The sequence below is a fragment of the Paraphotobacterium marinum genome, assembly GCF_002216855.1.
In the GTDB taxonomy this organism is placed as follows: Bacteria; Pseudomonadota; Gammaproteobacteria; order Enterobacterales; family Vibrionaceae; genus Paraphotobacterium; species Paraphotobacterium marinum.
The window spans coordinates 57,672-519,044 of the sequence record NZ_CP022356.1; the positions used below are offsets into that span (position 1 = coordinate 57,672).

Annotated in this window: 394 protein-coding genes and 12 pseudogenes (2 of these 406 running past the window's edge); 207 read left to right on the top strand and 199 right to left on the bottom strand. The window is 30.1% G+C overall.

Features of this window, described 5'->3' with window-relative positions; translation table 11 throughout:
- Positions 1–251, top strand: the 3' end of a protein-coding gene (locus CF386_RS07460; RefSeq protein WP_089073805.1) for an acyltransferase family protein. The gene continues 817 nt to the left of window position 1, outside the view; 251 of the gene's 1,068 nt are visible here — the last part of the coding sequence; the start codon falls outside the window, past its left edge; the stop codon is at positions 249–251.
- Between the two features lie 872 nt (positions 252–1,123).
- Complete coding sequence (locus tag CF386_RS07465) at positions 1,124–2,191, top strand: acyltransferase family protein (protein ID WP_089073806.1); 1,068 nt, start codon at positions 1,124–1,126, stop codon at positions 2,189–2,191.
- Positions 2,192–2,326: 135 nt separating this feature from the next.
- Here CF386_RS07465 and CF386_RS13680 read toward each other — a convergent pair.
- A pseudogene (locus CF386_RS13680) lies at positions 2,327–3,859 on the bottom strand (APC family permease); the annotation flags it as partial.
- Positions 3,860–4,327: 468 nt separating this feature from the next.
- Positions 4,328–5,899 (bottom strand): APC family permease, encoded by a 1,572-nt coding sequence (locus CF386_RS07480; protein ID WP_089073809.1) that lies wholly within the window; start codon positions 5,897–5,899, stop codon positions 4,328–4,330.
- A 243-nt stretch (positions 5,900–6,142) separates the two neighbouring features.
- On the opposite strand from CF386_RS07480, the gene CF386_RS07485 reads away from it, so the two are divergent.
- Positions 6,143–6,607, top strand: a complete 465-nt coding sequence (locus CF386_RS07485) for an Lrp/AsnC family transcriptional regulator (RefSeq protein ID WP_225971778.1) — start codon at positions 6,143–6,145, stop codon at positions 6,605–6,607.
- Between the two features lie 38 nt (positions 6,608–6,645).
- Here CF386_RS07485 and CF386_RS07490 read toward each other — a convergent pair whose 3' ends face one another.
- Entirely contained in the window at positions 6,646–7,524 is an 879-nt protein-coding gene (locus tag CF386_RS07490) for a LysR family transcriptional regulator (protein WP_089073811.1), read from the bottom strand.
- Positions 7,525–7,679: 155 nt separating this feature from the next.
- On the opposite strand from CF386_RS07490, the gene CF386_RS07495 reads away from it, so the two are divergent.
- Both CF386_RS07495 and CF386_RS07500 read left to right on the top strand, forming a co-directional pair.
- On the top strand, positions 7,680–8,849 hold the full coding sequence (locus tag CF386_RS07495; protein WP_089073812.1) for an MFS transporter: 1,170 nt from the start codon (positions 7,680–7,682) through the stop codon (positions 8,847–8,849).
- Between the two features lie 23 nt (positions 8,850–8,872).
- The gene (locus CF386_RS07500; RefSeq protein WP_089073813.1) at positions 8,873–9,151 is read left to right on the top strand and encodes an autotransporter outer membrane beta-barrel domain-containing protein; all 279 of its coding nucleotides are present in this window, start codon (positions 8,873–8,875) and stop codon (positions 9,149–9,151) included.
- A 289-nt stretch (positions 9,152–9,440) separates the two neighbouring features.
- Here the strand turns inward: CF386_RS07500 and CF386_RS07505 are convergent, their stop codons facing one another.
- Entirely contained in the window at positions 9,441–10,826 is a 1,386-nt protein-coding gene (locus CF386_RS07505) for an MFS transporter (protein ID WP_158522336.1), read from the bottom strand.
- 101 nt (positions 10,827–10,927) lie between these two features.
- Positions 10,928–12,109, bottom strand: coding sequence for a NupC/NupG family nucleoside CNT transporter (locus CF386_RS07510; protein WP_089073815.1), 1,182 nt, complete (start codon positions 12,107–12,109; stop codon positions 10,928–10,930).
- 163 nt (positions 12,110–12,272) lie between these two features.
- Here CF386_RS07510 and CF386_RS07515 point away from each other — a divergent pair.
- Positions 12,273–14,378: pseudogene (locus CF386_RS07515) on the top strand (YgiQ family radical SAM protein); the annotation flags it as partial.
- 204 nt (positions 14,379–14,582) lie between these two features.
- On the opposite strand, the gene CF386_RS07520 reads toward CF386_RS07515, so the two are convergent.
- The 3 genes from CF386_RS07520 to CF386_RS07530 are packed head-to-tail and all read right to left on the bottom strand — an operon-like array spanning position 14,583 to position 17,109.
- Complete coding sequence (locus CF386_RS07520) at positions 14,583–15,197, bottom strand: DUF333 domain-containing protein (RefSeq protein ID WP_089073817.1); 615 nt, start codon at positions 15,195–15,197, stop codon at positions 14,583–14,585.
- Positions 15,194–15,988 carry a nitrilase-related carbon-nitrogen hydrolase gene (locus CF386_RS07525; protein WP_089073818.1) on the bottom strand — a complete coding sequence of 265 codons (795 nt, stop codon included), beginning with the start codon at positions 15,986–15,988 and terminating at the stop codon, positions 15,194–15,196. Before CF386_RS07525 ends, CF386_RS07520 begins: the two co-directional genes overlap by 4 nt.
- On the bottom strand, positions 15,976–17,109 hold the full coding sequence (locus CF386_RS07530; protein WP_089073819.1) for an aminotransferase class I/II-fold pyridoxal phosphate-dependent enzyme: 1,134 nt from the start codon (positions 17,107–17,109) through the stop codon (positions 15,976–15,978). The genes CF386_RS07525 and CF386_RS07530 overlap by 13 nt, the downstream gene beginning before the upstream one ends.
- A 192-nt stretch (positions 17,110–17,301) precedes the next feature.
- On the opposite strand from CF386_RS07530, the gene grxB reads away from it, so the two are divergent.
- Together grxB and CF386_RS07540 are read left to right on the top strand one after the other, a co-directional pair.
- Positions 17,302–17,958: a glutaredoxin 2 gene (grxB, locus tag CF386_RS07535; RefSeq protein WP_089073820.1), complete on the top strand. Its 657-nt coding sequence runs from the start codon at positions 17,302–17,304 to the stop codon at positions 17,956–17,958.
- A gap of 58 nt (positions 17,959–18,016) precedes the next feature.
- Complete coding sequence (locus CF386_RS07540) at positions 18,017–18,583, top strand: FUSC family protein (protein ID WP_089073821.1); 567 nt, start codon at positions 18,017–18,019, stop codon at positions 18,581–18,583.
- A 587-nt stretch (positions 18,584–19,170) separates the two neighbouring features.
- Here the strand turns inward: CF386_RS07540 and CF386_RS13685 are convergent.
- The 3 genes from CF386_RS13685 to CF386_RS07550 all read right to left on the bottom strand — a co-directional run bounded on the left by CF386_RS13685 (position 19,171) and on the right by CF386_RS07550 (position 21,096).
- On the bottom strand, positions 19,171–19,476 hold the full coding sequence (locus CF386_RS13685) for an alpha/beta fold hydrolase (protein ID WP_404824983.1): 306 nt from the start codon (positions 19,474–19,476) through the stop codon (positions 19,171–19,173).
- Entirely contained in the window at positions 19,398–20,033 is a 636-nt protein-coding gene (locus CF386_RS07545; protein WP_225971780.1) for an alpha/beta fold hydrolase, read from the bottom strand. Before CF386_RS07545 ends, CF386_RS13685 begins: the two co-directional genes overlap by 79 nt.
- A gap of 388 nt (positions 20,034–20,421) precedes the next feature.
- Complete coding sequence (locus CF386_RS07550) at positions 20,422–21,096, bottom strand: hypothetical protein (RefSeq protein ID WP_145955025.1); 675 nt, start codon at positions 21,094–21,096, stop codon at positions 20,422–20,424.
- Between the two features lie 154 nt (positions 21,097–21,250).
- Between CF386_RS07550 and CF386_RS13690 the strand changes: the two are divergent.
- From CF386_RS13690 to CF386_RS07595, 8 genes and pseudogenes are all read left to right on the top strand, one after another.
- Positions 21,251–21,828 (top strand): annotated as a pseudogene (locus tag CF386_RS13690) (SOUL family heme-binding protein).
- 251 nt (positions 21,829–22,079) lie between these two features.
- Positions 22,080–22,379, top strand: a complete 300-nt coding sequence (locus CF386_RS13400) for an MFS transporter (protein ID WP_089073825.1) — start codon at positions 22,080–22,082, stop codon at positions 22,377–22,379.
- A 41-nt stretch (positions 22,380–22,420) separates the two neighbouring features.
- Positions 22,421–22,870, top strand: a complete 450-nt coding sequence (locus CF386_RS13405; RefSeq protein ID WP_264080496.1) for an MFS transporter — start codon at positions 22,421–22,423, stop codon at positions 22,868–22,870.
- Entirely contained in the window at positions 22,870–23,280 is a 411-nt protein-coding gene (locus CF386_RS07575) for an MFS transporter (RefSeq protein WP_089073827.1), read from the top strand. The genes CF386_RS13405 and CF386_RS07575 overlap by 1 nt, the downstream gene beginning before the upstream one ends.
- A gap of 234 nt (positions 23,281–23,514) precedes the next feature.
- On the top strand, positions 23,515–24,705 hold the full coding sequence (locus CF386_RS07580) for a multidrug effflux MFS transporter (protein ID WP_089073828.1): 1,191 nt from the start codon (positions 23,515–23,517) through the stop codon (positions 24,703–24,705).
- A gap of 108 nt (positions 24,706–24,813) precedes the next feature.
- The gene (locus CF386_RS07585; RefSeq protein WP_089073829.1) at positions 24,814–25,371 is read left to right on the top strand and encodes an NAD(P)H nitroreductase; all 558 of its coding nucleotides are present in this window, start codon (positions 24,814–24,816) and stop codon (positions 25,369–25,371) included.
- Between the two features lie 78 nt (positions 25,372–25,449).
- A complete protein-coding gene (locus tag CF386_RS07590) occupies positions 25,450–26,619 on the top strand; it encodes an MFS transporter (protein ID WP_089073830.1) in 1,170 nt (389 codons plus the stop codon).
- A 10-nt stretch (positions 26,620–26,629) separates the two neighbouring features.
- Positions 26,630–26,977 carry a hypothetical protein gene (locus CF386_RS07595; RefSeq protein WP_089073831.1) on the top strand — a complete coding sequence of 116 codons (348 nt, stop codon included), beginning with the start codon at positions 26,630–26,632 and terminating at the stop codon, positions 26,975–26,977.
- A 42-nt stretch (positions 26,978–27,019) separates the two neighbouring features.
- Here CF386_RS07595 and CF386_RS07600 read toward each other — a convergent pair whose 3' ends face one another.
- Both CF386_RS07600 and CF386_RS07605 read right to left on the bottom strand, forming a co-directional pair.
- Positions 27,020–27,937: an alpha/beta hydrolase gene (locus CF386_RS07600; protein ID WP_089073832.1), complete on the bottom strand. Its 918-nt coding sequence runs from the start codon at positions 27,935–27,937 to the stop codon at positions 27,020–27,022.
- 19 nt (positions 27,938–27,956) lie between these two features.
- Positions 27,957–29,228 carry an MFS transporter gene (locus CF386_RS07605; protein WP_089073833.1) on the bottom strand — a complete coding sequence of 424 codons (1,272 nt, stop codon included), beginning with the start codon at positions 29,226–29,228 and terminating at the stop codon, positions 27,957–27,959.
- 415 nt (positions 29,229–29,643) lie between these two features.
- Between CF386_RS07605 and CF386_RS07610 the strand changes: the two genes are divergently transcribed.
- On the top strand, positions 29,644–30,309 hold the full coding sequence (locus tag CF386_RS07610) for a DUF7424 family protein (protein ID WP_145955028.1): 666 nt from the start codon (positions 29,644–29,646) through the stop codon (positions 30,307–30,309).
- Between the two features lie 374 nt (positions 30,310–30,683).
- On the opposite strand, the gene CF386_RS07615 is transcribed toward CF386_RS07610, so the two are convergent.
- Both CF386_RS07615 and CF386_RS07620 read right to left on the bottom strand, forming a co-directional pair.
- Positions 30,684–31,181 (bottom strand): GNAT family N-acetyltransferase, encoded by a 498-nt coding sequence (locus CF386_RS07615; protein ID WP_089073835.1) that lies wholly within the window; start codon positions 31,179–31,181, stop codon positions 30,684–30,686.
- Positions 31,182–31,760: 579 nt separating this feature from the next.
- A complete protein-coding gene (locus CF386_RS07620) occupies positions 31,761–32,741 on the bottom strand; it encodes a TDT family transporter (RefSeq protein WP_089073836.1) in 981 nt (326 codons plus the stop codon).
- A 288-nt stretch (positions 32,742–33,029) separates the two neighbouring features.
- On the opposite strand from CF386_RS07620, the gene uilS reads away from it, so the two are divergent.
- On the top strand, positions 33,030–33,899 hold the full coding sequence (uilS, locus tag CF386_RS07625; protein WP_089073837.1) for a UilS family quorum-quenching N-acyl-homoserine lactonase: 870 nt from the start codon (positions 33,030–33,032) through the stop codon (positions 33,897–33,899).
- Between the two features lie 146 nt (positions 33,900–34,045).
- Here the strand turns inward: uilS and CF386_RS07630 are convergent, their stop codons facing one another.
- Positions 34,046–34,474, bottom strand: coding sequence for a GNAT family N-acetyltransferase (locus CF386_RS07630; protein WP_089073838.1), 429 nt, complete (start codon positions 34,472–34,474; stop codon positions 34,046–34,048).
- A 71-nt stretch (positions 34,475–34,545) separates the two neighbouring features.
- Between CF386_RS07630 and CF386_RS07635 the strand changes: the two genes are divergently transcribed.
- The 4 genes from CF386_RS07635 (at position 34,546) to CF386_RS07645 (ending at position 39,925) form a co-directional block, all read left to right on the top strand.
- Complete coding sequence (locus CF386_RS07635) at positions 34,546–37,395, top strand: FAD-binding and (Fe-S)-binding domain-containing protein (RefSeq protein ID WP_089073839.1); 2,850 nt, start codon at positions 34,546–34,548, stop codon at positions 37,393–37,395.
- Positions 37,396–37,712: 317 nt separating this feature from the next.
- Positions 37,713–37,865 (top strand): hypothetical protein, encoded by a 153-nt coding sequence (locus CF386_RS12820; RefSeq protein ID WP_158522338.1) that lies wholly within the window; start codon positions 37,713–37,715, stop codon positions 37,863–37,865.
- Between the two features lie 33 nt (positions 37,866–37,898).
- Positions 37,899–38,735, top strand: a complete 837-nt coding sequence (locus tag CF386_RS07640) for a hypothetical protein (RefSeq protein ID WP_089073840.1) — start codon at positions 37,899–37,901, stop codon at positions 38,733–38,735.
- Between the two features lie 308 nt (positions 38,736–39,043).
- Positions 39,044–39,925, top strand: coding sequence for an exonuclease/endonuclease/phosphatase family protein (locus CF386_RS07645; protein ID WP_089073841.1), 882 nt, complete (start codon positions 39,044–39,046; stop codon positions 39,923–39,925).
- A gap of 296 nt (positions 39,926–40,221) precedes the next feature.
- Here CF386_RS07645 and CF386_RS07650 read toward each other — a convergent pair whose 3' ends face one another.
- From CF386_RS07650 to CF386_RS07660, 3 genes are all read right to left on the bottom strand, one after another.
- Entirely contained in the window at positions 40,222–40,956 is a 735-nt protein-coding gene (locus tag CF386_RS07650; protein WP_089073842.1) for a 3-oxoacyl-ACP reductase family protein, read from the bottom strand.
- A gap of 8 nt (positions 40,957–40,964) precedes the next feature.
- Complete coding sequence (locus CF386_RS07655; protein ID WP_089073843.1) at positions 40,965–41,384, bottom strand: acyl-CoA thioesterase; 420 nt, start codon at positions 41,382–41,384, stop codon at positions 40,965–40,967.
- A gap of 162 nt (positions 41,385–41,546) precedes the next feature.
- Positions 41,547–42,029 carry a GNAT family N-acetyltransferase gene (locus CF386_RS07660; protein WP_089073844.1) on the bottom strand — a complete coding sequence of 161 codons (483 nt, stop codon included), beginning with the start codon at positions 42,027–42,029 and terminating at the stop codon, positions 41,547–41,549.
- A gap of 625 nt (positions 42,030–42,654) precedes the next feature.
- Between CF386_RS07660 and CF386_RS07665 the strand changes: the two genes are divergently transcribed.
- Positions 42,655–43,386 carry a complement resistance protein TraT gene (locus CF386_RS07665; RefSeq protein WP_089073845.1) on the top strand — a complete coding sequence of 244 codons (732 nt, stop codon included), beginning with the start codon at positions 42,655–42,657 and terminating at the stop codon, positions 43,384–43,386.
- Between the two features lie 1,205 nt (positions 43,387–44,591).
- Here the strand turns inward: CF386_RS07665 and CF386_RS07670 are convergent.
- Positions 44,592–45,908, bottom strand: coding sequence for a pentapeptide repeat-containing protein (locus CF386_RS07670; protein ID WP_089073846.1), 1,317 nt, complete (start codon positions 45,906–45,908; stop codon positions 44,592–44,594).
- Positions 45,909–46,249: 341 nt separating this feature from the next.
- Positions 46,250–46,624: a hypothetical protein gene (locus CF386_RS07675; RefSeq protein WP_089073847.1), complete on the bottom strand. Its 375-nt coding sequence runs from the start codon at positions 46,622–46,624 to the stop codon at positions 46,250–46,252.
- A 149-nt stretch (positions 46,625–46,773) separates the two neighbouring features.
- Between CF386_RS07675 and CF386_RS07680 the strand changes: the two genes are divergently transcribed.
- The gene (locus CF386_RS07680) at positions 46,774–47,304 is read left to right on the top strand and encodes a GNAT family N-acetyltransferase (RefSeq protein WP_089073848.1); all 531 of its coding nucleotides are present in this window, start codon (positions 46,774–46,776) and stop codon (positions 47,302–47,304) included.
- An 801-nt stretch (positions 47,305–48,105) separates the two neighbouring features.
- Here CF386_RS07680 and CF386_RS07685 read toward each other — a convergent pair.
- Genes CF386_RS07685 through CF386_RS07695 form a run of 3 tightly spaced genes read right to left on the bottom strand, consistent with a single transcriptional unit; the run spans position 48,106 to position 49,324 of the window.
- Positions 48,106–48,597 (bottom strand): DUF4865 family protein, encoded by a 492-nt coding sequence (locus CF386_RS07685; protein ID WP_089073849.1) that lies wholly within the window; start codon positions 48,595–48,597, stop codon positions 48,106–48,108.
- Positions 48,594–48,998, bottom strand: coding sequence for a tautomerase family protein (locus CF386_RS07690; RefSeq protein ID WP_089073850.1), 405 nt, complete (start codon positions 48,996–48,998; stop codon positions 48,594–48,596). The genes CF386_RS07685 and CF386_RS07690 overlap by 4 nt, the downstream gene beginning before the upstream one ends.
- Complete coding sequence (locus CF386_RS07695; protein ID WP_089073851.1) at positions 48,998–49,324, bottom strand: carboxymuconolactone decarboxylase family protein; 327 nt, start codon at positions 49,322–49,324, stop codon at positions 48,998–49,000. Before CF386_RS07695 ends, CF386_RS07690 begins: the two co-directional genes overlap by 1 nt.
- Positions 49,325–49,430: 106 nt before the next feature.
- Between CF386_RS07695 and CF386_RS07700 the strand changes: the two genes are divergently transcribed.
- The 4 genes from CF386_RS07700 to CF386_RS07720 all read left to right on the top strand — a co-directional run bounded on the left by CF386_RS07700 (position 49,431) and on the right by CF386_RS07720 (position 53,089).
- The gene (locus CF386_RS07700) at positions 49,431–50,300 is read left to right on the top strand and encodes a LysR substrate-binding domain-containing protein (RefSeq protein WP_089073852.1); all 870 of its coding nucleotides are present in this window, start codon (positions 49,431–49,433) and stop codon (positions 50,298–50,300) included.
- A 557-nt stretch (positions 50,301–50,857) separates the two neighbouring features.
- Entirely contained in the window at positions 50,858–51,418 is a 561-nt protein-coding gene (locus CF386_RS07710; RefSeq protein ID WP_404824987.1) for a KdsC family phosphatase, read from the top strand.
- A complete protein-coding gene (gene kdsB, locus CF386_RS07715) occupies positions 51,418–52,158 on the top strand; it encodes a 3-deoxy-manno-octulosonate cytidylyltransferase (protein WP_089073854.1) in 741 nt (246 codons plus the stop codon). Before CF386_RS07710 ends, kdsB begins: the two co-directional genes overlap by 1 nt.
- Before the next feature lies 1 nt (position 52,159).
- Positions 52,160–53,089: a KpsF/GutQ family sugar-phosphate isomerase gene (locus tag CF386_RS07720; protein ID WP_089073855.1), complete on the top strand. Its 930-nt coding sequence runs from the start codon at positions 52,160–52,162 to the stop codon at positions 53,087–53,089.
- A gap of 79 nt (positions 53,090–53,168) precedes the next feature.
- Here the strand turns inward: CF386_RS07720 and CF386_RS07725 are convergent, their stop codons facing one another.
- The gene (locus tag CF386_RS07725; protein ID WP_089073856.1) at positions 53,169–54,065 is read right to left on the bottom strand and encodes a LysR family transcriptional regulator; all 897 of its coding nucleotides are present in this window, start codon (positions 54,063–54,065) and stop codon (positions 53,169–53,171) included.
- A gap of 151 nt (positions 54,066–54,216) precedes the next feature.
- Between CF386_RS07725 and murQ the strand changes: the two genes are divergently transcribed.
- Positions 54,217–55,137, top strand: coding sequence for an N-acetylmuramic acid 6-phosphate etherase (gene murQ / locus CF386_RS07730; RefSeq protein WP_089073857.1), 921 nt, complete (start codon positions 54,217–54,219; stop codon positions 55,135–55,137).
- A gap of 19 nt (positions 55,138–55,156) precedes the next feature.
- Here murQ and CF386_RS07735 read toward each other — a convergent pair whose 3' ends face one another.
- Complete coding sequence (locus CF386_RS07735) at positions 55,157–56,386, bottom strand: ArsB/NhaD family transporter (RefSeq protein ID WP_089073858.1); 1,230 nt, start codon at positions 56,384–56,386, stop codon at positions 55,157–55,159.
- 159 nt (positions 56,387–56,545) lie between these two features.
- Here CF386_RS07735 and trpB point away from each other — a divergent pair, with 159 nt between their 5' ends.
- Positions 56,546–57,724: a tryptophan synthase subunit beta gene (gene trpB, locus CF386_RS07740; protein WP_089073859.1), complete on the top strand. Its 1,179-nt coding sequence runs from the start codon at positions 56,546–56,548 to the stop codon at positions 57,722–57,724.
- 4 nt (positions 57,725–57,728) lie between these two features.
- Positions 57,729–58,517, top strand: a complete 789-nt coding sequence (gene trpA, locus CF386_RS07745) for a tryptophan synthase subunit alpha (protein ID WP_089073860.1) — start codon at positions 57,729–57,731, stop codon at positions 58,515–58,517.
- Positions 58,518–58,731: 214 nt separating this feature from the next.
- Here trpA and CF386_RS07750 read toward each other — a convergent pair whose 3' ends face one another.
- On the bottom strand, positions 58,732–60,573 hold the full coding sequence (locus tag CF386_RS07750; RefSeq protein ID WP_089073861.1) for a hypothetical protein: 1,842 nt from the start codon (positions 60,571–60,573) through the stop codon (positions 58,732–58,734).
- Positions 60,570–63,107 carry an AAA family ATPase gene (locus CF386_RS07755; RefSeq protein ID WP_145955029.1) on the bottom strand — a complete coding sequence of 846 codons (2,538 nt, stop codon included), beginning with the start codon at positions 63,105–63,107 and terminating at the stop codon, positions 60,570–60,572. Before CF386_RS07755 ends, CF386_RS07750 begins: the two co-directional genes overlap by 4 nt.
- A gap of 731 nt (positions 63,108–63,838) precedes the next feature.
- Here CF386_RS07755 and CF386_RS07760 point away from each other — a divergent pair.
- A complete protein-coding gene (locus CF386_RS07760) occupies positions 63,839–65,029 on the top strand; it encodes an MFS transporter (protein ID WP_089073862.1) in 1,191 nt (396 codons plus the stop codon).
- Between the two features lie 111 nt (positions 65,030–65,140).
- Here CF386_RS07760 and gcvP read toward each other — a convergent pair whose 3' ends face one another.
- The 3 genes from gcvP to glyA all read right to left on the bottom strand — a co-directional run bounded on the left by gcvP (position 65,141) and on the right by glyA (position 69,763).
- Complete coding sequence (gene gcvP, locus CF386_RS07765) at positions 65,141–67,999, bottom strand: aminomethyl-transferring glycine dehydrogenase (RefSeq protein WP_089073863.1); 2,859 nt, start codon at positions 67,997–67,999, stop codon at positions 65,141–65,143.
- Positions 68,000–68,063: 64 nt separating this feature from the next.
- Positions 68,064–68,447: a glycine cleavage system protein GcvH gene (gene gcvH, locus CF386_RS07770; protein ID WP_089073864.1), complete on the bottom strand. Its 384-nt coding sequence runs from the start codon at positions 68,445–68,447 to the stop codon at positions 68,064–68,066.
- 20 nt (positions 68,448–68,467) lie between these two features.
- A complete protein-coding gene (gene glyA, locus CF386_RS07775; protein ID WP_089073865.1) occupies positions 68,468–69,763 on the bottom strand; it encodes a serine hydroxymethyltransferase in 1,296 nt (431 codons plus the stop codon).
- A 428-nt stretch (positions 69,764–70,191) separates the two neighbouring features.
- Here glyA and gcvT point away from each other — a divergent pair, with 428 nt between their 5' ends.
- Complete coding sequence (gcvT, locus tag CF386_RS07780) at positions 70,192–71,310, top strand: glycine cleavage system aminomethyltransferase GcvT (protein ID WP_089073866.1); 1,119 nt, start codon at positions 70,192–70,194, stop codon at positions 71,308–71,310.
- Between the two features lie 60 nt (positions 71,311–71,370).
- The gene (locus CF386_RS07785; protein ID WP_089073867.1) at positions 71,371–71,673 is read left to right on the top strand and encodes a DUF3081 family protein; all 303 of its coding nucleotides are present in this window, start codon (positions 71,371–71,373) and stop codon (positions 71,671–71,673) included.
- Positions 71,674–71,846: 173 nt separating this feature from the next.
- On the opposite strand, the gene CF386_RS07790 is transcribed toward CF386_RS07785, so the two are convergent.
- Entirely contained in the window at positions 71,847–72,791 is a 945-nt protein-coding gene (locus tag CF386_RS07790; RefSeq protein ID WP_089073868.1) for a hypothetical protein, read from the bottom strand.
- A gap of 297 nt (positions 72,792–73,088) precedes the next feature.
- Between CF386_RS07790 and CF386_RS07795 the strand changes: the two genes are divergently transcribed.
- The 3 genes from CF386_RS07795 to CF386_RS07805 all read left to right on the top strand — a co-directional run bounded on the left by CF386_RS07795 (position 73,089) and on the right by CF386_RS07805 (position 75,886).
- Complete coding sequence (locus CF386_RS07795) at positions 73,089–73,712, top strand: ABC transporter ATP-binding protein (protein ID WP_089073869.1); 624 nt, start codon at positions 73,089–73,091, stop codon at positions 73,710–73,712.
- A 15-nt stretch (positions 73,713–73,727) separates the two neighbouring features.
- Positions 73,728–74,495, top strand: coding sequence for an ABC transporter permease (locus CF386_RS07800; protein WP_089073870.1), 768 nt, complete (start codon positions 73,728–73,730; stop codon positions 74,493–74,495).
- A gap of 68 nt (positions 74,496–74,563) precedes the next feature.
- Positions 74,564–75,886, top strand: a complete 1,323-nt coding sequence (locus CF386_RS07805) for a DEAD/DEAH box helicase (protein ID WP_089073871.1) — start codon at positions 74,564–74,566, stop codon at positions 75,884–75,886.
- Between the two features lie 7 nt (positions 75,887–75,893).
- Here CF386_RS07805 and pstB read toward each other — a convergent pair whose 3' ends face one another.
- The 8 genes and pseudogenes from pstB to CF386_RS07850 all read right to left on the bottom strand — a co-directional run bounded on the left by pstB (position 75,894) and on the right by CF386_RS07850 (position 85,291).
- Positions 75,894–76,655, bottom strand: a complete 762-nt coding sequence (pstB, locus tag CF386_RS07810; RefSeq protein ID WP_455430258.1) for a phosphate ABC transporter ATP-binding protein PstB — start codon at positions 76,653–76,655, stop codon at positions 75,894–75,896.
- Between the two features lie 47 nt (positions 76,656–76,702).
- Positions 76,703–77,998: a phosphate ABC transporter permease PstA gene (pstA, locus tag CF386_RS07815; RefSeq protein ID WP_089073873.1), complete on the bottom strand. Its 1,296-nt coding sequence runs from the start codon at positions 77,996–77,998 to the stop codon at positions 76,703–76,705.
- On the bottom strand, positions 77,991–78,878 hold the full coding sequence (gene pstC / locus CF386_RS07820; protein WP_264080497.1) for a phosphate ABC transporter permease subunit PstC: 888 nt from the start codon (positions 78,876–78,878) through the stop codon (positions 77,991–77,993). Before pstC ends, pstA begins: the two co-directional genes overlap by 8 nt.
- A 500-nt stretch (positions 78,879–79,378) precedes the next feature.
- Positions 79,379–80,386, bottom strand: coding sequence for a PstS family phosphate ABC transporter substrate-binding protein (locus CF386_RS07825; RefSeq protein WP_089073875.1), 1,008 nt, complete (start codon positions 80,384–80,386; stop codon positions 79,379–79,381).
- Positions 80,387–80,540: 154 nt separating this feature from the next.
- Positions 80,541–82,339 (bottom strand): annotated as a pseudogene (locus CF386_RS07830) (copper-translocating P-type ATPase).
- A 23-nt stretch (positions 82,340–82,362) separates the two neighbouring features.
- Positions 82,363–82,704: a heavy-metal-associated domain-containing protein gene (locus CF386_RS07840; protein ID WP_089073878.1), complete on the bottom strand. Its 342-nt coding sequence runs from the start codon at positions 82,702–82,704 to the stop codon at positions 82,363–82,365.
- Between the two features lie 74 nt (positions 82,705–82,778).
- Entirely contained in the window at positions 82,779–84,089 is a 1,311-nt protein-coding gene (gene fucP, locus CF386_RS07845; protein WP_089073879.1) for an L-fucose:H+ symporter permease, read from the bottom strand.
- Between the two features lie 248 nt (positions 84,090–84,337).
- On the bottom strand, positions 84,338–85,291 hold the full coding sequence (locus CF386_RS07850) for a LysR family transcriptional regulator (protein ID WP_089073880.1): 954 nt from the start codon (positions 85,289–85,291) through the stop codon (positions 84,338–84,340).
- Between the two features lie 162 nt (positions 85,292–85,453).
- Between CF386_RS07850 and CF386_RS07855 the strand changes: the two genes are divergently transcribed.
- The 3 genes and pseudogenes from CF386_RS07855 to pnuC all read left to right on the top strand — a co-directional run.
- Positions 85,454–86,485 (top strand): MATE family efflux transporter, encoded by a 1,032-nt coding sequence (locus CF386_RS07855; RefSeq protein ID WP_089073881.1) that lies wholly within the window; start codon positions 85,454–85,456, stop codon positions 86,483–86,485.
- Positions 86,455–86,811: an MATE family efflux transporter gene (locus CF386_RS13415; protein ID WP_089073882.1), complete on the top strand. Its 357-nt coding sequence runs from the start codon at positions 86,455–86,457 to the stop codon at positions 86,809–86,811. Before CF386_RS07855 ends, CF386_RS13415 begins: the two co-directional genes overlap by 31 nt.
- A 178-nt stretch (positions 86,812–86,989) precedes the next feature.
- A pseudogene (gene pnuC / locus CF386_RS07870) lies at positions 86,990–87,604 on the top strand (nicotinamide riboside transporter PnuC); the annotation flags it as partial.
- On the opposite strand, the gene CF386_RS07875 reads toward pnuC, so the two are convergent.
- A complete protein-coding gene (locus CF386_RS07875) occupies positions 87,588–87,902 on the bottom strand; it encodes an NGG1p interacting factor NIF3 (RefSeq protein WP_089073885.1) in 315 nt (104 codons plus the stop codon). The pseudogene pnuC and the gene CF386_RS07875 sit on opposite strands and share 17 nt — an antisense overlap.
- Positions 87,903–88,035: 133 nt before the next feature.
- Between CF386_RS07875 and CF386_RS07880 the strand changes: the two genes are divergently transcribed.
- Positions 88,036–89,361, top strand: coding sequence for an amidohydrolase family protein (locus CF386_RS07880; RefSeq protein ID WP_089073886.1), 1,326 nt, complete (start codon positions 88,036–88,038; stop codon positions 89,359–89,361).
- A gap of 60 nt (positions 89,362–89,421) precedes the next feature.
- Here the strand turns inward: CF386_RS07880 and CF386_RS07885 are convergent, their stop codons facing one another.
- Positions 89,422–89,931, bottom strand: a complete 510-nt coding sequence (locus tag CF386_RS07885; RefSeq protein ID WP_089073887.1) for a lipopolysaccharide biosynthesis protein — start codon at positions 89,929–89,931, stop codon at positions 89,422–89,424.
- Between the two features lie 23 nt (positions 89,932–89,954).
- Positions 89,955–90,686 (bottom strand): polysaccharide biosynthesis protein, encoded by a 732-nt coding sequence (locus CF386_RS07890; RefSeq protein ID WP_145955030.1) that lies wholly within the window; start codon positions 90,684–90,686, stop codon positions 89,955–89,957.
- A 279-nt stretch (positions 90,687–90,965) separates the two neighbouring features.
- On the opposite strand from CF386_RS07890, the gene CF386_RS07895 reads away from it, so the two are divergent.
- The 9 genes from CF386_RS07895 (at position 90,966) to CF386_RS07930 (ending at position 98,210) form a co-directional block, all read left to right on the top strand.
- Positions 90,966–91,655, top strand: a complete 690-nt coding sequence (locus CF386_RS07895; protein ID WP_089073889.1) for a bacteriorhodopsin-like — start codon at positions 90,966–90,968, stop codon at positions 91,653–91,655.
- Between the two features lie 18 nt (positions 91,656–91,673).
- A complete protein-coding gene (locus CF386_RS07900; protein WP_089073890.1) occupies positions 91,674–92,585 on the top strand; it encodes a polyprenyl synthetase family protein in 912 nt (303 codons plus the stop codon).
- Positions 92,578–92,994 carry a phytoene desaturase family protein gene (locus tag CF386_RS13110; protein ID WP_225971782.1) on the top strand — a complete coding sequence of 139 codons (417 nt, stop codon included), beginning with the start codon at positions 92,578–92,580 and terminating at the stop codon, positions 92,992–92,994. The genes CF386_RS07900 and CF386_RS13110 overlap by 8 nt, the downstream gene beginning before the upstream one ends.
- On the top strand, positions 92,967–94,043 hold the full coding sequence (gene crtI / locus CF386_RS07905) for a phytoene desaturase family protein (RefSeq protein ID WP_225971812.1): 1,077 nt from the start codon (positions 92,967–92,969) through the stop codon (positions 94,041–94,043). Before CF386_RS13110 ends, crtI begins: the two co-directional genes overlap by 28 nt.
- A 3-nt stretch (positions 94,044–94,046) precedes the next feature.
- Positions 94,047–94,910 (top strand): phytoene/squalene synthase family protein, encoded by an 864-nt coding sequence (locus tag CF386_RS07910; RefSeq protein WP_089073891.1) that lies wholly within the window; start codon positions 94,047–94,049, stop codon positions 94,908–94,910.
- Positions 94,911–95,032: 122 nt separating this feature from the next.
- Positions 95,033–95,998: a lycopene cyclase family protein gene (locus tag CF386_RS07915; RefSeq protein ID WP_089073892.1), complete on the top strand. Its 966-nt coding sequence runs from the start codon at positions 95,033–95,035 to the stop codon at positions 95,996–95,998.
- A gap of 4 nt (positions 95,999–96,002) precedes the next feature.
- Positions 96,003–96,866, top strand: coding sequence for a Brp/Blh family beta-carotene 15,15'-dioxygenase (locus tag CF386_RS07920; protein ID WP_158522341.1), 864 nt, complete (start codon positions 96,003–96,005; stop codon positions 96,864–96,866).
- Between the two features lie 390 nt (positions 96,867–97,256).
- Positions 97,257–97,682, top strand: coding sequence for an Hsp20 family protein (locus CF386_RS07925; RefSeq protein ID WP_089073894.1), 426 nt, complete (start codon positions 97,257–97,259; stop codon positions 97,680–97,682).
- 102 nt (positions 97,683–97,784) lie between these two features.
- On the top strand, positions 97,785–98,210 hold the full coding sequence (locus CF386_RS07930; protein WP_089073895.1) for an Hsp20 family protein: 426 nt from the start codon (positions 97,785–97,787) through the stop codon (positions 98,208–98,210).
- Between the two features lie 558 nt (positions 98,211–98,768).
- Here CF386_RS07930 and CF386_RS07935 read toward each other — a convergent pair.
- Positions 98,769–99,359 carry a porin family protein gene (locus CF386_RS07935; RefSeq protein WP_089073896.1) on the bottom strand — a complete coding sequence of 197 codons (591 nt, stop codon included), beginning with the start codon at positions 99,357–99,359 and terminating at the stop codon, positions 98,769–98,771.
- Between the two features lie 682 nt (positions 99,360–100,041).
- Here CF386_RS07935 and rarD (CF386_RS07940) point away from each other — a divergent pair.
- The 4 genes from rarD (CF386_RS07940) (at position 100,042) to CF386_RS07955 (ending at position 106,145) form a co-directional block, all read left to right on the top strand.
- On the top strand, positions 100,042–100,968 hold the full coding sequence (rarD, locus tag CF386_RS07940; RefSeq protein ID WP_089073897.1) for an EamA family transporter RarD: 927 nt from the start codon (positions 100,042–100,044) through the stop codon (positions 100,966–100,968).
- A 258-nt stretch (positions 100,969–101,226) separates the two neighbouring features.
- The gene (locus tag CF386_RS07945; protein WP_158522342.1) at positions 101,227–102,648 is read left to right on the top strand and encodes an efflux RND transporter periplasmic adaptor subunit; all 1,422 of its coding nucleotides are present in this window, start codon (positions 101,227–101,229) and stop codon (positions 102,646–102,648) included.
- A gap of 10 nt (positions 102,649–102,658) precedes the next feature.
- The gene (locus CF386_RS07950; RefSeq protein ID WP_089073899.1) at positions 102,659–103,006 is read left to right on the top strand and encodes a copper-binding protein; all 348 of its coding nucleotides are present in this window, start codon (positions 102,659–102,661) and stop codon (positions 103,004–103,006) included.
- Position 103,007: 1 nt separating this feature from the next.
- Positions 103,008–106,145 carry an efflux RND transporter permease subunit gene (locus CF386_RS07955; protein ID WP_089073900.1) on the top strand — a complete coding sequence of 1,046 codons (3,138 nt, stop codon included), beginning with the start codon at positions 103,008–103,010 and terminating at the stop codon, positions 106,143–106,145.
- Between the two features lie 72 nt (positions 106,146–106,217).
- Here CF386_RS07955 and yghU read toward each other — a convergent pair whose 3' ends face one another.
- Positions 106,218–107,078: a glutathione-dependent disulfide-bond oxidoreductase gene (gene yghU / locus CF386_RS07960; RefSeq protein ID WP_089073901.1), complete on the bottom strand. Its 861-nt coding sequence runs from the start codon at positions 107,076–107,078 to the stop codon at positions 106,218–106,220.
- A 229-nt stretch (positions 107,079–107,307) separates the two neighbouring features.
- On the opposite strand from yghU, the gene CF386_RS07965 reads away from it, so the two are divergent.
- From CF386_RS07965 to CF386_RS07995, 7 genes are all read left to right on the top strand, one after another.
- On the top strand, positions 107,308–107,928 hold the full coding sequence (locus CF386_RS07965; protein ID WP_089073902.1) for a LysE family translocator: 621 nt from the start codon (positions 107,308–107,310) through the stop codon (positions 107,926–107,928).
- 12 nt (positions 107,929–107,940) lie between these two features.
- On the top strand, positions 107,941–108,717 hold the full coding sequence (rarD, locus tag CF386_RS07970; RefSeq protein ID WP_089073903.1) for an EamA family transporter RarD: 777 nt from the start codon (positions 107,941–107,943) through the stop codon (positions 108,715–108,717).
- A 68-nt stretch (positions 108,718–108,785) separates the two neighbouring features.
- Complete coding sequence (locus CF386_RS07975; RefSeq protein WP_089073904.1) at positions 108,786–110,096, top strand: tyrosine-type recombinase/integrase; 1,311 nt, start codon at positions 108,786–108,788, stop codon at positions 110,094–110,096.
- Positions 110,089–111,885, top strand: coding sequence for a hypothetical protein (locus CF386_RS07980; protein WP_089073905.1), 1,797 nt, complete (start codon positions 110,089–110,091; stop codon positions 111,883–111,885). The genes CF386_RS07975 and CF386_RS07980 overlap by 8 nt, the downstream gene beginning before the upstream one ends.
- Entirely contained in the window at positions 111,863–113,938 is a 2,076-nt protein-coding gene (locus tag CF386_RS07985) for a hypothetical protein (RefSeq protein WP_089073906.1), read from the top strand. Before CF386_RS07980 ends, CF386_RS07985 begins: the two co-directional genes overlap by 23 nt.
- Positions 113,935–114,393: a hypothetical protein gene (locus CF386_RS07990; RefSeq protein ID WP_089073907.1), complete on the top strand. Its 459-nt coding sequence runs from the start codon at positions 113,935–113,937 to the stop codon at positions 114,391–114,393. The genes CF386_RS07985 and CF386_RS07990 overlap by 4 nt, the downstream gene beginning before the upstream one ends.
- Before the next feature lie 87 nt (positions 114,394–114,480).
- Positions 114,481–114,681, top strand: a complete 201-nt coding sequence (locus CF386_RS07995; protein ID WP_089073908.1) for a hypothetical protein — start codon at positions 114,481–114,483, stop codon at positions 114,679–114,681.
- Between the two features lie 552 nt (positions 114,682–115,233).
- Here CF386_RS07995 and CF386_RS08000 read toward each other — a convergent pair.
- Positions 115,234–116,676 carry a protein adenylyltransferase SelO gene (locus CF386_RS08000; RefSeq protein WP_089073909.1) on the bottom strand — a complete coding sequence of 481 codons (1,443 nt, stop codon included), beginning with the start codon at positions 116,674–116,676 and terminating at the stop codon, positions 115,234–115,236.
- 2 nt (positions 116,677–116,678) lie between these two features.
- Positions 116,679–117,665, bottom strand: coding sequence for an oxygen-dependent tRNA uridine(34) hydroxylase TrhO (gene trhO, locus CF386_RS08005; protein WP_089073910.1), 987 nt, complete (start codon positions 117,663–117,665; stop codon positions 116,679–116,681).
- A gap of 199 nt (positions 117,666–117,864) precedes the next feature.
- Between trhO and CF386_RS13420 the strand changes: the two genes are divergently transcribed.
- From CF386_RS13420 to CF386_RS08015, 3 genes are all read left to right on the top strand, one after another.
- Positions 117,865–117,993 (top strand): hypothetical protein, encoded by a 129-nt coding sequence (locus CF386_RS13420; protein ID WP_264080499.1) that lies wholly within the window; start codon positions 117,865–117,867, stop codon positions 117,991–117,993.
- A 181-nt stretch (positions 117,994–118,174) separates the two neighbouring features.
- Positions 118,175–118,867: an SDR family NAD(P)-dependent oxidoreductase gene (locus CF386_RS08010; RefSeq protein WP_089073911.1), complete on the top strand. Its 693-nt coding sequence runs from the start codon at positions 118,175–118,177 to the stop codon at positions 118,865–118,867.
- Between the two features lie 43 nt (positions 118,868–118,910).
- Positions 118,911–119,441, top strand: a complete 531-nt coding sequence (locus CF386_RS08015) for a cytochrome b (RefSeq protein WP_225971813.1) — start codon at positions 118,911–118,913, stop codon at positions 119,439–119,441.
- Between the two features lie 110 nt (positions 119,442–119,551).
- Here the strand turns inward: CF386_RS08015 and CF386_RS08020 are convergent, their stop codons facing one another.
- The 3 genes from CF386_RS08020 to CF386_RS08030 form a co-directional block, all read right to left on the bottom strand.
- Positions 119,552–121,150, bottom strand: a complete 1,599-nt coding sequence (locus CF386_RS08020) for a peptide ABC transporter substrate-binding protein (RefSeq protein ID WP_089073913.1) — start codon at positions 121,148–121,150, stop codon at positions 119,552–119,554.
- A gap of 160 nt (positions 121,151–121,310) precedes the next feature.
- The gene (locus tag CF386_RS08025) at positions 121,311–121,622 is read right to left on the bottom strand and encodes an MFS transporter (RefSeq protein ID WP_145955032.1); all 312 of its coding nucleotides are present in this window, start codon (positions 121,620–121,622) and stop codon (positions 121,311–121,313) included.
- A 32-nt stretch (positions 121,623–121,654) separates the two neighbouring features.
- Positions 121,655–122,494, bottom strand: coding sequence for an MFS transporter (locus CF386_RS08030; RefSeq protein ID WP_089073915.1), 840 nt, complete (start codon positions 122,492–122,494; stop codon positions 121,655–121,657).
- Between the two features lie 764 nt (positions 122,495–123,258).
- On the opposite strand from CF386_RS08030, the gene CF386_RS08040 reads away from it, so the two are divergent.
- Positions 123,259–123,618 (top strand): LytR/AlgR family response regulator transcription factor, encoded by a 360-nt coding sequence (locus CF386_RS08040; protein WP_089073917.1) that lies wholly within the window; start codon positions 123,259–123,261, stop codon positions 123,616–123,618.
- Here the strand turns inward: CF386_RS08040 and CF386_RS08045 are convergent.
- The 5 genes from CF386_RS08045 to CF386_RS08065 form a co-directional block, all read right to left on the bottom strand.
- Positions 123,602–123,832 (bottom strand): hypothetical protein, encoded by a 231-nt coding sequence (locus CF386_RS08045; protein WP_089073918.1) that lies wholly within the window; start codon positions 123,830–123,832, stop codon positions 123,602–123,604. The two genes, CF386_RS08040 and CF386_RS08045, sit on opposite strands and share 17 nt — an antisense overlap.
- Positions 123,833–123,879: 47 nt before the next feature.
- Positions 123,880–125,202, bottom strand: a complete 1,323-nt coding sequence (locus CF386_RS08050; RefSeq protein WP_089073919.1) for an ATP-binding protein — start codon at positions 125,200–125,202, stop codon at positions 123,880–123,882.
- A 17-nt stretch (positions 125,203–125,219) separates the two neighbouring features.
- A complete protein-coding gene (locus CF386_RS08055) occupies positions 125,220–126,473 on the bottom strand; it encodes a hybrid sensor histidine kinase/response regulator (RefSeq protein WP_089073920.1) in 1,254 nt (417 codons plus the stop codon).
- Positions 126,474–127,097: a two component system response regulator gene (locus tag CF386_RS08060; RefSeq protein ID WP_089073921.1), complete on the bottom strand. Its 624-nt coding sequence runs from the start codon at positions 127,095–127,097 to the stop codon at positions 126,474–126,476. It abuts the gene before it with no gap.
- Positions 127,098–127,230: 133 nt separating this feature from the next.
- On the bottom strand, positions 127,231–128,439 hold the full coding sequence (locus tag CF386_RS08065) for a porin (protein ID WP_089073922.1): 1,209 nt from the start codon (positions 128,437–128,439) through the stop codon (positions 127,231–127,233).
- 215 nt (positions 128,440–128,654) lie between these two features.
- Here CF386_RS08065 and CF386_RS08070 point away from each other — a divergent pair, with 215 nt between their 5' ends.
- From CF386_RS08070 to CF386_RS08085, 4 genes are all read left to right on the top strand, one after another.
- Positions 128,655–129,941 carry an MFS transporter gene (locus CF386_RS08070; RefSeq protein WP_089073923.1) on the top strand — a complete coding sequence of 429 codons (1,287 nt, stop codon included), beginning with the start codon at positions 128,655–128,657 and terminating at the stop codon, positions 129,939–129,941.
- A gap of 78 nt (positions 129,942–130,019) precedes the next feature.
- Positions 130,020–130,571, top strand: a complete 552-nt coding sequence (locus CF386_RS08075; protein WP_089073924.1) for a GNAT family N-acetyltransferase — start codon at positions 130,020–130,022, stop codon at positions 130,569–130,571.
- Positions 130,572–130,625: 54 nt separating this feature from the next.
- Positions 130,626–130,892, top strand: a complete 267-nt coding sequence (locus tag CF386_RS08080; RefSeq protein ID WP_145955033.1) for an EexN family lipoprotein — start codon at positions 130,626–130,628, stop codon at positions 130,890–130,892.
- Positions 130,893–131,049: 157 nt separating this feature from the next.
- Positions 131,050–131,859, top strand: coding sequence for a GIY-YIG nuclease family protein (locus tag CF386_RS08085; protein ID WP_089073926.1), 810 nt, complete (start codon positions 131,050–131,052; stop codon positions 131,857–131,859).
- Here the strand turns inward: CF386_RS08085 and CF386_RS08090 are convergent.
- Positions 131,846–132,208, bottom strand: coding sequence for a hypothetical protein (locus tag CF386_RS08090; RefSeq protein WP_089073927.1), 363 nt, complete (start codon positions 132,206–132,208; stop codon positions 131,846–131,848). The two genes, CF386_RS08085 and CF386_RS08090, sit on opposite strands and share 14 nt — an antisense overlap.
- A gap of 193 nt (positions 132,209–132,401) precedes the next feature.
- Here CF386_RS08090 and CF386_RS08095 point away from each other — a divergent pair, with 193 nt between their 5' ends.
- The 3 genes and pseudogenes from CF386_RS08095 (at position 132,402) to CF386_RS08110 (ending at position 136,151) form a co-directional block, all read left to right on the top strand.
- Complete coding sequence (locus CF386_RS08095) at positions 132,402–133,919, top strand: DUF1254 domain-containing protein (protein WP_089073928.1); 1,518 nt, start codon at positions 132,402–132,404, stop codon at positions 133,917–133,919.
- A gap of 186 nt (positions 133,920–134,105) precedes the next feature.
- Positions 134,106–134,713, top strand: a pseudogene (locus CF386_RS13695) (TVP38/TMEM64 family protein).
- Positions 134,714–134,732: 19 nt separating this feature from the next.
- Positions 134,733–136,151, top strand: coding sequence for a dihydrolipoyl dehydrogenase family protein (locus tag CF386_RS08110; protein WP_089073930.1), 1,419 nt, complete (start codon positions 134,733–134,735; stop codon positions 136,149–136,151).
- Positions 136,152–136,218: 67 nt separating this feature from the next.
- On the opposite strand, the gene CF386_RS08115 is transcribed toward CF386_RS08110, so the two are convergent.
- Genes CF386_RS08115 through CF386_RS08125 form a run of 3 tightly spaced genes read right to left on the bottom strand, consistent with a single transcriptional unit; the run spans position 136,219 to position 140,257 of the window.
- A complete protein-coding gene (locus CF386_RS08115; RefSeq protein ID WP_089073931.1) occupies positions 136,219–137,112 on the bottom strand; it encodes a LytR/AlgR family response regulator transcription factor in 894 nt (297 codons plus the stop codon).
- 56 nt (positions 137,113–137,168) lie between these two features.
- Positions 137,169–139,565, bottom strand: coding sequence for an ABC transporter permease (locus CF386_RS08120; RefSeq protein WP_089073932.1), 2,397 nt, complete (start codon positions 139,563–139,565; stop codon positions 137,169–137,171).
- 2 nt (positions 139,566–139,567) lie between these two features.
- Positions 139,568–140,257 (bottom strand): ABC transporter ATP-binding protein, encoded by a 690-nt coding sequence (locus CF386_RS08125; protein ID WP_089073933.1) that lies wholly within the window; start codon positions 140,255–140,257, stop codon positions 139,568–139,570.
- A gap of 55 nt (positions 140,258–140,312) precedes the next feature.
- Between CF386_RS08125 and CF386_RS08130 the strand changes: the two genes are divergently transcribed.
- Positions 140,313–140,843 (top strand): arylesterase, encoded by a 531-nt coding sequence (locus tag CF386_RS08130; RefSeq protein WP_158522343.1) that lies wholly within the window; start codon positions 140,313–140,315, stop codon positions 140,841–140,843.
- A gap of 84 nt (positions 140,844–140,927) precedes the next feature.
- Here CF386_RS08130 and CF386_RS08135 read toward each other — a convergent pair whose 3' ends face one another.
- Entirely contained in the window at positions 140,928–141,113 is a 186-nt protein-coding gene (locus tag CF386_RS08135) for a hypothetical protein (RefSeq protein ID WP_089073935.1), read from the bottom strand.
- 326 nt (positions 141,114–141,439) lie between these two features.
- On the opposite strand from CF386_RS08135, the gene CF386_RS08140 reads away from it, so the two are divergent.
- The 3 genes from CF386_RS08140 to CF386_RS08150 all read left to right on the top strand — a co-directional run bounded on the left by CF386_RS08140 (position 141,440) and on the right by CF386_RS08150 (position 143,497).
- Complete coding sequence (locus CF386_RS08140) at positions 141,440–141,895, top strand: lipid-binding SYLF domain-containing protein (protein WP_089073936.1); 456 nt, start codon at positions 141,440–141,442, stop codon at positions 141,893–141,895.
- A 170-nt stretch (positions 141,896–142,065) separates the two neighbouring features.
- Positions 142,066–143,019: a LytR/AlgR family response regulator transcription factor gene (locus CF386_RS08145; protein WP_089073937.1), complete on the top strand. Its 954-nt coding sequence runs from the start codon at positions 142,066–142,068 to the stop codon at positions 143,017–143,019.
- A gap of 124 nt (positions 143,020–143,143) precedes the next feature.
- Positions 143,144–143,497 (top strand): hypothetical protein, encoded by a 354-nt coding sequence (locus CF386_RS08150; protein WP_089073938.1) that lies wholly within the window; start codon positions 143,144–143,146, stop codon positions 143,495–143,497.
- Positions 143,498–143,511: 14 nt separating this feature from the next.
- On the opposite strand, the gene CF386_RS08155 is transcribed toward CF386_RS08150, so the two are convergent.
- Positions 143,512–144,132 carry a helix-turn-helix transcriptional regulator gene (locus CF386_RS08155; RefSeq protein WP_145955034.1) on the bottom strand — a complete coding sequence of 207 codons (621 nt, stop codon included), beginning with the start codon at positions 144,130–144,132 and terminating at the stop codon, positions 143,512–143,514.
- Positions 144,133–145,532: 1,400 nt separating this feature from the next.
- Here CF386_RS08155 and CF386_RS08165 point away from each other — a divergent pair.
- From CF386_RS08165 to CF386_RS08205, 8 genes are all read left to right on the top strand, one after another.
- Positions 145,533–145,967: a hypothetical protein gene (locus CF386_RS08165; RefSeq protein WP_145955035.1), complete on the top strand. Its 435-nt coding sequence runs from the start codon at positions 145,533–145,535 to the stop codon at positions 145,965–145,967.
- Positions 145,968–146,157: 190 nt separating this feature from the next.
- On the top strand, positions 146,158–146,829 hold the full coding sequence (locus CF386_RS08170; RefSeq protein ID WP_089073942.1) for an outer membrane protein: 672 nt from the start codon (positions 146,158–146,160) through the stop codon (positions 146,827–146,829).
- A gap of 229 nt (positions 146,830–147,058) precedes the next feature.
- Positions 147,059–157,237, top strand: a complete 10,179-nt coding sequence (locus CF386_RS08175; protein ID WP_089073943.1) for a COG1470 family protein — start codon at positions 147,059–147,061, stop codon at positions 157,235–157,237.
- A 558-nt stretch (positions 157,238–157,795) separates the two neighbouring features.
- Entirely contained in the window at positions 157,796–158,113 is a 318-nt protein-coding gene (locus CF386_RS08180; RefSeq protein WP_089073944.1) for a hypothetical protein, read from the top strand.
- A gap of 213 nt (positions 158,114–158,326) precedes the next feature.
- Entirely contained in the window at positions 158,327–159,232 is a 906-nt protein-coding gene (locus CF386_RS08185; protein WP_158522344.1) for an EamA family transporter, read from the top strand.
- A gap of 254 nt (positions 159,233–159,486) precedes the next feature.
- On the top strand, positions 159,487–160,857 hold the full coding sequence (locus CF386_RS08190; RefSeq protein ID WP_089073946.1) for an MATE family efflux transporter: 1,371 nt from the start codon (positions 159,487–159,489) through the stop codon (positions 160,855–160,857).
- A gap of 362 nt (positions 160,858–161,219) precedes the next feature.
- Positions 161,220–162,686: a sodium/proline symporter PutP gene (gene putP / locus CF386_RS08200; RefSeq protein ID WP_089073948.1), complete on the top strand. Its 1,467-nt coding sequence runs from the start codon at positions 161,220–161,222 to the stop codon at positions 162,684–162,686.
- A 58-nt stretch (positions 162,687–162,744) separates the two neighbouring features.
- Positions 162,745–163,197 carry a GNAT family N-acetyltransferase gene (locus tag CF386_RS08205; RefSeq protein ID WP_089073949.1) on the top strand — a complete coding sequence of 151 codons (453 nt, stop codon included), beginning with the start codon at positions 162,745–162,747 and terminating at the stop codon, positions 163,195–163,197.
- Positions 163,198–163,262: 65 nt separating this feature from the next.
- Here the strand turns inward: CF386_RS08205 and CF386_RS08210 are convergent, their stop codons facing one another.
- On the bottom strand, positions 163,263–164,468 hold the full coding sequence (locus tag CF386_RS08210; RefSeq protein ID WP_089073950.1) for an MFS transporter: 1,206 nt from the start codon (positions 164,466–164,468) through the stop codon (positions 163,263–163,265).
- Positions 164,469–164,931: 463 nt separating this feature from the next.
- Between CF386_RS08210 and CF386_RS08215 the strand changes: the two genes are divergently transcribed.
- The 3 genes from CF386_RS08215 (at position 164,932) to CF386_RS08225 (ending at position 165,835) form a co-directional block, all read left to right on the top strand.
- Positions 164,932–165,114: a helix-turn-helix domain-containing protein gene (locus tag CF386_RS08215; protein ID WP_089073951.1), complete on the top strand. Its 183-nt coding sequence runs from the start codon at positions 164,932–164,934 to the stop codon at positions 165,112–165,114.
- Positions 165,115–165,263: 149 nt separating this feature from the next.
- Complete coding sequence (locus tag CF386_RS12825) at positions 165,264–165,440, top strand: hypothetical protein (protein WP_158522345.1); 177 nt, start codon at positions 165,264–165,266, stop codon at positions 165,438–165,440.
- Positions 165,437–165,835: a LysR substrate-binding domain-containing protein gene (locus tag CF386_RS08225; protein WP_089073953.1), complete on the top strand. Its 399-nt coding sequence runs from the start codon at positions 165,437–165,439 to the stop codon at positions 165,833–165,835. Before CF386_RS12825 ends, CF386_RS08225 begins: the two co-directional genes overlap by 4 nt.
- A gap of 44 nt (positions 165,836–165,879) precedes the next feature.
- Here the strand turns inward: CF386_RS08225 and mglB are convergent, their stop codons facing one another.
- Positions 165,880–166,872 (bottom strand): galactose/glucose ABC transporter substrate-binding protein MglB, encoded by a 993-nt coding sequence (gene mglB / locus CF386_RS08230; protein WP_089073954.1) that lies wholly within the window; start codon positions 166,870–166,872, stop codon positions 165,880–165,882.
- Positions 166,873–167,409: 537 nt separating this feature from the next.
- On the opposite strand from mglB, the gene CF386_RS08235 reads away from it, so the two are divergent.
- Complete coding sequence (locus CF386_RS08235; protein ID WP_089073955.1) at positions 167,410–168,897, top strand: APC family permease; 1,488 nt, start codon at positions 167,410–167,412, stop codon at positions 168,895–168,897.
- A gap of 77 nt (positions 168,898–168,974) precedes the next feature.
- Here the strand turns inward: CF386_RS08235 and CF386_RS08240 are convergent, their stop codons facing one another.
- The gene (locus CF386_RS08240) at positions 168,975–169,226 is read right to left on the bottom strand and encodes a TIGR03643 family protein (RefSeq protein WP_089073956.1); all 252 of its coding nucleotides are present in this window, start codon (positions 169,224–169,226) and stop codon (positions 168,975–168,977) included.
- A gap of 141 nt (positions 169,227–169,367) precedes the next feature.
- On the opposite strand from CF386_RS08240, the gene CF386_RS08245 reads away from it, so the two are divergent.
- Entirely contained in the window at positions 169,368–171,521 is a 2,154-nt protein-coding gene (locus CF386_RS08245) for a heavy metal translocating P-type ATPase (RefSeq protein WP_089073957.1), read from the top strand.
- A gap of 15 nt (positions 171,522–171,536) precedes the next feature.
- Here the strand turns inward: CF386_RS08245 and CF386_RS08250 are convergent, their stop codons facing one another.
- The 3 genes from CF386_RS08250 to CF386_RS13700 all read right to left on the bottom strand — a co-directional run bounded on the left by CF386_RS08250 (position 171,537) and on the right by CF386_RS13700 (position 173,538).
- Positions 171,537–171,737 carry a hypothetical protein gene (locus CF386_RS08250; protein ID WP_089073958.1) on the bottom strand — a complete coding sequence of 67 codons (201 nt, stop codon included), beginning with the start codon at positions 171,735–171,737 and terminating at the stop codon, positions 171,537–171,539.
- Between the two features lie 65 nt (positions 171,738–171,802).
- The gene (locus CF386_RS08255) at positions 171,803–172,984 is read right to left on the bottom strand and encodes a multidrug effflux MFS transporter (RefSeq protein WP_089073959.1); all 1,182 of its coding nucleotides are present in this window, start codon (positions 172,982–172,984) and stop codon (positions 171,803–171,805) included.
- 161 nt (positions 172,985–173,145) lie between these two features.
- Positions 173,146–173,538, bottom strand: coding sequence for a GtrA family protein (locus tag CF386_RS13700; RefSeq protein ID WP_089073960.1), 393 nt, complete (start codon positions 173,536–173,538; stop codon positions 173,146–173,148).
- A 1,514-nt stretch (positions 173,539–175,052) separates the two neighbouring features.
- Here CF386_RS13700 and CF386_RS08270 point away from each other — a divergent pair.
- A complete protein-coding gene (locus CF386_RS08270; RefSeq protein WP_089073962.1) occupies positions 175,053–175,823 on the top strand; it encodes an HAD hydrolase family protein in 771 nt (256 codons plus the stop codon).
- 53 nt (positions 175,824–175,876) lie between these two features.
- Here the strand turns inward: CF386_RS08270 and CF386_RS08275 are convergent, their stop codons facing one another.
- The 3 genes from CF386_RS08275 to CF386_RS08285 all read right to left on the bottom strand — a co-directional run bounded on the left by CF386_RS08275 (position 175,877) and on the right by CF386_RS08285 (position 179,361).
- Positions 175,877–176,785 (bottom strand): Dyp-type peroxidase, encoded by a 909-nt coding sequence (locus CF386_RS08275; protein WP_089073963.1) that lies wholly within the window; start codon positions 176,783–176,785, stop codon positions 175,877–175,879.
- A 74-nt stretch (positions 176,786–176,859) separates the two neighbouring features.
- A complete protein-coding gene (gene fumC, locus CF386_RS08280) occupies positions 176,860–178,266 on the bottom strand; it encodes a class II fumarate hydratase (RefSeq protein WP_089073964.1) in 1,407 nt (468 codons plus the stop codon).
- A gap of 45 nt (positions 178,267–178,311) precedes the next feature.
- On the bottom strand, positions 178,312–179,361 hold the full coding sequence (locus CF386_RS08285) for an L-rhamnose-proton symporter family protein (protein ID WP_089073965.1): 1,050 nt from the start codon (positions 179,359–179,361) through the stop codon (positions 178,312–178,314).
- A 493-nt stretch (positions 179,362–179,854) separates the two neighbouring features.
- On the opposite strand from CF386_RS08285, the gene CF386_RS12830 reads away from it, so the two are divergent.
- From CF386_RS12830 to CF386_RS08295, 3 genes are all read left to right on the top strand, one after another.
- Complete coding sequence (locus CF386_RS12830) at positions 179,855–179,995, top strand: hypothetical protein (RefSeq protein ID WP_158522346.1); 141 nt, start codon at positions 179,855–179,857, stop codon at positions 179,993–179,995.
- Positions 179,996–180,080: 85 nt separating this feature from the next.
- The gene (locus CF386_RS08290) at positions 180,081–181,031 is read left to right on the top strand and encodes a GlxA family transcriptional regulator (protein ID WP_158522347.1); all 951 of its coding nucleotides are present in this window, start codon (positions 180,081–180,083) and stop codon (positions 181,029–181,031) included.
- A gap of 122 nt (positions 181,032–181,153) precedes the next feature.
- Positions 181,154–182,122 (top strand): GlxA family transcriptional regulator, encoded by a 969-nt coding sequence (locus tag CF386_RS08295; RefSeq protein WP_089073967.1) that lies wholly within the window; start codon positions 181,154–181,156, stop codon positions 182,120–182,122.
- Between the two features lie 221 nt (positions 182,123–182,343).
- Here the strand turns inward: CF386_RS08295 and CF386_RS08300 are convergent, their stop codons facing one another.
- The 3 genes from CF386_RS08300 to argE all read right to left on the bottom strand — a co-directional run bounded on the left by CF386_RS08300 (position 182,344) and on the right by argE (position 186,498).
- A complete protein-coding gene (locus CF386_RS08300; protein ID WP_089073968.1) occupies positions 182,344–182,922 on the bottom strand; it encodes a hypothetical protein in 579 nt (192 codons plus the stop codon).
- A 93-nt stretch (positions 182,923–183,015) separates the two neighbouring features.
- Positions 183,016–184,929, bottom strand: coding sequence for a pyrroloquinoline quinone-dependent dehydrogenase (locus tag CF386_RS08305; protein ID WP_089073969.1), 1,914 nt, complete (start codon positions 184,927–184,929; stop codon positions 183,016–183,018).
- Between the two features lie 420 nt (positions 184,930–185,349).
- A complete protein-coding gene (gene argE, locus CF386_RS08310) occupies positions 185,350–186,498 on the bottom strand; it encodes an acetylornithine deacetylase (protein WP_089073970.1) in 1,149 nt (382 codons plus the stop codon).
- Between the two features lie 96 nt (positions 186,499–186,594).
- On the opposite strand from argE, the gene argC reads away from it, so the two are divergent.
- The 10 genes from argC (at position 186,595) to CF386_RS08360 (ending at position 198,066) form a co-directional block, all read left to right on the top strand.
- The gene (gene argC, locus CF386_RS08315; RefSeq protein WP_089073971.1) at positions 186,595–187,602 is read left to right on the top strand and encodes an N-acetyl-gamma-glutamyl-phosphate reductase; all 1,008 of its coding nucleotides are present in this window, start codon (positions 186,595–186,597) and stop codon (positions 187,600–187,602) included.
- Between the two features lie 15 nt (positions 187,603–187,617).
- Complete coding sequence (gene argB / locus CF386_RS08320) at positions 187,618–188,406, top strand: acetylglutamate kinase (RefSeq protein ID WP_089073972.1); 789 nt, start codon at positions 187,618–187,620, stop codon at positions 188,404–188,406.
- 7 nt (positions 188,407–188,413) lie between these two features.
- Positions 188,414–189,325, top strand: a complete 912-nt coding sequence (locus CF386_RS08325; protein ID WP_089073973.1) for an ornithine carbamoyltransferase — start codon at positions 188,414–188,416, stop codon at positions 189,323–189,325.
- A 31-nt stretch (positions 189,326–189,356) separates the two neighbouring features.
- Positions 189,357–190,571: an argininosuccinate synthase gene (locus CF386_RS08330; RefSeq protein ID WP_225971816.1), complete on the top strand. Its 1,215-nt coding sequence runs from the start codon at positions 189,357–189,359 to the stop codon at positions 190,569–190,571.
- A gap of 40 nt (positions 190,572–190,611) precedes the next feature.
- Positions 190,612–192,474 carry an argininosuccinate lyase gene (argH, locus tag CF386_RS08335; RefSeq protein WP_089073975.1) on the top strand — a complete coding sequence of 621 codons (1,863 nt, stop codon included), beginning with the start codon at positions 190,612–190,614 and terminating at the stop codon, positions 192,472–192,474.
- A 73-nt stretch (positions 192,475–192,547) separates the two neighbouring features.
- A complete protein-coding gene (locus tag CF386_RS08340; protein ID WP_089073976.1) occupies positions 192,548–192,835 on the top strand; it encodes a hypothetical protein in 288 nt (95 codons plus the stop codon).
- Between the two features lie 94 nt (positions 192,836–192,929).
- A complete protein-coding gene (locus CF386_RS08345; protein WP_158522348.1) occupies positions 192,930–193,973 on the top strand; it encodes a tetratricopeptide repeat protein in 1,044 nt (347 codons plus the stop codon).
- A 72-nt stretch (positions 193,974–194,045) separates the two neighbouring features.
- Positions 194,046–194,267 carry a hypothetical protein gene (locus CF386_RS08350; protein ID WP_089073978.1) on the top strand — a complete coding sequence of 74 codons (222 nt, stop codon included), beginning with the start codon at positions 194,046–194,048 and terminating at the stop codon, positions 194,265–194,267.
- A 526-nt stretch (positions 194,268–194,793) separates the two neighbouring features.
- On the top strand, positions 194,794–196,407 hold the full coding sequence (locus tag CF386_RS08355; RefSeq protein WP_089073979.1) for an ABC transporter substrate-binding protein: 1,614 nt from the start codon (positions 194,794–194,796) through the stop codon (positions 196,405–196,407).
- 105 nt (positions 196,408–196,512) lie between these two features.
- Positions 196,513–198,066 (top strand): hypothetical protein, encoded by a 1,554-nt coding sequence (locus CF386_RS08360; RefSeq protein ID WP_089073980.1) that lies wholly within the window; start codon positions 196,513–196,515, stop codon positions 198,064–198,066.
- A gap of 847 nt (positions 198,067–198,913) precedes the next feature.
- Here CF386_RS08360 and CF386_RS08365 read toward each other — a convergent pair.
- Positions 198,914–199,504: an alpha-ketoglutarate-dependent dioxygenase AlkB family protein gene (locus CF386_RS08365; protein WP_089073981.1), complete on the bottom strand. Its 591-nt coding sequence runs from the start codon at positions 199,502–199,504 to the stop codon at positions 198,914–198,916.
- A 222-nt stretch (positions 199,505–199,726) separates the two neighbouring features.
- Here CF386_RS08365 and CF386_RS08370 point away from each other — a divergent pair, with 222 nt between their 5' ends.
- Both CF386_RS08370 and CF386_RS08375 read left to right on the top strand, forming a co-directional pair.
- The gene (locus CF386_RS08370) at positions 199,727–200,119 is read left to right on the top strand and encodes a hypothetical protein (RefSeq protein WP_089073982.1); all 393 of its coding nucleotides are present in this window, start codon (positions 199,727–199,729) and stop codon (positions 200,117–200,119) included.
- Between the two features lie 720 nt (positions 200,120–200,839).
- A complete protein-coding gene (locus CF386_RS08375) occupies positions 200,840–201,079 on the top strand; it encodes a hypothetical protein (RefSeq protein WP_089073983.1) in 240 nt (79 codons plus the stop codon).
- A gap of 218 nt (positions 201,080–201,297) precedes the next feature.
- Here the strand turns inward: CF386_RS08375 and CF386_RS08380 are convergent, their stop codons facing one another.
- Entirely contained in the window at positions 201,298–201,735 is a 438-nt protein-coding gene (locus CF386_RS08380; protein WP_089073984.1) for a hypothetical protein, read from the bottom strand.
- Positions 201,736–201,976: 241 nt separating this feature from the next.
- On the opposite strand from CF386_RS08380, the gene CF386_RS08385 reads away from it, so the two are divergent.
- Positions 201,977–202,186 carry a hypothetical protein gene (locus tag CF386_RS08385; protein WP_089073985.1) on the top strand — a complete coding sequence of 70 codons (210 nt, stop codon included), beginning with the start codon at positions 201,977–201,979 and terminating at the stop codon, positions 202,184–202,186.
- Between the two features lie 122 nt (positions 202,187–202,308).
- Entirely contained in the window at positions 202,309–202,836 is a 528-nt protein-coding gene (locus CF386_RS08390) for a hypothetical protein (RefSeq protein WP_089073986.1), read from the top strand.
- A 53-nt stretch (positions 202,837–202,889) separates the two neighbouring features.
- On the opposite strand, the gene rarD (CF386_RS08395) is transcribed toward CF386_RS08390, so the two are convergent.
- The 3 genes from rarD (CF386_RS08395) to CF386_RS08405 all read right to left on the bottom strand — a co-directional run bounded on the left by rarD (CF386_RS08395) (position 202,890) and on the right by CF386_RS08405 (position 205,958).
- On the bottom strand, positions 202,890–203,795 hold the full coding sequence (rarD, locus tag CF386_RS08395) for an EamA family transporter RarD (protein WP_089073987.1): 906 nt from the start codon (positions 203,793–203,795) through the stop codon (positions 202,890–202,892).
- Between the two features lie 310 nt (positions 203,796–204,105).
- A complete protein-coding gene (locus tag CF386_RS08400; RefSeq protein WP_089073988.1) occupies positions 204,106–204,930 on the bottom strand; it encodes a LytR/AlgR family response regulator transcription factor in 825 nt (274 codons plus the stop codon).
- Between the two features lie 95 nt (positions 204,931–205,025).
- Complete coding sequence (locus CF386_RS08405) at positions 205,026–205,958, bottom strand: AEC family transporter (RefSeq protein ID WP_089073989.1); 933 nt, start codon at positions 205,956–205,958, stop codon at positions 205,026–205,028.
- 101 nt (positions 205,959–206,059) lie between these two features.
- Between CF386_RS08405 and CF386_RS08410 the strand changes: the two genes are divergently transcribed.
- The gene (locus tag CF386_RS08410; RefSeq protein ID WP_089073990.1) at positions 206,060–206,950 is read left to right on the top strand and encodes a LysR family transcriptional regulator; all 891 of its coding nucleotides are present in this window, start codon (positions 206,060–206,062) and stop codon (positions 206,948–206,950) included.
- Positions 206,951–206,956: 6 nt separating this feature from the next.
- Here CF386_RS08410 and umuC read toward each other — a convergent pair whose 3' ends face one another.
- Together umuC and umuD are read right to left on the bottom strand one after the other, a co-directional pair.
- Complete coding sequence (gene umuC / locus CF386_RS08415; protein WP_089073991.1) at positions 206,957–208,216, bottom strand: translesion error-prone DNA polymerase V subunit UmuC; 1,260 nt, start codon at positions 208,214–208,216, stop codon at positions 206,957–206,959.
- Complete coding sequence (umuD, locus tag CF386_RS08420; protein ID WP_089073992.1) at positions 208,216–208,653, bottom strand: translesion error-prone DNA polymerase V autoproteolytic subunit; 438 nt, start codon at positions 208,651–208,653, stop codon at positions 208,216–208,218. Before umuD ends, umuC begins: the two co-directional genes overlap by 1 nt.
- A gap of 229 nt (positions 208,654–208,882) precedes the next feature.
- Between umuD and CF386_RS08425 the strand changes: the two genes are divergently transcribed.
- From CF386_RS08425 to CF386_RS08495, 13 genes are all read left to right on the top strand, one after another.
- Positions 208,883–209,536 carry a hypothetical protein gene (locus CF386_RS08425; protein ID WP_145955036.1) on the top strand — a complete coding sequence of 218 codons (654 nt, stop codon included), beginning with the start codon at positions 208,883–208,885 and terminating at the stop codon, positions 209,534–209,536.
- Positions 209,533–209,886 carry a LytR/AlgR family response regulator transcription factor gene (locus CF386_RS08430; RefSeq protein ID WP_089073994.1) on the top strand — a complete coding sequence of 118 codons (354 nt, stop codon included), beginning with the start codon at positions 209,533–209,535 and terminating at the stop codon, positions 209,884–209,886. The genes CF386_RS08425 and CF386_RS08430 overlap by 4 nt, the downstream gene beginning before the upstream one ends.
- Positions 209,887–210,047: 161 nt before the next feature.
- Entirely contained in the window at positions 210,048–211,232 is a 1,185-nt protein-coding gene (purT, locus tag CF386_RS08435) for a formate-dependent phosphoribosylglycinamide formyltransferase (RefSeq protein ID WP_089073995.1), read from the top strand.
- A gap of 220 nt (positions 211,233–211,452) precedes the next feature.
- Complete coding sequence (locus tag CF386_RS08440; protein ID WP_089073996.1) at positions 211,453–212,433, top strand: NAD(P)/FAD-dependent oxidoreductase; 981 nt, start codon at positions 211,453–211,455, stop codon at positions 212,431–212,433.
- A complete protein-coding gene (locus tag CF386_RS08445; protein WP_089073997.1) occupies positions 212,433–213,863 on the top strand; it encodes a cryptochrome/photolyase family protein in 1,431 nt (476 codons plus the stop codon). The genes CF386_RS08440 and CF386_RS08445 overlap by 1 nt, the downstream gene beginning before the upstream one ends.
- Before the next feature lies 1 nt (position 213,864).
- Positions 213,865–215,391, top strand: coding sequence for a cryptochrome/photolyase family protein (locus tag CF386_RS08450; RefSeq protein WP_089073998.1), 1,527 nt, complete (start codon positions 213,865–213,867; stop codon positions 215,389–215,391).
- A gap of 19 nt (positions 215,392–215,410) precedes the next feature.
- Positions 215,411–215,548: a DUF2256 domain-containing protein gene (locus CF386_RS08455; RefSeq protein ID WP_089073999.1), complete on the top strand. Its 138-nt coding sequence runs from the start codon at positions 215,411–215,413 to the stop codon at positions 215,546–215,548.
- 860 nt (positions 215,549–216,408) lie between these two features.
- Positions 216,409–217,014 (top strand): LytR/AlgR family response regulator transcription factor, encoded by a 606-nt coding sequence (locus CF386_RS08465; RefSeq protein ID WP_089074001.1) that lies wholly within the window; start codon positions 216,409–216,411, stop codon positions 217,012–217,014.
- Positions 217,015–217,164: 150 nt separating this feature from the next.
- Positions 217,165–217,872, top strand: a complete 708-nt coding sequence (locus CF386_RS08470) for a hypothetical protein (RefSeq protein WP_089074002.1) — start codon at positions 217,165–217,167, stop codon at positions 217,870–217,872.
- A complete protein-coding gene (locus tag CF386_RS08475; RefSeq protein WP_089074003.1) occupies positions 217,869–218,201 on the top strand; it encodes a LytTR family DNA-binding domain-containing protein in 333 nt (110 codons plus the stop codon). Before CF386_RS08470 ends, CF386_RS08475 begins: the two co-directional genes overlap by 4 nt.
- Before the next feature lie 348 nt (positions 218,202–218,549).
- Positions 218,550–219,290, top strand: a complete 741-nt coding sequence (locus tag CF386_RS08485) for a LytTR family DNA-binding domain-containing protein (RefSeq protein WP_089074005.1) — start codon at positions 218,550–218,552, stop codon at positions 219,288–219,290.
- Positions 219,291–220,018: 728 nt separating this feature from the next.
- Positions 220,019–221,014 carry a surface lipoprotein assembly modifier gene (locus CF386_RS08490; RefSeq protein ID WP_089074006.1) on the top strand — a complete coding sequence of 332 codons (996 nt, stop codon included), beginning with the start codon at positions 220,019–220,021 and terminating at the stop codon, positions 221,012–221,014.
- Positions 221,015–221,393: 379 nt separating this feature from the next.
- The gene (locus CF386_RS08495; protein WP_089074007.1) at positions 221,394–222,170 is read left to right on the top strand and encodes a hypothetical protein; all 777 of its coding nucleotides are present in this window, start codon (positions 221,394–221,396) and stop codon (positions 222,168–222,170) included.
- On the opposite strand, the gene CF386_RS08500 is transcribed toward CF386_RS08495, so the two are convergent.
- The 4 genes and pseudogenes from CF386_RS08500 to CF386_RS13705 all read right to left on the bottom strand — a co-directional run bounded on the left by CF386_RS08500 (position 222,167) and on the right by CF386_RS13705 (position 227,561).
- Positions 222,167–223,708, bottom strand: coding sequence for a cryptochrome/deoxyribodipyrimidine photo-lyase family protein (locus CF386_RS08500; protein ID WP_089074008.1), 1,542 nt, complete (start codon positions 223,706–223,708; stop codon positions 222,167–222,169). The two genes, CF386_RS08495 and CF386_RS08500, sit on opposite strands and share 4 nt — an antisense overlap.
- A 44-nt stretch (positions 223,709–223,752) precedes the next feature.
- Positions 223,753–224,577, bottom strand: a complete 825-nt coding sequence (gene proC, locus CF386_RS08505; protein WP_089074009.1) for a pyrroline-5-carboxylate reductase — start codon at positions 224,575–224,577, stop codon at positions 223,753–223,755.
- A 187-nt stretch (positions 224,578–224,764) separates the two neighbouring features.
- Positions 224,765–225,982 carry an amino acid permease gene (locus CF386_RS08510; protein ID WP_158522349.1) on the bottom strand — a complete coding sequence of 406 codons (1,218 nt, stop codon included), beginning with the start codon at positions 225,980–225,982 and terminating at the stop codon, positions 224,765–224,767.
- Positions 225,983–226,344: 362 nt separating this feature from the next.
- A pseudogene (locus tag CF386_RS13705) lies at positions 226,345–227,561 on the bottom strand (amino acid permease).
- 374 nt (positions 227,562–227,935) lie between these two features.
- Between CF386_RS13705 and CF386_RS08525 the strand changes: the two are divergent.
- The gene (locus CF386_RS08525) at positions 227,936–228,697 is read left to right on the top strand and encodes a tetratricopeptide repeat protein (RefSeq protein ID WP_089074013.1); all 762 of its coding nucleotides are present in this window, start codon (positions 227,936–227,938) and stop codon (positions 228,695–228,697) included.
- 29 nt (positions 228,698–228,726) lie between these two features.
- Here the strand turns inward: CF386_RS08525 and CF386_RS08530 are convergent, their stop codons facing one another.
- Both CF386_RS08530 and CF386_RS08535 read right to left on the bottom strand, forming a co-directional pair.
- Positions 228,727–229,509, bottom strand: a complete 783-nt coding sequence (locus CF386_RS08530; RefSeq protein ID WP_089074014.1) for a sulfite exporter TauE/SafE family protein — start codon at positions 229,507–229,509, stop codon at positions 228,727–228,729.
- A 61-nt stretch (positions 229,510–229,570) separates the two neighbouring features.
- Positions 229,571–230,512 carry an aspartyl/asparaginyl beta-hydroxylase domain-containing protein gene (locus tag CF386_RS08535; protein WP_089074015.1) on the bottom strand — a complete coding sequence of 314 codons (942 nt, stop codon included), beginning with the start codon at positions 230,510–230,512 and terminating at the stop codon, positions 229,571–229,573.
- A gap of 151 nt (positions 230,513–230,663) precedes the next feature.
- On the opposite strand from CF386_RS08535, the gene CF386_RS08540 reads away from it, so the two are divergent.
- Positions 230,664–231,023: an STAS/SEC14 domain-containing protein gene (locus CF386_RS08540; RefSeq protein ID WP_089074016.1), complete on the top strand. Its 360-nt coding sequence runs from the start codon at positions 230,664–230,666 to the stop codon at positions 231,021–231,023.
- Positions 231,024–231,103: 80 nt separating this feature from the next.
- Positions 231,104–231,733, top strand: coding sequence for a riboflavin synthase subunit alpha (locus CF386_RS08545; RefSeq protein ID WP_158522350.1), 630 nt, complete (start codon positions 231,104–231,106; stop codon positions 231,731–231,733).
- Here the strand turns inward: CF386_RS08545 and CF386_RS08550 are convergent.
- Positions 231,726–232,400: an NAD(P)H-dependent oxidoreductase gene (locus CF386_RS08550; RefSeq protein WP_089074018.1), complete on the bottom strand. Its 675-nt coding sequence runs from the start codon at positions 232,398–232,400 to the stop codon at positions 231,726–231,728. The two genes, CF386_RS08545 and CF386_RS08550, sit on opposite strands and share 8 nt — an antisense overlap.
- 570 nt (positions 232,401–232,970) lie before the next feature.
- Between CF386_RS08550 and CF386_RS08555 the strand changes: the two genes are divergently transcribed.
- The 4 genes from CF386_RS08555 to CF386_RS08570 all read left to right on the top strand — a co-directional run bounded on the left by CF386_RS08555 (position 232,971) and on the right by CF386_RS08570 (position 236,616).
- Entirely contained in the window at positions 232,971–234,608 is a 1,638-nt protein-coding gene (locus CF386_RS08555; RefSeq protein ID WP_089074019.1) for a peptide ABC transporter substrate-binding protein, read from the top strand.
- A 221-nt stretch (positions 234,609–234,829) separates the two neighbouring features.
- Positions 234,830–235,066: a hypothetical protein gene (locus CF386_RS08560; RefSeq protein ID WP_089074020.1), complete on the top strand. Its 237-nt coding sequence runs from the start codon at positions 234,830–234,832 to the stop codon at positions 235,064–235,066.
- On the top strand, positions 235,066–235,326 hold the full coding sequence (locus CF386_RS08565; RefSeq protein ID WP_089074021.1) for a hypothetical protein: 261 nt from the start codon (positions 235,066–235,068) through the stop codon (positions 235,324–235,326). Before CF386_RS08560 ends, CF386_RS08565 begins: the two co-directional genes overlap by 1 nt.
- A gap of 327 nt (positions 235,327–235,653) precedes the next feature.
- Positions 235,654–236,616 carry a hypothetical protein gene (locus tag CF386_RS08570; RefSeq protein ID WP_089074022.1) on the top strand — a complete coding sequence of 321 codons (963 nt, stop codon included), beginning with the start codon at positions 235,654–235,656 and terminating at the stop codon, positions 236,614–236,616.
- Positions 236,617–236,798: 182 nt separating this feature from the next.
- On the opposite strand, the gene CF386_RS08575 is transcribed toward CF386_RS08570, so the two are convergent.
- Positions 236,799–237,038: a hypothetical protein gene (locus tag CF386_RS08575; RefSeq protein ID WP_089074023.1), complete on the bottom strand. Its 240-nt coding sequence runs from the start codon at positions 237,036–237,038 to the stop codon at positions 236,799–236,801.
- Between the two features lie 534 nt (positions 237,039–237,572).
- Here CF386_RS08575 and CF386_RS08585 point away from each other — a divergent pair.
- The 7 genes from CF386_RS08585 to CF386_RS13130 all read left to right on the top strand — a co-directional run bounded on the left by CF386_RS08585 (position 237,573) and on the right by CF386_RS13130 (position 241,420).
- A complete protein-coding gene (locus CF386_RS08585; RefSeq protein WP_089074025.1) occupies positions 237,573–238,091 on the top strand; it encodes a GNAT family N-acetyltransferase in 519 nt (172 codons plus the stop codon).
- Positions 238,092–238,571, top strand: a complete 480-nt coding sequence (gene greB, locus CF386_RS08590; RefSeq protein ID WP_089074026.1) for a transcription elongation factor GreB — start codon at positions 238,092–238,094, stop codon at positions 238,569–238,571.
- 10 nt (positions 238,572–238,581) lie between these two features.
- Positions 238,582–239,691, top strand: a complete 1,110-nt coding sequence (locus CF386_RS08595; protein WP_089074027.1) for a S41 family peptidase — start codon at positions 238,582–238,584, stop codon at positions 239,689–239,691.
- A gap of 125 nt (positions 239,692–239,816) precedes the next feature.
- On the top strand, positions 239,817–240,311 hold the full coding sequence (locus tag CF386_RS08600; RefSeq protein ID WP_089074028.1) for a hypothetical protein: 495 nt from the start codon (positions 239,817–239,819) through the stop codon (positions 240,309–240,311).
- 217 nt (positions 240,312–240,528) lie between these two features.
- Positions 240,529–240,954 carry a GNAT family N-acetyltransferase gene (locus CF386_RS08605; RefSeq protein WP_089074029.1) on the top strand — a complete coding sequence of 142 codons (426 nt, stop codon included), beginning with the start codon at positions 240,529–240,531 and terminating at the stop codon, positions 240,952–240,954.
- A gap of 34 nt (positions 240,955–240,988) precedes the next feature.
- The gene (locus CF386_RS13125) at positions 240,989–241,159 is read left to right on the top strand and encodes a hypothetical protein (protein WP_225971783.1); all 171 of its coding nucleotides are present in this window, start codon (positions 240,989–240,991) and stop codon (positions 241,157–241,159) included.
- 30 nt (positions 241,160–241,189) lie between these two features.
- On the top strand, positions 241,190–241,420 hold the full coding sequence (locus CF386_RS13130; RefSeq protein ID WP_225971784.1) for a hypothetical protein: 231 nt from the start codon (positions 241,190–241,192) through the stop codon (positions 241,418–241,420).
- Positions 241,421–241,528: 108 nt separating this feature from the next.
- On the opposite strand, the gene CF386_RS08615 is transcribed toward CF386_RS13130, so the two are convergent.
- The 18 genes from CF386_RS08615 to CF386_RS08705 form a co-directional block, all read right to left on the bottom strand.
- The gene (locus tag CF386_RS08615; RefSeq protein ID WP_089074030.1) at positions 241,529–242,281 is read right to left on the bottom strand and encodes a complement resistance protein TraT; all 753 of its coding nucleotides are present in this window, start codon (positions 242,279–242,281) and stop codon (positions 241,529–241,531) included.
- A gap of 1,172 nt (positions 242,282–243,453) precedes the next feature.
- A complete protein-coding gene (locus CF386_RS08625) occupies positions 243,454–244,170 on the bottom strand; it encodes a class I SAM-dependent methyltransferase (protein WP_089074781.1) in 717 nt (238 codons plus the stop codon).
- Between the two features lie 250 nt (positions 244,171–244,420).
- Positions 244,421–245,569 (bottom strand): glycoside hydrolase family 16 protein, encoded by a 1,149-nt coding sequence (locus tag CF386_RS08630; protein WP_158522351.1) that lies wholly within the window; start codon positions 245,567–245,569, stop codon positions 244,421–244,423.
- A gap of 268 nt (positions 245,570–245,837) precedes the next feature.
- Positions 245,838–249,002, bottom strand: coding sequence for a type III restriction-modification system endonuclease (locus CF386_RS08635; protein WP_089074033.1), 3,165 nt, complete (start codon positions 249,000–249,002; stop codon positions 245,838–245,840).
- A 9-nt stretch (positions 249,003–249,011) separates the two neighbouring features.
- A complete protein-coding gene (locus CF386_RS08640; RefSeq protein ID WP_089074034.1) occupies positions 249,012–250,844 on the bottom strand; it encodes a site-specific DNA-methyltransferase in 1,833 nt (610 codons plus the stop codon).
- 57 nt (positions 250,845–250,901) lie between these two features.
- Entirely contained in the window at positions 250,902–251,819 is a 918-nt protein-coding gene (locus tag CF386_RS08645; protein ID WP_225971785.1) for a DUF4391 domain-containing protein, read from the bottom strand.
- Entirely contained in the window at positions 251,809–255,153 is a 3,345-nt protein-coding gene (locus CF386_RS08650; protein ID WP_089074036.1) for a helicase-related protein, read from the bottom strand. The genes CF386_RS08645 and CF386_RS08650 overlap by 11 nt, the downstream gene beginning before the upstream one ends.
- 67 nt (positions 255,154–255,220) lie before the next feature.
- Positions 255,221–256,345: a DUF4268 domain-containing protein gene (locus CF386_RS08655; RefSeq protein ID WP_158522352.1), complete on the bottom strand. Its 1,125-nt coding sequence runs from the start codon at positions 256,343–256,345 to the stop codon at positions 255,221–255,223.
- Positions 256,346–257,616: 1,271 nt separating this feature from the next.
- On the bottom strand, positions 257,617–260,649 hold the full coding sequence (locus tag CF386_RS08660; protein WP_089074038.1) for a type I restriction endonuclease subunit R: 3,033 nt from the start codon (positions 260,647–260,649) through the stop codon (positions 257,617–257,619).
- A gap of 10 nt (positions 260,650–260,659) precedes the next feature.
- On the bottom strand, positions 260,660–261,307 hold the full coding sequence (locus tag CF386_RS08665) for a hypothetical protein (RefSeq protein ID WP_089074039.1): 648 nt from the start codon (positions 261,305–261,307) through the stop codon (positions 260,660–260,662).
- On the bottom strand, positions 261,307–262,638 hold the full coding sequence (locus CF386_RS08670) for a restriction endonuclease subunit S (protein WP_089074040.1): 1,332 nt from the start codon (positions 262,636–262,638) through the stop codon (positions 261,307–261,309). Before CF386_RS08670 ends, CF386_RS08665 begins: the two co-directional genes overlap by 1 nt.
- Complete coding sequence (locus CF386_RS08675) at positions 262,638–264,962, bottom strand: type I restriction-modification system subunit M (RefSeq protein WP_089074041.1); 2,325 nt, start codon at positions 264,960–264,962, stop codon at positions 262,638–262,640. The genes CF386_RS08670 and CF386_RS08675 overlap by 1 nt, the downstream gene beginning before the upstream one ends.
- A gap of 40 nt (positions 264,963–265,002) precedes the next feature.
- The gene (locus CF386_RS08680; RefSeq protein WP_089074042.1) at positions 265,003–265,920 is read right to left on the bottom strand and encodes a restriction endonuclease; all 918 of its coding nucleotides are present in this window, start codon (positions 265,918–265,920) and stop codon (positions 265,003–265,005) included.
- Positions 265,921–266,343: 423 nt separating this feature from the next.
- Complete coding sequence (locus CF386_RS08685; RefSeq protein WP_318778976.1) at positions 266,344–266,496, bottom strand: type II toxin -antitoxin system TacA 1-like antitoxin; 153 nt, start codon at positions 266,494–266,496, stop codon at positions 266,344–266,346.
- 228 nt (positions 266,497–266,724) lie between these two features.
- The gene (locus tag CF386_RS08690) at positions 266,725–267,123 is read right to left on the bottom strand and encodes a hypothetical protein (protein WP_089074044.1); all 399 of its coding nucleotides are present in this window, start codon (positions 267,121–267,123) and stop codon (positions 266,725–266,727) included.
- A 770-nt stretch (positions 267,124–267,893) separates the two neighbouring features.
- Complete coding sequence (locus CF386_RS08695) at positions 267,894–268,688, bottom strand: phospholipase D-like domain-containing protein (protein ID WP_089074045.1); 795 nt, start codon at positions 268,686–268,688, stop codon at positions 267,894–267,896.
- Positions 268,689–268,890: 202 nt separating this feature from the next.
- A complete protein-coding gene (locus CF386_RS08700; RefSeq protein WP_089074046.1) occupies positions 268,891–269,583 on the bottom strand; it encodes an aspartate/glutamate racemase family protein in 693 nt (230 codons plus the stop codon).
- A 1,424-nt stretch (positions 269,584–271,007) separates the two neighbouring features.
- The gene (locus CF386_RS08705) at positions 271,008–271,682 is read right to left on the bottom strand and encodes an SET domain-containing protein-lysine N-methyltransferase (protein WP_089074047.1); all 675 of its coding nucleotides are present in this window, start codon (positions 271,680–271,682) and stop codon (positions 271,008–271,010) included.
- 531 nt (positions 271,683–272,213) lie between these two features.
- Between CF386_RS08705 and CF386_RS08710 the strand changes: the two genes are divergently transcribed.
- Positions 272,214–272,432 (top strand): hypothetical protein, encoded by a 219-nt coding sequence (locus tag CF386_RS08710; protein WP_145955038.1) that lies wholly within the window; start codon positions 272,214–272,216, stop codon positions 272,430–272,432.
- Positions 272,433–272,933: 501 nt separating this feature from the next.
- Here CF386_RS08710 and CF386_RS08715 read toward each other — a convergent pair.
- The 7 genes from CF386_RS08715 to CF386_RS08745 all read right to left on the bottom strand — a co-directional run bounded on the left by CF386_RS08715 (position 272,934) and on the right by CF386_RS08745 (position 278,727).
- On the bottom strand, positions 272,934–273,209 hold the full coding sequence (locus tag CF386_RS08715) for a hypothetical protein (RefSeq protein ID WP_089074049.1): 276 nt from the start codon (positions 273,207–273,209) through the stop codon (positions 272,934–272,936).
- 1 nt (position 273,210) lies between these two features.
- Complete coding sequence (locus CF386_RS08720) at positions 273,211–273,723, bottom strand: thermonuclease family protein (RefSeq protein ID WP_089074050.1); 513 nt, start codon at positions 273,721–273,723, stop codon at positions 273,211–273,213.
- Between the two features lie 3 nt (positions 273,724–273,726).
- A complete protein-coding gene (locus CF386_RS08725; protein ID WP_158522353.1) occupies positions 273,727–274,419 on the bottom strand; it encodes an LPP20 family lipoprotein in 693 nt (230 codons plus the stop codon).
- Positions 274,420–274,696: 277 nt separating this feature from the next.
- Positions 274,697–275,056 (bottom strand): hypothetical protein, encoded by a 360-nt coding sequence (locus CF386_RS08730; protein ID WP_089074052.1) that lies wholly within the window; start codon positions 275,054–275,056, stop codon positions 274,697–274,699.
- 15 nt (positions 275,057–275,071) lie between these two features.
- Entirely contained in the window at positions 275,072–276,466 is a 1,395-nt protein-coding gene (locus CF386_RS08735; RefSeq protein ID WP_089074053.1) for a hypothetical protein, read from the bottom strand.
- Positions 276,467–276,759: 293 nt separating this feature from the next.
- The gene (locus CF386_RS08740) at positions 276,760–278,145 is read right to left on the bottom strand and encodes a hypothetical protein (RefSeq protein ID WP_089074054.1); all 1,386 of its coding nucleotides are present in this window, start codon (positions 278,143–278,145) and stop codon (positions 276,760–276,762) included.
- Positions 278,146–278,394: 249 nt separating this feature from the next.
- Positions 278,395–278,727, bottom strand: a complete 333-nt coding sequence (locus CF386_RS08745; RefSeq protein ID WP_089074055.1) for a hypothetical protein — start codon at positions 278,725–278,727, stop codon at positions 278,395–278,397.
- Between the two features lie 266 nt (positions 278,728–278,993).
- Between CF386_RS08745 and CF386_RS08750 the strand changes: the two genes are divergently transcribed.
- Positions 278,994–280,370: a hypothetical protein gene (locus CF386_RS08750; RefSeq protein ID WP_089074056.1), complete on the top strand. Its 1,377-nt coding sequence runs from the start codon at positions 278,994–278,996 to the stop codon at positions 280,368–280,370.
- Between the two features lie 414 nt (positions 280,371–280,784).
- Here the strand turns inward: CF386_RS08750 and CF386_RS08755 are convergent, their stop codons facing one another.
- Positions 280,785–281,636, bottom strand: a complete 852-nt coding sequence (locus CF386_RS08755; protein WP_089074057.1) for a LysR family transcriptional regulator — start codon at positions 281,634–281,636, stop codon at positions 280,785–280,787.
- Positions 281,637–281,787: 151 nt separating this feature from the next.
- On the opposite strand from CF386_RS08755, the pseudogene CF386_RS13710 reads away from it, so the two are divergent.
- A pseudogene (locus CF386_RS13710) lies at positions 281,788–282,036 on the top strand (YciI family protein); the annotation flags it as partial.
- 967 nt (positions 282,037–283,003) lie between these two features.
- Here CF386_RS13710 and CF386_RS08765 read toward each other — a convergent pair.
- Both CF386_RS08765 and CF386_RS08770 read right to left on the bottom strand, forming a co-directional pair.
- Entirely contained in the window at positions 283,004–283,660 is a 657-nt protein-coding gene (locus tag CF386_RS08765) for a hypothetical protein (RefSeq protein ID WP_089074059.1), read from the bottom strand.
- 528 nt (positions 283,661–284,188) lie between these two features.
- The gene (locus CF386_RS08770) at positions 284,189–284,668 is read right to left on the bottom strand and encodes a GNAT family N-acetyltransferase (protein ID WP_089074060.1); all 480 of its coding nucleotides are present in this window, start codon (positions 284,666–284,668) and stop codon (positions 284,189–284,191) included.
- 1,260 nt (positions 284,669–285,928) lie between these two features.
- On the opposite strand from CF386_RS08770, the gene CF386_RS08775 reads away from it, so the two are divergent.
- Together CF386_RS08775 and CF386_RS08780 are read left to right on the top strand one after the other, a co-directional pair.
- The gene (locus tag CF386_RS08775) at positions 285,929–288,730 is read left to right on the top strand and encodes a hypothetical protein (RefSeq protein ID WP_089074061.1); all 2,802 of its coding nucleotides are present in this window, start codon (positions 285,929–285,931) and stop codon (positions 288,728–288,730) included.
- Between the two features lie 915 nt (positions 288,731–289,645).
- The gene (locus CF386_RS08780) at positions 289,646–290,416 is read left to right on the top strand and encodes an acetolactate decarboxylase (protein WP_089074062.1); all 771 of its coding nucleotides are present in this window, start codon (positions 289,646–289,648) and stop codon (positions 290,414–290,416) included.
- A gap of 630 nt (positions 290,417–291,046) precedes the next feature.
- Here CF386_RS08780 and CF386_RS08785 read toward each other — a convergent pair.
- The 3 genes from CF386_RS08785 to CF386_RS08800 form a co-directional block, all read right to left on the bottom strand.
- On the bottom strand, positions 291,047–293,884 hold the full coding sequence (locus CF386_RS08785) for an RHS repeat domain-containing protein (protein WP_089074063.1): 2,838 nt from the start codon (positions 293,882–293,884) through the stop codon (positions 291,047–291,049).
- Between the two features lie 761 nt (positions 293,885–294,645).
- The gene (locus CF386_RS08795) at positions 294,646–297,954 is read right to left on the bottom strand and encodes a hypothetical protein (protein WP_089074065.1); all 3,309 of its coding nucleotides are present in this window, start codon (positions 297,952–297,954) and stop codon (positions 294,646–294,648) included.
- Positions 297,955–298,046: 92 nt separating this feature from the next.
- Positions 298,047–301,181 carry a hypothetical protein gene (locus tag CF386_RS08800; protein ID WP_089074066.1) on the bottom strand — a complete coding sequence of 1,045 codons (3,135 nt, stop codon included), beginning with the start codon at positions 301,179–301,181 and terminating at the stop codon, positions 298,047–298,049.
- A gap of 557 nt (positions 301,182–301,738) precedes the next feature.
- On the opposite strand from CF386_RS08800, the gene CF386_RS08805 reads away from it, so the two are divergent.
- Positions 301,739–302,425, top strand: a complete 687-nt coding sequence (locus tag CF386_RS08805) for a cyclase family protein (protein WP_145955039.1) — start codon at positions 301,739–301,741, stop codon at positions 302,423–302,425.
- Positions 302,426–303,008: 583 nt separating this feature from the next.
- On the opposite strand, the gene CF386_RS08810 is transcribed toward CF386_RS08805, so the two are convergent.
- From CF386_RS08810 to parS, 3 genes are all read right to left on the bottom strand, one after another.
- Positions 303,009–305,549: a hypothetical protein gene (locus CF386_RS08810; protein ID WP_089074068.1), complete on the bottom strand. Its 2,541-nt coding sequence runs from the start codon at positions 305,547–305,549 to the stop codon at positions 303,009–303,011.
- Positions 305,550–306,295: 746 nt separating this feature from the next.
- Positions 306,296–306,766 carry an RES family NAD+ phosphorylase gene (locus CF386_RS08815; RefSeq protein ID WP_089074069.1) on the bottom strand — a complete coding sequence of 157 codons (471 nt, stop codon included), beginning with the start codon at positions 306,764–306,766 and terminating at the stop codon, positions 306,296–306,298.
- Positions 306,766–307,227 (bottom strand): type II RES/Xre toxin-antitoxin system antitoxin, encoded by a 462-nt coding sequence (gene parS, locus CF386_RS08820; protein ID WP_089074070.1) that lies wholly within the window; start codon positions 307,225–307,227, stop codon positions 306,766–306,768. Before parS ends, CF386_RS08815 begins: the two co-directional genes overlap by 1 nt.
- A 450-nt stretch (positions 307,228–307,677) precedes the next feature.
- Between parS and CF386_RS08825 the strand changes: the two genes are divergently transcribed.
- Positions 307,678–308,286, top strand: coding sequence for a LysE family translocator (locus tag CF386_RS08825; RefSeq protein WP_089074071.1), 609 nt, complete (start codon positions 307,678–307,680; stop codon positions 308,284–308,286).
- Between the two features lie 597 nt (positions 308,287–308,883).
- Here the strand turns inward: CF386_RS08825 and CF386_RS08830 are convergent.
- Entirely contained in the window at positions 308,884–309,858 is a 975-nt protein-coding gene (locus tag CF386_RS08830; RefSeq protein ID WP_089074072.1) for a Gfo/Idh/MocA family protein, read from the bottom strand.
- Between the two features lie 177 nt (positions 309,859–310,035).
- On the opposite strand from CF386_RS08830, the gene CF386_RS08835 reads away from it, so the two are divergent.
- The gene (locus CF386_RS08835; RefSeq protein WP_158522354.1) at positions 310,036–310,692 is read left to right on the top strand and encodes a DMT family transporter; all 657 of its coding nucleotides are present in this window, start codon (positions 310,036–310,038) and stop codon (positions 310,690–310,692) included.
- 428 nt (positions 310,693–311,120) lie between these two features.
- Here CF386_RS08835 and CF386_RS08840 read toward each other — a convergent pair whose 3' ends face one another.
- The 4 genes from CF386_RS08840 to CF386_RS08855 form a co-directional block, all read right to left on the bottom strand.
- Entirely contained in the window at positions 311,121–311,519 is a 399-nt protein-coding gene (locus CF386_RS08840; protein ID WP_089074074.1) for a hypothetical protein, read from the bottom strand.
- A gap of 351 nt (positions 311,520–311,870) precedes the next feature.
- Positions 311,871–313,058: an MFS transporter gene (locus tag CF386_RS08845; protein ID WP_089074075.1), complete on the bottom strand. Its 1,188-nt coding sequence runs from the start codon at positions 313,056–313,058 to the stop codon at positions 311,871–311,873.
- Positions 313,059–313,209: 151 nt separating this feature from the next.
- Positions 313,210–313,482, bottom strand: a complete 273-nt coding sequence (locus tag CF386_RS08850) for a putative periplasmic lipoprotein (protein ID WP_089074076.1) — start codon at positions 313,480–313,482, stop codon at positions 313,210–313,212.
- A 626-nt stretch (positions 313,483–314,108) separates the two neighbouring features.
- Positions 314,109–314,627, bottom strand: a complete 519-nt coding sequence (locus tag CF386_RS08855; protein WP_089074077.1) for a DUF1643 domain-containing protein — start codon at positions 314,625–314,627, stop codon at positions 314,109–314,111.
- A gap of 209 nt (positions 314,628–314,836) precedes the next feature.
- Here CF386_RS08855 and CF386_RS08860 point away from each other — a divergent pair, with 209 nt between their 5' ends.
- Positions 314,837–315,910 carry an acyltransferase family protein gene (locus tag CF386_RS08860; protein WP_089074078.1) on the top strand — a complete coding sequence of 358 codons (1,074 nt, stop codon included), beginning with the start codon at positions 314,837–314,839 and terminating at the stop codon, positions 315,908–315,910.
- Positions 315,911–316,095: 185 nt separating this feature from the next.
- Here the strand turns inward: CF386_RS08860 and CF386_RS08865 are convergent, their stop codons facing one another.
- The gene (locus CF386_RS08865) at positions 316,096–316,995 is read right to left on the bottom strand and encodes a LysR family transcriptional regulator (protein ID WP_089074079.1); all 900 of its coding nucleotides are present in this window, start codon (positions 316,993–316,995) and stop codon (positions 316,096–316,098) included.
- A gap of 118 nt (positions 316,996–317,113) precedes the next feature.
- Between CF386_RS08865 and CF386_RS08870 the strand changes: the two genes are divergently transcribed.
- A complete protein-coding gene (locus tag CF386_RS08870; protein WP_089074080.1) occupies positions 317,114–318,265 on the top strand; it encodes an MFS transporter in 1,152 nt (383 codons plus the stop codon).
- 308 nt (positions 318,266–318,573) lie between these two features.
- Here CF386_RS08870 and CF386_RS08875 read toward each other — a convergent pair whose 3' ends face one another.
- Entirely contained in the window at positions 318,574–319,836 is a 1,263-nt protein-coding gene (locus CF386_RS08875) for an MFS transporter (RefSeq protein ID WP_089074081.1), read from the bottom strand.
- A gap of 142 nt (positions 319,837–319,978) precedes the next feature.
- Here CF386_RS08875 and CF386_RS08880 point away from each other — a divergent pair, with 142 nt between their 5' ends.
- Together CF386_RS08880 and CF386_RS08885 are read left to right on the top strand one after the other, a co-directional pair.
- On the top strand, positions 319,979–320,869 hold the full coding sequence (locus CF386_RS08880) for a LysR family transcriptional regulator (RefSeq protein WP_089074082.1): 891 nt from the start codon (positions 319,979–319,981) through the stop codon (positions 320,867–320,869).
- A gap of 1,100 nt (positions 320,870–321,969) precedes the next feature.
- Positions 321,970–324,798 (top strand): hypothetical protein, encoded by a 2,829-nt coding sequence (locus CF386_RS08885; RefSeq protein ID WP_145955041.1) that lies wholly within the window; start codon positions 321,970–321,972, stop codon positions 324,796–324,798.
- Positions 324,799–325,216: 418 nt separating this feature from the next.
- Here CF386_RS08885 and CF386_RS08890 read toward each other — a convergent pair whose 3' ends face one another.
- Positions 325,217–326,428: a multidrug effflux MFS transporter gene (locus tag CF386_RS08890; RefSeq protein WP_158522356.1), complete on the bottom strand. Its 1,212-nt coding sequence runs from the start codon at positions 326,426–326,428 to the stop codon at positions 325,217–325,219.
- 127 nt (positions 326,429–326,555) lie between these two features.
- On the opposite strand from CF386_RS08890, the gene CF386_RS08895 reads away from it, so the two are divergent.
- Together CF386_RS08895 and CF386_RS08900 are read left to right on the top strand one after the other, a co-directional pair.
- Positions 326,556–327,347: an AraC family transcriptional regulator gene (locus CF386_RS08895; protein ID WP_158522357.1), complete on the top strand. Its 792-nt coding sequence runs from the start codon at positions 326,556–326,558 to the stop codon at positions 327,345–327,347.
- 532 nt (positions 327,348–327,879) lie between these two features.
- Positions 327,880–328,428, top strand: coding sequence for a hypothetical protein (locus CF386_RS08900; protein ID WP_089074086.1), 549 nt, complete (start codon positions 327,880–327,882; stop codon positions 328,426–328,428).
- Between the two features lie 49 nt (positions 328,429–328,477).
- Here CF386_RS08900 and CF386_RS13440 read toward each other — a convergent pair whose 3' ends face one another.
- The 5 genes from CF386_RS13440 to CF386_RS08920 all read right to left on the bottom strand — a co-directional run bounded on the left by CF386_RS13440 (position 328,478) and on the right by CF386_RS08920 (position 332,438).
- Positions 328,478–328,804 carry a TSUP family transporter gene (locus CF386_RS13440; RefSeq protein WP_089074087.1) on the bottom strand — a complete coding sequence of 109 codons (327 nt, stop codon included), beginning with the start codon at positions 328,802–328,804 and terminating at the stop codon, positions 328,478–328,480.
- Positions 328,805–328,818: 14 nt separating this feature from the next.
- Positions 328,819–329,268: a sulfite exporter TauE/SafE family protein gene (locus tag CF386_RS13445; RefSeq protein ID WP_089074088.1), complete on the bottom strand. Its 450-nt coding sequence runs from the start codon at positions 329,266–329,268 to the stop codon at positions 328,819–328,821.
- A gap of 221 nt (positions 329,269–329,489) precedes the next feature.
- On the bottom strand, positions 329,490–329,666 hold the full coding sequence (locus tag CF386_RS12835; RefSeq protein WP_158522358.1) for a hypothetical protein: 177 nt from the start codon (positions 329,664–329,666) through the stop codon (positions 329,490–329,492).
- A gap of 902 nt (positions 329,667–330,568) precedes the next feature.
- On the bottom strand, positions 330,569–331,615 hold the full coding sequence (locus CF386_RS08915; protein WP_089074089.1) for an FUSC family protein: 1,047 nt from the start codon (positions 331,613–331,615) through the stop codon (positions 330,569–330,571).
- Complete coding sequence (locus CF386_RS08920) at positions 331,596–332,438, bottom strand: HlyD family secretion protein (protein WP_089074090.1); 843 nt, start codon at positions 332,436–332,438, stop codon at positions 331,596–331,598. The genes CF386_RS08915 and CF386_RS08920 overlap by 20 nt, the downstream gene beginning before the upstream one ends.
- Before the next feature lie 167 nt (positions 332,439–332,605).
- Between CF386_RS08920 and CF386_RS08925 the strand changes: the two genes are divergently transcribed.
- A complete protein-coding gene (locus CF386_RS08925) occupies positions 332,606–333,538 on the top strand; it encodes a LysR family transcriptional regulator (protein ID WP_089074091.1) in 933 nt (310 codons plus the stop codon).
- A gap of 99 nt (positions 333,539–333,637) precedes the next feature.
- Here CF386_RS08925 and CF386_RS08930 read toward each other — a convergent pair whose 3' ends face one another.
- Complete coding sequence (locus CF386_RS08930) at positions 333,638–334,717, bottom strand: PrpF domain-containing protein (protein WP_089074092.1); 1,080 nt, start codon at positions 334,715–334,717, stop codon at positions 333,638–333,640.
- A gap of 110 nt (positions 334,718–334,827) precedes the next feature.
- Here CF386_RS08930 and CF386_RS08935 point away from each other — a divergent pair, with 110 nt between their 5' ends.
- From CF386_RS08935 to CF386_RS08950, 4 genes are all read left to right on the top strand, one after another.
- Entirely contained in the window at positions 334,828–335,121 is a 294-nt protein-coding gene (locus CF386_RS08935) for a LysR family transcriptional regulator (protein ID WP_089074093.1), read from the top strand.
- Complete coding sequence (locus CF386_RS13450) at positions 335,115–335,315, top strand: type 2 periplasmic-binding domain-containing protein (protein ID WP_158522359.1); 201 nt, start codon at positions 335,115–335,117, stop codon at positions 335,313–335,315. Before CF386_RS08935 ends, CF386_RS13450 begins: the two co-directional genes overlap by 7 nt.
- Complete coding sequence (locus CF386_RS13455) at positions 335,315–335,725, top strand: hypothetical protein (RefSeq protein ID WP_089074095.1); 411 nt, start codon at positions 335,315–335,317, stop codon at positions 335,723–335,725. The genes CF386_RS13450 and CF386_RS13455 overlap by 1 nt, the downstream gene beginning before the upstream one ends.
- Before the next feature lie 143 nt (positions 335,726–335,868).
- Positions 335,869–336,633, top strand: coding sequence for a glycosyltransferase family 2 protein (locus tag CF386_RS08950; RefSeq protein WP_089074096.1), 765 nt, complete (start codon positions 335,869–335,871; stop codon positions 336,631–336,633).
- Between the two features lie 61 nt (positions 336,634–336,694).
- Here CF386_RS08950 and CF386_RS08955 read toward each other — a convergent pair whose 3' ends face one another.
- On the bottom strand, positions 336,695–337,798 hold the full coding sequence (locus CF386_RS08955; RefSeq protein WP_089074097.1) for a hypothetical protein: 1,104 nt from the start codon (positions 337,796–337,798) through the stop codon (positions 336,695–336,697).
- A 758-nt stretch (positions 337,799–338,556) separates the two neighbouring features.
- Here CF386_RS08955 and CF386_RS12840 point away from each other — a divergent pair.
- Both CF386_RS12840 and CF386_RS13460 read left to right on the top strand, forming a co-directional pair.
- Positions 338,557–338,694, top strand: coding sequence for a hypothetical protein (locus CF386_RS12840; RefSeq protein ID WP_158522360.1), 138 nt, complete (start codon positions 338,557–338,559; stop codon positions 338,692–338,694).
- 31 nt (positions 338,695–338,725) lie between these two features.
- A complete protein-coding gene (locus CF386_RS13460) occupies positions 338,726–338,854 on the top strand; it encodes a hypothetical protein (protein ID WP_264080500.1) in 129 nt (42 codons plus the stop codon).
- 953 nt (positions 338,855–339,807) lie between these two features.
- Here CF386_RS13460 and CF386_RS08965 read toward each other — a convergent pair.
- From CF386_RS08965 to CF386_RS09015, 9 genes are all read right to left on the bottom strand, one after another.
- Positions 339,808–340,839, bottom strand: coding sequence for a LytR/AlgR family response regulator transcription factor (locus tag CF386_RS08965; RefSeq protein WP_089074099.1), 1,032 nt, complete (start codon positions 340,837–340,839; stop codon positions 339,808–339,810).
- A 90-nt stretch (positions 340,840–340,929) separates the two neighbouring features.
- The gene (locus CF386_RS08970) at positions 340,930–341,976 is read right to left on the bottom strand and encodes a LytTR family DNA-binding domain-containing protein (protein WP_158522361.1); all 1,047 of its coding nucleotides are present in this window, start codon (positions 341,974–341,976) and stop codon (positions 340,930–340,932) included.
- A gap of 1,302 nt (positions 341,977–343,278) precedes the next feature.
- Positions 343,279–345,489: a hypothetical protein gene (locus CF386_RS08980; protein ID WP_089074102.1), complete on the bottom strand. Its 2,211-nt coding sequence runs from the start codon at positions 345,487–345,489 to the stop codon at positions 343,279–343,281.
- 738 nt (positions 345,490–346,227) lie between these two features.
- Positions 346,228–346,434, bottom strand: a complete 207-nt coding sequence (locus CF386_RS13715) for a LytTR family transcriptional regulator DNA-binding domain-containing protein (protein ID WP_089074103.1) — start codon at positions 346,432–346,434, stop codon at positions 346,228–346,230.
- A complete protein-coding gene (locus CF386_RS08990; RefSeq protein WP_145955042.1) occupies positions 346,362–346,646 on the bottom strand; it encodes a hypothetical protein in 285 nt (94 codons plus the stop codon). Before CF386_RS08990 ends, CF386_RS13715 begins: the two co-directional genes overlap by 73 nt.
- A gap of 387 nt (positions 346,647–347,033) precedes the next feature.
- Positions 347,034–347,267 (bottom strand): hypothetical protein, encoded by a 234-nt coding sequence (locus CF386_RS09000; RefSeq protein ID WP_089074106.1) that lies wholly within the window; start codon positions 347,265–347,267, stop codon positions 347,034–347,036.
- 150 nt (positions 347,268–347,417) lie between these two features.
- The gene (locus CF386_RS09005) at positions 347,418–348,368 is read right to left on the bottom strand and encodes a LytR/AlgR family response regulator transcription factor (protein ID WP_158522362.1); all 951 of its coding nucleotides are present in this window, start codon (positions 348,366–348,368) and stop codon (positions 347,418–347,420) included.
- Between the two features lie 455 nt (positions 348,369–348,823).
- Positions 348,824–349,264: a chorismate mutase family protein gene (locus CF386_RS09010; RefSeq protein ID WP_225971786.1), complete on the bottom strand. Its 441-nt coding sequence runs from the start codon at positions 349,262–349,264 to the stop codon at positions 348,824–348,826.
- A gap of 573 nt (positions 349,265–349,837) precedes the next feature.
- Positions 349,838–351,790: a beta-1,3-glucanase family protein gene (locus CF386_RS09015; RefSeq protein WP_089074109.1), complete on the bottom strand. Its 1,953-nt coding sequence runs from the start codon at positions 351,788–351,790 to the stop codon at positions 349,838–349,840.
- Between the two features lie 431 nt (positions 351,791–352,221).
- Between CF386_RS09015 and CF386_RS09020 the strand changes: the two genes are divergently transcribed.
- Positions 352,222–353,298 (top strand): helix-turn-helix transcriptional regulator, encoded by a 1,077-nt coding sequence (locus tag CF386_RS09020; RefSeq protein WP_089074110.1) that lies wholly within the window; start codon positions 352,222–352,224, stop codon positions 353,296–353,298.
- 180 nt (positions 353,299–353,478) lie between these two features.
- Here CF386_RS09020 and CF386_RS09025 read toward each other — a convergent pair whose 3' ends face one another.
- On the bottom strand, positions 353,479–354,318 hold the full coding sequence (locus CF386_RS09025) for a helix-turn-helix domain-containing protein (RefSeq protein WP_158522364.1): 840 nt from the start codon (positions 354,316–354,318) through the stop codon (positions 353,479–353,481).
- 262 nt (positions 354,319–354,580) lie between these two features.
- Here CF386_RS09025 and CF386_RS12845 point away from each other — a divergent pair, with 262 nt between their 5' ends.
- Positions 354,581–354,730 carry a hypothetical protein gene (locus CF386_RS12845; protein WP_158522365.1) on the top strand — a complete coding sequence of 50 codons (150 nt, stop codon included), beginning with the start codon at positions 354,581–354,583 and terminating at the stop codon, positions 354,728–354,730.
- Between the two features lie 494 nt (positions 354,731–355,224).
- On the opposite strand, the gene CF386_RS09035 is transcribed toward CF386_RS12845, so the two are convergent.
- The 6 genes from CF386_RS09035 to CF386_RS09055 all read right to left on the bottom strand — a co-directional run bounded on the left by CF386_RS09035 (position 355,225) and on the right by CF386_RS09055 (position 360,010).
- Entirely contained in the window at positions 355,225–356,220 is a 996-nt protein-coding gene (locus CF386_RS09035) for an MATE family efflux transporter (protein WP_089074113.1), read from the bottom strand.
- Between the two features lie 275 nt (positions 356,221–356,495).
- Complete coding sequence (locus CF386_RS09040; RefSeq protein WP_089074114.1) at positions 356,496–357,419, bottom strand: bile acid:sodium symporter family protein; 924 nt, start codon at positions 357,417–357,419, stop codon at positions 356,496–356,498.
- A gap of 331 nt (positions 357,420–357,750) precedes the next feature.
- Positions 357,751–358,038 carry a 4a-hydroxytetrahydrobiopterin dehydratase gene (locus CF386_RS09045; RefSeq protein WP_089074115.1) on the bottom strand — a complete coding sequence of 96 codons (288 nt, stop codon included), beginning with the start codon at positions 358,036–358,038 and terminating at the stop codon, positions 357,751–357,753.
- A 140-nt stretch (positions 358,039–358,178) separates the two neighbouring features.
- A complete protein-coding gene (locus tag CF386_RS12850) occupies positions 358,179–358,349 on the bottom strand; it encodes a hypothetical protein (protein WP_158522366.1) in 171 nt (56 codons plus the stop codon).
- Between the two features lie 145 nt (positions 358,350–358,494).
- Complete coding sequence (locus tag CF386_RS09050) at positions 358,495–358,812, bottom strand: antibiotic biosynthesis monooxygenase family protein (RefSeq protein WP_089074116.1); 318 nt, start codon at positions 358,810–358,812, stop codon at positions 358,495–358,497.
- Between the two features lie 130 nt (positions 358,813–358,942).
- Complete coding sequence (locus CF386_RS09055) at positions 358,943–360,010, bottom strand: hypothetical protein (RefSeq protein WP_089074117.1); 1,068 nt, start codon at positions 360,008–360,010, stop codon at positions 358,943–358,945.
- Positions 360,011–360,448: 438 nt separating this feature from the next.
- Here CF386_RS09055 and trpS point away from each other — a divergent pair, with 438 nt between their 5' ends.
- Entirely contained in the window at positions 360,449–361,456 is a 1,008-nt protein-coding gene (gene trpS / locus CF386_RS09060) for a tryptophan--tRNA ligase (RefSeq protein ID WP_089074118.1), read from the top strand.
- A 56-nt stretch (positions 361,457–361,512) separates the two neighbouring features.
- Positions 361,513–361,884, top strand: a complete 372-nt coding sequence (locus tag CF386_RS09065) for a VOC family protein (protein WP_089074119.1) — start codon at positions 361,513–361,515, stop codon at positions 361,882–361,884.
- A gap of 80 nt (positions 361,885–361,964) precedes the next feature.
- Here the strand turns inward: CF386_RS09065 and CF386_RS09070 are convergent, their stop codons facing one another.
- On the bottom strand, positions 361,965–363,596 hold the full coding sequence (locus CF386_RS09070; protein ID WP_089074120.1) for a peptide ABC transporter substrate-binding protein: 1,632 nt from the start codon (positions 363,594–363,596) through the stop codon (positions 361,965–361,967).
- A gap of 347 nt (positions 363,597–363,943) precedes the next feature.
- Here CF386_RS09070 and CF386_RS09075 point away from each other — a divergent pair, with 347 nt between their 5' ends.
- Complete coding sequence (locus CF386_RS09075) at positions 363,944–364,279, top strand: hypothetical protein (RefSeq protein ID WP_089074121.1); 336 nt, start codon at positions 363,944–363,946, stop codon at positions 364,277–364,279.
- A 9-nt stretch (positions 364,280–364,288) separates the two neighbouring features.
- Here CF386_RS09075 and CF386_RS09080 read toward each other — a convergent pair whose 3' ends face one another.
- Together CF386_RS09080 and nsrR are read right to left on the bottom strand one after the other, a co-directional pair.
- On the bottom strand, positions 364,289–364,984 hold the full coding sequence (locus CF386_RS09080) for an SDR family NAD(P)-dependent oxidoreductase (protein WP_089074122.1): 696 nt from the start codon (positions 364,982–364,984) through the stop codon (positions 364,289–364,291).
- 261 nt (positions 364,985–365,245) lie between these two features.
- Positions 365,246–365,674, bottom strand: a complete 429-nt coding sequence (nsrR, locus tag CF386_RS09085) for a nitric oxide-sensing transcriptional repressor NsrR (RefSeq protein ID WP_089074123.1) — start codon at positions 365,672–365,674, stop codon at positions 365,246–365,248.
- 104 nt (positions 365,675–365,778) lie between these two features.
- Between nsrR and hmpA the strand changes: the two genes are divergently transcribed.
- Both hmpA and CF386_RS09095 read left to right on the top strand, forming a co-directional pair.
- Complete coding sequence (hmpA, locus tag CF386_RS09090; RefSeq protein ID WP_089074124.1) at positions 365,779–366,981, top strand: NO-inducible flavohemoprotein; 1,203 nt, start codon at positions 365,779–365,781, stop codon at positions 366,979–366,981.
- 521 nt (positions 366,982–367,502) lie between these two features.
- Positions 367,503–367,688, top strand: a complete 186-nt coding sequence (locus CF386_RS09095) for a hypothetical protein (RefSeq protein ID WP_089074125.1) — start codon at positions 367,503–367,505, stop codon at positions 367,686–367,688.
- Between the two features lie 351 nt (positions 367,689–368,039).
- On the opposite strand, the gene CF386_RS09100 is transcribed toward CF386_RS09095, so the two are convergent.
- Together CF386_RS09100 and CF386_RS09105 are read right to left on the bottom strand one after the other, a co-directional pair.
- Complete coding sequence (locus tag CF386_RS09100; RefSeq protein ID WP_089074126.1) at positions 368,040–368,639, bottom strand: glutathione S-transferase family protein; 600 nt, start codon at positions 368,637–368,639, stop codon at positions 368,040–368,042.
- A 635-nt stretch (positions 368,640–369,274) separates the two neighbouring features.
- Positions 369,275–370,051 carry a 3-hydroxybutyrate dehydrogenase gene (locus CF386_RS09105; protein ID WP_089074127.1) on the bottom strand — a complete coding sequence of 259 codons (777 nt, stop codon included), beginning with the start codon at positions 370,049–370,051 and terminating at the stop codon, positions 369,275–369,277.
- A gap of 206 nt (positions 370,052–370,257) precedes the next feature.
- On the opposite strand from CF386_RS09105, the pseudogene CF386_RS09110 reads away from it, so the two are divergent.
- Positions 370,258–370,737: pseudogene (locus CF386_RS09110) on the top strand (GrpB family protein).
- A gap of 45 nt (positions 370,738–370,782) precedes the next feature.
- On the opposite strand, the gene CF386_RS09115 reads toward CF386_RS09110, so the two are convergent.
- The 3 genes from CF386_RS09115 to CF386_RS09125 all read right to left on the bottom strand — a co-directional run bounded on the left by CF386_RS09115 (position 370,783) and on the right by CF386_RS09125 (position 373,031).
- Positions 370,783–371,346 (bottom strand): TetR/AcrR family transcriptional regulator, encoded by a 564-nt coding sequence (locus CF386_RS09115; RefSeq protein ID WP_158522367.1) that lies wholly within the window; start codon positions 371,344–371,346, stop codon positions 370,783–370,785.
- A 402-nt stretch (positions 371,347–371,748) separates the two neighbouring features.
- Entirely contained in the window at positions 371,749–372,171 is a 423-nt protein-coding gene (locus CF386_RS09120; protein WP_089074129.1) for a bleomycin resistance protein, read from the bottom strand.
- Between the two features lie 239 nt (positions 372,172–372,410).
- On the bottom strand, positions 372,411–373,031 hold the full coding sequence (locus CF386_RS09125) for a phosphatase PAP2 family protein (RefSeq protein ID WP_089074130.1): 621 nt from the start codon (positions 373,029–373,031) through the stop codon (positions 372,411–372,413).
- 372 nt (positions 373,032–373,403) lie between these two features.
- On the opposite strand from CF386_RS09125, the gene CF386_RS09130 reads away from it, so the two are divergent.
- On the top strand, positions 373,404–374,498 hold the full coding sequence (locus tag CF386_RS09130) for an acyltransferase family protein (RefSeq protein WP_089074131.1): 1,095 nt from the start codon (positions 373,404–373,406) through the stop codon (positions 374,496–374,498).
- A 52-nt stretch (positions 374,499–374,550) separates the two neighbouring features.
- Positions 374,551–375,609, top strand: coding sequence for an acyltransferase family protein (locus CF386_RS09135; protein WP_089074132.1), 1,059 nt, complete (start codon positions 374,551–374,553; stop codon positions 375,607–375,609).
- Between the two features lie 157 nt (positions 375,610–375,766).
- Here the strand turns inward: CF386_RS09135 and CF386_RS09140 are convergent, their stop codons facing one another.
- The 6 genes from CF386_RS09140 to CF386_RS09165 form a co-directional block, all read right to left on the bottom strand.
- Entirely contained in the window at positions 375,767–377,032 is a 1,266-nt protein-coding gene (locus CF386_RS09140) for an MFS transporter (RefSeq protein ID WP_089074133.1), read from the bottom strand.
- Positions 377,033–377,176: 144 nt separating this feature from the next.
- On the bottom strand, positions 377,177–378,073 hold the full coding sequence (gene rarD, locus CF386_RS09145) for an EamA family transporter RarD (protein ID WP_089074134.1): 897 nt from the start codon (positions 378,071–378,073) through the stop codon (positions 377,177–377,179).
- Between the two features lie 323 nt (positions 378,074–378,396).
- A complete protein-coding gene (locus CF386_RS09150; RefSeq protein WP_089074135.1) occupies positions 378,397–378,792 on the bottom strand; it encodes a carboxymuconolactone decarboxylase family protein in 396 nt (131 codons plus the stop codon).
- 139 nt (positions 378,793–378,931) lie between these two features.
- Positions 378,932–379,861, bottom strand: a complete 930-nt coding sequence (locus CF386_RS09155; RefSeq protein ID WP_089074136.1) for a LysR family transcriptional regulator — start codon at positions 379,859–379,861, stop codon at positions 378,932–378,934.
- 139 nt (positions 379,862–380,000) lie between these two features.
- Positions 380,001–381,710: a thiamine pyrophosphate-dependent enzyme gene (locus CF386_RS09160; RefSeq protein WP_089074137.1), complete on the bottom strand. Its 1,710-nt coding sequence runs from the start codon at positions 381,708–381,710 to the stop codon at positions 380,001–380,003.
- A 576-nt stretch (positions 381,711–382,286) separates the two neighbouring features.
- The gene (locus CF386_RS09165) at positions 382,287–382,712 is read right to left on the bottom strand and encodes a hypothetical protein (protein ID WP_089074138.1); all 426 of its coding nucleotides are present in this window, start codon (positions 382,710–382,712) and stop codon (positions 382,287–382,289) included.
- A gap of 430 nt (positions 382,713–383,142) precedes the next feature.
- Between CF386_RS09165 and CF386_RS12855 the strand changes: the two genes are divergently transcribed.
- Entirely contained in the window at positions 383,143–383,313 is a 171-nt protein-coding gene (locus CF386_RS12855) for a hypothetical protein (protein ID WP_158522368.1), read from the top strand.
- A 93-nt stretch (positions 383,314–383,406) separates the two neighbouring features.
- On the opposite strand, the gene CF386_RS09170 is transcribed toward CF386_RS12855, so the two are convergent.
- Positions 383,407–384,333 carry a DUF3658 domain-containing protein gene (locus tag CF386_RS09170; protein WP_089074139.1) on the bottom strand — a complete coding sequence of 309 codons (927 nt, stop codon included), beginning with the start codon at positions 384,331–384,333 and terminating at the stop codon, positions 383,407–383,409.
- Between the two features lie 336 nt (positions 384,334–384,669).
- On the opposite strand from CF386_RS09170, the gene CF386_RS09175 reads away from it, so the two are divergent.
- Complete coding sequence (locus CF386_RS09175; RefSeq protein ID WP_089074140.1) at positions 384,670–385,578, top strand: hypothetical protein; 909 nt, start codon at positions 384,670–384,672, stop codon at positions 385,576–385,578.
- Between the two features lie 256 nt (positions 385,579–385,834).
- On the opposite strand, the gene CF386_RS09180 is transcribed toward CF386_RS09175, so the two are convergent.
- Positions 385,835–386,683 (bottom strand): hypothetical protein, encoded by an 849-nt coding sequence (locus CF386_RS09180; RefSeq protein WP_089074141.1) that lies wholly within the window; start codon positions 386,681–386,683, stop codon positions 385,835–385,837.
- A 661-nt stretch (positions 386,684–387,344) separates the two neighbouring features.
- On the opposite strand from CF386_RS09180, the gene def reads away from it, so the two are divergent.
- Entirely contained in the window at positions 387,345–387,878 is a 534-nt protein-coding gene (gene def / locus CF386_RS09190) for a peptide deformylase (RefSeq protein ID WP_089074143.1), read from the top strand.
- Positions 387,879–387,964: 86 nt separating this feature from the next.
- Here def and hpf read toward each other — a convergent pair whose 3' ends face one another.
- Positions 387,965–388,357 (bottom strand): ribosome hibernation-promoting factor, HPF/YfiA family, encoded by a 393-nt coding sequence (gene hpf / locus CF386_RS09195; protein ID WP_089074144.1) that lies wholly within the window; start codon positions 388,355–388,357, stop codon positions 387,965–387,967.
- A gap of 543 nt (positions 388,358–388,900) precedes the next feature.
- On the opposite strand from hpf, the gene CF386_RS09200 reads away from it, so the two are divergent.
- From CF386_RS09200 to CF386_RS09215, 4 genes are all read left to right on the top strand, one after another.
- Positions 388,901–389,095 (top strand): hypothetical protein, encoded by a 195-nt coding sequence (locus tag CF386_RS09200; RefSeq protein WP_089074145.1) that lies wholly within the window; start codon positions 388,901–388,903, stop codon positions 389,093–389,095.
- Complete coding sequence (locus tag CF386_RS09205) at positions 389,095–389,670, top strand: thioredoxin domain-containing protein (protein ID WP_089074146.1); 576 nt, start codon at positions 389,095–389,097, stop codon at positions 389,668–389,670. The genes CF386_RS09200 and CF386_RS09205 overlap by 1 nt, the downstream gene beginning before the upstream one ends.
- Before the next feature lie 44 nt (positions 389,671–389,714).
- Entirely contained in the window at positions 389,715–389,909 is a 195-nt protein-coding gene (locus CF386_RS12860; protein ID WP_089074147.1) for a DsbA family protein, read from the top strand.
- Positions 389,910–390,278: 369 nt separating this feature from the next.
- A complete protein-coding gene (locus CF386_RS09215) occupies positions 390,279–391,451 on the top strand; it encodes an MFS transporter (protein ID WP_089074148.1) in 1,173 nt (390 codons plus the stop codon).
- Positions 391,452–391,485: 34 nt separating this feature from the next.
- On the opposite strand, the gene CF386_RS09220 is transcribed toward CF386_RS09215, so the two are convergent.
- The 6 genes from CF386_RS09220 to CF386_RS09245 all read right to left on the bottom strand — a co-directional run bounded on the left by CF386_RS09220 (position 391,486) and on the right by CF386_RS09245 (position 399,638).
- Positions 391,486–392,454: a CobW family GTP-binding protein gene (locus CF386_RS09220; RefSeq protein ID WP_089074149.1), complete on the bottom strand. Its 969-nt coding sequence runs from the start codon at positions 392,452–392,454 to the stop codon at positions 391,486–391,488.
- A 109-nt stretch (positions 392,455–392,563) separates the two neighbouring features.
- Complete coding sequence (locus CF386_RS09225) at positions 392,564–393,622, bottom strand: hypothetical protein (RefSeq protein ID WP_089074150.1); 1,059 nt, start codon at positions 393,620–393,622, stop codon at positions 392,564–392,566.
- Positions 393,623–393,760: 138 nt separating this feature from the next.
- Positions 393,761–393,949, bottom strand: coding sequence for a hypothetical protein (locus CF386_RS09230; protein WP_089074151.1), 189 nt, complete (start codon positions 393,947–393,949; stop codon positions 393,761–393,763).
- Positions 393,950–394,420: 471 nt separating this feature from the next.
- Positions 394,421–397,045, bottom strand: coding sequence for a hypothetical protein (locus CF386_RS09235; RefSeq protein WP_089074152.1), 2,625 nt, complete (start codon positions 397,043–397,045; stop codon positions 394,421–394,423).
- Between the two features lie 920 nt (positions 397,046–397,965).
- Entirely contained in the window at positions 397,966–398,850 is an 885-nt protein-coding gene (locus CF386_RS09240; RefSeq protein WP_089074153.1) for a LysR family transcriptional regulator, read from the bottom strand.
- A 266-nt stretch (positions 398,851–399,116) separates the two neighbouring features.
- Positions 399,117–399,638 carry a lipocalin family protein gene (locus CF386_RS09245; protein ID WP_089074154.1) on the bottom strand — a complete coding sequence of 174 codons (522 nt, stop codon included), beginning with the start codon at positions 399,636–399,638 and terminating at the stop codon, positions 399,117–399,119.
- Between the two features lie 177 nt (positions 399,639–399,815).
- On the opposite strand from CF386_RS09245, the gene CF386_RS09250 reads away from it, so the two are divergent.
- The 3 genes from CF386_RS09250 to CF386_RS09260 all read left to right on the top strand — a co-directional run bounded on the left by CF386_RS09250 (position 399,816) and on the right by CF386_RS09260 (position 401,448).
- Positions 399,816–400,088: a hypothetical protein gene (locus tag CF386_RS09250; RefSeq protein ID WP_089074155.1), complete on the top strand. Its 273-nt coding sequence runs from the start codon at positions 399,816–399,818 to the stop codon at positions 400,086–400,088.
- A gap of 37 nt (positions 400,089–400,125) precedes the next feature.
- Positions 400,126–401,133, top strand: coding sequence for a LytR/AlgR family response regulator transcription factor (locus tag CF386_RS09255; RefSeq protein ID WP_089074156.1), 1,008 nt, complete (start codon positions 400,126–400,128; stop codon positions 401,131–401,133).
- A gap of 129 nt (positions 401,134–401,262) precedes the next feature.
- Positions 401,263–401,448 carry a hypothetical protein gene (locus CF386_RS09260; protein ID WP_089074157.1) on the top strand — a complete coding sequence of 62 codons (186 nt, stop codon included), beginning with the start codon at positions 401,263–401,265 and terminating at the stop codon, positions 401,446–401,448.
- A 63-nt stretch (positions 401,449–401,511) separates the two neighbouring features.
- Here the strand turns inward: CF386_RS09260 and CF386_RS09265 are convergent, their stop codons facing one another.
- The 5 genes and pseudogenes from CF386_RS09265 to CF386_RS09285 form a co-directional block, all read right to left on the bottom strand.
- Positions 401,512–401,706 carry a hypothetical protein gene (locus CF386_RS09265; protein WP_089074158.1) on the bottom strand — a complete coding sequence of 65 codons (195 nt, stop codon included), beginning with the start codon at positions 401,704–401,706 and terminating at the stop codon, positions 401,512–401,514.
- Between the two features lie 460 nt (positions 401,707–402,166).
- Entirely contained in the window at positions 402,167–403,252 is a 1,086-nt protein-coding gene (locus CF386_RS09270) for a hypothetical protein (RefSeq protein ID WP_089074159.1), read from the bottom strand.
- Between the two features lie 259 nt (positions 403,253–403,511).
- Positions 403,512–404,075 carry a KUP/HAK/KT family potassium transporter gene (locus CF386_RS13720; RefSeq protein WP_404825011.1) on the bottom strand — a complete coding sequence of 188 codons (564 nt, stop codon included), beginning with the start codon at positions 404,073–404,075 and terminating at the stop codon, positions 403,512–403,514.
- Positions 404,064–405,379, bottom strand: a pseudogene (locus CF386_RS13725) (KUP/HAK/KT family potassium transporter); the annotation flags it as partial. The gene CF386_RS13720 and the pseudogene CF386_RS13725, both read right to left, overlap by 12 nt.
- Before the next feature lie 22 nt (positions 405,380–405,401).
- The gene (locus CF386_RS09285; protein WP_158522371.1) at positions 405,402–406,664 is read right to left on the bottom strand and encodes an RCC1 domain-containing protein; all 1,263 of its coding nucleotides are present in this window, start codon (positions 406,662–406,664) and stop codon (positions 405,402–405,404) included.
- Between the two features lie 259 nt (positions 406,665–406,923).
- Between CF386_RS09285 and CF386_RS09290 the strand changes: the two genes are divergently transcribed.
- Positions 406,924–407,766 carry an AAA family ATPase gene (locus CF386_RS09290; protein ID WP_089074163.1) on the top strand — a complete coding sequence of 281 codons (843 nt, stop codon included), beginning with the start codon at positions 406,924–406,926 and terminating at the stop codon, positions 407,764–407,766.
- Positions 407,763–408,227, top strand: coding sequence for an AAA family ATPase (locus tag CF386_RS09295; RefSeq protein WP_089074164.1), 465 nt, complete (start codon positions 407,763–407,765; stop codon positions 408,225–408,227). Before CF386_RS09290 ends, CF386_RS09295 begins: the two co-directional genes overlap by 4 nt.
- 140 nt (positions 408,228–408,367) lie before the next feature.
- Here the strand turns inward: CF386_RS09295 and dctA are convergent, their stop codons facing one another.
- Together dctA and CF386_RS13730 are read right to left on the bottom strand one after the other, a co-directional pair.
- Positions 408,368–409,660, bottom strand: coding sequence for a C4-dicarboxylate transporter DctA (gene dctA, locus CF386_RS09300; RefSeq protein ID WP_089074165.1), 1,293 nt, complete (start codon positions 409,658–409,660; stop codon positions 408,368–408,370).
- A 193-nt stretch (positions 409,661–409,853) separates the two neighbouring features.
- Positions 409,854–411,835 (bottom strand): annotated as a pseudogene (locus tag CF386_RS13730) (BCCT family transporter).
- 225 nt (positions 411,836–412,060) lie between these two features.
- Between CF386_RS13730 and CF386_RS09310 the strand changes: the two are divergent.
- On the top strand, positions 412,061–412,321 hold the full coding sequence (locus tag CF386_RS09310) for a hypothetical protein (RefSeq protein WP_089074166.1): 261 nt from the start codon (positions 412,061–412,063) through the stop codon (positions 412,319–412,321).
- A gap of 142 nt (positions 412,322–412,463) precedes the next feature.
- On the opposite strand, the gene CF386_RS09315 is transcribed toward CF386_RS09310, so the two are convergent.
- Both CF386_RS09315 and CF386_RS09320 read right to left on the bottom strand, forming a co-directional pair.
- Positions 412,464–413,357 (bottom strand): NAD(P)H-dependent flavin oxidoreductase, encoded by an 894-nt coding sequence (locus CF386_RS09315; protein WP_089074167.1) that lies wholly within the window; start codon positions 413,355–413,357, stop codon positions 412,464–412,466.
- Between the two features lie 437 nt (positions 413,358–413,794).
- Positions 413,795–414,775: an NAD(P)H-dependent flavin oxidoreductase gene (locus tag CF386_RS09320; RefSeq protein ID WP_089074168.1), complete on the bottom strand. Its 981-nt coding sequence runs from the start codon at positions 414,773–414,775 to the stop codon at positions 413,795–413,797.
- Positions 414,776–415,388: 613 nt separating this feature from the next.
- Between CF386_RS09320 and CF386_RS09325 the strand changes: the two genes are divergently transcribed.
- The 4 genes from CF386_RS09325 to CF386_RS09340 all read left to right on the top strand — a co-directional run bounded on the left by CF386_RS09325 (position 415,389) and on the right by CF386_RS09340 (position 419,725).
- On the top strand, positions 415,389–416,189 hold the full coding sequence (locus CF386_RS09325; protein ID WP_089074169.1) for a COG4705 family protein: 801 nt from the start codon (positions 415,389–415,391) through the stop codon (positions 416,187–416,189).
- Complete coding sequence (locus CF386_RS09330; RefSeq protein ID WP_089074170.1) at positions 416,189–416,827, top strand: VTT domain-containing protein; 639 nt, start codon at positions 416,189–416,191, stop codon at positions 416,825–416,827. Before CF386_RS09325 ends, CF386_RS09330 begins: the two co-directional genes overlap by 1 nt.
- Positions 416,828–417,196: 369 nt before the next feature.
- Entirely contained in the window at positions 417,197–418,564 is a 1,368-nt protein-coding gene (locus CF386_RS09335; RefSeq protein WP_089074171.1) for an MATE family efflux transporter, read from the top strand.
- Positions 418,565–418,747: 183 nt separating this feature from the next.
- On the top strand, positions 418,748–419,725 hold the full coding sequence (locus tag CF386_RS09340) for a LacI family DNA-binding transcriptional regulator (RefSeq protein ID WP_089074172.1): 978 nt from the start codon (positions 418,748–418,750) through the stop codon (positions 419,723–419,725).
- A gap of 146 nt (positions 419,726–419,871) precedes the next feature.
- On the opposite strand, the gene CF386_RS09345 is transcribed toward CF386_RS09340, so the two are convergent.
- Complete coding sequence (locus tag CF386_RS09345) at positions 419,872–420,450, bottom strand: TetR/AcrR family transcriptional regulator (protein WP_089074173.1); 579 nt, start codon at positions 420,448–420,450, stop codon at positions 419,872–419,874.
- 182 nt (positions 420,451–420,632) lie between these two features.
- Between CF386_RS09345 and CF386_RS09350 the strand changes: the two genes are divergently transcribed.
- Positions 420,633–421,103: a nuclear transport factor 2 family protein gene (locus CF386_RS09350; RefSeq protein ID WP_089074174.1), complete on the top strand. Its 471-nt coding sequence runs from the start codon at positions 420,633–420,635 to the stop codon at positions 421,101–421,103.
- Between the two features lie 551 nt (positions 421,104–421,654).
- Here CF386_RS09350 and CF386_RS09360 read toward each other — a convergent pair.
- Complete coding sequence (locus CF386_RS09360) at positions 421,655–423,019, bottom strand: MATE family efflux transporter (RefSeq protein ID WP_089074176.1); 1,365 nt, start codon at positions 423,017–423,019, stop codon at positions 421,655–421,657.
- 411 nt (positions 423,020–423,430) lie between these two features.
- Positions 423,431–423,907, bottom strand: a complete 477-nt coding sequence (locus tag CF386_RS09365) for a GNAT family N-acetyltransferase (RefSeq protein ID WP_089074177.1) — start codon at positions 423,905–423,907, stop codon at positions 423,431–423,433.
- Between the two features lie 351 nt (positions 423,908–424,258).
- Here CF386_RS09365 and CF386_RS09370 point away from each other — a divergent pair, with 351 nt between their 5' ends.
- From CF386_RS09370 to CF386_RS09390, 6 genes are all read left to right on the top strand, one after another.
- On the top strand, positions 424,259–425,776 hold the full coding sequence (locus CF386_RS09370; protein ID WP_089074178.1) for an SGNH/GDSL hydrolase family protein: 1,518 nt from the start codon (positions 424,259–424,261) through the stop codon (positions 425,774–425,776).
- 107 nt (positions 425,777–425,883) lie between these two features.
- Positions 425,884–426,312 (top strand): hypothetical protein, encoded by a 429-nt coding sequence (locus tag CF386_RS09375; RefSeq protein WP_089074179.1) that lies wholly within the window; start codon positions 425,884–425,886, stop codon positions 426,310–426,312.
- 161 nt (positions 426,313–426,473) lie between these two features.
- A complete protein-coding gene (locus CF386_RS09380; protein WP_158522372.1) occupies positions 426,474–427,106 on the top strand; it encodes an HAD-IA family hydrolase in 633 nt (210 codons plus the stop codon).
- A gap of 360 nt (positions 427,107–427,466) precedes the next feature.
- Positions 427,467–427,766 carry a hypothetical protein gene (locus CF386_RS12700; protein ID WP_145955044.1) on the top strand — a complete coding sequence of 100 codons (300 nt, stop codon included), beginning with the start codon at positions 427,467–427,469 and terminating at the stop codon, positions 427,764–427,766.
- Between the two features lie 182 nt (positions 427,767–427,948).
- Positions 427,949–430,852 carry a hypothetical protein gene (locus CF386_RS09385; RefSeq protein ID WP_089074181.1) on the top strand — a complete coding sequence of 968 codons (2,904 nt, stop codon included), beginning with the start codon at positions 427,949–427,951 and terminating at the stop codon, positions 430,850–430,852.
- Between the two features lie 525 nt (positions 430,853–431,377).
- Positions 431,378–431,680, top strand: coding sequence for a hypothetical protein (locus tag CF386_RS09390; RefSeq protein ID WP_089074182.1), 303 nt, complete (start codon positions 431,378–431,380; stop codon positions 431,678–431,680).
- 484 nt (positions 431,681–432,164) lie between these two features.
- On the opposite strand, the gene CF386_RS09395 is transcribed toward CF386_RS09390, so the two are convergent.
- Entirely contained in the window at positions 432,165–433,379 is a 1,215-nt protein-coding gene (locus CF386_RS09395) for an MFS transporter (RefSeq protein ID WP_089074183.1), read from the bottom strand.
- Positions 433,380–433,967: 588 nt separating this feature from the next.
- Between CF386_RS09395 and CF386_RS09400 the strand changes: the two genes are divergently transcribed.
- Both CF386_RS09400 and cfa read left to right on the top strand, forming a co-directional pair.
- On the top strand, positions 433,968–434,243 hold the full coding sequence (locus CF386_RS09400) for a hypothetical protein (protein ID WP_089074184.1): 276 nt from the start codon (positions 433,968–433,970) through the stop codon (positions 434,241–434,243).
- A gap of 374 nt (positions 434,244–434,617) precedes the next feature.
- Positions 434,618–435,742 (top strand): cyclopropane fatty acyl phospholipid synthase, encoded by a 1,125-nt coding sequence (cfa, locus tag CF386_RS09405; RefSeq protein ID WP_089074185.1) that lies wholly within the window; start codon positions 434,618–434,620, stop codon positions 435,740–435,742.
- 530 nt (positions 435,743–436,272) lie between these two features.
- Here cfa and CF386_RS09410 read toward each other — a convergent pair.
- Positions 436,273–437,058 (bottom strand): IclR family transcriptional regulator, encoded by a 786-nt coding sequence (locus CF386_RS09410; protein WP_145955045.1) that lies wholly within the window; start codon positions 437,056–437,058, stop codon positions 436,273–436,275.
- A gap of 218 nt (positions 437,059–437,276) precedes the next feature.
- On the opposite strand from CF386_RS09410, the gene CF386_RS09415 reads away from it, so the two are divergent.
- From CF386_RS09415 to CF386_RS09440, 6 genes are all read left to right on the top strand, one after another.
- Positions 437,277–438,584 (top strand): L-fuconate dehydratase, encoded by a 1,308-nt coding sequence (locus CF386_RS09415; protein ID WP_089074187.1) that lies wholly within the window; start codon positions 437,277–437,279, stop codon positions 438,582–438,584.
- 8 nt (positions 438,585–438,592) lie between these two features.
- Positions 438,593–439,744, top strand: a complete 1,152-nt coding sequence (locus CF386_RS09420; protein ID WP_089074782.1) for an alpha-hydroxy acid oxidase — start codon at positions 438,593–438,595, stop codon at positions 439,742–439,744.
- A 13-nt stretch (positions 439,745–439,757) separates the two neighbouring features.
- Positions 439,758–440,816, top strand: coding sequence for an aldo/keto reductase (locus CF386_RS09425; RefSeq protein WP_089074188.1), 1,059 nt, complete (start codon positions 439,758–439,760; stop codon positions 440,814–440,816).
- 22 nt (positions 440,817–440,838) lie between these two features.
- On the top strand, positions 440,839–441,597 hold the full coding sequence (locus CF386_RS09430; RefSeq protein WP_089074189.1) for an SDR family NAD(P)-dependent oxidoreductase: 759 nt from the start codon (positions 440,839–440,841) through the stop codon (positions 441,595–441,597).
- A 9-nt stretch (positions 441,598–441,606) separates the two neighbouring features.
- On the top strand, positions 441,607–442,500 hold the full coding sequence (locus tag CF386_RS09435) for a fumarylacetoacetate hydrolase family protein (RefSeq protein ID WP_089074190.1): 894 nt from the start codon (positions 441,607–441,609) through the stop codon (positions 442,498–442,500).
- A 213-nt stretch (positions 442,501–442,713) separates the two neighbouring features.
- On the top strand, positions 442,714–443,673 hold the full coding sequence (locus CF386_RS09440) for a hypothetical protein (RefSeq protein ID WP_089074191.1): 960 nt from the start codon (positions 442,714–442,716) through the stop codon (positions 443,671–443,673).
- Between the two features lie 80 nt (positions 443,674–443,753).
- On the opposite strand, the gene CF386_RS09445 is transcribed toward CF386_RS09440, so the two are convergent.
- The 4 genes from CF386_RS09445 to CF386_RS12705 all read right to left on the bottom strand — a co-directional run bounded on the left by CF386_RS09445 (position 443,754) and on the right by CF386_RS12705 (position 446,901).
- Positions 443,754–444,125, bottom strand: coding sequence for a LytR/AlgR family response regulator transcription factor (locus CF386_RS09445; protein ID WP_158522373.1), 372 nt, complete (start codon positions 444,123–444,125; stop codon positions 443,754–443,756).
- Positions 444,126–444,661: 536 nt separating this feature from the next.
- The gene (locus tag CF386_RS09455) at positions 444,662–445,018 is read right to left on the bottom strand and encodes a LytR/AlgR family response regulator transcription factor (protein ID WP_089074194.1); all 357 of its coding nucleotides are present in this window, start codon (positions 445,016–445,018) and stop codon (positions 444,662–444,664) included.
- Between the two features lie 650 nt (positions 445,019–445,668).
- Positions 445,669–446,685, bottom strand: a complete 1,017-nt coding sequence (locus tag CF386_RS09460) for a LytR/AlgR family response regulator transcription factor (protein WP_089074195.1) — start codon at positions 446,683–446,685, stop codon at positions 445,669–445,671.
- 72 nt (positions 446,686–446,757) lie between these two features.
- Positions 446,758–446,901, bottom strand: a complete 144-nt coding sequence (locus tag CF386_RS12705) for an outer membrane protein assembly factor BamE (protein WP_145955046.1) — start codon at positions 446,899–446,901, stop codon at positions 446,758–446,760.
- Between the two features lie 181 nt (positions 446,902–447,082).
- Between CF386_RS12705 and CF386_RS12710 the strand changes: the two genes are divergently transcribed.
- A complete protein-coding gene (locus CF386_RS12710) occupies positions 447,083–447,883 on the top strand; it encodes a hypothetical protein (protein ID WP_145955047.1) in 801 nt (266 codons plus the stop codon).
- Between the two features lie 57 nt (positions 447,884–447,940).
- On the opposite strand, the gene CF386_RS09475 is transcribed toward CF386_RS12710, so the two are convergent.
- Positions 447,941–449,086, bottom strand: coding sequence for an ABC transporter substrate-binding protein (locus CF386_RS09475; RefSeq protein ID WP_089074197.1), 1,146 nt, complete (start codon positions 449,084–449,086; stop codon positions 447,941–447,943).
- 369 nt (positions 449,087–449,455) lie between these two features.
- Between CF386_RS09475 and CF386_RS09480 the strand changes: the two genes are divergently transcribed.
- The 7 genes and pseudogenes from CF386_RS09480 (at position 449,456) to CF386_RS09510 (ending at position 457,654) form a co-directional block, all read left to right on the top strand.
- On the top strand, positions 449,456–450,232 hold the full coding sequence (locus CF386_RS09480; RefSeq protein WP_089074198.1) for a glycosyltransferase family 2 protein: 777 nt from the start codon (positions 449,456–449,458) through the stop codon (positions 450,230–450,232).
- 403 nt (positions 450,233–450,635) lie between these two features.
- Complete coding sequence (gene kdpA / locus CF386_RS09485) at positions 450,636–452,354, top strand: potassium-transporting ATPase subunit KdpA (protein ID WP_089074783.1); 1,719 nt, start codon at positions 450,636–450,638, stop codon at positions 452,352–452,354.
- 11 nt (positions 452,355–452,365) lie between these two features.
- Positions 452,366–454,095: pseudogene (gene kdpB, locus CF386_RS09490) on the top strand (potassium-transporting ATPase subunit KdpB); the annotation flags it as partial.
- A 321-nt stretch (positions 454,096–454,416) separates the two neighbouring features.
- Positions 454,417–454,977, top strand: a complete 561-nt coding sequence (locus tag CF386_RS09495) for a potassium-transporting ATPase subunit C (protein ID WP_089074199.1) — start codon at positions 454,417–454,419, stop codon at positions 454,975–454,977.
- Positions 454,978–455,062: 85 nt separating this feature from the next.
- The gene (locus tag CF386_RS09500; RefSeq protein ID WP_089074200.1) at positions 455,063–455,857 is read left to right on the top strand and encodes a DUF4118 domain-containing protein; all 795 of its coding nucleotides are present in this window, start codon (positions 455,063–455,065) and stop codon (positions 455,855–455,857) included.
- Between the two features lie 68 nt (positions 455,858–455,925).
- Positions 455,926–456,987 carry a sensor histidine kinase gene (locus CF386_RS09505; protein WP_089074201.1) on the top strand — a complete coding sequence of 354 codons (1,062 nt, stop codon included), beginning with the start codon at positions 455,926–455,928 and terminating at the stop codon, positions 456,985–456,987.
- A complete protein-coding gene (locus CF386_RS09510; protein WP_225971789.1) occupies positions 456,965–457,654 on the top strand; it encodes a response regulator transcription factor in 690 nt (229 codons plus the stop codon). The genes CF386_RS09505 and CF386_RS09510 overlap by 23 nt, the downstream gene beginning before the upstream one ends.
- A gap of 74 nt (positions 457,655–457,728) precedes the next feature.
- Here CF386_RS09510 and CF386_RS09515 read toward each other — a convergent pair whose 3' ends face one another.
- The 3 genes from CF386_RS09515 to CF386_RS09525 all read right to left on the bottom strand — a co-directional run bounded on the left by CF386_RS09515 (position 457,729) and on the right by CF386_RS09525 (position 459,391).
- Entirely contained in the window at positions 457,729–458,286 is a 558-nt protein-coding gene (locus tag CF386_RS09515) for a lipid-binding SYLF domain-containing protein (protein WP_089074203.1), read from the bottom strand.
- A gap of 213 nt (positions 458,287–458,499) precedes the next feature.
- Positions 458,500–458,727, bottom strand: a complete 228-nt coding sequence (locus CF386_RS13485; protein WP_089074204.1) for a LysR substrate-binding domain-containing protein — start codon at positions 458,725–458,727, stop codon at positions 458,500–458,502.
- A gap of 28 nt (positions 458,728–458,755) precedes the next feature.
- Positions 458,756–459,391 carry a LysR family transcriptional regulator gene (locus CF386_RS09525; protein WP_089074205.1) on the bottom strand — a complete coding sequence of 212 codons (636 nt, stop codon included), beginning with the start codon at positions 459,389–459,391 and terminating at the stop codon, positions 458,756–458,758.
- Positions 459,392–459,590: 199 nt separating this feature from the next.
- On the opposite strand from CF386_RS09525, the gene CF386_RS09530 reads away from it, so the two are divergent.
- Positions 459,591–460,787: an MFS transporter gene (locus CF386_RS09530; protein ID WP_089074206.1), complete on the top strand. Its 1,197-nt coding sequence runs from the start codon at positions 459,591–459,593 to the stop codon at positions 460,785–460,787.
- 211 nt (positions 460,788–460,998) lie between these two features.
- Here CF386_RS09530 and udp read toward each other — a convergent pair whose 3' ends face one another.
- Positions 460,999–461,373: the end of a uridine phosphorylase gene (gene udp, locus CF386_RS09535; protein WP_089074207.1), read on the bottom strand. 408 nt of this gene lie beyond the right edge of the window; 375 of the gene's 783 nt are visible here — the last part of the coding sequence; the start codon falls outside the window, past its right edge; it ends in the stop codon at positions 460,999–461,001.

The window sequence follows — 461,373 nt, forward strand, 5'->3', positions numbered from 1 at the left end:
TTTTTCTTCTTTATATTTTTAAAACGTTTTTTAATCACTCAAATAAAGTGACTAAAGTATTAGCTCGTGCTTCATTTCCTGCATATGTTGTACAATTTATTTTTTTAGGACTGATGTTTAAGTTCGTACTTCCTCATCTATCTTGGAACCCGTGGTGGATAGCAATATTTATTGGAGCTGTAGCAACAATAGCTTCATTTATCCTGGGTATCATTTTATATTGTTTACCAATTTTCAGAAGAATTTTTTAATTACACCATTTTTGATACATTGATAGTACCCTAAAGTTATTAAGATAGCTAAAGCTGGCGTAATGACTTTAGGAAATTTTTTTATTATCACTTTAGAAGCTTAAACTTTAAGGGGTTTTTTTAAAATATTTTAAATTGTACGTAGTTGTGCTTTTGATACCTTTGCAGATAATTTATTTTGGACAATTTTAAACTTAATAGATAAACACCCACAGAGAAAAAGCTAATATAAATAACATCTATTCCAAATGGGATAATTGCCATTCCACCAAAAGTCCTACCAAACTTTTCCAACTTGAGAAGGTGAATAGATAAATTATTGCAATAATTGTATTAAAGACAATACTTTTGACGGGGGTTCCTTTTTGATTAAAGTGACTCAACTTTTAGGAATATAACCATTTTTACTCATAGCACAAGTCATGCGACTTGTAGTTGCTCCAATGACAAGACCAGTTCCAAAAGGGGTTATCACGGATTCCAAGTAAAGCACTTTAACAAAAAAAGTTACGCCTAAAAGAGTTAGAAGCCCTTGAATAGGAGCCGTGACACCGCTAAATGTAAGGTGGCTCTACCCATTAGCATAACTATTGTTGGGTAAGGCATAAATAAAAGCTGCTTGTAAATGGTGTACAATAAAGTTGTAAATAATAGAGAAAGAAGTAAAGATTTAGGTACTGTCTTCATATACAAAATTATCTATTTTAAAACCTCAACTTTAATAGTTATCTTTTATCAAATATCTATTTTTATATAAAATTTTATCCCTAAAAGGGATATCTATCCCCCAAACAGGCTCTTTGTCCCTTTTTTGTTTTCTCAAATATTTTTACCATTAATATAAAAAACCTATCAACCCATAGGAAAAAAAAATGAAAAAACCACCCCAAAATCGTATGTATTATTTAGATAACATTAAATGGCTTCTAGCTGTAGTAGTAATCTTTCATCATTCATTTGATGATATGGGAACTCAATTTCCCAGTTATCATGATGTATTTAATAAAATTACCGGTATAAATCAAAGTTTTTTTATGGACTTATTCTTTTTTATTTCTGCTTTTTTTATCATTCCCTCTTTTTTAAAAAAAGGAAAAGCTGAATTTAATAAAGATAAAATCATACGGTTGGGCGGTGCAGTCTTGATTACAATTTTGCTTGAAATGCCGATTGAATTTACTTTAATGAAGGAATTTGTTGGAATTAAATCATCATACTTATCTTGGTTATATACACAAACTATTTCTTTTCAATGGGGCACTTTCATGGGTGTAACCTGGTTCTGCTGGACGTTGCTTATTTTTACTTTACTTTGGAGCCAGTTTGCAGATAAAAAAAATATTCAAAAAAAATTTGACAATCCCTTACCATCTTTAATTAAAATCTTTGTTTTTTGTATGGTCATGATTCCAATAAATTATATTGCAGTCGTTTTAAATAACAAGCTTGGCGATGCTTTTCTAGGTTTTTTAGATATAAAGTTTTTTCCAACTTATATCACAGCTTTTATTTTGGGTATAAAAGCTTACCAAAATAATTGGCTTGAAAAAATTGACTTTAAATATGGTATATTTGGCTTAATTATCTTTATGTTTTTTATATCGGGGACCAAAGGTTTAATAGGGTATTCTTTTAATATAAGCAACTCATTTGAGATTTTAAGAACACCTTGTGCCGTAGGTATGATTCTTTTTCTTCTTTATATTTTTAAAACGTTTTTTAATCACTCAAATAAAGTAACTAAAGTATTAGCTCGCGCTTCATTTCCTGCATACGTCGTACAATTTATTTTTTTAGGACTAATGATAAAGTTCGTACTTCCCCAATTATCTTGGAATCCGTGGTGGATAGCAATATTTATTGGAGCTGTAGCAACAATAGCTTCATTTATCCTAGGTATCATTTTATATCGTTTACCCATTTTCAGAAGAATTTTTTAATTTATAATTATGCCATTTTAGATACATCGATAGCATCCTAAAGTCATTACGATAGCTAAAGCTGGCGTAATGACTTTAGGAAATTTTTTTATTATCACTTTATAAGCTTAAACTTTAAATAGTATTTTTAATAATTTAAATTGTCTGTAGTTGTGCTTTTGATACTTTTTCAGATAATTTTATTTTGGACAATTTTAAACTTAATAGATAAATACCTATAGAGAAAAAGCTAATATAAACAACATCTATTCCAAATGGGATAATTGCCATACCACCAAAAGTTCCCAAATAACTGAATATACATAAACCTAAAAAGTAAACTAAAATCCAAGAACCCTTAATGATGTTTAAATTTCCCATTTTTTTTCTATTTAAAAGGCACATGATACCTAAAATTAAATAACCTGAAATAATTAAGAGCCCAATTTTTTGAACAACATTCCATCCAGCCCAGTAAACAATTAAAGTGCATATTGTTAAGGCTATGGTACACAGAGCATGTATGTATTTTTTGTGGTGTACTTTAAACAAAATTTTGTTTTGCGCTGTTAAAAGACCAAGTGCAAGAGGACCTACGATGTAACCCAGTGTCAGGCAGGCCACCAAAAGGCCTACCAAACTTTTCCAACTAGAGAAGGTGAATAGATAAATTATTGCAATAATTGTATTAAAGACAATGCTTTTGACGGGTGTTCCTTTTTGATTAAAGTGACTCAACTTTTTAGGAATATAACCATTTTCACTCATAGCACAAGTCATGCGACTTGTAGTTGCCCCAATGACAAGACCTGTTCCAAAAGGGGTTATCACGGATTCCAAGTAAAGCACTTTAACAAAAAAAGTGACGCCTAAAAGAGTTAGAAGTCCTTGAATAGGAGCAGTGACACCGCTAAATGTAAGGTGACTCCATCCATTAGCATAACTATTATTGGGTAAGGCATAAATAAAAGCTGCTTGTAAAATGGTGTACAATAAAGTTGTAAATAATAGAGAAAGAAGTAAAGCTTTAGGTACTGCCTTCATAGGATCTTTTACTTCTTTTGAAAGTTCAATTGCTGGGTTGAAGCCTAAAAAGAATAAATAATGCCAGCTAAAGGTAGAGCACTGAAAACGGCTTGCCAGCCATTAGGCGTAAATTCTGTAAAATTTGAAGTTAAATTATATTCATTATGACTAAAAAAAAGAAAAAATATTGTTCCAACTGGAATAACGAATTTCAGAATTAAAATTATATAGTTTGTTTTATTAAAAATTTTGTTTCCAGCAATGTTAATCATAGCCATGGAAATAACTATACATATTCCAAACATAATACCAAATTCAGTTAAATGAGGAGATGCTCCCTTTGTCCACAAATGAGGTATGAAACTGCTACTACATTGAAGTACGGCAAAAGCTTCTATTGTAGGAACAGCTGCCCATGCCACCCATGTAATCCATGAGATACAAAACCCAGCAAAATGGCCATGACTAATTTGAAAAAAACGAACTGTGCCGCCTGTTGTGGGTAAATTTTTTGCTAATAAAGCGAAACAAAATGCAACCACTGAAATGAGTGCGCCGCCAATTATCCATGTGAGAATAGAGGCGGGGCCAGCAACTTGAGAGGCTGATAAAGGTCCTAATAACCAACCAGAACCTATCATTCCTGATACCGAAGCAGCAAATATAGCAAAAGAACTTAAATTTTTCCTTGTTGTCATTTCATTAATCTTTAGTCTTGTTTTATAGGTTTTTTATTCTAACAAAAAACAAATAAGATTAAATTGCGTAATTGCGAAAAATAAGCTTTTGTTTGATATTTTATTTCAATACAGTCATTAATTTTAGCATTAGTAACTTGATTTAATTTTATTCATGATATTTATTTTCTTTAGGATATTTTTTTTAAAAATATAATAATTTGAATATTGAAGTAAGTTGGTTGTTTATTCTGATAAAGTTGTTTTTTGCGATATATAAAATGTTAATTAATTGTAGGATTACATTAATAAATATATTTCTATGTATTTCTGTAAACTTCAAAAGTAAATAAAAGACGCAAACATAATATGTTTGCGTCTTTAAAGTATGTGGATTTGTATTAAATACTTTATGATTTAGATTGCTAACAATCACTTCATAGAAAATATACTTTTAACTCATAGAAAACTCCGGAGCATCTTGGGTACTATCTGATACTTGGTAATTAGATATTTTAATACTCATATAGTAAATAGCAGTTGCAAATATACTTAAATATACGATATCAATGCCAAATGGTATGACATTGGTTCCGCCGAATGTCCCGAAATAACTAAATATACATAGACCTAAAATGTAGAGGAAAACCCATGATCCTTTTACAAGATTTATGTTTTCAAAGTTGTTTTTATTAATAAAGTACATACAACCTAGAATGACGTAACCAACAGTAAATATGACACCAATTTTTTTGATAACGTCCCAACCAGCCCAATAAACAATTAATGTACAGATAATTAGTGCTGTGATACATAAAGCATGAATGTATTTCTTGTGGTGTTCCTTAAAGTTTATTTTATTTTGTGTTGTTAAAAGACCCAATGCAAGGGGACCCACTATGTATCCAAGTGTTAATGAAGCAACTAATAAACCAACTAAACTCTTCCAACTTGTAAATGTAAATAAGTAGCATATTGCAATAATTGAGTTAAAAATAATACTATTTACAGGCGTTCCTTTAGGACAAAACTTACTCAAATACTTTGGTAAATACTTGTTATCACTCATAGCACACGTCATTCTGCTTGTTGTGGCACTTATGACTAAACCCGTTCCGAAGGGTGCAATAATTGCATCTAAATATAGGATTTTAACAAAAACTGCAACACCAAATAAAGTAAGAAGACCAGCAATAGGAGCACTGCTTCCAGTAAAAGATAGATGATCCCATCCATTCGCATAACTAGAATTAGGTAATGCATATATAAATGCAATTTGTAATAAAGAATAAACAACAGTTGTAAATAATAATGAGAAGAATAGAGCTCTTGGAACTGAACGTTTTGGATCTTTTGTTTCACGGGACATTTCAATAGCAGGATTAAATCCTAAAAATGAATAAAAAACACCAGCTAAAGGAAGTGCACTTAAAACTGCCTTCCATCCATTGGGAGCAAAATTTGAAAAATTTTCAACATGATTGACACTATTACTACTAAAGAAAAGATAAAAAATAGCACCAATGGGTATAAATAATTTCATTGCAAGAATGATATAGTTCGTTTTATTAAATGCTTTAACACCTGCAATATTAATTAATGCTATAACTACAATTAAAGCTATACCTGCCAATATTCCAATATGCGTTAATTCTGGTGACGGTCCTTTAGTCATCAATCCTGGAATATAATTCCCACTGTATTGAAGGACCGCAAGCGCTTCAATTGCCGGAACTGATGCCCACGCAATCCAAGTAATCCAAGAAATACTAAAACCTGCAAAATGACCATGACTGATTTGAAAAAAACGAACTGAACCACCTGTTGTTGGGATGTTTTTTGATAAAAATGAAAAGCAGGCGGCAATAATTGCCATTAAAACACCACCCATAATCCATGATATAATTGAAGCAGGACCCGCAATTTGTGCTGTTGTTAGAGGTCCGAGCAACCATCCAGAGCCAATCATTCCTGAAACAGATGCAGCAAATAGTGAGAAAGTGGTTAAATTTTTTTTCGTTGACATATCATGCCCTAAGTTAAATTAACAATTTGTTTATCTTATCAAACTAGATTCAGTCAATGATTGCTTAGTTCAAATATAAAAGCAAAATATTGAAATTTTATTTCAGTTATGATAGTTTTATTGGAATAATATGGCGCCTTTAATTTTTCTCCATATTATTCAATGATACAGACACAAAAGAATATAGTTAAAAAAAAATAAAGAGACTTATTTAAGAAATAAGCAATTATGGGGAGTAATATTTTGGATAGAATAGACCGACGCATTTTAGAGATTCTTCAGGAAAATAGTGCAATAAGTAATCAGGAATTGGCAGATATGATTTCATTATCACCATCACCTTGTCTTAGAAGAGTCAAACAACTTGAAAAAGAGGGATATATAAAAAAATATGCTGCAATATTAAATCCTAAAAAATTAGGGTTGAATATGAAAGTTTTTGTTATGGTAACTTTAGATGGTCATAGCGAAGCAAAAATGGAACAGTTTGAAAAAATGGTCTTAGGATATCCTGAAATTATTCAATGCCACCTCCTTACGGGACAATCGGCGCAGTATATGCTAGAGATTGTTGTTCGTGATTTAGATCATTATCAAGATGTTTTGTTTAAAAAACTTTCTTCTAGTATGATCAAAAATATTGAGTCGACTTTTGTTTTGAGAAGTTCTTCAGAAAAGCAAGTTCTTCCCTTAGAGAACGCAATCTAGCTTAATTAAACATTAATACATATGATTGAAATAATTTTTTATGTATTAAATGATTTTTTCATATAATTAACAAAAAGTTCAGTTTTAGCGTGCTTGAACTCTAATTTTGGATAAAATATAGAAACGACATCTTCTTTAAGATGATGGTTTTTTAAAATCTTAATTAAAGAGCCTTCATCTAAGCTATCTTGAACACCTAAATTAGATGAGCACAAAATCCCCATGCTTTTTTTTGCCAAATATACTATGAGCTCTTTGTCGGTTGTAGTGATATTGCTGGAAACTTTTACGGTTTCTCCTTTGTCATTTGTAAGACTTGTAATTGGCTTTTCTGATAACATTAAAATATTGTGTGATTCTAACTGTTGAAATGTTTCAGGAATTAGGTAGTTATCAGAATAATTGGGCGATACGAAATATTGTAGCTTTCTTTTAAATAACGGTACTCTAATATAACTTAAGTTATCAAATTGATTATATATATCAGGCGTAATAAATAAATCAAAAGATAGACTGGGTGATTGACCATAATCAATTGGAACTAAATTAAGTCTTAAGTCCGGATATTTATCAAGAAAATTGGTAAGGTGAGATTTAATAAACTTTGATCCTAGAGACCTTTGAACTCCAATTTTAAGCGGTCCTTTGTAAGAGTTATTTATAAAACGAGTTTCATCTAACATTTTCTGCCAAGCACTGACTTGAATAAGTGCTTTTTGATAAAAAAACTGACCCGATTCTGTAAATTCTAAAGCTCTGGTTGTTCTCTTTATAAGTTGTGATCCAATTTGTTCCTCTAACCAAGTGACACGTTTACTCACTACTGAACTATTAGTATGAAGTTTAACTGCTGCCCGACTAAAGCTTTTTTCCTCAAAAACCCTAATATAACTATTAACGCACTGAAACCAATTCAATTGATGCCCTGTTATTTATGAAAAACATCATTATACAGAAAAAAAAACAATTTATTTACAATTATTAAGAAAAGGAGATTTTCTAAATTAGTATATTATAAAAATCATAATTAGTGTTTATCCTAATTTTAAATTTTTGTTTATGGATTAATACAATGAAAGATAGAAAGTTATTTATTTCTATGATGGTTTTGTCTACAGCTCAAATAGGAATGACTATTTATATTCCATCTTTACCATTCATGAGTAAAGACTTGAATGTTTCTAGTAATAATATAAGTTTAATTATTTCAATTTATTTATTATCTTTGGGGTTTTCAGAAATGATTTGCGGACCTCTCTCGGACTATTTTGGTAGAAGACCAATATTTTTTATATCTCAGTTTTTATATTTGGTTGGGACCTTAATATGTATATGTTTTTCATCTAATTTTATTGGTATAGAAATTGGTCGCTTTATACAAGGTTTGGGAGCTGGTGGCGGCGCTGTATTATGTTATGCGATTTTAAGAGATAGTTACACTGGTTCTAAACTTGCAAAATCAATTTCATATTTGACCATTATCGGAACTATTCTTCCAATTCTTTCTCCTTCATTAGGTTCATGGATAGTAAATAGTTATAATTGGCATGCTATCTTTATTTTTGTGTTTATATGCATAGCATTTATTTTTATAATTAGTTTAATCTTTCTTCAGGAAACATTAACCAGCAAACAAACTAAGATTAATATAATAACCTTAATTCATGACTATAGGTTTCTGTTTACTAATAAAAATTTTTTACTATGTAGCTTTTATACTAGCTTTGGGTATCTGTTAAACATTATCTCTGTACTTTTATCTCCTTTTATTCTGGAAGAGAAATTAAATATTAGTCTATTAAATTATGGTTACATCATAATGATCCCTGTAGTTGCAAGGGCATTTGGTTCTTTCGTTTTAATTTCCATACAAAATATATTTTCGAATACTAAGATTATTTACGTCAGTTTTTTGATGACCTTATCTAGTGGGTTATTACTCATTTATTTGAAGTTATCAATACTAAACTTTATATTTTCATTGTCTTTATTTAACTTCGGTCGAGGTTTATCCCAGCCAATTTTTATGACTGAATTATTAAATCCTTTCGCTAGTAAATCAGGAATGGCTACAGCGGTCAATGGTTTTTTCTCTCTATGGCTGGTTGCTTTGGCAGCACCATTCTTGATGAAACATTGGATATTTGAAAGCTCACAATTAGGTACATTTTTTTCTGAAATTTCAATTGTCTTTATATTAATTTATTCTGTAGACCGATGGACTAACAGAGCGAAAACCTAATCTAGCATAGGGTAAAACAAATTATGAAAAAAATATTATTATCAACTATCATAATTATAGGTTTTATAAGCTCAGCATATGCTAATACATATGGTGCTTATTTGGATGGACAAGTTAGTTATTCAGTAGCCTCAACTTCTGAATTAGGATTTCCACTAGATGATGTATCCACTTTAAAAAATAAAGGCGGACTCGTTGGAGAGTTACATGTTGGTTATTTATTTTCTGTTACGGAATCTTTATCCTTAGGTCCAGAAATTGGATTAAGTTTTTTTAATATCAACATTGAAATAAAATATTAACTTCATTTTTTTAAAAATCTGAAGATAAACTCTAATTATGTATGTTTTTTTTAATATTTCGTCTCTAAAGAGTTTAAAATCGTCACTTCTTATTTCATTTCTGTATCAATAACAACCTACTTTAAAGATATAAGGTTGAGACTGTATTTTCTCGACCACAAAGCATGTTTCAAGTCTAACAAACTTTCTTAAATAAAATAAATTTAATCTAGTTTAAAGAATCTAACAACCAGTGCTTTGGATAATTATTTTAGCAATTATTTCTTCAATCTTAATTTAAAAGTGTCTTCTAATTTTTAGTTGATTTGGATGAGACTACGCCAATATTTGTTTCAGTTTGAAACATTTTTAAAATTGAAATTAAAATCAACGAAATTGATATCAACATAAATATTTCTATTGATAGGGTATGAGAGTGATTGGAATTTACAAAAGCATTTGTGATGGTCATTGTCAGGGCAACAATAGTTCCACTAAATGCAAAACTATATTTTTGAAAAAGAGCCATAAGTACATTAACGTTATTAATTTCTTCTCCTTTAAAACCATAAAAAGTTAAACAATTACAACCAGTAAAAACTATAGATTGACAGAAGCCTATGATTAATAAAATGATAGCAATTTCAAAGAAAGATATGGCTTTACTAGCTAATAGAATTGTTAAAATACATGCTATCGATAAGATACATCCAATTAAAATAGATTTCATATAACCAACTTTTGCATATAATTTTGTCGATAAAAATCTTCCACATAATAAACCTATGGGTTGAAAAATCATAACAGAGCCTGCTTCTATATATGTATAACTATATTTGTAGTGTAAAAAAACTGGGAGTGACATGGTTAAACCACCTAACGCCATTCTAAATAGAGAGCCTGAAATAATAGAGGATTTGAATGTATCAACTGAAAAGGGATAAGTTTGGATGAGTAATTGTGACTTCTTTAGATGTTTAATAGCTAGAAATACAAAAAAAACTGCAAAAATAATCATTGAACTTGGTAAAAAAAGATTTGATATGTTTTCTGATAGTAAATTAGCTCCTAAAATTCCTGTAAAACTGGCTGTAGCCAAAAAGAAAAAGCCGTAAAAATCAAAAGGTTTTTTTAGTGATGGGGTATTCTTTTTAGGAAAATGAATTTGAGTCAAAATAAACAGGAATATCAAAAAGGGAATATTAACTAAATAAATAAAGTGCCAACTTAAAGCCTCAGTTATAAATGCACCAAGAGTAGGTCCGATCATACCAGCTAGATTTCCACAGAGGGGAAGCATGTTAAGTATTTTTGGATGTTGACTTTGATGTGAGACCTTAAGCAAAAGGTTTCTACCTGTTGGCACCATCAAAGCACCACCTAAACCCTCTATTGCTTGACCTAATATGAAAATATGAATTGATTGTGATGTTGCTATAGTTAATGAACCGACCGTGAAAAACAAAATTGCACAAGAAAAAATTTTTTTACTACCGAACTTGGGAATTAGCCAAGAACCTAAGGGAATAAATATAGCATTTGATATGAGATAAGCTGATAATGCTAAATAAATTAGTGCATTACTTGTATTAAGTGATGATGATATATCCGGTATAACAGCCCAAGCTATGGTTGTGTCCAAAAGCTCTAAGCCGAAGGCTACTATTACAATACCTAAAATTATATTTAGTCTCATAATACCTTTAAAAGAAAAACACTTCATGGGAAATGAAGTGCTTTAATATCCAAAATACAATTAGCGTTACTATATCAAAATTTATTTGTTTTTGATAGTGGCTATATTACTAATCCCGCAATCGTGGCAGATAATAAGTTAACTAGTGTTGCACCAAATATCAACTTGAAACCATATTTAGCAACAACATTACCTTGTTTATTGGACAGAGCTTTAATTGAACCCGTAATAATACCGATTGAACCGAAGTTTGCAAAAGATATTAGGAAAATAGTGACAATTGCTTTGGAGTGCTCAGAAAGTTGACCAGAGAGTTGTTTTAATAAATCAATAGCAGGAAACTCATTTGCCGCAACTTTAGTACCCATAATCATTCCAGCATGTAAAGCTTCATCAGATGGTATTCCAATGATCCAAGCAATAGGATAGAAAATATAACCTAATATTTCTCTGAAGCTTACGCCTAGTATTGAGGCAAAAACATGATCTAAAAGTGCCAAAAGTGCCAAAAATCCGATCATCATCGCAGCAACAATCATCGCAACTTTAAAACCCGTTATAATATAATCCGTTAACATTTGAAAAAAAGAACTTTCTGTTTTTTCAGTTTGCAGCTTGTTATATTCTAACTCTTCTTTATGATCATATGGATTGACTAAGGAGAGAACAATAAAAGTACTAAAAATATTTAAAATAATAGCTGTAAGCACATACTTAGGATCTAGCATGCTTATGTAAGCCCCTAAAATAGACAGAGACACTGTTGACATGGACATTGCTGCTAGAGTGTATAGTCTTCGCTCAGAAATTTTATCAATAACATCTTTGTAAACAACGAAATTTTCTTCTTGTCCGAAAAAAAGAGCACTGATTGCATTAAAGGACTCTAATTTACCCATTCCATTGACTTTTGATAAAACATATCCTAATGCGTTAATGATATAGTTCATGATTTTAAAGTATTTTAAGATGCCTATCAAAGCTGACATGAAAATAATTGGCATTAGAACTTGTGCAAAGAAAAAATTGTCTTTAAGAAATTGTTCACTAAAAACAAACTTTGTTCCAATATTTGAAAATTCCAAAAACAAATCAAATAATTTGGATATTTCGTTAATAATAATTAATCCGTAATCTGAAGCAAGTAAAAACCAAGCTAAAATAACTTCTATAATCAGTAGTTGAATGATTGGTCTTATCTTTATAGCTTTTCGGTCTTTACTTACCAATAACGCCAATGCCAAGACAAACAAAACTCCTAAAATGGAATGTAAAATATTCATTTATGTACTCTCGTTGTGTGTGTTTTTTGCGGGACGTATATTACAATATTTAGCTTTGATTTTATACTCTTATATTGATATTTTTTTGTATTGTTAAAATTAATTTATATAAATATGTTTTTAAGTTATAATGCTAAGTTAATTAAATAAAAGTGATATTATTATGATTCAAGCAAAAACTAAAATATATGACTACCCCAAATACTGGGCTGAATGTTATGGTTCATCGCCTTTTTTACCAACTTCTAAACAAGAGATGGATCAACTTGGATGGGATAGTTGTGATATTATTTTAGTAACTGGTGATGCTTATGTTGATCATCCAAGCTTTGGGATGGCTGTTATCGGTAGGTTGCTTGAATCACAAGGTTTTAGAGTTGGTATTATTGATCAGCCAAACTGGAATAGTAAAGATGATTTCATGAAATTAGGTAAGCCTAATTTATATTTTGGAATTACTGCAGGTAATATGGATTCAATGATCAATCGATATACTGCTGATAAAAAAATACGTCATGATGACGCATATTCACCAGACAATAAAGGTGGAAAAAGACCTGATAGAGCTGTAATTGTTTATTCTCAAAAATGTAGAGAAGCCTTCAAAGATGTTCCTATTGTAATTGGTGGTATTGAAGCTAGTTTACGCCGTATTGTTCATTATGATTACTGGTCAGAGAGCGTTAGGCGATCAATCATCTTTGATTCCAAGGCAGATATTTTATTGTTTGGTAACGCTGAAAGAGCTTTAGTTGAAGTCTCTCATCGTATTGCTCGAGGTGAACAGGTCCAAAATATGTTAGATGTAAGAGGGTGTGCATTTAATCTCCAAAAATATCCTTCTCATTATAATGAAATTGATTCATCTAGAATAGAAAAACCATTTAAAGAGTTTGTTCCACAAAATCCTTATGAGTATGATAAACCCTGCGCAGGAGATAAGGAACAAAGTACTACGAGTGAAGTGAGTGTTATTCAAATAAAACCATCCAAACATGAGGTTGAAAATACAGTTGTTAGACTGCCTTCTTATGAGAAGTTACTTAATGATAAAATTTTGTATGCACATGCTAGTAGGATAATGCATTTGGAAACAAATCCTTATTCTGGGAGAGCGTTGGTTCAAAAGCATGGGGCTAGGGAACTTTTTGTTACACAATCTCCTATTCCGTTGACAACCGAAGAAATGGACTTTGTTTTTGGGTTACCTTATGCAAGAGTGCCACACCCAAAGTATACGAATAAAAAAATTCCAGCTTATGAAATGATTAAAACATCTGTAAATATAATGAGAGGGTGTTTTGGTGGTTGCTCTTTTTGCAGTATCACGGAGCACGAGGGAAGAATTATTCAAAATCGTTCTAAAGAATCTATTTTAAACGAAATAAAGGATATTAAAGAAAAAGTTCCAGGGTTCACAGGTATGATTTCTGATTTGGGTGGACCAACTGCTAATATGTATCGATTGGGGTGTAAAGATCCTAAAGCAGAAGCAAATTGTAGAAGACCTTCATGTGTTTTTCCTTCCATTTGTAAAAAATTAAATACAGATCATCAATATACCATTGATTTATATAAGAGTGCTCGGAAGATTGATGGTGTCAAAAAAATAATGATTGCTTCGGGAGTAAGATATGACTTGGCTGTTGAGTCTCCTGAATATGTGAAGGAATTAGTTACACATCATGTTGGTGGTTATTTAAAAATTGCGCCAGAACATACAGAAAAAAGACCGCTTGATTTAATGATGAAACCAGGTATTGGTACTTATGATCGATTTAAGCAAATGTTTGAGCAATACAGTAAAGAGGCAGGTAAAAAACAATATTTGATACCCTATTTTATCGCAGCACATCCAGGTACAGAAGACGAAGATATGTTAAATTTAGCGCTTTGGTTGAAAAAGAATAATTTTCGATGTGATCAGGTGCAGAACTTCTACCCATCACCAATGTGTAATGCAACTACAATGTATTATTCAGAAACCAACTCACTTAAAAAAGTGAAATATAAAAAAAGGAATATAATTAATACGGCAAAATCAGAAAAGAAAAGAAAGTTACACAAAGCATTTTTAAGGTATCATGATGAAAATAATTGGGATGTTTTAAGAGAGGCAGTAAAGGATATGGGTAAAAGTCATCTTATTGGTGATAAAGAAGGTTGTTTAATCCCATCAGTTGACTCAGTTAAGAAGAATAATTTTTATCAAAGAAAATCTGGTCGCCATGCATCTAAACGTTTTGCAACAAAACATACAAAAAACCAATTTAAAAGTTAATAATTTTTTAATTAATTCATCAGTGAATTAAGTAATTCTTTGTAAGGTATCCTTAATTCACTAACTTTTAAACTTTTATACACTTTTAACTAGAAAGGGTAACAATTTAGACTTTGGGTAACGTATACCTTTTTGATTAGCTTTAGCCCTTCTTTTTAATAAAAAACCAAAATTAGGTTTTTTATTAAAATATTAATTGAGTTTAATCTTTCCTGGAATACATTTATTCTGATACAAATCATATAGTCCACAGATTTGTTTATTTTTTAATACACAGACTTGTAATGGTAAATTATCATAACTCATTGTTTGAACTTCTCCACCTTTATCAGAACAGTTTTCCTTTAATTGTTGTATAAATGAACTTGACATTCTTGATTGTGTAAGATTTTTGTTATTCTGATTATTGTCCAAACATTTACCTGCAACTAAATCATTAATATCACAATAAACATCTTTAAATGTACAAATATGATATACTTTATTATTTTCAATAAAAACCTTATTTGTTCCAAAATTTTGTATACATATTTGGTTTTTTACTGGCATTGAGATTACAGGACTTTTGTTTTCGCCTGGTTTACAAGAGCCATTATAGTAACCCCATTTATTACAATAAGAGTTATCTTTAAAGACACAAAAATCAGTGGATTGATTATTTATAAACTCAGTTTTGATTTGGTTGCCGTTATCAACGCAATATCGATAGGCTTGATCTTTATGTACTAAATAGTTTGCACATGATGTTAAAAAAGAAAGCATTGATGTACATAACAAGATAAATAAAAATGTTTTACTTCGTTTCATTTAGGGTCTTCCTCATATTTAATAGAGTAATGAGATTTTGATTTTTGTAGGTTAAACTTCTTTTTATATTTCAACATGTCGTTTTTATTTATTGTTACATATATAATCCCACTTTCATCTTTTGGTAGCTCTGCTAAAATCTTGCCTTCATAATTATAAACCATACTATCACCTTGATAGTCAATGTTATTTCCATCGACTCCGACTCTATTGCATCCTACAACATAGGCTTGGTTTTCGATAGCTCTGGCTTTGAGAAGTGTTATCCAATGATCGGATCGCACCTTGGGCCAGCTTGCAACATTTATGAGTAAGTCATATTCATTCTGATTCGAATGCCACTCCGGAAATCTCAAATCAAAGCATATGGTCGGCATAATTTTCCAGTCATTTAAAATAAAGATTGGCCTTATTTTACCTGGTTTTAAATCTTGAAATTCTGATGATAATACAAAAAGATGGACTTTATCATAAAATTGTATGTTATCTTTATTTGCAAGAACACAACGATTGACTCGTTCATGGTTTTCATTTAGTACTAGTGAACTCCCTATAATTGCAAAATTATTTTTATTTGACTGTTCGATAAGCCAATTTTCTATTTCATGATAGGGTAAGGCTTCATTGATGTCAGTTGTAAATCCTGTATTAAACATTTCTGGTAATACAACTAAATCTGGATTTTTATCTTTTTTAATTTTTAAAAAAAGTTCATTAAAATGGTCTTTATTCTTGTTACTTTGATGCCAAAAGATGTGAGATTGTATGATACAAATATTTAAATCTGACATAGTTTTAGGGCCCCTTCTATCAGATCTTTTTCTTGTTTTGCAAAACAAACTCTTAAGTATCTGTGTATTGGTTTTTCGTAAAGTGAAGATACGGGAACAGTACCAACACCATGATTTGTAATTAACTCTTTTGCAAAGCACTCATCATTTTTAGAAGTAATATTTGAATAATCTAACATCAAAAATGGTGAACCATGCCATGGTAGTACTTTAAATCTTGATTTTCTTAATAAATTAGTTATGACATCATGGCTTTTTTGATATAGCTGAGGTAATGTCTCATAGTATTCTGGGTGATCGTTAATTCCGTCAGCTACGGCTAGTTGAAGAGGTGTTGGTGCGGAAAAAGTTGTAAATTGTTTCACACCTAATAAATAGGGTAATATTTTTTCTGGCGCAATACAAACTCCTAACCTCCAACCTGTTATATTGTATGTCTTACCAAGTGATTGGACCACAATACTTTGATTTTTTAATTCAGGGATACTTAATACGCTTTGATATTGTTCACCGGCATAAATATGCTCATACACTTCATCACTAAGTAATAAGATATCTTTGTTTTTGATTATTTTAGCTATTTCCAAATATTCATTTTTACTAATAACAGCGCCTAATGGATTATGAGGCGAGTTTAATATAATTAATTTTGTTCGATGGGTAATAGACTTTCTAATTGCTTCAATATCAATTCGTCCATTAGATAGAAATTGTAAGCGAATACTTTTACCATTCATCATTTTAGTAACATAAGGGTAGGCATCAAAAGCAGGATCAAAGTATATTACCTCATCACCATCTGAAATAAATGCCGCTATAATAGAATAGATGGCCTCAGACGCACCACATGAAATCATTATTTCTTTGTCTGGATTTATTGAGCAGCCATATAAATGTTTAACTTTATTTGCACAGGCTTCTTTTAGCTCTGGCATCCCAGGTATAGGAGAGTATTGATTCTTTCCACGTGAACTATAGTATTCTAGTTTTTCTAGAATCCAAGAAGGTGTTTCAAAATCTGGTGCACCTTGGGTAAAATTGATTGCATTATGTTGTTTTGCAAGGGCGGACATTAATCCAAAAATAGATGGCTTTATGTTGATATTACTTTTTCCAATCATATACTTAAATTTTTTCTTCATTGAATAAGTAATAAGAATACATAATTAAATGAAATATTCAATTAAACCCCGTTTATTTTATTTAATTTAATTAAAAAACCTTTCATTTTATATCCAAAGTATAACTCTAAACCCTTCCAATATAATAATATTTATGGCATGTTAATTATTTTAACAAAGTATTAAATTTTTATGATCAAATTATATGAATACCAACACTGTCCTTACTGTGTGCGAGTTAAATTTTTTTTTAAACTTTTTGATATTCCATTTGATGTTGAGTATCTTGATTATTCTGATAAAGAGACGCCACGCCAATTAACTGGAAATAAGTCACTTCCCATTATTGAAGTAGATGATTCAACTTATATGGACGAAAGTTTAGATATTATAAAGTGTATCAGTAAAAAATTTTCAATTGATCAAGTCAACAATTTCGATCATATCGATGATCTGCTGTTAATTGTTAAACAATTTAGGAGCTCGATTTATGGTTTACAATGTCCTAGATTTTTATTTGAGCAAGATTTACCTGAATTTAAATCTGAAAGCGCAAAAGAATACTATAAAAATAAGTTTGAAAGTTCTTTAAACCTAACTTTTAGAGAAATGTTATTAAATACCGATTTTTATAAGAAAAATCTTGAAAAATTTTTTAATAAATTGATTGAGTTATATGGGGAAAGCTTCTTTTCATCTAAAATTATTAATGAAAAGGTTATCATCTTATTTCCAACACTTTATAATTTATCTGTCGTCGAAAATATACTGTACCCACCAGTGATTAGAGAATTTTTAGATTTTTGGTCATCAAAGTCTAGTTTGCCTTTATATTCTCCAAAACAATAAGATATAATTAAACAAGAAGATGATTAAAAATAAAATGTGATAAGGAGAAATATTAATAATGAAATGGGATATTTTAAGGAATAATGCTTTTGGTAAACAGGGCCTAAAAGAATCATGTGTTACTTCGATTGAGTTTGCAGTTGTTGTATTTTGTAGTTTTTATGTAGGAAAGCTATTAATACCTAATCAGGAAACCTTATCTTTAATAAGTGGTTTATGGTGTGCAATATCAGCAATTGTTGTTTTACACGACAATAGAAAGGCAACACTTCATGCAGCGATTATCAGAGGGCTAGGGTCATTGATTGGTGCAGTAATTTCTGGCTTATTTTTAAGCTATTTTGTAGCATCATTTTGGTTATTAATTCCGATGATTATTATTACGGCTTTTCTTTGTAGTCTTTTCAAATTTGAAGAAGGATTAAGATTGGCCTTAATTACTGTAACAGTTGTTTTTGCTGTTAGTTTAGTCAGCCCCGATGTGAGTGGTTATGAAAATGCGATTTATCGCTTTATAGAATCTTTAATAGGTATCGCTTTTGCTTTATCTGCTAGATGGTTCACGTTGAAATTTATTTTAAAACGATTTCGTTTTTCTTTTCTAAAAAATAGAGTATTTAAATAAGATAATCTATTTGCAATAAATATCATAAAGGTGTCATTTTAGTTTTGTCAAAATTCAAATAATGACATCAAATACTTAATTATATAATTTTAAATAAATAAAACTTCTCAATAGCCTAATAATCATTAAGAAGAATGATTCCTTCAATTAGTTTGTATCTTGCGAGTACAACTATAATGCTGGATAGCACCAGTTTATCTCATGGACGTTTTGAGCGACGAAACATATCAATAAGCTTTGCAGGCTTATGGTTTTTGTTTCGGATCTTTTCTAATAAGCGTCAACAAATTCTATTTTTTACGATAATACCTGATAACACATAATCCAGCATGAAATCTGGGTTTTGGACAATCCAACTCCTTTATTTAGAAGTTTAAGTTACTCACTCAGTAATTTTCCATAGGTTTAAATAAAATATAGCGTATTAAACAGAGGTAACACCTATAGTAACTCCTTGAAAATGAGAGCTAAATATATCATATGGGAATTAGCAATAAAATTATAAAATGTTAGGGCTCGAGTATAAAATCATTTTGTCTAATTGAAAAAATGGCCATATTTTAAATATATTTAACAAAACATTTATGTTAAGCAATATTTTTTTTCATAAAACTTCTTATTTTTGAAATAATAAAGTCTCCTTCTTCCTCAAGAGGAAAGTGTCCAGTATCCAATATATTATAATCTATCTCTTTAAGATCTTTTTTATATGCAATTGCCCCTGATTCTGGAAAAAAAAGATCATTTTTTCCCCAGACAACTAACATTGGAGGTTGATTATCTCTTAAATACTTTTGCCATTGAGGATATTCTTTTACATTATTTTGATAATCAAAATACAGGCTCGTACAAATATTTGACTGCCATTTACGTGTGTGATTATATAAATCCAACTTCCAGGTATCAGGCGAAATAGATTCTGGATTACGTGTCCCATGTACCCAACGCCACTTAATGAGCTCAACGGATCTATCATAAATTTTTTATCTAACTCGGATGAACGTCCTTTCCAATAGTCTCTAAGCGATGCCCAAGTTTTCTCATGCAAACCTTCTTCATAAGCGTTACCATTCATCGTAATAAATCCATCTATCTTTTCAGGGTTTTTAATTGCAATTTTAAACCCAATAGGTGCGCCAAAGTCGTGGATCATTAATGTGTACTTATTAATACTTTTTTTTATGAGTAACTTTTCAATAGTATCGGCAATATTGTCGAAAGTATAATCGTATTGTTCAGGATCCGGTGAGTCACTTTCTCCAAAACCCGGATAGTCTGGAGCAACTAAATAATATTCATCACCCAATTCAGATAGAATATCTCTATACATATAAGATGAACTTGGATTTCCATGTAATAGGACTATAGTTTTATTTGCTGGCTTACCTGACTCACGGTAAAAAATATTACAACCATCAATTATTTCTGATTTATAGCGGACATTATTCATAAATTTACCCTTTTTACATATTAATACATTTACATATAATCATATTTATTTAAGGTAAATAAATAGTATTTTATAAAAATATGTTTGCAATAAAAAAACTTCCATCTATAAATCATTCACATTATTTTATATAACTATATGTTTTGTTGTAATTATTAAGCTACACAAAAAAATAGAAGATTTTGTCCTGCATTAATGGCTGGGTAATATAGTTAGTATTGAGAAATTTGGTTGTCAAGTTATCCTTCCTTCAAGGCTTGCCAATGGAGGTAATCCAGTACTAGAGCTTTTGAATAATATTGGGTTCCAAATGGACAAATATGTTGATATTTTTTCAGCTGCCATTAAAAATTATGCAGGTAATGTAGTTAGCCAGAGAACTCTGGCTTTATTTTAGATGCCTTAAATCAATTTTAAAAATCTTATTGGGCAACTGAGGATTATTCGGAAAATTATTCTTATTATATTGCGTTACTTCAAGGTAATCATTTCTTATTTTAAGACTTTTAAAACCACCAGTTGCTCGGTCACCTCCAGGTATGAACAATATCTTTTTTAGAAACATATTTTGTTGAGAATTTAAGTTATTGGCTTTATTATTAAAACCATACTCTATTCGAAGATCTTTTTTAACAATCATTATTCCATCAAAGTTACCAGTCCCTCCGCCTGAATCAAAGGTATGAAAAATTAAATATTGCTTGTAAGGACCAACTAACTGATAACTAAAATATCCTTCCGTTAGTTGATTTGAATCATTTCTGGGAAAAGTGATTTGATATGTTGTTTGGTTGTTTCTCGTAAAGATCTTAAAATTTTTGTTGGCAGATGAGCATTCTGTCAAATTAATCTCAGAAATTATATCTTTTTGAGTATTAGAGTTATTTTTTAGAGGTTTTAGTCGATAGCTGTATCCAGAATATGAATGATTATTTAACAATGTCCAAACACAATAGGGCGGTATGATGTCAAATGTTTTAGTTTGTTTTGCTAATACATTTGAAGAGAAAAGGAACATGCTACTATATGCTATTGATGAGATTAGGCAAATGATGTATTTCATATGGGTTAACTTGTAAAAAAAATTTGATGTAGTTAGTAAAATTATAAACCATAGCTTTAAAAATAAGAAATGATTGAATAAGATATTTAAAACAATGTTTTTTATTGGTGAAATCATGTATAGTTTTAAAAAAATTATTTTTCTTGGAGGCATTATGATTACTTCCGGATGTTCACTTTTTGGTATTCAAACAGAGGAACAACCTCAATACAAGGTTTTAAAAAAAGATTCCAACAAGGAGTTAAGACTTTATGACTCTTATCTTGTCATACAGACTCAAACGAAAGGAACATACAAGGATGCACAAAACAAGGATTTTCGTATTCTTGCTGGTTATATTTTTGGCGATAATAAAACTGGTGAAAAGATCTCAATGACATCCCCTGTCCGACAATATCAAAAAGGTGATAATTGGGAAATGACTTTTATGATTCCAAAAAATATGATCTAAAAGACTTACCCGAACCAAAGTCAGATAACATAGAATTTAAAGTTTTAAAAAAGAAAACTTATGGTGTCATTACTTTTTCTGGTTCAGATAATGAGGAGAAGAATAAAAGATATGCTGAAGAATTAAAGAGCTGGATTTTAACAAATGAAAAAGATTATAAAATAGTTTCGGTTCCTATTTATGCAGGATATAACCCACCATGGACCATTCCTTTTTTTAGAAAAAATGAAATTATGTTTGAGTTGAATAAAAAGGAAGAGGATATCTTAGTTAATAAATAATTACTGTATATTCATTTAAAATAAGATGTGAGTTCATGTAAGTAATGTTATTAAATTATATTTAATCCCTAATATAAATTTATTTAATCCCATGTTCTCAAATAATTTGTTAGGGTACTTGTTTGGGAGCAATTTAAAATCAAATTAAAATATTTAAAATCAAATCTTAAGATTTAAAACCAATTATGAAGTCTTTAATTTTTTTATGTTAGATTTTAAAAATCATTTAAAATAAAAAAGAGATAGATTATATGTGGTCTTATAGTCCAATTAAAACAGCAATTATTCTCGGGCCTTTAATTTTTTGTTCGGCCTTAGCTCTTGATGTTTACATGCCAGTCCTTCCTGAAATGAAAAATTTATTCCATACCTCTCAAGGGGCAATTCAGTTATCAGTCTCAATTTTTTTTCTAATTTGTGGATTAGGTCAGCTTATATTGGGACCAGTATCTGATCAAATTGGAAGAATAAAAGTGGTCTGGACATCTATTATGTTATGTCTTTTAGGAGCTATTGGTTGTGCAGTGAGTGAGTCGATAGGTATTTTTTAACTTTTAGGACAATAGAAGCCCTCGGAGCCGCGGGTTTATCTATGAGTGCTTTTGCAATTGTTCGTGATGTTTTTGATGGAGAAAACAGCGCTAAAATATATGGTATTATAAACGGTATGCTAGCATTATCGCCAATTTTAGGACCCATAATTGGAGTAGCTTTAATAACAAGATACCCATGGTATTCAACATTTTACTTCTTAGCATGTTTATCAATTCTGACTGGATTAGTTTTTAAAGTCTGGGGTAAAGAGAGTTTAGATAAAGCGAATCGAACTGGTTTCAGCTGGTCAATTTTTTCAAGGTACATGATCATTATAAAATCAATTCATTTTTGGTCTTTTACGTTGCCTGCAGTTGCAGGAATGTCTTCATTTTTTGCACTATTTTCCATAACTCCCTATATTATTGAATCGTTAGGATTACCTAAAGTAACTATCGTTTATAGCTTTGGTACAGTTGGTTTATCATTTATGTTAGGCTCTTTTTAATGGGAAAAATTGTTCAAAATATTGGACTATTCAAGACAACTATTTTAGGCGTATTATTAATATTTGTATCTGGTGTTGCACTTATTATCTTTTACCAGTTATGGGGTCTAAATTTATATGTTTTTTTTGGACCATGTACTGTTGCAACTTTTGGATGTGCTTTGGCAGTGGGCGCTGGTGCGGGTGGTGCCTTGGAACCTTTTGGGCAATATCCTGGAGTGGCTTCAGCCATGTTTGGTTGTATGCAATTAGGTGGTAGTTCAGTTATTGGTACAATTTCGGGGTTATTTGCAGTAAACACTTCTTATCCTCTAGCCATAACAATGATTTTTACATCTTTGATTGCTTTAATTGTAATCTTTTTAAAAATTAATTCTGAAAAGATTTTATATCAAACTCAATTACTTTAGCTTTATTCATTAAATAAGAGCCTAATGTTAATTATGTATACAGTCATGATTTTTATTTAATAATCTTAATATGTCTTAATTTGACATATGTTTTTTCTATATTTCAATTATTAATGATTGTATACAATCTTTTTTTTCTTTAGAATTGCCTTTTTATTAAGTAAATTAACTTTTTAATTAAGCGTTAAGATTGGCTATATTTTAAAAAGATTTACAACATTTGAGAGTTTTAGCATGTGGCCTTATAAACCAAAAACAACAGTTATTATTTTAGCTCCTTTGATATTTAGTTTTGCATTAGCATTAGATGTTTATATGCCGGTCTTACCTGAAATGAGAAGAATGTTCCATACTTCTCAATCCGCGATTCAATTGACTATATCGGTTTTTTTCTTAATTTGTGGCTTTGGGCAATTAATTCTTGGACCTTTATCAGACCAATATGGGCGACTGAAAGTTGTATGGGCATCTGCGTTTTTATTTATCATAGGCTCTGCTTTGTGCTCAATGAGTAAGACTATTGATATCTTTTTAATTTTTAGAGCTCTTGAAGCTTTGGGAGCAGCAGGTTTGTCTGTCAGTGCATTTGCAATTGTAAGAGATACATATGATGGAAAAGACAGTGCTTTAATTTATAGTTATTTAAATGGTATGCTTGCTTTTTCTCCGATATTAGGTCCATTAATTGGTGTTGCATTAATTACACATTATCCTTGGTACTCTGCATTCTACTTCTTAACTGTGTTAGCAATATCAACAGCTTTAATTATTTTGGTTTGGGGCAAAGAAAGTTTAAGTATTGCTAATAGAAAAGCATTCAACTGGTCAGTTTTTTATCGATATTTTTTAATCGGTAAATCTTTAACATTTTGGTCGTTTACGCTTCCTGCTATTGCCGGTATATCTTCTTTTTTTGCACTATTTTCAATGACACCTTACATAGTTGAAGAGCTTGGTTTACCAAAAACAACAATTATGTACGCTTTTGGAGCTGCTGGATTATCCTTTATGATTGGCTCTTTTGTATCAGGTAGTCTCACCCAAAAACTTGGAGTTTTTAAAACAACAGTCGTTGGAACATTTTTGATTTTGCTGTCAGGTATTATACTGATTATTGTCTATCAATTAACGGGACTAACCTTAGTTGGCTTTTTTGGTCCGTGTGTTATTGCAACTTTTGGTTGTGCATTAACATCAGGTGCTGGTGCAAGTGGTGCTTTAGAACCTTTTGGAGAATTCCCTGGAGCTGCTTCAGCTATGTTTGGTGCTCTTCAATTAGGAGGTAGTTCTATAATAGGCTCGATATCAAGTTTATTTGTGCTTAATAGTTCTTATCCACTAGCTTTTACTATGATTATAATGTCTTTGTTTTCTTTACTCATTATTTTTTTTAAAAGTAGGGCAAATATTAAAACCATTTCATAATCAAATATGCTAAATTAAAAAAACTCTGGTAATAACGCCAAATAAAATTATAATGATAATTATTATCATTAAGGTGATTTACAAAAATTTTACTATGAAGGAAATAAGATGCAAGCATTAGATTTATTGTTAAATAGATACTCATCATCAAGATTACAAGCTCCAGCCCCAAAGGCAGATGAATTAGAAACTATTTTAAAGGCAGGTTTAAGAGCTCCAGATCATGGGAACTTAACACCATGGAAATTTATCATAAGCCAGGATGTTGGTATTGAAAAATTGAGTCAAATTTTTGAAGCAGCTGCTCAAGATGCAAATGAATCGGAAGAAGATCAGCAAAGAGCAAAATTAGCACCATTTAGAGCGCCTTTAATTATAACAGTTGTAAGTACTGCAGACGCAAACGCTAAAATTCCAGTGATTGAGCAAAATATTTCAACGGGTTGTACTGTTCATGCGATGGAGATGGCTGCTTATTCCTTGGGTTATGGTTCTATGTGGAGGACTGGTAAATGGGCATATAACAGTTTCATTAATTCTGCTTTAAATTTAAAAGAAAGTGATCAGATCATAGGGTTTTTATACATAGGGTCTCGATTACCTCGAGAAAGAAAACCAGACTTACCGCATCGTCCTCTTGAAAATTATGTTGAGTATCTAGATTAATAAGTTTGTATTTGGTTCTGCTTTCAAAAAAATTCTTTTTATATATAATAAAGAGAGTTTTTTTTTGTGGAATGATTTGTGAATAAAAAAAATACAATCCTTTTTATTTTCCTAGTGAATCTCACCGTTCCCATGGCTGGTATGAGCACAGACATTTATCTTCCTTCCTTACCATTTATGTCTGAATATTTTAACAGCTCGAATAATGTGATTCAGTTATCTATTACGTTATTTGCGATTAGTTTTGGTTTGACTCAATGGATAGCAGGTCCAATATCAGATGCAATAGGGCGTCATAGACCTATTTTATTGGCTTTATTAATACAAATTTTAAGCCTTATTATGATTATTTGTACAGATAACATATATGTTCTTAATTGCGCAAGATTTGTTCAGGGATTTGGTGTTGGATTAATGATTGTCCCAACTAGGGCTATATTGAGTGATATTCTCTCAGGTGAGCAGTTAAAAAAACACCTTACATATATTACAACCTCTTTTTCAATAGGCCCAATTGTAGCGCCTTTTTTAGGGGGGTATTTGCAACATTACTTCTCATGGCAGGCAAACTTTAGTTTTATTTTAATTTATTTAAGTATCTTATTTTTATTCTATTTTTTTCTTTTTAAAGAAACCTTAATAGAAAAAAAGAAATTTTCTTTTAATTTACTTTTTCATAACACAAAAACTGTTTTTAAATCTTTTAGTTTTGTGAAATCAATCTTACTAGCTGGTTCAGTTTATTCTTACGTAGCTATTTTTAGTGTGGTTGGACCTTTTTATATACAAAACATATTAAATAAATCAGCCATATTTAATGGTTATGTTGCTTTATCAATTGGTGTGTTTTGGTTTATAGGTAATCTATTCTCGAGGATTTTATTTCATATTGAACGTGAAAAAAAGGAAATTATTGCCTTAATTGGTACGGTGATATTTGCAGTCGTTTTTTTAATGATTGAATTATTATCTAATAACTTTTATTTTATACTCCTACCTTTATTATTGATGGTTGGTTTTTCTGGTTTTGTGTTTCCAATTGCTGTAAGTGAAGGACTGAGTATTTTTAAAAATATGTCAGGGACAGCTAATGGTATATTGTTTTCATTTTGTTGGGTTTCTTATGGAGTTTTTACCGGTATAGGTAGTTTATTAAAAGCACATTCACTTTTCCCTTTAACTGTATTATATTTAATCTTAAGTATATTAATTTTGTTATTATTTTTTAAAATAAGACATAAGAAATAAGATCAGTTTTATGATACAAAAAAGTGAAATCAAAGCAGCACATAACCTTCTTGTTTTATGGGATTGCTCAGATCTTGTAATATCAGATTTATTAGATTTGAGCCTTGAGGACAAAAAAAAATTTTTTTCTCATAAGTATGAATCCATTCAATTTACTGAAGATCAAGTGGAGTTATTTAGATTGATTCACAAAATTCATAGACTGTTGAAAAAAAAATTTATTATTGGTCCTGAAATTTATGGAATGATGCAAAAAAAACATGAATTTTTTGACAATTTAACTCCATTATCTTGGTTAATTAAAAACAAAGCTCAACCTCAATTATTTCTTGATAAGTTAGATAACTGTCCAAGGTAAGAATTGAAAAGCATCCACTTTTCAATTCCCCTTTTATTTGAATTAAGACTCTTTGAGAAATAAACCTATATCATTATATAACTTATCGCACTGATTTTTCACTAAGTTTTCCAAATTCAAAAATGCATGAATCATCCCAGGAAAATGAATGTGCTTTACATCAATTTTTGCTTTTTCAAGCTTTTCAAAATATTTAATACCTTCGGATTTTAAAGGGTCAAATCCTGCAGTGATAATTAATGTATCTGGATAATTTTCTGGAATGTTTCGAAATAACGGCGATTCATCATATCTATTTTCATTATTCTGAAAATAGTTATCAAATAACCACTTTATGTAGTGAGTTTCGAGAAGATAGTTTTTACCTAGATCTTTAATTGAATCACAACTGAGTGTGTAATCTAAAGATGGATAAATAAGAACTAACTTATCGACGAGTTCAACTAATTCTGTGTGACAAATGGTTGAAGATAATGCACCTCCTGCTGAATCTCCCCCTAAAGTCAAACTTTTCTCAAAATTAATTCCTTCTTGATTTAATATATTCCACATATTTTTTAGAATAAGCTTGCAATCGTTTAACCCTGATGGAAATGGATGTTCAGGTGCTAACTTATAATCAACAGCTACGACAATATTTCCAGTATGAAAAGCCAGTTTAGTTAGAATTTTATCATAGACATCAATACTGCCTGACATATGCCCCCCACCATGGAGATATAAAAAAACAGGAAGATTTTTCTCATGCTCAGGATGATAAATTTTTAAAGGAATATCCTTGTAACTAATTTTTTTTGTCAGATCTAGTGAAGGTGCTGTCGTAACATATGTTTGTGTCAGTAACTCTAAAGATGCCCTGTTTGCAATTGGATCTGGTTGATAACCAGCTAAGGCTAATTGTTTAATAAGTTCGTTTTGCGCCTTTAAAAACGTTTTTAAACTATCAGTGATATGTTCCAAAATTAAGACTCCTATTGATTTATGACTTATCCGTTAAAATTTGAGTATTTAACTTCTTATTTGTGTTTTTTTGAGATGTTAGACGTATTGATACGTAACCCATTAATGCACAACAGATACAAACAATGCTTGGTCCAGCGATATTATTGATTGATTTTATCATAAGCTCAATGGCTAAGGGACCAACACCTCCCACAAAAGCAAATGCTAGATTATAACTCATTGCTACGCCTGTCAGTCTAACATTAGTTTCAAAAGAGTCACACAGAATTTTCATAAATAATCCTGTACCTATACCACAGAGTATCGTCAACATGAACCAGCCCATAAAAATAGAAGAAATTTGGCCCAGTGACATTAAATAAAAGGCAGGAAAACTCATTAAAGCTAGTAAAATAGTGGTTAATTTATACATTTTCTTAACATTTACAAAATCAGATAGAAAACTAGCTAGAAAAATGATTATTACGTTCAAGATTGAAATAGCATACGCTATATTTTGAAATTTAAAATAAGGAATATTCAAGTGGTTTTGTAGGTATTTACTTATATATAAAGATACAACTACCCCGTTGCATGCAACCAACATTGCATTGAAAATACCTCCTAATTGCAGTGAAAAATTATTTTTTAAAATGTGAAACAAAGGAAATTTTTGCTTGTTCTCCAAAGCCATAAACATCGGTGTTTCATGAAGCTTAGATCTTATAAAATAACCTACTAAAGCAATTGCTGATCCGGAAATGAATCCAACACGCCAAGCATATGCTCCAAAATAGTGTTTAAGAAGGTCACCCATAATATCACCAAGAAGGAACCCTAAAAACACCATTCCAAACAAAATACCTAAGGCAATTCCTCTGTTTTTATGAACTGATTCATACACAAATACAATAGCACCCGGCAACTCTCCGCCTAAAGCTAGTCCTTGAATAACCCTCAGCATAATAAAAAGGATAGGGGCAATGACTCCAATTTGATCATAAGATGGCATTACTCCCATTAGAAAAATACAAACGGACATAATAAGTATGGTTAGAGAGAAAGATTTTTTTCTTCCAATATTGTCACCTAACCAACCAGTAAGTAAGCCTCCTATTGGTCTCACGATATAAGCAACCGAAAAAATACATACTGTAATAAGATTTTTGACGATTTCTGATTGTACATTTTGCAAAAAAGTTGCACTTATTTGAGATGAAAAGATTATATACAAAATAAAATCATAAAATTCAAGCATACCTCCGAAGCCTGAAAGGATCGATACTTTATAAACATTATTATTATTCATTTTTAAACCTGTTATTATTTGTTGTGTTTGTTTTATGTTTTGAAAATATTAATATTTATTGCTTTATGAAAAAATATGATTTAACCATCAACATGATTTTGATCGCAAATAATTACATTACAGCAGATGAAAGGTGGGAATAAATCACAAATAAGTAATGAGTTATAAATTATATAAAATAATATGTTCAATTTTTTTATCTATTTTAATAGGCCTCTATTTACTAATCAGTCCAAACTTCGACAATATATATTATGATTTTAAGATTAATACGTGATCTAATATTTAAAAATACATGAGATATCAATCATTAGTTATTTATTTAAATATATTTAAATAAATAACGTTATTAGGGAAATATCTAATTAAAACATGTAGGTTAAATATTCTTAATTTTAAAGCGAGATATGATTTTATGTTTAGATTAATGATAAATTGTTTTTTGTGTTTAATAATAGCCTTATTAACAGGGTGTAAAACAGAAGCAGAAATTCCAGTACGCTTTAGTGATTTTAATGCTAAAAGCACTCATAAAATCCAAGGAAAATTGATTGTGGAAATTCCTGCCTGCAAAGATTATAACTCCGATATGCCAAGTGATTCACTCTTTAAAATCAAACAAAAATTACCATATGTTTTTAATGGTGCAAAATTTGAAAATTGTTTTGAAAAAAATTTTAGTTCATATGCACTTTTTAGCTTTCCTGTCAGTATCGTAAAAAGTAAAACCAATCTAAACATGACACAAGATACTATTAATATTTCTTTTGACAAAAATAAATCTGGTTTTAAATCATTGTCTGTATTTATTCCGGACAAATTAAGATCGTCTATAAATAAAATGATTAAATCTGAAATATTTATAAAAAAGAGTGACTTAAAGATTACTTTGGCTTTAGATCCTGAAGGTAAAAAAGGTTCATTTCAAATTTTAGGCGGATACTTAAATAATAAACCTGTTCAATTTGGAATTTTTAATAACAATGGAGAGAAGTTTAAAGTAACTATACCAAGTTATGGTATCGATCTCCTTTTATCTGGAGATTATAAGTATATTGCGATGTACAATGCCAAATTTTAACTCTAAATCTAATTCATTTTTTTAAAAAATATATAGATGCAACAAGGAGCTTAATTTAGAGCATGTTACAGCATATAAAATAATATCAATGGGCGATATCAAGAGAGGACCGTGTGATGTAATTTAAATTTATGTATTCTGAAAAGTAAGAGCGACAGAAGAAATAAATGTTGCATAATAATATCTAATATCCAAAATGTTAGACCTTATATGAAAGAATATTAAGCCCATGCTTAACTGAAAAAAAACAGGAAAGGTCAATTTGAGGGAATTTTGTGACCTTTCCCAGAAAAAAAATTTAACTATTTCCACTGTATAAAGAGCATTTTGCTTACCTTTTTCGGATTTTTTTAATCTTTTGAAGACTTTTTTAACTAGAAAGACGAATTTTTTAAGTCTTTAATCATCCAAATATCACATTTATTGTGAATAGTACCATCCAAAGGTTTTGTTAAATGTTTAAAACCCAAATGACTATATAAAGATATTGCACTCTCCATATTAGATAAAGTATCTAAATAACATCGTGTAAAACCTTTCGCCTTTGCATAATTTAAACAACGAATTATACATTCTTTACCAACACCAAAGCCTCGAGATTCCGGTAATAAAAATAATTTTTTTAATTCGCACACTTCTTTTGAGGAATTAAAAGGAGCGATACCACACCCGCCTACCACAGAATTATTGACTAGAGCTACAATATAAAAACTGTTTAAATCATCACTATAAAATTGACTCATTTGATTAACTTCAAGATCGCTCGGACCATACCCTTCACCAACAGCACCGAACTCTATCCCAACCTGCGTTATGACTTGCTTTACTTCTAGATTATGTTTCTCTTCAATTTCTTTATATACGATATCCATAGTCTAAACCCCTTATTATTCACATGTGTTATTAACTCTGATGATATTTAGCAAGAATGACGCAATTCATCTGCTATGTCTTTTATTGATGTTGATAAAAATATTTTTATAATTACCAATCACAAACATTATAATTGAAGTAATATCAACCATAGTTTGATGGTTAAACTTCATATAAAACACATTTTTTGTTTAACATAAAATTCATAATATTTAAAATGAATGCTCTTATCAATAAACTAATATTTAATATATTATTAACTAAAAAGTTAATAATGTTAGTTTATATGATACTTTACTTTAAAAAAGTAATGTGATTTGAATTTCAAGAAACTCCCTTAACTATTGGATATATCCAATAGTTAAGGGAGTAAAAGAAGTGATTTCTTTGATTAAATAGATGTTAACTTTTAATTAAAGTTGATACTAAATTTTCTCTTTATAGAAACTTTAATAATAATGGTGTGGAATTTATTGTAACTATACCAAGTTATAGCATCTTTATCCTTTTATCTAGAGGTTATTGATATATTGTGCCTCGTAATGCCAAATTTTAACACTAATTATAATTCAATTTTTTTAAAGATATTTAGAGGACATTTCTATACTTAAAAAGTTATTAATGAGTAATTTAATATAATTGATTAATACATAAAAAACAGCAAAAAGTGCTACAATTCCTTCAAACTCAGCAACTATGTGAGCTTTATTTTCATAATGAGTTAGGAAGTTCATTGAGTGTATCCAATCTGAAAGTTTAAACATTGCTACTGAGCTAATAACCAAAGGAAAGGTAAAAGCAGCATAACTTGGATGAAATGAACGAAACAATGATTTTAAAAAAAACAAGTAAACTAAAGCTGTCATAAAAATTGAAACACTACTCAGAATAGAAATAACAACAATATCAGGTTGAGAAGAAATTGTGAGATAACCAGCCAAACTTATACTTGGCGGAGCTGCAAAAATTGCAAGTGTAGGCTCAGTATTTTTAGGTATTACTGTTTCAAAAATAATTCTATATAACATTAAAGGAAGAATAGTTAAATAAGTTGTTATACCAAATAACATTAAAAAATATGTCAGAGGCAACAAGGAGTTTAAGTTAGGAAATGTTACAGCAGATACAATAATACCAACAGGTGGTACGAACCATGAGGGGATCATGTGATGTAATTTAAATTCACGTATTCTGAAAAATAAAAATGTCAAAAGAAAACAAAGGTGAATAATTATTCCTAATACCCAAAATGTTAAACCTAACATGAAAGAATATTTATTGATAGTGGTAGAAATAACCATTATGGTCATTGAAATAGTAGGTAAAATACTACCAGTCACTGGATGAGATAAATCATCAAAAAAATAACGTGGAAAACATATAAATTTTAGCGTTAATATAAGTAGCAATAATAAAGAAAAAATAGCGAAAGTTAGTTGCGCATAATTATTGAAATCATACATGTTTTCTAAACAAATCCCCAGACTAGATACCCCAAGAGATAAACCAGCAATTGGAGTCGGGACTTTCGAAAAATATTTTTTAAATAATTTTATCACTAAATTTCCTCAATATGATTAGATTTAATCTTTGGGAACATATAATTTTTGTATGTCTTTAACTATCAAAAAATTTAATAAATTACATTTTTTAAATTTAAATAATTTCGAAGAAAGGTTAACAATAGCATTAACTCATTGTAATTTATTCATAATAAATAATAAGTTCTGTTTATTTTTATAAGTATTGATGATAAAAAATATGTTATCTTGTGATATTAAATTTTACTAAACAACTGATTTTTCGAAAGAATAAATTTATTGTTTAATATAACTTCGGAGTAAAAAATGAAAAAAATATCTTTTACATCCCAAAATGAAACTATTATTGGATGTTTATACGAGCCCCAACAAATGAATAAAGATCAGTGTTATCCAGCAATTATATTATGTAATGGTTTTGCAGGTGTAAAAGAGCTTCTTTTACCATCCTTTGCAGAAGCTTTTGCAGATGCTGGCTACATCGTATTAACGTTTGACTATAGAGGATTCGGAGAGAGTGAAGGAGAAAAGGGTAGATTAGTACCAAAATTACAAATCGAAGATATTCATGCAGCAATAGATTTTTTAAGTAGTTTAGATAATATCGATTGTCATCGTATTGGACTATGGGGAACTTCATACGGTGGAGCAAATGCCATAATTGCAACAGATGAAAACTCTAAAATTAAATGTTTAGCTGTACAATTAACATTTGCGAATGGTGAGCGTGTGGTGACTGGAGAAATGAATTCTGAAGAAAAAGAAAAGTTTTTCGCTATGATTTCACGTTTAGTTGAGAAAAAAGAAAAAACTGGCAAAGAAATGATGACGCCTTTGATTAAGGTTTTATCCGATCCACAATCACAGTCTTTCTATAATAAGTATTGTAATGACTTTCCGGATTTAAAAATAAAAATACCGTTCTTAACTGTAAACGAAACTTTATCTCACAAACCTGAGAATCATATTGGTAACATTCATATTCCAATTTTAATTGTTGGCTCTCAAACAGATAGTGTTAACCCAGCTCAAGAATCTCATATACTTTACGAAAAAGCCAATTCACCAAAAGAAATATTTATGGTAGAAAAAGCAGATCATTATGATTGTTATGAGGGAGAGGCTTTTAAATCAATTGTTGCAAAACAGATAGATTGGTTTAATAAATATTTATAGAATTTTTTATTAATTTTATGTATTTTTATAATTAGAAGTTAAATCTTTATATAGATTTTATTACTATAAATTAAAGATTTTAACTTCTCAAAAAATAGTTAGTGATTTCAACCATACTTTATGCACCAACAATGAAGTATTTATGTTTAAAGGGATTTATTTAAACATTTATGTGTATCTTCGAAGTTTTGATTGAAATAAAAGCGATGTGCGTCCTCTCTTTTATTATTGGTAGTTATTTCAATTTTTTTGCAATTTAAAGATTTAAAGTATAACTCAGCAATTTGAATTAATTTCTCACCTATATTTTGATTTCTTTCGCATGAAGATACCACTAGAGATACTATTCTTCCTGTATTGTAATTATGATGAAACATCCTCAAAACAGAACAACTAATTAATCCTATAATGTTTTTTTCTTTTTCTGCAATGTAATTCACTTCATAAGAGTTTTTGTTTTGAAGTTCTATTGTTTGCTTTAATTCATCAGGAGATAAATCATATCCTAGCTCTTTAATTAGGGGAATTAATTGTTTAATGTCACTTATTTGCGCTTGTCTAATTTTTATTTCCATTATAATTTTTTAGAATATGAACTAATGAAAATGATTCTACTTATGAATTATTACAATTGAGTGAAATTTGTATGGAATATAATTATTTAAGTTTATTAAAAAAGATTAAAACTTACATTCCGAAAGATAATATTATAACGGATCCAACTCTATGTTATGCATATGGGACTGATGCAAGTTTATATCGAATTACGCCTAAAATAGTACTTAAAGTTAGACATGCCGAAGAAATGTCAAAGTTTATAAAAGATGCGCTATTTTATAAAACGCCTATTACTTTTAGAGCAGCTGGAACTAGTTTGTCAGGTCAAGCATTATCTGATTCCATTTTAGTGGTTTTACATGAAAATTACTGGAAAAAAATAACGATAATAGACAATGGTAAAGAAGTTTCTCTTGAGCCAGGTTTAATTGGTGGAGATGTCAATCTTATTTTGAAGCCTTATGGGTATAAAATTGGACCAGATCCTAGCTCTATAAACTCATGTAAAATTGGTGGAATAGCTGCCAACAATTCATCTGGAATGTGCTGTGGAGTTAAATTGAATGCTTATCATACGCTAAAAGGTATGAAAATTATTTTTTGTGACGGCACAGTCCTTGATACTTTAAATAAAAATAGTGTTGATACTTTCAAACAAAAACATTTTGATCTACTAGACAGTATTTATGAATTAAGATTGCAGTTACTTGAAAACAAACCACTTAGAGAGAAAGTCCAAACTAAATATAGAATTAAAAACACGACCGGTTATGGTATTAATGCATTACTTGATTATGAAAACCCAATTGATATTTTACAACACTTATTAATTGGCTCGGAAGGGACATTAGGTTTTATTGCAAATATTAATTTAGAAACGATTCCTTTAAAAAATAATCAAATGACGGGTTTTTTTGTTTTTGAAAATATTGAAAATGCATGTGAAGCTGTTGTTGAAATTACAAAATTAAATCCTGATGCAATAGAGCTAATGGATTTCTTATCGTTAAAATCACTTGTACCCATCTCGGAAATTGGGTTTTATGACTCGCATTTAAGTAAAGGAAGTAAACCAGCTGCATTATTAATTCAAATTCAAGGTGATTCATCAGATTCATTAATAGATAAAGCTGCATCAATTAACAAAGAGTCACTCAGGCACAACCTTCTGTTTAAATATGACTTTACAAAAGATGAAAATCAAACAAAGAACTTATGGGATTTAAGAAAGGCTTTGCTTCCTAAAGTAGGTGCTCACAGGGAAAGGGGCTCTACATTAATTGTTGAAGATGTCACAGTACCACTAACATGTTTAGCTCAAGCGACTATTCAAATTCAAAATCTTCTAAAAAAATATGATTATACAGATGGTGTCATTTTTGGACATGCAATGGATGGAAGTTTACATATAGTTTTTTCTCAGCAATTTAATCACCAAGAAGGACATAAAAAATACCAAAATTTTATAGATGAGTTAGTAAGGATTATTGTCAATGATTTTAATGGATCACTAAAAGGGGAACATGGAACAGGAAGAAACATGGCTCCTTTTGTCGAGCAAGAGTGGGGCAAGGATGCCTATTCAATCATGCAAAAAGTAAAGACTTTGTTTGATAAAACTTTTCTTTTAAATCCGGGCGTTATAATTAATGATGACCCTGAGGCACATTTAAAAAATATAAAACAAAAAGAAATTCACCATTCTGATTTGGATAAGTGTATGGATTGCGGCTTTTGTGAAAAAGTTTGTCCTTCAGAAGGGTATACTTTTACGCCAAGGCAAAGAAATACTATTTTAGATAAAATCAAGTCTCTGGACAATCAATCAAATCATTACAATACAAAAAAAACCCATAAGATATTTCAACATTATGGAGTTGATACTTGTGCAACTACAGGCGCTTGTGAATTAAGTTGTCCAGTAGGCATCAATGTAGGACAATTGATATTAACAGAAAAGTCGAAATCAGATGTTTTAGTTAAATCTAAATTTGTTGATCTTATTGCAAAGAATTTTGAAATAACCACTGATATAATGCGATTTAATTTGTCTAGTCTATCTTTTTTGAAAAAGTTGTTAGGAAAAGAATTTGTAGAAAGAAAATCCATGCAAATCAATCAGAAAATATCTTCTATACCTTATGTTGGATCAAACTTCCCAAATGCTTTAAAAAAAAATCAACTCCAAAAGATTGCTCAATCTGACAATCAATTAAAGCAAGTTGTTTATATACCTAGTTGTATTAATAGACTTATGGGAAATAATGATTCAAATAAACAAGAATCCCCACTGATTGAGATTGTAGTAAAAGTATTAAGTTATTTTGGCTATAATGTGCTGATACCTCAAAATATAAATGAATTATGTTGCGGTCTTGCATTTAAAAGTAAAGGATTTTTAAAGTCATACCATTTTAAAAATGACGAGATGCTATCATCAATAACAGAAATGAAATTGACTTCAGATAATACGCCCATCTTAATGGACCATAGCTCATGTTTTGATTGTTTGATTGAAAAGAATAAAAATATGAACATATATGAGCCGTTTCGCTTTATTGACGAATATATTTTAGATAGATTTGCATCTTCTCCTTCAAAAGATAAAGTTTTGGTGCATATACCATGCTCGTCCATTAAGAATAAGCTTCATCAATCTTTTTATAATGTAATGAATAAAATTTCAGAAAATATTGAATATACAGAATTAGAATGTTGTGGGTTTTCGGGTGATAAGGGATTTTTTTATCCCAAACTAAATGAGAATGCTTTAAGAAAGATGAGCCGTGATAAAATTAGTTGTGATTATGGCGTATCAAATAGTAGAACTTGTGAAATTGGTCTTGCAGATCATACTGGTCTAGAGTTTAATTCAATTTTTCATCTTTTCAATCAATTAATTGAGTCTCAAAGTTTAAAGTTAGAACAGGTGGAGTAGTGTCAATGTATCCAAAGTACTACAATAAATACTTACTGTGGTTTAGGTTCTATTTTCACTGACTCCCTTTGCTTGGATAAGTTGACCCATATAGTAAAAGTGTAAATGGGCTAATAACAAGGATAAAATCATGAGTATTAATCCTTATTATAATAATTACAAAACGATAAGAGACTGATAAATTTTAGAAGATGTTTAAAGTGGTTTATAATATTAAGGTATTTATTAAATCGTATGTGGCTTTGCAAGTTTATTATTTGATCATTTTATAATGATGTTTCTTCTAAAATTAAGAATGTGCATTAATGGAGATGAGAATGAGCATAAAAAAAGAATTCATTGAATTTGATTATGAGCATGATAAAGAAGGCAAGAGAGTAATTTTCAAATCTAAGCCTTTAGATTATGAATCACTACAAAATGATTATGAAGCATTAAAAGAAATACTCGATGAAGTACATAACATTTAAAGTAGATTAATTAGAGTAAGGTAGGAGCATTATTTGTTTGCAATTCTTCTTCTCATTCCAATTCTTGTGGCTGGATATACACATAATATATTCTCCTTAAGTGCATCTTTTAAAAAGTATCAAAACTCCCAAGAATATTATTTAAGTATAATAAATGCTGGTGCTTTGTATGTTAGTATTACAGCGATATTATATGTGGTTTATCAGGGATTAGTTTGCACCTATGTTGTTTACAAAGAGATAGACTTTGTAAATTATGGACATTGGACTCATTTTTTTAAGATCATAATTATTACCCTTGGATATGAGCTGACAAAATATAATGAGCTTTTTTATAGTCTTACAAGTGACACTATAGTATTTATTGTAAAAGCGATATTATTTACAATTATTTCTGCCTATATATTCCCCGTTTTGTGGTGTAAGTTTTTAAATTATAAACTAGAAAACAATGAAAAAAATCTAACCAACCTTTATATAAATTCCTTAGATGAAATGACTTATACAACCTATACATTAATGAAAAAACATAAAAGTATCCTCATTACGCTTAAAAATAATAAGGTTTATCTAGTACACTCTATTGAAATAGACATAGATTATTATCATAAATTTAATCATGATTCTCTTGTATTAAAATGTTATCCTCAAGCCTCTGGGTATAGAGATAATAATACTCACACGCTAAAATTTACAACTTTATATCCTCCGCAAAAATCAAATGATGAGAGTTCTTTATTGTTTGTTTTTATATTGCGCAGTCAAATACAAATGGTCCAACCCTTTGATCCATTAAAATATAATAAAGAAAAAAAGAAGATGTCGAATAAAAACGAAATCTTTAATAAATATTGGCACATACCTCATTAAAAGAATATTCAAGAGTACACGGTATACATCATAATTTGATTTTTTATTTTTGGATGTAATCGCAAATTTATTTTAAATATTAAGTCTCGTTTTTCATTTCAAAAACAGTTATTTTTTAATGACAAGTTGCAAGTAATTGATAGTTTTGTCTTTTTTTGAAATATTAACATAGACTGCATCTTGTAAAGTATATAAGTACAACTTAAAGAAGGTAAATATGTCTCTATGTTGTATGAATGGAAATAGGAACGAAATATAGCCCTAAATTAGTAAGGCTATTTTTATAAAAATAATCGAGGGATCTTTGTATGAAAAAGTTTATAGTAAATAAAATTGCAGTTGTTTTAATTAATTTTATTTTTATTTCATTTAATGTTTTAGCAAATACTGATATTGGAGTAATTCAATATAATGTAAAAGGAGATACAAGAAGTAGTCATAGTGGCGGTGTGTGGACAAAACCTAATTTGAGGGATAAACAGAGACAGTTAATTCAAGATAAAGTAGACAGCAATGATGTTGACTTTATAGCATTGGAGCAAGCTGTTACAGATACGACATCTGGAGCTAATCCACTATTGAATACTTTATTACTTGGAAAGAAATGGATTACTATTTCTAATAGCGAACATTTTAGCAATGATTTTGATGAAGCTCAACTCACTTATGACTCAGATAAATGGACATTAATTTCTAGTCATAGTGATTTTTGGATCAAATCAGATGCAGAAGTTCGTCCATATACCATGGGTTATTTTCACTTAAAATCAGATGCATCGGTCAAAGTATTAGTCGTAGCCTTACACTTCCCACATTTATCAACTCCTGCTTGGAATTTGGAAAGTTTTAGAGACAACGTGTCAAAACTTGTTGGTTCGAGCGATTTAAGTAATGTAAATGTAATTTTAATCGGTGACATGAATGAAGCTAGTACTGAAGATAATATTAATAACTTAGCTGGCTTTTCAGAAATGTTTGGTAAGTTTAGTATAACCAAAATTGCAAAGACATGTTGTTCAAATTCTGATTATGTTTATAACTTTGACCAAGTTGCAGTAAATAATGGTGGAGATTTTATGTCTAGCGAAATAATCAATTCTTCTGATCCGGATATTTATATACCAAAGGGAGCACCGACAGAAAGTGCTGAATCTCACAAAGCTATTTATGTGCAACTTACAGTGAATTAATCAGGCTAGTTTCAAGCTAAAACTAGGCGTCGATATATGGACGTTGATCATATATTACTGATAGGGCAAGTTCGTACTTGCCCTTTTTATATTTCGTAATTAGGAATAAACTTATGTTTTAACATTTCAATTATATTTTTTATGAAATTTGGATTTAGAATTAGCGCATTTTCTTTTTCATTGAATGAAGAGTCTAGTAACAAAGATTAAATACACAAGATAATTTTCTAACCTCTAAAAAATTCTGATTGATGATAATAAATAGTGCAAATATTGGGCTAAACATTAGTAATAATTTAACTAAAATATGTGCCACCATTAATGTGTATGGTCTCTCCTGTGATATAAGAACTTGCTTTAGATGATAAAAATGCTGTAATTTCTGCAACATCGTCAGGTACTCCTACTCTTTCAACTGGTATTTTATTTTTGAAATCCATTCCTTGTTTTCTTAGATCTGCAATCATATCTGTTTCAATAAATCCAGGGGCAATACAATTAGCTGTAATACCTTTTTGTGCATATTCTAGAGCTAGACTTTTTGTAAAACCTTCTAAACCTGACTTTGATGCACTATAATGAGCTAGTCCAACTTGCGGAGAGCGTGCCAAAACACTAGAAATATTTATAATTCTACCAAATCCTTTTTTGGACATATGAGGAATAAATGCTTTTGCCAACTCAAATGCCGCTGTTAGGTTTGTTTCTATAGTTTGATCCCAAAGATTTCTCTTGAGTCTCATACTCAAAGATACGGTTCCTAAGCCAGCATTGCTTACTAAAATATCAGGCATTAAGCTGTCTAATTTTAAAGTTTTCTTCAGCTTTATGATTGAGTCTACTTCAGTAACATCTAAATAATGACTAATAAAACCCATAGCCTCAAGCATTTGACTGTCTTCTTTTTTTCTAGCAGTGGCTATTACCTTAGCTCCTCTTAGTTTTAAAAGTTTAGCTATTGATAGGCCAATTCCTCTGTTTGCTCCTGTAATGAGGACGACATTATTATCTAGTTTTAAATTATCGAACATATCTTTTCCTATAACCTTCTGTAGCAATCAATAATATTATTAGTATCCATAAGACTATGGTTTTCTCTATCTAAATAAACACAATCAATCAAAGCTTTTTGGCATACTTCATTGTTTTGATTACGATTTTCAAAATAAAGAGACACTCTATATTTTGATATATTGTAAACACCAATGTGAATGTGTAATGTGTCTTTATACATAACTTCTTTTTTGTATTCTAAGTTCACATTCTTCACCATTAAAATACAACCATTTACATCTTCAAATGATGCATTTCTCTCTAATAATAAATCATTATGTGCCTCTGTAATAAGCGACAAAACTTTATCATTTCCCAAATGAGCACCTAATAACAAATCATTTAGTCTTATAGTAAATTGTGATTGATGAATGAAATCACCATTAAATTTTTGTATTTTCGACATATATACTCTTTTTAAGTTGTTTTTTATTTAATTATTTTTAGTATTTTAGATAAAAATCTTATTTAGTTAATAAAATTTTTTATAGTTAATATAACTAATAAAGCCAAAACTACTATTTCCAATAAATCATTATTTTTATTTAAGTAATTTTTTTAATGGATATTAAAGTTTTAATAACATTTGATGTTTAATTATATGCTTTCTCGGGTAGGGCAATGTGCTTTTTACGCCAGTAAAAATAAACCCTTTTCTTTTATAAAGCTCGATTGCGGAAGTGTTTTGATCGTAGACATCAAGGATAATTTCAGAAAATTTTTTTTTAATTGCATATTCAATTACGGCGTGAATTAGTTCAGACGCTATACCTCTTCCTCTAAAAGTAGGATTGACATACATTGCAAAAATACCAACTTGTTCCTTGAAGGGTTTCAGTATAATAAGACCTATGGGTTTAAAATTGTCTGATAAAGCAACTAAGTGGAGATTCTTGGTATTTCTTAATTTGTTAACCCAATCATTTTGAGTAAAAAAAAACTCAACTTCAAAAGTTGAACCAAATGAATTTGGTGAATTTCTGAGGGCTTCTAGACGAATTTCTTTAAAGATCTTCCATTGTTCAGGATTTAATAATTGAATGGAGTGCATGTTTTAACTTCCGTTAAAAAATTGTTATTAGATGGCTATAGAAAAATATTATCTACTTATAATTTTTACAAGTCCATACTTAACTGAAAAAACTCGGAAGCATTATTGAAAAAGGCTTAATAGTGCCTTTTTCAATTATATCCTATTACCTTTTGATAATATCATAGAAATCTAAATAACAAATAGGAAGATTGCTCTTTATACAATATATTTTAGAATCTAGGTGAAATGTTCATGCCCATGCTTAATTGAAAAAGAAACTGGAAAGATAAATTTGAAAAAATTTTAAGATATTTTCCAGAAAGTTAGATATTTTTATTAAAATCAATAATTTAAAAAAAATTAAATTTAACGATGTAAATTAAATATTAATGTATTTATAAAAAATGATTTGACTGATTAATTTAAAAGCTATTTTCAGTTTTCATTTTTAGCATATTATAGATTTTTTTAATAAATATTTTTGATTTAATTAAATTATAAACATTCATGATTTTTCTACTAAAAGATATAATTTTTTCGTATGCGAGAATCTATAAATTTATTAAGAAAAATGAATTTACAACTCTTAAAAAAAATACTATTATCTTTTCGATTTTAATATATGTTTAAATAAGGAAAAAACATGAAAAAAATAATAATAAAATCGGCTGTAATTTCTCTACTATCTTTAAATCTTGTCGGATGTTCGGCTATTTCAACTGCAATTAACCATCATGACTTAGAAGTTGACTCTAAACTATCTGATACAGTTTGGCTTCAACCAACAAATCAAAAAACGGTTTATATCCAATCTCAAGATACAACAGGAAAAAGTATAAACATAAGTCATGAACTAAAAGATAAAATTGAAGAAAAAGGTTATAGAATAGTAAATAATCCAGACAAAGCGCAGTTTATCCTTCAGGTTAATACAAAGAAAATCGCCAAAATGTCAGATGAACAAATGAATGGATTTTTATCTCAAGGATTTCAAGATAGTGCGGGTGGTGTAGCTCTTGGGGCAAGTACTATTGCATTAGCTGGTGGCGATGCTAATTCTATTGTAGCAGGAGGCTTAGTTGGTGGTGTTGCAAGTACAGTTGCCGATGATTTGGTAACAGATGAAAAGTATGTTTTAGTCACAGATGTCCGTATACAAGAAAAAACAAAAGGTCTTGTTCATAACCAAACTGGCTCTCATTTGAAAAATGGAAGCAGCTCATATAATAATTCAACTTCTTTTTCAACTTCTCATAGACAAATTTACCAAACAAGAATAGTTACATTTGCAGATCAAGTTAACTTGAAATTAAGCGAAGCTAAAAAACCAATTGAAAATAATTTGACAAATTCTTTAGCCGGTTTTTTCGCTTAAAAAGTTACCATCAACATTTAGATAGTAAAAAAAATTAAGTATAACTTTTATTTAGCCGAAGAAATTCGGCTATATTTTTGCCTATGCTAAAAATGTTATTTTTTTTTAGTTTGTTTGATATGCTTAAGAAATGTTTTTTATAACATGTTAGAGTTAGGTCAACGATAGAAAATAAAAATATTGTAATTAAAAGACAACCAGTTGTGTCATTAACCCTTTACATGTAGCGATAATTTTGGAACAAAGACTGAATTATTTAGTATAGCACCGCATAAACTAGAATGATGATTTCGGCTACATCGAGTACAAAATGAACAATAAATCTATTCTAAAGGCACTAACTAATGCATATCTTCATATTATCATTCACCTTACTTTAATGAATATTCTGACCCTAAAAAACCTTAAAAATGTGAGGCCTTCAAAAAAATGAATATAAATAAACAAGGAAAAATGAAAAAATTTCTACCACTTATATAGAGCCATACTCCTTAAAATAGTTAAAATTAATTTTAAATGAAATTAATTTAATTGAAGACAAAGAAAATATGAATAGAAGTTTGAAGAAAAGGGAATGCTCAATAGACTTTGAGAGTAAAATAAACCCGCAACGTATAAACATTGCGGGTATAATTTTTTTTCTACACATCCATGTGCAACTGTTCCTAGATTTTTAGGAAATCCTTTCCTCTTATAGACCTTTCCTTGGTCAGCTACTAGTCCTCAGTACTATCACTCATCCTAAGTGATGTGTTTATATTAGCAAACAGATATCAACAAAGTAGGGTGGTTTTCATAAAAAAAATGAGTATCAGGCAATTGATACGAGGTTATCTTATTGATTTATAATTATTTATAGTAAATTTGTGAAGTTGGATTCTGTATATTTCTCATCAATGAATGGTTAATGTCTTACAAACAAAACGTCCATTATCCATATTCTTAATTTAAAGACATAAAAAAACCCTCAAAATGAGGGCTTCAAAAAAATGAATATAAATAAACAAGGAAAAATGAAAAAAATTCTAACACTTATATAGAGTCGTACTTTTTAAAATAGTTCAAAATACTTTAAAAAAATTAGGTGAAATAAAATTCAATTACTTAAAAAATGAAAGATGTATATCTTGTCCTTAACATTTAAGCATCTAATAAAACTAAACTGAACCCCCAAATATATCCTAGAAAATGTCATTTTTTTGATATTATTTATTTTCCTGAACATTTTTATTAAAGTCTGACCAATCTTGAATGTTGTCTTGATTGTTATTTTCTTGCTTATAACAAAAATTTGATGGTTGGCAATTAACATTAACAAATTTGCCATCAGGTAATGTGACTTGACATAAGGATTTAGCTAATTTCAAGGATTGATTGAATGCTTTTAAGTTTTTTATACTTGCATTTTTAAAGTTAACTTTACATAAATCAGCATCCTTAAAATTAAAATTTCCATCAAACGTGGTGTTATCAAAATTACCTCCATTTAAATGAGCCTTATTTATGTTAAAGTCTTTAATTTGGCTATTTGAAAAGTTATTGTCATTTAAACTTCCAGAAGTAATGGAGAATTGAAATAACTTAGATTTTGAAAAATTCACTTTATTAAAAATTGTATTGTTCGCGCTAATTTTTTTTACAATAGAACTTGAAAACGTCGCCCCATTAATAGTTGAGTTATTAATGTTTCCATCAAAGGTGCTGTTATGAAAACTGCCACCGTTTATAAAAGTCTTATTGATATTAAAATCTTTAATTTCGCTATTTGAAAAATTATTTTGATTTAAGGTATTAGAAGTACTAGCCAACTTAAATATTTTGGAATTTGAAAAATCTACCTGATTCAACGTTGATTTATTGATAATTACATTTTTTAAGGTAGATTTTGAAAACTTACCTTGATTAATTGTTGAATCATTAAGCTGCATATTTTCAAATTGAGAATGAGAGTAATCTCCACTAAATGTTCCAAGAAGAGAGACATTAAGCCATTTCGAGTGAATAAAATTTACTTTGTTGAGACTTCCTTTTATTTTTGAGTTTATAATTGAAGCACCTTCAAAATCTGATTGTTCAATATTTGTGTTGCTCAAAGTTGAGTCCTGTATTTGGCTTTCTATGTAGCTCCCTTTAAGCAAGGATACATCAATGAAACGAGACGATTGAAAAGAAGGCTTGATAAATTTTGTGTCATCCAAACGCAACTTATTGAATGTAACTTTTAATAATTGAGGAGAATTAAATGTACTTTTTTTGATATATGAATTAGAAATATTCGTATTCTTCCAATTGATTCCATCTATGGAAGAATTATCCATTTTAATTTGAATAGCATTAAGATTATTCATCTTTAAGATAGGCAGTAAATTTGCTTTTTCTTGTTTAACTGTAGAAGAGGAGTGTGTAATTGTAGTATTTGTGCAATTTTTCATAACGACTTCATTATGATTCGCTTTAATATAACATGAAGCATAAGAACATGTTGTAAGAAAAATACTTGAAATAATGATAACGAGTCTCATGGGATTCCTTATTAATGAACTTTACAAGAAATTTTAAAATAACATATTTAAACCATATATAAAATTGGGATTTATTACTAAATATAAGGGATAAAATGATTAAAAGATTTCAAATAATATTATGTTTGGAATTAAAAGGATAAAAGGTAAGAAATTATCTATTCTTTATTTTTGATGTAACAAAAGTCTTGGCAATGTTGTTAGTAACTCTGGAAAATGATAGTTTAGAAAATAGTTTTAAAAGAAAATTAGTGAGATTTTGCTATTTTTCTAGAAAAGATCCCAAAGCCTTTTCCAATTTGCCTTTCCAGTTTTTATTCTAGTGTGTCTTGTAAACGTGTTTATAGTCCTGAAGCCAGTAATATAGGGTGTTTAGCGTCTAAATCATTATTTAAAAATTTTTTTATAAATGCATTATTAAATTTTTTAATATTTTCAAGCTGTATTTCATCTAAATTTGATACTTCATAAGGTGTTATATGATTTAATATGAGTTGATAATTTGGTAACAAAGCACGACTAATTTTATTTTTTGAATTTTGTAAACATTGATATTCTTCATTAGATATGTAGTTACAAGCTTCCTTTAAAGTTTTGTTCTCAAGTATTAAGTGATACTTCATTAAAATATCTAGATGGAAAATACGAGTGCTTTTAACTTCACTCATGTATTCTTGAATGAAATTAAAGCAGATTTGTTGAATAAATTCTTTCATATTTTAATGACTCAAATAGTTTGTTATTAATTTAAAAAATAAAAAGCATAAACTAAATGTAACTAAACCATAATTAAATAATATTATACTTTGTAATTTATACCTGTTATAACTTTTACCATTGTAGTTTAACAAAAGTTTTTAAGTATATGTTTGAAAAAAAAATAGACAATGAATTAAGCCTTGTTCTTCTTCATTCTTCGCATGCTGAGGAACACTTAAAAGTAAGAAATGATAATTTGAATTTTTTTTCAAAAAGAATGCCTTTTTTTAAAACTTATAACAGTAAAGAAATGTTTTCTAAATGGATTGAAAACTCTTTAATCAACTTCGCAAAAGAAAAGTCTTTGTTTTTTAGTATTATGTTTAATAATAAAATAATAGGTTGTATTGGTTTTTCGCAAATAAATTTAAATACAGAAAAAGTTGAACTCGGTTTTTGGCTATGTCAGAAATATCAAAAAAGAGGAATTATCCATAAATCTTGTCTTTTTTTAATTAACTATGCTTTTAGAGAGTACGATGCTACTAAAATAGAAATTAGAACTGATGAAACAAATGCAGAATGTAGAGCTGTTTGTGCAAAATTGAATATGAAATTAGAGGGCATTATAACTAACGCTTACAAAGTGGACGATCAACTAGTTTCTGAAGCAATCTATGCACTCCATAAGAATTAAATTTTATATGATTGTTATTTGTTCGAGCTTTATTTAATGTTCGTGAAGCTTTAATCCAATTAAGCTTACAAAAAATTATAGAAATAGGTTAAAGTTTAATTTTTCTTTAAACATTAGTTGTAAACTAATTTTGCATATCATGAGAAGTATGTTTCAAGAACTAATCCTTTAATGATTAATTAAAAAATCTAAAATGTATATTGCTATTACATATATTTTTTTAAATTAATATCAATTCTTTTCTGTGCATACCTTTTCTTAATATTGGTGTTAAAATAAAATCGACAAATACCATCAGATGATTTTTTCTTATTATTAGTTAGTAATCTGTTTTATTTTAACTATTTGGTTAGCTACTTTTTGCTTTGCTTTTATCACTAAAATTGTTAAAAAAAGTATATACCCTTTGTTTTATAGGGTTAAACCCACTCACACAACGATAGGAAATAAAAACCTCTCTTAATAAGTGATTTAAATCATACTTACTTTTAAAAAATATTCTATAAGGTCAAATACCCATTTGCGACAAAACCATTTTTCTTGATGTTGCGGATAACAATCAATCAGCAATTATGCTCTATAAAAGAAAAGGTTTTATTCCTACTGGACTGAAGGGGGCCTTACCACCCCCTAGAGATAGTATTACTGAAAGCCAAATGATACTTAATCTATAAATAAGATGACTTAAAACAACCGGATTTTTCTTTTGTTATTTTAGCCAATTTAATGAAGTTCTTACCAATGAGCCAGTTAACCCTAAATCTGGCTCAACTAAAAACAAGTACTATTTTAAATTGTTCATTAAATTCTATTCAAACCGTAAGCTACATAACCGATAGAATAGATATCGCCACTTACTTTATCTGCTAACTCTGGTCGACAGAACCACGAGACACTGACAGTTTCCCAAGAGGTAAAGTTTAGACCGTGAATATCTGCATCCTTGATGATCTGATTGCCTATATATGCAAGCGGACATTTTGAATTTGGTATTATTGGTTCATCCTCTATAAACCACATTCTTACTTCCGGTCGACCAAACTGCTCGCAGAGCCCTTTAAATCCTTCACTTCCCAGAAAAGCCACCATAGAGTGATGATCTTTCCATACGTAAAAAGGAGCATAACTGTTGCTGCTTGTATAATATTCCGCATCTTTTCTTGAATAAAGGTAGGCCTTAAAGACCAAGCCTGGATATCCATCTAACAAGTGTCCTTTTTCCTTGATACGAGTTTCTATTTTTTCCATAGGATAATCAGATGGGAGAACGATTTTATATTGCATTGCTATCATTGTATTATCTCCATTTCATCTTTCCATGACTGACCAGAGGAAAAAGACCAGTCTTCTGGGCCATTGAATTGAACAATGATCATAATATCTTCTTTACGAATGGGGGTTTGGGCCTGAAGTTGCTCACACAACGCTTTGTATAAGGCTCGCTTTTGTTTATGGTCACGTGATTTTCCAGCGAATATGTGAAACAAAATTCCAGATTCACTGCGACTTTGAACCAGATTTGGATAATTCGAATTAAAAACCTTTTGCTGTGGGGCATGAATGTCGAATATTTGAAAACAGTCTCCATTCGGTACTGCAAAATAAGCTTCTAAACATTGCTGGAGAATATATGAGATTTGATGCTTATAGTTTTCAAATAACTCATTACCTATAGAAATTCGTGTCATTGGCATTAGTCATTCCTCTCGTGGTCCATCTCATCTAACCGCTCAAGCGCAGAGACCGTTACAGGCCAACCGGCATAAAAAGCAAGATGAGTCATTGTTGCACTCAATTCTTTTACTGTCAGTCCGTTGCTGAATGCCCGAGCTAAATGACCCGGTAGTTGTTCCACACGATTTAAGACCACTAACGCTGTGATGGTTATCAGACTTCTATCACGAGTGCTCAGACTCTCATCACTCCATATCTGTCCAAATAAGATATCTTCCGTAACTTTATGAAATTGTGGAGCAATTTCAGCAAACAGTTTCATTAAGTATTGTTCTTTTGTATCCATATATTTCCCCTGTTTTTTTGTCTACTGGAAAATAATAAGTTGATTTTTTAATATAAAAAAGCAAAACTATTTTGATATATAGTTTTGATTTTCAGGATGATTGAACATGCGGAGTCTGGATTTAGATGCCTTACGATGTTTTGTTTTAGGAATTGAGTTAGGCAGCTTTGCAGCTGCAGCTGAACGACTTCATCGTTCACCCTCTGCGGCCAGTGCCCAGTTAAAAAAGCTCGAACAGCAGTGCAACACGTCATTAGTGACCAAAATCGGCCGCCATCTAGAGCCGACTGAAGCAGGTGAAATTATTCTGGCTTATGCCCGCCGCATGCTTCAGTTAAATGACGAAGCTCTAAACCAGTTAGTGGAAAATTCATTGACGGGGAAAGTGGTTTTTGGCTTACAAGAAGATTTTAGTGACGTACTATTGCCTCAGTTGCTAGGTGTATTCTCTCGCTCACATCCAAATTTACAATTGCAATCCATTGTTGGGCGCCATCAGGAGTTGATGGATGGCATTCAATCTGGTGAGTTAGACTTTTCATTGGGCTGGAGAGGTGAAAAATCGGCGCCATATAGTGAACTTCTGGCAGAATTACCACTATATTGGTATGGGCCAGCAAATAAATACCTTGAAGAATCCATTAATATTTCTAAACCTGTACCACTAGTCATGCTTGATGGTTCCTGCATTATCAGGCAACAAGCCATAGCAGCATTAGATCGCAAGGGGATTCCATGGAAAATTACCTTTGTTGGCCGAAGTCTGAGTAACTTATGGAGCGCTGTTGATGCCGGCTTAGGAGTTACGGTTCGCTCTTCTTTCAGTCACCCGGATACTATTAGTAAGTTGGATGGTTTGCCGGTCCTTGGAAAACTTAGGTTGTGCCTCGATCGTAATCAATATAAGTTAGAAAAAGTACAGGAACAGTTGTATAACGAATTAAAACAACAGCTTACACTCTATATCAAAAAGTAAAGTGATTGAATTGCTGCAAGAATTTTGGACATAAAAGTCCACAATATGAGCAAGCCTGAGTCAGATTGAACCATTAGGTAAATTTTGATTTCCACTCAAAAGAAGAAAAGAGCCTTACTTTTAAATTGAATTGTTTTTTTACACACCCCACGCCCATAAATGGGAATGTCCTCAAACCCTTGTACTATAAGAGTTTGTCGATGATTTACTGAAACCTTAAAAATTTCAAAAAAAATTGCATTAAAGCTGGGTTCTGTTGGGTTCTGACGAGAACCCACGAGAACACCTATGTTTTTCAATAGGTTACAAAGATTTGACGATAACTCTTATATGAGCATTGAGAAAACTCTTATATGATTTTGTGATAACTCCTATATGATTTAAGACTCCCTGATATTACTGGCTTTGAAACAGTGACGAATTGATTTAAGGTATGTTTGTGTATTATGTATACTATAATCAATAGACAAATTTTATGTGTTTAAAATTTTTAGCATTCTGGTTCAGAAATATGTTAAGTTTACAGTTAGTTTTTTGACTTGTGGGATTGAGTGGTTTTGAATATAAAAAATTTAAATAATATAAAAATGGTAGTTTTAGATGTTGATGGGGTACTAACGGATGGAAGTATTTATGTTGATGGCAAGGGAGAAATCTTCAAACAATTTGACGCGAAAGATGGCTTAGGAATTCAAGTATTAAAAACTCATGATATTTTAACGGGCATCATCTCAGGAAAATCGAGCCAAGCACTTGACTATCGTTGTAACCAGCTGGGTTTTGATGAAATTATTACAGGTTGTAAAAATAAACTTCCAGAACTAGAAAGAATTTGCATAAAACATCAAATAGAGTTATCTGATGTTGCTTATTGTGGAGATGATATTATTGATGTAGCTATAATGAAAAAGGTCGGTTTAGCTGTATGTCCTGTTGATGGGCACCCACTTGCTCAAAAAGAAGCTGATTGGATTATAGATAAGCCTGGTGGACATGGTATGGTAAGAACTTTTATTGATAAACTTATTATGGAACAAAAAGGATGTAGCCTGGAAGAAGTCTATGAGCCTATTTTTAAATTAATTGAATCAGACAATCTATCCAAGGTAAAACAATAATGAATACTAAAATAATAATTCCTTGTCGTTATCAATCAACGCGATTGCCTCAAAAGCTAATGCTTGAGATATTAAACAAACCTATTTTCTGGCATGTGGTTCAAAGATGTAGAGAAGCTGGGTTTTCCAATGAGGATATTTATATCGCAACAGATCATGATGAAATATACAAAAAAGCCACAAACTTTGGAATTCAGTCTGTTATGACTTCTTCCTCTCACCAAAGTGGAACAGACAGAGTTTTTGAGGCAACTCAGAAACTCGAGTTAAGTGATGAAGATTATATTATTAATGTTCAAGGTGATGAGCCACTAATAAACCCTCAGCTTATAAAAGAAGTGAGTAAGAGTTTTCATCAGTTACCGGATTTTAAATTGTATACTGCTGTTACGAAATTTCATTGTTATGATGACTTTATAAATCCAAATATGGTTAAAGCTGTCGTTGAAAATAATCAAGCAATCTATTTTTCTCGCTCTCCCGTTCCAATGAATAGAGAAAATCCTGAAGATTATTCGCTATCTTTCAAGCATATCGGGATTTATGGATACAAGGTCACTCATTTAAAAGAGTTTTGCCAACATGATGAGTCTGTATTAGAAAGATGTGAAAAGTTAGAGCAGCTTAGAGCTATAAGCAATAACATGAGTATTCATCCAGTGATATTTGAAGGTAATGTCCTTCATGGCGTTGATACCGAAACTGATTTTAATAAAATAAAAAAAGAAATGGAAGGTTAAAATGACAGCAAAAACACATGCTTTAGAAGTCATTGATATTGAAATTGCATCTTTGCAACATATGAAGAAAAATTTGGATGATAATTTTAATGATGCGATAGATTCTATCTTAGAATCAAAAGGTCGTTTGATTATTTGTGGAATGGGTAAGTCAGGAATTATTGGAAGAAAAATTTCCGCGTCTCTTTCCAGTACAGGTACTTTTAGTTTTTTTATGCATCCAGGCGAAGCTTTTCATGGTGATTTAGGCATGGTTAAGTCAGAGGATACCATGCTATTAATTTCGAACTCTGGTGAAACAGAAGAAGTTTTAAAGATACTTCCTTTTTTAAAGGATAATAAAAACTTAATTATTTCAATGACTGGAAATGCAAAGTCTTCGCTGGCTGTTGCATCTGATTATCATCTTGATGTTTCTGTGTTAGAAGAGGCATGCCCGTTAAACCTGGCTCCGACTACGTCTACGACTGCAACTTTAGTGATGGGGGATGCTATAACCGTTGCCTTAATGAAAAAAAGGAACTTTAAACCTGAACATTATGCTCGCTACCACCCTGGAGGAAGTTTAGGAAAAAAACTTTTAAGTAAAGTAAAGCATGAAATGTTTACAAAAGATTTACCGTTTGTATCGCTTAATGCGACTTTAGTTGAGATGATAGATGTCATTACGCGAGGTAATCTTGGACTATGCATTGTTGAAGATGCCGAGGAAACAAAAGGCTTAGTTACTGATGGAGATCTAAGGCGAGCACTTAAAGAAAAAGGCAAAAATGCTTTTGAGCTTATAGCAAAAGATATTTTGACAGCTAATCCACTTGATATTTCTGCAGATGCTAGTATGGAGCAAGCTTTCAATTTAATGGAATGTAAAAAAATTACGTCTCTATTAGTTAAAGAAAAACAAAGAGTAGTTGGTGTGATTAAAAAATAATATCAAATCCCATAAAAAGTAAAAGATTCATGCTTTATATAGTTTCAATAAGCATGAATCTCAGTTTTTATGTGTTTATTTATAAATAATTATTTAACTTGCTTTTTTGCTCTCTCACAAAATCAATAAAAGATTTTGACTTTTTAGATAGGTTGCTTTTTTCAGAATAAAGTAGGCGAAGTGGGAGCTTTGTTGATTTCCAATCTGGTAAGATTTGAATCAGTTCACCTGAAATGAGATGTTTTCTCACAAATGTACATGGTAAATATGCAATTCCTCGTCCCATTAAAACTAATGAAAGTGTTAAATTAAAGTCATCACTGTAAATTTGTCCATCCATGTTTAATTTCAAGATTTCTTTATTATGGGAAAGCTCCCATTCCTGTACTTTATCTTCATTAAGGTAAATAATCTTATCAAATTGACTGAGCTGACTGGGATGAGAAACATTGATGTTTGTTGCATAATTAGGTGAAGAAACAAGGATGTATGAAATTTCAGTCAATGCCATACTAATTAAATTTGAATCTGGGATATGACCAAATCTAAAAGCAAAATCTAATTTGTGATCAATAAAATTTAGATAACGCGGGGATGTATTAATTCTCAAGGTGATTTTTGAGAAAGCTCTTTTAAAGTCAGTGAAAAGAGGTAACAACAATGTTTGAGCAATTGCACGTGGACACGATATTTTTAATTCTCCAGCAGGTATATTACTAGCATCATCAACCTCTTTTTTAAGTTCATCAATCGTTTCTAATATTTTAGTTGCTTTGATATAAACTTTTTGACCAAGATCTGTTAATCGAAGAGATCGAGTAGTTCTTTCGAGTAACTTTCCTCCAACATGAGTTTCAAGCGCCTTAATTTTTCGGCTGAGAGTTGTATTTGGGACATTTAGCTCTCTAGATGCATTGACAAAACTCATGTGCTTACATACGACGGCAAATAATAATAATCCATCCAACTCTTTCATATATTCAATAAATTTAAAATTATATTGGTAATTAAATATTAGCTGTTAAACTTTATTTTGTAATTAATCATTACAATAAAACATTTTCTAATGTGCCATTTTATATTAAATTATAAAAAACATAATTAGAAGAAGATATAAGGAGTATGCTTTGGATTCAAAGGATATTAAATTGGGTTCTTTTTTAACTGAGCGCCAAAATAAATTAAGTGAAAATATTGATCAGGTTTCAACTAGTGAAATGTTGAGGATCATGAACTTAGAAGATCAGAAAGTTGCTTTAGCTGTCGAAAAAGAAATTCCTATGATTACAAAGGTAGTTAATGTAACGGTTGAATCATTTCATGAAGGTGGAAGGTTAATCTATATAGGAGCTGGAACCTCTGGTCGGTTGGGGATATTAGATGCTAGTGAGTGTCCGCCTACTTTTGGCACACCCAAAGAGCAGGTAATGGGTCTGATAGCCGGAGGAGAAAAAGCAATTTTATCGGCAGTTGAGAATGCTGAAGATGAAAAAGATAGAGGTAGAAAAGACTTAGAAAAGATTTTTTTTAGTCAAAAGGATGTTTTAGTCGGTATTGCTGCTAGTGGGAGAACACCTTACGTTATTGGTGCCATGGAATATGCCAAAAGTTGTGGTGCAAAAGTAGCATCTATTTGTTGTAATCCAGAGGGGAAAATGAATGAAATTGCGGATTACCCTATCTGTGCGGTTGTCGGACCAGAAGTTATAACAGGCTCTTCAAGGTTGAAAGCAGGAACAGCTCAAAAGTTAATCTTAAATATGATCTCAACCGGCTCAATGATTCGCTCTGGTAAAGTTTACGGAAATTTAATGGTAGATGTTGAACCCACAAATTCAAAATTAATCGAACGTCAAAAAAGAATCGTCATGAGCGCGACAAATTGTTCTTATGAGGAAGCAAAAGATATGCTTAATTTGTGTGAAGGCAATTGTAAATTAGCTATTGTTAAAATTTTGACAGGTCTTGATTTATCAGAGGTGGAGGATTTATTGAAACAACAAAAAGGTTTTATAAGAAAATCTTTGGATAGTTTAAAAAAAAAATGAATGCATTAACTCCCTTGAACTAAATGAGCAAATATAGGCAAATAGATGAAAAAATAGTGATGGGTAAGTTTACGAAAAAAAAGGACCAAAATGTGAAGGCTTGACGCCCTGTGTATTTTTCTGCCTGTTGAAGTACAATTACATTACTTGCTGCACTGATTAAAAATAAATTTCCCGCAATTGTTGACATTGCAGCTAACAACATTAAGGCGTGTTGGCTTTTCTGTTCTAACAAATTTAAGTAAATATCCACCATGGGCACATTTGAAAAAATTTGACTTCCGATAAAACTAAATGCAGCAACAATATTGGATTGACCTAACTGATTAACATTGTTTCCCAAAAGGCTAGATAAAACATTCGATTTTAGTACTGCTCCTGTCACTATAAACATAGATATAAAAAAGATAATGGTTTCCCAATCAAGTTTTTGGAACATAGTTTTATGAGATTCTTTTTGTAAGAATAAAGGTATTGCGGCAAACATACTAATGAAACCATAACTTAAAAATATATTCTGAGAATGGGAATAGGATATTTTTATTACAATAAATACTACAAAGATGGAACAAGATATTAAAATATTTGGTAAATATTTTCTTTTATACTGAGTTTTTTCAAGTGTTTGATGGTTTGATTTTATAGATTGGCTCGTTCGATCCATAAGAAAGTAAAACCAAAAAAAAGAAAAAATGAGACATAAAAGTGTTGGCATAAATAGTGAATGAAAAAATGAACTCCAGGCATTATTTAAAAAAGGATCTGTTGCAACTAAGATATTTTGGGGATTACCAATTGGAGAGGTAACACTTGAAATAGTTATAGTAGCACATAACGAAAGCAAAATAAGGTTTAAAGATTTATCATATTTTCGGGAAATAGCAATCGCTAATGGTACGCCTATAATTGCGGAAGCATCGTTTGTGAATAAAAGCGTCGTGCAAAATAAAAAGACCATGTAGCAAAGTAAAGCGATTGGAAAAGAGTTAAATCGCGTAATAAAGTTAGATAAACTTTGAGAGCAACCAGACTCGTAGATAGATGCTGTAATAAAAAAAATACCGGTTAAATAAAAGATAATATTCCAATCAATATAATGAAGAGCCTCTGAAATAGAAAGCTGACCAGTAATAAGATTAATAGCAGCTCCAAAAGCCATAATATTCCATATTTTAATTTTTTTTGGAAGCCATTGTTTTACGGCGATAAGAAGAAAGATGATTAATGATATTATTAAACTAAAATACATGAGAAAGTTATTGAGCCATTTGGTTGAAGGTATAATAAAACATAACCAAAAAAAAATATATTTAATTTTAACTTTGATTAGAATTTTTATAAATATCTCTTTATTAAATAAAGACAATAATGTACTATTAAACTAGTTCACTGAATCGGAGCCTTAAACATGCAACTTAATACAAGATATGGAAAGTTTGGTGGGTGCTATGCACCAGAAAATTTGTTAAATATTCTGACAGAGATAGAAGATGGTTTCATAAGGTTTATTAAAGATGAAGAACAATTAAATGGATATCATCAGTTATTAAAAGATTTTGCAGGAAGAGAAACCCCTCTTACATATGCAACTAACTTATCACGAAAATACGATTGTGAGTTTTATTTAAAAAGAGAAGATTTGCTACATGGTGGAGCTCATAAGACTAATAATACCATAGGGCAACTTTTATTGGCTAAATTTTTAGGAAAAAAGAGAATAATTGCTGAAACAGGTGCTGGTCAACATGGTGTTGCAACAGCAATGACGGCTGCAAAACTTGGCCTAGATGCGGAAATTTATATGGGTGCTGTAGATATCGAAAGACAAAAAACAAATGTACAAAGGATGAAGATTTTTGGCGCCACTGTTCATCCAGTCACATCAGGTGGCGCGACACTTAAAGATGCCATTAATGATGCAATGCGCGATTGGATTAAAAATTCGGAAGACACTTACTATTGTTTTGGAACTGCAGCTGGTCCACACCCATTTCCAAGCTTAGTGAGATTTTTTCAAAAAGTTATTGGTGAAGAAACTAAACGTCAACTCAATGCTCTTAAAATAGATAGTCCGGATGCATTGTTTGCTTGCGTGGGGGGAGGAAGCAATGCAATTGGGTTTTATGCGCCATTTCTTGAGGATGAGGATGTTAAAATATTTGGCGCTGAGCCTGGAGGATTAAGTATAGAAAGTGGAGAACATGCTGCTACACTCACACAGGGAACAGAAGGCGTCTTTCATGGTATGCATTCACTATTTTTGCAAAATGAAGAAGGACAAATCAAAGAGCCTTATTCAATTTCAGCAGGGTTAGATTACCCAGGCATTGGTCCTGAGCATGCCTTTTTAAAAGATAGTGGTAGAGTAGATTATTGTAGCGTGACCGACCGAGAAGCTATTCTTGCCTTTGAGGAACTTTCCTTAGAAGAAGGAATAATTCCCGCAATCGAATCAGCTCATGCAGTCTCATTAGCAATAAAATATGCAAAAGATTCTAAACAAAAAAAAATAATTGTCATAAATATTTCTGGAAGAGGTGATAAAGATATAGACAGTTATATAAAATACAAACAAGGAGTGAACTAGAAATATGAATCGTTTCAATAAAATATTTAATGAAAAGAGAAAAATTTTCGTGCCTTACTTTACTCTAGGTGATCCTAATTTAGATGATAATTTAAACATCATAAAATCAGCTGTTGAATCCGGTGCAGATGCTTTGGAATTAGGATTTCCGTTCTCAGATCCTATTGCTGATGGCCCAACTCACCAAAAGTCTATGGAACGTTCGTTACAGTCAGGTGTAGACTTCAAAAAATGCGTAAATCAAATTCATAAAATTAGAGAAAAATATCCAGACATACCGATAAGTTTACTATTGTATTATAATATTTTATTTCGTATTGGAGAGGAAAGTTACAGACAACTATCAGATGCTAAAGTCGATGGAATTGTTTGTGTTGATTTGCCATTTGAGGAATCTCATGAACACCGTAAATTAATGGATAAGTATAAGCTTGGTAAAGTTCAATTAATCGGACCTAATACTTCATTAGAACGAGCTAGATTTCTTTTTAATGAATCGAATGCCTATACATATGTAATCAGTGATTACGGAACAACAGGTGCAAAAAAATCATTAAGCCAATTTACTCTTGAACGTATTAGTGAATTAAAACAAGTCTCGGATAAACCCATGATTGTCGGTTTTGGTCTCTCAACACCTGAACAAGTTGCAGAGGTTTTATCGCAAGGTGCAGATGGTGCAATTGTTGGTAGTTATCTAACTCAAAAAATTGAAAAATATCATGATCAACCAATGAAAGCACAACAAGAAATCTCTTCTTTTATTCAAGACACTAAAAAATTAATAAATTAACTTTTTAACTACTTTTGTTTGCTCTTGAGTTAAATCTATCTTTGTTTTTTGAATGTGACCCTAAATAAATAAAAGGGTCATTTTACTTATATCATTAACGAAAATGACATAAATTTTATATTTCTCATGAAAGCCCTACACCAACTTCTGCTAATAAAAGATCGAGTACAAGTTATATAAACTCTTTGGCTAATGCTAGTCAAAGAGTTTGATTTTACATGTCAGTCGGGACTATTTTTGCCTCTTCATTCATAACCTTAATGAAAGCAGATAGATGAGTATCTAATAGCTCAACCTCTGTTGGTTTAACAAGTATGGCACTAGACTGGGGTAATAAGGGATACTCTCCATCAAGGCAATGCTTAGGAGCGACAGTCCTTACAGCTTTAAGACTTCGAGCGTGGGGAAACAATAAAAGTAATAAACTTACTGGTGAAACACCTAGTCGACCACTTGAGTTTACTTGATGAATATTCAATAGGTATTTTCGGGTTAGAGCATCGATATCATATTGCTTTATTTTTGATTCATCTTTGTATTTGCAGTCCAAAATTACCGTAGCAGGTTTTGCCCATTGTTGAGATTGAATTTTTAGAACAAAGTCAGGGCAAAAATGATGCAAACCATATTCATTTCTTCTGGAATTACTCGTATCAACAAGATCACCTATGGAGCTATTATGTGAGAATGGGTAAATTTTAGGTTCATAAAATAGCTCCACTAAAAACAGGCTACTCTTAAACCTGAAATAGTTGTTCACTTCGCCTTGAGGACGTTCTTTTTGAACCCCTCCAAATGGATGATACTCAGCATGTTCTCTATAAGCCTGCTCTGTTAATTCAACGTCAAAACACTTCTTAATAGACTCATGAAGCAGTATCAATGTAGACATTTCATATACGATAGATAAGTTTTTTAAACCCAAGAGTAAACTTGTACCTTCAAAACTGGGAGATGGCGCTTTATAACACTTCTCTATTAGTTCGAAGGTGTTTCTGTAGTGTGGGTGTCTAGCGACATATGATGTAACTCTCGGCTGTATTCCTGGGATTAAACTTGCAGGAAGCTTAGATTTAAAAACTCTTTTGAGCTGTTCAATATCCATCATTAGAGAATCTATTTGATTGACCTTATGAGTTAGAGCCATTTGGGCGAAATTTCTCATAGTATGATCAAATCTGACATACTCCAGGTCAACAATGCCATCACCATGACTCAGCGTTTCAACGTTATACTGCTCTTTAATGTCGATGAGAAAAAGCATCATGTTATACAAGAAAGTATGGAGCACCTGATTTTCAAAAACATCCCATTCCTTTACGATACTTTCCTTTGGCAATGCATCAAGGCGATAACCTCGATTGTTATATACTAAATTTGCTTCATCAACGCTCGCAGGTGTGAGTTTATCTAGATTATTCAATACCCAATGAACAGAGTCTGGACCAGTAGGTTGTCCTCGCTCTGTCATCTCCATCTCTGGCTTCCAGTTATACTTATGCTCCCGCATAAAAGTAGGTAATGACTTTGAAAGGTACGTAATAGCGTTTTGAATTATATCTAAGCGACTAAAGTTAAATTTCTGGGAATCATCAAAACCCACGGATAATTTACTTCTAGAGAAGCAGATAGATATCGCATCATCTAACTTTGACGTTATATGATTTAACATCTCATTTGCTAGCTTTGCATTAGCCCGTCTTGCTAAGATATTAACTGTATGACTTGAGTGTGTGTTAGATGTATGCTCAAAAAATAAACTAATCTCACTCTCCCCAAAAAAGTTATAAAAATAACGAGAAGAATGTGATTCTAAAGAATCAATGGACTCAAATACTCGATACCCGCCATTATAGTGACTGAATTTAAACTCAACAGGTATATCCGAAATCACAACATAAGGCTTGCCAAACTTGTGAAACTCTGTATCCTTAACCGATACAGAAAATCTGATATTACTGGTTTCTCGTATACTTATTCGACTCTCCTGATCTAAAGCAAGGTCATACCGTTCTTTACTTTCCTCGTAAAAAACATCGAGATACCACTCACTCATAGGTTAAAGCCATATGTGAACATATTCTGGTCTCCATTCCTTATTATTTTATGCAGCATTTTATGTGAAATTTCCATCTCATCAGGAATACAGGACTTAAGTTGCTCTAATCGTGTACCAAAATTTTTGCCATAGCCGTTTAAAAGGGGAATTATATGTTGACTCACCGCGTAATCCAAAGCCACAAACCTATTATCAATGTACATTGATGAGGTAACGTTGTGATATGCTCGAATAGCTTTAACCTTACGGAACGAAACATTTACTGCGGAGCCAAATTCTGCCTTATCATCTCTAAGAGTATCTACAATCTCTTTTAGAGTAAGCTCAATCTCCTGAGGTAGAACAAGTGATTTAGGAGCAAAAGCTTCTATAAATGCTTTACCTGAAATTGGAATAATATCTGAGTCATCTAAACTTACTGGCGTACCTAATGACAAATCATAGTCAGGTTCAATCTCATCGAAGCTAATAATCGCTGCTCGATCTAACATTCTTGGAGTTAAAGGTTGTACAGACTCATCATTATTAATAGTGCCCAAAAAACGCAAATAATGCGGGACTTCCAGATATGGTGCCTCTTGATCTCCTGTCGCGATAGTTCGTTTAGACTCTGGATCAGACATTTCTAAGAATGGACTGAAATAGTGTTCTGGTTGACTTAGATTGAACTCATCAAGTAGGCAAATTGCTGGTGCACCATTTATACTGTCTTTAGATTCTTTGTGAAGCTGCGTCAAAAGCTCATAAAGTCCAGTTGCAGCAGGGTTAAATGAACAAGAAAGTGCATTGTAAAAACCTAAAATATCTTTAGAGCTAGTCCATCCTCTTGCTACAGGAATATTCAGTAATCGGTTTTGCAAGCCCAAACTCGTTCCTAACATTTTAGCTAAAGACGTTTTACCCGTTCCTGGGCGACCAGAGAATAACGTAAATTGAGATTGTGCAAGAGTCGTAAGTATATTGGTAACAGTGTTGTAATCTGTTTTACGACCTAACTTATTTAATCTATCTAGTGTACGGTCAATAAGTTCTTCTCGAAAATCATCTAAATTATCTAACTTAGTCGATAGGGTTTGTATGTTATAGCTAACGGACTCTCGTTTTTTTCTCGGAGCGATACCCGATAATGCATCAACATCGGGCTTTAATTTTAACAACCTTGCCGTTAAGCTTTCATTGGATTCTTTCAACTTTTTTTGGACTTCAACAACCTGCTCTTCCATGTCCTTTAAACGTTCTTTCGCACGGTCTTTATCGCGGTCTAAACCTTTTATTTCGTCCTCGATAGCTTCCATTTTAGTAAACTTTCTATATTTACTTTTAAGACCAGCTATCTCAGATTGCAGATCATCTAATTCTTTCTTTTTATCTTGAATCTCTGTATCAAACTGAGCTTTATGTTTCTGAGTAAGAACTTCTAAAGCTTCATTTGAATCGCTGTTTTGAACTGCATTTAGTTCAACTTGTTCTCGCTCTCTTTGAAGTTTTCGAATCTCTGACTCTATCTCTTCTTTCCTCGATCTTAAATTTTCGATTTCATTATGCTTGTCCTCATACTCTTTATCTAACTGTTCAAGATAAGACTGCCTCTCTCCTTTAAATAAGTCATCAGGGTTCAAATGAATGTAGTTGTCTACAATTTGTTTTCCTGAATCTGTTTTTAAAAAGCTATCTATCAGTTCTTTACGGTTTCCTTCCCAAGAATTTGATTTCTCTAGTGCCTCAAATAAACGTTGGAAACGTTGAGGGAACCTTCTTTGCTCGATACTGGACGCAAAAGATTTTCTAATTTGTGTAATAGTCCCTTTGTTGAAACTACGAATTTCAGAGTTTTTAGCTATCTTAGTGCCATATGTGGATATGATTTGATCATCAGATATAAAGTCAATCAACTCAGCCGAATCAAAACATCTTTTTATATTTCCGAGTAATACAGGTTGATGGATTTTATCATAAAGTGAGCTTATGTACTGTGGAGAAGATACTTTTCCAATGTGAAATGAAGGTGTTGTAGTATTAATAGGAGTGGTAATCGCTTTTACTTGATAGCGCTTATTTCCTTCGGAAGTTTCGGTGTTGTTGGTATACTCAAATGGACCATAAATGAAATCTTTATCTCTAAATAGTATTGATTTGGTTTGTGGCTCAGAAGTGAGCACAACTTCTGGTTCTGTAACACTAGGTAGAGGGTGATCGAAGACTTGGCAACAAGATAGTCCCTTGATATCAGAGCAGGATCCTAATCGTGTGACATATCGGCAGTCACCATCGCGGTGTTCAAAGGAAGGAATACAATAAACTTCAAAGAGCTTATTTCCAAACTTTTCTTTAAGCTCTGAGAATTTTCCTGTGACAAAAACCTGTTCAGTTTCACAGAACATCTTGGTGCTGTTGATTGGAGTCACTTCGTTTGGGGAGCTAACTTCAAAAAAGGCTCTTAACTTACCAACATCACTATCCGAGTTACCATAACCTCTCTCAATTGCACAAATAACCCGTCTTTCATTCTGCTGCTGTCTTTGTATATCCATATCCATCTCTATGTATTTGTATTGGTGTCAGTTTATATAGTTAATAATTCTATTCAATACAATAAGATATGTATATAGCTAACGTCAAAAATATGAGTATTTGGTCATATTGAAATCACTAAAAGTTGAGAAATTACCTCCAAATGTAGCTAATTTGTATAGCTTTGTTGCGTAACTTGATGAAACCATACGTTATGGAAGGGTGCTATGAAAGTTTCCATTAATTAAAAAGTAAGTTCAATCCATACACCTGTGTCATAATACTCAAGAAGATATACGAAATAAAAGACTTCTAGTATCAAGTTTTAAATGCGATTCGCAACACATAGCATTTTTAATATACGTTGAGCTGATTAAAGTGATATGCGAGGCATCGGTATTGTATTGCTCGCACGTTAAAAGGGCGTTATGTGGCAAAGAGGAAATATAGAAATTTCATTATTGGCAGAACATCTTCTTGAGGCGTGAAAATAACGGGTTGGTATTTCCTATATTCAAGACACTAAAAATTAATAAATTAATTTTTTAATTACTTCTTTTGCTCTTGAGTTAAATCTATCATTATTTGTTGAATGTGACCCTAAATAAATAAAAGGGTCATTTTACTCATAACATCAACAAAAAATGATATAAAGTGACTATTTCTAATAGAAAATAAATACAAAAAAATATTTGAAAAAAATATTATTTTATATACCATACGGGGTATAGTATATAAAGGAGAGTGTTTTATGTTTTCAAATAAGAATTTTCGCAGTTTATTTTTTTCTCAAGCTTTCTCATTATTTGGGAGTAGTCTTTCAACCATTGCAATAACTCAACTTTTTTTTAATCTTTCAGAGAATAATGTCTCTCAAAATTTGGGGATCGTTTTAGTACTTAAAATGTGCGTTTATATTATAGGAGCCCCTTTGGTACATCATTTTTTGAAAGTTTTTAAACAAAAAAAACTCATGTTAACTTTTGATTTGGTGAGGTTTTTTTTATTTTTGATTATGGTGTTTGTCGCTAAGTCCTGGGAAGTTTACATATTGATGATGTTTATTAATATTTGCTCTGCTGGTTTTACTCCTATTTACCAATTTCAATTATCAGAAATTTTTGACGACAAAACATATACCAAAGCAGTTTTCATTTCAAAAATTACTAATAATATTCTTACCGTATTAGCACCTGTTGTTGCTTCAATCTTATTATTGTTTATGAGCTCAAAATTATTATTTGTTATAAATAGCTTTACGTTTTTAATTTCATTTATTTTTATAAAAAATTTAGATGATAGATCAACAATCAAAAAGTCTAGAAGTGTTAGTAATGTCTTCCAGAGCATTAATATTTTTCTAAAAAATAAAAGTCTCTTAAAAGTTACAACCCTTGTTTTGATATCATCTATGTTAGGGAGTATTGTTTATATTAAAACAATTTCATTTATTGAGAATGATTTTCATCTTTCAAAGTCATATATGTCTTTAGCAATGGCATCATATGCGTTAGGAATAGGCATCGTTTCATTTTTGGTTACGTTAATCATCAAAGAAATAAACCCCAGAAGAGCAATGATTTTAGGTAGCGTTATATCCTTATGTGTGGTGTTATTAGATACTGTGTATTTCAATGTTTATATTTTATTTTTTAGTTGGTTTCTTTTTGGTTTAAGCTCAGGTTTAATTGAAGGATTTATGCAGGTCATTTTAAAAAAAGAAATTAGTGCTATAGATAGGCATGCATATCTAGTTGGTTACTTTTCAATTTCTCATTTAGGGTGGCTAATTTCATATTTTACAGTGGGTATTCTTTTAGGTTCTATGAATCAAGAGACTTTTTTCATTACTATGTCTTTTGTTGTTTTTTCAATCTTTATTTTTTATGGAGTTATTAGTCAAAAATCATGGTTGCGTCGATATTTGATTAGTTCACTTTAAACAAAATATTAAAATTATATTTTTAATAAAATTTAAAAGAAAAAAGACCTATTATCTAGGTCTTTTTTATATATTTATTGACTATTAAAGTTTAAAAACAAATTGCTTTATTTACTCATAGGTAGAGATATCAGGACATGTACAATAGAGATTTCTATCTCCGTAAACATTATCAACTCTATTCACTGAAGGCCAATACTTTAATAATTGTTTGCTTGGGAAACATGCTTGTTCACGAGAATAAGGATAGTTCCAGTTTTCAGTCATTAAATCTACTTGAGTATGAGGCGCATTAACTAATGGATTGTTTTCTAAAGTGAACTTTCCACTAATAACATCCTGTATCTCATTTCTTATTTGAATCATGGCATCACAAAAACGGTCTAATTCAACTTTATCTTCTGATTCGGTCGGCTCTACCATCAATGTGCCAGCTACTGGGAATGACATCGTAGGGGCATGGAAGCCAAAATCCATGAGTCGTTTTGCTATATCTTCTTCAGAAATACCAGATTCAGATTTAATAGGTCTAATATCGATAATACACTCATGAGCTACTCGGTCATTATTACCTGTATATAAAATAGTGTAATGGTCTTTGAGTCTTTCTTTCATGTAATTAGCATTCAAAATTGCCAGCTCTGTTGCTTTTGTTAAACCAGTGTCTCCCATCATTGCAATATAAGCATATGAAATAGGTAGTATGGAAGCACTTCCAAAATTTGCTGCTGAAACCGAATAGTTTATATCATCAGATTCTTCAATACTGTTTCCAGGAAGAAAAGGAGCTAGGTGAGATTTTACGCCAATTGGACCGACACCTGGGCCACCACCTCCATGAGGAATACAAAATGTTTTGTGAAGATTCAAGTGAGAAACATCAGAGCCAATAAAACCAGGGCTAGTTAGACCGACCTGAGCATTCATGTTCGCGCCATCTAAATATACTTGGCCACCAACGGAATGAACAAGCTCACAAACCTCTGTCACAGTCTCTTCATAAACACCATGTGTGGAAGGATAAGTAATCATGATACAAGATATGTTTTGTTGATGCTTAGCTATTTTTTCTTTCAAATCAGCAAGATCAATATTTCCATCTTCATCACATTTCACCACAACAACTTTTAATGAAGCCATAGCTGCAGATGCAGGATTTGTTCCATGAGCCGAGCTAGGGATCAGACAAATATTACGATGTGATTCATTGTTACTTGCATGGTATCTTTGGATAGCTAATAAACCAGCATATTCACCTTGAGCACCTGAATTTGGTTGAAGTGAAAAGGCGTCATAACCTGTCACTTTGCATAACATAGACTTTAATTCATCTATTAATTCTTGATAACCCAGAACTTGTTGTGAAGGTGCAAATGGGTGAATTCTTCCAAATTCAGGCCATGTTACTGGTATCATCTCAGTAGCAGCATTTAACTTCATGGTACAACTTCCTAGGGGTATCATTCCATGCGTTAGTGAGAAATCTTTGTTTTCCAAACTTTTCATATAACGCATTAATTTGGTTTCTGTATGATACTGATTAAATACAGGGTGTTGTAAATAATCTGAGCTTCTTCGTAAATCTTGAGGAATAAATTGTAGTACATCGTCTTGTAAATTATTTGATACCTCTTCAATGGAAGCATTTATATCAAAGACGGATAACAAGTTTTTAATATCTTGTAATGATTTTGTTTCATCAAAACTAATTGATAAAGAGTTCGTGTTTTTTCTTAAATTAATTTTTAGATCTAAAGCTTTTTGATACAAATCTGCTGTTTGGTCATTCGTTTTAACAGTGATCGTATCGAAGAAAAAGGAGTTTTCAATCTGCCAATTATTTTTAGTGAGAAGTGTTGCAACAATAGATGTGTAATGGTGAACACGAGTTGCAATTTTCTTAATACCCTCAGGTCCATGATAAACTGCAAAAAAAGCAGCCATGTTAGCTAACAACGCCTGAGCAGTACAAATATTGGAAGTAGCTTTTTCACGTCTAATGTGTTGCTCTCTTGTTTGCATCGCCATTCTAAGAGCTTGATTACCATGTTTATCTTTAGAAACACCAATAATTCGGCCAGGAATTGAACGTTTAAGCTTATCTGTCGTTGCTAAAAAAGCAGCATGTGGACCGCCAAAACCCATTGGTACGCCAAATCTTTGTGAGCTACCGATGACTACATCTGCACCAAATTCGCCAGGTGGTTTTAAAAGTGCAAGAGATAACAAGTCAGTAGCGACAACCGCAATAGCTTTATTTTCATGAAGTTTATTTATATATCCGCCTAAGTGATGGATATTACCTTGTGTACCGGGATATTGAAAAATTGCACCGAAAACATCAAAAGTATTCACTTTATCTACAGAGCCAGTAACAATTTCAATGTCTAAGTATTTTGCTCTTGTTTTGATGACGTCAATGGTTTGAGGATGGACATCATCTGCAACAAAGAAGGTGTTGCTTTTACTTTTTGCTGATCTAAATGCTAAAGTCATTGCTTCTGCAGCTGCAGTTGCTTCATCCAATAAAGAAGCATTGGATATTGACATGCCTGTTAAATCAACGACCATTTGCTGGAAATTTAATAAGGACTCTAATCTGCCTTGAGATATTTCAGGTTGATAAGGTGTGTAAGCTGTGTACCACCCAGGATTTTCAAGTACATTTCTTAATATAGGACTTGGTGTGAAAGTATCAAAATAACCTTGTCCTACATAACTTTGGTGAATAACATTTTTTTCGGCAATTTCTTTTAATCTTTTTAGTAAACCTGCTTCACTAAGAGCCGGCTCTAATCCCATTGGACTTTCTAAGCGAATATTTTGAGGTATAGTTTCATCAATTAAATTTTGCAAGGTAGAACTATGGACCGCTTTAAGCATATCGTTAATTTGACTTTCATCTGGTCCATTATGACGTTGTTCAAATTCATTATTGTTACATAAAGTTTCTAAAAATGTTTTATTCATTGAATATTACTCGAAAAAAATGGTAAACAAGGGCATAGTGATTTTTCACTATGCCAGGTAAATATTAGTCTTCTTCGACTACATTTTCTTTATACTGCTCTTCAGTGAACAGGTTTTCAATTTCAGATGGATCTGATAATTTAATTTTAGCAATCCATGCTCGATCTTCTGGGTCTTCATTAATCAATTCTGGATTATCAGTTAAATCTTCATTCACTTCTATAATTTCACCCGTTAAAGGTGCGTATATATCTGATGCAGCCTTTACAGACTCAACTAAAGAAAAATTATCTCCCATTGTGATTTCATCACCTACCTCAGGCAATTCAACAAAAACAACGTCCCCAAGAAGTTGTTGAGCATGATCAGATATACCAACAAATGCTGTGTCATCTGCATCTAGACGGATCCATTCATGTGTTTCTGTAAATTTAAGATTTGTTGTCATTTTTATTCTCCAAAAAAACCTTATTTATAAATCGGAAATTGATTACATAGTTCTTGAACTTCTTTTAAAACTTTCATTTCAACCATTGAGTTATCATCAGGGTTTTTAACTAGACCATCTAATACATCTCCAATCCAGTTTCCAATTTGTGTAAACTCTTTTTCAGTAAAACCGCGAGTTGTACCTGCTGGTGTACCTAAACGGATGCCTGATGTAATCATTGGCTTTTCAGTATCAAATGGAATACCATTTTTATTACAAGTTATACCAGCTCTTTCTAAAGCTTCTTCCGCTTTATTACCTTTTAAACCAAGAGGTCTTAAATCAACTAGCATTAAATGAGTATCAGTTCCGCCAGTGACAATATCACAACCACGAGACTGGAGAACTTCAGCAAGCACTTTAGCATTTTTGATAACATTATCAATATATGTTTTGAACTCTGGTTGAAGAGCTTCTTTAAATGCAACAGCTTTAGCAGCAATGACGTGCATAAGTGGGCCGCCCTGAAGACCAGGAAATACAGCTGAATTTACTTTTTTGATGATCTCTTCTTTATTCGTAAGAATCATACCACCTCTTGGGCCACGTAATGTTTTATGAGTGGTTGTCGTAACAACATCAGCATATTCAAAAGGAGAAGGGTGAGCACCACTAGCAACTAGGCCTGAGATATGAGCCATATCAACCATAAGTAAAGCTCCAACTTCATCTGCAATTTCTCTAAATTTCTTAAAATCAATAACGCGAGGAATTGCTGAGCCGCCGGCGATAATAAGTTTTGGTTTATGCTCATGTGCTAATTTTTTAACTTCATCATAATCTATTTCTAACGTATCACGATTAACGCCATATTGAATCGCATCAAACCATTTACCGGAAAGTGCTGGTTTTGCCCCATGTGTCAAGTGACCACCGGCATCTAATGACATACCTAAAACAGTATCGTTTGGCTTCAGTAGAGCAAGCATTACAGCACCATTGGCCTGAGCACCTGAATGAGGCTGAACATTAACAAAATTGCAATTAAATAACTTTTTAGCTCTTTCAATAGCTAATTTTTCAGCAACATCAACATACTCACAACCACCATAATATCTTTTACCGGCATATCCTTCTGCATATTTATTTGTAAAACAAGAGCCTTGAGCTTCCATAACTGCTTTTGAAGTTATATTTTCTGAAGCAATAAGTTCAATTTGGTTTTGTTGACGGTTTAATTCGAAGTTGATTGATTGCATAATCTCTTCATCAACACTATTTAAATCGGCATTAAAAAAATTTTCTAATTCATTGCTTTTGTAGGTTGCACTCATGATCGATTCCTTAGAAATATATTTGTAATCTAGTTCTAAATTATAAAATAAAGTTTTTACAATTCACAGTTTTTATATAAAAAAGAGCATATATAAAAACATGAAATGACTGTCTTTTTCAATATGACGTACATTTTAACGCAAACGTTTGCTTTTTTCTATTTAAATTTATAAAATAAATTAAAAATTATAAAACAGGACTAATTTTTGTTTAAGTTATTGTTTTTATTAATATGTTCGGGTTGAGCTTTATTTTCTCAAACATAAAAACATCAAAAACTATGACAAAAATAAATTTTTATAAATGTTTTAATCTGTTAACAACATCAATCTTTTTGTAACTTTTTTGCTATGAAAGTCATTGAGATAGCACCAAAATGATGTACATTATATAACAATTAATTTCAATACAGGATTTAGGTAAAAATATGACTCAAAATTTATTAAAGACACCATTATATAATCTTCATGTTGATTTGGGTGCTAAAATGGTGCCTTTTGCTGGTTATGATATGCCCGTACAGTATCCTCTAGGCGTTAAAAAAGAGCACCTACACTGTAGAGATAAAGCAGGGCTTTTTGATGTGTCTCATATGGGCCAAATAAAACTTCATGGAAATAATGTTGCTCAATTTATAGAATCGCTTGTACCTGTTGATATTATTGATTTACCTGAAGGTAAACAGCGATATGCTTTTTTTACTAATGATAATGGCGGTATTATTGATGATTTGATGGTTTCAAATTATGGTGATTATTTTTATCTGGTAATTAATGCAGCATGTGTTGACAAGGATTTAGCTCATATAAGAAATCACTTGCCTAATGATGTTACGTTAGAAGTTATAAAGGATAGAGCTTTGATTGCTTTACAAGGCCCTCATGCAGCGAAAGTACTATCTTCACTCATTCCTGAAACGTCAGATATGATTTTTATGGACACTCAAATCATTCATTATAAAGGCATTGAGTTATTTATAAGTCGTTCTGGTTATACTGGCGAAGATGGTTTTGAAATCTCAATTCCAGAGACATTTGCTGATAGTTTTGTGAGAGAACTTTTAGCCAAAGATGAAGTGGAAATGATTGGTCTTGGAGCTAGAGATTCTCTAAGGTTAGAGTGCGGACTTTGTTTATATGGTAATGATTTAAATGAACATTATACGCCTGTTGAATCAAGCTTGATTTGGGCTATCAGTAAAATAAGAAGAAGCGGCGAATCTAGGGAGGGCGGTTTTCCGGGGTCGACACACATTTTAAATCAGCTTTCTACTAAAAATTTTGAAATAAAACGCATTGGTTTAATTAGTACGACAAGAGCACCTGTTCGAGAGGGAACTAAGCTTTTCAACGCGAAAGATGAAGAAATTGGGGTTGTATCTAGTGGTACCTTTGGTCCAACGATTGAGAAACCAATTTCTATGGCCTTTATAGATAAAACTTTTTCAGAAATTGGAACAGAAGTTTTTGCTGATGTTCGTGGTAAAAAAGTTAAAATGATTGTATCTAAAATGCCATTTGTGCCTCAGAATTATTATAGAGGCTAACTTGAATTAAACCTCTATACTTATATAAGGTAGAGGTTTAAGTTTTCATAAAATATACGTATGATCAATAATTTAGATATTCATAAAATTTTTCAAATTATCAATATAATCAGAGAAAAAGGTACGTTTAAAGAGGGAGAGTATCTTCTTCACGGAGTTAGACTTTCTTCTGATTTAGAAGGCTATAATATTACCCTCAGTTACAAAAATGCTAATCTAAATCTTTTTTTTCATAACTCTTATGAGTTTGATTACAAGAAGAAAATAGAGCTTGTGGAGTTTGAAAATATTCTTGAAGAAATAGGACAAAAGTATATTCAATCTAAAACGGGTGAACGTTTTCAGCTCTTTAAAGATAAATAAATCTTAGAGCATGTGCTGTGGATTCTAATGGTATACCTAGAATTTTGTTTTAAATAAAAAGAATAATTTATCTAAACTTTTATAAATTTTTAATTTGCGGTTACTTGCTATAACGAAAGCAACCACAAATTTCTCTAATCAAATAATAAATGAGCCTGAAAGATATCTCTATGTTACTTATTTATTTTCATTAGGTAGGCTTTATCCATATTATTAGCTAGGTAACTTACTGTACAATTATTTATCGTTTTCGGCGTAATAATATCTGTATACTTTATTACTGAAGGTTCTTTCGGACTTGATGAGTATTTATATGTATGATCTTTACCCTTAACTTTGGTAAAAACTTCATTAATATTAGTATTTTCGTCTTCATCACAATTTGTAAAAATGAAATTAGCGCTGTTGCTATTTTCTTTAAAATCTATGTCAAGAATAATATGATTAGAATCGTAGTAAATATAATCTTTCACTGATGGTATTATTCTGGATTTATTTTCTATAGTTAATGTTTTAGCGTTTTTATTTAATTTTACTGATTGCATGTCATCAGGGTCATTGTCTATAGGGTTTACATCTCCTTTACCTGAACTAAGATCTAAACGCCAATTTTGGTTGTTTGTTAAGTTTAAGATCATATCATCAAAATTAAAATAATTTCCTATACTTTTTCCTGTTATTTGTAATGTTAAATAACCTTTTGTATTGCTTGTGAATTCAACATCTTTTATTGTAATATTTTTATGTGATTTAGGAACATCTCCGGCAGGATCGTGTAATAGTTCATTTAAATATTTAATTAATTGATCTTTGTGTGGAATTGATAATTTTGTATCTTTAATTGATGAATCAAATGTAGTTTTTTTACTTAAATTTAGATTAGTATTCGTTGAATTTATGCTAAGTGTGAATGGAACTTTTTCAGGGCTATAATAATTTCGATAAGAGGATTCGTTTGTATTTCCATCAAACCTTAGATTGTAGGATTTAACTGTAGGTTTAGGTGGCTGAGGCGGTTTAGATTCTGAATCACTACCTCCACCTCCGCAAGCAGTTAAAGTGGTAATAGATGATATGATGAAAAGAGTTAGAAGTGTTTTATTGTATTTTTTTTTCATTTTAAATCCTTGTAAAGTGTATATTTTAATTGCAACTATCTGTTTGTATTAAATTTTTTATAGGCTGATCACCTTACATGATAATTATTATCATTACTATTAAATAAAAATTATCATAATAATAACTTTATTTTATATAAAAAAAGGTTATTGGAATATTAAATTTATTTTTAGATACATTAATTTTATTTTTAGATACATTCATTTTTTTTTAGAATAAAAAATAAAGAGTTACATATTGAATTCATGAAAATTTATTGTTAAAACTACACTAAATAAAATTGCTTAATTTCAGTTATGACATTTAAAAATCGCTTTTGTTGTGAAAACTTAACAAGTGGCTTTGAGAAAAATAAAACAAAAACATTATCTTTTGATCTTTTCACAAATCAACATCTTACTATTCAAGGACAGTCGGGCTCTGGGAAAAGTACAATTCTGAAAGTTTTAGCGACTTTATTTCCGAAAAAATCGGGGAAATTATTTTGGAATGATCAAGAAATTACAACTGCTAACTTTGCTTATTGGCGTCAAAAAATAAATTACTTGCCACAAGAACCAGTTATGGGTGCTATTAGTATTTATGAAGCTTTGATGCTTCCATGGCAGTTAAATATAATAAAACAACAAAAACCGGATAAAAAATACTTGAAATCAATGTTATCTGAATTTGGTTTTGATCAAATTGATTTGGATAAAGAAGTCAAACTTCTTTCAGGTGGAGAGAAACAAAGAATATGCTTTATTAGAGGGTCTTTAATGAAAAGACCTATTTGGCTTCTTGATGAACCTACTTCTGCACTTGATAGAGAGTTGACATTATTGCTAATAAAACATTTAAAATCTCAAAATGTTTTATCTATTTCGATTTCACATGATCCTCTTTGGATAAATGCTTTCAAACATGTACATATAATGTAGAGGGGGAGAACAGAAGTGGATGTTATCAATTTTTCATATACCCAATTTTTAGGATTTTATTGTCTCATTTTTATACCTTTGGGTTTACTGCAACTATTAAACATTAATTTAAAAAAAGATTTATTAATTGCAATTACCAGAATGAGTTTGCAGCTAATAATTATTGGTTTGTATTTACAAACACTTTTTAAACTTCATATAATTTGGCTGAATTTTATACTATTGTTTTTAATGATTTTATTTTCTGCTCTTATTATTTGTAAAAGAACAAAAGTTAAATTCAAAGCGGCAGCATTTTCAATTTTATTAGGCAATAGTATTGCCTTGATAATTATTTTACCCTTTTTGTTAATTTTTACTTTAAACGCAAAACCTTGGTGGGGGGCACAATATATGATCCCTATTGCAGGTATGATTTTAGGAAATAGCTTGACCGTTAATGTCATTGCACTGGATAAATGGTATACATCAGTTAAAGAAAAACATAATGAATATCAATTTTTCTTGGCTATTGGAACTAAAAATCCAAACTTACCTTTTATGAGACAAGCTGTAAAATCTGCTATCGAGCCCCAAATTGCAAATATGATGGGAGTCGGTGTTGTTTTTTTACCGGGCATTATGACAGGTCAAATCTTAAGTGGGACATCTCCACTTTTAGCCGTCAAATATCAATCGATTTTATTTGTGGCAATTTTTACTTCAGCAATGATTTCTGTATGTACAACACTTTTTTTATTGAGTCGTGATTCTTTTGATAGTTATGGTCGTTTAAGGTGGTAAATTTTTAAATACATCTTTTTCTAAGTTTATGATAAAATTAATTTAAACTTTTCTTTGGATATTTACTTTTGACTTTTGATTTATTGGGATTAGATCCGCGTATTTTACGAAAAATTAAACACTTAAATTTTAATGAACCTACTGAAATACAAAAAAACACTATACCTCTCGCTATTTCTGGTAAAGACATCTTAGCCTCATCAAAAACAGGCTCTGGCAAAACACTTGCGTTCATTTTGCCGATTCTTCAGCGAATGTATAAATCTAAACCATTTAAGAAAAGAGATGCAAGAGTTCTTATTGTTGCCCCAACAAGGGAGCTCGCTAGACAAATTTTTGCTCAGCTGCGACTTTTTATTTCGGGAACACCTTATGATGCAGCTTTAATTTTAGGTGGAGAAAATTTTAATGATCAAGAGAAACAACTAAGAAATAAAGATCCTATGATTGTTATTGGCACGCCTGGTCGAATAGTGGATCATATCAATCATAGAAGTCTTTTCTTGGATGGTTTAGAAATGCTTATCTTAGATGAAGCCGATAGAATTATGGATTTGGGGTTTAAAAAAGAAGTTGAAATGATTAATCATGAAGCAGATCATCGTAAAAGACAAACTTTGTTTTTTTCTGCTACGCTGGATGACCCTGAAATTAAAATATTGGCATCTGAAATTTTAAACTCTCCTAAAGAAATTATTTTAGAAAAAAGTGAAGTCTCACACGCTGACATTGAAGAAAAGTTTATTTTTTCAGATAATGTGACACAAAAAGAGAAACAGCTTACTCATTTATTAGAAACATCCGAATATGAACAAGTTATTATCTTTACAGCAACTCGTGATGATACCAGTCGAATCGCTGATCTTCTTAATACAATGAATTTAAAAGCAATTGCATTAAGTGGTAAACTTTCTCAGACACAACGAAATACGATTATAAGTCAATTTGAAAGACATGTTTTTAAAATACTTGTAACGACGGATGTTGCATCAAGAGGTCTAGATATAGATAAAGTTGGGATTGTTGTAAATTTTGATTTGCCAAAACATTCAGAAGAATATGTTCATCGTATCGGAAGAACAGGTAGGGCTGGTAATAAAGGACGAGCTTTTTCTTTCGTAGGACCTAAAGATTGGCAAAGTTATATCAAATTAAGAACTTTTTTAAGCTATAAGTTAAAATTTATTGAACTTCCAGGACTGATCGCGAAATTTAAAGGTTATCGTTTAAACGTTAGCAAAGCAGATTTTTCAAAGAAGAAGAAACAATTAACTTCTAATTCAAAAGTTGAAGATAGAAGCAAGAAAACGAAATTAAAAAAATCGTTTGATAAAAGTTTTCTTGATAATCAAGATGTAGGGGATAATGTTTTTATCCCTAAAAAGAAATAAAGTAGAGCTAACCAAACTTTCCTTCAACATATTGGTGGGTTAAATTATTTTGTGGTTGATTGAAAATCAAAGATGTTTCATTTACTTCAATCAGCTCTCCAATGTGAAAATAGGCTGTTCGATCAGCAAGCCTTTTGGCTTGTTGCATGGAATGTGTAACCATGACAATACTAAAGTTTTGTTTCAAGTTTTGAATTAATTCTTCAACCTTAGCTGTTGCAATTGGATCTAATGCCGAGCAAGGCTCATCCATTAAAATAATTTCAGGGTTAATTGCAATGGCTCTAGCAATACAAAGGCGTTGTTGTTGACCTCCAGATAAACCAAGCGCTGATTGTTCTAATCTATGTTCAACTTCCTTTAAAAGCCCAACTTTATCAAGGGCTTTTTTAACTTGATGCTCAAGATCTTGATTATTTGTTGAAAGACCGTGTATTTTAATACCAAAAGCGATATTCTCAAAAATGGATTTAGGGAAAGGGTTAGCTTTCTGGAAAACCATTCCCACTCTTGCTCTCAAGTATACAGGATCTATATTTTTATTTAGAATATTTTGGTTGTCAAATTCAATAGTGCCGGTAATACGACAATCTGAAATAGTATCATTCATGCGATTTAAACATCTTAAAAAACTGGATTTACCGCAACCAGATGGACCTATTAGAGCTAAAATTTGTTGATTTCCGATATCTAAATTTATATTTTTAACGGCATGAAATTGATTATAGAAAACATTTAATCCTCTAACTGACATGATTGGGTTTTGAATAAGTGCTTGCCCAGAAGTTATAGATTGATTAAGAAGATGCTCGGTAGTCATTTTTTTTGCTCCATCTTATTTCTCAGTAAAATAGCAGCTATATTCATAATGAACAAAAACATAAGCAATACGATTATAGCGCCAGCAGTATTTTCAGTAAAACCTCTTTCAGGGTTATTGGACCATAGAAAAATTTGTACAGGCAATACGGTGGCCACATCCATAATACTATTAGGAATCTCAACAACAAAAGCAACCATTCCTATTAAAAGCAATGGGGCGGTTTCCCCTAGGGCTTGTGCCATTCCAATAATAACACCTGTAAAAACACCAGGAAAAGCTTGTGGTAACACATGAAAAAGGATAACTTGTATTTTGGACGCACCTATTCCGTAAGCAGCTTCTCTATAACTATGAGGGACGGACTGTAAAGCAGAACGACTTGATATAATAATAGTAGGGAGTGTCATCAGTGTTAGAACTAAAGCTCCCACTAAGGGTGATGATCGAGGTAAGTGAAAAACATTTAAAAAAATTGCTAGACCTAATAATCCAAAAATAATTGAAGGAACGGATGCTAAGTTATTAATATTTGTTTCTATGATATCTTTAATCCTGCCTTCTTTAGCATATTCTTCTAAATAGACGGCTGTTAATAGACCGATTGGGAAACTAAATACAAATGTAAGTGCCAAAGTTAAGAAAGAGCCAACAATTGCGCCACCTAAACCCGCAGATTCAGGGTTTCTACTATCACCATTCAAAAAAAATCCAAAGTTAAATCTTTCCTGTAAATAGTTATTGTTTTTTAAAAAAGTGAATATTTTCTTTTGCTCTAAAGTTAAGGTACTCCAACTTGGAAAGGAGCCATTTTTTATCATGTAACGATAATTCAGATTAACAGAGTCACTGACTAGAAAATTGAGTTTCACGTTTTGGTTTAACTTTTGAGGATGCTTCTGTATGTAATCTTTCAGTAAAAACTCACTATTTGAGGAAATCATTCTAAAAAGTAATTTTTTATCTTTTCTATTTTTGATTTCTGGAAATATTTTATATAATGACTTTTTTAATAATAAATTGTAGTTAGCGTCGTTAAAGTTTAATTCTTTTTCATTATCTCCTGATATCCCAAGTAATTCTGAATTTAAATTTACATCTAATGTAATAAAAGTCTTATAAAAAGCTCCTTTACCACTCATAATAATCGTAAAAACAAGCAAAGTAATAAAAATAGTAGTGATGATAATTGAAAAAATACCAATGGATTTAAGAAAGAAACTTTTTTGATGTCTCTTTTTTAAACTGTTAAGTATTAACTCATTTTTAATTTTAATTTGTTTTTTATTCATATTGTTCTTTGTATTTTTTAACGATTTTTAAGGCGATATAATTAAACATTAATGTAATCAAAAATAAAACAAGTGCTAAGGCAAATGCTGCTAATGTCTTGGTACTATCAAAAGACTGATCTCCTGTTAATAAAGTGACAATTTGAACCGTAACAGTTGTAACAGAATCTAAAGGGTTAGCTGTTAATTTAGCGGTTAATCCAGCAGCCATGACAACAATCATAGTTTCACCAATTGCTCTTGAAATTGCGAGCAGAAAACCTCCAAATATCCCTGGAAGTGCAGTTGGAATAATGATTTTCATGATCATTTCATATTTTGTGGTTCCTAAGGCTAAAGCGCCATCTTTAATATTTTGAGGAACAGCCTGAATAACATCGTCGGATAGGGATGAAATAAAAGGAATGATCATCATTCCCATAACGAGACCTGCAGATAGGGCGTTTTCAGATGAAACATTTGATATGTTAAACGCCATAGCTATGTCTTTAATAAAAGGTGATAAAACTAAAATAGCAAAAAATCCATACACAACTGTTGGAATTCCAGCTAATACTTCTAAAATTGGTTTCACAATCTTTCTAATTTTAGGTGTGCTGTATTGTGATAGATATATTGCGCTAATAAGTCCGATAGGACCTGAAACTAATAAAGCAATGAATGAAATTAAAAAAGTTCCCCACAGAAGCGGAACCATTCCAAATAATCCGGTTGCGCCAGTTTGATCATCACGTAATGCAACTTGTGGAGACCACTTTAGCCCAAAAATAGAATCCCAAACATTAACTTTATTAAAAAATTGAATCGATTCAATTAAGATAGAAAAAATTATACTAAATGTAGTGATGATAGAAATAACGGAAGCTGAAAATAAAATCATTTTTATCCAAAATTCAACTTTTTGTCGAGCTGGAAATTTCAAAGTTAACCGGGATTTTATAAAGTAAGAGATATAAGCGTATATTAGAATAATTAATACCCAATACATCCAATTTGAAAGGAATTGATAATAAGTATAACTTGTATATAAATCTGAGTATTTAGGATCAAGATGAATTAAATTATTGCCATAATGATTGATAATTTTATTGTAAATGAGATCCAAGTTATTTTGGCTTGATGGAAATATTTGGACAATTTTCTGTTTAAGGAGATATGAACTCACAATTGGCGTTATAGTGTAATAAAGCAAATTAAACAACAATATACATATAATTAAAATTAGGAGTGCATAAATAGCATAATAATATTTAGAGTTGTATATAAAAGATTGTTTATTTAATGTGTTTTTTTGTTGTAAATGTTCTATTTTTCGTAATGAAAAATAGAACAAAATACAAGAATAAAAAACTAATATTAGATAGCTCATGGAAATATCAATTAAATATTGGTTTTCATAGTTTCAGTATCATTTCGAACAATCTTCCATTCGGAGGGTGCAAGTGGTATTAAACCGCGATCCGTCAAATATCCATCAGGACCAATTGCATTTTTAGACGTAAATGCTAAAACGTACTCTTTAAGACCTGGTATAACGTCTAAATGAGCCTTTTTAACATAAAAATATAGTGATCTCGATATGGGGTATTTTCCATCGCCAATACTTGAAAAGTTAGGCTCAATATTATTAATTTTTGACCCATGAACCTTGTCAAGGTTCTGCTCTAAGAAGCTAAACCCAAAAATACCAAAGGCATTTGGATTTTTTTCTAATTTTTTTACAATTAAGTTGTCATTTTCACCTGCCTCAATATAAGCACCATCTTCCCTCATAGCATGACAAACCGCCTTATATTTTGCTTTGTCTTCCTTTTTTATTTTTAGAATCGAAGGGAATGCTTTACAACCACCCTCCATGGCCAATTCAACGAAAGCGTCTCTTGTTCCTGATGTAGGGGGCGGTCCTAATACTTCAATTTTTTGATTCGGTAAATTAGAGTTAATTTGATTCCAGTGAGTATAAGGATTTGGAATTAACTTTCCTTTATCGTTAGGTACATTTTTAGCTAAAGCAAGAAAAATTTCTTTGAGTGTAAGATTCACCGGAGCTGACTTTTTTGAATTAGCAATCGCTATTCCATCATATCCAATTTTAACTTCCACAATCTCATTCACAGAGTTCTTTTTACAAAGTTCAATCTCACTAGCTTTAATTTTTCTGGAAGCATTTGTAATATCAGGTGTATTGACGCCAAGTCCCTGACAAAAAAGCTTGAGCCCTCCACCTGATCCAGTTGATTCTATTTTAGGAACGCGAAATTGACTACCTTTACCAAATTTTTCAGCTACGACAGTCGCAAAAGGGTAAACGGTCGACGAGCCAACAATATTAATAGTATCTCGAGCAAATACCGATGATGAAACACCAATAAAACAAAAGTTACAAATCCTGTAAAAAAATTTTTAATATTCAGCATGTAATTGTCCTAAGTTAATTTAACTAACCTTTTTAACTTAGAACACTTTATACGCATGATTGTAACAATTATATGAACTTTTTATGACAGCCTGAATTTGTTTAGACACAATCGCAAAAATATATTCATTGTTTGTAAATTTTCATGAACCTTAATCTTAAAGCATTAAATATAACAGTTACAGATGAAAGAGCCATAGCTAAACTTGCTATAATTGGGCTTAATAAATAGTGAAAAAATGGGTAAAAAATTCCGGTTGCGATAATCAATCCAATGCTATTATAGAAAAAACTTCCAATGAGGTTTTGTTTAATATTTCTAATTGTAAGCTTTGAAAGTTTAATAGCTTTGGGAATTGATGTTAAGTTTGTATTTAAAATAATAATATCAGATGATGTTAAGGCAACATCACTGCCGGATCCCATAGCAAAACTCACATCTGCTTGCGCTAGAGCAGGAGCATCATTAATACCATCTCCTATCATTGCAAGAGTATAACCTTTTTGTTGCATTTCTATGACTTTATCTTGCTTTTCCTGAGGTTTTACTTCTGCATAAACTTCATCAATACCAACTTGACGCGCTACTTTTTTAGCTGTTAATAACTGATCGCCAGTTAACAATATACTTTTAATCCCCATTTTTTTCAATGCCTTTACAGTGTCATAACTTTCCTCTCGAACCATATCAGAAACAAGAAAGGAGGCGAGTAAATGGTTTTCATGAAATAGGTATACATTGTGACTTGTTTTTATTTTCATTTTTTCTTTATCAACTAGCAGTTTTTTTAGAAGAAAATCACTCCCTACATAATAGGTTTTATGATTAATTTCTCCAGATATACCAAATCCTACATGATTTTTAAAATTTGAAATGGGGAGCGGTTTTCCTTTATTTTCATCCTTAAAAGCCAGTGAAATTGGATGATCCGAATTATTCTCTAAAGAAGAAATTAATTCGATAATTTCATTGTAATTATATTTTGAGGTGTAAATTTCAAATTCAGTTATAGAGGGCTTTCCTTTTGTGATGGTCCCTGTTTTATCAAAAACTACATGGGATATTTTAGAAGATACCTGCAGGGCATCACCATTTCTAATAAAAATGCCCATCTTTGCGGCTCTACTAATACCTGATAAAACAGACATGGGCGTAGCTAATCCTAACGCACATGGACAAGCAATAACTAAAACAGATATCCCAATAGTTATTAAAAATGTTGCCTTAGGTACTGGCGCAAAAAAATACCAAATAATCATAGCAACAATGGATATTAAAAATATTGCTGGAACAAAATATGAAGTTACTTTATCTACTATTTGCGTTATTTTGGGCTTCATATTTTGAGCATTTTCAATAGCTTTTTTAATTGATTCAAGGCTGTTTCATTTCCAACGGCAATTGCTTTCATTATAAGAACCCCTTCTTGATTGACGGTGCCCGCATAAAGATTATCATTCATTTTCTTTAGATTTGGGATGGGTTCACCTGTCATCATGGATTCATCAACATGAGATTTACCTGAAACAATACAACCATCAACCGGAATTTGTTTACCAGGCAAAACTTTGATTAAATCGTCTTTTTTAATATCGTTGACCATAATGACTTTTTCTTCATCGCCATTCAGTCGAACAGCTTTTTGAGGGAAAAGATTCAGTAAACTTTCAGTATGTTCCGCTGCTTTTATTTTTCCTTTATGCTCTAGCGCACGTCCTATATTCATGAAGGCTAAAATCATAACAGAAGCATCCAAATATAAATGTAAAGACAGGACATGAAAATGTTTATAAAACATAATTATTAAAAATGAGTAAATCCATGCGGAGAATGTCCCAACAAAAATTAATGTATCCATGTTAAAAGACAAACTTTTAAGGCTCTGCAAAGCTGACAAATAAATATCTTTACCAGCGTATAACATAGTCCCTAGAACAATAACTGCAATCAAAAAAAATTGAGTTGCGCTTGGGTATTAAATTCATTTAAATCTACGGGTAAAGTAAATTGCATGCTAAGCACGCTAATCAAAAAGGCAGCAGCTGCTTTCCAATAGTATGCATTAAAGCGGGTAGGTTCATTTGATGCTTGGCTTTTGATTGAATAACCAATTTTACTCAGAGCATCTTTGACCTGAGCTGTTTTGGCCTTGCCCTGGAAGCTAACAGCATTGGTTGCAATGTTGACTGATACATTACTAACTCCTTTAACTTCTCTTAATGCTTTTTCAATTTTAGAGACACATCCCGCGCATCTAATATTATTTAAAGTTAATTTGACCCTTGACATTTGAGCCTCTTTTGTTGGTAAATATAGTTTAGTCTAACCTTAACCTTAAGGTGAATGTCAAGAGTCCTCTATCACTATTTACTCACAGCCTTTTTAAAGGCAAAAAAAGCAATATACAAATAACATAGGGCTGGTATCAGTTCAATAACAGAAAAGTTTTTCATATGATCAGCTATAAATCCCATAATAGGAGGACTTACAGCACAACCAATAATCATCATGACAATGAATGATGATGCTATTTTAGTATCTTTACCTAATTTATTAATACCTAAAGAAAATATTGTAGGATACATACAAGCCATAAAAAAGCTAGCCGCTATTAAGGCATAAACACCTAGGGATCCTGAAACAAACGATGCTATTATAGCTGAAAACATTGCTAGCAAAGCCATGATTCCCAAAAATGTATGCGATGCAAAATTTCTCAACATAATTGAAGCAAAAATTCGTCCACATAAGGATGCAATTAGGATGTAAGTATAGAAAATAGAGGCCTGTGCAGGATTGATGTTTAAATGTAGCATTGTATATCTAATTGCAAACCCCCAAAGACCAGCCTGCGCACAACAAAATAAAAACATTGCCAATAACGACCATTTGAAATGTTTAACAGTTTTTAACCTTTTGATGGTTTTCAAGTAGCCATCAGATTTTCTACCAGCATCTCCCATATCTTTTGCTGAAGGGTATTTAGTAATTAATGTGACAATAAAAATTAAAACTAATATAGATGCTAAAAATAAATATGGTGTGGTAGCTGAAGATACTAGTGAATGATGATATTTAGAAATATCGTTTACGCTCATACTGGATAGTTGCTCTTGAGTTTTATAAGCGACTTTACCTAAAACTAATTGAGCACCAAAAAATGCAGTCAATACTGAGGCCGCCATATTAAAAATTTGTGCAAAATTAATTCTAAAACTCGCATAATCTTTGTGTCCCATTAACGTACTGAGTGGGTTTGCCGAGGTCTCTAAAAAACCACAACCAAAGGCAATAATAAAAAGACCAATTAAGAAAAATATAAACTCAAAATGAATAGCAGAGTTAGCGCATGAAAAACTTCCTATAATGATAGAAGTTAACCCCATTAATATGGTTGCTTTAAAGCCATATTTGTTGGCAAGAATACCTGCCATGATGGGTGCAAAAAAATAACCTATATAAAAAGAAAAATCTAAAATTCCGGTTTGAAGGTTACTTAATTGAAAACCAATTTGAAATTGGGGCATAATGATACCTTGAAGTATATTTGGTAACCCCCATAAAAAAAAGAGTGAGCACAAGACAGCATATGCAGTTGGATGCGTTACTTTTTTTTTGATTATTGTATTTTCCAGATCTAAATGACTGGAGTCATTAACAGTTGATGTTTGCATTTAATTTTTCCCTAAATTTATTAAATTATACTTTTTATGACTTAATCATAATAAAGAGATCTAGACTAAGTTGGTAGTGGTTTGAGGAGCTTTTGAGCTCCTTTTTTTTAGAATGATATTAAGGTCAAATAATAAGGTTTTTGTGATGATTTTTTATATATGAAGTTACAATTCATATATAAAAACAGGATTTACGTTTGTTTTTCATGCACTTTATCTGATTTTTATTTCTGGATATTGAAAATTATTTAAGCTTTTGAATTTTTTTGCTTAAATAAATTTAAACGGTCATAATCTTTTTGCATTTCTTGTTGAATCCAAATTCGAAAATGTTTAGTCAGATCATTTTGTGTAACATCCTGAAAAATATAGGACCAATCACTTTCGGTAATTTTACTTTCTTTGGGTATACGAAGATAATCATTTTCTAATTCATCTAAAATTAAGTTAATATCCGAAATAGTAACGGCTTGCCCAAGTAAGCAAGATCTCATGGCTAAATCTAATGTATCAACAATGGTGTTAGATGTTTTATTTTTATCCATAATTTGATTGAACTTTATCCATGTATTCCAGTCATGTTCATCATAACAATGAATTCTCGGATACTCTAAAAACTGCTGGATAGATAAAAGAGATTGATCCGCTTTGGAAGAATTGAGTAAAGGTGAATAAACTGGTGTTAATAATTCCTTTCGAAGAATTATTTTATTTGGATCTTCTTTAAAATCTTTCACAATATCAATAATGACATCAAAATCACCCTCTTGCTTCATACCACTTTCAACATTATGAGAGGCAATATGTGTCGAAATATTTATTTCAACCTGAGGAAATTTTGTTTTAAAAATATGAAGTCTTGGCATTAACCATGAAACTGCTAGAGTCGAGGATACGAATATTCTAAGCGAATTATTATTCATATTTTGAATGTTTTGCATTGTATTATTTAGTACAGGTAACTGTTGATTTAAAGTTTTAAATAGAAACTCTCCATGTTTTGTTAAAGTTAATTTTTTTGCCTTTCTAATAAATAAATTAGTATTAAGCTGAGTTTCTAAACTTTTAATTTGTTTACTGACCGCACTTTGAGTGATAAATAAATCCTTTGCAGCATCAGTGAAACTCAAGTTTCTTGCAACAGACTCAAAACAAACGAGATGATTTAATGATTGACTAATAAATGGATAACTTTTACTCATAAAAATAAAATTATTTTCTATTCAAAATATCTACATAATAATGTAAATATATTAAATTACAAGAAAATTAACTATTCCATTTGGTAATGTTAAAGGGAGAAATTATCAATTGATATTCATCTAAAAAATATTACAATTCAAGCTTCTTTTGAGAGGTTGATCATGAAAAAAATTTTACCATTAGCGATTCCTTTAATATTATCACAGCTCATTCAACAGTTGATGTTATTTACTGATATCTGGATGTTTTCTCGGATTGGTATCAATGAAATGGCAGCTGGAGGTTTAGGAGCGCAGGTTTTCTCAATCATTTTCATCATTGCTGCATCAATTATAGGCTGTTCTGCAAATCTAATTTCAATTAGTTATGGTAAATTAGCTTTAGATAGAAAAAAAGCTGAAAAAGAAATTTCAATGCACTTAAAAGGCAGTATTTTATTAACACTAATTTTTACTTTCTTTTTAATGGTAATCTTTATTTATATACCCAACTTAATGATTCAATTTGGTCAAAAAAGAGATGTTGTTATTTTAGCTAACGAATATTTAAGCGCACTAAAATGGTCTATTTTTCCATCTCTAATGATTTTTGTTCTTAGAGCTTTAAGTGGCTCTTATGGAAAAGTAAAATCTATAATGATCTTGTCTCTCGTTACGGTAATGCTAAATATCCCTTTAACTTATGTTTTTGCATTTTATTTAAAAATGGGGATTTCTGGCGTGGGTTGGGGTACTACGGTTGCAAACTTTACGGGTATGATAGGATATGGGTTTTGGCTTTTCAGACAAAATGAGTTTACAAAATTTTCTTTATTAAAAAATCTTGATGAATATAAAATCAGTTCGATGAAGCCTATTCTTTATATTGGTCTGCCCATAGCTATAGCAACAGTTTTAGAATATGGATTGATTGCATCTGGAACATTTTTTGTGGGGGTATTAGGTGTCGCAGCTCTTGCTACACAACAAATTTTATTGCAGTGTTTAAATTTTTCTTATAATGTTTCGTATGGTTTAGCCCAAGCCAGTGCAATTATTTCAGGAAGAAACTATGGACAAAATAACATCAATGAAATTTCAAATGTTACCAAAAAAACAATTTTAATGGTTACTATCTCAAGTGGTCTATTTGCTTTATTTTTAACCTTAACCCAAACTTACTATTGGATATATTTGATATTTCGTCAACAATAAGAACTCAAGAATTTTTAGATAGTTTCCAGGTTATTTTAGTTGTAATGGGTCTAACCCTAGTTGCAGATGCTTGGCAAATTTCAATTATTAGTATCTTAAGAAGTATGAAAATAGTTAAAATTCCTACGTTTATAACAATGATTGGGTATTGGCTAATAGGTATACCCGTTTCCTATGCTTTAATGACTTTTTTTGGAGTGGTAGGTGTATGGTCAGGAATATGTCTTGGTCTACTGGTAACTTCAATACTTTTATATTTAAATTATCATAAATCAACTGTTAACTTGAAATTATGTCATAAACAGGAAACCGAAGCTCTTATTTAAAAAAATAGTCAATATATTTTCAGAATTTAATTTTAATTTTGATAAAAAATAAGTAGAATAAATTTTTGGATTTAAATTAGGTGAAAGTTTTGCATAATTTGGCATATTATTTATCAGTCGAAAATAAAATTTTCAATTACAAGTATTTTCACTTAACTTATATAGGTTTTTTTCAGTTGGCTTTGACATTTATAAATATGTTTTTGTTGAGCTTAGGAAGAAGATCAAACTATTTTTTTGGTATTTTTTATGCCTTAGTTCGATCCTTATGTTTATTGAACTAGATGTATATTATGAAGCAACTCTAACAACTATTATTCTGGTATTACAATTTCACGGTTTTATAAAATGGACACATTTAGATAAAAACCCTGATAATTTTACATGGCTTTCTTTTCGTCAAAAAATTTATGTTATATTAATTTGTCTTATTTCAGTTATAATTTTGTATTTTGGTTATGAAAGTTTTATTATTTTTGTAAATAATATAATCGCTAATATCAATAATACAACGATTAGAGATTTATTAGCTCACAAAGAAAGCTATACTTTTGTACGAAGCCCAGTTACTCATTCACTTATTTTTATTTTATCTATAGTTGCTATGTTTTTACAAAATTATAAAAAAATAGAATCATGGGTTTTGTGGATTGTCATAGATATACTTTATCTTCTCTTTTTTGTGAAGACAGGATTAGGTGCAATGATTTTTGAGAATGTGGTTTTGATTATGATTTGTTTATTTGGGTTTTATGATTGGAATAGAAAATCAAAACTTAATAAAAAGAGTTGATCTGCCAATAATAAAAAGCTGGTTCTTCGTATGGGTGATTATTGATATATGCTGATAAAACTTCCCTAAGTTTATCATCTGTACAAATCGTTTGAAGAAAATACTCTTCAACTTGAGTCACTTCATTTTTTTTACCAATAAATGGACTGCTAAAATTAGAACTATAAAACTGCCCATGGCCTAGAGTTTGCCAACAACATTGTTCATAAGCATTGTATTTCCCAGCACCGGCTTTAAAAATAGCTTTTTTAACAACATCAATGTGGGATACTGGTATAAATAAATTTAGAGCATACATGAAAATCACCATTTTGTATTTTTAAAGTGTAGGCTAACTGAGGTATTAATTCTTTAACCTATCAATAATAATTTGATTAAAATCATACACGAAGATAAAATTAACCTTAAAAATTTTAATAAGGAATTGTTGAATGTTTTCAAATATCCAAGCTATAACAGCGAGGTGGATCATACCTATCATCCCTGCAAAAACGATCTTAGAAAATTATACATTAATTATAGATAACGATTGTATTATTGATCTTTTACCCAGAGATATAGCAATGAATAAGTATTCAGGGATTGAACTCGAGGAATTTGAAACACATGTATTGATGCCTGGACTTATTAATACTCATACCCATTTGGCTATGAATCTATTCAAGGGAATGGCTGATGATTTAGAACTAGAGGATTGGCTACAAAATTACATTTGGCCTGCGGAAAGTGCTACTTTATCACATAAAATGGTTGAAGATGGAACCACTTTAGCATTATTTGAATCAATTCAATCAGGTGTTACTTGTGTGAATGATCATTATTTTTTTTCTGAAGCCGTTTCAAAGGCTGTTATAAAAGCTGGAGTCAGAGCAAGAATTTCACATTGCATTTTTAGTTTTCCACTTCCATGGATTGATGATGTGGAAACATATTTTGAACAAAGTAATAAATTGATAAATGATTATAAGTCTAACCCATATATTTATCCTTGTTTAGGACCCCATGCACCTTACACAACTGATGATGAAATCATGGATAAAGTTACGAGCTTATCCCAAAAACATGATATACCTGTTCATATACATCTTCATGAAACAAAAAAGGAAGTGGATGATTTTATAAAAGATAAAGGAAAAAGCCCGGTAGCTTATTTTCATGAAAAAAAATGGCTTCACAATAATTTTATTGCAGTGCATATGACTCAAATGACAGAAGCTGAAGCAGAAATGTTATCACAAAACAATGTTTCTATAGCGCACTGCCCAGAGTCCAATATGAAATTATCAAGTGGTGCTTTTAATTGGGAACTTGCAAATAAATATAATATTAACGTTTCTTTAGGTACAGACGGAGCCGCTAGTAATAATGACTTAGATATGCTTGGAGAATCCAAGTCAGCTTCGTTTTTAGCAAAGTTACAATTTGGACCGAAATCTTTGAATGTCTTTGAAGCTTTAGAAATGTTAACGATTAATGGAGCCAAAGCACTCAAATTAGAAGATGAGATTGGAAGTTTAGAAATAGGCAAAAAAGCAGATTTCATTGCAATAAATATGGACTCATTAGATTGTGAGCCTATTTATAATATTGCCTCTCAAGTTATTTTTGCATCTACACGGAATCAAATAACAGATTCTTGGGTACATGGAAAAAGAATCATGAAAGATAGAAATGTCCTTACGCTCAATGAAGAACAAATCAGAGCTCAAACACAATTGTGGCAGAAAAAAATTATAGACTCTATAAATCAAAAATAGACAAAAGTTATATTTCATTAATGCTCACATCATAAAATATACCTAATTGTTGGATATTATTTAGGTATATTTGTTCAAAAAAGTGAATACCGTAGGGTTAATCTTTAAGATTTTAATTACATAATAGAGTAAAATAAGGTTCCAAATTGCTTGAGATACAGCAACACCAATTGCCACTCCATGTGAATCTAGATTATGTATTAGAGAAAGACTTAATACGATATTAATACAAAAAGCTAGATAGAAGGTTCTCGCTGGAATTTTTGCATATCCTGACATTGAAAGAATTAATCCAACACTGCCCGAAAATACATTTACAATTTGACCGATCATTAAAATTAAAAATATTGAATAGGAGCTTTGATATTCATGTCCGTATAAAGGGAAAATGAAATAACTAAGAGGAATAATTATTACAATTAAAACAGATGATATAGTAGCAATAGTTGTTGTATATTCTTTTATTTTTTGTTGGAATTGTTGTCGATTAAGCTGGTGGTAGTCTTCAGCAACTTGGGATCTGATATTTAAATTAATGGCGCCAAGAGCAAATGATATGACTGTGCTCATTTGGAGTGCTACTGAGTAAAGAGCTATATGCGAATCAGAAGAAAATATTTTAATAAAATAAGATCAGCATAAGCACAAATGATCCCTCCCCATTGAAGTAATACAAATGAAATATTGTCTTTTGAAGGTGTGATTTTTTTTAATCCATATTTTTTTAGTTGAGTACAATGTATTAAAAAAGAATAAGCTATTAAGAGTAAAACTAGCCCACAAAAAATAATATTTGCGTTTTTTATATCTATTAGTTTAATAATACCAATCCAAATGAAAATTAAGAGTTGAAAAATAAGTTGAAGCGCATTGCCAAAAATAACTTTTTTTTGAGCAATAAAAAAAGCAACTAACAAATTAATTTGGAAGAAAGCGAAAGAAAGCAATAAAGTGTAAAAAGTAATAAATGAAATAAATTGGAAGTAAAAGTAGAGTAAAAAAAGACAAAAAGAAAACAAAGATAAAAAAACTACCCCTTTATTCCAAAACCAATTATAGACAAAAAATGTTCTTTGTTTTTTTTTGAAGCCAAAATAATCTGATTGTCCCCAATATTTAGATAATAAACCACCACCAGCTCCCAAAGTAGCAACTAATCCAATTATAGTGGCTACAGAAACTCCGTATTGGTATTGGCCATACATCTTGATACTTAAAAATCTAGCAAAAAGAATATTATTACAAAATAAAATTAATTCAATGAATGATTGGATGATGATCGTATAGATGGAATTTTTGAAAGTAGTATTTTTAAAGTTAACCAAAACAAAAACCATATAATTGACAATTTCAAAATTTTAATTTTTTTTTTGTTATTTGTATATAAAAAAAAATTTAATGAAAGTTTCTTTTAAGTTTTTTCTGGTTAATTTTTTTTACTAACTAATGCGCTGTAGATATTTGCTACTTTATACAATCACTCATTTTTTTGTTTTGGATCATGTTATTAGAAATATATTCATAATTTTTTTTTGTGCTTAATTTTTTTTTTTCTATCTTTTTAGTTGTAAAAAGAATTAATATTGAAAAATAAGGACTAAATCATGTTAAATCCAGAAGATTATGTTGGCCTAACTTTCTGGCTAATTTCTGCAGCAATGCTAGCTTCAACTTTTTTCTTTTTTGTAGAAAGAGATCGGGTCATAGGCAAGTGGAAAACCTCTTTATCAGTTGCTGCAATGGTAACAGGTATTGCTTGTTTACATTATTTTTATATGAGGGGTGTTTGGGTTGAAACAGGACAAAGTCCTACTGTATTTCGATATGTAGATTGGTTTTTAACCGTACCATTACAAATAATTGAATTTTTCCTAATTTTAGCTGCAATAACAGTTGTTCCCACTAGACTTTTTTGGAAACTACTTGTAGCGAGTATTGTGATGCTATTGGGTGGATACTTGGGAGAGGTTGGTTCAATAAATGTACTACTTGGCTTTATTATTGGTATGTTAGGTTGGCTTTATATTTTATATGAAATCTTTATTGGAGAAGCTAGCCAAATAAATAAAGAAAGTGGTAATAAAGCATCACAATTTGCTTTCTGCGGATTGAAATGGATCGTAACCATTGGTTGGGCCATTTACCCTATAGGTTATATTTTTGGGTATTTAGTTGGCGGTGTGGACTCTGCTGCTTTAAATCTTATTTACAATTTAGCCGATTTTGTAAATAAAATTGCATTTGGTGTAGTCATATGGTCTGCAGCAGTCAGTGACTCAGAAAATAAGATTTAAGCTGAGTTTGGGGTTTTAATGATGCGCAATCTTGCTTCTCACAAAAAAAAATCATCAACACTAGGCATTTATGATTTTGATAAATTATTTATAGAGCATTTATTAGATAATTGTAATGCTGCAGGGGAGCAGGTTCTTTCAGCAATTGAGTACCATTTCCGATCTGTTGGAAGTCTGAAGAGAGCGCATTTATGTTTTAAAATAGCGAAAAATTTGGAAATAAATGATAAAGACTCTCTTTTAATTGCAGCAGCTATTGAGTCACTTCATAACGCTTCTTTAATTCATGATGATATCCAAGATGAAAGTGTAACTAGAAGAAACAAGCCTACATTATGGTTGAAACTCGACCAAAATCAAGCAATGTGTGTAGGCGACGCTCTAATTTCCGCTAGCTTTGCATTAATAGCGCAGATTGAGTCTAGTAAAGTTCATATTTTGATTCAAAAAATGAATCATCGAGTCTTACAATCAATTAAAGGACAAACAGCTGATATTCAGAACAAATCTATTGGTTCAATTGAAAATTACATGCAAATTGCTTTTGAAAAATCCGTTCCATTATTTTTGTTGTCTGCTGAACTACCTTGTCTTTATAAAAATAACTTTGATCATAAGTTTGCTTTGAAGGCATTGAAGAACTTTGCAATCTCATATCAGCTTTTTGACGATATTCAAGATCAAATTGTTGATAAACGAAAAGGTGATTTGAATATTGTTAATTTACTAAGTGATAATCTCTGTAAGCAAAATAAATATTCTGAACAAGAAAGTACTCAACTTAGTATAAAAAAAGTTCATGCAGAAATAGAACATTTATTATTTGTTTCTCAATTTTATTTAAGTTTTGTCGATAAAATTTTATCAATACCTATTTTAGAGTTAATCGATTATTTAAAAAAAGATATAAAACACAAATTATATGAATGAAATTGTTGTGGTAGGTAGTGGATTTGGTGGGATTGCAGCAGCGTTAAGGGCAAGATCACTTGGGTTTAATGTCACTATTGTTGAAAAGCTTAAGAGTCTGGGTGGAAGAGCCCAGGTTTTTAAAAAGGATGGATTTGTATTTGATGCAGGTCCTACTGTTATTACTGCCCCACAATTATTTGATGAGTTGTTTTTATTATTTGATAAAAAAAGAAGTGATTATATTGATTTAATTAGTCTTGATGTTTGGTATCAATTCATTTTTAACGACTTATCCAAGTTTAACTACGGCGGCACCTTAGAGGATATCCAAAATGAAATTTCTAAAATTTCAGCTCATGATGCCCTCAATTATAAAAATTTATTGGATGAATCAAAAAAATATTTAAAGTCGGTTTTAGTCAATTAGCACATCGTCCATTTCATTCTTTTTTTGAAATGTTTAAGCTTATACCAACCATGATTAAGTTAAAGAGTTATCGTTCTGTCTTTTCTTTGGTGTCTTCTCATATGGAACATGACAAATTAAGACAAGCTTTTTCCATTCAACCTTTACTCGTTGGTGGCAATCCATTTAACACAACAAGTATTTATTCTTTGATTCATTTTTTAGAGTTTAAAGATGGTATTCATTTTGCTCGAGGTGGTATGGGTAAACTTGTATCGGCACTAATAAAACTGATGAAGGAAGAGGGAATAAAAATTTATACAGATACAAAACTTGAAAAGATTATTTTTGAGAAAAACAAGATTAGTAGTATTCAAACTAATAAAGGTGTAATCAAATGTGATCATCTTATTTCAAACACAGATCCTGAATACTTTTATAGTCAATTTGTAAAAAAGAACACCATTAAAGTTAATTTAAGAAGGAAGTTTTATAAAAAATCTATGGGCCTTTTCGTTTTATATTTTGGGACTCAAAAAGTTTATGAGAATATCGAGCATCATACAATTATTTTAGGAAAACACTATAAGAAATTACTAGAACAAATCTTTAAACATAAAAAATTATCTGAAGAAATTTCAATTTATTTACACCGTCCAACAGCTACTGATAAAAGCATGGCACCTGAAGGTTGTGATAGTTTTTATGCCTTGGTTCCTGTTCCGAATCTCGATGCTAATTATAACTGGAAAAGAAAAGGTGTTGAACTTAAAGATCTTGTCATTAAACGCCTTTCAGAAACGATTATGCCTAATCTATCTGAACATATTAAAACCATCTTTTGGAAGACGCCTCAAGATTTTAAGGATGATTATTGTTCGCCATCTGGAACAGGATTTTCTATTGCCCCACTTTTTTATCAATCAGCTTGGTTTCGTTATCACAATAAAGGAGAAGGAATCGATAACTTATCATTCGTAGGGGCTGGAACTCACCCTGGAGCAGGTCTGCCTGGTGTTTTATCTTCCGCTAAAGTAATTGAGTCTCTTTTAATAAATAAGTATTTATAAAATATGAGTAAAACATCCTATAATTATTTTAGAAAAATTACAGCATTTCATGGTAAAACTTTTTATGCGGCTTCCTTATTGATGGGGAAAAATGATGCCAATAAGGCCTATACATTGTATAGTTTATGTCGTTTAATTGATGATATTGCGGATAATCCTAAAAATGATCAAAATGAAATATACCAACTTAAAAAATACCTATGGAGTTTAAAACAAGGATCATTCATTCATTACAAGGGTTTAGCTTTACCTGAAATAATTTTGGAAGATTTATTTAAAGGAATGCTTTTTGATCAAAAATGCAACCATTTTGAAACTGAAAATGATTTATTTAATTATTGTTATCAAGTTGCAGGAACCGTTGGTATACTTATTTGTAGTATATTTAATGTTAATCATAAACAGGCGTGGAAACATGCAGTTGACTTAGGGATTGGTCTTCAATTAACCAATATCAGTAGAGATATATATGAAGATGCTATTTTAAACAGAATTTATATTCCAAAAGATTGGGATAATTCTTTATCTACTGAGGTTATTAGAAAGTTTAATTCTAAAAGTAATCAAATATATCAAATTCAAAAAAAATTATTACTCATTGCGGATGAGTTTTACACGAGTGGTTATAATGGTCTTCGTTATTTACCTTCTAAAGTAAGATTTTCTTTTTTGTTTGCAGCTAAATGTTATCAACAAATTGGAAATGAAATTTTACAGAATCAAAATTTTAAAAAACGAGCATATGTTGGACGAACTAAAAAAACTACGTGCTTGTTGAAAACATTAATTTTTTATTTTAATAAGATTAAAAAAAACCATTCAACTCATTCTTCTCTTAACCTTTGTTCGAAAAAAATATTAAAATGAGCTGGTTAGATTATGGAAGTTTATAACCTTGTTATTATTGGCGGTGGCTGTTCTGGCTTAGCTCTTGCAAATGCATTATATGAGTTAAATTCCAAAAAAAAGTTTTAGTCTTAGAGAAAAGGATAGCGTATCAATTTGATAAAATTTGGAGCTATTGGGCACCAAAAAATAGTTATTGGGCTAATTTTGCTGATTATAAATGGAAATACTGTCAATTTAGTTTAAATGAAAAAGATATTGTTACGCATGATTATGAAAATAATTTAATCTATTGCTCTCTTTCTTCGTTAAATTATTATAAGTATTCACAAAGATGTTTTTCACATCCAAATTTTACGATCAAATTAAATCAAGATATAACTTCAATAGAACAAAAAAACCATTTATTTAAAATTAACTCGAAATCAGATTCTTTTTTGTCAAAAAAAGTGGTCGATTTAAGATCAAACCCATCATCATATAACCCGTTCTTTTATCAAATATTTTATGGAGTTGATGTTATTTTGAAAAATCCATTATCACAAAGTAATCAAGTTAGATTAATGACGAACTTATGTTCAATTAAAGATGGGGTAGCATTTGATTATATATTACCTTTTTCTGATAAACATATTTTAATTGAACCAACTATTTTTTCAAAAATTAAGGAATTTAATATAGCTTATTTTAAAAAACGAATAATAGATATTTGTAAGAAGGAGAATATAGTCATAAAAGAGATTTTGAGAGAAGAACAAGGTATATTGCCTATGGGACAATTTAAAAAAAAGGATAAATATTCTCATGAAATAGGTGGTGTGTTAAGAGCATCAAGTGGCTATGGTTTTATAAAAATACAGACGTGGGCCAAGGAGTTTGCGTATTTGTTTGAAAAAAGTAATGAATTAAAACAGATTAAATACTCGAAAACATCTAATTTTATGGATACTATGTTTCTTCATTACCTTAAGTCGATAAATAATAATAGAGATGTGGTTTTTTATAAATTGGCAAAAAACATGAATTACAAAATATTTTATAGACTCATGTCCGATCAGCTCTCATTATTAGATTGTTTCAAAGTCGGTTACAGCCTTATTAAAAGATAATATGATGGATAAATTAAAATGTTTATTGAGTTTAAAATATATAAGTTTTTCCTTTATATTATTCATTTTTATGATCTTTAAAGAATCATCTAACACGGGATTACTACTAATTTCATTAGGTTTATTGTTGTTGGTTGGTCTTCCTCATGGCATTTTAGATCCTCTTATATTTTTTAGAGGGAAAATTAAATCTAAAAGCAAATTGCTCATCTTCATAGGTATTTATATTTTAGCAATTTTAATTTTCTTTTCATTCTGGTTTATTAATCCCATTTTTACATTAATTTTCTTCTTAATGATATCTTTTCAGCACTTTGGAATGGATTGGCTGCATTATAATGGCAAGTATTATTGTTTCATCAACCAATTTATTTTAGGAGGCTCAATCTTTTTTTTACCTTGTGTGTTATATCCTAATGAAGTCAGTGATTTTATTGTATCTCTAATAAATGTTCATTTCATTTATTTAAAAGAACTTGGTTTCTTTTGGATTTGTTTGAGCCTTTATATTGGATATATAACGAATAAACATTATTTGTTAGATTTTTTTTTACTTTTCGCATCATTTTACTGTTTGGGTATTTTTTGGGGTTTTTTAGTTTATTTTTGTACTTTCCACAGTATAGGTCACTATAAAAAAAATATCTCACACTTATTAGTAATGTTAAAAAAATTTAGATTTTTGCTGTTTTTTTTAATATTAACAACATACTTACTGATGATTTTTTTAGTCATGAATTTAGATATAAAAGATTTCAATGTTCTAAATATCATGAAAATTTCAATTTTTATTTTATCAGCTTTTACCATGCCACATTTTATAGTTATTATGATTAGTGATAGAATAATAATTGATAACAAACAATAATTGATTACTTTTTTAAAAGTAACCCTATATAAATGATTAAATGCCTCATACTTCTTTTCTATTTTATAACAATTACAATTTGATCTTTTTTATAAAAAATATTAGTTATTGTATACTAAATTCTTAAACCTTAGTTCATGATAAAACAAGAGTTTTACAATAACCAAATGCCATTAAGTTGTTTGAATAGAAAGAGTATTACATTAATTTTTTTATAAAAATTGAGTGAAGCGCTTGAAATAAATAAATAAAACCCAATATATAAAATAGTGACAAGCTAAGTTAAAAAAAAGTTGACATGCATCACATTATTTGTTAGCTTGAAAGTATGTTGCTGCTCAGCAGGACATAAATAATTTAAAATATTGCTTCATAGAAGGATAATAAAATATGAGAAACTTTAATGTAAACCCTTACTTTCGTTCATCTGTAGGATTTGATAACTTTTTAAATTCAGCGTTGAACAGTCAAAAATCTAGCTCTTTACCTTATAACATTGTTAAAAAAAGTGACGATGACTATTCTATTTCACTCGCTTTAGCTGGTTGGAATGAAAGTGATTTAACAATCACAAAAGACAAAAACACACTAACGGTATCAGGTAAGTCTTCAAAAGAGCAAAAAGAAACCAATTATATGCATCGCGGTATATCAGAGCGTGACTTTTCACTTGATTTTTCATTAGCAGACTACGTTAATGTTATTTCTGCAGATATGAAAGACGGCTTGTTGAATATCGAGTTACATCGTGAATTACCAGAAGCAGAAAAGCCTATGCAAATTTCAATTAACAATCAGGCTATCGAGTCAAAATAAAACTCGATAAAGTCTACGCTCTGAAAAGGGCGTGCCCAAGAAATAACGCTGCAAAGCAGGTTATAAAATTTAAAATATTGCTTCATAGAAGGATAATAAAATATGAGAAACTTTAATGTAAACCCTTACTTTCGTTCATCTGTAGGATTTGATAACTTTTTAAATTCAGCGTTGAACAGTCAAAAATCTAGCTCTTTACCTTATAACATTGTTAAAAAAAGTGACGATGACTATTCTATTTCACTCGCTTTAGCTGGTTGGAATGAAAGTGATTTAACAATCACAAAAGACAAAAACACACTAACGGTATCAGGTAAGTCTTCAAAAGAGCAAAAAGAAACCAATTATATGCATCGCGGTATATCAGAGCGTGACTTTTCACTTGATTTTTCATTAGCAGACTACGTTAATGTTATTTCTGCAGATATGAAAGACGGCTTGTTGAATATCGAGTTACATCGTGAATTACCAGAAACAGAAAAGCCTATGCAAATTTCAATTAACAATCAGGCTTTAGATTCCAAATAAAGATACAGTTAGCCAGAGAAATCTGGCTTTATTTTATATGATTTTATGGCGTAAAATTTTCTGTCGATAAATACCTTGTATATCATCTTGAAACGTGCGCAGAATCAAGCTTAGTTGCATTTCTCTTTTTATCAAGCATACTTATTAAATCCAAAAAAATACTTCACTATATTTATCCATAAAAAAACTCAAAATGAGGGCTTCAAAAAAATGAATATAAATAAACAAGGAAAAATGAAAAAAATTCTAACACTTATACAGAGTGTAACTTTTCCTAAAATTTCATTTTAATTTTTTAAAAAATAGAAATATAATTAAACAAATGATTTATTCCAGTTTTTTACAGTTAACCATATAGATTTTAACTTCCAGTTTTTACTGCTATGATAACAACCACGTTTGATAAAGTAGTAGTAATAGCAGTAGGTATCTTTTTCTTCTTAATTCATTTTTCCCGTAGATTCAATTGCAATAATCGGAAAATTTTTATAACGACATGATTCAATTTGAAACTTTATAAAAATAAATAACTAATAGCTCCTTTGTAAATATTATAGTTTAAAAGGTATAATTTAAACCTATGTTCCAAGTATCAAACTTCATTGTTTTATGGTCATTTATATTTTTTCTAAACTCTTCTCCATCAACATTTGTATAAGAAATTTCAGTAGATAATCCGTTTGTTATGTTATAACCGAGACCAATAGATTCGGTTGTATTCCATTTTTTGAGGGATTCATTTAGATTATTGGATGCGATTGGTGATGTCACATCTACATTTTGACTGACATATGCCAATCCTACTTTACCAAATAAATATAAACTCTCATTCATTTGCCATTGTAATCTCGCAACTACGGGTACATAAAAATTTGTTTTGTATTTAACACTAGAATTTGAATCGATCTGACCTTTTGGTGAATAGAAAAGTTTACCAAAACCAATTTCTGGTCCTAGTGATAAAGTATCTGATAAGGGAAACTTGTAACCTAAATAAATGTCGTGATTCAATCCACTTTTATTTTTAACTTTTTCACCATCTGTGAAGGAATAACCAAAATTACCGCCCACATAAAGGCCTGCTAATTTTGCAGAAGCTGTTCCAACCATACATGTCATTAACGCTGTAAATAATAATATTTTTTTCATAAATCTGCCTTTTCATAATAGTCATTTTAAAATTGTTGTGATTATTTTCTAAATTTAACAACAGTTACATGATTGACGAGATAGTTAATAAAAAAAATCATAATGTGATATTAAGCACGATAATTTATATAAAATACATATATTGATACAATTCTGGGACGAATTTTATTATTAGGGACAAATAAACCTTTGAATGGATAAAGACCTAAATCATTTAAAAAGACAAATAAAGCTCAATTATTAAAAAATAAGTAGTAATTGTTGTTTTGATTTGAACTATAAAAATTAACATTTAGAATCTCAAAAACTGTATATAAAAAAGTAAAGAAAACGAAAAAAATAAATTAGATTATCTAATGTTTCATTAGTTTTTTTAGCTTAACTTATTTAAAAAATATTTTTATGATTAACCCCATAAATCTGAATTAATCATTAACATTTTTTATTTAGATAAAAAGCACACAGAATATACTTAGTGTGCATGCTCTATATGCTCATAAGTAGCATGGATAGTAAAGGGATGTAACTCACTCGCAAATAGACATGGTTTTTACTATAAAATCTAGCTTTTGGATTTTTTTCCAACATCTATAAATAGTAAAGAAAAATATAAAAATGTTTAGTTAATATTGAGATTTAAAATTAATATTTGGTTTAATTAATATACATCCAAGGAAAAAAAATGAAACTCAATAACACAACAATAGGCGTTATAAATATTTCTCTAGCATATACTTTATGGGGATTAGGACCACTTTTTTATAAATTTTTAGAACATTTACCCACTTTCGAAATAGTCTCATTTAGAGTGGTGTGGTCTTTGTTTTTTTTGTTAGTAATTATATTAATGTCAAAAAAAATTAATACTATTAAATCAATTATTTACAACAAAGAAAATATAAAATTTTTATCTATTACTTCCATTTTAATTTTTGTGAATTGGTTTACGTATATATGGGCTATAAAAAACAATCATGTATTAGATGCAAGTTTAGGGTATTTTATAAACCCCATATTTTTTATATTTTTGAGCATGTTTTTTTTAAAAGAGAGATTAAATAAATTTCAAATCATAGCTGTTACTACAGTGATTTTGGCTGTTTTATATCAAGTGCTTAAATTAGGATCGGTTCCATGGGTTGCGATTATATTAACGGTTAGCTTTGGATTTTATGCTCTTCTTAAAAAACAATCTACTATTGATTCACAAGCTGGTTTGTTGTTTGAAAATATCCTATTATTCCCCCTAACTTTCGGTTATTTGTTATTTGTTGACTCACAACCATCAGCAACTATGATCCATAACTCTATCATCTTAAATGTGTTCATTGTTCTTTCAGGAGTTATGACTACATTACCTCTAATATTTTTTAATAGAGCTACAACTAAATTAAATCTTTCAACTATTGGCTTTTTCCAATACATTAACCCAACCATATCTTTTTTTACTGGTATATTTTTATTTCATGAGTCTTTTAACTATGATCAATTCATAACCTTTTCTTTGATTTGGGCTGCTTTGGCTGTGATTTCCTTTGATTCAATATGGAGATTAAGAAAAGCACACCAATTGATGAGTGTTTCTTGTAAGCCTTGTAACCAACAATAGCCCTAAAACAAACTGTTCTTGTAAGATAACTCAAGCCTCAGCTTTACTTATTTGGATAAACATTAAACGTTAAATATCCATAAATTTATAAAAAAAACCAAAAACAACCAAATAAACTATGGTTGTTTTATTTATTGTAAAACATATCAATAAATTTAATTATATTTAAATCTGTGCCGCACATATCTCATTATTTTTTTACATTTGTTATAAATTATTTGCTAAATTTTTAGTGTGTCTTTAATTTTTTGATAAATGATGAAAAAAATAGTTAAAACCATATTACTTATTGTTATTGGTGTTTTTTTGGGAATATATATAACAAATAATTTTGACTCTTTTGACAAAAAGTCAGCTTCTTCATCAAATAAAAAACCAATATATTGGGTTGCTCCAATGGATCCTAATTACAAACGAGATAAACCAGGTAAGTCTCCAATGGGAATGGATCTTGTTCCCGTATATAAAGAAAATACTCAAGAAGGCATATCTGTATCATCACAAGTTCAGCAAAATATTGGTGTACAAACTGAATTGGCTGAATATAGAAAGCTGAATATTGAAGTGAGTGGTCTAGGAGAAATAAGCAGTAACGAAAACTTAGTTAAGCACATCCACTCTTATGAAGATGGTTGGATTGAAAAACTCATGATTACAGAGCTAGGCCAATCTGTGAGTAAGAATCAGATTATTGGTTATTTATATTCACCAAAATTAAATGAGGCGCAGCAAGAACTTGTTTATGCCATTAAGACTAAAAAGTATGTTGAACAAACTCAAGCAAAGCTAAGTGCACTAGGATTTTCAAAAGAGCAAATTAATAGGATTAAGTCTACTAAAAAAGTTGAAAAACTCATTGAGATTAGATCGCCATTAAAGGGTTTTATTACTGAATTAAAAGCGGAAGAGGGTATGTTTATTACGCCACAGGACAACCTCATGACAATCACAAACTTAGAATCTGTCTGGTTAAATATTGAAATATTACCTTTTGATTTGAAATATATATCCTTAGGCAATAGAGTACAAGCAACGGATGTTTATACGAATCAAAAGTTTGATGGAAATATAAGTTTTATTTCTCCTTATTCAGATCCAATAAAAAGGACGACCATTGCTCGGGTTGTTCTTAATAATCCAAATTATGTTTTAAAACCTAATTTTCTTTTAGATGTAAAGATTATAAGTCAAAAGAAAATGAAAAGCTTAACAATTCCTTTATCCTCTGTAATTCGATTAGAAAATGTGAATTATGTTTTTGTTAAAGAAAAAAATCAATTTATTCCAAAAGAAGTTTTATTAGGGGATGAAAATTCAAAATATATCGAAGTATTAAAAGGTTTAAATAAAAAGGATAAAGTTGTGACATCATCTCTTTTTTTAATTGATTCTGCATCTGACCTAACCGCAAGTTTGAAAAGACTCTCATCAGAAAAAAAAGTGGAACAAAAGCAAGTCACTGAAACAGTCGGCGTTATTAAGAATATCAATAAAGAAAAAGGTTTTTTGGTTATTCGCCATGAAGCAATTAAGTCGCTAAATTGGCCGCCAATGACCATGAGGTTTTATTTAAGCAATATTTCAAAACTAGAACAATTTAAAAAAGGAGATGATATTAACTTTAGTTTTTACAAAACATCAAATGGCTACACTATTGATAAAATTACACTTTTAAAATAGGACGAACATTATGCTTAAATTTTTTAATTATTTTTTATTTTTAATTTTGTTTCCTTTATCTACTATGTCATATGCTCATAGCCCTGAGCTTCATGAACAAGATGGCTCAATGCCACATAAAGAATATAAAGCCAGTGGCATCGTTAAATCAATCAATCAAAGAGAAATGTTGATTAAACATGAGCCTATTAAAGAGTTGTCATGGCCAGAAATGGAGATGGTTTTTAAAATTTCTGAGCAAATTAGTTTAAGTGAACTTAAAGATATTAAAGTTGGTGATTTTATTAAATTCATGTTTTATGAAAAAAATGATGAATATATTATTACAGCTTTAAGAGAACATCCTATAAAGAAATAAAATGATCAAGAGTATTATATATTGGTCTATTAAAAACAGATTAATTGTTTTAATCATTTCGTTTTTAATTACACTGCTTGGTTTATATTCTACATTAACATCAAATGTTGATGCGATTCCTGATTTATCCGATACTCAGGTCATTGTAAAAACCTCTTTTCCAGGTCAAGCTCCTCAAGTAGTGGAAAATCAAATCACTTATCCACTATCTAATGCCATGCTGAAAGTTCCCGGAGCTAAAACTGTGAGAGGCTTTTCTTTTTTTGGTGATTCATATATATATATTTTATTTGATGAGGGAGTAGATCAATACTGGGCTAGGTCAAGAGTCTTAGAAGCCCTGTCTCAAATATCAAGTGAATTACCAAGTAATGCTAAAAGTCAATTAGGGCCTGATTCAACCGGTGTGGGTTGGATTTATCAGTATGCTTTGATTGATAAAACAAATCAATATGATCTATCTCAATTAACCAGTTTACAAAATTGGTTTTTAAAATATGAACTTCAAACCATCCCTAATGTTTCAGAGGTGGCCACTATAGGAGGGATGGTTAAACAATATCAAATTACTATAAACATAAATAAATTAAAGGCATACTCATTGAGGGTAAAAGATATAATTACAGCCATTCAAGATTCAAATAATGAAGTAGGTGGTTCTGTTTTAGAAATGGCTGAATATGAATATATGATTCGTACCAATGGTTATCTTGAAAATAAAAAGGATATAGAAAATATCCCAATCATTTTAAATTCAAGCGGTAAAGCTATTTTATTAAAAGATATTGCAACTGTTAGTTTGGGTCCTGAAATGAGAAGGGGGGTTGCTGATCTCAATGGCGAAGGAGATTCTGTTGGCGCAGTGGTGGTCATGAGAGAGGGTAAAAATGCTTTAGCAACAATAAAAAACATAAAAAATAAATTAGAAGAAATTAAAAAAAGTTTACCTAAAGGAGTCGAAATTATTACGACATATGATAGATCTTCTTTGATAATGGATACGATAGATAATTTAAAATTAAAGTTAATTGAAGAATTTATTATTGTGGTATTGGTTTGTTTTCTCTTTTTATTTCACATTCGTTCATCGTTTGTTATTTTAATAAGTTTACCTGTTGGAATATTAATATCATTTATGCTTATGAAAGCACAAGGTATTAATGCCAATATCATGTCTTTAGGAGGTATAGCAATAGCTATTGGTGCAATGGTCGATGCGGCTATTGTAATGATTGATAATTATCATAGACACCTAGAAATACAAAAAAATAAACAGATAAATCGATGGCAAGTTTTGGCAAAAGCTTCAAGTGAGGTAGGTGGCCCAATATTTTTTTCGTTACTCATCATGACGTTTAGCTTTTTACCGGTTTTTACTTTACAGGCACAAGAAGGTAAATTATTTTCACCTCTTGCGTTTACCAAAACATATGCAATGGCGGCTTCAGCTGGTTTAGCCATTACATTAGTTCCAGTTTTAATGGGATATTTAATCCGAGGTAAAATTATCTCTGAAAATAAAAATCCAATCAATAGGTTTTTAGTTAATATCTATAATCCAATTCTAAGCTTTGTTTTGAACAATACAAAAAAAACAATACTTTTGTGTTTGGTTGTTCTTCTAACTGGTTTATATCCAATGAATAAATTGGGTTATGAATTTATACCAGATATTGATGAAGGTGATTTGATGTATATGCCGACCCTATCACCTGGTGTATCTATCGGAAAAGCTCATCAAATATTACAACAATCAGATCGACTTATTAAATCGATACCTGAGGTTTCAACAGTATTTGGTAAAATTGGTCGAGCAGATACGGCGACAGATCCTGCACCATTAACCATGATTGAAACAATCATCCAGTTTAAACCTCGATCAGAGTGGCGAGCAGGGATGACACTAAAGAAAATTAGGATGGAACTTGACAAAGTTGTTCAAATACCAGGAGTTACAAATGCTTGGGTTATGCCCATCAGAACCAGAATAGATATGTTAAGCACTGGCATTAAAACTCCATTAGGTATTAAGATTTTTAGCTCGAACCTTGATGAAATAGAATCAGTGGGAAAAGAGATACAATTATTATTAAAAAATATTCCAGAAACTTCATCTGTTTACTCTGAAAAAACAGATAGTGGGAAATATATAGATGTTAATATCAACAGAAAAAAAGCTGCGGATTTAGGATTTTCAATTTCTGAAATACAAGACATCATTGAAACATTAATTGGTGGAAAAAATGTTTCAGAGACTATTGAGGGAAGAGAGCGATACCCAATAAATATTAGAATTCCACAATCCGAGCGCGCAAGCCTTATTGATATCAAAAACTTGTCTTTTGTTAATGCTTTTGGAACTCGAGTACAGTTAAAAGAATTAGCGAGCATAACCATAAAAAATGGTCCTCCTATTATAAAAACTGAAAATGGTCGATATATGGGATTAGTATTAGTCGATGTTAAGGGTGATATAGGAACATATATTGATATGGCTAAAAGAAAGCTAGATAACAATCTTTCTTTACCCGTTGGGACATTCTTAAATTTTTCAGGGCAGTATGAGTATTTGGAAAGAGCGACTGCTCAGTTAAAAATTGTAATCCCAGTGACCTTAATGATTATTATTTTGTTGCTTTATCTAAGTTTTAGAAATATGAAAGATATTTTATTGATAGTTTTATCTTTGCCCTTATCGATTATAGGTGGTCTCTGGCTAATTTATTTACTTAATTACAATTTTTCAATTGCAATCGGTGTAGGTTTTATTGCATTAGCAGGGGTATCAGTTGAAATTGGGGTGTTAATGATTGTTTATATTAATCAAGAGCTTAAAAGGGTAAAAGAACAAAACATCAAACTCACAAAAGAAGCAATCAAGCTTGGTGCACTTATGAGAATTAGACCTATTGTCATGACGGTTGGATCTGTAGTAATTGGATTGATGCCTATATTATTTTTAAGTGGTGTTGGTTCAGAGGTGATGCAGAGAATTGCGGCCCCAATGGTTGGTGGTATGGTTAGTGCTATGATTTTAGCTTTAATCCTCATTCCTGCACTATATATGGAAATAAATTGCTGGCAACTGAGAAAAAAAGAAAAATCAAAGCAAAATAATGATTTAGATATTAGTAATTAAAAATAGTATAGTCTTCATTCTAATTATTCCTAATTGGAATTAGAGTGAAGGCTATATTTTATGTAGTATCATTTACGGTTTTTGAGCAAGAACTTTGTCGATATCGGTAGATGAATGTCTTTCGGGTAACTGTTCCCACTCATTTCCAAAGGTTCTATTTACGATTCTACCCCTTTGCACTGCAGGACGCTTTTCAATCATTTGGGCCCACTTAACTAAGTTTGTATAGTTTTTTACCTGCAAAAACTCCGATGAACCGTCATATAGTCGACCGAGAACGAGGTTTCCATACCAAGGCCAAATAGCCATATCTGCAATAGAATAACTATCACCATTTATATATTTGTTTTTTTCTAAGTGTTTGTCCAGAAGATCAAGCTGTCTTTTAGCTTCCATGGTAAAGCGATTGATTGGATATTCCAATTTTTCATCAGCATATGAAAAAAAATGTCCAAAACCGCCACCTAAGAAAGGTGCAGCACCTTGTGACCAAAAAAGCCAATTAAAGGTTTGTATTCTTGTGTTACCTGATTTTTCTAAAAAATGTCCAAATTTTTCAGCAAGATAAACTAAAATAGATGCAGATTCAAAGATATTAATGTTGTTATTAGTTGTGTCCACAAGCGCAGGAATTTTTGAGTTTGGATTAATGTTGACAAATCCACTCGAAAATTGATCGGATTCACCTATTTTTATTAGAAAGGCATCATATTCGGCCTCTTTAATTCCAAGAGCTAACAGCTCTTCAAACATAATGGTAACTTTTTGTCCATTAGGTGTTCCCAGTGAATAAAGTTGGAATGGATGAGCTCCTGTGGGTAAGTCTCTATCAAATCTTGCACCAGATTCTGGTCTATTTATATTAGCCCATTGATTATCTGACTTTGATTCATTTACCCATATCTTGGGGGGAATATATGGTGTATTTGTCATTTGCTATTCCTTAGTTCATTAAGTGTAAATTAAATATAGTACGGATATCTAAACTATTTAAAATTAATTTAGTTTGAATGTATCAGAGTATATGTCAATTTAAAGTCTTTAATTTTGTGATTAATTTTTATTTTTAAATTTCATGAAATTTAAATGTTAAGCATGATTAAATTCTTATATAATAGGTCTCTTTTAGCAAAAAATTCAATAATTGTTCATAAGGTTTTAAATGGTTTCTACATCAACACTTCTTGCATTCATACCTGTTTTTTTATTTTTATCTTTACTACCAGGATTATGTATGACATTAGCTTTATCCCTGGGTGTTTCTCTTGGCTTTAAGAGAACAACGTGGTTTATGTATGGGGAGCTTCTCGGTGTTTTTTTGATATCATTAATGGCCATTTTAGGCGTATCAATAATTATTCTTGACTTCCCTTTTTTATTTAACATTATAAAATGGGGTGGTAGCTTTTATTTGATATATGTAGGAATAAAAATGTTTATGTCATCAAGTGAAGAATCTATGTTTGGTGACCAATCGACCAATGAATCAACCAGAAAGGGGCTATTTATAAAAGGTTTCTTATCTGCAATTTATAACCCAAAGGGTTGGCTTCTCCTTATGTCTTTATATCCTACTTATATTGACTACAAAAAGAATTTATGGATTCAATCAAGTAGTCTATTATCTATAAGTTTATTGATTGAAGGGTCTGTAATGTGTCTCTATATATTAAGTGGGGCTAAGTTACGTTCGTATATTCAAAAGAATAATAAAGAAAAATATATTAAAAAGATTTCAGGTGCCATGATTGCTTGTGTAGGTTTGATGATCATTATCGTGTGAAGCAATTAAAGCATGACTGATAAATTTTCTGGTTATATAAATATTATTTTGGCCTATTTTCTGTGGGGGCTAGCCCCAATTTATTACAAACTTTTAGATGGTGTTCCTTCATATATTGTCTTATGCCATCGCATTATTTGGTCCTTTGTTTTTATTTTATTGCTAGTCTTTTTCTTTAAAAAATTTAAATACATTAGACTAATCCTAGTCAACAAAAAAAAAGTATTTATACTATTTCTTTCATCAACATTAATATGTTCGAACTGGTTTATATACATTTGGAGTATTGATCAAAACCATATATTGGAAACGAGTTTAGGTTATTTTATAAATCCAATTATTACGGTTTTTTTAAGCATGTTATTTTTAAATGAACGCTTAAGTAAATGGAAGTTAATTGCTATTATTATTGCTTTGATGGCAGTTATATATCAAGTCATTTCGATAGGATTTTTTCCTTGGATAGCTCTTAGTTTAGCTACAACTTTTGGCTTTTACGCACTGCTCAAAAAAAAATTTCCTATCGAATCTCAAGTTGGTTTATTCATTGAAACATCACTTTTTACACCAGTAGCATTTTTCTATTTGTTATTTCACAGTTCTATATCTGTTCAGGATTATTTACACTATTCTTTTTTAAAAGATCTATTATTGGTTTGTTCGGGAGTTATGACAACATTACCTCTCATTTTTTTTAATAATGCAACCAAAAAGTTAAAGCTTTCCACTGTCGGTTTTTTTCATTCTGACACAGTATTATTGGGATTTGCATCTTACTTCAAATATTAATTTCTGGAAAACATTTTAATTATAAATAATACTGTCTAAGTAAACAGTTTTTCAAGGAATAGAGCATCATGGCATATCTTATTAAATCAGCAGATGTATATACCAACACGGAACTTTCTATAGTGGATGGAAAATGCATAATAAAACCGATTTCAGGAAATATAGGATCTTTATCAGGATTATATTCAAAAGATGGTGAGTTTAACCGCCAAGCCAATAGATATATTTTCTATCAAAAAGCAGTGAAGCAAGCTAAAGATATAAATCCTCTCACTCAAGCTTTAAAACATTATTATACATTCTTGGAAGACAATAATCTTGAATGGGACGTATTTCCCACCATAAAGCGAATGAAACCAACTTATTTATTTCGTTCGCACTTATTGAAAGCTATCAAAAATGAAGATTTAGCTGCTTCAACTGCAAGTACACGTATGAATTATATTGTAAAGTATTATAAATGGTTGATGTATGAAGGATACTTAAGAGTTTCAGATCCCAAAGCAGCTCCTTTTATTACGGAGTTTGTGGGAAAGTCTAGAGATGATATGTTGGCACATACCAGTAAAGAATTTAGCGTCGAAACAACTGACTTAAGAATAAAAGTTCCTAGAGACAGCAATAGTAAAAATATACGTCCATTGAAACCATTAAGCCTTGAAAACTTCAAAATTTTAGTGCGTTATTTCCCTCATATTACCGAAGAGTTAAAGCTTCAAATTATGATTGCTGTAGGTACTGGTTTAAGAATACAAGAAGTCGCAACTTTAACCCTAGAAGCCATTGAAACAGCGACTCCTTTTGCTGAATCAGAGCATATTTATTCTGTCACTGTAGGTCCTAACAATGGTGTTCAAACCAAATTTGGCATCAAAAGAACAATAGAAATGTCGAGTTCACTTTTAAAAGAGATCAAAAAATATATGATTTCAGATCGACGGTTCAAGCGTGTTAACAAGTTAAAAAATTTAGAACCCTCAAAACGAAAAACTTCCGAATCTTTGTTAGATGCTCTTAACCGAAGTGAAAAGCATGAACCTTTGTTTGTTAGTAGTCATGGATATCCTGCTACATCAAAAGTTATTGAATCCAGATGGATAGAATTAAAAAAACAAATTAAAAAAGAACACCCTAAATTTGATCATCGTTTTCACGATTTACGCTCCACCTATGCAACCTATCGACTCCATGATTTACTTGAAAACAACTTACCTCAGAGTCAAATTTTGAACTTACTTATGATGTGGATGGGGCATAGAAATGAACGAACAACGTGGAAATATTTAAATTATCTCGAACAAAAAGAAACCTTTAAAACCAAATTAGGTCTTTTATCTCAAATTATGCATGATGTTATAGAGGAAGAAGAATATGAGTAATGTGACCTATTTATATCAGTGGAACCCTGATTTATGCATTGATAAACTTTCAACTGGCCATACATTAGACTTTAATCGTCTGTTGTTCAAACTCTATAAAGATGAAAATAGGCACAAGTATCAGATTTTCCCAAGTACTAAAGATCTTAAACAAGGCAAGTTTTCAGAAGATGCCCATCGAAGAGAAATCGTTGTTCAACTGAAATCCAGATTTGATGAAGCCCTTGAAGAAGGTACAAGACATGCTTCGCTTAAGTCCTATTTTGGACATCTATTACTTTACATACTCTGGTGTGACCAAGAAGATGTTTTAGTCTTCACGCAAATCTCTATTGAAGGTTTTATGAACGCTCTAAATGAGCGAGTTATGCGTGGAGAGCTTAAAAACTCAAGCTATACCCATACGAGGAGAGATTTACGTAAGTCTTGTATTCAATATGCTGATTGTCCATCCTCTTATTTTGACCATGTTGTGGTCAGAGATGAAAGTGACATCGAGTCACATGAAGCCTATAACCAAAGTGATTTAAAGCAGCTGCTCCCTTTATTGCGTGCTTTATTTAAACAAACACATGAGCAGTTTATGGATAATCCAAAGCGATATATGAAGGCACATTCAAACACCCCCAATATGACTTTTCATTGGAAAGGGCGTGATTATGGGCTTAAGTCTGGCATCAATAAAATGATGTGTGCTGCTTGTTATCTGTTGGCTTATTACACCTCAGCGAACACTTATTCATTATTCGAGCTGAAACAACCACAAAACGCTTCCACAACGCTTGGTGAAACATGGTACAACATGCCTGTTTTTAAGAGAAGAGCCTTTAAAACAATCTCCATTGTAATGGGAGAGCATGAGCTAGGTATTCCGCAATATGCCATCCAATTTTTTGATAAATTACTCAAAGCATCGAAAATAATCTGCGATGATGCAGATACTTTATTATTAAAATCAGTTTACCATAATAAAATTCAACCAATGAAGTCTAATAGGTTAGGAAATTTTGTAATCTGGCTAGATAAGACCTTTAAAATGACCGACCAAACAGGACGAAAACTTAAACCAATCATTAGTCGCTTTCGACAAACAGGCAGTCAAATTGTAGCCCATCATTCGGGTGATGTTGCAAACGATATCACGCTTGGAAATACCCCTGACGTAAGAGTTAGGAATTATAGTCAAGGGAATAAGCTTTCCAATAACGGAATGATACAAGATGCTATGAGTATTCGTGAAGAGCAAGTCAGAGAGGGCGTTACTCCCAAACAAGCACAAGCTAATTTAGGTATTGATGTCCTTGTGATTGACCAAGAACATGCAAAATATCAACCTAAACTAAGCCGAACATTAAACGGTGGCAGCTGTAAAGATCCCTTTGGAGAAAAAGCTAAAAAATATACTCGAAAAATGAAAACGCAAGGACTGGCTAAAGAAGATGAAAACGCTGCTTGTGCGGACTTGTTAAGTTGCTTTGGCTGTGAACACCAAGCCATTGTTGACTCCGTATCAGACATTTGGTGTCTCTTATCCTTTAGAGCCAATTTAGAAGAGTCTCTAGTGAATCATTTAGATGTTGCTCATTATGAAAAGAATTTTCAACATATCATCGACTTTATTGACTCTAAAATACTACCCCAAATGAAACCCTCAACTTTAAAACAAGCCGAAGAAAAATTAGATGAAGTGGGCTTACACCCTTTTTGGGATGATGAGCCTGAGTCTATTTTTAACCTGATTCCTCAAACTATAAAGGAGCCTGTTGATGCCAACGAAACACTTATATGATCATAAATTTCCTGAGCAACATAAAATACAAGACGTTGATATTGTGACTTTATATCACGAAAAAAGGTATCAAGAGTTAGATGAAGTGGTGATCTGCAAGGATGCAAAAGGTAATATAACCGCCACCTTTGGCGAATCTCTGTGGGACTGTAAACCTTATTCTCGTAAATCACAAAAAAATGAAAACACATTCAATTTTAGCCATTTTGATAGCCACCCTAAGTTACAACGTGAGTTAAAGATATTCACTTATGGCTGGCTCTTTAACAAAAATACCAAACAACGAAAAGCTGTTAAATTTACGACTGTATTAACTAACTTAAAAGACCTCAGGAGAACATATAAATTCCTTGCTCTGGGTCAACATGACTCGATTCAATCTCTTTCCAAAAGCCCTGTTTGGCGAGATTTTAAAACTTACTTGAGCAACCAAGATTTAGTAAAAGGCACTTTAAAGAGTGCTTTCATTGTCATTAATAAAGTATTGGACTTAACCTCCTGGCACAAGATTCAACATGGTATTGTGGAAAAAATAGAAGTTTATAAATTAGCAGAACAATTAAGTGAGAAGGAGGATCAACAAACTCTAGCAATTCCAGACCGTTACTGTGATGCTCTATTTGCTAAAGCCTTTGAACTGGTTCAAAAAGCTTACCCACATCGAAAGCTGATTGCTCAGACAGAGCAAGAAATACAAGATAATTTCCTCAAAGGAAAAGAGATACTTGACGCTAAAGCCCACGCTCAACTTCTAAATGGACAACCTTATAAATTTATGAATGAAGATGGGGAGATAATAAAATCACGTCTTTATTCAAACATGATTCACGACCAAGAGCCGAAAAAGATAGCAGATATCATTGCACCACTTGTAAACAAATTGCCACACATCTCTCTTAAAGATGGGAATGATTTTAAAAGATATTTGAATCAACTCATCACTGCAAGTTATGTCATTTGTGGAGGTTTTAGTGGGATGCGATATTCAGAGCTTGAAAAACTAACCCCACATAGCTACTACAAAGAAGTCTTTAACGGTCGAACATATCATATGCTTCAATCTCATACCTTTAAGCTGGGTGAGAAAAGAGAAACATGGGTCACCGCAAGCTCTTCTGAGTTGGCAATTGAACTGATGACAGTTTTAACTGAGAAATGGCGAAAGGAAGCTAAATACCCTGAGTCCAAATACTCAAATACCATTTGGGTCAATCAATCTCAACGCATTAGTAAACCGTACTTGATAAAGAGTTGGAATGCTCGTTTGAGACAACTTTGTCATCAACTTAATTTAATCGTCACTGAAGAGGATTATCAAGCGTGTTTGGGTTCAAATCCAAATTCACAAGATAAAATAAAAGAGAAAGTTAAAGTTGGAAAGCCTTTTCCAATAGCAACCCACCAATTTAGGCGAACATTAGCTTTTTACTTTTTCAAAAATCGTTTGGGAACCCCCATTGCCCTTAAGCAACAGCTCAAACATCTTTATCTTACAATGACCGATTGGTATGGTAACGGTGGTGCAAAGGCAGCATTTAAGCTGATTATGGATAATGAATTCAAAAAGATATTGGATAATGCTGGCAATGAAGCCATTACAAATGAGATGTTTAAACATATACATACAGATGAAGCTCTATCTGGAACACATGGAAAAGCTATTATCAAAATGCGTGGCAATCTTCCTCAAATGTACAGCTCTTGGGATAATATTTATCAGGCGGTAAAAGATAAAAAGCTCACGCTTCATAATACGCATCATAGTTATTGCACTTCTGGTTATTCTTGTGGGATGTCAGGACGGTTTAACCCTGAATCATGTGTTGAATGTAGCAAGGGAAGTAGCATTATTAATGCTGAACATGCCAAATGGTGGAAAAGAAAACACACGAGTCTGACAACTTATATGCAATCCGAAGCCGATGAAATTGGTGTCAGTGAGCGAACGGCCTTTATCATTAAAATAAGAGCAGCAGAAAAAGTCCTGCTTGATCATGGTATAGAGTTTATCCCTTTTGAAAAAGAACTAAATATTGTTGAGGTGAGATCATGAGTAAAAGAGAAGATACCCTAATTAGGCTTGAAATGGCACTAGATAGGATTGTTAAAGGTGAAGTGAAAAACATCCCAAATACAAAGAAATTAAGTGTTAGAGCAGTTGAACTAGAAGCGAAACTCGGTGATGGCAGTATCTACTACTATCCTGAATTTGTAGATAAAGTAAAACAAGTCAAAAAAGAGATAGCTGAGTCTCAGGGTGTGGTGATTAAACCTAGAGCAGATCAGCTACAAGACAAACTAAGCAAAGAAAAAAGAAGTAAGGAAAACTTAAAAGACAAATATACCAAAGCAAGCGAAAAGTTGGCTTCATTCACTAGCCATAACTTTCATATGGATGATCATTGGGTTAAAGAAAATGAAAAAGTGAAAAGGTTGGAACGTGAGAATCAAAAGCTTAAAGAAGAAAATCATATGTTAAGAAGAGATAATATATCTGCAATCAAATGAGTCTTAGAAAAGTGTAACAACTATCAAGATATTGATTGTTATAGTGTTTAGAAAAGCGTAACAACTTTCAAAAAGGAGATGAAGTTTATGGCAAAAGATAAAAATGCACCTAAAGGTCAAATTGATATGATACAAGAATTTGGTTGGAAAAATGGTCATGGCGGATATAGGAAAGGATCTGGACGTAAAAAGAGAGAGGAAACGGTTGTCTTGCGTATCCCCAAAGCATTAGAAGAAAAATTTAAAGCTCTCATCGTTGAATATAAAGCAAAAAAAGAAAATCATTAATTTGATGAAAGAACACCCAATTCAAAAAATTGGGTGTGATTCTCAGTTTAGAGTTTATTTCTATAATTTAATGATAATTAAAGGTAAGAAAATAGACTTAAAGGTGTTGTGAATGATTCTGGAAAATGATAATTTAAATACGCTTTATACAGTAAAAATCGGCAATTTTATCCTTTTTACTGGAAAAGGTCTCGAAGCCTTTTCAAATATATCTTTCCAGTTTTTATTCAAGTCAATACTGTGGTAGTATTTTCAATATATAAATCCTTCAATGGGTTTTTTTATAGCTATTTTTTTATACAATGAGCCCATTTCGATTGAAAAGCTTTTTACTTTTGGTTTGATTTGGTTTGCTTTGGTAATTGTAACATTAGATTCATTAAAAAAGAAAATCTAGGTAGTACCACTTTCATTATAAAAATATATACCTTTTGTGATTTGTACACTTGTTTTTAAGCATCCGTGCAACAGTTACAAAGTTGCAAGAAAGTTATTTAAATATACTTTAATATTTATTCCAAATAAAGCTTTATTTCTTAAATTAAAACCCTATTAGGTTCCACAGAAAGTTTTGAAACTTGTGTCAAAATTCTCTGGATAATTATTATATTTATTGAATGATTCGTTCATTTGATAAGGCTTTTTAATGATGTCTAAAAAATGACGAATTTCATCTAAACTTTCCGTCTTTTCATAGTCGTTGAGTAACCTTTCAATGTGATAGTTTCTTGGAATAATTTTTGGATTCGTTCTTTCCATCAATTTAATAGTTACTTCAAAGTCCAAATTGTTTTTTTGAAGTAAAATATCCCAATCTTGAAGCCAATCTTTTAAGCAAGAATATTGGCTATCATTTTCAGTAGTAGTTGTGGCAAGAGTTCGCTCAAGATAGCTGAAAGTATTTGTATAATCGAGTTTATTTTTTTCCATGAGACTAGTCAGCTTTGCAAAAAGATCGATAATTTCTACTGAACTACTTTGAAATCCAATTTTATTGGATATCATCATATTATATTTTTCATCAAACTTGCTCGGAATGTCTTTGATGATCTTAGTTGCAATTTCAATCGCTTGCTCATGATCAGTGTTGATAAAGGGTAATAAAGTTTCAGCAAAACGAGCCATATTCCATTGAAGTATCTTTGGCTGATTTAAGAAGCTATATCGTCCATAACGATCAATTGAACTAAATGAAGCATTTGAACTATAGGGACCCATCATTGCACAAGGACCATAGTCGATGGTTTCACCGGAAACTAATGTATTATCTGTATTCATGACACCATGAATAAACCCTACTCTTAACCATTCGGTGATTAAGTTGATTTGTTTGTCGATTACATTAACTAAGAGTTTGAGGTATCTATCTGGATCATTCTGCTCTAAAGAGGGGAAGTGTCTTTCAATTGTAAAGTTTATTAATTGTTTTAAATGTTCAATGCTTTCTTCCCTTGCAAAAAGCTCAAAAGTGCCCACTCTAATGTGACTACTTGCCACTCTTGTCAAAACAGCGCCTTCAGAAACATCATTTCTATAAACAGTATCACCTGTTTTTATAACGCATAAAGAACGTGTTGTAGGGATTCTAAGATAATAAAGTGCCTCGCTCATTATGTATTCTCTGATTGCAGGACCTATAGCATAACGACCGTCGCCTTGTCTTGAGAACATTGTTCGACCAGAGCCTTTTAATTGAAAATCAAAAAGTTGTCCTCTATCAGAAGATAACTGACCAAGCAAAACAGCTCTACCATCACCTAATGATGGATTATAATGACCAAATTGATGCCCAGCATAGGCCAGTGCTTTTGAATTAACACCATCTAGAACTTCATTTCCAGAGAAAATATTTTCAATTTCATTGTTTTTAAGGGTCAAATTAAACTGTTGAGCCAATTCATTATTATAAAGAACTAATGAAGGCTTACTCACTGGCTCTGGATTAATGACTTCATAAAAAATAGGATCAAGGCTAGCATAGATGTCTTTAAACATATTTATTTACTCAACATTCTTTGTTTTTCTTTTTGTCGTTTTTTAAGCTCTTTTCTTTCGGTTATGATCTTTTGAGCGTCATGACCTATGTGCTCTTCGCCTCGTGTTTTAGCCAACTGTACTTGTTTTTCGCGTTCTCTAAATTTTGCAAGTTGTTCTGAATTATATTGTCCGAAACATTTAGGGCAGCTAACACCTTGCTCGTAATGTTCATGTTGTTTATCTTCAGGCGTGATAGGTAAACGGCAAGCATGACACAGATCATGTATTGACTTTTCTAAATTATGATTAACTGAAACACGTCCATCAAAAACATAGCAATCGCCTTGCCACATACTCTCTTTTGAAGGGATCTCTTCTAAATACTTAAGTATGCCGCCTTCCAAATGATAGACTTCTTCAAAGCCTTCTTCCTTTAAGTAGGCGGTTGATTTTTCACAGCGTATACCACCTGTGCAAAACATCGCTACTTTTTTGTGTTTTTTTGGATCCAAATGCTTTTTGGTATATTCTGGAAACTCTCTAAAAGTCTTTGTGTTTGGATTTACAGCATTTTCAAAGGTACCCAATTCAATTTCATAATCATTCCGTGTATCAATTAACAAAACATCGGGATCAGATATGAGTTGATTCCAGTCTTGTGGTTTTACATATGTTCCGACTGTTTTTTTAGGGTCAATTGTGCTAACACCCATTGTTACAATTTCTTTTTTAAGCTTAACCTTTACTCGATTAAATGGCTGTGAATCTTCGTAACTTAATTTATAACTTATAGGATTTAAATTACTCTCTAAGTTCTGCAACCATTTTAAAAATAATTTTATATTGGAGTCTTTTGAGGCTATGGTGCCATTAATTCCTTCATGAGCTAATAAAAGAGTTCCAAATACTTGGAGTTCTTTCATTTTATTATGAATAGGGTCTTTCAATGAAACATAATTCGGTAACGAAACAAATTTATAAAGTGCACAAATTGTATAATTTTTCATGGTTCCTCAGCATTCTAAAGCGTAAATTTAGCGCGAAAAGTTTTAGCAAATTATACACTAATAATAAAAAAAAACTATGAATTTAGTTTTTTAGGTACTTCATATTGTAATGAATCGCATAATATTATAATTAACTTGACACTGTTTAAAAAATAAACAAATATTAGTTGTTTATTAATTTTGGAAAGGAGGGTTACGTATGAAATTTACAGACTTAATTGAAAAATTAAATGATGTTCAAAACAAAAGGTTATTAAAAAATAATGTTGATTACCAACTTTACTACCATTCAAGGCATCAAGCATTTCTTAAAAAAAATCAAAAATAAATTTAAGAATGATCAATGATATTATGAGAGTTATGATATTTAGCTTTCATATTATCATTAAAAATTTTATAACTTCATCTAAATTTTATTCATTTCATATCAATTAAGATTTAAATTGATTGAAATTAATTATATTCTTTTGATTAAGCTTTCATGACACAAAAGAAGGTAATTATTTCTAATGAAGCATATTTGGATTATTGGAACAGGTGGAATAGCGTTAGCTACTTATAGGCTATATTCAAAAAGAGATGATTGTAGCGTGCGCTTAATTGGCAGAAAAGAAGTCCAAGAAAATAACTTTGCAAAAGTAAACTCCAATGATGAAGGACAAATTTCAGATTTTATAATTAAAAATGGTATACCAGATGTCGTTATAGTAGCAACTGGATTATTAAGTAATCAAAGCCATGGGCCTGAAAAAACAATTGCATCATTTACATCTGATTGGTTTGATGAGAACTTGAAAGCAAATTTTTATCCTGGTGTTTTTTGGTGTAAATCATTAACAGCTCATCTAAAAAGGAAGGATGCAATTAAATTTGTGATTCTATCTGCAAGGGTAGGCAGCATTTCGGATAACCAACTTGGTGGTTGGTATAGTTATCGAATTAGTAAAGCTGCATTAAATATGTTCGTAAGAAACACCGCTAATGAATGGAGATACAAATATCCTCAGAGTATTATTCTGGCATATCATCCCGGTACTGTAGACACAAATTTATCTAAACCTTTTCAAAACAGCGGGATAAAAAAGCTTTTTACTCCTGACGAAGCAGCTCATAATTTAAAACAAAATATAGATAATTTAGACGACCCTAAGATTTGGAGTGGGCAATTAATAGATTGGCGTGGCGATATTGTCCAACCCTAAGGAGTGATTAAAAGATGTATAAAGATACTAAATATAAACTAACATTGGTTACTGTGTTTTTCATTGGTTTATTGGTTTGTTTATTCTTTTTATGCTTGCACTGGGTGTGTATATGACAGAGTTTAAAGATTACTCATTTTATTCACTTCATAAATCAATTGGTGCAATTTTACTTATATTTGTTATTTTAAGAATATACTGGAGATTTCGAAATAAATTCTTTGAGCCTATAACAAATCAATCAGTACTCTTAACCAGATGCGCTCATAGTATTCAATTTTTATTGATAACCATGACATTAGTTATGCCTGTTAGTGGAATAGCTATGTCTTATTTCTCAGGTAATGGACTTAAAGTTTTTGATGTCGAGATCTTAGCTAGAAATATTGATGACTTTGGTAAAAAGTTGCCTATTGATGGGAGTTTAGCTTCATTATTTCACGAAGTGCATCATTATGGTGGGTATATATTTATTGCCTTAATTTTAATTCATATTTTTGCTGCAATTAGACATATTTATCGAAAAGAAAATTTTGTTCAACGAATATTAGGAAAAAATATAGAAATTAAATAACTTTGTTAAAGAGTTTATAAAAGCACTCATATTAAATAGGTTAACTATCTAAGTATAAAAAAATGCACAGACTATTATAGTGTGTGCATTCAAAGTCAATAAAAGAAAAGTTAATTTGTTTTTACCTTATACATATCTTTAACATAATAAATATCCAAAGGGTTACTCATAACACCTTTTAAGTCAGGTTTGATAAGATGTGTATTTAAACCATAAAATACAGGCATTGCGGGAACATCTTTGGCGATAAGCTCTGACATTTTATAAAATAAATCTTTTCTTTTTTCTTGATCTTCGGTTTCAAAGGACTTTGCAAACAGATTATCGTAATCTTTGTTACTCCACTGTGCATCATTTTGAGCATTCCCTGTTGTCCAGTTTGCTAAAAATGTTGAAGGATCATTAAAATCGCCAATCCATGTCATTCTGAGTAACCCATAATCACGCTGACTTCTTTGAGCTAACATACTTTTCCATTCCATTTGGTCTAATTTAACCTTAACTGGCAAACTTTGCTGAAGCATTGCTTGGATGGCAACAGCCAACTTCTGATTAACGTCTGCTGTATTGTAAAGTAAGTTTATGGTGGCTGGGTTTTGTTGGTTATAACCGGCTTTTTTCAGCAATTCATTTGCAACTTGAATTCTTTTTTCTTGACTCCATGATGCGTAATCTGGTTTGAATGGTTTGTAGTTATCTACATTATTTGGAACAAGGCTATACGCTGGAAGAGCTGCACCATTTAATAATTGTTTTGCAATTGCATCTCTGTTAATCGCTATTGTAATTGCTTTTCTTACATCAACCTTATCGAGAGCGGGCTTTTTAACATTTATGCCAAAATAAGTTACTTTCAAACCTGGAGTAGCTCTAAATTGATCATTATATTCCTGCTTAATCTTTGAAATTAAGTCAACTGGAACTGTATAGGTCATATCAAGATTATCGGCAGCATATAATTTATATTCAGATGATTCCACCAGTGGTAAAAAGGTGGCTTTTGTAATGTGAACGTTCTTACTATCCCAATACTTTGGATTTTTTTTCAGTACAAATTTTTCATTTAACACATGCTCAGAAAGAGTATAAGCTCCATTTGATACTATATTTTGTGCCTTAACCCATTTAGATTTAAACTTTTCCACAATCTCTTTGGGTAAAGGAGCCAGATTAATTTGGCTTGTCATTGAAATAAAAAATGGTGTGGGTTTACTTAAGGTAACTTGGAATGTTTTTTGGTCTAAGGCTTTGACACCTAACTCGCTTGGCTTTTTCTTGCCATTCATTATATCATCAGCGTTTAGAACATTACCAAGACCTAAAAAGTAAGAATATTCTGAACTTGTTTGAGGTGCAACTAGTCTTTGCCAAGAATAAACGAAATCTTCTGCTGTAACAGGTTTGCCATCAGACCAATTAGCATCTTTTCGTATATGAAATGTATAAACTTTATGATCTGAGCTAATATCCCAAGATTTTGCGGCTGCAGGCTCCGGCTTTCCATCTTTACCAATTTGAGTTAATGTTTCAAATAAATTAACTAAAACAATGGTACATTCGTGGGTTGAGCAAAGATTAGGATCATATGAGTTACTTTCAGAACCCATTCCTAATGTTACTTCTTGTTTTTGAGCTAATTGAACGTTTTCAGGTTTATCAGATGCAAATGCATTACTTGAAATGGTTAAAAAAATAGATGATGTGACCAATATTTTTTTAAAAAAATTTTTTTTGCCATGTGTTTGCCTTATTGTTTAATTAATATTTAAATCCTTTTTTAAAACAATCCATTTAAGTAGTTTAAGATAATAAGTTTATTTCATAAAGTAAATAAAAAAAAATTTTAGATATTTTTATTTAACCCTAAAGTTAAGTTTCATGCTTAATTTTTTTTGGTAACTTATGCATAGTTAATACAATCAAACCTAAAATTGAAATACAAGAAAGAAGTGTAGCCATCATTTCTATAGAGTTTGTCAAGTGGGTCGCTATAAAGGTTATAACAAAAACTCCAAGCATTTGAAGGCTTCCATACATTGCAGCTGCCTGTCCTTTTAAGCTTGGAAAAACATAAAGAGCCCCAACAGGAGCCATAGACAGAACACATCCAGAGCCAAATGCAAAGATAATAATACTAAATAGCACTAATTCATATGATGCAAAATATGATGCAATAAACATTAACAGTGAACCTAAAATCAAAATAAAAAAAGCTATAAAAAACAATAATATTCTGAGAACTTCTTTTTCAAAAAATTTAAAGTAAAAAAACGTCCGGAAATACTGCTGGATATAAGAATTAGCGAAGATAAACCATATATTTTAGGAGAAATATGAAAAGTTTGGATGGCAATGAAAGATCCCATTAAATAAAAAACAAGAATACCAGATACGGATATGACCGCAAACAGTGTATAGGTTAAAAAAGTAAAGTTTTTTATGATTTGTTTATAATCATTAAAAATCTTCTTTGGTTTATGCGCATCCATGTTTTTATTCAAATTGGTCTCTTTTAAAAAAAAGACGAGTAATATAAAAATTAGGATAGATTGTAATACCATAAAGAAAAAGCTTCCCTTCCAGCCATAATAGTGTTCTAAAAATCCTCCCAAGGTTGGAGTAAGTGCAGGGAGTGTCATAAAGAGTATGCCAGTCCATGTTAATAAGCTGGTTAATTTTTCTTTATCAAAAGAGTCTTGCATTATGACTCGAGCTAATAGAAATAAGCTACCTGCTGCAAAACCTTGCAAGATTCTTCCAATAATCAGCATATTTAGGTTGTAGGATAATAAACAAAATATTGCTCCTATAAAAAAAAGAATAGAAGAGAGGAGTGCAATATATCTTCTACCAAATCTTTCGGATAATGGACCAATAAAAATTTGTATTAATGAAAACGCGATTAAAAAATCAGTGACAGTTTGTTGTGCTGTAGTGGCGGAAACTTGAAGAGCTTTTGCCATGGAGGGTAAGCTGGGAGCATACATGTCAGATGCAAAAAAGTAAGCGCTAGCCATGAGAACACTTAATAGTATGATTTTAATCGTAGACATTTTGTATTTGTTAGTTTCTATTTATGATTTAAAAATTATAGGGTTATTATTTTTCTTTTCAACTTTTATAAAATATATAAATAATTTCCTAAGTAGAAATAATAAAATTAAATAATAAGTTACACTTTAATAGAGATTGACTTAGGTTATAATAAAATTAATTATCCATTTTGGTTATGGAGCTTTAATTGTTCAGATTTATAAAAGAAAGACCTTTATTAATATATTTTATTGTAGTTTCAGGGTTATTTAGTTTAATAGAGCCTGTTTATGAATATTTTCAAAGTGTGATTTTTTATAACTATAAAGAAATTGATTATTATCATGCAACAGAATTAATATTTACCCACATTATACAGTTCATATTGTTTGTAAGTTTAATTTTTTCTTTTGAGTATTTTTTTAATACGAAAAAAAAATCTCTAATAATTCTTAAATATAGAGTGCTCTTTTTCCTTCTTTTATTGGTCTATACAACTATTCATATTATAGTGTACCTAAATGTGAATTTTTTAACCAACCTTTTTATTGAACCACCAATTGAAACACATTCAATAATTTTTGCAAATTTTTCAAAAAAAATATTACCTTATATTATTTTAGCGGACTTTAAGACTTATATTGGATTGTTTTTTTATATACTGTTATCAAGAGGGGTGCTATCCACAGGCACTTTTTTTATTAACTATCGTAACAATAATTTTTCTGGAGAAAAATCCCTAGCTTAACAACAAAATCAACAGAAAAACATTCTGACAGAATCAATGAATCCTGAAATTTCAGAAATTTTTGTAAAAAAAAGAGACAGAGAACTGTTTATTGATGTACAAAATATTTTATATTTTCAATCTTCAGGAAATTATATGGAATTTAGTAATGGAGAAGAACTTTTTTCAGTTAGAAGCACCACTAAAGAGATAGCAAATAGACTTCCTAGAGCTTTCATTCAAATCCATCGATCGTCTATAGTAAATCTAACAAAAATTAGTCATGTCTCCACAAAACAGCCCTCAAACAAAGTTTTTGTTAGTTTAACGAATGGCGAAAGCTTTACAGTTTCAAGATCGTACCAAAAAAAGTTTAAAGATATTTGGAAAAATATGAAGGTTACTCATGAAAAATAAAACTCTTCAATATATCAAGATCTATTAATTTATAGTTTTGGGTTTCAATGAATGCTTGTTCAAAAGAATGGATGTAATTATATAACTTTAGATATCCGAGTTGACCAGATAAACCCTTAATTAAATGAATGTTTTCTTTTAAACCGGCCTCATTTCTATTTTGTATCAATGGTGCAATATCATTAATCAATTTGATTAGTTCTTTTTTAGCCATATCTGTTAGATGGCTATTATTTATAATACTTTGATTTAAATCTTGATTTATAAACAGTTCAATACCACGTTTTTTTGAAAATCAATTACATCTTTGATGATTTTTTCGAACATTGTTCGATCAATAGGCTTAGAAGCAATTTGAAAAAATATGTTTTTTTCTTGATATTTTTTAATATCAAGAGTATCAGCAGTTAATGCTACAATGGGTGTGTTATTATCTAAAATATTTTGATTTTCTTTCCACTTTTGAGTTGTTTGTACACCATCTAGATCCTTCATTCTGATGTCCATAAAAACTACGTCATAAATATTTTCACTCCCCATCTGTAAAGCTTTGTAGCCTGTGTTTGCTCTTTGAACATCATGACCAAGTGATTTAAGCATTAAACTAAAAATTTCAAGATTAATTTCAAAATCATCGACTAAGAGAATTTTTAATCTGTAATGGTGTCTTAAGTTATTTTTTTGAATAAATGTTTTTTTATGATGACTTAAATTTAGTGCATCTAAATAAAGAGAAAACGGGGTAAACAAATAGATAGGATCAGAAAGGTTCTGCGAGCTTGAATTATTTATATGGGTTTTAAATCCCCATTCATTAAGTTGTTTCCATAAATAGTAGGGTGCATTAACAGATTTTTTTCCAATCACATCTTTATTAAACTTAGGTAATATAATCGGAATTTTTAGTGTAAATGTTGATCCCTTTCCATATTCACTTTTTACTGTAATCTGGCCTTTAAGTAAATTTGCCGTTTTACTTGATATAGCAAGCCCTAAACCAGTTCCTGCTATTTTATCGTTTTCTCTAGAATATGCTTCGAAAATATGTTTTTGCGAACTTTTTTTTATGCCAATGCCCTGATCAGTAATTGAAATATATAAATTATTTTCATGTCTAGATAAATTTATTAAGATAGGACCTTGTTGAGAAAATTTAATGGCATTACTGATTAAATTAATTAAAATTTGACGGATTTTAACTGGATCGGTCATTATGCTTTCAGGCATACCATCATTAGATATAAAGACACTAAACTTTCTTTTGCGGTTATCGGGGTTTGTATAGAAGATTAAACCACAATCTTCAATTAACTGCTTAATATTAGTTTGTTTTAATTTAATGGAAAAATTCCCAGCTTCTATCTTTCTATTTTCTATGAGGTTATTTAAATGATCTTGTAAAATTGAGGAGCTTTGTTTAATAGTTTTTATTAAGAATTTTTTATGACTGTTTTCTTTGTAAGAGATAAGTTCAGAAGCTGCCATTAAACTACTGAGCGGTGTCCTTAACTCGTGATTTAATATATTAATCTCTTGATTTATACGGATATTTGAAAGTTCTGCAATGGCCTTTGCTTTTTCCAATTCTCTTGTTCTTACTTTTATTTTTTTTCTAAATTTATATTATGGTTTTTAATTTGTTGTACAAGTTCATTATAAGTTTGATTAAACTCTCTTAAAATAAGATTATCTTTAATTAAATTATTATCCTGTGATGTTTCTTTCTTTTGTTTTATTAACTGAACTAAGTTTATAAGTGGTAGAGTGAAGTTTTTATAAAGAATTACATACAGTATTATAGATAAAAATAAGAGTCCAATTAAAAGAGATGGTAAATAAGTTAATATTTGTTTGATATTTATTTTTAAATCTGAGCCTATGTATTCAATTAAGATTAATTTCCATGGTGATTTGTTATAATAACTTTCAGATACCAAATAACCATCATTTTGGAATATATGATTTTTTGTGGTTTCATTATGCTTATTATCTTTACTCATTATTGAATAAAACTTCTTAGTATCGATAGGTAACTTATTAAAAGGAAGTATTTGATTATTTACTTTATTTGCAATTACAACAAACGAATTTGGTTGTTGATGTTGAAATGAATTATTTATGAAAGTATAGGGTAAATAAACACCTATATATACCTGTCCAAATCTTACACTATTCACTTTTTGTATTAATGGAATATCCCATGAATTTTCTTTTCCATGACGTATGGGTACTCCCCAAACTAAGGTGTGATTTTGAGCATTGCTTTTACTTAGACTAAGATTATTTTTTTTGATTATCTGTTCAATATTTTGTGGGTTAAAAAAACTCGATCCTACCGAACTTTTTTGTGCGCAAAAATTCAAAGAAGTTAGAAGCATTCGTTTATCTTTTGGACTATAAACAAAAATTCCATTATATTTATTGTAGGAAGTTAAAGTTATGTTATAACTAACAAGCTCTAAAAGTTTATTATCTATGCTTTTATAAATTTTATTATGTTGATTTACTTTTTGCCAATAAAAATCTTTTTTTAAGGCGTATAGCTTAAAGTTACAAGGTAGAGGAGCATCAATAAGTTCTTTAGAACTACTAATCTTTTTATCATTTTCATCTGCATATTGTATAATTTTTGCAAATTTTAAGAGATCACTTTCTGCAACTTTAAATTTAAGGTTATCAATTTTAGATTGGAGACTAGCCAGTTTCAAATTTTCAGCTTGTATATTATCTAATCTAAAACTATCTGTATTAAAGTAGTGATAAATCGTAAATAATTGAGTAAAGAGCCATATTACTGCACTAGATAAGATAACTTTAAAGATTATTTTTGAATTAGTTATATTGAATGATTTCATTTAAAAACCAAGTCTTTTTGCCCATTTAATCAAATCAATTGCATTATGTGCATCAAGTTTGCGCATTAGATTTAATCTGTGAGACTCAACTGTTTTTAGACTAATTAAAAGGTGCTCTGCAATTTCTCTATTCTTTTTTCCTTCATAAATTAATTTCAAAACTTGAGATTCTCTTGTCGTTAATTTAACTTGTTCTTTATTTTCATTTTCTTTTTTTAAAACACTTACATTTATTTCAGGATCAATGAATATCTGGTTTTTTAATACAGATTCAATGGCATTATGCAAAGTATATTGTTTGCTTATTTTAAGGACATAGCCTGAAGCCCCAGAATCTAATGCTTCTTTAATCTTCGATTCATCTGTTGTAGCACTTACACAAATTATTTTTAACTTAGGCCATCTTTTCTTTAATTTTGTAATGACATCTAAGCCTCTCATTCCTGGTAAACCAAGATCAAGGAGAACAAGATTAGGTTTATGCTTAACACACCAATTGTAAACATCTAAACCATTTTCACAAACACCTATGACCTCAATAAAATCAAACTTTTCAAGAAACTCTTTTATTCCATGAGCCACAAAAATATGATCATCTACAATAAGAGTCTTTGTTTTTGACATGAATTTATCCTTAAAAGTCAAAATATAATATAAATACAATGTATTTATATTATATTTAATGGTGTTTTTCTACTTTTATAATATTAATAATAATCAGATCTTAAGATTGAAATGATCTTTCAAAAAATGTGGATTAAAATGAATACTTACCTCCTATCCAAACATTATTACCTTGGTAATATTGCTCATTTTTTTTCAGAAAGTCATTCTGATATTCTATGTAGGATAGGAAGTGAGCATTAAAGTTATATTTCAAAGCAAAATCAGCATTGTTTGCATATGTTGGATTATTTTTTTGAGTTAATGTTGTTACTTTTTTAAGGTAACCTCCATTTGAATTGTTATCGTTAAAATCTAGATATTGACCATAGTTATAAACTGCTTGTAATGTCCACTTTTCAATAGAATAAGCAATTGCTGCTTCAGCTCCCCAGTATTTTGCTGAACCAATATCAACATTTGTCAAAGGAGTTGGATTTCCGTTAACAATAATGTTAGGTGAAGAAAAGCCAGGACCAAAAACTGTATCATCAAGGTTCGTGAGGCCCAATGTTTGATCACCTAAATAGTATCCTGTGGTTAGATGTTTACCAGCTGATCCTAATAAACCTAAATAAAGATTATCAGTGTTATATGAAAGTCCGGCCATTGTATTGTATGAGTTCAATCGTTGAACCCCATCATTTACTTTATATGGGTTAACATTATCTCGTTCATAGGCATAACCTAACCCCAAAGATACTCCTGCATCAATTGGGTTGTAGACCAATGATCCAGCAAAACCCTGACCTACTGTATCTACTGTCGACTGTTTACCATGATAGGTTGTTATTAAGGAAAGTTGATCTAAATTCTTTTGATATTTTAAAGTATTTGCAACTCTATTAGCAGTTGTAATTCTATTGGCTGCAGTATCACCATTGTTGGGCATAATATCCGTAAAATTACTTATAGCACCAAGCGCGCCAAATTGTTTACCATAAGTAAGAGTACCAAAATCTCCGCCGATTCCGGCATAAATTTTTCTGACTTGGTGAATGCCTTTACCAACAAACTCTATTTCTGACGATCCTATCGCATATAGATCATCTTTAATAACGGATTTTCCATTAAACGAAACTCTAAACCTTGAATCATCATTAGCATTTGAAATTGAATTATTCACTGTACTAAATTGGTTGTTCTCTATATTTATTGCATTTGGTGCTTGATTAAATTGCATTCTGGCTTCAACAAAGCCACCAATTGATAATGATGTCCCATCTTGATCATAAATAGTAGCACCATGAGATACTGACGTTATTAGACTAGTTAACCCTAATGCAAATAAAATTTTTTTCACTTTTCCTTCCTCCTGACTCTTTAATGATTATCATTATCATTATCGTTTTGAGAGATTCATCATACTTAATTTTAAAGTGATAAATATAGGGTCAATACCTGAAATAAACTTAGCTTTTTTGGAATTTGTTGATAATAAGTACCATTATCACTATTGTTGTGACCTTGTTTAATAAATTTTCGAAATAAAAAAATTAATGAGGTGAGTGTTAAATTATGAATAACTTAAAAAATACATTTATAGTTAGTACAGCTTTGATGCTAGAGTGGCTTGAATTTGGAATGTATGGATATGCTGGGGTATATTTATCTAAAACATTTTTTAGTCACTCTACTATTACCCAAGGATATTTTTTTGTTTTTGCTATTTTTGCAATAAGCTACTTTATGCGACCAATAGGTGGTGTGATAATTAGTCACTTTAGTGATAAATATGGCCGATTAAGAGCTATTAAAGGTTGTGTTGCACTTATGAGTATCCCTCTTTTAGTTATTGCCATTCTTCCAGGGTACAATGACTGGGGTTCTATATCATGTTTTGTTTTACTGTTCGCTAGAATGCTTCAGGGTTTTTCGTTAGGGGGGCAAATAACAGGTGCATTAGTTTTAATATCAGAGAGTGCATTGCCAGAAAATAGATCTTTATTAGTTTCATTCGCTGTTTCAGCTCAACAATTAGGTGTTTGTTTAGCTGGATTTATGATTTCTTTTAGTTCACTCTTTTTTACAGCACATAATTTTCAAAGTTACGGTTGGCGATTGGGATTTATTTTATGTTTTATAACAGCAATAGTGTCTTATAAGTTATTAAATCAAGCCATTGAATCTATTTATTTTAAAAATATTGAAAACAAAAATAAAATATTGGATTATCCAGTCTTAGGATGCTTAAAAAAAGATTACTTAGGAATGTTAAGAGTTATTATTTTATTAGCTTTTGCTGGTGTGACCTATTTTATGGTAAGTGTCTATATGATGAACCACTTCATAGTTATTAATGATATTAAACAAAAGTACACACCTATATCTATTATATTTATGACTACGTTAGCTACTATTCCTGCAATTATTTTACCTCCATTTATCGGGAGCTTGTGTGACAAAATCGGAAGAAAGCCATTATTATTTTTATCTACTACTTTGATTACGATAGCAATGCCTTTCTTTTTTTATATTTCAAATGAGCACAATTTATTATCATTTATTATTAGTACTTCAATAATGTTATCATTAAATGTGATCTTTATGGTTGCTAGTCAAACCTATTTTACGGAAATTTTTCCAACTAAATATCGCCACAGCGCTTTAGCCTTGAGTTGTAATGTAGCACAAGCTTTTTTTGCTGGAATTACGCCAATATTATCTTTTTATTTAAGCAATAGATTTGGAGACTTTGCACCAAGTTATTACTTTTATATTATTGCAATGATTACATTTTTAACATGTTTCTTTTTGGTAGAAACTAAAACAGAAAATGCCTTTGAAACAATTTTAGTTAAATAGACTATATTTCAAATTGAATGGTATTAGCTTATTAATATATAATGAATCAAACTTTATAAAATTAACGATATGTTTTTTATGATCTTTTTTAAAGATATCGTATTGAGAAAAGCAAAAGATAACGAGTTAGATGAACTGTATAACCTTGAAACTCAAAATATAGAATGGACTAAATTTAATGGACCGTATTTTGGTTATAAAAAACCTAGCTTAGAAGAATATAATAATAACACTTTTAAAAAGTTGCAGTTAGGTAAAACACATTTAGTTATTGAGTACAACAAAGTAATTATAGGGGTTGTTTCTTATTATTGGGAATGTGAAGATACAAGATGGCTTGAAGCAGGTATAGTGATTTATAATAATAATTGTTGGGGAAAGCAATTAGGCAAAAAAGTAATGATAGCTTGGGTATCCAACTTATTTGAATCGCTTAATAGTATTGAACGAATTGGACTAACCACATGGTCAGGCAATAAAAGAATGATGAAATGTGCAGAGTCAATCGGTTTTCAGTTAGAAGGGCGAATTAGAAAAGTTAGATATTATAACGGTGTTTTTTATGACTCTATGAAATATGGAGTTTTAAGAGAAGAATGGGCTAAATACGAATATAATGTTTTTTTATAAATTAATAATTTTGTAAAAACAAATAGTTTCTTTCTAAAAGGAGGTTTTATGAAAATGATGAATAAAATAAAGTTTGCGGTGTTTTCTTTTTTTCTGTTAATGCTAACTGGCTGCTCAAAGTCAGTAGATTATTATATGAAGCATCCAGATGAAGCAAGAAGCAAAGCCGAAACATGTCGATGGAAACATAATGACTCTTCAGAGTGTGTAAATGCTTTAACCGCAGTAAAAAAACTGGATCAAAAGACATTTAATGACTTTTTTGGTGAAATTTTTGACGATGGCGATAAGGATAAAAATAAACAAAAAAATAAAGATTAAAATTTCAGACAATGAATTGCACAGACTAATCAAGTTTTCTTATATTTAGTATTTGTCCTTCTAATATTATCAACATAACTTGCAATCCAGGTGATTGATTTTTTTTACCAAAATTATATTTGTGTGAAGCTTAAAATGATATTCCTTTATTAATTATATGATTGAAAAAATATACACTACAAAAAAATATTTTGACATTGATGATCTTTCAAATATCCCACAATCTAGTGGCGTTTATTTATTTTGGAGTAATTCTGCAAATTATCCAAAATATATTGGAAAGAGTATCAATCTCAAAAAAAGAGTAAAACAACACTTTTACCAGTCTAAGAAGAACTTGAAAGAAAAAAAAATAACTTCAAATATTTGTGGAATTGAGTGTATCGAAACTGATGGAGAGCTAAGCGCTTTGCTTCTAGAGTCAAAACTTATTAAAGCATTAAATCCGCTTATGAATCGATTACTAAAAAAGAATAAAGCACTTCACTCCTTTATTCTTAATGAAGATAGTGATATTCAAATTAAAACTTTCTCTCATTCTAATGAAGAAAATTTTTTCAATAAGAATCTTTACGGACTTTATAAGTCACCAAAACAAGCTGAAGAACATTTAAGGAAAATAGCTAATAAAGAAAATTTATGTTGGAAGTTAACTGGTCTAGAAAAGTGTAAAAATGCATGTTTTAATTTTCAGATAAAAAAGTGTTTAGGGGCTTGTATAGGTAAAGAAAATTCAAGTGTACATTTTCAACGTTTAAAAAAAGCACTTGAAAACCTTCAAACTGGTGTTTGGCCTAAAAACAAAATAGTTAAAATTAATGAACATCAGACCAAACACATTATTATTAATTGGAAGTATTGTGGAACAGAATATAACCAAGTAGATCCAAATAATCTAAAGTTTAATTATGATGAGTTTAAAATTATTTATAGTTACTTTGTGAAAAACAAAATCATTTTATTTTAACATATATAGTTGAGCCATCTGGGCAATAAATATGACTCAAACCAAAAGAATAAGTCCCATCATCCTCTTCAATACTCCAATTTAAAAGAATTTCTTTTTTAAATAAGCTATCAGTTATAAAATCTTTATCATGCACTATAACTTTATTATTTTCACAAATATATTTATCATTAGATTCCTTAATATTCACCTTTTCTGGTTCAAGATATTCTAGTACGATTTGCTTTAATGTTAAGTTTGAATTTTGTTGTAATCGTACTTTCTCTACATGCTCTAAAATTGGATTCCAGATAGTTTCAAAATTTATGGAGGAGTCGATTTGGCTGTTAAGTTCTGTAAATTTTTTCATAAAGTTGTTTTTTTTATAAATAATGAATTTAATAATATACAAACTTTTTTTTTTGTGAAAAAAAAATAGAAATAAATAAGACCTAAGATATCTTTTATTTCTTATTTTTGAGACCTGAATAAATTACTCAAAAAGTTTTTTGAGAAAATTCTACAATAATAAAATTCAAGTAATCATATTTGAGGGTTATGTGATGAGAAAATTGATAATTTTAATATGTATGTTATTTTCATCAATTATCGTTTCAGAGGAACAAAAAACTCCCAATTACAATAATTTTATTCCTCCTGAAATCATGACACCAGATGAAGTTAAAACAAGAATAGGAACGTTAGAATTTTTTGATGGTTTGCCAAGTGAAAATACGGTCAAATTGTTATATGATAATTTGGATTTTATAAGGGGAGTTGATGCTTTCTTAAATTTCGTTCCAGCCGCTTCGCTCGAATCAGTAAGAGTCGGACATAAAAAATATGGTGTTCAAAACTCAAATCAAGTTGTTATCTTTGAATCATTAATGGACTCTAACCCATTATGGTTAACTGGAAATACTGATACCGTTTATGCTTCTACATTTATTGATTTAAGAAAAAATGGTTTAACCGTTATTGAAATACCACCCGGAATGGGCCCTGGGACTGTTAATGATGCCTATTTTAGGTATATTATAGATATGGGGACTCCTGGACCAGATAAAGGAAAAGGCGGAAAATATTTATTAGTACCCCCTGATTTTAAAGGTGAAGTACCTAAAGGTTATTATGTTGCAAAAACCTCATCTTACATAAATTGGTTAATATTAAGGGGGTTTTTGAAGGATGGCTCTACTGATTATTCTGTAAATCTTCTTAAAAATGGTTTGAAAATATATCCTTACTCGACAAAAGATAACCCAGAAAAAATGGAATTCATTGATGTATCAGGTTTACCTGTTAACACCATTCATGCAAATAACTATATGTTTTTTATGGAATTAAATGACGTTATTCAACGTGAACCAGTGGATTTTATTAGTCCTGAACTTCGTGGAATTTTATCAAGTATCGGAATGGAAAAAGGCAAATCATTTTCACCAGATGAACGACTTAAAAATATCTTGACTGACTCTGTCGCTGTGGCCAATGGTACAGCCAGATCTCTTGCATTTAGCCCAAGAGAAAAGGATGCCTACATTTATCCTGATCTATATTGGCAAACTGCTTTTGTAGGAAATGATTATAGATGGTTAAAAGACAACGGTACTGGAGGTAGATTCTTAGATGCAAGAACTCTTTATTTTTATATCGCTACCGTAAACACGCCAGCAATGCAGGCAAAACTACCTGGAGTAGGCTCTCAATATGCTTATTTAGCAGTGGATGAAAGTAAAAACTACTTACATGGTAGTAAAAAATATAAATTAACATTGCCCGCTAATATACCTGCTAAAGATTTTTGGTCAATTGTTGTTTATGATCCTCAGACTAGATCTGAATTACAAACTTCACAACCCTTTCCAAGTAAAAATAATAAACGTAATACTGATTTAAAATTTAATTCAGATGGAAGTATAGATTTGTTTTTTTCTCCTGAAGCACCAGAGAAAATGAAAAGTAATTGGATACAAACTGTTCCTAATAAAGGTTGGTTTCTTCTTTTAAGATTATATGGTCCAACCAATGCTTATTTTGATCAGACATGGAAACCTGGTAGTTTAACCTTAATTGAATAAATTTCTAAAAGTTAATGAATGATCATAATTTTTAATGTAAATTTTCATTATAATTAAAATTCATTTATTAACTCTTAATTTTTTTGATTACAGGCCTAACATATGATTAAAAGAAAACTTCCTATTTTAATATTAGTCATAGGTCTAATAATTTTTTATTCGTTAGATATCACTCATTATGTATCTATGGAGAACTTTTCAAAACATTACAAAACTATACTTTTATGGTCTAACAACCATGTAGGGTATAGTATTTTAATATTTGTTATAACTTACATAGCTGTTGTGTCCTTTTCCATACCAATAGCAACACTTTTGACATTAGTTGGTGGTTTTTTGTATGGAATTTATTTAGGGACAATTTTAGTTGTTTTATCCGCAACAATAGGCGGGGTAATAACTTTTATAAGTTTTCGGTATTCTTTTAATAATAATTCTAACAAAAAAATTTCTGAAGGGCAGATAAATAATTTTCAAAAGGGCTTTCGTAAAAATGCTATTTCCTATCTATTATTTTTGAGATTAGTACCTCTTTTCCCTTTTTTTTAGTCAATATAGCTTGTGGTTTAATAAAAATTAAAACCAAAGATTTTATTTTAGGAACTTTTTTTGGAATAATTCCCGGAACATTTGTATATGTTTGGGTAGGTAGTGGTATAGGTTTTACTTTTATGAAAGGTAGCGACATAAATTATAAAATTATTTTCGAACCACAAATATTATTTCCATTATTAGCATTATCAATCTTAGCTTTGATTCCTATCGTATATAAAAAAATTAAAGCTTCTAAATAAAATAGGGTACTTTCAAAACATGGACAATATAAAAACTGATATTTGTGTGATTGGTGCTGGATCTGGTGGTTTATCTTTTGCAGCAGGTGCTGCTCAAATGGGAGCAAGCGTGGTTCTTTTTGAAAAGGGAAAAATGGGAGGTGACTGCTTAAATTATGGCTGTGTACCATCTAAGTCTTTAATTGAAAGCTCTAAATATGCATCCATTGCCTATAAGGCAAAAAGTTTAGGTGTAGAAATTAATAATATTCAATTAGATGTCCAAGATATTATGAGTCATATAAAGAATGTTATTAAAAAAATAGAGCCACATGATTCAGTTGAAAGGTTTGAAAACCTAGGCGTTAAAGTTATTCAATCTAAAGCTTCTTTTATTGATTCAAAGTCAGTTCAGGGTGAAAACTGTGTTGTCAGAGCAAAGTATTTTATTATAGCAACAGGCTCGTCACCTCGAATTATTCCCTTTAATGGATTAAATTTAAATAGGGTGTTAACCAACGAGAATATATTTGACTTAAATTATATACCGAAGACATTACTGGTTATTGGAGGAGGACCGATAGGCTGCGAGCTTGCACAAGCTTTCGCCTCTTTTGGTACTAACATTATTATTTTAGAAAATAGTGATAAAATTTTGGGGATGTTAGATAGCTCATCGAGAGACATTCTTTTAGATTCTTGGAAAAACTTACCTATAGATGTTTTCACTTCTGTAACAGACATCAATTTTTCTGATAGTAATAGCATTAGAAAAGTTAGTTTTATTACAGAAAAAATAAAAAATGAAATTATTTTTGATGATATTTTAATGGCCACGGGTCGAGAGCCGAATCTATCGATTTTAAATCTAGATAATGCAAACATATTCTTTGATTCAAAAGGAATTATAGTAGATTCTTATCAAAGAACGAACCAAAAGAGGATATTTGCTATAGGTGATTGCGCTTCTAGATTTCAGTTTACACATAATGCAAGTTATCAAGCTAGTGCTTTAATCCAAACGATACTTTTTAAGTTGCCTAAGAAGGTATCATATAATTATTTTCCTTATTGTATTTACACTAATCCTGAAATAGCACACGTTGGTATTTGTGTTGCTGATGCAAAAAAACAAGGTTTAACAATTTTATCCTTAGAGTATGAAGGAAATGATCGAGCAATCGCAACAGTAAATGAATTAGGATTGATACAAGTATCAACTGACAAAAGGGGATATATTTATGGCGTCACAATAATAGGCGCAAATGCTGGCGAATTAATTACCCAGTGGACAATATTAATGTCGAATAAAAAAAAATTAAAGCATATGGCCTCAACTATTGTACCTTACCCAACTCTAAGTGAATTAAACAAAAGAGTTGCAGGAAGTTTTTATACACCAAAATTATTTTCAAAAAAGGTTCAATCGATAGTAAAAGCCCTCATGAAAATTTCTTAAGAATAATCCTAATAGTATTTAAGTAATTGCCTCAAGAGTAATTACTTAATTTTAGTAGACTATAGAGCTAATTATCATTACTAGAAATATATTCTTCAATCTTTTCTTTATAAGTATTTGATACCGGTACTTTTTCATTATTTCTTAAATTTACAAAAAGACGATTTGCTTCTTGAGACATTTCTGTTGCGCATTGTACATTAATGATGTGACTTCTATGACAACGAATAAATGGGAACGATAACTGCTTTTGTAAGTTACTTATAGTTTCTCTCATGGGGTATTCATCTTCTTCAGTATGAATAATAACGTAATTAGCAGCACTTTCGATCCATAGTATTTGGCTTGATTTAATTACATGCTCTTTTTGATCTTTTTTAATTATGAATGTGTTTTCATCTTGTGGTTGTTCGTTTTTTTCATTGTGATTTTCATCATTACCTGAAACACTTTTAGCTATTTCTATGTGTGTAGCTAGCTTATCAGATGTGGTATAAATAAAACCTAATATGAAAAATAATTGAATGAAGTTTATATATTCAGCAATAAACCACCAACTTAAACCATTACCGTAAAATGTCCTTACGATATACCATTTTATGTTAAAAATTGCAGATGAGATATGGTAGAAATAATATGTAAAAACACTAAAAATTGTCAAAAAGAACAGAAGCTGAATTAATAGAGTTGAGATGTTTTTTGTTAAATGTTTTGAGGTATTGTCTTTAAATTTTCTACAACCAAAATTTAGAATGAACAAAGTAAATAGCACGTATATTAAAATATAACTAATTGTTAAGGCAATAACTGTTAATGTGTTTTGCGCACCTGCATTTGGGCTCAATAAGTCTTTTGTAATTTGAGTGAAGATAGGCTGCCAAATCCATATCACTTGGAACATGTGAATGATTAAAGCTGTAAGAATAGGTTTTTTATATATCCATTGTAAAATTTTTTGCATAATTTAAATTTAGTCTTTTAAAATGATGATATTTAATAAAATTATTTGTTTTTTTATTATGAAAAATAATTTGATTTTGTTGTTGTTAAAGAAGTTATTTTTTTGAAATTGATCCCCAAATTTATAGCAATGGTTATTAGAATAATGAAACAAACATATAATGTTCTGAAATAATTATATTCATAACTTAACAAAAATAAATAGTGAATTAAAAAATAATTACAAATTTCTAGAAGAATATTGGTAAAAAAACAGCATAATATCGCAAGATAAAAATATTCAATTAAAATGCTGAATGAATTAAAGTTTTTGGATGAACCGATTGTTCTGTATATTTTAAACTCGTATATTTGTTTTTTCACATTTAAATTATTTATAAAAAACATCAGCAGTATAGAGCTTGCAAAACAAAAAGTAATCAGTAATTGAATAATACTTATAAATTGTGATGATATATTAAGATAACTTGAAATTATTTTTCTTAAATCAAAAAGAGTTACAGTAGGAAAGTCTCTCATAATAGAGTTTAGCGACTCGGATTCAGGAACTCTAAAACTTAGAATAGATGTGTAGTCAATTTGGTTTAATATGTCTTTTGACAGTATAAAATAAAAATTAGGCCTCATGTTATCCCATTTAACTTTTCTAATATTTGTAACTTGTCCTTTAATAAAATTAGCGCCAATATCAAAAGATATAGTATCTCCGACTTTTATATTTAATTTCTCAGCTGTTTTTTCTTCAACTGAAACTGAATTAGCATTTTGCCATTTCCCTTTAATAACTGAATTATCTTTCGGTGGTTTTTGAGTCCATGTTAAATTAATTTCTCTATCTAAATTTTGGTTTGCTTTGTTAAATATTATATCTTTATTATTAACTTTAATAATTCTTGCTCTAAAAATTGGATATAATTGGGATGAAGTATAATTTTTATTTTTCAAATTTTCCAAAAATATTCTTTCATCAGAAGGTGATATATTAATTGCAAAAACATTAGGCCTATCCGACTTTTCTATAATCTTCCAATCTTGAATGACGACCTTTTGTGTTGTGTTCAGCACAAAAAATAGAGAAAGACAAATTGATATTAATGTTATATAAATGGCATGAGCAGAGGCATATGACTTTAATCTATACAATGTAATCATTAGCAACCCAGAACGAGAATGATAAATGGAATTTTTTATTAGGAATTTAATTAAAAAAAATAAAATAAATATTGTAATTAAAAGACTTAGACTTGAAGCAATTGCAATCTTATAAGTGGTTATGAACTCATAAAGCGTGTAGTAATAAAAAGTTAAAAAAATAAGGAACAAAAAAGGTATAATTATCCGAAATATTTTGGTTCTAATTTTCAGTAATACTCTTAAATTAAATCCAGTGATTATAGTTGTTAAAAAAAATGAGCCTAACAGGGTATATATAACTGCTTGATAGAGATTGTTCGTATCAAAATTGACACCTAAGGCAGAAAGTTTTGATTGAATGAAGATAAAAATAAAATAACAAACTAGAGAACTAAATACGATCGCGCTGAATAATATAATGAAAATTTGAGAGCAAATAAGCATAATAATTTTGTTAAGACTAGTGCCGAGAGATTTCAAAATATTAATTGTGTTATTTTGTTTTTTGACGAAGTTTGACATTGCAAAAACAATCACAAATAAGGATACGACAACAGCAAAACTTGCAATAAGCAGAGAAAAACTTGAGGCTTGATTTAGTATCTCATTTCCTTTTACAGTATCTGTTGAAAGCCATTTTTGGTAGGACTGTAATTTTAATGTATTTTTTAACGCCTTAATATTTGAATTTGATATCGAAATATAAACAAGGTACTTTACTCGACTTCCAGCTCTTAAATTGCCCGTTTTTAACGCATCATCAAATGAAATAAAAAAAACTGGCTGTTGTCTAAAAGGATTGTATTCTAAAAAATTATCATTTTTAATTATTCCAGAATATACTCCTTTAAAGTCTCCAATATTTATATCTTTATTTGAAGGTATGTTAATTTGATAGCCTGAATTGAGTTGCCATATTGTATTTGGTTCAATCCTATTGATACCTTTATGAATAGATTCAAAAATTAATTTGTTGTTTAGAGGGAATGTTGGGTCAACTGCTCGAATATTTACTAAGTTAAACTGTCCATTAAACTCTAACATAGTATAAAAAGATATTTCTCTTGCAAAATTAGTCGAATACTTCTTAATTTTCTGTAAATCGGTATTAGAAATAGGTCTAGTGGATTCAAGAATAATATCTCCACCAAGAACTTCGATTCCTTTATTTTGTATTACATTGTTAAAGCTTTTACTCAGAAAAATTAATGAAAAAAATGTTGTCAAAATAATAACCATGGCAAAAAAAATTGAATAAAAGTTATTATGAGATAATTCTTTTAAAGTCCATTTTAAAAAAAACTTTTGCTTTTCTATCATTATTAAAATCTCAGCTTTAATGTAAACTGATCTAACAGAAATTGTCTCTTACAAAGAGAGGATAAAGATTTGTCATGAGTTACGATAACTAAGCTCGTGTTATATGTCTCACACATATCGAATAAGAGACGGGTAATGTTTTCACTATTTTTTTTATCTAAATTTCCTGTTGGCTCATCAGCAAAGATTATCTTGGGTTGATTCATAAAAGATCTTGCTATAGAAAGTCTCTGCTGCTCACCTCCAGAGAGTTGTTTAGGATAATGATGTGATCTATGGCTCAATCCAACTTGTTCTAAAGCTTTGAATGCCTGTTTTTTGTAGTTATTAATGTTGTTAATAAATAATGGTACATATAAGTTTTCTATTGCATTTAAAGTAGGTATTAACAAAAAATCTTGAAAAATAAAACTAAAGAATTTTCTTCTTATTGTGGATAATTTTTTTTCATTGATCGTACTTATATTTTGTCCGAAAATAAATACATCTCCGTCAGTAGGTTTTTCAATTCCAGAAATTATTTTAAGCAAGGTCGTTTTACCAGCTCCTGAGCTACCTTCAATAGATATGGTATCTCCATCATAAATCTCGAAATTAATGTTCTTAAAAAGTTTTATCTCTTCACTATAATTAAATATATTTTTTGAAATATCATGAGTTTTTATGAGACATTGTTTATCCTTTACGGTCATTTTAATTTTATCCCTGATATTATTTTTATCTTCACACGTATATTCTAGGACATTGTTGATTTTAGGTGATAGTTTAAGTTCTGGTTATTTGATTTCAGTTGAAAAAAGATGGTCAAATTTACTCCAAGAAAAATTTGATGAAAATAAAATTGATATTCAAATAATTAATGCGAGTATATCTGGTGCAACTTCTAATGATGTTTTACGTAAATTACCAAACTTAATTAAAAAATATAAACCGAAGTATATTTTGATTGAGATTGGAGGTAATGATGGTCTTAGAGGTTATTCACCTGATATAATTAAATCAAACATAAACCAATTAATAGATCTGTCATTAAAATCCAAAGCTTATGTTTTTCTTCAAGCTATAAGATTACCAAGAAATTATGGAAAGAAATATATAACAGCTTTTGAAAAAATTTATACAGATTTTAAAAATGTAAAAGGAGTTAAGGTAATTCCTTTTTTCCCGGAAGCTATTTTTCTTAACCCAGAATTGATGATGAGTGACCAGATACACCCAAATGTAAAGGCTCAACCGCTGATGGCTAATTTTATCTTTAATGAGTTAAAAAAAATTTGAAATTAAAGAAATACTAACTATATTTAAACTGTGTTTGTATTATTTTTAACTCCTTTAGCCCATTATTATAATGGGCGCTTTTATTTAATAATACCACAATGAATCTGTATGTAATTGTTCATTCTCTATGAGACTTTCAGGATCTACAATGATTTTACTATTATGATAATCAATCATAACTTTATTTTGACCAACATTAGAATCGATAATTTTTACATTTTCTCCTAAATACTCTACCCAGATTCCACGTTTTGCTTTTGATAGCTTCATAGTACACCTATAAAATTTAAAATGCATATCTAAGAGTATAGTTTAAATTTGCAGAACATATTAATTAGCAAAAAATTAATTTGCATTGTGATTTTTTTCTGGCAGTTAAAGGGTAAAAAATTTTGGTGTGATTAAATCCAAAAACATACTATTATAGTAAGAATGTAACACTTAAATAAATGATTTTTATTTAATTTTAATACTCTAAAGGAGATATTTATGAAAAAAATGATACGAGCATTTTCTCTATTTACTATTTTTTTTCTTTTATACGGTTGTAGTTCAAGTGGTAACACTTATATGGAAAAAGAGCTGCGATTGATAAAATGAGCGCAGATGCTGTAAGTAAGCTTTCTGAAAAAAATGCAACAGCATCAAGAGAGATAAAAAATGGATACGGATATGCAGTTTTTAGCAATTCTAATGTAACAGTTTTATTTGTAGGCGGATCGGGTGGTTATGGGGTACTCCATAATAATCAAAGTGGTGAGAATACCTATATGAAAATGGGTGGTGCTAATGTTGGTTTAGGTTTAGGAATGAAAAATATAAGAATCGTCTTTACCTTTAAAACCAAAAAAGCATTTGACAACTTCAAAGAAAATGGTTGGTTAGGAGGTGCCCAGGCTGATGCAACTGCAAAATCCAAACAAAAAGGTGGTGCAAATGATGTTCAGGTCGATACATCAGGAACACACACTTATGTGATGACAAATGAGGGTGTGGCACTTCAAGCTTCTATTCAAGGATCTAAATATTGGAAAGATGATTCATTGAATTAAAAATCAACAAGTTGAATACACTACATATACAAATTTGTAGTGTATTTAAATTAAATTCAGAAATTTTTATAAAAAAAATCATTGGTATTTATCATAATGGTGTATTTGTTTATTGTGAAAATCTATAATATTGTAATTTATAATTATAACTTACGTATTAAAAACATAATATGAATAAAAATTTAAAAATAAAGTTTTCTCTTATTTACTTTTTAACCAGTTTCCTAGTTATCTGTTTGACATTTTTATTACAACACATTCAACGATTTTTTTGGGTTAGGGAGTTTTCTCAAAATTATGATTTAAATGAATATTTGATACAATTTATAAAATATTATACAAACCCATTTGAATTTTTCTTATTTCATAGTGTTTCTTTAATTTGTAGTTTTGTTTTATTGGCAATTGGCATGTGTCTTTTTTTAAGGATATATCAAAAAAATGGCTATAAATACTTGTATGTACTGTTAAATATGTTTTTTTTAGTAGCATTGTTAATCATTAATTGGTTATGCGATAAATATTTATTTGTTTTTTTAATTAAAGGTAATACTTATGTGCAACTTTTCAATGAACTTGTTGAAAACAAATCTATAATTTTTTCATTTGTAACTTACCAAATACTATTTATTACTCTTATTAATGATAAAATCACAATTTCTTTTTTGAAAAAAAATAGTACCAAGGGGAAAGATGGCTTATTCATAAAAGATAACGCTTCCAATATGGATAGATCAGAAGAGAAACAAATACACTCTGAATCGGTTAGAACTAACGAAGATTTAAAATACGAGGCATATATTGAAGTTGAAAAATTAGATAAAAAATACCTAATTCCTACAAACGATGTCTACTTCTTTAAATCTTCTGGTAATTATGTTGAAATATTTACACAAAATGAAAACTTTTTAATCCGTGCTACCTTAAAAAATACCTTTAAGTCAATGACAAAAGAATTTGTTTATATTCATAGATCTTGTGTAATAAATACTGCATATATTGATGGGGTAGAGCTTTCATACCTGGGTACTAATAAAGTTTGTTATGTGAAATTAAAAAATGGTAATAAGTTGAAGGTTTCAAGATCACACATATCTAGTTTTGAACAATATTTGAATAATTAAGTAAGTTTTCGCAATTATTTAATTTAAATAGTCACAAAAACCTTAGGTAAATAGAATGTATGTATCGGTTTGTTTTCCCAAGATATATTATAAAACTTCGATTTATTAAATTGAGGACTATTGAATGAAAAATAAAAGAAAAATAGCGATTGCTATTTGTCTCTTGGGTATTACGTCATGCTCAAATTACGCAGAGCCTGGTATTAAGATTAAAAATAGTACTTTATCAGAGGTGAAAAGTGGTTGTTATAAAAATATAATGAAAATGGTCGGACATGATAACCAATTAGAATACTTGAAGGTTATTGATGGACATACACAAACAAATTATCCATACCATATTAATTATGTTTATGAATATGCTTTTCTAAACAAAAAAAATAACAATAAACATATAGCGTATTGCGATGTAAATATTGATCAAAAAGGGAAAATTAAAAATTATCAATTGAATATGGACAATATGTATCCTAACTAACTTTATATACAAAGCTACGAAAGTAGTAGCTTTGTAAAGTTCACATGATTTAATATGAAGGTTTCAGGAATATAAAAATTAAGTTTGTATCTCTCAAAGAGAAATTTCGAAAAATCTTTTTTATTTCCACTGAAGCATAATTTAATTTTCGTTTTATAAACAACATCATTAACGGTTGTAAAGTTTATACCAAGGTATCTTGCAATTAATTTTGCTGAATAGCCTAATTGGATTAAATAAATTATTTCAAATTCACGTTTTGTTAAAGGATAAACTTTATTTACTATTATAAGAGAAGTTTCTCCTAAACATTTATGATCTTTTAATTTAATGGATAATAGGTAGGCTAAGTCTATTAGTTGTTTTCGTTCCAAGAAATCCCAACCACTTAACTTAATAAACACCTTATTATCAGGTTGAGTCATCGGCGTTTTTAAAAATAAAGTAGCCTTAAAATGAGAGGCGTAGTTTTGAACATTAAAAGATACAATATTTGCTTTATCTTTAATAACTAGTTGGTCTTGGAAAAATGATGCTTCTGATAAAAATGATGATTCTGATAAAGGAGAAGCGCCACAAGATACTCTATAATCACAATGATTACAAACAGTACTAATCCCCCCAATTAATTCCATGTAGTTTGTATTTAATGGAATGTAACAAGAGTTAGGGTACTTTATCCCAGAGTAAATTATTGGACTTTTAATAATTGATTTAATAAAACTAGATAACATAAAAAAAAAAAAAAAATTATAATTGCAGTATACAAAGTATAAATTGTTAATAAAATAAGTTCTTTATTCATAATAAAACAATAATATCAATCAATTGAATTTCGTCTTCATACTTTTGATTGGTATATTCCATATGTCACAAAATCCTTTATCCTATCCCTATAATATTTGATTTTGAGAAAAATCAAGTACATTGATCGTGTTTCCTTCATAAGTTTGTTATGTCCTTTGCCCTAAATTTTTAGGGCTTTTTTTAAAAGATAATCAGCATTTTTATCTTAGATATTAATATTTGTAAAAAAGTTATGTCTTTTCTTTTATCGTTTGAATATTAGGCAAATATAAAAAGAAAAAATTATGTTTTTAAAAAAATCAATAGATCATTGATAGTGTATATTATTGTAATGTTGATGGGGATATGGATACGGATATGCATATATTGCTGTTAAAATGGCTAATTTTGCTCTTTAAGTAATAGTAGCTATGTTGCTTGTTTAGTTTCTTTAAAAATTAGTTTTGTTTTTTAAATTATGTTTAGAGGAAAAAAATGAAATATAAAGATTTAGTCAAAATAAAAATTAAGTTTAAAAATTAACGTATAGGTTAAATAATCAAATAGAAGAATTTTAGAATCAAAAGCTAGAAGCAGGTGAAACGCCAGGAAATAATTAACATGATTATAAGTGGTGTATAACGCCACTTATAAAAGTATATATATTCTATAACATTATTCGCGTTTTTATATTTTACTTATTTGGTCTTTAGAAAATAAAGAGACAATAAAATTCTTAGTGACTAATTATCGATCATTAGAAATCCATAAATGTATTTATAAAACAATAAAATTAATTTTGTTTAATCGTCAGATCTTTTAATAAAAACTTTTAATTTAAAGTAATATTATATTGTTTTAATCTTTTATTATATTTAGTTAGCTAAATACTTTTTGTCAGAAAAGCATGTTTTTATATACTTCATGTTGTTAAATTACCATGATATCATAATTTTAATTGCAATTTCTTATGATTCTTAAAACCTTAACTTCTTTATAATAGTATTTCCATTTACTAATGAGTCAATATTATGCAAAAAAAAGGGTTATTTCTAATTAATAGTTTTATTGTATGCGGTCTATTAATTTCGACAGTTACTAAAAGTGAACAATGTAATTTATATGCAAAAAAAAAAATAAGGAGTATATTTCATCAATTGCTTTGTGCGAACAATTCCAAAAAAACTCTCAGATATTGGGTAAAGATAGAATTATAAATGCATACTTTTATAATAATAAGCATTCTCTATTGAAAAAAAGTGCAACTATAATTAAACCCTCTTTAATTAATAAACAAAACATATTAAATCAAGCAATAACACAATGTGGCAGTGTTAGTCTTCCACAAGATACCGCTCAAATTATTATAAAAACTTGGTCAACTAATCTTGGTAATGATTATCAGAGGGCTATTATTGACACTAAAACCAATTTTAATGGATTTACTGATTTTACTATTGAAAAAAAGTACAGGGCAAGTTTCATGAAAAATGGGGCTTTTATTGGACGTAATCCATCTGCTGCTCATACATCATTCCATTTTAATCAATTTGTTGATCCAACAATACCATATGGAGTTATTGGTGGCGCAATAACTTTGGTAAGTATTTCTGATAAATATAGCTCGGGTTTAAAAACATCACAGAGTAATATAAAAAAACACTTAGAGCTAAAAATTAATTAGTCCTTCCCAGAATTATATCAAATAAAGAAATTTTTATGTTTGATTCCGCTCATAACAAAAACTAGGGTTAATTGGAATCAACCCTTATAAAACATTGATTATTATCAACTTTATAATACTATTTCAAAGGCAAATTTTAAGATTTGCCCTACTTAAATAGAATAAATTTAATTAATCATAAGGAATTAAAATGAATAGTAAAAAAATCCTATTAGCGTCTCTAATATTAATGTCGTGTGCCTCAGCGAATGCTTTGCCACAATCAGGACCTTATTTGGGGGTAACTGCTGGTTATGGATTTTCAAACAGTAAATCTGATGGCTCTTCTGATTATCAACAAGATAAGAATAAAATAGATAATTCAGGTGGATTTGCTTCGGGAATATTTGCTGGATACAACATTCAGGTTGTTGATGGTTTTTATATTGCTCCAGAAGTTCAGTATTTAAATATAAATTCAAAAACCTCTTATTCTTACAAAAGCTACGGTGTAAAAAATTCCTTATCATATGGAAGCACCAACGCGGTGATTTTTGATGCAAAATTACAGATGTATGTTACAGATAACTTTTCAATTTATGGAAAATTCGGTGCAGCATTGACACGAAGCTCTTATCAGACAACCCAGAAGGACGATTATAATTGGAATGAAAATCATAACTATAATGAAAGCAAAACCAACTTTTATTATGCCTTAGGGGCTTCATATTCATTAACGGACCAATGGGCTTTAAATCTTGAGTATGATCATATCAATGGAATCAAAAAACCTCTTACAGAAGAAGACCAAAATAGAGCAGTTCATGGCGGCGCCACTTTAGAGTCCCAAGCTGTATTATTAGGTTTACAGTATACTTTTTAACGTAAAATCATCTGGGGATTAACTTTGTTAGTCCCGCTTTTTTTGTATTAAAGAATAACTATAAATTTGCATTTTTGTAACTTAGAGTAAAACAACATGTTTTGCAAAAATATTTAAGTTTTTAGATTACGATTAGTTTTAGATGAATTGAATGCATTTAAAAATAACTAAAACATGAAATTCAATTCCAAAATTACCTTTTACTTTTTCAAATATTGGTCATAAGATAATGTTTAAATTAAAAACAATAATTATTTTGTTGTATATTTCCCTCCTAACAGCATGTGGTGGAAGTGACGGTGGATCTGACAATACTCCCCCTAAACCATCACCTCAAAAGGTGCATTTTACAATTAAATCTAAAATTGATACGCCACCTAATATTAGAGTTGGAAAGTCTGTGCATTATTCACTTGATGTTAAAAAAAACGTTGAAAATAATTTTTTAAATTTAGAGAAATATTCTAATAAAAGCGTCAATAATTCATCAATAGCTATAACCAATATAAAATTGTTTGATTCAAATAACCCCACAAACATTTATAATTTGAAAAATTATATTAGTCCCGAGAATGGTGACGAGGATAATGAGTGTGTTCAACTGGATGGTCAAGATTTGAAGTTTACACAAATTGCAGATGGATGTAGCTTAGATTTAAATATCCCATCTACAGATCGTCACTCTCAATCGATAAAATCCATTGAAATAAGTTTTAGTAATAATACGACATTGATATATAAACTTAACTCATTTAATTCTAGATATCACTTTCACAGCTCACTAGGATTTATTAAAATTAATGGAATAAACCCTAGATTTAATAACATAGATATTTTGAGTACGAGTCAAGATGTTAAAAATGTATTATTAAAAAATTTAAGTAAAGTTTCATTATATAATTTAAGCATAGATCAAATAGATACTTTTAATAATAAACAAATCTTACCACATTTTAGTTATAAAATTCCCAAAATTACCTCTAATCAAGAATTAAAACTTCATCTAAAAGAGGGTGATTATAAGGTTGATGCTGACAATTTAAATGAACCTATTTTCATTCACGTATTACCTAAACAAACATTAAGACAAAAAAACAACCAACACATATATTCAGGCTTAAAAAGAAATATTAAATTAGCGCAAACCAGTTACCCTGAAATCGTCATTGATTCAACAAAGCTTGATAAAAATGGAAGTCAACTTACATTAACCATCAAAAATATTGGTGCAGGGCCATGGAATCAGCCGAAAGGAAAAATAAATTTTAAGGAATTTAAAAGTGCTGGGTGGGGATTAGATTCAGATAGTTGTATGGATTTACAAACTCTAGCACCAGAGCAGAAATGTAGCATAACTTTTAACCATGATGCAAGTAAAAAACTGGAAAGTCAACTCATTCATTTACCCGTTAATTATAATAATGAAAAAGAACCTGGTTTTATGTTAAGTGCTTATGTTGGTTATATAAAAAATCTTGTTACATCAGTAACCAAAGTGAATGATAATCAATTTAAAATAACAGTGGCAAAAAATACGAAACCAAATAATGGCGACTTTCAATGTCTTCCTGAGGGGAATAATACTTTCAATTGCACTAATAAATCAAAAGATACCTTGACACCCACAATATCAGTCAATGATGAAAAGTTGCAATTTTATGCACATGTAAACAAGTACTTTTCCATAGGTCACAATATTTACCAGCTCAGCTCTGGAAAGCAATTTTTAACTTCAAAGTTAATCTATCACGCTGATAGTGATATTGTCAAAAGAACTTTAATCTTGGATCAATATGATTCTCTTTACTTTGTGACAAAATCGAGCCCAAATATCGTCCAATATGTAAATCCTCAAAAAAATATCACTTATTCAATTAAGGCAAAAAATGGCGGTTATTATAAGGAAGCTTTGTTTGATAACCAAAATAAAATTTTGATCTTTAGGACGCAAGATGGGGTTATAGAGCTCTATAAAGTTAAAAAAGATCAAGTCAATCTTGATTCTATTGGTGAAATTAAAGTCCCTGTTGGATATAAATTTGTTGGGATGAGTTTAAATAATGATACATTACTCATGACGTATCATTATTTAGATGACTATGCTCATTCTTATTATGAAAAACTTTTTTTGAACGATCCTAACACTTTCTATAAGTCAGTTGAGCCGAAATCTATAAATGCATATGTAGTTTCACCGTTAATCATAAATTTAAAAACACAAATTATTGGAATTACTTATAATCAAGGCCAAAACGCGAACATTATTCAATTTAATGAAGATAAAAAAACCATTGATACCGTTAAAATTCCAAAAGCAGAAGTTTCAGATACAAGCTTTTTACATGGTATATCTAATCCCACTAAAAATGGCTCTATTTTATTTATAAATAACACATTAACGCCGGAACTTAAAAAATTTACGATAATGAAGTTTGATACTAACAATAATCAATTCAATAATTTGTCGTCTGATTCTAGTTATCCATATTTGATGAATATAGATATTCTAAAAAAATTAATTTATTTCGTAAGTATTCCAGAAGATTCTAAAACCCAATTTAGTAAACCTAAAATATTTTTAAATAGAGCAGAATTCACCAATAATTCAGAATTGGTTAATGACTTTTCTGTATACACATTTCAAAATTATCCAAGCAATTTAACGTTTCATAAAACATTAGACTTTATGTTTCAAGGAACGTGGTGTAATGTCATATTACCAGATTTAATTACTGCCAAAGTAAAGGATTCTATTAAAATTATTCCCAAAGTAATATGCCCACATTCAAATTACACTACCAAGGATTTTACATTTAAATGGCTAGATGCTGGCACAGGCGCTCACACTGAAGCAAATTTGGACTACATCGTTCCATCTTATGACCCAGCTGATAATCCACATCAATTGATTCTTCAAGTGACACCTATAAATCGTGCTAATATTAAACCTTTACAAATGACATTTAGTACCTTTATTAAGGTAGAGGCACCTGAAAACAAAACAACTTTATTTGTGTCACCAACGACAACAACAATATCTTCAGATTCAGAGCCCAAGGATTCTGTGGTTTTTACAGTTCGTTCCAATGTTCCAATTGATAAGGATAACTTAATTTTCACACCTCTTGATTCTAATTTTAAAGATTTTGGGATTACAGCAATCAGTGATAAAGATCAGTTCGATAACATTTATGTGACAGTCCATATTCCAAATGATAAGAAGGCATCATACCAAGGTAACTTTAGTTTAAGAGGAATTCCAAATAGCAAAACCACTGTTACTGTTAATAGAATTTCAGAAAATACAAAATTAAGTGTTGGTTACCCTGAGAAAAGTATCACCAAGGATATTAATCAAGTGACCTTTCATCTTTCTTCTAATATCCCGATATCATCTGATAATCTTGACTTTAAATCAGCTGATGGTTTGGAGGTCGTGACATATAAAAATGAGGGTCAGAATAACGTCTTTGCTACCGTAAAAGCACCAAACGGTATTAAAACATACACGGGTTCATTTAGCGTGAAAGCTCATTCTCAGACTTCGCAAGCCGTTAAAGTGACTCGTCTTGATGCATCATCGAGTCTAGAGGTGATTCATCCAAATAGAACTATTGGTAAAGAAGAGGGTGATGGAACGGGTGTAACGGAAGTTCAGTTTCAAGTAACGTCAAATGTTCCCGTATCTGCAAACATTGATTTCCAACCGGAGAATGGCTTAACCTTTGTTCGTTGGACAAATTCCTCGAGTGATTCGACTAAGGGTACGTATACAGCGACGGCTATTGTATCGGTTCCACCTGGCACTACAGCTCCAAATCAACCGTACACGGGTTCATTTAGCGTGAAAGCGCATTCTCAGACTTCGCAAGCCGTTCAAGTGACTCGTCTTGATGAAACATCGAGTCTAAAGGTGATTAATCCATCTAGAACTATTGGTCAAGCAGAGGGTGATGGAACGCAAGTTCAGTTTCAAGTAACGTCAAATGTTCCCGTACCTGCAAACATTGATTTCAAACCGGAGAATGGCTTAACCTTTGTTAGTTGGATAAAGGCCTCGAGTGATAAGGGTACGTATACAGCGACGGCTATTGTATCGGTTCCAGCTACCGCTACAGATAAACCGTACACGGGTTCATTTAGCGTGAAAGCGCATCCTCAGACTTCGAGAGCCGTTCAAGTGACTCGTCTTGATGTACCAGCGACTCTAGAGGTGAGTCAGCCAAATAGAACTATTGGTCAAGCAGAGGGTGATGGAACGCAAGTTCAGTTTCAAGTAACGTCAAATGTTCCCGTACCTGCAAACATTGATTTCAAACCGGAGAATGGCTTAACCTTTGTTCGTTGGATAAAGGCCTCGAGTGATAAGGGTACGTATACAGCGACGGCTATTGTATCGGTTCCAGCTACCGCTACAGATAAACCGTACACGGGTTCATTTATCGTGAAAGCGCATCCTCAGACTTCGAGAGCCGTTCAAGTGACTCGTCTTGATGTACCAGTGACTCTAGAGGTGAGTCAGCCAAATAGAACTATTGGTCAAGCAGAGGGTGATGGAACGCAAGTTCAGTTTCAAGTAACGTCAAATGTTCCCGTACCTGCAAACATTGATTTCAAACCGGAGAATGGCTTAACCTTTGTTAGTTGGATAAAGGCCTCGAGTGATAAGGGTACGTATACAGCGACGGCTATTGTATCGGTTCCAGCTACCGCTACAGATAAACCGTACACGGGTTCATTTATCGTGAAAGCGCATCCTCAGACTTCGAGAGCCGTTCAAGTGACTCGTCTTGATGTACCAGCGACTCTAGAGGTGAGTCAGCCAAATAGAACTATTGGTCAAGCAGAGGGTGATGGAACGCAAGTTCAGTTTCAAGTAACGTCAAATGTTCCCGTATCTGCAAACATTGATTTCCAACCGGAGAATGGCTTAACCTTTGTTCGTTGGATAAAGGCCTCGAGTGATAAGGGTACGTATACAGCGACGGCTATTGTATCGGTTCCAGCTACCGCTACAGATAAACCGTACACGGGTTCATTTATCGTGAAAGCGCATCCTCAGACTTCGAGAGCCGTTCAAGTGACTCGTCTTGATGTACCAGCGACTCTTGAGGTGAGTCAGCCAAATAGAACTATTGGTCAAGCAGAGGGTGATGGAACGCAAGTTCAGTTTCAAGTAACGTCAAATGTTCCCGTATCTGCAAACATTGATTTCCAACCGGAGAATGGCTTAACCTTTGTTCGTTGGATAAAGGCCTCGAGTGATAAGGGTACGTATACAGCGACGGCTATTGTATCGGTTCCAGCTACCGCTACAGATAAACCGTACACGGGTTCATTTATCGTGAAAGCGCATCCTCAGACTTCGAGAGCCGTTCAAGTGACTCGTCTTGATGTACCAGCGACTCTAGAGGTGAGTCAGCCAAATAGAACTATTGGTCAAGCAGAGGGTGATGGAACGCAAGTTCAGTTTCAAGTAACGTCAAATGTTCCCGTACCTGCAAACATTGATTTCAAACCGGAGAATGGCTTAACCTTTGTTCGTTGGATAAAGGCCTCGAGTGATAAGGGTACGTATACAGCGACGGCTATTGTATCGGTTCCAGCTACCGCTACAGATAAACCGTACACGGGTTCATTTATCGTGAAAGCGCATCCTCAGACTTCGAGAGCCGTTCAAGTGACTCGTCTTGATGCATCATCGAGTCTAGAGGTGATTCATCCAAATAGAACTATTGGTAAAGAAGAGGGTGATGGAACGGGTGTAACGGAAGTTCAGTTTCAAGTAACGTCAAATGTTCCCGTATCTGCAAACATTGATTTCCAACCGGAGAATGGCTTAACCTTTGTTCGTTGGACAAATTCCTCGAGTGATTCGACTAAGGGTACGTATACAGCGACGGCTATTGTATCGGTTCCACCTGGCACTACAGCTCCAAATCAACCGTACACGGGTTCATTTAGCGTGAAAGCGCATTCTCAGACTTCGCAAGCCGTTCAAGTGACTCGTCTTGATGAAACATCGAGTCTAAAGGTGATTAATCCATCTAGAACTATTGGTCAAGCAGAGGGTGATGGAACGCAAGTTCAGTTTCAAGTAACGTCAAATGTTCCCGTACCTGCAAACATTGATTTCAAACCGGAGAATGGCTTAACCTTTGTTAGTTGGATAAAGGCCTCGAGTGATAAGGGTACGTATACAGCGACGGCTATTGTATCGGTTCCAGCTACCGCTACAGATAAACCGTACACGGGTTCATTTAGCGTGAAAGCGCATCCTCAGACTTCGAGAGCCGTTCAAGTGACTCGTCTTGATGTACCAGCGACTCTAGAGGTGAGTCAGCCAAATAGAACTATTGGTCAAGCAGAGGGTGATGGAACGCAAGTTCAGTTTCAAGTAACGTCAAATGTTCCCGTACCTGCAAACATTGATTTCAAACCGGAGAATGGCTTAACCTTTGTTCGTTGGATAAAGGCCTCGAGTGATAAGGGTACGTATACAGCGACGGCTATTGTATCGGTTCCAGCTACCGCTACAGATAAACCGTACACGGGTTCATTTATCGTGAAAGCGCATCCTCAGACTTCGAGAGCCGTTCAAGTGACTCGTCTTGATGTACCAGTGACTCTAGAGGTGAGTCAGCCAAATAGAACTATTGGTCAAGCAGAGGGTGATGGAACGCAAGTTCAGTTTCAAGTAACGTCAAATGTTCCCGTACCTGCAAACATTGATTTCAAACCGGAGAATGGCTTAACCTTTGTTAGTTGGATAAAGGCCTCGAGTGATAAGGGTACGTATACAGCGACGGCTATTGTATCGGTTCCAGCTACCGCTACAGATAAACCGTACACGGGTTCATTTATCGTGAAAGCGCATCCTCAGACTTCGAGAGCCGTTCAAGTGACTCGTCTTGATGTACCAGCGACTCTAGAGGTGAGTCAGCCAAATAGAACTATTGGTCAAGCAGAGGGTGATGGAACGCAAGTTCAGTTTCAAGTAACGTCAAATGTTCCCGTATCTGCAAACATTGATTTCCAACCGGAGAATGGCTTAACCTTTGTTCGTTGGATAAAGGCCTCGAGTGATAAGGGTACGTATACAGCGACGGCTATTGTATCGGTTCCAGCTACCGCTACAGATAAACCGTACACGGGTTCATTTATCGTGAAAGCGCATCCTCAGACTTCGAGAGCCGTTCAAGTGACTCGTCTTGATGTACCAGCGACTCTTGAGGTGAGTCAGCCAAATAGAACTATTGGTCAAGCAGAGGGTGATGGAACGCAAGTTCAGTTTCAAGTAACGTCAAATGTTCCCGTATCTGCAAACATTGATTTCCAACCGGAGAATGGCTTAACCTTTGTTCGTTGGATAAAGGCCTCGAGTGATAAGGGTACGTATACAGCGACGGCTATTGTATCGGTTCCAGCTACCGCTACAGATAAACCGTACACGGGTTCATTTATCGTGAAAGCGCATCCTCAGACTTCGAGAGCCGTTCAAGTGACTCGTCTTGATGTACCAGCGACTCTAGAGGTGAGTCAGCCAAATAGAACTATTGGTCAAGCAGAGGGTGATGGAACGCAAGTTCAGTTTCAAGTAACGTCAAATGTTCCCGTACCTGCAAACATTGATTTCAAACCGGAGAATGGCTTAACCTTTGTTCGTTGGATAAAGGCCTCGAGTGATAAGGGTACGTATACAGCGACGGCTATTGTATCGGTTCCAGCTACCGCTACAGATAAACCGTACACGGGTTCATTTATCGTGAAAGCGCATCCTCAGACTTCGAGAGCCGTTCAAGTGACTCGTCTTGATGTACCAGCGACTCTAGAGGTGAGTCAGCCAAATAGAACTATTGGTCAAGCAGAGGGTGATGGAACGCAAGTTCAGTTTCAAGTAACGTCAAATGTTCCCGTACCTGCAAACATTGATTTCAAACCGGAGAATGGCTTAACCTTTGTTCGTTGGATAAAGGCCTCGAGTGATAAGGGTACGTATACAGCGACGGCTATTGTATCGGTTCCAGCTACCGCTACAGATAAACCGTACACGGGTTCATTTATCGTGAAAGCGCATCCTCAGACTTCGAGAGCCGTTCAAGTGACTCGTCTTGATGTACCAGCGACTCTAGAGGTGAGTCAGCCAAATAGAACTATTGGTCAAGCAGAGGGTGATGGAACGCAAGTTCAGTTTCAAGTAACGTCAAATGTTCCCGTATCTGCAAACATTGATTTCCAACCGGAGAATGGCTTAACCTTTGTTCGTTGGACAAATTCCTCGAGTGATTCGACTAAGGGTACGTATACAGCGACGGCTATTGTATCGGTTCCACCTGGCACTACAGCTCCAAATCAACCGTACACGGGTTCATTTAGCGTGAAAGCGCATTCTCAGACTTCGCAAGCCGTTCAAGTGACTCGTCTTGATGATATAAATTTGTCAGTTGATAAAGAATATGATTCGTGGAGAAATATTCAAGGTTTAGTTAAGGCTAGCGAGTCACCTACTAATATTCTTAAAAGCACCTACAAATCGCAAGATTTATTTACAGTTGTAAGTACACAAGCTATCAAGAATTGGGTTTGGACATTCGTACCTGATAAGGATACAACTGAGTGGGCTAGGAAGTTTTCTGATAATATAAAAGTGTTCAACGACGACACTTCAACAAATTTCACAATTCGCTATGTGGAGAACACATCTATAACTCCACCTCGAGCAGGAGCCTTTATAGAAGGACACTTAGTGGCTAAACAAGGTGATGCTGTCCAATATACTAGCAATCTTAAACTGAATATTTCTTTTGAAGGAGGCGCTATTACTATCTGGACTCCAAAAGAATTGGGTTGGCCAATAATAGTAGAACCGAATGATGCACATTTTGCAAATGGTTTGTTTATTGATAGATATAATCAAACTACTATCAATGAGACGAAAGATCCTTTGCATCTAATACCACCGACATCTGATAACCTAAAAGATAAGAATATTTTTCACTTAAGGCCTTTTAAAGATAAAACAGGAGAATTTAATTATCTAATGAGAGTAACAGGGGATAAATGTCTTTATACTGAGAGAAATAATATATATGATTGGGATTGTAGTAAACACCCAGATCCTAATGCTGGTTATGATCCAAATGTAGATTTTCTTGCTTTTCAAATTTTTCGGGAACCATCTCCAGATTCGCCATTTACAAATATTGGAGCATGGCGACCACAACATTTGGACGGACAAGTAACGTATGGGTGGTACTTTGTAAATAAGCGCAATTATTCTGATACTGATGTTGATAAAATTAGTTTTTTGAAGTTACCTAGAGAAGGCAAAAATTCATTTCACCAGGATATTAGATATGCACAATCCAAAAGAATTTCACTTGAAATGTCAGAGGATATTAATAGGTCGACATCGCCCACCTCAATACAAAAACAATTAATGGATTTACCATTATTTTATGTCGTGGATTCTGAAACTGAAAATTATTTATCTTCAGTCACTTTGAATTCTACGCGAATTACACCGTTTGCAACTAATTATAAGAAGGATGATGGGCTTCGTGATGCTAATTTTTATGATCAGAATAAAAACTTAAAATATCCAACACTAGATAATAATATGTACGATTTACGTAATACTGGTGTATATTATGGTTATTACATCCCAGCAATAGTAGCTGAGGATGATGATTCCGACAATTTTCTTAAAGATATTTTCAAGAGACCAAGTAATATTAATCTCGTAATATTCAACAGACCATATTCTGTAAGGTTTGATATTAGCCTTAGAAACCGGAAAATGACTACGCCTGATGATTGGAAGCAAGACGAGGATATGTTGTATGTGAAGACCCCAGCGGATGGTGAGGGCCAGCGTATCTGGGACAACGACAAGAATAGGGAAATAGGTATAAATACGGTTATTGATAATCCTTTTGAATCGGCGCCAGAATGTACAAGGTATTACTGGGGTCAAGGGAACCGAGACAGAAATTATAACAGTCAATGTTATAAAGTATTGATGACGTATCACTTAACAACAAAAGATACATATGACTCAAGAACTCCTTTTAACGGAAGTATACACTTTGGATTTTGGCCTAGTATATATCTGTCGCAGACTTATTATGAAGATGTGCAACAGGTAAAATTTATGGCCACACCGCCAATGGCTTACGAATTTGATGCAAGCAAATTAGCCACAGATAACTACGCTTGTACGACAACCTTTACAGCTCCATTTTGTGTTGATAGTAATTGGAATCCGCTAAAAAAAGAGTTTGGTACGACGCAAAGGTTGACCTACCTTGAGCCAAACCCTATAACTGGTAGGCCTTTTGGAGCACAACAACTTTATGATATTACCTCTACAATTTCTATTGTAGATGAAGGTAAGAAAAATTATTAGGTGATTACTGAAAGATTCTGTTGAGATATCAAATAAAAATACTGTTCATATTATCTATCTAATATAATTTAGATTTTATTAGATAGATGTTTTTTAATATTATTAATCATTATGAACTAATCATGGAAACTCAACCTATATTGAATTAATAAAAATATAATGAATTACAAAACCATAAAACAAGAATTAATATAAGATAAAATTACATTTAATTTGGAATAAAACTTCATCATGAGTGGAATATTTTATTTTAAATAATTAATAACTATTTTTTCTTCACAAAGTTGCGTTTTAAATAATGCTAAGATTTTTTGGATTTTATTCAGTTTATTTAAAAAAAATTTGAAGATAGATATCATAATAATATAAATTCTTTCAGTTAAAATAGTTTTTTATGATAGCTAATTGACTTAAAGACAGAAGCTTCTGATAGAACTTATCAGAAACAAGTTTTGAATTGATTTAAACGACTGCTAATAAAAATTGAGTTAATCGCAAAAAATATTTTAAATATATCTATTTTTATTATTTTTACTATATAAAACAAGGAATAAAATTATGACCGATCTCATGACACTGGAACATTTTGGTATTTCAATACCATTTGAAGGGCAAGTCTTAAATAATAGAGCATCAGTTTTTATAGAAAACAACGATTTTGAATCACTTAGATCTTTTTTGTTTGCTTGTAAAAATACCTCAGATATTATGAAGAACAATCAATCTTATATAAAACTATCACACTTCATAAACGATATAGAGTCTTTTTTAATGATAATTGAAAGCAAGGTATTGTTAGAAAATAAAATTAAATACTATGAGTATTATAAAGAGTCTGAAAGGGAATACTCAGTCCTTAATTCAGTAGTTTTATAGTTTTACAAAATATCCCAACCAACTTTCACGCTAAGGTAATGATTAAATATGATACTAATTGAATAATGAGGTTAAAAAATATAAATGACTTATTAATTTAATGCAAGTTAATTATATTTATTTGCTCATTACTTAAATAGTTATAAAAGTAAACCATTACCTTTAGCCATATTTTTTTATTTTAGATTATCGAAAATTAAGGATAGTATGTATATGGTCAAAAAAATTCATTTGTTTATAGGTGCATTAATTACAGTAATGTGGGGTGCAAATTTTTCAATAATAGAGATGGGGTTAAGAGATTTAAATTCCTTTTCACTTACCTTACTAAGATTTTTGTTTACAGCTATCCCTTTAATTTTTTTTATACCTAGACCTAAAGAGGTATCTATATTTTGGATTGCTTTGTATGGTGTGATTTTTGGTACTGGGTTATGGTGGCTTGTTAATTTTGCAATGTATAAGGGACTATCTCCTGGTTTATCGTCATTAATTCTTCAGTTCAGTGCGTTTTTCACGATTATTATGAGTAATTTTTTTTTTAAAGAAAGAATTTCATTACAAAATTGGATTGGGATGGGTGTATCCTTTGTAGGTTTGATGATGATTATTCACTTTTCTAATCTAAGCTCTACAAAAATAGGTATTGAATTAACCATTTTAGCTGCTGTTTCATGGGCTGTTTGTAATTTGATTATCAAAAAAACACAACCCCAAAATGTAATAGGTTTTATAGTCTGGTCTAGCCTTTTTGCTGTTCCTGCGTTGTTAACGGTGTCTATTATTGTAAATGGTGGTGAAGAATTATATCAGATACCCAAGAATTTAACTTTTAATGCTTGTATATCAGTACTTTTCCAATCATTCATCACAACAATTTTGGGTTATTCAATATGGAATAAACTTATGAAAACTTATCCTGCATCAGATGTGGCTCCTCTCTCATTATTAGTGCCAATTTCAGGAATACTAACATCATATGTTTTCTTTGACGAAACTTTAAGTAATTGTCAATTTATATCCATGGGTATTGTAATAATTGGCCTATTTATTTTTATGCTCTCAGGTAAAACTTTTGTAGGATTATTTTTTTCAAAAATAAAACCCTGTAACAAATAAAAATCATCAACGTATTTATACAATCTATGGACTACAACGCGTTTTTATATATTTGAATTCAACAGAAGTGCGAATGAATAATTATTATATCGAATCGCATGCAAATATAAACATCATAAATATTAACAAACTATTCAATTCGACCCTTAACAAATATTAGAATGAATATATATGAAATATGACTATCATTATTAATTCTCAACTATTAACATTATGGAGGTTATTATCGAATAACAAAATGAGAAAAATCATAAATGACAAAGATTGAAGCTTCAAAAAAATTATTATCTATGGCATTACCTATAAGTGGTACCAGAGTAGTACAGACTATGTCTTTATTTACAGTCACTTTCTATATGTCTCGATTTGGTCATGATGCATTAGCCGCAAGCTTTTTGATAGCAACAATTCGATTAACATTAGTTGGATTATTGATTACACCGCTTATGGCTGTTGGTCTTATTGCTAGTAGGTTTTACTCAAAAAAAAACATAAACGAATTAAAAAGTTTAATACATCAAGGGTGGGCTGTTGGGATTTTTCTTGCATCTATTCTTATTTTATTATCTTCATATTTGAAAGAAATGCTTATCTATTTTAATCAGCCCTTAGCAACCATACCTTTGGTAATGACTTATTTTAAATATTTTATTTACGCCTTACCACTTTTCGCCCTAAGTTATGTAAACCAACATTATTGTTTAGCTTTTAAAAAACAAAAAGAAGTATTTTGGGCTACTCTTGTAATTGCCATTTTTAGTCTAACTATTCATTACCTGTTAATGTTTGGTATTGGAGATAAACCAGGCCTAGGAATTGAGGGAGCTGGGATTGCTACTATCTATAGCGGATTGTTCGCATTTATTATGACATTGCTTATTATACCTAATTTTAAAATTAAGCAATTAATCCGATTTCAACTTTCAAGTTTAAAATTTGTGAAATTGATTATTACAATTGGATTTCCTTTATTATTTAAATCTTTAAGCGATTTGCTTTTATTAATTTGTTCGGGTTTAATGATTGGTTTATTCGGTGAAAAGTATATGGCAGCCAGTCAGATTTCTAATGAATATTGGTTTTTACTTACATTTTCATTATGGGGTTTTAGTGAGGGTGGAACATTTTTAATTGGACATGCTATCGGTGAAAAAAAGAATAAAAATATCATCCAATTGATTCACACTTCCTTAATTTTAAGTTTACTTTTAGCCATCATATTTGGCCTATTCGTGCTAATTTTTCACAACTCATTGATTCATTTGTTTTTACAAAATGAGGTTTCTAGAGATACGGTTTCAATTTATGATATCCAGTCTATGACAGAAATATCTTACACTTTAATTCTCATTGCTTTATTGAGAACAGTTGTTTTTGTTCCAAAGTTTATATTCTCTGGTGTGTTAGGTGTATTTTATGATACAAAGTTTTTAACGAAGTATAGCGTTATGTTTACTTGGTTATTAACCGCTCCATTATGTTTTTGGTTTGGTTTTACCTTAGATTATCAGGCATCAGGGATCACTTTAGCTCCTATTTTCAGTGATGTAATTATAATGTTGATTTTAAGAAATCGAGCACGAATACACGTAAATAATTTAAACAAGCAAGTAGTCGATACATAGTGATAAATAATTTGGAGGCTGTATTATGGACTATATAAATATTCCTGAATTTTGTTTAGAAACAAAATATGAACATGGAGATATGGTATTGTATAAAAATAATGATAAAGTGGAGATCTATGTTTGTAATATTAGTCAAATTTATAGCGAAGTATTTTTCCCTATAATTTTGGGGATACCACACATAGAGATTGACTATATATCTCATGAAGTTCCATCCAAAAGCAAATTTTGGAAACTGCGTAGTACTGTTTATTCCTCTAATAAATAGTGACCCATACTATTTTTTTATTATTAATGCTTTATTTTAATTATTTTTTAGGTATTGTGATATTTTTTATTAATTATAATTAGGATTTGTTTTGATTATTAGTATAGTGTTCTGCACTTATATCTCAATTATTTTCTTTATTGGAATTGTTTCATACTTTTATACTCAAAATCTTAAGGACTATATGTTGGGCGGCCGATCTTTAAGTGGCCCAATTGCAGCACTGGGCGCCGGTGCTTCAGATATGAGTTCTTGGCTTTTACTTGCTCTTCCAGGTGCAGTCTTTGTTAATGGATTAAATGAAATTTGGTTACCTATAGGTTTGGTTTTAGGTGCTTACTTAAACTGGAAAGTTGTAGCCAAACGCTTAAGAATTTATACCGAAATAGCTAAAGACTCAATAACTATTCCTGCATTTCTTGATAATAGATTTGAAGATAGTACAGGCATGTTAAGGCTTTTAACGGCTGCCGTTATCTTAATTTTTTTTACATTTTATACTGCATCAGGTTTTGTTGCGGGTGGTCTTTTGTTTAGTTCTACATTTAATGTGAATTACGAGTATGGAATGTATATCACGGCTATTGTCGTATTAGTTTACACATCTATAGGTGGTTTTTTAGCAATTTCATGGATTGATTTTTTTCAAGGTTGTCTCATGTTTGTTGCCTTATTAGTGGTACCAGCAGTTATTTTTAATAATCTTGAAGGATACTCACACATTATTAATGGAATAGATACTAAGTCACCAGAATTACTCAATCCATTTTATAACATTAGCATAGCAAGTACATTATCTTTACTTGCATGGGGTCTAGGATACTTTGGACAACCACATATTTTAGTACGCTTTATGGCAACAAAAAATGAAAAGGTTATTCCCCAAGCCAGAATAATTTGTATGAGCTGGATGTCATTAGCATTAGTTGGGGCTGTTTTGACGGGTATTTTTTCTATAGTGTTTTTTCAGGGAACATTAATTAAAAGCCCGGAAACAATCTTTATCATTCTTTCAAAAACTCTATTTAACCCTTGGATAGGTGGCATCTTATTGGCTGCAGTTTTATCAGCGACTATGAGCACAGCGTCTGCTCAACTTTTAGCATCATCGAGTGCAGTTGTTGAAGATTTTTACCATAAATTTTTAAGAAAAAATGCTGGCTCAAAAGAACTCCTGATCACTAGTAGAATTATTGTAACCTTAATAACTATAGTTGCTGTTTTCATGGCACATGATCCAAAAAGTTCTATTCTTAATCTTGTGGGACATGCCTGGGCTGGCTTAGGAGCTTCTTTTGGTCCTATTATCATCATTTCGTTATTCTGGAGAAACGTGAATTGGTATGGAGCATTATCAGGTATTATAGTCGGGGCCCTTGTTGTGATTATATGGCCAATGATGAAATCGTTTAGTCCGATTTTTGAAGTGTATGAACTTCTACCTGGTTTTGTGTTATCATTTTTAGCTATTGTCATTTTTTCAAAAGTCTTCAAAGATAAAAATTCTGAAAAATCACGAAGTTGTTTAATACCTTTGAAAAAAAGCTTTAACAAATAATAAATTTTAGATGTATTGCCTTCAAAGCAAACATTTAAATCAAAGAGGAAGTGAATTTATGATTAATTGGAAACTTTACAAGTTTAACGATTTATCGAACCAGAGTTTATATCAATTATTAAAGTTGAGAGTTGATGTTTTTGTTGTAGAGCAAAACTGTCCTTATTCTGATTTAGATAATTATGATCTACAAGAAGATGTATATCATCTTCTTGGCTTTCAAGATGAAGATTTGGTTGCCTACTCACGTCTTCTTGGGCCTGGCTTAAAATTTAATGGAGCTTGTTTTGGAAGAGTAGTTGTCAAAAAAGAAAAAAGAGGGACAGGAATTAGTGATGAACTTATTTTAAATTCAATAAAATTCTGTCATTCACTTTGGCCTCAAACGAACATTGAAATTCAAGCTCAAGAATACTTATTGAACTTTTACCAAAAATTTAAATTTGTCACGACCTCAAATGTTTATTTAGAAGATAATATCCCGCATGTAGATATGCAACTGAAAAGTTAGTTGGGGTATTAAATCCTCCCAAATTAATTCATGAAAAATTTATCAGAAAACTCAAAACATACTCATTAACTCGTTCCGTGTATTTTTAGGTAATTTTTATTTTTGAGTTTTGCAAGATATAGAATAACTTCTAGACATACTGCAGATATAATGATAACCCATAAAAGGTTTATTAATGATATAATTTTATTTTGACTTGTAATCTGGTTTATCCAATAAGACCATAAAGTTGAAATAAGTGAAAATGAAGCAGTATAAATTGCCGCTGCTGTGCCAAAGTTTTTTTTAATTACAGTCATCCCCCCAAAAGTTGATATGGGAACTAAAACACCTGAGGCAAAAGTTATAAAGGAAAGGGCTAATAATAATGAGTGTTGTGTATGAATTTCTGTTAACCCCCCCAAAGCAAACAAGAACATTATTATAAAAAGAATCTTGATGCCTAAAATATTAAATCGCGGTTTAATAACTTTAGATACACAATTACCAAAGATATACAAAATGCCAGTAAAAAAAACCACAAGACTATATTCTTTTACTGTGTAAAAAAATTGATTAATAAAAATATGTGGTCCTAAAAGAGCAAATAATCCAAGTATAATGGATGTATATAGTCCAACTAAAATAGCGTTAATCAGAAATATCTTTTTATTTATACAGTAGTTGATATTTAAAATAATCTGTTTGAATGAAAATTTCACAGCATTGTTTTCGTCTTTTTTTTCTTCGATATTGGTGATGGTAAGAGCTAGAAGCAATAATTCTAGAGCTAACATCAAGACATACAAACACCTCCAATTTATAATAGAAAAAAAGCTTATAAATTGATTAGCTAGCATTGGACCAAGCATTATTAATAAAGAAAAAGTACTATAAATTTTAAATAGCTGTTTGGAGTCAATAAAATAATGATTAGCAAACGATCTTGATACAACAGAATAGGAGCCACTGCCAAAGCTCAGAAGACAAATTCCCATTACAAATATTGGATAACTTGTACTAATTGAACAGAGTAATAGACCTAAAATTGATAAACATTGAGAGGTTAATAAAACTTTTCTTCTTCCCCAAAAATCAGAAGCTGTTCCAAGTAATAAAGAGGATAATGAAAATAAAAGATACATTAAAGAAAGAGATGTGGCTGCTTTTGAGTTTGTAATATCAAAAGTTAAAGCTATTTTGGAAACAATAGGGCTTGTAATAGATAATGTAAAGTATGCCATTAAAAACATGAGGTACAATGTTACAATAACTTTTGTGCTTTCCTTCATATAATACTCACCAAATGATTTGTGGAACAATCATAATTCCTAAGGAAAGAAATATAAATTAATAAAAATTCATGGTTTTAATTAAAAAAAGTTATCGACTTAAAAATAGATTTAATAAGTAAAATGATATAGTATATCAAAAAAAATTTATGATATGGGCTATTTGAATATTCTTACTGAGTATTGTTAAAATATCTAGATGATGAATAATAGTTTTAATGAACATAAGTTCTTGCATTGCTTATAAGTTTTTAATGGTATTTTTATCCCAAAATTAATTTTTGTCCCTAAAAAGGGTCTACTGACAACAAATCAACTAAATGTTTTTAATTTTGTAGAATAGATAAACAATTGATTAGATAATATCAGTGGGTTTAAAGTTATTTAATTATTCTAATATTATAAATTTATTAAGTGAATTTTGAAATTTATAATATCAAAAAAAACAATAGGTTAGATTAAAATGATGAGAGGTCTCTCGATTAAACAGCTGTATGTATTTAAGGCGGTTGCTGAAACTCTAAATTTTCATAAGGCAGCAGAAAGTCTTTATATTACTCAACCGGCTGTCACGAAACACATCAAATTAATTGAAAGCTTTTTAGAAGTTCAATTGTTCACAAAGGTAGGAAAAAAAATTTTTTAACTGACACTGGTCGTATTTTATTTAATGAAACGAATAAGTTTTTAGATAACTATGAAAAATTTAACCAAACTATAGATCAGAAAGTATTAGATAATAAAACTATTTCTATTGCGGTGATTCCTGCCTTACAAGATTTAATTGTCGATACTATGATAGACTTTGTTAAAAAAAGACCTGAGATTGAAATTAAGTTAGATGTTATTCCTAATTACGAGATGTTAAAGGTCATGCAACAACATGAGCATGACGTATACTTAACCGTTGATATTCCTTTAAATCTTCATTTTAAAAAAATCACCTATTTTCTTCGCCTATATATCTTATGAGTAGTTTTGCTCACCCTCTTGCAAACAAAAAACAACTCCAGTTAAATGATCTGAGTGATGAGGTGTTTATTGAAATTGATACTTTAACTCACTTTAAAGAGGAAATGGAAGCTTTTAAAAGAAAGTATCAAATGAATACCAAAAAAAATAACAGGATAAAAATTAAAGGAAGAGAAGCACTCTTTAAAGCTGTTTCAGCTAATTTAGGAGTATCACTTTTACCTTGGTTTATAGTTAGGGATTATGTTTTAGAAAATAAGATGAAAATCTTAAATATTGAAAAAAACACTTTTACAGCAAATTACTCTTATTATTTAAATGAAATAGATCATCAAAAAGAATATGTGATAAACTTTTTGGAAATGATAAGTTTAAATGCAGCCACTTTAAATTAAAATCTTCCAGCAAATAACTTACTGGAAGACTATTATTGTAATGTTTAATTTTTTGCAATATATTGACTTAAGTTATCGTCACTAACACCGACATATGGCACATAAATTACTTTGTCTTGAATTGTGTAACCTAAATTATCGTCTGCTGCCTTATCATTTGCAAGGTTTGTAGCTAATTTTAAAACAGCTTTTGCTTGATTCTTATCATCATTTAAGACTGTTCCATACATTTTACCATCTTGCATATATTTAAAAGTCTGTTTCATACCATCAATACCAAAGACAGGAATATTTTTATGATTTTGTTTTAGAGAGGTTACAGCTCCCCACGCCATTGCATCATTATTTGATATAACAACTTCTATTTGATCTGCATCAGGACCTGCTAACCAAGCATCCATTTTATCTTTAGCTTTTGCAGTTGACCAGTCAGCTGTATCCAAATGTAATTGTTTCGTCTTGTATCCTTTTTTATGTAATTCATCAATTACAAACTTTGTTCTTGCTTCAGCATCTGGATGTCCCATCTCGCCTTTAATGAGAACATAATTAATTACACCATTTTTATCTTTATCCCAACTTGGATGTTTTTTCCAAGCATCAGCAATTACGTCTCCTTGCATAATACCAGATTGTTTGGCATCTGCGCCAACGTAGTATGCCTTGTCATAACTATCTAAAGCTGCTTGAGATGGTTTTTTGTTGAAAAAGACAACCGGCACATTATTTTGTTTGGCTTTTCGTATGATAGTTTTCGCTGCTTTAGGATCAACTAAATTGATAGCTAAAACATCAACTCCTCTTGCTAATAGAGTTTGCACTTGGTCAAGTTGTTTACCTTGATCATTTTGAGAATCAGTTAAAATTAGTTTGGTATCACCTTGAAGTTTTGCATCTGCTGTAAGATCATTTCGAAATTTATTCATGAAGTTATCTTTATAATCATAAATTGTCACACCAATAGTAGTGGCAAGTGTTGAGGTTGAAATCAGACCAGCACATAGTCCAGCAATCACAGTCATTTTTTTTAATTTCATTCTTAAGTTCCCATGTTTGTATTTGTAAATTTATATTTAAAACGTTTTGCATTATAAGGTTTAAAAAAAAATAAAATGTGAAATAAGTCTTATAAAAAAAAGTAACATATAAAATTAACTAAAAGCTTTCACAAAGTGTGAACTTGAACATGCTTTATTATAAATAGATTAATTTTAATGGTTATTAGTATAAATTTAAATTTTAATAAAATCGTAAATTTCAATTTAATGTTAAATTTTTGATCTTTTAGTCATTATTTTATATAATGCTCCCGCATTAGTTTTTTTAAACTAATTAATTGCATTAATATAAAAGTAATTTTACAAAAAGTTTATTAAAATTTTCTGCTTTTTATTTGGAGAAAATTAATTTTATTTTGTAGCTCTGTACTTTTATTCAAACTAGCTCACATTTATTATGTTTAAACTCATATAGGATGGCTAGCGATAATCTTAAGGTTATTGATTTCTCTGCTGAAGAAAAAAATATTATAAAAATTCTTTGGTAATAATATTTAACGAAAATGGAACAAACACATGAAAAATAAAAAAATTTCTATGGTCAGTGCTATTGCCTTGAGTGCAACATGCATGATTGGATCAGGTTGGTTGTTTAGTGCACAAAAAGCAGCACAACAAGCAGGAAATTATGCTTTTCTTGCATGGATTCTAGCGGCTGTAATGGTTTTAGCTGTAGGTATGTGCCTTTGTAAAGTAGTCGAAATTTATCCTGTAAGAGGTGCTACCACACGTTCAAGTGCATTATCTCATAATCATATTTTTGGAATGCCTTTTGCCTTTGCAAACTGGTTTGGAATTATGGTAACAGTTGCAACTGAAGCACAGGCAACAACGCAATATTTATCAGATATTTTCAAAAACTCTCCTTTAATGGGTGATGATGGTTTAACTCTATATGGTAAGTGTTTTGCTTTATTTATCTTAGCAGTATATTTATTCATTAATTTTTATGGAATAAAGCTTCTAGCTAAAGTGAATAATATTGTGATGGCTTTAAAAATTTTCACACCTCTTTTTGCTATCGTTGTATTGTTAATTGTTCATTTTGATAAAACAAACTTTTCGTTGGCTTCAAATAGCATGTTTCATGCTACTTCAGCAATCGGAGCGATTGTTGGTGCTGGTTTGATTTATTCATTTAACGGATTTCAAACAGTAGTTGCATTTGCAAGTGAAGTAGAAAACCCTAAAAAGAATGTACCAAAATCTATCATATACTCAATAGGTATTGTTTTAGTGGTTTATATGTTGCTACAACTTTCTTTCATGGGAGCTGTTCCAAAAGATTCACTTCAAAGTGGCTGGGCTGCATTAAACTTCCATTCTCCTCTACTGGATTTAGCCTTATTATTAGGGATAAACTTTTTAGCTATGTTATTACTGGCAGATAGTGTAGTAAGTCCATCTGGAACGGGTTATACCTATTTAGGTGCTGCTTCAAGAATGATGTATGCTATGGCTAAAGAAGGGCAGATGCCTGGTTGGATTGCTAAACTTTGTCCGGTTTATAACTTTTCAAAACGTTCAATGGTTATTAACTTTCTTTTAGCTGCAGTATTTTTGTTAAATGCAAAAAGTTGGGCATCATTGATGGTTATTGTGACAGGTTATCATATCATCGGATATATGGCAGCACCAGTAAGTATGACAGCTCTTAAACCAAAAACCTTCGTGTTTGGTATTGTTGTTTTCACATTGTTAGGTCTTTTAATGACGACGATTCCAGGCGCAGATCTGCTAAAAATGAATGGTACAATTACATTATTAATGGCAATTTATTTTGCAATTCAGGTTAAGAAAAAAGAGAATATAAAACAAATCTTAATGTTTACTATTCCGTTTTTAGTTTACCTTTGGTTATTGTTGGCTTTCCAACCATACTGGTATGTAACGGTTGTTTTGTCTGTTGTGTTTTTCTCTTATGTTACACACCAGAAATATGTTCAAGCTGCTCGTGGAATTGCTGAAGAATATGTTGATGATGAAGAAGTACTGACTCATTAATAAAAATATAAATGTAATATAATAATAAAAAGCATATATAATATTAGTTAGCCGGAGAAATCCGGCTTTATTTTTTTTTATCTTTGTTTATACTGAGTTGGACAATATGCTCTTACAACTTTGTCGCTTCTTAGCATGGCATGTTTTGTTTTTCTACTTGAAACCCTTTTTCTCCATAACTTAAAGCTTGAGCCTTTGAGCTTTTTTCTCATAAATTCAATAACTTCTTTTTCAGATAAGTTATATTGTAGTTGAATAGCCTCGAATGGAGTGCGATCTTCCCAAGCCATCTCTATAATTCTTGATTCGTCACTAGATGTAAATTTCATTAATTTAAAAAAATAAAAAAGTTATACTATACTTATATCACAGTAATTATAAAAAGGTTAATTTTTTATAAAAAATAACTTGACCTTAGAGTTAACTCCAATGTTTATACTCTCCATAGTATATTTAAGGAGAGAATTTCTATGATTAGTAATACATATAATCATATTGTAAAAAAAGATCAGAAAAATCAAACAAAAGAAAAAACTGAAAATACTTTTAAATGGACAATAAAAGGTATGGATTGTCCAGCTTGCGCTAAAAATATTGAAAAACAAATAAATAAGATTCAAGGTGTACAATTTACTCAAGTGTCATTTCCACTCGAACAAATTACTGTTCATTTCAATAATCAATGTGAGCCATCAGTAATCAAAAAAGAACTTAACAAAAAAGGTTATGAAGTTTTTGAGGTTGGACAATTATTTGAAAAAAAACAAACTAATAATTTAATTTATGATTTTATAAGAAAAAATACTCTACTAATCTTTTTAATGATAGGTATGTTAGCCTGTTATGGCATTGAAAGTATAAATCAATCTTTGTCTCAATATCTTTTTATAATCTTTACTTCAATTGGATTAACACCACTTCTTAAAAAATCATATTTTCTATTTAAAGCTAAAGTTTTTTTTTCAATAGAGACCTTAATGATAATTGCTGCGATAGGAGCCTTGTTTATTAACCATTCCCATGAGGCATTGATGGTTATTATGTTATATTTCTTTGGAGAAAAGCTAGAAACTTTCGCAAGTTCAAAAGCAAGACAAGGAATACAGTCTCTTGTGTCTCTGATACCATCTAAAGTGACCAAGATTGTAGAAGGAAATAGAGTTGTTATTAATGTTAGTGACTTAAGGTTTGGAGATATTATCGAAGTTCATGCCGGTGATCGTCTACCTGCAGATGGAGTTTTATTAGTTGGTTATGGTTTAATGGATGAAAGTTCGATGACAGGAGAATCACTGCCAGTTGAAAAAAATAAGGGTGATAGTTTAATAGCTGGGAGTATAGTTGTAGATCATACCATAACTTTAAAAGTTAATTCAGAAAAAGGTAATAATAGTGTCGATAAAATTATTAATTTAATTGATAAAGCGGAGCAAGAAAAGGCACCAGTTGAAAGGATGATCCAACAGTTTAGTCGATTTTATACACCATCAATAATTTTAATTGCTTTTTTAATGATGTTACTACTACCGGTATTATTTAGTGTGCCATGGAGTGAAGCAATATATCGTTGTTTAGCCTTACTTTTAATTTCTTGTCCATGCGCACTTATTATTTCAACGCCAGCTGCTATTACATCATCTTTATTTAATGCCAGTAAAAGAGGTGTTTTGATAAAAAATGGTTTAGCAATTGAAAAGTTTGCCAAAATTAACTCTATTGCATTTGATAAAACAGGAACTTTAACTTTGGGCAAATATAAGTTATTAGACATAAAAATTTTAAATAATTATACGAAAGGTAAAGTTTTATCAATAGCCAAAAGTTTGGAGGATGGATACAGGCATCCAATTGCTTATGCATTTAAGCATATTAATGATGGTGAATTAATATCTGTAACTTCTAAAAAAGCTTTAGTTGGCTTGGGTGTAGAGGGTTTTATTCAAAATAATAAATACCAACTTTTATCACCAAATAAAATGAAGCAAAAATTACCATCTGAAATGAAAGAATTAATTAATAGTTTAGAGTCAGCCTGTAAAACAATAATTATAATGATGAAGAATACTCAAGAACCTATTGCCATATTTATTTTAGAAGATAGTCTAAAACCAGAAGCAAAAGAAGTTATTAATGACCTTAAAAAGATGAAACTGGATTTGCTAATGCTCACAGGAGATAACCAGATATCTGCGGATAATGTTGCCAAAAAACTCTCAATTAACTATGAATCAAATTTGTATCCAGATCAAAAAGTTAAATTTATAAAACAAAAGTCTGAAAAAGAAAATGTAATGTTTATAGGTGATGGAATCAATGATGCACCAGCAATGAAATATGCATTTTCAAGTATAGCTATGGGACAAGGTTCAGATGTTGCGCTGGAGGTAGCGGAGGCTTCAATTGTTCACGGCAGATTAAATGAAATACCTTTTGCCATAAAGTTAGCAAAAGCGACTAGATTAAATATTATTCAGAATATAAGTTTTGCATTACTTTTAAAAGGAATATTTTTTACTACCAGCTTAATGGGCATTTCTGGTTTGTGGTTAGCTGTGATTGCAGATACTGGGGCAACTGTATTGGTAACCTTAAATGCATTAAGGCTTTTAAATATAAAAAATTAAATGATTAAAAAAAGACTAATTCAAAACATGGTACTCAGCAAGTATATCATCTTCTGTATGCCAGTATGTATTTGAATGTTTGGTGCCTTCACTATAAATAATGGTGATTTCATACAGTAATTCGTCATTGGTGTCTTTTTTAATTTTAGTGACAGATACTTTATTAAGTCGATCCGCTTTAAATTTAGATTTAAGTTTTGTGCCAACCGTAATCATAATTATTTTTCATAAAATAAAGAATTATAAATAGAATAATTCTTTATTTTATTTTTTCAACTATTTTATGATAAATGTTTAGATTTTAAATTATAAAAAATGATGATTATGATTAACGAGATGATACAAAGTTGTTGAAGATTTATTGCTTTCATTAAGTCGATACCATAAAACATACTAGATACAAAAGTTGCTAAACCTGCCATTGAAAACGAAAACAGTCGGCTAAGGGCATTTGCTGTGCCAAAAGATTCTTTTACAGCACTAATTGCATTGGAGGCACAAATCGTTCCAATAGGAGATAAACTACCACAAATTAATGTGATTGAAAGTGAAAATGCATATATGTTTACAACATAATGAGAAAAAGAGAATGCAAGAATATTTCCACATAAAGCAACTGTTAAACATGTGATAATAATGTTTGATGCTTTATAACGGTCTACAATTTTTTTTAATATTTGTTGAGCAATTAAACTTACAAAGATATTTAATGCAAAGAAAAAAGAATATTCAAACTGACTTAAATGAAAGAAACTGATTAACAAAACTGATGAGTTTCCGATAAAAACAAAATATGAAGCAAATGACAGACCTGGAATAATAGATAGTAAAACAAATTTTTTATTCTTTAAATGAACTGTATATAATTTAAGATCAATAATTTTATTTTGTGTTTTTTGTTTAATACTTTCTTTAAGTTGTAATGTTATGATTAAAAGTAGAGCACCATAACACAATAAAAAAACAAAGATGGACTCCCAAATTTTAAAATAATGCATCATCGCGCTTCCAATAATTGGAGCTAATAGCGGAGCACCCATCATAATTGAATTGATTGTAGCCATTTTTTTGGTAAGCTCTTTACCCTGATAATAATCTCTAATTATCGCCATTGCAATAATGCCCGTGGAAGAACCACTTAATCCTTGAATCAATCTTAAAAATTTAAAAATTAAAAAATTATTAGTTAATAGACATAAGCTGGTGGCAATAATAAATGTCAATACACCAATGGTTAGTATCTTTTTACGCCCATATCGATCAGATAAAGAACCCCATATAAATACACCTATTCCATAACCAATAAAATAGGCTGTAATTGAAATAGGTAATAAAGAAACAGAAACATTCATGCTCAAAGCAATGTTACCAAAAGACGGCATGTAGGTATCTATAGCAAAAGGAGGGAGTGCAATTAACAGCGCAATCGCGTAGACAAAAACTATATTTTTATTATCAATCATGGTTCTTGGAGGTTCATTTAAAGTAGTTTATGTGAAAAAATTTAGTTTATATTTAAATTTTACTTATAACTTTTTATATAAAAAATTATTACGATATTACTTGTAAAACTCAAGTTAAGCAAGGTTATTTCATTCAATATAAGCCCAAAAAATTACATTATTTATTTAAAAACTATGAGTTTAATGAGTTTAAAGTTTATAACTGTGACAACAATAGTTGTCAAAATGTTTGCAATAAGTTCATTTATGGAAAAAATTGAAACCCATGTATACATTAAAGCTAGTGAAATAAATAATGTAATTGAATAAATACTGGAATATTTCAATAAACTAATAAATTTTGGTTTATTATGAAAAACAAAAAAACAATTGAAAAGATACCCTTGAACGACACCATATATAAATGCTATGGCATTACTTACAAGATAGTTGACTTTAAAATGAATCAGCAACCAAAATAAAAGAAAACATATAACAGTATTTGAGCCACCACTAAATAAGTATTTAATAGTAACCTTGTGACGAAGGATAATGTTTTTAATTAAAATGGACATAGCACTGTTATTTGTAAAATTAAAGTGGTTATAATAACTAAAACAATTGTTTTGTAAAGTCTATTATTTGGTTGCTTTAGAGTATAAATTTAGTTTTTTTGTTTTCTATATGCGATTTTTAAAATAAAAATCAATAAAAATATACACAAAACAATAATAAAATTGAATTGTTGAAACAAATTTGAAAGCTGGGTTTGATTGTCAAAAAAACCAAATTTTTTAATTAATAAAAAATCTGTATTTGTTACAATGATAGTCATAATTTTAGAGGTTAGTAAAATGATTGCAATTGTTAGTCCCTTAATTTGAGAAAAACCATATAATTTGTTATTTGCGAAAATATTGACATAAAATTTAGAGATAAACAATAATATCATATTTAGTATTAGGTAATAAACAGGGCTTATATTTGTAAATCCTAATAAATTAAGAATTAGATATAATGCAAAAGTGACTAGAGAAAGATTAAGTATCCAGGGATAATAGTTTTTTATTTTTACATCTATGATTCCAAAAAATAATAGCCCCAAAATAGCAATATAAACACTAAAAATATTTATTGTTTGTTGCAATGAGATAAATTGCAGGGTCAGAAAAACCAGAATATAGAAACCAAACTTTTTATTTTTAAATTGAAAAAAAATGAGTCTCAAGGATGATAAGTTTTTAATTTTAATTTTTTCAACTTTAGACCTATTGTTATAGATAATGCACCAAATCATAAGAAATACTAAAAAAATATTTAATATCGTAAACTGAAACATTAAATTTTCTTCGGGGAAGTATTTTAAAAATTTAAGTTTGAAAATGTTATGTTAAAGTTTAAGATTAAACTTGGTAAAAGATAAAAATGATGATTGTAAGAGAAATTAAAAGTCCCTTAAGATATGCTCTTGATGCATGATAAAGACTAGTGACAAGAAGAATATATTTTAATAGAGAAAATGTGTAAATTATAATTAATGAATGCTCGTAAATACTTTCCGTAGCTAGAAATAGAATTGAAAGAGCTATGGATAAGATAATCGCAAATGTTATGAGTGAATAAGTTCTTAATTTGTCAATCCATAAACCTACCGGTATTAAAAATAATATGTAACTTATTAGGTCATAATACTTTATAAAAATATTATGAAAAAAATGTGTTGAATTGTTTGAATATGATAGTCAAAAACACCTATTTGACTATAAAAAAATTAATAAATAAAAGAAACACATAAAAACACAATGTAAAAATAGTTATGTACGTAGAGTGTGTATATTGATTTGTATTCATGTTTACTTAAAATAAAATAAAATAAAACTTAACTTTTATATCATATAGCATCTTTTGTTCACATTTGTTTTTTTATGTAAAATTATATTTAATAACTGTTTGATAGCCTTCAATCTTTAAATAAATATAACTTTGAATTAAGTTTGATAACTATTATATAATTTTTAATTTACATTTACTTAGTTGATTAAGAAATGTTATAAAAGATGATAATAATTAAAAAAAGGATCATTTTAATATGAATATTGTTTTTGATTTGGATGGTACGATTATATCGAATGGACAAAAACTAGACTCATTTAGAGAAAATGAAATCAAAAAATTGTCAAAACAACATGAAATTATCTTTGCATCTGGTCGACCAATTAGAGATATGTTGCCTGTTTTACCTGAATCTTTTCATCAATTCAAAATGGTTGGTTGCAATGGTGCACAGACATATGTAGACCAGAAGATAAATTGTGACTTTATACCAAGCATTGTTGTTTTTGAGCTTGTTGAGTTTTTAATCTCCAAAAAGACTCCTTTTGTACTGGATGGTGAGTGGGATTATTTTTTATCTGATGACTTTCATCCCTTTCATGATTATCTGAGAGAATTATCAGACAATATTGTTAGCTTTTCAGAAATACTAAAAAGGGGAATTACTAAGATCTTAATTCTAGATAAAAAAATTATGACAGATCCCTTATACAATCAAATTATCAATAGTGAGAAACTGACACAAACAAAATATAATGAAGGTTTTTTTGATGTTGCTGCATTTAATACCAATAAGCGAGAGGGCATTAAAAAATTAGGCTTAAGTCTAATGGACTCAATATGTGTAGGGAATGATTTTAATGATTTTGAAATGTTAAGTGCTGCTGAGTACTCAATTTTTGTTGGCTCACCAACTTCTTTTAATAAAGCAACATATTATTGTCAAATGTCTGATGTTTTTGAGGTAATAAACGACATTATCGAAAGCATTGAACTTGAAAACATCTCTCACTTAAGGAGTAATTGAGTTTTGATATCTCTCTAGTTATTAAAAAATAACTAGAAAGTTGAAGTGTTTTATTACTTGAGAATATTTAGTTTTCCATTTACTAAAGGTGGACACCATAAATATTTAGTGGAAACGATTTGACTCATTTTGAATGTCGCGTCAATAATACCATCCTCTCCGCCTGTCATTCTATTAAATTGGGCTGTAAAAGGGTATAAACTATTTGCAAAACATGTAAACATTAATCCCCCAGTTAAATTATCACTGATCCAAGGCATAGATCTTCTCCACATGTGTGCATCTAGTGAGAAACTATCTTGATCAGTTCTCGCTACATGTGAGTCTATTGGTTTGTGTTCAAACTCAATACTGTCTGCTTCTGTTCTGCCAATTATATCTTCTTTTTCTTTTGTGGATGCATTTTTAATAAAATCTAAATCATGTTGCCACTTTTGCACAACCCAATAACTCCCTTTATTTAATAATGAATCTTCATTTTTTATATATGCAATTGTCTCAATATCTTCTTTGGGGTTTTCTGTACCATCCCAGAAGCCATCCAAGCCTCTTGTTTCAGTTTTATTCTCTTCTTTTTTAGGATGATACAAATTTCCTAAAGTGACTTCAAAATCTTTTGCATAAGACTCAAGTTTTTCTTTTAAGAAATGACCTCTTTTAATAACATCGCCTAAAAATTTATCTTTTATCCATAAAAATACATCTCTATTTTCATCATGAAAATTAATGTTATGTGGATTGTCATAGGTAGGAATTTCAAGAAGTGTAGGATCATAGTTTTTTGTTTGTTTTAAAAGATCAAAGCCAAAACCAATAATAATATTACCGGTAGACAATTCATCATTTAAAATATCAAGTACATGTTTAAAATAGATGAATTCTTTTAAATTAAATTCTAAATAAACTCCACTTTGAGTAACGTCATCCATAATTGTTTTTTGAAATGTAACTTCTGTATTCATTTATTTTACCTTTCTCATTTACTACACTAATAAAGTATAAGCCAACCCTTATTAGTATAGTTTTGATTAAAAATTTAAGCTCTTCCACCTTTAGCCATTTTATATGGATCAATTGCACTTTTGAACTCATCATTTGTTAAAAATTTGAAATGATTGTTTGCATCTTCAAGTGTTAAATCATTATCATTGGCATAGTGTGCCATTGTGGATGCCTTATCATAGCCAATTAAAGGACTTAAAGCTGTAACTAACATCAATGACTCATGTAAATACTGATCGATTTTCTTTTTATTTGGTTGGGTTCCGTCAAGTAAAAACTTGGTAAAGTTTATGCAGCTATCCGATAGAGGTCTTATTGACTGCATAATATTAAAAATGATCATAGTTTTGTATACATTCATTTCAAGATAACCAGCAGCACCAGCAATACTAACTGCCGAATCATAACCCATTACCTGAGCTGATACCATTGCCATAGCTTCACATTGTGTAGGGTTTACCTTCCCAGGCATTATGGAAGAGCCTGGTTCATTGGATGGAATAATTAATTCATGAAATCCAGCTCTAGGACCACAACTTAATAATCTTATATCATTGGAAACCTTGAATAAAGATACAGCTAAACCTTTGATAGCACTCATCATAGCAACTAGAGCATCATGAGAACCCTGAACTGCAAATTTATTAGGAGCTGATATAAATGGTAAGTTTGTAAGGGTTGCAATATTTTGGGCGGCTTTTTCAGCAAATCCTTCAGGGGCATTTAGTCCTGTTCCGACTGCGGTGCCTCCAATTGCAAGCTCATAAACATCCTTTAGGGCGAATTCAATTCTTTCGATATCCTTTCTTAAAATTTCAGCATATCCCGAAAACTCTTGTCCTAAAGTTAGAGGTACTGCATCTTGCATATGTGTTCTACCAATCTTAACAATATTATCCCAATCTTTTGCTTTTTTAGACAAAGACTGCTGCATTACTTTTATAGCGGGTATAAGTTTTTGATTCACTTCGACTGCAGTTGCAATATACATGGCCGTTGGGAATGTATCATTTGATGATTGTGACATGTTGACATCATCATTTGGATGAATAGGTTTTTTACTTCCAAGAACACCTCCAGCCATTTCAATAGCCAAATTTGAAATAACTTCATTAACATTCATGTTTGATTGAGTTCCACTGCCTGTCATCCAGACATGCAAGGGAAACTGATTATTAAACTCACCGGCTATAATTTTGTCAGCAGCTTTATTAATAAGCAATTTCTTATCATCAGATAATATTCCCAATTCATTATTTGCATTTGCAGCTGCCTTTTTTAAAATACCCATGGCCTTAATTACTTCATGTGGAATAATATCTTCGCCAATGGAAAAGTGTAATAAAGATCTTTGTGTTTGTGCGCCCCAATAATTTTTGTTATTAACTTGGATGGACCCCATACTATCGGTTTCAGTTCTTGTTTCAATATTGTTATTCATTTAATTTCTCCTAATTCAATATATAATTATTTTTTCAGTTATAATTTAAAGTGTTGCTAAAAAACTAGCGATATTCGCTGAAATAAAAATAATAATCGCAGCTATGACAAGCAGATAGCTTGTTTTCGGTGTGTCTTTCCATTCATCTCTAATCCATTCCCATATATTACTAACCAAAATAATACAAGTTAAGAAAGTAGCTCCCGTTATAGCAGAAGCATTGCCAGCAAAATTATCGGAACCTTGTAATAATATTAATGCAATAAAGAATAAAGCACCCATTAAGATGGTTATACATATATTTTTAAACTTAATTCTTGCCGTAATTTTATTATCAGTAGATGCAGTTGAGAGATTTTTAGTGAAAAATTGCTTCTTACAAAAATAAATTAAAAAAGGAAAAAACATACCAAAAGCAAGAATTAAAGATGGTATTACTGCCATTGAAAATTGAGTATAAAACTCTTGTTGGGTAAGTGATTTTATTATAAGAGGCGAACCAATACTAAATCCTTGAATTTCAACAAAAGAACCAATAGCAGCTATGAATGCAAATAAAACCCCTATTATAAAGTCCCCTTTTTTATGAGTAGTAAGGCCTGAGCTTTTTACTCTTTTAGATAGAAAAAATTTGTGTTTTATTAAATTTCCTTTGATTGCCAAGATTAATGCAATGATGTAAAGAACAATACTCAATGATTGATATAAAACAAACGTATAGTGAGATGATTGGGTCGTGTTGAAAAGAGCAAAAAAGTTTACCAATACATTTGCAAAACCAACATTTATGATGAAGGCAACACCAGATCCAATTTTAGGTATACTTTTTAAAAAGAATATAAAACTTAAGCCATAAATGAACCCAGATAATAAAACAACTAAGATACTTGATACTTTTGTACTCAAAAACAGTTGGAGTAAATTGGCACCACTAATTAAAGAAAGAAAAATAGGTATAAATAACAGACCCCAAAAACTCCATAACAACCATGTTTTGGAATCCGACATTCCCTTTAAGTAATGTTTTGGACTATTAAATGAGCCGTTACAGATACCACCTAAAATAGCAAATAAAATAGCTAAACTAATATTCATTTAAATTACCTTTTGTTTAAATTAACTCAAAAAAAAGCAAATATTAATAAAAATAATTTATGAGTTTAAGGTCTGTTTAGGACTAATGAGAGCCGGTTAGAGACAAAAAGATTTTTTAAAAAAAATTATCGTCTTACTTAAAATATTGATATTTAATACTTTTATTTGTATTTTATGTATTTTATGTGTTTTATGTTCTTATTTGGTGTTTATTCATAAAATAAATTAATAACTTTTATTTATGTTGCTGAGATTTTTATTTCACTAATATTATTCTTTATTTAAATAGTCCCTCTTTTAAAAAATCATCCCTATTTTGGACAATACGTCACACATTTAGTAAATCTGTCCAATACTGTTTGAAAAAAAAATGAACTTCTATAATTTGGGCTAAGTTTTTTATAGTTTATTAATTAGAATAAATTATAAAATGTACAACAGATAAAACATTAGTATAAATAAAAATAAAATTATAATAAGTAAAGAGACAAAAATGAAAAAAATTAATCAATCGTATAACTACAACTTAGTTCATAATTTACAGGTTTCTCTATCTAAAGAGCAAATAAAATCTATGAATAATACAAAAAGTATTGCTCAAAAGGATACGCATGTAACTCAACTTTATTACTAAAGTATTTACATTATTTGCAAGTTCCACATCATAAGTTTAAAAAAATTGATTTATGATTTTTAAGAAATTAAAAAGAGAAACTACAATGTCTAAAGAACTTTTAACAGTATATATTTTATGCTTGCCTGATACGCAATTATTAAATGTTGCGGGTCCTGTGCATGCCTTTTCTGAGTGTAATAAATTTTTTGACGAAGACCGCGTAAAATTAAGATTTTTGAGTACGACAACAAATTCAAAAAGTGATCAGGGATTAACCTTTTCTAATTTAGAGCCCTTACCTGAAAAGATTGCTTCTAATTCAATTTTAATTGTACCGGGCGTTTATAATTCAAGAACTACAGTTAGTTTTAATGAAGTATCAAAATGGATAAAAGATTTTAATCACCAATTTAAAAAAATTGTATCCATAGGTACAGGATCTTTTTATCTAGCAAAAGCTGGATTATTACATAATAAAGAATGCACCACTCATCATCTATGTTTAGATTGTCTAGAAAGCTTTTGTCCTTCTGCAAAAATACATAAAAACAAACTCTTTGTTGAAGATGATAAAATTATTACTTCGGCTGGATTTTCATCGGGCTTAGATGTAACTCTTGATTTAATAGAGAAAATGTTTGGAACAGATTGTTATTATCAAGTTGCAAAAATTTTAGTAATTTATTTAAAGCGCTCAGGTGACGAAGATCAAGTAAGTGAGTGGCTTAAAAATAGGAATCATAAAAATAGGTATATACATAAAATACAAAATCTAATAATAAAAGATCCGAGTTATGATTGGACAGCTGATGAATTATCTAATCGAGTTGGAATGAGTAAGAGAAATATGAGTAGGGTTTTTAAGGATAATACTGGATGCACGATCCAAGAATATCATTATGGCCTTCGTATAGAAGTTGCAAAAAAACTGTTAATAAATAATAAATATTCAGTTGAAAGAGTGGCCGAGGAATCAGGATTTAATCATGTCAAAACTTTTCGAAGAGCATGGAAAAATATAGTTGGCGATATTCCATCGAATTATATGATGTAAAGGTTCATATAAGTTACAATTTCTGAATAAAAATTTCTTAAATCACTTGATAATTACATTATATAAATATATGTATACTTCTTAGTGATTTTGGAAATTAAATTAGAGATGAAAAATCAAGTATGTCTTCTAAAAAAACAAAAACAATTCCGATTTATATTTTGTGTTTACCTGGCTTGCAAATATTGGATATTGCGGGACCTATCCAAGCATTATCGGCATGTAATAAGGAAGAAAATCTTATCGATGATACTAAAAACGTTGAGTTAATTTATATTAGCACTTTATGTGAAATAAAAAGTAACCAAGAATTATTTTTATCTAACTTAAAACCCTTACCTAGTTTTATCAAAGATTCTGGAGTATTAATAGTTCCTGGAGTTTCAAATGTTGTCGAAAGTGAATCTTTTGATTTCGTTTCTAAATGGATTAAAGAAAATGCGAGTAATTTTAAGAAAATAGTATCCGTCTGTACAGGTGCTTTTTATTTAGGAAAAGCTGGTTTGCTTAATGGTAAAAGTTGTACGACACACCATAATAAAATTAAAACATTAGAAAACTACTACCCCTTAGCTAATGTCTATTCAGATAGAATTTTTATTGAGGATGATAATATTATTACATCAGCAGGTATTGCAGCTGGCATAGATGTGACTCTACATTTAATAGAAAGCATATTTGGATATAAATGTGCAGTTAATGTTGCAAATGATTTAGTTGTTTATATGAGACGCACCTCAAATGATAGACAGCTAAGTGAATGGTTTAAGTATCGTAATCATATTAACCCGCAGATACATAAAGTACAAAATTTAATCATGGATAATCCTGCTTATGATTGGACAGCTGATGAACTTGGAAATAAAATAGGGATGAGCCCCAGAAACTTAAATCGAGTATTTAAAAACAAAACAGGTAATACGATACAAGAATACCATTATTCATTGAGAATTGAACTTGCAAAACGTTTTTTAGAAATGGAAAGATATTCAATAGAAATAATTTCTGACAAAGTAGGGTTTAAAAGCGTGAAAACATTTCGTCGTACCTGGAAAAAAATAATGAAAGATTTACCATCTAATTACAATTAATTGGCTGTAGTGTAATAATATTGAATCCCAATCTTGAAGTGTTTTTGTTATGAAAATTTTATTTGATACATGTATAAATCACTCTATCGCTTAACTCTTATATAGTTTTAACGAGAAAGAGTTATTAACCTGTATCAACAAATATATCTACTTTATAGCACACTTAAAGACTTATTAACTTTTGCCAGGATAGTTCTGTTCCAATTTTAGGAGCTTAAAAGTTAAATAAATTTAATCTGATGTAAAATAGATTCAGCATCATCATTACAAAAAATCTCAAATTGCAATTTAGGATTATCAGTATGAAACAACTTCAGTTTAAGTGATTTTACAACTAACTCAATTTCTTGAGTATTACTTAATCTTGCAAAAATTTGATATGTATTTGTATTTAAGTTATATTTTTCGATAAGAATTTTAGCAAAATTCTTATCAAAATAGGTAAGATAATTTATTTTCATATCATGTCGGATTAATGAGGATATTATATTAGATTGTATTTTCGACATAGAAGTTTGTAAAATTGATTTATATCTAAAATGTTCAATACAAAAGTTCGTCAAGTCGTCAATTCTAATATAGTCTAAGTCAAATTTTTGAGATTGTATAATGTCTTCAAAAGTTTTGTTTAATGTTTGACTTTTTAGGATTAAATTAATGATTCTCTGTGTCTCAATTTGAGTACAATTAAAGCCATAATGCTCAAAAGAAGAATAGATTGAAAAAGCAATAGCTTCATCAACTTTATTAAAAAAATCACTTATATTTATGGCAACACAGTTATTATTTTTACAGGACATAATATCGAATTCTAAAAAATGATTTGGATACTTTATAAGAAACTTAGACTTTAATAAAGAGACTTTTTTAAAAGTCTCTTTATTTAATTTGAGTTAATCTTCTAATGCAAAGGCTACAACCTGATCACTTACACCTGTACCAGTAAGTATTGCATTCCCACCTGCAGTAAAGACCACATATTGTTTATTCTTATAACTGAAAATTGCAGGGTTTGATACTGCAGGAACATCGACTCTTGCTTTCCAAACAACATTTCCATTTTTTAAGTCAATGGCTCGAACATAACTATCCATAGATCCACCAATAAAAATCAAACCTGAAGCTGTGATGGCTGGAGCACCAATTGTAATTGACCCCCACTTTTCTGGTAAATAAAAGCCCATATATTGGATTGCTCCAAAGGGTTTTCTCCATAAAAGTTTACCAGTTGACATGTTATACGCAGATAGTTCTCCAAAAGGTGGTTTCCAACAGGGCATGCCAAAAGGATTCATGAAAAATGACAACTGAACTCCATAGGGTGCTCCTTCTTGTGGGAAGAATCCTCCAGCAGCCTCGCTACCACTTGATTTAGTTAATTTATTATATTCTTCACGGGGAATCAGTTTTTGGATTTGGACAGTATTAGAGTTATTTGCCACGAAAATTTGATTTTCAGGATCAAATGCTCCACCTCCCCATTCGACTCCACCACCAGTTCCTGGGAAGGCTATAGAGCCTTCAAAACTTGGTGGAGTAAACCGTCCATCATACCTTAGAGTTTTAAATTTCTTTGAGCAATACCCTAAACTGACAATATCGGCTAGTTCCCAAACACCTGGAAACTTGTCATTTGTTGGCTTAGGTACAGATACAAATGGCTGTGTTTTGGACGCTTTTTCTCCAGGTACTGTACTAGGGGGGACCTCAAGTTCTTCAATAGGGTATACTGGTTTACCTGTGTAACGGTTTAGTACATACATAAAGCCTTGTTTTGTAGTTTGTACGAGAGCTGGGATTGTTTTGTTGTCTTTTTTTAAATCAATTAAGGTAGGAGCAGCGTTTGTATCATAGTCCCATAAATCATGATGAACTAATTGATAACTCCAAATTAATTCACCTGTTTTAATATCAAGTGCCGCAACGGAGGTTCCAAGTGGTAATGACTCTAGTCGGTCTCCGCCGTAAAAATTTGGGCTAGGGGAACTAATTGGCGCATATAAAATACCTTTTTCAGGGTCAACAGACATGCTAGCCCAAACATTGGCCGTACCAGTATGCTTTGTTCCAGGTGGAATTGCAAAAAATTCCCATAGCTTTTCGCCAGTTTGACTATCTATCGCAAAAATCGTCCCAAGAGGTGCTTCTTGATAGGCCCAATCTTTACCCGCCCAGCCAATCACTAAAATATTTTTGTATACAGTAGGGGGTTGTAATAATGATAGTGGATATTTTAATGGAAGATTGTACCAGTCATTTATGTCCAGGACGCCTTCATTCGCAAAACCTTCACATTTTTTTCCAGTGTCAGCGTCCACAGCAAATAATTTTGCTTTCATAGTCCCTAAATAAACAATTTTTTGGCATGGAGTATCTTTTTTTATATTTTCAGATTCCCAATAGGCTACCCCACGACTTTTCATTTCAGGTTGAGTTAGAGCTTCAAGCTGTTCCTCGGAATCGAAAATCCATTTTACCTTACCGGTATCCGGCTCAAGGGCAAAAATTCTATAAAATGGAGTACCTAAATAAAGAGTATCATTAGCAAATATAGGTGTTGCTGACCAAGCTGACATTGGTACAGTTTTGCCATTTCTTATTAAAGTTCCATCTGATACATCTCCGGTTCTAACAGACCATGCTTCTTTGAGATTACTGACATTTTCAGGATTAATTTGTTTTAAAGGTGAATACTTAGTAGCTTCTAAATCACCATTAAATGTATCCCATTGATTATCAGAATTTGCAAAAGCATTGAAACCAACTAGCAAAACTGCATACAAAATGTGTTTTAAATAAAAAGTCATAAAATTACCCTAAATTCATTTTGAGGTTATAAATAACAAAAATGATATAACTAAAAGTATCAACGAAATCCAACTGTGAAGTAAAAACAGAGCAAATAAACTACCCAAAAATATTAAAATTACGATAAATTTAATTAATTTAATAAAACTATGAAGGGATCTAAGTACGAAAATTAAAATAAATAAAAAGACTGTAGTAACTATTACTAAAAGTGCTCCTAGAGTATAGGTTATAGGACCGTAAGGAATGAAATAATCATATAAAGTTGATATAAATGTTAAAAAGAGCAGCACCAGTGTAAAAGTATATGTTGATTTTTTAGCCATTTCATTAACTATCAAGTTTATTTTTAAGTATTATAAGTATTACCTAGTTTTAAAAACTTGCAAATTTACTTCTTACTCTATGAAAGTGAACAATTAATAACATATTTGATAGATCATTTTTTCTAAAATATTCAGTGTTGGTTTTATCATTGCCATGTCTAAAAATTCATTGGCTTGATGGGCCTGTTCTATAGAGCCAGGACCCATGACAATCGTTTCACATCCTAAAGTTGCAAGAAATGGAGCTTCGGTACAATAATTTACTGATTGAGACTTATTTCCCGATAATTTTTCAGATAATAAAACTAGCTCTGAATCTGCGTGACCTGTAAAAGCAGGAATAGGTTCATGTAAGTTTATTACTCTAACACTATTTGGATATTGGTTATTAATAGGCTTTATAGCATTAAATATCAAACACTCTAATTCTTTGATAGAAAGCCCAGGTATAGGTCGAATATCCATATGTAACTCACAACAGCCACAAATTCTATTTGCATTGTCACCACCATGAATATGTCCAAAATTTAAAGTAGGCTGTGGCACACAAAAGTGAGGATTATTGTACTTTTCAGCTAAATCCATTTTTAATTGAATTAAATTTGCTATCACTTTGTGCATAACTTCTATAGCATTTAAACCTTTTCCTGGTTCTGAGCTGTGTCCTGATTTCCCAATTACTTTTAGGGCTACAGAGAGGTGTCCTTTATGCATGTAGATTGGTTTCATGTTTGTCGGTTCACCAATAATGCAGAATTTTGGTTTTAAGTTGGAATCTTTTGCAATTTCGCGTGCACCAGCCATTGTTGTTTCTTCATCGGCAGTTGCTAAAATAATTAATGGTTGTTTTTGTGATTTATTTTCTTGATCAATTTTATTTATTGATTGGATAATAAAGGCAAAAAAACCTTTCATATCAATACTACCTAGCCCAAAAAGTTTATTATCTTTTTCAATTAATTTAAAAGGGTCAGTTGACCATAAATGTTCATCATATGAGACCGTGTCTGTATGTCCGGCAAGCATTAGCCCTCCCGAGCCAGATCCTCTTTTAGCGATTAGATTGTATTTATCCTTTTCAGTTTTCAAGGGATTAATCTGGCAGTCAAAACCTAAATCATTTAGCCAATTTGCAAGTAAATTAACAATACTTAAATTAGATTGATTAATTTGACCTGTTAAACCACTTATCGATGGAGTGGAAATAAGATTTTTATACATTTCCAGAAAGTTTTTTTTCATAATCGATTGAATAAATAATTAAATATATTGCATAAAAATATAAAACAATTTATATTGCAGATCAATAGAAATTATTATTAAAATGAATGAGGTACTATGAAAAAAGTCGCAATTATTGGGGCCAGTGGTTATAGTGGAATAGAGTTAACAAAATTAATCAAACAACATCCATATCTGGAGATAAGTGGGCTTTTTGTATCTGAGACTAGCACAGACAAATATAAGAACATTAATGAACTTTACCCTGAAGTTATTGGGACTATTGATTACATATTAAAACCACTGATAGCTCATGAATTTGATTTTATAAATGATAATTGTGATTATGTATGTTTATGCACAGATCATTTTGTTAGTCTAAATCTTGCAAAAAAGTTTTTATCAATGGACAAAGTAGTCGTTGATTTGTCAGGTGCTTTTCGATTAGAAAATAAAGAGTATTATGAAAAATATTATGGTTTTATGCATAATCATTCAGATTTACTTGACTTTGCCGATTATGGTTTAGCCGAGTGGAATAAAAACTCTATTTCTTCATCAAAATTAATTGCAGTCCCTGGTTGTTATCCTACTGCTGCTTTGATGGCATTAAAACCTTTAAAAAAGTGTGGCCTAATTGAAGAAAACAATAAAATAATTGTGAATGCAGTATCGGGTATTTCTGGCGCTGGGAGAAAAGCAACCTTGAACAATAGTTTTTGCGAAGTTTCTTTAAAGCCATATGGATTGTTCACTCACAGACATACACCAGAAATCAATCAATATTTAGGTATAGATGTTTTATTTACACCTCATGTTGGAAATTTTAAGAGAGGTATTCTAGAAACGATTTATGTTGAATTAAATGAATGGGTAACCACTGAACAAATTGAGGATTCATTTAAATATTATCAAAATATGCATTTGGTTAGAGTATTAAATAAAAGATTACCAACAATAGATGGCGTTGTTGGAACGCCTTTTGTTGATATTGGTTGGGAATCTCAGGGAAATCAATTGATTATTGTGGTTGCAATTGATAACTTGCTTAAGGGAGCCGCATCTCAAGCTGTTCAATGCATGAATTTAAATTGTGGTCTACCAAGTGAACATGGATTGCTTTAAAAGGATTTTAAAATAATGGAAGACAATGATACTCAAAAACCAATCATTATTAAAATTGGTGGTTCAATACTTAAAAACCCTAATGCTTTAGACTCGTTATTTTCATTTATAAATAAAAACAAACAATTTAATTGGCTAATTGTTCATGGTGGAGGTAATGTCGTTGATAGTTGGCTTAATAAAATGGGATATATTTCAAAAAAGCATGACGGTTTGAGAATAAGCTCTAAAGAAGAAATGCCAATAATAGTTGGAGCTTTGGCTGGATATGCCAATAAAAAAATCATGAAAAGTGCTATTAAGTTTGATCTTAGACCAATTGGTTTATCTTTATTTGAAGCAGGCATTAATGTTAAACAAAAAAATGACGCTTTAAAACAAACTGGTTTTTGTGACAGCACCAGTGAACCTTTACTTTTAACACATTTAACCACATCAGGATATATCCCAATTATTTGTTCCATTGGCTTTTCCCAAATGGGTGAATGGTTTAATGTCAATGCCGATGAAGCTGCTACTGCAATTGCTAAATCGACAAATGGAAAAATAGTCTTTCTTACAGATGTATCTGGAGTTTTAGATCAACACCAAACACTGATTCAAAAATTAAATGAAGATAAAATTAATGATCTCGTCAACAAAGAGATTATAAAAGATGGGATGACTGTTAAAGTTAAAGAAGCTTTAAAGGCATCTAAAGTGCTGAAAGATGGAGTTTATATTACAGGTTGGCAGATACTAAAAAATGCTGATTTATCGTTTAGTGATATGAATCAATTGGGAACATTAGTATCGGAATTTTAGGTGAAAAATGAAACATTTTATAACGGGTTTAGAACTAACAAAAAATGAAGTAAGAAATATATTTGATTTAATTGAAGATATAAAAACAAACCCTATTCTGTATAGTCAATCTCTTAAAGGCAAGTCAATTGTTACCTTATATGAAAAAGAAAGCTTAAGAACTCGCTTGTCATTTGATATAGGTATAAACAAACTTGGGGGACATGCAGTATATCTTGATAATCAAAATGGAGTGATAGGCAAAAGAGAATCAGTTAAAGACTTTGCATTAAATATATCGACCTGGGCTGATTGTATTGTAGCTCGTGTGAATCAAAATGATACTTTAGTGACGTTATCAGAACATTCTTCAGTACCGGTTATTAATAGTTTATGTAATTTATACCACCCTTGCCAAGCATTAGCAGATTTTATGACACTCAAAGAAACCTTTGGTAGATTAGATGGATTAAAGCTTACTTATTTAGGCGAAGGGAATAATGTTTCTCATTCGCTTATGCTTTTGAGTGCAATGTTTGGCGTGAATTTCTATGCAATTACACCAAAAAACAAAGAACCTAATAAAACGGTTTTTGAAAAATCAAAAGATTTAGCTTCAAAACATAATTCTTCTATTCAATTATCAAATGATATTTTGGACAGTAAAGATAGTGATGTACTGTATTCAGATTCTTGGGTTTCAATGGGTGATAATACAACTTTGGAGGATGCCAAAACACTGTATCAAAGTTATCAAGTAAATCAAAAATTAGTTAACTTTTCAAAAGCGAGTGCGGTTCTTCATTGTCAACCAGCCCATAGAGGCTATGAAATTACTTCTGAGGTTATCGATGGAAACAAATCAAAAGTCTTGCAGCAAGCTAAAAATAGATTATATGCACAAAATGCACTCTTACTTAAATTAATTGGAAAAATTTAAATAAAAATGAATTAGGAAAATAAACATGAGAATCGAACGTAAAAAAGTTAAAAAAATAGTTTTAGCTTATTCAGGTGGTTTAGATACTTCAGCAATTATTCCTTGGTTAAAGGAAAATTACGATGCACAGGTAATTGCATTTGTTGCAGATGTAGGTCAAGGTACAAGCGAACTAGAGGGCATTGAAAAAAAAGCTTTAAACTCAGGAGCCTCAGAATGTTTTATCGCTGATTTAAAAGAGGATATGGTTAAAAACTATATTTATCCCACATTAAAAACAGGAGCTATTTACGAAGGAAACTATTTACTAGGAACTTCAATGGCAAGACCTATCATAGCAAAGGCTCAAGTTGAGCTTGCAAAAAACATTGGTGCAGACGCATTAGCACATGGTTGTACAGGAAAGGGTAATGATCAAGTTAGGTTTGAGAGCTGTTATGCAGCTTTGGCACCAAACATGCAAGTGATAGCGCCATGGAGAGAGTGGCATTTATCATCAAGAGAATCTTTATTAAGTTTTTTATCAGAAAGAAAAATACCTTGCTCAGCTTCTCTAAAAAAAATTTACAGTAGGGATGCTAATGTTTGGCATGTTTCTCATGAAGGTGGTGAATTAGAAGATCCTTGGAATGAGCCATCAAATGATGTATGGATGTGGACTAACTCTTTAGAAAATGCTCCTGATAAATCTGAATTGGTTCATCTTAGTTTAAGTAAAGGTGAGATTATTGCTATTAATAATCAGTCCTTTTCCCCTTATGAAGCTTTAATCTTTTTAAATAAAATTGCAGCAAAACACGGTATAGGTAGGGTTGATATTGTAGAAAATAGGTTAGTAGGCATGAAATCAAGAGGTTGTTATGAAACACCAGGTGGTACTCTCATGGTGAAAGCATTACAAGCACTCGATGAATTGGTTCTGGACAAGAAGTCAAGAAAGTGGAAAGAGACTATAGCGACCGAATTTGCCCAGCTTATATATGATGGCTGCTGGTTTACGCCAATGACAGCTTCTCTTTTGGCTGCGGCAAATGTTCTTTCTGAAAAAGTAACTGGCGAGGTTGTGTTAAAACTTTATAAAGGTAACGTTATTGCAATTCAGAAAAAATCACCATTTAGTCTTTACAATGAAGATTTTGCAACTTTTGGTGAAGATGAAGTCTACAACCAAAGTCATGCAGAAGGTTTTATTCGTTTATTTTCTTTACCGAGCAGGATCTCGGCCTTAAATGAAAATAACGATTAGATTATATTTAAACAAATTTTGATATTGATTAGGTGGAAATATGGCTTTATGGGGCGGACGTTTTAAAGATGTTCCTGATTTAGAATTTAAAAAATTTAATGACTCTTTAATATTTGATTATAAATTAGCTGAGCAAGATCTGACTAGCTCTATTGCTTGGGCTGGTGCATTGCATGAAATTGGTATTTTAGAACATCAAGAATATCACGAAATTGTTAAAGCTTTGGCTGAATTAATTGTTGAAGCTAATGATAATGAGGATAAGATTAAATTCAACTCTTCTGAAGATATCCATTCATATATCGAACAAAGACTCATCGAGAAAGTTGGCGATATAGGTAAAAAGTTACATACGGGAAGAAGTAGAAATGATCAAGTGGCGACTGACTTTAAGCTTTGGTGTAAGCAAGCATCCCAGTCTATTCTTGCATCTTTAAAAGATTTAAAAAAAGATTTTGTATGTTTGGCCAAAAAAGAGCTAGGTACAGTTATTCCAGGCTATACTCATCTTCAACGTGCACAACCAATTTTATTTAGTCATTGGTGTATGGCTTATTATGAAATGATTAACAGAGATGAGCTTCGTTTGGAAGATGCTATCAAGCGTTTAGATTATTGTCCACTAGGATCGGGTGCTTTAGCAGGAACTGCGTATCCAATTGATAGAGAATCGTTAGCTCATCATTTGGGCTTCAGTGGTGCAACTTCTAATAGCCTTGATTCTGTATCAGATAGGGACTACGTTGTTGAGTTACTCAGTTGTGCATCATTAAGTATGATTCATTTATCAAGGTTTGCAGAAGATTTAATTTTTTATAACTCTGGTGAAGCTGGATTTATAGAGCTAGATGATTCTTTTTCATCAGGTTCTTCATTGATGCCGCAGAAAAAAAACCCTGATGCTCTTGAATTAATTCGTGGGAAAACTGGCAGAGTTTTTGGTTCGCAAATAGCCTTGATGACAACACTTAAATCACTTCCTTTGGCATATAATAAAGATTTACAAGAAGATAAAGAAGGTTTGTTCGATGCATTTCCCACTTGGTTAGCTTCAATTAAGATGGCGTCAAATTGTATTAAAACGCTTAAAGTTAATAGTTTTCAAATGAAAAAAGCCGCTATGGGTGGGTATTCTAATGCAACAGAAGTTGCTGATTATCTGGTCAAAAAAGGTATACCTTTTCGTGATGGTCATCATATTGTTGGTCAGTTAGTACAATATGCTTTGAAACAAAATAAATCATTGGAGGATTTAAATATAAATGAATTTAAATCAATTTGTAATTTAATTGAACAAGATGTATATGAGTGTTTAACAATAGAAGCTTGCATTAATAACAGAATGGCGCTGGGTGGAACAGCTACTGAACAAGTAAAATTTGCGATAAAGCAAGCTGAAAAAAAGACTTTATTTGAAGTTAGAGACGCTCGATTGGATGATGTTGAAGGGATATATCAATTAATTGAGTATTGGGCTTTAGTTGGTGAAAACTTACCAAGATCAAAAAAAGATATGATACATTCCATAAATGAATTTGTGGTATCTGAACAAAATAATAAAATTACAGGGTGTGCATCTTTATATATTTATGATACAGGTTTAGCTGAAATTAGATCAGTTGGGACTAGCTTAGATAATACGCACAAAGGACAGGGTTCGGCACTTATAAAACATATTTTGATTAGAGCAAAAAAACTAGCCTTAAAAAGGGTAATAGTTTTAACTCGTGTTCCAGTTTTTTTTGAAAAGCAAGGGTTTACTTATTGCGATAAGTCATCACTTCCTGAAAAAATTATTAAAGATTGCGATTTATGTATAAGAAAAAATAATTGCGATGAAGTTGCGATGGAAATGTATTTACACTCTAAAAATGAAAAAGTTATATATCAAACAAGTAGTTAAAAATCATATAAAGTATTTTTATTCCTGTTTTTTTTTGATATAGTCGACAAGACTTAATATTTGGAAATATATCATGCAACTTATCGCTCATATTCTAATTATAATGATGATGATTTCCATCATCATTTTGTTTAAATATCAAAAAAAAATTAAACACTCTAAAATATTCAGATTATTGGTTTCTTTACCATTTTTAGGTTATTTTGTTGTAAGTCTTCTAGTAATGGACTTTGAGCACCAACTGTTTTACTTAAGTATAAGCTTAACTTTTATTCTGATTTTTATGTTCTTTTCCATTAGAAAGAAAAAAATTCAAAAAAGAAACAAATTAAATAGAGAAAAATTAAAAGCTAGAATATAAATTTTTGATAATTATCTCGAATAGCTAGCAAAAAAACCTCTAAAAATAATTTATTAAATTATATTTAATTTATATTTATATGATGGGGTTTTTTATGCCTTCCTTAATTTTTAAAATTTTAATATATCAATTTTCTTTTCTGTGCTCTTGGTATCTACTAGCTGATAATGATGAATTCAATGCCTTACAACAAAAAGCGGTAGGTGGAAGTGCTAAAGCACAATATGTATTAGCTAATAATTTTTATGATGGAAAAGGGGTTGCACAAAACTATAATAAGTCTTTTTATTGGTATGAAAAAGCTGCTCAGCAAAACTTTTTACCTGCTCAATCAGATCTTGGTTATATGTACTTATATGGGAAAGGTGTATCTAAAGATGAGCGTTTAGCTTTTTATTGGTTTGAGAAAGCCGCTAAACATGGAATTACAGAAGCACAACTGAATCTTGGCTATCTTTATGATCATGGACGGGGTGTTACCCAAAATGATCAGAAGGCTTATTTTTGGTATCATCAGGCAGCTTTAGGTAATAATGCAAAAGCTCAATATAATTTGGGTTTAATGTACCAATATGGCCAAGGCATTCAACAAGATATACCTCAAAGCATCAAATGGTTTCAAAGTGCTAGTAAACTTGATTATATCAAAGCTAAGCAAAAATTAGAGCAATTTAAAAAGATTACCCTATGTGAAAATTCTTCAACTAAACTGTTTGGAATAGCTTTAAAATGTGCTTCAAGACATTTAATGAGCTCAGCTATTTTGAATGCAGGTGCAAAACCTATTCGAGAGAATACAGATTATTTTAACGATTTATATGAAACTAAAAATGTTTTTAAGGGAAGCAAGAATTTAGAAGTTTTTTATATTGAGGGCGTATTTGCCAAGGCAAAATACAGTTTTCCCTCAATGATGGAACCTTATCAAGTTAGAACTATTAAAGATTTAGTTGCATTAAAATATGGTCAACCAGATGAAGTAAAAGGTCAAATTGATAGAGGGGATGTTTTATATAGTTGGAAGTTAAATGATGGTATTATATTAAATGTAAAACGTTCTTGGCCAGATACCACTTCTTACATAGAATACATAAATCCAGTGAATCATAAGTTATTACTTTCATCATTAGAAAAATAATATAATTAATTTAGTCTAATCGTAAAATCTGTCTATACTAATAATGCATGTTATTGTAAAGACGGAGTTTTTATGAAAAAAATTATTTCAAGTTTAGGTATATTGTTATTTGCGTTCTCAACCGCTCTTTGGGCTGGTGGTCATGCTAGTGCTGATGGTGATGGTGTGAAAGAGCATATGGATCATGTTCATGATAAAGCTGATGATACTCATGATAAAGCTGTTGATGCAACACAGAAAGATCAAGAAGATATGGAAAAAGCTAAATCAGACATGACGTCCGATAGTGAGTGATAATACGTAAATTGCTCATCTATACTAATTAGGTTTAATCTAAGGCAACTTGATGTTGTCTTTTTCATACAAATTTTTTATCAATTCTTAATCTTTTTATTGACTAAGTTATTATCTTTAAATTAAAATTAATATAATAATCATACACTTACTTGATAAAAGTCTTCTTTTAATGAATAATTCAATAAAATATATTTAAGTGTAGGCTTTTCATATAAATTGTTATCTTGTTTTAATAAAAAAAAATGTTTAAATTAAATATTGGGGGGGGTCCTCATTATCTTCCACACTTTTAAATAGATCAAATCAATAAAAATAACACTGAGATTAAAAATATATTATTTTTCTTGAGTATTATTGTACAAACTAAGATTATTAATTATTAAGTTAATAATATATTAAACATTAGTTTATTGATATGAACATTTATTTAAAATAATATTTATTCAACTTTTCAATAAGAGAAGCAAATGAGTATACAAACATAACATTATAAAAAAATAACTTTAAAAAAGGCATAACAATAATGAAAAAATTAAGCTTAACAATGCTCACAATTGCGATTATGACAGCCGTTTCTTCGAATGCTATGGCCGCAGATGTTCCTCAAGGAACTGTTTTGGCAAAAAAACAAGAGTTAGTAATTGGTAATGGAACCGAGCCTGCATCTTTTGATCCAGGTTTAATTGATGGGGTTCCAGGGTCTCATGTAGCGGATGATCTTTTTGAACCTTTAGTTACAGTGGATGAAAATGGTAAAATCATTCCAGGCGTTGCAATGTCATGGACAAAAGATCCATCGGGAAAAGTTTATACTTTTAAATTGAGAAAAAATGCTAAATGGTCTGATGGAAGTCCAGTAACATCAAAAGATTTTGTTTACTCATGGAAGAGATTAGTAAGTTCACCGAGTAGTTATCAGGACTATTTGGCATCTGCAGGTGTCTTAAATGCTGCTGAAATTGTCAATGGAAAGAAAGATGCTGATAGTTTGGGTGTTAAAGCTGTTGATCCATATACATTTGAAGTAACTTTGAAAGAACCGAATCCAGCATTTGTTAAAATGTTAGTTCACTGTAGTACAGATCCATTACCTCAGAAAGTGATTGCTAAATGGGGTGATCAATGGACCAAGCCTGAACATATTGTGGGAAATGGTGCTTATAAATTAAAATCTCATGTTGTTAACGGTAGTATAGTCCTAGAGAGAAACCCTGATTACTGGGATAATGCCCATACTGTAATTAATCAAGTAACATATCTACCAATTCAAGAAAAACAAGACTTGAATCGTTATAAAGCGAATGAAGAAGATATTACTTATAATACGATAAATTCAGATGCTTACCCACAGGTCAAAAAAGATTATCAACACGAGTTGAATGTTACACCTTATGTTGGGATGTATTATTACGTTTTTAATGTGAATAAGCCTCCATTTAATGATGTTCGGGTCAGAAAAGCATTATCGTATTTGGTCAATCGAGAAGCATTATCTCAGTATGTAACTGGTCACAATGAAAAACCACTGTATCACTTTGCGCCAACATCTGTTGAGGGTTTCAAGCCAGAGAAAACTGAGCTTGAGAAAATTCCACCAGCTCAGCGTATTAAAATCGCTGAAGATTTACTAAAAAAAGCAGGTTATGATCAGTCTCATCCGCTTGTGGTGAACTTAATGTATAATAGTAGTGATTGGCATAAAAAAATTGCAACTGCGGTTGCTTCAATGTGGAATCAAACTGGTTTCGTTCAAACGAAATTAGATCAACAAGAATGGAAAGCTTATCTAGATAATTTAAGAATACATAATTTTGATGTAGCAAGAAAGGCTTGGATTGCAGATTATAATGATCCATCAGCATTTTTTAATTTACTTGTTGGGGGAGGCTCATCAAACGATGGTGATTACAGAAATACTCAATTTGATCAGTATTTTAAGGAATCACAATCAGCTTCACCTTCAAACAGAGCAATTTTATTCAACAAAATGGATCGAATAGTCAATAAAGATGCAGCAGTGATACCTATGTTTGAATATAATTCTCAACGATTGGTTAAACCATATGTTAAGGGTCTAGCATTAAATGACGCATTAGATCATCAATATGTTAAAAACTTTTATATCATAAAACATTAAGTCGTAGCTTGTAAAAAAGGCAAAAGTATGAAGCTTTTGCTTTTTTTTTAACATAGACATATATTATAATTTAGTTTCATTATTATAACTAAATAGACAAGTATTATGATCAAAAAGTTAGTTCCAATCTTATTAGTAGCTGTTTCTTATTCGACAAATATTTATGCATCTGAGAGCCCTTCTGACAAAAACTCTAATTTTGGAAAAAATACCCAAGTTATTGTTCTTTTAAGACATGCAGAAAAAGCAGCAGGACCCTTTAATAGTACCATATATTCTGGTAATAACTTATCTACAACTGGCACAAAACGTTCATTATTGTTGCCTGCATATTTTGAAAAGGTACTGAGTTACCAAATGAAAAATTATAAAATACCAGTTGTTCTTCAGCCTGATGAGCAAGTTCGCAAAATGATTGAGAATGATTACCAGAATATAGGTAATGAACTATCAAGTACTATAAATGAGCCTTCATATATCTTTGCTACTTCCCCACAACAATATTGGGGAAATCAATATTACACAAGGCCATTTACAACTATCATGCCATTTGCAAACTCAATAGATCAACAAGTAAATGGTAATTTTTATCTTGGTTGGACACCTGTGAACAGTTATGATTCAGGTGATAATTATTTGGGTTGTTACAATGCTAAAGCCATTAACTTATCCGAAGAGATTAAAAAATCTATATTCAAATCGACAAAAACTATTTGTCAAGCAGATAAAGCTGCCAATAAAAATGAAAAATTTAGTGCACTGCCAAAAGATATTTTAACAGAGGTTTTAAATAATTGGTCAAAACGTACTGTTATAGACCCTAATCAGGAAGGATCAAAAATATTAGGTCCTAATCAAGAGCATACAATTCAAGTTCCAGCAAAACATTACCGAGAATCCATAACATATATTTCTTGGGAACATGATATGGCATCTTATTTAGCTCAGTCACTTATTGAAAGGTTGGTGCCTGAAAAGTCAAATAACCCGCTTCAAATATCTAAAGCGAACTTATTAAAGTTAGTAACTAAAAACTATGGTAAATCAGATCAAACGAGAACATGGCAAAATGATGATTATGGTACAGTATTTGTGTTTGTTATTCAGTGGAAAAAGGATAACGCGCAGAAAATTAATACTTTTACTGGACAAACAAACTACCAAAAAGATATCAAACAGTTAGATGTTTACCGACTCAATCAATCATTACCAAAGTTTGAGGATTACAAAAAATTAGATAAAAATACTTTAGTGCAAATTTATCCAATTAATCCAAGTTCAAAATTAAGAACTGGTGATTATGATAAGTATATTCTGATGAATTTAAACAAAACATCACCTAATAGCTTGTTACCAATTAACGCCTCGTTATTTGATAATTATTATATCTGGCCTAATGAACAAGGCAGTTATAAAGATGGAGATATTGTTTCTAATGCTATCAAGGGAAATGATGCGATGTTTCGGTGCATAGATTCTAATCAATGTAATATATCTGAACCAGAACTTCTTTCTAAAGGCAAGGATACTACTTTATCAAGTGGGTGGGAAATATTATGTGGTGGACAGGTTCATAAAGAATTAACCAAAGATAACTTAATAAGTAATAAAAAAATCCCTTTTTGCTCTAATATTTTTAATCTGAAAACTGCTAGATAATTTTCTTAAAAAAAAGATAACCCTAATTGGGTTATCTTTAAATCACAAGGAATATAAACACCTTCTACATTACTATAAATCAATAATGAATTTGTGTTAGAACGATAAAAATGGGATAAAGATCAATTAATTATATTTAATTGAATATATTCTATTTAATTTTTTAAATACGATTCGTTATATCTTAGTTTTAAGAATTAAAGACGAATTTATCTACTTAATTCTCCTTAGTTAAAATTTTTTATTGGGCAGATAAGATCTTCAGTAATTATCAAAATCTAAACAATATAAGCCAATATATTGAAAAATAGTATCCTATATATCACAATAAAATTTCTTGTATATATCATTAATTAAATAATATCTTTTGATAAGGAGAGGGAAATTCGTTGAAAAAGTCATAGCTAAACTCTGATAATATTTAAGAGAATTTTAAATGTTTAAATGAAGTCTTTTTTTACAGAAATAAAGGTTTTGTTATTTTATCACGTATTTTTGTTACTTCATCATAAAGAACTAGTTCGTGATTATTAGTGATTTTAATATGTATGTATGATTTCTTTAATCTTTTTCTATATGAACAATATTAAAATATACTTGTTAATTTTTTTTCTTTGCCATTCATATCACTTACACAGTAGAAATTTTGAATATTTCCCCTTAATCGAAAACCAAAAATTTATAAAAAGTAATAATTATAAATTAATCAAAATTAATCAAAATTAATCATATTGGATCTGAATATACGGAATATATGTTAACAAAAGGAAATAAAAATATTATATATAATTTCTCTCTAGGAAGAGTGTCTACTTTTTATATAACTTATTATTTTCCATAATTAAAATTAAGAGTTTATTTTTCTAAAGGTTAAGTTGATTCTTGGCTCTTTCACTTTTAATCTTTTAGGTAAGGCATGTTTCCAATTTAAAATATTATAACCATTCATCAGTAGTAAACTTCCATCTTTTAGTAGAAGATTTTCGATAATATTTTCATTTTTGTTTTTGAATTTAATTTCTCTGTCAGCGCCTAGAGAAATGGATGCAATTCCATGAGAAGTATCAATTTCAGGCTCATTATCTTGATGCCACCCCATATAGTCATGGCCGTCTGCATAAAAGTTTATAAGTACAGAGTTAAAATGATTTAAAGCGTCTAACCCGAATAAATCTGTAGAATTAAGTCTCTTCTTTAAATCTAGTAACAAGGGAGACCAAGGATGTGCTAAAAAGATATTTTTGCTATATTGATATGAGGTGCCTTTATCCCCCATAAAACATGAAAGTCTTGGAGATAGATGTGTTTTGCCAAATAAAGTTATAGATTCTTTTTTTAAAGGTAACTCCATAACCTCTTTCATTATAGGTGCTTTTTTTTTCGCTGGAATAAAGTTATCAATATATTTTAATCCAAGTTTTGTCAGTTTATTTTCCATTGTTATGCAAATAACTCAATTTAACCAAAATGAATATTATATATTAAAATAAACCATTTTTTTATTAAACCATCCCTAAAAACATAATTTTTATCCCTATTAATGCTGTTTAGCACAAAAAAAAACCACTAATCATTTTAATCTTTCCTGTTTAGGAATGTTATAAGAATATATAGTTAATGATATTGATGTCATCATTAATTTTTTTATCTTGGAGGTATTATGAAAAAGAATATATTAATGACACTTGTTTTTTTTATTTTATTGACAACATCTTGGGCATCTCAGGCTAAGAATTGGGGTGATCCCGTAAGTCTTGCACAAGAATATACCGACGATGCAAATTATTCTAGTCCAAGACATTTTGTTAGGAAATGGATGGGTCATCATTTTACTCATTGTAGATATGGTAGTTGCACAGAAACAGTTGGTAAAAGAGAAATTTTACAAAACCATAGGGAGTGGAAAAGAAATAATCCCGGTTCAGAATGCACTGTAACTTCTGCTTGGTGGGAAGGGAACGGTAGACTTGGATTTACCTGTAGTAATGGTTGGAATGATTTATTAATCTTTAACCAAAATGGAAAATTAGTACGAGAAGAAGTTAGAAGTTAGATTTAAATTAACATTTCTTAGAGAGAAATATATTCTCTCTTTTTTTGTATTTAACCTAATAATTTAATATAAAATGTCATAAAATTTTTTTGAACTATAACTGCTAGCTTAGTACTCAATCTAAAGAACTCTCCCTTTTAAATGAATTCAATTGGTATATTTATAAATTCGTTGTTGAATTTATTTGCGATAATCTTATTTTATAATCATCAGTCCTTTTCTTTTAACAGATTGAATCGTTTTGGTTAACCTTGATGAAATGACTTTAAATGCTTTTAATCAAATTTTATCTTAAATTCATAAATAAGATAATGAATTGATGACATTATGTATTTTAAGATTATTGCTGTTCATATGTTATACCAAGAATTTAATTGAAAAGAATAAATCTCCAACTCTATTAAAATTTAGAGTTCTTTTTCAAAGATAAATACATTACTTCATCTATCCTTAATATTTTATCTGGAACAAAATTATTTAAATACTTTAAGCTGCAAGGTTTCAACTTTTTTCAATAAAATTACTGATAGTTTATCTTCTTAAAAATAATACATTTAACCTACAACACCGTCCCTTGAATCAATAATTTATCCCAATTATTTCTTTTCACCACACAAAACACACCTTTAATCATTTTAATCTTGTTGAATGAATGGTTTATAAGGAAAATATATTTTATTGAATAGACGTCATTATTAATTTTCTGTTTTTGGAGGTATTATGAAAAAGAATATTTTTATGACAATTGGTTGTTTGATCATACTTACAACATCTTGGATATCTTGTGCTAAGAATTGGAAAGAGCCACGTATTCTTGCACAAGAATATAATGATGATATTAATTATTCCAGTTCAAAGCAGTTTGTAAAAAAATGGAAAGATCATCGATTTACTCTTTGTAGATATGGTCGCTGCTCAACACAAGTGGGTAAAAAAGCAATTTTACAAAATCAAAGATAATGGAAAAGAGACAACCCCACTGCAGAGTGTGTTGTAACTGATGCTTGGTGGGAGGGAGATAATAGACTTGGATTTCACTGCACTAATGGTAGAAGTGATTTATTAATCTTTAACAAAAATAGAAAAGTAATCAAAGAAGAGATAAGAAGTTAGATTTTAATAAACTTAATTTTCAAGAAAGAGAGGAGCATTCTCTCTCATTTCAATCTAATCTTACATTAAGATGTAATATCATATACTTCTTTATTATTAATTATTACTAGGTTCGTATTCAATCTGAAGTGATCTCCTGCTTGAACAAACTCATAGGGCAGGTTTATGACTTCTCTGGTAGATTTATTTATAATGCTTTTATCATGAATTTCATAATCTTCTGTCTTTTCTGTTTGTAGCTTTTTGGACCATGAAGGTCTATCAAAATATTGAAACGCTTCTTTAATATTGGTATTATTTTTAACGGCTTGAAGTGCTTGAGGCAAACATTGATGTAATGATTTAAAATACTCTGGATCAGATTTTATTTTTAAATCTTTAATTAAACCATTAATGATTTCTTTAAAATATTCATGATTACTAATAGCATAATTGATGACATCATAAACACTAAGGTTATTGCTTTTCATTTGTTCTACAAGGGACTCATAATTTAAATACATATTAAATGCCTTTTAAAAATTTTAAAATCGATCTTAACTAATACTACTATTAATGCAAGGTTATTTGTGTTTTTTTATTAGATTTATATTTCAACGAGTAATTTTTTTCGGGTTTTGGGTGAAATACAAAGTCTATAAAACCCTTGGTTTTATAATTATATTTTTTTGATTAATTTAACTTTTTGTAAAAGTTATTTAGATTTAATGAATCGAACACAATTTTTTAATAAGGATAGAGTATATGTGTAAAAAAATGTTGTATTGTTTTATATCAATGTCATTTTTTTTTATGTCTTTTTTCTCAATAGGAAAGACTGAATCCGTAGAGTATTATAGTAACCGAGCTGACATAAATAAAGTACAAGTTTTGGTAATACAAATACCTGGAGTTAAGAGAAATGCTAAAGAATACAATCAGCAGCTTGCTTTCCTCCCTTCAAAAAATATTTAGTCTTAACACCGAAATTTAGCTTTGTAAGTTGGCCTAAATCTACTTTTATTCAAGGCAATAAATCTAAAACCTTTCCTTATCACAGCTCTTTTTCTGATTTAGATCATAAGATAAAATCAGTTTTGGAAATTCATCACAATATTAAAAAAATAATTATTGTAGGTCATTCAGCAGGAGCACAGCTGCTTCAAAGATATTTAGCTCTTTCTAATATGCCATACGAATTATCTTTAAATAAAAAATATAAAACTAAATTTATAATTATTTCTCCAGGAACTTTCATGTACTTTTCGAAATATCGTCCCATCAAAAATGATCATTGTCCTAAATTCAATAATTATAAATATGGAATGGAGCACCTAAATCATTATGGAAAAAAACATGCAGACACAATAGTTTCAAGATATTTATCATTAGACATCATCTATATGGTAGGTAGTCTTGACATCAAAAGAGGTGGTAATTTATTAAAAAACTGCAAAGCTGATATGCAGGGCAAAAACAGAAAACAAAGATCAGAAAACTTTGTTAGATATTTAAATGATACTTATAAACAAAAAAACAAGCTAATTATTCTCCCAAATGTACCACATAATTATAAAAAAGTATTTCAATCTCATGCCTTGAGGCAAGTTTTGTTAAATATTTAAAGTTAATTAATTGACTCATATAATTAAAAGTGGAGTCAATTTAATTCTATAAACTAAATCAACGCTTTGTTTTTATTTTTATTTTTATTGGATAAGATAAATGATTCTGTTATGGAAATCATAAGTGCTATCCAAATAAATGAAAAAGAAATCATTTGGCTTGAAGTAAAAGGTTCATTATACATATAAATGGCCGTTAACAGAGCAAGCGTTGGATTAATATATTGAAAAAAACCAATTGTTGTTAAGTCTAATCTAAGAGTTGCTTTATGCAAAAATATCAATGGCAAAACGGTGAGTAAGCCTGCACCCATAATTAACAAATCTAAAAGTATAGAGTTTTGGAAAAAATTAGCTGTTGGAGCAACGTCCAAAAAAATTAAATATGATAAAGCTAAAGGGAGAAATAGCACCATTTCGAATAATAAGCCGCTTTGTGAATCAATAGGAATTTTTTTTCTAAGAACTGTGTAAATAGCAAAAGAAAATGCTAAAGACAGAGCAATCCATGGAATCCCATGAAAAACATAAATATTGTATGAAACACCACATACCGTTAGGAATACTGAAATGGCTTTGAATTTTGTTAACTTTTCTTTAAAGAAAAAGATTCCACAAAAGATTATAATTAATGGAATCATGAAATAACCTAAACTAGCATCCATAACGTGATTGTTATTGATCGCCCACAGATACAAACTCCAATTAAATACTATTAAAATAGATGTAATGCTTAAGCTCAGCCATAATTTTTTATTTTTATAAATTTTAAGAAAATATTTAACGTTTTTCATCGCGTAAACAAGCATGACAAGAGATAATGTTCCAAAAAGAACACGAAAACAAACCATTTCTACCGTTGGAATGTCGTGAAGAAAGCTATAGTAAAGAGGCCCTAATCCCCATATCGTGTAGGCTAGAACGACATAGATTACACCTGACCACTTATTCGATATCATGTTGAGCACTCTACTTAAAAAAATTATTTTGCTAATATACTATATATATACAATTTCACATACTGATTTGTTTCAGTGAGAATTATTTTTTAAAATAAATGTGGCTTTAATGAAGCAAATAGTCTTATTTTTTACGACTTTCTCATTCAATTAACAAGGTAAGTAAAATTATATTTAATACATAAAAGCGGAATATCAGGCAATAATTTTATTTGTATATTTCCTTAATGAGATTACCCTTAAAATGATGACAAAGTTTAAAAATTTTTTATGACGAAGGTTTAACAGCTTCTAAAGAACTCTTATCGAGTTAACTATAATTTAAAGTATTAAGCACTAAATTCTTCCTAGATTCAGCTATGAGAATAGTTTTTTTATTCCTTAAGATAACTTCATTACCATTCATTTGTTCAATATATTTTAGGTTGATAATAGTTGAACGATTGACTCGAATAAAATTAAATGTTTCAAGTTTCTTTTCCAAATTACTTAATGTATCTCTTATAGGAAATTTTTCATTATCGACAATGATATCCATGTAATTACCATCGGCTTGAATATAGTCTATTTCATGAGGCTCTATGATATAATCTTTATCTACTTTATTCACAAAAAAATAAGTTTTGTGATTCATACTTTCTTTGGACCTATTCGTGATCAGATGTGTTTCTGATAGATAATTTTGCATCATTTGCTTAAGTTGACGATAGATAGCCCACACAATTAAAATGGCTGACGAATTCAATAAATAATAGTTTTCAAGTAACATGACAACATGCTTTACATACTCAATCCCAGTTTTTAATTGCTTCAAAAATAACATTTCTATTGCTCCAGATAATGCTAATGCAAAAACATTTTGAATGAGCAGTAGACTAAAGAAAAGAAGCCATTCTTTTTTTGTCTTTTTATATTTTACGCGCCACTTTTTTTGATATATATAAACAAATAAAGAACATAACAAAGCCAATTCTAAATGAGCCGAAATCCAGAATGTGACAAAGTAGTCTGGTTGGCCTAATGATAAATAAGTCGTTCTAAAAGCAGACCAACACAGAATCGCATAAACGATTGTACCAATCAAAAAAATAGAAAGAAGGGTTTGATTATTTAAAAATTTGACAATTTTTGGCATTTCAACCTTTTATACTCTTAAAACTCATGTGATTATTATATCTTTTAAAGCTAACTTAAAATAGTACTTTATTTAGTTTACTCAAGGTAATGAGTTTATTTTAAAATAAATTCATTACCTAGTAAAACCATGATTGGTATGATGACAGATGAACATATGGTAGTTAAAAATATTATGGTTGCACTTTGTGCCGCATATACTTTAAATTCCTTTGCAAAAATGAATAATGACGCTGCTGGTGGCAAAGCTGATAAAATTAAACCAGAAATTGCCCAGTCATGTGGGACATGAAGTAAGATCATACCGATGAGAACAATAAGAGGTTGGATTGTAAACTTAAACAAAGAAATCATAAAAGTATCTTGTATTTGAATTACTTTTTTTTCTGAGCCCAGAGCCATACCAATTGCAAATAGAGCGCAAGGAGTTGCTGTTGCTCCTAACATAGTAGAGCTTTCGAGGATAAACTCAGGAATAGTTATTTTAAAATAAGATGTTAAAAGACCTAGTATTATCATAATAGAAAAAGGTTGTTTAAATATATCTAAAACGATTACTCCTAAATTATGTCTTCTTTCTGAGTCATGTTCTTTTAAAAATGGAAGTAATATAATCTGAAAGATAGACATCAATAAAGTAGCCATTAATCCGGCAAGGACTCCTTGCTTTCCAGCCACAACTGAACAGATGGGTATTCCCATAAAGGCAGTATTAGGCAAAAACGAAAGCATACTTTTCATCGTAACTTCTTCTTTTGTAGATTGAGGATAAACATAAAGATATAAAAGTTTACTTATGATGAATACAGCTATCATTCCAATTGTAAAAACAATCATAAATTTAAAATTAAAAAATTGACTAAAGTTTTGTTGTGATAATGATGAGAAAACTAAGGCAGGTAATCCAAAATAATACACAAATTTATTTAATGCGACTAGAGCATCTTTCCCTAAAAGCTTTTTCTTTTCAGAAAAAAAACCCACCCCTATGAATAGAAATATAGACAAGAGTATGTCAATAATTTGCATTAATTTTTCCTTTTAACCACGAATAATTGTTTTCAAAAATAACACAAATTATGTATAATAAAAATTGATTATTTTTTATAAAATTATTACTTTTTATTATAATGAATCTCTCTATCAAACAAATTGAAACTTTTATTGTATTTTCTAAGCTTTTAAGTGTTTCTTTGACTGCTAAAAAAGTTAATTTAAGTCAACCAGCAGTTTCAAAAATTATTAAGGAAATAGAACATCAAGTTGGTGCGCGGATTATTGAACGTATTGAAAATAGGGTTTATTTAACTAAAGAAGGGAAAGTTTTGGTAAAATATGGAAAAAGATTACTCAAAGAAAACCAACTCCTGAAAGAAAATATTTTGATTCAATCTCGAGCCGGATATGGTGAAATTACTCTTTCCGTGCATAATGCTTTTCAAGATATTCTATTTGATGCTGTCTCTCAATTTATTTTAGAGTTTCCTAATATTAAAATTAATTTTTTAATTGATAACCGTAATAATATTTTAAATCAAATCAAAAATAATGAGGCAGATTTTTACTTTTTAGCTCCAGTAAATAATAATAAACAGCTAACCCAAAAATTTTTATATAAAAGTAAGATGACTTTAGTCGCTCCACCACAGCATCCATTAACTCAGAAAAAAAATGTTAGGCCTCAAGATTTAAATAATGAAACAATTTTAATTCCTGAAAGAAGCACAACAATTTATCAGGAGCTTGATCAATTATTAACTTCTTTTAATATCCAATTCAAAACGATTACGATGAATAATAATCTTTCTATTCAGTCTGGTGTGGCTTTTGGCTTGGGTCTTGCTTTGCTCCCTGAAGTTATTTTACATCAAAGTATTAATAATAAGCTCGTTATACCATTAAATTTAATTGATAAAGATAGGTGGATTTCAACTTTCTTAATTTATCATTCAAATCGTGAGCTGTCTCCATCAATGAAATTAATGAAAGATTTTTTATTTAATTTTTTTAAAAAACTCTAAAATTGATTATTTAACTTTAGGAATATCATTCCATTTATTGGTGTACGAGGGTGATAAGAATTTTCGATTCATCTTCCATTTGATACGAATGCCTTGGCTTGCAATGAATAATTTACCATGTTTACTTTGATTAATATTATCGATGACGTTCATAAGCTTAGATTTTAGCTCTGATTCTTCTTTTTTAAATAGATCTATTTGTTCCATTTTTTCTTGATAAAAGTCACTGAGAATCACACCAGATTTATGATATTGGTATTCAGGGAGCCATATTTTTTTTAATATTTGATTGGCTACTTGAATCACTTTTATATAATTATTAGTCGGCTTTAATAAACTTTGTGCAAAGAAATTAGAATAATAACCTTGTTTTGAAAATCGATTAGTTTGGATAAATATGCCAATATTTTTTGTTCTTTGATTTTCTCTTCGTAATTTTTCAGTAGCTCTAAAGGCATAGGTGGAAATGGCTTGTTGCATGTCATCGATATTCTCAATTTTTTTACCAAAAGATTTGCTACAAACAATTTGTTTTTTAGGTGTAGGCTGTTCTTCTAAATTTAATATAGATTGGCCATTTAATTCGTATATAATGCGTTCAACAACAACCGAAAATTTTTTTCGTATTGTAATAGGATCAACCTGGGCTAAATCGAAAACTGACTTTATTCCTAATAAGTTTAATTTTTTATTTAATTTATATCCCACCCCCCATACTTCTGAAACAGGTGTTATTTTCATCAATTTATGTTGTGCTTGAATATTGCATAAATTACAAACCCCATTAAGAGTAGGGTATTTTTTAGCTGCATAGTTGGCCAATTTGGCGAGTGTTTTTGTTGGACCAATTCCAACTCCTACTGAAACACCAACATGCTTTTTAACTGTATTTTTAATTAATGATCCGAACTTAGACAGTTCATTTAACTCTGTTAAATCTAAGAAAGCCTCATCAATTGAATATACTTCTATATGAGGAGCCAATTGATCTAAGGTTTTCATCACTCTCGAACTAATATTTGCGTACAAGGTATAATTGGATGAAAAGCACTGAATATTATAGTTTTTAATCTTATCTTGAATCTTGAAAACAGGAATGCCCATAGATATCCCTAATTCTTTGGCTTCTTTTGAACGAGCAACAACACAGCCATCATTGTTTGATAAAACAATAATAGGAACCCCATTTAAATCAGGTCTAAATAGTCTTTCACAGCTAGCGTAAAAATTATTACAATCTACTAATGCAAATATTTTAGAACTCATTACTTTAACTTTCTAATAATGTTTGTGACTACGCCAAACACCTCAAACTCATGACTGTCAGTTATTGTGATCGGACTGTAAGAGGAATTATGTGGAACTAAAATAGGCGTAGGTTTTAAGTGTATTTCTTTTACAGTTAACTCATTATTTAAACAGGCAATAATAATATTACCATGCTGGACGGTAATGGAACGGTCTACCACCAATATATCATTAGGATATATTCCCGCATCGATCATAGAATCGCCATCTACCTCTACAAAATAAGAAGAGGAAGGGTTCTTTATGCACAACTCATTTAAATCAAGCTCTCTTTCAATATAATCTTCCGCGGGTGATGGAAAACCTGCTGATACCTTATCTCTAAAAACTGGAATTAATGTTGATGACAATCTCTTATTATGTGTTTTTTTTATGTTTAATATTTTTACTTTCATATATCACTAAAAATAATTATACTGTCTATACATACAGTATAATTATTTATTGATTTTTGATCAATGTTTCTAGATATAAGTGATAAAATTCTTATTAAGATATATCTTGGAAAGAAAAAATGAGACAAATAGCTTATTAGCAACTAATCTTTTGGAGTGTATCAAAATTTGCATACAGATCTTAGTTTCTATAAGCTGTCATACAATAAATTTGAAATAATAAGGCTCTATGAACAACATCTTGAAATACTTAACAAAAGTTATTTATAACTCTCCTATATTATATACATTTTTAGGTTTTTTACTTTTAAAATACACTTGGAATATATTTCTATATGCTTATAACAGATTTGAAGAATCAAAAGAAACAATAGATTTTCAAAAGCATCAAGATATCGCACCTTTTTCCTACTATTTACTGAATGAATTATTTAGTCAAATAGCAGTTTTTGTGACAATTTGGATTTTATTAATTTATTTATATCGTTATTTTTATTTGAAAGAAGATTTAACTTTTAAAAAAGCGATAAATACTTTTATAGGTTCTGTTTTTGCATTTTGTTTGATTTTAACATTGATGAAAATCATAAGTGAATTAACATTTGGCGGAATTTGGTATGGTAATCCTAGTTACGAAAGGTTTATATATGGTTTAGAAATAGCGACTCAACCAGCAAGATTATTCGGTAACTTATATTTTTCATCCGCAGCAATTTTAGATTTAGGCGTTTTTTGTCTGATATGTCGTTTGATGAAAAAAAATGAAATCAAATTTTTTACTAACAAAGCATTAAGAAAACTTATTCCATTAAATACAACGGTTCAAAAAGATTTATCTATGAATGATATTTCTGTTGATCAGGAAAAAAAGAAGACGATTTGATACGAGTTTTGACTGTAGATAAAGCTAATGAAAAAATTTTTATCAATATTGAAGATGTTTTATATTTTTGTTCAGATGGAAATTACATTGATGTATACACTGAAAATGAAACGTATTGTATTCGTATGACACTTAAAGAATTAGAACTAAAGTTGTCAAATTATTTTAAAAGAGTACACCGTTCTAGTATTGTAAATTTAACAAAAGTTAAATCTATCAAATTAGAATCGAACAACAGAAGTTTTAAATTAAATATGACAAATAATCAAGAAGTTGTAGTTTCTCGCAAATACCAGCCTATTATAAAAAAAGACTTGAATCGCGTTAAACATTGCGAGCATTTTAAATAACTTAGGACTGTCAAGCGTGTCTAGTGTAATTTATTTTATTTAGTTCACGGGGGGTGTACAAACATCCGTTATTAAGCTATCTTGTATAAGTGTCATTTTAATATTTGATTAATTATCAGTAACTCATAATTAATATATATAAATTTTATAGAGGCTTGAATATGAATGAAATTGGAACAGCCAATTCGGGTTCACAAATAAGTATGATGCTTTTGGGGTCTGGGGAGTTAGGAAAAGAATTTACGATTGCTGCACAGAGGCTTGGGATATATGTTATTGCGGTCGATCGATACCCAAATGCACCAGCAATGCAAGTAGCACATCAAGCAGAAGTTATTAATATGCAGGATCATTTTCAAATTAAACATTTGATTGAAAAGTTAAATCCAACATTTATTGTTCCAGAAATTGAAGCAATATCGACACGCACATTGTTAGAGTTAGAAATGAACGGCTTTAATGTTGTTCCATCAGCTAAAGCAGTGCATTTAACGATGGACAGACAGGGTATTCGTGATTTAGCAGCCAATGAATTAAATTTACCTACATCTAAGTTTAAGTTTATTGATAATTATCAAGATTATTTAGAGGGTATAAAAAAAATTGGGATTCCGTGTGTTTTAAAACCTACGAGAAGTAGCTCTGGTAAAGGGCAGTTTTATATTAAATCTTCTGAAGATATTGAAACAGCTTGGCATTATGCTCATGAAAATAGCAGAGGGAAAAGTGATGCCTTTATTATTGAAGAGTTTATAAAATTTGATGAAGAAATTACATTATTGACAGTCAAGCATCAAGATGGAACATCATTTTGTCAGCCAATAGGGCATACGCAGAAAAATGGGGATTATCAGGAGTCATGGCAGCCACATGATTTGAAAGAAAATGTTATCAAACAGGCGCAACATATTGCAAAGACGATTACCGATAATTTGGGTGGTCATGGAATCTTTGGTGTTGAGTTATTTATTAAAGGCGATGAAGTATATTTTAATGAGGTATCACCACGACCTCATGATACAGGCCTAGTTACATTAGTTTCTCAAAATATAAATCAGTTTGAGCTTCATCTTCGTGCTATTTTAGGACTCCCTGTTCCTAAGAATATTTCTATAAGAACACCTGCCGCTTCAGCAGCAATTTTATTAGTAGGAAATTCGAATGAACCAAGTTTTGTGGGTGTGCCGGATGCGTTGAAGGTAAAAAATTCGGATATTAAATTATTTGGAAAGCCTTTCATAAATGGACAAAGGAGAATGGGCGTAGCGTTAGTATATGACGATAAGATTGAGGATGCTGTACAAAGGGCAAATCAATGTGCTAAAAAGATAGACTTAAAACATTAATAAGCTTTTAGTCTGATAGTGGCTCGATTATTTGAAAAAGCTTAAATATTTATTTAGTTATGTTTATTTAATTATAAATGAATTAAATAAGATTCACAGCGACGTTATTAGTTAGTTTATGTCTTGGATGAATTTACATTGTAAATTTAATCAAGGTAAAATATTTTAATTAGTCTAATGATAACTTAATTAGAATTGACTGAAAAAGGATTTAGAAAACATGAATTTTGCAATTATTGGGGCTGGTCTATCTAGTTTATCACTAGCCAGTTTTTTAAAAGATTATGGTCAAGTTACAATTTTTGAAAAATCCAGAGGACTTGGCGGAAGAATTGCAACACGTTATCATAAAGACTTTAATTTTGATCATGGAGCTCAATTTTTTACTGTAAAAAGCGCAACTTTCAAACAATTTTTAGAACCTTCAATTCGTAATGAGTCGCTAAAGATCTGGCCAGCAAGATTTATCGAAATTAAAAATGGTCAGTACTCAAATCAAAAAGTTTGGAATAAAGACTTTCCACATTATGTGGGGGTGCCAAATATGAATTCTTTTCTAAAAAATAAGAGTAACCATCATGATATCAAATTAGAAACAAACATCAAGAAAATAAAAAAAGTAGCGGACAAGTGGAATGTGTTTGATCAAGATAATAATGAATATGGTTTTTTCGATTGGGTGTTTGTGACCGCTCCTTATCAACAAACAAAAAATTTAATAGAAGAACATACTACATTTAGTGAACAGGTTTCGTTTATTAAGATGAAGGGGTGTTTCACTTTAATGATAGAAATGGATCATTTTAATGATTTGGGATGGGATGCGGCTCTAGTTCGTGATAAAAACATCAGTTGGATTTCTGTAAATTCATCTAAGCCTGGCAGAGGATCGGCCAAAACAATGGTTATTCATTCGACCAATGATTGGGCCGATACAAATATGAATCTTGAAAAGAAAGCAGCTTTAAGATTTTTATTAAATGAGCTAGATACTATCCTTCCAGGGATTTGTAACAACATCAGATTCGCAGATATCCATCGATGGCGGTATGCGAATGTAGACAAACAAAATGGACAAAATTCATACCTTGATCCAAACTCAAAAATAGGGGCTTGTGGAGACTGGTTTATAAAAGGACGAGTAGAGTCAGGGTTTTCTTCCGCTGAGCATTTATTTAATAATTTGAAAACGTTACTTTGATGATTAAAAATGATATTGCGATTCATTGGTTTAGAAATGATTTAAGAATACATAATAATAATTCGTTGTTAAATTTATCTCAAAAATACAAAATTTTTCCTATTTTTATTTTTGATGAAACTCAACCAAAGGAAGATTCCGCAAATTATTGGTGGTTAATTCATTCTTTAGATAAATTGAATCAAAATTTAAATGGAAATTTACATGTCTATCATGGTAAAGCTGCAGATATAATAAGAAAATTAATTCAAAAATACAATATTAAGGCGTTAGGTTGGAATCGTTGTTATGATCCCAGTTCAATCGAACGAGATAGTTTTATTAAAGAAGAATTTAAAAAATTTTCATTAGACTATATTAGAAGTGAAAACAGTCATCTTCTTTGGGAGCCCTGGAAGGTAAAACCGACTAAAAACAAACTGTATACTGTTTTTACACCTTTTTATAAAAAAGGATGTGTAAGTGATCCTATTAATAAAGCTAAACTGAATCAGCCTTTACAACTGGTATACTCTGATATTCATGAATCAGAATCTTTATTTAATATTAGCCAATTTAATCTTCCGATATGGACACAAAAATTTAAGAAATATTGGAAAGTTGGAGAAGAGTCTGCGCTTAGCACTTTCACTGATTTTGTTGAAAGAAAAATCGACCAATACAAAGATCGAAGGAACGATGTGGATAGTGAATTTATTTCTCAACTTTCCCCTTACATCCACTTTGGTGAAATATCTATTCATCAAATGTGGGATAACTTAAATAAGTTACCCTGTAATAATGGAGTCAACCATTTTAAAAGTGAATTAGGTTGGCGAGAATTTTCTTATTATTTACTCTATAACTTCCCTGATCTGAAAGAACATAATATTAGGTCTGAATTTAATGCTTATCCATGGAAATTTAATGAAACATTCTTTGACGCATGGAAGTGGGGTCAGACAGGATATCCAATGGTTGATGCTGCAATGAGAAGTTTATATGAAACGGGTTATTTGCATAATAGATGTAGGATGATTGTCGCATCATTTTTAACTAAAAATTTAAATATTCATTGGAAGCAAGGCGCTGAATGGTTTGATCTAACATTGATGGATGCTGACTTGGCGAGTAACTATGCAAGCTGGCAATGGGCCGCTGGCTCAGGTACAGATACAATGCAATATTCAAGAATCTTTCATCCTGTTATTCAGGGAAAAAAGTTTGACGTTAATGGTTCTTATGTTAGACAGTATTTACCTGAGATAAGCAGGTTACCGAATGAATATATTCATTGTCCATGGGAGGCGCCTCAATCTATTTTACAGAATCTTGGTATTCAACTTGGGCAAGACTATCCTAATCCTATTGTAAATTTTGAGCAGTCAACCCTAGAAGCAAACAAAAGATTTGAAATTATCCAACATCTTATAAAGCAAAATAGGAGTTAAGATGAGCACTAAATTAATTTTAATTTTTGGTGATCAATTAAGTTTAAACATATCTTCTCTTCAAACAGCAAATCCAAAAAAAGATATGATCCTCATGTGCGAGTTAAGAAATGAGGTGGAATATGTTAAACATCATAAAATGAAAATTGCTTTTATCTTTTCGGCAATGAGACATTTTAGTGGAACGCTTTCTACCAAGGGTTACAATGTAACCTATATTCGTTTAGATGATAAAGAAAATACAGGTAATTTTTATCATGAGGTTGAAAGGATATGCAAGTTATCATCAATAGATGAGATTGTTTTAACAGAACCGAGTGAGTATAGAGTTTTATCAGATATATGGACATGGCAAAAAAAGTTAAACAAGACTGTGACTATACTAGAAGACGATCGCTTTCTTTGTTCAAAAGATGAATTTAAATTCTGGGCTAGTGGAAAAAAACAATTAAGAATGGAGTTTTTTTATCGAGAAATGAGAAAGAAGTTAGATGTTTTGATGACGGATAAAGCGAATCCAGAGGGAGGGAAGTGGAATTATGATTCAGACAATAGGAAATCCCCAAATTTAAACTTAGATATTCCAAATCCCCACATCACTAAAATAGATTCTATTACTGAGGAGGTCATTGAGCTAGTTAATGAAAACTTTGCAGATCATTTTGGTAAGTTGGAAAACTTTTATTTTGCTGTAACTCGACTAGATGCCTTAAAGGTTTTAGCGCAATTTGTTGAAGAAAGACTTGTATATTTTGGAGACTATCAAGATGCAATGATTGAGAATGAACCTTGGATGTTTCATTCGCATATCAGTTTTTATTTAAATTGCGGCTTATTAACACCATTAGAATGTGTAAATGCATCCTTAGTGGCTTATGCCGATAAAAAAGTTCCATTAAATGCGGTTGAAGGTTTCATCCGACAAATTATAGGATGGAGAGAGTATATTAGAGGAATTTATTGGCTAAAAATGCCATCTTATAAAGAATTAAATTTTCTTGGAAGTACCAGAAAGCTACCTAAGTTTTTTTGGGATGGTAATACGAACCTCAATTGTTTAAAACAGTGCATTTCAGAAACAGAAAAACATGCGTATGCCCATCATATACAAAGATTAATGGTACTTGGCAATTTCAGTCTTCTTGCTGAATTAGATCCGAGTGATGTAAATGAATGGTACTTAATTGTGTACGCGGATGCTTATGAATGGGTGGAGTTACCTAATGTAACAGGAATGATTTTATTTGCAGATGGTGGAGTCGTTGCCAGTAAACCTTATGCGGCTGGTGGTGCTTACATTAACAAAATGTCCAATTATTGCAAGAATTGTTGCTACAGCGTCACTAAAAAGACAGGCGATAAAGCTTGTCCCTTTAATTATTTATATTGGAATTTTTTAAATAAAAAAAGACCTCTTCTGGAAAAGAATCCAAGGGTTGCAATGATGTATCGTACTTGGGATCGGATGGATGAAGAAAAAAAGACTGAAACAATTAAAAGTGCAGAAAAGTTTTTAAATCTTTTATAATTTAATCAATAAACTTCATATGACTCATAAAAAATTAAATTTACCTCAGAAAATATGTCCAGTATGTGGAAAACCTTTTTCCTGGCGAAAAAAGTGGCAAAATTGTTGGGAGGAAGTTATTTATTGTTCAGAGAGGTGCAGAAAAAATAAAAATTAATAATATTTATTATGAAATGTACTCATATACATTACTGAAATTTTCATCTCAATTAAAGGCAAAACGCTTTATAATTAATCCCACGTTAAAAATTAAACAAAATTTCCTCCCATAAATTAGTTTTATCCCTAATTTGCGTTATTTCGGAGCTGATTCATGTGATAGAATAACAACTTTATAGATTTGCAGGCTTTAAAAATTAGATAATTAACACTCAGTGATTTGTCGTTACAGAATGTCTTGCAAAGTGAATAATTAATTTAAGCAAAATGGAGCTATTATGAGTCATTTCAAATTACTACTAAAGTAAATTATTAAATAAGTTGAAAATAATAAAAATTGACAATTATGACAAAAAAATTTGTAAAAGAAAATCAGATATTAATGTTGGGAATTTTTCTAATTCTATTAAACGCCATTCTATCCACCTTTCAGAGGGTAGTCGTTAGATATGATTATCTAGACAACCTCAAAGTGTCATTAAATGGGCATGATATAATTCTGAGCTTTTATGATTTACTACTTGAGTATGGTTTATCTACTTTAGGAACATTTTTTATTTTTTCTTTCGGTTTGTATTTAGTGCATAAAATTAATCGCAAACTGGACTATGGGTATGAAATTATAAAATACTATTCACTTTTATTTTTCATATGCTTATTATGTTGCGTACTTATCATTATATGGGTTCTGAATGCGATTACTTTATTTGTTTTCATTATGACTGCTCATTTAGGTCATCAAATGTTATCTTTTACTTGGTGGTGTAGTATGCTTAAAGAGCAATTTAATCTCAAGTATATTTCTAAGATATTAATTTTACATCTTTTTATGTTTTCTTTTTAATCGTCTATTCTTTTGTGTTTAGAAAATTTTCAGGAGCCGATTTTTCTGTACTCTTAAATCAACAAACGATTAAGAAATTGATTCAAAAAATTTCAAAAGTAAATGTTTTAGATAACTCTGATGAAGAAGAGTTAGTCGTCAAAGATTCTGATTCTTTAACAAAGAATCAGAATCAAACACATACTTTATCAAAAGAAAAATTAATTAACAAAGAAAAAAATTCTCTGACAAATAACAAGAAACAGACACATATTTTATCAAAAGAACAAATGATAAAGTTATTTATTGTGAAAAAATTATCGGAAACACACTTTATTTCCATTAATGATGTGTTCGCACTTATAGCTGATGGGAATTATGTGCAATTAATAACAAAACATAATAATTTTTTACTTCGAACTCCCTTGAGTCAACTAGAATTGAAATTGCCTAAGACTTTTCAGAGAGTCCATCGTTGTCATATCATAGATTTAAAAAGAATTATAAGAACTGACTACGATTCAAAAACAAAAAAAATGGAAGTGATTTTAGACTCTAATCAAAAGTATGTTATCTCAAGAAGTTATCAATTTTTAGTAAGAAAATATCTAAAAGAAAAATCTATACTAAAAAGTACTTAGATAGTTGCTAAAATACATACTAATGTTTGGTTACAAATTCCTCTTTAAGTTATTAAGCAGTAATATTAAGCTTGTAAGGGTGACTTGAAAAAAAAATATATTAGGGTAAATTAATATCAATTTTAAGTTTTCAACTTCACTAATGATTCAATGCTTGGTTTAAAATTTTCTTATTTAGAAAAGTCATTTTTTTTGTTTCTATTCATTTTTTGTCTTTTAAATATCTTCACTGGTATTTGGAGTAACGCATTTTTATTTGGAAGACCTTTAATCCCAGAAGCAAATAATGAAACTTTTCTTAGCTGGGGTATTTTTCAAGCTCAATATCGTTTTTTAGAGACCTTACTTCTTATATTTTATTTGTTGTTAATTAAACATTTTTCTATTTACACATTAAGTTTTCGAATGACAATATTTTGGATTTTAGTTATTGTTTGCATGTATATGATTTCATTTATCTTATTAGAGTTTATTGTAAATTATGCTTGGGTATATTTTTTTCATACTGAAATAAGAATAAATATGAAAACATCTAACTTATTTATATTAATAAAAAAAAATTACTTCAATTACCATACAATTTCTAATATTTTTTTTGATATTTTAAACCATCAATATTTAATATTCCTTTATCTATTTATATTAAAATATTCAAATACAATGGATTTAAAGGTTATACAAGAAGATGTTATTTCAAAATTAAGTCCTCTGTTTAATAAAGATATAACTAAGAGAATTAAAAAAAATGATGAAAATCATAAAGATGAAGATGCCCACGATTATGACAGTTATGACACCAATGAGATAACTAACAAAGCTCAAATACTTCTAATAAAAAAAATAGAAAAGAATACTTGATTCACGTTGATGATATTATTTCTATCAAGTCTGATGGAAACTACATGAATATTGATAATGGAGGTGGAATGTTCCCAATCAGAATAACCCTAAAAGCATTATTAGTAAAATTGCCAATTAATTTTATTAGAATAGAACGCTCGCTTGTCATCAATACTTCAAAAATTAAAGTTATTAAAATGGTACAAAATAATAAAAGATTTAAAGTTAACTTAATAAATGGAAAAAGTTATTTAGTAGGACTGAATTACCACGTAAAATTTTTAGAACATGCCATAATCCAGAATTTACTCAAAAGAAATAAGTGCATTATTTCAGAAGAGGGTTAACGTTATAATGTTTAAATTAAAACTTTCAAAATTTGAACAACTCTTTTATTTTATTTTAATATTTCATTTTATAACGCAGCAATTGTATTTATTTAATAGCTATAGCTTTATGTTTTTGGGTAAAATGAGTTTTCTATTAGGTAATTACTCTGAGGCTAATTTATTCATCTTACCTGAAACAATAAAAACAATTTTAATATTTATCGTCTTGTCTTTTTTTATTAAAATATTCATGGTGGTTATTTGTTGTTATTTCTTAAAAAGAAATCTTGCTTTTATTTTAAATCTTACTAAAAAACAATTTTTTGTTTTATATTTTGTATCTATTTCTTGTTCATTACGATTGCTGTGTTTATCATAATTAATAAATTATTTTTAATAAATTTAATTTTTCATCCAGAATTAAATGCAAAATTACAGTTAAATCTTTGGGATTATTGGAAGTTTATTTTTCAGGCTATTACTTTTCCTCTTTCACGTTTTACATCGGACCCTTGGACTGCAATTATCGCTCTAATCACTTCCGTTTCTAGAGATCCATTATTTATTTGTATTTTTGCATTTGGCATTAGATTTTTGAATAAAGGTGAGTTTTATATTTATACAGGTGAGATGCTTCAAAAGCTCAACATAAAGAAAAATAAAACCGTAAAATTAAAGGAAGAAAATTTACTTGAAGGAACAGAAAATACTTTGAAAGAAAGTTTTACAAATTCTCAAATTAAATTAAATAATCGTAAAGCTCAAGCTATACTCGTAAGAAAAAATGATGAAGAATTATTAATTCATTGTGACGATATTTTTTCTGTAGAAGCAGCTGGTAATTACATGAATTTAGACAATGGACAAGAAATATTTTCTATTTACACAACAACCGAAGGTATTTTATCTCAATTACCACAAAACTTTAAAAAAATTCACCGTTCGAGTATCATTAATTTTGATAAAGTAGTTAGCATTCGCTCTGAATCGACAAAAAACAAAATGGCAATAATATTAGAAAATAACAAAGAATACTTAGTAGCAAGAAGTTATCAACAAATGGTGAAAAGCTATTTTAAAAATATATCTTTACTTAATAAAAGTTAAAAACTTTTTATTTACTTTTATACTATCTGGTATATTTGACAGTGAAAACTTAAAAATTCAGTGTCGAGTCATCTTAAAGAAAAAAAACAGGGCATAGTGTTATCCGTATCAAGTAGGTACCAAAACTTATCATGACAGTTTTCCACTTTATACATAACTAGAGTTTAACTCCAAGATTTTAATCATAATCATAATTTTGATGATAGATTTAGTTGCCGAAAGTCTCTAATTAAAAAACTGAGAGCTAGGATTGAAGCTGGGTGAGTTAAAAGTCATGTACAAAAGCACATGACTTTTAACTAGCTTTAGATCTCTTTACAAGAATTAAACATAAATCCTTAGAATTGGTGTTAATTCCTTCGTATTAATAATATTCTGCCTTCCATATAATCACTTTCATAGAAATAAATTGTTAATCAATTCAAAATTAAAGGAAAAATAATATTTTGGTCAATAGTGTACTTTTGTCCTATTTGAGAATTATTCTAAGTGATAAAGTTAAAAATATTGAGTAAGAAGATATTTTGATGAAATTGGTTTTAATTTGACTCTTAAGGTTTAATTTAAAAAGAAAACTCGTCCCAATATATTGTTTTTTTATCCCAAAATCACTTAAAAAATACAATTCACATAATATTTTAACAAAACAAAAAATAAAAAAGTATATTTATCGAATCGTAAAAATGAACGATGAAACAAGTAATTATATTTAAATAATAAGGTAAACTATGAAATATATTAAACCAATAATACTCTCTACAACATTACTACCTCTATTTAGTTATGGATTAACATCATCTAGTCAAGATGTTCTAGCTAAAGAATCAGGTGTTGGCGGTTATGTAGGTATTATGGCTGGTTACAATAGTACTAATAATCAAATGAACACAGATAATAAAAATAAGGACTATGACGGTAAAAACACTCCCGCAAGTAGATTTAGTAATGGATTATTGTTTCCTTATTTTGCCGTAAATTACACTTTTTCTGGTTTAAAAGATCAAGTTTTCTTAAGAAACTATAGCGTCGATAATTTTCTTTATGCTCAAAACGCAATGGCTGAATTAGGTTATACACATTTATTTGAGAATAAAACCAAAGCCACTTTTTCTATAATAGGTTTGGACCTTCCTCAAGATACTTGGCAAAATCCTTATCAAGCAGGAAGAAGAGATAAAACAAAAGCAAAAACGTTAGGTGTCAGAGCTAATTTTGAAAATATATATAATACCGGACTAGGGTTAGATGTTGCTTACGGGAAGCGTAATGTCAAAAATGATGAGTCACCCAATCTAGATGCCATGGCTCGAAGTTCTAAAGCTTACTATGGATCACTCTCTTATTTAATGCCGCTTAGTGAGGGGTTAGCGTGGAGAAATGCTGTAACTTATGAAAAAAATTCAGCTGATGGTGATGCAATGAGTTTTAATGGTTACGGTTATAAAACAAGTTTACTCATGAAGGTTTGGGGAGGAGATTTGTCTACAAATTTATCCTATGAAAAACGTTCATTTGATGGAAAAATTGAGGTGAATAATTTACCTAATGTTAAAAGAAAAGATAATCGATACAAAGTAGGCATTAACTATGCAGAAAAGGGCTTATTTGGTTATGAAAGTCTTTTAGGTACAGTGATTGTTAGTTATGAAAAACAAGACTCAAATGTTGATTTTTATTCATACTCCCAACCATCGATTATGCTAGGTGCCGCTTACACATTTTAATTTTTATGAAGTCATGCATATTAATTGTATGGCTTCAACTTACAGTTGCTTCATTTATTACAACTCCATAATGAAGTATCCAAATAAAATAATAATAAATAAGAAAAATAATTTTAATAAATGAAAAAAATAACAAAATAATATCATTAGATAAACTAATGTCTAATTAATATTTTTAGCTTAACTTATGTCAATTATCTTTTTATGATTGACTGATAATCCTGATTTAATCAATTACATTTTTAGATAGATAAAATATGACGCACCAATATACATATTTTATATGCTCTATTTGTTTGAAAGAGATATTAAGCAGAAGGGTTCCTAATAAATTATAAAATTGACATGGTGTTTAACATAAATTTAGAGGATAGATGTAATGATCAATGCTAAAGTTTATTCATTATTAAAGTTATTTTGTTTTAATAATAAAAAGATTACCTATATTAAAACTTTAAAAAAAGGTACTTTAGGAAAAGTACACATTATACGTGTAGGAAATAAAAAATATGTTCTGAAAGATATTAGCCAGGTAGCATTTTTATTTAAACCTATTGCAAAATTTTTAAAAAATAATGAAGAAAAATCTTTGTTAAAAGTAGAAGAGGCTTTTAGAAATAAAAATATTGATTTTCCGAAGCTTATTTATCGAAATAAGTTATTTAATGTTAAAATTTATCTTGAAGGTGAACCTTTAAAAAAAAATATGATAAATGATGTGACCCCTCAATATTTTATTAGAGCCGAAAAAATAATGAATGAACTGCATGAAATGGGCATCGTCCATAATGATAATCAAAAAAAAGAAAATTGGTTAATCAATAAAAAGGGGCACCCATGCTTGATTGATTATGATATTGCTTTAAGTTTTAAAAAATACAATCAACTTTTCAAATATTTGAAAAAACAAGATATACGGCATTTTCTAAAACTTAAAAGTAAGTTTTTTCCAGATTTGATAACTAATAAACAAAAACAAATGATAGACAAGAGAAACCTTCTTTATTGGATTAATAGACATTTTATTAAACCAATTTATAAAAACTTTGTTTCAATATTATTTTTTATTATTACTTTTTCAAAAATAAAAAATCTTTCATCAAAACTTAGAATAAATACGTTTAGTTTGCGCAATGAAAAAAGAAAAAATTGTTAACTAAAATTTAATTCGATTTGGTTTTTGTTAACGGTTTTTGTTTTATTATTTTTTTTTCGACTACCCAATTTTTTATAAACTTTTTTTGAAGTTTCTTTGAAGCCAGCTTTTTTACGAAAATGACTAATTATTTCTTTGGCTTGTTTACTACTAGTTTGAAAATCAACGATTGGGTAGGGGTAGTCGATACCAGGAACGAAGTTACATTTCTTTTGAATTTCTTTAGGCATTTTCCACGGTTCAAGAATCCATTCTTTTGGAATATTAGATAGTTCCGGAACATGTTTTTTAACAAAAACACCATCAGGATCATGCTCTGAAGCTTGTTTAATTGGATTGTATATACGTATTGCATTTATGCCTGTTACGCCTGACTGCATCTGAATTTGACTGAAATGTATTCCGGGCTCGAAATCAATAAATAATTGTGCGAGATAGTTTCCAAAAACTTGCCAATTAATTTGTAAATTGTAGGCCGCAAAACTGGATAGCATGGCTCGCATTCTAAAATTAATCCAGCCAAATTTGAGAAGGTAGCGCATGGAAGCATCAATTAAAGGAAATCCTGTAAGCCCAACTTTCCAAGCATCAAAATAATCTTTATTAAATGTTTGATTGAAGCCATTAAAAGAAGGGTGCATCGATTCAATTTCAATATTGGGCTGATCTTCCAGTTTTTGAATAAAGTGACAACGCCACATTAGTCTGGATTCGAATGCTGACAGTGAGTGTTCAACAAATTTATTACTATAAGATTCGTTTAATTTTTCTTGGATTAAACGATAAATCTCTTTAACCGATAATAAGCCGTAAGTTAAATAGGGTGACATTCGCGATGTTGATTGATGATTTGAAGGGGGTTTTGATCTATATTTTAAGTAATATCTATAATCTTGAGATAAAAAGTTTAAAAGTATTTTTTGTGCGTAAGTATGTCCACCCTTCAAATAGGTTTGTTCAGCATCTGTAATATTATGGTTGAAATATTCATGTGTTGGAAATGAATCAGACTTCATTTTAAGAGGAATTTTGAAATTAACAATCTCAGGTATTGTTGATGAATGTAATCTTTTTGTCCTGATTTTTTGCCAATGATCTCTTGTTTTAAGGTAACGAATAACACCATTATATGGATAAGCATGATACTGAATATTATTTTTTTTACACCAATCGATGACTTGTTGATCACGCTTATAGGTCCACATCGTTCCAGTTTCTTCATGCGCAAAGATATGAATGATATTAAAGTGATTACTGAAATCAGTTAACACTTTTAAAATATTTCCACATTTAAAAACAAGAGGTTGGTCTTTGTTTGTAAGTTTTTGATTTAGCTCTACAAGAGTTTGCTCAATAAATTTCCACTGTCTTATTGAGCTATAGGGCTGCTTCCAATATTCGGGTTCAAATACATACAGAGGTAAAATAGGGATATCTAACTTTTGAGCCTCAAAAAAAGGCTCATGATCATGAATTCTGAGATCTTTTTTCAACCATACAATAGAGATATTGGTTAAATTTGTGTTTTTCTTAATCATATCTAAAATTTAGACATTTTTAGTCAAAAAGAAAAGTATATTACTTAAAACTCATTTTCCATTTGTATAGCTCTTTTGATTGCGGCATTCATTGATTCTTTAATAATGTTTTCAAAATTATTCTGTTGAAAATTTTCTATGGCTGCAGCGGTTGTGCCACCTTTTGAAGTAACATTTTCTCTTAGGGTTTTAAAAGATTTATTAGTTTCAAAATTTGCTAAAGCTATACTTCCCTGGGCTGCTTGTAAGACTATTTCTTTTGCTTCTTTTTCTTCAAACCCAAGGGTAGATGCAAATTCTTGCATGGCTTGTAAAAAAAGGAAAAAATAAGCAGGAGAGCTTCCAGACAAAGCAATAATATCATTAATTTGTTCTTCATTTTTCAACCAAATTGTTTTACCAATAGAGGACATTAAGCTTTCAGTCATTTTCTTAAAACTTTGATCAATGAAATGTGGAGCAAACATTCCAGAGACCCCTTGACCAATTAAGGAAGGTGTATTTGGCATCACTCTTATGAGCTGTAACTTTTGATTAAACCATAATTCGTATTTTTGAATTTTTATACCCGCTGCTAGTGAAATAACTTTTTTTGAGGATAAGTCCATGTCATTAAGTTCTTCACAAACTAGCTGCATCATTTGAGGCTTTACAGACAAGATGATAATTTCAGAATTTAATATGGCATCACGATTAGAGTTTGTTTCAATAACATTAAACTCTTCTTTTAATTTTTTTCTTTTATGATCGCTTGGTGCCGTGACTGTTATATTTTGAGCAGGCATTCCCTCTTTAATCAAACCAGCTAAAATTGAACGTGTCATGTTACCAGAACCGATAAAACAAATTTTTTTAGAGAAAATATCCATAATTAATTTTACCCATTTAAATAAAAGTAAGAAAAATATTAACTATAAAATATATATTAGTTAAATAAATTTTTCTAATACTTCATTAACTTTGCTAACGATTTAATAGAATTTATAGTCTTACCTTCCTTTTTAATCGAGATAAGACCATATCATTCTGTTGTATGAGCCCATGATTACCAAAGATTTAGCTTAGTTTATGAAATACTTCAACACAAATTACAAATATTCCAAATAATGCAGCGATGAAAAGTCCAAAATTACCAAACATAACTTGATAAGGAGATTTTAATTCTTTAGATTTTCTTAATTTATAAGCCATTAGTGCCGGTAGTATCATGATTAATAATGATGCTGCAATACCAGCATATCCTAGTGCAGTAATGAAGCCTTTGGGATAGCAAACAGCGAAGAAAAATGGAGGACCATAAGATAATACATAAGCAACCAAGCGTCCGGAGGAATAATTATTATTAAGTTTAAAGCCATCTCTAATAAAATCAAAAAGACTTAATGTCACACCAAAAAATGATGTTGTTATAGCAATATTGGTAAAGAGGTTAAAGCCTGCACTAATTATTTTACTTTGCGTGTGATTTTGGAAAGCGATAACCATGTCACCAACGCTTCCTCCGCTAGCAATTATATTTGAAAAACTATCAATTCCAGTTACCGGTAAAACACCTAGCGTTCCAACTTCCCAAATTAAATAGATAATTAGTGGAATTGTTCCTCCAATGATAACAATATTTCTTAATTGTTTTACATTATCTCCAACATAACTTCGTAGACTTGGAACGATAACATGTGAACCAAACGAAACAACAATTATTGGAATTGCGAATAAGAATGATTTAAATGATTCTGGATGAGTTTCTAATAATGAAGTTTTAATATAAGGTGTGAAGAAAAATAAAATAAACAAAAATGCAATAAGCTTTAAAAACATCAAACCACGATTGAAATAATCGACTAATTTAGCACCTATAAAAACAAAACCACCTAGTAGTAACGTAAAAAATAAAGTTCGTGAAAAGTTATCAAACGTAGGTAGGTTCAGAGATTTTAATCCAGCTTCAATCAGTGAATTACCACCTGTCATGTAAGCGGCAGTTAAGGCATACAGTAAAAAAAGATAAGATAACCATGTGATGACTTTTCCTACAGATCCTAAAGTTTGTTGAGCCATTGAACTAAAATTTGAATCTAATTTGCAAGCTAAATTGACTTCTAATAGTAATAAAGCTGTATAGGTTAGGATGAACCAACACAAAAGAAAAATCATAGCTGTGACACCGTAACCAACAGAGTAAGTCGCAATAGGTAAAGCCAACATTCCTCCCCCAATGGCTGTACCTGTATAGAGCAAGATGGAACCAATTGTTTTGTTTGAATTATTAAACATTTTCATTTCTCTTAATTATTATTAGGGTTATACTAACAAACTAGTACAGCGGTATCAAGGTGATATGAATATTTAATTTGAAACAAATTGATTTTTTATGCTTCATAAATAAAAAATAAAAAGAATCAATATCATTAATTGAAATAAAGACTTAATGTTATGACAATTCTACTCAGTTGTATTATATTCGCTAGCTCGTTATATAGCTTGAGGGTCTATAAGCACTTAATTTTTTGAGATGCTTGTTAGAGGATAATTTATCTTATAAAGATTCAATCAAGATGCATTATTTAAACCCTCATTGAGAGGGTTTAAACATTTACTGTATTGAATAAACAATTTTAAAATATCGTTTAATTGTATTAAAGACTGTATTTATGAAGAATTTCTATGGTAATGACTATAAGTCCAAAAATTATTGGCGCAAAATAACAAAATACGCCTCCAGGAATCCGAATAGGCGACTTTAGCTGTGCAGAATTTCTTAATTTATATATCATAATGGAGGGAAGAATAATCAGAATTGACTGAGCTATCCCTGCATAACCTAGTGCATTTATAAAGCCCTTCGGATAAAAAATTGCAAAAATAAATGGAGGTCCATAAGTTAAAATAAAGGTAAATATTCGACCAGATGAATGTTTATTATTAAATTTAAAAGCATCTTTTAAGAAATCAAAAAGACTTAAGGTAACTCCAAAAAAAGAAGTTGTAATTGCAATATTCGTAAATATATTAAAACCTAAACTAATAATTTTACTATTAGTGTATTGTTGAAATGCTTGCACCATATCTCCTACAGTTCCACCATTACTTATAACTTGAGAAAAACTATTGGGGCCAGTAAGAGGTAAAACACCAATGGTCGCAATCTCCCAAATTAAATAGATTAGGAGTGGAATTGTTGAGCCGATGATTACAATATTTTTTAATTTTTTGGGGTTATCGCCAACATAACTTCTTAAACTGGGAACAATAATTTGCGATCCAAAAGATACAACGATAATAGGAATTGAAAATAATAGAGTTTTAACACTTTCAGGTTTTAATAATAATAAAGAGGATTTAATGTATGGTGTGAAAAAAACAATATAAAAATAAAAGCAATAAATTTGAGAAACATTAAACTACGGTTACAATAATCCACTAACTTTGTTCCTATAAAGATTATTCCTCCAAGTACTAGAGTAAACAGAAGTGTTCGCGTAAGATTATCCAACGTAGGGAGGTGCAATAATTGCAAACCAGTTCGCAAGAGAGAATTGCCGCCAGTCATATAAGCAGCTGTTAACGCATAAAGTAAAAATAAATAGGCAAACCATGTTATAACTTTACCTAAAGTTCCTAATGTTTCTTTTGCCATGGTGATATAGTTTGATCCAACCTTACAAGCCATATTAACCTCTAACAATATAAGAGCTGAGTATGTAGATATGAACCATGACAAAAACAAAATTAATGTAGTGACGCCGTAACCCACAGAAGCTGTGGCTATAGGCAATGCTAACATACCTCCACCAATGGCAGTCCCAGTGTATAGTAAAATTGAACCAAGTGTTTTGTTAGAATTATTGAACATTTTTATTTCTCATTATAATGAATGCACATACGCTAACAGACTAGTACAACAAGATCAAGGAAACTTGCTATACACAAAGTTATTGAAGTTTATTTTAAAGAGGAAATTTGGATGATGCCTTTTAAGTAAGGTCTAAAAAGTAAGTTCGTTATATTATTTAAAAGTAAAAATTATGTTCTTTTAATCATTTATTAAGCTTATATGTCTATTTTTCAATTTATAATGAATGGAAATTTATATAAGTCTATAAAGTTTAATTATAATTTTAGGCGCAATTGATAATTATAAATATTGCATAAATTTATTAATTTATAATTCAGAATTATGATAAAATTTTTCAAATAATAACAACAAATGGAATTTTAATTCTAATTATGAAAATATTGTTCTTTTTATTTATATTTTTTTCTATAGCTTCTAACGTGCTTGCATCTGAAAGATTTTATGATAGTGCTAATCGAAACTTAAATAGTAATGCCTATGAAGGACAAATCGATGCACAATATGAATTGGGTGAAAAGTATTTATTTGGAAGTAGTGAATATCCAAAAAATTATTCCAAAGCTGCGTTTTGGTTTGAAAAGGCGGCTCAACAAGGTGACGAATTGGCTCAATTTAATCTAGGCTGGATGTACCAAAAAGGTCAAGGTGTTAAACAAAATAATTTTAAATCATATCAATGGTATTTAAAAGCTGCAACGAAGGGTTTGTCTGTCGCTCAAAATAATCTCGCAATAATGTATTTCAATGGCTTTGGTACCAATGTTAACTATAAAAAAGCTTTAATATGGTTTAAAAAGGCAGCATCTTCTGGTTATGCACCAGCCGAATCTAATTTAGCAAATATGTACCTTTTGGGAAAAGGGGGTTATAAAGATTATGATAAGGCTTTTTCTCTTTATAAAAAGTCAGCATTTCAAGGTAATCCAGTTGCTCAATATCAACTAGGGTTCATGTTTCAGAAAGGCTTAGGTACTTCAAAAAACTTAGAAAATGCAAAATTTTGGTATTCTAAGGCATCTAAGAAAAAAGACCAACAGGCTATCCAACGTTTAAATGAACTGAATAATGGTATGGATAAATCTGAGAGTTTAATTTCAAGAAAAATGGAAGAAGCTAAAGCTTTTCAGGATTAATGAAAAGCTATATTGATTTCAGTTATACTTTAAAAAATCATTAACCCAGATACAAAAAATATCATACAAATATATATAATTTGTAAAATTTTAGGTGATAGTAAGTGAGTAAGTTTTGATCCGCCTACTGCGCCTAATATACTGGGTATGATACCAATTAAAAAGATATGATAATGCAGATATCCTATAGTATTAACTGGTAAATTTTTGGCTGTTAAACCCGCTAAGATACCTTCTGGCGTCAAGCATATTGACATTATTAGTGTAATTACAGTAGAGGAGCCGATCGCATTTTTTATTGGCGTACCAAACTTAATAAAAAAAGGGACATAAAAAGATGACACGCCTGCTGACATTGAAAACAACCCAGCCAAAAGTGCTAATAAATTTCTCAAATATTTTGGAGCATGTATTACTTTCACATTAGGTCTTATAACTCTATTAATCATCCAGATAGCAATCCCAAGTAAAATAATTGCAAAAAATATTTTTAGGCTATCACTCGGAATAACACTCATTAATAAAACACCTAAAATTCCACCAATTAAAATTGGGAGGATATGCTGTTTTAAAAGCTCTGTTGAAACATGCTTGTATTTATACTGTTTTATTGTTGCAAAGATACCTATAAAGATGCTTGTTGCAAAGGTTGTTGCTATAGCTACTTGCATGTGATGTTCACTATTAGGATAAAAGTGACTGAGAACAAAAAAATAACCGGGAACAAGCACGATGCCTGATCCACCTCCAAAGACACCGGAGATAACACCACTTAAAAAGGTTATAGAAAGAATAATTAGAAAAAATTCCATTAATGAGTCCTATGATAGGGTGCGTAAGAATATGTTTTAAGCACCCGAATATTATGAAAAATTACCAAAAAATCAACCACAATAAAAATATAAATAAACAATATTTCACAATGTAATAAAGAGTTTTATTAGAACTTTTTAATTTTTTGCCTAAGATTCTAATTTGATATAAATACTTAAATGCTTTATTGATCCCACCAGTTTTATCTCCCATTTCATTAGGAGCAGCTGATGAACGTAGTAAAATATTACTAACCAATTTATTATAATAAGTTGCAATTATATTTGTTGTAGGTCTTTCAATGTCACATAGTAAAATAATGCGTTCTTGGTCTGTATGGTTTAATGCTTCATGTAAATAAGTTTCATCAAACAAAACATCACCACCATCAGTCCAGACATAATCTTCGCCATCAACTCTTATGTAAGCTTTATCGTTATTAGGTGTAATAAGTCCAAGGTGATACCTTAATGAACCAGCAAAGGGATCTCTATGTAGTCCTAAACGACTACCTGGTTTTAAACGAGCAAACATAGCTGCTTTAACGTTTGGTAAAGATTCAATCAATTCGGTAGTTTTAGGGCATCTCTTAGCAGCAGAGGGTATAGATGCTCCATACCATTTGAGATAAAAACGACTCCATCCTTTTTTAAAGAAAGAATTAAAGCCAGCGTCATCTAGTTTATCAGAGGTTTTAATTAAACCAAGTTCATCTAGGGTAAGAGCTTCATCTCTAATCATCTTCCAATTTTTTTGAAGGATATCGAGATTCTCAACTTCATTAGTCGGTATATATGGTTTAGTATCAACTTTTGAAAAAATATACATCGGAAAATTTATGGGTGACATAAAAGTTGAGTGATCTGTCAGTTGACGAGTGATCTTATATCTTACTTTACCTCTTCGACATGTATAAATAATACTAATTAAAATATAAACGATTATTAAAATTTTGATGATTAACAAGGTGTTGCTCCAATTTCCATTTTGCTTTTTTACCATGTATATTTTAATTGATAGTAATTTTATATCAAGAAAATTTATTTATTGCCCTAAAAAACTTCCTAATATTGATGGGGGAGCTTATTTACTTAGATAGATTGCGAAATATTTACTAAAATAATAATTAATATTTTAATTTTTTTTATAAATTATGGAATTTATTGAACTTGATTTTCCTAATGTATTAGCTTTTAAAAAATCTAAACAGTTTAAAATAAATGAACTTGAGATCCTTTTAAAAGAAGCTCACAATAAAGTCCGTCACTTTGGAACAATTGATATTTATGAAGAGTTAAATGCTAAAGACGAATCAGATTCTTTTCCTTGGTTTGAGCATTTTAATTATTTATGGCAAGTGGGTTTATCTAATATAGAAAAAGTGGTTATAATTGCTGATGAGAAGTCACTTTCTAAAATTAAAAGTAGCCATAATAATTTCTTCTCTAGAATAAATATAAAATTTTATTCATTTGATGAAAAGAAGCAAGCTTTACACTTTTTGAAAAAATAAATCTCTTTTTAAACACGTATTATTTTACAAATATTCCTTAATTCTATAAGATTTCCTACATATTAATTATGGAGGTAGTTATGTTTACAGGTATTATTCAAGGTATTGCTTCAATAAACAAAGTAATTGAAAAAGATCAAGTTAAAACCTTTGAAATTATTTTTCCAAAAGGGTTTTGTAAAGATCTTCAACAGGGAGCGAGTATTTCAATTGATGGCGTTTGCCTTACAGTTACAAATATTATCGATGACATTACAGTTCATTTTGACGTTGTGCTTCAGACGTTAAATATTACAACCTTAGGTTCTTTTAAAGCGAATCAGAAAGTGAATGCAGAACGCGCCAGTAAACAAGGTGATGAAATTGGTGGTCATCCACTTTCAGGTCACATAGATTTCAAGTGTAAATTGCAAAATATTGAAAAGATTGGGAACAACCAAAAATTTTCATTTAAAATAGCGCACAATTGGAGTAAATATATCTTTTCCAAAGGTTTCATCGCAATCAATGGAACTAGTTTAACAGTTTCTGAAATAGATAAAAATACGAATGTCTTTGAAGTATGGTTAATTCCAGAAACGCTCTCAGAAACTACTTTCAGTGATAAGAAAATTGGTCAAGATTTGAATATTGAAATCGATAGAAATACTCAAATCATGGTAGACACCATTAATGCGGCCATTGATGAAAAGTTGAAAAAATTTAACTAGTAATGAACGCTGCGTCAGAATATGACCAGTTGTAATTTGCTAGAAGTTCATGTAAGTGTTCAATATGTAATTTCAATCTTTTTTTGACGTCTTTGTCTAAACCTACCTGCAAATTTGGTGCATCATAAAAAGCTTGGTAGGGTTGATAAAGCATTTTGCATAAATTGGCTGTCTGTTGAAGTGGTTTTAAAAGCTCACTCATCGAATAATTATTAAAACTACCTGCTCTGTATGATTTTTCCGGACCACCAGTAGTAAATGAACAAAAAAAATGTTTATTTAATAGTTTGTTTCCTTCACTGCCATATGCAAATCCATATTGAAGTACTTCATCCATCCATTTTTTAAGAGAGTGGGGAGTACTATACCAATAGAGTGGAAATTGAAACATAAGAACATCGGCAGCAATTAGAAATTCCTGCTCTTTTATTATATCAAATTTTAAACCTTCTGGATTAGAATCCAATTCATTAATGGTAACATTATCGAGACTTTTTAGTGCATTAATAATAGTTTTATTTGTGAACTCACCTGAATATCCTGTATGCGAATAAATAATTAGTATTTTTGATTTGAAAGACATGGCTTTTAAATTGATTAGAATAATAATCTTTACATTATAGTCGAGAAAATAAACATATATGGAAAATTTTGAAGAAATGAACATTATAAATTATCAACGATAGCTAGTTATAAATCTTAAAAATAAGTAAATATTTTTATATTTTATAATGCTTTAAGATTCATTTTAAAAGAAGCGGAAAATATATATGTATCAGGTTCAATTTAAAAAAAGAGATAGATCATAAAATCCTGAATAATGAACAATAATCTTCTCAAGAAAATCAAATAAATCATTAACTAACTTTCTAACAAGCTATTAACTAATAAAATTAGAGCTATAATAACTACATAATTTTTATAACTCTTAATTAAGGTTTATTAGATCCTATGATCAATGTAACATTTACAATAAATTATTGAAGATATATAGAGTGACTTTTTACTATTTAAAAAATAAATCTTGGGTTAGTAAAGTTCTAGGTTTATTAGGTAATTGCGGATTTTTAAGTATAAAAAAAGTTGCATATAAAATAAGACATTGCATCAATTTTGTTGAAAAAAAGAGTATTGACTTTGATTCATATTCAATATAAAGATGAATATGAGAAACATATTATAATATAAAAATAACAAAAATATTATTTTCACACGCATAACATAAGGTGACTGAAGTATGGGTAGAATTAGGTTTTTAAATAAATATTTTTTAACTACACTCCTTTCTATTGGTTTAATATCTTTTAATGCATCTGCGGCAGATGTTCCTTCGGATGTAAAGTTAGCAAAAAAACAAGTGGTTAGAATTGGTAATGGTGCGGAGCCAGATACATTAGATCCAAACATTCAATCAGGAACAAACTCAAGTGCCATTAACTATAACCTATTTGAAGGTTTGACAAACCAAGGTTTAGATGGAGAACCTGAGCCCGGTGTAGCTGAATCATGGAAAGTTAATGAAAGTGGAACAGTTTATACTTTTAAATTGAGAAAAGATGCTAAATGGTCTGATGGAAAACCTGTTACTGCAGAAGATTTTGTATATTCCTGGCAAAGACTAGTGAATCCAGAAACTGGCTCACCTTATGCAACCTACTTGGATATTATGAATGTAAAAAACGCAAGTGATATTGTCAAAGGTAATAAAAAGCCAAGTGAACTAGGTGTTCGTGCTTTAGATCCTCATACATTTGAAGTTACATTAACGAAACCTACACCATATATGCTGAATATGATTTCATTCCCAGCAGTTTTTCCAGTTCCAAAGGAAACCATTGAAAAATATGGTGTGAAATGGACTAAGCCAGGAAATATGGTTAGTAATGGTGCATATAAGCTTTCCAAATGGGTGGTAAATTCTGAAATTGTTCTTGAACGAAATGATCAGTACTGGAACAATGGTAAAACTGTCATTAATAAAGCTATCTTTTATCCAATAAGTGGTACCAATGAAATTAATAGATACCGTTCCGGTGAAGAGGATATGACTTATAATCCATTGCCAGTCGATCAATTTAAAAAATTGCAGCAGGATTATCCATCTGAAGTGACTATTGCTCCTTGGTTAGGTACTTACTATTATAATTTCGATACGAAAAAACCTCCATTTGATAATAAGGATTTACGAAAAGCACTGTCTTATTCAATTAATAGAGATGCGATTGTTAAATTTATAACAGGTAGGGGAGAAAAAGCCGCATATACTTTTACACCAGTTTCGACTGCAGGTTTCAAAGCGCCAAATTCTAAATTTGCGACAATGAGTCAAGCTGAAAGAGATAAAATGGCAAAAGAGTTTTATAAAAAAGCAGGTTATGGACCTGACAAAGAGCTTCAGTTTACGCTACTCTATGATACCAAAGACCCTGATCATAAAAAGATTGCACAGGCTATAGCTTCAATGTGGCAACAGACACTTGGTGTAAAAGTTAAGCTAGAGGCCCAAGAATGGAAGCAGTATCTTCAAACAACTTTGGGTACTGATTATGATGTTGCTAGATCCGGTTGGATAGGAGATTATAATGAGCCGTCAACATTTTTATCCTTACTAACCACCCATAATGGACAAAATAGGTCTCATTTTTCAGATAAAAAGTATGATGATCTCTTTGCTCAAGCAAGTTTGGAAAAGGATCCTGCTAAAAGAGCTAAATTGTACACTCAGTTAGAGGAAATTATTATTGAAGAGGCACCTGTTGCTCCAATTTATCAATATGCATCCTCAAGACTAGTAAAACCATATCTAAAGGGTGTTGATTCTAAAAACAATCAAGATATTCAATATGTCAGAAATATGTATATAGTTGAACATTAATTTAATTGATTGCCTTAATAATCTCTTAACTAACTTTAATAAAAAAAAACATTCATTGAATGTTTTTTTTTATTATATAAAATGACACTTCATAACAATTTTTATCCATTTATCCCTTTTTTATTTTTTTTGACATTAGGATGTAATATTCTGACACAGAATTGATTATAAATATGGTCTTATATTTATAATTAACTTTCTTATTAGAGTAGGGAACAAAAATGAAAAAAATATTTATTATTGGTTCATTGATAGGATTATCAATTTTTACGACCGCTACTTTCGGAATGACAAAAGAAAGAATCATAAAAAAAAGATGGGATGGAAATGTACATGAAAAAATAATAAAAGTTAAGAAGTGCTGGCCTCATAGAGGGTATTGCAGAATCAAAAAAAGAACAATTTACTTGAATCGAGATTGGCCAGATAGAGTTGTAATAAGAGAAAAGGAGTGGTAATGAGACAAAAAATAAAGTTTTTAATTGCATCAGTAGTAATGTTAGGTGGTATTACTGGTTGTACTTACAATTATCCAGATAGCTATGCTGCACAAGGTCCAGATTATAAGAAACGAGTTGTACATGATAAATGGAAAAATGGCGTTCATATGAAAATTATACGTACAAAAAAATGTAGTCCGGATGGATATTGTCGAGTGAAAAAAAGAACCGTATATTTAAACAGAAATTGGCCTGATAAAGTGGTTTTTAAAGGTTAAAAGCTTTGCGGAGAACAAATGTTTTCCACAGCTTTATTCACATATTTCATTTTAATAACAAGTTTTTCTTAACAATTAGTTAATGTTGATTAAATATTTTTTTTAAAATTTTATTAACAAATTTTGTGAATACTATTAAAAAAATCATTATTTTCAATAAGTTATGATAAGCAAATTTAAAACAAGGATTTCTGTCTAATTTTTAAACATTCGTGAATTTTATATGAATTGTTGTTTAAACTTGTTATTAATTTACAATGTAAACTTATTCGTTGATTTTTTTTCTGAAAATTGTTACTGTTTTTTTATTTTGTAAATTAATGAATTATGTCTGAAAAATGGATGCTAGAGAATTTAATTAAAGGTCAAAACAAAATAAATTTTAGTGCTAATGGTATGATCAATTGGGTGAGGGCAACTTCTATTCTTTGTAACGATCAGAAGCTATTTACAACAGACTTAAAAAATAATTCTAATTGTGTCCTATCTTGTGATTTTAATGATGAACAGAAAAAACTTATTTTTAAAAATTTTTTTTTCTCAATGTATGAATACACACATTTAGCAAGACTTGTTCATGAAAACATACATCCTTACGATATACTAACAGCAGCGCTAACTAGTTGTTATAAATCAATAATTTTTGCCATAAAATCTATGAAACTTTCAAATACAGAATGTCGATATGTTTCAATTGAGCAATTAATCAATTTTTATCAAACAGAGTTAATTAATAAAGATATCCTACCCATTCCTTTTTCTATTGGGTTTAAAGATCTGACTAAGAAAAATACAAAAGATAAAATCAAATCCCTCAAAAACAATAATTCTTATAATAATAATGATTATCCTAAAACAAAAGAAATGTCCTGGGGAGCTTCCATTACATTTTTAAATGGTACAAGAGACTATATTGCAGAAAGAACAGAAGAGCGGTTATTAAACTCAAGTCAATTTTATGAAAAAAACATTTTAAACTTTAGAACAAAAGATGCTCAATCGATCCGTGATAAAGAGTTAGCATTAAAATCTGTCAATTTTTTAGCGCAAATACATAGGGTATATTCTAAAGTTAATTCAGATGAAATTGTTTATATTGCCTATGGTGGCATTAATCCAGAAAAGTTGAAGCAGTTTATTTTAGATTTGAAGAAAATAGCCAGAACATTTCAAATAATATCTGGTCGGTATATTTCTCATAAATGTTCGTCACAAGAATGGGATTGTTTTATTCAAGACTTCGAAAAAAATGCTGCAATTTCGTTAAAAGTTCAGCATTTAAAGTGGTAAGTATGTTTATATACTTACCCGAAATATAATATTACTGAGACAGAAATGATGGCCCATATAACAAGAATAAGTATTTTTTGAGATTGTTTCATATAAATTTAGTTGAGTAAATAATTTATATCTATTACTTTAAAGAAACAAGGAAAGAACTTCAATTATTTTTTTTGTTTTTGGTTATAATTTTACCAAGGCCGTTCATTTGTTATGAATTCATTATTCGAGCACTTTCCCTTCCAACAAGAACGGCTTTTATAATTCCACTTTTTGTGCCCAACTTTTTTTCCTGACCATGAATAAGATCCTTTTCCTTGACTCCAACTATAGTGACCATGATTTCTATTTTTGTGATGTTGATGTTGAGCCATAGAAAATGTTGAAAGAGTAAATATAAAAACAATTAGAATAACTTTAAATATTTTCACATTTTTCTCCTCTTTTATCTTAATTATTGATAATCTATAAAAATAATATGCTTTGAACAAGCATATTTACTTTATTTTACATTCAAGCATGGGAAAGTTTATTTGATTGATATAAGAGAAATTGATATTAAACTTGCATTAACATTAAGACAAGAAGTTTTATGGCCAGTTAAACGCTTGAATTTTGTCACCTTCAATGTGATGACAACGCAAAACATTTTGATGTTTTTGTTGATGAGAAGCGCGTTAATGTAATACCTGCTTATGACCAAAAAAATTGTATTAGGCCCAGAAAGTTCGTTACTAAAAAGGAGCATCAAGGAAGTGGTTATGGTACAAAAATGATTCTTTGGATATTAAATCAATATGGTATGAAAAAACACCTTCAATATATATGTTGTGATGAAAGGACTGAAGAATCTGATTTTTATAAAAAAATCACTTTCTTATCAGAAAGTAAAGTTTTTGTGAAGTCTAATAAATTCTATATAAAGATGAGGTATAACTTCTAAATTGTGTAAGGGTTAATTTTTTATGGTAATAGAAAAAGAAAATTTTTATAAATTAGAAAAATTACATATTGATGATGCTACTGAATTGTTTAACTTAATCTTTCAAAATAAAAATCACCTAAGAAAGTGGTTAAATTGGGTCGATAATACAAAACATGTTTCAGATACCCTCAACTTTATTGAAATGACACTTAATAAAGAAAAGACTACATTATCGATAGTAAGAAAGATTGTTGTTAAAGATAAAATTATTGGACTTATATCTTTAAATGATGAAGGTGAAGAAGTATTTAATCTTGGTTATTGGTTAAGCCATGATTATTGTAATAAAGGTTTAATGACTCTTATTGTTAAAAATTTTATTTCAACTTCAAATCTAAAATTTTCGAAAAGTTTAATAATCAGGGCACAGCCATTGAATATTGCAAGTAATAAAATAGCAAAAAATTGTGGCTTCCACTTTGAGCATATGCAAAAGAATGCGGAAATTCATCAAGATAAATTTATTGATTTAAATATTTACAAGTTAATGAGAAAATAAATGAGAACTCCTTTAATTACTCCAGAAGGTTATAAACAATTACAAGATGAACTATCAAATTTACTTAATAAAGAGCGCCCTAAAACCGTTGAAAAAGTTAGTTGGGCGGCTAGTTTAGGTGATCGTTCTGAAAATTCAGATTATATTGAAAATAAAAGAAAATTAAGATTTTTGGATAGAAGAATTCGTTATTTATCAAAAAGGATTCCACAATTGAAAATAATTAAACCATCTAAACAACAAGATGGGAAAGTATTTTTTGGTGCATTTGTTGATGTTGAAAACTCATCAGGATTACTAAAAAGCTTTCAAATTGTGGGTTATGATGAAATTTTTGATAGAGATGAACTAAAAGTATCCATAGATGCACCAATGGCAAGAGCTTTATTAGGTAAAGAAGAGGGCGATGATGTTTCTTTAAAAATTGGTAATTTTGATAGAGAAAATTGGACTATAATCAAAATTATGTACAAATTTTAAAAATTAAATTATGTCCTCATACTTTGACACTCCTGTATCTCATATTAGAAATTTTATTTTGGTTTTTATTTTATTTTTTTCTGTTAATTTATTTGCTTTTCCGGGCTACTGGAAACAGCAAGCCTTAACGGATATGGAGCGAATACACTCTACTATAAAAAAATACGATCCCTACAAATATTCGAAATTACAAGCTCCATATCAAAGTTGGCTTAAAAATGGAATTAGTATCAGTAAAAATGATATTAATATGGTGGTGGATAAAGTCAGCTATTTTGAATTTCTTGAAAAATATGTGAAACGTTATGATATTCAGCATATCTTCTTAATATATAGAAAACCTTATCGTTCTCATCATAAGAAAAACTATGATCCTACTATTAGAGAATTAAGCGATAATATCACTTGGATAAAGATCCCTACCTTTCAAAGAAGCTCGAAATCAAAAGAAAAAAAATTGAAAAAAAAATTTAAAGAGTTAGATTTGATTATGCCCAAGTTGCGTAACAATAAAAATATCGTTATTGATTTACGAGGTAATAGAGGAGGATCAGGACATGATGCGAGAGGATTGGTCGTTAGCTTATACGGCAGAGAATATTTATTATCACGTGGAAAAAGTTTTTATTGGAATCAGAAACGTTCATATATAACAACGATTTCACCTCCTGTTATAGAAAAATATTTAGATGATAGTTCTTATATTGGTAGGAAAGCTAATAATGCAATTATTCATAATAAAAAATTTTTTAAATACTCTGTATGGCCTTACTATCCATATAAACCTCAAATTAATATGGTAGATAATCCTGTCAAAGGAAATATTTATATCCTTATAGATAAAGAATGCGCAAGTATGTGTTATTTGTTAGCTAGAGTATGGGGAACGTTACCTAATGTTCATTTATTAGGAGAACCACCAAGATCTAATATGGGTTTAATTACAAATCCAGTTGTATTTAAAATATCCAAGTATGCAAAATTAGGGTTGGCGAGCAGTCTAATCACATCACCGAAAAGTCTAGTAAATAAGGATTTAAAATTTGATTATATTCTCCACGAAGATATGAAAAATGATCAAGTTGTTATTCCTTGGGTGAGATCAATTATACAAAATTAAAACTAGTACTTTACCTTATTTAAATTTGAGTAAAAATATGGGATAAAAGTCCTTATTTTACGAACTTAAATTTAATATATTACAATAAGTTTTTCTTATTGATAAAATGTATTTGAGGCATTTACATGAGTTTATTACTCTTAATTTCAATCTTATTTTGGTTATGGGTTATTATTGATTCAATAACTTATTTAAATAATAAGGTCATATCTTTGTATAAAATTATATTTATTACAATAATGATATTATTTTTATTTATTAAAATAATATTTTTGGTTGTTGCATTAAAAGATAATTTCATTGTAGATCTAACAACAATTTTATTTGCTGGTATAGGGTTTTTAGTTGGCAAAAGATATATGTATGAAAATTTTATATGTATTAAATCATATACAAAATTTTATGTTTCGGGATCCAAAATATTATTTATCTACCTTATTTTAACCACAATACTATATTTTATGGTATTTATATTGGCACATAATTTACCATATTTATTCAGTTCTATTTTATTGTTAGGGTTGTGTTTACCATTAATTGGTTTGTTTTGTGGACTTAGATTAGGGTATGCCTTTAGATATTTATCTCTATTTAATCATTCAAAGATTGTTAATCAGTAATAGTGATATATTAGTTGATACAGTAGTTTTTAACTAATATTTTACAGCTATAATGCATTATAACTTACGTTGTTTTATAAAAAATTATTATAATTGCTGATATATGATGCATTGAACTTTTTAAAATCTGATTGATAGATGTTAAAAAATTGAGGTGTGATATAATTAGCGGAGATGATTTTAAAGGATATTTAGTAACAGTAATGAATATAAGTTTATGAATGTCACTACTATTTTTAAGAAAATAGATCCAAATTACCCTCAGCTTAAAGAAATAATTGCAACTAGCATAGGTAATCCAACAGCAGATAAAATTAACACGGTGTTAGCATCTTATGAAAAAGATGGTGAGCTAATAGGAGCTTTCATATCTACTCAATTAGTTGGTTGCGTGGGATATACTGTTAATGCTAGTCATTTAGTTATACGACATCTTAGTGTGGCGAAAGATTTTCAAAATAGAAAAATTTCATCAAATCTTTTGCATTATATCCTAGCTTTTCAAGGTTGCCACAAACTATCAGCTTCTACAGATATCGAGGCTAAAGACTTTTATGAAAAACTATTTTTTCAATGTATTAAAACTGAAAGCAAATTCAACAGAGATCGATTTGAATGTGTTTACTTGAAAAAAACAAATTAAAGTCAATGAGAAAACCTTAGAAAATCTCGGGATTTTGTCTGCCAAAATTAATGAGCGGTTTGGATATGTAAGTCATGCCGAAGAAAAATCTGATGCGCCAGCAATTAATTCTGGCCCTTGCGGACCTTTTGTAAATGAATTTTATAAAGCATGGAACGCAAGATTTAAAAACAGAGTTAAGATTGCGTTTGTCATGCAAAATTAACCCAGAGAATGTTATCATGTTGTAATTATTTTGCCTGATAATTCCTTCTATGATGGTGGAGTTGGAGTACATTTAGAAAAAAAATATCTGGAAAAAGATTTAGATATTGTTGTTATGGACGAATATAATTATCAATTGCTTGATAAGTATTCATATGGATTAGACAGAGAGTATCCTAGATATTGTCCTGATTTTGACTTGCAGGAATTAACTGAAATCATTAATAGAACTTTGGATGATTTGTATCTCTCGTTCAATTAGATTATTTTTTAAAATCCAATGATGAATAGGGCGGTAAATATATTTCTAGATTATACATATTAGAAAAGCTAATAATCAGCAGATTATTAGCTTTCAGGATGGTAAGGGTTAAAAAATTCCAGAAACTGTTTTTACTAAATCGTCCTCAATTGGCTCCTTAGCACGTTCAATAGTTAGATTAACTCTGTTAGCATTGGTCAATATTCTAGTTTGATATCTCTTTAAATTAGATTCAGTTTCTGAGATTGATGTTAGGGTATCACCAGAACCATTCTGTAGTGATGATTTTTCTCGATTTTTGACTTTATTTTTTGTTTTTTCAACAACCCTGACATCTGTAATTAAAGAATAGTTCACGTTTGATACTAATGAGTTTGCAATAGTTGAAGCCAAACCACCAGCTAAAGCAGCAGCACCTATACCTCTGCCAGTAGAACCTGAAACTGCGGCAATACCTGCAATTGTTCCTCCTGTAACTAAAGCATCACCATAACCTTTGGATAAAAGCCCCTTGGCTGAATTAGGATCCATTTTATCAAATTTTAAAGTATTAATTTGAAGCCAGTATTGAGCTGAACTTGGATTATTAGTTATTACTTGATATCCTTTTTGTTGTAAGGCTTTGGTTAATTTGCTTTGAATATTTATGTCTTTTCCTGTGGTGTTTTTAGCCTGGATATATACTGTTTTTTGTTGACTTGTAACCGGATCAAGCCATATGGTACTGCTCATTTCAGATTCAACATTCAAGTTCCTATGTTTAATTGCAGTTGTGAGAGCGGCACAACCTGTTAATGATAAAACAGAGCACACTAAAGCTATTCGTTTTAAATGGTTTAATAAACTAGTTAACGATATCATTTCAAAATCCCTATGTTATTTTATTAAGCAATTTTAGTTAACGACATAAAATTAACTAAGATAATTAATAAAGAATTTTTTTAAAATACAAGTCACAAAAAATCTTTTTTTTGCGTGTAAATAAAGATCCAGATCGATAAAAATAAATCTTAAAATTTAAGCCTTTAAATGATTTATTTTTGTTGAATCGTTAGTGGTTTAAATGAGTGCTCGCAAAGGTGAATATAAATAAAGTTAAATGTTTAAGGTAGTTAATTCAATAAATTAAGATTTAAATTAATTTAAAAATGTTAATTTTTAAAAGGAATAAACAAGTTGTATTTAACTCAATAAATATCAATCATATTAAATTTAAAAGAAACTTTTAAATTATTATTGATTTTAAAATAAAAAAATAATCATATAAATTATTAAATGTATTTATCTAAAAAGATTAAAAAGATTAAAAAGATTAAAAAGATTAAAAAGATTAAAAAGATTAAAAAGATTAAAAAGATTAAAAAGATTAAAAAGATTAAAAAGATTAAAAAGATTAAAAAGATTAAAAAGATTATAGTATTGATTGGTCTTAAGATAAAACAAATAAAGGTTCGCATAATCTATGTTATGTTAAATAATATATTGTAATGGCTACTCTTCCCTGTGTTTTTAACATAATTCGCTATTTAACATAAAATAGGTAATGTACACCAATATTTGGACTTGTTTTTGAACCCGCCTGTAATTCACCATAATCACATTAAAACTCGCTTTTATTGGCTAGATTTACATAGAATAATTTACTGCCATTTTGTATCTTCTGTAGAAATTTAAATTGGTAATCCTTCCAACAATTTCCACTTACGAAGTTTCATAACTGAAATTGCATGCGTCTAATCTTTGTCTTTACGTATTATTTTATTCATTCTGAATATTCGCTTAATTTTCGATTTTTAATAAACGAAAATATTATTATTTTTAAATTAAATCAGATAAAGTGTCCAGATATTTGAAAGTAATTAATCCCCAACATTATTCATTTTAAAAAACTAAAGGAATTTTATGCTTATAAAAAAAATACTTTTTTTATGTTTAATAATCACCTTGATTTCAGGGTGTTCTCTAATTCTGTGACAGGATTTCTTATAATAAGCTCTTAATTATGGGTATCCATGAATGGGAGCTAATTTAAATCAAACTTTAAGACATTTGATAAAGATGAAGTTGGGATTCTCAGACAAATATTTATACGTATCAGCATCAATCTCTTTAGCTTTTTCACTAACTTTCCCTTCGGTTATTCGTAATATAGAAAAACCACTTTTTGTTAAAACTTCGGTAATATCTGTCAATGATCGGCGATAAAACTTAACTGGAATTGGTTTACCAAAAGTCTTCCACTCCTGCTCTACTAGTTCACGTTCGAAATAATTACCTGTTTTCGTATATTTAAAATCGGCAAATGGGTGGTGTGTGGAAAATAAAAACATACCTTTGTGCTTAAGTACACGATATATATCTTGAAATAGAAGATTAAGATCTTCAAGATAATGAATCATTAGTGGTGAAATTACTAAATCGGCACTTTCATTTTTCTCGTTTGGAAGACCTAATAATAAGTCTTGTGAATAGGTAATTACTTTATTAGTAAGACCGGCTAATTCTGCTTTCTTTTTGACAATTTGAACCATTTCTTCAGAGTAGTCAATACAAGTTACTTGACTCGCGCCATTTGCAAGAAGGTATTCAGCATAAACTCCAGATCCACACCCAAGATCTAGTATTTGAAGCTTTTCTAAAGCTGGAAGCATTGCTTGAAGAGATGGGCGTTCAAAGTGCGCATTATAGATATTATTTTGTATAGCTTGATCATAATCATTCGCAAAGGTTGAATACATATTAGATTGCATAATTTTCTCTGTAGAATTAACTCTATTTGAAATGATATCACTTAATTCTTTTTGTGTCTCAGCTTGTTGAAGTTTTAGCGTGATGCTAAAAATTTTCATAGCAATTAAAGTTAAAGTATTAATTTTAATTATATGTATACTTATGATGAATCTAATTATAATTGCAAAATCTACTGTCATTCTGCTTTGCCAAATAAAAAAAGCTTAACCATCCGATTAAGCTCTTTCATTAATGGAGTTTTATTAATGATTAAAATTTTAATTTTGTCTCTTGTGCAGGAATATCTACTTCAGTTGTTCCTGTATCCTGATTATTACAATTTGAAACCACAAAATATTTTAGAACACCATGATTGCCCGCTGTAGTTGTATCTGTAAATGTCGTTGATTGTATGTCTGTCTCCATTGGACCACCACTAAAATCTTCGACACTATACGAATTTGCTTTCGTTACAGGCTTCCAGTTAAGGGTTACTTCACCATTAGATGCCCTATCAACTGTTACATCTGGTCTTGGGCAAGATGATGGAGTTGCGGCTAATGATGACATATTTACTTTGGTAATGTTCATAGATAATTGATCGGGTGTATTTGCAGTACTACCACCTAAGTTACCACCAATGGCTAAATTAAGAATTGGATGAAAACCCTGACCAGTTGTAAATCCTCTGGTAATCGCTTGATCTCTTTCTGTCGCTTGACCATTTTCTTGTAAGGTATAGGTATAAAATAATACGTCATCAAAATAAAATTTTAAAGTTCCCTTTGTATCATTATTTGTTAAATCCCACTCCATTGCATAATAGTGCGGACTTGAAAGATCTTCGCCTTGAGGTAGATTGGTTGGAACTAGATTTCCAGAGCCTTTCCCTGTTCCATCTGCCCCTGGAGTTGATGAGCCGTGCTCTGTTGATAAATAAGCCCTATTATTATTTCTAACCCCTGACCACTCCATAATGTCATTTTCACCACAAGTAGGCCAAGCACCACATGTATTATCAGGCATCATCCAGAAAGCTGGCCAAGCACCTTCCGTTGTAGGTAATGCAATTTCAGCTTCAACCACACCATGATCACCAAATTGTTTTGTTCCAATATGACCATATGTATTAATTCGACCAGATGTATATGGATGTGAACCAACGCCATCTCTTTTAGCTGTTAAGGTTATGATATGATCAGAGTCATTAAAATTGACATAGGGTGCATCTGGTTTATATTGTTCCTGTTCGTTATTGGGTGGATTTCCATTCGTTACTTTATTCCAGTAGCTTTGATCAATAATATCCATTGTGTTTTTACAAGTATGATCAGAACAAAAAGATTTAGGGACTGCAAATGCAGTGGTTGATAAAAGCGAAGCTATTACTGCGCCTAATTTTACTACGTTAGATTTCATCGTCATTTCCTTATAATACTTTGATTTTTTCTAAAGATTACATATGTAAATATTGATTATTTGTAAAATCAATTCATAAATAAAAAATATAAACATATGTAATTCAATAAGTTATGACTGTGATGCTGAACGTAAGCTGAATGATAAAAGGCGGTTTCTATTGGGTTTTTACTTTTAATAACCTGATCGCAAAGTCTATTATTTAGGGCCATTAAAAATAATAACCTGATCGCAATTATCTCTATTTAATTTAATGGCTCGAAGTGACTTAAAAATGTTTTGTTAATGTTTCGAATGTATCAGCCTTAATGAGCTCTATATCTTTATTATCATTATCATTTTTAAACTTATTTTTTTCTGACAAAGCTTTGAAGTGCTCGATACCACAGTTAATTTTTGCTTGTTCCGTAGCGCGCAAATCTTCTGAAAACATACTTGACTTAGTTTCAACAACAAAGTAAAGATGCTCCCCATAACCATCATTTTTATCAATGATAATAGCCCAATCAGGATTATAACTACCTAAAGGTGTATTTATTTTAAACCAGCATGGTAATTTGGCATACAGTTTCACATTCAGTGATTTTTCTAGATCATTGGCAAAATTTTCTTCAGTCATTGAATCACATAACACATAGTCATAAATTGATTTGTTAGCTTTGACCATATTTTTTAAATACCCTGTCACTTCTACTTCATCAAATAATTCTTGTGCATAAAAGCTATTATTACCAACTTTATGGTATGAAATTCCATCAACAATTGACATTTTCATTTGATTTTTTATAACTTTACTAGCTAACTCAATAAATATTTGTGGGTTATTTTTAAAAGATTCTATTTTATCACCTATACCAATTAAAATATTTACGATTGTTTTTCTGGTTAGGTTTGTATATGATACTAAATAAGTTACTATGTCAGGTAATTTGAAATTAAATTGATTGTGATACTCAATTTTTGATTCTTCGTCATAAATTGCAAGTTCAGCTTCCGTAATAGCAACTTTTGCTTTTTTATATTCAAATTTTGCACGAGAAACATGAACTTCATGAGTAATTTTTTTTATACATTCTTTTACTAGTTTATCGACATCAAAATTTACCCGGTATGTTGTTTTATATTTTATTTTATTCCAGAGTAATTTAAAATCTTCTCCTAATAAAACTTGCTTCCCATTTACTTGTCGCAGTTTTGCAGTTTGTCTTTCCTCATGGTTTTTTATATTTAATTTCTTTGAAACTCTTTCTAGTATTGGCAAAATATTTTTTGAATATTTTTTCATGTCTTTAGGAAGCAGGACTATATTTTTAGACAAATGACTTTTTAGTAATTCTTGTGCTTTTCCTTTTTCATTAATGTAACCAACTTTAACTAAATGGTTGTATATTTCTTCTGAATTTTCTGCTCCTAAATATAGTTTTGGTTCACCATCATTAATAATAATATTTGCGAATTGATGTTTTTCTATTTTTCCAAATTTTATGCCCTCTTCATTCTCTATTTCTTCCTGTAGTTTGCTTACAAATTCCTCATATGACTCATTTACCATAACTGTTAATGTATTTACTTCAAAACCATATGGAGCTCTATTACCAGATTGATCAACTGCAAGTCTTAAACCGCGTCCAATCTCCTGTCTTTTTTTTATGATGGATCTGGTTTCATTTAGCGTACATATTTGAAATACATTAGGGTTATCCCACCCTTCTTTTAATGCAGAATGAGAAAAAACAAAACGTAGATTTATTTCCATTGACAAAAGTTTTTCTTTGTCTTTCATAATTAGATTATATGCAGATTCATCAGCAGAAGTTTTACCTCCTTCTCCTTTTGTTAATTTAGAATCAACAAACTGAGGATTTCCAGACGTATCCTTTTTTTTATCTTGAGCAAAATAACCATTGTGTACTTTACTTACTAATTCTTCTATCGCAAGTTTATCTATGATGAGTTTACCTTCTCTGTTTTCATACCAAAGATCAGGAAAAATATCTTGATATCTTCTTTTACTGGCTAATTTAATGAATTCTTCTTCAAACCAAAGAGCATACTTTCCTTTTACGGGTTTTCCACATTTTGAGTATGATCTGTAATTAGCGACTTTATCTATAAAGAAAAGACTCAGAACCTTAATCCCTTTTTTCTTCAAAACTTTAGGGTGGTCGACTTTATTTAAATTGGTAGTAATTAATTTATAGAACTTAAGTTCCTTTTCAAAATGCTCTTCGATGGTTTTAGATATTTGAAGTCGTTTATAAATATCATCATCAACCTTCCCAATAGATTGGCCCAACTCAATTTCTTCATCTCTACTGGTAAAATCAATATATTCATTATCTTCTTCACAGTAAATTTCATTTATTATGTATCCTTCATAAACACTTCTACCACCAGATAGTTCAAACAAATCCGAACCACTTTTAACGTTAAGTGTTGTATTTGGTTGTAATTTACCTGTTTTCGTTTGTGCGTCAATTTCAATTCTTGCAGTGATCGGTGATTTTTTATTGTTTACACTAAGTAATTTTATATATGCTTGATTATAATTGTCTTTAACGTTTATTGATGCTACTTCAATTTGTTTTACAAGTTTTTGTTCATAGGCGTCAATGGAATCAAGTTTATATAGTAAATTATGATTTTTAGGCAAGGTTGCTGAATAGCTAAAAGTGCATAAAGGATTAAGACTTTCAATTGCTTTTCTGCGATTTTGTGTTGAGGATACAGATTGTGGTTCATCAATAAGTATAATTGGATTCGTTTGTTGAATAAATTCAATCGGCTTCATGCCATTTAGACGGTCATCACTTCTATGGATTAGATTGGCTTTATTTTCTTTCTTTGGGTCTGAAAATGATTTACTAAAGGCATCAATATTTATGACCATTATTTGAATATAATCATTGGTTGCAAAATTTCTTACTTCTTCCCGTTTTGATGAATCATAAACAAAATAATCATATTGAACGTTTTTGTATTCATTCTTAAAGTGTTCTTCTGTTATTTGGAGTGTCTTATAAACACCTTCTTTGATGGCAATTGACGGTACGACAACTATAAACTTAGTAAATCCATAGTGTTTATTTAATTCAAAAACACTTCGTAAATAAACGTACGTTTTTCCAGTTCCAGTTTCCATTTCGATAGTAAAGTCTCGACTGGATAGCTTACCACCTTGGTTTTTTGTTTGAGGTAAGCCATTTATCAATTGTATTTTACGCGTGTTTTCATATAACTCTTCATTAAGGAGTTTAATTTCATTACCTACACCAACTCCATCATTTTTCTTAAACAAGTCTAACTGAGAAGTTTTGGTTACAGAAAAATTTGACTGGTAAGTTCCTTGTCCCTTAAATATACCTATAACAGAGTTTACAGCATCTTTTTGATGATTTAAATTAGGATTGAAATGTATTTTCATTTTTGACATAAGTGACCTCTATATACTTTTGACATCATCAATGTCTGCTTGTTTTAAAATTTGGATTGCATTTGTTTTAACTATGTCGCTAGTAAAGCCTTCATCTTTGAAAACAACTTGTGTCATTTCGGGGTCATATTCCTCTTTTAGTCTAACGATTATTTCTACGGTTTCTAGAGAAATTTGATCGTCTAGACAAACAAATAATGAGCCTTCTGCAACAACAAATATTGTATTTTCGTTAATTACTTTTTTATCTACTGATGCTGTCAATTCATAACCATATTTCAATAAGATTTCATAGAGAACATCTTCGCTTGTTCTATCATCCATTATTGACTGTGTTGATTGCTTAATAATATATTCTAGGTTTTCAAAATCGGCATCCCAAGGAAGAATATTTGTTTTATCAAGTTTAAATACCTTAAAACCATTATTAGAATTTTTTAAACTTTTTGCAGTTAAGAAAAGTCGTTTCTTAGTAATATCAGAAATAACTTTAAATTCCTCTTTATCTTGATCTTTGTCGACTTTTAAGGAGTTTCTTTTATAATTGAATGTTTTTATTGGTTCGGGGAGCTGTACTAAAATAAATTTTATATTTTTTTTATATTCTAATACAGACTGTCCAGTTGTACCTGAACCTGCAAAAAAATCTAAAATTATATCTCCATCATTTCTTGCCCAAAGTTCAATCATTTTTTGAATGAGAGCTATATGTTTGGGGCTATCAAAATAATCACCACCAAGCATTTTTTTTAATTGTTGGGTAGCTGAAGATGTATATAATTTTTCATCCCACCAAGTTGTAACTGTTTTCCTACTGAACTGAAAATCTTTTTTGTAAAGCTTTTGTTGTAACCCATTACCGACCTTAATAACTTTACCTTCTTGATATAACTTTGACATTTTTTCTTTAGAAAATCTAAAGTATCCCTCAACCCCCATGAATTCGTAGTAGGGATTACCTTTTGCTTCTCCACCAGGGCCGTCTACTGGAGCATATTTATAATATCCTTTATTATCTTTTAGTTTAAAATCGTCTAAATTTGCTTCCAAACCAAATTGTTTTCTGTATTCATGAATTACACTCTTATTTTTTGCATACAGTAATATATGGTTATGATTTGATGATATAATTTTGTCATTTGAAATAGACGCTCTGGATTTGTGAACTATATTCGATATGAAATTATCTTCACCAAATATCTCATTACAAACTTTAAGTAAGTTTGCAACTTCATTATCATCTATGGAAATAAAAATTATACCATCGTCTCTCAAAAGGTTTCTTGATAATTTCAATCTGGGGTAAATCATATTGAGCCAATCAGAATGATAACGACCTGATTTTTCAGTATTTGAGCTTAACTTATATCCTTCAGAATCAACTTGACCAGAGACATTAAGATAATTATTAATATTGTCATGAAAATTATCCTTATAGACAAAATCTTTACCAGTATTATAAGGTGGATCAATATATATCATTTTTATTTTTTTATGATATGACTTTTGTAGTAGTTTTAAAACTTCAAGATTATCACCCTCTATGAATAAGTTCTCAGTAGTATTCCAATTTATACTCTCTTCTTTACATGGGCGAAGTGTTCCTAAAGATGGGGTTTGAGCTATTTTTAGTGCCTTATTTTTACCATTCCAAGTAAAATTATAACGTTCATCAGACTCATCAACTTCATCACCTAATAATTTTTTTAGTGTATCAAAATTTATTCTACCTTCTGATATGACTTCTGGAAAAAGCTGTTTTAGTTGCTCGATGTTTTTGTTCGTAATATTGATACTTTTAGATTCAGGACTATCTATCGTAATTTTTTCCATTTTCAGCATAGCATTATTTTCCTTATAAACTTAGTTTTAATTTTTTTATGTAATTACTTATATTCTTTATTCCAGTTGCGAACTTATTGCTGCAATTTCCTCTTTAACTTTTTTAGCTTTCAAATTTAGGAGCATTTTTTCGTTCATTTGTTTTTCTTTTTTTAATTTTTTTCTTACCTTCGTTAATTTAGATTGAAGTAGAGATAACTTAGTAATTAAAATATATTTTTCTTTGTTGGACAGATGATTAAAAGGTATTTTTTCAGGTTTGGTTCTTGATCTATCTTTTAAATATTTTTCTGTATTATCTGAATGATTATTTCTCATACGGTTTCGGATTAAGTAAGAGCCGGTATAATAACTTTTTTCTAATTCAAGTATCATAGAAATTAAGTCTTGATATAGTTCGTAAGAATTTTCTTTTGATACGTTTGAAAAGGTAAAATCATTCAAGAATTCCATTTCATTTTGCTTTAAATCTGTTACTGAAAGCCATTGACTAGTGTAGTCATTATCTACAATAAGTTTTGAGCCATCAGCCTGATTGATACGCTTATCTGCTAAACTAATTGCTAACTTATCGTCATATTCAATCAGTAATATAATGGGATAAGGAATTAGGGTGTGAAATAGCTTAGCTACTTTGTTGAGTAAAGAAAGCTTTAATCGACCTGTATTTGAACTTTGATTTTTTAAAGTAACTTTGAGTACCGCTACTTCAATGTATTCAACTGTGCAAGTTATATAACTAGGGATGTTTACTGTTTCTGGTTTAATCGTATTAAGCCATGTAACGAATTGAACAAATTTTTGTAGCAAAGTCTTATCACTTGATGACAAATTATTTTGCTCAATGATCGTCTTTTTAGTGATTTGAGTTCCCAGATATGTTGATTTTGGCAAATCTAAGTGTGTATAGATGACATCAAATAAATGGCTTTTATTTTTTAATATATTTTCAAAATCAAGAATATCATCCATCATGGCTCTCCTTTAATATCACAATATAACAAACAACTTCGAAATCATTTACTTTATGAGAAAGAGAAGATTTTATAGATGTACCACCACGCTTAAAAAGACTTGAAGTACCTATTTCAGTGCTTTTCCCCCAAACTTCATCAATGGCTTTACTTAGTAGATTTTGATAATGAGTCATACATTTACCTTTATTGGTTTGTCTATCAAACTCATGGTATGCTTGTTTTGAATATTGGATATCTTTAAGTTCTGTTCCTAACTTTTTACACAAATCAAGAATTTGCTTTGATTGACTATAACTAAGGATTATTTCTTCATCATCAGATATATAAATTAAGTAGTATGGTGCAAGCGGATAATTTTCATGAGAGGGAACCTTTCCTTGGATGTCTTTAAGAAAAAAAATTACACCGGGCTTAATTTCTTCGTTAGTACTGGTAAACTCTCTTAAATTAGATTTAAAAAATTCTTTGTTGATAATAACAGGAGAGAATAAACCTAAAGGAGCTTTCATTAAAGGATCAACATTATTCTTAGAATCATCACTTAAAACACCAGATAGGTCCATCCTAAAATCATTAAGTGTTAAGTCCGTTATTGAGATACCCCCAGAAATATCCTCAAGATCTACAACTGAGTTTTGTAGTTGCTCCAGTTGTTTTTTTCTATACTCTAAATCATTCATTTCTTTATTATCTTTAGGGGAATGTTCAATAATATTTTCTTCACCCGTCGCTGAAATATCGAGTAAAACCATACGCCCACTTACTCTTGCTTCAAGATTAATGTACTCATCCAGCTCCATATTTGGCCAAAAATTAACAAGCTGGACTGTATTATTTTTTGAACCCAACCGGTCTATTCGACCAAAGCGTTGAATAATTCGAACTGGGTTCCAATGAATATCATAATTAATCAAATAATCACAATCTTGCAGGTTTTGACCTTCTGAAATGCAGTCAGTAGCAATGAGTATATCTATCTCTTTTTTAAAGTCTGGGTAAATTTTTTCTCTTTCTTTGGAGTATGGGGAAAAATGAGTTAGTAAAGTATTTAAATCTGTCTGTACTTTATTTCTATTTGTGTCCAAGAGCGTTGAGTCTGTTCTTTGTCCTGTCACAATTGCAGCATAAATTCCTAATTCTGTTAAAGCCCACTCGGATAAATTGTTGTATAGATAATCGGCTGTATCAGCAAAGGCTGTGAATATGATGACTTTCTTATTATTGTTGTTAAATGGATTATTATATTTTTTTAGATATGTTTGCTTAAGCAAATCCAGCTTCGCATCCCGTTCAGTATCAATATTTTTGGCACTGTTTACAATCTCTGACAAAAATAATTTATCAGATTGTAGATCTTGAACAATTCTAATGATATCTATATCTTCAATCTTTACTTTAGTCTTATTACCAATTAAGAAAGGTGAAATTTCTGGTGCTTCAAATTCAAAATCCTGAATATCTTCAATAGAAGGAATAGCAAACTCTTCTATTGAACTATTAGTTGAAATTGACTCTTTTTTATATTGATATTCTTTTATTTTAGATAACAAATTTTCAACGTGAACAAGTAATTTTTCTGTTGTGATAGTAAATGAATGGATAGAGCTTTCCATTCGCTTAAGTAAATTTATACGTATGAGATTAATCAAACTTTCTTCACGATCAATTTGTTTGAAGATACTTTTTCCTCCCTTGACTTTTCGATCATATCTTCTTGCATATTCATCTTTTTTATCCATTCTGATGTATTTCATAGGAGAATAGAATGCTAGAGTAAGTCTTCTTATAGTTTTATTAACTTCTTCTAAAGACGGAAATTTATTTTTAATGTCTATTGATGGTTTGAGATTTATGGGGAGTAGTCTAGTTGGGAAATTTCCGATATCCTCCGTACCATAATATTTTTCTATATGTTTTCTTGATCGTGCAATGGTATAAATATCAAGAAGTTTAAAATAATCAAAATTCATTGATTCTAACAGAGATTTTGAGGTACGAATATTTGGATCTTGTTCTGACCATCGTGAAAATCTCAATTGAGCTTGTCTTAAAGTTTGCTCAATACTGTTTATTCCATCATTTATCAACGCCTGATCATTCGCTTCAGTAATGAATGCAATTTGGTTCTTTATATCATTCAATCGGTTGTTGACAGGTGTTGCAGAAAGCATGAGAACTTTCGTTTTAACACCAGACTGAATAATATCTTCTAATAGACGTTGATAACGATTTCGTTTATCTGGCTTAGGGTTATTATTACGAAAATTATGGGACTCATCTATTACAATGAGATCATAATTGCCCCAATTAATTGTTTCTAAATTTAAATTACCTGAAAATCCACTACTCCTACTCATATCAGTATGATTTAAGACATCGTAGTTGAAGCGATCATTTACTAACAAATTACGTTTATCATTCTGAGTATATATAAGCCAATTATCACGTAGTTTCTTTGGACACAATACAAGTACTTTATCATTTCTAAGTTCGAAATATTTTATAACAGCTAAAGCTTCAAAGGTTTTTCCTAAACCAACACTATCAGCAATGATACATCCATTGTATTTTTCAAGTTTATCTATCGCTCCAATTACTCCATCCTTTTGAAAATGATATAATTTATTCCATACTATAGTGTTTTTAAAGCCAGTTTTAACTTTGATAATATTTTCTTCTATGATACTTTCTGAATGATCTTTAAAAAGATTGTATAATATAAACAAGTAAATAAAGTAAGGAGTTCTATTCATGGTTAACTGATTAATTTCATATAACAGTTCATTTTTTGCTTCAATAACTTTGTTTTTACTATTCCACACTCTATTAAAAAAATTTAGTAAATCATGCGCTTTTTCATCTTTTGATATGCTTATTAAATCGAATGTGTCTGATTCGGTTAAACCTAGCCCTTGACCATTAAATTGAGCACCATCTATTGAAATAGACTCAGGCTGATATGATGATTTTATGTGAATAATGTGCTGATTGATAATTCCGGGTTGTGTAGCTAGTTTTATAGATGTTTTGTGTTTTATCCAGTCTGCAAAATCATTAGCAATAGACTTTTGATTTAATTTGTTTCTAAATTTATTTTCAAATATTGACCCATTTAACATTCCAAATGGTAAGTTTTCGCAGTGATTTGGTAAACTAAAAACAATAGCTTTTGAAAATAATAACCTTACAGAATCTAATTTTTTAAATTCATCTTTCAAATGTTCAAAAGCATAAATTGAAAAAAATCCAGACATAATTGATACCTGATCATTTTCTTCTATCGAGTTTTTTATTGTTTCAGAAACAGTCTTTGTTACATTATCAATTATCATATGTATTTTTTCGTCAAAGTTTAAATTTTTAAATCTTCTTTTTTTTAGATGTGTGACAACAGAAAAACTATAATTTGAACTCTTTTTTTATTTGTAATATGTACGGATCTATTACGCGTTCAAGTTGAGTCATATGAGCGACCATCCATGAAGATATCTCATCCCAGCTTTCTTTTTTTTCTATGGTTTTGTCGAATAAAAGAGTTATTTTTGCGGCTTTAAAATCATCCATGCGCTCCCAGTTGACACTCCATTGAATTTGTTTTTCAATATCAGCTTTATTTTGATACAAGTAATCAAAAATTTGCTTGTTTTCATCTTGAGATAAGCGGTCTAAATAAAACTCGGTTGCTGTTTTTCTACCGTTTGCACGAATTCGATAGTTACATGCTGATAAAGAGGATGCATAGACCAAATAATCTCTCGGCTGCGGGCGAATGGATTTAAAAATATCTGCATTTGTTTGTTTCTGAAAGTCACTTAAAACAAGCGTCCAAAAATCGAAAAATTCTTTGCCTTTATTTTGAAGATGTTTTTGTGTTTTTCTTTGATCGATTTCTTTTTGATTAATCCCAATCATTAAATCTTTAGATTCAGGCGTTGGAATAATTTGGTCCACTTTTAAAATTAATTCATCATTCATTTGATATGGCTTTACTTGAATACACTGAAAATCAATACCATGCGTTAATAGCCATAATGCAGAGCTAGTAACCTCTTTACGAAAGTGTGCTGCTACTAAAATAATACGTTGGCTATTTCCTGTATTTAGAGACACTTCTTCAATGTCACTTTTATCAAGAAAGTTTAGAATTAATTCTTCGGCTGAACTTTGTGCATTATATTGGTTTAAATATTTTTGAAAGATATCTAAAATATCTGATTTATTCATATTGACGCAATAAGAAGCATACTTGATGGCTTGCCATAGAACGTCTCGTCCAGAATCATCTAATTTATTTTCGATAATGACCAGTTGGCCATTTTTATCTAGGGCCAATAAATCTAATCTTTCATTAGTATCATCAAAGCCAGAGAACTCTTTTTGAATAATGAGTAAATCTTCTCCAAGAATGGATGGATGTTTTGCAATCCACTCCTGTAAGTGTTGTCTTTCTTTAAAATTTAGCTCTGAAAATGTTTTTTGCGTAATGGGTGTAACTTTGTTTGCTTCCCTGTCAATCTTAAACATCTTTTTTTCCATTAAAAGAATAAATTTATATTTACTCTATAGAGCGCATATCAAATTTATAAACTTGCTTAAATAAATGCGATCAAGTTAACATTTATTTGAGTTTAATTCGTTTTTTCTTATATGAAATAAAGATTTATATATAAAAAAAGAAGCTTTTTTTTGAGTTTTTTTATGGATTTATATTTGTTTAATTTTTGTAATGTTTTTGATTAAATATTCTTAAGTTAAGTGGATTAGGATTACTCGTGTGTAATCTAAAAACATTCAATTTAAATTTTAAATCTAATGGATTTCGACATTATGTCGAAATAAAAAAGATTTCGCTATGTCGAAATAAAAAAAATTTCGACAATATGTCGAAATAAAAAAGATTTCACTATGTCGAAATAAAAAACATTTCGATAGTGTCGAAATAAAAAAGATTTCGACTATATGTCGAAATAAAAAAGTTTTCGACAATGATTAGATATGTCGATAAGTTTTGAATTTAAATTTGTCTCAGATTAGCTTTAAAATTAAATTAAATAAATATTTAATTATTTAATTTAATTTTTTTTAAAAAAAATGGATTATAAGTTAGTTTAAAAAAATTTTTCATTGTTGAATTTTTTTAAATCAAATAAAGCCCGATAGGGAAAATTAGAGCTTATTTGTTGGATTTATATGCAGGTATATTATTATCGCATAATCTTTTCTGAAATCGCCATATAGATGCCTTAAGATGAAATTTATTAAACGAGCAAGCTTTGATTTTTAGCATTTATAGAATTTATAGTTGAATTTTAGATGATAAAATATTCTTGATTATATCAACATTGACCTTGGTTATTTTTTTGAAATGGCCTGTTACAAACAATTTAAATTGAAAAAAAATATCTCATTCTATGACGCTTTTAAGGTATATTCTGCTATTTTTTAAAGCCTCTTTCATGAGATATTTTTCTCAAAACTGTGTCCTTTATAAGTTTTTATTGAGCTTCACAATTGCCCTATTTTGTTTGTTATACATTAAAATTTTTTATCTGATGAATTGAATTATTTATGAATGTTTGTTTTGTTGTAATTGCTTAATAATTGGGATATCAGCTGCAGCCCAATCTAGTTTATCTAATGCATCAATAGATAACCATTGAGCACTGATGTGTTCGATTAAAGTGATTTGTTTTATGATCTGAGTACCTTTTGAATAAGAATTAAAAAAATTAACTTTCGATAAAAATGATTAAAAATTTTTTAATCATTTTTATTAAATGCTAAGTTCACATGTTTCACTTCTTCCTGAACCTATTATACAAGCTCTTAGCTATTTTATTAATAGCAATGTTGCGTATATCAGCGTCACCCATTAAACGCTCAAAAATCTCTTCATTACCTTCCATACGGTCAATTAATATGTTCTCAAAAACCTTTGATAATATCGATGAAAAATCGTTAAAGCTGTTTGCTGAAGCAGCTTCTTTAAGGTCTTCACTTTCAAATGCTTCTTCCTCAATTTGTTCAAAGAACAAACGGTCAGCTTCGGTAAAGTCAGTACCAAATCTTTCGTTGAATACTCTTACTAATTCAGACAATGGAACTTCTTCTTTGGTGGAAGTGCCTGTACCCACATCAGAAGGTCCACCTAAATCATCAGCATTGCCAGATTCCAAGTTTATCGAGCCTTCACTGATTTTTTGTAAACGATAATACTCAAGCTCAACGTCTCCATCTACCTTATAGCCAGGACCTGAAACATCCCTTGGTAGTTTATTTAATAAATAACGTAAATAGGTATAGAGCTTCTCAAGATCAGTATCTTGATAAGGCATCACTTGTGATAAGAAGCTATACATATTTCTAAAATTAACTAATAAGCCTTTAAAATCAGCTTGCGATTCTTCAGCTAACTCAACATATCGTTCTACCGCCAAATCGATAACGCCGTTCATTTTTGCATGGTCATGCACACTTTCTTTGCGCTTGGGTGCGAAGTAAATCGCACAAAAATCATTAATCTCATTGTTATGAATAACTTGGTGTTCATCTATTTGGTTTTGCAAGCGATAAAGGTGGTGTGGATCTGTTAACTCTTCGGCACGAGTTACTTGATAAAAAGGTTTAAATGCTGCAAAAATTTCTTCTGGCTCATTTCTAAAGTCCAAAACAAAAGTATCTTCTTTACCTGCTGTTGTTCTATTCAGGCGTGAAAGCGTCTGTACGGCTTGTATACCTGATAATTTTCTATCAACATACATTGTATGTAACAAAGGTTGATCAAAGCCTGTTTGGTACTTTTCAGCAACTAACAGTACTTTGTAATCATCGGTCTCAAACTCTTCTGGCAAGGATTTTTCAGCAATACCATCATTCATGCCTATTTCAGTATAATTTACGCCTGGCACTTCAGGATCTTCTACTGTACCTGAAAAGGCAACTAAGCTACGTACATCGGTATAACCTTTCTTTTCAATATAGTCATCGAAGGCCTTCTTATAGCGCACCGCATGCAAGCGAGAGTCTGTTACTACCATAGCTTTAGCGCGTTGCCCTATTTTATGACGAACATGCGCCCTAAAGTGCTCAATCATTACTTCAGTTTTTTGTGCAATATTGTATTCATGAAGTGTTAAAAAGCGAGCAAGCGCACGAGCAGCTTTCTTGCGTTCAACATGAGTATCTTCTTCTGCGGTTTGAGTAATTTGGTAGTACGTTTTATAGGTGGTGTAATTGGCTAATACATCGAGTATAAACTTCTCTTCGATTGCCTGACGCATTGTGTAATTGTGAAATGGTGCTAGACCTGTCCTACTATTAGGCTCATCAAATATTTTTAATGTTTTGTACTTTGGCGTTGCAGTGAATGCGAAGAAGCTTAAATTGTCTTGCTTGCCACGGCGAAGCATAGTGCGGATCACTTCGTCCTCGTCGTCTTCTTCATTGTCAGCAATATATTGAGCTGCCTTTTCTTCAACACCATCTTTATTGAGCACATACTTCATATCCATAGCTGTCTCACCAGACTGAGAACTATGAGCTTCGTCAACAATTACAGCGTAACGTTTTCCTTTGGTGCTTAATTCAATAGAGCCTTCGCCATGTTCTTCATTCAACTTTTCAAGTGTTTCAGAAACGAATGGAAATTTTTGTACTGTGGTAATGACTATAGGAGTACCACCTGATAATGCTTTTACTAGCTGGCGCGTGTCTTCATCAATTTTTTCAACGACGCCTTGTTTGTGGTCAAACTGATAAATCGTATCTTGTAGTTGTTGGTCAAGCACTTTTCGATCAGTCACCACAATAACCGAGTGAAATATTTTCTCGTCTTTCTCAGTATGCAAACTTGATAAACGATGTGCCAACCATGCAATTGAATTTGATTTACCTGATCCAGCTGAATGTTGTACTAAGTAGTTTTTACCTGCACCGTTAGTTTTCGAATGGTCAATTAACTTACGCACAACATCTAATTGATGATAGCGCGGGAAAATCATGGTTTCTTTTTTTATTTTCTTTAATACACCATCTTTAAGTATCTTTTTTTCTTCAACCTGCAAATGCATAAAGCGATTGAGAATATCTAATAGGCTGTCACTTTGAAGTACATCACGCCACAGGTATGCAGTTCGGTAACCACCATCTTCTGCAGGAGGATTTCCAGCACCATCATTAAAACCCAAATTAAAGGGCAAGAAAAAGGTTTTTTTACCGCTTAGTCTTGTCGTCATAAAAGCTAAATCAGTATCAACAGCAAAATGTACCAACGCCCCTTTTTTGAATTGAAAAATTGGCTCGTTAGGGTCTCTATCATTCTTATACTGTTTTTTAGAATGTTCAGTAGATTGGTTTGTAAATTTATTTTTTAATTCTAAAGTAACAATAGGTAAGCCATTTAAAAATATTGCCATATCCAGTGATTTGTTGTCTTTGTTAGAAAAGTATAATTGGCGAGTAACAGACAATTCATTCTTATTATAAAGAGCAAGCGTATCGTCGTTTAAATGATTATTAGGAAAAAAGTAAGCGACCTTGAATTTTTTACCAAAGCATTTAAAGCCATTTCGAATAACACTTAGCATTCCTTTCGTGTTGATATGCTTACGAAGATCAGCAATAAGCACGTTATTCGTTTCATCACCATGAATCACTTCAAGGGCTTGCCAAGTTTTTAGCTGAGTATCTTTGATAAAATTGATTAAACGATCTTTTTCAAGACATAATTCAGGATTAAAATCTTTTGAATCACCTTTAATGTATATATCATTTTTAGTTAGGTGATATTCAATCGCATCTTCAAAATGTTCTTCTTTAGTATTTTTCATGGTTACTCCTTTAACTAATCGTCAATTCAATACCATCTAATTGATTTAGGGCTAAACCACTTATTTCATCATAGTGGTAATGTCTTATTGAAGGATCTTTTGACAAGAACTTCTTGTCTGGATCTAAATAAGTCTCCACTTTAACTTTATCGCAATAGGTTAATGCAAATTTTGCCAGCTTCATTGTTTTTTTATGTGTAGTATAAATTTTAATCGTAGACTGGAGCGCCTTACACCAAAGCTCACTAGCGGTCAGTTGTGCAACTACACTGTCCGCTGGTAATGACTTATATTTAAATTCAAAACAATAAATTTTTAGAGCCTTCTTGTGTTGATGGAAAATAATAAAATCACAACGCTTAGACCAAGGTTTACCCTGATCATCTAAAAAATGAAAAAGCGGTTGATGGTCATTTTTATTCCCCTTTTTACTATTACCACCTTTTTTGAGGCTTATTCTAGTATCAAGCTTGATAGCAAATGCCTCACCTTGTTCGACTAGAAGAGGAACTTCAATTTCAATTTCTTTTTCACCATCACTGGTAAATATGTTTTCTTTTAATTTTAAAACATTATGCATATTAGGATGTATCGCATAATAGTCCGTATTTAAATATGATTTTAAGTGCTGAAAATACCCTCTTGCATCCAATGTCATTATGCGACGTCCTCAGGAATATCAATATCTCGAACATCTATCTTTCCTGTTACTGCCGACGTGATAATTGCAGATCTGTATTCTTTTAACTTATGAATTAAATTAAGTGTTGATTGTTTTGATCTATCTAGCTTTTTAAGTTTTTCTTTTAGATAAATTACAATTTCCTTACGTTCAGCTTTGTCAGGAATTGGCACTTCGAATGAGTTAATAACATCTATAGTTAATTGATTAATTGTGCTTGTTAAATATTTACCTGCCTGGTAAGAAAACAGGCTCGAATTGAAAACGAAATATAAGAAATCATTGATATCACTCCTAAAAACTGTTGTAAAAGCGCCGAAAGAACTACCTTTAAACTCTTCTTCAATTAAAGCGTTTTTCCCAATCAATGCTCTGCTACCGTTTCTAGAACAAATCAAAATATCGTCACGGCGAGTGACTAATTTATCTGGTACAGGCATATCCACATATACATTATCTTTATTCACCATTTTCCCTTCTTGTATATTCGAAGCTCTAAGAACAAGATGCCCCTCTCCTTTATTTACAATATCTTTCGGGTCATAAATTAAGCCCATAATTGCAGAACCAACGAACTTAAGTCTTTTGATTTCCCAATGCTCCGGCACATCCCCTAACCAATCAACACCTGAAGGTATTAACTTGACATTTTCATCAAGTCCTTTGGTAACAGCTTTAGTGATCACTGCAATACGTTGTTCTTCTAATCTTTCAATTAACGCTTTTTTCTTTTCAATTAATTGATCAATTTGTTGAGTTTTATAATTTAAAAACGCTGTTATTACTTTTTGTTCATCTATGGCTGGAGCACATATATCAATTAACTTAGTTTTATTCTGATTCATAATTCCAATTGTTGTTGCATTGGATATTATTTTCATTACTTCAATCTTAACTTGTAACGAGTACGCCAAAAATTGAGAGTCTAAAATATCATCAGGGATGATTACATTAATCTGCTGATTGCAAGAAAAGGGAGCTTTTGATAATCCAATTTTCCCAAGTGTTGCGCCTATCCCAATTACCAACACTGAATCAGCAGGAAAGACCTTTACTGCTCCCTGTTCCAGTGCTGATATATTAATTTTACGATTAGAGTTAACCAGTTCTAATCTTCGGTCATCGAAATCAGATGGAGTAAACCAATCTTCAGTTGCGTCTTCGAAATAGCTATCACCAGATGGAGTCGTGCCTGTTGAAACTTGTTTTGAATAATAACGTAATTTTCGAAAACTCCAATGTTCTGGTATCTCACCTAACCAATCTATCCCAGTTTCTTGGTATTTAGGATAAGCTAAATATTCCATTAAACCACCTCCGCAAGCATATCCATAATTTCCTGCTCAAGATTTTTTATGTCGGCTTCAATTTCTGTCAGCTCTCGTGGAGGTTCGTATGTGTAAAAATGACGATTAAAGGGAATTTCATAACCTAACTTAGTTTTGCTGTGGTCAATCCAAGCATCAGGACGATATGGTAATACTTCTTCTGCTAGGTATGCTTCACAGTGTTGCTCGACTAAAGCAAGTAATTGAGAATTATCGACTTTACCTTTATTTTCATAACCAAGTGGCAAAGGTAAGGAGATGTCTTTAGGTAAAGGTACATTTTCGGTATCACTTAAGTCACGATCAGTCTCAAACTCACCTTTGTTATTGGTACATTTTTCGGCCGTTGGGTCTTTTTCACCTAGACTGCCTGGAGCTAGCAAAGCTTTTTTAAGAGAAGCATCAAATTTAATATCAGCATCAACAAAAGCTGGCTTAATTTGCGCTTCAAATACATCACGATTTTTAACAAGATCAGCGTTTATAAAGTCAGGTAGTAAGGACTCAAGTACAAAAATTAACTCTGCTTGTTTAACTTTACCTTCTGCAACTTCCAAGTCCATTGCTGCTATGCTTTTACGCTTTTTACTTGTCGCCAAACCTTTAAAATAAGCAGTCTCTTTAAACGCATTTATACGTTCTTGGTCAACGGTGAAGTTAAGACGAAGTGGACGTTCAACTGTAATTTTTAGATAGCCAAAGTCTTGATTATTAAATACCTTACTAACAGTGACAGTTCTGTTCATGTCACGTATTTTCTTTTTCGGTAATTCTACATTGGTATTTATATCTGCTAATGAAAGCTTTTCTTCATTTTTAAAATCAGCATAAATTTGCGTTAACATTCCTATATGGTCAGGTTCATTTTTATTGCTATCCGACGGCCCTTCACCAATTTTTTTACGTTTATCCCCCAGTGATTTTTTCATTTTCCAGGCGAAGTCAGTGCCGTTGATTAATTGTACTTTGCCACGTCTATCATTAGTATTGTTGCTACCGTCTGATTTTCGGTTAGTGACAATCCAGATATAGGTGTAAATGCCTGTATTATAAAACAGTTGATCAGGCAATGCGACGACAGCTTCTAGCATATCATTTTCAATAATATAACGACGTATGTTGCTTTCGCCACTACCAGCATCACCTGTGAATAAGGGCGAGCCATTAAATACGATGGCAATACGTGAACCATTTTCTGCTTCCTCACCTTCTCGGTGAAGTGGATATTGAGGGGGTGGGTTTTGCATTTTTGACATCATGTGTTGTAAGAATAACAATGCACCATCATTTATCCGTGGCAATCCTGCTCCGAAGCGGCCATTAAAGCCCAACTTTTTATGCTCATGAGTAACGTAATCTTTTTCAGGTTTCCATTCCACACCGAACGGCGGGTTTGCAGCCATGTAATCAAATTTTAAGCCTGGGTGACCATCACCATCAACTCGATCATCTCGTCTAATACCTATGCCTAAAGTGTCTCCAAAAGCAATGTTGTCAGCTTCTTCACCTTTGATCATTAAATCTGACCCACAAATGGCATAAGACTCGGGGTTATACTCTTGACCAAATAATTGCACTCTAGCTTTATCGTTTTGAGCAATAATCTCTTTTTCAGACTCGGATAATATTCCTCCGGTCCCGCATGCTGGATCGTAGATTTTGATAAGGTTGCCAGCAGTGTGGATAGCCTCTTCACCTGTGAAAAGTAAGTTAACGATTAGCCTAACAACTTCACGTGGAGTAAAGTGATCTCCCGCCTCTTGATTCGCTTGCTCATTAAATCGTCTTACCAAGTCTTCAAAGATATAACCCATCTCTAATGATTTAATTTTATTAGGGTGAAAGTCTACGTCTGCAATCGTATTGACTACTTTAAATAGTCGGTTAGCTTCTTCTAATCGTTCAATTTCTTGATCAAAACGGAATTTCTCTAATATCTCTCTTGCTTTTGTTGAAAAGCCAGCAATATACATATTAAGGTTTGACGCAAGATAGTCAGGATCACCTATGAGTCTTTTAAAGGTAAATCCACTGGTATTAAAGAATTTATGCTTAAACTTTTTGAATATTATTTTTTCAATAATTTCAGTATGATTGTCATAATATTTATATTGCTTAAAGAGCTTATTGTATTCTGCCTTTACTTTGTCGACATCTGCCTCAAGTACACAATCGAGACGACGAAGAACCGTAAGTGGAATCATCACACGACGGTATTGAGGAGGTAAATATGGTCCACGCAATAAGTTAGCAATATCCCATATGAGGTCTGAATTCTTTTTTATGTTTTCTGTATTAGCCATTAATTATTCTCAGTAAATTATGTTTAAGCTCGAACTTGTATCAAGCTTCAAAAAATTCTTCGTCTATTTTCTTCAGGTGTAATACCTCTTCATCTCTACTACCGATGTTATATCTCAGCATGAGATTTGCTAATTCTTGTCCATTGATAAGTACTATACGAGTCCCTAAGTCTTGAGCTGTTTGTTTAGCTGAAGAAGTGAAGTTAGAGGTTGTGATAAAGATACCTTTATGTGCTTTTTTTAAATTTAATGCACCAAAGAAGTCACGAATATCAACAGCACCAACATTATTGCCTTCGGCATAACGTTTAGCTTGTATGTATATCTGATCAACACCTAAAGGATCTTGATCTATAACACCATCAATTCCGTTATCACCAGATTTACCTAAAGCATGGGCAGCTCCTTCGCCCGTGCCGCCGTAACCCATGGCTAATAAAAGCTCAATCAGTAAGTCTTCAAAAAAGACAGGGGTAACCTTGCGGGTGCGCTCAAGAATATCTTGTGCTAACGCATCGTTAATTTTTTTGTAAGCAGCACGAAATGCCTCATCAGGCGTGATATCGTCATCATCTTGGCGGGTTTCTATCGCGATGTCAGTGTTTATCTTTTTCTGGTCTTTAAATGCAATAAATTCATCAAATTGCTTTAGGTACTTGTTATCAATAATAGCATTTTTATCCTGAAGCGCTCTTACGCCTCGTTCAGTAATAATAAAATGCGCACGTCTCGTAACCTCTAATAAACCTGCTTTAGTTAAGTAAGTACGTGCCCAGCCTACTCGATTATCGAAAATACTTTGTTTACCGCTTGGTAGCTTTTCTTCTTTTTGTTGATCGGTTAACTCAAACTTGATTGCAAGCTTATTAATAACATCACGAAGTTTTACTTCGTTTCCATTCGCAGCTTCTGCAATCTCAAGAAAAGGACGCATAAATTTTTGGTAATTAGGTATCACAAAATATCCTTATTTTTGTTTTTCAATTTATTTCTTTAAATTAACTTTCTTGGAGCAACATGAAGTATCTCTAAGAAAAAGTAATAGGTTACTTTAACTAAGAAACCAATACATTGTTTTATTCAATTTAAGGTATTACGTAATCTTTACATATGGTCTTTTATTTTTTATGACATGTTCTTAATATTAAACTAGAAATACAATATTAAAAAATAGAGAAAATTACAACAAAAAAAAAGAGTCACGTGATGATATGTTTACAACCGTTTTAAATTTGTCCCTATTTAAAACATTTTGGTATTTAAAGATCGAATAAATGAAACTATTATGTTTTATAAAAATAAGAAACATAAATCAATTGAACCTAAAAAATAATGTTATCACTCTAAAATTAGACTTAAATAATTTTTTTGCCTTCTCAAATTATAAATAATCTTCTTTTTTTGTCCGTTTTAAAGCATCAAGCAAAGCTTCATTAGGACGTTTAGGATGGTTACAAGCAAACATGAATGTATCAAACATGTCATCTTTTAAAATGATGCTTTTATGTTCAAAATTTTTAGCTTTTACTTTCATTTGATATACCCCCATATAACATTTTGGATGGATTTCATCCCTGGATATGGCTCCATATTTTAGCTAATCATATTTCTTTTAAAAATCATTTTCCTTCCCCCTAGCCTATTAAGGCCAAGCTCGGTTCTTAAATTTTGAAAATATTAAAGCCATCATAAGACTAAGTAACTATTTAAGAAGTAGTGAAAGTAGTCATGGGGTTAAATAATTTCCATATAGACTTTACCTTTATCTCGCCAAATAAAATTGTGTAAGCTTATAAACTATTTCAATTCCCTCAGTACCAAAATCTAACATTATTTCAAGAGGTGAAGAGCCCTTTAGTCTTTCATTGGGCCTTTTGACGAACCCATAACAAACACTATTTTGAGGATATAAGATTCTCAAATTCTTATGCGTATTCAGTAACAATACAGCTCTGCTGATATCTTGCTCCGAATGAAACCAAGCATCACTTTGTTGGTATTTATGAAGTTCACTAGGACTTATATGACCCAGCAAGTTTGCTTGCTCTGTTTCTGTTATATTCCATAATGAAAAAAGCTTGCATATCATTTTCGTTATATTCTTAAAATCTTCATCTTTTAAGTTAGATGAAACTGATAAGTCATCATAATTTGTTTCCATATCAACCTCACTGAATATTTTTCTTTTATAATAAAGTTATATACTTTTTTGAAAAAAAACTCAAGCTTATTTTTTGTTTAACTTATTGTTTTTTAATGACTTTATTTTGTTTTTTTGATAAAATTACAACATATTTCATCTCATGAAAATATATATATTTTATGAACAATCAATTTAAATTGAATTGATTAAAATTAATTTGAACTATTTTGAAAAGTACCACTCTATATAGGTGTTAGAATTTTTTTCATTTTTTCTTGTTTATTAATATTTGTTTTAATGAACCATTGATATTTTTGAAGTTATATTTTGTGAAAACTATAGTCAAATACGAATTATAACGATGGCTGTAACATTATAAGACTAGCTCTTTAAACTTAATATCTAAGTGTTATGAAAGTAGTTAATTTATCTAGCATAACTGTATGTATTAATTGTATGATCTTTGAAAAGTTATTAGTCTATTGATTAATTAGTTACTTTATTTAATGATATTTACCAAATAAATGGATTTACTTAAATAAAATATAATTATAATCTTTGGGTAACAATGGACTATCTAATATTAATTTGTCGAATACACAAAAATAATATAGTCATAATTTTAAAAGCTGATTGTGATTTTGCGTGGATCTTTTTGTAATGACTATTTAGTAATAATCTTTGAAAAAAATAAGCTGAATCATTTATAAAATCATGTTTTACCAATCAGAATTATTTAAAATAAATTACCATTTTCATTAAATATTAATTTCTCATTCCTTTTAAAATCATTTTTTTTCTTTAAATATTAATTTCTCATTCCTTTTAAAATCATTTTTTTTCTGTAGAGCAAAATTTTTATCTCTATGGATATACAAACTTTCATATTTTTGAAAAGCGTTCTGAGATATATTTTGCGAACCTATTAAAACAATTTCATTATCAAAGATACAGGTCTTATCATGAGAATCTACATACTCACAATTAACTCCATTCCGACGAAACAAATCATAAGCTGTCAAATTATTACCATTTTCATCTATAAAAATATCACAATTAATACCTTGATGATGTTTGTCTATTATCTTATAAATAAATGTTTTGTGAGTAATAGTATACATGTTCATCCAAATTTCTTCACGAGCATTATGTAGGCATGCCATCGTAATTTCTTCTCTATCTTCATTTTTGACAAGACCAAATCCATTTTTTGAATGAGAAACAGTTAATGTGGGTCGAAATGAAAAGCTATTTTCGTTAAATGAAAACTTATATCCATACGGAATCAAAAGATGATTTAATTGAACAAAAAATAATTTATGGTCCTGAGTTGTTTTGTAAAAAAAATACACTAATTCAGATAGAATATCCTCAAAGGCCATATTGTTATTTATCATTAAAGCCAAAAGATAAGACTTAATTTTATCTACATTATTCACATAAGGAAAATCAAATTCTATACTTGGCTCACTTAAAATAAAATCACTGTAATTTGATGATTCAAATAAATTAATTAATTGTGGCTCTAAAATATCCCATAATTGATTAAATGTATTTGTTTCTAAATTTAATGTATTTTGCATAACTTCTTCCTCTCTTGTGTTTTATTAAACAAAACCAGTTTACCATAGGCTTTTAAATGAGGAAATTTCATAGAGTATTTAAGTAATTGATATAATTAGGTTTTTTGTGTTTTGTAATTTTTTTTAAATATATAAAGAATTTAATACAATCCTAGTATTTTTTACTAAATTATTTTATGTATGAGTTATTTATAAAAGCTAATTATTTTCTATATTCATCAATAATTGACTGCGCAAGACATTTTGATGAATCAATCACAAGTATATTGTCTGATAAAGCTTCTGTTACGACTTGACTGATATCGGTGCATCCTATAATCACAGCTTCGACATTATGTTTTTGAATCCATGCTTTTAAATTTTTAATATGTTCTTCTACGACCTGAGGGCACTCATTTCTTTTGACACTATTAATTAATTGATTGGAAATAGTTTGTAACTTTGAATCACAAAGTATGGTTCTATCTCTTTCTTTTAGGAAGTTTTGGTAAATACCGGACTCCATAGTGGATTCTGTCGCAAGTAGCGCTATGGATTGAATAGAATCGGGAATGCGTTGACAGGTTGCTTCTACAATATGCAGCAGTTTAATATCTAAAGATTCTTGCAAAGCATCATAATATTGATGCGCTGTGTTACAAGGCATAGCAATAAAATCAACGCCATAAGATTCAAGTTGCGTTAAGCCTTTTTCAATCGCAGCTTGCATCAATTTATGGTCTATCGGTTTATTGATATAAAAAGGTGTCGGCAGTGAATAAATTAGTACATGTGGATAATCCATATCATTTTGGGCGTTAAACTTAAGTTGCCACTCTTTCATCAAGATATCGACAAATGGTGCTGTAGACATAGGTCCCATGCCTGCTAAAATTCCAATGACCTTATCTTTCATAATTTAAATATCCTATACATTTGAATGATTTATACACTGATATGATGGTGTAATGAAACTTTTATAAAAAATAGTTTAAATAATTTGAACTATTTTGAAAAGTACGACTCTATATAGGTGTTAGAATTTTTTTCATTTTTCCTTGTTTATTTATATTCATTTTTTTTGAAGCCCTCACACTGTTGAGGGTTTTTTTATATTGGTTATCTTAATGTTTTTTACTCTGTTATATTGTTTGATTACTTTTAGTAAGGTAAATTGTGTGTCGTCAAACCCGTGTCATCTTGCATCTTTATGATATGTGGAACTAAGATGAACTTCTTTTGTTAAATTACTTGTGCTATGTCATTAGGGTGACAAGCTTTTCTATATTGAAAACTTTAATGCTGAAATGTTTCTGGCTTTTATGGATTTTGTTTATGCTATTTTATAAAAATCCAATAACATAAAAATAATTGAACAAAAGCCCCACGATGCAGCAAATAAAAAAATTAATTTATAATAAGGTCGACCACTTGGCTTAAAATATAGTTTTGTGAAAAATAGAGTTGATAGCACATTAAATAGTATGATTGGTATAAGCATATATAATAAACCCTAAATTTATTCTTTTGAATAAGCCTATATTTGAATGAAAGTTAAATGGATTAATTGTATATTTTTTTGAATCTATATCACTTAATTAAATACCTCATTATACGAGTCATTATAAAAATATTGGGTTTCTAAAAAATAAAACTAATATCAGATGGACGATGCATATAACCTCTTCATGCTCACTATTTTATAAACAGCGTTTTTCATAAAGTACTCAAAGGAAGTAATAACACGCTAGAACTAATCCGTAAAAAAGATATCTGGATATATTTTTACTTTTATCTCTTTAGGCAAAATCCAATTAAAGGGAATGGAGCTAGTGAGAAAAATTTAAAAAAACAGCTGATGCTTTTGGAAAAAAAATTGCCTAATATTGTAAAATTAACAAGATTAGTAGTTGTTGTACTGATAAAAAAAATTACTTGAATAAGAGTATGGAAGTTGAAAACATCGATGCGATGAGTGAATTAAATAGGATTAGCATGATCTAGTTTTCTTTACATGGGGTTTTCTAAGTTCTTTTTAACGAGCCTGGATATTTTTATTTTTTAAACTAAAAAATAATTGACTGCCAAGACACTTTGAGGAATCAATCACAAGTGTATTATCAGATAAAGCTGCAATTACTATCTGGCTGATAACAGTGCACCCTACTATAGCGCCTTCTACATTATACTTTTGAGTTCATGTTTTTAAATTTTGAATGTACTCTTTTACGATCTACTAGCACTCATTCCTTTTGACACTATTGATTAATGTGTTGGAAATGGTTTGAAGACCTTATGATTAAAAGTCTTCTTGGCGCATGTTAACTAAATATTTTAATGTTATAAGCATAATACTTCAGATTCACATTTAGAGCATTGACATGAGAACCCACATGATGATTGAAGAGTTTGCTGTCTAGTATTAAAATCATAATTAGAAAAATGTTCATCAATATAACTGAAAGTAATTTCATCGCCTTCATTTATGTCTTTAGAAGCTATTAACTTTACGGTTTTACTATTAAAATCTTCAGAAGAATTCAAGTGGCTTTTTACGATTGTGTTAGGATCACAGCTATGATTACCCTTATTAATGTATTTTGAAAGCTGTAATCTTATCTTTTTGACTTCATTGTACTGAAGTAAAATTACTTTTATATGATGTGCACAAACAATTTCCCATATTTCAATTAATTTATTAAGAGGTTTGCCTGTTCTTTTTGATAGTTTCTTTAAAAATCTCATATCGTCCTTTGAAGGTACATAGGAATTTGATTGATTAGATTTTAAGTTGAATGAATCAAAATTAACTTTATTTTTGTTGTCAGTAACAATAGCCCGTACTAAAAAGCATGAATCACAAGCAGGATCCATAAAATCTTTATATTGTAATATTGTAAAGACATTACACTTTTCAACCAAAACAACATCGCCTTTTTTTATGTTTTTTGTTGCAATTAAACCTTCACCATATTTAATGTTACCAATCATAACATTATTAGTATTTAAAACCATTTTTATCTCCTATCCTAAAAAACACGTAATTTATTACAAAAATATGTAATTAAGATGGTACATTAACTTAAAAAGTTAAATTTGTAAACTATTGATTTTGATCAATTTATTTTTTTATTTTTTAATTTACCCGATGTCAACTACATTCGGTCCCGAAACGTTCATTTTTGGACAAGTTCTTTTTCTAGATCACATGCTAAAATATCTTTACTACTCATCAATATTTAACCTCAAGATATTGACTTATATAGATATATTTATCTTATTTATATAGCAATATTATCTTTGTAGTAAAGTCACTGCGGAACATAAGGGATTTTTAATCAATCAGTTCCTTATTAACAAATCTACAAATTTAACAAAACATATAAAATTATTTTTAATTTCTTTAATAGAAGGACGAAGAAAAAAACGCACGATTAAAAAAAACACACAATATAACTCACATAAAACAAACACAATCAAAATTAAATAAAATTAATATAAAAACTCGAAAAATCACGTCTGAAGATTACTCAAAACAATTATTTGATGATGATCTTGGCGCCTGTTGCTCCGATTATATTTAGGATGCTAGATTATGTAGAGATTTTAGTAGGTTACTATAATGGAGTTTTTTATTATCAAGGTAAAATATTTAATTTTATTGATTTAAAGCAGTTTATGTTATCTTCTGTAATCTTACTGGATACCAAGGCTATTGAAAAAATTAGTGAAAGGTTAACAAATTTTAACAGTAATATTGATTAAAAAAGGTACTAAAGAAAGTTGGAACAAAACGTTTTTATAATTAATAGGTTTGTAACAATGAAATATATAATATTAATTTATCGAATAAACAAAAAATAACATAGTCTTACTTTTAAAAGCTGATTGTGATATTTTTCGTTGATTCTTCTGTAATGACTATTTAGTAATAATCTTTGAAAATAATAAGGTAAATCATTTATAAAATTCTGTTTTACCAACAAGAGTTATTTAAAATAAATTACCATTTATACACATTACCAAATCAAAAATTGCTTTTATTTTTTACTCTCTAACAAAAGATGTAATGTTTTTATTAATATTTATTGCATTCATAATGCAATTACTTATTAGTTTAAGATAAATCTATTCTAACCCTAATGAGTGCAAGAACAAATCTTACAGAGTATTTTATACTTGATTTGCCTAACAGTTCATAAACAATTACAAAGAAATTTTATTTAAAAAAAGCTTTCCAAAAAAAAACAGTGATAGAGAACCATTTTAAAATTCGTTTTGTTCTGAATCGTAATGGACGCTTGTATGATCTGTCGGGTGGTTAATAACAAAATAATCATCTTCTTGCAAAATGCTTTTGTGCGAAACAGCCTTTTTCTTATGTGTTTGTGTCTTTGCTTCCGCTTCCGTTTCTGTATCTGTATCTGTATCTGTATTTGCATCAATTTCAGTTATGTTTGTAGAATCCATTGCATATAGAACAATAAACCCTACAACAATTAAAACGACTACAAAAAAAAACACTAAGTAAAAATGAAACACTTCACTTTCCTCTTCTTACCTTTGATGGCTCTCTCATATTTAAAGCAAACAGCCCTTTTTTGTTTACTTTCGCTTGTTCAAATGCTCGATAATAATCTTTATCTTTACAATACTTTTTATAAACGTAAGCGTAACCTTCTTGGACTGTGATTAAGTTGATATTATATTTTTGATTACCTTTGATGCCATAGACAGTAGTAATAAAACGTTTATATCGGTCTTGTCCTGATAGGTCTAATTGTAAATATTTAAATTGACCAATTAGATCTGAAACAAATTGGCTGGCAATTTTTCCGTGTTGTTTATCCTCATAGGTTCCGTATCTTGCCTTTTCAGGTGTATCTATACAACTGGAGCGAGTTTTAATGGTGCGACCTTTATATTTTACGCTTAGTGAATCTCCATCAACTACACGAACATTTTTTGTGGTAACTGTGATAGTTTCAGCAACAGCTAGTGTGCCGAAACTCAATGCAATAATAATGCTAACCAATATTAGTTTAAAATCTCTCATGCTCTACTCCAAATTATCTGATAGGTCGATTGGATTTAAACCATTTAAGTTATTGTTATTGGCTACAAAAGGTGTAACAACCGCATCATCATTTGCTAATGGTTGAACACGATCCAGTAAATCTTTGAATTTTTGTTTGTTACTTGCATCTAACTCGTCTTTCATTTTTTCTTGGACAATTCGATTAAATTCTTTAAATGTTAGCTCTACCAACATAAAGGTGTGGTACTGACCATGAATCGGCACAATTTGTTGTTTAACGATTTCAAATCCTGAAACATCGGACTGAATCAAGTTATCGACCAATCTTTCATAAGAAGAGTTGCTTTCGATATTCATGCTATCAGCTGAAACACTTCGAACCTGTGCAGTTATTTGAGAATTCATCTTTTCAGCAATTTTCATCTGTGCATCAATCTGACTTTTTTGCAGGGATAAATTGAGGGTATTGGATTGTCCGATACCCACAGCATAAACAGCTCGACTATCGACAGGATGTTTTTCCAATGCCCATTTAGGGATTTTAGAAAGTTTTTGCTCCGCTCTGGCTTGAGCTATTTCTTCGGCAGCGAGTTGATGCTCATATTTTGCCATTTGATCATCATAAGCACTAGAGCTACAACCCATAAGTAGTTGCGTGGTTATAAAAAATACAGTAAATGTAAAAGCTAGTTTTAGAAATTTAAATAAAAACATACCATTCTCCTTAATCATGTTTTCTATATTCATTATAAAGATTAATCAATTTATCAAAGCATCATAAAAAGTTTTAACTTGTTGTATTTTTTGATAAAAACTAACCTATAAAAAAAAGTTTATGATTTAGGAACATTTTTCGTTTTAATCAGCTGACGCTTACAACAAAATCCATGACTTGAAATTTTGGTAATGCTCACTAGCTCTTTGACTTTAAAATTATCTTTGTTAAAAGCAATTTTGTTTTGGAATGTTCCATTTCCTATCTCTCCTATCTTTAGTATTGAACAATTTGAACACAATATAATCTAATCGACTGATCATAATGCTCTTTTAAAATTTTAGTTCGAATAAAATGCTCGGAGCTGATCTCTATATCATTTTCAATATGCGTGTAACCATTATTCAAAGTTTTTGCTTTTCTTTGAGCAGTCACAAACCCACCTTTTTTTTGAGCCAAATTCCCTTTGGCTTTAACCAGTGCAATTTGTTTCGCATCTTCTTTAGAGCCTGAAACACTTTGACAAGCAGAACCCATTTGTTGTGTTTCGTGTGCTAACCACTTATCACGAATGTTATGATCACTGGCAAATGTCAGGGTTGATATAAAAATTAAAGCAATTAAATATTTCATCATAAGACCGCATCCTTGTTATCTACTAGTATATAAATCTTGGCGGTCACAAATAGATTTAGGTTTATTTCTGTATTTATCTATCAGAAAATTTAATCCATCTTGAATAACTTCAGAACGAAGAACCTTATAATCTCTACTAGGAATGGCTTTTGTTTTAATACGAGTTAAGGAATCAACATGAAGAGCAAAAACATGAATATCAACTATTCTAACTAAGTCAGGTTTAAAATTAAAACTTTGATTCACATGTGAAAGATTCAAAGTATCCCAATCATCCCAGCTTTCAGCTACATGTTGATAGAGAATATTATTATCCTGACAAATCTCAGTGACATAATAGACTTGATTTTGATGAATATATTTTTTAATTCGATCTTGTAATGAGCCATATTTATAATGATAACCATGTCTATCTTTTCTTCTCGTTAAATCATATTTCTTAAAAAAAGCATCAATTTTGGATTCAACATTAGCTTTAAATTGGTATTTCATTTCTAAACGAATCTGATAAAAAAGAATAAGATTAGGATCATTCATATTATAATATTTTTTTGTTAATTCTATAGACGCTCTTTTACTTAAACCTTGATATTTTTGAATAAACTTTCTCGCATGAACTAAAGATGCACTCGCTTTATAGCCAAATTGTTCAGGTTCAATATCATAAATAGAACCTTTAACCTTTTGAGCATTATAATGTTTAATCATAAAGTTAATGATTTGGTCCCACTCTTGTTTAGCAGTTTGAAAAGTTTGTTCTTTTTTGCTTAACATATTACGCAACTCATTGTGTTGAAAGATTGCTAAAATTCCATTGTGATAGTTGGATCGCATATCCTGTAAGATTTGGATACGTCTTTTGTAGTTTTTTACATTATCGGTTTTGACTTGTTGAGTTAACAGCATAAACTCTTTCGATAATTTGAGATTCAAATTTTTAACTTTATTGAGCTGTCTTTTTAATTTTTGATCACTTCTAATATTATCTAACTGTTCTTGAATGATTTTCTTTGAAACATATAGATATGCTTGCCCTTTCAATAATATTTTATTTCCGTATTTTGTCGATACAGTTTTTTGAGTAAACTTAGGCGATGGTAGAAGAACTTTAATATGAGCAAGTGAAATCACTTCAATATCAGATTGATTGATCTCTTGTTTAACTTTTTGGGTTTTTATGACAAATGAACCAACGGTTTCAGCGACTTTTATTTTAATTAACTCTAATAAAATTCTTTCAGCCTGTAGCTTGGATTCATGCTCTGAGATTAAATAACTCCCAACCCCTTTAAATTTATAATAGGTGTTTGTTTCTCCAATTTTTTGAATGTTAATTTTTTTAGCTTCAGTTAAGGTACTCAACGTAAGAACAAAAAATAATAAAATATGAGTTTTTAATGTATTAAACAATTTTTGTCTCCACTTTTAAATGAATAACTTTATTTAAACCCAGTAAATATTCGTACAAAACAAACATATAAATATATTTTTTTATAAAATAAAAATCTAACTTTTATAATTGATATTTTAAAACGGTTGAAAAAATCTAAAATAAAATACTATCTAAATATTTGTGATGGATATTACAGTAAAAATCTAAAAATATGTTAAATTAAAAAATTTTTTAATCGTTTTTTATATGAAGATCGTTTTAAGCATTAATGATTGGTAAATTTTGATGAGCTTTAAATATTTTTTAATCCTTATCTTTGAAGAACTGTTAAAACATCATCTTTTGAACACAAGCTGTGGACTTTTTTAGAACGATTATGAATGATGTAACTTGGATAATCAGACAGTTGATCTTTATATGTGTGTAGATGATATTGGTGGGTACGAAAAACTGATTGTTTAATGCTACCTACATTTTTGACATGCAATTTTGAGACAATAAAATTTACTGTTCGTGTTCGGTTATATTCAAAATAAAAGGTTAATTTATCAGGACTTTCAAGGATTTGATCTATAACGAATTGATATTGTTGGTCTAAGTCGCTATGACATAACTCAAAAGCAAATAAAAGACTATTTTTTTCTATCACATCAATAATTTTATTGGCAAGAACGCTATTGACGTTTCTTTTAAAACGAAAGCCAATTCCATATTTGGTACTGTTTTTATCAAATTCTCGCTGATCAAAGGTATTATATTTAATACCATACTTTTTGAAAAAACGTATCATGCGATCTTGAATACGGCTATCCATACGAGTTTTAAATTTCATGCTTATTTCATACAAAGTGGTATTCATAACCGCTCGATCTTTTGGCGTGTATTCTGCTCTAAAGGTTCGGTTAAATTGGTGCATATTGTCACGATAGATTAAAGCTAAATTACTGCTTCTCACTTCTAATACTTCATAGTCATCTGCGACAGCTTCAACCGTATAGCTTTGTTCCATCTCCTTTAATATGGCAAGCCATTCTTTTACAGCTCCCACGAAGACTTCTATCTTTGGAACAGCTTGGCGATAGATTTCATTTTTATTAAACAGAAATACTACATCTTTTTCATTAAGATTTAAGTCTCGAATTAAATTATGTTGCGTTCTGACTTCTTGAGGAGTCATTTGCTTTTTGCTTTGCTTTAATAGTTGGTTACGCAGTCTTTTATTTTTATTTTGTAATTGTTGTAATTTTCTCAGCATTGTTTCATTTTTTTTGACAATGCTTAATTGCTGTTTAATTTTGTCAACATGAACACGCAAGACAAACTGTGCCATCATTAAAATGCGGTCTTTATTTTTAAAGCGAACGGTTTTTAATGTATATTTGTCTTGAATGATTTGAATATGGGCAAGTGATAAGACTTCAATGGCTTTTTTGTAAGCAGTATTTTTAACAGTCTCACGCTGAATCACATAAGTACCTAATTGATTGGTTAAAGCAATTTTAGATTTTTGTTTTAAAAAGTTTTGTGCTTGTAGTTTGGTTTCATAATCTGTCATTAAATACTCAGATTTTACGGAATAGTCTTGATACATTGATTTTGTTTTGATTAATTTAATAGCTACACCTGAGGAAAATACAGAATTAGAAAAAATTAAAGTTAAACAACAGAATAATATATTTAAATTAAAAACCTTCATTTTCTATTCCTTTTTCAAACATATTCATTATTAACGGAAGAAAATTTAAATAATAAAAACAATTCATCAAACATGTGACAAATTTCAACAAATAAAGCTTAAACATCACTAAATTTATAGATTTATAAAGCTGCGTAATGACTTAAATTATGCAAATTTAAATATTGCTAATGAAAGACCGTTCACCTTTGTTTTTTTAATCAATTGTAAATTTTATAATTTTTAATACGCTATAAATTATTAGCTAATTTAGTTTTTTAAGATTTGGTTTTTACTATATTCACGACCTTTAACTTCTGTGTAAATAATACAAATTAAAGTTACGCTAAATTTTAAAATAATTACTACTATCATCTGCATATACACAGCACTAAAGATAGACGAATTAAAATTAATATTTCTTATGAAGTGATCAATTTGCATAACTCCAATAAATATTAAACCTATAACGATTGCTGATAAAATTCGATTGATATTTTTGACTAAATTAACTTTGTTGAGATTTTCCAAACTATATTGTTTTTTACAATAAAAACCTAGTACAACACAACCGATAATATTTAATATAATTAATATATCCATGAACACTTCCTCTGTTTTACACTCATAATCAAGTCTTTAATTTAATTATTGATTTAAAACGGACACTTTTATCATAAATAAAATCAGGTATAAATATTTGTGATTAAACTCAACATAAATCTAAAATTAAGTGATAATTAAGGATTTTTATTTACGTGGACACTCTCTTTTTTTGAAGTTGTTCCATAATTATATTTTTGTTTTTAGTGACACAAATATCCACAGCTAAAATTTAACACGATGATAAAAAAGTTAGGAATTTTTAGATGAATAAAAGATTAATGTTAATTATATTTTCAACGATGTTACTAGCAGGATGTGGCCAATCTGGTTGTGATGATTTATCAATTCAGGATGATATTTTATTACGTGAAGGAATGTTAACGAATGATAATATTAAAGGAGCGCAACAGATCCCAGGGTTTAAAAACACCGTGATAAATGTTAAAGAAATCAAACACCAAAATAACGAATTTGTTTGTGAGGCTCATATACAAAATGAAGCTACTTTTTCTAATCTTTGGGTTCAATTATCTAAAGCAAAAAACCCCGAAATCATAGAGTGGATGAAAGATAAAAATTGGATTAATGAATTAGCAAGTGATTTATATAAACCTTTACGCGATCAAGATTTCTCAGATTCAGTAAAGGATCAAGTTTTTAAGGTACAAACTAAAATTGTTTATTCAGTCCAATCTACGGCAGATAAAAAATTTGAGCTAAAGGCTTATCGATTGGATGATAAAAATGATTTTTATGCTTATGATTTAGCAAAACAAATCAGACCTGAATTTGACTCATTTGTTCAGAAAAGAAAATTAGAAAGAGAAAAAAATGCTATTGAATTAGGGTACGAAAGTTTTGCACAACAAAATGAAGTTGAAAATCGCTTGAAAAATGCTGAAAAAGCTGTCAAAAAACAACAAAATGATATTAAAAGATATGAAGATAATATAACTAAGGTGAACTCTTCCATTAAAGATTTACAAAAAGAAATGTCAAGTAACCTTGAATCAATACAAACATTAAAAAATACTGCGGACCAGTTTGATGAAAAACTGAAAAATAAGGTATTTATCTCTAAAAATGAGTTCATAAAATTTTCAAATTTAAAAATCGTTAAAGGTAAAGGTCCCTTTGATGGACCAAATGTAGAGATAGTTGGAAAAGCAAAGAATATATCAACTGCTTTTATTGATAGTGTTCAATTATCAGGTATTGTTTGGAGTGACCGAGCTGGTGAGATTAAGCTAGATGGTACCTGGGTTTTCTTTGGGAGTGGTGGCTTGGAGCCTGGGCAAACTAAGGCAATTTCTATATATTTATATAAAAGTTTTATGCCAGTAGGAGGGACAACTAATATTAAACTTTTTGCAAAATCAAATAAATTTGGCTATTGGGGCTCGGTTCAAAAATATGAGGATGGAAGAGGAAGATATCATCAACTTGATTTAGCTGAAGATCCAAGAGCTCTTTATAAAATAAAATTAACTGCTTTATCTAAAAATAAAAATGAGCTTAAATTATTGCAAAATAAGCTTAGTAAAAACAATAAAGAACTTGCTGCATCCGAGCTTGCTCTTACAGAAGCAAAAACAGCTCTTAAAATGGCAAAAGATTCAGTTCCTGCTCTAAAAAATTAAACTTATTGATACATTGTTAATGTTATTAATTAACTGTATAAGCCCAAACATATGTAAGGGTTTTTTATTTTTGATGCTTTAAGTTAGGTTATCTTCTTTTTCATCTTCAGCAATTAAGCTTAAAACTTGTTCGAGATATTGACCATGTTGCATGGATGTTGCCTAACGCAAATAATGCGGGATCACTTCTGTTAAAGTGCAATCAATGAGTAGATACTTTCTTTTGAAAAAAATTAGAAAGACTTAAATATTTTTAAATAGATAAAATGATATGAATTGCTCCATTTAATTTATACAAATACTTAATTATCTAATTTTCGTTTAAAATTTGGTATCGAACTAATCTTAAATGTTAATTTATATCTTATTTGACTCCTATTAAAACAAAATCAAGTGTTGGGTTGAGCTATAAAGTTAGATAAATAACTTTAATAATTCACTATTTTTTCTGCCCTTAAAAAAAGGAGTTTTAGCAACTAAAAAAATATCATAAATTTTTGTGGTAAAAGGCGTTAATATCTCATTAAGAAGCCCATTTTTAATATCTTTATCCACTGTAAATGAAGGAAGATAAACCACTCCCAGTGAGTTAATTGCCATACTACTTAATAACCTTGAAGAAGAACATTTTTGTTTCAAATTTATAGCATATTCTTGATGATTGAAGTTCCAAGTTGATTTGAAATTTTCAGAATGATCTATGCATGAATAATAAGCCAGTTCTTCAGGCGATTTTGGTACTCCGTGTTGCGCTAGAAAATGCGGGGATGCACAAACTCTTTTTTGCCATTGCCCTATTTTTGTTGAGTAAAAATCGCCATCAGGCAGTGGTCCACAAAAGACAACAACGTCAAAGTTTTCTTCATAAAGTCGATTTAAATAGTTGCCAACTTTCCAATCAATACTTACATTTGGGTGTTGTTCGACATACAAGTTAACTTTGGTTAAGATTGATTCAAAAAATGAAAATGGTATCCCAATTTTAAAATTTCCCACAAATTGATATGGTTGATTAAGATCGAATTTAATTTGCTCTTCAATTTGTATCAGCTCTTTTATTCTAGGCAGGATATTAATACCCATCTCTGTTAAACAGACAAATCGAGTGTTTCTATGAAATAACTTAGTATTATAGTAGCTCTCTAATTCATTAATCTTTTTAGATACAATTGAAATTGATAAATTCAGTTCCTTGGCAGTTTTTCTAAAATTTAATGTTTGAGCTAGCTTATCAAATATTTTGTAGTGTAAAACTTTCAATTTCATTGATTCTATTTTGATATCAGTGATTCTTAATTTTTATTGTTTAAATGATAATGTAATCAAAGTAAGATTTCCATATAAACTAAAAATAGAAAAAACGGTGATATGAAATGGTAATAATTGATATTAAATATAAAAAAAATTAGATGTTGTCGACCAGTTTAGAAAAGAACATATTGAATACCTTTCTCGGTTTTATGAACAAGGCCTAATTATAGCATCGGGTCCATACAATAATCGTTCGGGCGGACTTATTATTTCAATTATGGATTCAAAATCAGCTTATGCTTACATGAAAAATGATCCATTTTATATCCATGATATCGGTGATTTTCAAATTAAGGAATTTGAGCCTACCAAAATAACAAATGGGTTCAATAAATTAATCAATGATATGAGGTGATTCTGCAATAAATGATTTATAGATTGGTTATGTGAATTTTATTAGCAAAATTAAATAGCAGAGTAAAATTATAAAACTTTTATGAATGCTAAAAATATACAAATTTTAAGAAATGAATTTGAACTATTTTGAAAAGTACGACTCTATATAAGTGTTAGAATTTTTTCATTTTTCCTTGTTTATTTATATTCATACGTTTTGAAGCCCTCACCTTGATGAGGGTTTTTTTATGTCCCTAAATTAAGCAAATGGATAATGGACGTTTTGTTTGTAAGACATTGACCATTCATTGATGAGAAATATGAAGAATCTCACTTCACAATTTTTTTTAAAATATATATAAATCAATAAGATAACCTTGTATCAATTGTCTGACACTCACTTTTTTTATGAAAACCGCCCTACTTTAATTCTTTTGATTTGTTATTATTTACGCATCACTTAGGATGAGTGATAGTACTGAGGACTAGTAGCTGACCAAGGAAAGGTCGATAAGAGGAAAGGATTTCCTAAAAATCTAGGAACAGTTGCACATGGATGTGTAGAAAAAAATTATACCCGCAATGTTTTAACGTTGCGGGTTTATTTTACTCTCAAAATCTTTTGAGCATTGTCTTTTTCTTCAAACTTCTATTCATGTTTTTCTTTGTCTTCAATAAAATTGATTTTATTTAAAATTAATTTGAACTATTTTGAAAAGTACGACTCTATATAAGTGTTAGAATTTTTTTCATTTTTCCTTGTTTATTTATATTTATATTCATACGTTTTGAAGCCCTCACATTGTTGAGGGTTTTTTTATGGTTAAACACGCTGCCCTTTTTCTAACGCCATATTTTGATGAGTATTCTTCTTTAATTTATTTCTTATACCTATTTTAATTCTTAGTTTGTTTAATTTGGCACTAAATCTAATTTGTAAAAAATATTACAAATTTATATATTTTGCGCCAAGAAGGCGCAATTTTTTAAGTGCTGCTTTTGGGCATAGCCAGAAAATATTCATGCATTGTTAAACGGATATGTTTTTCTAATAATTGTTGTGCTAAATCATCTCCGTGCCTGTAGCTATCGAAGCCACCCCTTTCATGTTCTATTTCATCATAAACAGTATACATACCTTCATGAACTTTGTTTTCCTTATTATCAAAGAGCTCATACTTGATATCAAAATCACCAATTATAGAATAATCATCACTTGCTAAACCCAAAGATAAAATTCCTTTCGCTAATGATGTACCAAGATTATATTCTTGATAGGCAGGCCCCTTTTTGTCTTTTGCTTTTAAGTATACTAAAAGTTTGTAATCACTTAATGGACTTTGTGTTATTGAGGAGTTTAATGGTAGTTGTTGTTTTACAATTTCATCGAACCTACTCAAAACTCTACTTGATGCTATGGATAACTTGGCATCTTTTATTGGCGCAAACTTTTGTTGCTTGCCACCTGAAAAAATTCCTGGCTCTGGTTGGCTATAATAAACTTTTACATAAACTTTTTTATTTTCTAAGTTTTTGTTTTGGATTGGTTCAATAACTGGCATATTAACCACACCTTTAGTAGCACATCCAGAAAGAACTATTGAAAACAACAAAATCATGACGGATTTGGAAATTTTTATCATATTACCACCTTATTTATAAAATTACTTTTAAAATATAAAACTCAAGGGATTAAAACGGACACTATTTTTATGAATAAAATCATATGGTAATATTTGTGATAAGCCTCATAAAAAATCTATAATTACATGATATTTTAAGATTTAATGTTGGGTTGGATTGTTTGGAAAACAAATTTTTGATATTTTTTCTGGAAGTAGATTTAACGTTTGATATTGTGTCTTATGTTTTGATGAGTGGCTACTTGTCATACCCGTAATGTTTTCACGTTGCGGGTTTATTTTACGCTCAAAGTCTTTTGAACACTCCCTTTTTCTTTAAACTTCTATTCATATTTTCTTTGTCTTCAATAAAATTGATTTTATTTAAAATTAATTTGAACTATTTTGAAAAGTACGACTCTATATAAGTGTTAGAATTTTTTTCATTTTTCCTTGTTTATTTATATTCATACGTTTTGAAGCCCTCACAATGTTGAGGGTTTTTTTATTGGTAAATTTAATATTAAAATATGTAGTCATAGTTAAATTTTAAGGGTTAAACTTTTCCATAACGAAGTTTACAAGTTTAACTGTTCTAATAGCGACTTCTTGTTGTTTAATAACTTTAAATCCTTTAGCTTCAAAAAATGGTTTGGCAGTAATACTCACTTCAGCAAACACTTTCTTAAGATTTAAATGATTAGCTGTCTTGAAAACTTCTTTCATGAGCGATGTTCCAATACCTCTACCTTGAAATTTATGATGTACGTAGAAACAATCGATATGTCCACTGGATTCCAGCTCTACAAAACCAACGACTATACCATCAATAGAAGCCACCAAGGGTGGAATAGCTTTCCACTTTTTAAACCAAACACTTAACTCTAATGATAAAGTTGGTGCCCATGCCTCTACTTGTTCCTCAGAATAGTCTTTTATATTAATATGATGAATAGTGTTATAGTAGATATTTACCAAGTGTTGGGCATCAGAAGGTTTATAGGCTCGAATAAAAATTTTGTTGTTCATATGACCCTATACCATTTCCTAAAATTAATACCATATTGATTATTACATATATCAAATACCTAACATAATTTAATTCTCATCTTAATGTTTCAGGAATTTTTTAAATATAACTTTATAAATCCACTAAATTTAAGATAACTAATGCAGATAATTGACATTTTTTTGTAAGACATTGACCATTCATTGATGAGAAATATGAATAATCTCACTTCACAATATTTAAGTAAAACCATATAAATCAATAAGATAACCTTGTATCAATTGACTGATACTCACTTTTTTTATTCAAACCACCCTACTTTGCTTCTTTTGATTTGTTATCATTTATCCATCACTTAGGATGAGTGATAGTACTGAGGACTAGTAGCTGACCAAGGAAAGGTCGATAAGAGGAAAGGATTTCCTAAAAATCTAGGAACAGTTGCACATGGATGTGTAGAAAAAAATTATACCCGCAGTGTTTTCACGTTGCGGGTTTATTTTAATCTCAAAAATCTTTTGAGCATTGTCTTTTTCTTCGAACTTCTATTCATATTTTCTAGGTCTTCAATGAGATTAATTTTATTTAAAATTAATTTGAACTATTTTGAAAAGTACGACTCTATATAAGTGTTAGAATTTTTTTCATTTTTCCTTGTTTATTTATATTCATACGTTTTGAAGCCCTCACATTGTTGAGGGTTTTTTTATGTGTATAAATCTACAATTTTTTGATTTGAAATAATAGGATTTAAAAATAAATAATTTCTAAAAAAAATTTAAGATTTACTAAAATGAATAGTGAATAAACGTATTCATTGTATTTTTTCAAAAGGTTTGTTTTTTTGTAATAGAAAATGTTTGATGAGATAAAGATAATGGCCCCAGAAAAATGAGTAATAATTTGAGCCTACTTATAAATTTAGATTGCTCCTGTTATTTTATTTTTCTAATGGAACGATTTTAAAACTTTCATTACAGTATAGGACATACAGAAAAATGAACATTTATTTATATAAAATCACGCTTACGCTTCAACCTCCACCCAACCCATACTAACTCAATTAATGTCTTTAATGACAACAAAATTAAGATTTCCAATATAGAATTAAGCAACTTTAATGTAATTGATGAAATTTTAAAAAAATGATTATGTACTTATGATTTGAATATCACATATTTAAATGGGTATTTTTATTTTTTTTATAAAACTCAATTATATAACTTTTACGTTTTAATTTTATAAACTCGCTAACTTTTTTTAAATACAAGATTATTTATATGAAAAATTTATATACTAAAATAATATGTGGTTCTTTAACGACTATTATGTCACTTTCAATCTTTGCTAAAACACAAGACTTTCAATTAGGTCGAATAAATACTGAAAGCAATACAATAAACAATCAAACCCAAGAAATTTATAATCCAAGTGAGCCATTTCTGAGCTATTCAAAAGAATATGGCCCAGTTTATGCTCGAACATTCACTGAGGAAAAAGTGGGTCCTAAATTTTGGATGATAGATATTTTAAAAGATTTTATTATTTTTGGAATTACAGAAGCGGGAACAGCAGCAATATTTCCTAATCCAGACACACAAATTATAGCTAAGCTAGACAAAATGAAAAAACAAATGGACTATATCCAAACTCAAATTGGAGGTTCACAAGCAGCAAGCGTTAATAAAACTTTACAAACTATCTCAGATGAGCACGTTCCTATTAATGAAATGTCAAAGCTTTTAACAAATACATTTGAAGGAATAAACCATTATAATGAAAGCACTCAAACAATAGATTCAACTCCTACTAATACTTTTTATAACCCTACTCCAGAGAATTCTTTTTTCCCCGTTAATGAATCTGTAATATCTTTATATGATAATCAACAGATTTTATGGCATGATATTGATTGGTATGACAGTCATCATCAAGACAGTCAATATTACGATTATGGAATTCTCAATGCCATTACAACCAATAGTGCATCTCGAGAGACTCAAGGACTCTCAAAATTGAGTAGCAATTCAATACCTCCCGTAAGTCAACTACGAGACGATTCTATCGACACTATGTTCCAACTTTTCAGTTATTATTCAGGTCATCCAACGATAGATTTAAATGACAACGATAAAATTTTAAATGACCTTTATCAAAGTAGTTTGTACGCACTCACATTTGATGCAGAGCTGGGTGTTTTTCAAACTTTAGCAGGATTACCTCAGCGCAATCAAGTTAACCATTTTAAAGATCAAAGGGAAGCAGAAAAAACGTATATTGATGCAATCAACCAGTTGCATGATGATTATCATAATTACTTTGGCTTCACAAATATGCAAGATAATCCAGCTTATGTGACCATATGTAATAATGACAAACATCACGACATAGCAACAAAACATGAGGGTGAGCATGGCATTACCTCTAACTTTAAGGGTACAATTAAAGTTTCAGGTAAAGATATAAGTGTGGATGTCCCTTATCAAACATGTAAAACATATGCAGTTGGCACTTCCGAAACTTCTACAGGTGACACCATTTTGGAGCAAAATGATTACAGTCAGACTTGGCGTGATAACTCAATCCAGGGAGATGTCAGTTATTTTTATTATGCAATTGATGTAGATGATGATCTTAAGGCTTCTTTTGATGAAGCAAATCAAAATAAAGAACATAAATTTTATAAATGGGATATTACGCAATGTGAATACCCAACGATATATACAGGAACACTTTATCGTCAATCCAATTTCCCTAAAGGACTAAAAGGAGATATTTATAAAGGGGAATGTACTGCAACATTTAGTACAAGTAAAACTCCATTTGACCATAAAGATAGTGACGGAAAGGAACCTCAAGATACTGATAACCACGATATTTATACAGAGATAGAAACGACCAAACCACAAGATATATTAAAACATCAAACATGCCCTGATCCTAAAGCTATACAGTATGATTCAGACAAGCATGTATATTATGCAGATGTTCAAGAGTATACCTTTTCTGATCAAAGTTCGAAACCTGTAAAGGCAGGTAATAGAGAATGGATTTCAACCCAAACTGATAACGAATCTATGACAGGATTTAACTTTAAAAATGTTAAATTAACATTGAAAAATCCTTCAAACCATATTACTGATCCTGTTGTCGCTGAGGCTAACAATGAAACATTCAACCCTGTTTGTACATACACAGATAGCACAGGCACTGACATTAGTCTGAATTGGAAAGGTAATTTAGAAACAACTCAAGATATCCCAGATTCTAAATATTTAGGACATATTGTTTATCCAAGTCGTATTCCCAAGTCCTTAGCTGACCAAGTTGACAACGCAACAAATTGGAACTATGTAGATGGTTTAGAGAAGTGCTCTTCAACCAAACCTATAGATTGTGCATGGTTACCAAAAGCAATTTCCCCAACAGATTCGATTGTCAAATTTGATTCACATGATATTCCAAAAACTGATTTCATTGATAATATCCAATATCTTGATACAGATAATGTTGTTGAAATTTCATGGGATTGGTTAAGCACAGCAACCTCTTCTTGCAAAGTATGGATTAACAATTTTCATGGAAAAAATTTGACAAAAATTAAAAACCCTAAATCTAGTTTCTCAGATATAATTAAAGATACCTCAGCACAGGAATTTGATTATAATCTTGGCGTCAGTTGTTCCGATGAACAACCAGAAAAGTGGACTCAAATTAAAGTCTCCAAACAACCTGCTGAAAATTGTCCAGCACCGAAAGTATCTTTTACTAGAGCAGATGATGGTGAAGTAACTTTAAAATGGGATCAAGTTGATAAGGCTTTATCTTATGAAGTACGTGATTGGGATCATCACGTTCATCAATCAAAAATAAAAAATAATAGCTTCATAGATACTTCAACGCAAGGATCTACCAAAAAACTTCAATATTTCGTTGTCTCCAACTGTGCAGATAACCAAACGTCTAGTGAAGTTAAAGTCAATATACCTGCTAAATCTTCAGATATTCAAATGAGCCGAACTTTGCATAAAAGTGGACAGCATAATAACGAAGTGATACACAAAATGCTGTCTTTAAATTAATAGGGGCATCATCTTAAAAAACTTGGACTTTAATTTAAAATTTTTAAAGACGACTATTTATTCCTTAAGCTCTCAATATCTTGAGAGCTTTTTTTGTAACATTAAAATGTGGTATGGACAATTGACGTTTAGTTTGTAAGAGATTGACTATTCATTGATGAGAAATATGAAGAATCTCACTTCACAATAATCAATAAAAATAATATAAAACAATAATATAACTTTGTATCAATTGCCTGATACCCATTTTTTTTATGAAAGCCACCCTACTTTGCTTCTTTCGATTTGTTATTATTTTCCCATCACTTAGGATGAGTGATAGTACTGAGGACTAGTAGCTGACCAAGGAAAGGTCGATAAGAGGAAAGGATTTCCTAAAAATCTAGGAACAGTTGCACATGGATGTGTAGAAAAAAATTATACCCGCAATGTTTGAACGTTGCGGGTTTATTTTACTCTCAAAATCTTTTGAGCATTGTCTTTTTCTTCAAACTTCTATCCATATTTTCTTTGTCTTCAATGAAATTAATTTTATTTAAAATTAATTTGAACTATTTTGAAAAGTAAGACTCTATATAAGTGTTAGAATTTTTTTCATTTTTCCTTGTTTATTTATATTTATATTCATACGTTTTGAAGCCCTCACATTGTTGAGGGTTTTTTTATGCGGGTTTATTAAACCTTTATTAAATATCTAAACTTTAATAAATGAACAGATTATTTATACTCCAAATGGAATAATAAAAGTATAAAAAGAAATCAAAAAATCATAAGCTTCTATTTTAATCGTTCTTTTATTCAGACAATATTCAGAAATTTTATTAATGCAATATGTTATTGTATGAACGCATTTTGAATTATTTTAAATTGCAAATATTTAAGTTTAACTTATTAAGATAACAAAGGAATCAGTTCATGCAAAACAAACTCTGTATAGTTTTATTTTTTATTTCATTTTTCACTTTTGCAAAAAACACCCATATAGAAAATCAATATAATACCCTGACGAATTTATTTACGGGAGACTATTCTTCTCAGGTTTCTGTTAAAGAGGCTAAAAAGGATAAGAATAATTTAGGAGTGGGCGCAGCAGCTGGCTTAGGTGAATTAATTGTTTTAAATGGCAAATATTATGTTGCTGATGCTCAAGGTAATGCTAAAGTCATGAAGCCAAATGATGGCATATCTTATTTAACGGCAACTCATTTTAACACCAATCAGGCATTAGAATTTCAAATTAATAAACCGATGACGCTGCAACAAATTCAAGAATTAATACTTAAAAAATATCATTTAAAAAATAGTCTTTATGCATCTAAAATAATTGGTGAGTTTCAATATGTTCATGCAAGAAATGAAGATAGAGTTTTTCATAAAGTGCCTCTAAACCAATGGTTAAAAAATCATCAGCATGAATTTTCATTGACTGATACAAAAGCCACAATAGTTAGTTTTTATACGCCACTAAGTATGACGAACTTAAAAGGAATTAGCGTTCAACCCTTGCATAATCATTTCATAACACCTGAAATGAAAATGGGACATGTTTTAAGTGCTAAGTTATTATCGGGTCATGTTTATGTCCAAAAATTATCAGATGTAAAAGTGTATAACCCAAAAAATGGAAATTTAAGTAAAAATATTGATCAAAAAGAAGTTGCACAACTCGAAACTTCTTCAAATTAAATTTCAAATTGAAATCCTTTACTTGATGTTGGAAGAAAGGATTTCTATTTAGTCGAAGCTGCATTTGAACAGCTTATTTAATCTTTTCCTAAACAAAAAAAATGAATAAACATCTAAAAATTTCACAGCTTTAGGTGGTTTTTAAGCTTATATTATTGAGTGTTTATCGTCTAAATCTTCTGAATAATCGCTTAAACTATTTGTCCTTTTCAAGCGTTATTTCACCTTAATTTGATTCACTGTAATGATATACTGTCTTGTATGTTATCAACTTCATTATGTTTGGCTTTCAACTCTATGTCACCATTTAAATATTTTCAGCAAAAGGAATCACTTCCCTGTTTCCGCTTAAAAGCGACCTTGAAAAAAGAAGGTGTCATTAGAAATTGTGAGATTGGTTTCTTTTGATAAAAAACTAACTTTATAAGGAGTCCACTTAAATTTAATTTTTTTAAAATTAATTTGAACTATTTTGAAAAGTACGACTCTATATAAGTGTTAGAATTTTTTTCATTTTTCCTTGTTTATTTATATTCAAATATTTTTGAAGCCCTCAACATTGTTGAGGGTTTTTTTATGCTTGAATTTACAAATAATATGAATGTTTCAACTGACCTTTTATTAACTATATTAAAAGTTTGTCTTGGTAAAAGCAGTGATGTTTCCGCCTAATAATTTTCCAAATAAAGATGGCTCAAGACTTAAATATCCATATCGCATTAACTGATTTAGCCGTGAAGTTTCATCTGCATCAAATTGACCTTGGGTGAAGCCGCTAAGAGCCCCTAAAACAGGTAATGTAGCTACATTGTAGGTTGTGTTTTTTATGATATCCCCTGCAGAGTCTTGATTAATGATGCTATTGATAGTCGAACCAGTCATGCCAAGACCGCCCACAACACTTTGACGCATTGCCCCAAATTTAACATGCTCCCAACTAGATTTTGAGTCCGTGATTTTATCAGAAAATCCTGCCACATACCGCCCACCCCACAAACCAGTCAGTCCATCTAATCCGACAAAACGAGTCAAATCAACTGGGTTAAATTTATTTTTATCTCTGTCTTGATAATCAACTAATCCTGCGCCAACGCCACCTGATAACTCAGCTACTTGTCCTCGTTTATGTGCTTCCTTATCAAATTCATCTATTTTATTTTGATGTGCAAGTCGTAGATCTTCATCGAGCGTTGTACTGTCCTTGAGTGCACTTTTTGCTTGCTGGGCTTCCCTTCCTAATAAAAATAATTTTTGTTGATCACCCATTAAGCCATAGGCGCCTCCAAATGCTTGCATAAATTCACCTGTCATGGCATAGAACTTATGATCAGCAGCATCACCGATACCAGATACAACATTTGGTATGGACATTGCGGCAGATAAACCATAGAGGACAGCTGATGAACCACCAGTAAATGCCATGGTTAACCCTGCACAAGCTAACCCACCTACTAATCCTATAATATCCCAAGCATTGTGACCATTTGGATCAACATTCATAATTGGATTTCCATTCGCGTAACTATATCTATTGAGTAAATTTGATGAATCTCTTTGGATGAAAGTATGAGTTTCTGGGTTATAGTATCTAGCTCTTAAATAAACCAAACCACTTTCTTCGTCCCTGTACTCGCTAGAATATCCAAAGGGATTTTTTGTCAGATCTGATTGATTTAATTTTGTAGAATCTTTTAACACATCTTGGATATCATGATCTGATAGAAGTATATTTTTACCGTAAGGACTATATAGATAAGGGTGCAATTGATTACTATCCATATTGTAAAGAGCATTGATGTTTTGGCCATTATGGATGTATATTTGGTCCTTTATCTGATGTGTACTGCTATCAAGAAACCTTCCAATTCGAGCATCACCTGCCATTAAATAACTTGCAATTTGAGTTCCTTGAAATTCATTGACCACTTGTCCATTCGTTGAGCCATTATAGTAAAAATATATGGGTAAACTTCCATCATCAGATGATTTTAAAGAGCGTAATCCATTCGGATAATATGCATAATCATATTCACTTCCATTACCATCAGTAAATCTAACTAGCTGATTTAAACTGTTGTACGTATATTTGTTTCCTTTTAAATCTGCTCTTAGGTTACCATTTTTATCATATTGTAAATGAACAGTACTGCCACTAGAAGATTGCTGAACCATGATTAACTGATTGACCGGATTATATGTATAGGTGCTTATTCCATTAGGGATATCTTTGATGTTACTTGAGTTTTCGATTTTTTTTTGGGATAGGTTACCGCGTATATCATAGACATAGTCTATATGATCTTGTTTTATATCACTCTCATCTGAGGTGTCTCTAGAATTATTAACTCTATAACTATCTATTAATTGATTTGCATCATTGTAAGTATAATATTGGGTATAATTACTCATTGCACTTGTGTCTATACTTGAAGCCACCTTTGTTTGAACTAAATTATTCGTTCTAGCATCATATTCATTATGTATGGTTTGAATCAGCACCTCATTTTCAGGTGCCTGGTAGTCAGTATCTAACCTTTTAACTTCCTCTTTATAAGACAATTTATTAGCATTATAAAAAAAGGTTTTCTGAATTTTGTTTCCATCTTTATTTTGATAGACTATAGATTGGACTAATCCTTGATTGAACTCATTGCCGGTTTGTTTATTGTAGTACCGATAGGTAACTATACCTCCACCTATTTTAGAATCAGCATGCACTGAAATTAATCGATGATTTTCATAGGTATATGTTGTCACGTTTCCAGCCGCATCCTGAAATTTTTTGAGATCACCATTTTGCATGCTCCAAGAAACGGTCTTATCTAAAGAAGGATCACTAGTATTAGGCTGATAGGTGATAGAATTAAGTTGATGACTTAATTGTGTATAGCCATAAATGATTGATGAAACCGTTTGATTATTAATTAATTCATGTTCGGATTGAATTGAACCAAATGAAGTATAATCTGTTGTAAATGAAATGATATTCGCATTTTCTTTAGTTGTGATAACGAGAGATATTTGTCTACCTAAATTGTCATAATTATAACGACTGATATTACCGTTAAAATCAATGGTTTCTTTAATCTGTCCGTTAGGGAAATATGTTTTTGTTACCGACTGATTATTTGGATTGGTGATATTGATAAGTTGTCCCATGGCATCATATAAATAAGTGTCACCATCATAGGATGATTTGGTCCCCTCGGCCGAGGATAGACTTGTTTGGATCATATGACCTAAAAGATCATGTTTGTACTTAGTTTTAAAATCTAGGGCCCCTTCATCATTTGGATATATTTGTTCGCTTAGGATAGGATCCTGATCTAAGTCGTATTCATAAGTTGTTTCAACATTAGTTATTGGGTCATTTAAATTAGATGCGACGGCATCACTTTGAGTTATGAGAAATAATGATAAAATTGATATCGTTTTAAAAAATCTAGGCTGAGCGGATATGTTATTCATTGTTTATCCTGTTGATTGAATGCGTTATTTTTTAATAAAAATGAATATATAAATTTAGTGAACTAAAAATATTTTTTAAAAGCATCTTATGAACCTAAATAAAATCATTTCACTTGAGACAAAACGTGACTGTTCGGTGATAACGATTTAAAAGGATCGAATTTTAAAATTTTATTCTGAGTTTTTCAAAAGTTTTAAAGTAGTAAATTTATATATCAAATTGTATTATTTATTTGAAAAAATTTTGTTTCAGAAAAATGGAGGAGGTTGAAGTGTGAGTGTGATTTTGTATAAATAAATGTTCATTTTACTGTATTTCCTATACTTTAATGAATAACTTTAAAATCAAACATAAATTAAGTTAAATCATAAATAAATGCGACAAAATTCAATTATTAATTAAGCTTCGTTCAGCTTTTGTTTAGCTTACTTTAATAGCACTAATTTAGAAAAATATAGAACAATTTTTGCAGTCTTGATTGATACTTTTTTTATTTATGTAATGAGTTTGTGTGAGGGTTATGATTATATAAAGGCTCCTTTTTGAAGATAATTTATTGTGTGTTGTATGAATTCACTCATACAACAAATTTTATTGAAAATTGAAATAACTCGAACAATTGAGGTTGTATTTTTAATTTCTAACTTGCTTGCACTATTAATAAAAAGTTTGAGTAGTTTAATGCAGTTAAAAAAGATTGATGAATTTTCACAGTTAAAGGTACTGGTCGTTGAATCCAAGTACCTCTAGTAATATGAGTTTAGTTGGATGATATCTCTGATGTGCCAACTTTCTTTAAAATAACTTGATTATCACTATTAAATACTTGATCAATAATGGTACCTTCGCTCATTTGAGTAAGGTCATTGTTATATCGGTAAATAAACTTTGATATTTCATTATTTTGTTCATCAAAAAAGCTTTTGGAAATATCTTTATCATTTAGTTTGTTTTGTACGCTTTGATGAACCAAATCATAAGATATTGATTGATTGTTTGTTGTTGAGGTGTCATCACTGTTAATTTCCGTCGTTAATTTGTTAATAACTTGGCCTCTTAGGTCATATGTATATTTTATGTAAGCATAGGGTGCATCTTGTTTTGATGGATTATAAAAATTTTCCTGTTTTAATTTTCCTATACTGTTTAAGTTTTGTGTACCGTCATAATAATCATTTTTTTTTGTCCAAATTGGATTAAGTCCCGATGTTATTTCTTTTCCATTTTGATCGTAAGTTAAGTTATTTCCCTCAGCTAATATATTGCCAAAGCCGTCAACATCCTGAAAGGAACATAAATTGTTCAAACATAAATTTTCAGTTGGTAGATTGGTGTAACCTTCCGTGTAATATGGACCAATTTTTATGACTTCGTTTTTAGATTGGGTGGTAGCGTAATCTTTGTATACATAAGATAATGTTTGACCAGTAGCATCTCTTTGGAAAACCAATCGCCCTAATCCATCATAAATATTTTGGGTACTTAAATTGTTATTAATTTGTCCGCTTGTGTCTGAAAAATTTTCACTAATCTCTTGTCCATTAAGCGTATTGATCGTTTTTCCTGAGCAATTGACCTCATTATAATCTTGAACAAAGCAAGTTCGAATTAATTCATCTTTGTTGTCTGAATAAGGAAATTTATATTTAATTTTTTTTATTATTTTACTCGGACCTAAATCAGAAAGTTCAGTGTGGTTATATAGATAATTGGGTTCCCATTCTAATGATAAACTGCTTAATCTTCCATACTTATCATATTTTTTTGTGAACTGTTTTTTGGGGTTTGTATCTGAGACCGTAACTTTTTGTAACATTTCCAAGGAAACGGTGTTTAAGTTACAGATATCACTTGCTTCAATTTGATCTGTAATTTGGTCTGTTGGAAAAACTGTTTTCTGAGCAGATATTGACTTGATTGAATTAATAAAATCATTTTTATACACTTTTAGTGGCTTGTAAGAAACAGGATCTTCTTCGGAGCACGTTGTTCCAATTAGATAATCGTAGTGAGACTCTTGTGTATCTTTGATTTTATCCGAAAAAATTGGATCTTGAGGTGTCTCGCTTTTAATAATCTCACCAATTTTATCTCCCTGGTAATTCTGTATATCTACTTTACAACTGTCGGCATCATTTTTATCCCAATCCCATGTGATATTAACTGTATTCGTTGAGGTATTATAAAGCCCTTGAACATTGGATATATGATCATATTCATCATAAACATCATTAGTTTCAATGTTGGGGTTAATTTCATTTGTTGTTAATTTCAATGCGATCGATGGGGATTGATGACTCATTTGTTTCACATTATTATTATATTGTTTACAATCGATCTCTAACTTTCGGGTCACTTTATTTTGAAATTTTGAATCATAATTCATCTGAGTGATTTTTGAGATCTGAAAGGTATTCATTGCCATACTAGATAAAGGATTTTTGATATTTTGATTTAAAAGTTCACTTTCTGGTTTTTTCTCAAGTTCATAAACAACAACAGGTAAACCATTTTCATTGTATCTTGTTTCAATCCGATGAGTTCTTCCATATGTATTGCAATATTCTTCTGACCAGTTATTATTACAGACTAGTTTGTCAACTACAGACGGTGTTTGATAATTGGCCGGTAAGGATTTATAACTTCTATCAGAAATTTTGGACTTTAAACATGAATCATCATTGGGCCCATCATTCATATTACAACCATACACATTATTGGTTTTACTCAATAAATATTCTTCATTATCATTATTAAAAATGCTAACCTGAATGGGGAGATGAAATTTATTAAATGTTGTTTCTTTGAATAACCCGTTAGGAAGTGTCACATGAGTTTGGTATTGATAATCTGATGTTCCAAACTCCATCAAGCGATCGACTTGGTCTTGATCTTGAGCAGGTAAGTTTAAACTATAACCTGTATAGTTTTTAACTTGGTTCCCCATGGGCTCATAATTATATTGGGTAACAATTGGCGTATTAATACCCGATTCATCTGTTAGAGTAAGCTGTTTTATAACTGGTAGCAACATGGTGCTTGCGGACGTTGGTGAATAATGTAAAACTTTATCCTTGATGTATAAGTCTTCTTTTAAACCATTTGGCCACGTGATTGTTATCTTTTTATCCCCTTCATCATAATTGAACTGAATGGATTGACTCAAAGAACCATTCGTGGACTTAATGTTGTCCAATTGATTATCTATGTTTCTTCTTATCTCTGTCTGTTCACCATCAGGGTAAGAAATACGAATAAGATTTTCTTCAGATGCATCCTTAGTTTTAGTAATATTCATTGACTGATAAAATGGATCTCCTATTTGCCCACCACTAGGGATAGTTGTAATCTTAGATAACAAAAGATCATCATCAAATACGGTACCATCTGTTCTTTCTGTTCCGTCAGTGGTGGATACATAATGATAAACTATTTTATTCCCATAAGAATCCTCTGATGAAAGAAGTAAGCCATCAAAAGAAAAATGCTCTTTTGTATTATTCAACTTATTTACAAGAGTCCATCCAGGTGGAGTATTAAGTTTAATTTTTTTATTGTTATTAGTCTTAGTTATCAACAATTTTTTATCTGATAAAACCAGCTTCTGATGAATTTCATTTCTTTTAGATATTTCACCATTACGAGTCATGACTAATCCGTGTAATTTATAATAACGAAGATGGGATGGCAAATCATTGACCCCATCAGTGTTTATGGCGTAGCTTGAGCCATTAGCCAGATGTAAAAACACTAATCTACCTTGTTTACTTAAATAATCCATTTGATAAGTCCAACCACTTGGAAGACCAAGAAATGATTTTTTACCATTATTGAGTAGACCATTAAAAGTTAATGATAAATTTATACTGTTTTCTGAAACAATACCTGGAATCGTATTTAATTTAAATGACATATTAGCCTTACCAGTCCTTTCATTGACAGATACTTGTAAAGGCATTTTATAGTTGGAAGCTACGCTTGAGGGGTTTTGAGCTTCTTCTCCTGTTTTTCCAAAAGATGTAAAACTTGTTACAAGAATAATAAAAATATACATAAAGCGATGATTCATATCATAACTTCCTTTGTAAAATGAATTTTAAACATAAAAACAAGGCTCGAAATGAGCCTTATCCTAGATTGATTTTCATAGCTAGAAACTAATTATTTTTTAGTTACCGTATAACTTATTTGCATCGTTGTTTCAGTCTTGTTATCTAGATGAGGTGTTAATGTATATTTGTCATTAACATAGTGGGACACAACATCCCAATCATGTCCATCGTCTCCATCTTTTTTTGCTGGAGTTATCTCTCCTACAAATTCACCATGATCATAGATATTTGCTTCTGCTACTTCATATTGTCTTCTTACCGAATTTAGATAATGCGCAATATGCTGACCGTCCGCATTGACTTTAAACATATCAGGATCATTCACATAACTGTCATGTAACCAATCCACCGAAGATTTCGGTTCAATTTCAAGTTCTAATGATGAATCTGTACTGTGGTTAATAAAAGTTACAGTCATTGATTTATATGGTGCTTTAAAGGTATAGGCTGCGCTATAAATAGTGCTTTCATGCTTATAGTGTTTAATGCTACTGGTAATATAATTACTTGCATTTAGATAAGGTGTATCTTTCGTTGTGTCAGTCCATGTGACCGTGCAATTATCACCATAATTACAATATGCATAACTATCATCTGGTTTATTAGCTCTTTTCATCTGGGCATTAGTCGGAATACTCATCCAGTCATCGGGCTCTAATACAACGCCATTTAAGTTCGTCTCCGCGGTAACATTGACTGAAGTTGACGCTGATTTCACATGTTTTCCAATTCTAAATGCAAAACCTCGAAGACCATTACTTAAATCTGAACTTTTATAAGATAGGATAAAATCATTATTAGGTGAATCTTTTGCTCCCGAAGTATCTGTACAATTATCATTTTCACCCAGACATTTATTTGCTAGTTGATTAATCATATCATTTTTTCCAGGAGTAGAATGTAAAATTAAAGGCAAGCCTACATTATTAATCACCCAAAAATGTGGTACAATTGTGTCAACATCTGTAAACATACAGTGTAACCTAACATCATGACCAATAGTTTCGTTTCTTTTAATTGTAGTTGTCTCATTGAGAACATATGGGTATCCCCATCTATCAAAGATTAACATTTTATTTGATTCATCAAAGTGGGCAGTACTTTTACTTGTATCGTCGTCTAAGTTTCTATGCAAGCTGGTCAATGCTTGATGATCATCAATTATATACTTACTTATGGTTAGATCTTCACTTGGCTCGGTTTGCGATGTTTCTGATTGTGTCTTATACATATTTGAAACATTTTTAATCCAACCATTTTTAAACATAAATTGTTCGTGGTCATTATCTTTACAATAATATCCAGTTTTTTTTGATAATAAGGCGCAAGGACCAAGTTGTCGAGTTAGATATAAATATGCACCACCCTTATTATTATCCCATCTTTTTCCTGGCCATATATAATAATCAGGATATTTATAACTATCTGGATTTTTCATACTATAATCATCGTGAGATATGAATTTTTCCGGAGAGAAATCAGATGATATACTGATTGTTGAGTTTATTCCTGTCGTTGCGCTCCATCCAATGTAGCCAAGTTTTCCAGCTGAATCAATTCGTTTTGTTTTTACGGGTACAGATCCATTCGTTGTAAAAATTAGATCATCACCTGGGTTTTGAGAATTACATTGTTCTTGTCCATCTTGATTTGAATCGATAAGTGAGCAATCATCAATAGCATATGCGTTCAACATGTGATTGTCTTCATCATCAATATTGGTTTCTGTAGAATATAAAACAAAATAAGCATTTTTGTTATTTTTTAAATCTCTATAATTATCCTCTCCATATATTGGACGTTGTTCGTCATTATCTGTTGCAACTGTACTAGAGACAATAGAATATGGATCGTTAATTGAGTCTTCTTCCATATTAGAGTTGTGTATATTTGTGATTAAATCTTCAGCCTTCAGACTTGTGTCACCTACATTATTACCATTAACTGTAAAGACTAAATGGCTTAAAAGTCTTTTATAATCCTCATTATTTTCATCTGTTAGTTCTTTGCTACCACAAAAAACTCTTACATGTATTCTGCCTGGGTTAGTTCCATTATTATATATATTTATAGGTCCTCCCACAGTGGCATTTTTTGAATTAATTTCTATACTCACACCATCGCAATGTTTCTTCATCTCCTGTATCCAATTAATGTCCGTCTCTGGCATTTCATCAATTGTATGACTATAGTAATTTGTTTGATCATCTGGTACTTCATTGATTGATGTTAAATTTTTTCTAAATTTAGAGTCGCTAATATCATTTTCTGATGAAGATGGTTTTAATTGATAACTAGCAATGACTTTCCTTGAAGGGATTCTTTGATTTGTATTATAGATTACCATCCCCCCATTAGGTTGAATGACAAGCTCAGAATTTGGAAATTTCTTTTCTTTGTTATCATTAAAAGACCAAATTACTTTTCCTTTTTGATTGATTAATGATAAGTTTCCGTTACCTATAGATTGTAATCTAAATACGTTTTTATCATTCAATAAATGATTTTTCGTGTTGGAGTTTCGTGATTTAAAATAATTTTTAACATTCGTTTCAGGGTTGGAAATCACTAATAATCCACCAGATTTGATTGCTAACGTGTTTTTAGAAACAGGATCTAGATATGATTGACCTACTTCTAAAGAAAAAGCTTTATTTAATGGAATATGAGTAGCAAGTAGAGCAGGAACTCCAAAGTCTATTAATTTCACGGGTGTATCGGCATCAAGAAACGTGAACTCCATAGGTAAAGCCTTTATTGCGTATTCATTCATTTCTATATGATCTGGATGATTAGGAGACGTGACTGACTCATAACCCGTATTATTATATAAATATCCTACCTTTTTGCTAATGTAATGCACGGTGCCATTTGAATCTTTATGTGCACTTACTATAACAATATTGTCATAATAAGGAGCTGGGCCATCAAGATTATTACTATTAAATCTTATGATAGATGTTCTTTCGGGTAACTGAACTTTATAAACTCCTACTCTTTTTTTTCCTGTCTTAGTCTTAGAAGGAAGATATCCTAGCCGAGTTACATGAAAACTTATATCATCCGTTGTTAATTTATTTTTTATATTTTTCGCATAACTAATTGAATTAATTTGAAATAATATGACAATTAATATCATATTAAAAAAACAAAAATTCATTTTTTTTAAATTTACAGATTTCATTGAGACTCCCTTTGGAAATTTTATATCCAAAAAAATTTTTATATATATTGGTTGATTTATAATTCGTAAAAACTTTCTTAGATTTTTGGAGGAGGTTGGAGAGTTAATGTGATTTTGAATAATTCAAAGTTCATATTGATGTATTTCCTTTACAAAGATGAATATCTTTAAAATTAAACATAAATTAATTTAATTCATTAATAAATGCGAATAAAATCAATTATAAATTGAGCTTTATTCAGTTTTGATTCAGTTATTCTTTTTTATTTATATTTATTTGTTTGAAGCTATCACTTTGTTTTGTTTTTTTATGCCCTTAATGATGTTATTTTTTATTAAAATTGATTGAGAAGATTATTTTCAGCTAGATTAATAGTGTTCTATTTTAGTTAAAATACAGAGATCTAAAGATGCATGTTTTGGGTAAATTAATTAATAACCATCGAAGTATTTTCTTTCTTGAAATTAAAATATTCATGAAATATTTTTAATTATAAAAGGAGTGAAATTTTTATACTTTACGCGTTAAGTGCCTTTAATTATAATGGGTTGATGGTTTGTCAATATATAAAAATAAGATGAAAATTATAGATTTAACTCAAATGCTCGATGAGCATACACCCCACTGGAATTGTGATTGTGGTTTTAAATTAACCTCGACTTTTGACGAAGTTTCTTGTGTTCAATTTATAGATGCTCCAGCGGGAATAGGAACACATATGGATGCGCCTTACCATTTTTTTTCTGATAATATTTCAATTGATCAAATTAATGTTGAAAATTTTTTGGGTCCAGCATGTGTTATTGATGTCCATCATAAAGCTCATGACGAATATCTTATAAGCAAACAAGATATATTAGACTTTGAAAATAAGCACGGTATGATTGAGCCTAACACTATTATTCTAGCTTTTACGGGTTGGGATAAACACTGGGGCGAACCAGACAAATACAGAGCTGAAAAAAGTGAACAACAAAGAGCTTTTCCTGGTTTTTCTACTGAGTCGATTGATTATTTATTGACTAAGGATATAAAAGGCATCGGGATTGATACTTTATCTCCTGATGGCAGTAACATTGGCTTTCCTGTTCATAAAAAAGTATTAAGTCGTGGAATTTATATTTTAGAAAATTTGTGTAATTTAGATAAGTTACCGGCAAAAGTTCAGGAATTAATTTCTCTTCCCCTAAAAATAAAAAATGGTGCCGAAGCGCCTTGTCGAGTAATCGCTAAAATAAAATAAAAATGGCCCCATAGATTTTCAACCCTGAAATTGAACAAAGGATAGTATGGTGAACATATCATTCTATCCTTTTTTAATGAATACAAGATAAAGAATTAAAATATAACTTTACATCAGTTTTATTAAACTTATTTTTAATTAAAACCACCCTACTTTGCTTCTTTTGATTTGTTATTATTTATCGATCACTTAGGATGAGTGATAGTACTGAGGACGAGTAGCTGACCAAGGAAAGGTCGATAAGAGGAAAGGATTTCCTAAAAATCTAGGAACAGTTGCACATGGATGTGTAGAAAAAAATTATACCCGCAATGTTTTCACGTTGCGGGTTTATTTTAATCTCAAAGTCTAATGAGCATCGCCTTTTTCATCAAACTTCTATTCATATGTTTTGAAGCCCTCGTTGTTGAGTGTTTTTTATTGCAACCTCTAATTAAACATAATGCTACCATAAACAATCCTAAGCAAAAAAAACAGTCATGATGGAATAAACATCATGACTGTTTGCTAAAAATTAAATTTTAATAAATATTTTTATGTCTTTTTACTATTTAGCGACACACTAAGATTGCTAAAGGGCATCTTATTGATTATTTCCAGTAACGTATGCATCAAATGTATAACCATCATGACTTGAAACTGGATCATACCAGGTGTAGGTAGCATTCCAGTTATCAGAAACAAATCCTGCTTGACCATTAGATTGATCATGAACTGGATGCTTTTGTTCCCAATCACTATAATCATAAAGACTATAAATTTGTTGACCACCAAGATCAATGTTAGTTAGTGAGATAGGTTGTCTGTTTGTAACAACACCGATCGCTCTTGGCTCAAATGCCAGCCAACTAAAATCACCATTATAACCTTCCCCATCTTGTATGTTAAATGCTTTACTTACTAATGTCATTGCCGATGGTTCACAATAAACATTATGAGCACAATCATTTGAATCATTTTGAGTGTGGCTTAAAACATAAAAATTATTAACACTCCACCCACCTGGTGTAACCTCCGTACTTGGAGATTTAGATCCCTGATACATTCTATCAGTATTGCGATTGGTAATTAAACCAGAACCATAATACCAACCGTAAGTTGGGTCACTTTTATTATCAAGAAACTTATTTATAACAAAAGGAACATAAACATTTTCGATTGTAGAACCAGTTAAAGCATCTCTTTGCACTCCATACATACTTGCCATAACAACAGCGCCAGATTCACCCTGAAGAGCTGTATATTCGGTAACACGCTGATTTTTTGCTTCTAGTTTCATATTATCGTCTGCAGTTTGCCCATAAATATAATCCATGGTTGAATTATCACTACCAATATCCATACCATCTACGCAGTTCTGCCAAAACCCAAGCTCTTTGACGTCAAAGACATGAACAGGGTTATTGTCAGCTTCTCGATCTTCTAATCTACCATATACTTCATAATCAATATCTTCGCTAGCAGCACCAAATTGGGCTACATTTATTTGGGCCGCACCATGATTACGTTTTTCACCTCCACTCAATGTAATACCTTTTACAGTGATTTCCCTATTTACCCAGCCAGTAAATTCTCGAGTATTGTCTAAACCCAGCAAAGAACTTTCTATATGATATCGAGCAAATTCAATCAATTTACCTAATCTGACATTTTTATCATATGTTGTTTCATCGGAGGAACCATAATTTAAAAAAGATTTTCTATAATTACCATCGATATTCCATATTGACCCTAAATCTGTCGAACTTCTAAAACCAATGACGGGATACTTAGGGTTAAAATCTGCACCCATACCCCATCTTGTACGATAAGTATGTGTGTAACCGTTTATTCGACCCAAACCAAAGATATGAATAGATTTATTGGCTCTTGCAGAGTAAGTGAAATTTCTATCACTTCCATCTGCGACACCTGTAGGGGTTTTTATATCTTCTTCAGATTCTAATTGATTTTCAACTGCTTCAATATTACAAGCCTGAACAACATCTGCGATTTCATTAGGGTTGTAATTTTGGCTATGTCTTGTTCTTAAATACATAACTTTATTTAAACTTTGTAAAGCATCTCTACAAGAATCTTCATTTGTCGTAGGGCCATCAAGTTTAACTGGTATCCTAATAAATTGAGTTGTCATTGGTATGGATAATGAAGAATGTAATGGGATGTTAATATTCATATCATTATTATCTTCAGGGCTAGATTTTGGTTTACTAGCCCAATTTGTCAGAGTCCCTTTGAACTCGATAAAATCATGTCCATTAATTGTCTTTAATTCCCAATGAGGTACTTCAAGGTGACAACTATTAGAGACAACAGGTGATTCCTTATATTCCCAGTTTATAGTGCCATTTTTGTTTGTGTTATGAGCTATGACCCATTCATGCATATGCTCTAAGGTTAATTGTTTATTATCATATCCAAAATCACTATCAATTTTAGAGGAATCGATAGTACATAATGCAGGATCATCTGACTTAAGCTCTGAATCGAACTCATCCTCTCTACTGATGAAAACGGATAAAGTGCCTAATGCATAATGTTTGGGATCATCATAATACTTAACATCTGATGAAAGATTAAAGGCACTATCATCCATTGGCTTGGAACAACTATCATTATCAGAATGAAATGGAAAGATTGTCAGTTGTACTGGTTTAGTTGTGTCAAAGTTACTATTATCCAATGTAAATTTAGCACCTATTTGGGTATAGAATTGTTTATTTTTATAATCTATTTCTGCACAATTGAATTTACCGAAGGTATTATCAATATCATCTGAGAAAGTGTTTTCACTGATAGTTAAAGACGTTGGGTATGAAGAGCCTTTCTTCAGTTTAAATTGTGTTTGCGTGATATATCTTAAAGGCCCCATCTTCGTATCTATTTCTTCGTGATTTATATTATCAGCACTTGGTTGATAATGATATTCTTGTCCTTCTCCATTCAGGCTAGAATCGCCAGATAATGTAACATTAAATGCAACATATTTATGATGATCTACATCCTCTTGGTTGTATTTTAGAGCGGGATCGTGGAAAGGTACAATAGGAATATCATCGGCATGGGCACTAGCACCTATCAAACAACTAATGGGTAAAATAACATTTTTAAATATTTTTTTCATTTTTATCCTTTTAATTAAAAAAATTAAATTAAAGCTTTAAAAGTATAGTTTTTTGTAATTAATATGGTTAGGACTTATGTCCTGTTTTTTACGACATTAAATGAATAATAATTATCAAATACAATTACTTAAAGTTATCGAGGGTGTAATTTCACACTGGAGAGGATTTGAATAAATTTTTATCTTTATGATTATTTTATTTATTAAAAACAATTTCTTATAATTATTAAATTGCTGTTATGCATGAATATAACTTTATTATACAAAATTTTTGCTATAATTGTTTAAAAAATATTCTCAAAACTATATTATTTGCCTAGTATACAATGTTTGTAACATGAGTTTTTTGAAACTAATTTTTTTGTCATACAGAATACGTTATTTTATAAAAATATAGTCCCTTTTTTAATCACAAATATACCTTATATAAACAAAGTATCACATTAATGAATCATTTAACCCTTTTTATAAAGTAGATTAAATTGAATATGTTATTGTTTTCACGTTTTATTAATTATTCAAAATTTCATTTTTCTTTAAATTTCTATACATATTCTCTAAACCTTCAATGAGATTAATTTTATTTAAAATTAATTTGAACTATTTTGAAAAGTACGACTCTATATAAGTGTTAGAATTTTTTTCATTTTTCCTTGTTTATTTATATTCATTTTTTTGAAGCCCTCATTTTGAGGGTTTTTTTATACATGTTTTTTGTGCTAATTATGTCGAACTGATATTCATATTTATTTGAAAATTCGCACATCAAATCTAAATGTTAACTTTTCATGTTTTTTAAAGATGTTTTCCATAGCTGGATGGCTTGGATTTACAAGGTAGTTTTTGTCTCTTAGCGAAATAGTGGATGGGACTTGTAGAGCAGCGTATTTGGGCTTACTTATTTTTAAAAATTGGTCTCCAATTTCTTGTGTTTCCTCACCAGCTGGGATTCTTTGCCAATTTTTAGGTAGGTCTTCTTCATCTAATTTTACAATGAGTTTATCGTTTACTTCTATACGATATAGATCGTATTGATCGATGATACTTGGATCGTTATTGACATGAACGAATACTTCCAAACAGCACAGCGATTCTGATTCTGAAAAATATAAAGCCTCTGTTCCCTTAGAGTTCCATCTGCCACCATAAAGCTTTGCACCGATAGGACTAAAGGGATTTTCTGCAAATTTCTTCTGTGTAAGACGATAAAGTTGCATTAGGAGAAAACCCCATGCTCCACTCTACCGATTAGATCTTTTACAATTTCAAAGTCTACGGTCGTCGAGACCATATCAAGTGGCCTCTTTCCACCTAAACCATAGACGCTTTCTTTCATCCAATCTAATGCTTTTTTCTCATCATTAAATAGTTCAGTTGCTAATTTAAGCAGCATTGCTAGTCTATACATAGCATCACTTTCTTGAATGCTAAAACGTTCCTTTTTATTTAGGCGACGCTTAATTGTGCTGAGCGGAATAAGCGTTACACGGTGGAACTCATTCTGAGATAATTTGGCTTTTTTTAAAATTTTGTGGTAAACAAATGGTTTGAATCCTTCATGCACAGCATCTGTTCGAGCTGTTTTATTGTCTTCAATTCCAAGGTTAAACCAAAAGTTTGTCTTGGCGTTTTGATTAGGTTTAATTGGTTTAAAACTTTTTAGTTCAGTACTAGCCATTGCAACCCTCCGGAATTTAGACCATATGACCATTATATATTAGACCAAATGGTCTTTTATTTCAATGATAAAAAAAATCTATTACTTTTAAAGAAGAAGATATGTTATATGAGTGATACATTTTTAGTGTGACACTATGAATGAAATAATGGCTCAATACGTACTGTATTAGCATAGATCATGGTATTTTCTTACAAAGCAAAATAAGAATGTTTGTGTTTTCTTGAAATGTTTAATGAGCAACAATCATCAGCTCCATATGCTAGACAATCATTACCCCTTTGTAGTTGCTTTTTAGTAAAATTACAAAGATAAAAATTTTTTTTCTGATCTGGTACTTTTGTCCTTATTTTAAGTTATGCTGAGTGCTAGGGTGAAAAAATAGCCATGTAATGAAGAGTATTAAAATGCTTCGTTATTAGATAATAAGAATAAGAATAAGGATAAGATATGGAACATACGTTTGCTATAGTTTTGTTTGCCATCTCGACCATGGCAACACCTGGACCCAATACATTGATGATTATGTCATCTGGGGTAAATTTCGGAGTAAAAAGGAGCTTACCTCACTTTTTTGGTATTTGTTTGGGATTCACATTAATGTTATTTTTAGTGGGGCTCGGGTTTTCTAAGTTATTTGAGCTGTACCCTGAATTACATATTGTGTTGAAATGGTTAGGTACGATGTATCTTCTATACCTTGCTTATTTAATATCTATGTCATCAAAAAGTAGTGATGAGGAAAAGGAAAAAAAACCATTTTCTTTCGTAAAAGCTGTCCTTATCCAATGGCTTAACGCAAAAGCTTGGGCTATATCTGCGGGAGCCGTTGCAGCATACATGACAGTTGGCGAGCATGTTTATCGTCAAGATTTGGTGATCTCTTTGATTTTTCTTTTTGTCTGCTTACCTTGTGTTGGTATGTGGTTACTCTTTGGATCTTTTCTTAAGAAATTCTTAATGGATGAAACTAAAAGAAGAATATTTAATTATTGCATGTCTGCTTTTCTAGTTTTGGCTGTTATGCCCGTATTAATTAAACTTATTGAAACTTTATAATTAAGTATCTTTAAAAACAGACTCGATCAGTTTAAAAGACTTATAGCTTCTCATTTAAACAAGTTTTTCTAAAAATTTTTTAAATGATGAAGAAGACACTAAAGAGGTTATTATTTTTGTTTTCAATTAATTTAATGTTTAAAATTTTATTTTTAGCACCGTTACTTAACTAAACATTTGACTATATTTAAACCCTCCATTTTGAGGGTTTTTAGAACTAAAAAATTTAAATATGGTTAATTGACGTTTATTTTTGTGAGACATTGACTATTGGGACATGAGAAATATGGGTAACTTAACTTCGGACTATGAAAATAAATCTCATTAAATCAGTAACATACAGATATAACAATTTTATGACAATGTGGTTTTTGTACATCCAACCCCACTTTATTTATATTTGTTAGCTATCATAGCTACATCACTTAGGATGAGTGATAGTACTGAGGACGAGTAACTGACCAAGGAAAGGTCGATAAAAGGAATGGATTTCCTAAAAAAATAGGAACAGTTGCACATGGATGTGTGAAAAAATTATACCCGCAATGTTCGAACGTTGCGGGTTTATTTTATCTCATAGCTTTAGAGAATAAGCCATTAATAATCATCTGGAAAAACAACGCCAATTTGCTTTCTGATTTCAGTCAAAACTTCTGAAACAATCAATGAACGATTTATCTCTTCTTCTTTCATTTGAGACGACTCAACTCTTTCTGAAAATGCTAGTGCTTCGTAAACCATATGATTTTTATTTTGTAATCCCCCTTTCTGAACTTGAGCATCTTTTGTTTTTATTTCGATTTCATCAACGGCATTTAATTTAGGAATGATTATAGACCCTTTTTCACCTTGAATTTCACTGGATAAAAATGAGTTACTTACTTTTGAGTGTTTGATCAGGACATTAAAATCATCATATTCTAAAATGACTTGACCGTTGGTATCAGCACCTGAGTCAAGCAGGTGACCAAAAGCTTGCGTATTCGAAGGCTTACCCCACAATTCTACCGCAACGGCTACCATATAATAACCGATGTCCATAAGAGAGCCACTTGAAAGCTCTGGTTTAAAAACATTTGGAGATTTTCCTTCCAAATATTCTTGATAACTCGATGAATATCGGCAAAAAGAGAAAAAAGCAGACCGTATTTTTCCTACATTTTTAAGACTGTCCTTTAATATTTTAAAATTTGGATTATAAGGGGTTTTAAATGCTTCAAACAGAACCACATCATTTGCTTTTGCAACATCAAACATTTTTTTTGATAATGCATAGTTGGATGAAAGAGGTTTTTCACAAATGACATTTTTGCCATGTTTTAAAAGCTTAATGGCGTAAGGTGCATGAAGTGAATTTGGGCTTGCAATATAAACGCTATCAAAATCATTTGATTTCGCAAACTCATCTAAATCGTCGAAAACTAATGAGCAATGATATTTTTTACCAAAATCGAGTCCTTTTTCCATTGTTCTGGAAAATATTGCTTTTAGCCTGTATTTATTAGTTTCAAGGGCAGCATCAATAAATTTTTCAGTGATCGAGCTTGTTCCAATGATAGCTAGATTAATCATGTGTGTTCATTCCTTTTTTATTTTTTTATCGTTTTATAAATTTCATAAGAGCATATCATATCAATTTGAATGAATGCTTTAAAATATCATTTTAGGCATTAAAAAAGACATAAATAAATATATTTTCTTCAAGAAATATATATTTTTTTGTATATGATAATTAAAGAAAAAAATAATTTGAGTGCACTTCGCAAGAACATTGGAGCGTATTTTGTTTTAGGCATCATAGGTATAACAGGATTAAATGGCAGTATTTTATATCGAACAAAAATATCTAAAATACAAGGTATAGGGATGTTGATTAGTTTTATTGGTGTTGCGATTGTACTTTGCAAAGGTTCATTAGAAAATATAATACATCTTAAGTTCACGAGTGGGGATCTGATAATGCTAGGTGGGTTATTGTGTTGGACAATATATAATGTATGTATTCATAAATATGTTAAAGATTCTACGACTGTTCAAACAACAACTTATACCATGATTTTTGGGACATTAGGCCTAATGATTGTTGCTTTCTTCACAAATGACCATTTATATAATATTTTTGAGGGACAATCACCTAAAATTATCTCAGATTTATTTTATATTGGCACTATAGGTACAGTCCTTCCCCAGTTGTTCTGGATAAACGGAACAAAGAAAATTGGTGCACATCATATCTCAATTTATTTTAATTTTATGCCAGTATTTACTGTATTCATTACGATTATAAGTGGTCATTTTCCGAATATTTTAGTTTTACTTGGTATAGGTGTCGTAATCCTTGGTGTCCTAACATCTAGAGGAGCTATTAAGTTACCAAGAAGGTATAAATTATCAAGGTGTATGTAAAATATTCAAATATAACTATATGAATTGTTGAATTATTTTTTATCGAAACTACCCTACTTCGATTCTTTGTGTTTGCGATTATATGTCGATCACTTATTATGAGTCATAGAAATGAGAATGAATAGTAGAGCAAATAAAAATCGATAAGAGGAAAAGATTGCCCAATAATCTAGGAACAGTTGCAAACGCATATGTGAAAATAAATGAAGCCCACAATGTCTTAACGTTGTGGGTTTTTTTATGGAGGCGATCCAACCTGCACTATACTTTTATATGGAATCAAATATGTTCCACTCCAGTTTATTAATCTCTATGGGGCTGAAAAATATTTAATTCTTAAAAGTAAGCTAAAAATTAATATTTAGCTTTATGCTTTGGATTGTAGACCTATTTTTTATTTTTTGGAAATCATTCGTCCCTGTTATAAACTAAACATCTTCTTTTAAAAAAATAATAAATTGAGCAGATAGTTTTATAAAGTAAGAACCTAGAAATGGACCAAAGATAATAAATAGAGGCAATGAAGTAGGATCTGATCCAGTTATAAAGCTAGGAGAAAATATGCTTCCAATTATTACTATTAGCCAAATAACAATACTTGAAATTATAACTACCTTATAATTATTAAAATTATTTTCTTTGGCTATTTTGAAATTTTCAAAAACATTTTTTGTAGCAAATAAACCTCCTAAAATTAAAGTAACTAAGCCAATACGCAAAACTTCTTGTTGTGACCCAGATATCAAAGGTTTTCCAAATATACATGCTATTAATACCCCTAACCAAATAATGATTAAAGATAAAAAGGTTAAATTTTTATTACTCATCAGAATCCTTATTTATTAATATAGTCCTAAAATAAAAAGTTAACTTAAACTAAAAAAACTTTGTAAGTAATGAGGTTTTTCTAGTTTTAGTTGTTAATTATGTGTAAATTTGTACAATTTAAATACAAGTGAACAAAATTTGTTTGTACCTATTTATTTTATAATCATTACCTCTTTGATTGCTAGCAAAAATTAAGGTTATTCAATTAAACAGAGGATTTCAAAATGTTTTACTAGAAATCTTCACACCTCTTCATGCATTTTATTCCTTTGTATGAGTTCCTTTATTTATTGTCATTTTTTTGGAGCCCACATGATTGAGGGTTTTTTATACCTATTTATAATTTTTCTCTATGATGAAACTTGATTTGCAAGATAATTTTTAGTTGTTTGTTTTATGTACACGCGTTGTCTTAAATAAAGAGCTATAAAGACGCCAATTAGAGAGCATATTATTCCTGGAATGACTGGACTTGTATAAGAAAAGGAATAAGCAAGAGGTATTCCACCAATAAAAGCCCCCAATGCATTGGAAATATTAATTCCAGATTGACTTAAGGCTGATCCAAGCATTTCTGATCCTTCAAAGACTTCAATTAATAGTACTTGTATAGGTGGTCCCAAGGCAAAAGATAAACCGCCCATGATAAAAGTCATAAGCAGTGAAATGATTAAAATATTAGAAAATTGATAAACAATCGATAAGCCTAAGACCATTAATATCAGTAATAAAATAACTGTTTTAATAGCGGTCAACCTATCGGATAATTTTGAACCAAGAATGTTACCACACAACATTCCAACACCGGCAAGAGACATAATATATGGAATTTTGTTTTCAGATAGATGTGTCACATGAATCATTAAAGGTGCAATGTAACTGATCCAAGCAAACATTCCTGCATAACCAATAGTGACAAGAATTAATGCTAACCAAACATTAAATTTTCTTAAAATAGTTAATTCGGATTTGAGCCCCTTACTCGGGTTATTGGATACATTTGGGAGCCATGAAATGACTAATACCATAGTGAGTAGTCCGAAGATTCCGACTAATATAAAGGACATCTGCCATGAAATCGTGTAAGCCATGTAAGTGCCCAGAGGAACGCCAATGATATTGGCGACGGTTAAACCAGCAAACATAGCTGCAATAGCTTGAGTTTTTTTACCTTCGTCTGCAAGTTTGATGGCCACAATAGCCCCCACACCAAAAAAAGAACCATGTGGTAAACCAGATAAAAATCTTGCGATTAATAATGAGGTGTAATTCGAACAAAGTGACGACAAAAAATTAAACGCCATAATCATGAAAGCTAATAGAGTCAATAAAATCTTTGGTGAAAATTTTCTTGAAAATACAATCAATAAAGGAGCCCCAACCACAACACCTAATGCATAGGCACTGATGAAATGTCCCGATTTTGAAATACTGATGTTTAAAGAAGAAGATATTTCCGGTAATATCCCCATAATAACAAATTCAGAGATGCCTAATGCTATCCCACCCATAAACAATGGGATTAAACTTTTTTTCATTTGAACTTTCCATGTATAATAAGCACTAAAAGTTTACTTTTTATATAAGATGATATTTTGAAAAATGCTGAAAACCTTTAGCCACTTAATGATAAGTTTATCGCAAAAAATTGTATTTATTTTGTTTTAAACTTATCAGTTAATCATCAAATTATTTACCACAAACACCTGGGAAAAGTGTCATACCATCTTGAGTCACTATACCTTGAATATAACAGTAATGTTTTTTTCCATTTACAGTGGCTATATACTTAATTTGATTATTAGTGTAATTACGCTCCACATTTGAAATCGTAATATTTTCTGCTCCTGTGTTAAGAGTCGTTTCAGAAGCACTTTTAATATCAGCATTAGTCATTGTATCCAATGTGCTGCATGCTGATAGGACAAACACAGGTAAGATTAACATCATAATTTTCTTCATATATAATATCCTTTCTAATGAAGTTTTAATTTATTATCATAATAACTTTATAATGAAATATATGAATAAGGACTTAATGAAGTGAAAATAAAGAGTTTTGGAGTTGGTATTTTTAAGGTATGATTTTGAAAAATATGTCAACTGACATTATTTCTTTCAAACCTACACTTATCTGTTACAGATAAGATAAATTTCGGGCAGAGTTAAAACATGATTAAAATCAAGGTTAAAAATATCTGGTGTTATAATCATACCCGAGTTATTCAAACAAGCTAGAGTATTTGGTCGTTTTGCTTGTCGATCACGATTAAAAGTTTTTATAATTTTCAAACTCAATAGAGAAAAAAAATTCTGTAATTTTCTTATTTTTATAGTAAAGCTTTCCTTTGCATGAAAAAGTATATATGTTTGTTATTCTATTTATTAGGACAAAAGTCCTGTTTTATGAATATTTTGATTATTTTTAGTCATCAAAAACAATAACTTATATTTATCTAAAAGATAAATTTATAGGTGTGGTTAAAATCTAAATATACTAAATAGAGTTGCTTATGTTTTTACTCCAAAAATTTTTAGATTAAGAATTTAAAATAATGTAATTCATGCTTATTGATTTGTAATTATATTTACATATGTTTCAAATAATCCCTAACATCAAATTTTTGTAGCTTTATACTTTTGGGTAAATATAATGGATGTCTTGGGTGACCACATTTTGTAACATTGCCTGCTTGAAACCAATTTTCGTGTTCGCCTATCTCATGTATAATCTCAATGAGACAATTCTTTAAATAGTCTCTAGTTGTGATGAGATTACCCCAAGCAGCCCAAACTGAAAATTGTTTAGGACATTTTTGAATCATTTTTTTTATTTCTAAAATATTACGTTCATGTAATTTTACATCCATCTCTAAATCAACTTGTTTGGGATTTGTCGAAATCTGCGGATAAAGATTAATCATTATCCAAGAGTCATAATCATACATGTTTGCGAACTGGCTGACTCTCTTTACAGTATGATCTAAACAAGCTGGAGTTGCTGTACTTGGATTGGTTCCAATGCAAATTAAAGGATTTTTTTTTAAATATCCTAAAGCATATCGACATTTTGTGTCTTTGTTAAAAAGCCATTTTATTTTTTTCATGAGATAACATGATCAAGATTTCTTATAAAAGTATATATGAATTGAGAGCTTATTGAGATATTAATTTAATAGAGCTAGCTATCCTATGAACTTTATTTTGATTACTTTTAGTTTTTAAAACAATGAGTTTAAATTATTGTTGAAAGATTAAATTATTTGATAGCATTTCATTCAAACACAACATAATCACTACGATAAACGGATTTTTTATGCAAAAAACAACACCAGAGAGAATGTATTTTATAGATAACATTAAATGGGTTTTAGCTATCATTGTTATTTTTCATCATTCAATTGAATTTAATAAACAATATTTTCCAAACTATATTGATGTTTTTGGTTTTTTCACAACGTTCAACCAATCATATTTTATGGATTTATTCTTTTTTATCTCAGCCTTTTTTTTGATACCCTCATTCATAAAAAAAGGTAAACATTCCTTTAATAAAGATAAAATCATCAGACTAGGAAGTGTGGTTTTATTAACGATTGTGTTTATTGGACCTGTCATTTTTACCCTTTTAAAACATCTTTTAGGTATTTCTTCCACTTCGTATTTATCTTGGTTGTCTGAAGAGTTTTTGACTTTGCAATGGGGGTTACCCATGGAAGTCACCTGGTTTTGTTGGACACTTCTGGTTTTTACATTAGTTTGGAGTCAATTTGCTAATAAGGTGAAATGTCAAACAAGATCAGAGCAGCCACTGCCAAGCTTTTTTAAGATTATACTATTTTGTGTGTTTATGGTGCCTATCAATTACTTGGCAGTACAATTACAACAAATATTAGGTGATGGATTTTTAGGTTTTACGCATCTAGGATATTTCCCATCTTATATTGCATGTTTTATATTCGGTCTTCAAAGCTATCAAAAAAATTGGTTACAACAAATCAATGCTCAATATGCTCTATTTGGATTATTGTTATTTATTGTTTCTTTTGGAATCATTGAGATTGTAAATCTTTATATACCCTCAATGGTTTTATTATTTATGTGTGTTCTTCGAACATTTTGTGCTATTGGTATGATACTATTTATTCTTCATCTCTTTAAAACATATATGAATTTTTCAACACCTATCACCAAAGTTTTAGCAAGGGCTTCTTTCCCGGCATATGTGGTACAGCTCCTATTTGTATTTCCACTCATTTATTATTTCAGTGCTTATTTAACATGGAATCCACTTTTCATTGTTTTAGTTGAGTGGATTATTGCAACTATTTGCGCATTCGTTTTAGGGATAATTCTATATCGACTCCCTATTTTTAGAAGAATATTTTAATCATCAAAAAATTGCTTAATAAGTCATAAAATTAAAAAATGGATTAATTCATAAAGCTTTTTACAATGTATTGTAAAAAGCTTTTATTTTTAATGAAATTAAATACAGCTTATAATTTATTATCAAAGTTGTAACAAAACTATAGGTTGAATTCAAGTTTCGAGCTATTCGCTAATTGAATGCTTTTAAGCATAATGATCATTTAAATAAGAAGTCATTTCTTCTATAAATAATCTGATCTTATAAGGTACATATTTTCTATTTTGATACAGAATATAAAGATTCCTTTTTTTTAAATTATATTCTTGTAGCAATGGAGTTAATATTCCCTCATTGAGCTCCTCTTCAACAAATATCTTTGGTATCATAGCAACCCCATGATTTAAAAGGAGTGCCTTTTTAATTGCTTGTGCACTATCCATGCATAAACTCCGCTCAATGAAAAAAGTCGATACTTTTCCAGCCTTACAGAATTCCCATACTTGGTTATTTTTTAAAATGGGATCTGTTAATAATTGATGTTTGGATAATTCAGTAGGACATGTGATTTTCTCATGATTTTTGATATATTCAGTTGACGCACAAAGGATGATGTCATAAGAAAAAATCTTTTTTGCTATCAAACTCAAATCGCTCCTAATTAGGTCGCCGGAGCGGATTGCAATATCAAATCCTTCGCTGGATAAACTTTGAATTTGATTGCTTAATTTTAATTCAATATTTATATTTGGATATTTTTGATTAAAAGAACAAATCGGATTGATACAGATTATTTCAGAAAAAGAATTAGGCGCCAAGATTCTAATAGAGCCACTTAAGCCATTTTTTTGTTCTCTAATTAAACTGTTGATGTCAGTAATCTCACTAATTAATGGATTAATATTTTCATAATAATACTGTCCTAATGAAGTCAAGCTTAACGTCCTCGTTGTTCGGTTAAATAAACGAGTCATCAGATAAGATTCTAATTGAGATACATGACGGCTAATAAGCACCTTAGATTTTTTCAGTTTTATGGCCGCTTTAGTAAAGCTACCTTCTTCTGCAACAGCAGTGAATGATTTGATACAAGATAGAATATCCATACATTTTATAATTGTTAACTATTTGTTAACAGTCTAACAACTATATCAGTTATTGTTAATATAATTGTTGTTATATATTCTGATATTTATCACTTATTTATTTTATATGTTTTAATCTATGTTTAAATATCTATTACTCTTATCAAGCAGCTTAATGATCATGACAAATGCTGCGCTTGCTCCAGACATCAATACAATAAATCTTGCATTTGATAATTACTTTTATGTTTCTTTGATCGTTTCGTTACCTGCTTTATCGGTTGCGATTTGTTCGCACTTTGTCCCTTTATTACAATTTAAATTTGGAGAAAAAAAAACTTTATCTTTAGGATTAATTTTCTATTTAATTGCTGGAACATCAGGTTTATGGCTTACTTCATTGAAATTTATTTTAGTATCCAGAATAATTTTAGGAATTGGGCTAGCTATCATCATGGTTGTTGTGAATTCTCTGGTTGGAGATAGCATTCAACCATCTGAGAAAAAAGTATTTTTATCTCAACAATCATTATTTATTAATGTTTCTTCTTGTTTATCGGTCATCTTATCTGGGTTTTTATCTTTATATCATTGGCGATTGCCTTTTATAATCTATATATTCACTTTGCCAATACTTTTAATTAATTTAAAAATTGGTCGGGATGCTCAACATATCCAGAAAAAAAATGCGTTTGTATATTCAAGTGGGCCCAAAAAAAATATGCTTGTTTATTATTTTTATGGTTTTTTTGGAATGATGATTTATTATATGGCGATTGTGTTTTTACCTACCATAATTGGAAAAGATTTAGGTTATCCATCATATATTACTGGATTTGCAATGGCTATATTAGCTTTTATTTCAGCAATTTTCGGTAAAATGTTAAGTTACATTAATCAAAAGGTATCTGCTAACGCATTAATTTGCTTAATTTTTATATTATTTTCTTTAGGTCAGATTTCTATTGCCTTTTTACATAATGAAATAGGAGTAATGGGCTTGATATTATTTTTTGGCATAGGATTTGGTTGGTTATTTCCTACTCTTATAGGTGAAATACACGTCCATGCTCAAAAATCATCTTTGTCTCGAGTAACGGCTGTTTTTATGAGTTGTTATTTTCTAGGACAATTTATGACACCATTTCTTACGAAAGTATTTATCTCTGATAATATATTTCATTTGTTTTTTATTACTGGCATCATAAGCTTTATTGTTCCTTTGTCTAATACAATAACAACTTATCTTTATATAAAAAATAAACCCAATAAAAATTATAAACATGGATAATCTACCTTTGATTTGTAAGACACTGACCATTTATTGATGAGAAATATGAAGAATCTCACTTCACAATATTTAAGAAAAATAATATAAATCATATGGATAACTTTGTATCAATTGCCTGATGCCCATTTTCTTTATGAAAACCACCCTACATTATTGGATAAGGAAAAATCTTTCATTTTTATTATGAGAACCTTATGAATTTAAAAAATAGTTAATAGTTTGTTTTCTGATATTGGATCTATTAAATTACGCGGTAATAATAATGTTATGTAATCCATTACATAACTTTAAACCTAGTTAAATAAAGTTCAAAAATCTTTAGCAAGAGCTATACCATTCTTTTTTTTGTTTATTAATATAAACATTAACCCACTAGCTAAAAATAATACACTACTGACAACAACATTTGTAATATAACTAAAATGTCCAAGATATCCTCCAATTATTAAGATAATAACCGTGGATAAGGCTTGAGTCGAAGAAATGGAACCCATTATTTTTCCTTGCTCTGATGGGGGTGCCAAGTTAGAAATACTGCTATTTAACCCAGGTAAGGCAAAACCAATTGCTATTATAAAAATAGACATTTCGATACAAAATAACACAAAAGAGTGAGTAAATGGCATGGATAAAATAGATAGACCAATAAAAATTATAGAATACCTGACCATATTTTCTGGAGAAATATTTTTTGAAATGGGTATGACCAATACATATTCAACCAAAACATATCCAATACCCATTATTGCTAAAAAATTTCCAATTTGCAGCATAGATAAACTTAAAAATTGCTGTAAAAAAGCAGGTAAAAATGCTTCAAATAACCACCAGCCAGCTACAAATATTGCCCAAATGTAAAAATAGTTACGATACTTCTTTTCTATGAATACAGTTATAAGGTGCTTTGTATCGATAAAATTAATTTTATTTGGGTGTTGTAAAGATTTAATCTGAGTATTTGTTTCTTTAAAAAATATTATGTTCATTATGACTAATATTAATAATAAGACACCAATAAAGAAGAAAGGAAATATAAAGCCAGATAGTTGTCCCATACTTAGATTAGTTAACCATCCTCCAATAGGAGGACCCATAACCCAAGCTAATCCTAATGATATTTGTATCATAGCTAAATTTTTAGTTTTAGTTCTGGGATTACTAATATCGCTCATACTTGCTTGTATAACGGAAATGTTACCAGCAAAAAATCCAGAAATAGCTCTACTAATAAATAATAAAGTAGGAGATAATATATATATAGCATAGGCGCTAAGTAAAAATCCGCACGTATTTCCAATAAGAGTTATACTCAGGATTTTTTTTCTTCCATAATGATCTGATATTTGCCCTAAAATTCCAGAGCCGATGAATTGTCCCAATGGATATATGGCTAAAAATAATCCTAGTAATGTATATAAATTAGTTAAGGCCCAATGACTTGTAAATAATTTTTCTTGATTACTTAAAATTAAATTTGGAAAAATCGTGATGACAAGTCCTAAACCCATATAATTAATAAGAGCTATTAGTGCTAAGAAATATTTAGTAGCAGCTATATTTACTTTTAACATTTTATGATACCTCAAATATATTTGATTAAATTACCTAATGTTTTTTGCGTGTTATGTGTAAAACTTGTTATAGTGTAATTTATTCATATATTGATGATAATAGCTTAAATTTGAGACAGATTGTTTCATAAGTAGAGATAGTATGGAAAAGTTTAGAACATTTATAACAGTTGCGAATGAAAGAGGCTTTTCAAATGCAGCCATAAAATTGAATATTTCTAAAGCTACTGTGAGTCGGCATATTAGAGAAATCGAAGCTGAGTACGGAGCTAGATTATTTAATAGAACAACAAGACAAGTAAGTCTTAATGAACAGGGAGAAATTTTTTATCAATATTCATTGCAGTGTATTGAATTATATGAAAATGTTCATAATAGGTTAAGCTTATCCAAAAACCAAATTAGCGGAAGATTAAAGGTAGGCATTCCATTATCACTAATTGAAACTTATTTCATCCATAAAATTCCTGAATTTTTGCAATTATATCCTGAAATAAATTTAGACATCATTCATGGTCACCATACCCAGTATATCCATCAAAACAACTTCGATATTGTCATTGATGATCGTATTTTAGGTGACATAGACTTTTATGCTACAGAGCTTGCACAATGGAAATATGTGTTGTGTGCGACTCCAAATTATTTAAAAAATAGCAAAAAACTTAAGACGCCAAATGATATTTTGAATCATCAATGTATCGATCATACAGGAAATTTATTAAAAGACTGGAAGTTTATATTTGATAATCAATTATCTGAAATTTTTATAGATCCTAAAATATCTCTAAATAATAGTTTTTCAGTCAAAGAATTTGTACTAAATCATTTTGGATTAGCTTACTTGCCTAGCTATATTCTTCACGAAGAAATTAAAAGTGGTCGATTAATTAGTTTATTAGAAAGCTATCTGCCCATGAAGTATAAAATTCATGCATTATACACACGTAAAAGATCAGAGTTTAAAAAAATTGATGCTTTTCTTAAATTTTTAGAAGATATTTGTGCTGATATTTCCCTAGTTCAGAACTAATTATTTTTTTGTTTCTGTATCAATTTTTTAAATTTATTCTGTGTACATAGTTTTTTAAAAAAGGTTTAAATTAGGTATTTAACCATTACAATTCTTATTACAAATAGAAAAGTAGATACCCTAACAAATATAGGATTAGAGCATCTTTTTTCTATTTGTAATAATTATCTGTTTGGTTGGTATTATCTGTTTTTTTAAATTGGGTTGTTTGATAATGTGAATAAGATCATTTTATTTTTTAATGATCAAAAGACTAAAGACTAAAGACTAAAGACTAAAGACTAAAGACTAAAATATAATGTTAGATTCCTTAATAGTATGACACTGATTTTTATCAAAACCACCCTACTTTGTTGATATCTGTTTGCTAATATTAACACATCACTTAGGATGAGTGATAGTACTGAGGACGAGTAGCTGATAAAGGCAAGGTCGATAAGAGGAAAGGATTTGCTAAAAATCTAGGAACAGTTGCACATGGATGTGTGGAAAAAAATGATACCCGCAATGTTTAAATATTGCGGATTTATTTGAATATCAAAGTCGATTGAGCATTGTCTTTTTCTTCGAAATTCTATTCATGTTTTTTTGGTCTTCAATAAAATGAATTTTATTTGAAATTAATTTGAACTATTTTGAAAAGTACGACTCTATATAAGTGTTAGAATTTTTTTCATTTTTCCTTGTTTATTTATATTCATTTTTTTTGAAGCCCTCACATTGTTGAGGGTTTTTTTATACAAAATTTTTAATCGCTTATGCTAAATTGCTCCATTTAATTTATACAAATACTCAACTCTCTAATTTTCTTTTAAAATTTTGTATCGAATTTATCTTGAATGTTAATCTTTATTATCTTATTTGATTCCTATGAATAGAAAAAAGGAACGGGCTTGGTTATAAAATTAAGTTAATAGCTTTAATAATTAATTTAATGATCCATTGCTTTAAATAGACACTAGTCTTATATGAAAATAAGTTATTGATTTTGATAATTAAAAGAAATCAAGTACCACAAAACATAGGTCTTATGTCCTAAATTAATATATTAAATAAAGATATAATTTTAAGCCTTGAATGCACTTAACATTAAAAATAAAATGAAAAAAAAAACATTAACTCAAAACTTTCTCAGTTTAATGCTGTTGGGAATAAGTCTAAATACTTTCGCAAATCATATTGATACAGAAAGCAAACCGTCCAATAACAATCAAATATGGATTGATAATTCGTTTAATATTGGAGAGTATACATCAGGTAGAAAAATAGGAAACTATGATCATATATTTAAAGTTGGTTTTGAGTTGGACCAAGATGTTCACTATTTCTCAAACTTTTATCGAGCATCGGCTCATCAAAATATTAATGCATTTGATCATCCTAAATGGTTAGATGATAATCATCAGGACACCCTAGATGGTGGTTTTACTACCCAGGAATTATATCAAATGGTTATCTTATCTGACTCAGATGTTAAACTCAAAAAACTAAATCTTTATTCAGATACTGGCGTTTATGACTCTCCGGTTAAGAACTGGCGAGGAAACTATTATAGAGATAATTTTAAAGACCCAAATGATGAAACGAAGCTACAACCAATTGATCACTATACTTATAATTGTATGAAAATTTTCGCTGAAAGTGATGACAACAACAAGGGTCAAACAATTTTAACTCTGCCTGTTAAAGATGGAAGTATTGATCTATCAAACTTGCCTTACAACACCTTAACGAATAATAATCAAACAGGTCAAAAAGATACGCTTCATTTAACTATGATTCCGTTTAACTCTGATGACAAATGTTCACCAACAGCTTCTGACAATTATGATTCAACGGATGTTGTATCTGTTTTTGTGACGATTAAACCAACCGACTATTTTGATATCGAAGATTCTGATCCAAATATATGTGTCATTGGTGGTAATCGAATCCATGACCATACAGTAATTAACGGCATAGATCCTGATCATTTGGATCAATTTACGATTAAACAAACATCTTCAGGTGATAAAGTTGTTAGTCAAAAATACACAGATAATTTAGTTAATAATGATTATAAGATTAACATTGAGAATACACATGGTGTATTTAGTTCTGGGTGTGAAGGTATTGAAATTCCTCACTGGGAAGCCACTGACAAAGGTATTCGTTATGTCGGTCCTTTTACTCATCTTTTAGAAAATAGAAGCAAACACTTTAAAATTAGAATTAAAGCCAATACCGTTTTAGAGAACTTTCCTATCAATAATGGTGCAGAAAACCTAGAATTTGAAAATCCCTCTAAAGAGGACCTTGGTCATTGTAAAACAGCAATCGAACAACTTACAGATAACAATAAAACACCTATCTCAACACTCTTTCAAGATAATAGATTAAAGGATATTGGTAATTTTGATCCTAGTCCTTACCCAGATAATTATAATGATTTATATAAACATGTTGAAAATCAATGTTTTTATAAATTAGATTGGAGTAAAATAAATGCTTCAGATGGTAGAAATATAAAAGGAACAAATATTGATGTAACTAACGCCGCCATTTCTGTTGATGGTTTTGGGGTTTTAGAAGGTAATGGACCAAAAGGCTCTATTGACTCCATGCCGAAGCAATACAATGTATATGACGAGCACGAAGATGAAAAATATAATAGATTTTATTATAGTTCAGGGCCTTGTAATTTTGCTCAAGCCGTCAGGCATGGTGATAATCATAAGAGTTATGATGAAAATAAATGGTCTGATGAGGAGGCCGATTCTTGGCATGTCTGTGAGACGTCTTACGATGTAGCTAAGGAAGCTGAATGGCAAGTACAATCAGGTACGCTGGCATTTGCATCCAGTCATTCACCTACTTTAGAAAATCCATTCAGTATTGATGTAAGTGGAATAACTGTATCTTTTGGAGATTTAAGAAAAACAGGTAATGTTGAGTTAAACTCAATCAATGCAATAAATGATATCTCGAATTATGAAAGCAGTTCATATGCGACAGCGAGTCTAAATATTAATCAACCAGTCAAACTATACGACTTTAAAAATATTAATTTTACTACAAGAGCAGATGGTCCTGCAATTACCGCAGATAATTCATATGCTGGAGAATTATATATTGTTGCAGGTGATGATTCTATCAAGCCAATGGCAAATAACCAAACTTTTGAAAACTCAACTGTTCTTCAAGGTAATTCTGGAAGCGCGATCATGCTGGGTCAATATGGTTGGAACCGTGGGTTAAATCATGTTCGAGTTCAAAATATTATCATTCCAAGGATTGAGCAATCTGAAGGTTACGATGTAAACTGGCTTGATCAACCCGATAATGACCCTTGGGATGCAAGAATGTCTGTTATTGGTTCACGATGGAGTAACTATGATGATCAATTTTTAAGTTCATATGAGCCCGATAAAAAATCTACGGATTCATTGCTAAAAGAAATTGCTGATAAATGGGATAATTACACAAATCATTATACAGATATTGTGGTTAAAAATGTTACAGTTGAAAGGCTTGGGGATGATAATGTCCTATCAAAAAATCCTGCATACATGGATTATGAGGACTTAAATCATATTTATCGATTTGTTTCTTTAGTACATGATGATACTTATTCTAACACACTTTTTGATGGGATCTTCTTTAAGAATGTTACTTCTGAAGTGATTCCTCAAAATGAATTAAGGGATAATAAAATACCAAGTGGTCTACCGTATGAAATTATTAGTAGAGCTCATGCTAATGGTAATGCTACATGGTTACATATAGATTTGACGGGTTTGCAACATAAAGTTTTAAAAGATGACTCTCTAACATATGAGAAAGTATCCTCAGGTTACAAATATCCCTTTTACAACATAAGTGATGGGGATACTTTTGGTAATGGAAAATTAGGAGAAAAGGACTTCAAAGATGGTGTTATTGTTCCGTGATTATTAGCTTAATAATCTCTTTAAAACTCAATTATACCCGCAATGTTTGAACGTTGCGGGTTTATTTTACTCTCAAAATCTTTTGAGCATTGTCTTTTTCTTCGAACTTCTATTCATGTTTTTCTTTGTCTTCAATGAAATTGATTTTATTTAAAATTAATTTGAACTATATTGAAAAGTACCACTCTATATAACTGTTTGAATTTTTTTCATTTTTCCTTGTTTATTTATATTCATTTTTTGAAGCCCTCAACATTGTTGAGGGTTTTTTCTTTTATTTACTAGTATATTTAATTTTATTCTCGACAACTTGAACTCTAATAAAAATCAGTCATGTTTTAATGAACAACATGACTGTTTAAAAGAGACATTTTAATATTGCCATTCACATCAATAAATAACCTATTCAGTTTAGCTTTTAATTTAATGATAGCTCACTGTGATTCGATTTATTTCTGAAACGAGCTATCAAGCACAAAATAATCATAAAAAGAATGATAGCAAGGTGTTCGAGAGAAAGAAATCTAATTAACGTTTGTCCCATGTATTGATTAACTATAAATGCACTCAGACTGGCCAAACCAAATCTAAGGATACTATTTAATGAATTAGCGGCCCCAAAACTTTTTTCAACACAATTTAAGGCTGTTGATGTTGATAATGTTGAAATCATACCAGTTCCAAAAGTTAATAGGAACATACCCGTGATTAGCCCATATAGATTCATGACTTGGTAGCTTGAATACATGTAAATAAAAATACCTATTATAGATGCGAATAACCCTAGTTTCATGAGCTTGTCTTTTGATTTTGAAGAAGATACAAACGACTTAATGAGCATATTACCGATAATTAATGCAATAACATTGATAGACATACAAAGGGAGTAGAATTCATTTGAGAAATGAAATACTTTTGTAATCATGACTGAAGAAATAGAAACATATGCAAAATAAGCAGCAAAAGACAAACCGGATATTAATGAATTAAGCATGTAATTTATATTTTTCATATGTAAGATATAATTTTTTAGCTCTTGAGATAAAGAAGTGATTTCATTGGATTTGATTAATGTTTCTTTTAAAAAATAAACAAGCATGAAATTTAGTACTGAAAATAATGCAAGAAAAAGATAAATATGGTTCCAATGATGAAAAGTGCTCAATATGCCAGTACCAATAATAGGAGCAAACATAGGAGATAATGACATAACAACTATTATTGTAGCGATGTTTTTCGTGAGTTTTTCTCCAGTAAAGCAGTCTCTCAGTATAGTTATACAATTAACTGAGCCTGCGGATAGTCCAAAACCTTGAATAAACCTTAAAGTTTCAAATTGATGGATATTAGTACAAAAATTACATAATATAAAAGCAATAAAACAGATAAAAAGCCCTATCATGAGAGATAATCGTCTACCTATCCTATCGGAAAGCGTTCCCCATATTAACAAGCCAAGACATAGACCAAGCATAAATATTGAGGTTGTTTGATTGATTTCGCTAGTTGTAGCTTGCAGACTTTGAGCAATATTAAGAACCGATGGAAGATAAATATACATGGCTAGCGGAGGTAATGCCGCTATAAGACCTAAGATAGTGATAAAAAATTTATTGTTATGCGTAATCATTTTAATACCTATTGTTTTTAATCTAACGGATTTAAGTATATCTGTTTTAAAACTTGTTATGTTTATATATATTGACAAATAATATCGATAATACGACAATGTAACCATAATTATGAAAGGAGTTTTTATGGTTAAATCTGTTCATCTGTTTCGCTTTAAAATTACACCACCGGATGATGTGTTGTTGACTGACTTTCATCAACATGAACAGGGTTCTCTTTTTATTCCTATATTTGGTAACTTATCGATTCATCTTGAAGATCATTTATTTATATCACCTAAGGGGTGCTCAACCTGGATTCCTGCTCGAACTGAGCATAGAGCACAAGCTATTGGAGTCGCTGAAGGCGTCAAGTTATTTGTCAACGATAAACTTCATAAATTACCTGATCATCCATGTAGTATAAACATAACCGAGTTGAGTAGAGCTTTAATTAAAGATTTAAGTTCAAAAGATGATAAAGAGTTGAATATGTCTTTTCAACAAATGAAAATAAAAGTGTTAATTAAAGAATTAGAGCAGAGTATTGATTTTAATCCATACAGCATTGCTTTATTTAAAGATCATAGAATTCAATTTTTACATAAAGAAATGATGCGCGCGCCTGAAAAAAAAATCCCACTAAAAGTTTGGGCAAATCAAATTGGTATGAGTGAGAGGAACTTATCGCGGTTAATCAAAAAAGATATTGGCATGACATTTAGTCAATGGAAAAATCAATTGTATATGTTTTTGGCTTTAAAAGAATTACTACGCGGGAAGTCTATTCAAAATATTTCTATAAGTTTAGGATATGAGTCTGATAGTTCATTTATTTATCAATTTAAAAAAACATTTGGAAATTCACCAATGCAGTATTTAAAAAAGCAGAATGAAAAATATAATATTAAACTTCAACATCATAAAATTATTTCTTAATACAAGGTACTCCCTCTTTATGCCCCAATCAAATCGTGGCATGTATTGTAGAGTTTTTTCCGTTGATACATGAGATATATACATAATTTTACTTCCTCCCTTTCTTTCCATAAGCTTCGATAATACCTCGATGTTTAACATTTAATAGATATTATTTCAAATTAATTTGAACTATTTTAAAAAATGCGACTCTATATAAATGTTAGAATTTTTTCATTTTTCCTTGTTTATTTATATTTATATTCATTTTTTTTGAAGCCCTCATTTTTGAGGGTTTTTTTATGGACTTTATGTCAATACATTGCAGAGGCATTCGTTTTAGTAATCAAACATCAGGACCTTAAAGAATCATTATCAACTATGTGATTTTTATTGAAGCCTCATGTCCTATCACTTATTTTTTGAAAGAAAAGATCTCATAACATTGTAGTTAATTGTAAGCAATAATTTCCTGTAATCGTGTACTTTTGTCCTTATGACTAATGATGTTAAGTGCTAAATTGAAATGGTCATTGTGGAAAAGGAAGTGATTATGATGAAATATTTACCTTTTATAAAAGTTACTATTATTTTGATATTAATGGGATTTACTCTCAATTTGTATGCTAGAAATGTCATTTGTAATGAACAAAGATTCAATAAAAATAAAATGTGGTGGAACTCAAGGATAAATCTTTATTTAGAAAAAGACTATCCCAAATATTTTTTAATTCACATGGAAAATAAAGAACCATATTTGTTCAATTATAAGAATGAAATATTCAGCGAAGGTCATAATTGTTTTCAGAGTGACAGTATAAGAATTAATTTAGAGAGTAGTCGTTTATATCCTCAAAATATCCTTGTATATATGCAAGGTTATCATCATCCCAACACCAAAGGAAAATTTGCCAATTTTTCTTTATCGCCCATAATTGACTTTTCTTACAAAAGACAAAAAACATGGAAAGAATCTACTGTGAATCGTAATTTCACGAAAAGGTATACTCTTCATATAATAAATAATGAAAAAAATTATTTAGATAATATGCCTTACAACTATTATGAAAGTAATCATAACATTAATATTTTGTACTTTTAATTGATACTGATTTTTTTTGATAAATATTATAAATATTTATGATGCATACCTATACAATCATTACTAATGTTACTAGAACTAACAGCATTATATAAATAATTGAATGGGCTTTATCGGGGATTTGGATATTTGCCCTTTTAATAAGATAGATACCAGAAAAGCTTGAAAGGGTGACCCAAATAAAGCATGTTATATTTATATAACCAACATAATTAGATCCTAAATGATGTTTTAATCCGAGAAAACAATACATACAACATCCAGTAATTGCAACAGGAATGGTCAAAGCATTTGCAGCTTGCACACATTTTTTAATTTCAAAACCTTCTCTTCGAAGTAATGGGACTGTCATTATGCTCCCCCCTACCCCGAGCATAGAAGAGATGCATCCTATGAAAATACCTTTAAAAAAGAAGAGTGGTTTGTCTTTTGATTAAGTGGTTGAATTTCAATAAACCCCTTTCTAAAAAGACAATCTATGATTGTGACAATTAGGTATAAAACAAAAAGTAATTTCAGTATTTGGTCAAGTATGATAGTGGATAAAAAAGATCCAACTAAAGCACCTATACCAATATAATAAAATAGTGGAAATATCATTGATACATTCATAATTTTGAGTTGATAATTTTTATAGGTTGCAAATACAGAGCTCATCATCATAATTGAGGATGATGTTGCTATCGCTATGAGCATGCTTTCTTGATGAAGTGAAGGATCAGAAAACCAAAGGAAATGGTAAATAAAAGGAACCATAATAAAGCCACCACCAAATCCAAATAGTACCGTCGTAAAACCTGACATTAAACCGACTAAACAAATAATTAAAATACTTTCCATTTCAATGGCTATCCTTAACAGCTCTAATAATTAATTTGCATGCATATATCTTATTGTTTTATAGTAATAAATTATATAAGGTCAAATACCCAAATTACGATCATATTGTTGTTTAAGAATATTAAAGATAATTTTTTAAATAGAGATGACTTAAGCATCATATAAAAAGTTAATAGATATATTGAAGCCCTCAAGTTAACATCCATGTTATTTTTTTTCCTTTATTTATTATGTCGCCCTTGATAGAGTGCGTTTTGTCGTTCTTCATAATTAGCCTGTTCATTTGATAGTTGTGTTTGCTGAGCGACTATCCTCTTTTGCATTGGCATGGCTTGTGCTGAAACAGTTGCACTAAATAATACAACTGCAACAATAATTTCTGGTATTAATTTTTTCATATACTCTCCTAAAAATTTATATCATTTTTAAAATTTAATTTTTGTCTTAATTTGAAATTCTTAAACGTAAGTAATGAAGTTGATACAAATGATGTAGCGATACAAATATAACTAACTATTTTTATCGTGTATCCAATAACATTTAGAAAAAACATTTAACAATTTAGATAATTGTATACTTCTCATTTGAGACATAAACTGTATCTAATAAAAACACTTTTTCCACTTAGAAAATATAAATCAAATACAAGGTATGTATCTACTTTAATACGGCTGGATAAATACAACAAAAACAACCAGAACCCTAGTAAAAACCAAGGCTGATTTATCATAATGCAAAAATTAGGAATTCTTAATAAAATTACATGATGTCATGACTCGAGTAGATAAACTAATTTACAGCATTTAACGTATGTTAAATCATATTAATAAACATATTTTATTGTTTTTAGTAGTGCTGAGAAGCAGGACTTGTGTCCTGTACGATACAAACAAGCCAAATTAGATTTAAATTATTGTTTTTATTGAATCAATTATCTTAATTTTTCTGTGATGATATTTTATTTTTCAAGTTAAGATTACATCCCTTAAAATAAATTATTTAATGAATAGATATTGAATAACATCAAAATAATTAACGAGATTTATATACACTTTTCATGAGATTTAAATCTATGTATCTAGGATGTTATATACAAAAATGAGTGATTTTCAATTAAGTCACTTTTGATTTTAAATCAATTTAATTGTAATCTTTTAAAAATCAAACAGTCTAATATGATTATCAAAGTTATGCTCTTAACTTGTTAAAAACAAAAATAAACTTGATTTGCTTAATTGAAAGGAAACAGATCAATTGTTATTTTATTAATATTCTTTTCAAGATCTAATTCAAGTTTAAACTACTCAATTATTCTACCGTTATTTTGTTTAACCGGAAAAAGTATCATGACTATATAAAAAATTGCTACTGCAATTAATACTTGGCCTAATCTCATTGTATAGAATGTAAAAGGATCCCATACCATGACGGTTTCTGGGTGTAATATTTTAGTCATGCAGTTCATAACTCCCAAAATAAATGTAACTAGAAAATAACATAAACCAAAACTATAGTGATAAAAAGTATATATAATTGCCATCACCCCAAGATATGAAATAGATAAAATTAAAAAGGATGAGCCTGTAATCAAAACTAATTTAATAATAAATGGTGAAATTATAATTCCTAAAAATGTAGCTATAACTCGATGCATTAATCGATTTTTATTTAATTCGTGGTTCATCACGGACCCACTTATTATAATGATCATCATCGTAAAAGGGCTAGGTATATTAAAGTACAAAATTACCGTAATTGTAATTATTACAGCGATACTAAGCTGAAGTCCATAATTAATAACGTCTACTGAAAGTTTATTATTTTCAAGCATTAATCCTGCACTAGTTGGCCATAAATAAAATTTAATGATAAATGAGCAGAAACTAGCTAAACTTATATTCAGTAAAATTTGAATTATCTGAGTAGAGAAGAAAGATATAGTATTTATGGAAGTAAAAGAAGAAATACAAAGAGGAGCAATAATAAACATCATCATTGGTCCATATTTTTTTGCTAAAAGTACAAATACTACAGTTAAAATAGTGTAAAAAGAAAGTAATAGTAACATGGAGCTTTGAACATAAGCAGATATTAAAAATAGAATATTACAACTTACTAATAAATATCCATGAATTTTCATTCTATTTTTAAAATCATTACCTATATCACCTAAAGTAAAAAAAACAGACATGACAATAGTGTAAAAAGCATAATTTTGATTAAAATAAACAATATAAAAAAAACAATAAATCAATACCAAAGACACTCTAATCATATCTATTATTGTAAGTGACCTCCTAGCTATATTTAATGCTTTAAGATTAAGTTTACTTCTCATATCGGACATAAGCCGAAGCACCATGAATGAGTTTATTTTTTGTATCTTGGTGCATATTTGTTATTTGAATGAATACCGGTATTTTTTTTGCTAAAGGAAACCAGTTATTTTGTAAAGGGATCTGTTGAAGACCTGAAATATTTTTCGTTGATTGAGCAATAGCTTTATCAATCTTAATTACCTTTCCTTCAAAATGCTTATCTCCTAGTATAGGTATGGTAATAATCATACGGCTTCCGTATCTAATTCTATCTAATGAATCTTCATCAAAATTGGCTTGTATTTCTATATTTTTATTAGATGAAAGAGTGAAATAAGTTACCCCAACAAGAATATAATCTCCTTTTTTTAGAAAAAAGTTATTGATGAAACCATTTTCAGGAGCAGTAATATTTGTGAATTTTATTTTTGTTTTCAATTTTCTTTTTTCAGCATTAATTTCCAAATATTTTTCCTTTGTTGACTCCATATCCATCTGTGAAATATCATGTTTTTTAAATAACTTAATTTTTTTCTGATATAACCACTCTGCATATTTTAATTTAGCCTCAACCGCTAAAAGCTCATTTCTTAAATTTTCAGTGTTTAACGTAATAAGTACATCCCCCTTGTGAACATACTCGCCATTATGAATGTTAATTTTATCAATAAAACCAGAAGATTTTGGCGCAATACTATAAATATTTAAACGTACAAAAGCATTTTGTGTATATACACCAAATAAAAAATTTCTAAAAATGTATATTGAACTGCCCAAAATCATCATTAAAACTAAAAACCTAATCAAAAATCCTTTTTCAATTTTAAAAAAATCGAATATCTTAATAACCATGACTCTATTGCCTAATAAAAATTTTATAGCTTTAAACTGATAAATATTATTCTTTGGGTTTAACAATTTAAAAATTTTGAATATTGAATATTGATTAACATAATTGTATATTTCTCATTTGAGATATAAACTGCATATAATAAAAACACTTTTTCCACCTAGAAAATATGAATCGAATACAAGATATTCTTCTTTTTAAACAAGTAGCAGATTCCAAAAACTTCTCTAGTGCAGCAGAAAAATTGGAAATCTCGATTTCTCAAGTGAGTAAACGTCTTGCTAAATTAGAAAAAGAATTAGGAGTCGTTTTAATTCAAAGAACAACAAGAAACTCTAAGCTAACAGCGGCTGGTGAGCTGCTATATTCTAGAGCGCAGTATATAAGTGATGAAGTGTCTGATGCTTGGAATGCAGTGATTGATATGAAAGATGAACTATATGGCCAAATAAAAGTGGCTGCACATGTTTCAATAGGTTTAAAGTTAGTCACCCCTTTTATTGATATTTTTACCAAGCGATATCCACTTATTGACATTGATCTCTATTTAGATGATAGCGACATAGAGTTTATTAGTACAGGATGTGATTTAGCAGTTAGAGGTTATATTTTTTATGGTCATCAAGGTCTAAATGATTCTGGATTTAACGCTAAAAAAATTTCATCTTTACCTTTAAGGTATTGCGCCTCTCAAGAGTACATTAAAAAATATGGATGCCCTACTTTACCTGAACAATTAATAGATCATAGATGTTTGAGTTTTTATCGAAGTTCTTTTGCCAAGAATCAGTCGAAACAAGAGTGGCCTTTTTTGATTGATGATAAAATTCATTTGTTTAAAGTGAATTCGGTTTTTTCAACGAATAATATGGATGCTTTACAATTATTAGTTGAAAAAGGGGTGGGTATAGGTCCCATCCCCTATTATTCAAGTCAACAGCTTTTAAACGATAATAAAATTGTTGAGCTTTTAACAGAATATGCTTGTATTAGAGCCGATACTTTCATTTTTTATAAAAGCGGCAAACATATTCCCACAAGAATAAGATTATTCATTGATGAATTGTCTCATTATGTCAGTGGCTTACTTAATAAATTTTAGTTATTCGTTGTATTGGATGATAAATAGTTTTGAATTTGTATTATTAGATGCCGCTTGAATTATCGTTTGAACTTGATATTCTTCCTATCTTGCATAAAATTATGATTCACGGTAATAGACTTCTCCCTTAGCAATTAATCTTGCAGTTCTATAATAAGTCCCTTTTGTGATATTAAGAGGGAAATCTTGTCCCGTAATACTGATTTCTAATCCTCCTTGTGGATGACCAATATTAACTTTTTTAGTTTGAGTATGCTTATTGAGTAATAACTCTCTTTGTGCACAAATAGTTCCTTTTGTAACCAATGCCGCCGAAATGCCAATAGCTGCGGTCATAGCTAAGGACGGATGGATTTGTTTTGCTGTAGGATTACTCCAATATCGAACATAAATATTTTGTTTAATATCATTGGACTTACTAACTAGAACAATTCTTGGGTAAGTTTGACAAGGATTATGAATATTCATTTTTTTAGCACAAGCTAATCTAAATTTTTCAATAAACTCATGAAGATTAAAATCTTGTTCCAATTCATCATTTGTTTGATTATTTTTAATATTAAAGTCATGTGCTTGCGCGATTACCAGAGCCCTCCCACAATCAATTAAAGTTACAGAGATGTTATTTATAATATCTATTCTATTTCCTGATGGGAAAATATGACCGGTTTGAGAACCACCTGGATTTAAGAATGAAATATAAACTTTAGATCCAGAAAAATTGACACCATCAATGTGATAGTTTCCTTCATAAATGACTCTACCATTTTTGCAAGGCACTACTACTTCCTTTACTGAGTTTGTAGCAGGATTGAAAACTCTAACTTTAGTTTCACTCTTTCCAGCATTTATCAGCTTGGATTCTAATGCACAACATGCTGCTGCGGTGAGCATATTTCCACAATCTCCACTAAAATCTATCTCATTAGATAAAATTGCGACTTGTCCAAAGACACAATCAATGTCACAGTCGGGCCGATTAGATAAATTTATAATTACAACTTTACTGGCATTAGATACACCACCGCCAATACCATCTACTTGGTATGGGTGTGGACTACCCATTATATTTCGAATTAATTCATTACATTTTTCATCAGATTTTGGTAAATCTTTTTTGAATAAGAATGGACCTTTTGATGTTCCACCACGATACAAATAATAAGGAATGCTTTTCATAACTTTCTCCTTTTATTTAAATAATGAAGTCATCATATGTTAAAAATATTGATAGATAAATTTTAAAATTCTATACTACTGATTAAGAAAATATTTATCAGGATTTAAGAATGAACTACCCACCAATGAAGACTCTGCCCATTTTTGTGACGGCCGCAGAGAATGAAAGCTTTTTAGTTGCATCTCAAAAGCATTACATTTCATTGCCAGCGGTTAGTCAACAAATTAAATCTTTAGAACATGATCTAAATTGTCAATTATTTATTAGAGGTAATAACGCTGTAAAGTTAACGCCACAAGGTAAACATTTTCTTGAATTAATCAGACCTGCTATACACTCAATTATTCATGCAAAAAAAAAGTTTCTCAATATGAAAGTAATACCATCACAATCAGTGTGTTAAACTCTATTTCAACTTTTTGTTTAATTCCTTTTTTAGGAGAGTTTTATGAAAAGCACCCCAAAACGGATGTAAGGCTATCAACAAACTGGTCTTTGCCACCTTCCGATCAAAATGAAGTAGATTTAATTATTGGTTATGGTAAAAAAATAGTTGGCCAAATAACAATGTTGATTTCTTATGTAGCGATCAGCTAATCGCCGTAGGACATAAAGATATTATAAAAAATAAAAGTTTATTTGAAGTACTAAATAGCAAGAAACTCATAATGGTCGATGGGATCGACTTTCGTCGTGATGACTGGCAAAGATGGGGACTTTTTCATAATGTAAATATACCCCCAAAAGACCGATTTTTACGATTTGGTAATTCTGTACAAGCCATATATGCTTGCCTCAATAAGCTTGGTGTATTAATAACTCGTGAATTATTTGTTCGAGATTTAATTGCAAACCAGCAGTTAAAAGTTATTGGCAAAACCATCAATAATGAAAATTTTGGATATTACTTAATTTATCAAAATGAATACAACTCTCTTTATATGAAAGATTTTATTTCATGGATTAAAACGCATATAAGTCATGGATTTGTGGATCAAAACATGTAAGTAAATATAAGAAAAATTACTTGATATAATAAGATCATTTTTAAGGTTAAGTACTTAATGTTAGTTTTGTTAAAATGAAATAATATAGTATTAAATCAATTGGTTATAATTTTAACCAAAAAAATACAAAACTAGGAACAGTGATGACAAAAATTTCTTTTTATGTTTTAACTTTTAATAGTGAAATGTATATCGAGTCAATTTTAAATAAAATACAACATATAGCTGACGAAATATTGATTATTGATAGTGGCAGTACTGACAAAACAAAAGAAATTGTTAGTACTTTTGCAAACACAGCTTTTATTTTTAATAAATTTGAAGATTTTAAACAGCAAAGAATATTTGCTGAGAAGAGCTGTAAATTTGATATGATTTTATTTTTAGATTCTGATGAAGAGCCAAACGATGAATTAATTAATTCAATCAAACATCTAAAAAGTACCGGTTTCGTTTATGATGCATACAGAATTAAAAGGTTATGGAATGTTCTTAAAAAAGATGTTCATAGCATTTATCCTATATGCTCGCCTGATTATCCAATCAGACTATACAATAGAAAGTCATGTAATTTTAATGACTCACCTTTATGCCATGAACAAGTATCTGGATATAGTTCTGAAGGTATCATTTCGGGACACATAAAACACATAACTTTCGAAAATTTTAAGACTTTAAAAAGGAAATTAAAACTATACACAAACCTTGCAGCAAATGATTTAATTTTAAAAAACAAAAAACCATCGAATCTTAAAATTGTATTTAACCCTATTGGTGCTTTTATAAAATGGTATGTTTTTAAAAGCGGTTTTAAAGATGGTATTGTAGGTGTTCAACTTGGGGTGTATGCTTATCTCTATACCCTAAAAAAATATAATAAGGCCCAAAAATTTTTAAATCAACATTGATTGATTAAAAAAAGCTTCTAAAAAAATTAGAAGCTTCATATAATTAACTCAAAGCATACTACTAGCTATTTTTGCCATATGAATAAAGGTATACCTCATAACCTGGCTCAGTTATCCCAAAATATACATTCTGAAGATCAGCATTGTGTTGATTATATTCTAAATTCGATACGGTAAAACTTAGATCATAATAAAATACCGGAGATTTTGGTCGCAAATCAATAAATAAAGGAGTAGTGCCAATTGGATCTACCAATCCAAAACTGGTGTAATTGCCTCCCTGAGAATCCAAAGTCTGAAATGACTCTTTCACACCATCTGTATTAATTTTTGAGATATCAATTTTTTTTTCATCATGGTCATAAAATCCAGAGCCTTTGAATGAGATAGTTTTTTGAGCCGATAAGTTCTTCTGAAGTTTTACTCCTGAAAAACCTGATGTATAGTTAGTTATAACCCCAGATTTACTATTATCATATTTAAAATATTCACCATCAGGAGTGTAGTTATTAACGAACATTTTCGTAGGATTTGATAATAATTGAAGTGTTATATTTGCGCCATCTTTTGAAAAGTCACCAGCCAGACTTATTGTTCCATTTTGCATTTCTATTTTGCCATCCTTGCGCTTGGTGATAATTATCTCTGGAGCTTTATCCGTGTAATTTTTACTTCTTAAAACTAAACCATCGCCAAGTTGTAAGACACATCTGTTTTTAGATACTTTATTATCTTTTATTTCAACCCTAGCATCTAAAATAGCTTTTTCATCGTTAATAGTTCTTATTGATTTGTCACTCTTAGAACTAAGATCATTCACATATATGTCAGTAATACCCTTGTATAAACTATTTTTGTTATAGGTTTTATTAAAAGCATCTTTTAATTCTTTACAACGCTGTTTTAGTATATTCAAGTTAATTGATTGTTTGGAGTTTTGATTAGAAATTTGCAATTGGTTTTGTTCTTCGGAAATATCAAAAAACACATAGCCTACTTGACCTGATTTATTATTATATTGTGGTTGTGTTGTAGCAGTAAATTCTGTTGTTTTTGGTGTTGGTTTTTTATTGTCACTCCCACTGCTGCCACTCCCACATGCGCTTAGGCAAGCTACCGAACCGATAACTAGGGTTGGTAAAAGTTTTTTCCTAAATATTTTCATTTTGTCTCCATTCAAATTGTTTAAATTGTTATTAGTTTTGCTGATCTTAGTTAAATTGTATAAAAAAAAAACAAGATTAGTTAGGACTTAAGTCCTTTATTTGTGTGTTTAATTTAAAGTTAAAGATGGATAACTTATTTGCTTATCTCATTGAAAAGTTTAATCAATATTATTATCAATGAATGTTCTAATCAATAAACTCATATTGAATATATAGTTAACTTTAAGGTTAATAATCTTAGTTTTCTTGAACATCAATTTTTTAAAATAATGGATTTAATCTCAGTAATACCATTTTTATATTGGATATATTTTTTAATAGATATAGCGCCGATTCTTTTTAAATTAATTTTTTATTACGCAATATTTTCTATAACGACAAATAATTTCCTATTAATTATCTAACTTTGATTGACAACAAGTCCATGAAGTTGTTTTCTTTCAAATGAATCTGCTTTGAAAGAACGTAAATGAGGAGTGACACGTAATTTAGGGATGAAACTTTGTTATTGATTAACAGATAGATTTTTGTATCAATTTAATCAATTCTGTAGAATCTATGATATTTAGTTGTGAGTATAACCCTATATTAGTTTTATAATTTTTAGACTTATAATCCATTATCAATTTTAAAGTACATCATGTTGCTAAATATCCTGACTTTCGTCTAAAAAAAAATTAAAGACCTGTATTCTTTCAAACAAAAAGTAAATCATGGTTTAAAATTATAAATGTCACTTAAGCATTAAGGGATAATTATGGACCTTTTACCAGATGAACAATACTGTAAAGAAAAACTTCAAGACTCTTCATTTCAAACTGATGCGTATTACTATATCGCCAAAATTAATTTAAATGCGTTAAATTATTTAAAAAAGAAAATTCAATCACTTTAAATCAATGAACAATTAACTTTGGGGTGGATTTATGGAAAAAGAAAAAATCACAAAAACAGGAAAAAAAGTTATTAATAAAAGTACTAAACGAGCTGCTTTAATAATAGAAACTGGCTCGGGAAAATCGTTTAAATTAATTAATATATTACTAACGAATTAATGATAATGAATCTATTAAACTGGATAGGATTAAGTTGATAGGGTCTTCCGAATTAAGAATTCAAATGACCCTGTTTAATTTGAGAACTCAAACATAATCTTTGTGAGTCATTTAAATATATTGTTGAGTTACCATAGGTTATATAATTCTTTTATGTTTTTTAAATCCTTTTCTTTTAAGATCGTACATATATCTTATAAAAATGTTTATAGTCCATTTTCGAAAATTTATCTTTTCGTACAATTTTGCTATTCCTTTTTCGATACGATTCATCTCATTTCTAATTTGTCTCAAATTTTCATGAGGATGTGGTTTTTTATAACTTTTGATTCCAATAATTAATTCAGTAGGTCTCAGTTTGTTTGGAAACATCCACATGGAAAGAAGATAAACCCAAAATTGAATTTGTTACAAGATTAATCTCTTTAAAGAAGTAATTATATAAAATAATTTAAAAAAAATAAGATGATATTAAACGACAATAATTAGTTTCAATATAGAGAGCATTTTAATATAATTAAACATGAGCTTAGAAAATAAACCAATTATAATTATGTACTTTAGTAGTATTTTGTAATGACCCATAATAACTCCCTTTGTTCTTAAATTAATTTTTTACTTGACATGATATTCTGTAACGACAAATAACCACCTCATAATTATCTAATTATTAAAGATTAAATATCCATCAATTTGTTATTCTTTTACATGAATTTGCTTCGAAATAACGCTAATTAGGGATAAAAGTTTACTGATGGGAGCAAATTTTGTTTATTGCTAAAAGAAAGTGAACGATGAAGGACAAATATTTAGAAAGAGTCTCTTTTTAGAAGAAATCCCTCTATTGACATACCCCCTCTTATTTTAAAGATAAAAACCATCAAATTTTTACGACGATGTTTGATTAGTTTTTAAAAAAGGCTACACTTTTCGACCATCATAAAACTATAAAGTTAATGTTGTTCAGCAATATTTTTCAAGTGAAGCTCTATTCTTTTTTGGTACGTTTTGGATACGGTGTACCATTTACCACTTTTCAGTTTCACTTCCATTTTTAGGTTTCGTGATTTCTTTTCAACTTTAACTTCTAGAATTTCTTTTGTATTGATAACAGTCGAACGATGAATACGTATAAAATATGCTTGTAGAGAATCTAATAATTCACTTATTGAGGAACGAATGGTATAGCTTTGTTCATTTGCTTCAATATCCAAATAATTACCAGCAGCCTGTATCACTGATATATCATCGATAGCTATATAGTTGGTTACTCCTAATTTTTTAACTAGTAATAGCGAAGGATCATTTTCTTGCTCGTTATGTTTTTGTTCCTCTTTAAGAGCTGTTTTATTTTTACATTTTGTTTCATGACATTCAGATGCTTTTCTCATCGATTTAATACCTGACAACTGGTAAATATTATAAATCATGTCGTTCGTTAACATAATGATTTTTTTATTTTTTGATGCTTCTACAATAAAGATGTAAGCTACTAAAACAGGACATATGTTAGAATCTATTGCTATCCATAAATATATTCTGTCGTAAAAAAACGATAAAAAATAAAACCAGAAGGATAATATATTTAAATTTTTATCCACTCTCAGTTCGGGGTGAAAGATATAAAAATTAAGTACCTGTGAATTCATTAGTGCAAAAGCAGAAATCAATAAACAAAAAAAGACAATGGCAAAGGTAAATAAAATTAAAGAGTAATATTTAAAATTGTATTTTGATTGAACTCTTTTAATAACCATCAAAAATAATAAAACTATAAAAACTCTCATTAAATCAGTGAAAAGTTCATTGCATAGTATGGAATTTATGGTCTCAGGTTTAACGTTAGGTAGTCCCCCAAACTTTATTTCATTGTTAAAAAGATAAATGCTTGAAATTAATTTTTTTAACATTGACCAAAACAAGTAAAAAATTAAAAAAACAAAGTATGCTTTTTCCAGAGTAGAATATTGAGTCTTTAATTTCATAATATAACCTTTTTATATTTGAATTTAAAATGCAAACTGAAAATATAATATCGATTTTTTTATGTAGTATATTAAACAGTACCGTGGTCTTTATGATTCCTTCAAACTTACATAAGACTTCCATCGTTCTTTGAATATGTTTCTGTACCTTTTAGAAACCACATAAAGCTTCTTGTTTTTTAACATCACCTGAAGTTTTAAATTTTGTGTCACATAATCAGTCTTAACTCCCTCAACTTTTTTTAAATTTATGATCGTGGAACGGTGAATACGTATAAAATATTCAGGAAGATTTTCTAAAATATCCGTCAGTGTAGAGCGATATTCAAAGGTACACTTATTTGTCACTATGTCTATATAGTTTCCATCAGATTGAATCACAATAACTTCCTCTACTGAAATCAAATGTTCTTCACCCGACTTTTCCACTATAAAAGTGGAAACTTTATTTTTAGAGCTATCATATAAATTATCAAATTCACTAGTTGTAATATCGTGGTTATATTTACCCGCATTAATCTCTGAGACTTGCCTTAAAGTAAGCTTATTAGAAATTAACTCATTGAGCTGCGTAATCATTTTGTTTGTTATAATTGAAAAATTCTTATCATTTGAAAACTTCAAAAAAGCTATATAAAAGACAAAAATAGAAAAAATATTGTTTACAATGACCAAATAACCGATGTTTTTATAATTTAAAAGATATAAAAAAGCGCTTTTCCAAAAAATAAAAGTGTTGGTATAGTAAGCATCAATCAAACCTTGATGAAATGAATAAACATAAAGGATATAGCCGTTTATCATCAATAAAATAAAAATTCCATAAAAACACAAAAATAAAAACACGAAGAATAGGATTAAATGAAATAACTTTAAATTAAACTTAGATTGTTTCTTTTTAATTAGGTACATAAATAAAAAAACTGTAACAACCCTTATAGATGTTTTAATGATGCCCAGCCAAAAAAGTGACGATGTTATGTTATTTTCTTTATCAATCAAACCTTTTAAAATAGTTTCAGCAGGGTAAATATCAACCGTAATTGAATCTCCGATAGAAAACACGAGAATATACAAAAAAACTGACAAATAAATTAGACTTTCAGAGGAATATCGTTTGTTTGAAATTTTTAGCATACAACTCCCTAATCTTAAACTCATACAAATGAAGGTTGTTGAAAGATTTATAATGTTGGTTTTAGAAGGTTTTGTTTTAAATATCGATACAATAGTATGGTTTGTTCTTACCTATTTTGTAATCGATGACAGGCCAACAGTATTTAAAGGCTACATTTTATAAAAAAATTATGCCAATATTATTAATTTATCAATGAATAAAGTAAAAAAAAATTCCAGTTAAATACAACATAAAAATTTTATATTTTTTATTGATATGATTACTTTTGTTACCCCAAAAAATATAGTTGAGATTTTAAAGAATATGCTTGTATTAGAGCAGAGAGTACCAAATTCACTCGCTATTTCTTTTATTAAAGTGGATTCAAAAAAAACCAAAATTATAAATGCAATTATAAGCATAGCTTGAAGGTTAGATTTCATAAAAGGAACCTGCTTGTTTAACATAAAAATAATAATATTTAGAGTAAATGTTTTTATCAATAAACTCATATTTAATATATTATTAACCTTTAAGTTAATATTGATAAATTTGTTCTTTTCAATTTTATTGCTTCTTTAATTGTTTATATTTGTTATTTATTCTGTTGATTTTAGCTAAATTATCTTTTAATAAAAATGACATTAGTCTGGACATTACTCCTCTTGTTGTGTTTATTTTAAAGTGGAAGATATGTTTTTTTTAATCAATATAACCATCCTTTATTGAATTAACTTTTTACTTTGCACGATATTCTCTAACGACAAATAACTGCTTTTCATTATCTAATTTTGAAAACTTAAAAATCCATCAATTTGTTATGTTTTGACATGAACCTGCAATGAAAGAACGCTAATATGGGATAAAAATTTACTTTGGGGACAATTTTTTTTTATTGTTTAAAGAAAGTTAAAATTTTAGGACAAACATTTCGAAATCGTCTCTTGATGTAAGAGATCTTATGATTTGAACACCCTCCTTCTTTCAAAGAAAAATCAACGAATCTTAAAATTATAATTAACCCCATAGGTGATTTTATTAAATATTTTTTTATTAAATGTGAATTAAAGTGGTGTTAATAAATTTCAACTGTTCATATAAAGCTAAAAATGAAAACATCTATCTAATAACAAGGTGTAAATAACCTTGTTTTGAACAAATTATATTTATTTACTGGTTTTTAATATAAGAAAAATTTATGTATCAATAAACAACAAAAAGTTTTTCTGTTTGAACTGCAAATTCTAAAAAATGCAATGACCGCCTCACTACTCAAAAAAAAGACTTCATATGAAGTCTTTTAAATTTAATTTTATTATTTATTAATTATTTGGAAGCTGTCCATAAGGTAATAAATAAATATCAGTAAAATCAGAATTAGAAATATCATCTTTCACATATCCTAAAACATTATCTGAGTGAGTACCTTTCCCTTTAGTTGACCAAAATTCAGCTTTTTTATCATCCCAAACAAAACTAAGATAATCATAATCATTTGTATGATTATTTTGTTTAATTTTTATACCACCATTAATATCGTTTGGATCTTTTGAACCTGCGAAACAACTCTCTGCATTAGATGAAGAAACATCACACCCTATAAATACACGTTTTGCTTTTATAAGTTCAGGTGTTGCTTTATATTGAATATTTTTTGGATTACCATCATCAAAATTTCTTAAAATAATTCTAGAGTAATCTGTAGTCTTATCATTTTTTGGAACAACATCAATTTTTATATTTTTAATAGTTATTGGATCAACCAATACAGTTAAATTAGGTTGATTAGTATTACTATAAAATGAATTACTATCAAAATTATCACTACAATACATATTTTTTACAGTTCCTGCATTTAAGGTGAATAATTTACTAAAATTGGATAATGTCGTGCCATCTTCTTGACCATGACTTAACAGATAAAGGTTTTGAACAGAAAATCCACCAAAACTAATATCCGTTATACCACCTTTCCCATAATCAGATAAACTGAACTGAGTTGGATAACGTAAACAATCTTTTGTTGCAATTAAACCTCCGAATGTACCCCATTTATTTTTAGCAAAATTATTTTCATCATATTTTGGATTGTCCAGCGGTCGAACGGACATATCCCTATGAATATAAATATTTTGAATGACCGAATTCTTTAAAGAATCACGGAGTACCCCATACATTCCAGGCATAACGACTGAGCCAGAATTACCATGTATAACAGTATAATGATCGACAAGTTGGTTTTCCGCTTCAACTTTAACGGTATCATCTGCTATTTGAGAATACATGTAAGTTTGCGTGGAGCCATCACTTCCTACATCTGCGCCATCAACGGCATCTATATAAAAACCAACTTGTTTGACATCAAACATACTTGTTGGTGTATTGTCACCTCTTCTATCTTCATTGGTCGGATCAGCAGGATTTTGTTCATTTTTTAACGGGCCAAATTGAGCAACGTTTAGTTGAATTGCGCCTCTATTTCTTCTCAGGCCATTCGCAACTGTAATACCTGAAACATCAATACTAGATGCATTTCCCTTAACTTGAGCCTCTGAATCCAAACCTAATAAAGAGCTTTCAATACGATATTGTGCATACTGCAAAATATTGCCTTGCCCAGTATCCATAATACCATTGTTCCAAATTGATCCCTGCCAACTCATAGGTCTATAAGCATCAACATCTTTACCATAGGAAGGGATACCTGCACCATCTATACGGCCAAAACCATGAATTTTAATACTATGTGGATTTTTTTGAGAAAACGTATAATTTCGATAAGCTCCCTTTAAAACTGGAAATTTGTTTATTTGGTCTACCTTTGACGCATTCTCTAATGTGGAATTATTGGTATCTTCCACATATTTTAACCCACATGCATCATATATAGCATCTCTCAAATTATTAGCTGAAGTAGAAGCTTGATAAGGTTGACTATTAAAATGATCAATCGCATCTGAACATGCTTTAGGGTTTGCTAGACTACTTGGAACTGGTAGGCGGACATACTCAGTAGTTAAAGGCATATTAACTGTCGTTCCAAGTGGAATTTCTATATTAATATTACCTTGATTAGCCCAGCTGTTGAGTGTTCCTACGTAATCTATAAATTTTTGGTGATATACAAAATGAGGTCTTTCAATATGACAATTTGAACCTAACCCTGTGTACTCAAATTTTTGGTTGACAGGGTCACTCAAGTTCAATGTTTTTTTATTTATGACACATACATTATCATTTTTATTGATAGAGCTATGTCTATCCATCGACTGCTCATCTTTTTGAGAAATAAATACAGCCAACATATCTTTAGCATTGTAAGTATGTGGTTGAGCACAATTTTTAGCGTTATAGCCAAAAACAGATAAATGAAGAGGCGCATGACTCAAATCAGATGATCCATTTAACTTGCTTAGATCAAAGGCTTGGTTGGATTTTTGATAAAACTGATGATTCTCAAAGTCTACTTCAACACATGAGGAGCCAGAAATATTAAATTTTAATTCTTTTAGTTCGTCTTCATTGGTAACCACAAACTGAGCTGTAGAAAAGTTAGTTAATGTCAGATTTTTAGTATCATCGTTGTTAACATTCCAATTTGATTGAAATTTATCATTTCGATAATTATAAGCAACTCCATCCAGATCATTTTTTTTAGCAGAACTTATACTTGATAAAGTTACCTTTTTAAAAGTTGGGTTTTCTGGAATTTTTACATCTTGACTATATGAAGTATGTTTAGGGCCAGGGCCAGGGCCAGTATCACCTCCACCCCCACCACATGCTGTTAGTGATAAGCTCCCGCTTATAACTAAACTTGTTAAAACTAATTTTTTGTTAGCATTTTTTCATTCCTTTAATATTTAATGGTTATTTTAAATTTGCAAATATCATATTTTAAAATTAATTTGATTCAAATGTCATAAGTCCGGACATTTGTCCCAAATCTTTTTTATAATAAAATAATGAAGTTCATCACTTCAATTCGCTTGATTTTAAATCCATGAAATTGTTATCATTTCACATGAATCGGCTTCAAAAGAACGCAAATTAGGGATAAAAATTAATTTATGGGAGGAAATTTTATTTCGTGTCTCAAGAAATCGAAATATGAAGAGCAAATATTACGAAAGAATCTCTTTACAGAGTAAATCTTATATCTTAAAAAACACTCTTCTTTTAAGGATAAAAACCATCAAATTTTTTACGACGATTGTTGTCCCTACTCTTCATAATGGAGTAAATTTTACGACCATCATAAAACTATAAAATTATTGTCTTTTTGCGATATTATTTAAGTAAAGCTGTATTTTTTTTTGATACGTTTTGGATACTGGATACCATTTTCCATTGGTCAGCTTTAAATCCATTTTTAGGTTACGTGATTTCGTTTCAACTTTGACATCTATAATTTTTTTGGTATTGATGATAGTCGAACGATGAATGCGTAAAAATATTTTGGGAAAGAGGACAATAATTCAGTTATTGAGGAACGAATGGTATAGCTCTGTTCATTTGCTTCAATATCTAAATAATTTCGATCAGGTTGGATAACCGTTATGTCTTCAACAGATATATAGCTCGTAACATCCAACTTAGTAACTAGAAGTACAGACAACTCATTTTCTTTATCAGAGACAATCTCATCAGGATTTGTCAATAATGGCTCTGTAGTTTTAGGCTTCTCCAATTCATTTTTTTATCTAATTTCTTTTTTATTGATAATGTCCTGATGTTTTTTACAATTTCATCGGTTAAAATTTTAAAAGGTTGGTAATCGGACAATATTAAAATCACTATATAAAGTAATAAAAATATTGAAGTAGTTAGAAATTCTGTAAATGCATGTAATATTACAACTGGCGTTAAAATGTGTTTGTACATAATTTTCAAATATGCAAAAAAACTTAAACCTTGATTTTCGTGAACTTCAGGGTATGAAATATAAATTGATAATGTAAATGAGATAGAATTAACAAAATAATTATCAAATGAAAAAGGATGAACATTAAAATAAGATACCAAAAAAAATAAAACGATTTAAATAGAAACTTGATTTTGGAATGTGTTTTTTTAATCAGGTATAAAAAAATATATACCAAAATAAAACTATTATAATATTAACAAGGTTAAAAACAAGAATACCCAAATAGGTATCTTGGTAGCCTCCAACAGTAATTGATGTTTTAGTACCAGCATATGAATAAAGGCCAATATAGATGTTTTTAATTAAAATACTCAAAAAATATATAATCAAAAAAAAGAAGTAACCTTTTTCTAAATCAGAATATTTTTGCACTTGTTTAAACATAATTGCCCTTTTTTCCTATATTTAAAAAAGACTTCAGTTTATGTTGATATTTTTTGAGCACTATTGTGCAATTTTTTGTGCTTAATTGTCTCATAAATTTTGAATCACTTTGTTTCATGAGATTAAATCATTTTTAAACTCGACTATCACCTATAAACTACAATTTGTTTTTTGCCATTGTTCATTAAATGTTTTTTTATAGCTTTGTGAAATAACATAAGATGTGTTATTGACGAGCAAGACCTTAGCTTTCATGTTTTTTGAACTATAGTCATTTTTCGTTCCCTTAACCTTATTTAAATTAATGATGGTCGAACGATGAATTCGCAAAAAATAACTCGGCAGACTTGAAAGCATTTCCTTTGATGAACTACGAGCTAAATATGAATCCTCATCTGTTAGTATATTCAGATAGTTACCGTCCGCTTCGATTACAATGATGTCTTCTAGATTGACAAAATGATCAATGCCTAACTTATTTAAAACAATAACAGAAGCTTGACTCCCCTGTTTCTCCAAATCATTATGATTAATTTCATGTTCATCAACTTTCTCACATTGCTTTACCTTATTCTGAGTCACTTGCTCCTTTAAAGAAGCTCGTTTGATTGTACGTTTACCCCACTTATCGATAACGCCAGTTGTTATCGATATATAATTTTTATGATTCAAAAATTTTAAAAAAATTGTATATAAAATTAAAATGGGAAATAAATTGTTGGTAATTACCATAAACAGAACATCTTTTAAATTTAATAGGTTCAAAAAATTGATTAACCAAAAATTAAAAATATTGACATCTAAGTTAGCTCTTAGCTCTGAAGGAAATAAATAAAGATAAAGGACGTAAACATTCGTCAGCATAAAAATCAAAATCACATTAAATAAAAGAAAAATTACTCCCAAAAATTTGATGAGGAGATTAGCATTAAAGGCATATTTTTCATAAAATTTGTTTATTATATTCACAAAAAACAAAAGCACGATTAGTCTCATGATTCCTTTTAAAACTTCGAGCCAAATGATAGAGGTTAGATTATCATATTTTATAAGAGATATTTCTGGGACAAAATTTTTGGCATTATATACATCTACATCCATGAATATCTTTGATACTGTTAATTTTAGACTGTACAAAATAGCACAAATAAAAACAATTTTGCCTAGGTGAGCATGTTTTATTACAGAATTTGGCATTAAATAATTTGTGTTAAAAATATGATTGATATGAGTTTTTATTTTAGGATATTAAAGATAATGTTACCAATAAATATATTATTCTTTTACATGAATTCGCTCCGAAACAATGTAAGTTAGGGATAACCTTAATTTATTGGAGGAAATTTTGTTTATTGTCTAAAGAACGTGAAATGTGAGGAGCTAATATATGGAAATGGTAACGGGAAAATCGCTTAAATTAATTAACATGTTACTAACGAATGCATGATACTCAACATTTTAAAACTTGATAGAATTATTTTAATAGGACTTCTTGAATTAAAAATTAAAAAAGTCCTATTTTATTTGAGATCTCTAATAAAACCTTTGTGAGAAATTTAAGTATATTGTTGAGTTACTTGGTATAAGTTATACATAAATAGTTCTTTATAGGTTTTGTTTAACCCCTTAACTTTAAAGTTTCTTTCATATTTTTTATAAAAATGTTTATAATCCATTTTTGAAAATTGACTTTTTTCGTATAATTTAGCCAATCTTTTATCAATACGATTAATCTCATTTCTGATTTGTTTTAAATTTTTATGAGGATGAGGTTTTATGCCTTTTTGGCTCCAATAATGAATCCAATAAGATTCAATTTGTTTTGAAACATCCATAGATACTTGAAGATATGTCATATAACTTAATCGTTTTTTTAAATTTTTAATTTTGACTTTTTGAAGTATGCTATTCTCCCGAGATGCAGAATAAACTGAGATGTTTTTTTTAAATTTATAAGCTGCGACATCTTTCATGACCGCTTCTCTTTGATGCATCAAGTCTAGAATTTTTTTGTGTTATCTGTTTGATTGTTTTTAGCCACAAGACTAAAAGATGCTATGGTAAGCATTAAATATATGAATATTTTCATTTTAAAAAGTAATCCTTTTTTATATCTATATTTATATTGAAATCTTCAATTAAAAGATTTCCTAATTTTATAAAAAAAAACAAACGCATAGATATTTTATAAAATGATATCTATGGTGTTTGCATTTTTTAGATTTTATTTTGTTTTTTGATTACATTCAATCTACTAGATACATTTAGACATTTGATAGTGTGTTTATTAAACGCATAATTTACTATTAATGGCGTGAAGATATTTGATATTTATATTTATTTTAATTCTAAATTTAGGGATAAAGTAGCTCTGCTTTGGCTTAAAATCTCGTCAGATATTCGTTTAGAACACTTAACATAAACTGGCTAATATTTTCTAAACATAAAGCTACTTTAATATAGATAATATAAATTTGGTTTATGAAACAGTACTTAAAATCAATGTGATCATAAATAAAAAATGCCACATCTTGTAAAAGTGAAGATGTGACACAGAAATATCTATTTAATTAGAAGGCACCTATACCAATGTAACCATTTGCTCCCGTCGCAATATAACAATCATTGTTTCCAACAATATTTGCTGTAGGATTTTTGTAATCAGTACTGGTCTGTATTGTACAAACCCTCGTGCCTGACTTTGGGCTTGTTATCGAAAACTGAATGATTTCATTCATTGGAAGCATAACATTAGGTTCCCTTATATTATCTGAAGCATATGAATAGCCAGCTGGTAACATTACTGAATAATGACCATAATTTTTAATAAGATCATTAGGAGCTGAAATGTAAGCAGGTACAGCATCTCCGATCACATTATTGCCATTTTCTATATCCTTTCCTAGCGTGCGTATCGACAACATATAAGATTGGTTTTCGCTCGGATTAGGAAGATCTTCAACATTAAACTTCCATTCACATTCATTTTTGACACATGAGCCTTTAATATAATCACCTTTGTTACCAAAACGTAACTCAAGTCCCTCTACTTTTGCAGATTGAGCAGGTCCAATAGGTTTAGGTATTTTAATTGTTAATTCTTTATTACTATATGAAGATTCAACTGCTTGTGTATTAACAGGCATAATATCATTTGATTTAGATACAAGTGGATGGAAAATAATATTTATTGGATGTTGATTAATATTATCATAAGGCGTGTGTATTGTTCCATCTTGTCCTAAAGCATCATCATAGGCAAATGCATATGTATTTGCACCAAAGCTGTGTAACGCTTTCGCATAAAGATCATAATGGGGGCCATATGGATCATCCTTTTTATAGTAATTTTGCTTATTTAATTCAAAAAAAGATCTCCCGAGCTTTTCATAAGTGGGTAATAAGCCTGCATCATAAGCACTGGTTATATTGCGCTCTAATAATGCTGTAACATTTGTTCGTCCTTGGCTTAGCGGCTCTGTCCCTATAGTAGTAAGTTGACCATTAATATAAGCGGTTGATTTCAAACCAGCTCCTGAAAAAAATTCGCTTGCATCATTAGGTTTTAAGAAACCTATTGTTTTACCATCACCCAAAGTGAACATTATTACCTCTTGACCATTATAACTAACACTATACCCGGAGACGGTTGGTTGATGATTTAACAATGGTTTTGAGTATTCATTTTCAAGTTGCTCTGAAACATCAATTTGAAGAGGTTTTGTTCTATAACTGTCCCAAATATTTGTAATGTTATCACTTGAGTCATAGTCTTTTGATATAAATTTCCCTCCTTTTATTCTGAGTATTTGATTATCATTGTGAGATAAATAAAATAATTTTTTCCAGAAATAGTAATCATTCGAGTAGTTAGTGATACCTATTGTTGGAGCAAACATAGTGCTAAAACGTTTAATAATCATATCACGGGGTTGTGATAAACCTGTCGTATGCCCTTTTTGAGAAATGGTGATAGGAGCTGAGAAGAAATCAACAGATGTTATATTAGTCCAAGCACCAGCTTGGTTGAAAGTAAATTCCACTTTATCATACATCGTCTGTGCTTCTATCGTTGGATCACTAAAATTAGTGCCATGATCTTTGATGTATATATCTCTACTATCAATTAAAGATTTATCAAAGGATACATACATTCTTCCTGATGATGGAGGAAGGCAAAATAGTGTATCTTTATTGTCTTTATCAATTTTTGTCTCAAAATCTTTCATAATCATGGAACTTGATATACCTTTAAAAACTCCAATATTTTTATTTGACATATCTAGTAAACCCTCTTTACCATTAACGCCTACTCTAAATAAGATATATGCGTTTTCACCACTGTCGTTCTTAACTTGAAATGGAAAGAATTGTGCTGGACAGTTTAGATGAGATATTGTGTTTGATGAAGGTTTATTTACTTTAATGTCAGATTCTGTGTTGGCAGCTGATGCGGACAGTGGTATTCCAATTGCAAAAGTAATTAACCAATTTTTTAAATGAGAAAATTTAAATTCAACCATAGTAATTCATCCCTTTGTTATGTATTGTTATGTTTAGTGTTTTGAAAATGCTATGTTTTATATTTTTATACTGTGTCGTTATCTGAAACGAAACATAAGATCATCAGTTTTGAACTTAATAATTTATATATATTTTCGGATCCCCCCTTTTCTTTATGTTTGAATAAATATGATTTATCTAACTAAGTTTTATATTCAAAAATTGATATTCAAGCATAGATAAAATGTAATATAGTTCAGACCTATTATTCATTATTTTAATGACTTGTTTTTAAATATATTAACCATATAATGAGTCCTGAAAATCAGTAAATTAATATCAAAAACACATATAACTTGATAATATATATGTGCTTAAAGTGAATAAATTTTTAAACGTTAAAGAAGTAGGTGATTTTTTTTAGATATTACCTAAATTTTCATGAGGGATTATGATTGATAACAAAAATGTTGCTACTATTTTGCTTGATAATAATTTAAATATTGTATCAATAAACAAAGAGGCACAAAATTTATTAGGATGCCAATTAGATATATTGCTCCATAACTCTCTATCTACAATATTTGAAATTAATGGTGCTTCAATAAAATTAGAAATGTTGTTAACTGAGCAACTTTCAACTAATAATATTGTATCTTTTAGAGGTTCAAAAAATCTTTTTCGTGTTGAACATGAAAAATTACAATCACGCTTAGGTGAAATGACTCACGTTAAAATTTATAAAAAAGAACCGGAAATCCTTAAAAAAAATCAAATTTTCTCTTTTCAGAGTCATCAACTTATTAAGGACAACTTAAAGTGTCACAATGATGATATTTTTTTTATTAACCAAATAGTGCAGTCACTCCCCGGTAGGTGTAGTTTTAGGAGAGCTTCAGATTTATCCTATCAATGCATTAATAGTGAGGCTCTCAAGCATATTCGATTCAACTCTGCTCATCAATTAATCAATAAAGATGATTATTACTTGGCTAAAAGAGTGGTGAAAAGTTGGCCTTTATCATTTGCACAATACAAACAAGATCAAGATTATGAAATTCTTGCAACTCAAAAACCTATATACGGTATAGAAGGAAAACCTTATCTAAATCCAGATGGCCAGGTTGTAATGTATTGTCTCACTAAAATTCCTCTCTACAATAAGGATAATAGACCATTGGGTGTCATCACTATGGCAATAGATAGTGAACATTCTAAAAATATTTATAAATTAAGAAAAAGTTATTCAAATCTCTATAGTAATAAAAAAGAAGGCAATCAAAAATTTCAAGAACATATAGGTCTGGATAAATATACTCAAAATCAATCTATCCATCTCACGCCTCGTGAAATGGATGTTTTCATTTCCTTAGAAAGTAACAAAAGAACCAAGGAGTTAGCTCAAAGGTTAAACATGAAAGAAAAAACAGCATACATCCACATAGAATCGATCAAAAGTAAATTAAACGCAAATAGAAATGAGGTTATTGATATATTGAGTCATATAAAGAAAGCTATTGGTAATTAAATAAATATTTTCATTTATGCTTTTATTGTATTCATTAGTTGGTCAGTCACTCTAAATTTGAAAAAATATAACCGTATTAATGAAACTGAATACTATTTTATATTATTTGACTATCCAAAGAACATATTCTAGACGTACTCATAATAGAATAACATTTAACTAAGAGAACTCCATATTGAATTAAATCTCTATTAAAATACTGACTTCTGTTTTAAGTAAAGGCTCAACGTTATAAATTGAAGAGTTATAAAAATAAAATAAATATTCAGAATTTTTTGGGATAGGAATGTTTTTATTTCTGAGTATTTTATGGAGTATTTGAATAGCTTTTTCAATATCATTTCGAGTTCTACCACCATTAAAGGTGAGCGATGCATATTTTCCTTGAGGTATTTCATTTTTTACCAGTAAGGATGATTGAATATTGTTGTAATCATCAGAAACAAAATGGCATTCAAAATTATAATGTTGAATATTAGGATTTGAACTAAAAAATATTTTATTTTTATTGGGGGTAAATCCTAAAGCTTTTACCCTATCAATAAATTTTAAGTAATTAAACATTACATCTTCATAATTATGTTGATGCCCAAGAGATAATGTGTGCTGTTTGTTCCTTTTTTTGATTTCAAAATGAACATCAAATAACACAGGGTTATGTTGGTACGGACTTATTAAGCTCTCTTTATTTGTCATTTTTAATGAACGAAAGTCTGAAGGTGTTACTAAGTAATTTTGTTTAAAAGCTCGAGTAAATGACTCATGAGTATGAAAACCTGCATTGATAGCAATATCCACAATAGGTTGATTGGTTAAATTTAACTGTAGACAAGCCCTTTTAAGTTTTAAAGAGCGAATATATTTATTTAAGGGCATTCCTACATAATTAGAAAAGCTTCTATGAAAGTGATATTTAGAAATATTCACTACCCTACTAATATTTTCTAAATGTAAGCGTTCATCATCAATATTAGTTGATATATATTGTAATACTTTAGGCATCGATAGTTCAAGATTCATTAAAATGTCACACTTTTCAAATTTATATAGGATACATAATAGACTTGTTAGTATCTTGACCATTTTTGCTTTTTTTTAATAAAATTTCAACTATCACCTATTTAAAATATTAAATAGACACAGTGTAAAATATGATAGGAATAGAATATGGAAAAGGAAAATTAGTGTAATCCTATGGTAACATAATTATGTCAGTAATTTTGAAGAAACTTGATATTTTTAGATCTATTTTGTTTATCTTGATCAAAAAGATGTTCAGATTATGTTAGAGCAAATAAGGGGTTCAGTCTGGATTACAGATGAGTTAATCACTCCTTTAAGTAGTAGCGTTAATTTTCAAATTGAACTTGGTTATTTAAAGCTATTAATTAAAAGACTCAAAAAAGCTAAAATAAACTTTTTTGATATTTAAAAGATATATAGTACAACATTGATGAAAAATTCTCTGGACAATGAGAATTTTTAATACAGGATTTAGAGGATTATTTATTAAGGTTTACACAGCATCCTAGAGAGTAAAATAAACCTTAATAATGCAAGTCATACACTAACATTTTTGGATAAGATATTTCCACCTACCACAAAGTAAGGTAAATTGTAAAAAGGATAAAATTATACCCATATAAAATATCCAAAAAATATTATATGGTATGAAAAATAGTATAAATAAGATAATAAGAGGTAAGATAACTCTCGCGAAAACTTCAACATACATTGAAAAATGAAAATCTGATATCGCAGATAAATAACTTATGTAATTTTGAGCCATCAATGTAAAAAATATCCTTACACCCACAAACATTAATCCAACTGTCATAAGGTGAAGTAAATGCTCACTAATGTAGCTATGACTTTTTATGAAAATTTCAACTAAGTTTTCTTTAAATAATAAAATAACGAGCAATACTATTGTACATATAATGATTGTATAAACTGTATTATATAATGCATATTCTTTAATTTTTTAAAATCTTGTTTTCCATATAAATGAGCTAACTTGATACCTGAGGCCGTCGATATCGCAAAAAGTGTAAAAAAGAAAATCATAAAATACTCGTTGCCTACTTCAATTGTTTCTAACATATCCTGGCCTAATTTAAAGCATAATGCAGTCGTTACAAAAATATTGAATAGTGCTGAAAAGGAGCTATATAAAAAAGTTTGTCCATATTTTATTTGTTCAATGATTAGTTTCTTATTTATATTTTGACGAAATAAATTCAAGCTTAGGGTTAATTTATTGTATTTAAAAATATACATTGATGTGTATATTAAAATTAAACTTGCTGTTATTATTTCAGCATAGGCATAACCTAAAATGCCCCACTCTTTTCCAAAATTTTTATGAATCAACCCGTAACATAAAATTAAAAATAAAAAGGATTTTAAAATACTAATCTTTACGGATAATGATGTCTTTTTGATGACTAAAAGATAAGTGTTCAAAGCAATGTTTATAGACATTAAAAATGCAGTAAAATAAAATACTCTTAAATAATCTAGGGTAATGAGTTTGGCGTGAACAATTGATGGGTTTAAAGTAAAAAACAAATTAAATATTATTTTAAGTGATATACATAATATGATCGTTAATAACACCATTAAAATTAAACTATTTTTGAAGTAGTCGTTCATTAAAGTTGAATTTTTATTTGCACGTGCGTGAATCATTTTTATAGACGTATATTTAAAAAATCCACCTAAGGGAAAAATAACCCAATATTTAGCCATCATCGTTAAAGGACCTGCAGCCAAATAATCCGGACCGAGCTGGGATAAGATGACTATACCAAGAAAAGTGGAAATTAAGCCTGAAATGTTTTGAAGTGCTAATAATGATGAAAAAGAAACTATAGATTTTATGAGATCAAAATTTAATTGTTTAAGGTTTAATTTCTTCATATCTTATCCAAATAATTAAAAAATAGATTATAAAGCCTATAATATTAAAGTTCTTGACCAAACTTGCTAACTTCATAAACACATTGATATTTTTGTGAACTTTTATTTTGATACGAGTAAATAAGACACTTTTTAAGTAATGTTATTAAAAAAAGTTAACAGTATTTATGTTAACCTTTCAGTATAATTGAGTCTTCTGTAGTTTCTCTAAGTTAAAAATAATGTAAACCTACAATGAACTTAATATTAATGTATATTACATCATGTTTATGTATTTAATTTATAACCCCAGGTATTATTGCTTTTTTATGCATGCGATTAGCCATGTAAACAATGATAGGGCCTGTTATGTTTTGTAATATGGCATAAATAGTTCCAGCTAACGCTGTTTCTGGTGAAAAAAATGTTAAGGCAATAATAATACCCAATCCAACATCTAAAATACTAAATTCATAAACTAAAGATAAGCGTTCTTTATATTCAAATTTCATGATGACTGAGGTGAGATAACCAATCAAATAAGCCAAAATATTTAACGTGAGGCATGCCAATAATAAGTTGAATGGTATGTGATAAAATAATTTTTCGTTAAGTGACACTATGATAGTAATAATTAATAAAATAGATAAAACAGCTAAATTACTCAATTTTTGTGTGAAGTATTGATTCAATATTTTTGTCTTATGAATAATCCCTCCCATACAAAGTGGTAACAATGCTACCATTAACATAGTTGTAATAATATGTAACACTGGAACTTCAACAACTTTATGTAATAAAACAAATAATGTCACCGGCATCATGATAGGCGCTAAAATAGACGTCAATAAAGTTAATAAAACAGTCAAAGATAGATTTGCTTTAGATAATAGTGCCATTAGGTTAGATGCTGTCCCTCCAGGGCAACAGCCAACAATAACAAGGCCAATAAATGCATACTGTGACAAACCAAATAATTTTCCAATCATAAAAGCTAATAATGATACAAAGATAAATTTAATTAAAACAGCCACTAAAATTTTGTATTTAAATTTTCTTATATCTCTAAATTCTTCATATTTAACATTCATTCCTACAATAAGCATGATTAATCCTAAAAGCCAAACAAGAGCGGGCTTTAGAAGTACAAAGAAATTTGGAAAAAGCAAGCCCAGCAAGACAGCTAAGAGAATAGAAAATACAAAATATTTTTTTAACACCTTTTTTGGTTCCTATATTACAAATAATAAGGAAAAAATATATCAAAAAACACATCTTAACTTAATAGCCTATCCTATTATTAGGATATGAAATTTAAATTAAAGGTATATGTAAAAAATCCTTTAAATAGCATATATAATATAATTATTATTTTTTTATGAATGGATAAAATTTATCTCAATTTATCTCAATTTGTTCGCTTATTCTACAAAATTAAACACAATCTATTAGTTTATTTTCGGTTGACCTTTCTGTGGGATGAAAAATAAAATTTGGGATAAAAATTAATTTAGAAGGTATTTAATTCAAAAAATAACTGGATTAGGAGTTTTAAAAACAATCCAATGCATCTGTTTTTTTAGCACATATTACATCGATTTCTTGTAATCCATTTATAGAATGACTCCACCAAGTGACTCTTACTCTGCCCCATTCAGTTAGTAAACTTGGGTGATGTCCAACATTTTCTGCCATATCTCCGATCATATTGGTAAAATTTAAAGCTTGTTTGAAATTTTTAAATTTATAACATCTTTGTATCTTAAATATCCCCTCCTCTTTTACTAAAGACCACTTGGGTATACTTTTTAATAAATGTTGTATATTTTTATTATTCATTTTAGTTTACCTTTATATATAGTATGGATAATATACATATTTATTAATTATTTACTTAAGCTTAAACAAGTTATAGTGCGTTAAGGCGCTATATTGTATATACTTTTTATATAAAAAAACAATTATTAAACAAGAAGTATTTAAAATAAAACCATATCTATCGATATTAAAATTAACCCGATTATTCCAAGCACTGAACCAATAGAAGATGCATATCTTATCGTTTGATTAGTTGATTGAAAAGATAACGTTAAAAATAGACAGGTTGTAACAAACATCATTATAAAAAATATAGCTATAAATGCATCCATGCAATAACCTCTTTTTTATTTAATATCTCATCAATTATATTTATAATCTTAAATGTAACTAAACTTTGACAGCAAAATCACACTATTGTTAAATGTATTCCTTATAATGGAAGTCTTAGAGGTCCTTATTAATACATTAATTACTCTAATTTTGTTTACCGTAATCATGCTCAACTTTACAAATTCTTGTCTTAAAGCATGAGTACCATTGTTTTCTCCCTAGTTTTTGTGCTTCCTTATGTTCGAAATTAGCCTTCCAATTTTTTATTGCTTCAAGATTTTCCCAATAAGAAACAGTAATTCCAACTTCTTCTCGTGCGGACTCAACACCAATAAAGCCAGGTTGTTCGCTTGCCAACTTAAGCATTTTTAGAGCCATGTCATTATACCCTTCGGTATTTTCTGATTTTACAGAACTAAAAATTACGGCATAATATGGTGGTTTAGGTGTTTTCGCTATCATGTTTAAGCCCTTTTATTATTTGCCCTTTTATTTTTTAAACAACATGGACATTGATTTACGATATTAACTTCAACACAAAACTATCACGAAAACCTTTTGTTTTGCAACATAATAAAAACATGAATATCGATTATAATTTGATATTATAGGAGCTCGCCATATTTTTATTATCTGTCTTTAATAAACGCTTATATGGATAATTTGATTTGGGATGAGCATACACAACAAAAGTTAGAGTGTTATGCTTTTGATTATCACGGAAAACAACATAAGACTGATTGTTTTGCATATTCACATTATTAAGCAAGTTACCACTTTGACCATTAAGTATTTGCCAATATAGTGTTTGATGTTCATTTTTATCGGTTAAATAATAGGGCTTCATAGGAATCATATCTTGGCTTAAATAGATATCTTTTGAATAATCTTGGAGTTGCTTCGAATAAAGTGAAACATCCAAATCAAAAACCTTTATATAATCGTCTGTCGCCTGATACACACCTTTTGAATTATAAACATTCACTGTAACCCCATTTTGTCTATTTTGAGGCTTAATTAATCCCGATAATTTAAAGTCGACTCTCCCTTTTTCATGTATGTTTTTGCGAGCATTAAAAATTTGTAAAAACTTTGCCTTATTTTTAATAATCTTTATATGTTGATTATTAAATAATACTTTTAGTGAACTTGTATCTTTGACAAACTCATTATCATTTTTCAAACGTACGATACAAAAATAACTATGTGTTTGATTGTAATATGAGCCATAATCAATTTTTTGTAACCCTCCGTTAGTTAATTTTTCTAATTGAACCGTATTAATTTTCAGTTTCTGATAAAAAACATTTTTAGAATAGTTTGAAAATTGCTCGGTATTATTTAATTGATTAATAAATTGAGTACAATTATCTTGTGCAAATTGATTGAAGACGGATTCATGTAAATTTTTGTTCGAATGCATTTCTATTTTAAAGTTTAAAAATCCAGCTTGTGGACTTTCTAATTTAGATGAATTACGAGGTGGAGTAATCGTTATATTAACATTTAGCTTAAAGTCATGACTTGATAGGGTTTCTGTTAATTTATTTTGATGCGTTAATGACAATTCCTCATTTTCAGAAAAACTCGAACTTGTTAAAATTAGCAGTATGTATATACAATATTTTTTTTTAAAAAAGAACTTACTTATGAGATTCATACAAAACTCCCTAGAGATACCATTAACATATTATTCAAGTAAAATTAAATTTGTAACTGAGTGGACAAAAATTAACCTAAAAATTGCATTTGTTACAGGACTTATGTCCTCAAACAAATCAAATCTTAAACCTTGTATAGAATAGCTAGAAAGTGAGCTTAAGAAAAAATTATAGGTGTTAGTTCGGGTTCAAAATAATTAAACATTAACTTACAAAACAATTCAATTAGAGCAAGATACTTAAGTACTATTTTAATAGGAGATGCCTTCGAAGTGACAAAAACAAAGTTACTGATTAAATGTCTAATGAATAATTTGAATCATAGACAATAACTGAATGTTATGATGGTTTTTTAATTTAAAAATATTTATACTAATGTACTAGGTAAATAGTTTTTTTTATGTTAAGTTAATTTTTTATATTAACGCGGTAATAAAATGAAAACTAAAATTTTAACTGGTGACCGTGCAACAGGTGCTTTGCATTTAGGTCATTATATTGGCTCCTTAAAATCCAGAGTAGAATTGCAACAACAATATGATCAAACAATATTGATAGCCGACTTACAAGGTTTAACTGATAATGGACACAATCCAAAGAAAGTTTCGGAAAATATATTAAATGTAATGGCCGATTATTTAGCTGTTGGTATAGATCCTGAAATTACAACCATATGTTTACAATCTGCTATCCCTGCTCTTTCTGAATTAACAATGTATTATTCAAATATTGTTACTGTTTCAAGGTTAGAAAGAAATCCTACAGTTAAAAGTGAAATAAAAAACAAAAAATTTGGTGAATCAATACCAGCTGGTTTCTTAACCTATCCAATTAGTCAAGCCGCAGACATAACTGCTTTCAAAGCAAATCTAGTGCCTGTAGGAGATGATCAGTTACCCATGATCGAGCAAACCAATGAAATTGTGAGAAAATTTAACAGTATTGTTGGAGAAGATATCTTAGTTGAATGTAAAGCTCTTTTAAGCTCAGTATCTCGCCTACCTAGTGTTGATGGAAAAACAAAAATGTCAAAAACTTTGGGTAATGCAATTACACTTGGCTCAAGTTCCAAAGAAATAACCAGTGCAGTGAAAAAGATGTTTACAGATCCGAATCATCTGAGAATAGAAGATCCTGGGCAAATAGAAGGCAATGTTGTTTTCACTTACCTCGATGCTTTTCATCCAGATAAGGCTCAAGTCAAAGGACTTAAAGAACATTATCAAAGAGGTGGTCTCGGTGATGGTCAAGTTAAGAAGATATTAGACATTTGTTTACAGGATTTATTAGAGCCAATTCGAACAAAGCGCAAGGAACTCATAGACGATCGTCAATATCTAATTGATGTTCTGAAAGCTGGAACCGAAAAAGCAAATCAAGAAGCTGAAGAAACATTAAAAACAGTCAAAGCGAGCCTTGGACTTAATATCTGGACAGATAGATAGATAGAAGTACATTAATAAAATTAATTATTAATTGAAACATTATAAAAGGAAGGTCAATGTTATTTTCAAGAATAGATCATATTGCTTTAGACGTATCCGATTCAGAAAAAACGGTTCAATTTTATCAAACTATATTTGGCTTTAAGGTTTATTCTGAAAGTACAACCAAAAATGGACATCATATTATTTACATGAAATTGGGTGATACCATTTTGGAAATATCTCAACAAAAAGAAGTTGTCCATAGTGGTTATCATTTTTGTATACATACAACAAATTTTGAAAAAGCTATATCACACCTTTCCGCACATAATATCCCGGTTTATCAACCACCTCACCCCACTGCACCTAGGACGCCATCTGAAAAAGGTTGGATGAGAGCTGTATATCTAGGACCTGACGGGGAGTTAGTCGAAATCCGAGGTTAGTAAAGCTATTTATATTATAAGCTGAAAACATTATTAAAAATAAGCCTCTTCTCAATTAAAGAGGCTTTATAAACTTAAATTTAATGTTTAATGATATATAAGTTTTTAGTTGGCCAGTAAAGAAATGGATTTCCATGAAAGCCTCCTACATATGGCTTAATTAATTTATTTTGAACATATGAATAAATTTGTATTGCTGGTTGCTCATCACTTAAAATATCAGCTAAATCACCCATTTGATTTGCTCGATCTTGTTTATTTAAATTGGACTTAGCTTTTTGATATAAGGCATCGTAAGCTTTATCTGAAAAATGTGATATATTCCCTGGATCCCCTGTCGTATAGGATATCAAAATATTAGTTGGATCATTGATACTCGCATAAGTTCCATCTCTAACAACATCCCAGTTATTTTTAGGGTTTCTTCTGAACTCCAAAAACGTTTTCCATTCCATATTATCTAATTTAACTTTAACGCCTGCTTGACTCCACATGGAAGCAATTGCCTGAGCAATTAATTTGTGATTCTCCATTGTGTTATAAACTAGATGTATTTTAAGTGGTTTTTTCGCTGAATAGCCTGCTTCCTTCAACAATGCCTTAGCTTGAGTAACTTTTTCATCATAGGACATTTTATCTAACTTATTTGAAGGGTGTACCCAACCTGACATAGCTTTAGGTAGAAATAAATTTGTGGGTGTTACACCGGTTTTCAAAATTTTGTTCGCTATAGCATCTCTATCAACCAATAAAGACAAGGCTTTTCTAACTCTTACATCTTGGAACTTTTTCTTTGTTAAATTTAAATCATAAAAATAATTTCCAAGCTGTGGCATAGTGACAAGTTGTTCTTTATATTCATTTTTTAACTTTTCAAAAGGTATTCCTGCTGGTATTGTAAATGTCCAATCAATTTGATTGGTTCGAAACATTTTTTCTTCTGTTTGTTCATTAGCTGGTAGATATGTAACCTTGTTAATCACTGTGTCTTTATTATCCCAGTAATAAGGGTTTCTTACTGATACAATTGAATCATTAATCACATGTTGCTGTAACTGGTATGCGCCATTTGATATTATATGTTCTGGTTTAGTCCATTTACTTCCCCACTTTGAAATTATTTTTTCCGGTAATGGTGCAAAGTCTGATTGTGTAAAAAACTGTATGGCATATGGTAAAGGTTTTGAAATTTTAACTACAAGTGTGGTTTGATCAGGCGCTTCTACACCAAGAGTAGTAATTGGAAGTTCTCCTTTTACAACTTTTTGACCGTTTAATATACCTAAATCTGAAATATCTGTTTGTTTAGGTGATCCTGTTTTAGGATCGGCTAATCTTCGAATTGAATATACAAAATCAGAAGCAGTTAATGGCGTCCCATCTGACCATTTTAGATTTTTTCTTAAATGGAAAGTAATCGTTTTCCCATCTTGACTCACTTCCCATGAACGTGCTTGCCCTGGAATAATTTTATTACCAGATTTATTCCATGTAACCAGAGTTTCAAACAAATCATTTACAACTTCAAGACTGACATTGTCTTGTGCTAATGAAGGATCAAGTGTTTCAGGCTCACTCCCATTCCCAATAATTAGATTTTGAGTTGGAGATAGTGTGATCCCATCAGGAACATTTGCAGCGATTACGCCTGTAGAAAAAATAAGCGGTATTGTGATAGCTAAGATTTTTTTATTAAATTGTGTTGTATTCATTTATTTATCCTTAAATAATTTTTTTATATTCGAGTTAGAACAAACTAACTTATTAAATTTATCAGGTATTAAAAAAAAATAAAACTGTTTGTTTTCACTACAATAAATTTGATAAATAAATTTTATTAAAATACAAATTTATACTCTTTTAAAGGACATAAATAGCAATAAATTACTTTAACCACTCCCTAAATTTATATATCAAATAACAAGTTTTAATCATTATAATAAAAAAAAAATATTTAATATTTAGGGTTTTTATGGCAAGATATTATTTCTTTTATGATTCAATCAGTAACCCGTGACAGATCAACCACTAAAAAACGATATGAAGTTTTGGGATTTTTATGTTAAAAAAAATATTATCTTTAACACCACTAGTACTTTTGTACTCTTGCGCTAATTTAAGTAGTCCAGATGTTGTGACTGATGAAAAAATTAAGACGCAATTATCTATCGAACAAAATGTTCAACCAGATGATATCCAAATTACTGATAGAAGATCTGACAAAAATATTATTTATTTTACTGCAAATATTAAAGGCGAAGAGAAACAATGCCAAGCGCTGACATACGCAACATACATTGGAACAAGTAGATCAGTTGCGACAATAGACTGCGAACATCCACATTTTGTTGTAAAGTCATGTAATTTATTATTAGAACAAACTGGTGGATGTTAGTTCAAAACATTAAAGATTAATAGCAATATCTAATGACTCAATAACAGCATTAGGCCCCGACTTGAATAAATAATCTAAGGCATTTGTAATATCACTTACGCTAAGTTTTTGGTCATTTGGAATTGCAAAATCTTTTGTCATATCCGTATCGATGACGCTTGGACAAAGCGCTGTAACCTTCACATTATAAGGGGCTAATTCTTGTCTAAGAGCAGAATTAAATCCAACAACCGCAAACTTAGAAGCGCAATAACCACCTAAAATTGGAAGTGCCCTTTTCCCTGCCATAGATGAAACATTTATAATATATCCAGATTTCTGCATCTTCATTTTTCTGCCAAATACTTGTGCAACTAAAAAGCAACCTTTAACATTAAGATCGATCATTTTGGAGAAATCAGAGATATCTAAATCTAAAGTTCCTGAATAGTATGTACCCGCATTGTTAAATAACACGTCAACGTGTTCAATTGAATCAGCTATTTGATTCAAAGCTTCACTAGCCAACTTAAAATTAGAGAGATCGATTGCATATGTATGGATACATATCTTTGGGTTATCATTACATATTTCTTGTTTTATCTCCTCTAACGTCTCATGATTTCTTGAAACAAGGGTTAAGTTATAATTCCTTTTTGCTAAAAAATTTGCTACTTCTTTCCCGATTCCCCTTGTAGCTCCAGTTATAACCGCATGCTTGTTCATGCCACGTTTCCTTTTTAATTTTTTTGAAATGATACATTATGACCTTATATTTTTACCAATAACTATTCAATAGTTATTATTGAGATTTAATTTATAACTTTTACTATTTATCAACTATGCCATAATGATATAGCCCATCTAAATAAATCCTTTGAAATTGATGAAAATATATTGAAATGATTTATGGTTAAATATGACTTGCTTTGATAACATTATATTTAAAGTTTAATGACTAACTAAATTAATCTACTTTAGACAAAATCAAATAGATACATTTAATATTTTAATTAGAGGTGAATTATCTTCTACAAGATCTGATAGTAAATGCTTATCTAACTCAATCAGAAAAGCTTCTTTTGCATTTGCAAGTATGTTTTTTAATCTGCATGCTGACGTAATGTGACAAAACTCAGGACTACAATTAACAATTTGAAGTGGCTCTATTGCACGAACAACATCACCTAAATTGATATGCATCGCGGGTTTACCAAGACGTATTCCCCCATTTTTTCCGCGTACTGTTTCAATGTAACCCAACTGACCTAATTTATTAATGATTTTAACCATATGATTTCTAGAAACATCAAAAGCCTCTGTCACCTCAGTAATATTGGCTAACTTATCCTTTGGTAGCATAGCAAGATAAATAAGGGCACGAAGACCATAATCTGTAAAGTTAGTTAATTGCACAATCTCTCCTCCAATATTTACATTGTAAACTTTTAATTGACTAAATGAAATAAATCAGATAGCATTTATAACATGCATTTAAAATACATGTTATAGGATTAGTTATGTTAAGTCAAAAAACGATAGATATTGTAAAAAGTACGGCTCCAGTAATTGTAGAAGCAGGTCCTAAGGTTACACAACACTTTTATAAACGTCTGTTTAGTGAATATCCGGAGCTTCAGAATATTTTTAATATGAGTCATCAAAACAACAATCAGACAGACACTCCATCAAGTCAACAAGTAGCTTTGTTTAATGCAATTTGTGCCTATGCAAAAAATATTGACAATTTATCTGAGCTATTGCCAATGGTCGAGAAAATTGCTCAAAAGCATACAGGTTTTTTAATCACCAAAGAACAATATGAAATCGTTGGTTCTCAACTCATCGCAACTATTGACGAACTATTGTCACCTGGCCAAGATGTTTTAAATGCATGGTCTGAAGCTTACAACCTATTAGCTGAAATATTCATTAATCGTGAAAATGAAATATACAAAGAAAATCAAATAAAACAAGGGGGTTGGTCTGGAAAAAGAGAATTTGTTGTAACTGAAAAATTAGAAAATACAGATTTAATTACAAGTTTTACTTTCAAGCCTTCTGATGGTGGCCTTGTTGCAAATTTCAAACCAGGTCAATATATAAGTATCCATCTAAGCTCAGATTTGTTTGAACATAATGAAATTCGTCAGTACAGCTTATCCTCTTCTCCAAAATCAGATGAGTATAGAATTTCAGTAAAACGAGACCTGGATGGCTTGGTTTCCAATCATTTACATAAAAATATCAATGTAGGAGATAAGGTTCTACTTACGCCACCTAATGGTGATTTTTATTTAAATGCACAAAGTAACGAACCTGTGACACTCATATCAGCAGGCGTTGGTTTCACTCCAATGCTATCCATGCTAGAAAGTTTAACATCTCAATCCAAAACAATTAATTGGTTACATGCAACCGAAAATAGCTCTACACATGCTTTTAAAAATCATGTGAATGTTCTGGTTAACGAATCAAAAAATATCCAAAATTTCACATGGTACAATGACCCTTTAGATACAGATATCTATGATGTTGATTATGACTTTATCGGGTTAATGGATCTCAATAAAATTGCAACGCATTTAAGAGATGAAAAAATGCAGTTTTATTTTTGTGGTCCAGTGGGTTTTATGCAAAAAATAGCTCAACAATTATTGATGATGGGTATAACAAAAGATCGTATTCATTACGAATGTTTTGGTCCTCATAAAATCTTATAAGGTAGCAATTAACAAACCAAATATAAACCTCCTTTATTTAAAATTTTAAATATAAACGATAATCATAAATCAGCTAAGTAAACTTTGGTATACATTTTGTTTATGGGGTTTACTTAACTGATACTTAAAATTAAGAAATTATATTTTTGATGTCATAATTTGAATAAATTATTTTTCAATATAAGCGTTAGTTTGAGCAGAATATTTAGATTCCAAAGAAAAGATTGAAGATTTTGCGCCGATATCAAAACGGTCTAGTTTTTCTACTTTTTTTAATTTGTGGGCTAATGGTACAGAGATTATTAAAGAACAACCTTCCACAATCACCTTAATAAACCACATGCATAAGACAATATCAATCAAATTGGACACTGAATATAATGTAAAAAATGCGATAAATACAAACACAAAACTATTAAAAAAAAGTCGAGAATAAAGTCGATGTAAAAAACCGCAAGGCCATATATTTTCCTTTTGACGCTATTTTGGGTCGGGCATTAATAAATGAATTTAAGGAACAAATGAAAGATAATAGCAAATGGTTAAAAAGACCTGAAATAAACAAAAGTCATGGTTATGGTTTAGCAAATTGGATTATTAAAAATGATGTGGCAAGGTACTTAACATCAATATCAGTTAAAGAAAGAATTAAAGAACCAAAATATGAGTTAAAAAAATACATAATTGAATTAGAAAACAAAATATAAAATATAGAATTTAACGATAAGATGAGTGAAATTGTCGGTTAACATTAAAGATTAAAACTTTTCTCGAACGCAGGACTGATTACTACGTGATTCTACAACAAAAAAATGACAATAAAGATTAAAACCTAAACTTAATTAACGTGCTGGTTCAAAGAAAATTGTGACAATAAAGTTTGAAACTCACTTTTGGACAGAAACTGCTTAGATTATTTAATCTATTTCGGTTAGCAGGTATTAGGAATAGTAAGGGTGATACTCGATATAACCTTTGATGATATTTCCATTATTTACTTATATAAAGTGTCTAACACTTCGGATAGATGTCGGCTACGCGGCACATATCCTTATTTGTTATACTTCTGGCTCTGAAACCACAACACTGTCATGTGCCCTTATGTACATCAAATGCTTGTCGTAAAAGCCATTTCTCATACAACCATGTTGCAATGCTTTTTTGTAGATTGAAGCTACAAATATATCAGCTATGCTAAAGTCGTTACCCACAGCAAATCCTGACTCGCAACAGATCGATATACTTAATTTTTCTAAGCAACACATAATCCAGTTCCCACGAAGTTCTCGCTTTGAAGTTTCATCTAACTCTGGACGCATAAACCTTAATACTGTTCTATTTTGGGGAGAATGAATACTGGAGTTTACATACTCACAAATTCTGCGGACGTGAGTTTTTTCATTGAGGCTTTTACCAAATAAGCTCGGATTAGGAAAGCGTTCTTCCAAGTACTCAATAATTGCCATTGATTCAGAAAACACCGATCCATCGACACAAAGAGATGGGACATAGCCAAAAGGATTTATATCTAGGTATTTTGTCGTTAGTTCGTCAGAGCTGATCTCAATTCTATCGTAACGTATCCCCTTAAAATTGAGTACCCACTCCACCCTTGCAGAACTATTCGAACCCTTTGCGCTGTAGAGCGAAACTTCCATACATCCTCCCGAAAGCATTACACAGCAAATAAAACTAATCCAAAATCATATTTATAATATATGAATATATGAATGAGTTAAAGGTCTAACGCACAATGTGACAAAAGCTTGCTATACAGAAGACGACAAGAAGCATCGAAAAAGTTTCAAACTTTATTGTCATAGTTTCAGTCTTTATTGTCGAGTTTCAAACTTTAATGTCCTTCCACAGAAATTGCATAAAAATGGCTTTCTATTAAAAACACACTATCAAACGACTATTTTTACAATTTAAATTAAAGGAATATTTTTTTATACAAAAAACTCTTAAATAATATATCATATCCACCCTGCTTTAATGCTAAAAACAAGGCTTTCGGGATTTTCAAAAAATGCCTAGTGCATGTATACACCATATATGTCGCTGTAATCTATGTAATGTGTGTATTGATTAGCTTATAAATTAAGAATAATTTTTTGAATATGTACACTATGTAATCTGTGGTCATAAGGTCATGAAATTGGGTTTTTTAGGGCTTATATCATTACTCAGATTTTTGTTGCATTAAGAAAACATAAATAGTTTTCTTGCATAATGACATCTAACCCATCTTGTTTAAGTTTTTTATTTTAGATTAACCAACATGTTAACGAAATTATTCCATATAACCACCATGGTTGACCATTAAAGACTGTCCAGTTAATGCGTTTGTTTTAAAACTTGCTAGAAATACAGCACAATCAGAAATATCTTTTGAAGTAATAAATTGATTATTAACTGTTTCGGACAACATACTTTCAATTATTTCATTTTCTGATTGATTAAGGACTTTTGCTTTATGAGAAATTTGTTTCTCTAATAAACTTGTTTTTATGTAACCTGGACAAATCACGTTAGCACTTACATTATGCGAAGCAGCTTCTTTAGCTACAACTCTACATAATCCAAGTAGAGCATGCTTCGCAGCTACATAAGGTGCTTGAAATTTAGAGCCTTGCTTAGAGCTCACTGAACCTATATAAATAATTGAACCAGCTTTCGCTGCATACATAAATTTTAAACAAGCTTTTGTAGTTAAAAAAGCTCCGTGAAGATTAATTGAAATAACTTTTTTCCAATTTTGATAAGCTAATTCATTTATTTTTTCAATATGTTTAAAACCCGCATTATTCACCAATATATCTATTTTTCCATATTTTTCATACACGTAATTTATAGAGCTATTCACATTATCTTCATTTGTTATATCCATACGAACAAAAATTGCATGACCACCTTTCATATTAATTTCTTGTGCCGTTTTCGTTCCTGTTTCTTCATTTAAATCAGCAATGACAACCTTCGCTCCCTCTGATGCATATGCAAGAGCAACTCCCTTTCCTATACCACTTCCTGAGCCCGTAACAATAGCTACTTTATTTTTTAATTTCATTTAATTTTGCCCTATTAAGTCAAAAACATACCAACTAGTATGTTTTTAATATAACTTATTAAATAATATAATAAAACCACTTTTTTATTAATTCTAAATTCAATAAATTTTAAAGAAAAAACTCATTATCTTTTAATTGAAACAAAGCATAATATAAGGTAATGTTTTTGAGATATTAATAATTATCAGAATATTTATGAAATTTTATGAAATTTTATGAAGCCCCATATTATCAGGAAAATTGCATGAAATTATTTGAAAAGTATAAAAATAAGATTCAATCAATTCTTCCAAAAGCTAAAATTGAGCACATAGGGTCGTCATCGATTCCAAATGCAATATCTAAAGGCGATTTAGATATTCTGATTGGTGTACCAGTCTAATACATAGAATCTACAATTGAAAAACTAAAAACTTTAGGTTTTGAGGAAAAAGAAGACACACTTAGAACAAATGAATTATGCATGTTAGAATCTTTGTCTTCAACTGAAGAGGTAGCATTTCAAGTCATTGCAAATGGCTCAAAGTTTGAGTTTTTTCTAGATTTTCGAGATAAGCTCAGAAATAATCCAAGACTAGTTACTCAGTATAATGAACTAAAAAAAATATGTGTAGGATTGTCACCTGATGATTATAGGCTCAAGAAAGCACGTTTTATTGATTATATCTTAAAGCTCAACTCATAAGTATTAACCTCACATTAAAAAAATATTGAAATAAAATTCTAAAAGCTATTTTTTAAATATCATATTTTCCAATATGTTCATGATGTTTGGGTAAAGCTTTTCATCATCTAAACCCGTAACAGTGATATAAGAGCCCTGTATAACTGATATAATTAAATTGGACAACTCAGCTGCATTGGTGTTTTGAAAGCAAGCACCTTCATCAATGCATTGAGAGATAACATGCTCTAATTGATTTTTTAACCAACTAAAACCCCTCAAAACCTCAACTTTAAGTTTTGGTGTAGATAAAATTAACTTATCTCTCGTCATTTGTCCTAAAAAGCAACCTTTTTCAAAATTCCTATTCTTTTTAATAAAGTTGCTTAATTTAATCTTTCCAGTCACTGTTTCATTAAATATCAATTGATTTTCTTCAATAAATTGCTCGACATTATATTGAATTGCATAAAAAGCCAAATCTTCTTTTCCTGAAAAATGATGGTACAAACTTCCTTTACCAATACCAGATAACGTCAGCACATCTTGTGGACTAGTATTAGCCAATCCTTTATCCAAAATTAGTTGTGACATTGCAATAACAAGCTTTAGTTTTGTATTTTTTTTCATATTTACATACATAACATTTTTTAAACCTAATTCTAGCGAATATAAATTAGAAAAAGAATATAAAATAGATAAAATACTAAAACTATATAGGATACATGTAATCTATGCTGGGCGGCTTGATATACTCATAGATTACATATTAGAGTGTACATACATGTTAAATTAGTTCTGATTGTATATTTATACACGTACCTTTCATAATACTGCATCAAACCTAACTCTCAACTTTTAATTAGAGCATTGGTACAACTAAATCTTTTACTACTTTTATAATTATGATTGAAATCTTGGAGTTCAATTTAAGTTATGTATTAAGTTTAAAGTTAGATCTGAATGAATTAAGTACAGTTTTTTGGAATCCACTTGAAACGTCGAAGAGCCAATTATTTTTATAACAGATTTTTAAGACTTCTCTTTTTCTCCAAGGTGCTGGGTAAACCTTAATAAATAACCATCTAGATCCTGTATTAAAAACTCTCGTTGACCGGACAACTTTTCACCAATGTCGTACCATGTTTCCTTTAAATCTCGGAAGAAATGCACCTCAGCTTTTCTGAGCCTTTTGATTAATGGTTCTAAGTCTGAAAGCTCAATTTGAAAATTCACTCCACGGCCTAACGGAGCTACTAAGTCACCAGTAATCCAACCTGAATCCGTGATTTGTTCTAGCATGATCTGAACTTGTTCTTGTTCAAGATAAACAAAATCAGGATTTTCTCGCTTAATTCTTACAGAGAAACCAAGTACATCCACGTAAAAGGAAAGTGATAATTCAAAGTTACTAACTAATAATTCAGGAACCATCGGATTCCAATATTCTTCCATAATCTATCCTTGTCACATGCAATACTGCGAATGTTATAACGCTTTCTATACGGTGATTGTTCTTACTTTACGAACAATGTTTTCATACTCGTTTTCATCAAGAGTTTTAACACTAATCCAATAAAGCGCTCAAATAGAGTGAAGGTATAAATTGTAAAACGCCCTTATCACTTAAAAGAAAAGTTTGTACTTCTCCGTTTACTCTATACATAATTTTATTCCCTAAAACTGTAGTTAATTTAACTGTTAATTTTATACTTTACTGCAAAAAGTCCTACTAACCCGCCCAACAAAGCACCAGCCAATACATCACTCACATAATGATAATACATACCAATTTGACCAACAGTAACTAAAATTGCAAGTAAGATCCAAAGCCAGCGTAATTTAGGGAAGATAAGAAACATACTTACAGAAAATGAAAATATAAAAGTAGCGTGTCCTGATGGAAATGACGCAAATGCACTTCCTGATTTAAACCAATTAAAACCATATACATGATTTGAGATAAGTGATGGATTATTGCATGTAAATGTGGCTGCCCAATATCTACCAAAAATTGTTTTTAATACCTCTTTTAAAAATTGACCAATTATTATGGCATTACTAACAATTAAAAAGGATTTATCCAAACTATTAATTGATTTTCTTATGATTTTGACTAAAAAATAAAAATAAAAAATAAAAACGAATATCGAAATAACGTAAGTGATCGAGTTTGCGAAAATTTTTAATAAACCCAAATCTCTTGAATGATGTTTAACTAAAAACCAAACAACTTGTCGATCAAAAAAAAAGTAACTGATTACAATGAGACTTGAAATAAATAATATAAAAAGTATTAAATGGCTATTTTTCATGACAATACCAATATATAAAATCAGAATCATAACATAAAAATTAATTTTAAAAAATTGTTATTCTTCAGTGGGTTAGAAAAAATATCATTAATTTTAGAATAAACCATAAATGTATAGGTAAATTTACATTAAATAATTTCATTAATATTATTAAGGATTTAATTAAGCTTTAAATAATAGATAGTTTTTGGGATGTACAAATAATTTTAAAAAACTTTAGGTCTATCAGGGATAAATTATTTTATCCCTCGAAGAAATAATCAAGCTTAAATAAAATTTTCGTCACTTAAAAGTTGATTACATACCAAATTAATAGCTATTAAATCATAAAATGAATAAATTTAACCTGATTTTTTAATCAGGAAAAAATTTATGAAAAAATATATTAACAATCGACTTGATTATTTAGATAACATAAAATGGTGTTTGGCTATTATAGTCATAATGCATCATTCATTCGATTACTTTCAAAATACTTACCCAAAATATAAATCTAGTTTTGATATTGTTCTTGGCATCGATCAAAGTTATTTTATGGATCTCTTCTTTTTTATATCTGCCTTTTTTATAGTTCCATCTTTGATAAAAAAAGGCAAAAGTGCATTCAATAAAGATAAAATTATACGTTTAGGTGGTGCTTTACTCATTACCTATTGTCTAGTTGAGCCCTTAAACGATGTAGTCAAATATTGGGGTGTAAACAGTATAATAACATCCTACCTCGGTTACCTTTTATCACCAGATAGATGGTCTACAATTAAAAGTCTTCAATGGGGTGATTTTATGGGAGTCACTTGGTTTTGTTGGACATTGCTGCTTTTGTCTTTAATATGGAGTCTATTCTTTCGAAATAAAGTTAATGAAAATCAAGCAACAAACCTAGAAATACCTTCTTATTTGCAAATTATTATATTTTGTATATTAATGGTCCCTTTAAATTGCATTGCTGTGATGTTTGAAAATGTTTTCGGTAGTAATTTTCTAGGTTTCCGTCTTATTGGCATGTTTCCAAGCTACATTGCGGCTTTTATGATAGGAATCAAAGCATACCAAAATAACTGGCTAGATAAAATTAATTTAAGATATGGTTTGTTTGGTCTCATTTTATTTTCTTTTGGGTTTTATTCTATTGTTTTTTCACATTTTATTGCAAGCAGTATTTCAAATGATGAATCTTTTAGAATACTAAGAACCTTTTGCGCAGTTGGAATGATTCTTTTTTTACTCTATATTTTTAAAAAATATTTTAATCATTCAAATAAAGTAACCAAAGCTTTAGCTCGAGCCTCTTTTCCAGCCTATGTAATCCAATTTGTTTTTCTTAATGTGTTTTTTAAATTTATTGCACCAGGATTAAATTGGAATCCGTGGTTTATAACATTATTTGTCGGGGCATTAGCAGTAATCTGTTCATTTACGGTTGGTATGATCTTATATCGTTTACCTTTCTTTAAAAGAATATTTTAATTAGACAATACAAACAAATGATAATGAACTATCAATTATTGAGGAATAATTAATGAAAAACAATATTCACAGTCGACTCGATTATTTAGACAATATAAAATGGTTTTTAGCTATCATAGTCATAATGCATCATTCATTCGATTATTTTAGAGGCGTATACCCCAAATATAGTCAAGAATTTGGTAGAATTTTATGTTTCAACCAAAGCTATTTTATGGACTTATTCTTTTTTATATCTGCTTTCTTTATCATTCCTTCGTTCTTAAAAAAAGGTAAAAGCGCTTTTAATAAAGATAAAATGATACGTTTAGGGGGTGCTGTATTAATTTACGTAGTAACAATGGATTTGATACTTAGTAAAATTATCTGGGGAAGTAAATTTACATTAGCTTCATTTATCTCATGGTACTACGAACATATTATCAATCTTCAATGGGGAGATTTTATGGGAGTAACTTGGTTTTGCTGGACGTTACTGATATTTACTTTGGTATGGAGTCAATTTGTCAAAACAAAAAACATTGAAGAAAAATCAAATAAGCCTTTGCCATCTTTACTTAAAATATTTATTTTTTGTTCCATCATGACACCGATAAACCTAATAGCTTTGAAAATTAACGGTGTGTCGGGAGATGGATTTTTGGGGTTTCATTTAATTAAATATTTCCCAACTTATATCGCAGCTTTTGTGTTGGGAATTCAAGCGTATCAAAACAATTGGCTTGATGAAATTGATTTTAAATACGGTATATTTGGACTTGTTATGTTTACATTTTTTTATTGCTTTGAAAATGGTTTTATTACAGGTCGTGGCTTTGATGATTCAATATTTAGAACATTTTGTGCAATTGGTATGATTCTTTTTCAGCTTTATATTTTTAAAACTTTTTTTAATCACTCAAATAAAGTTACTAAAGTTTTAGCACGTGCTTCTTTTCCAGCATATGTATTTCAATTTATATTTTTAGTCGCCTTATTTAAATTTTTACAGCCCGTTGTATCCTGGAATCCATGGATCATCACATTAGTGATTGGTGTAATATCAATAGTCGGTTCTTTTATATTAGGTATTATTTTATATCGTTTACCTTTCTTTAGAAGGATATTTTAATTAAACAGTACAAATAAAAGATCATGAACTAATAATGACAAAGTAATAAAAAAGCCAGATGATTCTGGCTTTTCCATGTTTCACACATCATTATGTTACAGTGTAAACATATCTGCTTAGATTCACTTGATTCAATACATAAGATAAACTTTATCAATTACATATGTAAATCTAATATCTTCTTTTGTTCTTTCGTGAGAGACCTTGCTTTAATAATCGGCAAGAGTGTAATTAATAAAATACTAAACATAAGAATAGAAATAGGCATTAAGGATAGAGATTTTGTAAAATGGTCAACGGATGTTTGCTCAATAGATACTCCGCCGCTCAGTGTTGTCACCACATACCCAACTAACATTTGAAAAACTGGACCGCCTCCCATATTAAATTGATTTGTTGTTCCTTGAATGGTGGCCTTCGGTAATTTATTAAAATAACTTCCCATGAAACTAAAAACAACAACACTTGCATTTGTTATAAAGCCTAGTATAAATAAGTTAAGCATTAAAACATCTTCACTAATGTCACCCGATAGAATTAACAGCATATTCATGACGGCAATTAATCCAGATATGAAAAGAAGTCTAATCTGAAACTTTTTATCAAATGCATCACCAATCAGACCTAAAAGCAAACCACCCAATAATCCTCCCAAAGAAATAACCGAGGTGAAATAAGCGGCATCTTGGCTCGTTAAATCATATGCTTTTTGTAAAAAGGTCGGACACCATAAAGCTGAAAAGGCAGTTTGCGGACTACTCAAACAACCTACATAAAGAGCCATAATAATAAATACTGGGGACTTAAGTAAAATAACAACTGTTTTTTTAAAGTCTGAAAACCCTACTTTTAAGTGATATTTTTGAGAAAATCGACCAACAAAAATCCACATGATTAATAACAATAAACCTATTAATGAAGATAGAATATAAGTGGTGCGCCAGGAACCAAGGAGTGTGGTTAAATGCAGCCAAGGACCTTGCCCTAAAAATGCTCCGAGCATGGCAACAGCCATCGTTAATCCAATCAAGAAACTTTTATATCTAAATTGCATAGATAAGGCGAAAGTGCCAATAATTGCAAAATTTGAACCTAAGCCCATTAAAGCTCGGGCAAAAATAAGTTCTTCAATATTTTTTGAATATCCAAAAAGAAAACCACCTAAAGATACAAGCCAAATCGCTAAAATCCATACTTTATATAGTCCAAATCGATCAATTAGCATACCTGCGGGTATCATAAAAATGACATAAGTAAAATAGTAAGCAGATGATAATAGACTTAAATCTGAAGGAATGAGATTAAATTGAGTGGATAGTTCTGGTAAAATAACACTATCAGATACTCTAATAGCATATTCTAAAATAATAAATAGCCACGCTGATAAAAATAAAAAGGATACTTTAAAATAGTTTTTCTTCATAATAATTCAATGATTTCATCTCTTCATGGAGTTGCGAATTATAAAGTTGTTCCTTCATCATGTCTAACAAAAAAAGACATGTCTTATAAAAACACCATGCCTTTATAAAAAAGAAATGCTTTTTAGGTAGTTATAATAAATAATCTATAATTTTAGATCTTTTATCGAACGAGATGCTATAACAGAGTCAGCGATTGAAAGAATGAGAGCAATCCAAATAAGCGTAAAGGTGATGATTTGTGTTTTTGTAAAGGGCTCATGATACATATAAATTGCAGTCAATAGTGCTAAGGTAGGATTGATATATTGAAAAAAACCAATAGTGGTTAAATTTAATCTAAGTGTTGCCTTATGTAAAAAAATAAGAGGTATGACAGTTAACACCCCTGCTCCAATAATTAAAAGATCTAGTATAATAGAGTTATTAGATATATTTATAGGTGAATGATACTCAATATAAACCAAATATATTATAGCAACCGGGACCAATAATATGGTTTCAAATAGTAGACCACTTTGAGAATCTATAGGTATCTTTTTTCTTAATACTGTATAGACAGCAAAAGAAATCGCCAGAGTAATTGATATCCAAGGAAAACCATGAAAAGCAATTATATTATAAGATACAGCACAAATTGTAAGCAACACGGCAATCGTTTTTAATTTGGTTAGCTTTTCTTTTAAAAACACAATGCCACAAAAAATTAAAATTAATGGCGTCGTGAAATAACCCAAACTCGTTTCCATTACATGGTTATTATTTATTGCCCATAAATATAAGCCCCAATTAAAACCAATTAACATAGAAGTCAACGTCAAAGCTAACATCAATCTTTTGTTTTTATATATTTTTATGAAATTTTTGGAATTTTTCATGACATAAACAAGAATTACGAGAAAAAAAGAACCAAATATCACTCTCAAACAGAGCATTTCAAAAGTTGGTATCTCTTGCAGAAATTTATAATAGAACGGACCTAAACCCCAAATTGTGTATGCTAGTATAATATAGACAACACCCGACCACTTATTGATAACCATCTCAAACTCGCTTAAAATCCAAAAAATTTAATTTATCTTATATGATTTGATAAGTACATTCCCTCTTTTTTTAAGATGAAGATAATTTCTTTTTAGGAATCAATTTAACATTTTAATTCTTTTTGAGAATTAATTTCATAAGATCTTCTTGTTTCGAGAGTAAATAATAATATCACACTTAAAAACAAGTTAGTTTAATATCTTTGTTTAAATAATAATTAAAACAGATTTAAGAGATAAAATTTTTCTTCGGTTTATTCATAAAACAAAAGACTTCAAATGAAGTCTTTTTCTCAATATAGTTTAGGATGGAATCCCTCAAATTAAGCAGCATCATCTTCAAATTTCTGTATCACTTCATGCGAAGCAAGCATTCCATTTAATACTCTAGGAAAACCAATATATGGCGATAAATGTATGATAGTTTCAATAATCTCTTCTTTCGTACAGCCTACTTTTAACGCTGACTCAGTATGTGCTTTCAATTGTAAGTCACAACCGCCTTGAGTGACTAAGGTTGAAATAGTTAATAATTCTCTTTGTTGTAAAGTTAATTCCTCACCAGAGTACACATCTCCAAAAGCAAAACTAACAAAAAGATCACTTAACCTTGGAGAAATATCCTTCAAAATACCTTTAACATCATGAAAGGTGCTTTGCTCTCCAGATAATTTTGTTATATTTTCTATTCCCTTTTCATATCGGTTTACATTATTCATTTTTATATACCTCTTGTTATATGATTAATATTGATTAACAACAAGTTCATTATAATTAGCCCTAACCTTGAATAAAGTAGGCATATAAAAACACTCTGTTCGGAAAAGAAGAACAGTTTACTCAGAATCAATTGAAATACTAAATAACTAAACTCTTCATAATTGTAGGCAGATATTGTTTAGCTAGATTTATGACAGCATTGACTTTTTTTACTTTTAATACTGATGGATGAAACACCATATATGATGTAAGAGGTTTAGATGTCCAGTTTGGTAAAATTGGTCTTAGTGTACGATCTTGGATACTTTCATACGCAACAAAATTGGGAATATAACAAATACCAGCATTGGCTTTACTTAAGTTCATAATTGCATTCAAATTATCAAGAATAATTTCTTCGTTAAATCTTGCTCTAAATAACTTATTTTCAGATTGATGAAAAAGCTCAACTAAAATTTCTCTTTCACCTTCAGATAATCCCAACAAAGGAAAACTCTTAAGATTTTCAGGCTCATTAATATTATTTACATTTTTTAGATTTGGACTTGCATACAACTTATTATGATATGTCCCAACTTTATAAGCGACCAATCTGTCATCAACAACATAACGGTTTCTAAAAGCTAAATCATATTTTCCTGAATGCATATTTTCAATATCGTATGAAGAATGAAATATTAATTTAAGTTTTGGAAAAATATCTCTTACATAAGGTAAAAATCGAGTTAATATATATTGAGTGTATTCAGGAGGGGCTGTAATTTTAATATCGCCTTCGACATCTAATGAAATTTTCTCAACCTCTCGCGTCAATTCATTTCCCATATGAATGAGTGATTCAACGAAATGTAATAAGTGTCGGCCTTCTCTTGTTAGGAGAATGCTCCGAGTCTCTCTATTAAATAATTTAATATTTAATATTTTTTCGAGTCGAGTAATTCTTGTACTAACAATTGATTTGGCAATATTTCTCTTATTACCAACAGCTGTCAAACTACCTTCATTAACCACATCACGAAATGTAATAAGGTCTTGAAACTTAACTTGCTCTAATATCTCATTAATCATATCAAATTTAGCTCTTTTATTAATGGTAAAAAGTTTAAGAACTGATTTAATATAATTATAAAGTATTATTTAAGTTAATGAACAAGCCTTTTTATAATCAAAATTATAAAAAGGCTATAAAAGTAACGTCAGATAATTTTTATAAATCCTTAAAAAGATTTTGTATTTTTCTTTCAATAACCATTTCTTTTATTTTACCAGTTGTGAATTTCCATGCTGTCTCTAAATCTATAGATGGTGGAATAATCAGCTCATCAGGATTAACAAAAACTTCAACTATAACTGGCTTATTAATCTTTAAAGCTTTTTCTAATGTAGGTTTAAGCTCACTTGGATCCTTCACCACTAAACCGACACAACCACAAGCTTCTGCAACAACAGAAAACTCAGGGTTGACTAAATCCGTAGCATATCTTGGATAACCTGCTGCTTCCATTTCTAATTCTACAAAACCAAACTTCTCATTTCTGAAAATAATTGCAATCAAGTTAATGCCGTAACGTGATGCTGTAACCAAATCAGCCAAAAGCATTCCAAAAGCCCCATCACCGCACAATGCAACGACCTGTCTATTCGGATATAGAGATTTTGCACCTATCGCAGCAGGAAGACCTACTCCCAAAGAACCATGATTAAAAGAACCAATTAACCGTTGTTCGCCTCGCATTTTTAAATAACGAGCAGTCCAAACAGTAACCTCCCCAACTTCGGCAACAAAAACTGCGTCATCCGAAACCAACTCACTTATTGTTAAAACAACAGATTGAGGATGTATAATTTTGTTTTTAGTTAAATCATAAGCATCGTACGTTTTTTTTAACCAATTATCTCTCTGCTTTTGAAGTGTCGTTAAATGTGTTAAGTCATTTTTTTCTGTTAATAAAGGTAACAACATTTGTAACGTTGCTTTGACATCACCAACAACACCCTTCTTTATATGAACTCGATGACCTATTCTATTGGGACATATATCAACTTGAATAATATTCCCATGTTTAGGTAAGAACGAAGAATATGGAAAATCAGTACCGAGCATAATTAATAAATCACAATTATCTACGACTTTCATTCCATGAGGTGTTCCAACATGCCCAATCCCTCCAATTGAAAATGGATCATTATATTCTAAAACTTCTGTACCTTTTAATGAATGGCTCACTGGTGCTTTTAATTTCTCAGCTAATGCATGGACTTCATCTCTAGCTCCTCTGGCACCACAGCCTATCAAAATTGAAGGTTTCTGACTATCCGCAATCAGTCGATTGATTTCATCAATATCTTTGTCTGAGGGTCTAACCTGACTGGGAAGTTGCCGAAAAATTTGAACAGGTTTATTTTTAGAGATCTTTTTAGAAATTACATCTGTAGGAATGGCAATATGAGCAACCCCTCTTTCAGAGATGGCAGCTTGAATAGCTTGTTGGAATAACCGAGGAACTTGTGACTCCGATTGAACAATAGCACTGAAAACGCAAGGATCATCAAAAACTTTCAATTGGTCTATCTCTTGAAAATAACCTGATTTAGCTTCTGGTTGAGGCACATCACCAGTAATCATTAAAACAGGTGAACGATCTCTTGTAGCATTATAAACTCCATTTATTAAGTGTAGTGCGCCTGGGCCTATAGTACCGACACAAACAGCAAGATCTTGGGTAAGCTCTGCTTGAGCAGCTACAGCAAAACCTGCAGATTCTTCATGTCTTACAGTGTGCCATTTTATACGCCCATCTTTTCTGATAGCATCAGTAAAAGCATTCATAGCATCTCCCGTAATCCCAAAGACTTGTTCAACTCCGTATTCAGCAAGTTGATAAACAAGTTCAGCAGCAATACTGTGTTTTTCCATAAATATCTCCAAGTATTAATCATTGAATGAAATATCATTTTAAAATTTAACGCATAATCATAATTAAATCATTTTAATTGATGGTTAGTTATCACATTTTTACAAGAACGTTTTAATTCATACAATATATACCTAGTAAGTTTAATTTTATAAAAATTGAAAAATTAATATCAAATACTATTCTCATAGAAAGTCCTTTAATTTATCAAAAAAGTTATTTTATCTTATGCTAATAGACTATTTTTCTCTGTTGTTTTTATCCATATTTTATTATGGGAAATCCATTCAAAATCATTCACAAAGCCAAGGAAACAACGGTTTTTGTAATACTCCAGAATACCTCTCAACTCATTAGATTTCTTTCTACAAAATTTTAGCAACTGTTATCTCTTGTTACAGCAGCAAATTCAAAAGATCAGTTACTAGTCTTTTAGATCATACCGCATCTATTTCTTCCCCAACCCAACCAATTTTTTTTATATCTAAAACAATGAGCACTAAATTAATACCATCTCATAACCCTGTCACTAAATAAACTTAGGATATATAAAGTTATTGGGGATTATCTATATTTTACTAGTGGTTTTTTAAAGTTTGTTGGTGAATCATATCAATATTTAAATCTAATTTTATTTCTAATCCACGCCTTGAATATACATGTAGCCTATATTTTTTACTCGGATAATAAAAAAGCTCATAATTGTCTATATTTTGAAAACTGACTAGCACTGCGGCACATAATTTTATATTCTCAAGTTGTTTTCTAAGACCAGCAATATAAAAGTATTCTTGTTGCCCTATCAATTCAGGGATAACTTTAATAACTTTACTTTCCTTAAATTTTTTAATCATTTCATCATCAGCACACAACAAACGACAATAAATCTTATTATAATTCATAAAAAGAGATAAATATGATTGATTATTTTTAGCTTGGGTAGTCTCAAAATAATCTGTTTCAGTGATGGTTTCATCGTAATTTATAATTTGAAAATTTACCAAGAAATGGCCTTCTTAACATTTCAATTATAATAATTATGAATCAAAATATTTATTTAGCATTTAAAATCATCTCTTAAACAAATTATAATTATAAATTTTAGAACTAGATCTATATCGTGTGACAATATTGTTATTGATTTTGATAGTGAATTATTGTAAATGGGAGTTTAAATTCTGGCGAATTGTTCAAACTTTTCATAATTATGATTAAATTGTCTTATTATCGATATTATTTGTCAATACGTCTAAACATAACAAGTTTTAAAACAGATATACTTTTACATTATAAAATCAAGTATTATCCCGAGTTTCTTTTTAATAACTTAATGATGATTAAAAATAATAAGTTAAATTGGTTAAGATTCTATTCAGATAATATTTTTTATAATGAAAGCTCAAATAATAAATTTAACTATCGATGGAGATGATAATGAAAAACTTAAAAACTTTCGCAATAGTAATATGTACATTAGCAGGAATGGCTTTTACTGTTCAAGCAGATAATGTTTCAAAAAATAGTGACCAAACTCAATATCAAGACCAATCTCAACAAGCAGACCAAAACATTAACGAAGGTCGACACGAGAATACTGGCGAATAATGATCAATGTTTAAAAACCCATTGTTGGGTTTTTAAAATTAACATAATTCAATCTATAAGATCTGATAAATTCTTTTAAGAGCTATTGATATTTTAAGGTTTAATTTTGATAAAATAGTGCTGAAGCATTTTATGGTATAAACTTAAGTTTTCATTGTCTTTGTTTACTTCCATATAATCTATTTGTTTTTGTTCAATTAACTGTATTAATCTAGTTATAACAAAACTATCTGTAAGTTGATATTCAGACATCATAATTGCGTATAAAAAAGATAACTTGATATAGCCATCAGGTATATTTTCTTTTAAGTTATGTTTGTTTCTGTATGTTTGGTTTTGCGCTTCTTTTTTTAAGCGTTCAAGAATGATTGTATCAAAATAATTTTCTTCTTCATTACGCAATACCTCATTTTCATAAATTCGAATATAACCGTTAAAATTTAAAATATTTGCCCAAGATTTTTTTAAGAACTGGTACTCTGATTTAGATAATTTTTGTTTATTATCGAAAACACGCTTAATAGATTTATAACTCCAAGGTTTTGTAAATAAACTTTCAACTTGTTCGCCCTGATGTTGAAATATATATTTATTAATATAATTATTATCTATAAAATAAACATTATTTATTTCATAAAAATAGACTAGATAATGTTTAAAAAGAATATCAGCCACTCTTTGATCATCTACCCAACATAAAATATTAATATCTTTTGTATTCATGGATTGAAGAAATTCATGACCAATTAAGGTTTCCATTTTATTTGCTATATAAGAAATAAATTCATTATCTTTTTTAGTATCCCTCTTTTCAATTTGTGACAGTGTGATACTATGAAACCACTTACCAAAATTATGATATGTTTGTTTATCACCTGGTATGATATTCGGACCTGTATAAAGAAATTGTGTATCAATATTAACAATTTTATCTTCATCAAAAAATTTTAATAAAGTTTGATGCATTGGATAATAAGTTGAAATATGGATAAAGTTATCAATGTGTTCTACTGCATTCATCTTTATTACTCTTATATAGAGCGAATTATACGCTCTCAAAAATATTCGTTAATGTTATGCTAACACACTTCCCTCTACAAATGCTTTTACATAACTAGCCTTATTTTGTGATGAACGACTATTTTCATTACTATAAAAAAAATGAAGATGGAAATAATCATAAAAAAAATATTTGTTTCTTTATCATTTTATCCCATTATTCATCCCAAATGTATGAAAAATAAACCATAAATACCATTTGTCATCATTTTACGACCCATTAAAACAAATATATTTATTTATTTATTCACAGTTTTAATATTAATTGTGTACAAACAAAACTTTTAGGACATAAAAATGAAAAATAAAAATATAATTGTAACTTCACTTATTGGAATTGGTTTATCATTAAGCTTAACAGCATGTGGTGGTGGCGGCGGTGATAATAGCAATCCAAAACCTCAACCTAGCTATAGTAATCTAACAGATGATGAAATTGCAGCTAGAATTGATACAATTGGCGGGACCAATCTGTCACTAAATAGAGTCGAGTTTGCACAAAACAACATTAACTTTGACTTCAGTGCAAGTAACCTTTCAGGTGAAGTTGCACCTCCAGGGAGTTTTTTTGAACCAAAATTTAAAAAAGCATTTAATTTTAATGGTGATTTAAAGATTAGCAAAGCTGCCATGGCACATAGTCCCACAGCAGGATCTTATATTATATCTAGTTCTAAACTAATAAACCAAAAAGAGTACGTTGCTTTTTACAAAGCTGATAATAAATTTACCGCAATTGAACAACCAGAGAATTTAATTAAGACTGAAGGTACCCTTCTAGATAAAAATCAAATCAAGTTCATTTTTCCAAAAATTTTACCAGAAGGTGGTAAGGATGTATTAAATATAACTAACGGAACCAATACAGTTTTTAATTATGCAACAAATGATGATAAGGGTGACCGTTATGGCTCTGCTTGGTTGAATACAGATACTAGGCTGAAACTAAATCCGAGTAAGTGTGGAGATATTCAAACAAAAAACCCCTATTGGAGTAAAACTAGTGATAAAGAACAAGGTGGTGAAGATACAATATACAAATTTGACCCTTCAGCACCAAATAGCCCAGAAAGTCGAACTTTAATAGTGCCTACCGGAGCTTCTCAAAATTGTACCATAGAAGTATATAACCAAAAGGTTGGAAATAATCAATCCGTGAGATTGATCAATAATGGCCAAATTATGTCACATCCAAAAGACAACTAAAAGTTGAAATAAAAAAGTTTTGGTTTCTCCAAAACTTTTTTATTCAATATCTTAAACATTATAGATTTGTGTATCATAAAAAAATTTTCAGTATATATGTTTAAATTAAACAAATAAGAGTGACCTTTAAATTCTATTTAAAAATACATTGAAATACCTATAATCAACTTACTATATGGAGATAATATGGCTCGAATATGTTTTACCTCAATATATGTCGAGGTAAAACAATGGTAGAAACAATAAAATTATTTTATTAATTTGGAAAATTAAAAACATTTTGATCAAAATTATTTACAACTTGGTCACAATTAATTCCTTCGGCCGTGCAATCAGTTTTCGTTTTATTGGCGCCAATTGTAAATTTAACCTCTTCGGTACCCTCAGCATTTAATTGTACATCAACCCTACATACACCTGATTTTGGAATGGTAACAGGCATACTCACGTTTGGATCCCCTTTTTTCAACGTCATAATTTTACCACAAACATCTGCTGTGATATCTTCATGATCCGTAGGAAATTGAAATCTATAATTTGGAGTATCGTCTTTTTCCCAACTGATTACAGCTGATTCGACATGACAATGTGTCAAGTCTTGCTTGTAAGTAGATGGTATATAAACTTGTTGTGTACTAGATTTAGAGTATTTATATGGATAACCACTACCTTCACACATGGTACTTTGTCCTGGACCAAGTGCCATGAAACCACCTGGCATCAAATCGCATACTTCTAGCTTTTCTGTTCCATTATATTCACGGCATAATTCAATATTATTTCGAATATTTTCTATTTTTCCAGTCGGTCTATCTAAAGTCCACCATGTTCCTTTAGCACCACCTATATAGTTTGAATCCCATATACGATAAACTCGAATAGGATGTGATTTAACTTCATAAACCTTTGCCTCACAGAGGTCTCCCTTCTCTTCACCTTTAACAGATTGTCCTATAATTTTTACACCCTCATCTGTTTGTGTTCGATCAATCAAGTTACTTTTAATTGAAGCTGGAGCATCCGTTGTCCCAACGCATTGATTATCTGCCATAACAACTGTGGATAACATTGAAGCTGTTAAAGCTATTAGTTTAAACTTTTTCATTTGAATCCTTTAAATATTAATCCTTGAAAGAGTTAAATTAATAAATCAAACAATGATTTATTAATTTAACTTTTATTAAAATAATTAAGCGAGCACATATAATGGTAACTTATTGAATTACATGATTAAATAAACTCGTCTTTCATAACCTATCTCTGCCAAGCTGAATATAAGCTGAACAAACAAAGTCCTCTAAAATTAAAAGTTATATTTTGTTGTTTTATTGAAATGTATCGCAAATTTACAACAAATAGTCAAAAATAATTTGAATAGCAATGATTTAAGTCAATGATAACATGTGTTTTTTTATTAAAAATCTAAATATTTTAATTTATTTTTTTATCCCAAAATTTAAAAATTTAGTCCCTCGTAACAGAATTGATAATTTAAACCCAAAAGATTTTATTTTCTCAACAAACTGTTGTTTAATAGGTACGAGTGATAAAACTTTAATTATAATTAAATATATTAACTTTGTTTGATGTCTAATCATCATTTTAATATAACTTTTAATTGAAGATTTTCATTTGTCCTTTAATTATCGAATGTTCTATTTGAACTCCCCATCATTAAGGATGGGGTCTTTTATCTAAAAAGTTTGATTTCTAAGTTTTAAAGGATAAATTATGATAATAAATAAATTGAAAATTAGAGTTTAAACATGACTATTCTACCAATTATACGATTAGGTCACCCCACATTGAGACTAAAGGCAAAGCCACTTTCAGTTGCAGAAATCAAATCACAATCTACGCAAAAACTTATCAAAGACATGAGAGAAACTATGCTAGATGCAGGTGGAATAGGTATTGCTGCACCGCAAGTCGATGTATCCAAACAAATTGCTATCATTAACATTCAAAAAAATAATAGGTATCAAAATATACCTCAATTTGACGAATGTATTGTTATCAACCCCAAAATAGAAGTTATAGATTCAAGTTTAAGAGGATTTTGGGAAGGATGTTTGTCAATCCCACAAATAAAAGGTTATGTAAAAAGACCAAAAGCTATTAAAGTTTCTTATTTAAATGAACATGCAGAACTAATAAAATTGACTTTAGATGATTTTAGAGCAACCGTATTTCAACATGAAATTGATCATTTATTTGGAAGATTATTTATCGACTGTGTTGAAGATACAACCAAGATTTCGTTTGATAAAGAATATGAAGCATTCATATTAGATAAATAAAGGATACTTGACAAACCTTATCAAACTAAAGATTATTTTTCAGCTAATAACTGAAAAATTAAATACTTTATTTTAATTAATTAAAATTACTTAGAATCTTTTAAAGCTTGTAATGCTTGATCTCTTTCTTCAATCACATTTTCTTCTAATGTGTTTTCGTAGTTATTCTTTTTAAGTCCTTTATCAGAACGATGAGAATCAGGCTTGTGTATAAGCTTATTTATTTGACGTTCAATTTTTTGTAAAACCTCAGTGACAGCGATATGAACTTCATGATTAGTTGCAGATGCTTCGATTTTAGAATCTGGCACAACTATACTGACAGATACTTTGAAGTTTTTATGTGGCTCTTCTTCAATAACAACATTTTCACTGATAAACGGTACATTAAACTTCTTAAAATTATTTAATTTATTTTCAATTGTTTCTTTTGTTTTAGCATCAACATCAAAGTTTTTGCCTGTAATTTGTAGAGACATAATCTCACTCCTAAATTTAATTTTGTTTATAAGATATATATTACAGAAATAAATGTTAAGTTTTGTTATTTAATTGTAATAAAATTATAAATAGGTCCTAAATTTAATTATTCAAGTTTCTATTTATACATATTTACGTCTTCTCGTACTTATATTTAAGTGTTGTTTATTAAAATCAATCATAACTAAGATATATTTTGGGTTGATATTATAAGAATCTAAACATAAAACTCTAAAAGGAATAACTTCTTTATTTGTCTCATTTACATTTATATTATTTTTAACTTATATCCAAATACAGTTTGTTTTTCAAAATAAAATTACCACTCCATAAAAATCGACTGGATCTCAATTTTGCATATATAACCTTATATTTTGCAGGTATTTTTTTGAAAAGAAGCTCATTTATTCTCTATTGTGCTAATTTTTATTTAATAAATAATTAAATTTATTGTTGAATAGTTTATCGTTAGACATTGAGCAATCTAAATTTTGATACTAAGTACTTTTAGATCATGAACATTGAAAAAAGGATTTTAATTTATGAATAATGTATTAACAAAACCTAATAAAAAATTTAAATTTGTATTGATTTTGGGACTTGTTGCTAATTTTTGGTTAGCTTATGAAAGTTATGAATTACATAAATTAAAAACAGCTTTTAACACCATTCAAATTAGCGAACCCAATCCTGATTTAAACAAGCAGATTGCATCATTAAAAAAGAAGTATTATTAATGAATAAAGTTCAACAAAAATATCAAAATAAAAAAATCGCAATCCAAACAAGTAAAATTGCAGCTCAACAAAAAGAAATTGCAGCTCAACAAAAAGAAATTGAAACTCAAAAACAAAAAATAGCCCAATTACATGGTGAAATAAGAAACCTGAACGTCGATAAAGGTGTAAAGGTTGATAAAGAAGTAGTTGAAAAAATTTTATTAAAAAATCCAGAAATTGTTATACAGTCTATTGCTGAATACAGATTTCAAGAAGAGCAAAATTTTTCCAATAATGATAAAAAAGTTATTCATAATAATTACGAACAGCTTTATCAAAATACACAAGATCCATATATTGGTAATAAAAATGGCACACAATTAATGGTAGAGTTTATTGATTACAATTGTGACTCATGTAAAAGATTTTCAAAAACAGCTCAAAAGCTTGTAGCAAACAATCCAAATTTAAAAATTATAATTAAAGAATTTCCTGTTTTTGGAGAAACATCAGGCTCTTCATATGGGGCAAAAATTGCGAATGCATTATACCTAAAATACCCTCAAAATATTATGATTTTCATAAACTTTTAATCGATCATACAGGAGACCTAACAAGTAATATAGTTAAGGTTCATTTGAAAAGGGTTGGAGTCACAATCAGTGATTTAGAGCCTCTTCTCAAAGATTCTGAATCGAATATTGCAAATAATAAGATATTGGCAGAAAAAATTGGCGTAAATAGCACCCCTTCAGTATTTTTAGGCAATGAAAAAATAAATCAGTTATCTTATGAAGATATTCAAAAAAAACTGGATAGTATAAACTCATAAAAATCCCTTATTACATACTTAATGCGCCGGTAATTTTTATCATCTACATATTGAAGATTTTCAGAATTAGTTTACAACATTAAATATTCTCAAAAAATATTTATCTCGTTCTCTGAACTAATACTATTTAAAATGAATGATTTGTAGGCGTTTAAATTCTGCTCATCCTATTTAAAATATCTGAGTCAATTTCTAGGAAGGAACAAATCTTCAGTTGATATTTGGTTAACATCCTGTTTCTTTATTTTATCAAGTTCAATTATTACCTTTACGTTGTCATTATGTCCAAATGTATCATTCCTTTGTCCTTTTCGTACCATCATTCAACTATACAATATTACAAATTAATTCAAATAGGTAATCAATTTTATGCAGAAACATATTATCCCACTTTTTATGGGTGCTATGGGCATTGGTTTGACTGAGTTTATTATGATGGGAATATTACCTGATATTGCTTCATCTTTACATATTTCTATTCCTCTTTCAGGACACTTGATTAGTGCATATGCTTTTGGTGTCGTAATGGGTGCACCTTTAATATTAATACTCTCGAATAAGTTTGCACCAAAACAAATTTTGATTTTATTACTTGTTATGTTCACTATTTTTAATGCGTTATCAGCGTCAACTCATAATTATTATTTGCTCATTTTATTTAGATTTTGTGCGGGCCTTCCGCATGGATGTTTTTTTGGTGTGGGGGCCATTGTTGCAATGGTATTAGCCAAGCCTGATAAAAAAACAACCGCTGTCGCTAATATGTTTTTAGGGCTCACTTTAGCAAATGTTATCGGCGTTCCTATTGGTACTTTTCTTTCACATCACTTTTCATGGAATATCGTTTTTATAGTCGTTGGGTTCATTGGTCTTATAACTATATTGTTATCAAGTATTTTTATTCCTAATTTACCTAAACAAAACACTCCATCTTCTCTAAAAAATGAGTTGAAAGTATTCAAAAAAAGTGAAACCTGGCTAGTTTTAGTATTATGTGCCATCGGCTGTGGTGGTTTATTTGCTTGGTTTAGCTTCATTGGTCCCCTAATGATTCAGGAAACTCATTTAAAACCTCAGTTTATGCCTTATATAATGTCACTTGCAGGAGTAGGCATGACTTTAGGGTTAAAACTAGGTGCTTTTGTATCCGATAAACGTTCACCAATATTTAGTCTCATATTTTTTATGCTACTATTAATTGTATCTTTAGGATGTGTTTTTTTATTTGCCCACAACTTATATCTTTCTTTAATATTTGTTTTCATCACAGGCCTTTGCTCCTTTGCATATGTTGCTCCCTTACAAGTAATATTTATTCAAGTTTTTGAAGACTCTAAGCAACTCGGCGCAACTCTTACTCATGGAACATTTAATATTGGTAACGGAATCGGTGCTTATTTAGGCGGTCTTTCTATTCTTTATACTTTTTCATATGCGAGCCCTTCCCTGGCTGGCGCAGGACTTGCATTTATTGGACTGTTAATTGCGATTTTATTGGCAATTAAAACAAAGTCATCAAACAGTCTTAAATTAAGGACTTAAAGTCCTTAATTTAAGATTAAAATTATTGTATAGATTAAACTTTTAAATCATTTACAAGACATGTTTCTAATAAACTTTGAAAATTATCTAAAATTCTTTCATCGATTATTTCAACTCGACTTTCATCGCACTCGTCAACTTCAATACAATCAAAATCTTTATGACTCACTTTGTTGTATATAAAAATGCCTTCATCTGTAATTAATACAGCCTTTAAACGCGTAATTTGTTGATTCTGTATAAATTTATCAAACTTGTCTTTACTAAAAACATAAGTTGGATCATATCGCCAACCTTTTGTGCTAAAGTCAATTTTATAATCAGGATCTTTAGCTTTATTTTTTTCGGAAAAAAGTTGTGAAATACTTTCTAATTTTTGAGAAAGATTGTTGGGTTTACCATACAGTAAATCTAAGTCGATTTTACCGAAATTTGAGTAATGGATGATAGATGTATCTAATTTTAAACTTTCGATGTATTTTTTAAGTAGTGTTTTATCTGTATGATCATAATAATCACACTTATTCGCTAAAATAATATCTGAAATCAACACTTGTTTTTCAAAAATTTCATTATGAATATACCTTTCATCTGATAAATTTCTGGCATCAATCAATGTGATCGTATTATATAGTTCAAGAGCATTTTTATAGTATTCTGACCGAAGAATATTAATTAATTCAACTGGGTGTCCTAATCCAGTTGGTTCAATGATTAATCGATCCGGTTGCGCTGTTTTCAATAAATCATTTAACGCAACTTTCATTGAAAGTCCCGATACGCAGCACATACAGCCACCCACAACTTCTCTAATATGGGGTTTTTCAACGTTACTGTTTATAAAAATACTGCTATCAATTCCAATCTCCCCAAACTCGTTGACCAAAACAGCCCATTTTTCGTGCTGAGGTTTTTTTTTAAAAATTTCTAAAATGGTTGTTGTTTTTCCAGTACCTAAAAACCCTGTAACGATATTGGTTGGGACTTTACTAATTAAACTCATAAATTATTAAACTACATGACTGATTATTAATGATACACTATATCATTTAATTGAAAAAAAATAATTTATTTTTTCTAATTATCCCTTGAGATATAAATGACTTTTTAATTTACTTTTGCTCTATCAAAACTTTTCTTTTTGTTCCTATAGAATCTTTATAAAAAAACTCATAATAGCCTTTAAATTTCCCCCATTCATTATTGGGTGGAGAACTTATGCTTAAATCCATAAAACTCGAATTCAAAATATTATTTTGTGTTTCGGAGTTAGAATTTAATGTAAAAGAATAAAATTTATTCTCAGTATCAAAATCAGCACTGGAAATTATTTGGCTTTTTTCAGCAAACTTCTTAACTTTTGAATCATTTAATATGTAACCTTCACCCAGTTGCATATCCTTAAGTTGTAAACTATCGCCTTGTTTCTCGCCTTTTAGTCCATAATGAACATCATGAATGTCAATTTTATTCATTCCGGATTGTTTAAGGTTTTCAATACCGGTATTAGCTCCCAGATCAATATCAATATCATAATAATGAAATCGAACCTTATTCGGTGAAATGGGTAAATGAATCAATAACGAATTGTCTGATTTTATTTCCACTTTTCCAATTAAAGTTAACTCAAATGAACTAGTTTGAAGCGCTCCATGAGTTTTTATTAAAATAGAATCACTCAAATTTTGTGGATTTGTTTTAGCAACAAGTGCTGCTGTAGATAATTCTAAAACACATTGATTAGGATATATTTTATTTTGGTCTTCTTTCAAGAAATGATCCGATAGGACTGTGACAACATTTTTAAGATTATGGACATCTCGATTAAAACCAAAATCAGTTATTTTAAAGGAGCCGTTGACTAATTTTTGATATTTATGTTCAAAATCATCGGCAAATTGATCACATAATTTCGCTCCATGACTAATAAGCTCAGATTCTGATAATGGATGATTCGACAAACCTAATTGTGTTAATTGACTTTCAATTTTAAAATTTAAATATGCTGCTTGCCCTTCATAATTATCGCCAGATTGAATTAATTGTGCAGAATAATCGACATCACTTAAGACATGATTTTGTTCACTATTGTTATTTTTATTACAAGCTGTTAAACCCATAGTTAATAAAATCAATAAAAAGATGTAATTCAGCCAATTAGATGATTCCATTTTTATCCACCAATTTAAAAATATTTTAGTATTTGTTTTAATTTTTTAACTTTAATCCAACACATATTAAATTTTTTTAGTTAAGCTATCGAGGACACATGTCCTGACAATTGTCCTTTAATATGTGTAAAATAAAAATCATTTAATAAATTGTTTCAATTCATATGTTTTTCCCATACCTTCTATTATTTTTTTATCTGTTATTAAATCTGCTGATATTTCTCTAGAGGTACTAAATTCATCTGCTATTTCTTTTAATGTTATTGATACAAAAAATCCTAAGATTATAATTAAAATCATAATAATAGTATCATGGTTAAATTTCATAGAAAGAACCTGCTTGTTTCAAATAAAACTAATAATATTCGTTTTCTTGAACATCAATTTTTTAAAAATAATGCATTATAATCTTTGTAAAATTGTTGTTAACTTAGGGTAAGTTTTTTAATCGATACAACGTCATTTTTTCATAAATTAACATCTTACTTTGCAAGATATTCTGTAACGACTAATAACTACGTGTTAATTATCTAATTGTTAAAGCTTGAAAATCCATGAGTTTGTTATTCTTTCACATAAATCGGCTCTGAAATAACGTAAAAAAGGGATAAAAATTAATTTATGGGAGGAAATTTTGTTTATTGCTTAAAGAAAATGAAATATAAAAGGAAAATACCCAATCTCTAATCACTTACTTATAAAGTATATACTTTATGTTGAAGTTAATTAAACATTTTCTTGCCCTCAAAAAAAAAGACTTCATACGAAGTCTTTTTTAATTAAGATTTAAATCATAATTTATTTAGGTGGTGTAATACCCTTTGCGTAGGGTAATTGATACCATTCATCATCCATAGAAGTGTAGTCTGGATAATGAACTTTAGTCTCATGAGTTTCAACTCTTGCAAAACTTGGAATTTTTGAAATTACAGATTTCTTATCTTTAGCAGTATTCATTGAGTAGTTATGAGGATCACTATCAGTACCGTCAATACCAACCCAACCGAGATAATCATAATAACCACCAGTATTATTTTTAATTTGAATACCACCTGAAATTTCTTGATTACTTTTATCGGCCCAAAAACAACTATTTGAATTTGTAGTCGAGGAGTCACAACCAACTAGGAATCTTTCTTTTTTAATCTTATTACCCATGAAGTTATAATTTACTCCATTTTCTCCTTGAATCCAACCATCACTCGATAAAAAGATGAGTGAGTGACGAGTATCTGTTGTAATATTCTCTATAGGATCTACCAATGGTTTAACAGTTGGAACAACATCAATTTTAATATTTTTTAGTGTAATAGGATATACTTTAACCAACAGGCCGCTCCTATTCATAGTTGACCCAACATCAAAGTCATCTTTGCAAAAAAAATTGCCTTGAGTTCCAGCATTCAAATTAAATAACCTAATATAATTTGACATCGTCGAACCATCTTCGTGGCCATGACTCAATAAGTAAAGCCTATTAATTTTAAAACCACCAAAAGTTAATGATTTTACATCATAATTATCCTTAGTTTGATTAGTCGGAAATCTTAAGCAATCTTTTGTTGCTATAATGCCTCCATAAGATGACCAAGTATCGTTGTTATATCCCGGTGACATATCTCTATGAATATATACATTACTGATTACAGATTCCTGCAAACTATCCCTCACAACTCCATACATCCCTGGCATAACAACTGAACCAGAATTACCATGTATGACAGTATAATGATCAACCGTTTGATGTTTTGCTTCAATTTTGACGGTATCATCTGCTATTTGAGAATACATAAAAGATTGCCTAGAATAATCACTTCCAACATCGGCGCCATCAACAGCATCTTTGAAAAATCCGACTTGTTTTACATCAAACATACTCGTTGGCGTATTGTCTGAGTTCCTATCTTCATTGTCCGATGTTGCCAACATATTCTCTTTTTTTAAAGGTCCAAATTGCGCAACATTCAATTGAATAGCACCTCTATTTCTTCTTAATCCATTTGCAATAGTAATACCTGTAATATCAATACTTGATGTTGTATTTCCGTCAACTTGAGCCTGTGAGTCTAAACCTAATAAAGAACTTTCAATTCTATATTGAGCATAACTTAAAAGTTTAAGACCTGGTAAAACCGTATCATCCAAAACGTTACCAGTATTATGATCCACCCAAATAGTGCCTTTTTTACTCATTGCTCTAGTTTCATCGTCATCTTTTCCATAGGAAGGTATATCTGCTCCATTAATACGACCAAAACCATGGATTTTGATGAAATGATTATTTTTTCCTGAGAATGTAAAATTACGATAACCACCAACAAAGTTCATCGTCGGGTGCTTAACCAGTGCATACCTGAGTGTCTTTGAATCATTAGTACCTAATTGGCAAGAGTCAGATATTTCCTGTTTACCATCATTTGAAGTAGAACCTAGATAAGGTTGATTATTAAAATCATTAATAGCTTTTGAACATGCTTCTTTATCAGATAGAGTTTTTGGAAGTGGTATACGAACATACTCTGTAGTCAAGGGTAAACTAACTGTAGTTCCAAGTGGAATTTCAATATCTATATTATCAGCATAAGCCCAGTTTTTGAGTGTTCCTACATAATCTATATATTTAAAATTTGGATCTATTTCAAAATGCGGTCTTTCAATACGACAATTTGAACCTAACCCTGCATACTCAAAATTTTTGTTTTTTGCATCTTTTATAGGGCTATTCAAGTTCAATGGTTTCTTTATCGTACAAACCTTATTTTGATTATTTAAAGGGCTTTGCATATCCATTGACTGCTCATCATTTTGAGATATGAATACTGCTAACATGTCTTTAGCATTAAAATTATTGTGTTGAGAGCAATTATCTGACTTAAAGCCAAAAACGGATAAATGAAGAGGGGCATGGCTTAGATCTGATGCACCATCTAACTTTGTTAAATCGAATAATTCGTTAGATTTTTGGTAAAACTGTTGATTTTTATAGTCTATTTCGATACACGGAGAATCACTAACTTTAAATTGTATGTTTTTCAATTGATCTTCATTGCTAACAACAAACTGGACTGTTGAAAAATTAGTCAAAGTTTTTGAATCATCATAATTATACCCAACATTCCAATTTATTCTATATACTTGTTCTGTATTTTTATAATTATAACCAACCCCATCAAGGTCATTATTTTTATGTGAACTCTCACTTGATAAAATTACTTTGTGGAAAGTTGGGTTATCTGGAATTTTTACTTCTTTATTATATGAGGTTAGTCCAGTTGGTCCAGGGTGTGGGTGTGGCTGTGGCTGTGGCTGTGGGGGTTGGTTTGGGTTTGGGCCAGTATCACCTCCACCCCCACCACATGCAGTAAGTAATAAGCTGATACTTATCACTAAACTCGATAAAACAATTTTATTTTTAGTTTTCATGTTTTTATTGTCCTTTTATTTTTTATAAACGTATTTTATATTTACAGCATTAGTAATCAGTAGGACTTTTGTCCTAGAAGAAATAAATAGACTTTATTTTTGTTAAGCTGTTGTTTTTTATAAAATAAATTTTTTTATTTTTTATAATTAATTTTTTTTCAATAGCTGCTTACAACAAAAAATTATTTTTTTGCTGAATAAATATTGAATGAGATTCAAATAATTTTTTGGTTTTCATGTATTATTGTCCTTAATTTTGATTCATTTAATTGATTATTTATTTAGTATTAACAAATGCTAAAAATTTATTTTTAAGTAAGAGCTTAAGTTTTTTTTAAACTCTCACTTAAAGGGTCATTTTTATTTTGAGATCTAATCGCAACTACTAAAATAGGATAAAAAATTATGGGGTTAAATATTTCATAATTTAGCTTTCAAAGTTTCAAATCATTTTGGGCTCCTTGCTTGATATTTTTTGATTCGACTAATATAGGCATCTTTAAGCGATTTCATTCATTTTTTATATGAAATGTAAGATTTTAGTGATTTTGATTAATTTTTGTTCGATTTTAAGGGTTTTAGGGACGAAAAAAAAAGGTTTTGGGACTAAATAGTGACTAATGATGTGTCAATAATGTATTATTATTATTGAAAAATAATATTATCCGGTTGGTTAAATAAAAATTATTCGATTATGAAACCTTACAATCTATATTTTTTTTCATAAAAAAATATTAGACATCTTTTTATATTAAAGTATTAATAAGTCGTTCAAGCTAATACTAAGCCGTAAAAACTAAAAACAATAATAACAGAAAAAATAATTACATTGAGCATATAAAGTAACTGAACAAATTAAAATCAAACGTTCATTTAATATAGACGAAAATCAATGCTTTTATGTGTGATGCAATTCAAATTTACGTTGAAAATAATGTGCAGCTTTTTATAAAATCAATAAACTGAACAAGTTTTTGAGGTTGGTGTTCACGATGTCCGTATATAAGGAACAACTCTTTTGTGTCACAGCACCAATGAGGTAGAATTTGTTCTAAATGGCCATTTTTCACTTCTAACTTAACAGCCCAGCTTGGTAAAAGCGCAATCCCTAAAGCATCTAAACAAGAAGATTTAACACCTGTCAGCTCACTCATTAATAATCGAGGTTCATTTTTTACTTTATATTGTTCCTGATTTTTAGATGATAAGTCCCAGTTTAGAAAAGATTTGCTTTTTAACAAGTCATGACACTCCAAATCTAATGGCGTGTTGATAGGCGGCTTATTTTGTAAGTATTCAGGGCTCGCAACTAATATATAACTAAAAGCTCCAATTTTTCTGGCTATATTAGAAGAGCTTCGTAAAGGTCCCTCCATAATCACCGCATCCCACTCTAAAGTATTTACTGAATCAGCATCTGTGGTTGCTTCTACTAATAAATTAATATGAGGCTCAAGAGATAAAAATTTTGAAAGATATTGATGAAATCCAAAGTTTATTAAAATTTGAGGACAACAAATTTTCAAAGTGCCTTGAGAGCTTTTGGTTTCATTGACAATATATTCAGTATGGTAGGTTAATTTGTTTATAAGTGGGGAGCATGTTGAATAAAGTTTTTTACCTGCTTCAGTTAAAATCAATTTCCTAGGGCTACGATGAAAAAGTCGGATATTGATTGTATCTTCTAAGATTTGAATGCGTCTAGATAACGTTTTATGTGGGATATTCAGTTTTTCAGACGCAGCAAGAACACTACCGCTATCTACTATAAATCGAAATAAGTTTATATCATCCAGCATTTTCATTTAATGTTTAGCCTCATGTAGATATTCTAAAGATTTATATTCATTTATATAAAGTCCCACCTGAATACCATAAAATTATGCAGTATTTAAATGAAAAATACTATTTCATTAATCACATAAAACCAAATTTAAAACATCTTTAATTAAAGTTATAAAATTGGTGCTTTAATAAAAAATCCAATAAAGTTTCTGAATAGGCAGTTTTTATTAAAATAAAACACCATTAAAAACATAAGATCTAATTTTAATCACTTGATTCGAATTTATTATTTACATTGGTAATTTTTTGTAGTTAATAAATTATTCAGATTATAATTATTCTTTAATGCAACCTCTTTCATAATTTTCATTTGTTTGGGACTAACTTGTTTGGTTCGACTTAAAAACCATAAATAATCTCGGCTAGGTTCGCCAACAACAGCATACTTATAATCTTTAGATAAATACAATATCCAGTATTTTGCCGAAAATGGCCAAAAAAATTGAACTTTCAATTTACTTGTATCATGAGCATTTTCTTGCCAAGCTGTGCCTTTGGCAACTGATAACTTCCCTTTTTTTATACAACTATTGACCACAGATATTTCATCTGATGATTTAAATTTATATTGTGCAGTAGTACAGGTACAATTTCTTTGGAAGGAGTTCGGTAATCTTGCAACTTCATACCACTTACCCATATATTTTTTTAAATCAACATGTTTAACGGTTTGCATTTCTTGTGATAAAGCATAACAACTTTGAAATACAATTATGATAAACATAATATTTTTTAAGACTTTTAACATCCCCACCCTCTCCTAGTAAATTCATTTTTTGTTAAACATAATTATACCTGCCGCACTTTTGAATCCTAAAATGCCAAAATCTATTTAAAGATGAACAATTCTGTGCTAAAGACATAATATACCACATATAATAAATTATTATTATGTGGAAATATTAATCTTAATTTGGGTATTTAAATGTTTTGTAGCCTTTTTTCAAAAATAAATTTTCAAGATAGAAAAAAATCTCTTGAAAAACTCATCCTATTTCTCGAAAAAGAAGTATCGTGTTCAAATAAAATTTCTTCATCTAACAGAATCAAAGATACAATAAACACTTGTATGCGCATTTGTCCAAGACATAAAATTATTTTTCAGGATATTCAAAGTTTTTTTATTCAAGAAAGATATTACCAAGTTAATTTAAGAATTATTGAAATGAAAAGACTTATTCACAATAATCAGATATAATTGATCCTGAATTTTTCGATAACTTTATATTTCATCGATGAAACAAAAAATTTACACTATTCCATTATTCCAAAATATTGTTTTTTTATGGTTATTATTTCATATTGCCTCTAACATTTTATTGGCAAGCTTTAGGTTTATTAATAGTTACTTGTTTTTTGCAAATCCAAATTATTTAAACTTAACTGAAGATAATCCAGCAATTTCTTTACTCAGTATTCGATACGATGCAAACGAATATTTAAACCATCCAATTCTTCTTTTTCTGGAATATCTATCAAATCAGGTACCGCAATGGATATTTTTTGGTTTATCGCTCTTTATTGCTCAGTATTGCTACAAAAAATTTAACAAAAAATCTTTCCAAGTTTTGTTGATTATATTGTTTGCACTTATTCATGCACTGCTTTATAAATGGTTTGGAACAGAGTATCGAAATATTTTTACAAGTGAAGTTTTACCTAATTATAATCCAATTTTAAATATTACATACAGAGTTTGGGAGATTATCCCATTAACAACTTCCTTTGCTTTTTTTAATTTACTTGTGATCTTATCTTTTCATGAAAAAATTAAAATTGTTTCCTTAAATATTTTTAACACAAATAAAATCAATTCGAAGGTTAATTTAGATAAAAAGAATCATATAGATTTAGTGGAAAGCTCTCCAAATGAAGCAAACAAACAGAATCAACAAACTGAATACTTAGAATGTAAGAAATTAAATAAAACCTTTTTTATTAATTTAGTTGATATTAGTCATATCGAATATAGTTCTAACTATCTATCTGTCTTTTCACAGGGAGATGAATTTCTCATACGTTCATCCATGAAACAAATAGAAGTATCGCTCCCTCCAAATTTTATAAAGATCAAAAGAAATCTTATTATTAATAAAAATTTTATTGAAAAAACCTCTCGATTTTACAGGGGAAAAAATAAAATTATTGAGATTTTTTTAAAACAAAATTTAAGTTTCGAAGTCTCAAGAAATTATCATGAAATAATTGAAAAACAAAAATTAACAGAATCATTGTTAAAATAAATTCATATCATTGCCATATTATCCTCAATAGAAATAGATAACATAATTATTATTTCTATGTTGATTTTATTTTAGATGACATTTATGATAACTGGGTTCATGTGAACAATATTTATAAGGATATAAATTGTGAAAATTTTTAAAAAAACTTTTGTTTTATTTTTATTACTGCTATCAAACATAGCGCTTGCAGAGGAAACATCGAAAGTAGCTCATTTAAGGGACAATACACTTGACTTTGTTTCAAAACACGAACTCTTTGTTGGAATTATTGCTGTAATAATTGTAGCCTTGTTATATAGAGTTAGAAAATAAAAAATAGATTTTATTCATTAGTTTATTTGTAAATAAATTAATGAATAAAATGATGTTAAGATTTTAATTTCGAACTTTACGAACTAAATAACTACAATAATAACCTTTATAGACACCATCATTCCAAGATGTGATATCTGGGAAAGTTGCTAACATTTCAAATCTGTTCAAAATGATACATTCATTAGAACGCCACGCATCATAATAAACAATTTCTATCTGATATAACTTAGTTTGTATATTTTGTAGATTAGGCATAATACGACCTCCGTGTAGAATGTATAATTTTATTATGAGTTATGCCAAGATTAATTTAAAGAAACTTCGTATATCAAATATGAATTATGCGACTTACATTAACGGAAGTTACAAAATATATATAAAAAACGCTCAGATAATGAACTTTATTTACTCAATTTTAATAAATTTAACTGATGATTCACAATGAATACATAAAACCAATCTCAAATACTTTATCACTTGGTATTTTGTAGTGAATGATCTGTTCTTCTGTATTTTTTTTTATAAATATAAATTTTTTTTCTCCATAACGACATATTTTTTTTGTAACGCTTCTTGATTGTCAAACAAAGAAAAACGTGACATTTTTTAATTCAAAGGAGGGTTTTGAGTTGAGTTTTTTATCTACTTTACGGATATTATCTATGATTGAAGGCATCTTGTTTTAAAGATGCCTTTAGTTTTGTGAAATGAATAATTATCGCACTTCTATCATATGGTTAGTTGGATGTTGATTTAAATCATCTGCTGGTGGTAAATACGAGTGATATTTATCAAATGCATCATCTTTAAGAGTGGCAACTTCATAAACATGATATTTTCCAGCTGGTAGATAGGTTTTAGCTCCCCATTCATTTTGATTTCCATCTTGATTGTATAAAGGAGAATTCCAGAGAGATGGCTCTTCCTGCTCATTAACGAGGTCATAAAAGTCACCATCAGGATACATTTTATGAACATTCTTATTTTGAGCCCTTGAATCATCTGTTCCTTTTATTTCAAAAGCATAGTCGGATAAATCCACAGGATTATGATCTTTATCTTCTGTACCAAGTGATGCTTTCATTTCAAAAAGTTCATCTATAGTTGGACTTTCAAAATATTGACCATTTTTATCATAAAGATTGGCACGTACTTTAGTCTTAGGTGAATAGTAATAATGAATATAATCATCACCATATTTGTCAGTACCAGTAGCAACTGTTAAAAAATCATTTATTTTTGCTCCATTTAATGATTCGTAATACGGGCCATAAAATGCAAAATTATATGCTCCAGTTGTAATATAATTAGAGAGATGACTAAATCGAGCTATACAATTAAAAGAGCTAAGTTTGCCAGCATTTGGCCACTTTTCACCATAATTTAATATCTGATGTCCGTCTTTTGTTTCGACATGAGAATAGGTTAGATCTAGTTTATCTTTAAACAGACGACTATTCTCATTTAAATAACTAATAAGATTTTTACAAACATTGTCTCTATCTTCCTTCGTCATTCCCTCAAAATGTCCCTGTGAGTAAAGGCCAAATACAAAGTTTAAATATCCTGCTTGTGGTTCACCTGAAGTTAATAAAGATACATGAGAGCCATAATAGACAGGATTGAATATATCTGTATAGTCAATATTTGCTGTACCGTTAAGTTTAGGGTTATGCATTTCTCTAACTTCACTTTTTTTGCTATCTCCTTGATTAAGAGATAAGCTTAATGAAGTATTTAAAGCATGAGCTGAATTGGTTGTCGCTAAAATAATGAGGCTTGCTAGAAATGTTTTTTTCATATTGACTCCGTTAAAGTATAAAACTAAAAATTATTATTAAATTTATAATTATTTTGCAATATAAAACAATAGGTTAAAAGGACACTTGTCTGGACATATGTCCGAATAACTATTTGTTGAGTCTTGACGTACTGAAAATTCTTTAACGAATTAATCCGGGATTTATTAAAATGCATAGGTTCTGAAAATAATCACGAGATTTGATTGATGAGAAAATTATCAATATAATCAATTAGTAAGGCTCAAAGATATAGAAAAATTATAGCGAATACCTAACACCAATCTCAAATACTTTATCACTTGGTATTTTATAGTGAATGATCTGTTCTTCTGCATTTTTACTTAAAAAAATATATAGTTTTTTTCTCCACATTGACATGTTTTTTTTTCTGGTAACGTTTCCTGTTTGTCGACCAACGAAAAAAGTAACATTTTTTAATTCAAAACTTAGTTCATCTTTAATATTCATTAAAACCTTTGGTACATTAGGTGACTGCATAAAACCGTAGTAAACATTAACTCTAATCACATGAGGTTCAATCTCTTGAATCAACACCCGCCTATTTGCTGAAATTCTCGGGTATGGCTTGGTTACAACGGTTAAAATGATCACTTGTTTGGGAATTGTTTGTGTATGTTTACAATAGCTTTTAAGCGTATTTGGAATACCCTTTGATCTGCTGGCCAGAAAGATACCAACACCAGAAGTTTTTATTAAAGAACGCCCAAATAAAGATGAAGGTTTATCTTCAGATTGATTTTCTTTAAGACTATTTTCTTCTAATACTCTGCCCCGTGCCCATGTCGTCATAATAAATAACATCAAAATGGCAACACCTATTGGAAACCACCCTCCATCTACTATTTTATCTAGGTTAGAAGAAAAAAATGTTACATCAAACATCAAGAAAAAAATTGATAACAAACCTGATTTTAACTTTCCCCAACGCCTTGAAAAAACAACAAAAGCTAGAATGGTTGTAATTAGCATAGTTGCAGAAACAGCAAGTCCATAAGCACCCGCTAAAGAATTTGATGAACGAAACATTAAAATCAATAAGCAGTTCGATACGAATAATATTAGACTAATAATAGGTATATAAACCTGTCCCTCATTATCTTCTCCATAATGTTTCATAAAAAATCTTGGCATAAAGCCCAGGCGAATAGCTTGGTATGTAAGTGAAAAAGCACCTGAAATAACCGCTTGAGATGCTATTATTGCAGCAAGTGTGGCAAGAAAAACAAGTGGATAAATCGCCCAGTTAGGAGCCATAGCGTAAAAACTATGTGAAACATTTTCTGGATGTAAAATAACCAAAGAAGCTTGTCCAAAATAATTGATCAATAATGCTGGCATAGCAACATAAAACCAACCAACTCTAATAGGTTTTAAACCAAAATGTCCTAAATCAGCGTATAATGCCTCGCCACCTGTTACCACTAAAAAATAAAGCCAAGAACCAAATATCCCGTCATTCCATTTTCAAACAAAAATATCAAAGCGTACATTGGATTAAGTGCCATTAATATTGCTGGATACTTAATAATCCATATCAGCCCCAAGCATGCTAACACCATAAACCAAACGAACATAATTGGACCAAAAAATAACCCTATTTTCCCACTTCCTTTTTTTTGTAGTATAAAAATAAAAGCTATTATAATGATACTTATAGGAATAATAGCATGTTTGAATTCAGGTGTAGCAACAGATATTCCCTCTACTGCACTTAATACAGACATAGCCGGAGTAATCATCCCATCACCGTATAAAAGTGCCGCTCCAATTAGGCCCATGAAAACAATTACGCCTCCTGTTTCACGTGGGTTTTTTCCATCTATACCTAAGGCCATTAAAGCCAAAACGCCGCCTTCACCATTTAAATTAGCTCTTAAAATATAAAGCAAATATTTGACAGAAATAACAATAGTCATTGACCAAAATATTAAAGAAGTTATTCCCATAACATGATCAACATTAGGCAAAATTCCAGTCACGTTAGAAAAACATAGACGAAAGGCATATAATGGACTTGTACCTATATCTCCAAATACAACACCCAACGCTAAAAGACCAGTAAAAATAACTTTATTTTTGTTTTCTTTTTTTGATTGCACCGTCATTACTTATTAAAAAAATGAAATTTTACCTGGCCCGACCAAGCTGCCCCACATCATTTAACCCCCAACATATAACTTGTGTTTGATCAACATTAAGGCCACATGAAAATTGATAACCAACACTAATATCTGAAAATAAAATGTCTTTAATTTCGTTTCGATTAACAGTTAAATTTCTTGTTCCTAATTGACCAAAATTATTTGAACCAAAACAATATATGACATTGCTCGAAGACAAGGCGCACGAGTGACTTCGATTGTCACCTAAAATATTTTGAGAACCTAAACTTAGAGCTACCTCTTGAATATTTTGGTTCTCAATTTCAATTATTTGAGGTTCTAAAATACTAGGTGTCGACAAATACAATTCATTTACATCATTATTCCCCCAACAGAACAATTGCTGACTGTTATTAATCATGCATGCTGACAAGGTCCCCGATACAATTTTTTCCGGTGTATCTAAATAATCAAAATCTAAGAGAGTTGGCCTGTCAAAATTATCTAAGTTCAAATTTTGTCCAATACCACCTTTTTTGTTCGATCCCCAACAATACAGCTGATTATCTAAGGAAATAGCACAGGTCTGAAATGACCCTGCATTAATATTTTTGTAATAAACAACTGCTCCAAGAACAGGATCACGCACCTTAGTAGGTGAGCTAAAAAAGAAATCATCTGAGTTTTGACCAAGCTCTCCCTTAGTATTCCTACCCCAGCAATAAGCTAAATCATCAACACTGATTGCACAAACATAGTCGTCTCCAGAACTAATCTGCCTAAATTTGATGTTAGATACTTTAATAGGTGAGTTTTCATTTGTTTCTAAACCACAAGTTTGAATAATCCCACATTCTTTTCCTAACTGACGATAAGAGTTTGAACCCCAGCAATATGCTTCATCATCTGTATCAATACCACATGTGAACTTATTACCACTGGATATTTGCTTAAATTTGAAATTCTCGATTAATACTGGTACAAATGAATTTTCAAAACTTCCATTACCAAGTTGTCCGAACTCATTTCCTCCCCAACAATATACATCGTTATTTTCAGTCACAACACAAGAATGATTGTTCCCAGATGATAACTGTATAATTTTAATTTGTGGGTTATCAGGATTTATTGGATCAATTGGAACTGGATCAGGGTTTGGATCAGGATTTGGATCAGGATTATCCGGCGTTATAGATGTATCTTCTTCTTTATAAGTATTACTTTCTCCGCTCTCACCCCCACATGAAATTAAAAAAATTAAGCTCAAAAATAAAAAAATCAATTTCATAACGAATATTCCATACACTTTAATCTTTTTAAAATAGTATACATTTATTACTTTCACCATTTGGACATACATTTTTCTCAATTATGAACTTTAATAAAAACTCACATTAAATGATTTCATCAGCTTTAATGTAATAGTTTCAAATCTTTTTACAGCTTTACTCACAGAGAAAATTTAGAAAATTATGGTGTAAAAGAAGTTGTATAAGTGTTTAAAAGAAATTATGATGATTTAATTTTAGAATTGATAATTGACGAAGATGCTTAATTTTGAAAACAAAAAAAACACAAAATTACCCCCCCTATCATATCGGGTAAGACCGAAAAACATTAAAGATTTTGTTGGACAAAATGAACTTTTTCAATCCAATTCTTTGTTGAATCTCATTTTAAATAAGAATCATCTAGTATCCCTCGTTCTGCAAGGACCATCAGGTACTGGTAAAACGACACTGGCACACTTGATTGCTGCACATTATGATGGTCATTTCAAAGAACTATCAGCTGTAACCGACGGAGTAAAACAGTTGAAAGAAATTGTTGCATTATCAACAACATTAAGTGATAAACCTTTTATTTTATTTATTGATGAAATTCATAGGTTTTCAAAATCTCAACAGGATTTTCTGTTACCTTTTATTGAAAGTGGTCAGTTTTATTTAATTGCTGCAACGACAGAAAACATTTCATTTGAGTTAAATAATGCCCTACTTTCAAGGCTTCAAGTACTTAAACTAAAGTCATTAGAAGCCACTGATATTACTAAACGCTTAAAAGCTGTAATCGAAGATCCTAAAAAGGGTTTATCTGCACCTAACCCTCACATTACAACTAAAGTTGATCATAAGGTGATTCATTCAATAGCTGAATTATCTAATGGAGATTTAAGGTACGCATTAAACATGCTTGAAACATGTTACTATGCAGCATTGCAAGAAAGTGATAAAGATATATATATAAAGTTAAGTCATCTAAAATCTATATCTAGTAAACCTTTAAATTTTGATAAAAAAATAACAATTGGTATGATCAAATCAGTGCACTACAAAAAAGCATTCGAGGTTCTGATCCAGATGCCGCTCTCTATTGGGCTGCAAAAATGATTGAGTCAGGTTGTCCGTATGATTATGTATTCAGAAGACTCTTAGTAATTGCATCAGAAGATGTTGGACTTGCAGAGCCAAACTGTATCACGATCATCAATTCTTGTTGGGAGGCTTATAAAAAATTAGGAGATGCTGAAACTGATTCGTTTGCACAAGCCATAGTTTACTTAGCCTGTTGTCCCAAAAGTAATTCAATTCACAAAGCTTGGAAGAAAGTCAGAAAAGATATACAAAATGGCCCTGATTTGGGTGTTCCAGAGCATTTAAAAAACACTTTACCAAAAAATGCAACTATAAAATATCGTTACAGTCATGATGAACCATATGCCTATTCACCTGGACAAATTTATTTTCCAAGCTCAATGGAAGCTAAAACATATTACGAACCTAAGGAATATGGTTTTGAAAAAAAATTACAAAATAAACTCGAATTCTTAAAAAAACTTACAAAAAACTGAGCCCCTTTTTAAAGGGGCTTTAAATTATTGACTCTTAAGATATTTAGGTTCTACTTTTGACAAAATTTGTGCGTATCTCCCGATTAAACATTAACATATGCTTGCTTGTGTTACATTTTTATCAAGAGATATAGCTCTTTTTAATTAAGTTGTATTGAAGTGGTTTGCTTTGATTTTTCTCGAACTTGATTCAAATTTTGATTCACTTGCTTATAATCTAAACCATTTTGCCACTTCGATATAATCAGAGTTGCGATACTATTTCCTATCATATTTGTAATTGCTCTACCTTCAGACATAAAACGATCAATTCCTAAAATAATCACTATTCCAGCAACAGGAACATGCCCCACTGCTGCTAATGAGCTCGCTAAAATAATAAAGCCACTACCTGTGACCCCTGCGGCTCCCTTAGAGCTTATAATCATTAAACCCAAAAGCATAATTTGTTGATATATCGACAAATCGATATTTGTTGCCTGTGCGATAAAAATGGCTGCCATTGTTAAATAAATAGAAGTTCCATCCAAATTAAAAGAATAACCTGTCGGGACGACTAATCCTACGATAGAACGTTTGCAACCTAACTTGGAAAGTTTTTCCATTAATGATGGTAATGCTGATTCAGAAGATGATGTTGCAATCACAATAAATATTTCTTCTTTGATATATTTAAGTAATTTAAAAACATTTATTTTACAGTAAAAATGTAAAATAAATCCTAAAATACCAATAACAAAAACAAAGCAGGTTAAATAAAAAGTTAAAATTAAACTAATTAAACCTAAAATTGAATGAGTTCCATATTTTCCAATCGTGAAAGCCATAGCAGCAAATGCAGCAATTGGCGCATATTTCATTACCATATGAACAATTTTAAAAAAGACTTGCGAAAGAGTTTCTATACCATTTAAAATTGGCTCTGCTTTTTCTCCAATCATTAACAATGCTGATGCAAAAAATATAGCAACCAACAAGACCTGTAAAATCTCACCATGTACAAATGCACCAACAAAGGTACTTGGCACAATATTCATGATGAAATCAGGAATACTTTTCATTTGATGGGCACCACCAATATAACTTGATGCCGCATTAATGTCTAAACTTTTAGGATCAATGTTCATCCCACTTCCAGGGTGCAAAACATTGACCACTATCAACCCAATTGTCAAAGCACAGGTAGTCGTAATCATAAAGTATATTAATGATGCGCCCCCAATTTTACCAACAAGCTTCATATCTTTCATTGCTGCAATGCCAGAAACTAAAGTTAGAAAAATGATGGGAGCAATTAACATTTTTACAAGCTTGATAAAGATATCAGCGAATGGTTTAAATTGAGTAGCAAAGTCAGGATAAAAAGCTCCTGCAAGACCTCCCAAGAAGATACCAATTAAAACTTGAACGTAAAGGTTTTTTAAAATTTTCATTTTTTTCATCTCTTGTGTTTGTATTTATAATTTTTTATACATTTATACATGCAAAATAATTTTTTACATGTAAAAAAAACAAATGTTTTCAAAAACTTTGATGTCAAGTCTATAAGAGAGAAAAAAATTGATATTAATCTAAAATAATTAAATTAATTGTGATTTGAACATTTCAGTGTTTAAAAGTAATTACTTAAAGAATAGATTTATCTGCATTTGAAACGTGGATATAATAGAGATGCTTTTCATATTGCGTCAAAATATCTGCAATAACCTGCTCTTTTGTATAGCCTAAAATATCATATTGTTGGCCGCCCTGTTCAAGAAATACTTCTGCACGATAGTATATCTGCTCTTCAGGTATTAAATCATTTATGTCTTCTTCCGTAAATTCTGGGTTAATGAACTTCCTTAACTTAACTGAATATACAAAATTTATATCTGTATTTTTTGGAATAATGAGTTTGACACTATCTTTCTCAATGAAAACTTTGGCTTTTATACCATTTTCCTTAATTTCTTCAGCAATCGTTTGAATGGCAGGAACAACTGTATCTACTATAAAAATTTTTGCATCTTTCTTATTCGATTGATTTAATAAATCCGTTAACCTTTGCTTCCAAGTCATATTAGCAGAAAAATATTGTACTGCAGTTGAGTGATTTTGTACGCTATGCACTCTCAAGTAATCCTCTCTTAATGCTTTAATTAAAGAGTAAGACATGATAAATAAGATAATTAAAAATGGAAAAGCACTTGCAATTGTTGCTGTCTGCAATCCAACTAACCCACCAGAAAAAAGTAATGAGATAGCTAAAAGACCTTCAAGCACGGACCAAAAAATTCTTTGCCAAACTTTGGACTTTTTTGCATTACCAGAAGCAATTATATCTATCACAAATGATCCTGAATCTGATGAGGTAACAAAAAATGTAACTATCAATATCAGTGCTAAAATTGAGGTTAAACCAGACAATGGAAAGTATGCTAAAAATTCAAACAATGCAATGGGGACATTATCTTGTACCGCCCTCAAAAGGTTATCCGCTCCTTGAGACATTACCAAATCAATCGCAGAGTTTCCAAATACAGTCAACCAAAAAATGTAAATCCAGTCGGAACAAACAAAACACCTATAATAAATTCTCTTATCGTACGACCCCGTGAAACTTTAGCAATAAACATTCCAACGAAAGGTGCCCAAGCAATCCACCATCCCCAATAAAAAAGTGTATTCGCACTTAACCAGTTTTGTTTATTTTCATAAGCATATAAATTAAATGTTTTGGATACAATGGTACTAAGATAATGTCCTGTGTTTTGCACAAAAGCTTGTAGTAAAGGCGTTACACCAAATAAAACCAACACAAAAAGGAGTAAAATAACAGCCACAATAATATTAAAATTACTCAATATTTTAATACCTTTCTCTAGCCCTAAAGCAACAGAAATGGTTGCGACAACAGTGATCAATGCAATTATGATAATTTGAATATGAACACCAACTGGAATATCAAATAAAAAATTCAGGCCAGAATTAATTTGAGAAGCCCCTAAACCTAAGGATGTCGCAATTCCAAACAAGGTTCCAAGTATTGCAAAAATATCAACCAAATGACCTAATACACCATAAATTTTATCGCCAATAACAGGATATAAAAATGACCTAGGTAAAAGCGGTAATTTGTGTCTATATGAGAAATAAGCTAAGGAAAGACCAACCATTGCATAAACAGACCATGCTTGAAGCCCCCAATGAAAAAAAGTTACATTCATAGCATCAATCGCCGAATCAATATTCATGCCTTTATTTAAATCAGGTGGTTTCACGTAATGAAGTAATGGCTCTGCTACAGAATAAAACATTAAACCAATCCCCATTCCTGCAGCAAAAAGCATCGCAAACCAAGATAAATTACTATGATCGGGTAAGCTATGGTCTGGTCCTAATTTGATATCGCCCAAGCGGCTCATCATTAAAAAAGCACAAAGACAAACAAATATTGCCATTCCTAAAATGTAAAGCCAACCTAAAGTGTGGGAAAGTTGAAACTGGAAAAAGGCAAAAAGTGTGTTTGCTTGTTTTGGAAATAAAATTCCAAACAATGCAAATATAATAATAAAAACTATTGAAGGATAAAAAACTGGAGCATAAGCTCCGTTTTTTTTATTCATGAAAACCTAGTGTTATCAAAAATTTGTACCTTTAAGGATAGACCAGACTCGGCAATTAACAAGCCATCCTATTTTTAGCTGAGGTGATTATAGTTATGTCACTTTCTTTTTCAACCAATAAGTTGCGACAAAAATCCAAATTTTTTAATAAATTTCAATATAAAATATATTTTAATTTTTAATCTGATACATTAGTTATAAAGGAGCAAAATTTAGGGAGTGAATATGAAATCCAATCACATAAAACTAATTTTAAATGAAATTCGAAACTTAGAATCCCTTTCTCATAATAAAAAAGTTAACCGTCAATTAGAGACAATAAGGCTTCATTTTTTGATGCTAGAAGAAACAAACAAGGAACTGATGCATAAAAATAAAATGCATGAAGAGCAGATGCGTGACCTACTAGACATGATGCAAACATATCATGAAGCGAAACAAATGCCTCATTCAATGACAGATACTAAATTAAGAGTGATTGAATAAATATCATTGAAGGCCTCTTTTTAAGAACAATATTACTCAAGTTCCATTTCAATTTCATTAATAATATCTCTGACACTGAGTAGTTTGTTTATCAATCCCACGTTTTGGCTACACCAAATAATTTCATTCGCAACATCATGATTTATAGTAGCTTGTTGGTATTTTTTTGTGTAATACGTGTTATAAATAAATTGTTCTCAGATAAGTTTTTGGTGACAGTGTTATTTAATATATTATTGATTAGTGCGCGTCCTTGATGCGAGTGCTTTTTTCTTCCCATAATTAAATCGGCTTCATAGCTTAATAAAGTAGCATCGAAATTATTTTTTACATTTAGAATATTGTTTTTATATCTTTCAGGATAATCAGATTCATAAGATAGTGCAAATCTCGTTCCCATCACAACACCATCTGCGCCTAAAACTCTTGCAGCTTTGAATGTTCTGCTATCCACAACGCCTCCAGCGGCAAGAACTGCAATTTGGTTTGTTTTTTTTATTTTACCCAAATAATCCTTAATGTTAGGCAATAGACTGACAATTGAGTTTTTATTTCCAGTATGACCACCAGCTTCAAGACCTTGCGCAACTAATACATCTACATCCGCATCAATAGCATCTTGCATCTCTTTAAATGTATTTAATTGTGTAAAGGCAAGGATATTATTTTGTTTGCATTTTTTTATATAAGAAGAAGCTTCTCCAAATGAAAACCAGATTGCTTTTGGCTTCAAACTTAATACAAAGTCAAAAAATGAGTCATCTACTTTAAGTCGATTCATATCAATGGCAATACCAATATAATCAGAATTTCCTTTTGAAACTATATTTTCATATATTTCTTGAATGATATATCTAGATAATTTCTCACTTGCCCCTGTCGGCAAAAAAGAAAAAATTTTTTCTTGAGAAGCACTAATTATCAATGCTTCTGATGTAACGCCTAGCATTGGCGCGATAAAAAGAGGGATTTTTAAATCAAGTTTTTCTATTATGGGGTGTGAAGATTTAAGGTAATTTATTTTATTGGTATTCATTTTTTTAATATTACTATCCTTCCCTTTAAAAAAGAAAACAAACTTCAATTAAGATAAACTAAATGGGTGATAATAATTTAAATATATACCTAAAGGCTTCAAGTATTATAAGCATTGATCAAGTTTACTTTAATTACAAACACGATTTATTTAACATGGAAAAACATACAAAAAAGCGTATTTTTCATTCAAATAATTAATTCATCATTACTCTATAGAGCTCCATTAAAATTTTCAAATTTACTTGAATAAATGCGAAGAAGTTAACATTTATCTGTATTTAATTCGTTTTTTCTTATATGAAATAAGGATTCTAAGTATAAAATAACAGCCTTTTTTTCAATTATTAAATGGATTCAGTGTTTCTAGAATATTCAAGTTTTAAAAATTGATAGTCATTAAATAACTATCATTGAATAACCCCTTTTATGAACGTATTACTCAAGTTGATCTTTAATTTGCTTAATAATATCTCTGACACTGAGTAGTTTCTTTATTAAACCCACATTTTGGCTACACCAAATAATTTCATATGCAACATTATGATTTTTAATAGCTTGTTGATATTTTTTTTGTGTCTCCGATAAATTATTTTCTGTTAAATTTTGAGTGACAGTGTTATTGATCATATTATTGATTAGTGCGCGTCCTTGATGCGAGTGTTTTTTTCTTCCCATAATTAAATCAGCTTCATAACTTAATAAAGTAGCATCAAAATTATTTTTTACATTTAGAATATTGTTTTTATATCTTTCGGGATAATCGGATTCATAAGATAGTGCAAATCTCGTTCCCATCACAACACCATCTGCGCCTAAAACTCTTGCAGCTTTGAATGTTCTGCTATCCACAATGCCTCCAGCGGCAAGAACTGCAATTTGGTTTGTTTTTTTTATTTTACCCAAATAATCCTTAATATTTGGTAATAGGCTGACAATTGAGTTTTTATTTCCAGTATGACCACCAGCTTCAAGACCCTGCGCAACTATTACATCCACATCCGCATCAATAGCATCTTGCATCTCTTTGAATGTATTTAATTGTGTAAAAGCAAGGACATTATTTTGTTTACATTTTTTTATATATGAAGAAACTTCTCCAAATGAAAACCAGATTGCTTTTGGCTTCAAACTTAATACAAAGTCAAAAAATGAGTCATCTACTTTAAGTCGATTCATATCAATAGCAATACCAATATAATCAGAATTTCCTTTTGAAACTATATTTTCATATATTTCTTGAATGATATCTTTTGATAATTTCTCACTTGCCCCTGTCGGTAAAAAAGAAAAAGTTTTTTCTTGAGAGGCACTAATTATCAACGCTTCTGATGTAACGCCTAGCATTGGCGCGATAAAAAGAGGAATTTTTAAATCAAGTTTTTCTATTATGGGGTGTGAAGGTTTTCGGTAATTCATTACTTTGCATCCTATAATTTTAAAATTTTACTATCCTTCTTTTTTATTATAAAAACAAGATACAATTCAAATAAACACAATAGGTACAAATAATTTTATTACCCTTACATTAAAATTGTGCAAGTAAATTCATAATTAATTATGTATTATTGTCACCTACTCCTAAAGTAAAATTAAATAAATTTTTTGGTAATTCTGTAATGAGATTTCTTTATTAGATAAGTCAAAAGGATCAGTTGCCTCATTTCCAAAAATACAATCCCTAACAATTAGATAAAGAAACTTAAAATATTAAGTTTCTTTATCCATTTAATCTTGAGTGAAGCCAATTCAAAAATACCTTTAAACCAGCTCAGTTTTTATAACTAATTTTTTAATAATAAAACAAATAATCCTTAGGTATCTTTTTTATCAAAAGTAGAAAACACGATGTTTAAAAATATTATGTCATCTGCCTACCTATTTATCTTAACGTCAAAGTCTATGATTACATGGTTATTACATACAATTTTTTAATAGCAAAAATGACCATATTGTCATTTGCTAGTCATCTTCTAGTCAGACTTATTTAATATACTTTTCCTTTATTATTCATATATTTTGTAGGAATTTAATGGACTCTGTACCTAGCAAAAATAAACCATTACAGTTGAGTAAAGTCGCTCAAGTTACTGTTATTTTTTGGCTTTTAAAAATTATTTCAACAACTATTGGAGAATCTTCTTCTGATTTTATGTATTCAATTTCACCAGTATTGTCGATAGGAGCAATATTTCTATTATTAATTACTTCACTTTTTATCCAAATCACTCATAAGAGGTTCGTTTCTTGGATGTACTGGAGTGTAATTATTTTAGTGGCTATATTTGGGACTATGTTTGCTGATGCTATACATTTTATAGGAGTTCCTCTTATTGTATCAACTGGTTGTTTTGTTTTTTTATTAATGAGCATATTTTATATTTGGTACCGCAACGAAAAAACTTTAGATCCACATTGTATCAATACCACTAAGCGAGAAATATTTTATTGGCTGGTTATTTTATTTACTTTTTGTTTAGGTACATCATCAGGTGATTTCGTTGCGCACTCACTTCATTTAGGCTATGTCCAAGCAACAATTTTTTTTGGTCTAGCAATGATATTCATACCCAGTATATTATATGTTTTCCGCATTGATAATATCACTTTATTCTGGATAACTTACATTTTAACTCGACCTTTCGGAGCTTCTGCCGCCGACTTAATCGCCAAGCCAAAAAGTCTAGGAGGATTTGGTCTGGGTGATGGTACAACATCATTAATATTTTTAGGAGTGATGTTTGTGTTTGTGTTTGTGTTTGTATTAATTTTAAATTTTTCTTCTAAAGAACACAAAAGTGTTGATGAAATTTTGAATATTGAGGAATTATAATGCTACAACAACTTATCTATGTCATGGAACATTCTACTCATTATCTCACTGAAATGGTTTCACAATATGGTTTATGGGCATATGCTATTATGGGACTGATTCTTTTTTGTGAAACAGGAATTGTCTTAATGCCTTTTTTGCCTGGTGACACCTTATTATTTACTGCTGGTAGTTTATCTGCAGGCAACATTAACATAATTAACATCAAGGTTTTGTTAGTTGTATTTACTTTATCCGTCATATTAGGCGATTCAACCAATTTTTGGGTCGGTAGGCGTTCGGAAGGCCATATAAGAAAATTAACTGGTCGCTGGTATTTTAACGAAAAACATCTATCAAAAACAATAGATTATTATCACAAGTATGGTTTAATCATAATTATTTTTGGTCGATTTATACCAATTATTAGGACATTCATACCTTTTGCTGCCGGCATATCAAAATTGGAATATCTAAGATTTCTAAGTTTTAGTGTTATTGGTTCTATAAGCTGGGTTTGTCTAATAAGCTTGTGCGGTTATTTCTTTGGACGCATCCCAATAGTTAAAAGTCATTTTTCGCTTATCATTTTGATGATTATCGCCATATCAGTATTTCCTGTGTTCATTCAATTTATAAAGAAAAGATTAATACCATAAAATGGTATTAATCTTCACTTAAATCATGTTCCTTATCCTAAAACACCAAAAAATAACGCTAGGACCCATTCAGATAGAGATATAAAAAACACATATTGTTATCATATCTAAGAAAGAGTTCTTAACATTTAATATATTTGAAAAGTCAAAAACATAGTCCAAAAGAGACAATCTAAAAATCTAATAAACGCTTTGAGGATGTCAATTCTTTTAACTGAATAGTTAGGTAAAAATAAAAAAGGCTTGACCACATATTGTTAATATACATATACTTCATGTTTAATTCTTATGAGGTACTTTCAAAATGAACTAAATAGCTAGATTAAAAATCCACTTTTAAATTAATCTTAAGTTTTATGGAGTTCTTCTATGGAAAATTCAAAGTCCCCTTTGAATATCATTATAAAAAAAAGTCTACAAGTCTCATTATCTATTGCAATGACTAAATTTATTCAAGTCATTTCAGGTTTTATTGGAATGATCATGATTGCGCACCTTGGCAACAAAGAACTTGCTGCTAGTGCTATGATTACACCGATCCAAGCATTTATTATTGTTGTAAGCGCAAACTTATTAACTTCAGTGGGTATTCTTATATCTAAATCATACGGCGCTCGAGATATGAAACAAATAGGCGCTTATTTTAAAAGTGGTCTGATTGCTGCTTTATTATTAAGTATTTTTATAGATATAGTTTTATACAAAATTGATTTTATTTTAAATGCTTTTCACCAACCAAGCTCCATTATTACACTCGTTCAAAGTTATACAAATGTTTATATGATCACAACGCCCTTAATTATGATTGCCTTAGTGTTCCAACAATTTTTAATTGCTGTTGAGCGGAAGAAAATCATTGTTTTAATGAGTTTGGTGAGCTTATTTGTCATTAATTTTTTTTCTTACAGCTTGATTTATGGTAATTTTGGTTTGCCCAAACTTGGAATACCAGGACTAGCTTGGTCAACAACGATATGGTTATTCTTCGCTATTATCACATATTCTATCTATATTTTAAAAAATATATATTTCATAAAATTTGAAATTTTAAAACCCTCTTATAATCAGTTCAAATATCTATTAAGAATATTCAAAGTTGGATTTCCCATGACAATTCAATCCACAAGTGAAATGTTACAACTTCTCACTATTACTTTCATGGTCGGTTGGCTTGGAACAAATGAACTTGCAATACAACAAATCGTTAATCAATATTTTATTTTGCTTGTCGTGCCTATTTTTGCGTTATCCCAATCCAGCTCTATTTTGATCTCTCAATCTTATGGGGCTCAAAATAAAATGGATATAACACAATATGGTCATACTCTTCTTACAATAGGGTTATTTTTTGCGTCACTGGTCATGATATTATTCATTTCCATACCTCAAAAAATGATATTATTTTATGTAGGTCAAGACAATACTTTCACACCCGAAATGCTAAATCTTGCCAGTGTTATCCTCATATTGACAGGCTCAAGGTTATTACTAGATACAGTCATTTCTATTAAAATCGGAAGTTTAAGAGGCATTTTAGATATGAAATTCCCAATGTATGTAAGCATATTAACCTCATGGTTATTGACCATTCCGTTAGCCTATCTATTTTGCTTTCAATTAAATTTTGGTTTGAAAGGGATTACATATGCGAGCATAATTATGATGCTAATTAATTCAATCATCTTATTAAAAAGATGGGCTCACAAGTCTAAATCTATTGCTTGGGAAAGTAGTTAACTAAAGCATATGAATACAATTGAGACAACTATCGAAGGGATATTCAAATTGTTTATTTGACTCATCTCACTACCTTTTTATGTAAAATTGAATAATGTGAAGTATTTTTAATATTTCAGGTTAGGTAACATTTTTCAAATCATTATTATTATAAAATAATTGTTATTTAGAATGTAAAATATTATGCCTAATATTAAAGATGTAGCCCAAAAAGCTGGAGTTTCCATTGCTACTGTTTCTCGTGTTTTAAATAATAAGGGGCATGTATCAAATTTAAATAAACAGCTCGTTGAAAAAGCCATAGGTGAATTAGACTATCAACCTAATTCTTCAGCACAAGCACTCGTTAGGAAAAAATCTAAAACAATTGGTATCCTGGTAAGAGATATGTCCGATCCATTTTTTGGTCAAATTATCAAAGCTATCGACGATATTGCCATGTCGTATGGATACGATACTTTGATTGGCAATGGTTTTCATGAAAGAAAATTGGAAATGGATGTGATTGATTTTTTTTTAAGACAGCAATGTGAATATTTCATTATACATTCACAAGGGTTGACGGATATTGATTTAAAAAATATATCTCAAAAGGTTAAAAATTTAATTATTATAAATAGAAATGTCACTCGTCTTCCTCATCAATGTGTTTATGTTGATCAACAAAAAGGAACTTATCTAGCTACAAAATATTTATTAAGTCATGGACATAAGCATATTGCTTATTTAAATTCTTTATATAAAACAGACACCTCTGACGAAAGAAAAAATGGTTATCTTAGAGCAATGAAAGAATATGACATTACAAACTGTATTGTCAAAAAAACAGAGCCTAATCACTATGGCGGTGTCCATGCAATGAAAGCTTTATTAGATGAAAAAAAAGTATCTGCCGTCATATGCTTTAATGATAGAATGGCCACAGGCGTCATTTCTTATCTTCATAGCCATAACATCAAAATTCCAAAACAAATCTCAGTAATTGGTTTTGATAATATAAATTTAGCAACTCAGGTCTACCCAAAGTTGACAACCATAAACTATCCAATGCAACAAATAGCAGAGTATGCAACAAAAGTTTTATTAGGTATACCTACAAATAAAATCGATTTTAAGTTAGACCTTGTCCACCGAGATTCTGTTTATGCTCTTAAGCATTAAATAATTAGTTATATTATTGTTATCCAAATATTTTAATAATCTTGTAAATATGGATATTTACACTTAAATTGAAATTAATACACTTTATATCGGATATTAACATGATAAAAATTCGCATGATGGAAACAATGAATATTACTCATTCACTAAAGTAAATTCTTGTTAATATTACTTTCAATAAGAATCATTGCGATTTCTTTAGCCTTAAGGGCTGCTTGTTTATCTCCGCATACATGTGCTTGGACGGTAGCTCCCTCGATAAGCAGATTTAATTGTGCTGAAAGTTTATCCGGTTTTTGGGCGCAAGATTTTTTAGCAAGCGACTTAATATAGCTATGCATTAATCGTTTATGCTCAGAACAGGCAGTATGATATGGTCCATACTCGTATTTGAGTTCTGCTACAGCATTAACAAATATACAACCAGTAAAATCTTTATCATTAAACCATTCATTTAGTGCATCAAAGATGGCTACTAATTGCTCTCTCCCCGTGGTTCCAAAGCGTTCAACTGCCCGTATAAAATTATGTCTAAATTGCTCATCCTGTCTAAGCAATACCGCTAAAATTAATTCATCTTTAGATTTAAAGTGATTATACAACGTTTTCTTGGATACATTTGCCGTTTTACGTATTTCTTCAATACCTGTAGCATTAAAACCATTTTTGTAAAATAATTTAAGCGCAGTAGTTATGATCTGCTCTCGTTTAGAAGCTTGCGCCATGAATCCCCCTCTTTACACATGCCTAAAATTTTACAACATAACCGGAAAAACATCTATATATACTAATTCCAATTAGGAATAATTAACTTAGACTTTTATCAAATAAAAATAAATTCTGATTGACAAAGTAAACCGATCGGTTTACTTTTGTTATCTAATCATTCAGTAAAATGGAGTAACCCATGACAGAAAAAAGATATCCTTTGCCACCATATACCGAAGAAACAGCCAGAGAAAAAGTTCGAATTGCAGAAGATGGCTGGAATAGCCGTGATGCAGCTAAAGTTTCTTTATCATATTCATTAGATACAAAATGGCGAAATCGTATATGCTTTCTTCATGGTCGTGAAGAGGCTCAAACTTTTTTAAAAGAAAAATGGTCAAAAGAGTTAGAATATCGCCTAATTAAAGAGCTTTTTGCCTTCCAAGGCAACCGTATTTCCGTTCGCTATGCTTATGAATACCGGGATAAGAATGGGAACTGGTACCGTGCTTATGGGAATGAAAACTGGGTTTTCAATGAAGATGGTCTCATGATAGAGCGACATGCCAGTATTAATGATATGCCCATTAAGGAATCTGAACGAAAATTTCATTGGACTCAAGGTCGTAGGCCTGATAATCATCCCAGTTTAAGTGAGTTAAAGCTTTAAAACATGGTTTGCTAATCTTTTCCATTAATTAGATTCTGCACTCCAACTTTTTTTAAAACCCTCAGAAGAACTATGTAATTTGAGGGGCCCTAGATAAGGTAAAATCTTGTATTATATTGTTATAAACATAGCAAAATCATCAAGTTTATAGCAAGCTAACTAGGGCGTATCATCAGGATGATATCTGTTGCAAAATCTAATCCTTAAAAGTTGATTGTCATTTTGTTGATACTCCTTTTATAGCATTATCAACCTTTCTATTGATTTCATAGACTTATGCGTCAGAAGCGTACACTTTGAGGAGGGGGAATATTGAACAACTTTTAAATTTCTCTTTTGTATTTAAAATGGTAATTATCGTGAGTAGACATAATCCAATTAATCCATACAATTTTTTATTATCAGGAATATTAGTAGAACCCCTTCCAAATTGACTCTTTTTACAATTTTTATCGTTTATAAAAGGTATAATTAATATAACGTGTGCCATGATATAATCCCTTTTTATTAAATAGCGACACATAATACCAAGTTTTATAAATCAATATAGTTTAGAAACAAATATTAATATACTGCTGTTTAAATCTCATATTCATCAAAAAAGCACCAAGAATGGTCACAATTATATTAGCAACAACAAATCCAGTGACACCGTAACCCAAATTATAAGATAAAATATAACAGCATGGTAACTGTATGAAATATGCCAATAAAACTTGGATATACATGGGAGACTTCACATCAAACATACCCCTCAAACACCCCATATTTGTCCAAAGATAAATATCAAAAATCAATTTTATTCCAATTAGAGACAGCATTAATTTGGTAATCCAAATTTCATGCTCTGTTAAAATCGACTCTGAACCAATATAAGAGCGGACCAAAAAATTAGAGCTAGACAGCAAAACAGCACAAATAAATATAAATTGAATATAACCAATCAATAAAAGATTTTTTCTATGAATCGATATTTTTGATTTATCTAACTCACCATAACCTTGTCCTGCCAATATTGCGCCTGCTGACATTAAAACGCTAAAGGGTGTCGTAAAAATATTTGCATACTGATTTATAACTTGTTGCATGGTTAACTCATGAACACCTGACCAACCAATGATCACAATGATAAATGAGTAAACCAAAATGACAGAGCTTGATTCAATTGCTGAAGGAATACCTAATTTAAATAACTGTAAAAGAGTTCCTAATTTTATTAAACTTGAATACGATGAAATTTGAGTGGATTTTAAAAACTTAAAGTAACAAAAAGTTATGTAAAATAAAACAGCAATCAAATCCGTCAAAATCCATGTATACACCAGCCCATTTAAACCAAACCCTTTAAAATCGGCAAATCCATGAATCATAAAATAACAAAGAAAAACTTGGATTGAAAACTTAAAAATAGTGATATTGACCGTTATTTTTTGGTAATTTTGTGCCAGCAAAAACTGAGAAAAAGTGAAAGACAAAATAGCCAATGGAAAATCAATAATTGAAATAAAGAGGACTTGGTATGCATATGAGACCACCTCTTTAGGTTGTCCTAAAGATAAGAAAATGGAATCAGAGTAATAAATGATGAAACAAGGAATCAATACAACTGGTATTGTATAGACAAGACTATTTATCAATATTTCAATACTTTTAAATGGGTTCTTTTCTCCAAAAGACTTAGCTGATAATAAAGTCACTGAATTAAGTAAACCAAAACAAACCACATATGTAGTTGCCAAACTAGATTCAATTAGCCCACTTGCTGCAATGGCATTCTCATTTAATTTTGAAATATATAAAACAGAAATAATATATCCCAAAAGACTTAAGAAACTTGTCACTAAACAGCTAGAGTATACTTTTAAGGTATTTTTAAATAATGGGAACGTTAAAAGTTGGATATTTGCAGATTTCATTAACGACCTTCATGTATTAGATTTACCCAAAAACTTAAAATCGCACACTTGTTTTTTTGGTCAAAGTGACAGATAGTAAATGAGATAAGATAAAAATTAGAATTAAAAAAGAAATGATTATTTTATATACTTTCTTTAAATTGTAAATAGATTTTTTCAAATAAAATGAATATAATTTCAAAAAAATAAAGCTTACTCATTCATAGATAACCCTATGTTTTAATTAATTTTTTTTCATGTAATCATTTTGAAAGATTTATTTCACGGAATGTAGAAGTTATTGTAGATATATTCCCCAATCAATTTATCCTCGCAAAACAGTTCATCAAGACCTGGAGAAATGTGTTTGACGTGCTTCTCTAGAACATTTCGAACGGATTAGCAAAAGTACCTTGAAGGCTTAAGGGTTTGTTATAACCGTTTTTCCATGCGTAAAAGACCCCAAATCTCACCGTCGAAAGAACGAGAGCCACTTTCACTCGATGTCACCGTAAAACCTAAAGACTCATAGCAGTTTCTCGCAACTAAGTTTCGTTCAAATACGGCCAATGATAGTAAGCTGGCGCTGTATTTTTCTTTTGCTAGCTCGACTAACTTATGAAGCATGAGCTTTGAGGCGCCATTCCCACGAAAGCTGTCCGAAATAAATACGCGGCAAATTCTAAAATGTGACGCTGAAACTCTAAATAGTTCAACATAGCCAGCACTCTTACCTGATATAACGAAGATAAAAGGAAACACTTTCGTTTGAGAACAGTGTTTAGAAATTTGCACTGAATCCAATGGAAACTCAAAGGTTGGACCACCCCATTGATAATTCAATTTTTCTGAGTCGATCCACTCGATAAGCACGTCATGGTCTTCTTTTTTAAATGCTCTCAGTTCCATTTTACCTCTATGGTTATAAGTCTTTATCAGCTGATTTCATCTGCCTTTCATAGTGCGATTATGCTCCTTTTAAACTTTTAATCAAGCGGTTAACGAACGTTAACAGAGATTTAATCGAATGATGCTTATCACAATTAGTTAGTACATGTGAGAAAAATGAAACAGCATGGTTGGACAGTATCCAAATATGACAAACTTACAGCCAAAGTTAGCGCTCTCTTTGTAAAGAATGCTTTTGTCTTAGCCATTCAGAAAATTATATAAATATTAATCTAAGTTTAAAAACTTATTGAACAGTGTTTTATATTTGTGTACTATTGTTTTGAAATTTAAAAAGGAATTCAAATAAAAATGAAAAATAATATAATTAAATGGTCACTTTCCACATGTATGCTCTTACAAATACCAGCTTACGCGAACAATTTTAATCACCCTACTGCTGATGTAGAGCCTATTTCCCATAATAATATTCAGTTGTCTCTAGATAGTTTAACACCTCAAATGCACCAAGCATTAGACCAAAATCAAGGTAATTATACACTAGCAACTTATACGCAATTTAAAACTTCCTCCAACCCAAAATTAAACTCCATTATGTTTGGGAAAGTACAAAACTCAAAAGTTGATTCGAATACTCATATTGGATCTGTAAAAGAGTTATCAATCAAAATAGAAAATAATGTTTCTAATTATGGTTGCAAAGATTTTAATTTATCAATACAAGAACAAAACTACAAAGAAGAACATAATCAAAATATATTTAAAATCACTTGTAGAGAATTTAAGGATGATAATACAAAGTTAACTCTTATCCCTTCAAATCAACCAAAAGTTAATCATTTATTATACTCCATTCAATTTGAACCTCGATCTTCAGATGATTTCAATAAAAATTTTAACATTAACGTATCTCCAAAAAATGAAAACTTATCCATTCCAAATTTATTCATTCAAGATGCGATTCATACAAAGGAAGCTCCCGATGTAATTATTTTTGGTGATAGTTTGAGTGATGGCGGAGTCAGAGATAAACTAATTAACTATAACAATATTAATCCAGATTCCAAAAATAAAGTATATAGTCAGACAATTACCTCAAAATACACCACTTATGGCCATGCAGTCTGGCCTGAATATTTAGGTGAATTTTTAGGTATGCCTATTAAGGCTAATAACAAAAATATGCTCAGTCTAAACAGTAGTGCTGATGGGAAAGAAGAAATCATACATAATAACTCTAAGGGAAGCGAGGATACCAATTTATCATCGTATGTTTTAAATGGTACAAATTATGCTCAAGGCTCTGCCACCACAAGCTGTAAAAGTAATGGTTCTGATGATTATAAAAATTATCTTGCCAAACCGATCGGGCCCTCTCATTATGAACAACCTTTAAAAAACTCTCTCATTTGGGCACATGATTTTAAGTATATTAACTTTTTAGACATTCAAAGATATTGGAAAAATGACTGCCAAGTCTTTAACAACGACAACTCTTCAATGCCTGACGATCAGATTGATGACTATTTCTCAACTTTACAAAACAATCAAAATTTAGACAAGAAAGTCTTTGTTTTATATGGTGGCAGTAATGACTTTTTATCTACCTTAGCAACCGATACATCTCGAAATGCTATAAAATCTATCTATCTCTATCATTTACCAAAATTAATAAATAACTTAAAGGATTCAGCAGAACCTGGGAAAGTCATTTTAGAGCCACTCATTGAATTTGTTAATTTGAAAGCAAAAATGGCAGCATACGATCAAATAAAAAATATTGAGAGCATCAGAAGTCATGACTCTAATAATCAAATTTTAGTTATTGGCATACCTCCATTTAACCCTAATAACGTAAAAAAATTGTAACAGGTAACTTAATTAATATTTTTTGTCACAGTCAGGCTGTTCCAGAAAATTTAATCAAAACCAACCCATTTTTAGAGAATTTATGTCAAGTTCATGAAAATTTTGGTGTGGCACAAAAATCGAGTAATATCCAATATCTATCAGACATGATTTTAAATGCAGAAAATCAATATAATCAACAGTTACAACAAAAGATCTATGTTTTACATGATAATGGGGATAATAATATTACTTATGTGAACGATTTTATCAATCTTTATAAAAATGCTTTTAGTAATGACAAGCAAAGTTTTAATAACGTCGTGACAGGAACTCAAATTCATTTTAACCCCAAAAACACACAATCATTTCTGAACATGGTTGATTTTTATAGCGGTAAACCAGGTTCTGGTTTGTGGTATTTAAAAAATGATGCACTCGATCAAATAAAAAATAATACCCATGGTCAATTTTTTGATTATGGTTTAGGGCATCCAACAACAGAAGTTCACTGGTTAGAAGCTGCAATGATTTATAATTATATACAAACTTCGTAGTATAAATTTTAAGTTTAAAACAATATAATTTGAGGAATTTTTAAAAAAATCATTGTAATAAAGATGAGCACACATATTTTATAAGATAAGGTATGTGTGCAAGTCGTTTTAGATATGCTATAAATTAAAATTATATAATCTTATTTCTCAAAGTTATGAACATGGACATACAAGCACTTTTATTTGATATGGATGGAACTCTAGTTAATTCAAGTTCATCGATAGAGCAAACTTGGATAAAATGGGCTGCATTACATGATATTGAACCTAGTCATATTTTAAAAAATATTCATGGTCTTTCTGTAAATGAAGTGATCCAATCTGTAGCTCCGCATTTAAATGTCCAAAATGAATATGAACTCTTACTTGAAATTGAACAAAATTCAGATCATAGCTATGCTGAAATACCTGGCGCGAAATTATTTTTAGAAAAATTGATACCTTCAAAGTGGGGAGTCGTGACTATGGCAAGAAAAAATCATGCTCTCAAAATATTTGAAGCTTTAAGTTTACCCATACCTGAAATTTTCATTACTGCTGACGAGGTCACCCATTCAAAGCCCCACCCTGAGCCATACCAAACTGCTGCTAAAAACATGAATCTTTTCCCTCAAGATATATTGGTTTTCGAAGATTCTATCGCAGGAATGACTAGTGCTTTCCATGCAAGGATGAATGTTGCACAAATTACTTTTTTATCTCACATACCTAACAATCAAGATGCAACCTATCATTTTAAAGATTGGCATGAAGTGAACTCTTCGGGAATATTTAAACCATTTTACAATTATTAATACAAACAATAATTAGCCATATCTATTACATCGAATTAAAACTTAATGCTACCCAATTTCTGTTAGTTATAGTGATTAATATAAGCTTCATCTGTATTCAAAATACCACCACATTAAGCACTTTAATAAAACTAGAAATGTATATTTGAAAAGGCTTTGAGAACTTTTCTAGAAAAATAGTAAAATTCACTAATTTTCTGTAAAAACTAATATTTAAAGTACCATTTTCCAGAATATTAAACAACCTAAAATACCCTGTCATTTTACAAATTTTATGTGGTTAATTTAATATGTATTAGTATTTGCTCTCATTATACTATCAACATAAATAAGGTTATATTTTTTTCGTTTCCCCTCTTTATGTATTCCTCACAATTATTTGTATTTAAATACTTTGATGATTCAACGATTCAACGATTCAACGATTCAACAATTCAACAATTCAACAATTCAACAATTCAACAATTCAACAATTCAACAATTCAACAATTCAACAATTCAACAATTCAACAATTCAACAATTCAACAATTCAACAATTCAACAATTCAACAATTCAACAATTCAACAATTCATCAATTCATCAATTCATCAATTCATCAATTCATCAATTCATCAATTCATCAATTCATCAATTCATCAATTCATCAATTCATCAATAAGATTTAACATTTTCTGAATGATTTCAAGTAACTTAGACCTTTTGTCCAGACTTTTGTCCGGACTTTTGTCCAGACTTTTGCCCTTTTATAAAAAATTTGTTGTTGTTATTCTGTTAATCATAAAAATTACAAGAAAGTTCAAAATTTAAATACTAGAAGTCATTTTATTATTAGGGATAAAGATGAAAAAATATACATTAACTAAAAATTTGCTTAGTGTAATGATCTTTGGGATCAGCATAAATACTTATGCAAATCATATTGATACAGAAAGCAACTGGTCAAAGGACAATGAAATATGGATTGATAATTCGTTTAACATAGGTTTAGATAATAGAACAAAAGAACATGTAGGAAACTCAAAAAATATATTTAAAATTGGTTTTGTGTTGGACCAAGATGTTCAATATTTCTCAAACTTTTATCGAGCATCAGCCCATCAAGGCAATAATGCATTTGATCATGCCAAATGGAAAGATAATGATTATAAACAAACCCTAGATGGTGGTTTTACTACTCAAGAATTATACCAGTTTGTTATTTTATCTAACTCAGATGTTAAGCTCAATAAATTGAAACTCTATTCAGACACTAATGTTTATGATTCTCCGGTTAATCACTGGGAAGGAAAAGATTATAGAGATACATGGCATAACCCAGATGATCACATGAAGCTACAACCAATTGATCACTACACCTATAAATGTATGAAAGTATTCAGTGAGGGTGATGATTCACACGCTGGAGCAGTTTTGACCACTCCTATTGTACAAGGAGCTATTGATCTTTCTCAATTACCATACAATACTTTAACCAATAAAAATCGACCTGGTCATAAAGATAAAGATACGCTTCATTTAACTATGGTTCCGTTTAACGATGAGAATTATGATGATAAATGTGTTCCATCATCTTCTGACAATTATGATTCAACGGATGTCTTATCAGTTTTTGTGACCATTAAACCTACTAACTATTTTGATACCGAAGATTCTGATGATCCAAATACATGTGTAATTGGTGGTAATCGAATTCGTGCCCACACAGTAATTAATGGCATTAATCCAGATTATGGTGATAGATTTACCATTCAAACAACCACTACATCTGGTAAACAACCAGTTAAACAAGATTTAGTTGATAATAATTATAAGATTAAGATCCAAAACACACAAGGTGTGTTTAGTTCTGGATGTGAAGGTGTTGAAATTCCTCACTGGGAAACCACAGAAGGAGGCATTCGTTATGTCGGTCCTTTCACTCATCTTTTAGAAAATAGAGGCAATAACTTTAAAATTAGAATTAAAGCCAATACTGTTATAGAAAACTTTCCTATTAATAACGGCAGAACAAAATTAGAATTTGATCAACGCTATCAAACTAAAGATGACCTTAAGGATTGTCAAACAGCACTCGATCAACTTACACATAGCAATCAAACACCTATTTCTACACTTTTTCAGAACAGCAGAGTAAAAGATGAAGGTAACGATAAAGCATATCATGCATATAACGATTACTTTAATCAAGTTGAGAGTCAATGTTTTTGGAAATTAAATTGGAAACAAATAAATTATTCCACCAAAAAAAATGAGACGGTATACAGAAATCAAAAAGGAACAACTATTGAACCAACTTCAGCTCCAATTACGGTAGATGGTTTCGGTGTTCTTGAGGGCAACGGTCCAAAAGGCTCTATTGACTCCATGCCGAGGAAATCAAATGGATATGTCGCGCATGATGATGAAAAATATAATAGATTTTATTTGAGTTCAGGACCTTGTAACTTTGCTCAAGCCATCAGATACAGTGATACGACTGGGACTAAGACTTATGATGATAAGAAATGGGAGGATATGGAAGGTGATTTTTGGAATACTTGCGATACTCCATGGGATGTAGCGAAAGAGGCAGAATGGAAAGTTCAAGCAGGGACACTAGCCTTTGCAACAAAAACAACACCTGTAACCAGAAAATATAGTATTGATGTAAGTGGTATCACTGTATCATTTGGGGATTTAAGAAAAACAGGAAACGTCGAATTAAACTCTATAAATAGTATTAATGATACTTATATACCAAATGATTGGGAGTTTGTCTCTACACAAGCATTTAATGATATGTCAAAAGAAATTAATCAACCAGTAAAACTATATGATTTTAAAAACATAAATTTTAGTGAAAGAGCAGATGGTCCTGCAATTACAGCGGATCATTCTTATGCTGGAGAATTATATATTGTTGCAGGTGATGATTCTATAAAGCCTATGGCAAATGATCAAATTTTTGAAAACTCTACTGTTCTTCAAGGGAACTCTGGAAGCGCAATAATGTTGGGTCAATATGGTAATAACCGTGGTTTAAATCATGTTTTAGTTCAAAATATTATCATTCCTAGAATTGAGCAATTTCAAAATGATGAAGTTCAAAATCTTGACCCCTGGAATAGAAGAATGTCTGTTATTGGTACGCGATGGGGTAATGATGGAGACCAATATTTCAGCCCAGGGCCTGAACTAACTAAACATAATGAAAAACCATATGTAGATTCAAAAATAATCAATGATATTCATTCTAAATGGGGTGATTACAAAAATCATTATACAGATATTCTGGTTAAAAATGTTACAGTTGAAAGACTTGGGGATGATAATGTACCATCCAAAAATACTGCATACATGGATTATGAGGATTTAAACAATATTTATCGATTTGTTTCTTTAGACCAAGAGGAGTCTTCAATGCCTACAACGCTTTTTGAAGGGATCAAATTTGAGAATGTTACCTCTAATGTTATCCCTGAAAGTGAATTAAGGGATCATCATTATAATTTTGTTCAAGATGTTCCACCGTATGAAATTATTGATCAAGCTCATGATAATTGGTTATCTAAATGGCTATATATAGATTTGACTGGTTTAAAGTATAAAGTTTTATCAACAAATAGCTCTCTAACATATAGGAAAGTATGCTCAGGTTACAAAAATAATTGCCCTAATCAATTTTATAACCTTAACGATGGAGATGAAAATGGTAATGGAAAATTAGGAGAAAATGACTTCAATTATGGTGTTAAGACACAGTAATTAATTTAAGTTAATTTAGCTCAATAATATCTTAAAAAAAACCAAATTGTACCTGCAATGTTTGAACATTGTGGGTTTATTTTAATCTAAAACACTCTTGAGCATTCCCTTTTTATTGAAACTTCTATTCTTATTTTTTTGTCTTCAACTAAATTAATTTTATTTAAAATTAATTTGAACTATTTTGAAAAGTAAGACTCTATATAAGTGTTAGAATTTTTTTCATTTTTCCTTGTTTATTTATATTCATTTTTTGAAGCCCTCACATTGTTGAGGGTTCTTTTATGGAAGTTAATTAATCGAATGAATATTATCTCTTCTTAACATATGTAATTCTTATTTAAGCTTTTGATTATCTCGCTCCAAATCTTTAATCTTTTCCATTGCTTTATTCAAACTATCCATCAATAAGATGTTTTCCAGAAATTAAATTGTAGAGTAAGATGCTTAACACAACAATAATGTGGAGTTATCAAAATTATATTAATTATGTTAAGATTAATTTTTTTCAAAGAGAATTAATTTATGGATCATAAAGATATAGAACTTCAACTAACTCTTGATTTAGTTAAACAATTTAATAAAGTTTCTGAGACTTCTATTTTAAAGACTCCAGATATTCTAATAGATTCTATTATCTCAGCTAAAATTATTTCAAATGTCATTAACACATGCCAGAATATTGACTTAAAGAAATTACAAACTCTGAGAGATAAAATTAAAAGTAATAATATCGAGCCTCATAATCTTGAGGAATTTGTGAAAACCGAATTAAATAACCTATCAAACGATGTCAGTATTGACGAGTTGAGAAATAGTATAATTTAATTTCAGATTATCCAAGTTATCATTTAGTTAGAGAACTAATTTTAATTTAAAACTACCCTGTCTAATATGTAGCTGCACATAAGTTCATATTTATGTTACATGATGCGCAGTTACATTAATACTCTATGTCAATAAAACACAGTTACATCTTCAAAAACCTATTCAATCGTTTATGGTGGGTAAAAATTTATGAATTAGATTTACAATTAAGATGTACATTTAATTATATTTAACAAAAGGTAATACAGTCTTAATTAATAGCTTTGTTATTTACCATCACTAATAAGAAAAAGTCTATAACTTAATTTTTATTACAAAATTATCTTAATCATTTTTAATTATGAGTGTACTTATGTACACGTCTTTTACCTCATCCCCCGTATAATCTAGCTCTCAGTTTTTAAATTAGAAATTTTCCTGAACTAAATCTACTACTATTATTATAGTTATGATTGAAATCTTGGAGTTCAATTCTAGTTATGTATTAAGATGTATGGGTGTTTCCTGTTAAAATAACAATTAAAAAACCGACCAATGCAATGCTTGCTTCCAAAAAATACAAGACCTGAATATTAATGCTAGATCCTTCAAATGTAACAAACAGGTATAATATCAGAATACCAACACCTGATAAGCTATTGAAAGTTGATTGAACTCTTCCTTGGTAATTAATGTCTGTATGAGTTTGTGCTTGTGCTATAGCTAAAGCCCAACTGGATAAGCAAAATCCAATAATGAAATATGCCATTAAGTTAATAACTAATCCAAGATTTACAGCAATACATAACAAACCAATAGACATTATAAACAACAATAAAGCAATGGTTTTCCTGAACTTAATCTGATCACACAGAATTGGGGAAAAGAAACAACCAATAAATACCCCCAAAGAATAAATGGCTTCAAATAAAGCAAATATCTTACTACTTTCATTTAAAACTTGATTTATATAAGGCACCAATAATATGGGAATGGTCATTAATAATATCATTATAAAAGTTTGAACCAGATAAATAGTTATTAGCCCATTTTTATTATAGACATATCTTATAGACTCTATATATTCCTGAATAAATGACAATGCTTTTTGAGTACAAGTCTGCTTTTTATGTTGATATTTCATTATCACATTAAAATATCCAGACAAAATAAATAGAACACCTCCAATAAACAAAGTCCAAAGACTCCCTAAATAATAAATTAAGGCGCCACTAATGCCCATACCAATGATTGTACCAACCTCATAGAGCATGTCTATTGTTGCATTAGCCTTTGGTAACTCATCTTTTTTCACAATGGTAGTTATGATAGGAATGGCTGCCGGCATGTAAAATGAGACAAAAACACCCAAAATTGCCGCAAGCAAGAAAATATTGCTGTGTAAATTAGAGAGCTCAAACAACACAAAGGTGCATATTGATATACCTCTTACCATATTAGACATTATTAGTATTGTCTTTCGGTTATATCTGTCGGCACAAACACCAAAGAGTGGTCCAAATAATATGCTAGGAGCCCATATGCAAAACATAAGCAAAGCTACACCGCTTATAGACTGAAAATAATCATATGCATACCATGAAGTTGTAATATATACAAGACCATTTCCAATGGTAGCAATAATTCCGCTTAATGCTAGATAAGCAAATGCTGTATTCTTAAATAGTCGTGCCCTTAAACATAATTCATTGTAAATCATGAAATTCTCCTTGTTCGAAGTTTAATAATTTAATAACTACTTTGCTTGTTTCCTCGCCTTTTTTTCCATTGCTGCCTGCGCTAATTTAATTTGAGATTTCGTCAAAGCAAATTTGCGCCCACTTTTTCTGCCTCTTACCCTTGCAGGCTCAAGACCAGCCTTTGTCCGCTCAATAATGAGAACACGTTAAAAAAATACAAGGAAAGCAATAATGAAAATTAGCTATCATATGAGCACTAAGGTTGTTTTATTCGAATTAAATTAGTATTAAAAAATATTGAGCTATTTGTTCATGTACAAATGATTTTAAAATACTCAAATTTAGAAAAAATTATATCATGGACAAGTACTTAATTTTTGAAACCTTATGTGTTTTTTATAATAACATACTGTTTTTTTTAATAAATTCAAGAGCAACTAACCATATACAAGTTAGTTTTCGTAGATTTAATAAATTAATTCTATAAGATAATATATTTTTTTGATTATCATGTCTGATTCAAACAATCATGTGTCCGTTCCTAATAATACAAAATCAATGTAATGATTTATGATATTTATAGTATTAACTTAAAGGATAAAAATATTATGACGAATAAAGTGATTAAACCTTCGGATGTTTTAGCAGACGCCCAAAATGAAATAACTATAAACAACATAAAAGTACGTAAAGGTACAATAGCTGCACTGATCCAAAACATACAAGTTTTAGAATCTAATACATTAGATGAAATCCAAAAAATCAGTTTACTTGAAGGAATTAATGCATTGATTCCTGCCGTAATGGCCATTGGATTAAATGACTGTGTATCCTGGAAAAATCCTTTGATACAAGACTTGTTCGATCAATATAATCGTAAATAAGTATTATAAAATTGCTTTTATATACTCAAAATTCAGCAATATTTCTTGCATAAATTTAAAGGTAAAATTGAAATTAAGGAAAGAGTTCTGATAATTATTCAATAAGAAAATAAAACAGTTTAAGAAAAAAAAAAATTACAATTTGACTTGAATATTTAATATTGATCCAACTTTTGATGTTTAATTTGTCGAATACCTGATTGCTAATTGAATTTAATCTTAACTTATTATAAATAAAGATCATGTTACATAATTTTTTTTATTTGTTTCCAAGAATCTATTTACAAAAATTTTATTAGTATCTTGATGTAAACTTTTTTAAACATTTATTCAAAATAAAAATATCAGTAAGTTAATTTATAAAGAGGAATTTAATGAATAGTAAAGATATAATTGAAAATCTCTTATTAAAAGCAGACATAAAAATAAATGGGAGCAGACCCTGGGATATAACTGTCCATAATGAAGAAGTCTATGACCATATCTTGCGTTTTGGTTCATTAGGAATAGGTGAAACATATATGGATGGACTTTGGGATTGTGACCAACTTGATGAAATGATAAATAAAGCAATGGTTGCTAATATTCCTGAAAAACTTTCAGGACAAGAAAAGCTCTCTCTTGTACTAAAAAAAGTGCAACAAATTATAAATCCTCAAAAAATATCAAAAGCAAAAAGAGATGTATCCTTTCATTATGACAAAGGTAACCTTCTTTTTGAAAATATGTTAGACAAACATATGACTTATACCTGTGCTTATTGGAAAAATGCGGAGGACTTAGATCAAGCACAAGAAAACAAATTAAATTTAGTCTGTAAAAAACTTAATTTAAAGCCAGGTATGAAGGTTTTAGATATAGGATGTGGATGGGGTTCTTTCATGAAATTTGCATCTGAAAACTATCAAGTTCAATGTGATGGTTTAACATTATCTAAAGAGCAAAAAAATCTAGGCGAAGCTAGATGCAAAGATCTGCCCATCAACTTTATTTTAAATGATTACAGAGAGTTTAATCCAAATAAACAATATGATCGAATAGTATCCATCGGGATGTTAGAGCATGTTGGTCCTAAAAATTATCATGATTTCTTTACATGTGCACACAAACTTATGAAAGATGATGGCGTTTTTTTACTTCATACCATAGGTGGTTTTGCATCAGTACAAGAAACTGATCCCTGGATTAAAAAATACATTTTTCCTAATGGAGTGATACCTTCCCTTTCACAATTAGGATGCTCAATGGAAAAAAAATTTATTGTAGAAGATCTTCATAATATTGGCCCAAATTATGATAAAACACTCATGGCTTGGTACAATAACTTTCACAAAAACTGGAAAATTATATCCGACCATTATGATGAACGTTTTTATCGGATGTGGAAATTTTACTTATTAAGCTGTGCCGGAAGTTTCCGGTCAAGAGTGTTAAATACGTGGCAATTTGCTCTAACTAAAATTGGTACACCTTATCATGAATCAGTTAGAAGTGTTTAGTATGATTGCATTCACAAAATATAATACTCATACTTTAGAAGAAGATATTATTGTCTAAATTTATAATGTTTCATTTTTTTCCTTTGTATTAACCTAGCTTTGCTAGGTTTTTTTTGTAAAAAAAATTGTTTAATCATTTTATGGAGTTCGCATATTTAAGAGAACTTCTACTAATGTTCAGATTAAAGGCAATATATTTGTAAGACATTAGCTATAAAAAGAGATGTTATATTCTTTAATTTTTAAAAAAAATACATTAAAATCAATGATATATAATTAGACTGTAATCATTGTTTAATTATTGTGATCAATATCAATATTAAAACGTTTAATAATTATCTATTATATAAGCATATGGATGATATAGGACACGACTAAAGGATTAGTTAAGACTTGATAAGGATTATTAAGTATTAAGGACTTGGACGAGCTCTGGACGAGAACGAATGTTTATATTCAATATGGATTTTCAGGACGAAAAGACTTTATGGATGAAGTAAAAGAATCAAAGCCCACTTAGGTGGGCTTTATCATTTCTCATAACCAAAATCATAAGAAATTTTTTCTGCGGCTTTTCGAACATAATCACTTGCTAAATCAAGATTAAGTCTATTTGAACCATCTAAAAATTCCATAAATGGAACCACAAGTGCCGCTAAAATTTCACCTGAAGAATCAAAAACTGGATATCCGATATCACAAACGCCATGAACTTGCTTACTCGGTAGTTTTAATAAAGAATGTTTTTTTAAAGATTTGATTGAGGTTAAACATTGATTTATTAAGTCTGAGGAATATTTATCTTTCATTAGTTTTAACATCCCACTTTTTTGTATGTCAGATGCGTTTGACAGAATAATTTTTCCAGAGCATGTATCTAACATAGATACAGTGGAACCTAATCTAACACTAAAAATACGGTCCGAAATAGGATCTTGTTGAACCACCACGTGCCCCTCGCCAGAGTAAAAAGCAACAATATGACAGGATTGTTCTATTTCAAAGGCCAGTTCTCTTAAAGTTGGAGTTGAGACATTATGAAGTTTTTTAAGAGGTGTAAATCTATTGGCTAAGGAAAAAAACTTTATAGACAATTTAAATTTATCTGTATCTGAAACACACTCAATAAATGATCTTTGCTCAAGTACAACTAACATTCGAAACAATTCACTGTAAGTTTTTTTTAAACGCTCTGCAATTTCATTTGCCCTAAGCCCATCTGGTTCCGAGGATAATAGTTCAATAATATCCAGTCCTTTTTCAAGAGCCGGAGCAGAATAATTTGTTTTCTTTTTATTTAGGTTCGCCTGTACCAAAGTAATATCTCCATCATAACCTTAAAATAGTACACCAGATAACGGTTCAAAAAAAATTTTTATATTATTTTGAGTTAACTTTCAAGTTATTTATCACAATTTCTATCCATATATACACTAATTTGATAAACATCAAACTTTCTTATAAATGTTTTGACACTCCTTTGATAATTTTTTATATATAAAATTAAATTTCATATATAAATAACGGATTAAACATGAATTCTAATAAAATAACTGACTTAAAAACATATGATGTTCGATTTCCAACCTCTGAGAACTTGGATGGTTCAGATGCAATCAATAAAGATCCTGACTACTCTGCGGCATATATAGAATTAAAAACTGAACAAAACAACCAAGGTTACGGACTTATTTTTACAATTGGTCGTGGAAATGATGTGTGTTGTCAAGCTATTGAATCAATGAAACATTTGGTAATCGGAGAGGACTTTAATGACATAAAAGAAAATATAAATTCCTTTTACGACAAGTTGCGATCCGACAGTCAGTTAAGATGGCTAGGCCCAGAAAAAGGGGTGATTCATATGGCTATGGGTGCAATTATGAATGCAGTTTGGGATATGTGGGCAAGAACTGAAAATAAACCTATCTGGTTGTTATTATCTGAAATGGAGCCTGAGCAGTTTATTAACTGCATCGACTTTCGTTATTTAAGTGATGTGCTTTCTAAAGAAGAAGCTTTACAAATGGTTAAGGCGAATCAAAAAGATAAACAACAACGAATCAATTTTCTAAAAAATAAAGGCTATCCCTCTTACACAACATCCGCTGGTTGGTTAGGCTACAGCGATGACAAATTAAGAAGATTAGCTAAACATGCAGTTGATGAGGGCTTTCAACATATTAAATTAAAAGTTGGCCAAGATATAGCTGACGATATTAGACGATGTAAAATTGCAAGAGAAGTTATCGGTGATGATGTTAAGCTCATGATCGATGCTAATCAAATCTGGGAAGTTCAAGAAGCTATAGACTGGGTAAATGAATTAGCACCCTCAAAGCCATGGTTTATAGAAGAGCCTACATCTCCTGATGATATTTTGGGACATAGAAAAATTAAAGAAAAGATAGGTACAGTGAAAGTTGCAACTGGAGAGCACTGTCAAAATAGAATTATTTTTAAGCAATTTATTGAAAATGACTCCCTAGATATCGTTCAAATAGATTCATGTCGACTTGCAAGTATTAATGAAATATTAGCTGTTTATTTAATGGCGGCCAAGTTCAATAAACCAGTATGTCCTCATGCGGGCGGTGTTGGATTATGTGAATACGTTCAACACTTATCCATGATTGATTATGTTCAAATATCAGCAAGCCTTGAAGACAGAGTAATAGAGTTTGTTGATCATCTACATGAACACTTTGAAGATCCTTGCCAAATAGAAAATGGAAGTTATGTTGCCCCATCTAAACCAGGATATAGTATAAAAATGTTTGATCAATCAATCGAACAATACTCTTATCCAAATGGCTCTGAATGGCAAAAAAGATTGAAGTGAAGTGTATTATGATTGATTACTATAACAACAAATTTCCAAATATTTCGGATTTGCAGACAAAAGCTCGAAAAAAAATACCAAAATTTGCCTATGATTATCTCGTGGGCGGTTGTATTGACGAAATTAGTGTCAAAAAAAATATCAGAGACATAGAGAACGTTGAACTTAGAAGTGAATTTTTAAAACCTACAAAATCATCTAGCATAGAAGTTGACTTATTTGGCAAAAAATATTCAGCTCCATTTGGCGTTGCCCCAATTGGTTTACAAGGTTTAATGTGGCCAAAAGCACCTGAAATTCTAGCAAAAGCTGCAAAAGAAAAAAATATTCCATATATTTTAAGCACTGTTTCTTCGGCTAGTCTGGAGAAAATAGCAGAAATATCTGAGGGTAATGCATGGTTTCAACTGTATAATCCCTCAAAAGAAGATATAAGAATAGATCTACTTAGGCGTATTAAAGAAGCTGAATACCCGGTCTTAGTAGTTACTGTGGATGTTCCTACCTTTGGTTATCGTCCTAGGGATATTAAAAATGGTTTATCTATGCCTCCTAAAATGTCTCCTACTAACATTTTTCAGATGATTAAAAGTCCAAACTGGCTTTATAACATGTCTAAGAGCGGTAAACCAGAGTTGAAGACTTTACTTCCCTACATGCCAGAAGGAATGTCGTCAAACGAGCTTGCTGACTTCATGAACAAAACAGTTATGGGAAGTGTCGATTTGGACGGTTTAAAGCCAATAAGAGACATGTGGCAAGGACCTCTAGTTATTAAAGGTTTGATTAATCAAAGGGATGTACAAAAAGCTATTGAACTAGGTGCAGATGGAGTCATTATTTCTAATCATGGTGGTAGACAGCTTGATGTTGGAGAAAGCCCTATCAAACCCTTAAAAAACATTTCAGAAAAATACGGCAACCAAATAAAAATTATGATGGATAGTGGTTTAAGAAGTGGCTCAAACATTGCCAGCGCGCTTGCATTGGGTGCAGAATTTACTTTCCTCGGTCGCTCTTTTGTGTATGGTGTATCGGCGCTGGGAGAAAAAGGAGCCTATCACACTATTAATTTATTAAAAACTCAATTAGAGCAAGTAATGGCTCAATTAGGCTGTGAAAATATTCACAACTTACGCCAACATCTTGTAGAGATATAGTAAGGAATAAAGAATGCGTAATTATGGACTACAAAAAAATTTAGTCGGTCAAACCTCTATTAAAATTAGTAATATTGGATTTGGCGGAGCATCAATTGGTAACTTATTTCGTTCCATATCAAATGAGCAAGCCAATCAAGCTGTTCAGAAGTCAGTTGAACTGGGTATTAACTACTTTGATACAGCCCCTAGATATGGTCATGGATTAAGTGAAAGAAGATTAGGAGATAGTCTTAGAATCCACGATCGGGAAAAGTTAATTATCTCAAGTAAAGTCGGTAGAATTCTCAAACCAATAAGAAATATAGAACCAAATACATTGAGACATGGATTTCAATCACCTATGCCCTTCGATGAAATTTTTGACTACTCCTATCATGGGATTATGAGATCTTTTGAAGATAGTCTTCAAAGACTTGGTACGTCGCACATTGATATTATGTATATTCATGATATTGGGGAATTTACTCACCAAGATATGAATAATCATTATTATGCACAATTAAAAAATGGTGGGTTTCGTGCTTTAGAAGAATTAAAAAAGGATGGTTCCATCAAAGCCATTGGAATAGGCGTCAATGAAACTGAAATCTGTAATAAAATGTTAGATGACTTTCAACTTGATGTGATTCTTCTTGCAAGCAGGTATACTCTTTTAGAGCAAGAGTCTTTGAATCATTTTTTTCCAAAATGTAAAGAGCTTAAAACATCAGTAGTCATTGGTGGTGCATACAACACTGGAATTTTAGCCACAGGTGTTAACAATTATAAATGCCCTATTTATAATTATGAAAAAGCACCTCAGTCTATTATTGAAAAAGTTAGGGTCATTGAAAATATTTGTCTTGAATATAGTGTTTCTCTTCCTGCTGTCGCACTTCAGTTTGTTCTAGCAAATGAAAATGTTGCCTCTGTGATACCCGGTTTAGCTAAATCTTCAAGAGTCGAAGATACTCTAGCACTTCTAAACCAAGACATACCATCAGAGTTATGGAGTAAATTAGTCACAAAAGGCATTATTTCTGAAACAGCTCCTTTGCCCAGAAAACAAGTAGAGCTTGACTATCAATAAAATGAAAACATAAGGAAAATAGATGAAAAGTATTATCGTAACAGGTGGAGGAAGTGGAATTGGTCGCTCCATCTGTGAAATTTTAGCCAATAATAATTTTACAGTTCAAGTACTGGATATGTGCCTTGATTCAGCTTATGAAACAGCATCTCTCATTGAATCTAAAGGGGGAAAAGCTTATCCTCTCAAAGTCGATGTGACTAATTTTGATGAAGTTAATCAAGCTATCAAAAATATAGGTGAAGCGTTTCAATTGTTTGGTTTGGTCAATAATGCTGGAATCGCTCATATTGGGAATATTGAATCAACAACTTCCAATGATATGGATAAATTGTATCAAGTGAACATTAAGGGTGCTTTTCATTGTTCTCAGGCTGTGATACCTTTTATGAAAGCTAATAACGAAGGAGTTATCGTTAATTTAGCTTCTATAGCTGCAAGTGTTGGTATACAGGATCGATTTGCTTATTCAATGACTAAAGGCGCTGTATTAAGTATGACCTACTCTATTGCTAGGGATTATATTGATTTTGGGATTCGTTGTAATAGTGTTTCTCCTGCAAGAGTTCATACACCTTTTGTTGATAATTTTATAAAAAATAATTATCCAAACAATCAAAATGAAATGTTCGAAAAATTATCCAAATCCCAACCAATTAAAAGAATGGGAACACCAAAAGAAGTTGCCTCAATGGTCAATTACTTATTTTCAGAAAATGCAGCTTTTATGACAGGTACTGACTTTCCGGTAGACGGCGGCTTCATTAAATTAAATAACTAAGGAATAAACATGAAATTACTAAGATTTGGTCCTAAAGGACAAGAAAAACCAGGTTTAATAGACAAAGATGGAACGATTAGAGATCTTTCTGCTTACATTACAGATGTTAATGGTGATGCGCTTTCTACAGAAGTATTAAATAAACTTCAAACAATTGATCCAAACACCCTGCCCGAAGTCGATGAAAATACCAGAATAGGGCCTTGTGTTGGCAATGTCGGTAAATTTTTATGTGTTGGCTTAAATTATAGTGATCATGCTAAGGAATCTGGCATGGCTTTACCCAAAGAGCCAGAAATTTTCACAAAAGCAACTAGTGCAATCAGTGGTCCTAATGACAATATTATCAAGCCTAAAAATAGTGATAAATTAGACTGGGAAGTTGAGTTAGCAATTATTATTGGAAAAGAAGCAAAATATGTTGATGAAGTAGATGCAGAAGATCATATTGCTGGTTACTGTGTCTGTAACGATGTCTCAGAAAGAACTTTTCAATTGGAAAAAGGTTCTCAGTGGGATAAAGGTAAAGGATGTGATACTTTTGGACCTATTGGACCATGGCTTGTCACTAAAGATGAAGTCAAAGATGTTTTAAACCTTAAAATGTGGCTAAAAGTTAATGGTAAAACATTCCAAAATGGAAATTCAAACACGATGGTATTTAAACCCGCTTACATTGTCAGTTATCTTAGTCAGTTTATGAGTCTTCAACCTGGTGATGTGATCACAACAGGAACACCTCCCGGTGTTGGATTAGGACAAACACCTCCTCATTATCTAAATAGTGGAGACAAAATTGAACTTGGAATTGAAGGACTTGGAACTCAATCACAAACTGTTTGCGATTATAAAAGTTCAACAAACGCAATAACCCATAAAGAGCTTGAAACAGTTACAGAATAAAACAAATAATGGATTAATATTTATTATATTAATCCATTCGGTTGATTCTTTTTTAATATATTGATTTATAAGTAAAATATTTTACAAATTAGCTCCTAATTTTAATCCCTAAAAATCATTTTTTATCCCTATATAGCCCGTTTATCACCTAAAATCTTACTTTTCGCTAGCTCGTAACAAAATTGTTTTCTTACACAAAAAGTATTGTTAAATTTGAGCAGAATTTTAAATACAAAAATTTTTAGGAAGCAACATGAAAAAAAATTAATAACAGCCTCTTTTTCAAGTCTAATACTACTAACAGCATGTGGCGGTAGTTCATCTGGCTCTGATTCAAAACCTGCTCCAAAACCTGAGAAAGTGCAATTTTCTTTTCCAGATAAGACAGTTAAAAATCCGATTTATTATGGTGACAATTTACCCTTACCTTTTTCTAGTGACAATGGCCTAACTTTAACAAAAACACATTCTTCCATTGATACAGACTCATTAAAAAGCCAATTTATATCAACCATTGGTGCTAATAAATCAGATGTCAGAGATTTCACACAGAAGATTAACTGTATAGGTAATGATTGTTATGTTCCAATAGATAGAACTATAACTAATGATCCCAAATATAATTCACAGGTTCCACTCCACGCATATTGGACAATTTTAAATAATGGAACAAAAAATGATGGCTATCATATTCCCAAAGATAGAACAACGATTGCACAAGATCAAGCAAATGTAACCATAACTTTCTCTGGTTTTGCGAGTGATAGAGTTTATAATGAGTTCAATAAATATCAACCCATATACTTTAAAGACTATTATTTGATCGATAATGGCAAAAACTTCAATGAGTTAGGAAGACTAAACCACTTCTTGGTAGATAATGAGAGCATTCAATTTACAAATTGTGGTGATACAATTTCTAATCCAGTAGTAACAGTTACCAACTCTTCACCAAAACATAAGTTAGATACTCCTTCGTTCACTAAGAAAGATAATACTTTTACATTTGAAGATGATGTCCAACACGATGATAGAAACCCTTTTAATAGAGACGATCAATCTACTATTGTTATCACTTTCTCTAAAATAACTAATACTGATAACTGTAAAATAAATTTGATTGAAAAGTCAGGTATAAAATTAAATTTAAAAACTGGACAAATGGACCAATAAAATTCTTTAGAATAGTCTTTAATCTAGTAAATGAGCATTAATTTTATGCTCATTTTTAGTTCTAAATAAACAATCGGTAATCAGTTAGTCATAAGACTTAGATATTGTTTTGATGTTGGAATGACATGATTTTCTAAAGATACAATTGTATTATCTTTTAAGTTCTTTAAATCAAAAAAATCAATATTAATAATAAATGAACGGTGCACCCGAACAAAAGATTTAGGCAAACTAGATTGAATTTTTTTTAATGAAGTTTTCATTGGAAACTCCTTTTTAGAAGAGACTAAGTCAATGTAATTTCCATCCGCTTTTATATAAATAATATCCTCCTTTTTAACTAGTTCGTCTTTGTATAGTCCTTTAATAATAAAAAAATTTTCATGATGCTCACTGGTTTCCTTTAATTTAAATTTTATATCATTTTTATATGAATGAGATATATTATTCACTTCTGGTTTTTTATTTGTATTAGTATCTTCAGCAAAATTAAATATAAGAGGGATAAATTTCTTAAGAAAAATAAAACCAGTATTAACTGAGTATGTTGTTTAAAGGATATCCAAAACCGATTTGGATTAGCCCAGTTAAAGTTACCGGTATCAATTGGGCCAATATAATAGGTATTTGCATAAAATGTAGGTTTAATTTTCAACACATATTCAATGGTTACATTAATTAACAGTACCGTCGCTATGATAATAATCAAACTTTTCAACATTAAAAAAATATATATTTAAAGACAGCTTTATAACTTTTATGCTCTATGGTTAAATCACTAATTTTAATAATAATCAATGCACTCACTATATTAAAAAATAATGCTGTAAGTTGACATAATATTTCAGGATAAAAATTATCTATTTCCCAAAACTTGAGGTGTAAAATAGGCGGTATATTCCAAGAGAGATAAGTATAAAGATAAAAGAGAAATGCTAAAGTTTTTTGTCTCTTATAGATTAATTTATACAATTTATAAGAATTAAATCTAAGCATAATTCTTCCAAGCTAAATTTAATTCATCAATATATTTTTCTGAAACAGTATATCTATCTTCATTGATTAATACCATCTCATTGTTATTCAAGTCTAGTACATATTTTAAATTAACAACCACTCCCCTTTTAATCTGAATAAAGTTTCCAGATAGTTCTTTGAGTAATGTAGTTAATGTTTGTCGCATTGGAAAAAAATGTTCCGTTGTATGAAGGTGAACGTAATTACCTGAAGATTCAACTCTCATAATTTCATTTTCTTTGACCACTATATTCTGATTTAATGCATTTACAGAAAAATATTTTTCGTTTTGTTTATTACTTTTTGATTTATCACCTGTAACTTCCACAAAATTTGCAATTCTATATTTTTTTTAATCAATCTACCTAAAATAAAATAAAAAAATATGAATATCAAAAACATACTACTATTCATAACTTGAAGTGATACAAAGCTTTCAACTAAATACTCTATATATGTTAAAAACGATCTTTCCAGAACATATTTTAGAAAAACATGATATATATATGGATATATAAATAGGTAAAGAAAGATTATAAGAAAGATTTTAAAAAATAAATAATCATGATTTTTGTTAAATAAAAATAAGATTGTCTTTAATGTGATGTAAAAATATATTGGTACAAATAAAAATTTATAGACCAATTCAGGAATAGTGAAAAAATTAAGATCAGGTTGGAAAGTTGAAATTGAAATTATAAAAAACACACATAATTCAACAAGAAAATTGAATATAAAAAAGCCAAAACCGTTGAAAGTGCAAGGTGATCATTAACCCAGTAAATATAATTATAATTCTTTTTCACATTAAAAATTTATGATTACTAATATCTTAAGTGTAAACCACTTTTTATTTTTATCAGGTACATTTTATAATATTTGATAATCTAAATGAATTTTGAAAAAAAAATCAAGATGCATAAGTTATTCAAATGAACTAAAACAAATAAAAATAAGTTATTTTATTGATTACTAAGCTTAGTTTCTTGCCCACTTCATTTTAAACTCTTTCTGATTGCTTCTAGAAATAGAGATTTCTGTATTATTTTTCATAATGGCATACATTTTTCTATCCTCATTATCTATCTTGATATCATTTACTTGATTTATATTTATTAAAGCAGAGCGATGTATTTTCATATAAAAATCTGGAAGTTGAGGTAAGATATTTTTCAAAGTGGCTCTAATTAAAAAAGAGTCATCATAAGTAATAAGTTCAACATAATTACCATCAGAGTGAATGCTGATGATATCTTTAACCGATATAAAAAACTCTTTATTTAACTTTTTGGCTATAAAAACTTCGATTAAATCAACGGGCTCTTTAGCAGTGTTACTATCTAGTGCATCACACGGTAAAATAGATTTTTTCGAATTATTATCTGTACTATCTTGTTTTTCCTGAAGTTTGGCATTATACCTCCCAACTTTCTCTAAAAAACCTCGAGTTAGGATTGTTAACTGTTCTTTTTTTAAAAAAGATACAAAAAATGCATATGTGATTATATGCAAAGCTGGACTTGTACTTATAAATACGTAATAAAAAAAACCGTTCCAATTAAAAATAATCTTAAGTCCCTGTAACCAAATATAAAAAAAAGAATGCTGAGCAATGATAGCTTTTCCAATAATTTCCGGATGAAAAAGATATATAGATACAATATCCGTCGTAGAAACGGCTATATAAATAAAACAACAATAAAGTAAAATTACGGTTATTAAACAACGAGCTTTGTATAAAAATGAACATGATTCATTGCTGAAAACTCTGCCCACCCAGTATAGAGAGAAAGCTATAAAAATAAATCCAAACAAATGATTTTCAACTTCTATGAATAACTGATATTTTAGTGATGTGGTTACATTCACTGAATCTAAAGTTCGAACTCTTGTGATAGCATTTTGAAAAGTATCAACAAAATATTTAAAAAAAACAATACCTAAAAAAATAAAATAGAATGGATTGTTTTTATAATATTTCTTAAATTTATTCATAGAATTATCTCAAAATCAAATGGACAATATTGTACATCAATGTTGGAATCATTCAATGGATTGACTTTCTTTTTACAATCGAATCCATGCGTCATCCTCTAAAAATAATTTAATATTTTGTTGAGAATCATCTATTTGAATGTTTTTTTTATTACTTACATAGTACCAAGTTCTTCTTCTCCTGATATGCAGGATATTTTTTCTTCTAATTTTCATAAATAAATCCTTTTATTTAAATTCATTTTGACATTTTTTGATAACTAAGCTTCGTTGCATTTTGCAAATATAACATAAGAAATGTGAATTTTTATAAACATTTTATTGATATATTAAAAAATTAACTTGGCATATTTTATGCAGAATAAAGATGTGTTTGATATTAACTAGGTAAGATTTAATGTTAATAAAATCAATAAAAATACTAATCATATTATTTTTTACCTTAACCCTTTCTGCATGCGGAGGGGGTGATGGTGATAGTAATACATACAAAGAGCAAGAAACAGAATCGGCTCCAAACCCAGACCCTAATCCAGATCCAAATCCAGACCCTAACCCAGATCCAAATCCAGACCCTAACCCAGATCCAAATCCAGACCCAAATCCGGATCCAAATCCAGACCCAAATCCGGACCCAAATCCAGACCCAAATCCAGACCCAAATCCGGACCCAAATCCAGACCCTGATCCAGAACCTGAGCCAAATGATATTCGACCCAAATTGGAAGTAAGAAATAATTGCCCTGATGATCTTGTAGAAGAACGAACCATAATATTGGTGGTTGAAGGAACAGGGACTGGGACAATTACACTACAAATCGATCAAGATGATACACAAAAGGCTGCTGGTAAATCTTATGGATCATTCATGATACCAAACACTTCAATAACTGCACATTTTGATGAAGATGATAGAGACGGAACACAAACAATAATAGAGCCTCAAATTAGGGCTGGTGACCCATATGAATTTATCTTCACAGACCTGAACCCGAGTAATACAAATTGTGATGAACAAGAGATGAGAGTCTTGACACAAGAGGATGTTAACGCAATGGATCGATTAAGTGATAAAGACATTGGTAAGGTGTGTTTATTTGATAATGATGATAGAAAATCACCAAATAGCAATGGCAAATATAAGAAAAAATTTTGTAATGCATTGATTTATATTTCTGATCATACAAACGATGAATAAATATTAAAAATAAAAGAAAAGTTAAAAATAATTATTTTTAACTTTTCTTTGTTTAATTTATACAACAAATAATGGATTTCCTATCATTGTATTATGACTTATTGAATTTATATCTTGAAAGGTTTTATTCGGGTCTAATGATTTAAACAAATTGGGATAAATCCATTTTGCAAAATACTCTATAGCAATAATATTATAAGGTGAGTTATGCAAATTCATCCAAATAGAATGAACGTTATTTGTGTTTTTTGCATTGATTGCATTAAACCACGTTCTATTTAATAATGTAGCTTGTTCTTTTTTTACATCCTTCATATTGACTGGTGGATAACCTAGAGGGACACCTTGCCCACGTGAATGCCCTTTTTCATCTTTCCATGAACTGGTTTGCATAATATAAATATCAGGCTGCAAGCTAATAACAGTTTCTGGTAAAGTAGTAATAAAGTTGTTACCAACGTGAGAATTTGTCATGACATTTTGAGCGGACAACAAAGGTATAAATGTACCCATATCAGCATCTCCATAAGTTCTCAATGAACTGTTACCAATTCCAGCAGCTCGTTCAATAAAAACTGTTTTTTTATTAGATTCTTTTCCGTGTTTTTTTATCTTTGTTAAAATGTTTTTTAAATGGGTATCATAAATTTTTTTGAAGGCTTCTGCTTCTTTTTCTCTATCTAACGCTATCCCAATGGTTTCAATTGATTTTACAGTGTTTTTAACAGGGTTAGAGTAAAAATCGTAACTGATTACAGGAATTCCTGCTTTTTGTAATACATCAAATATGCCTGTCTCTTCTCCTGTTTTTACCAGAGTTTGATCAACAATCAAAATATCAGGTTTATTTTTCATTTCAATAAATTTTTCAGTATTAAATCCGCCTGAATTTATATATCCTAACTCAGGAATGTTTTTTAAATTTGGATATTTTTTAATAAAATAATCATATTGACCTGGCGTGCCCGCTTTCATATCGCCTCCCCATGCAACAACATGTTTTCCGGCTTCATTACCATATAATATTTCTAATATCGGAAAACCTCTACTATAAGCTAAGGCAATGTTTTTAGGCTTATGGTCAATAGTGACAGTTCTTCCAGATACATCTTTTAATGTAACAGGATAATTGGTGGCAAATACTGAAATACTAAAAAAAAATAGTATTCCAGTTATAAAAAATTTGATAAAAGTATTTTTCATTTTATATTTATGTGATTTCTTAATGGTAATCAACACCTTAATGAAAATAAGAATCAATATCAACTATGGAGGTATTACATTCATCTATATTAGGTATTCTGTTAGACAAAATTAACAAATTTTGGTACCAAATTTGTAGAAAAATCCTTGAATTTTTTAAGATGTAATAACCGTCAAATAACTCAAAGGCAATGATTAATCCTATAATATATTTGTTTTTAGTTTATTATTTTTAAATAAGTAAATTTTTTAGATTTATTAACTTTATATTACTTTGTGTCATGGAAAATATTTAACTTTTATTGAAAAGATTGTATTATTTACTCAATTTTTAGGTTCAGATTTTTTATTGCAGCAAGGAAAAGCAATATGAATGAGATATCTTTGTATATTTTGACATATAATAGCGAACAATACTTATCAAAAATTTTAGATAAATTAAAAAATGTTGTTGATGAGATCTTAATTGTTGACAGTGGTAGCTCTGATTCGACACAACAAATCGTTGAAAGATACAAAAACACCCGTTTTATATTTAATAAGTTTGAAAACTTTAAACAACAAAGAATGTTTGCAGAAAAAAATTGTAAATTTGACATGATTCTTTTTCTTGATTCCGATGAATTACCTTGTGATCAATTAGTTGAATCTATAAGAAATATAAAAAAATCAGGCTTTGAACACCATGCCTATAGAATTGCTAGGTACTGGAATGTATTACAAAAAGATGTTCGTGCTATATACCCTATTTGCTCTCCAGATCATCCGATTAAACTTTATAATAGAAAGTTTTGCTCATTCAAAAACTCTGCACTAAACCATGCAAGCCCGAGTGGTTATTTATCACAATCTATTGTGAAGGGTAAATTAAGTCATTTTACATTTGAAACCAAGAAAATATTAAAAAATAAAGTTGAACATTACTCTGATATGGATGCCAAAGAATTAATTCGTAAAGGGAAAAAATCAAATAATCTAAAAATTATATTTAACCCAGTTGGTGCATTTGTAAAGTGGTATCTCATAAAAGGTGGTTACAAAGATGGTATTACTGGAATTCACTTAGGTAAGTATGCATATGACTATACAAAAAAGAAATATTTAAAAGCTAAAAACTACAGAAAAAATTTTCATACACACAAATAATTAATAAACACTTCAGTTTTAAACTCATCTATCCGAAACCTCTTATTTGATATTTTTTTATAATAAGGGGATCACTGAACATAAAACACATCGTCAATAAATAGCTTTTTTAAAGCATGTCATACTCTAAAATTTATTAAATCAAATATATTTCTTTATCTAAAATACATTAAGTACTTAAAAAGCTTCCGAACAATAACTCAAAGATAAAAAAATTAAATTTTTATGTTTTTTTTATATTTTTTGAAAATTTCAATATCGTAATTTTATGTCAAAAATTTATATAATTTTCTTCGAATTTACTTATAACAAAGAGAATTTTTATGTTGTTTTTAACTGGAATTGTTTTTTTAACTTTATTCATTTACATGCTTTTAGTTTTATTGATGCCGGAGAAGTTCTAATGAATATAATATTTTTAGAATCAATACTAATGCTGGTAGTTGTAATATCGACATTAGCACTTTTGATGAAACCATTAGGCTTGCATATGTTCAATGCTTTCGAAGGAAATAAAACATATTTGGATTTTTTTGGAAAGCCTATGATGAGAATATATAGCCTAATGATTGGAAAAAATATTAATGAAAACCAGACAGCTAAATCATATTTTATTTCTTTGATGATGTTTTCATTAATTTCTATATTTGTTTTGTTTTTGGTTTTAAAATTTCAAAGTTATCTCCCACTAAACCCAAATCATATTGTAAATATGTCATGGGATCAGGCTTTAAATACAGCTGTTAGCTTTGTTACCAATACAAACTGGCAGAGTTATTCTGGTGAAACTGGCGTGTCATACTTTTCTCAAATGGCAGGACTAGCAGTGCAAAACTTTCTTTCTGCTGCTGTAGGGATAAGTGTTGCAATAGTTTTATTACGTTCTTTAAAGAAAGATAGAAATGATATTGGAAATTTTTGGTATGACTTAGGAATAAGTGTTTTTTATATTCTTCTGCCTCTTTCTATTATTGTAAGCTTAATATTTGTTTGTCTCGGTATACCTCAAAATATTGATCCTAATACACTTGCTCACACAATTTCACAAGGAGAACAAGTAATTACACAAGGACCAATTGCTTCTCAAGAATCAATAAAATCTATAGGGACAAATGGCGGAGGATTTTTTAACGCAAATTCAGCCCATCCATTTGAAAACCCTAATGCAATAACTAATTTTATTCAAGTTATCTCAATTCTTTTGATTCCATGTGCATTTACTTATCTTCTTGGTAAATATACAAATAAGTTAAAGCTAGGTTGGTTAATATTTGGCATTATGTCATTTTTATTCATTATTAGTTACAGTGTAATGAGCATGAGTGAGCTTCATTTACTCAAAGATTCTACAACTCATTTCTTAAGTAATTTTTATGAATCCAATTCAACAATATCAAACATGGAGGGTAAAGATGTAAGATTTGGTATTATACATTCTACAATATATAACACTGCTTCTACAGCTGCATCCGATGGTGGTGTCAACTCTTTCATGGATAGCTATACACCCATTGGCGGAATGATGGCATTAATTAATATGGCAACAGGTGAGATCATATACGGAGGAGTTGGTGCCGGTCTTTATGGAATGTTGATGTATGTTATTCTTGCTGTTTTCATTGGATCCTTAATGATTGGTCGAATACCCTCCTTCTTAGGAAAACGTATTGATGGTAAGGATATGAAATTAGCAATGCTCAGCATCATTGTACCGCCCTGTTTGGTTTTAATTTTCACAGCTCTTACAATGGTACTACCCGAATATAAAAATGCTCTTACCAATGAAGGTGCGCATGGTTTTACAGAAATACTTTATGCTTTCACATCTGCATCTAACAATAATGGTAGTGCTTTTGCTGGACTTAGCTCCAATACGATTTACTTTAATACAACCCTTGCTCTCTGTATGTTTCTAGGTAGGTTTGTGAGTATTTTTGCAGTTATCTTTATTGCTCATAATTTTATTAATCGTAAAAATGTTCGCATAAATACTACTAATGACATACAAGTTACATCATTTGTGTTTTCAATTTTATTGTTATTTACAATAGTGGTTATTGGGGCACTGACTTTTTTTCCTGCTCTATCCATTGGCCCATTGCTTGATAATTTTTCATACTAAGGAGGCATTTTATGAATACCAATAATCAATCAATTTTTAATAAAAAAATATTATTACCAGCAGTTGTTGAGTCATTGTTTAAATGTAACCCCTATAAAATGTACAAGAATCCAGTTATGTTCTGTGTTCTTTTAGTTACAATACTTTGTACCCTAATATTGTTTAATAATATTTTACATAATGTTGCAACTACTTTTGATTCAGCTTGTGTTATTTGGCTGTGGTTTACTATTTTATTTGCTAACTTCTCTGAAAGTATTGCTGAAGGTAAAAGTAAAGCTCAAGCTGAAACATTAAAATCAACCAAACAGGAACTTATTGCACATAAAATTATTAATGAAACTACACTTGAAACAAGTAAAGTTAATGCAGAGGAGTTAAAAGTTGGTGATTTAATATTTGTTAAAAAAGGTGATTTAATTGCCTGTGATGGAGATGTTGTTGAAGGATGTGCTTCTATCGATGAGTCGACTATTACAGGTGAGTCAGAACCTGTCATAAAATCAAGTGGTTCTGATAACTGTGCTGTAACAGCCGGAACACTTGTTCTTTCAGATGAAATTATCGTTAAAATTACAAAAAACCCCGGTGAGAATTTCATCGATAAAATGATAGCGCTTGTAGAAGGATCTTCACGATTAAAAAGTCCAAATGAAATCTCTTTGAATATTTTATTATCTGGACTAACTTTAATTTTTATAGTGGCCATAATAGCTATTTTTGGCATGTCGCGATATTACAATTCTTCTTTATCTATCATAATGCTTGTTGCCCTTTTTGTGACACTTATACCGACAACAATTGCTGGTCTTCTTTCAGCTATAGGTATATCTGGCATGGATAGATTATTGAAACATAATGTTATTGCCTTATCTGGAAAAGCTATTGAGGCTGCTGGTAGCGCTGACATATTGCTACTAGATAAAACAGGGACTATAACAGTTGGTAATAGGTATGCTACCCAATTTATTCCTTTAAAAGGTAATTCGATAGACGAATTAGTTCAAGTTTCATATTTATGTTCTTTTAAAGATGAAACATCCGAGGGTAGATCTATTGTATCTTTAGCACAAAACAATTTCTCAATCACCGATGAAATTATCCCTACAGATAAAATGAGTTTCATCGAGTTTTCAGCATTCACAAGGATTAGTGGCATAGATTATTTAGATCAAAAACTAAGAAAAGGCGCTGTAAATGCGATAATTGAAGAACATAAAAAAAACAATAATGACTTTGATGAAAGTGAGTTACAGAGCATAGTTGAAAATATAGCTTCAGATGGAGGAACTCCCCTAGCTGTTATGAAAAATAATAATATTTTAGGTGTAATTGTCTTAAAAGACCAAATAAAACCAGGTATTAAAGAAAAGTTTTTAACTTTAAAAAAATGGGGATTAAAACAGTGATGGTAACTGGTGATAACCCCCTTACAGCCGCTGCTATTGCTAAAGAAGCTGGCGTTGATGATTTTGTTGCTCAAGCATCACCTGAAGATAAACTTAATTATATCAAAGAAGTGCAAAAAGAAGGAAAAGTTGTTGCCATGTGTGGTGATGGAACAAATGATGCACCCGCACTGGCTCAAGCTGATATTGGCGTAGCAATGGCATCTGGTACTTCTGCAGCAAGAGAAGCAGGAAATATGCTTGATCTTGATTCAGATCCATCTAAACTGATCAAAATCATTGAGATTGGTAAACAAATTCTTATTACTAGAGGAGCCCTAACAACGTTTAGTATAGCAAATGATGTTGCAAAATATTTTGCTATTATACCAGCATTATTTATTCTTACGTTACCAGCTCTGAAAGAATTAAATATTATGCATCTAAGCTCTCCTAACAGTGCTATTTTATCAGCAGTCATATTTAATGCTCTTATAATTATTGCTCTAATACCCTTAGCACTTGTTGGAGTTAAATCTTCAACATTAAACCCCCAAAAGCTTCTGAAAAACAATCTAATTAAATATGGTTTTGGTGGTATTTTAGTTCCATTTATTGCAATTAAGATTATAGATATTTTCTTAACAAGTATAAATTTTTTATAGGTGCTTATTATGTTTAATTACATCAAATTTTCTATCTTAAGTTTAATATTTTTCACGTTTTTATTAGGAATAATTTATCCTGGTTTAATAATGCTAGGTGGAAATCTCCTTGCTTACAAAGAAACACATGGTTCTTTATTATATAAAAATCAAAAAGTAATTGGATCTAGCTTAATAGGCCAAAACTTTTCAAGTAATCAAAGTTTATTCCAATCTCGCCCTTCCGGATCAGATTATAATACTTTAGCAACTGGTGGCTCTAATCTTGCGCCTAATAGTAATAAGCTTGTAAAAGAATTAAAACAAAGAATTGCTGATTTACATAAATTAAATGGTAATAATAAAAAAATACCTGAAGAATTGGTTTTTGCCTCTGGAAGTGGTCTAGATCCTAATATCTCTGTAAAGGCAGCCCTTTATCAGGCTCCTAGAATATCAAAGGAAAATAATATTCCTATAGATAGCATAATAGAGTTAATTCATACTCATGAAATTCAAGGATTTTTAAATCCAAATTATGTCAATGTATTGAAACTTAATATTGCATTGTTAAAATTAAATGAAAAATAAGGGTCTAATCAACGAATTAAAATATATTTAATTCGTTGATTAATCATATATACTAAAAATTATTGTATAAACATTGGGTTCATGCATGTCCGAAAAAGATTATCAAAATAATATTTTAATCTGTTTTTCATATGAAGACTTTAATGAAGAGTTACTATTAAGTTACGCCAACTTATTTAATACTAAAAACTCCAAAATTCAAATTTTATTTATAGAGAAAATAGTTAAAAATCATAAAAATAATATTCAACTGGAATTAAATATTCAAAAAAAAGCCAATGATTTAGGTTTTGAAGTACATCATATTAGTTCTTCAAATTATTATCTTGACTTATTAAATTATGCGAAGCTTAAAAATATTACTGATATTGTTTTAAATTACCCTAAATATGTTTTTTGGAATAAATGGTTTGTTATAACAAAGCTAAATCGTTTTTTAAAAAATGCTGGAGAAATCCAAATTCACTTAAAAAACATGAAAAGCAACTCTGTATCATTGCTCTCACAGTATTTATCATTAATTGACTTAAGTGACATCCAAAAGAGAAGCATGAAGTCTTTTCTAATTATCTTTCTATTTTGTTTTTTAATTTCTCCTTTTTTAGAAATTATTAGGATTACCGATGCCTCTATGATTTTAATTTTATTATTAATGTTATGTTCTTATTTGTATGGATTTTTGCCTTCACTAGTTGCAACATTAATAGCCTTAGGATCATACTACTATATGTTTCTTAGCCCGAAACTATCATTCAGTCTTGCTTCAATTGAGCAAGTTATTTCATTTTTTGTTTTTATGGCAGTATCATTTATTATTATTCGACTAACATCATTCACAAAGTTCGCAATTCAAATTCTTCAAAAAAAGAAAGTACATTAATAAAGCTATATAACTTTTCAAAATATTTAAATCAAACAGACTTTGAATCTCAAAGTGATTTAATAGAAATGCCACTAGATTTATATTTTGATTACGAGACTTTTTTTATTGAGTCGTCGGATCATATTCATTTAAAAGAAGAAAGCTTAAAGAAAATCAGCTCCCAACTAATTACCCCTATTCGATATGCATTCTCTAATCAGGTTGATTGTGGGTTTTCTACACAAAATAATATTTTTTCAATTAATTATTTTTTAATGCCCATTTCAATTGAGAATAGAAAAATTGGCATAATTGGTGTTAAATTAAACAGCCTCTTGGAAAAAAATAATTTTATGAAATATGATAAAAAATTATTTTTAAATATGTGTTCTCAAATTAGCATCGTCCTTAGAAAAAAAATTGCTGATGAAGATACATTGATATTAAAGCAAAAATCAATGCAAAATTTAATCTTATCCTCTCTATCACACGATTTAAAAACTCCACTTTCATCAATAATTGGGAGTTTAAGCTCATTAGAAACACTTTATGATTCATTGGATAAAAATGACCGCTTGGAATTTGTTCAAATTGCACAAGAAGAGGCAAAGAGACTCGAGTTTCAAACAAGCAATATGTTAAATATGCTTAAACTTGAGAACAAAACGAGCTCTCTAAAACTCGAGAAAGTAAATACTCAATCGTATTTAAAAAAGATTTGTACTATTTTTAAGAAACGTTATCCAGAATTTCAATTAGAAATTACAGTGAAAAATATTTTTAAGATAAAGATTGATACTAGTTTTTTTGAACAAGCTCTCTTTAACCTATTAGATAATGCTGTTAAATATTCATTAAATTGTAAAAAAATAAAGATTAAAATTTGGTCAAATAATTATGATGCATTTATCTCAATATCAAACCAAGGTAATCCAATAGAAAAACATGAACTAACAAAAATATTTGATTACTTTTATCAAGTTCGAAAATCTGATTTACAGCGTGCTGGAAGTGGATTAGGATTAGCTATAGTAAAAGAAATTATAAGCGCACATGATGGAAAAGTATCAGCTAATAGCATGTCTGGTATGAATACATTTACGATTCAACTGAGAGCTGAAAATAATGAAAAAAATACTGTTGATTGATGATGAACCTCAAATAAGACGTTATATAAATAAAACTCTACTAGTTGTTGGTTTTGATGTATATTTGGCACCAAATGGTAAAGAAGGCTTAAGACTTTGTAACGAAGATCATCCCGACTTAATATTATTAGATTTAGGATTACCAGACATAGATGGTCAAGATTTACTTGTTATGTTTAAAAAAAACTATCCTGAACTACCTATTATTGTTTTATCAGCTCGAGACCAAACAGATGAAATTGTTCAAGCTATAAATTCTGGCGCTAATGATTATATCAAAAAACCATTTGACACTCCTGAATTAATTGCTCGAATAAATCGACATATTTCTCTTTCAAAATCAACTGAATCAATACAAAATGATTCAAAGTTTTCAATTGCAAATCTAAGCATGTCCATTGAAAAACATGAAGTCAAAATAGATGATGAGGTCATCCATCTATCCAAGAAAGAATTTCAAATTCTGCACTACATGTTCCAGCAAAAAGGAAAAATCATAACTCAAAATCAGTTATTAAAAGAAGTATGGGGCAACACCTTTAGCGATGAAGTGCAGTATCTCAGAGTGTATATTGGCCAACTAAGGAAAAAGTTAAAAAACTGCTCCATACAACCCTTAATTACAACAGAGTCAGGAGTTGGTTATTACTTTGGCAAGGTAAGTTAAAAAAAACCTAATTTGATAGCTTTAAGTCTTATTAATTTTATGCAAGGACTTGTTTGATTTTTATAAAATTGCAACTAATTTAAAGCATCATCTTTCCAGTATTTAGCGCCTTCAAGAGAAACTTGAAGTGCAACCCCCTTTTTAGTGATTACATAAGTTTGAACACCTGACATATCTGTTTGCACATCATTAGCTCCACCTTTATTCTTGGACTTAGCAGTTGCATCAGCTTGTAAGCCTCCAACCCACCCATTATCCTTAAACTTTATAAAATCTTCTTTGGATAAGAAAATAAATACAATTCTAATATTTTTAACACCCAAGCCAACACCTAAATTGGCTCCAGCCATTTTCATGTAAGTTCTTTGATTAGTTTTATTATTGTAAAGCACCCCCTTACCACTAGATCCACCAAAAAATAAAACAGTTACATTTGAGTTATCAAAAACAGCATATCCAAAAGCAGTTTTTAATTCACGTTCAGCTGTGGCATTATTTTTTGATAAAAGTTCAATGGTTTGGGTACTCATATCATCTAATTCTTTCCTTTTTTCAATGTATGATTTTGCTAATATTTCAAAGGAAAATAAAAGAATTAATAACGAAGGTATACTTAAATTTATATATCGCATAAGATTTCACATGAATAATAGAAGCCTATATATATAACGACCAATAAAAAGTATTATTTAATAATATTAATAAAAAACAGTTTATAAATTTAGTAATGTTTAAATTAAAAATGATTATGCATGCTATATTCTTGTTTGTATTCAACCAAAGTTTGCATAAGAGACTTAACATAATTATCTCCAATGATTATGAATCATTCAGTATGAGAGGGTTCAATTGTTAAGATTGAAGTAGTTGTAAAATATTTCATGGCTATTTTTTTGAAACTCAAGAGATGTGTAAATTAAAAAAATTTCAGATTTTAAATCTCCAAGATCTAATGGTATTTCATAAAGTTTTTTAGCAATAACATCTTCCTCAGCCATAAACGTAGTGATGAGTCCAATGCCCATATTTGCCAACACGGCTTCTCTAATGGCTAAAAAAGAGTCAACATATATAGGTTTTTTTTAACTCTCCAACTTTGAATTAACTTATTTTGTTTTTTTGCGGTAATGAGGTTGATCTAGTTGTAACGAAGGTTTCATTCTCCAAGTTTGCTATATTATTGATTAACTCATCTTTTAAAATATGCTTACTGGAACAAAAAAGGCCATAATCTACAGTACCTAAATATTTATATTTATATTCACTTTTTATTGATGGTGGATCTGCCGTAATAACAAAATCAAAATTTTTTTCTTCTAATATGTTATTACAGTCAGCCCATCTTTCATTTGATAATTCAAAAGGGATACTAGGGTTATTTTCTATAAACGGTTGAATTAAATTAAATATAATATTTTGGAATGAATTTAGAAATGCAATACGAATAGGCTCGAACGATTTTTTTGAAAGAGAAGAGATACAATTATTCAAACTATGAGTTTCCGTTAAAAATTTTTTCGCTTCTAATAATAATAACCGACCGAAGTCACTTAACTCTAATTTTATGCCCGTTTTAATAAATAAATCCTCACCACATTGTAATTCTAGGTTTTTAATATGTTTCCATACAGCTGGAGGAGATATAAATAATTGGTTGCTTGCCATTTTAAGACTTTTGGTCATGGCCACCTTATAAAAACACTCTATTTGTTTGATAGAAAAATTAATTTTCTGCATGATTTTTTATTTCCATTAATAGTATGCATCGAATTATGGTTCTTTGTTAAAGCAATATTTGGCCTAATTTAAAATATTTTTGCTAGTTTTAACACCCTAACCATTAACTTAATATTAATAAATTATTAATAATAATCAAATTCTATTACAAAAAAATTTATTTTAGAATAATTTTACTAAAAGAAAATAGAGAAAATAAATGAAAACTGAAAACAACAAGAATGAAATTTCAATAATTATATTGATATTATTAATTTCTTTAGCTAGCGTTGGTGCGTCCATAATTATGCCTTCTTTACCAGAAGTAGCATCATCTTTTTTTATTCCAGTAAATAAAGTCCAATTTGTTATTACAGCCTTTGTATTTGGTTATGCAATTAGTCAAATATTATATGGTCCAATATCCAATAGTTTTGGTAGAAAAAAGGCAATTATAGCTGGATTATCTATCTCGACACTTGGCTCACTATTGTGTGTAATATCCTATAATTTTGAGTTTTTAATCATCGGTAGAATAATAATGGCTATTGGGGCAGGATGCGGCCTAAATATGACTTTTACTTTAATAAATGATTGTTTTAGGGATAGTAAGGCTAGACAAATCACTGCATATACATCATGTGCCTTTGCTATAGTTCCAGGTATCGCCCTTTATATTGGTGGTGAGTTAACTGAACATTTAAATTGGAGATATTGTTTTGTATTTCAATTGATATACAATCTTGTTTTATTAATATTAATAAAAACCATGCCTGAAACATTAAATAAATCATCCAGATTAAAATTTAATTTAAATAATATCTTTCTACAATATAAAAATGTTTTTCAGAATTCTAAAATATATTTGCATATTTTAATCGCAGGGATGACTACATCTATCATTTATGTTATTTATTCATCTTCACCTATCATATCGTCTACTAACTTTCATATGAGCCCTATAAGTTATTCACATCACGCTATTTTTATTACAATCTCATATTTTATAGGTAATATCATCACAGGAAAAATAACTAAATATCTACACCACATAACATTATATGTCTTAGGAGCATGTATTGTAACTTTAGGTGCTTTTATCTTAATTTATTTTTCTGCATATAAACCAACCAATCCAATCATGTTTTTTTTGGCGACATCCATAATCTTTCTTGGGTTGCCACTGATATTTACGACAACAACATCTGAAATTATGACAATAGCAGTTGATAAGTCGACTACTTCATCTATATTCAGTTTTGGGTTCATGCTCATTACATTTGGTTCAACAATTTTAATGAGTACTCTTAAATATAATTTGGTTATTACTTTACCTGCTTTAATCATTGTCATGGTAATCATTATAAATACTTTGATTTTCTGGCAGTATTTAAAAATAAAAACTTTAAATGGATAACATTAAAACCAACTTTAACTTAGATCGATTAGAATAATACACACCTTTAAACTTAGTGTGTATTATTCATAGCCTAAAGTTAATTTATCCAAGAATAATAAAAAAATAATTAACCGAGTAATTCAAAAGATTGAATAAATATTTATTAATACCTTTTACATAATCGTTTGTTTACCCTTTGAGTAATTGATTACAATCTTGAGTTTTCTAATCACGTTATATTCATCTTTATATAATTTTTTGTACTCTTTATAATCGCATTTATTGTTTGCTCTTCTATTTGATTAAGCATATCTTTGGAAGGTATTTCATCACTATTACGATTAACCAAAACGCCAGATAAACAACCCGCTCTTAAACCAAGAGATGAGCACATCGTTAATAATGTCGCTGATTCCATTTCATAATTTAAAGCTCTTAAATTTTTCCATTGCTCCATGGAGCCTACATAATCTTTAATAATATATCCAGAAAAAGTATCATATCTTTCCTGACCAGGATAAAACGTGTCTGATGACGCAGTTATACCCATATGACAATTTATGTTCAATTCTTTCGTAGCCTCTTCCATTGCCCTTAATATATA

Coding starts and splice junctions, on each gene's coding strand:
- CF386_RS07465 (WP_089073806.1), top strand. CDS start 1,124: ATGAAAAAACCACCCCAAAATCGTATGTATTATTTAGATAACATTAAA.
- CF386_RS07480 (WP_089073809.1), bottom strand. CDS start 5,899: ATGTCAACGAAAAAAAATTTAACCACTTTCTCACTATTTGCTGCATCT.
- CF386_RS07495 (WP_089073812.1), top strand. CDS start 7,680: ATGAAAGATAGAAAGTTATTTATTTCTATGATGGTTTTGTCTACAGCT.
- CF386_RS07500 (WP_089073813.1), top strand. CDS start 8,873: ATGAAAAAAATATTATTATCAACTATCATAATTATAGGTTTTATAAGC.
- CF386_RS07505 (WP_158522336.1), bottom strand. CDS start 10,826: ATGAGACTAAATATAATTTTAGGTATTGTAATAGTAGCCTTCGGCTTA.
- CF386_RS07510 (WP_089073815.1), bottom strand. CDS start 12,109: ATGAATATTTTACATTCCATTTTAGGAGTTTTGTTTGTCTTGGCATTG.
- CF386_RS07520 (WP_089073817.1), bottom strand. CDS start 15,197: ATGAAACGAAGTAAAACATTTTTATTTATCTTGTTATGTACATCAATG.
- CF386_RS07525 (WP_089073818.1), bottom strand. CDS start 15,988: ATGTCAGATTTAAATATTTGTATCATACAATCTCACATCTTTTGGCAT.
- CF386_RS07530 (WP_089073819.1), bottom strand. CDS start 17,109: ATGATTGGAAAAAGTAATATCAACATAAAGCCATCTATTTTTGGATTA.
- grxB (WP_089073820.1), top strand. CDS start 17,302: ATGATCAAATTATATGAATACCAACACTGTCCTTACTGTGTGCGAGTT.
- CF386_RS07540 (WP_089073821.1), top strand. CDS start 18,017: ATGAAATGGGATATTTTAAGGAATAATGCTTTTGGTAAACAGGGCCTA.
- CF386_RS07545 (WP_225971780.1), bottom strand. CDS start 20,033: ATGAATAATGTCCGCTATAAATCAGAAATAATTGATGGTTGTAATATT.
- CF386_RS07550 (WP_145955025.1), bottom strand. CDS start 21,096: ATGAAATACATCATTTGCCTAATCTCATCAATAGCATATAGTAGCATG.
- CF386_RS13400 (WP_089073825.1), top strand. CDS start 22,080: ATGTGGTCTTATAGTCCAATTAAAACAGCAATTATTCTCGGGCCTTTA.
- CF386_RS13405 (WP_264080496.1), top strand. CDS start 22,421: ATGAGTGCTTTTGCAATTGTTCGTGATGTTTTTGATGGAGAAAACAGC.
- CF386_RS07575 (WP_089073827.1), top strand. CDS start 22,870: ATGGGAAAAATTGTTCAAAATATTGGACTATTCAAGACAACTATTTTA.
- CF386_RS07580 (WP_089073828.1), top strand. CDS start 23,515: ATGTGGCCTTATAAACCAAAAACAACAGTTATTATTTTAGCTCCTTTG.
- CF386_RS07585 (WP_089073829.1), top strand. CDS start 24,814: ATGCAAGCATTAGATTTATTGTTAAATAGATACTCATCATCAAGATTA.
- CF386_RS07595 (WP_089073831.1), top strand. CDS start 26,630: ATGATACAAAAAAGTGAAATCAAAGCAGCACATAACCTTCTTGTTTTA.
- CF386_RS07605 (WP_089073833.1), bottom strand. CDS start 29,228: ATGAATAATAATAATGTTTATAAAGTATCGATCCTTTCAGGCTTCGGA.
- CF386_RS07610 (WP_145955028.1), top strand. CDS start 29,644: ATGTTTAGATTAATGATAAATTGTTTTTTGTGTTTAATAATAGCCTTA.
- CF386_RS07615 (WP_089073835.1), bottom strand. CDS start 31,181: ATGGATATCGTATATAAAGAAATTGAAGAGAAACATAATCTAGAAGTA.
- uilS (WP_089073837.1), top strand. CDS start 33,030: ATGAAAAAAATATCTTTTACATCCCAAAATGAAACTATTATTGGATGT.
- CF386_RS07630 (WP_089073838.1), bottom strand. CDS start 34,474: ATGGAAATAAAAATTAGACAAGCGCAAATAAGTGACATTAAACAATTA.
- CF386_RS07635 (WP_089073839.1), top strand. CDS start 34,546: ATGGAATATAATTATTTAAGTTTATTAAAAAAGATTAAAACTTACATT.
- CF386_RS12820 (WP_158522338.1), top strand. CDS start 37,713: ATGAGCATAAAAAAAGAATTCATTGAATTTGATTATGAGCATGATAAA.
- CF386_RS07645 (WP_089073841.1), top strand. CDS start 39,044: ATGAAAAAGTTTATAGTAAATAAAATTGCAGTTGTTTTAATTAATTTT.
- CF386_RS07650 (WP_089073842.1), bottom strand. CDS start 40,956: ATGTTCGATAATTTAAAACTAGATAATAATGTCGTCCTCATTACAGGA.
- CF386_RS07655 (WP_089073843.1), bottom strand. CDS start 41,384: ATGTCGAAAATACAAAAATTTAATGGTGATTTCATTCATCAATCACAA.
- CF386_RS07660 (WP_089073844.1), bottom strand. CDS start 42,029: ATGCACTCCATTCAATTATTAAATCCTGAACAATGGAAGATCTTTAAA.
- CF386_RS07665 (WP_089073845.1), top strand. CDS start 42,655: ATGAAAAAAATAATAATAAAATCGGCTGTAATTTCTCTACTATCTTTA.
- CF386_RS07670 (WP_089073846.1), bottom strand. CDS start 45,908: ATGAGACTCGTTATCATTATTTCAAGTATTTTTCTTACAACATGTTCT.
- CF386_RS07675 (WP_089073847.1), bottom strand. CDS start 46,624: ATGAAAGAATTTATTCAACAAATCTGCTTTAATTTCATTCAAGAATAC.
- CF386_RS07680 (WP_089073848.1), top strand. CDS start 46,774: ATGTTTGAAAAAAAAATAGACAATGAATTAAGCCTTGTTCTTCTTCAT.
- CF386_RS07685 (WP_089073849.1), bottom strand. CDS start 48,597: ATGATAGCAATGCAATATAAAATCGTTCTCCCATCTGATTATCCTATG.
- CF386_RS07690 (WP_089073850.1), bottom strand. CDS start 48,998: ATGCCAATGACACGAATTTCTATAGGTAATGAGTTATTTGAAAACTAT.
- CF386_RS07695 (WP_089073851.1), bottom strand. CDS start 49,324: ATGGATACAAAAGAACAATACTTAATGAAACTGTTTGCTGAAATTGCT.
- CF386_RS07700 (WP_089073852.1), top strand. CDS start 49,431: ATGCGGAGTCTGGATTTAGATGCCTTACGATGTTTTGTTTTAGGAATT.
- kdsB (WP_089073854.1), top strand. CDS start 51,418: ATGAATACTAAAATAATAATTCCTTGTCGTTATCAATCAACGCGATTG.
- CF386_RS07720 (WP_089073855.1), top strand. CDS start 52,160: ATGACAGCAAAAACACATGCTTTAGAAGTCATTGATATTGAAATTGCA.
- CF386_RS07725 (WP_089073856.1), bottom strand. CDS start 54,065: ATGAAAGAGTTGGATGGATTATTATTATTTGCCGTCGTATGTAAGCAC.
- CF386_RS07735 (WP_089073858.1), bottom strand. CDS start 56,386: ATGTATTTTAGTTTAATAATATCATTAATCATCTTTCTTCTTATCGCC.
- trpB (WP_089073859.1), top strand. CDS start 56,546: ATGCAACTTAATACAAGATATGGAAAGTTTGGTGGGTGCTATGCACCA.
- trpA (WP_089073860.1), top strand. CDS start 57,729: ATGAATCGTTTCAATAAAATATTTAATGAAAAGAGAAAAATTTTCGTG.
- CF386_RS07750 (WP_089073861.1), bottom strand. CDS start 60,573: ATGAGTGAGTGGTATCTCGATGTTTTTTACGAGGAAAGTAAAGAACGG.
- CF386_RS07755 (WP_145955029.1), bottom strand. CDS start 63,107: ATGGATATACAAAGACAGCAGCAGAATGAAAGACGGGTTATTTGTGCA.
- CF386_RS07760 (WP_089073862.1), top strand. CDS start 63,839: ATGTTTTCAAATAAGAATTTTCGCAGTTTATTTTTTTCTCAAGCTTTC.
- gcvP (WP_089073863.1), bottom strand. CDS start 67,999: ATGAATAAAACATTTTTAGAAACTTTATGTAACAATAATGAATTTGAA.
- gcvH (WP_089073864.1), bottom strand. CDS start 68,447: ATGACAACAAATCTTAAATTTACAGAAACACATGAATGGATCCGTCTA.
- glyA (WP_089073865.1), bottom strand. CDS start 69,763: ATGAGTGCAACCTACAAAAGCAATGAATTAGAAAATTTTTTTAATGCC.
- gcvT (WP_089073866.1), top strand. CDS start 70,192: ATGACTCAAAATTTATTAAAGACACCATTATATAATCTTCATGTTGAT.
- CF386_RS07785 (WP_089073867.1), top strand. CDS start 71,371: ATGATCAATAATTTAGATATTCATAAAATTTTTCAAATTATCAATATA.
- CF386_RS07790 (WP_089073868.1), bottom strand. CDS start 72,791: ATGAAAAAAAAATACAATAAAACACTTCTAACTCTTTTCATCATATCA.
- CF386_RS07795 (WP_089073869.1), top strand. CDS start 73,089: ATGACATTTAAAAATCGCTTTTGTTGTGAAAACTTAACAAGTGGCTTT.
- pstA (WP_089073873.1), bottom strand. CDS start 77,998: ATGAATAAAAAACAAATTAAAATTAAAAATGAGTTAATACTTAACAGT.
- pstC (WP_264080497.1), bottom strand. CDS start 78,878: ATGATTTTATTTTCAGCTTCCGTTATTTCTATCATCACTACATTTAGT.
- CF386_RS07840 (WP_089073878.1), bottom strand. CDS start 82,704: ATGTCAAGGGTCAAATTAACTTTAAATAATATTAGATGCGCGGGATGT.
- fucP (WP_089073879.1), bottom strand. CDS start 84,089: ATGCAAACATCAACTGTTAATGACTCCAGTCATTTAGATCTGGAAAAT.
- CF386_RS07850 (WP_089073880.1), bottom strand. CDS start 85,291: ATGAGTAAAAGTTATCCATTTATTAGTCAATCATTAAATCATCTCGTT.
- CF386_RS07855 (WP_089073881.1), top strand. CDS start 85,454: ATGAAAAAAATTTTACCATTAGCGATTCCTTTAATATTATCACAGCTC.
- CF386_RS07875 (WP_089073885.1), bottom strand. CDS start 87,902: ATGTATGCTCTAAATTTATTTATACCAGTATCCCACATTGATGTTGTT.
- CF386_RS07880 (WP_089073886.1), top strand. CDS start 88,036: ATGTTTTCAAATATCCAAGCTATAACAGCGAGGTGGATCATACCTATC.
- CF386_RS07885 (WP_089073887.1), bottom strand. CDS start 89,931: ATGAGCACAGTCATATCATTTGCTCTTGGCGCCATTAATTTAAATATC.
- CF386_RS07895 (WP_089073889.1), top strand. CDS start 90,966: ATGTTAAATCCAGAAGATTATGTTGGCCTAACTTTCTGGCTAATTTCT.
- CF386_RS07900 (WP_089073890.1), top strand. CDS start 91,674: ATGATGCGCAATCTTGCTTCTCACAAAAAAAAATCATCAACACTAGGC.
- CF386_RS13110 (WP_225971782.1), top strand. CDS start 92,578: ATGAATGAAATTGTTGTGGTAGGTAGTGGATTTGGTGGGATTGCAGCA.
- CF386_RS07910 (WP_089073891.1), top strand. CDS start 94,047: ATGAGTAAAACATCCTATAATTATTTTAGAAAAATTACAGCATTTCAT.
- CF386_RS07920 (WP_158522341.1), top strand. CDS start 96,003: ATGGATAAATTAAAATGTTTATTGAGTTTAAAATATATAAGTTTTTCC.
- CF386_RS07925 (WP_089073894.1), top strand. CDS start 97,257: ATGAGAAACTTTAATGTAAACCCTTACTTTCGTTCATCTGTAGGATTT.
- CF386_RS07930 (WP_089073895.1), top strand. CDS start 97,785: ATGAGAAACTTTAATGTAAACCCTTACTTTCGTTCATCTGTAGGATTT.
- CF386_RS07935 (WP_089073896.1), bottom strand. CDS start 99,359: ATGAAAAAAATATTATTATTTACAGCGTTAATGACATGTATGGTTGGA.
- rarD (WP_089073897.1), top strand. CDS start 100,042: ATGAAACTCAATAACACAACAATAGGCGTTATAAATATTTCTCTAGCA.
- CF386_RS07945 (WP_158522342.1), top strand. CDS start 101,227: ATGAAAAAAATAGTTAAAACCATATTACTTATTGTTATTGGTGTTTTT.
- CF386_RS07950 (WP_089073899.1), top strand. CDS start 102,659: ATGCTTAAATTTTTTAATTATTTTTTATTTTTAATTTTGTTTCCTTTA.
- CF386_RS07955 (WP_089073900.1), top strand. CDS start 103,008: ATGATCAAGAGTATTATATATTGGTCTATTAAAAACAGATTAATTGTT.
- yghU (WP_089073901.1), bottom strand. CDS start 107,078: ATGACAAATACACCATATATTCCCCCCAAGATATGGGTAAATGAATCA.
- CF386_RS07965 (WP_089073902.1), top strand. CDS start 107,308: ATGGTTTCTACATCAACACTTCTTGCATTCATACCTGTTTTTTTATTT.
- rarD (WP_089073903.1), top strand. CDS start 107,941: ATGACTGATAAATTTTCTGGTTATATAAATATTATTTTGGCCTATTTT.
- CF386_RS07975 (WP_089073904.1), top strand. CDS start 108,786: ATGGCATATCTTATTAAATCAGCAGATGTATATACCAACACGGAACTT.
- CF386_RS07980 (WP_089073905.1), top strand. CDS start 110,089: ATGAGTAATGTGACCTATTTATATCAGTGGAACCCTGATTTATGCATT.
- CF386_RS07985 (WP_089073906.1), top strand. CDS start 111,863: ATGCCAACGAAACACTTATATGATCATAAATTTCCTGAGCAACATAAA.
- CF386_RS07990 (WP_089073907.1), top strand. CDS start 113,935: ATGAGTAAAAGAGAAGATACCCTAATTAGGCTTGAAATGGCACTAGAT.
- CF386_RS07995 (WP_089073908.1), top strand. CDS start 114,481: ATGGCAAAAGATAAAAATGCACCTAAAGGTCAAATTGATATGATACAA.
- CF386_RS08000 (WP_089073909.1), bottom strand. CDS start 116,676: ATGTTTAAAGACATCTATGCTAGCCTTGATCCTATTTTTTATGAAGTC.
- trhO (WP_089073910.1), bottom strand. CDS start 117,665: ATGAAAAATTATACAATTTGTGCACTTTATAAATTTGTTTCGTTACCG.
- CF386_RS13420 (WP_264080499.1), top strand. CDS start 117,865: ATGAAATTTACAGACTTAATTGAAAAATTAAATGATGTTCAAAACAAA.
- CF386_RS08010 (WP_089073911.1), top strand. CDS start 118,175: ATGAAGCATATTTGGATTATTGGAACAGGTGGAATAGCGTTAGCTACT.
- CF386_RS08025 (WP_145955032.1), bottom strand. CDS start 121,622: ATGTTTATTGCATCATATTTTGCATCATATGAATTAGTGCTATTTAGT.
- CF386_RS08030 (WP_089073915.1), bottom strand. CDS start 122,494: ATGTCTACGATTAAAATCATACTATTAAGTGTTCTCATGGCTAGCGCT.
- CF386_RS08040 (WP_089073917.1), top strand. CDS start 123,259: ATGAATCCTGAAATTTCAGAAATTTTTGTAAAAAAAAGAGACAGAGAA.
- CF386_RS08045 (WP_089073918.1), bottom strand. CDS start 123,832: ATGGCTAAAAAAGAACTAATCAAATTGATTAATGATATTGCACCATTG.
- CF386_RS08055 (WP_089073920.1), bottom strand. CDS start 126,473: ATGAAATCATTCAATATAACTAATTCAAAAATAATCTTTAAAGTTATC.
- CF386_RS08060 (WP_089073921.1), bottom strand. CDS start 127,097: ATGTCAAAAACAAAGACTCTTATTGTAGATGATCATATTTTTGTGGCT.
- CF386_RS08070 (WP_089073923.1), top strand. CDS start 128,655: ATGAATAACTTAAAAAATACATTTATAGTTAGTACAGCTTTGATGCTA.
- CF386_RS08075 (WP_089073924.1), top strand. CDS start 130,020: ATGATCTTTTTTAAAGATATCGTATTGAGAAAAGCAAAAGATAACGAG.
- CF386_RS08080 (WP_145955033.1), top strand. CDS start 130,626: ATGATGAATAAAATAAAGTTTGCGGTGTTTTCTTTTTTTCTGTTAATG.
- CF386_RS08085 (WP_089073926.1), top strand. CDS start 131,050: ATGATTGAAAAAATATACACTACAAAAAAATATTTTGACATTGATGAT.
- CF386_RS08090 (WP_089073927.1), bottom strand. CDS start 132,208: ATGAAAAAATTTACAGAACTTAACAGCCAAATCGACTCCTCCATAAAT.
- CF386_RS08095 (WP_089073928.1), top strand. CDS start 132,402: ATGAGAAAATTGATAATTTTAATATGTATGTTATTTTCATCAATTATC.
- CF386_RS08110 (WP_089073930.1), top strand. CDS start 134,733: ATGGACAATATAAAAACTGATATTTGTGTGATTGGTGCTGGATCTGGT.
- CF386_RS08115 (WP_089073931.1), bottom strand. CDS start 137,112: ATGCAAAAAATTTTACAATGGATATATAAAAAACCTATTCTTACAGCT.
- CF386_RS08120 (WP_089073932.1), bottom strand. CDS start 139,565: ATGATAGAAAAGCAAAAGTTTTTTTTAAAATGGACTTTAAAAGAATTA.
- CF386_RS08125 (WP_089073933.1), bottom strand. CDS start 140,257: ATGACCGTAAAGGATAAACAATGTCTCATAAAAACTCATGATATTTCA.
- CF386_RS08135 (WP_089073935.1), bottom strand. CDS start 141,113: ATGAAGCTATCAAAAGCAAAACGTGGAATCTGGGTAGAGTATTTAGGA.
- CF386_RS08140 (WP_089073936.1), top strand. CDS start 141,440: ATGAGCGCAGATGCTGTAAGTAAGCTTTCTGAAAAAAATGCAACAGCA.
- CF386_RS08145 (WP_089073937.1), top strand. CDS start 142,066: ATGAATAAAAATTTAAAAATAAAGTTTTCTCTTATTTACTTTTTAACC.
- CF386_RS08150 (WP_089073938.1), top strand. CDS start 143,144: ATGAAAAATAAAAGAAAAATAGCGATTGCTATTTGTCTCTTGGGTATT.
- CF386_RS08155 (WP_145955034.1), bottom strand. CDS start 144,132: ATGGAATTAATTGGGGGGATTAGTACTGTTTGTAATCATTGTGATTAT.
- CF386_RS08170 (WP_089073942.1), top strand. CDS start 146,158: ATGAATAGTAAAAAAATCCTATTAGCGTCTCTAATATTAATGTCGTGT.
- CF386_RS08175 (WP_089073943.1), top strand. CDS start 147,059: ATGTTTAAATTAAAAACAATAATTATTTTGTTGTATATTTCCCTCCTA.
- CF386_RS08180 (WP_089073944.1), top strand. CDS start 157,796: ATGACCGATCTCATGACACTGGAACATTTTGGTATTTCAATACCATTT.
- CF386_RS08185 (WP_158522344.1), top strand. CDS start 158,327: ATGGTCAAAAAAATTCATTTGTTTATAGGTGCATTAATTACAGTAATG.
- CF386_RS08190 (WP_089073946.1), top strand. CDS start 159,487: ATGACAAAGATTGAAGCTTCAAAAAAATTATTATCTATGGCATTACCT.
- CF386_RS08205 (WP_089073949.1), top strand. CDS start 162,745: ATGATTAATTGGAAACTTTACAAGTTTAACGATTTATCGAACCAGAGT.
- CF386_RS08210 (WP_089073950.1), bottom strand. CDS start 164,468: ATGAAGGAAAGCACAAAAGTTATTGTAACATTGTACCTCATGTTTTTA.
- CF386_RS08215 (WP_089073951.1), top strand. CDS start 164,932: ATGATGAGAGGTCTCTCGATTAAACAGCTGTATGTATTTAAGGCGGTT.
- CF386_RS12825 (WP_158522345.1), top strand. CDS start 165,264: ATGATAGACTTTGTTAAAAAAAGACCTGAGATTGAAATTAAGTTAGAT.
- CF386_RS08225 (WP_089073953.1), top strand. CDS start 165,437: ATGAGTAGTTTTGCTCACCCTCTTGCAAACAAAAAACAACTCCAGTTA.
- mglB (WP_089073954.1), bottom strand. CDS start 166,872: ATGAAATTAAAAAAAATGACTGTGATTGCTGGACTATGTGCTGGTCTG.
- CF386_RS08235 (WP_089073955.1), top strand. CDS start 167,410: ATGAAAAATAAAAAAATTTCTATGGTCAGTGCTATTGCCTTGAGTGCA.
- CF386_RS08240 (WP_089073956.1), bottom strand. CDS start 169,226: ATGAAATTTACATCTAGTGACGAATCAAGAATTATAGAGATGGCTTGG.
- CF386_RS08245 (WP_089073957.1), top strand. CDS start 169,368: ATGATTAGTAATACATATAATCATATTGTAAAAAAAGATCAGAAAAAT.
- CF386_RS08250 (WP_089073958.1), bottom strand. CDS start 171,737: ATGATTACGGTTGGCACAAAACTTAAATCTAAATTTAAAGCGGATCGA.
- CF386_RS08255 (WP_089073959.1), bottom strand. CDS start 172,984: ATGATTGATAATAAAAATATAGTTTTTGTCTACGCGATTGCGCTGTTA.
- CF386_RS13700 (WP_089073960.1), bottom strand. CDS start 173,538: ATGTCCATTTTAATTAAAAACATTATCCTTCGTCACAAGGTTACTATT.
- CF386_RS08270 (WP_089073962.1), top strand. CDS start 175,053: ATGAATATTGTTTTTGATTTGGATGGTACGATTATATCGAATGGACAA.
- CF386_RS08275 (WP_089073963.1), bottom strand. CDS start 176,785: ATGAATACAGAAGTTACATTTCAAAAAACAATTATGGATGACGTTACT.
- fumC (WP_089073964.1), bottom strand. CDS start 178,266: ATGAATAACAATATTGAAACAAGAACTGAAACCGATAGTATGGGGTCC.
- CF386_RS08285 (WP_089073965.1), bottom strand. CDS start 179,361: ATGAATATTAGTTTAGCTATTTTATTTGCTATTTTAGGTGGTATCTGT.
- CF386_RS12830 (WP_158522346.1), top strand. CDS start 179,855: ATGAAAAAAATTAATCAATCGTATAACTACAACTTAGTTCATAATTTA.
- CF386_RS08290 (WP_158522347.1), top strand. CDS start 180,081: ATGTCTAAAGAACTTTTAACAGTATATATTTTATGCTTGCCTGATACG.
- CF386_RS08295 (WP_089073967.1), top strand. CDS start 181,154: ATGTCTTCTAAAAAAACAAAAACAATTCCGATTTATATTTTGTGTTTA.
- CF386_RS08300 (WP_089073968.1), bottom strand. CDS start 182,922: ATGTCCTGTAAAAATAATAACTGTGTTGCCATAAATATAAGTGATTTT.
- CF386_RS08305 (WP_089073969.1), bottom strand. CDS start 184,929: ATGACTTTTTATTTAAAACACATTTTGTATGCAGTTTTGCTAGTTGGT.
- argE (WP_089073970.1), bottom strand. CDS start 186,498: ATGAAAAAAAACTTTCTGGAAATGTATAAAAATCTTATTTCCACTCCA.
- argC (WP_089073971.1), top strand. CDS start 186,595: ATGAAAAAAGTCGCAATTATTGGGGCCAGTGGTTATAGTGGAATAGAG.
- argB (WP_089073972.1), top strand. CDS start 187,618: ATGGAAGACAATGATACTCAAAAACCAATCATTATTAAAATTGGTGGT.
- CF386_RS08325 (WP_089073973.1), top strand. CDS start 188,414: ATGAAACATTTTATAACGGGTTTAGAACTAACAAAAAATGAAGTAAGA.
- argH (WP_089073975.1), top strand. CDS start 190,612: ATGGCTTTATGGGGCGGACGTTTTAAAGATGTTCCTGATTTAGAATTT.
- CF386_RS08340 (WP_089073976.1), top strand. CDS start 192,548: ATGCAACTTATCGCTCATATTCTAATTATAATGATGATGATTTCCATC.
- CF386_RS08345 (WP_158522348.1), top strand. CDS start 192,930: ATGCCTTCCTTAATTTTTAAAATTTTAATATATCAATTTTCTTTTCTG.
- CF386_RS08350 (WP_089073978.1), top strand. CDS start 194,046: ATGAAAAAAATTATTTCAAGTTTAGGTATATTGTTATTTGCGTTCTCA.
- CF386_RS08355 (WP_089073979.1), top strand. CDS start 194,794: ATGAAAAAATTAAGCTTAACAATGCTCACAATTGCGATTATGACAGCC.
- CF386_RS08360 (WP_089073980.1), top strand. CDS start 196,513: ATGATCAAAAAGTTAGTTCCAATCTTATTAGTAGCTGTTTCTTATTCG.
- CF386_RS08365 (WP_089073981.1), bottom strand. CDS start 199,504: ATGGAAAATAAACTGACAAAACTTGGATTAAAATATATTGATAACTTT.
- CF386_RS08370 (WP_089073982.1), top strand. CDS start 199,727: ATGAAAAAGAATATATTAATGACACTTGTTTTTTTTATTTTATTGACA.
- CF386_RS08375 (WP_089073983.1), top strand. CDS start 200,840: ATGAAAAAGAATATTTTTATGACAATTGGTTGTTTGATCATACTTACA.
- CF386_RS08380 (WP_089073984.1), bottom strand. CDS start 201,735: ATGTATTTAAATTATGAGTCCCTTGTAGAACAAATGAAAAGCAATAAC.
- CF386_RS08385 (WP_089073985.1), top strand. CDS start 201,977: ATGTGTAAAAAAATGTTGTATTGTTTTATATCAATGTCATTTTTTTTT.
- rarD (WP_089073987.1), bottom strand. CDS start 203,795: ATGATATCGAATAAGTGGTCAGGTGTAATCTATGTCGTTCTAGCCTAC.
- CF386_RS08400 (WP_089073988.1), bottom strand. CDS start 204,930: ATGCCAAAAATTGTCAAATTTTTAAATAATCAAACCCTTCTTTCTATT.
- CF386_RS08405 (WP_089073989.1), bottom strand. CDS start 205,958: ATGCAAATTATTGACATACTCTTGTCTATATTTCTATTCATAGGGGTG.
- CF386_RS08410 (WP_089073990.1), top strand. CDS start 206,060: ATGAATCTCTCTATCAAACAAATTGAAACTTTTATTGTATTTTCTAAG.
- umuC (WP_089073991.1), bottom strand. CDS start 208,216: ATGAGTTCTAAAATATTTGCATTAGTAGATTGTAATAATTTTTACGCT.
- umuD (WP_089073992.1), bottom strand. CDS start 208,653: ATGAAAGTAAAAATATTAAACATAAAAAAAACACATAATAAGAGATTG.
- CF386_RS08425 (WP_145955036.1), top strand. CDS start 208,883: ATGAACAACATCTTGAAATACTTAACAAAAGTTATTTATAACTCTCCT.
- purT (WP_089073995.1), top strand. CDS start 210,048: ATGAATGAAATTGGAACAGCCAATTCGGGTTCACAAATAAGTATGATG.
- CF386_RS08440 (WP_089073996.1), top strand. CDS start 211,453: ATGAATTTTGCAATTATTGGGGCTGGTCTATCTAGTTTATCACTAGCC.
- CF386_RS08445 (WP_089073997.1), top strand. CDS start 212,433: ATGATTAAAAATGATATTGCGATTCATTGGTTTAGAAATGATTTAAGA.
- CF386_RS08450 (WP_089073998.1), top strand. CDS start 213,865: ATGAGCACTAAATTAATTTTAATTTTTGGTGATCAATTAAGTTTAAAC.
- CF386_RS08455 (WP_089073999.1), top strand. CDS start 215,411: ATGACTCATAAAAAATTAAATTTACCTCAGAAAATATGTCCAGTATGT.
- CF386_RS08470 (WP_089074002.1), top strand. CDS start 217,165: ATGCTTGGTTTAAAATTTTCTTATTTAGAAAAGTCATTTTTTTTGTTT.
- CF386_RS08490 (WP_089074006.1), top strand. CDS start 220,019: ATGAAATATATTAAACCAATAATACTCTCTACAACATTACTACCTCTA.
- CF386_RS08495 (WP_089074007.1), top strand. CDS start 221,394: ATGATCAATGCTAAAGTTTATTCATTATTAAAGTTATTTTGTTTTAAT.
- CF386_RS08500 (WP_089074008.1), bottom strand. CDS start 223,708: ATGATTAAGAAAAACACAAATTTAACCAATATCTCTATTGTATGGTTG.
- proC (WP_089074009.1), bottom strand. CDS start 224,577: ATGGATATTTTCTCTAAAAAAATTTGTTTTATCGGTTCTGGTAACATG.
- CF386_RS08510 (WP_158522349.1), bottom strand. CDS start 225,982: ATGTTTAATAATTCAAACAAAACAATTGGTTCCATCTTGCTCTATACA.
- CF386_RS08525 (WP_089074013.1), top strand. CDS start 227,936: ATGAAAATATTGTTCTTTTTATTTATATTTTTTTCTATAGCTTCTAAC.
- CF386_RS08530 (WP_089074014.1), bottom strand. CDS start 229,509: ATGGAATTTTTTCTAATTATTCTTTCTATAACCTTTTTAAGTGGTGTT.
- CF386_RS08535 (WP_089074015.1), bottom strand. CDS start 230,512: ATGGTAAAAAAGCAAAATGGAAATTGGAGCAACACCTTGTTAATCATC.
- CF386_RS08540 (WP_089074016.1), top strand. CDS start 230,664: ATGGAATTTATTGAACTTGATTTTCCTAATGTATTAGCTTTTAAAAAA.
- CF386_RS08545 (WP_158522350.1), top strand. CDS start 231,104: ATGTTTACAGGTATTATTCAAGGTATTGCTTCAATAAACAAAGTAATT.
- CF386_RS08550 (WP_089074018.1), bottom strand. CDS start 232,400: ATGTTCATTTCTTCAAAATTTTCCATATATGTTTATTTTCTCGACTAT.
- CF386_RS08555 (WP_089074019.1), top strand. CDS start 232,971: ATGGGTAGAATTAGGTTTTTAAATAAATATTTTTTAACTACACTCCTT.
- CF386_RS08560 (WP_089074020.1), top strand. CDS start 234,830: ATGAAAAAAATATTTATTATTGGTTCATTGATAGGATTATCAATTTTT.
- CF386_RS08565 (WP_089074021.1), top strand. CDS start 235,066: ATGAGACAAAAAATAAAGTTTTTAATTGCATCAGTAGTAATGTTAGGT.
- CF386_RS08570 (WP_089074022.1), top strand. CDS start 235,654: ATGTCTGAAAAATGGATGCTAGAGAATTTAATTAAAGGTCAAAACAAA.
- CF386_RS08585 (WP_089074025.1), top strand. CDS start 237,573: ATGGTAATAGAAAAAGAAAATTTTTATAAATTAGAAAAATTACATATT.
- greB (WP_089074026.1), top strand. CDS start 238,092: ATGAGAACTCCTTTAATTACTCCAGAAGGTTATAAACAATTACAAGAT.
- CF386_RS08595 (WP_089074027.1), top strand. CDS start 238,582: ATGTCCTCATACTTTGACACTCCTGTATCTCATATTAGAAATTTTATT.
- CF386_RS08600 (WP_089074028.1), top strand. CDS start 239,817: ATGAGTTTATTACTCTTAATTTCAATCTTATTTTGGTTATGGGTTATT.
- CF386_RS08605 (WP_089074029.1), top strand. CDS start 240,529: ATGAATGTCACTACTATTTTTAAGAAAATAGATCCAAATTACCCTCAG.
- CF386_RS08615 (WP_089074030.1), bottom strand. CDS start 242,281: ATGATATCGTTAACTAGTTTATTAAACCATTTAAAACGAATAGCTTTA.
- CF386_RS08625 (WP_089074781.1), bottom strand. CDS start 244,170: ATGCAATCTAATATGTATTCAACCTTTGCGAATGATTATGATCAAGCT.
- CF386_RS08630 (WP_158522351.1), bottom strand. CDS start 245,569: ATGAAATCTAACGTAGTAAAATTAGGCGCAGTAATAGCTTCGCTTTTA.
- CF386_RS08635 (WP_089074033.1), bottom strand. CDS start 249,002: ATGTCAAAAATGAAAATACATTTCAATCCTAATTTAAATCATCAAAAA.
- CF386_RS08640 (WP_089074034.1), bottom strand. CDS start 250,844: ATGCTGAAAATGGAAAAAATTACGATAGATAGTCCTGAATCTAAAAGT.
- CF386_RS08645 (WP_225971785.1), bottom strand. CDS start 251,819: ATGATGGATGATATTCTTGATTTTGAAAATATATTAAAAAATAAAAGC.
- CF386_RS08650 (WP_089074036.1), bottom strand. CDS start 255,153: ATGATAATTGATAATGTAACAAAGACTGTTTCTGAAACAATAAAAAAC.
- CF386_RS08655 (WP_158522352.1), bottom strand. CDS start 256,345: ATGTTTAAGATTGACAGGGAAGCAAACAAAGTTACACCCATTACGCAA.
- CF386_RS08660 (WP_089074038.1), bottom strand. CDS start 260,649: ATGAAAAATACTAAAGAAGAACATTTTGAAGATGCGATTGAATATCAC.
- CF386_RS08665 (WP_089074039.1), bottom strand. CDS start 261,307: ATGACATTGGATGCAAGAGGGTATTTTCAGCACTTAAAATCATATTTA.
- CF386_RS08670 (WP_089074040.1), bottom strand. CDS start 262,638: ATGGAATATTTAGCTTATCCTAAATACCAAGAAACTGGGATAGATTGG.
- CF386_RS08675 (WP_089074041.1), bottom strand. CDS start 264,962: ATGGCTAATACAGAAAACATAAAAAAGAATTCAGACCTCATATGGGAT.
- CF386_RS08685 (WP_318778976.1), bottom strand. CDS start 266,496: ATGAAAGTAAAAGCTAAAAATTTTGAACATAAAAGCATCATTTTAAAA.
- CF386_RS08690 (WP_089074044.1), bottom strand. CDS start 267,123: ATGGAAACAAATTATGATGACTTATCAGTTTCATCTAACTTAAAAGAT.
- CF386_RS08695 (WP_089074045.1), bottom strand. CDS start 268,688: ATGCAAAATACATTAAATTTAGAAACAAATACATTTAATCAATTATGG.
- CF386_RS08700 (WP_089074046.1), bottom strand. CDS start 269,583: ATGAAAGATAAGGTCATTGGAATTTTAGCAGGCATGGGACCTATGTCT.
- CF386_RS08705 (WP_089074047.1), bottom strand. CDS start 271,682: ATGGTTTTAAATACTAATAATGTTATGATTGGTAACATTAAATATGGT.
- CF386_RS08710 (WP_145955038.1), top strand. CDS start 272,214: ATGATGATCTTGGCGCCTGTTGCTCCGATTATATTTAGGATGCTAGAT.
- CF386_RS08720 (WP_089074050.1), bottom strand. CDS start 273,723: ATGAGAGATTTTAAACTAATATTGGTTAGCATTATTATTGCATTGAGT.
- CF386_RS08725 (WP_158522353.1), bottom strand. CDS start 274,419: ATGTTTTTATTTAAATTTCTAAAACTAGCTTTTACATTTACTGTATTT.
- CF386_RS08730 (WP_089074052.1), bottom strand. CDS start 275,056: ATGATGAAATATTTAATTGCTTTAATTTTTATATCAACCCTGACATTT.
- CF386_RS08740 (WP_089074054.1), bottom strand. CDS start 278,145: ATGAAGGTTTTTAATTTAAATATATTATTCTGTTGTTTAACTTTAATT.
- CF386_RS08745 (WP_089074055.1), bottom strand. CDS start 278,727: ATGGATATATTAATTATATTAAATATTATCGGTTGTGTTGTACTAGGT.
- CF386_RS08750 (WP_089074056.1), top strand. CDS start 278,994: ATGAATAAAAGATTAATGTTAATTATATTTTCAACGATGTTACTAGCA.
- CF386_RS08755 (WP_089074057.1), bottom strand. CDS start 281,636: ATGAAATTGAAAGTTTTACACTACAAAATATTTGATAAGCTAGCTCAA.
- CF386_RS08765 (WP_089074059.1), bottom strand. CDS start 283,660: ATGATAAAAATTTCCAAATCCGTCATGATTTTGTTGTTTTCAATAGTT.
- CF386_RS08770 (WP_089074060.1), bottom strand. CDS start 284,668: ATGAACAACAAAATTTTTATTCGAGCCTATAAACCTTCTGATGCCCAA.
- CF386_RS08775 (WP_089074061.1), top strand. CDS start 285,929: ATGAAAAATTTATATACTAAAATAATATGTGGTTCTTTAACGACTATT.
- CF386_RS08780 (WP_089074062.1), top strand. CDS start 289,646: ATGCAAAACAAACTCTGTATAGTTTTATTTTTTATTTCATTTTTCACT.
- CF386_RS08785 (WP_089074063.1), bottom strand. CDS start 293,884: ATGAATAACATATCCGCTCAGCCTAGATTTTTTAAAACGATATCAATT.
- CF386_RS08795 (WP_089074065.1), bottom strand. CDS start 297,954: ATGAATCATCGCTTTATGTATATTTTTATTATTCTTGTAACAAGTTTT.
- CF386_RS08800 (WP_089074066.1), bottom strand. CDS start 301,181: ATGAAATCTGTAAATTTAAAAAAAATGAATTTTTGTTTTTTTAATATG.
- CF386_RS08810 (WP_089074068.1), bottom strand. CDS start 305,549: ATGAAAAAAATATTTAAAAATGTTATTTTACCCATTAGTTGTTTGATA.
- CF386_RS08815 (WP_089074069.1), bottom strand. CDS start 306,766: ATGCAACTTTATCGTCTTACACAGAAGAAATTTGCAGAAAATCCCTTT.
- parS (WP_089074070.1), bottom strand. CDS start 307,227: ATGGCTAGTACTGAACTAAAAAGTTTTAAACCAATTAAACCTAATCAA.
- CF386_RS08825 (WP_089074071.1), top strand. CDS start 307,678: ATGGAACATACGTTTGCTATAGTTTTGTTTGCCATCTCGACCATGGCA.
- CF386_RS08830 (WP_089074072.1), bottom strand. CDS start 309,858: ATGATTAATCTAGCTATCATTGGAACAAGCTCGATCACTGAAAAATTT.
- CF386_RS08840 (WP_089074074.1), bottom strand. CDS start 311,519: ATGAGTAATAAAAATTTAACCTTTTTATCTTTAATCATTATTTGGTTA.
- CF386_RS08845 (WP_089074075.1), bottom strand. CDS start 313,058: ATGAAAAAAAGTTTAATCCCATTGTTTATGGGTGGGATAGCATTAGGC.
- CF386_RS08850 (WP_089074076.1), bottom strand. CDS start 313,482: ATGAAGAAAATTATGATGTTAATCTTACCTGTGTTTGTCCTATCAGCA.
- CF386_RS08855 (WP_089074077.1), bottom strand. CDS start 314,627: ATGAAAAAAATAAAATGGCTTTTTAACAAAGACACAAAATGTCGATAT.
- CF386_RS08860 (WP_089074078.1), top strand. CDS start 314,837: ATGCAAAAAACAACACCAGAGAGAATGTATTTTATAGATAACATTAAA.
- CF386_RS08865 (WP_089074079.1), bottom strand. CDS start 316,995: ATGGATATTCTATCTTGTATCAAATCATTCACTGCTGTTGCAGAAGAA.
- CF386_RS08870 (WP_089074080.1), top strand. CDS start 317,114: ATGTTTAAATATCTATTACTCTTATCAAGCAGCTTAATGATCATGACA.
- CF386_RS08875 (WP_089074081.1), bottom strand. CDS start 319,836: ATGTTAAAAGTAAATATAGCTGCTACTAAATATTTCTTAGCACTAATA.
- CF386_RS08880 (WP_089074082.1), top strand. CDS start 319,979: ATGGAAAAGTTTAGAACATTTATAACAGTTGCGAATGAAAGAGGCTTT.
- CF386_RS08885 (WP_145955041.1), top strand. CDS start 321,970: ATGAAAAAAAAAACATTAACTCAAAACTTTCTCAGTTTAATGCTGTTG.
- CF386_RS08890 (WP_158522356.1), bottom strand. CDS start 326,428: ATGATTACGCATAACAATAAATTTTTTATCACTATCTTAGGTCTTATA.
- CF386_RS08895 (WP_158522357.1), top strand. CDS start 326,556: ATGGTTAAATCTGTTCATCTGTTTCGCTTTAAAATTACACCACCGGAT.
- CF386_RS08900 (WP_089074086.1), top strand. CDS start 327,880: ATGATGAAATATTTACCTTTTATAAAAGTTACTATTATTTTGATATTA.
- CF386_RS13440 (WP_089074087.1), bottom strand. CDS start 328,804: ATGCTCGGGGTAGGGGGGAGCATAATGACAGTCCCATTACTTCGAAGA.
- CF386_RS13445 (WP_089074088.1), bottom strand. CDS start 329,268: ATGGAAAGTATTTTAATTATTTGTTTAGTCGGTTTAATGTCAGGTTTT.
- CF386_RS12835 (WP_158522358.1), bottom strand. CDS start 329,666: ATGAAAAAATTAATACCAGAAATTATTGTTGCAGTTGTATTATTTAGT.
- CF386_RS08915 (WP_089074089.1), bottom strand. CDS start 331,615: ATGTCCGATATGAGAAGTAAACTTAATCTTAAAGCATTAAATATAGCT.
- CF386_RS08920 (WP_089074090.1), bottom strand. CDS start 332,438: ATGGTTATTAAGATATTCGATTTTTTTAAAATTGAAAAAGGATTTTTG.
- CF386_RS08925 (WP_089074091.1), top strand. CDS start 332,606: ATGAATCGAATACAAGATATTCTTCTTTTTAAACAAGTAGCAGATTCC.
- CF386_RS08930 (WP_089074092.1), bottom strand. CDS start 334,717: ATGAAAAGCATTCCTTATTATTTGTATCGTGGTGGAACATCAAAAGGT.
- CF386_RS08935 (WP_089074093.1), top strand. CDS start 334,828: ATGAACTACCCACCAATGAAGACTCTGCCCATTTTTGTGACGGCCGCA.
- CF386_RS08950 (WP_089074096.1), top strand. CDS start 335,869: ATGACAAAAATTTCTTTTTATGTTTTAACTTTTAATAGTGAAATGTAT.
- CF386_RS08955 (WP_089074097.1), bottom strand. CDS start 337,798: ATGAAAATATTTAGGAAAAAACTTTTACCAACCCTAGTTATCGGTTCG.
- CF386_RS12840 (WP_158522360.1), top strand. CDS start 338,557: ATGGACCTTTTACCAGATGAACAATACTGTAAAGAAAAACTTCAAGAC.
- CF386_RS13460 (WP_264080500.1), top strand. CDS start 338,726: ATGGAAAAAGAAAAAATCACAAAAACAGGAAAAAAAGTTATTAATAAA.
- CF386_RS08965 (WP_089074099.1), bottom strand. CDS start 340,839: ATGAAATTAAAGACTCAATATTCTACTCTGGAAAAAGCATACTTTGTT.
- CF386_RS08970 (WP_158522361.1), bottom strand. CDS start 341,976: ATGCTAAAAATTTCAAACAAACGATATTCCTCTGAAAGTCTAATTTAT.
- CF386_RS09000 (WP_089074106.1), bottom strand. CDS start 347,267: ATGTTTAAACAAGTGCAAAAATATTCTGATTTAGAAAAAGGTTACTTC.
- CF386_RS09005 (WP_158522362.1), bottom strand. CDS start 348,368: ATGGATGTAGATGTATATAATGCCAAAAATTTTGTCCCAGAAATATCT.
- CF386_RS09015 (WP_089074109.1), bottom strand. CDS start 351,790: ATGGTTGAATTTAAATTTTCTCATTTAAAAAATTGGTTAATTACTTTT.
- CF386_RS09020 (WP_089074110.1), top strand. CDS start 352,222: ATGATTGATAACAAAAATGTTGCTACTATTTTGCTTGATAATAATTTA.
- CF386_RS09025 (WP_158522364.1), bottom strand. CDS start 354,318: ATGAATCTTGAACTATCGATGCCTAAAGTATTACAATATATATCAACT.
- CF386_RS12845 (WP_158522365.1), top strand. CDS start 354,581: ATGTTAGAGCAAATAAGGGGTTCAGTCTGGATTACAGATGAGTTAATC.
- CF386_RS09035 (WP_089074113.1), bottom strand. CDS start 356,220: ATGAAGAAATTAAACCTTAAACAATTAAATTTTGATCTCATAAAATCT.
- CF386_RS09045 (WP_089074115.1), bottom strand. CDS start 358,038: ATGAATAATAAAAATATACAACATTTATTAAAAAGTATACCCAAGTGG.
- CF386_RS12850 (WP_158522366.1), bottom strand. CDS start 358,349: ATGGATGCATTTATAGCTATATTTTTTATAATGATGTTTGTTACAACC.
- CF386_RS09050 (WP_089074116.1), bottom strand. CDS start 358,812: ATGATAGCGAAAACACCTAAACCACCATATTATGCCGTAATTTTTAGT.
- CF386_RS09055 (WP_089074117.1), bottom strand. CDS start 360,010: ATGAATCTCATAAGTAAGTTCTTTTTTAAAAAAAAATATTGTATATAC.
- trpS (WP_089074118.1), top strand. CDS start 360,449: ATGAAAACTAAAATTTTAACTGGTGACCGTGCAACAGGTGCTTTGCAT.
- CF386_RS09065 (WP_089074119.1), top strand. CDS start 361,513: ATGTTATTTTCAAGAATAGATCATATTGCTTTAGACGTATCCGATTCA.
- CF386_RS09070 (WP_089074120.1), bottom strand. CDS start 363,596: ATGAATACAACACAATTTAATAAAAAAATCTTAGCTATCACAATACCG.
- CF386_RS09075 (WP_089074121.1), top strand. CDS start 363,944: ATGTTAAAAAAAATATTATCTTTAACACCACTAGTACTTTTGTACTCT.
- CF386_RS09080 (WP_089074122.1), bottom strand. CDS start 364,984: ATGAACAAGCATGCGGTTATAACTGGAGCTACAAGGGGAATCGGGAAA.
- hmpA (WP_089074124.1), top strand. CDS start 365,779: ATGTTAAGTCAAAAAACGATAGATATTGTAAAAAGTACGGCTCCAGTA.
- CF386_RS09095 (WP_089074125.1), top strand. CDS start 367,503: ATGAAAGATAATAGCAAATGGTTAAAAAGACCTGAAATAAACAAAAGT.
- CF386_RS09100 (WP_089074126.1), bottom strand. CDS start 368,639: ATGGAAGTTTCGCTCTACAGCGCAAAGGGTTCGAATAGTTCTGCAAGG.
- CF386_RS09105 (WP_089074127.1), bottom strand. CDS start 370,051: ATGAAATTAAAAAATAAAGTAGCTATTGTTACGGGCTCAGGAAGTGGT.
- CF386_RS09115 (WP_158522367.1), bottom strand. CDS start 371,346: ATGAAAAAAAATACAAAACTAAAGCTTGTTATTGCAATGTCACAACTA.
- CF386_RS09120 (WP_089074129.1), bottom strand. CDS start 372,171: ATGGAAGAATATTGGAATCCGATGGTTCCTGAATTATTAGTTAGTAAC.
- CF386_RS09125 (WP_089074130.1), bottom strand. CDS start 373,031: ATGAAAAATAGCCATTTAATACTTTTTATATTATTTATTTCAAGTCTC.
- CF386_RS09130 (WP_089074131.1), top strand. CDS start 373,404: ATGAAAAAATATATTAACAATCGACTTGATTATTTAGATAACATAAAA.
- CF386_RS09135 (WP_089074132.1), top strand. CDS start 374,551: ATGAAAAACAATATTCACAGTCGACTCGATTATTTAGACAATATAAAA.
- CF386_RS09140 (WP_089074133.1), bottom strand. CDS start 377,032: ATGAAGAAAAACTATTTTAAAGTATCCTTTTTATTTTTATCAGCGTGG.
- rarD (WP_089074134.1), bottom strand. CDS start 378,073: ATGGTTATCAATAAGTGGTCGGGTGTTGTCTATATTATACTAGCATAC.
- CF386_RS09150 (WP_089074135.1), bottom strand. CDS start 378,792: ATGAATAATGTAAACCGATATGAAAAGGGAATAGAAAATATAACAAAA.
- CF386_RS09155 (WP_089074136.1), bottom strand. CDS start 379,861: ATGATTAATGAGATATTAGAGCAAGTTAAGTTTCAAGACCTTATTACA.
- CF386_RS09160 (WP_089074137.1), bottom strand. CDS start 381,710: ATGGAAAAACACAGTATTGCTGCTGAACTTGTTTATCAACTTGCTGAA.
- CF386_RS12855 (WP_158522368.1), top strand. CDS start 383,143: ATGAAAAACTTAAAAACTTTCGCAATAGTAATATGTACATTAGCAGGA.
- CF386_RS09170 (WP_089074139.1), bottom strand. CDS start 384,333: ATGAATGCAGTAGAACACATTGATAACTTTATCCATATTTCAACTTAT.
- CF386_RS09175 (WP_089074140.1), top strand. CDS start 384,670: ATGAAAAATAAAAATATAATTGTAACTTCACTTATTGGAATTGGTTTA.
- CF386_RS09180 (WP_089074141.1), bottom strand. CDS start 386,683: ATGAAAAAGTTTAAACTAATAGCTTTAACAGCTTCAATGTTATCCACA.
- def (WP_089074143.1), top strand. CDS start 387,345: ATGACTATTCTACCAATTATACGATTAGGTCACCCCACATTGAGACTA.
- hpf (WP_089074144.1), bottom strand. CDS start 388,357: ATGTCTCTACAAATTACAGGCAAAAACTTTGATGTTGATGCTAAAACA.
- CF386_RS09200 (WP_089074145.1), top strand. CDS start 388,901: ATGAATAATGTATTAACAAAACCTAATAAAAAATTTAAATTTGTATTG.
- CF386_RS09205 (WP_089074146.1), top strand. CDS start 389,095: ATGAATAAAGTTCAACAAAAATATCAAAATAAAAAAATCGCAATCCAA.
- CF386_RS09215 (WP_089074148.1), top strand. CDS start 390,279: ATGCAGAAACATATTATCCCACTTTTTATGGGTGCTATGGGCATTGGT.
- CF386_RS09220 (WP_089074149.1), bottom strand. CDS start 392,454: ATGAGTTTAATTAGTAAAGTCCCAACCAATATCGTTACAGGGTTTTTA.
- CF386_RS09225 (WP_089074150.1), bottom strand. CDS start 393,622: ATGGAATCATCTAATTGGCTGAATTACATCTTTTTATTGATTTTATTA.
- CF386_RS09230 (WP_089074151.1), bottom strand. CDS start 393,949: ATGAAATTTAACCATGATACTATTATTATGATTTTAATTATAATCTTA.
- CF386_RS09235 (WP_089074152.1), bottom strand. CDS start 397,045: ATGAAAACTAAAAATAAAATTGTTTTATCGAGTTTAGTGATAAGTATC.
- CF386_RS09240 (WP_089074153.1), bottom strand. CDS start 398,850: ATGAAAATGCTGGATGATATAAACTTATTTCGATTTATAGTAGATAGC.
- CF386_RS09245 (WP_089074154.1), bottom strand. CDS start 399,638: ATGTTAAAAGTCTTAAAAAATATTATGTTTATCATAATTGTATTTCAA.
- CF386_RS09250 (WP_089074155.1), top strand. CDS start 399,816: ATGTTTTGTAGCCTTTTTTCAAAAATAAATTTTCAAGATAGAAAAAAA.
- CF386_RS09255 (WP_089074156.1), top strand. CDS start 400,126: ATGAAACAAAAAATTTACACTATTCCATTATTCCAAAATATTGTTTTT.
- CF386_RS09265 (WP_089074158.1), bottom strand. CDS start 401,706: ATGCCTAATCTACAAAATATACAAACTAAGTTATATCAGATAGAAATT.
- CF386_RS09270 (WP_089074159.1), bottom strand. CDS start 403,252: ATGAAAAAAACATTTCTAGCAAGCCTCATTATTTTAGCGACAACCAAT.
- CF386_RS13720 (WP_404825011.1), bottom strand. CDS start 404,075: ATGTTATTTATTATGACGACATGGGCACGGGGCAGAGTATTAGAAGAA.
- CF386_RS09285 (WP_158522371.1), bottom strand. CDS start 406,664: ATGAAATTGATTTTTTTATTTTTGAGCTTAATTTTTTTAATTTCATGT.
- CF386_RS09290 (WP_089074163.1), top strand. CDS start 406,924: ATGCTTAATTTTGAAAACAAAAAAAACACAAAATTACCCCCCCTATCA.
- CF386_RS09295 (WP_089074164.1), top strand. CDS start 407,763: ATGATTGAGTCAGGTTGTCCGTATGATTATGTATTCAGAAGACTCTTA.
- dctA (WP_089074165.1), bottom strand. CDS start 409,660: ATGAAAATTTTAAAAAACCTTTACGTTCAAGTTTTAATTGGTATCTTC.
- CF386_RS09310 (WP_089074166.1), top strand. CDS start 412,061: ATGAAATCCAATCACATAAAACTAATTTTAAATGAAATTCGAAACTTA.
- CF386_RS09315 (WP_089074167.1), bottom strand. CDS start 413,357: ATGAATACCAATAAAATAAATTACCTTAAATCTTCACACCCCATAATA.
- CF386_RS09320 (WP_089074168.1), bottom strand. CDS start 414,775: ATGAATTACCGAAAACCTTCACACCCCATAATAGAAAAACTTGATTTA.
- CF386_RS09325 (WP_089074169.1), top strand. CDS start 415,389: ATGGACTCTGTACCTAGCAAAAATAAACCATTACAGTTGAGTAAAGTC.
- CF386_RS09330 (WP_089074170.1), top strand. CDS start 416,189: ATGCTACAACAACTTATCTATGTCATGGAACATTCTACTCATTATCTC.
- CF386_RS09335 (WP_089074171.1), top strand. CDS start 417,197: ATGGAAAATTCAAAGTCCCCTTTGAATATCATTATAAAAAAAAGTCTA.
- CF386_RS09340 (WP_089074172.1), top strand. CDS start 418,748: ATGCCTAATATTAAAGATGTAGCCCAAAAAGCTGGAGTTTCCATTGCT.
- CF386_RS09345 (WP_089074173.1), bottom strand. CDS start 420,450: ATGGCGCAAGCTTCTAAACGAGAGCAGATCATAACTACTGCGCTTAAA.
- CF386_RS09350 (WP_089074174.1), top strand. CDS start 420,633: ATGACAGAAAAAAGATATCCTTTGCCACCATATACCGAAGAAACAGCC.
- CF386_RS09360 (WP_089074176.1), bottom strand. CDS start 423,019: ATGAAATCTGCAAATATCCAACTTTTAACGTTCCCATTATTTAAAAAT.
- CF386_RS09365 (WP_089074177.1), bottom strand. CDS start 423,907: ATGGAACTGAGAGCATTTAAAAAAGAAGACCATGACGTGCTTATCGAG.
- CF386_RS09370 (WP_089074178.1), top strand. CDS start 424,259: ATGAAAAATAATATAATTAAATGGTCACTTTCCACATGTATGCTCTTA.
- CF386_RS09380 (WP_158522372.1), top strand. CDS start 426,474: ATGGACATACAAGCACTTTTATTTGATATGGATGGAACTCTAGTTAAT.
- CF386_RS12700 (WP_145955044.1), top strand. CDS start 427,467: ATGTATTCCTCACAATTATTTGTATTTAAATACTTTGATGATTCAACG.
- CF386_RS09385 (WP_089074181.1), top strand. CDS start 427,949: ATGAAAAAATATACATTAACTAAAAATTTGCTTAGTGTAATGATCTTT.
- CF386_RS09390 (WP_089074182.1), top strand. CDS start 431,378: ATGGATCATAAAGATATAGAACTTCAACTAACTCTTGATTTAGTTAAA.
- CF386_RS09395 (WP_089074183.1), bottom strand. CDS start 433,379: ATGATTTACAATGAATTATGTTTAAGGGCACGACTATTTAAGAATACA.
- CF386_RS09400 (WP_089074184.1), top strand. CDS start 433,968: ATGACGAATAAAGTGATTAAACCTTCGGATGTTTTAGCAGACGCCCAA.
- cfa (WP_089074185.1), top strand. CDS start 434,618: ATGAATAGTAAAGATATAATTGAAAATCTCTTATTAAAAGCAGACATA.
- CF386_RS09415 (WP_089074187.1), top strand. CDS start 437,277: ATGAATTCTAATAAAATAACTGACTTAAAAACATATGATGTTCGATTT.
- CF386_RS09420 (WP_089074782.1), top strand. CDS start 438,593: ATGATTGATTACTATAACAACAAATTTCCAAATATTTCGGATTTGCAG.
- CF386_RS09425 (WP_089074188.1), top strand. CDS start 439,758: ATGCGTAATTATGGACTACAAAAAAATTTAGTCGGTCAAACCTCTATT.
- CF386_RS09430 (WP_089074189.1), top strand. CDS start 440,839: ATGAAAAGTATTATCGTAACAGGTGGAGGAAGTGGAATTGGTCGCTCC.
- CF386_RS09435 (WP_089074190.1), top strand. CDS start 441,607: ATGAAATTACTAAGATTTGGTCCTAAAGGACAAGAAAAACCAGGTTTA.
- CF386_RS09460 (WP_089074195.1), bottom strand. CDS start 446,685: ATGAATAAATTTAAGAAATATTATAAAAACAATCCATTCTATTTTATT.
- CF386_RS12705 (WP_145955046.1), bottom strand. CDS start 446,901: ATGAAAATTAGAAGAAAAAATATCCTGCATATCAGGAGAAGAAGAACT.
- CF386_RS12710 (WP_145955047.1), top strand. CDS start 447,083: ATGTTAATAAAATCAATAAAAATACTAATCATATTATTTTTTACCTTA.
- CF386_RS09475 (WP_089074197.1), bottom strand. CDS start 449,086: ATGAAAAATACTTTTATCAAATTTTTTATAACTGGAATACTATTTTTT.
- CF386_RS09480 (WP_089074198.1), top strand. CDS start 449,456: ATGAATGAGATATCTTTGTATATTTTGACATATAATAGCGAACAATAC.
- kdpA (WP_089074783.1), top strand. CDS start 450,636: ATGAATATAATATTTTTAGAATCAATACTAATGCTGGTAGTTGTAATA.
- CF386_RS09495 (WP_089074199.1), top strand. CDS start 454,417: ATGTTTAATTACATCAAATTTTCTATCTTAAGTTTAATATTTTTCACG.
- CF386_RS09500 (WP_089074200.1), top strand. CDS start 455,063: ATGTCCGAAAAAGATTATCAAAATAATATTTTAATCTGTTTTTCATAT.
- CF386_RS09505 (WP_089074201.1), top strand. CDS start 455,926: ATGCCACTAGATTTATATTTTGATTACGAGACTTTTTTTATTGAGTCG.
- CF386_RS09510 (WP_225971789.1), top strand. CDS start 456,965: ATGAAAAAAATACTGTTGATTGATGATGAACCTCAAATAAGACGTTAT.
- CF386_RS09515 (WP_089074203.1), bottom strand. CDS start 458,286: ATGCGATATATAAATTTAAGTATACCTTCGTTATTAATTCTTTTATTT.
- CF386_RS09525 (WP_089074205.1), bottom strand. CDS start 459,391: ATGCAGAAAATTAATTTTTCTATCAAACAAATAGAGTGTTTTTATAAG.
- CF386_RS09530 (WP_089074206.1), top strand. CDS start 459,591: ATGAAAACTGAAAACAACAAGAATGAAATTTCAATAATTATATTGATA.